Source organism: Nonomuraea thailandensis (genome assembly GCF_024172165.1).
In the GTDB taxonomy this organism is placed as follows: Bacteria; Actinomycetota; Actinomycetes; order Streptosporangiales; family Streptosporangiaceae; genus Nonomuraea; species Nonomuraea thailandensis.
The window spans coordinates 9891991-10335843 of sequence record NZ_JAMZEB010000002.1 but is presented as its reverse complement, the minus strand read 5'-3'; the positions used below and the strand labels follow the sequence as shown (position 1 = coordinate 10335843).

Annotated in this window: 480 protein-coding genes, 8 tRNA genes, 1 other RNA gene, 4 pseudogenes and 1 riboswitch (2 of these 494 cut by a window edge); of the genes and pseudogenes, 222 read left to right on the top strand and 271 right to left on the bottom strand. The window is 70.5% G+C overall.

All coding sequences use genetic code 11. The features are described 5' to 3' along the window. From HD597_RS51980 to HD597_RS51970, 3 genes are all read right to left on the bottom strand, one after another. A protein-coding gene (locus tag HD597_RS51980) for a polysaccharide lyase 8 family protein (protein WP_253755031.1) crosses the window boundary here: on the bottom strand, window positions 1-1096 show its beginning. The gene continues 1127 nt to the left of window position 1, outside the view; 1096 of the gene's 2223 nt are visible here — the first part of the coding sequence; its start codon is at window positions 1094-1096; its stop codon lies off the left edge, out of view. 10 nt (window positions 1097-1106) lie between these two features. Further along, entirely contained in the window at window positions 1107-2333 is a 1227-nt protein-coding gene (locus tag HD597_RS51975) for a hypothetical protein (RefSeq protein ID WP_253755030.1), read from the bottom strand. A 78-nt stretch (window positions 2334-2411) separates the two neighbouring features. Then, on the bottom strand, window positions 2412-3395 hold the full coding sequence (locus tag HD597_RS51970; protein ID WP_253755028.1) for an Lrp/AsnC family transcriptional regulator: 984 nt from the start codon (window positions 3393-3395) through the stop codon (window positions 2412-2414). An 82-nt stretch (window positions 3396-3477) separates the two neighbouring features. On the opposite strand from HD597_RS51970, the gene HD597_RS51965 reads away from it, so the two are divergent. Beyond that, complete coding sequence (locus HD597_RS51965; RefSeq protein WP_253755026.1) at window positions 3478-4836, top strand: MFS transporter; 1359 nt, start codon at window positions 3478-3480, stop codon at window positions 4834-4836. Between the two features lie 6 nt (window positions 4837-4842). Here HD597_RS51965 and HD597_RS51960 read toward each other — a convergent pair whose 3' ends face one another. Together HD597_RS51960 and HD597_RS51955 are read right to left on the bottom strand one after the other, a co-directional pair. Then, window positions 4843-6267, bottom strand: a complete 1425-nt coding sequence (locus HD597_RS51960; RefSeq protein ID WP_253755024.1) for a WGR domain-containing protein — start codon at window positions 6265-6267, stop codon at window positions 4843-4845. 68 nt (window positions 6268-6335) lie between these two features. Next, on the bottom strand, window positions 6336-6803 hold the full coding sequence (locus HD597_RS51955) for an ATP-binding protein (RefSeq protein ID WP_253755022.1): 468 nt from the start codon (window positions 6801-6803) through the stop codon (window positions 6336-6338). Between the two features lie 184 nt (window positions 6804-6987). Here HD597_RS51955 and HD597_RS51950 point away from each other — a divergent pair, with 184 nt between their 5' ends. Beyond that, window positions 6988-7293, top strand: coding sequence for a DUF2795 domain-containing protein (locus HD597_RS51950; protein ID WP_253755020.1), 306 nt, complete (start codon window positions 6988-6990; stop codon window positions 7291-7293). Window positions 7294-7335: 42 nt separating this feature from the next. Here the strand turns inward: HD597_RS51950 and HD597_RS51945 are convergent, their stop codons facing one another. After that, window positions 7336-8040 carry a DUF2267 domain-containing protein gene (locus tag HD597_RS51945; protein WP_253755018.1) on the bottom strand — a complete coding sequence of 235 codons (705 nt, stop codon included), beginning with the start codon at window positions 8038-8040 and terminating at the stop codon, window positions 7336-7338. Window positions 8041-8061: 21 nt separating this feature from the next. Continuing rightward, window positions 8062-10371 (bottom strand): xanthine dehydrogenase family protein molybdopterin-binding subunit, encoded by a 2310-nt coding sequence (locus tag HD597_RS51940; RefSeq protein ID WP_253755016.1) that lies wholly within the window; start codon window positions 10369-10371, stop codon window positions 8062-8064. Window positions 10372-10445: 74 nt separating this feature from the next. Here HD597_RS51940 and HD597_RS51935 point away from each other — a divergent pair, with 74 nt between their 5' ends. Then, window positions 10446-10916: an MSMEG_6728 family protein gene (locus HD597_RS51935; RefSeq protein ID WP_253755014.1), complete on the top strand. Its 471-nt coding sequence runs from the start codon at window positions 10446-10448 to the stop codon at window positions 10914-10916. 42 nt (window positions 10917-10958) lie between these two features. On the opposite strand, the gene HD597_RS51930 is transcribed toward HD597_RS51935, so the two are convergent. Further along, complete coding sequence (locus HD597_RS51930; protein WP_253755012.1) at window positions 10959-12419, bottom strand: multicopper oxidase family protein; 1461 nt, start codon at window positions 12417-12419, stop codon at window positions 10959-10961. Beyond that, window positions 12416-12814, bottom strand: coding sequence for a hypothetical protein (locus HD597_RS51925; protein WP_253755010.1), 399 nt, complete (start codon window positions 12812-12814; stop codon window positions 12416-12418). The genes HD597_RS51930 and HD597_RS51925 overlap by 4 nt, the downstream gene beginning before the upstream one ends. A gap of 195 nt (window positions 12815-13009) precedes the next feature. Here HD597_RS51925 and HD597_RS51920 point away from each other — a divergent pair, with 195 nt between their 5' ends. From HD597_RS51920 to HD597_RS51895, 6 genes are all read left to right on the top strand, one after another. Next, window positions 13010-14164: a sensor histidine kinase gene (locus HD597_RS51920; RefSeq protein ID WP_253755008.1), complete on the top strand. Its 1155-nt coding sequence runs from the start codon at window positions 13010-13012 to the stop codon at window positions 14162-14164. Continuing rightward, complete coding sequence (locus HD597_RS51915; RefSeq protein WP_253755006.1) at window positions 14161-14823, top strand: response regulator; 663 nt, start codon at window positions 14161-14163, stop codon at window positions 14821-14823. The genes HD597_RS51920 and HD597_RS51915 overlap by 4 nt, the downstream gene beginning before the upstream one ends. A gap of 45 nt (window positions 14824-14868) precedes the next feature. After that, window positions 14869-15468 (top strand): sulfite oxidase-like oxidoreductase, encoded by a 600-nt coding sequence (locus HD597_RS51910; RefSeq protein ID WP_253755004.1) that lies wholly within the window; start codon window positions 14869-14871, stop codon window positions 15466-15468. 1 nt (window position 15469) lies between these two features. Next, complete coding sequence (locus HD597_RS51905; RefSeq protein WP_253755002.1) at window positions 15470-16195, top strand: ferredoxin reductase; 726 nt, start codon at window positions 15470-15472, stop codon at window positions 16193-16195. Window position 16196: 1 nt separating this feature from the next. Further along, window positions 16197-16460 (top strand): DUF6510 family protein, encoded by a 264-nt coding sequence (locus HD597_RS51900; protein WP_253755000.1) that lies wholly within the window; start codon window positions 16197-16199, stop codon window positions 16458-16460. A 136-nt stretch (window positions 16461-16596) separates the two neighbouring features. After that, window positions 16597-18003 carry an LCP family protein gene (locus tag HD597_RS51895; protein ID WP_253754998.1) on the top strand — a complete coding sequence of 469 codons (1407 nt, stop codon included), beginning with the start codon at window positions 16597-16599 and terminating at the stop codon, window positions 18001-18003. Window positions 18004-18072: 69 nt separating this feature from the next. Here HD597_RS51895 and HD597_RS51890 read toward each other — a convergent pair whose 3' ends face one another. Both HD597_RS51890 and HD597_RS51885 read right to left on the bottom strand, forming a co-directional pair. Beyond that, a complete protein-coding gene (locus tag HD597_RS51890) occupies window positions 18073-18639 on the bottom strand; it encodes an NADPH-dependent F420 reductase (RefSeq protein ID WP_253754996.1) in 567 nt (188 codons plus the stop codon). 79 nt (window positions 18640-18718) lie between these two features. Further along, entirely contained in the window at window positions 18719-19315 is a 597-nt protein-coding gene (locus tag HD597_RS51885) for a TetR/AcrR family transcriptional regulator (protein WP_253754994.1), read from the bottom strand. Window positions 19316-19380: 65 nt separating this feature from the next. Here HD597_RS51885 and HD597_RS51880 point away from each other — a divergent pair, with 65 nt between their 5' ends. Continuing rightward, entirely contained in the window at window positions 19381-20664 is a 1284-nt protein-coding gene (locus HD597_RS51880; RefSeq protein WP_253754992.1) for a cytochrome P450, read from the top strand. Here HD597_RS51880 and HD597_RS66235 read toward each other — a convergent pair. Continuing rightward, window positions 20627-20797, bottom strand: a complete 171-nt coding sequence (locus tag HD597_RS66235) for a DUF3073 domain-containing protein (protein ID WP_185111444.1) — start codon at window positions 20795-20797, stop codon at window positions 20627-20629. The two genes, HD597_RS51880 and HD597_RS66235, sit on opposite strands and share 38 nt — an antisense overlap. Before the next feature lie 86 nt (window positions 20798-20883). On the opposite strand from HD597_RS66235, the gene HD597_RS51870 reads away from it, so the two are divergent. Beyond that, on the top strand, window positions 20884-21216 hold the full coding sequence (locus tag HD597_RS51870) for an ArsR/SmtB family transcription factor (RefSeq protein WP_043615149.1): 333 nt from the start codon (window positions 20884-20886) through the stop codon (window positions 21214-21216). Between the two features lie 16 nt (window positions 21217-21232). On the opposite strand, the gene HD597_RS51865 is transcribed toward HD597_RS51870, so the two are convergent. Further along, window positions 21233-21448: a hypothetical protein gene (locus HD597_RS51865; RefSeq protein ID WP_253754990.1), complete on the bottom strand. Its 216-nt coding sequence runs from the start codon at window positions 21446-21448 to the stop codon at window positions 21233-21235. Window positions 21449-21587: 139 nt separating this feature from the next. Between HD597_RS51865 and HD597_RS51860 the strand changes: the two genes are divergently transcribed. After that, on the top strand, window positions 21588-22100 hold the full coding sequence (locus tag HD597_RS51860; RefSeq protein ID WP_253754988.1) for a PadR family transcriptional regulator: 513 nt from the start codon (window positions 21588-21590) through the stop codon (window positions 22098-22100). Between the two features lie 9 nt (window positions 22101-22109). Continuing rightward, a complete protein-coding gene (locus HD597_RS51855) occupies window positions 22110-22988 on the top strand; it encodes a 1,4-dihydroxy-2-naphthoyl-CoA synthase (RefSeq protein ID WP_185111441.1) in 879 nt (292 codons plus the stop codon). 4 nt (window positions 22989-22992) lie between these two features. On the opposite strand, the gene HD597_RS51850 is transcribed toward HD597_RS51855, so the two are convergent. Further along, window positions 22993-23838 (bottom strand): hypothetical protein, encoded by an 846-nt coding sequence (locus HD597_RS51850; RefSeq protein WP_253754986.1) that lies wholly within the window; start codon window positions 23836-23838, stop codon window positions 22993-22995. 111 nt (window positions 23839-23949) lie between these two features. Here HD597_RS51850 and HD597_RS51845 point away from each other — a divergent pair, with 111 nt between their 5' ends. Further along, window positions 23950-24864 (top strand): aminoglycoside phosphotransferase family protein, encoded by a 915-nt coding sequence (locus HD597_RS51845; protein ID WP_253754984.1) that lies wholly within the window; start codon window positions 23950-23952, stop codon window positions 24862-24864. Here HD597_RS51845 and HD597_RS51840 read toward each other — a convergent pair. Continuing rightward, window positions 24854-25765: an NADP-dependent oxidoreductase gene (locus tag HD597_RS51840; protein WP_253759833.1), complete on the bottom strand. Its 912-nt coding sequence runs from the start codon at window positions 25763-25765 to the stop codon at window positions 24854-24856. The genes HD597_RS51845 and HD597_RS51840 overlap by 11 nt on opposite strands. 145 nt (window positions 25766-25910) lie before the next feature. On the opposite strand from HD597_RS51840, the gene HD597_RS51835 reads away from it, so the two are divergent. Genes HD597_RS51835 through HD597_RS51825 form a run of 3 tightly spaced genes read left to right on the top strand, consistent with a single transcriptional unit; the run spans window position 25911 to window position 33357 of the window. Next, window positions 25911-26462, top strand: coding sequence for an OB-fold-containig protein (locus HD597_RS51835; RefSeq protein WP_253754982.1), 552 nt, complete (start codon window positions 25911-25913; stop codon window positions 26460-26462). After that, window positions 26462-28555 carry a flotillin family protein gene (locus tag HD597_RS51830; RefSeq protein ID WP_253754980.1) on the top strand — a complete coding sequence of 698 codons (2094 nt, stop codon included), beginning with the start codon at window positions 26462-26464 and terminating at the stop codon, window positions 28553-28555. The genes HD597_RS51835 and HD597_RS51830 overlap by 1 nt, the downstream gene beginning before the upstream one ends. A 2-nt stretch (window positions 28556-28557) precedes the next feature. Continuing rightward, on the top strand, window positions 28558-33357 hold the full coding sequence (locus HD597_RS51825) for a DNA repair ATPase (protein WP_253754978.1): 4800 nt from the start codon (window positions 28558-28560) through the stop codon (window positions 33355-33357). A 61-nt stretch (window positions 33358-33418) separates the two neighbouring features. On the opposite strand, the gene HD597_RS51820 is transcribed toward HD597_RS51825, so the two are convergent. The 3 genes from HD597_RS51820 to HD597_RS51810 all read right to left on the bottom strand — a co-directional run bounded on the left by HD597_RS51820 (window position 33419) and on the right by HD597_RS51810 (window position 36651). Next, a complete protein-coding gene (locus HD597_RS51820; RefSeq protein WP_253754976.1) occupies window positions 33419-35110 on the bottom strand; it encodes a TlrC/CarA/OleB/SrmB family ABC-F type ribosomal protection protein in 1692 nt (563 codons plus the stop codon). 156 nt (window positions 35111-35266) lie between these two features. Next, window positions 35267-35746, bottom strand: coding sequence for a MarR family winged helix-turn-helix transcriptional regulator (locus tag HD597_RS51815; protein ID WP_253754974.1), 480 nt, complete (start codon window positions 35744-35746; stop codon window positions 35267-35269). A 47-nt stretch (window positions 35747-35793) separates the two neighbouring features. Further along, on the bottom strand, window positions 35794-36651 hold the full coding sequence (locus tag HD597_RS51810) for a dihydrodipicolinate synthase family protein (RefSeq protein ID WP_253754972.1): 858 nt from the start codon (window positions 36649-36651) through the stop codon (window positions 35794-35796). Window positions 36652-36722: 71 nt separating this feature from the next. Between HD597_RS51810 and HD597_RS51805 the strand changes: the two genes are divergently transcribed. After that, a complete protein-coding gene (locus HD597_RS51805; protein WP_253754970.1) occupies window positions 36723-37592 on the top strand; it encodes a LysR family transcriptional regulator in 870 nt (289 codons plus the stop codon). A gap of 36 nt (window positions 37593-37628) precedes the next feature. Here the strand turns inward: HD597_RS51805 and HD597_RS51800 are convergent, their stop codons facing one another. After that, window positions 37629-38225, bottom strand: coding sequence for a TetR/AcrR family transcriptional regulator (locus HD597_RS51800; RefSeq protein WP_253754968.1), 597 nt, complete (start codon window positions 38223-38225; stop codon window positions 37629-37631). Between the two features lie 80 nt (window positions 38226-38305). Here HD597_RS51800 and HD597_RS51795 point away from each other — a divergent pair, with 80 nt between their 5' ends. Then, a complete protein-coding gene (locus HD597_RS51795; protein ID WP_253754966.1) occupies window positions 38306-39259 on the top strand; it encodes a quinone oxidoreductase family protein in 954 nt (317 codons plus the stop codon). Here HD597_RS51795 and HD597_RS51790 read toward each other — a convergent pair. Together HD597_RS51790 and HD597_RS51785 are read right to left on the bottom strand one after the other, a co-directional pair. After that, complete coding sequence (locus HD597_RS51790; RefSeq protein WP_253759831.1) at window positions 39249-40181, bottom strand: serine hydrolase domain-containing protein; 933 nt, start codon at window positions 40179-40181, stop codon at window positions 39249-39251. The genes HD597_RS51795 and HD597_RS51790 overlap by 11 nt on opposite strands. 57 nt (window positions 40182-40238) lie before the next feature. After that, on the bottom strand, window positions 40239-40766 hold the full coding sequence (locus tag HD597_RS51785; protein WP_253754965.1) for a flavoprotein: 528 nt from the start codon (window positions 40764-40766) through the stop codon (window positions 40239-40241). A gap of 192 nt (window positions 40767-40958) precedes the next feature. Here HD597_RS51785 and HD597_RS51780 point away from each other — a divergent pair, with 192 nt between their 5' ends. The 5 genes from HD597_RS51780 (at window position 40959) to HD597_RS51760 (ending at window position 44224) form a co-directional block, all read left to right on the top strand. Continuing rightward, window positions 40959-41510 (top strand): RNA polymerase sigma factor, encoded by a 552-nt coding sequence (locus tag HD597_RS51780; protein WP_253754963.1) that lies wholly within the window; start codon window positions 40959-40961, stop codon window positions 41508-41510. Further along, window positions 41503-41766, top strand: coding sequence for a hypothetical protein (locus HD597_RS51775; RefSeq protein ID WP_253754961.1), 264 nt, complete (start codon window positions 41503-41505; stop codon window positions 41764-41766). The genes HD597_RS51780 and HD597_RS51775 overlap by 8 nt, the downstream gene beginning before the upstream one ends. 111 nt (window positions 41767-41877) lie before the next feature. Next, a complete protein-coding gene (locus tag HD597_RS51770; protein ID WP_253754959.1) occupies window positions 41878-42858 on the top strand; it encodes a polyprenyl synthetase family protein in 981 nt (326 codons plus the stop codon). Window positions 42859-42943: 85 nt separating this feature from the next. Continuing rightward, window positions 42944-43615 (top strand): hypothetical protein, encoded by a 672-nt coding sequence (locus HD597_RS51765; RefSeq protein ID WP_253754956.1) that lies wholly within the window; start codon window positions 42944-42946, stop codon window positions 43613-43615. 51 nt (window positions 43616-43666) lie between these two features. Continuing rightward, window positions 43667-44224, top strand: coding sequence for a thymidylate synthase family protein (locus HD597_RS51760; RefSeq protein WP_253754954.1), 558 nt, complete (start codon window positions 43667-43669; stop codon window positions 44222-44224). Here HD597_RS51760 and HD597_RS51755 read toward each other — a convergent pair. Both HD597_RS51755 and HD597_RS51750 read right to left on the bottom strand, forming a co-directional pair. Then, a complete protein-coding gene (locus HD597_RS51755; RefSeq protein WP_253754951.1) occupies window positions 44219-45655 on the bottom strand; it encodes an MFS transporter in 1437 nt (478 codons plus the stop codon). The genes HD597_RS51760 and HD597_RS51755 overlap by 6 nt on opposite strands. A gap of 40 nt (window positions 45656-45695) precedes the next feature. Continuing rightward, window positions 45696-46430, bottom strand: coding sequence for a class I SAM-dependent methyltransferase (locus tag HD597_RS51750; RefSeq protein ID WP_253754949.1), 735 nt, complete (start codon window positions 46428-46430; stop codon window positions 45696-45698). A 127-nt stretch (window positions 46431-46557) separates the two neighbouring features. Here HD597_RS51750 and HD597_RS51745 point away from each other — a divergent pair, with 127 nt between their 5' ends. From HD597_RS51745 to HD597_RS51735, 3 genes are all read left to right on the top strand, one after another. After that, window positions 46558-47934 (top strand): LCP family protein, encoded by a 1377-nt coding sequence (locus tag HD597_RS51745; protein WP_253754947.1) that lies wholly within the window; start codon window positions 46558-46560, stop codon window positions 47932-47934. 189 nt (window positions 47935-48123) lie between these two features. After that, window positions 48124-49053: an ATP-binding protein gene (locus HD597_RS51740; RefSeq protein WP_253754945.1), complete on the top strand. Its 930-nt coding sequence runs from the start codon at window positions 48124-48126 to the stop codon at window positions 49051-49053. A 100-nt stretch (window positions 49054-49153) separates the two neighbouring features. Continuing rightward, the gene (locus tag HD597_RS51735) at window positions 49154-49540 is read left to right on the top strand and encodes an SCO5389 family protein (RefSeq protein ID WP_185111419.1); all 387 of its coding nucleotides are present in this window, start codon (window positions 49154-49156) and stop codon (window positions 49538-49540) included. A gap of 42 nt (window positions 49541-49582) precedes the next feature. Here HD597_RS51735 and HD597_RS51730 read toward each other — a convergent pair whose 3' ends face one another. The 3 genes from HD597_RS51730 to HD597_RS51720 are packed head-to-tail and all read right to left on the bottom strand — an operon-like array spanning window position 49583 to window position 52368. After that, window positions 49583-50554, bottom strand: coding sequence for an LLM class flavin-dependent oxidoreductase (locus HD597_RS51730; RefSeq protein WP_253754942.1), 972 nt, complete (start codon window positions 50552-50554; stop codon window positions 49583-49585). A gap of 60 nt (window positions 50555-50614) precedes the next feature. Further along, complete coding sequence (gene rnhB / locus HD597_RS51725; protein ID WP_253754941.1) at window positions 50615-51286, bottom strand: ribonuclease HII; 672 nt, start codon at window positions 51284-51286, stop codon at window positions 50615-50617. A 59-nt stretch (window positions 51287-51345) separates the two neighbouring features. Then, window positions 51346-52368, bottom strand: a complete 1023-nt coding sequence (locus HD597_RS51720; protein ID WP_253754939.1) for a LysR family transcriptional regulator — start codon at window positions 52366-52368, stop codon at window positions 51346-51348. 79 nt (window positions 52369-52447) lie between these two features. On the opposite strand from HD597_RS51720, the gene HD597_RS51715 reads away from it, so the two are divergent. The 3 genes from HD597_RS51715 (at window position 52448) to HD597_RS51705 (ending at window position 57803) form a co-directional block, all read left to right on the top strand. Next, entirely contained in the window at window positions 52448-53734 is a 1287-nt protein-coding gene (locus tag HD597_RS51715) for a pyridoxal phosphate-dependent aminotransferase (RefSeq protein WP_253754937.1), read from the top strand. Window positions 53735-53887: 153 nt separating this feature from the next. Continuing rightward, window positions 53888-54532, top strand: a complete 645-nt coding sequence (locus HD597_RS51710; RefSeq protein ID WP_253754935.1) for a GNAT family N-acetyltransferase — start codon at window positions 53888-53890, stop codon at window positions 54530-54532. A 259-nt stretch (window positions 54533-54791) separates the two neighbouring features. Further along, window positions 54792-57803 carry an AfsR/SARP family transcriptional regulator gene (locus HD597_RS51705; protein ID WP_253754933.1) on the top strand — a complete coding sequence of 1004 codons (3012 nt, stop codon included), beginning with the start codon at window positions 54792-54794 and terminating at the stop codon, window positions 57801-57803. Between the two features lie 259 nt (window positions 57804-58062). Here HD597_RS51705 and HD597_RS51700 read toward each other — a convergent pair whose 3' ends face one another. Further along, a complete protein-coding gene (locus HD597_RS51700; RefSeq protein ID WP_253754931.1) occupies window positions 58063-59466 on the bottom strand; it encodes a DUF7059 domain-containing protein in 1404 nt (467 codons plus the stop codon). Between the two features lie 152 nt (window positions 59467-59618). Between HD597_RS51700 and HD597_RS51695 the strand changes: the two genes are divergently transcribed. After that, entirely contained in the window at window positions 59619-59921 is a 303-nt protein-coding gene (locus HD597_RS51695) for a hypothetical protein (RefSeq protein WP_253754929.1), read from the top strand. Window positions 59922-59949: 28 nt separating this feature from the next. Here the strand turns inward: HD597_RS51695 and HD597_RS51690 are convergent, their stop codons facing one another. From HD597_RS51690 to HD597_RS51680, 3 genes are read right to left on the bottom strand one after another with little or no spacing between them, the layout of a single operon-like run. Continuing rightward, complete coding sequence (locus HD597_RS51690) at window positions 59950-60918, bottom strand: NAD(P)-dependent oxidoreductase (RefSeq protein WP_253754927.1); 969 nt, start codon at window positions 60916-60918, stop codon at window positions 59950-59952. 54 nt (window positions 60919-60972) lie between these two features. Beyond that, on the bottom strand, window positions 60973-61569 hold the full coding sequence (locus tag HD597_RS51685; protein WP_253754925.1) for a TetR/AcrR family transcriptional regulator: 597 nt from the start codon (window positions 61567-61569) through the stop codon (window positions 60973-60975). Next, on the bottom strand, window positions 61566-62081 hold the full coding sequence (locus tag HD597_RS51680) for a GNAT family N-acetyltransferase (RefSeq protein ID WP_253754923.1): 516 nt from the start codon (window positions 62079-62081) through the stop codon (window positions 61566-61568). Before HD597_RS51680 ends, HD597_RS51685 begins: the two co-directional genes overlap by 4 nt. Before the next feature lie 59 nt (window positions 62082-62140). Here HD597_RS51680 and HD597_RS51675 point away from each other — a divergent pair, with 59 nt between their 5' ends. From HD597_RS51675 to HD597_RS51660, 4 genes are all read left to right on the top strand, one after another. Continuing rightward, window positions 62141-62608, top strand: a complete 468-nt coding sequence (locus HD597_RS51675) for a winged helix-turn-helix transcriptional regulator (protein WP_253754921.1) — start codon at window positions 62141-62143, stop codon at window positions 62606-62608. Window positions 62609-62646: 38 nt separating this feature from the next. After that, window positions 62647-63447: an SURF1 family cytochrome oxidase biogenesis protein gene (locus HD597_RS51670; protein WP_253754919.1), complete on the top strand. Its 801-nt coding sequence runs from the start codon at window positions 62647-62649 to the stop codon at window positions 63445-63447. A gap of 10 nt (window positions 63448-63457) precedes the next feature. Continuing rightward, a complete protein-coding gene (locus HD597_RS51665; protein ID WP_253754917.1) occupies window positions 63458-64201 on the top strand; it encodes a tyrosine-protein phosphatase in 744 nt (247 codons plus the stop codon). 157 nt (window positions 64202-64358) lie between these two features. Next, entirely contained in the window at window positions 64359-65555 is a 1197-nt protein-coding gene (locus tag HD597_RS51660; RefSeq protein WP_253754915.1) for an amidohydrolase family protein, read from the top strand. On the opposite strand, the gene HD597_RS51655 is transcribed toward HD597_RS51660, so the two are convergent. From HD597_RS51655 to HD597_RS66230, 4 genes are all read right to left on the bottom strand, one after another. Beyond that, on the bottom strand, window positions 65552-65899 hold the full coding sequence (locus HD597_RS51655; RefSeq protein WP_253754913.1) for a YkvA family protein: 348 nt from the start codon (window positions 65897-65899) through the stop codon (window positions 65552-65554). The genes HD597_RS51660 and HD597_RS51655 overlap by 4 nt on opposite strands. 64 nt (window positions 65900-65963) lie before the next feature. Continuing rightward, the gene (locus HD597_RS51650; RefSeq protein ID WP_253754911.1) at window positions 65964-67382 is read right to left on the bottom strand and encodes an amidase; all 1419 of its coding nucleotides are present in this window, start codon (window positions 67380-67382) and stop codon (window positions 65964-65966) included. A 5-nt stretch (window positions 67383-67387) separates the two neighbouring features. After that, the gene (locus HD597_RS51645) at window positions 67388-68329 is read right to left on the bottom strand and encodes an LLM class F420-dependent oxidoreductase (protein WP_253754909.1); all 942 of its coding nucleotides are present in this window, start codon (window positions 68327-68329) and stop codon (window positions 67388-67390) included. 119 nt (window positions 68330-68448) lie between these two features. Continuing rightward, window positions 68449-69117, bottom strand: a complete 669-nt coding sequence (locus HD597_RS66230; RefSeq protein ID WP_253754907.1) for a TetR/AcrR family transcriptional regulator — start codon at window positions 69115-69117, stop codon at window positions 68449-68451. Between the two features lie 174 nt (window positions 69118-69291). Between HD597_RS66230 and HD597_RS51635 the strand changes: the two genes are divergently transcribed. After that, window positions 69292-70176 carry a hypothetical protein gene (locus HD597_RS51635; protein WP_253754905.1) on the top strand — a complete coding sequence of 295 codons (885 nt, stop codon included), beginning with the start codon at window positions 69292-69294 and terminating at the stop codon, window positions 70174-70176. Window positions 70177-70268: 92 nt separating this feature from the next. On the opposite strand, the gene HD597_RS51630 is transcribed toward HD597_RS51635, so the two are convergent. The 5 genes from HD597_RS51630 to HD597_RS51610 all read right to left on the bottom strand — a co-directional run bounded on the left by HD597_RS51630 (window position 70269) and on the right by HD597_RS51610 (window position 74161). Further along, entirely contained in the window at window positions 70269-71330 is a 1062-nt protein-coding gene (locus HD597_RS51630; RefSeq protein ID WP_253754903.1) for an aspartate-semialdehyde dehydrogenase, read from the bottom strand. After that, on the bottom strand, window positions 71327-72601 hold the full coding sequence (locus tag HD597_RS51625; protein WP_253754901.1) for an aspartate kinase: 1275 nt from the start codon (window positions 72599-72601) through the stop codon (window positions 71327-71329). The genes HD597_RS51630 and HD597_RS51625 overlap by 4 nt, the downstream gene beginning before the upstream one ends. An 84-nt stretch (window positions 72602-72685) precedes the next feature. Beyond that, window positions 72686-73216, bottom strand: coding sequence for a DUF5063 domain-containing protein (locus HD597_RS51620; protein ID WP_185111399.1), 531 nt, complete (start codon window positions 73214-73216; stop codon window positions 72686-72688). Further along, on the bottom strand, window positions 73209-73808 hold the full coding sequence (gene recR, locus HD597_RS51615) for a recombination mediator RecR (protein WP_253754899.1): 600 nt from the start codon (window positions 73806-73808) through the stop codon (window positions 73209-73211). Before recR ends, HD597_RS51620 begins: the two co-directional genes overlap by 8 nt. A gap of 2 nt (window positions 73809-73810) precedes the next feature. Next, complete coding sequence (locus HD597_RS51610; RefSeq protein ID WP_139629532.1) at window positions 73811-74161, bottom strand: YbaB/EbfC family nucleoid-associated protein; 351 nt, start codon at window positions 74159-74161, stop codon at window positions 73811-73813. A 428-nt stretch (window positions 74162-74589) separates the two neighbouring features. On the opposite strand from HD597_RS51610, the gene HD597_RS51605 reads away from it, so the two are divergent. Beyond that, window positions 74590-76017 (top strand): GAF domain-containing protein, encoded by a 1428-nt coding sequence (locus HD597_RS51605; protein ID WP_308210870.1) that lies wholly within the window; start codon window positions 74590-74592, stop codon window positions 76015-76017. A gap of 303 nt (window positions 76018-76320) precedes the next feature. Here the strand turns inward: HD597_RS51605 and HD597_RS51600 are convergent, their stop codons facing one another. Further along, on the bottom strand, window positions 76321-78873 hold the full coding sequence (locus tag HD597_RS51600) for a DNA polymerase III subunit gamma and tau (RefSeq protein WP_253754895.1): 2553 nt from the start codon (window positions 78871-78873) through the stop codon (window positions 76321-76323). Window positions 78874-78904: 31 nt separating this feature from the next. Further along, window positions 78905-79000: signal recognition particle sRNA small type (gene ffs / locus HD597_RS51595), an RNA gene on the bottom strand. Window positions 79001-79101: 101 nt separating this feature from the next. Here ffs and HD597_RS51590 point away from each other — a divergent pair. Next, window positions 79102-79189, top strand: a tRNA-Ser gene (locus HD597_RS51590). 64 nt (window positions 79190-79253) lie between these two features. Here HD597_RS51590 and HD597_RS51585 read toward each other — a convergent pair. The 10 genes from HD597_RS51585 to HD597_RS51540 all read right to left on the bottom strand — a co-directional run bounded on the left by HD597_RS51585 (window position 79254) and on the right by HD597_RS51540 (window position 87462). Next, a complete protein-coding gene (locus tag HD597_RS51585; protein WP_253754892.1) occupies window positions 79254-80486 on the bottom strand; it encodes a tyrosine-type recombinase/integrase in 1233 nt (410 codons plus the stop codon). Between the two features lies 1 nt (window position 80487). After that, on the bottom strand, window positions 80488-80727 hold the full coding sequence (locus tag HD597_RS51580) for a helix-turn-helix domain-containing protein (RefSeq protein WP_253754890.1): 240 nt from the start codon (window positions 80725-80727) through the stop codon (window positions 80488-80490). Continuing rightward, a complete protein-coding gene (locus HD597_RS51575; protein WP_253754888.1) occupies window positions 80724-81872 on the bottom strand; it encodes an AAA family ATPase in 1149 nt (382 codons plus the stop codon). The genes HD597_RS51580 and HD597_RS51575 overlap by 4 nt, the downstream gene beginning before the upstream one ends. Then, window positions 81869-82759 carry a bifunctional DNA primase/polymerase gene (locus tag HD597_RS51570; protein WP_253754886.1) on the bottom strand — a complete coding sequence of 297 codons (891 nt, stop codon included), beginning with the start codon at window positions 82757-82759 and terminating at the stop codon, window positions 81869-81871. Before HD597_RS51570 ends, HD597_RS51575 begins: the two co-directional genes overlap by 4 nt. Window positions 82760-82782: 23 nt before the next feature. Beyond that, the gene (locus tag HD597_RS51565) at window positions 82783-83034 is read right to left on the bottom strand and encodes a hypothetical protein (protein ID WP_253754884.1); all 252 of its coding nucleotides are present in this window, start codon (window positions 83032-83034) and stop codon (window positions 82783-82785) included. Between the two features lie 142 nt (window positions 83035-83176). Further along, the gene (locus HD597_RS51560; protein WP_253754882.1) at window positions 83177-85417 is read right to left on the bottom strand and encodes a cell division protein FtsK; all 2241 of its coding nucleotides are present in this window, start codon (window positions 85415-85417) and stop codon (window positions 83177-83179) included. After that, a complete protein-coding gene (locus tag HD597_RS51555) occupies window positions 85414-85632 on the bottom strand; it encodes a hypothetical protein (RefSeq protein WP_253754880.1) in 219 nt (72 codons plus the stop codon). Before HD597_RS51555 ends, HD597_RS51560 begins: the two co-directional genes overlap by 4 nt. A 12-nt stretch (window positions 85633-85644) precedes the next feature. Next, the gene (locus tag HD597_RS51550; RefSeq protein ID WP_253754878.1) at window positions 85645-86580 is read right to left on the bottom strand and encodes a hypothetical protein; all 936 of its coding nucleotides are present in this window, start codon (window positions 86578-86580) and stop codon (window positions 85645-85647) included. Further along, window positions 86577-86978 (bottom strand): RRQRL motif-containing zinc-binding protein, encoded by a 402-nt coding sequence (locus HD597_RS51545; protein WP_253754877.1) that lies wholly within the window; start codon window positions 86976-86978, stop codon window positions 86577-86579. The genes HD597_RS51550 and HD597_RS51545 overlap by 4 nt, the downstream gene beginning before the upstream one ends. 175 nt (window positions 86979-87153) lie before the next feature. After that, window positions 87154-87462 (bottom strand): WhiB family transcriptional regulator, encoded by a 309-nt coding sequence (locus HD597_RS51540; protein WP_253754875.1) that lies wholly within the window; start codon window positions 87460-87462, stop codon window positions 87154-87156. Between the two features lie 365 nt (window positions 87463-87827). Here HD597_RS51540 and HD597_RS51535 point away from each other — a divergent pair, with 365 nt between their 5' ends. From HD597_RS51535 to HD597_RS51525, 3 genes are all read left to right on the top strand, one after another. After that, entirely contained in the window at window positions 87828-88667 is an 840-nt protein-coding gene (locus HD597_RS51535; protein WP_253754873.1) for a GntR family transcriptional regulator, read from the top strand. Beyond that, complete coding sequence (locus HD597_RS51530; RefSeq protein ID WP_253754871.1) at window positions 88667-89362, top strand: HAD family hydrolase; 696 nt, start codon at window positions 88667-88669, stop codon at window positions 89360-89362. The genes HD597_RS51535 and HD597_RS51530 overlap by 1 nt, the downstream gene beginning before the upstream one ends. A gap of 89 nt (window positions 89363-89451) precedes the next feature. Next, window positions 89452-89916, top strand: a complete 465-nt coding sequence (locus HD597_RS51525) for a hypothetical protein (RefSeq protein WP_253754869.1) — start codon at window positions 89452-89454, stop codon at window positions 89914-89916. Window positions 89917-89982: 66 nt separating this feature from the next. Here HD597_RS51525 and HD597_RS51520 read toward each other — a convergent pair whose 3' ends face one another. Beyond that, window positions 89983-91218 carry an NsdA family TPR-like regulatory protein gene (locus HD597_RS51520; RefSeq protein WP_253754867.1) on the bottom strand — a complete coding sequence of 412 codons (1236 nt, stop codon included), beginning with the start codon at window positions 91216-91218 and terminating at the stop codon, window positions 89983-89985. Between the two features lie 91 nt (window positions 91219-91309). Between HD597_RS51520 and HD597_RS51515 the strand changes: the two genes are divergently transcribed. From HD597_RS51515 to HD597_RS51500, 4 genes are all read left to right on the top strand, one after another. After that, a complete protein-coding gene (locus tag HD597_RS51515; RefSeq protein WP_253754865.1) occupies window positions 91310-91525 on the top strand; it encodes a hypothetical protein in 216 nt (71 codons plus the stop codon). Between the two features lie 17 nt (window positions 91526-91542). Next, window positions 91543-92178: a hypothetical protein gene (locus HD597_RS51510; RefSeq protein WP_253754863.1), complete on the top strand. Its 636-nt coding sequence runs from the start codon at window positions 91543-91545 to the stop codon at window positions 92176-92178. Continuing rightward, window positions 92175-92501, top strand: coding sequence for a hypothetical protein (locus HD597_RS51505; RefSeq protein WP_185111381.1), 327 nt, complete (start codon window positions 92175-92177; stop codon window positions 92499-92501). The genes HD597_RS51510 and HD597_RS51505 overlap by 4 nt, the downstream gene beginning before the upstream one ends. Window positions 92502-93260: 759 nt before the next feature. Next, entirely contained in the window at window positions 93261-93866 is a 606-nt protein-coding gene (locus HD597_RS51500; protein ID WP_253754861.1) for a DUF6461 domain-containing protein, read from the top strand. 90 nt (window positions 93867-93956) lie between these two features. On the opposite strand, the gene HD597_RS51495 is transcribed toward HD597_RS51500, so the two are convergent. Continuing rightward, window positions 93957-94223 (bottom strand): hypothetical protein, encoded by a 267-nt coding sequence (locus tag HD597_RS51495; protein ID WP_253754859.1) that lies wholly within the window; start codon window positions 94221-94223, stop codon window positions 93957-93959. 117 nt (window positions 94224-94340) lie between these two features. On the opposite strand from HD597_RS51495, the gene HD597_RS51490 reads away from it, so the two are divergent. The 3 genes from HD597_RS51490 (at window position 94341) to HD597_RS51480 (ending at window position 97069) form a co-directional block, all read left to right on the top strand. After that, the gene (locus HD597_RS51490; protein WP_253754857.1) at window positions 94341-94784 is read left to right on the top strand and encodes an HIT family protein; all 444 of its coding nucleotides are present in this window, start codon (window positions 94341-94343) and stop codon (window positions 94782-94784) included. Window positions 94785-95757: 973 nt separating this feature from the next. Then, a complete protein-coding gene (locus tag HD597_RS51485) occupies window positions 95758-96246 on the top strand; it encodes a CAP family protein (RefSeq protein WP_253754855.1) in 489 nt (162 codons plus the stop codon). A 172-nt stretch (window positions 96247-96418) separates the two neighbouring features. Then, on the top strand, window positions 96419-97069 hold the full coding sequence (locus HD597_RS51480) for a hypothetical protein (protein ID WP_253754853.1): 651 nt from the start codon (window positions 96419-96421) through the stop codon (window positions 97067-97069). 17 nt (window positions 97070-97086) lie between these two features. On the opposite strand, the gene HD597_RS51475 is transcribed toward HD597_RS51480, so the two are convergent. After that, on the bottom strand, window positions 97087-97686 hold the full coding sequence (locus tag HD597_RS51475) for a LysE family translocator (protein ID WP_253754851.1): 600 nt from the start codon (window positions 97684-97686) through the stop codon (window positions 97087-97089). A gap of 135 nt (window positions 97687-97821) precedes the next feature. Here HD597_RS51475 and ypfJ (HD597_RS51470) point away from each other — a divergent pair, with 135 nt between their 5' ends. From ypfJ (HD597_RS51470) to HD597_RS51460, 3 genes are all read left to right on the top strand, one after another. Beyond that, a complete protein-coding gene (gene ypfJ, locus HD597_RS51470) occupies window positions 97822-98784 on the top strand; it encodes a KPN_02809 family neutral zinc metallopeptidase (protein WP_253754850.1) in 963 nt (320 codons plus the stop codon). Window positions 98785-98889: 105 nt separating this feature from the next. Continuing rightward, a complete protein-coding gene (gene ypfJ, locus HD597_RS51465) occupies window positions 98890-99735 on the top strand; it encodes a KPN_02809 family neutral zinc metallopeptidase (RefSeq protein WP_253754848.1) in 846 nt (281 codons plus the stop codon). A 48-nt stretch (window positions 99736-99783) separates the two neighbouring features. After that, on the top strand, window positions 99784-100080 hold the full coding sequence (locus tag HD597_RS51460; protein ID WP_043615040.1) for a type II toxin-antitoxin system VapB family antitoxin: 297 nt from the start codon (window positions 99784-99786) through the stop codon (window positions 100078-100080). 192 nt (window positions 100081-100272) lie between these two features. Here HD597_RS51460 and HD597_RS51455 read toward each other — a convergent pair. The 4 genes from HD597_RS51455 to HD597_RS51440 all read right to left on the bottom strand — a co-directional run bounded on the left by HD597_RS51455 (window position 100273) and on the right by HD597_RS51440 (window position 101852). Then, window positions 100273-100362, bottom strand: a tRNA-Ser gene (locus HD597_RS51455). A gap of 10 nt (window positions 100363-100372) precedes the next feature. Then, window positions 100373-100810: a nucleoside deaminase gene (locus HD597_RS51450; protein ID WP_253759829.1), complete on the bottom strand. Its 438-nt coding sequence runs from the start codon at window positions 100808-100810 to the stop codon at window positions 100373-100375. Between the two features lie 31 nt (window positions 100811-100841). Beyond that, entirely contained in the window at window positions 100842-101318 is a 477-nt protein-coding gene (locus HD597_RS51445; RefSeq protein WP_253754846.1) for a tRNA adenosine deaminase-associated protein, read from the bottom strand. Between the two features lie 18 nt (window positions 101319-101336). Further along, complete coding sequence (locus tag HD597_RS51440) at window positions 101337-101852, bottom strand: tRNA adenosine deaminase-associated protein (RefSeq protein WP_372513589.1); 516 nt, start codon at window positions 101850-101852, stop codon at window positions 101337-101339. Between the two features lie 192 nt (window positions 101853-102044). On the opposite strand from HD597_RS51440, the gene upp reads away from it, so the two are divergent. The 5 genes from upp to HD597_RS51415 all read left to right on the top strand — a co-directional run bounded on the left by upp (window position 102045) and on the right by HD597_RS51415 (window position 106028). Continuing rightward, on the top strand, window positions 102045-102683 hold the full coding sequence (gene upp / locus HD597_RS51435; protein WP_253754842.1) for a uracil phosphoribosyltransferase: 639 nt from the start codon (window positions 102045-102047) through the stop codon (window positions 102681-102683). 119 nt (window positions 102684-102802) lie between these two features. Continuing rightward, window positions 102803-103027 carry a hypothetical protein gene (locus tag HD597_RS51430; protein WP_253754840.1) on the top strand — a complete coding sequence of 75 codons (225 nt, stop codon included), beginning with the start codon at window positions 102803-102805 and terminating at the stop codon, window positions 103025-103027. A 252-nt stretch (window positions 103028-103279) separates the two neighbouring features. After that, complete coding sequence (locus HD597_RS51425; protein WP_253754838.1) at window positions 103280-103813, top strand: PH domain-containing protein; 534 nt, start codon at window positions 103280-103282, stop codon at window positions 103811-103813. 96 nt (window positions 103814-103909) lie between these two features. Beyond that, window positions 103910-105253: a helix-turn-helix domain-containing protein gene (locus HD597_RS51420; protein ID WP_253754836.1), complete on the top strand. Its 1344-nt coding sequence runs from the start codon at window positions 103910-103912 to the stop codon at window positions 105251-105253. Window positions 105254-105353: 100 nt separating this feature from the next. After that, window positions 105354-106028, top strand: a complete 675-nt coding sequence (locus HD597_RS51415; protein WP_237102320.1) for a FadR/GntR family transcriptional regulator — start codon at window positions 105354-105356, stop codon at window positions 106026-106028. Here HD597_RS51415 and HD597_RS51410 read toward each other — a convergent pair. Next, window positions 106015-106860: an SDR family oxidoreductase gene (locus HD597_RS51410; RefSeq protein ID WP_253754834.1), complete on the bottom strand. Its 846-nt coding sequence runs from the start codon at window positions 106858-106860 to the stop codon at window positions 106015-106017. The genes HD597_RS51415 and HD597_RS51410 overlap by 14 nt on opposite strands. Continuing rightward, window positions 106857-107144 (bottom strand): antibiotic biosynthesis monooxygenase, encoded by a 288-nt coding sequence (locus HD597_RS51405; RefSeq protein WP_253754832.1) that lies wholly within the window; start codon window positions 107142-107144, stop codon window positions 106857-106859. Before HD597_RS51405 ends, HD597_RS51410 begins: the two co-directional genes overlap by 4 nt. Window positions 107145-107206: 62 nt before the next feature. Between HD597_RS51405 and HD597_RS51400 the strand changes: the two genes are divergently transcribed. Continuing rightward, a complete protein-coding gene (locus HD597_RS51400; RefSeq protein ID WP_253754830.1) occupies window positions 107207-107656 on the top strand; it encodes a MarR family winged helix-turn-helix transcriptional regulator in 450 nt (149 codons plus the stop codon). A 4-nt stretch (window positions 107657-107660) separates the two neighbouring features. On the opposite strand, the gene dnaN (HD597_RS51395) is transcribed toward HD597_RS51400, so the two are convergent. From dnaN (HD597_RS51395) to HD597_RS51385, 3 genes are all read right to left on the bottom strand, one after another. Then, on the bottom strand, window positions 107661-108758 hold the full coding sequence (gene dnaN / locus HD597_RS51395; RefSeq protein WP_253754828.1) for a DNA polymerase III subunit beta: 1098 nt from the start codon (window positions 108756-108758) through the stop codon (window positions 107661-107663). Between the two features lie 82 nt (window positions 108759-108840). Next, window positions 108841-109491 (bottom strand): response regulator transcription factor, encoded by a 651-nt coding sequence (locus HD597_RS51390; protein WP_253754826.1) that lies wholly within the window; start codon window positions 109489-109491, stop codon window positions 108841-108843. Then, window positions 109491-110918: a sensor histidine kinase gene (locus HD597_RS51385; protein ID WP_253754824.1), complete on the bottom strand. Its 1428-nt coding sequence runs from the start codon at window positions 110916-110918 to the stop codon at window positions 109491-109493. Before HD597_RS51385 ends, HD597_RS51390 begins: the two co-directional genes overlap by 1 nt. 110 nt (window positions 110919-111028) lie before the next feature. Between HD597_RS51385 and HD597_RS51380 the strand changes: the two genes are divergently transcribed. Together HD597_RS51380 and HD597_RS51375 are read left to right on the top strand one after the other, a co-directional pair. Further along, window positions 111029-111934, top strand: a complete 906-nt coding sequence (locus tag HD597_RS51380) for an ABC transporter ATP-binding protein (protein WP_253754822.1) — start codon at window positions 111029-111031, stop codon at window positions 111932-111934. Next, window positions 111931-112659 (top strand): ABC transporter permease, encoded by a 729-nt coding sequence (locus HD597_RS51375; protein WP_253754820.1) that lies wholly within the window; start codon window positions 111931-111933, stop codon window positions 112657-112659. The genes HD597_RS51380 and HD597_RS51375 overlap by 4 nt, the downstream gene beginning before the upstream one ends. 32 nt (window positions 112660-112691) lie before the next feature. Here the strand turns inward: HD597_RS51375 and HD597_RS51370 are convergent, their stop codons facing one another. Then, entirely contained in the window at window positions 112692-113606 is a 915-nt protein-coding gene (locus HD597_RS51370; protein WP_253754818.1) for an SMP-30/gluconolactonase/LRE family protein, read from the bottom strand. Between the two features lie 56 nt (window positions 113607-113662). Between HD597_RS51370 and HD597_RS51365 the strand changes: the two genes are divergently transcribed. Both HD597_RS51365 and soxR read left to right on the top strand, forming a co-directional pair. Further along, window positions 113663-114094, top strand: coding sequence for an Lrp/AsnC family transcriptional regulator (locus HD597_RS51365; RefSeq protein WP_253754816.1), 432 nt, complete (start codon window positions 113663-113665; stop codon window positions 114092-114094). A 9-nt stretch (window positions 114095-114103) separates the two neighbouring features. Further along, window positions 114104-114601 carry a redox-sensitive transcriptional activator SoxR gene (gene soxR / locus HD597_RS51360; protein WP_253754814.1) on the top strand — a complete coding sequence of 166 codons (498 nt, stop codon included), beginning with the start codon at window positions 114104-114106 and terminating at the stop codon, window positions 114599-114601. Between the two features lie 50 nt (window positions 114602-114651). Here soxR and HD597_RS51355 read toward each other — a convergent pair whose 3' ends face one another. Then, window positions 114652-115098 carry a universal stress protein gene (locus HD597_RS51355; RefSeq protein WP_253754812.1) on the bottom strand — a complete coding sequence of 149 codons (447 nt, stop codon included), beginning with the start codon at window positions 115096-115098 and terminating at the stop codon, window positions 114652-114654. A gap of 90 nt (window positions 115099-115188) precedes the next feature. Beyond that, a complete protein-coding gene (gene dnaB / locus HD597_RS51350) occupies window positions 115189-116544 on the bottom strand; it encodes a replicative DNA helicase (protein ID WP_253754810.1) in 1356 nt (451 codons plus the stop codon). 294 nt (window positions 116545-116838) lie between these two features. Between dnaB and HD597_RS51345 the strand changes: the two genes are divergently transcribed. Both HD597_RS51345 and HD597_RS51340 read left to right on the top strand, forming a co-directional pair. Beyond that, complete coding sequence (locus HD597_RS51345) at window positions 116839-118140, top strand: MATE family efflux transporter (protein ID WP_253754809.1); 1302 nt, start codon at window positions 116839-116841, stop codon at window positions 118138-118140. A 67-nt stretch (window positions 118141-118207) separates the two neighbouring features. After that, window positions 118208-119683 carry an APC family permease gene (locus HD597_RS51340; RefSeq protein ID WP_253754806.1) on the top strand — a complete coding sequence of 492 codons (1476 nt, stop codon included), beginning with the start codon at window positions 118208-118210 and terminating at the stop codon, window positions 119681-119683. Here the strand turns inward: HD597_RS51340 and HD597_RS51335 are convergent. The 7 genes from HD597_RS51335 to rpsF all read right to left on the bottom strand — a co-directional run bounded on the left by HD597_RS51335 (window position 119680) and on the right by rpsF (window position 124052). Beyond that, window positions 119680-120423, bottom strand: coding sequence for an amino acid ABC transporter ATP-binding protein (locus HD597_RS51335; protein ID WP_253754805.1), 744 nt, complete (start codon window positions 120421-120423; stop codon window positions 119680-119682). The genes HD597_RS51340 and HD597_RS51335 overlap by 4 nt on opposite strands. Then, the gene (locus tag HD597_RS51330) at window positions 120420-121259 is read right to left on the bottom strand and encodes an amino acid ABC transporter permease (RefSeq protein ID WP_253754803.1); all 840 of its coding nucleotides are present in this window, start codon (window positions 121257-121259) and stop codon (window positions 120420-120422) included. Before HD597_RS51330 ends, HD597_RS51335 begins: the two co-directional genes overlap by 4 nt. Continuing rightward, window positions 121256-122110 carry an ABC transporter substrate-binding protein gene (locus tag HD597_RS51325; RefSeq protein ID WP_253754800.1) on the bottom strand — a complete coding sequence of 285 codons (855 nt, stop codon included), beginning with the start codon at window positions 122108-122110 and terminating at the stop codon, window positions 121256-121258. The genes HD597_RS51330 and HD597_RS51325 overlap by 4 nt, the downstream gene beginning before the upstream one ends. A gap of 253 nt (window positions 122111-122363) precedes the next feature. Then, window positions 122364-122810: a 50S ribosomal protein L9 gene (rplI, locus tag HD597_RS51320; protein ID WP_253754798.1), complete on the bottom strand. Its 447-nt coding sequence runs from the start codon at window positions 122808-122810 to the stop codon at window positions 122364-122366. Between the two features lie 14 nt (window positions 122811-122824). Then, complete coding sequence (gene rpsR, locus HD597_RS51315) at window positions 122825-123061, bottom strand: 30S ribosomal protein S18 (protein WP_020543048.1); 237 nt, start codon at window positions 123059-123061, stop codon at window positions 122825-122827. A gap of 64 nt (window positions 123062-123125) precedes the next feature. Then, a complete protein-coding gene (locus tag HD597_RS51310; protein WP_253754797.1) occupies window positions 123126-123683 on the bottom strand; it encodes a single-stranded DNA-binding protein in 558 nt (185 codons plus the stop codon). Between the two features lie 78 nt (window positions 123684-123761). Continuing rightward, a complete protein-coding gene (gene rpsF / locus HD597_RS51305; RefSeq protein ID WP_026214314.1) occupies window positions 123762-124052 on the bottom strand; it encodes a 30S ribosomal protein S6 in 291 nt (96 codons plus the stop codon). 191 nt (window positions 124053-124243) lie between these two features. Here rpsF and HD597_RS51300 point away from each other — a divergent pair, with 191 nt between their 5' ends. After that, window positions 124244-124561 carry a hypothetical protein gene (locus HD597_RS51300; RefSeq protein WP_253754795.1) on the top strand — a complete coding sequence of 106 codons (318 nt, stop codon included), beginning with the start codon at window positions 124244-124246 and terminating at the stop codon, window positions 124559-124561. Between the two features lie 42 nt (window positions 124562-124603). Here the strand turns inward: HD597_RS51300 and HD597_RS51295 are convergent, their stop codons facing one another. Continuing rightward, complete coding sequence (locus HD597_RS51295; RefSeq protein WP_020543052.1) at window positions 124604-124780, bottom strand: hypothetical protein; 177 nt, start codon at window positions 124778-124780, stop codon at window positions 124604-124606. Window positions 124781-124932: 152 nt separating this feature from the next. Between HD597_RS51295 and HD597_RS51290 the strand changes: the two genes are divergently transcribed. Continuing rightward, complete coding sequence (locus tag HD597_RS51290) at window positions 124933-125676, top strand: deoxyribonuclease IV (RefSeq protein ID WP_253754793.1); 744 nt, start codon at window positions 124933-124935, stop codon at window positions 125674-125676. Window positions 125677-125738: 62 nt separating this feature from the next. Here the strand turns inward: HD597_RS51290 and HD597_RS51285 are convergent, their stop codons facing one another. The 4 genes from HD597_RS51285 to HD597_RS51270 form a co-directional block, all read right to left on the bottom strand. After that, window positions 125739-126803 carry a mannosyltransferase family protein gene (locus tag HD597_RS51285; RefSeq protein WP_253754791.1) on the bottom strand — a complete coding sequence of 355 codons (1065 nt, stop codon included), beginning with the start codon at window positions 126801-126803 and terminating at the stop codon, window positions 125739-125741. Then, window positions 126800-128122, bottom strand: a complete 1323-nt coding sequence (locus tag HD597_RS51280; RefSeq protein ID WP_253754789.1) for a glycosyltransferase family 87 protein — start codon at window positions 128120-128122, stop codon at window positions 126800-126802. The genes HD597_RS51285 and HD597_RS51280 overlap by 4 nt, the downstream gene beginning before the upstream one ends. Continuing rightward, window positions 128119-130650 (bottom strand): transglycosylase domain-containing protein, encoded by a 2532-nt coding sequence (locus HD597_RS51275; protein WP_253754787.1) that lies wholly within the window; start codon window positions 130648-130650, stop codon window positions 128119-128121. Before HD597_RS51275 ends, HD597_RS51280 begins: the two co-directional genes overlap by 4 nt. Window positions 130651-130882: 232 nt before the next feature. Further along, window positions 130883-131269 (bottom strand): DUF5318 family protein, encoded by a 387-nt coding sequence (locus HD597_RS51270; protein ID WP_276083241.1) that lies wholly within the window; start codon window positions 131267-131269, stop codon window positions 130883-130885. A 133-nt stretch (window positions 131270-131402) separates the two neighbouring features. Here HD597_RS51270 and HD597_RS51265 point away from each other — a divergent pair, with 133 nt between their 5' ends. Beyond that, entirely contained in the window at window positions 131403-131993 is a 591-nt protein-coding gene (locus HD597_RS51265) for a PadR family transcriptional regulator (RefSeq protein ID WP_185111346.1), read from the top strand. 13 nt (window positions 131994-132006) lie between these two features. Continuing rightward, window positions 132007-133086, top strand: coding sequence for an inositol-3-phosphate synthase (locus tag HD597_RS51260; protein ID WP_253754783.1), 1080 nt, complete (start codon window positions 132007-132009; stop codon window positions 133084-133086). 51 nt (window positions 133087-133137) lie between these two features. Here the strand turns inward: HD597_RS51260 and idi are convergent, their stop codons facing one another. After that, window positions 133138-133722 (bottom strand): isopentenyl-diphosphate Delta-isomerase, encoded by a 585-nt coding sequence (gene idi, locus HD597_RS51255; RefSeq protein WP_253754781.1) that lies wholly within the window; start codon window positions 133720-133722, stop codon window positions 133138-133140. 98 nt (window positions 133723-133820) lie between these two features. On the opposite strand from idi, the gene HD597_RS51250 reads away from it, so the two are divergent. Further along, the gene (locus HD597_RS51250; protein ID WP_253754779.1) at window positions 133821-135107 is read left to right on the top strand and encodes an MFS transporter; all 1287 of its coding nucleotides are present in this window, start codon (window positions 133821-133823) and stop codon (window positions 135105-135107) included. Here HD597_RS51250 and HD597_RS51245 read toward each other — a convergent pair. Continuing rightward, entirely contained in the window at window positions 135087-136487 is a 1401-nt protein-coding gene (locus tag HD597_RS51245; RefSeq protein WP_253754777.1) for a CCA tRNA nucleotidyltransferase, read from the bottom strand. The two genes, HD597_RS51250 and HD597_RS51245, sit on opposite strands and share 21 nt — an antisense overlap. Before the next feature lie 147 nt (window positions 136488-136634). Here HD597_RS51245 and HD597_RS51240 point away from each other — a divergent pair, with 147 nt between their 5' ends. From HD597_RS51240 to trxA, 8 genes are all read left to right on the top strand, one after another. Then, on the top strand, window positions 136635-137159 hold the full coding sequence (locus tag HD597_RS51240; protein ID WP_253754775.1) for an aminoacyl-tRNA deacylase: 525 nt from the start codon (window positions 136635-136637) through the stop codon (window positions 137157-137159). Window positions 137160-137209: 50 nt separating this feature from the next. Then, the gene (locus HD597_RS51235; RefSeq protein ID WP_253754774.1) at window positions 137210-139324 is read left to right on the top strand and encodes a DUF6049 family protein; all 2115 of its coding nucleotides are present in this window, start codon (window positions 137210-137212) and stop codon (window positions 139322-139324) included. After that, window positions 139321-140925 (top strand): murein biosynthesis integral membrane protein MurJ, encoded by a 1605-nt coding sequence (murJ, locus tag HD597_RS51230; RefSeq protein WP_253754772.1) that lies wholly within the window; start codon window positions 139321-139323, stop codon window positions 140923-140925. The genes HD597_RS51235 and murJ overlap by 4 nt, the downstream gene beginning before the upstream one ends. Before the next feature lie 166 nt (window positions 140926-141091). Next, complete coding sequence (locus HD597_RS51225) at window positions 141092-142615, top strand: protein kinase family protein (protein WP_253754771.1); 1524 nt, start codon at window positions 141092-141094, stop codon at window positions 142613-142615. A 15-nt stretch (window positions 142616-142630) separates the two neighbouring features. After that, entirely contained in the window at window positions 142631-143266 is a 636-nt protein-coding gene (gene sigM / locus HD597_RS51220) for an RNA polymerase sigma factor SigM (protein ID WP_127937855.1), read from the top strand. Continuing rightward, window positions 143256-144203, top strand: coding sequence for an anti-sigma factor family protein (locus tag HD597_RS51215; RefSeq protein WP_253754770.1), 948 nt, complete (start codon window positions 143256-143258; stop codon window positions 144201-144203). Before sigM ends, HD597_RS51215 begins: the two co-directional genes overlap by 11 nt. Before the next feature lie 146 nt (window positions 144204-144349). Next, window positions 144350-145282, top strand: coding sequence for a thioredoxin-disulfide reductase (gene trxB / locus HD597_RS51210; protein WP_148440664.1), 933 nt, complete (start codon window positions 144350-144352; stop codon window positions 145280-145282). 10 nt (window positions 145283-145292) lie between these two features. Beyond that, on the top strand, window positions 145293-145607 hold the full coding sequence (trxA, locus tag HD597_RS51205; protein WP_253754768.1) for a thioredoxin: 315 nt from the start codon (window positions 145293-145295) through the stop codon (window positions 145605-145607). A gap of 79 nt (window positions 145608-145686) precedes the next feature. Here trxA and HD597_RS51200 read toward each other — a convergent pair whose 3' ends face one another. Next, window positions 145687-146235 carry a GNAT family N-acetyltransferase gene (locus HD597_RS51200; RefSeq protein ID WP_253754767.1) on the bottom strand — a complete coding sequence of 183 codons (549 nt, stop codon included), beginning with the start codon at window positions 146233-146235 and terminating at the stop codon, window positions 145687-145689. 245 nt (window positions 146236-146480) lie between these two features. On the opposite strand from HD597_RS51200, the gene HD597_RS51195 reads away from it, so the two are divergent. From HD597_RS51195 to HD597_RS51185, 3 genes are all read left to right on the top strand, one after another. Beyond that, the gene (locus HD597_RS51195) at window positions 146481-147806 is read left to right on the top strand and encodes an aminotransferase-like domain-containing protein (RefSeq protein WP_372513588.1); all 1326 of its coding nucleotides are present in this window, start codon (window positions 146481-146483) and stop codon (window positions 147804-147806) included. A gap of 177 nt (window positions 147807-147983) precedes the next feature. After that, the gene (locus HD597_RS51190; protein WP_253754765.1) at window positions 147984-148943 is read left to right on the top strand and encodes a D-alanine--D-alanine ligase family protein; all 960 of its coding nucleotides are present in this window, start codon (window positions 147984-147986) and stop codon (window positions 148941-148943) included. A gap of 731 nt (window positions 148944-149674) precedes the next feature. Next, entirely contained in the window at window positions 149675-150721 is a 1047-nt protein-coding gene (locus HD597_RS51185; protein WP_253754763.1) for a threonine aldolase family protein, read from the top strand. A gap of 568 nt (window positions 150722-151289) precedes the next feature. On the opposite strand, the gene HD597_RS51180 is transcribed toward HD597_RS51185, so the two are convergent. The 8 genes from HD597_RS51180 to rpmH all read right to left on the bottom strand — a co-directional run bounded on the left by HD597_RS51180 (window position 151290) and on the right by rpmH (window position 158331). Beyond that, window positions 151290-152252: a ParB/RepB/Spo0J family partition protein gene (locus HD597_RS51180; RefSeq protein ID WP_253754761.1), complete on the bottom strand. Its 963-nt coding sequence runs from the start codon at window positions 152250-152252 to the stop codon at window positions 151290-151292. Window positions 152253-154000: 1748 nt separating this feature from the next. After that, window positions 154001-154936 carry a ParA family protein gene (locus HD597_RS51175; protein WP_253754759.1) on the bottom strand — a complete coding sequence of 312 codons (936 nt, stop codon included), beginning with the start codon at window positions 154934-154936 and terminating at the stop codon, window positions 154001-154003. Window positions 154937-155073: 137 nt separating this feature from the next. Beyond that, a complete protein-coding gene (gene rsmG / locus HD597_RS51170; protein WP_253754756.1) occupies window positions 155074-155748 on the bottom strand; it encodes a 16S rRNA (guanine(527)-N(7))-methyltransferase RsmG in 675 nt (224 codons plus the stop codon). 281 nt (window positions 155749-156029) lie between these two features. Beyond that, window positions 156030-156518: a Jag family protein gene (locus tag HD597_RS51165; RefSeq protein WP_253754755.1), complete on the bottom strand. Its 489-nt coding sequence runs from the start codon at window positions 156516-156518 to the stop codon at window positions 156030-156032. A gap of 20 nt (window positions 156519-156538) precedes the next feature. Further along, a complete protein-coding gene (gene yidC / locus HD597_RS51160) occupies window positions 156539-157489 on the bottom strand; it encodes a membrane protein insertase YidC (RefSeq protein ID WP_253754753.1) in 951 nt (316 codons plus the stop codon). 4 nt (window positions 157490-157493) lie between these two features. Further along, complete coding sequence (gene yidD / locus HD597_RS51155) at window positions 157494-157775, bottom strand: membrane protein insertion efficiency factor YidD (protein ID WP_253754751.1); 282 nt, start codon at window positions 157773-157775, stop codon at window positions 157494-157496. Further along, complete coding sequence (rnpA, locus tag HD597_RS51150; protein WP_372513587.1) at window positions 157772-158134, bottom strand: ribonuclease P protein component; 363 nt, start codon at window positions 158132-158134, stop codon at window positions 157772-157774. Before rnpA ends, yidD begins: the two co-directional genes overlap by 4 nt. Before the next feature lie 59 nt (window positions 158135-158193). After that, window positions 158194-158331 carry a 50S ribosomal protein L34 gene (gene rpmH / locus HD597_RS51145; protein WP_020547366.1) on the bottom strand — a complete coding sequence of 46 codons (138 nt, stop codon included), beginning with the start codon at window positions 158329-158331 and terminating at the stop codon, window positions 158194-158196. A 444-nt stretch (window positions 158332-158775) separates the two neighbouring features. On the opposite strand from rpmH, the gene dnaA reads away from it, so the two are divergent. The 9 genes from dnaA (at window position 158776) to HD597_RS51100 (ending at window position 171001) form a co-directional block, all read left to right on the top strand. Then, window positions 158776-160359: a chromosomal replication initiator protein DnaA gene (dnaA, locus tag HD597_RS51140; protein ID WP_253754747.1), complete on the top strand. Its 1584-nt coding sequence runs from the start codon at window positions 158776-158778 to the stop codon at window positions 160357-160359. Between the two features lie 543 nt (window positions 160360-160902). Then, on the top strand, window positions 160903-162042 hold the full coding sequence (gene dnaN / locus HD597_RS51135; RefSeq protein WP_253754745.1) for a DNA polymerase III subunit beta: 1140 nt from the start codon (window positions 160903-160905) through the stop codon (window positions 162040-162042). 43 nt (window positions 162043-162085) lie between these two features. Beyond that, window positions 162086-163030: a phosphogluconate dehydrogenase (NAD(+)-dependent, decarboxylating) gene (gnd, locus tag HD597_RS51130; RefSeq protein ID WP_253754743.1), complete on the top strand. Its 945-nt coding sequence runs from the start codon at window positions 162086-162088 to the stop codon at window positions 163028-163030. Window positions 163031-163124: 94 nt separating this feature from the next. Continuing rightward, window positions 163125-164369, top strand: coding sequence for a DNA replication/repair protein RecF (recF, locus tag HD597_RS51125; protein ID WP_253754741.1), 1245 nt, complete (start codon window positions 163125-163127; stop codon window positions 164367-164369). A 418-nt stretch (window positions 164370-164787) separates the two neighbouring features. Continuing rightward, a complete protein-coding gene (locus HD597_RS51120) occupies window positions 164788-165249 on the top strand; it encodes a DciA family protein (protein WP_253754739.1) in 462 nt (153 codons plus the stop codon). A gap of 342 nt (window positions 165250-165591) precedes the next feature. Then, window positions 165592-167535 (top strand): DNA topoisomerase (ATP-hydrolyzing) subunit B, encoded by a 1944-nt coding sequence (gene gyrB / locus HD597_RS51115; protein ID WP_276083239.1) that lies wholly within the window; start codon window positions 165592-165594, stop codon window positions 167533-167535. Between the two features lie 15 nt (window positions 167536-167550). Then, window positions 167551-170049, top strand: a complete 2499-nt coding sequence (gene gyrA / locus HD597_RS51110; RefSeq protein WP_308210866.1) for a DNA gyrase subunit A — start codon at window positions 167551-167553, stop codon at window positions 170047-170049. 3 nt (window positions 170050-170052) lie between these two features. Next, window positions 170053-170799 carry a DUF3566 domain-containing protein gene (locus HD597_RS51105; protein ID WP_253754737.1) on the top strand — a complete coding sequence of 249 codons (747 nt, stop codon included), beginning with the start codon at window positions 170053-170055 and terminating at the stop codon, window positions 170797-170799. A 128-nt stretch (window positions 170800-170927) separates the two neighbouring features. Continuing rightward, window positions 170928-171001 (top strand) — tRNA-Ile (locus HD597_RS51100). Between the two features lie 1087 nt (window positions 171002-172088). On the opposite strand, the gene HD597_RS51095 is transcribed toward HD597_RS51100, so the two are convergent. Then, a complete protein-coding gene (locus tag HD597_RS51095; RefSeq protein ID WP_253754735.1) occupies window positions 172089-173138 on the bottom strand; it encodes an aldo/keto reductase in 1050 nt (349 codons plus the stop codon). Window positions 173139-173194: 56 nt separating this feature from the next. Between HD597_RS51095 and HD597_RS51090 the strand changes: the two genes are divergently transcribed. Together HD597_RS51090 and HD597_RS51085 are read left to right on the top strand one after the other, a co-directional pair. Next, window positions 173195-173587 carry a MerR family transcriptional regulator gene (locus HD597_RS51090; protein ID WP_253759823.1) on the top strand — a complete coding sequence of 131 codons (393 nt, stop codon included), beginning with the start codon at window positions 173195-173197 and terminating at the stop codon, window positions 173585-173587. A 35-nt stretch (window positions 173588-173622) separates the two neighbouring features. Further along, entirely contained in the window at window positions 173623-174381 is a 759-nt protein-coding gene (locus HD597_RS51085) for an alpha/beta fold hydrolase (protein WP_253754733.1), read from the top strand. 13 nt (window positions 174382-174394) lie between these two features. Here HD597_RS51085 and HD597_RS51080 read toward each other — a convergent pair whose 3' ends face one another. Next, window positions 174395-175150, bottom strand: a complete 756-nt coding sequence (locus HD597_RS51080; RefSeq protein ID WP_253754731.1) for an SDR family NAD(P)-dependent oxidoreductase — start codon at window positions 175148-175150, stop codon at window positions 174395-174397. 56 nt (window positions 175151-175206) lie between these two features. Between HD597_RS51080 and HD597_RS51075 the strand changes: the two genes are divergently transcribed. Beyond that, window positions 175207-175560 carry an ArsR/SmtB family transcription factor gene (locus tag HD597_RS51075; protein WP_253754729.1) on the top strand — a complete coding sequence of 118 codons (354 nt, stop codon included), beginning with the start codon at window positions 175207-175209 and terminating at the stop codon, window positions 175558-175560. Here the strand turns inward: HD597_RS51075 and HD597_RS51070 are convergent. From HD597_RS51070 to HD597_RS51055, 4 genes are all read right to left on the bottom strand, one after another. Next, on the bottom strand, window positions 175524-176102 hold the full coding sequence (locus HD597_RS51070) for a carboxymuconolactone decarboxylase family protein (RefSeq protein ID WP_253754727.1): 579 nt from the start codon (window positions 176100-176102) through the stop codon (window positions 175524-175526). The two genes, HD597_RS51075 and HD597_RS51070, sit on opposite strands and share 37 nt — an antisense overlap. After that, window positions 176102-176701, bottom strand: a complete 600-nt coding sequence (locus HD597_RS51065) for a TetR/AcrR family transcriptional regulator (RefSeq protein WP_253754725.1) — start codon at window positions 176699-176701, stop codon at window positions 176102-176104. Before HD597_RS51065 ends, HD597_RS51070 begins: the two co-directional genes overlap by 1 nt. 275 nt (window positions 176702-176976) lie before the next feature. After that, on the bottom strand, window positions 176977-177744 hold the full coding sequence (locus tag HD597_RS51060) for a class I SAM-dependent methyltransferase (RefSeq protein ID WP_253754723.1): 768 nt from the start codon (window positions 177742-177744) through the stop codon (window positions 176977-176979). Between the two features lie 8 nt (window positions 177745-177752). Then, entirely contained in the window at window positions 177753-178373 is a 621-nt protein-coding gene (locus HD597_RS51055; RefSeq protein WP_253754720.1) for a TetR/AcrR family transcriptional regulator, read from the bottom strand. An 82-nt stretch (window positions 178374-178455) separates the two neighbouring features. On the opposite strand from HD597_RS51055, the gene HD597_RS51050 reads away from it, so the two are divergent. After that, window positions 178456-179655: a DUF418 domain-containing protein gene (locus HD597_RS51050; protein WP_253754719.1), complete on the top strand. Its 1200-nt coding sequence runs from the start codon at window positions 178456-178458 to the stop codon at window positions 179653-179655. A gap of 294 nt (window positions 179656-179949) precedes the next feature. Here the strand turns inward: HD597_RS51050 and HD597_RS51045 are convergent, their stop codons facing one another. Together HD597_RS51045 and HD597_RS51040 are read right to left on the bottom strand one after the other, a co-directional pair. Continuing rightward, window positions 179950-180417, bottom strand: coding sequence for a GbsR/MarR family transcriptional regulator (locus HD597_RS51045; protein WP_253754717.1), 468 nt, complete (start codon window positions 180415-180417; stop codon window positions 179950-179952). A 9-nt stretch (window positions 180418-180426) separates the two neighbouring features. Then, window positions 180427-181056 (bottom strand): FMN-binding negative transcriptional regulator, encoded by a 630-nt coding sequence (locus tag HD597_RS51040; RefSeq protein ID WP_253754715.1) that lies wholly within the window; start codon window positions 181054-181056, stop codon window positions 180427-180429. A gap of 35 nt (window positions 181057-181091) precedes the next feature. Between HD597_RS51040 and HD597_RS51035 the strand changes: the two genes are divergently transcribed. Further along, window positions 181092-182420, top strand: a complete 1329-nt coding sequence (locus HD597_RS51035; protein WP_253754713.1) for an aminotransferase class I/II-fold pyridoxal phosphate-dependent enzyme — start codon at window positions 181092-181094, stop codon at window positions 182418-182420. A 74-nt stretch (window positions 182421-182494) separates the two neighbouring features. On the opposite strand, the gene HD597_RS51030 is transcribed toward HD597_RS51035, so the two are convergent. The 4 genes from HD597_RS51030 to HD597_RS51015 all read right to left on the bottom strand — a co-directional run bounded on the left by HD597_RS51030 (window position 182495) and on the right by HD597_RS51015 (window position 186235). Next, window positions 182495-183652, bottom strand: a complete 1158-nt coding sequence (locus tag HD597_RS51030) for a Dyp-type peroxidase (protein WP_253754711.1) — start codon at window positions 183650-183652, stop codon at window positions 182495-182497. Continuing rightward, window positions 183649-184182, bottom strand: coding sequence for a copper chaperone PCu(A)C (locus HD597_RS51025; protein ID WP_253754709.1), 534 nt, complete (start codon window positions 184180-184182; stop codon window positions 183649-183651). The genes HD597_RS51030 and HD597_RS51025 overlap by 4 nt, the downstream gene beginning before the upstream one ends. A gap of 96 nt (window positions 184183-184278) precedes the next feature. Beyond that, the gene (locus tag HD597_RS51020) at window positions 184279-184815 is read right to left on the bottom strand and encodes an MFS transporter (RefSeq protein WP_253754707.1); all 537 of its coding nucleotides are present in this window, start codon (window positions 184813-184815) and stop codon (window positions 184279-184281) included. Window positions 184816-184864: 49 nt separating this feature from the next. Next, window positions 184865-186235: an MFS transporter gene (locus tag HD597_RS51015; RefSeq protein WP_253754706.1), complete on the bottom strand. Its 1371-nt coding sequence runs from the start codon at window positions 186233-186235 to the stop codon at window positions 184865-184867. Between the two features lie 132 nt (window positions 186236-186367). On the opposite strand from HD597_RS51015, the gene HD597_RS51010 reads away from it, so the two are divergent. Beyond that, window positions 186368-187087 (top strand): hypothetical protein, encoded by a 720-nt coding sequence (locus tag HD597_RS51010; RefSeq protein ID WP_253754704.1) that lies wholly within the window; start codon window positions 186368-186370, stop codon window positions 187085-187087. Window positions 187088-187090: 3 nt separating this feature from the next. Here HD597_RS51010 and HD597_RS51005 read toward each other — a convergent pair whose 3' ends face one another. Further along, window positions 187091-187243: a response regulator transcription factor gene (locus HD597_RS51005; RefSeq protein ID WP_345694407.1), complete on the bottom strand. Its 153-nt coding sequence runs from the start codon at window positions 187241-187243 to the stop codon at window positions 187091-187093. A gap of 1234 nt (window positions 187244-188477) precedes the next feature. On the opposite strand from HD597_RS51005, the gene HD597_RS51000 reads away from it, so the two are divergent. Then, a complete protein-coding gene (locus HD597_RS51000; protein ID WP_253754702.1) occupies window positions 188478-188996 on the top strand; it encodes a universal stress protein in 519 nt (172 codons plus the stop codon). A 51-nt stretch (window positions 188997-189047) separates the two neighbouring features. Here HD597_RS51000 and pdxR read toward each other — a convergent pair whose 3' ends face one another. Further along, window positions 189048-190433, bottom strand: coding sequence for a MocR-like pyridoxine biosynthesis transcription factor PdxR (pdxR, locus tag HD597_RS50995; RefSeq protein ID WP_253754700.1), 1386 nt, complete (start codon window positions 190431-190433; stop codon window positions 189048-189050). Between pdxR and HD597_RS50990 the strand changes: the two are divergent. Beyond that, window positions 190420-191520, top strand: a pseudogene (locus tag HD597_RS50990) (MFS transporter); the annotation flags it as partial. The gene pdxR and the pseudogene HD597_RS50990 sit on opposite strands and share 14 nt — an antisense overlap. A gap of 126 nt (window positions 191521-191646) precedes the next feature. Here HD597_RS50990 and HD597_RS50985 read toward each other — a convergent pair. The 3 genes from HD597_RS50985 to HD597_RS50975 are packed head-to-tail and all read right to left on the bottom strand — an operon-like array spanning window position 191647 to window position 195021. Then, window positions 191647-193854, bottom strand: a complete 2208-nt coding sequence (locus tag HD597_RS50985; protein ID WP_253754698.1) for a heavy metal translocating P-type ATPase — start codon at window positions 193852-193854, stop codon at window positions 191647-191649. Between the two features lie 25 nt (window positions 193855-193879). Beyond that, window positions 193880-194812, bottom strand: coding sequence for a DUF8832 domain-containing protein (locus tag HD597_RS50980; protein WP_253754696.1), 933 nt, complete (start codon window positions 194810-194812; stop codon window positions 193880-193882). Then, window positions 194809-195021: a heavy-metal-associated domain-containing protein gene (locus tag HD597_RS50975; RefSeq protein ID WP_253759819.1), complete on the bottom strand. Its 213-nt coding sequence runs from the start codon at window positions 195019-195021 to the stop codon at window positions 194809-194811. Before HD597_RS50975 ends, HD597_RS50980 begins: the two co-directional genes overlap by 4 nt. A 511-nt stretch (window positions 195022-195532) precedes the next feature. On the opposite strand from HD597_RS50975, the gene HD597_RS50970 reads away from it, so the two are divergent. The 8 genes from HD597_RS50970 (at window position 195533) to HD597_RS50935 (ending at window position 206375) form a co-directional block, all read left to right on the top strand. Next, window positions 195533-195652: a DLW-39 family protein gene (locus tag HD597_RS50970; protein WP_020542320.1), complete on the top strand. Its 120-nt coding sequence runs from the start codon at window positions 195533-195535 to the stop codon at window positions 195650-195652. Between the two features lie 15 nt (window positions 195653-195667). Next, window positions 195668-196396, top strand: coding sequence for an HAD-IA family hydrolase (locus HD597_RS50965; RefSeq protein WP_253754694.1), 729 nt, complete (start codon window positions 195668-195670; stop codon window positions 196394-196396). A 15-nt stretch (window positions 196397-196411) separates the two neighbouring features. Continuing rightward, window positions 196412-196487: transfer RNA gene (locus HD597_RS50960), tRNA-Ala, on the top strand. A gap of 703 nt (window positions 196488-197190) precedes the next feature. Continuing rightward, the gene (locus HD597_RS50955) at window positions 197191-197757 is read left to right on the top strand and encodes a hypothetical protein (protein WP_253754692.1); all 567 of its coding nucleotides are present in this window, start codon (window positions 197191-197193) and stop codon (window positions 197755-197757) included. A gap of 306 nt (window positions 197758-198063) precedes the next feature. Continuing rightward, a complete protein-coding gene (locus HD597_RS50950) occupies window positions 198064-199431 on the top strand; it encodes a M20/M25/M40 family metallo-hydrolase (RefSeq protein WP_253754690.1) in 1368 nt (455 codons plus the stop codon). 301 nt (window positions 199432-199732) lie between these two features. After that, on the top strand, window positions 199733-200725 hold the full coding sequence (locus HD597_RS50945) for a helix-turn-helix transcriptional regulator (RefSeq protein WP_253754688.1): 993 nt from the start codon (window positions 199733-199735) through the stop codon (window positions 200723-200725). Between the two features lie 210 nt (window positions 200726-200935). Beyond that, the gene (locus HD597_RS50940) at window positions 200936-204862 is read left to right on the top strand and encodes a S8 family peptidase (RefSeq protein ID WP_253754686.1); all 3927 of its coding nucleotides are present in this window, start codon (window positions 200936-200938) and stop codon (window positions 204860-204862) included. Between the two features lie 106 nt (window positions 204863-204968). Continuing rightward, window positions 204969-206375: a hypothetical protein gene (locus HD597_RS50935; RefSeq protein ID WP_253754685.1), complete on the top strand. Its 1407-nt coding sequence runs from the start codon at window positions 204969-204971 to the stop codon at window positions 206373-206375. 50 nt (window positions 206376-206425) lie between these two features. On the opposite strand, the gene HD597_RS50930 is transcribed toward HD597_RS50935, so the two are convergent. From HD597_RS50930 to HD597_RS50915, 4 genes are all read right to left on the bottom strand, one after another. Continuing rightward, entirely contained in the window at window positions 206426-207217 is a 792-nt protein-coding gene (locus HD597_RS50930) for a MerR family transcriptional regulator (RefSeq protein WP_253754683.1), read from the bottom strand. Continuing rightward, entirely contained in the window at window positions 207217-208032 is an 816-nt protein-coding gene (locus tag HD597_RS50925) for an alpha/beta fold hydrolase (RefSeq protein WP_253754681.1), read from the bottom strand. The genes HD597_RS50930 and HD597_RS50925 overlap by 1 nt, the downstream gene beginning before the upstream one ends. Before the next feature lie 61 nt (window positions 208033-208093). Further along, a complete protein-coding gene (locus HD597_RS50920; RefSeq protein ID WP_253754679.1) occupies window positions 208094-208261 on the bottom strand; it encodes a hypothetical protein in 168 nt (55 codons plus the stop codon). A 570-nt stretch (window positions 208262-208831) separates the two neighbouring features. Beyond that, window positions 208832-209806 (bottom strand): ArsR/SmtB family transcription factor, encoded by a 975-nt coding sequence (locus HD597_RS50915; protein WP_253754677.1) that lies wholly within the window; start codon window positions 209804-209806, stop codon window positions 208832-208834. A 70-nt stretch (window positions 209807-209876) separates the two neighbouring features. Here HD597_RS50915 and HD597_RS50910 point away from each other — a divergent pair, with 70 nt between their 5' ends. Beyond that, entirely contained in the window at window positions 209877-211073 is a 1197-nt protein-coding gene (locus tag HD597_RS50910; protein WP_253754675.1) for an MFS transporter, read from the top strand. Between the two features lie 3 nt (window positions 211074-211076). Here the strand turns inward: HD597_RS50910 and HD597_RS50905 are convergent, their stop codons facing one another. From HD597_RS50905 to HD597_RS50895, 3 genes are all read right to left on the bottom strand, one after another. Then, complete coding sequence (locus HD597_RS50905; RefSeq protein ID WP_253754673.1) at window positions 211077-211604, bottom strand: poly-gamma-glutamate hydrolase family protein; 528 nt, start codon at window positions 211602-211604, stop codon at window positions 211077-211079. 139 nt (window positions 211605-211743) lie between these two features. Continuing rightward, window positions 211744-212139, bottom strand: coding sequence for a hypothetical protein (locus tag HD597_RS50900; protein ID WP_253754672.1), 396 nt, complete (start codon window positions 212137-212139; stop codon window positions 211744-211746). Window positions 212140-212314: 175 nt separating this feature from the next. Further along, window positions 212315-213214, bottom strand: coding sequence for an oxidoreductase (locus HD597_RS50895; RefSeq protein ID WP_253754670.1), 900 nt, complete (start codon window positions 213212-213214; stop codon window positions 212315-212317). 64 nt (window positions 213215-213278) lie between these two features. Here HD597_RS50895 and HD597_RS50890 point away from each other — a divergent pair, with 64 nt between their 5' ends. From HD597_RS50890 to HD597_RS50860, 7 genes are all read left to right on the top strand, one after another. Beyond that, the gene (locus HD597_RS50890; protein WP_372513586.1) at window positions 213279-213863 is read left to right on the top strand and encodes a TetR/AcrR family transcriptional regulator; all 585 of its coding nucleotides are present in this window, start codon (window positions 213279-213281) and stop codon (window positions 213861-213863) included. Window positions 213864-213929: 66 nt separating this feature from the next. Beyond that, a complete protein-coding gene (locus tag HD597_RS50885; RefSeq protein WP_253754666.1) occupies window positions 213930-214550 on the top strand; it encodes a hypothetical protein in 621 nt (206 codons plus the stop codon). Window positions 214551-214584: 34 nt separating this feature from the next. Continuing rightward, complete coding sequence (locus tag HD597_RS50880) at window positions 214585-215055, top strand: hypothetical protein (RefSeq protein ID WP_253754664.1); 471 nt, start codon at window positions 214585-214587, stop codon at window positions 215053-215055. A 61-nt stretch (window positions 215056-215116) separates the two neighbouring features. Continuing rightward, window positions 215117-215818, top strand: coding sequence for a vWA domain-containing protein (locus tag HD597_RS50875; RefSeq protein ID WP_253754662.1), 702 nt, complete (start codon window positions 215117-215119; stop codon window positions 215816-215818). A gap of 83 nt (window positions 215819-215901) precedes the next feature. Beyond that, window positions 215902-216888, top strand: a complete 987-nt coding sequence (locus HD597_RS50870) for a protein phosphatase 2C domain-containing protein (RefSeq protein ID WP_253754660.1) — start codon at window positions 215902-215904, stop codon at window positions 216886-216888. Between the two features lie 21 nt (window positions 216889-216909). Continuing rightward, window positions 216910-217947 (top strand): protein kinase family protein, encoded by a 1038-nt coding sequence (locus HD597_RS50865; protein ID WP_253754658.1) that lies wholly within the window; start codon window positions 216910-216912, stop codon window positions 217945-217947. Further along, window positions 217948-219159 carry an FHA domain-containing serine/threonine-protein kinase gene (locus tag HD597_RS50860; protein WP_253754656.1) on the top strand — a complete coding sequence of 404 codons (1212 nt, stop codon included), beginning with the start codon at window positions 217948-217950 and terminating at the stop codon, window positions 219157-219159. Here the strand turns inward: HD597_RS50860 and HD597_RS50855 are convergent. Further along, complete coding sequence (locus HD597_RS50855) at window positions 219128-220672, bottom strand: type 1 periplasmic-binding domain-containing protein (RefSeq protein ID WP_253754654.1); 1545 nt, start codon at window positions 220670-220672, stop codon at window positions 219128-219130. The two genes, HD597_RS50860 and HD597_RS50855, sit on opposite strands and share 32 nt — an antisense overlap. A 195-nt stretch (window positions 220673-220867) precedes the next feature. On the opposite strand from HD597_RS50855, the gene HD597_RS50850 reads away from it, so the two are divergent. Together HD597_RS50850 and HD597_RS50845 are read left to right on the top strand one after the other, a co-directional pair. After that, complete coding sequence (locus HD597_RS50850; protein WP_253754652.1) at window positions 220868-221527, top strand: hypothetical protein; 660 nt, start codon at window positions 220868-220870, stop codon at window positions 221525-221527. Between the two features lie 114 nt (window positions 221528-221641). After that, window positions 221642-222112 carry a GNAT family N-acetyltransferase gene (locus HD597_RS50845; RefSeq protein ID WP_253754650.1) on the top strand — a complete coding sequence of 157 codons (471 nt, stop codon included), beginning with the start codon at window positions 221642-221644 and terminating at the stop codon, window positions 222110-222112. On the opposite strand, the gene sigJ is transcribed toward HD597_RS50845, so the two are convergent. Continuing rightward, on the bottom strand, window positions 222060-222977 hold the full coding sequence (sigJ, locus tag HD597_RS50840) for an RNA polymerase sigma factor SigJ (protein WP_253754649.1): 918 nt from the start codon (window positions 222975-222977) through the stop codon (window positions 222060-222062). The two genes, HD597_RS50845 and sigJ, sit on opposite strands and share 53 nt — an antisense overlap. A gap of 142 nt (window positions 222978-223119) precedes the next feature. On the opposite strand from sigJ, the gene wrbA reads away from it, so the two are divergent. Together wrbA and HD597_RS50830 are read left to right on the top strand one after the other, a co-directional pair. Then, the gene (gene wrbA, locus HD597_RS50835) at window positions 223120-223728 is read left to right on the top strand and encodes an NAD(P)H:quinone oxidoreductase (protein ID WP_253754647.1); all 609 of its coding nucleotides are present in this window, start codon (window positions 223120-223122) and stop codon (window positions 223726-223728) included. A gap of 39 nt (window positions 223729-223767) precedes the next feature. After that, window positions 223768-224742 carry a TAXI family TRAP transporter solute-binding subunit gene (locus tag HD597_RS50830; protein WP_253754645.1) on the top strand — a complete coding sequence of 325 codons (975 nt, stop codon included), beginning with the start codon at window positions 223768-223770 and terminating at the stop codon, window positions 224740-224742. A 27-nt stretch (window positions 224743-224769) separates the two neighbouring features. Here HD597_RS50830 and HD597_RS50825 read toward each other — a convergent pair whose 3' ends face one another. Then, entirely contained in the window at window positions 224770-226164 is a 1395-nt protein-coding gene (locus HD597_RS50825) for a sensor histidine kinase (protein WP_253754643.1), read from the bottom strand. Window positions 226165-226170: 6 nt separating this feature from the next. After that, entirely contained in the window at window positions 226171-226854 is a 684-nt protein-coding gene (locus HD597_RS50820) for a response regulator transcription factor (protein ID WP_253754641.1), read from the bottom strand. Between the two features lie 176 nt (window positions 226855-227030). On the opposite strand from HD597_RS50820, the gene HD597_RS50815 reads away from it, so the two are divergent. Genes HD597_RS50815 through HD597_RS50805 form a run of 3 tightly spaced genes read left to right on the top strand, consistent with a single transcriptional unit; the run spans window position 227031 to window position 230048 of the window. Beyond that, entirely contained in the window at window positions 227031-228056 is a 1026-nt protein-coding gene (locus tag HD597_RS50815; RefSeq protein WP_253754639.1) for a tripartite tricarboxylate transporter substrate-binding protein, read from the top strand. Between the two features lies 1 nt (window position 228057). Further along, entirely contained in the window at window positions 228058-228519 is a 462-nt protein-coding gene (locus HD597_RS50810) for a tripartite tricarboxylate transporter TctB family protein (RefSeq protein WP_253754637.1), read from the top strand. 23 nt (window positions 228520-228542) lie between these two features. Next, window positions 228543-230048 carry a tripartite tricarboxylate transporter permease gene (locus HD597_RS50805; protein WP_253754635.1) on the top strand — a complete coding sequence of 502 codons (1506 nt, stop codon included), beginning with the start codon at window positions 228543-228545 and terminating at the stop codon, window positions 230046-230048. Between the two features lie 141 nt (window positions 230049-230189). Here HD597_RS50805 and katG read toward each other — a convergent pair whose 3' ends face one another. Together katG and HD597_RS50795 are read right to left on the bottom strand one after the other, a co-directional pair. After that, window positions 230190-232424 (bottom strand): catalase/peroxidase HPI, encoded by a 2235-nt coding sequence (katG, locus tag HD597_RS50800; protein WP_253754633.1) that lies wholly within the window; start codon window positions 232422-232424, stop codon window positions 230190-230192. A gap of 31 nt (window positions 232425-232455) precedes the next feature. Further along, window positions 232456-232893 (bottom strand): Fur family transcriptional regulator, encoded by a 438-nt coding sequence (locus HD597_RS50795; RefSeq protein WP_185111252.1) that lies wholly within the window; start codon window positions 232891-232893, stop codon window positions 232456-232458. A gap of 130 nt (window positions 232894-233023) precedes the next feature. On the opposite strand from HD597_RS50795, the gene HD597_RS50790 reads away from it, so the two are divergent. Beyond that, on the top strand, window positions 233024-234091 hold the full coding sequence (locus HD597_RS50790; RefSeq protein ID WP_253754631.1) for a protein kinase family protein: 1068 nt from the start codon (window positions 233024-233026) through the stop codon (window positions 234089-234091). A 4-nt stretch (window positions 234092-234095) separates the two neighbouring features. Here HD597_RS50790 and HD597_RS50785 read toward each other — a convergent pair whose 3' ends face one another. Beyond that, entirely contained in the window at window positions 234096-234428 is a 333-nt protein-coding gene (locus HD597_RS50785) for a branched-chain amino acid transporter permease (protein ID WP_253754629.1), read from the bottom strand. 7 nt (window positions 234429-234435) lie between these two features. After that, window positions 234436-235260 (bottom strand): AzlC family ABC transporter permease, encoded by an 825-nt coding sequence (locus HD597_RS50780; protein ID WP_253754628.1) that lies wholly within the window; start codon window positions 235258-235260, stop codon window positions 234436-234438. A 63-nt stretch (window positions 235261-235323) separates the two neighbouring features. Between HD597_RS50780 and HD597_RS50775 the strand changes: the two genes are divergently transcribed. The 5 genes from HD597_RS50775 (at window position 235324) to HD597_RS50755 (ending at window position 238539) form a co-directional block, all read left to right on the top strand. Beyond that, window positions 235324-235776 carry an Lrp/AsnC family transcriptional regulator gene (locus tag HD597_RS50775; RefSeq protein WP_276083236.1) on the top strand — a complete coding sequence of 151 codons (453 nt, stop codon included), beginning with the start codon at window positions 235324-235326 and terminating at the stop codon, window positions 235774-235776. Between the two features lie 68 nt (window positions 235777-235844). After that, window positions 235845-236048 (top strand): hypothetical protein, encoded by a 204-nt coding sequence (locus HD597_RS50770; RefSeq protein WP_253754624.1) that lies wholly within the window; start codon window positions 235845-235847, stop codon window positions 236046-236048. Window positions 236049-236051: 3 nt separating this feature from the next. Next, window positions 236052-237290, top strand: a complete 1239-nt coding sequence (locus HD597_RS50765; protein WP_253754622.1) for a cytochrome ubiquinol oxidase subunit I — start codon at window positions 236052-236054, stop codon at window positions 237288-237290. Continuing rightward, a complete protein-coding gene (locus HD597_RS50760; protein ID WP_253754620.1) occupies window positions 237290-238228 on the top strand; it encodes a cytochrome d ubiquinol oxidase subunit II in 939 nt (312 codons plus the stop codon). The genes HD597_RS50765 and HD597_RS50760 overlap by 1 nt, the downstream gene beginning before the upstream one ends. 86 nt (window positions 238229-238314) lie before the next feature. Then, window positions 238315-238539: a DUF5946 family protein gene (locus HD597_RS50755; RefSeq protein ID WP_253754618.1), complete on the top strand. Its 225-nt coding sequence runs from the start codon at window positions 238315-238317 to the stop codon at window positions 238537-238539. On the opposite strand, the gene HD597_RS50750 is transcribed toward HD597_RS50755, so the two are convergent. After that, on the bottom strand, window positions 238499-239104 hold the full coding sequence (locus HD597_RS50750; protein WP_253754616.1) for a TetR family transcriptional regulator: 606 nt from the start codon (window positions 239102-239104) through the stop codon (window positions 238499-238501). The two genes, HD597_RS50755 and HD597_RS50750, sit on opposite strands and share 41 nt — an antisense overlap. Before the next feature lie 86 nt (window positions 239105-239190). Between HD597_RS50750 and HD597_RS50745 the strand changes: the two genes are divergently transcribed. From HD597_RS50745 to HD597_RS50735, 3 genes are all read left to right on the top strand, one after another. Then, entirely contained in the window at window positions 239191-239817 is a 627-nt protein-coding gene (locus tag HD597_RS50745) for an NAD(P)-dependent oxidoreductase (protein WP_253754614.1), read from the top strand. A gap of 2 nt (window positions 239818-239819) precedes the next feature. Then, window positions 239820-240608, top strand: a complete 789-nt coding sequence (locus HD597_RS50740) for an SGNH/GDSL hydrolase family protein (protein WP_253754612.1) — start codon at window positions 239820-239822, stop codon at window positions 240606-240608. 204 nt (window positions 240609-240812) lie between these two features. Continuing rightward, a complete protein-coding gene (locus tag HD597_RS50735) occupies window positions 240813-241259 on the top strand; it encodes a protein-tyrosine phosphatase family protein (RefSeq protein WP_253754610.1) in 447 nt (148 codons plus the stop codon). Window positions 241260-241284: 25 nt separating this feature from the next. Here HD597_RS50735 and HD597_RS50730 read toward each other — a convergent pair whose 3' ends face one another. From HD597_RS50730 to HD597_RS50720, 3 genes are read right to left on the bottom strand one after another with little or no spacing between them, the layout of a single operon-like run. Further along, window positions 241285-241551, bottom strand: coding sequence for a hypothetical protein (locus tag HD597_RS50730; protein WP_185111239.1), 267 nt, complete (start codon window positions 241549-241551; stop codon window positions 241285-241287). Further along, window positions 241551-241883, bottom strand: a complete 333-nt coding sequence (locus HD597_RS50725) for an ArsR/SmtB family transcription factor (RefSeq protein WP_253754607.1) — start codon at window positions 241881-241883, stop codon at window positions 241551-241553. The genes HD597_RS50730 and HD597_RS50725 overlap by 1 nt, the downstream gene beginning before the upstream one ends. 45 nt (window positions 241884-241928) lie before the next feature. Beyond that, entirely contained in the window at window positions 241929-243260 is a 1332-nt protein-coding gene (locus HD597_RS50720) for a hypothetical protein (RefSeq protein WP_253754605.1), read from the bottom strand. Window positions 243261-243445: 185 nt separating this feature from the next. Between HD597_RS50720 and HD597_RS50715 the strand changes: the two genes are divergently transcribed. The 5 genes from HD597_RS50715 to HD597_RS50695 all read left to right on the top strand — a co-directional run bounded on the left by HD597_RS50715 (window position 243446) and on the right by HD597_RS50695 (window position 248123). Continuing rightward, complete coding sequence (locus tag HD597_RS50715) at window positions 243446-245248, top strand: flavin-containing monooxygenase (RefSeq protein WP_253754603.1); 1803 nt, start codon at window positions 243446-243448, stop codon at window positions 245246-245248. 12 nt (window positions 245249-245260) lie between these two features. Next, window positions 245261-245704: a hypothetical protein gene (locus HD597_RS50710; protein WP_253754601.1), complete on the top strand. Its 444-nt coding sequence runs from the start codon at window positions 245261-245263 to the stop codon at window positions 245702-245704. Window positions 245705-245779: 75 nt separating this feature from the next. Next, complete coding sequence (locus tag HD597_RS50705) at window positions 245780-246232, top strand: hypothetical protein (RefSeq protein WP_253754599.1); 453 nt, start codon at window positions 245780-245782, stop codon at window positions 246230-246232. A 63-nt stretch (window positions 246233-246295) separates the two neighbouring features. Continuing rightward, window positions 246296-247459 carry a sensor histidine kinase gene (locus tag HD597_RS50700; RefSeq protein ID WP_253754597.1) on the top strand — a complete coding sequence of 388 codons (1164 nt, stop codon included), beginning with the start codon at window positions 246296-246298 and terminating at the stop codon, window positions 247457-247459. A 22-nt stretch (window positions 247460-247481) separates the two neighbouring features. Continuing rightward, window positions 247482-248123: a response regulator gene (locus tag HD597_RS50695; RefSeq protein ID WP_253754595.1), complete on the top strand. Its 642-nt coding sequence runs from the start codon at window positions 247482-247484 to the stop codon at window positions 248121-248123. Here HD597_RS50695 and HD597_RS50690 read toward each other — a convergent pair whose 3' ends face one another. Then, window positions 248124-248555 (bottom strand): VOC family protein, encoded by a 432-nt coding sequence (locus HD597_RS50690; protein WP_253754593.1) that lies wholly within the window; start codon window positions 248553-248555, stop codon window positions 248124-248126. Window positions 248556-248584: 29 nt separating this feature from the next. Between HD597_RS50690 and HD597_RS50685 the strand changes: the two genes are divergently transcribed. Together HD597_RS50685 and HD597_RS50680 are read left to right on the top strand one after the other, a co-directional pair. Continuing rightward, window positions 248585-249379 carry an MBL fold metallo-hydrolase gene (locus tag HD597_RS50685; protein WP_253754591.1) on the top strand — a complete coding sequence of 265 codons (795 nt, stop codon included), beginning with the start codon at window positions 248585-248587 and terminating at the stop codon, window positions 249377-249379. A gap of 9 nt (window positions 249380-249388) precedes the next feature. Then, window positions 249389-250321 carry a GNAT family N-acetyltransferase gene (locus HD597_RS50680; RefSeq protein WP_253754589.1) on the top strand — a complete coding sequence of 311 codons (933 nt, stop codon included), beginning with the start codon at window positions 249389-249391 and terminating at the stop codon, window positions 250319-250321. On the opposite strand, the gene HD597_RS50675 is transcribed toward HD597_RS50680, so the two are convergent. Together HD597_RS50675 and HD597_RS50670 are read right to left on the bottom strand one after the other, a co-directional pair. Continuing rightward, window positions 250307-251653, bottom strand: a complete 1347-nt coding sequence (locus HD597_RS50675) for a sensor histidine kinase (RefSeq protein WP_253754588.1) — start codon at window positions 251651-251653, stop codon at window positions 250307-250309. The two genes, HD597_RS50680 and HD597_RS50675, sit on opposite strands and share 15 nt — an antisense overlap. Next, window positions 251650-252321, bottom strand: a complete 672-nt coding sequence (locus HD597_RS50670) for a response regulator transcription factor (protein WP_253754586.1) — start codon at window positions 252319-252321, stop codon at window positions 251650-251652. The genes HD597_RS50675 and HD597_RS50670 overlap by 4 nt, the downstream gene beginning before the upstream one ends. Before the next feature lie 123 nt (window positions 252322-252444). Between HD597_RS50670 and HD597_RS50665 the strand changes: the two genes are divergently transcribed. Then, window positions 252445-252993, top strand: a complete 549-nt coding sequence (locus tag HD597_RS50665) for a hypothetical protein (protein WP_253754584.1) — start codon at window positions 252445-252447, stop codon at window positions 252991-252993. Between the two features lie 12 nt (window positions 252994-253005). On the opposite strand, the gene HD597_RS50660 is transcribed toward HD597_RS50665, so the two are convergent. Beyond that, the gene (locus HD597_RS50660; RefSeq protein ID WP_253754582.1) at window positions 253006-254082 is read right to left on the bottom strand and encodes an Rv3169 family protein; all 1077 of its coding nucleotides are present in this window, start codon (window positions 254080-254082) and stop codon (window positions 253006-253008) included. 122 nt (window positions 254083-254204) lie between these two features. Next, on the bottom strand, window positions 254205-254642 hold the full coding sequence (locus HD597_RS50655) for a YtxH domain-containing protein (RefSeq protein WP_253754580.1): 438 nt from the start codon (window positions 254640-254642) through the stop codon (window positions 254205-254207). Between the two features lie 222 nt (window positions 254643-254864). Here HD597_RS50655 and HD597_RS50650 point away from each other — a divergent pair, with 222 nt between their 5' ends. Together HD597_RS50650 and HD597_RS50645 are read left to right on the top strand one after the other, a co-directional pair. Then, entirely contained in the window at window positions 254865-255401 is a 537-nt protein-coding gene (locus HD597_RS50650) for a peptidylprolyl isomerase (protein WP_253754578.1), read from the top strand. Window positions 255402-255502: 101 nt separating this feature from the next. Then, window positions 255503-256369, top strand: a complete 867-nt coding sequence (locus tag HD597_RS50645; protein WP_253754576.1) for a rhomboid family intramembrane serine protease — start codon at window positions 255503-255505, stop codon at window positions 256367-256369. A 35-nt stretch (window positions 256370-256404) separates the two neighbouring features. Here the strand turns inward: HD597_RS50645 and HD597_RS50640 are convergent, their stop codons facing one another. Beyond that, entirely contained in the window at window positions 256405-256650 is a 246-nt protein-coding gene (locus HD597_RS50640; RefSeq protein ID WP_080047363.1) for a cell division protein CrgA, read from the bottom strand. A 145-nt stretch (window positions 256651-256795) separates the two neighbouring features. Between HD597_RS50640 and HD597_RS50635 the strand changes: the two genes are divergently transcribed. Genes HD597_RS50635 through HD597_RS50625 form a run of 3 tightly spaced genes read left to right on the top strand, consistent with a single transcriptional unit; the run spans window position 256796 to window position 258133 of the window. Continuing rightward, a complete protein-coding gene (locus tag HD597_RS50635; protein WP_253754575.1) occupies window positions 256796-257404 on the top strand; it encodes a class E sortase in 609 nt (202 codons plus the stop codon). 1 nt (window position 257405) lies between these two features. Further along, entirely contained in the window at window positions 257406-257564 is a 159-nt protein-coding gene (locus tag HD597_RS50630) for a hypothetical protein (RefSeq protein WP_253754573.1), read from the top strand. Then, window positions 257561-258133 carry an anthranilate synthase component II gene (locus HD597_RS50625; protein WP_253754571.1) on the top strand — a complete coding sequence of 191 codons (573 nt, stop codon included), beginning with the start codon at window positions 257561-257563 and terminating at the stop codon, window positions 258131-258133. The genes HD597_RS50630 and HD597_RS50625 overlap by 4 nt, the downstream gene beginning before the upstream one ends. Before the next feature lie 186 nt (window positions 258134-258319). Here HD597_RS50625 and pknB read toward each other — a convergent pair whose 3' ends face one another. From pknB to HD597_RS50590, 7 genes are all read right to left on the bottom strand, one after another. Further along, window positions 258320-260185, bottom strand: coding sequence for a Stk1 family PASTA domain-containing Ser/Thr kinase (gene pknB / locus HD597_RS50620; RefSeq protein ID WP_253754569.1), 1866 nt, complete (start codon window positions 260183-260185; stop codon window positions 258320-258322). Between the two features lie 83 nt (window positions 260186-260268). After that, a complete protein-coding gene (locus HD597_RS50615; protein WP_253754567.1) occupies window positions 260269-261639 on the bottom strand; it encodes a serine/threonine-protein kinase in 1371 nt (456 codons plus the stop codon). A gap of 21 nt (window positions 261640-261660) precedes the next feature. Continuing rightward, a complete protein-coding gene (locus tag HD597_RS50610; protein ID WP_253754565.1) occupies window positions 261661-263124 on the bottom strand; it encodes a peptidoglycan D,D-transpeptidase FtsI family protein in 1464 nt (487 codons plus the stop codon). Continuing rightward, a complete protein-coding gene (locus HD597_RS50605) occupies window positions 263121-264500 on the bottom strand; it encodes an FtsW/RodA/SpoVE family cell cycle protein (RefSeq protein WP_253754563.1) in 1380 nt (459 codons plus the stop codon). The genes HD597_RS50610 and HD597_RS50605 overlap by 4 nt, the downstream gene beginning before the upstream one ends. Beyond that, window positions 264501-265811: a Stp1/IreP family PP2C-type Ser/Thr phosphatase gene (locus HD597_RS50600; RefSeq protein ID WP_253754561.1), complete on the bottom strand. Its 1311-nt coding sequence runs from the start codon at window positions 265809-265811 to the stop codon at window positions 264501-264503. Next, window positions 265808-266278 carry an FHA domain-containing protein FhaB/FipA gene (locus tag HD597_RS50595; protein WP_080044005.1) on the bottom strand — a complete coding sequence of 157 codons (471 nt, stop codon included), beginning with the start codon at window positions 266276-266278 and terminating at the stop codon, window positions 265808-265810. The genes HD597_RS50600 and HD597_RS50595 overlap by 4 nt, the downstream gene beginning before the upstream one ends. Window positions 266279-266295: 17 nt before the next feature. Next, window positions 266296-267036, bottom strand: a complete 741-nt coding sequence (locus HD597_RS50590) for an FHA domain-containing protein (RefSeq protein WP_185111214.1) — start codon at window positions 267034-267036, stop codon at window positions 266296-266298. 198 nt (window positions 267037-267234) lie between these two features. Between HD597_RS50590 and HD597_RS50585 the strand changes: the two genes are divergently transcribed. Then, window positions 267235-267317, top strand: a tRNA-Leu gene (locus HD597_RS50585). A gap of 253 nt (window positions 267318-267570) precedes the next feature. Here HD597_RS50585 and HD597_RS50580 read toward each other — a convergent pair. Together HD597_RS50580 and HD597_RS50575 are read right to left on the bottom strand one after the other, a co-directional pair. Next, a complete protein-coding gene (locus tag HD597_RS50580; RefSeq protein WP_253754559.1) occupies window positions 267571-268581 on the bottom strand; it encodes a hemolysin family protein in 1011 nt (336 codons plus the stop codon). Further along, complete coding sequence (locus tag HD597_RS50575) at window positions 268578-269927, bottom strand: hemolysin family protein (protein WP_253754557.1); 1350 nt, start codon at window positions 269925-269927, stop codon at window positions 268578-268580. Before HD597_RS50575 ends, HD597_RS50580 begins: the two co-directional genes overlap by 4 nt. A 244-nt stretch (window positions 269928-270171) precedes the next feature. Here HD597_RS50575 and HD597_RS50570 point away from each other — a divergent pair, with 244 nt between their 5' ends. Then, complete coding sequence (locus tag HD597_RS50570; protein WP_253754555.1) at window positions 270172-271464, top strand: LCP family protein; 1293 nt, start codon at window positions 270172-270174, stop codon at window positions 271462-271464. 7 nt (window positions 271465-271471) lie between these two features. Here HD597_RS50570 and HD597_RS50565 read toward each other — a convergent pair whose 3' ends face one another. Further along, a complete protein-coding gene (locus HD597_RS50565; protein WP_253754552.1) occupies window positions 271472-272146 on the bottom strand; it encodes a GOLPH3/VPS74 family protein in 675 nt (224 codons plus the stop codon). A 24-nt stretch (window positions 272147-272170) separates the two neighbouring features. On the opposite strand from HD597_RS50565, the gene HD597_RS50560 reads away from it, so the two are divergent. Together HD597_RS50560 and HD597_RS50555 are read left to right on the top strand one after the other, a co-directional pair. Beyond that, window positions 272171-272776, top strand: coding sequence for a TenA family protein (locus tag HD597_RS50560; RefSeq protein ID WP_253754551.1), 606 nt, complete (start codon window positions 272171-272173; stop codon window positions 272774-272776). 29 nt (window positions 272777-272805) lie between these two features. After that, window positions 272806-273684: an Fpg/Nei family DNA glycosylase gene (locus tag HD597_RS50555; protein WP_253754549.1), complete on the top strand. Its 879-nt coding sequence runs from the start codon at window positions 272806-272808 to the stop codon at window positions 273682-273684. On the opposite strand, the gene HD597_RS50550 is transcribed toward HD597_RS50555, so the two are convergent. After that, window positions 273677-275086, bottom strand: coding sequence for an MFS transporter (locus tag HD597_RS50550; RefSeq protein ID WP_253754547.1), 1410 nt, complete (start codon window positions 275084-275086; stop codon window positions 273677-273679). The genes HD597_RS50555 and HD597_RS50550 overlap by 8 nt on opposite strands. A 122-nt stretch (window positions 275087-275208) precedes the next feature. On the opposite strand from HD597_RS50550, the gene HD597_RS50545 reads away from it, so the two are divergent. From HD597_RS50545 to HD597_RS50535, 3 genes are all read left to right on the top strand, one after another. Further along, window positions 275209-275598, top strand: coding sequence for a winged helix-turn-helix transcriptional regulator (locus tag HD597_RS50545; protein WP_253754545.1), 390 nt, complete (start codon window positions 275209-275211; stop codon window positions 275596-275598). After that, window positions 275595-275918, top strand: coding sequence for a rhodanese-like domain-containing protein (locus HD597_RS50540; protein ID WP_253754543.1), 324 nt, complete (start codon window positions 275595-275597; stop codon window positions 275916-275918). The genes HD597_RS50545 and HD597_RS50540 overlap by 4 nt, the downstream gene beginning before the upstream one ends. 54 nt (window positions 275919-275972) lie before the next feature. Then, window positions 275973-276086: riboswitch (TPP riboswitch) on the top strand. Continuing rightward, complete coding sequence (locus HD597_RS50535) at window positions 276077-277396, top strand: purine-cytosine permease family protein (RefSeq protein WP_253754541.1); 1320 nt, start codon at window positions 276077-276079, stop codon at window positions 277394-277396. (Overlaps the previous riboswitch by 10 nt.) Here HD597_RS50535 and HD597_RS50530 read toward each other — a convergent pair. Further along, window positions 277356-277934 carry a methylated-DNA--[protein]-cysteine S-methyltransferase gene (locus HD597_RS50530; protein ID WP_253754539.1) on the bottom strand — a complete coding sequence of 193 codons (579 nt, stop codon included), beginning with the start codon at window positions 277932-277934 and terminating at the stop codon, window positions 277356-277358. The two genes, HD597_RS50535 and HD597_RS50530, sit on opposite strands and share 41 nt — an antisense overlap. Window positions 277935-278028: 94 nt before the next feature. On the opposite strand from HD597_RS50530, the gene HD597_RS50525 reads away from it, so the two are divergent. Further along, a complete protein-coding gene (locus HD597_RS50525; protein ID WP_253754537.1) occupies window positions 278029-279897 on the top strand; it encodes an ATP-binding protein in 1869 nt (622 codons plus the stop codon). A 142-nt stretch (window positions 279898-280039) separates the two neighbouring features. Continuing rightward, entirely contained in the window at window positions 280040-280471 is a 432-nt protein-coding gene (locus tag HD597_RS50520; protein ID WP_230465692.1) for an ATP-binding protein, read from the top strand. Here HD597_RS50520 and HD597_RS50515 read toward each other — a convergent pair. From HD597_RS50515 to HD597_RS50505, 3 genes are all read right to left on the bottom strand, one after another. After that, window positions 280468-281115: a YidC/Oxa1 family membrane protein insertase gene (locus tag HD597_RS50515; protein ID WP_253754535.1), complete on the bottom strand. Its 648-nt coding sequence runs from the start codon at window positions 281113-281115 to the stop codon at window positions 280468-280470. The genes HD597_RS50520 and HD597_RS50515 overlap by 4 nt on opposite strands. A gap of 90 nt (window positions 281116-281205) precedes the next feature. Beyond that, complete coding sequence (locus HD597_RS50510) at window positions 281206-281403, bottom strand: DUF6412 domain-containing protein (protein ID WP_253754533.1); 198 nt, start codon at window positions 281401-281403, stop codon at window positions 281206-281208. A 6-nt stretch (window positions 281404-281409) separates the two neighbouring features. Next, window positions 281410-281583 (bottom strand): hypothetical protein, encoded by a 174-nt coding sequence (locus HD597_RS50505; RefSeq protein ID WP_187415187.1) that lies wholly within the window; start codon window positions 281581-281583, stop codon window positions 281410-281412. A 94-nt stretch (window positions 281584-281677) separates the two neighbouring features. On the opposite strand from HD597_RS50505, the gene HD597_RS50500 reads away from it, so the two are divergent. Together HD597_RS50500 and HD597_RS50495 are read left to right on the top strand one after the other, a co-directional pair. Beyond that, window positions 281678-282373 (top strand): response regulator transcription factor, encoded by a 696-nt coding sequence (locus HD597_RS50500; protein ID WP_253754531.1) that lies wholly within the window; start codon window positions 281678-281680, stop codon window positions 282371-282373. Beyond that, a complete protein-coding gene (locus HD597_RS50495; protein WP_253754529.1) occupies window positions 282373-283476 on the top strand; it encodes a sensor histidine kinase in 1104 nt (367 codons plus the stop codon). Before HD597_RS50500 ends, HD597_RS50495 begins: the two co-directional genes overlap by 1 nt. Window positions 283477-283493: 17 nt before the next feature. Here HD597_RS50495 and HD597_RS50490 read toward each other — a convergent pair whose 3' ends face one another. Beyond that, window positions 283494-283766: a hypothetical protein gene (locus HD597_RS50490; protein WP_240973466.1), complete on the bottom strand. Its 273-nt coding sequence runs from the start codon at window positions 283764-283766 to the stop codon at window positions 283494-283496. A gap of 310 nt (window positions 283767-284076) precedes the next feature. Here HD597_RS50490 and HD597_RS50485 point away from each other — a divergent pair, with 310 nt between their 5' ends. The 4 genes and pseudogenes from HD597_RS50485 to mptB all read left to right on the top strand — a co-directional run. Beyond that, window positions 284077-284424: an STAS domain-containing protein gene (locus HD597_RS50485; RefSeq protein WP_148443648.1), complete on the top strand. Its 348-nt coding sequence runs from the start codon at window positions 284077-284079 to the stop codon at window positions 284422-284424. 67 nt (window positions 284425-284491) lie between these two features. Next, the gene (locus HD597_RS50480) at window positions 284492-285220 is read left to right on the top strand and encodes a glycosyltransferase family 2 protein (RefSeq protein ID WP_253754527.1); all 729 of its coding nucleotides are present in this window, start codon (window positions 284492-284494) and stop codon (window positions 285218-285220) included. Between the two features lie 24 nt (window positions 285221-285244). Continuing rightward, a complete protein-coding gene (locus HD597_RS50475; protein WP_253754525.1) occupies window positions 285245-285784 on the top strand; it encodes a DinB family protein in 540 nt (179 codons plus the stop codon). A gap of 237 nt (window positions 285785-286021) precedes the next feature. Further along, window positions 286022-287062 (top strand): annotated as a pseudogene (gene mptB, locus HD597_RS50470) (polyprenol phosphomannose-dependent alpha 1,6 mannosyltransferase MptB); the annotation flags it as partial. 268 nt (window positions 287063-287330) lie between these two features. On the opposite strand, the gene HD597_RS50465 reads toward mptB, so the two are convergent. After that, on the bottom strand, window positions 287331-289742 hold the full coding sequence (locus HD597_RS50465) for an alkaline phosphatase family protein (RefSeq protein ID WP_253754523.1): 2412 nt from the start codon (window positions 289740-289742) through the stop codon (window positions 287331-287333). Window positions 289743-289776: 34 nt separating this feature from the next. Here HD597_RS50465 and HD597_RS65310 point away from each other — a divergent pair, with 34 nt between their 5' ends. The 5 genes from HD597_RS65310 (at window position 289777) to serS (ending at window position 294337) form a co-directional block, all read left to right on the top strand. Continuing rightward, on the top strand, window positions 289777-289908 hold the full coding sequence (locus tag HD597_RS65310) for a hypothetical protein (RefSeq protein ID WP_276083235.1): 132 nt from the start codon (window positions 289777-289779) through the stop codon (window positions 289906-289908). Between the two features lie 241 nt (window positions 289909-290149). Further along, complete coding sequence (locus tag HD597_RS50460) at window positions 290150-291358, top strand: glycosyltransferase 87 family protein (protein WP_253754521.1); 1209 nt, start codon at window positions 290150-290152, stop codon at window positions 291356-291358. 22 nt (window positions 291359-291380) lie between these two features. Next, entirely contained in the window at window positions 291381-291800 is a 420-nt protein-coding gene (locus HD597_RS50455; RefSeq protein WP_253754519.1) for a DUF4446 family protein, read from the top strand. 190 nt (window positions 291801-291990) lie between these two features. After that, window positions 291991-292911 carry a prephenate dehydratase gene (gene pheA, locus HD597_RS50450; protein WP_253754517.1) on the top strand — a complete coding sequence of 307 codons (921 nt, stop codon included), beginning with the start codon at window positions 291991-291993 and terminating at the stop codon, window positions 292909-292911. A 157-nt stretch (window positions 292912-293068) separates the two neighbouring features. Then, complete coding sequence (gene serS / locus HD597_RS50445; protein WP_253754516.1) at window positions 293069-294337, top strand: serine--tRNA ligase; 1269 nt, start codon at window positions 293069-293071, stop codon at window positions 294335-294337. 34 nt (window positions 294338-294371) lie between these two features. Here the strand turns inward: serS and HD597_RS50440 are convergent, their stop codons facing one another. Together HD597_RS50440 and HD597_RS50435 are read right to left on the bottom strand one after the other, a co-directional pair. Beyond that, window positions 294372-295703 carry a hypothetical protein gene (locus tag HD597_RS50440; protein ID WP_253754514.1) on the bottom strand — a complete coding sequence of 444 codons (1332 nt, stop codon included), beginning with the start codon at window positions 295701-295703 and terminating at the stop codon, window positions 294372-294374. A 241-nt stretch (window positions 295704-295944) separates the two neighbouring features. Then, window positions 295945-296148 carry a cold-shock protein gene (locus HD597_RS50435; protein ID WP_080043977.1) on the bottom strand — a complete coding sequence of 68 codons (204 nt, stop codon included), beginning with the start codon at window positions 296146-296148 and terminating at the stop codon, window positions 295945-295947. Window positions 296149-296398: 250 nt separating this feature from the next. Here HD597_RS50435 and HD597_RS50430 point away from each other — a divergent pair, with 250 nt between their 5' ends. Continuing rightward, window positions 296399-297169 carry an HAD family hydrolase gene (locus tag HD597_RS50430; RefSeq protein ID WP_308210861.1) on the top strand — a complete coding sequence of 257 codons (771 nt, stop codon included), beginning with the start codon at window positions 296399-296401 and terminating at the stop codon, window positions 297167-297169. Between the two features lie 44 nt (window positions 297170-297213). Here HD597_RS50430 and HD597_RS50425 read toward each other — a convergent pair whose 3' ends face one another. After that, window positions 297214-297735: a bacterial proteasome activator family protein gene (locus tag HD597_RS50425; RefSeq protein ID WP_253754510.1), complete on the bottom strand. Its 522-nt coding sequence runs from the start codon at window positions 297733-297735 to the stop codon at window positions 297214-297216. Window positions 297736-297740: 5 nt separating this feature from the next. After that, a complete protein-coding gene (locus tag HD597_RS50420; RefSeq protein ID WP_253754508.1) occupies window positions 297741-298697 on the bottom strand; it encodes an NAD(P)H-quinone oxidoreductase in 957 nt (318 codons plus the stop codon). 114 nt (window positions 298698-298811) lie between these two features. On the opposite strand from HD597_RS50420, the gene HD597_RS50415 reads away from it, so the two are divergent. Further along, on the top strand, window positions 298812-300902 hold the full coding sequence (locus HD597_RS50415) for a MinD/ParA family ATP-binding protein (protein ID WP_253754506.1): 2091 nt from the start codon (window positions 298812-298814) through the stop codon (window positions 300900-300902). 49 nt (window positions 300903-300951) lie between these two features. Here the strand turns inward: HD597_RS50415 and HD597_RS50410 are convergent. Further along, window positions 300952-301041 (bottom strand) — tRNA-Ser (locus HD597_RS50410). Between the two features lie 51 nt (window positions 301042-301092). Between HD597_RS50410 and HD597_RS50405 the strand changes: the two genes are divergently transcribed. Beyond that, complete coding sequence (locus tag HD597_RS50405) at window positions 301093-301419, top strand: STAS domain-containing protein (protein WP_253754504.1); 327 nt, start codon at window positions 301093-301095, stop codon at window positions 301417-301419. Here HD597_RS50405 and HD597_RS50400 read toward each other — a convergent pair. From HD597_RS50400 to HD597_RS50375, 6 genes are all read right to left on the bottom strand, one after another. Beyond that, the gene (locus tag HD597_RS50400; protein ID WP_253754502.1) at window positions 301416-302261 is read right to left on the bottom strand and encodes an NUDIX domain-containing protein; all 846 of its coding nucleotides are present in this window, start codon (window positions 302259-302261) and stop codon (window positions 301416-301418) included. The genes HD597_RS50405 and HD597_RS50400 overlap by 4 nt on opposite strands. Before the next feature lie 12 nt (window positions 302262-302273). Then, on the bottom strand, window positions 302274-302999 hold the full coding sequence (locus HD597_RS50395) for a M15 family metallopeptidase (RefSeq protein WP_253754500.1): 726 nt from the start codon (window positions 302997-302999) through the stop codon (window positions 302274-302276). A 134-nt stretch (window positions 303000-303133) separates the two neighbouring features. Then, a complete protein-coding gene (locus HD597_RS50390) occupies window positions 303134-303610 on the bottom strand; it encodes a universal stress protein (protein ID WP_253754497.1) in 477 nt (158 codons plus the stop codon). Window positions 303611-303623: 13 nt separating this feature from the next. After that, window positions 303624-303860, bottom strand: coding sequence for a hypothetical protein (locus tag HD597_RS50385; protein WP_253754495.1), 237 nt, complete (start codon window positions 303858-303860; stop codon window positions 303624-303626). Then, window positions 303857-304285 (bottom strand): hypothetical protein, encoded by a 429-nt coding sequence (locus tag HD597_RS50380; RefSeq protein WP_253754493.1) that lies wholly within the window; start codon window positions 304283-304285, stop codon window positions 303857-303859. Before HD597_RS50380 ends, HD597_RS50385 begins: the two co-directional genes overlap by 4 nt. Beyond that, complete coding sequence (locus HD597_RS50375) at window positions 304282-306141, bottom strand: MDR family MFS transporter (RefSeq protein ID WP_276083234.1); 1860 nt, start codon at window positions 306139-306141, stop codon at window positions 304282-304284. Before HD597_RS50375 ends, HD597_RS50380 begins: the two co-directional genes overlap by 4 nt. Before the next feature lie 49 nt (window positions 306142-306190). On the opposite strand from HD597_RS50375, the gene HD597_RS50370 reads away from it, so the two are divergent. The 3 genes from HD597_RS50370 to HD597_RS50360 all read left to right on the top strand — a co-directional run bounded on the left by HD597_RS50370 (window position 306191) and on the right by HD597_RS50360 (window position 309267). Beyond that, the gene (locus tag HD597_RS50370; RefSeq protein WP_253754489.1) at window positions 306191-306751 is read left to right on the top strand and encodes a TetR/AcrR family transcriptional regulator; all 561 of its coding nucleotides are present in this window, start codon (window positions 306191-306193) and stop codon (window positions 306749-306751) included. A gap of 138 nt (window positions 306752-306889) precedes the next feature. Further along, window positions 306890-308212, top strand: coding sequence for a glycoside hydrolase family 6 protein (locus HD597_RS50365; RefSeq protein WP_253754488.1), 1323 nt, complete (start codon window positions 306890-306892; stop codon window positions 308210-308212). A 65-nt stretch (window positions 308213-308277) separates the two neighbouring features. After that, window positions 308278-309267: an LLM class flavin-dependent oxidoreductase gene (locus HD597_RS50360; RefSeq protein ID WP_253754486.1), complete on the top strand. Its 990-nt coding sequence runs from the start codon at window positions 308278-308280 to the stop codon at window positions 309265-309267. 30 nt (window positions 309268-309297) lie between these two features. Here the strand turns inward: HD597_RS50360 and HD597_RS50355 are convergent, their stop codons facing one another. The 4 genes from HD597_RS50355 to HD597_RS50340 all read right to left on the bottom strand — a co-directional run bounded on the left by HD597_RS50355 (window position 309298) and on the right by HD597_RS50340 (window position 312094). Next, window positions 309298-309732 carry a DUF8820 family protein gene (locus HD597_RS50355; protein WP_253754484.1) on the bottom strand — a complete coding sequence of 145 codons (435 nt, stop codon included), beginning with the start codon at window positions 309730-309732 and terminating at the stop codon, window positions 309298-309300. Window positions 309733-309743: 11 nt separating this feature from the next. Beyond that, window positions 309744-310808, bottom strand: a complete 1065-nt coding sequence (locus tag HD597_RS50350; protein WP_253754482.1) for a DUF6745 domain-containing protein — start codon at window positions 310806-310808, stop codon at window positions 309744-309746. Window positions 310809-310902: 94 nt separating this feature from the next. Further along, window positions 310903-311352, bottom strand: coding sequence for a hypothetical protein (locus tag HD597_RS50345; protein ID WP_253754480.1), 450 nt, complete (start codon window positions 311350-311352; stop codon window positions 310903-310905). Continuing rightward, window positions 311342-312094, bottom strand: a complete 753-nt coding sequence (locus HD597_RS50340; RefSeq protein WP_253754478.1) for a PAS domain S-box protein — start codon at window positions 312092-312094, stop codon at window positions 311342-311344. Before HD597_RS50340 ends, HD597_RS50345 begins: the two co-directional genes overlap by 11 nt. Before the next feature lie 188 nt (window positions 312095-312282). Between HD597_RS50340 and HD597_RS50335 the strand changes: the two genes are divergently transcribed. After that, a complete protein-coding gene (locus tag HD597_RS50335) occupies window positions 312283-312501 on the top strand; it encodes a hypothetical protein (RefSeq protein ID WP_253754476.1) in 219 nt (72 codons plus the stop codon). 104 nt (window positions 312502-312605) lie between these two features. On the opposite strand, the gene HD597_RS50330 is transcribed toward HD597_RS50335, so the two are convergent. Together HD597_RS50330 and HD597_RS50325 are read right to left on the bottom strand one after the other, a co-directional pair. Next, window positions 312606-313877 carry a S8 family peptidase gene (locus tag HD597_RS50330; protein ID WP_253754474.1) on the bottom strand — a complete coding sequence of 424 codons (1272 nt, stop codon included), beginning with the start codon at window positions 313875-313877 and terminating at the stop codon, window positions 312606-312608. Next, on the bottom strand, window positions 313874-314701 hold the full coding sequence (locus HD597_RS50325) for a hypothetical protein (RefSeq protein WP_253754472.1): 828 nt from the start codon (window positions 314699-314701) through the stop codon (window positions 313874-313876). The genes HD597_RS50330 and HD597_RS50325 overlap by 4 nt, the downstream gene beginning before the upstream one ends. Window positions 314702-314845: 144 nt before the next feature. On the opposite strand from HD597_RS50325, the gene HD597_RS50320 reads away from it, so the two are divergent. After that, window positions 314846-315850: an ATP-binding cassette domain-containing protein gene (locus tag HD597_RS50320; RefSeq protein WP_253754470.1), complete on the top strand. Its 1005-nt coding sequence runs from the start codon at window positions 314846-314848 to the stop codon at window positions 315848-315850. After that, entirely contained in the window at window positions 315847-316683 is an 837-nt protein-coding gene (locus HD597_RS50315) for an ABC transporter permease (RefSeq protein ID WP_253754469.1), read from the top strand. The genes HD597_RS50320 and HD597_RS50315 overlap by 4 nt, the downstream gene beginning before the upstream one ends. 2049 nt (window positions 316684-318732) lie before the next feature. Here the strand turns inward: HD597_RS50315 and HD597_RS67120 are convergent. After that, a pseudogene (locus HD597_RS67120) lies at window positions 318733-319557 on the bottom strand (BTAD domain-containing putative transcriptional regulator); the annotation flags it as partial. A gap of 331 nt (window positions 319558-319888) precedes the next feature. Here HD597_RS67120 and HD597_RS50305 point away from each other — a divergent pair. Further along, window positions 319889-320566: an SMI1/KNR4 family protein gene (locus HD597_RS50305; protein ID WP_253754467.1), complete on the top strand. Its 678-nt coding sequence runs from the start codon at window positions 319889-319891 to the stop codon at window positions 320564-320566. Window positions 320567-320616: 50 nt separating this feature from the next. Here the strand turns inward: HD597_RS50305 and HD597_RS50300 are convergent, their stop codons facing one another. Next, entirely contained in the window at window positions 320617-321285 is a 669-nt protein-coding gene (locus HD597_RS50300; RefSeq protein WP_253754465.1) for a hypothetical protein, read from the bottom strand. Window positions 321286-321406: 121 nt separating this feature from the next. Continuing rightward, window positions 321407-321479, bottom strand: a tRNA-Arg gene (locus tag HD597_RS50295). A 295-nt stretch (window positions 321480-321774) separates the two neighbouring features. Here HD597_RS50295 and HD597_RS50290 point away from each other — a divergent pair. The 6 genes from HD597_RS50290 to HD597_RS50265 all read left to right on the top strand — a co-directional run bounded on the left by HD597_RS50290 (window position 321775) and on the right by HD597_RS50265 (window position 327335). After that, window positions 321775-322935 (top strand): sensor histidine kinase, encoded by a 1161-nt coding sequence (locus HD597_RS50290; protein WP_253754463.1) that lies wholly within the window; start codon window positions 321775-321777, stop codon window positions 322933-322935. 153 nt (window positions 322936-323088) lie between these two features. Further along, complete coding sequence (locus HD597_RS50285) at window positions 323089-323721, top strand: response regulator (protein WP_253754461.1); 633 nt, start codon at window positions 323089-323091, stop codon at window positions 323719-323721. Between the two features lie 798 nt (window positions 323722-324519). Beyond that, the gene (locus HD597_RS50280; RefSeq protein ID WP_253754459.1) at window positions 324520-324798 is read left to right on the top strand and encodes a hypothetical protein; all 279 of its coding nucleotides are present in this window, start codon (window positions 324520-324522) and stop codon (window positions 324796-324798) included. Between the two features lie 5 nt (window positions 324799-324803). After that, window positions 324804-325541 (top strand): prolipoprotein diacylglyceryl transferase, encoded by a 738-nt coding sequence (locus HD597_RS50275; protein ID WP_253754457.1) that lies wholly within the window; start codon window positions 324804-324806, stop codon window positions 325539-325541. Next, window positions 325538-327055: a radical SAM protein gene (locus tag HD597_RS50270; protein ID WP_253754455.1), complete on the top strand. Its 1518-nt coding sequence runs from the start codon at window positions 325538-325540 to the stop codon at window positions 327053-327055. Before HD597_RS50275 ends, HD597_RS50270 begins: the two co-directional genes overlap by 4 nt. Before the next feature lie 25 nt (window positions 327056-327080). Continuing rightward, window positions 327081-327335 (top strand): hypothetical protein, encoded by a 255-nt coding sequence (locus tag HD597_RS50265; RefSeq protein WP_253754453.1) that lies wholly within the window; start codon window positions 327081-327083, stop codon window positions 327333-327335. Here HD597_RS50265 and HD597_RS50260 read toward each other — a convergent pair. The 4 genes from HD597_RS50260 to HD597_RS50245 are packed head-to-tail and all read right to left on the bottom strand — an operon-like array spanning window position 327325 to window position 330479. Continuing rightward, entirely contained in the window at window positions 327325-328296 is a 972-nt protein-coding gene (locus tag HD597_RS50260; RefSeq protein ID WP_253754451.1) for a SigE family RNA polymerase sigma factor, read from the bottom strand. The two genes, HD597_RS50265 and HD597_RS50260, sit on opposite strands and share 11 nt — an antisense overlap. A 40-nt stretch (window positions 328297-328336) precedes the next feature. Next, a complete protein-coding gene (locus HD597_RS50255; protein ID WP_185111159.1) occupies window positions 328337-328795 on the bottom strand; it encodes a MaoC family dehydratase in 459 nt (152 codons plus the stop codon). Window positions 328796-328806: 11 nt separating this feature from the next. Continuing rightward, window positions 328807-329976 carry a TolB family protein gene (locus tag HD597_RS50250; RefSeq protein ID WP_253754448.1) on the bottom strand — a complete coding sequence of 390 codons (1170 nt, stop codon included), beginning with the start codon at window positions 329974-329976 and terminating at the stop codon, window positions 328807-328809. Next, window positions 329973-330479 carry a SigE family RNA polymerase sigma factor gene (locus HD597_RS50245; RefSeq protein WP_253754446.1) on the bottom strand — a complete coding sequence of 169 codons (507 nt, stop codon included), beginning with the start codon at window positions 330477-330479 and terminating at the stop codon, window positions 329973-329975. The genes HD597_RS50250 and HD597_RS50245 overlap by 4 nt, the downstream gene beginning before the upstream one ends. A gap of 235 nt (window positions 330480-330714) precedes the next feature. Between HD597_RS50245 and HD597_RS50240 the strand changes: the two genes are divergently transcribed. Continuing rightward, window positions 330715-331896: an ATP-binding protein gene (locus tag HD597_RS50240; RefSeq protein ID WP_253754444.1), complete on the top strand. Its 1182-nt coding sequence runs from the start codon at window positions 330715-330717 to the stop codon at window positions 331894-331896. A gap of 103 nt (window positions 331897-331999) precedes the next feature. Here the strand turns inward: HD597_RS50240 and HD597_RS50235 are convergent, their stop codons facing one another. Both HD597_RS50235 and HD597_RS50230 read right to left on the bottom strand, forming a co-directional pair. Then, a complete protein-coding gene (locus HD597_RS50235; protein WP_253754442.1) occupies window positions 332000-332791 on the bottom strand; it encodes a MauE/DoxX family redox-associated membrane protein in 792 nt (263 codons plus the stop codon). 5 nt (window positions 332792-332796) lie between these two features. After that, window positions 332797-333738: a hypothetical protein gene (locus tag HD597_RS50230; protein WP_253754440.1), complete on the bottom strand. Its 942-nt coding sequence runs from the start codon at window positions 333736-333738 to the stop codon at window positions 332797-332799. A 218-nt stretch (window positions 333739-333956) separates the two neighbouring features. Between HD597_RS50230 and HD597_RS50225 the strand changes: the two genes are divergently transcribed. Further along, window positions 333957-334454: a SigE family RNA polymerase sigma factor gene (locus tag HD597_RS50225; protein ID WP_253754438.1), complete on the top strand. Its 498-nt coding sequence runs from the start codon at window positions 333957-333959 to the stop codon at window positions 334452-334454. Here the strand turns inward: HD597_RS50225 and HD597_RS50220 are convergent. Next, window positions 334423-334935 (bottom strand): MarR family winged helix-turn-helix transcriptional regulator, encoded by a 513-nt coding sequence (locus HD597_RS50220; RefSeq protein ID WP_253754436.1) that lies wholly within the window; start codon window positions 334933-334935, stop codon window positions 334423-334425. The genes HD597_RS50225 and HD597_RS50220 overlap by 32 nt on opposite strands. A 96-nt stretch (window positions 334936-335031) precedes the next feature. Here HD597_RS50220 and HD597_RS50215 point away from each other — a divergent pair, with 96 nt between their 5' ends. Both HD597_RS50215 and HD597_RS50210 read left to right on the top strand, forming a co-directional pair. After that, on the top strand, window positions 335032-335595 hold the full coding sequence (locus HD597_RS50215; RefSeq protein ID WP_253754434.1) for a YceI family protein: 564 nt from the start codon (window positions 335032-335034) through the stop codon (window positions 335593-335595). A gap of 173 nt (window positions 335596-335768) precedes the next feature. Continuing rightward, window positions 335769-335858: transfer RNA gene (locus HD597_RS50210), tRNA-Ser, on the top strand. Between the two features lie 595 nt (window positions 335859-336453). Here HD597_RS50210 and HD597_RS50205 read toward each other — a convergent pair. Next, the gene (locus tag HD597_RS50205; protein ID WP_253754432.1) at window positions 336454-336879 is read right to left on the bottom strand and encodes a winged helix-turn-helix domain-containing protein; all 426 of its coding nucleotides are present in this window, start codon (window positions 336877-336879) and stop codon (window positions 336454-336456) included. Between the two features lie 212 nt (window positions 336880-337091). After that, on the bottom strand, window positions 337092-337871 hold the full coding sequence (locus tag HD597_RS50200; protein WP_253754430.1) for a GntR family transcriptional regulator: 780 nt from the start codon (window positions 337869-337871) through the stop codon (window positions 337092-337094). A gap of 164 nt (window positions 337872-338035) precedes the next feature. Here HD597_RS50200 and HD597_RS50195 point away from each other — a divergent pair, with 164 nt between their 5' ends. The 7 genes from HD597_RS50195 (at window position 338036) to HD597_RS50170 (ending at window position 341405) form a co-directional block, all read left to right on the top strand. Then, window positions 338036-338311: an ATP-binding protein gene (locus tag HD597_RS50195; RefSeq protein WP_253754428.1), complete on the top strand. Its 276-nt coding sequence runs from the start codon at window positions 338036-338038 to the stop codon at window positions 338309-338311. A gap of 182 nt (window positions 338312-338493) precedes the next feature. Continuing rightward, window positions 338494-338616, top strand: a complete 123-nt coding sequence (locus HD597_RS65305) for a hypothetical protein (RefSeq protein ID WP_276083232.1) — start codon at window positions 338494-338496, stop codon at window positions 338614-338616. After that, window positions 338607-338804, top strand: coding sequence for a hypothetical protein (locus tag HD597_RS50190; RefSeq protein ID WP_253754427.1), 198 nt, complete (start codon window positions 338607-338609; stop codon window positions 338802-338804). The genes HD597_RS65305 and HD597_RS50190 overlap by 10 nt, the downstream gene beginning before the upstream one ends. A gap of 288 nt (window positions 338805-339092) precedes the next feature. Continuing rightward, the gene (locus tag HD597_RS50185) at window positions 339093-340040 is read left to right on the top strand and encodes a hypothetical protein (RefSeq protein ID WP_253754425.1); all 948 of its coding nucleotides are present in this window, start codon (window positions 339093-339095) and stop codon (window positions 340038-340040) included. Window positions 340041-340120: 80 nt separating this feature from the next. Beyond that, complete coding sequence (locus HD597_RS50180; protein WP_253754422.1) at window positions 340121-340390, top strand: hypothetical protein; 270 nt, start codon at window positions 340121-340123, stop codon at window positions 340388-340390. Then, window positions 340387-340794: a hypothetical protein gene (locus HD597_RS50175; RefSeq protein WP_253754420.1), complete on the top strand. Its 408-nt coding sequence runs from the start codon at window positions 340387-340389 to the stop codon at window positions 340792-340794. The genes HD597_RS50180 and HD597_RS50175 overlap by 4 nt, the downstream gene beginning before the upstream one ends. A 272-nt stretch (window positions 340795-341066) precedes the next feature. After that, on the top strand, window positions 341067-341405 hold the full coding sequence (locus tag HD597_RS50170) for a hypothetical protein (RefSeq protein WP_253754418.1): 339 nt from the start codon (window positions 341067-341069) through the stop codon (window positions 341403-341405). 281 nt (window positions 341406-341686) lie between these two features. On the opposite strand, the gene HD597_RS50165 is transcribed toward HD597_RS50170, so the two are convergent. The 11 genes from HD597_RS50165 to HD597_RS50115 all read right to left on the bottom strand — a co-directional run bounded on the left by HD597_RS50165 (window position 341687) and on the right by HD597_RS50115 (window position 352538). Continuing rightward, window positions 341687-341950 carry a hypothetical protein gene (locus tag HD597_RS50165; protein WP_253754416.1) on the bottom strand — a complete coding sequence of 88 codons (264 nt, stop codon included), beginning with the start codon at window positions 341948-341950 and terminating at the stop codon, window positions 341687-341689. 95 nt (window positions 341951-342045) lie between these two features. Continuing rightward, window positions 342046-342858 carry a peptidoglycan recognition protein family protein gene (locus HD597_RS50160; protein WP_253754415.1) on the bottom strand — a complete coding sequence of 271 codons (813 nt, stop codon included), beginning with the start codon at window positions 342856-342858 and terminating at the stop codon, window positions 342046-342048. Window positions 342859-342887: 29 nt separating this feature from the next. Continuing rightward, window positions 342888-343184, bottom strand: coding sequence for a kinetochore Spc7 family protein (locus HD597_RS50155; protein ID WP_253754413.1), 297 nt, complete (start codon window positions 343182-343184; stop codon window positions 342888-342890). A 23-nt stretch (window positions 343185-343207) separates the two neighbouring features. Continuing rightward, entirely contained in the window at window positions 343208-343627 is a 420-nt protein-coding gene (locus tag HD597_RS50150; RefSeq protein ID WP_253754411.1) for a hypothetical protein, read from the bottom strand. A 75-nt stretch (window positions 343628-343702) separates the two neighbouring features. Beyond that, the gene (locus HD597_RS50145; RefSeq protein ID WP_253754409.1) at window positions 343703-344131 is read right to left on the bottom strand and encodes a hypothetical protein; all 429 of its coding nucleotides are present in this window, start codon (window positions 344129-344131) and stop codon (window positions 343703-343705) included. 2 nt (window positions 344132-344133) lie between these two features. After that, complete coding sequence (locus tag HD597_RS50140; protein WP_253754407.1) at window positions 344134-345957, bottom strand: hypothetical protein; 1824 nt, start codon at window positions 345955-345957, stop codon at window positions 344134-344136. A gap of 45 nt (window positions 345958-346002) precedes the next feature. Continuing rightward, window positions 346003-347856 (bottom strand): phage tail family protein, encoded by a 1854-nt coding sequence (locus tag HD597_RS50135; RefSeq protein ID WP_253754405.1) that lies wholly within the window; start codon window positions 347854-347856, stop codon window positions 346003-346005. A 32-nt stretch (window positions 347857-347888) separates the two neighbouring features. Further along, window positions 347889-348350: a hypothetical protein gene (locus tag HD597_RS50130; RefSeq protein WP_253754403.1), complete on the bottom strand. Its 462-nt coding sequence runs from the start codon at window positions 348348-348350 to the stop codon at window positions 347889-347891. Further along, window positions 348322-348612, bottom strand: a complete 291-nt coding sequence (locus HD597_RS50125; RefSeq protein ID WP_253754401.1) for a hypothetical protein — start codon at window positions 348610-348612, stop codon at window positions 348322-348324. Before HD597_RS50125 ends, HD597_RS50130 begins: the two co-directional genes overlap by 29 nt. Further along, complete coding sequence (locus HD597_RS50120) at window positions 348609-348878, bottom strand: hypothetical protein (RefSeq protein WP_253754399.1); 270 nt, start codon at window positions 348876-348878, stop codon at window positions 348609-348611. The genes HD597_RS50125 and HD597_RS50120 overlap by 4 nt, the downstream gene beginning before the upstream one ends. 63 nt (window positions 348879-348941) lie before the next feature. After that, the gene (locus tag HD597_RS50115; RefSeq protein WP_253754397.1) at window positions 348942-352538 is read right to left on the bottom strand and encodes a hypothetical protein; all 3597 of its coding nucleotides are present in this window, start codon (window positions 352536-352538) and stop codon (window positions 348942-348944) included. Between the two features lie 125 nt (window positions 352539-352663). Between HD597_RS50115 and HD597_RS50110 the strand changes: the two genes are divergently transcribed. Continuing rightward, window positions 352664-353128 carry a hypothetical protein gene (locus HD597_RS50110; RefSeq protein ID WP_253754395.1) on the top strand — a complete coding sequence of 155 codons (465 nt, stop codon included), beginning with the start codon at window positions 352664-352666 and terminating at the stop codon, window positions 353126-353128. Here HD597_RS50110 and HD597_RS50105 read toward each other — a convergent pair. The 16 genes from HD597_RS50105 to HD597_RS50030 all read right to left on the bottom strand — a co-directional run bounded on the left by HD597_RS50105 (window position 353125) and on the right by HD597_RS50030 (window position 363856). Continuing rightward, the gene (locus HD597_RS50105; protein WP_253754393.1) at window positions 353125-353427 is read right to left on the bottom strand and encodes a hypothetical protein; all 303 of its coding nucleotides are present in this window, start codon (window positions 353425-353427) and stop codon (window positions 353125-353127) included. The two genes, HD597_RS50110 and HD597_RS50105, sit on opposite strands and share 4 nt — an antisense overlap. 59 nt (window positions 353428-353486) lie before the next feature. After that, window positions 353487-354041: a hypothetical protein gene (locus HD597_RS50100; protein ID WP_253754391.1), complete on the bottom strand. Its 555-nt coding sequence runs from the start codon at window positions 354039-354041 to the stop codon at window positions 353487-353489. Then, window positions 354038-354526: a phage tail tube protein gene (locus tag HD597_RS50095; RefSeq protein WP_253754389.1), complete on the bottom strand. Its 489-nt coding sequence runs from the start codon at window positions 354524-354526 to the stop codon at window positions 354038-354040. The genes HD597_RS50100 and HD597_RS50095 overlap by 4 nt, the downstream gene beginning before the upstream one ends. Window positions 354527-354531: 5 nt before the next feature. Further along, window positions 354532-354753, bottom strand: a complete 222-nt coding sequence (locus tag HD597_RS50090) for a hypothetical protein (RefSeq protein WP_253754387.1) — start codon at window positions 354751-354753, stop codon at window positions 354532-354534. Continuing rightward, complete coding sequence (locus HD597_RS50085; protein ID WP_253754385.1) at window positions 354753-355082, bottom strand: hypothetical protein; 330 nt, start codon at window positions 355080-355082, stop codon at window positions 354753-354755. Before HD597_RS50085 ends, HD597_RS50090 begins: the two co-directional genes overlap by 1 nt. 64 nt (window positions 355083-355146) lie before the next feature. Further along, window positions 355147-355566, bottom strand: a complete 420-nt coding sequence (locus HD597_RS50080) for a hypothetical protein (protein ID WP_253754383.1) — start codon at window positions 355564-355566, stop codon at window positions 355147-355149. Continuing rightward, the gene (locus tag HD597_RS50075) at window positions 355563-355946 is read right to left on the bottom strand and encodes a hypothetical protein (RefSeq protein WP_253754381.1); all 384 of its coding nucleotides are present in this window, start codon (window positions 355944-355946) and stop codon (window positions 355563-355565) included. The genes HD597_RS50080 and HD597_RS50075 overlap by 4 nt, the downstream gene beginning before the upstream one ends. A 10-nt stretch (window positions 355947-355956) precedes the next feature. After that, window positions 355957-356349, bottom strand: coding sequence for a DUF6093 family protein (locus HD597_RS50070; RefSeq protein ID WP_253754379.1), 393 nt, complete (start codon window positions 356347-356349; stop codon window positions 355957-355959). A gap of 2 nt (window positions 356350-356351) precedes the next feature. After that, window positions 356352-356741: a Gp19/Gp15/Gp42 family protein gene (locus tag HD597_RS50065; RefSeq protein ID WP_253754378.1), complete on the bottom strand. Its 390-nt coding sequence runs from the start codon at window positions 356739-356741 to the stop codon at window positions 356352-356354. Between the two features lie 3 nt (window positions 356742-356744). Next, window positions 356745-357077: a hypothetical protein gene (locus tag HD597_RS50060; RefSeq protein WP_253754376.1), complete on the bottom strand. Its 333-nt coding sequence runs from the start codon at window positions 357075-357077 to the stop codon at window positions 356745-356747. A 13-nt stretch (window positions 357078-357090) separates the two neighbouring features. Next, the gene (locus HD597_RS50055) at window positions 357091-358305 is read right to left on the bottom strand and encodes an SU10 major capsid protein (RefSeq protein WP_253754374.1); all 1215 of its coding nucleotides are present in this window, start codon (window positions 358303-358305) and stop codon (window positions 357091-357093) included. Between the two features lie 24 nt (window positions 358306-358329). Then, window positions 358330-359061 carry a hypothetical protein gene (locus tag HD597_RS50050; protein ID WP_253754372.1) on the bottom strand — a complete coding sequence of 244 codons (732 nt, stop codon included), beginning with the start codon at window positions 359059-359061 and terminating at the stop codon, window positions 358330-358332. An 89-nt stretch (window positions 359062-359150) separates the two neighbouring features. Beyond that, a complete protein-coding gene (locus HD597_RS50045; protein ID WP_253754369.1) occupies window positions 359151-360110 on the bottom strand; it encodes a VG15 protein in 960 nt (319 codons plus the stop codon). Further along, window positions 360088-361563, bottom strand: coding sequence for a phage portal protein (locus HD597_RS50040; RefSeq protein WP_253754366.1), 1476 nt, complete (start codon window positions 361561-361563; stop codon window positions 360088-360090). The genes HD597_RS50045 and HD597_RS50040 overlap by 23 nt, the downstream gene beginning before the upstream one ends. An 81-nt stretch (window positions 361564-361644) precedes the next feature. Beyond that, window positions 361645-363381: a terminase large subunit gene (locus HD597_RS50035; RefSeq protein ID WP_253754364.1), complete on the bottom strand. Its 1737-nt coding sequence runs from the start codon at window positions 363379-363381 to the stop codon at window positions 361645-361647. Next, window positions 363359-363856, bottom strand: a complete 498-nt coding sequence (locus HD597_RS50030) for a phage terminase small subunit P27 family (RefSeq protein WP_253754362.1) — start codon at window positions 363854-363856, stop codon at window positions 363359-363361. Before HD597_RS50030 ends, HD597_RS50035 begins: the two co-directional genes overlap by 23 nt. A gap of 34 nt (window positions 363857-363890) precedes the next feature. Here HD597_RS50030 and HD597_RS50025 point away from each other — a divergent pair, with 34 nt between their 5' ends. After that, complete coding sequence (locus HD597_RS50025) at window positions 363891-364037, top strand: hypothetical protein (protein ID WP_253754360.1); 147 nt, start codon at window positions 363891-363893, stop codon at window positions 364035-364037. Then, the gene (locus HD597_RS67115) at window positions 364025-364351 is read left to right on the top strand and encodes a helix-turn-helix domain-containing protein (RefSeq protein WP_372513584.1); all 327 of its coding nucleotides are present in this window, start codon (window positions 364025-364027) and stop codon (window positions 364349-364351) included. Before HD597_RS50025 ends, HD597_RS67115 begins: the two co-directional genes overlap by 13 nt. Before the next feature lie 214 nt (window positions 364352-364565). On the opposite strand, the gene HD597_RS50015 is transcribed toward HD597_RS67115, so the two are convergent. The 31 genes from HD597_RS50015 to HD597_RS49865 form a co-directional block, all read right to left on the bottom strand. Beyond that, window positions 364566-365165 carry a 3'-5' exoribonuclease domain-containing protein gene (locus tag HD597_RS50015; protein ID WP_253754356.1) on the bottom strand — a complete coding sequence of 200 codons (600 nt, stop codon included), beginning with the start codon at window positions 365163-365165 and terminating at the stop codon, window positions 364566-364568. Then, a complete protein-coding gene (locus tag HD597_RS50010) occupies window positions 365162-365512 on the bottom strand; it encodes a RyR domain-containing protein (RefSeq protein WP_253754354.1) in 351 nt (116 codons plus the stop codon). Before HD597_RS50010 ends, HD597_RS50015 begins: the two co-directional genes overlap by 4 nt. Window positions 365513-365514: 2 nt before the next feature. Continuing rightward, a complete protein-coding gene (locus HD597_RS50005; RefSeq protein ID WP_253754352.1) occupies window positions 365515-365748 on the bottom strand; it encodes an Acb2/Tad1 domain-containing protein in 234 nt (77 codons plus the stop codon). Further along, the gene (locus tag HD597_RS50000) at window positions 365745-366101 is read right to left on the bottom strand and encodes a hypothetical protein (RefSeq protein WP_253754350.1); all 357 of its coding nucleotides are present in this window, start codon (window positions 366099-366101) and stop codon (window positions 365745-365747) included. The genes HD597_RS50005 and HD597_RS50000 overlap by 4 nt, the downstream gene beginning before the upstream one ends. A 215-nt stretch (window positions 366102-366316) precedes the next feature. Beyond that, window positions 366317-366730, bottom strand: coding sequence for a helix-turn-helix transcriptional regulator (locus HD597_RS49995; RefSeq protein ID WP_253754349.1), 414 nt, complete (start codon window positions 366728-366730; stop codon window positions 366317-366319). Window positions 366731-366915: 185 nt separating this feature from the next. Continuing rightward, entirely contained in the window at window positions 366916-367257 is a 342-nt protein-coding gene (locus HD597_RS49990; protein WP_253754347.1) for a hypothetical protein, read from the bottom strand. Between the two features lie 197 nt (window positions 367258-367454). Next, window positions 367455-367718 carry a hypothetical protein gene (locus tag HD597_RS49985; RefSeq protein WP_253754345.1) on the bottom strand — a complete coding sequence of 88 codons (264 nt, stop codon included), beginning with the start codon at window positions 367716-367718 and terminating at the stop codon, window positions 367455-367457. 52 nt (window positions 367719-367770) lie between these two features. Continuing rightward, complete coding sequence (locus HD597_RS49980; protein WP_253754343.1) at window positions 367771-368010, bottom strand: hypothetical protein; 240 nt, start codon at window positions 368008-368010, stop codon at window positions 367771-367773. Continuing rightward, complete coding sequence (locus HD597_RS49975) at window positions 368007-368636, bottom strand: hypothetical protein (protein ID WP_253754341.1); 630 nt, start codon at window positions 368634-368636, stop codon at window positions 368007-368009. The genes HD597_RS49980 and HD597_RS49975 overlap by 4 nt, the downstream gene beginning before the upstream one ends. Further along, entirely contained in the window at window positions 368633-368857 is a 225-nt protein-coding gene (locus tag HD597_RS49970; protein ID WP_253754339.1) for a hypothetical protein, read from the bottom strand. Before HD597_RS49970 ends, HD597_RS49975 begins: the two co-directional genes overlap by 4 nt. Continuing rightward, window positions 368854-369111, bottom strand: a complete 258-nt coding sequence (locus HD597_RS49965; RefSeq protein ID WP_253754337.1) for a hypothetical protein — start codon at window positions 369109-369111, stop codon at window positions 368854-368856. Before HD597_RS49965 ends, HD597_RS49970 begins: the two co-directional genes overlap by 4 nt. Continuing rightward, the gene (locus tag HD597_RS49960) at window positions 369111-369467 is read right to left on the bottom strand and encodes a hypothetical protein (protein WP_253754335.1); all 357 of its coding nucleotides are present in this window, start codon (window positions 369465-369467) and stop codon (window positions 369111-369113) included. The genes HD597_RS49965 and HD597_RS49960 overlap by 1 nt, the downstream gene beginning before the upstream one ends. After that, entirely contained in the window at window positions 369460-369900 is a 441-nt protein-coding gene (locus HD597_RS49955; RefSeq protein WP_253754333.1) for a hypothetical protein, read from the bottom strand. Before HD597_RS49955 ends, HD597_RS49960 begins: the two co-directional genes overlap by 8 nt. Window positions 369901-369908: 8 nt before the next feature. Beyond that, window positions 369909-370148 carry a hypothetical protein gene (locus HD597_RS49950; protein WP_253754331.1) on the bottom strand — a complete coding sequence of 80 codons (240 nt, stop codon included), beginning with the start codon at window positions 370146-370148 and terminating at the stop codon, window positions 369909-369911. After that, window positions 370135-370374, bottom strand: coding sequence for a helix-turn-helix domain-containing protein (locus HD597_RS49945; RefSeq protein WP_253754329.1), 240 nt, complete (start codon window positions 370372-370374; stop codon window positions 370135-370137). Before HD597_RS49945 ends, HD597_RS49950 begins: the two co-directional genes overlap by 14 nt. After that, complete coding sequence (locus HD597_RS49940; protein WP_253754327.1) at window positions 370367-371038, bottom strand: hypothetical protein; 672 nt, start codon at window positions 371036-371038, stop codon at window positions 370367-370369. The genes HD597_RS49945 and HD597_RS49940 overlap by 8 nt, the downstream gene beginning before the upstream one ends. Next, complete coding sequence (locus HD597_RS49935) at window positions 371035-371376, bottom strand: hypothetical protein (RefSeq protein WP_253754325.1); 342 nt, start codon at window positions 371374-371376, stop codon at window positions 371035-371037. The genes HD597_RS49940 and HD597_RS49935 overlap by 4 nt, the downstream gene beginning before the upstream one ends. A gap of 18 nt (window positions 371377-371394) precedes the next feature. Beyond that, window positions 371395-371820 carry a hypothetical protein gene (locus HD597_RS49930; RefSeq protein ID WP_253754323.1) on the bottom strand — a complete coding sequence of 142 codons (426 nt, stop codon included), beginning with the start codon at window positions 371818-371820 and terminating at the stop codon, window positions 371395-371397. Next, window positions 371817-372818, bottom strand: a complete 1002-nt coding sequence (locus HD597_RS49925; protein WP_253754322.1) for a hypothetical protein — start codon at window positions 372816-372818, stop codon at window positions 371817-371819. Before HD597_RS49925 ends, HD597_RS49930 begins: the two co-directional genes overlap by 4 nt. 69 nt (window positions 372819-372887) lie before the next feature. Continuing rightward, window positions 372888-373112 carry a hypothetical protein gene (locus HD597_RS49920; protein WP_253754320.1) on the bottom strand — a complete coding sequence of 75 codons (225 nt, stop codon included), beginning with the start codon at window positions 373110-373112 and terminating at the stop codon, window positions 372888-372890. After that, entirely contained in the window at window positions 373109-373279 is a 171-nt protein-coding gene (locus tag HD597_RS49915) for a hypothetical protein (protein WP_253754318.1), read from the bottom strand. The genes HD597_RS49920 and HD597_RS49915 overlap by 4 nt, the downstream gene beginning before the upstream one ends. Next, window positions 373279-373824 (bottom strand): hypothetical protein, encoded by a 546-nt coding sequence (locus HD597_RS49910; RefSeq protein WP_253754316.1) that lies wholly within the window; start codon window positions 373822-373824, stop codon window positions 373279-373281. Before HD597_RS49910 ends, HD597_RS49915 begins: the two co-directional genes overlap by 1 nt. 175 nt (window positions 373825-373999) lie before the next feature. Next, the gene (locus HD597_RS49905) at window positions 374000-374140 is read right to left on the bottom strand and encodes a hypothetical protein (RefSeq protein WP_253754314.1); all 141 of its coding nucleotides are present in this window, start codon (window positions 374138-374140) and stop codon (window positions 374000-374002) included. Next, window positions 374140-374568 carry a hypothetical protein gene (locus HD597_RS49900; protein WP_253754312.1) on the bottom strand — a complete coding sequence of 143 codons (429 nt, stop codon included), beginning with the start codon at window positions 374566-374568 and terminating at the stop codon, window positions 374140-374142. Before HD597_RS49900 ends, HD597_RS49905 begins: the two co-directional genes overlap by 1 nt. Then, window positions 374555-374923, bottom strand: coding sequence for a hypothetical protein (locus HD597_RS49895; protein WP_253754310.1), 369 nt, complete (start codon window positions 374921-374923; stop codon window positions 374555-374557). The genes HD597_RS49900 and HD597_RS49895 overlap by 14 nt, the downstream gene beginning before the upstream one ends. Further along, entirely contained in the window at window positions 374920-375672 is a 753-nt protein-coding gene (locus HD597_RS49890) for a helix-turn-helix domain-containing protein (RefSeq protein ID WP_253754308.1), read from the bottom strand. The genes HD597_RS49895 and HD597_RS49890 overlap by 4 nt, the downstream gene beginning before the upstream one ends. Then, the gene (locus HD597_RS49885; protein ID WP_253754306.1) at window positions 375669-375959 is read right to left on the bottom strand and encodes a hypothetical protein; all 291 of its coding nucleotides are present in this window, start codon (window positions 375957-375959) and stop codon (window positions 375669-375671) included. Before HD597_RS49885 ends, HD597_RS49890 begins: the two co-directional genes overlap by 4 nt. Before the next feature lie 11 nt (window positions 375960-375970). After that, the gene (locus tag HD597_RS49880) at window positions 375971-376177 is read right to left on the bottom strand and encodes a hypothetical protein (protein ID WP_253754304.1); all 207 of its coding nucleotides are present in this window, start codon (window positions 376175-376177) and stop codon (window positions 375971-375973) included. A gap of 98 nt (window positions 376178-376275) precedes the next feature. Next, window positions 376276-376629, bottom strand: a complete 354-nt coding sequence (locus HD597_RS49875) for a hypothetical protein (RefSeq protein ID WP_253754302.1) — start codon at window positions 376627-376629, stop codon at window positions 376276-376278. Window positions 376630-376646: 17 nt separating this feature from the next. Then, window positions 376647-376859 carry a helix-turn-helix transcriptional regulator gene (locus HD597_RS49870; RefSeq protein ID WP_253754300.1) on the bottom strand — a complete coding sequence of 71 codons (213 nt, stop codon included), beginning with the start codon at window positions 376857-376859 and terminating at the stop codon, window positions 376647-376649. Beyond that, complete coding sequence (locus HD597_RS49865) at window positions 376859-377116, bottom strand: hypothetical protein (RefSeq protein WP_253754298.1); 258 nt, start codon at window positions 377114-377116, stop codon at window positions 376859-376861. Before HD597_RS49865 ends, HD597_RS49870 begins: the two co-directional genes overlap by 1 nt. 195 nt (window positions 377117-377311) lie before the next feature. Here HD597_RS49865 and HD597_RS49860 point away from each other — a divergent pair, with 195 nt between their 5' ends. The 3 genes from HD597_RS49860 to HD597_RS49850 all read left to right on the top strand — a co-directional run bounded on the left by HD597_RS49860 (window position 377312) and on the right by HD597_RS49850 (window position 379673). After that, window positions 377312-377758 carry a helix-turn-helix domain-containing protein gene (locus tag HD597_RS49860; RefSeq protein WP_253754296.1) on the top strand — a complete coding sequence of 149 codons (447 nt, stop codon included), beginning with the start codon at window positions 377312-377314 and terminating at the stop codon, window positions 377756-377758. Between the two features lie 144 nt (window positions 377759-377902). Next, on the top strand, window positions 377903-378127 hold the full coding sequence (locus HD597_RS49855; protein WP_253754295.1) for a hypothetical protein: 225 nt from the start codon (window positions 377903-377905) through the stop codon (window positions 378125-378127). A 109-nt stretch (window positions 378128-378236) separates the two neighbouring features. After that, window positions 378237-379673, top strand: a complete 1437-nt coding sequence (locus tag HD597_RS49850; RefSeq protein WP_253754293.1) for a site-specific integrase — start codon at window positions 378237-378239, stop codon at window positions 379671-379673. Between the two features lie 294 nt (window positions 379674-379967). Here the strand turns inward: HD597_RS49850 and HD597_RS49845 are convergent, their stop codons facing one another. Together HD597_RS49845 and HD597_RS65300 are read right to left on the bottom strand one after the other, a co-directional pair. Beyond that, entirely contained in the window at window positions 379968-380387 is a 420-nt protein-coding gene (locus tag HD597_RS49845) for a tyrosine-type recombinase/integrase (RefSeq protein ID WP_253754291.1), read from the bottom strand. 146 nt (window positions 380388-380533) lie between these two features. Next, window positions 380534-380740 (bottom strand): annotated as a pseudogene (locus HD597_RS65300) (NUDIX hydrolase); the annotation flags it as partial. A 222-nt stretch (window positions 380741-380962) separates the two neighbouring features. Here HD597_RS65300 and HD597_RS67110 point away from each other — a divergent pair. From HD597_RS67110 to HD597_RS67100, 3 genes are read left to right on the top strand one after another with little or no spacing between them, the layout of a single operon-like run. Further along, complete coding sequence (locus tag HD597_RS67110; protein WP_372513582.1) at window positions 380963-381955, top strand: nucleotidyltransferase domain-containing protein; 993 nt, start codon at window positions 380963-380965, stop codon at window positions 381953-381955. 33 nt (window positions 381956-381988) lie between these two features. Then, window positions 381989-382579, top strand: coding sequence for a Cap15 family cyclic dinucleotide receptor domain-containing protein (locus tag HD597_RS67105; RefSeq protein WP_372513581.1), 591 nt, complete (start codon window positions 381989-381991; stop codon window positions 382577-382579). A 60-nt stretch (window positions 382580-382639) separates the two neighbouring features. Beyond that, window positions 382640-384346 (top strand): anti-phage protein, encoded by a 1707-nt coding sequence (locus HD597_RS67100; protein ID WP_345694406.1) that lies wholly within the window; start codon window positions 382640-382642, stop codon window positions 384344-384346. 89 nt (window positions 384347-384435) lie between these two features. Here HD597_RS67100 and HD597_RS49830 read toward each other — a convergent pair whose 3' ends face one another. Both HD597_RS49830 and HD597_RS49825 read right to left on the bottom strand, forming a co-directional pair. Next, on the bottom strand, window positions 384436-385104 hold the full coding sequence (locus tag HD597_RS49830; RefSeq protein WP_253754287.1) for a hypothetical protein: 669 nt from the start codon (window positions 385102-385104) through the stop codon (window positions 384436-384438). Window positions 385105-385208: 104 nt separating this feature from the next. Continuing rightward, a complete protein-coding gene (locus HD597_RS49825) occupies window positions 385209-387062 on the bottom strand; it encodes an IS481 family transposase (protein WP_253759725.1) in 1854 nt (617 codons plus the stop codon). 1169 nt (window positions 387063-388231) lie between these two features. Here HD597_RS49825 and HD597_RS49820 point away from each other — a divergent pair. Further along, window positions 388232-388783 (top strand): DUF6461 domain-containing protein, encoded by a 552-nt coding sequence (locus HD597_RS49820; protein ID WP_253754284.1) that lies wholly within the window; start codon window positions 388232-388234, stop codon window positions 388781-388783. 412 nt (window positions 388784-389195) lie between these two features. Here HD597_RS49820 and HD597_RS49815 read toward each other — a convergent pair whose 3' ends face one another. Beyond that, window positions 389196-389759 (bottom strand): dihydrofolate reductase family protein, encoded by a 564-nt coding sequence (locus tag HD597_RS49815; RefSeq protein ID WP_253754282.1) that lies wholly within the window; start codon window positions 389757-389759, stop codon window positions 389196-389198. Between the two features lie 163 nt (window positions 389760-389922). Further along, the gene (locus tag HD597_RS65295; RefSeq protein WP_276083231.1) at window positions 389923-390057 is read right to left on the bottom strand and encodes a hypothetical protein; all 135 of its coding nucleotides are present in this window, start codon (window positions 390055-390057) and stop codon (window positions 389923-389925) included. 334 nt (window positions 390058-390391) lie between these two features. Here HD597_RS65295 and HD597_RS49810 point away from each other — a divergent pair, with 334 nt between their 5' ends. Continuing rightward, window positions 390392-390700, top strand: coding sequence for a hypothetical protein (locus HD597_RS49810; protein WP_253754280.1), 309 nt, complete (start codon window positions 390392-390394; stop codon window positions 390698-390700). 31 nt (window positions 390701-390731) lie between these two features. On the opposite strand, the gene HD597_RS49805 is transcribed toward HD597_RS49810, so the two are convergent. The 5 genes from HD597_RS49805 to HD597_RS65290 all read right to left on the bottom strand — a co-directional run bounded on the left by HD597_RS49805 (window position 390732) and on the right by HD597_RS65290 (window position 394701). Further along, window positions 390732-391391 carry a YoaK family protein gene (locus tag HD597_RS49805; protein ID WP_253754278.1) on the bottom strand — a complete coding sequence of 220 codons (660 nt, stop codon included), beginning with the start codon at window positions 391389-391391 and terminating at the stop codon, window positions 390732-390734. A 50-nt stretch (window positions 391392-391441) separates the two neighbouring features. Further along, the gene (locus HD597_RS49800) at window positions 391442-392449 is read right to left on the bottom strand and encodes an aldo/keto reductase (RefSeq protein ID WP_253754276.1); all 1008 of its coding nucleotides are present in this window, start codon (window positions 392447-392449) and stop codon (window positions 391442-391444) included. A gap of 183 nt (window positions 392450-392632) precedes the next feature. Further along, a complete protein-coding gene (locus HD597_RS49795) occupies window positions 392633-392998 on the bottom strand; it encodes a VOC family protein (protein ID WP_253754274.1) in 366 nt (121 codons plus the stop codon). Between the two features lie 2 nt (window positions 392999-393000). Next, window positions 393001-393378, bottom strand: coding sequence for a VOC family protein (locus HD597_RS49790; protein ID WP_253754272.1), 378 nt, complete (start codon window positions 393376-393378; stop codon window positions 393001-393003). A 192-nt stretch (window positions 393379-393570) separates the two neighbouring features. Continuing rightward, complete coding sequence (locus tag HD597_RS65290) at window positions 393571-394701, bottom strand: S1 family peptidase (protein WP_276083230.1); 1131 nt, start codon at window positions 394699-394701, stop codon at window positions 393571-393573. A 183-nt stretch (window positions 394702-394884) separates the two neighbouring features. Between HD597_RS65290 and HD597_RS49775 the strand changes: the two genes are divergently transcribed. Continuing rightward, complete coding sequence (locus HD597_RS49775; RefSeq protein WP_253754268.1) at window positions 394885-395343, top strand: hypothetical protein; 459 nt, start codon at window positions 394885-394887, stop codon at window positions 395341-395343. On the opposite strand, the gene HD597_RS49770 is transcribed toward HD597_RS49775, so the two are convergent. From HD597_RS49770 to HD597_RS49760, 3 genes are all read right to left on the bottom strand, one after another. After that, window positions 395337-396473: an MFS transporter gene (locus tag HD597_RS49770; RefSeq protein WP_253754266.1), complete on the bottom strand. Its 1137-nt coding sequence runs from the start codon at window positions 396471-396473 to the stop codon at window positions 395337-395339. The two genes, HD597_RS49775 and HD597_RS49770, sit on opposite strands and share 7 nt — an antisense overlap. Window positions 396474-396589: 116 nt before the next feature. Continuing rightward, window positions 396590-397042, bottom strand: a complete 453-nt coding sequence (locus tag HD597_RS49765) for a MarR family winged helix-turn-helix transcriptional regulator (protein WP_253754264.1) — start codon at window positions 397040-397042, stop codon at window positions 396590-396592. Further along, window positions 397039-397392 (bottom strand): winged helix-turn-helix transcriptional regulator, encoded by a 354-nt coding sequence (locus tag HD597_RS49760; RefSeq protein WP_253754262.1) that lies wholly within the window; start codon window positions 397390-397392, stop codon window positions 397039-397041. The genes HD597_RS49765 and HD597_RS49760 overlap by 4 nt, the downstream gene beginning before the upstream one ends. A 79-nt stretch (window positions 397393-397471) precedes the next feature. Between HD597_RS49760 and HD597_RS49755 the strand changes: the two genes are divergently transcribed. After that, a complete protein-coding gene (locus HD597_RS49755; RefSeq protein ID WP_253754260.1) occupies window positions 397472-398050 on the top strand; it encodes an NADPH-dependent FMN reductase in 579 nt (192 codons plus the stop codon). Window positions 398051-398065: 15 nt separating this feature from the next. Further along, window positions 398066-399349 (top strand): TIGR04013 family B12-binding domain/radical SAM domain-containing protein, encoded by a 1284-nt coding sequence (locus HD597_RS49750; protein WP_253754258.1) that lies wholly within the window; start codon window positions 398066-398068, stop codon window positions 399347-399349. A gap of 68 nt (window positions 399350-399417) precedes the next feature. On the opposite strand, the gene HD597_RS49745 is transcribed toward HD597_RS49750, so the two are convergent. Further along, complete coding sequence (locus HD597_RS49745; protein WP_253754256.1) at window positions 399418-399669, bottom strand: hypothetical protein; 252 nt, start codon at window positions 399667-399669, stop codon at window positions 399418-399420. A gap of 40 nt (window positions 399670-399709) precedes the next feature. Continuing rightward, window positions 399710-400219, bottom strand: a complete 510-nt coding sequence (locus HD597_RS49740) for a VOC family protein (RefSeq protein ID WP_253754254.1) — start codon at window positions 400217-400219, stop codon at window positions 399710-399712. 159 nt (window positions 400220-400378) lie between these two features. On the opposite strand from HD597_RS49740, the gene HD597_RS49735 reads away from it, so the two are divergent. From HD597_RS49735 to HD597_RS49710, 6 genes are all read left to right on the top strand, one after another. Further along, window positions 400379-400570 carry a hypothetical protein gene (locus HD597_RS49735; protein ID WP_253754251.1) on the top strand — a complete coding sequence of 64 codons (192 nt, stop codon included), beginning with the start codon at window positions 400379-400381 and terminating at the stop codon, window positions 400568-400570. 43 nt (window positions 400571-400613) lie between these two features. Further along, the gene (gene xylA / locus HD597_RS49730) at window positions 400614-401759 is read left to right on the top strand and encodes a xylose isomerase (protein ID WP_253754249.1); all 1146 of its coding nucleotides are present in this window, start codon (window positions 400614-400616) and stop codon (window positions 401757-401759) included. Then, window positions 401756-403189: a xylulokinase gene (locus HD597_RS49725; protein ID WP_253754247.1), complete on the top strand. Its 1434-nt coding sequence runs from the start codon at window positions 401756-401758 to the stop codon at window positions 403187-403189. Before xylA ends, HD597_RS49725 begins: the two co-directional genes overlap by 4 nt. Before the next feature lie 195 nt (window positions 403190-403384). Then, entirely contained in the window at window positions 403385-404068 is a 684-nt protein-coding gene (locus HD597_RS49720) for a DUF998 domain-containing protein (RefSeq protein WP_253754245.1), read from the top strand. 56 nt (window positions 404069-404124) lie between these two features. Then, the gene (locus HD597_RS49715; RefSeq protein WP_253754243.1) at window positions 404125-406407 is read left to right on the top strand and encodes a sensor histidine kinase; all 2283 of its coding nucleotides are present in this window, start codon (window positions 404125-404127) and stop codon (window positions 406405-406407) included. Further along, window positions 406404-406778: a DUF742 domain-containing protein gene (locus tag HD597_RS49710; protein ID WP_253754241.1), complete on the top strand. Its 375-nt coding sequence runs from the start codon at window positions 406404-406406 to the stop codon at window positions 406776-406778. The genes HD597_RS49715 and HD597_RS49710 overlap by 4 nt, the downstream gene beginning before the upstream one ends. Before the next feature lie 6 nt (window positions 406779-406784). Here HD597_RS49710 and HD597_RS49705 read toward each other — a convergent pair whose 3' ends face one another. The 6 genes from HD597_RS49705 to HD597_RS49680 form a co-directional block, all read right to left on the bottom strand. Further along, window positions 406785-407357, bottom strand: coding sequence for a GTP-binding protein (locus HD597_RS49705; RefSeq protein WP_185111106.1), 573 nt, complete (start codon window positions 407355-407357; stop codon window positions 406785-406787). Beyond that, window positions 407338-407700: a DUF742 domain-containing protein gene (locus HD597_RS49700; RefSeq protein WP_185111104.1), complete on the bottom strand. Its 363-nt coding sequence runs from the start codon at window positions 407698-407700 to the stop codon at window positions 407338-407340. Before HD597_RS49700 ends, HD597_RS49705 begins: the two co-directional genes overlap by 20 nt. Further along, entirely contained in the window at window positions 407697-408104 is a 408-nt protein-coding gene (locus tag HD597_RS49695; protein ID WP_253754239.1) for a roadblock/LC7 domain-containing protein, read from the bottom strand. The genes HD597_RS49700 and HD597_RS49695 overlap by 4 nt, the downstream gene beginning before the upstream one ends. Continuing rightward, entirely contained in the window at window positions 408101-410227 is a 2127-nt protein-coding gene (locus tag HD597_RS49690; protein WP_253754237.1) for a sensor histidine kinase, read from the bottom strand. The genes HD597_RS49695 and HD597_RS49690 overlap by 4 nt, the downstream gene beginning before the upstream one ends. A gap of 164 nt (window positions 410228-410391) precedes the next feature. Beyond that, window positions 410392-411252 carry a PrsW family intramembrane metalloprotease gene (locus HD597_RS49685; protein ID WP_253754235.1) on the bottom strand — a complete coding sequence of 287 codons (861 nt, stop codon included), beginning with the start codon at window positions 411250-411252 and terminating at the stop codon, window positions 410392-410394. A gap of 37 nt (window positions 411253-411289) precedes the next feature. Next, complete coding sequence (locus tag HD597_RS49680; RefSeq protein WP_253754233.1) at window positions 411290-412867, bottom strand: FAD-dependent oxidoreductase; 1578 nt, start codon at window positions 412865-412867, stop codon at window positions 411290-411292. 249 nt (window positions 412868-413116) lie between these two features. Between HD597_RS49680 and HD597_RS49675 the strand changes: the two genes are divergently transcribed. Continuing rightward, a complete protein-coding gene (locus HD597_RS49675) occupies window positions 413117-413791 on the top strand; it encodes a hypothetical protein (protein ID WP_253754231.1) in 675 nt (224 codons plus the stop codon). A gap of 128 nt (window positions 413792-413919) precedes the next feature. Here HD597_RS49675 and HD597_RS49670 read toward each other — a convergent pair whose 3' ends face one another. Next, window positions 413920-415956: a glycosyltransferase family protein gene (locus HD597_RS49670; protein ID WP_253754229.1), complete on the bottom strand. Its 2037-nt coding sequence runs from the start codon at window positions 415954-415956 to the stop codon at window positions 413920-413922. A gap of 54 nt (window positions 415957-416010) precedes the next feature. Continuing rightward, complete coding sequence (gene wecB, locus HD597_RS49665; protein WP_253754227.1) at window positions 416011-417141, bottom strand: non-hydrolyzing UDP-N-acetylglucosamine 2-epimerase; 1131 nt, start codon at window positions 417139-417141, stop codon at window positions 416011-416013. Between the two features lie 176 nt (window positions 417142-417317). Between wecB and HD597_RS49660 the strand changes: the two genes are divergently transcribed. From HD597_RS49660 to HD597_RS49640, 5 genes are all read left to right on the top strand, one after another. Next, window positions 417318-418868: a glycosyltransferase family 4 protein gene (locus tag HD597_RS49660; RefSeq protein ID WP_253759817.1), complete on the top strand. Its 1551-nt coding sequence runs from the start codon at window positions 417318-417320 to the stop codon at window positions 418866-418868. A 133-nt stretch (window positions 418869-419001) separates the two neighbouring features. After that, a complete protein-coding gene (locus HD597_RS49655; protein ID WP_276083229.1) occupies window positions 419002-420249 on the top strand; it encodes a nucleotide sugar dehydrogenase in 1248 nt (415 codons plus the stop codon). 19 nt (window positions 420250-420268) lie between these two features. Continuing rightward, window positions 420269-421357: a glycosyltransferase gene (locus HD597_RS49650; RefSeq protein WP_253754225.1), complete on the top strand. Its 1089-nt coding sequence runs from the start codon at window positions 420269-420271 to the stop codon at window positions 421355-421357. Between the two features lie 28 nt (window positions 421358-421385). After that, the gene (locus tag HD597_RS49645) at window positions 421386-423197 is read left to right on the top strand and encodes a DUF4434 domain-containing protein (protein WP_253754223.1); all 1812 of its coding nucleotides are present in this window, start codon (window positions 421386-421388) and stop codon (window positions 423195-423197) included. Between the two features lie 69 nt (window positions 423198-423266). Beyond that, a complete protein-coding gene (locus HD597_RS49640; protein ID WP_253754221.1) occupies window positions 423267-423932 on the top strand; it encodes an NUDIX hydrolase in 666 nt (221 codons plus the stop codon). Here the strand turns inward: HD597_RS49640 and HD597_RS49635 are convergent. Further along, a complete protein-coding gene (locus HD597_RS49635; protein WP_253754219.1) occupies window positions 423922-425223 on the bottom strand; it encodes a serine hydrolase domain-containing protein in 1302 nt (433 codons plus the stop codon). The genes HD597_RS49640 and HD597_RS49635 overlap by 11 nt on opposite strands. A gap of 255 nt (window positions 425224-425478) precedes the next feature. Here HD597_RS49635 and HD597_RS49630 point away from each other — a divergent pair, with 255 nt between their 5' ends. The 4 genes from HD597_RS49630 (at window position 425479) to hisC (ending at window position 429692) form a co-directional block, all read left to right on the top strand. Then, complete coding sequence (locus HD597_RS49630; protein WP_253754217.1) at window positions 425479-426474, top strand: DUF418 domain-containing protein; 996 nt, start codon at window positions 425479-425481, stop codon at window positions 426472-426474. 198 nt (window positions 426475-426672) lie between these two features. Then, the gene (locus HD597_RS49625; RefSeq protein ID WP_253754215.1) at window positions 426673-426876 is read left to right on the top strand and encodes a hypothetical protein; all 204 of its coding nucleotides are present in this window, start codon (window positions 426673-426675) and stop codon (window positions 426874-426876) included. A gap of 98 nt (window positions 426877-426974) precedes the next feature. Then, window positions 426975-428612 carry a serine/threonine-protein kinase gene (locus tag HD597_RS49620; protein ID WP_253754213.1) on the top strand — a complete coding sequence of 546 codons (1638 nt, stop codon included), beginning with the start codon at window positions 426975-426977 and terminating at the stop codon, window positions 428610-428612. A 21-nt stretch (window positions 428613-428633) separates the two neighbouring features. Further along, the gene (gene hisC, locus HD597_RS49615) at window positions 428634-429692 is read left to right on the top strand and encodes a histidinol-phosphate transaminase (RefSeq protein ID WP_253754211.1); all 1059 of its coding nucleotides are present in this window, start codon (window positions 428634-428636) and stop codon (window positions 429690-429692) included. 9 nt (window positions 429693-429701) lie between these two features. Here the strand turns inward: hisC and HD597_RS49610 are convergent, their stop codons facing one another. Together HD597_RS49610 and HD597_RS49605 are read right to left on the bottom strand one after the other, a co-directional pair. Continuing rightward, window positions 429702-430487, bottom strand: coding sequence for a lytic polysaccharide monooxygenase auxiliary activity family 9 protein (locus HD597_RS49610; protein ID WP_253754209.1), 786 nt, complete (start codon window positions 430485-430487; stop codon window positions 429702-429704). 71 nt (window positions 430488-430558) lie between these two features. Further along, window positions 430559-431509, bottom strand: coding sequence for an EamA family transporter (locus tag HD597_RS49605; RefSeq protein ID WP_253754207.1), 951 nt, complete (start codon window positions 431507-431509; stop codon window positions 430559-430561). Between the two features lie 132 nt (window positions 431510-431641). Here HD597_RS49605 and HD597_RS49600 point away from each other — a divergent pair, with 132 nt between their 5' ends. Next, a complete protein-coding gene (locus HD597_RS49600; protein ID WP_253754205.1) occupies window positions 431642-432073 on the top strand; it encodes a rhodanese-like domain-containing protein in 432 nt (143 codons plus the stop codon). A 378-nt stretch (window positions 432074-432451) separates the two neighbouring features. Here the strand turns inward: HD597_RS49600 and HD597_RS49595 are convergent, their stop codons facing one another. The 4 genes from HD597_RS49595 to purD form a co-directional block, all read right to left on the bottom strand. Then, window positions 432452-433741: a GTP cyclohydrolase IIa gene (locus HD597_RS49595; protein ID WP_148438240.1), complete on the bottom strand. Its 1290-nt coding sequence runs from the start codon at window positions 433739-433741 to the stop codon at window positions 432452-432454. Window positions 433742-433942: 201 nt separating this feature from the next. Further along, window positions 433943-435208 carry a UDP-N-acetylglucosamine 1-carboxyvinyltransferase gene (gene murA, locus HD597_RS49590; protein ID WP_253754203.1) on the bottom strand — a complete coding sequence of 422 codons (1266 nt, stop codon included), beginning with the start codon at window positions 435206-435208 and terminating at the stop codon, window positions 433943-433945. A 78-nt stretch (window positions 435209-435286) separates the two neighbouring features. Next, the gene (locus tag HD597_RS49585; RefSeq protein WP_253754201.1) at window positions 435287-436123 is read right to left on the bottom strand and encodes a phosphoribosylaminoimidazolesuccinocarboxamide synthase; all 837 of its coding nucleotides are present in this window, start codon (window positions 436121-436123) and stop codon (window positions 435287-435289) included. Beyond that, window positions 436120-437334, bottom strand: coding sequence for a phosphoribosylamine--glycine ligase (gene purD, locus HD597_RS49580; protein WP_253754188.1), 1215 nt, complete (start codon window positions 437332-437334; stop codon window positions 436120-436122). Before purD ends, HD597_RS49585 begins: the two co-directional genes overlap by 4 nt. A 401-nt stretch (window positions 437335-437735) precedes the next feature. On the opposite strand from purD, the gene corA reads away from it, so the two are divergent. Beyond that, a complete protein-coding gene (corA, locus tag HD597_RS49575) occupies window positions 437736-438803 on the top strand; it encodes a magnesium/cobalt transporter CorA (protein WP_253754186.1) in 1068 nt (355 codons plus the stop codon). On the opposite strand, the gene HD597_RS49570 is transcribed toward corA, so the two are convergent. After that, window positions 438800-439711 carry a glycerophosphodiester phosphodiesterase family protein gene (locus HD597_RS49570; RefSeq protein WP_308210856.1) on the bottom strand — a complete coding sequence of 304 codons (912 nt, stop codon included), beginning with the start codon at window positions 439709-439711 and terminating at the stop codon, window positions 438800-438802. The two genes, corA and HD597_RS49570, sit on opposite strands and share 4 nt — an antisense overlap. A gap of 220 nt (window positions 439712-439931) precedes the next feature. Between HD597_RS49570 and HD597_RS49565 the strand changes: the two genes are divergently transcribed. After that, window positions 439932-440480 carry a GNAT family N-acetyltransferase gene (locus HD597_RS49565; RefSeq protein WP_253754182.1) on the top strand — a complete coding sequence of 183 codons (549 nt, stop codon included), beginning with the start codon at window positions 439932-439934 and terminating at the stop codon, window positions 440478-440480. On the opposite strand, the gene HD597_RS49560 is transcribed toward HD597_RS49565, so the two are convergent. From HD597_RS49560 to fbaA, 4 genes are all read right to left on the bottom strand, one after another. Further along, window positions 440461-440775 (bottom strand): hypothetical protein, encoded by a 315-nt coding sequence (locus HD597_RS49560; RefSeq protein ID WP_253754180.1) that lies wholly within the window; start codon window positions 440773-440775, stop codon window positions 440461-440463. The two genes, HD597_RS49565 and HD597_RS49560, sit on opposite strands and share 20 nt — an antisense overlap. A gap of 8 nt (window positions 440776-440783) precedes the next feature. After that, complete coding sequence (locus HD597_RS49555) at window positions 440784-442067, bottom strand: adenylosuccinate synthase (protein ID WP_253754177.1); 1284 nt, start codon at window positions 442065-442067, stop codon at window positions 440784-440786. 98 nt (window positions 442068-442165) lie between these two features. After that, a complete protein-coding gene (locus tag HD597_RS49550; protein WP_253754175.1) occupies window positions 442166-442576 on the bottom strand; it encodes a DUF3151 domain-containing protein in 411 nt (136 codons plus the stop codon). A 34-nt stretch (window positions 442577-442610) separates the two neighbouring features. Beyond that, window positions 442611-443633 (bottom strand): class II fructose-bisphosphate aldolase, encoded by a 1023-nt coding sequence (fbaA, locus tag HD597_RS49545; RefSeq protein WP_253754173.1) that lies wholly within the window; start codon window positions 443631-443633, stop codon window positions 442611-442613. A 126-nt stretch (window positions 443634-443759) separates the two neighbouring features. On the opposite strand from fbaA, the gene HD597_RS49540 reads away from it, so the two are divergent. Then, a protein-coding gene (locus HD597_RS49540; RefSeq protein ID WP_253754172.1) for a DedA family protein crosses the window boundary here: on the top strand, window positions 443760-443853 show its 5' end (the start). The gene runs 620 nt beyond the window's last position; 94 of the gene's 714 nt are visible here — the first part of the coding sequence; its start codon is at window positions 443760-443762; the stop codon falls past the right edge of the window.

Genomic DNA, 443853 nt, shown 5'->3' with positions numbered 1-443853 from the left:
CCGCCAGGCGGGCGTGGAAGGCGGGCTCGGCGGCGTGTTCCAGCATGGGCCGGTGGGTGCCGCGCGCCGCCCATCCCTTCACCATGGCCTGCCAGCGAGCCCGGGTCCCGGCCGGGGCGCTCTCCCCCAGCAGCAGGACCGCGGCGGCGATCTCGCGCCCGCGCTCGTGGTCGCCGAACGGCCGCCGGCCGACGCCCCGACCGCGGACGAGGTCCATGCAGGCCCCGTCGCGCACGAACGGCGCGTACGAACGCTCGACCGTGTCGAAGATCCGCTGGTCGGCGAGCTCCCAGGGCGAGCCGCGCAGCACCGCGTAGAGCGTGGCCAGCCCCGACAGCAGCGTCACCCCGTACGCGCCCTGGTAGGGCACGAACGAGTGCTGGATGAACGACCCGTCCCGGTAGAACCCGTCGCCTTCCCGGACCGTCGCGAACACCGGCGACAGCGCCGAGACGGCCAGCCCCGCCTTGCCGTGGTCGTCGTCGAGCATCGCGCGCAGCAGCGTCACCAGGCACAGGTCCACCCGGTTCGCGGCGGTGCTGTTGCCGGAGTAGCGGTGCAGGCGGCGCTCGGGCACGTAGTGGTCGACGGCCTCGGCCAGCGCCGGGCTCCACGTCCCGGCCAGCACGGACGCGTCCATCAGCGCCTTCGGCACGCCGATCTGCCAGTGCCACCAGTTGCCCGGCGCGTCGCCGCCCGCCGCGTACACGTGCCGCCGGTAGTGCTCCACCCCGATGGCGACGGCCTCGGCCAGGCCCGCGTCGCCGAGACCCAGCGCGTACGCCTGCGCCATCACCCGCAGCCGCCTCGGCGTGGCCATGAACGACGGGAACGCCGCGTCGGGCCAGAGCGAGGCGGGCCCGGGCGCCATCGCGGCGCGGTGACGCGCGGCCGCCCGGCCCAGCGTGGCCAGCCGGGCCCGGTAGCGCTCGGAGTCGTGCCCCGGCCCCGCCGTCACCTCCCGCCAGCGGCGGCGCAGCAGGACGAACGTGTCGTCCGGCGTGTACGCCGCCCGCGCCGGCGCCAGCGCCCCCACCGTCCCGGCCGCGGCCACGCCGCCCAGCCGGAGGAGTAATCGCCTGGTTGGCAGCAGCACGTCACGATTATCACGCGCGGCGCAGGGCGGTGAACCAGTCGAGCACCTCGGGCAGCGACCGGTAGGCCGACGTCATGTGATCGACGTCGCCCACGTCCGTCAGCGACGCCTTGACCCGGGCGGCCCGCAGGTCGCGCAAGCAGTACCGGGAGTTGGCGTACGCCACGTCCTTATCGCCGCGCCCGGAGAACAGCCGCACCGGCACCCCGGGCCGCCAGCCCGCGCAGGTGGTGTCGTTGACCTCCATCGCCCGCAGGAGCGGCCCGGACGGCTTCGCGATGCGCTCCAGGTAGGCGGCGGTGACGAGGTCGCGCGGCGAGCCGGGCAGCCCCGCCGCGATCTGCTCGAAGCTGTGATCCCCGTCGAACAGCTTCTCCACCGCCGGGTCGCTGAACACCTCGGACGGCGAGTCGTAGATGTGGTGCAGCCGGTTCATCGAGACCGTCCAGTACGCCAGGTAGAAGGTGGCGCTGTGCGGATCGAGCCGGTCCTCCAGCAGCGCCGGCAGCTCGGCCTCCCGCACGTGGTACGGCCCGGAGATCGGCGCGACCCCCCGCAGCCGGTACGCGGCGTCCCCGCGCAGCGACTTGCCCAGCGCCATGGCTGCGTGCCCGCCCTGGGAGAACCCGGTGACCAGCACGTCCCCGCTCAGCGACCGCCCCTGCCGCCTGGCCAGCTCCCCCGTGGCCCGCAGCAGGTCGGCGGAGGCGGAGGCCTCGGTCGCCGCGTCCATGTACGGATGGAAGCCGGGCCCCGTCCCCAGCCCCAGGTAGTCGGGCGCCACCCCGGCGAAGCCCGCGGCGGCGAACATCAGCGGCGCCGCCCGCCCGTCGCCGTCGGCGACCGACCCGGCGTAGGCCCTGGTCGCCAGGGTGCCGTGGGCGTAGCTGACCGTCCACAGCGCTTTCCTGGACCTGGCGGGCAGCGCGACGACGCCGCTCGCGGTGGTGGGCGTGCCCGCCGCGCTGATCGTGCGGTAGACGACGGCGTACAGGTCGGCGCCCTGCGGCCGGGCGGGCACGGGGAACTTCGCCCCGGTGAGATGGGCGGCGACCTGCTCGGCCGACATGCGCGCCAGCAGCGTGGCCGAGACGATCGAGCCCCTGTCGTCGATCGTCACGACCCGGCTCACGGGCGCGGGCGCGGTGGCGGCCAGCGCCGCCGGGGCGGTCGCGGTGGCCAGGACGAGCCCGGCGCAGGCCAGGGCGAGCAGCCGGTTCCTCATGGGCGTTCTCATGTCACAGAACGCTACGAACTCGGGCGATTTCCCCCCAGCCTGCGCTCCACCGAACCGGCGGTAGTGCCTGCCCCACCGTCAGAGGGACATCACGGCCCCCGCCCGCTTGATGGTCCTGATGATGGGCGCGGTCTCGATGTGCCTGATCGCGGGCAGCGCGCCCAGGCTGTCGGTCAGGTAGCGGTAGAGGGCCTCGTCGTCGCGGCAGACGATGCTGGCCGTCAGGTTGGTGGGCCCGGTCGTCGCGCCCGCGAACGCCACCTCGTGGTGCCCGGCCAGCGCCCTGCCCGTCGCGTCGAGCTCGGCGGGCGGCACCGACATCCACAGTTGGGCCTCGACCTGGTAGCCCATCAGGGCGGGCAGCACGTCCAGGTCGAAGAAGAGCGCGCCGGCCGAGCAGAGCTGCTCCATCCGCCGCCTCACGGTCGACTCCGACCAGCCGGTCACCGCCGCCAGGTCGGCGTAGCCGGTGCGGCCGTCGCGGGACAGCTCGTCCAGCAGCGCCTGGTCGCCGGGGCCGAGCGTGATCGGCTCGCCCTCGCCCCGCCTGCGGTAGACGCGGCTGTCCGCGAGCCGGGCGACCTGCTCGGGCGAGAGCACGGCCAGGCCCTGCCAGCCGACGCGCCCGCCCACGAACGTGTAGAGGGTCCTGTGCGCGGTCACCGAGAGCACCCGGTTGGTCCTGGCGAGCTTGCCGAGCAGCAGCGACTCGCGCTCGCGCGCCGTGCGCTGCAGCGTGCCGGCGGAGATCTCGGTGCCGCCGGACAGCAGGTGCACCCAGAACGTGTCGGAGCGCCGCCCGAGCGCCTCGGCGATCGACACCGCCGCGTCCGGCGTGCAGCGCAGCCTGATCGCCCACGACTCGTAGCCGAGGCGCCGCCCGTCCACGACGCCGGCCACGCGCAGCATGCCGGTGGAGCGCAGCCGCCGGTAGCGCCGCGCCACCCGCTGGTCCGACACCCCGAGGATCTCACCGACGCGGCTGAACGACACTCTCCCGTCCACCTGCAGCGCGTGCAGCAGCCCGCGGTCCACCTCGTCCAGCTCGATGATTTCCACCATTACAAGCTAGTGCACGCGGAATCCCGCCAGAAGTACGGCTCCGAGTAGCGGATAACCCCGGAACGGCCGCACCGTGGTCGCCATGACGACAACACGTACGAAGGAGACCGTCTCCTGGTCCCCCTTGGTGGCCGCCAGTCTGGGCGCATTCATGCTGCTCGTGGACGTGACCATCGTCATGGTCGCGCTGCCCGGCATCACGGCCGACCTGGGCATGTCCTTCACCGACGCGCAGTGGCTGCTGGACGGCTACGCGCTGGCACTCGCCGCGCTGCTGCTGGCCGCCGGCTCGTACGCCGACCACACGGGGCGGCGCAGGGTCTACCTGGGAGCGCTGGGGGTGTTCGCGCTGGCATCGCTCGCCTGCGGGCTGGCCCCGAGCGCCGGGCTGCTGCTGGGCGCCCGCCTGGTGCAGGGCGCCGCCGCCGCGGCCATGATGGCCACCACCCTCGCCCTCGTCAGCGCCACCTACCACGGCAGGCAGCGGGGCATCGCGTTCGGCGTGTGGGGCGGCGTGAACGGGGCCGCCGCGGCCGTCGCGCCCGTGCTCGGCGGCCTGCTCACCGAGCACCTGCACTGGCGGGCCATCTTCCTGGTGAACCTGCCGATCAGCCTGGTCGCCGCCTGGCTGACCCTGCGGGGCGTCGAGGAGTCGCGCCTGCCCGGCAGGGCCCGGCTCGACCGGGCGGGCATGGTCACGTTCACACTGGCGGCGGGAGCGCTGACGTACGGGCTGATCGAGGCGGGCGAGCACGGCTGGGCGGCGGCACGCACGCTGGCGCCGCTGGTCGTGGCGGCGTCGGCGCTCGCCGCCTTCCTCGCCGTCGAGTCGCGTGGCGCGCATCCCATGCTGGACCTGCGGCTGTTCGCCGGGCGGTCGTTCAACGGGATCATGGCCGGGGCCGGGCTGATCATGCCGGCCGCGTTCGCCTGCCTGGCCTTCACCTCGCTGTGGCTGCAGCAGGACCTGCGGCTCGGGCCGGTGATGGCGGGGCTGGCGCTGTCGCCGATGGCCGCCACGTCGCTGGTGGCCTCCGTGGCGGTCTCGCGGCTGTTCCCCGGGCTGTCGCCGCGCGTCGCGGTGGGCGGCGGGCTGCTGCTGATCGGCGCCGGCGCGCTGCTGCAGGGCACGCTCGGCGAGCATTCGGGCTGGGCCGCCCTGGCACCCGGGCTGGTCCTCACCGGTCTGGGCGTGGGCCTGGCCGTTCCCGCGTTCAGCTCCGCGGCCATGACGTACGCGCCGCCGCAGCGCGCCGGCATGGCCGCGGGCACGGTCAACACGGTCAGGCAACTCGGTTACGCGCTCGGCATCGCCCTGCTCGGCCTGCTCTACCGGGACGGCGGAGGGTACGCGGCGCTCAACGAGGTCTACCTGGCCAGCGCGATCACCGGCGCCGTGGCGGGGCTGCTGGTGCTGGTGACCGTCACAGGGCCGCGCTGAAACCCGTCAGAGGAGGCGGCGGATCTCCCCGTGGGCGCGGTAGAAACCGCCGCGCCCGGCCGAGCGCACGCCGTCCACCAGGTAGCGGGCGCCCGCCTCGCGGATGTCCTTGGGGAACTGCACGTTCCACGTCTCGTAGCCGGGGCTGACCACCCGCACCCGCAGCCGCTCGCCCTCCCGCACGCACTCCACCACCACGCCGTCGCCCGCCTCGCTCGCCGTCTCCAGCACGGTCTCCAGCACGACCGAGGGCTCGACGGCCTCCAGCGACGCCGCCGCCTTGACGTCCACCGGCTGGGGGACGCTGCCGGTGCGGGCCGCGGCGATGGCGGCCTCACTGGCGTCGATGCAGGCCAGGGTGCCGTCCGTGGTGACGATGTAGAGCCGCTCGTCCAGGTACTGCATGGAGAAGGCGGAGCCGCAGCCGGTGGCGAGCTTCCACAGCCGCTCGCCGGAGGCGTCGAAGCAGTAGACGGAGGAGTGGTTGTCACCGGCGAAGACGTGGCGGCCGCCCGGCGAGGTGGCGCAGGAGTAGACGGCGCCGTCGCACTGGTAGACGGCCTCGACCCGGCCGTCGCCCTTGGCCAGGCGGTGCACGGTGCGGCGGCCGGTGCCCGCGTAGACCGAGTGCTCCTCCTGCCAGCCGAACAGCACCTGGTCGGCGACCGTGGTCTCCCAGATCGGGGTGCCGTCGGAGACGTCGTAGCGGGCGACGCCGCGCGAGTGGCCGAAGTAGACGGAGTCGGCGTCGCACCTGACCATCCAGGCCGAGTCGCCGCCGCTGTTGCGCGCCCACTGGAACTCGTCCTCGTAGTCGATCGCGGTGACCCTGCCGGCCCGGTCGGAGACGCCGAGCACGCCGTCGTGGATGTCGAGCCAGTAGATGTCCACGTCGGCCGCGATCTCGTACGCGGACCTCGGGACCTTGCCGCTCAGGTCGTACACGCGGCCGTCGTCGCACCCGGCGTAGATCCAGAAGTCGTCGGCCACGATGCACTTCACGCCGTCGGGCAGCCGGAAGCGGCCGGTCACGATGCCGGAGTGGGCGACGGTGTAGACGTCGCCGCGCTGGTTGCCGACCCAGCAGCGCTCGCCGTCCACGAAGATGCCGAACGCCGACGCCCCGCTGTCGAAGCGCCACAACACCGGCGCCTGCTGGGCGGTCGAGCGGGTGCTCGTGATGGCCCTGCGGGTGACGGCCCGGCGCTGGCGCACGCCGCGCACGGCGGGCGCGTAGCCCTTGCGGCTCTTCTCCGCGACCTTCTTGGCCGCCGCGGCCTGGGCCTTGGCCTCCGTGGGGAAGGAGGTGACCTTGGTCTGTCCCGTCTCGCCGATCCGCCCGTACGTGATGGTGACCTGCGTGCCCGCCACGATCACCTCGTAGAACTTGTGCGATCCGCCGCCGTCCTCAGACAGCTCCAAATAGGTCATGTCCGCGCTTCTCCAGAATTGAGCCCGTGATCAATTGCTGGGGAGCGTAGAGGACAGCGGCGACAAAGTCAGACGCCCGCCCGGATCGGCACCACGTTGCCGGCGGTGCCGGAGCGCGGGATCGCGAACCAGGTGGCCTTGCCGACCAGGCCGGGCTGCGTGAGGTAGCGCTGGGGGTGGCAGCCGTAGAAGCCGTCGGACAGCCGGGCCACGATGCGCAGCCCGCGCCCGTGCTCGGCGGCCAGGTCGTGGGGCGCCGGGGCGGGCAGGACGGGGCTGCCGTCCACGACCACGACCATGATGTCCTTCTCGTCCACGTGGAGAACGAGTTCGTAGGGGCCGTCGCCGTACATGAAGGCATTGGTGATCAATTCGCTCACCATGAGAACGGCGTCGTCAATGAGATCGGAGGAAAGGGAGAGTTGCGACAATTCCGTGCGTACGAGGGCACGAGCCTGACCGACCGTCCGTGCGTCCTCGCGCAGCGGCCACGCGTACTGCTTCCGGCTCCGGCGAGTCGATCGCAGCCTGGTCATGGCGTCTCTTTCCTGTGCCGAGGGGCAGCGAATGCGCCTTTCGCTTAACAAGAGGACCTGCCTATGTGTTGACGTACAACGCTGTCGAAACGTGTACGTACGAGAGCGCTGTTCGGGTCGAATTTTCGGTGAAATATCACGAATTCTTTTAGGGCAGTGTCCGTAACTCGGGTAGTGGGGCAGCATGAAACTGCACGACACGCGCCCGGTGCGCGAAGCCCTCAACTCCCTCGACTTCCCGGCCGACAAGGAGAGCATCGTGGCGCACGCCCACGCGCACGGCGCCGGCGAGGACACCGAGCGCGCCCTGCGGTCGCTGCCGCTCGGCGAGTACGCGAGCATGGCCGAGGTGCTGCGGTCGGTGCCCGTCGATCCCGCGCCCGGCCGCACCGAGCACGAGCGCGTGCAGCAGCACCGCCGGCGGGGCAGGAAGGCGGGGCTGGCCGAGAGCATGCGCCCGTCCAGCCCCAAGCCGATCGACCAGGAGTGACCCCCGCAGGCCGGTCAGGCGCGCGTGATGCCCGCAGGCCGGTCAGGGGCGGCCGATGCCCGCGCCGATCTCCTCGATCAGCTCGTCCACCCGCCTGGCCAGCACCAGGTCCAGCGACGTCACGGCGCCCACCGAGACCGTCCGCACCAGCAGGACGAGCCCGTCGGCGGTGTCGTGGAGCTGCGGCTGACGGCCGAACGTGATCTTGAGCCGGTCGAGCGCCCTGCGCACCGCGTGCAGGTTCTCCCGCGGCAACGAGATCGTGCGGCGCAGCCCCGACCGGTCACCGCTCCACCGCGGCAGCGTGCGCAGCGCCGCGTCGATCTCGGCGTCCGTCAGCGGGGCGCTGTGCCCCTTGGGCCCGGTGATGCCGCCACCGCTGCCCGGCGGCTCGAACAGGCCGCGCACCTGCTCGGGGATGTGCAGCCGAGCCACCAGCGCCGGATCCTGCTCCGCCACCGCCGCCAGCACGGCCTGCGCCCTGATCCTGGCCTGCTCGGGAGGCCGGCGACCGAGCAGGGCCGCCTGACGGACGAAGCCCTCCTCGGTGCCGTCGTTGCCCGGGTGGTCCATCGGGAAGTCGTCGGTCAGCTCGGGCGGCAGCGCGTCGATCAGCTCGCGCCGGTCCGCCTCGTCGAGCGTGCGCGCCAGCGTGGTGAGCGTGGCCTCCGCCGCCGCCCTGGCCGGCCCGGCGCCCAGGCCCGTCATGCGGCCGATGGCGCTGAGCAGCTCCCGGTATTCCACCATGATGTCCCCCGAATCCCCTGTTCAGGCTCCTCGTTCCCCGGCCTGGGAGCTCGACACCTGCAGCAGGGACCACACGGCGGCCGGGGTGAGAGGCACGTCGGTGACCCGGTCGGCGATCTCCGGCAGGGCGGCGGCGACCGCGTTGGCGATCGCCGCGGGCGGGCCGATCGTGCCCGACTCGCCGACGCCCTTCATGCCGCCCGGCGTGACCGGCGAGGGCGTCTCCAGCATCACGACCTCGATGTCCGGCACCTCCCGCGTGGTCGGCGGCAGGTAGTCGGTGATCGGCTGCCCGTCGTCGGTGTAGACGATCTCCTCGGTCAGCGCCTGGCCGATCCCCTGCGCCACGGCTCCCATGATCTGCCCCTCGACCACGGCCGGGTTGACCAGCACGCCGGAGTCGTTGACCACCCAGTAGCCCTCCAGCTCGACCGCCCCGGTCTCCGGGTCCACGGCCACGGCCGCCGCGTGCGCCCCGTACGCGAAGGTGTAGCCGGGCGGGTCGTAGCTGTCGCGCTCCTCCAGGCCGGGGTCGACCCCCTCGGGCAGGTCCCAGCCGCGCCACGCCGACGTGGCCAGCTCGCGCAGCGGCACCGACGCGTGCGGGTCGCCCTTCACCCGCACCGCGCCGTCGGCCAGCTCCAGGTCCTCCGGCGCCGCCTCCAGCCGGTGCGCGGCGATGGCCAGCAGCTTGTCGCGCAGCTTCCCGGCGGCCCGCGTGAGCGCCCCGCCGCCGATCGGCAACGACCGGCTGGCGATCGACCCGATCGACGAGTACGGCGTCATCGCCGTGTCCCCCAGCACCACCCGGACCCGCTCGATCGGCACCCCGATCCGGTCGGCCGCGAGCTGGGCCAGCGCCGTCTCGATGCCCTGCCCGATCGAGACCACCCCCGCCGACACCACCACGGACCCGTCCTGCTCCATCCGCAGCACCACCGTCTCGTAGCCGCCCGACTCCGCGCCCATGGCCTTGAGGTCCATCGACGGGCCCAGCCCGGTGGTCTCGACGTGGCAGGAGTAGCCCACGCCGCGCCTGCGCCCGTCGTCCGCGCGGCCGACGGGCCTGACGAGATCCCGGACCGTGCGCAGGGCACGCGGGTAGTCGCCCGAGTCGTACCTCTGGCCCGCTGCCGTGGTGAACGGCAGCTCCTCCGGCCGCAGCATGTTGCGCAGCCGCAGCTCGATCCGGTCGATGCCGAGCCGGCGCGCCGCCTCGTCGATCAGCCGCTCCCTGGTCAGCGTGGCCTCCGGCTGGCCGAAGCCCCGGTAGGAGCCGAACGGCGTCGTCGTGGTCACCACGCCGCGCACCCGCGCCGCGAACCGGTCGAACCGGTACGGACCCGGCAGCAGCGTGGCCGTGACCGCGAACGTCGAGCCTCCCGTGTTCCCCGGGTGGGCGCCGAGGTCGCCGACGACGTCGACGTACAGGGCCACGAACCGCCCGTCGCCGTCGAGCGCCAGCCGTGCCCGGTGCACCGCCTGCCGCGCCGACAGCGTGGCCGACAGCCGGTCGCCCGGCGCCTCCGTCCAGCTCACCGGGCGGCCCGCGCGCATCGCGGCCAGGCAGACGAGCGTCTCGTCGGGATAGACGTGCTCCTTGGCGCCGAACCCGCCGCCCGTGTCGCGGCTGACCACGCGCACCCGGTCGTGGGACAGCCCGAACGTGTCCGCCAGGTGCTCGCGCACGTGGTGCGGCGCCTGCGAGGAGATGTGCACGGTCAGCTCGTCGTCGGCGTACGAGGCCACCACGCCGCGCGGCTCCAGCGGGTACGGCGAGACCCTGCCCATCCTGAACACCATCTCGACCACGTGCTCGGCCCCCTCGACGGCGGCCAGGCAGTCCTCGTCGCCCATCCCGAAGTCCGTGATCACGTTGGTGCCCAGCTCCGGGTAGAGCGGCCGGGCGTCCATGGCCCGCTCCGCGCCGACCGTGGCGGGCAGCTCGTCGAGGTCCAGGTCGAGGAGGTCGGCGGCGTCCCTGGCGGCCTCCGGCGTGCGGGCGACGATCAGGGCGAGCGGCTGGCCCGCGTACCTGATGGCGTCGTCCAGCACCGGGTAGGAGGTGATGCGCTGGCCCGGCAGCACGTTCACGCAGGGCAGGCGGAGGCCGGCCGCGTCGGCCGGGGTGATGACGTCGACGACTCCCTCGACGGCCCAGACCGCCTTGGCGTCGCAGCCGAGCAGCCTGCCGTGGGCGATGGGGCTGCGTACGACGTGGGCGTGCAGCGTGCCGGGCAGGCGCACGTTCCCCACGTACCTGCTCTTGCCGGTCAGCAGCCTGGCGTCTTCCCTGCGCGGCGTCCGTGCGCCGACATACGGGTCTCCCATGCCCTGATTGTGAGCGTCGGGTGGCGGGCGGTCTATACGATCCGGCGAGAAGGAGCACGTCAGCGGGGGTACAGATGCAAACGTTCCTGCCATATCCCGACTTCGCGGCGACCGCGGCGGTCCTCGACCCGCTGCGGCTGGGCAAACAGCGCGTCGAGACCCTCCAGGTGCTGCGCGCCCTCACCGTCCCCGGGTACGGCTGGCGCCACCACCCCGCGGTCAAGATGTGGGCGGGGTACGAGGAGGCGCTCGTGCGCTACGGGCTGGAGATGTGCCGCCACTGGTGCTCCCTGGGGCGGGCCGACACCTGCGCCGGCACGATGAGCACCGAGCTCGCCCAGCTCCGCGGCACGCCGGACATCCGCGCCCAGCCCGAGCTGGAGGCGGCCGGCGAGCTGCCGCCGTGGCTCGGCGACGAACGCCTCCACCTCAGCCATCGCTCTGCTCTGTTGCGGAAGGATCCGGGCTTCTACCGGCCCATCTTCGGGGACGAACCGGATGACCTCGACTACGTCTGGCCCCGCTCGGACCGCCTGCCCGCCTGAGCACTCATCCCGCCGATCGCTGGGAGTGCGGCGGTGAGGTGGTCAGATGACCTCGAAGGCGGCCATCATGGCCATGTCCTCGTGCTCCAGGTTGTGACAGTGCAGGACGTACCGCCCCCGGTAGTCGGTGAAGCGGGTGACGATCTCGACGGTCTGGGCGTCGCGCAGCTCCACGGTGTCCTTCCACTCCGGCGGCCCCTGCGGGCGTTCCCCGTTGACCGACAGCACCTGGAACTGGTCGAGATGCACGTGCACCGGATGCGCGACATCGCTGGTCAGCCGCCAGACCTCGATGTCGCCCAGCTTGGGCCTCGCCTCCATGCGCCCGGCGTCGAACGGCCGCCCGTTGATCAGCCACCCCGTCCCCCCGTGCATGCTCCCGCTGCTGAAGTCGAAGTCCCGCGTCACCGCGGCCTTGGCGGGATCGAGCGCCTCCACGGTCGACAGCCGGGCCGGCACGGCGGAGTCGTCGCTCTCGTCCCGCTCCACCGCGAAGCGCATCACCCGCGCCTGCGCCCCCTCCCCCGCCAGGTTCCGCAGCTCGACGTGCTGCCCCACCCGGTACGCCGAGAAGTCCACGACCACGTCGGCCCGCTCCCCCGGCGCCAGCCGGATCTGCCTCACCGTCCTGGGCGCCGCCAGCAGCCCCCCGTCGCTCCCGATCTGCACCATCGGCCCCCCGGTGGACAGCTCGTACGCCCGCGCGTTCGAGGCGTTGCACAGCCGCAGCCGGTACCGCGCCCTGGCCACCCGCAGCTCCGGCCACGGCGCCCCGTTCACCAGGATCACGTCCCCGAGCACGCCCCCCATGTACGCCTCCCGCACCCCCGGCTTGCCCTCCAGCGCCGGGTACAGCAGGTGGCCGTCGGCCGCGAACGACCGGTCGCAGATCAGCAGCGGCAGGTCCCGCTCCCCGGACGGCAGCGGCAGCGCCTCCTCCTCCGCGTCCCCGACCAGGAACATGCCCGCGAGCCCCCGCCAGACCTGCGGCCCGGTGTAGTCCATGCGATGGTCGTGGTACCAGAGCGTGGCGGCCCGCTGCTCCAGCGGGAACACGTACTCGCGCGACGCGCCGGGCGCCACCAGGTCCGTCGGGTAGCCGTCGGACTCGGGCGGCGTGTGCCCGCCGTGCAGGTGCAGGACGGTCGGCTCGCCGAGCTGGTTGATCAGTTTGACGACGGTGCGCCGCCCGCTGCGGGCCTTGATCGTGGGGCCGGGGAAGGTGCCGCCGTACCCCCAGATGGGGGTGCGCAGCCCGGGCAGCAGCTCGGCCTCCGCCGCCCGCTCGGTCAGCTCGTAGAAGTCCACCTCGCCGGTGCTGCGGACCGGCCGGGCGACCTCGGGGACCGGCAGCGGCACCGCGTACGGCTCGGGCAGCGGTGCCGTGCCGGCCAGGAGCTGCGGCTGCGGGGTGCCGGCGAGCAGCGAGCACCCCTGGGCCCCGGCGACCGTGACGGCGCCGAGCCCGAGCAGCCGCAGCATCTCGCGACGGGTGGGGTTCATGCCCGTTCCGGCCGCGCCATGACGCGGATGAGCTGGGCCACGCCGCCGCCGAACAGCAACACCCCGAGCGGCAGGTGAACGGTCTTCACGTGCATGATGCCGAGCACCATCGCCACGATCGTGAACACCAGCAGCCCCGCCGCCGGCCCGATGAACCTCGCGGGGCCGCCGCCCGGCCACCGCACCAGGATCGCGGCGACCAGGTGGAGCAGCCCGATGACGGCCAGGGCCATGGCCGAGGCTCCGTGCAGCGCCCGCCCGCCGGGCGAGGACAGCAGCATGCCCGCCGTCACCGCCTGGAACAGCAGCGCGACCACGTGCAGCACGGCCACGGCCTTGAGTGTCTGGATGGTCCAGGTCGCCGGGCGGGCGGCCACGGCGGTGGAAGCGGTCATGATCGGCTCCTCGGACTGGTTCTCTCCATGACCGCCATCGTGGTCTCACGGCCCGCCTCCGGTCGTCGTGCGGCGGGCGAATCCTGCCGCTACGACACGGGATGCAGGAACGGCGGGCGTACTACGCCGGGAGTAGTAGCGGGCTCCGCCCGGGTGCCGACGACGGGCGCCCGGATCGCGCTCTAATCTGCAGCAATGAGCTCTGCGCGCGGATGGCGCTCCTTCGCCCTCGACGGCGCCCTCGCCGCCGTGGTGGCCGCCCTGCTCTCGCTCACCGCCCTCGCGACCCCCGGCGCGGGAGCCCTGGACCTGGCCGCGGTCCTCGTCGCGTCGGCCGCGCTGCTGGCCTGGCGCCGGGCTCCCCTGGTGGCGCTGGCGATCACCACGGTGTGCATGCTGGTGTTCTCCGCGCACGCCCAGCCGGGGCCGCCCGCCGCCTTCCCCGTGCTGATGTCGGTGTACGGCGCGGCCAGGGCGGGGCACCGCCTGTTCCCGGTGCTGGCCGGGGTGGTCTTCCTGGGCTCCAGCCTGGCGGGCGGCCTGGCCGGCGTGAGCGGCGCCGCGCAGGAGCAGCAGATCCTCCAGAACACGACGCTGCTGCTCGGCTGGTTCCTGGCCGCCGGGGTGGGGGGCACGGTGAGCATGCACCGGCAGGCGTACGTGGAGCAGGCCGAGCAGCGTGCCGCCGAGGCCGAGCGCACCCGCGAGGAGGTCGCCCGCCGCCGGGCGGGCGAGGAGCGGCTGCGCATCGCCAGGGAGCTGCACGACTCGCTCACCCACAGCATCTCGGTCATCAAGGTGCAGGCCGGGGTGGCGGTGCACCTGGCGCGCAAGCGCGGCGAGGAGGTGCCGGCGGCGCTGCTCGCCATCCAGGAGGCCGGCGGTGACGCCATGCGGGAGCTGCGCACCACGCTGGAGCTGCTGCGCGACGCGGACGGCGATCCCGGCGAGCAGGACGGTCCGAGCGGCCTGGCCCGGCTCGGCGACCTGGTGGAGCGGGCCCGCTCGACGGGGCTGCCCGCCACGGTGACCGTCACGGGCCAGCGCAGGGAGCTGCCCGCCGAGGTGGACCGGGCCGCGTACCGGATCGTGCAGGAGGCGCTGACCAACGTCTCCAGGCACGCGGGCGCCGCCGCCGCGGCCGTGCGCATCGACTACGCCGGGGCGGAGCTGGTCGTGCAGGTGGACGACGACGGCCGGGCCGGCGTGGACGCGCCGCCCGTGCCCGGCGTGGGCCTGCTCGGCATGCGGGAGCGCGTCACCGCGCTCGGCGGCAGCCTGCTCGCCGGGCCCCGCGCCGAAGGCGGCTTCACCGTACGCGCCGAGCTCCCCCTGCGAGAACCCTCATGATCCGAGTCCTGCTGGTGGACGACCAGGCGCTCATCCGCGGCGGCTTCCGCGCCCTGCTGGAGGCCGAGGACGACATCGAGGTGGTGGCCGAGGCCGCGAACGGCGAGCAGGCCGTCGCGCTCGCCCTCGAACACCTCCCCGACGTGGCCCTCGTCGACGTGCAGATGCCCGTGATGGACGGCATCGAGGCGACCCGCCGCATCGCCGCCGACGAGCGGCTGAGCGGCGTGCACGTGGTGATCCTGACCAACTACGGCCTCGACGAGTACGTCTTCAACGCCCTCAGGGCGGGCGCCGGCGGCTTCCTGGTCAAGGACACCGAGCCCGAGGACCTGCTGCAGGGCGTCAGGGTCGCGGCCAGGGGCGACGCGCTGCTGTCGCCGGCGATCACCCGCCGCCTGATCGGCGAGTACGTGGCCCGCCGCCCCGAGCCCGAGCCCGCGGGGCTGGACGTGCTCACCAACCGGGAGCGCGAGGTGACCGCCCTGGTGGCCCGCGGCCTGTCCAACGACGAGATCGCCGCGCACATGGTGATCAGCCCGATGACCGCGAAGACGCACGTCAGCAGGGCGATGACGAAACTGCGTGCCCGCGACCGCGCCCAGCTCGTGGTCTTCGCCTACGAATCGGGGCTGGTCGTCCCGCGGGCGGGTCGTTGAGCGTGACGAAACGGGCCCGTGGTGAAATGGCCTCAGGAGGGGTCCATGAGCATCATTTCACGCGGCTTCCGAGGAAAACGCAGAGACGACGGCGACCGGGTGCCGCCGGGCCAGTACCTGGTCGACGACTTCCCCGTGCTGTCGGCGGGCCCGACGCCGCGGGTGCCGCTCGACCGGTGGGAGTTCGCCATCGACACCGAGGCGGAGCAGACCTACCGCTGGTCGTGGGAGGAGTTCACGGCACTGCCCAGCGAGACTCCCACGGTCGACATCCACTGTGTCACCAAGTGGTCGAAGCTGAACACCACGTGGGAGGGCGTCTCGCTCGACGTGCTCTTCGAGGACGTCGAGAGCGTCGCCGAGTACGCGCTGGTCTACTCCTACGGCGGCTACACCACGAACCTGCCGCTGGAGGACCTGCTCGACGGCAAGGCGTGGATCGTGCACCGCTTCGACGGCGAGGAGCTGGAGCCGCGCCACGGCGGCCCGGCCCGGCTGATCGTGCCGCACCTGTACTTCTGGAAGTCGGCCAAGTGGGTGCGCGGCATCCGGCTGCTGAACGAGGACTGGCCCGGCTTCTGGGAGACCGCCGGCTACCACAACTACGGCGACCCATGGCGTGAGCAGCGTTACGAGGGCGACTAGGGTGCGCCGCCTGACGTGGCGGCCGGCCGAGCTGGTGGACGGCTCCGCCGAGACCGCGACCGCCCGCACGCTGCGCTTCAGGGTGCCCGGCTGGCCGGGTCACCTGGCGGGGCAGCACGTGGACGTGCGGCTGACGGCCGAGGACGGCTACACGGCGCAGCGCAGCTACTCGATGGCGGCGCCCGCCGACGGCGACCTGGTCGAGCTGACCGTGGAGACGGTGGACGACGGCGAGGTGTCGCCGTACCTGACGGAGGAGCTGCGGGTCGGCGACCGGGTGGAGCTGCGCGGCCCGGTGGGCGGCTGGTTCGTGTGGCGGCCGGAGAGCAAGGCGCCGGTGCTGCTGGTGGGCGGCGGCTCGGGGATCGTGCCGCTGATGGCCATGATCAGGGAGCGCAGGAAGGCGGGCAGCCGCGTGCCGTTCCGCCTGCTGTACTCCCTGCGCGACCCGGAGCGCCGCTACTACGCCGAGGAGCTGCGCCGGCCCGAGCCCGGGCTGGACATCACCTACCTCTACACGAGGTCGGCGCCGGACGGCGTCTCCCGGCCCGCGGGCCGCATCATGCTGGACGACCTGGCCGAGGGCGGCTGGCCGGCCACGTTCGAGCCCGACTGCTACGTGTGCGGGCCGACGGAGTTCGTGGAGGCCGCGGCCGACCTGCTGCTCGCGCTCGGGCACGCGCCCGAGCGCATCAGAACCGAACGTTTCGGTCCCACCGGAGGCTGACATGACCGAGCACCTGGACGGCAACGCCCTGGCGGGCCCGCTGGGCGAGATCTTCGCCGTGGACGTGACCTCCGCGACGGGCCGCTGCGCGAGCTGCGGCCTGACCGGCCCGGTCGCCTCGCTGCGCGTGTACGGCCCCGACCCGGGCCTGGTCGCCCGCTGCCCCGGCTGCGAGGAGGTCGTGCTCCGCCTGGTCCGCGGCCCCGGCACGGCCTGGCTCGACCTGCGCGGCACGGTGTCGCTGCGGGTGGACCTGCCCGACTGACAGGTGAACATGTCCGGCTGAGGGCGCGGCTCCCGGCCTGACTGAGTACACTCAGGCACGTTCAACGGCCGAGATCTGTACGGCGAGGCTCTTGGCCATGGGCGGCTGCCCGCGGCCCCGGTCCTGTGGGAGTCACGTGAGCAGCGGGCTTGTCGACGCGCCGCCCTCCGAGCCGGACGCGTCGCCACCGCGGCGGCGACGCCGCTGGCTGCGCTGGGCGATCGCGGTCGCGGTGACCGTCGTCCTGCTCGTCACCGGCGCGGCCGTCGGCGTGTACGCGCGCCTGACCGGCAACATCGAGCACGAGGACGTCACCGCCGAGGACCTCGGCGCCACCCGCCCGCCCAAGGTGGCCGGCACCGCCATGAACGTCCTGATCGTCGGCTCCGACCAGCGCAACGGCAAGAACGCGAAGTACGGCAGGGTCGCGGGCGAGCGCACCGACACGATCATGCTGGCGCACCTGTCGTCCCAGCGCGACAACGCGATGGTGATCAGCTTCCCGCGCGACTCGGTCGTCCAGCTGCCCGCCTGCCGCGCCACCAAGGGCCTGCCCGGCCAGCAGGCGCACGTCGGCATGATCAACGAGTCGTTCAACTCCGGCGGCATCGCCTGCACCTGGAAGACGATCGAGGCGCTCACCGGCATCCACATCGACCACTTCGTGAAGGTCGACTTCACCGGCTTCAAGGGCATCGTGAACGCCATCGGCGGCGTCGAGGTCTGCCTGCCCGAGGCGATCGACGACAAGAAGGCCCTGCTGCACCTGCCCGCCGGCAAGCAGACGCTCAACGGCGAGCAGGCGCTCGGCTACGTGCGCGCCCGCTACAGCCTCGGTGACGGCTCCGACATCGGGCGCATCCAGCGGCAGCAGATGTTCATCGCCTCGATGGTGAAGAAGGTGATGAGCGGCGAGACGCTCACCGACCCCGCCAAGCTTCTGGGCACCCTCGACGCGGCCACCCAGGCGATCACCACCGACCAGGGCCTGACCACCGGCGTCATGCGGGACCTCGCGGGCAGCCTGCAGGGCCTGGACATGAGCAAGATCCGGTTCATCACCACCCCGTGGCACTACTCCCTCACCCAGCCGGGCCGGGTGGAGTGGGTGCCGGACCAGTCCAAGCGGCTGTTCCAGATCGTGGCCAAGGACCAGAGCGTGGACGGCATCAAGGGCGGCCAGGCCAAGGTGGGCCGCTCGAAGATCCAGATCGAGCTGCGCAACGGCACCTGGCGCGGCGGCCTGGCCACGGAGGTCGCGGCCTTCCTCGAACAGCGCGGCTACCACATCGCCAAGATCGGCGACACGGCCACCAAGCCGCAGGCGAGGACCACGGTCGTCTACGGCCCGAACGGCGAGACCCGGGTGCCCACACTCCGCAACGACCTTCAGGGCTCCGCCACGCGGGCCATGCCGGCCGCCAGGACGAACCGGCTGATCCTGGTGATCGGGAACGACTGGAAGGGCCTCAAGCCGCTGCGTACGGACGACACGGAGGCGATGAAGGGCTTCGACGCCACCCACGACACCTGCGCGACCTGATCCTTCGACACCGGCGACACCCGCGCGACTGATCCGTCGGCGTCGGCCACGACAGCCCTCGCGGCCTGATCACAGCGCTTCGGACAGGCCGCCACCGTCGATGGCGGTGAACCCGGCGTCCTCGATGAGCGGCACCACGGCCTTCTTGGCCTCGTCGTCGTCGCCCCAGTAGGGCATGTCGGCACGCGCCCCGCCGCGCTGGCCCGCGATGCCGAGCTCCAGCAGCTCGTTGGGGTACTTCGTGTTGAACGTGCGCACCAGGCGCACCTGGTCGCCCAGCACGTGCTGCTGGTACTGAGGGCTGGTCAGCCCGTCGGGGACGGCCACCACCACGGCCGCGCCGTCGCGCTCGCCGATCGGGTTGCTCGGATCCACGACGATCTTGCCGGCGAGCATGCCGTCCAGCTCCCCCACCACCGTGGGGAACGCCTCCCACCCGACCGCCATGATCACGACTTCGCCGAACCGCGCCGCCTGGGCGGGCTCCCCGCCCCTTGCCTGGCCGTCGGCGGCCCGGGCGGCGGCAGCCGCGCGGGCGGGGTCGGCGTCGCTGAAGAACACGTCGTGGCCCGCCACCGCGAGCAGTCGGCCGAGTGGCGAGCCCAGCCTTCCGGAACCCACGATTCCTACGCGCATGTCTTGATCTCCTCGTTCCCGGGGGATGTGCCCACAGCCGCGGGCGACATGCCTGCGTTCGCAGACCTTTGCCAGTTGATCAGGCGATGAGGGCGCCCAGGGTGGCGATGGCGTCGACGACCTGGCGGGCGTCGGGCGTGGCCTCGGGGTCGAGCAGCCACTGCAACATCAGCCCGTCGGTGATCGCCACCACGACCGACACCAGCACCTCGGGCTCCATCGGCAGCTCGACCCCCAGCTCGCCGCTCGCCCGCCGCAACATGTCGGCCCCCGCCACCCGGGTCCTGGCGTACGCCTCGGAGAGCCGCTCCCGGAGCACGGGCGCGCGCAGCGCCGCCGGATAGCCCTCGACGCACAGGATGAGCACCGGCCGCAGCTCGTCGAAGACGTCCACCAGCTCGGCCATGGCCCGCTGCAACATCTCCCGCGGGGAGCCCAGCTCGGCGCCGAACAGCGCGTGCTCCACCCGCTCCGTCCACTGGTCGAAGATGGCCGCGATGGCCTCGTTGAGGAGCGCGTCCTTGCCGCCGAAGTGGTAGCCGATGGAGGCGAGGTTGGTGCCCGAGGCCGCGACCAGGTCTCGTGCGGTCGTGTGGGCGTAACCCTTCTCCCGCAGGCAGCTCACCGCTCCTGCCAGCAGTCGTTCACGGTATCCACCGGCGTCTGTTCTTGCCACGGGAATCATGCTACAGATGTATACGAGCGTCTATGACGTACGTACATGTATATGGAGGAATCAGGATGATCCCACCCGGCCCGAGGATGCCCGCGCTGGCGCAGACGGCACGGTTCATGGCCGACGCGCCGCGCGCGTTCGAGAGCTACCACCGCAGGTACGGGCCGATCTTCACGGTCCGCTACGCCGGGTTCCCGCCCGAGGTCTACGTGACCACCGCCGAGCTCGCCGAGCAGGTCTACCGCACCGACCAGAGCGGCGACGGCCGGGCCGGCGAGGCGCGGCGCGACTTCCTGGAGCACATGGTGGGCGCGCACTCGGTGCTCACCCTCGACGGCGAGCCGTGGTGGCGCCACCGCAAGGCGCTCAACCCGCCGCTGCGCGCCAAGCAGGTCGCCGGCTACCAGGACGACATCGCGGCGATCGCGGCCGAGAAGATCGCAACCTGGCCGCTGGGCCGGCCGTTCGGGCTGCGCGAGCGCGTGCAGGACATCACGCTGGAGATCATCATCCGGCTGATCTTCGGCATCACGGACGCCGGGCGTGTCCGGCGGCTGCACGCGCTGCTGCCCGAGCTGATCGAGACCGGCGGCTCCATGCAGGTGGCGATGTTGCCCGAGCGGCTGCGCGAGCTCTCGGCGCGGGCGCCGTTCCTGCCGTACAGCCGGTTCCTGCGGTTGCGGGCCGAGGTGGACGCCATCCTGTTCGAGGAGATCCGCCGGCGCCGCGCCGCTCCGGGCGGGGACGACGTGCTGGGCCGGCTGCTGGAGACGGAGCTGGGCGACCAGGAGCTGCGTGACGAGCTGATCACCATGCTCATCGCCGGCCACGAGACGACCGCGACCGGCCTGGCCTGGGCCTTCGAGCGGCTCCTGCGCATGCCCGAGGTGCTGCGGCGGCTGCCGGACGACGAGCCCTACCTGGACGCGGTGGTCAAGGAGGTGCTGCGGGTGCGGCCCGTCGTCTATGAGGCGCCGAGGCTGCTCGACGCCCCGCTACGGCTGGGCCGGTACGAGATCCCGGCCGGATGGTACGCCGGGCCGTACATCCCGCTCGTGCACCGTGACCCCGCCGCCTTCCCCGCGCCCGGGGAGTTTCGTCCCGAGCGCTTCCTGGAAGGGCACCAGGGCAAGGCCTGGATGCCGTTCGGCGGCGGGCGGCGCTTCTGCGTGGGAGCGCAACTGGCGCTCCTCGAGATGCGCGTCATCATCCGCGAGGTGCTGCACCGCCTGGAGCTCACGGCGCCTGATCAGGCGCCGGAAGCCAGGCGGCTGAAGAACGTGACGCTCGCCCCCGCGAAGCTGACCCGCGTCATCGCCCGCGCTCGGACTCCTGCTCGGATGGCGTAGGCGGGTACATCTCCTCGCGTCGCTCGTCTGCGCCCAGCTCCTCGCGGAGCCGGTCGTAGTCGATGTTGTGGTTGGTGTACTTCAGCTGGCGAGCGACCTTCGTCTGCTTCGCCTTGGCTCTTCCTCGGCCCATGGCAACTCCCTAGTCCCCGCTGTCATGCTATCCGACAACATAGCGACTTGAAGAATTATGCAACTGCACTGGATTACCCTGACAATATGCACGTGGAGGTCTACCAGGCCAAGGCCGACTTCTTCCGAACGCTCGGCCACCCCGCTCGCATCCGAGTGTTGGAGCTACTCCAGGAAGGGCCGCTGCCCGTCAGGGATCTACTGGCCCAGATCGACATCGAGGCCTCGAGCCTCTCCCAGCAGCTCGCCGTCCTGCGCAGGGCGGGGATCGTCAGCGCGATCCGCGAGGGCAGCACCGTGGTCTACACGCTCGCCACGCCCGAGCTCGCCGACCTGCTGGGCGCCGCCCGGCGCATCCTCACCGACATGCTGGCCGATCAGGGGGAGCTGCTCGCCGAGTTGCGGGCCGAGGTGACATAAATCACACGATAAAGATTCAGCTCTCGCGGGTCAGCGCCCGCCACGCCCGCTTCCAGGCGGTGGACCCGGCAGGAAGGGCGGACGAGAGCGCCTTGATGACGATGACCAGCGTGGTCGCATGGGGTGCGGCGGCGAGCACGAGCGCCAGGGAGACCGCCGCGACGGCGAAGGCCGCCACCCAGGCCGTCGCGACGACCGCGTCGACACGGCAGAACCGCGGGGTCTCCCGCACCCGCCCGGCGCCACTCGTCGCCGGCGACCGAACGCGTGCACGATCCAGGACAGAAAGCCGGGCAGAGGCCGCCCTCCCATATTCCTATATCGACATGTCGAAAGTAGAACCTCCTGTAGAGATATGTCAACATAGGAACATGAGCCTTCGACACGCCGTGCTGGGACTGCTCTCCGAGGGGCCCGCGAGCGGATATGACCTGATGAAGACGTTCGACGTCTCGCTCGCCAACGTCTGGCCCGCCACGCAGAGCCAGCTCTACTCCGAGCTCGGCAAGCTGGCCGACGCCGGGCTCGTGGACGTCGTGTCGGAGGGACCGCGGGGCCGCAAGGAGTACGCGATCACCCAGGAGGGCTTGGCGGAGCTGCGGCACTGGGTCACCGAGGTGGAGCCGACCCAGGTGAGACGCAGCGACATGCTGCTGCGGGTCTTCTTCCTCGCCCAGGTCTCGCCCGAGCAGGCCCGCGACTACCTGCGCCGGCAGGCCGACGAGGCGGCCAAGGACCTGGAGCACATGGAGAGCATCCGCGAGTTCGTCGAGAGCGGCGCCGACAACCTCTCCGTGTACGGCCGGCTCGCCCTCGACTACGGCATGCGCCTGGCCAGGGCCCAGAAGGAGTGGGCCGGATGGGCTGAAGGGCGCATCCATTAGGCTCTCGCCATGGTCTCCGAGCTGTTCGATCCCAAGGCGTGGCAGCCGGTCGAGGGATTCGACTTCACCGACATCACCTACCACCGGGCGGTGGACCAGGGCACCGTACGCGTCGCCTTCAACCGCCCCGAGGTCCGCAACGCCTTCCGGCCGCAGACGGTGGACGAGCTCTACCGCGCGCTCGACCACGCCCGGCAGACCACCGACGTCGGCTGCGTGCTGCTGACCGGCAACGGGCCCTCACCCAAGGACGGCGGCTGGGCGTTCTGCTCGGGCGGCGACCAGCGCATCAGGGGCAAGGACGGCTACCAGTACGCCGACGGCACGCCCGCCACCGGCCGGCTGCACATCTTGGAGGTGCAGCGGCTCATCCGGTTCATGCCCAAGGTCGTCATCTGCGTGGTCCCGGGCTGGGCCGCGGGCGGCGGGCACAGCCTGCACGTCGTGGCCGACCTCACGATCGCCAGCGCCGAGCACGCCCGGTTCAAGCAGACCGACGCCGACGTGGCCAGCTTCGACGGCGGTTTCGGGTCGGCGTACCTGGCGCGGCAGGTCGGGCAGAAGTTCGCCCGCGAGATCTTCTTCCTCGGCGACACCTACACGGCCGCGGACGCGCACCGGATGGGCATGGTCAACGCCGTGGTGCCGCACGAGGAGCTGGAGAGCACGGCGCTGGAGTGGGCCCGCAAGGTCAACGGCAAGTCGCCGACGGCGCAGCGCATGCTCAAGTTCGCCTTCAACGCCGTCGACGACGGGCTGGTGGGGCAGCAGGTGTTCGCCGGTGAGGCCACGCGGCTGGCGTACATGACGGAGGAGGCCGCGGAGGGGCGCGACTCGTTCCTGGAGAAGCGCGAGCCCGACTGGTCGCCGTTTCCCTGGCACTACTAGGCCGTCAGGCGCAGGCCTTGCCGATGGGCCCCGCGACCGTGCGGTGGCGCAGGTAGCGGTCGATGGCGTGCGGGGTGTCGCGGTTCTCGACCTCGATCTGGCTCAGCGGCGTCCCCCACGCGCGCTCCAGCGGATGGCCGAGCGCCACGATGTCGTTCACGTCGTACGTGGTCAGCCACCGCACCCCCGGATGCCGGGTCCCCCTGGCCAGCAGGTTGCGCTGGATCGTGGGCAGCCCGAGCGGCGAGCCGGCCGTCACCCAGAGCACGACCCGGCGGCGGACGGCGTCCTCCACGAGCAGGTCCCTGGCCACCACCGTCCCCAGGCTGTGGGAGACGAGCACGATGTCGCCCGAGGGGGGCAGCAGGCGGCGCACCTCGTCCAGCACCGGCTTGCGACCGTGGCTGAGGTAGACGGCGACGTCCTGCAGGAAGGCCTTGATGATCTCCTTGTCCACGCTGGTGTTCCTGGAGACCCAGGTGAGCAGGCGCCTGGCCAGCGTCCAGGACAGCAGGTCGGAGATGCCGAGCATCTCCGTCGGCACGCCGGTGGTCGCGGCGAGGTCGGCGAGCAGCAGCCGCTCCAGCTCCCCGACGTCCTCGGGCAGGAAGGGGTGGAACGGTATCTCCTCGCCGCCGCCGTGGGCGGGCAGGGGCAGGGCGGCGGCCTCCTTGGCCGCCTGGGTGGTGACCCGGTGCAGGATGTTGCCGTAGTAGGGCAGCACGCACTGCGCGGTCAGCCGGGGCACGCCGAGGCCCGCGGCCAGCGCGGCGCACCACTCCTGCTGCAGCGCCTTCGGGTCCTTGCCTTCCTGTCCCCGCCCGTGGATGAACACGATCGTCGCCGCCATGGCCGCCCTCCCTGCATCGGGCCGCCAGCGTAGGCACGGCCTCTTCCGCGGCGCCTCAGGGTTCGCATTAGGGGAAGCCCTAGACCTGCGGCCCTTGGCAGACTGGGGGTCATGAGGATCAAGGTGCCGGACGCGCTGACCGAGTCACACCTGAGGTACGAGCGGGACGCCGGGCGGGCGTGGAACGACGGGCTGCCCGCCCTGGCCGAGCGTTTCCTGGAGGAGTGGGACCTGCGGCTGGACGGCGAGCCGAGCCACGGGATCGTCGCGCTGGTGCTGCCCGTGGTGCGCGCCGACGGCACCCCCGCCGCGCTCAAGCTGCAGCCCGTGACCAGCGAGACCGCGGACGAGGCACCGGCCCTGCGCACCTGGGCGGGCGACGGTGCGGTGCTGCTGCTCGACGCCGACCCGGGCACCGGCACCATGCTGCTCGAACGGCTGGACCCCGACCGGTCCCTGTCCGACGGGCTGGACGTCATGGAGTCGCTGGAGGTGCTGACCGGCCTGCTGCGCCGCCTGTCGTCGCACCCGGCCCCCGCGGGCATGCGCCACCTCGGCGACCTGGCGCAGGGCATGCTGGACCGCGTGGACGACGCCGTCGCCAAGGTGTACGGCGAGCGCGACCGCTACTGGCTGCGCTGGTGCGCGGGAGCGGTCGCCGAGCTCGTCTCCGAGCCCGGCGACCGGCTGCTGCACTGGGACCTGCACTACGACAACGTGCTGGCGGGCGAGCGCGAGCCGTGGCTGGCCATCGACCCCAAGCCGCTGGCGGGCGACCCGGGGTTCGAGCTGCTGCCCGCCCTGTGGAACCGGTGGGACGAGGTCGTCACGAGCGGCGACGTGCCGCGCGCGGTGCTGCGCCGCTTCGACTTCATGGTGGACGCCCTGGGCCTCGACCACCGCCGCGCGGCCGGCTGGACGCTCGGCCGGATCCTGGAGAACTGCCTGTGGGACGTGGCCGACGGCGACCGCGTGCTCGCCGAGATCCTGATCCGGGTCGCGGAGGCCGTACGCGCTAGATGGTGATGACGATCTTGCCCTGGCCGTGGCCGGTCTCGATCTCCCGGTGCGCCTGCGCGGCCTCCTCCAGCCGGTACGTCCTGCGCACCGGAAACGCGAAGGCGCCCTTGGCGTACAGGGCCGCGTAGCGCCCGAGCCGCTCGGCCGAGCGGTCGCCCTGCACCAGCCGGACGCCGAGCTCGGCGGCCCTGCCGTGCTCGACCAGCGTGACGATGCGGGCGCGGTCGCGCACCAGCTCCATCGAGACCTCCAGCGCGTGCCCGCCGGCCCCGTCCAGCGCCGCGTCCACACCGCCCGGCGCGAGCGCGCGCACCCGGTCGGCCAGGCCCTCGCCGTACACGACGGGGACGGCGCCCAACGCGCGCAGGTAGTCATGGTTCGCCTCGCGGGCGGTGCCGATGACGGTGGCCCCGCGCCTCCTGGCGATCTGCACGGCCGCCGTGCCCACCGAGCCGGCCGCGCCGTGCACGAGCAGCGTCTCCCCCTCGGCCAGGCCAACCCCGTCGATGGCCAGCTCGGCCGTCTGCACGCCCGCGGTCAGCCCGCCGGCCACCTCCCACGGCACCTTCGCCGGCTTGGCCGTCACATTGGCGGCGGGCACCACGACGTACTCGGCGTAGCTGGACAACGCCGTGAACCCGAGCACCTCCGCGCCCACGGCCACCCCGGTCACGTCCTCGCCCACCTGGTCCACCACGCCCGCGAACTCGTTGCCCGGGATGCGCGGGTAGCCCATCTCCCCCAGGTACGGCGGCAGCCACCCCGCCCGCACGGCCGCGTCGAACGGCTGCACCCCGGCCGCCCGCACGCGTACCCGCACCTGACCGGGGCCCGCCTGGGGCGCGGGCAGTTCCATCACTTTCAGCACGTCGGGGCCACCGGGTTCGGCGAACGCCGCCGCTCTCATCAGTTCGGTCATGCGGCCAGCCTGCTACCTCAAGCACACTTGAGGTCAAGACACCAACCGTTTCGGGAACTTTCTTCTTTAGCCGTGCTTTATCTGTATATAGTCCGACAGGACATCACAGGGGGACTTGTAGCACCGAGGCGGGATGACCGACTTCTTCAACATCGCACTGAGCTTTCCGACTGTCATTTTCACTTTCCTTCTCGTGGTGGTCGCCGTCTATTGGCTGACCGTCATCACCGGCCTCTTCGAGGCGGATGACGACGCCACGTGGCTGGGTCTCGGGGGAGTCCCAGCGGGGATCACGCTGTCGCTGCTCATCGCGCTGGCCTGGCTGCTCTGCCTGATCGGCAGCGTGCTCGCGCCGGCCGGCGCGCTCATCGCCGTGCCCATCGCCGCGGTGGCCCTGGCCTGGCTGGCCGTGCGCGGCCTGCTGGCGCCGCTACGCAGGCTGTTCCCCGAGGGGGACACGCGCTCGCGCGGCGACTTCGTCGGCCAGATGTGCGTGATACGCACCGGCACGGCCACTCCGGACTTCGGCCAGGCCGAGGTCACCGCCGCCGACGGCTCGTCCGCGGTCGTGCAGGTCCGCACGACCGGCCAGGACCGCCTCGTACGCGGCGACGACGCACTCATCTTCGAATACGACAAAGACGGCGAATTCTTCTGGGTCATGCCGTACGAAAGCGAGCACTGATGGACGTCATCTCCACCGGCTTCGGGATATTCCTGGCCGTCATCCTCGTCATCGTGATCGGTCTTCTGTTCGTCATCGGCCGCCTTTTCCGCAAGGTCGAGCAGGGCAAGGCACTGATCGTGTCGAAGGTCAACAAAGTGGACGTGACGTTCACGGGCGCCGTGGTGCTGCCCGTCGTCCACAAGGCCGAGATCATGGACATCTCGGTCAAGACCATCGAGATCGAGCGGACCGGCCGCGAGGGGCTCATCTGCCGGGACAACATCAGGGCCGACATCAAGATCACGTTCTTCGTCCGCGTGAACAAGACCGCCGAGGACGTCATCAAGGTCGCCCAGGCCATCGGCACCGCCCGCGCCAGCGACGAGACCACGCTGCAGGAGCTGTTCAACGCGAAGTTCTCCGAGGCGCTCAAGACCGCCGGCAAGCACCTCGACTTCGTCGACCTCTACACCAAGCGCGACGAGTTCCGTGACGAGATCGTCCGGCTGATCGGCACCGACCTCAACGGCTACAGCCTCGAGGACGCCGCCATCGACTACCTGGAGCAGACCGCGCTGGCCCAGCTCGACAAGAGCAACATCCTCGACGCCCAGGGCATCCGCAAGATCACCGAGCTGACGGCCATCGAGCACGTGCGCACGAACGAGTACCAGCGCAACGAGGAGAAGGAGATCACCCGCCAGAACGTGGACGCCCGCGAGGCCATCCTGGAGCTGGAGCGCCGCCAGGCCGACGCCGAGCTCAAGCAGCGCCGCGAGATCGAGACCGTCAAGGCGCGCGAGGAGGCCGAGATCGCCCGCGTGCAGGCCGAGGAGCGGCTGCGCGCCCAGGCCGCGCACATGAGGACCGACGAGCAGCTCGGCGTGCAGAACGAGAACCGGGCCCGCGAGATCGCCGTCGCCGAGAAGAACCGCGAGCGCGTGATCGCCATCGAGTCCGAGCGCATCGAGAAGGACCGGCTGCTGGAGGTCATCGCCCGCGAGCGGGAGACCGAGCTGTCGCGCATCGCCAAGGACAAGGAGGTCGAGACCGAGAAGCGCTCGATCGCCGAGGTCATCCGCGAGCGCATCGCGGTCGACAAGACCGTGGCCGAGCAGGAGGAGTCGATCAAGCGGCTGCGCGTGGTCGAGGAGGCCGAGCGCACCCGCCAGCAGGTGATCATCGCCGCCGAGGCCGAGGCGCAGGAGAACCTGGTCAAGGACATCAAGGCCGCCGAGGCCGCGGAGGCCGCCTCGAAGTTCAAGGCCCGCGAGGAGCTCGTGCTCGCCGAGGCGCGCCAGCAGGCCGCCGAGCTGGAGGCCAGGGCCAAGATGCGGCTGGCCGAGGGCGTCCAGGCCGAGTCCGCCGCCTCCGGCCTGGCGCAGGTGCAGGTCAGGGAGCGCGACGCCGAGGCCATCGAGAAGGTGGGCCGCGCCGAGGCGCTGGTGCTGAAGGAGAAGCTGGCCGCCGAGGCCGACGGGGCCCGGGCCATGGCGCTGGTCGAGGGCGACCGGCTCAAGGCGCAGGCCGAGGGCGAGCAGGCGATGGCCCTGGCCGGCGCCGCCGCCGTGGGCGAGAAGCTCAAGGCCGAGGCCGAGGGTCTGACCCAGAAGGCCGCCGCGATGGCCGCGCTGGACGAGGCCAGCCGGGCGCACGAGGAGTACCGCCTGCGCCTGGAGGCCGACAAGGAGATCAGGCTCAAGCACATCGACGTCAGCCGGCAGGTCGCCGAGTCGCAGGCCAGCGTGCTGGCGGCCGGGCTGGCCAAGGCCAACATCGACATCGTCGGCGGCGACACGATGTTCTTCGACAAGGTGGTCGGCTCGATCACCGCGGGCAAGGTGGTGGACGGCTTCGTGGACCACTCGGAGGTCGCCGGGGCGATCGTCTCGCCGTACGTCAACGGCACCGCCAGCCTGGCGGCCGACCTCGCGAGCGTGGTCGGCGGCGTCACCACCGAGGACCTGAAGAACCTGACCGTGTCCGCCCTGCTCATGCGGCTCATCCAGGACGGCGGCCCGCAGACGACCGCGCTCGGCGAGCTGCTGGAGACGGCCCGCAGGCTCGGCGTGGCCGACTCGCCGGTGGCGGCGCTGGCCGGAGCCAAGTGAACATGACGATCACGGAGCTGGAGGCGGGGACGTACGAGGTCCTGCGTAACCGCCTCCAGGCCCAGGCCAAAGCACTGGCTGCGGCGGCCGAGGCGGTCAACCAGGAGCGGCTGCGCGTCTTCGGCGGCGCGGAGCTGCGCCTGCTGGGCACCGAGCGGATCAGGACCGAGAACAACTGCGTCCCCAGGGACATCGTCTCCCTGGGCGACGTGATGCTCTTCGGCTACAACGTCTTCATCGGGCTCAAGCCGGAGACGACGGTGGCGGACGTGTTCGCCGTGCACCGCTTCTCCAGGGACGGCGACGCCTTCCGGTTCGACGCCGACAAGCTGGAGGCGCTGGACGACGCGGCGTTCAGGAAGGACTTCGCCGAGCTCTACCGCTACTACAAGGAGACCAGGCTCCAGCAGTTACGGCGGGTCGAGGGCAAGCTGCTGGCCGTGTTCCAGACCGGGCCGGCGGACACGCGGGTGCTGCGCTGGACGGTCAGCACCGGCGGGGTCCCGAGATACCAGGACAACCGCGGGGAGCGGGACCACACGTTCCCCCCGTCCCACGACTTCGAGTGGACGACCACCACCCGCGACGACCACGTGCTCGGCCGCCACCCGCACATCTCCATCGGCGGCGAGGTGTTCGTCGAGACCGTCGGCGGCGACCTGACCATCAAGGTCGAGGACAACACGGAGAGCGGCGCCGGCATCTACTCCGAGCCGGTCGCCGAGCCGCTGCAGAGCCTGGCGGACGCCGACGTCGAGTACGCCCGCGTGGGGCCGCTGATCCTCATGCGGATCCGGCCGTACAAGGAGAGCGACCGGCGGCACCTGGTCTTCAACATCCGCACCAAGGCGGTCGTGCGGCTCGACGGCATCGGGCAGGCCTGCCAGCGGCTGCCCGAGGACCAGGGGCTGATCTTCCCCGGCGGCTACTACCTGGCCACGGGCGTCAGCAAGACGTTCGACACGGACGTGACGGACCTGGAGTTCGAGCGGGTCGTGCGCTCCCCCAACGGCGAGGACGTCCTGTACGTCTTCCACGCCAGGGGCGACGGGCGGTCGCTGCTGCTGCCGTACAACGTGATCAGGAAGGAGGTGGCCACCCCCATCGTCTGCCACGGGTACTCGCTGTTCGACGACGGCACGATGGTGGTCTTCCGCGCCACCTCCGAGGAGCCGACCCGGGTGCACCCGATGCAGGTGTGGCAGACACCGTACGTGTCGGACACCTACGCCGCCGCCCAGCCCACCGGCACCGGTCCGCTGGAGCGCATCGGCAACGCCGAGCTCGTCCGGGGCATCTCCGACTGCCTGTCCGTGGCGCGCATGGTCGAGGAGATGGCGCCGTCGGCCGGCACGTTCGAGGGCCTGATCGCCGCCTGCACCCGGGCGTTCGACTCCTACCACTGGCTCGGCGAGCACGGCCTGCGCGGGCCGCTCGCCGACGTGCGGGCCACCGCCGAGCAGGTCCTCGACGAGTACGAGAACGTCGAGCAGCTCACCCGACAGGCCGCGCAGTCCCTGGCCACGGCCACGGAGGAGACCACCCAGCTCATCCGCCGGGCCAGGGCCGACGACCCGGCCACCGCCGACGCCTGGGTCACCCTGCTGGCCACGCTGCGCCGCGCCCAGGGACACCTGGTGACGCTGCGCGAGGTCCGCTACATCGACCTCCCCTCCCTGGACTCGCTGTCCGCGTCCGTGCGGGACGAGCTGGAGTCGGCCGGCAAGCGGGCCGTGGCGTTCCTGTCGGGCCAGGACGCGTTCACCGCCTACCACGCGGCCGTCGAGGCGCTGGCCGCCGAGGCCGCCGCGATCGGCACCGTGGCCGAGGCCGAGCCCGTCGCCGACCGGCTGGCCCAGCAGGCCGAGGGGCTGGAGGTGGTCACGGAGGTCGTCGGGTCGCTGGACATCGCCGACGCCACCGTGCGCACCTCGATCCTGGGCCGCATCGCCGAGGTGCTCGGCGGCGTGAACCGGGCCAGGGCCGTGCTCGACGGGCGGCGGCGCGAGTTGCTCGGCGCCGAGGGACGGGCCGCGTTCGCCGCCGAGTTCGCGCTGCTGGGGCAGGCCGTCACGGGCGCGCTGGCCATGGCCGACTCGCCGGAGAAGTGCGACGAGCAGCTCGGGCGGCTGATGCTGCAGGTCGAGAACCTGGAGTCCCGCTTCGGCGAGTTCGACGACTTCGCCGCTCAGCTCGCCGCCAAGCGGGACGACGTCTACGAGGCGTTCTCGGCCCGCAAGCAGACCCAGCTCGACGACCTCGCCCGGCGCGCCGACCGCGTCTTCGCCTCCGCCGAGCGCATCCTCGGCAGCATCACCCGGCGGCTGGGGACGCTGTCGTCGCCGGACGAGGTCAACACCTACTTCGCGACCGACCCGATGGTGGCCAAGGTGCGCTCGGCCGCCGCCGATCTGCGGGGGCTGGGCGACGCCGTACGGGCCGAGGAGCTCGACGGCAGGGTGAAGTCGGCCCAGCAGGAGGCGGGGCGGTCGCTGCGGGACCGTCTCGACCTCTTCTCGGACGGCGGCGAGACCCTACGCCTGGGGCACCACCGCTTCGCCGTCAACACCCAGCCGATCGACCTGACGCTGGTGCCTCATGACGGGGGCATGCAGTTCGCGATCACCGGCACCGACTACCGGGCGCCGGTGCCCGACTCCTTCGACGACACCCGGCCCTTCTGGGACCAGGTGCTGGTCTCCGAGACCGCGGACGTCTACCGGGCCGAGCACCTGGCCGTCTCGCTGCTCGATTCAGTGACGGCGGGGACGCCGCTGGAGGAGCTGGTCCGCAGGGCCGCCGAGGAGCGTTACGACGAGGGCTACGAGCGCGGGGTCCACGACCACGACGCCACGCTCATCCTCGACACGCTGGTGCGGCTGCGGGAGGGCGCCGGGCTGCTGCGCTATCCCGCCGCGACCAGGGCGGCGGCGCAGCTCTTCTGGGCGTTCGGGACGGACGAGGTTTCACGTAAAACATTGGCCGCCCGCGCCGCGTCGCTGGTCCGAGCCCGCACGATCTTCGGTATCACGCCCGCTCTGGGCTCCCTCGCCGACGAGCTGGACCGGTCGATCGCCGCGTTCCTGCCGGGGCTGGGCCTGCCCGCGGTGGACCTCGCCGGCGAATACCTCGTCGAGGAGCTGGGCGGCACGCCCACCGGCTTCGTCACCGCCAAGCCCGCCCTCGACCTCCTCGACGGGTTCCGGCACGCTCTCGGGCCGGCCAAGCTGCGTGAGTTCGAGGAGGACCTCAAGGCGCTGCCCCTCCCCGAGCGGGTCCAGCTCGCCCAAGCCTGGCTCACCGCCTACCACCCGGGCCCGGAGGTGGCGGAGGCCCTGGCCGTACAGCTCTGCGACCACCTGCCCCGCCACGACTCCAGCGCCACCACCGAGGAGACCGTGACCGGCCTCCTCGGCGCCCACCCCAGGATCAAGGAGCGCAGGCTGGAGATCCGCCTCGACGAGCTCCTGCCCCGGACCCGGAACTTCGCCCAGGAGCGGGTCCCGGCCTACCGCGCCTACCAGCGCCGCAGGACCGAGCTGGTCGAGGCCGAGCGCCGCCGCCTGCGCCTGGACGAGTACCGGCCGAAGGTCATGAGCGCCTTCGTGCGCAACCGCCTGCTCGACGAGGTGTACCTGCCGCTGATCGGCGGCAACCTGGCCAAGCAGCTCGGCGCGGCGGGCGCGGGCAAGCGCACCGACCAGATGGGCCTGCTCCTGCTCATCTCGCCGCCCGGCTACGGCAAGACGACGCTGATGGAGTACGTCGCCAGCCGCCTCGGCCTGGTCTTCGTCAAGGTCAACGGCCCCGCGCTGGGCCACGGGGTCACCTCGCTGGACCCGGCCGACGCGCCCGACGCGACGGCCAGGCAGGAGGTGGAGAAGATCTCGTTCGCGCTGGAGACGGGCAACAACACCCTGCTCTACCTGGACGACATCCAGCACACCTCACCGGAGCTGCTGCAGAAGTTCATCTCGCTGTGCGACGCCCAGCGCCGCATCGAGGGCGTGTGGGACGGCCGCACCAGGACGTACGACCTGCGCGGCAAGCGGTTCGCGGTGTGCATGGCCGGCAACCCGTACACGGAGTCGGGGCAGCGCTTCCGCATCCCCGACATGCTCGCCAACCGCGCCGACGTGTGGAATCTGGGCGACGTCCTGTCGGGCAAGGAGGAGCTGTTCGCGCTGAGCTACGTGGACAACGCCCTCACCTCCAACCCGGTCCTCGCGCCGCTGTCCGGCCGGGACCGGGCGGACGTGGAGCTGCTCGTCCGCCTGGCCAAGGGCGACCCGGCCGTCCGACCCGACCAGCTCAAGCACCCCTACACCAAGCCCGAGCTGGAGCAGATGCTCAGCGTCCTGGGCAAGCTGGTGCGGGTGCAGGAGGTGGTGCTGGCCAACAACCAGGCCTACATCGCCTCCGCCGCCCAGTCCGACGCGGCCCGTACGGAGCCCCCGTACCGGCTGCAGGGCTCCTACCGGAACATGAACAAGCTGGCCGAGCGCATCGTGCCCGCCATGAACGACGACGAGCTCGAAGCGATGATCGACGACCACTACCTGGGCGAGGCGCAGACGCTGACCTCCGACGCTGAGGCGAACCTGCTCAAGCTCGCCGAGCTGCGCAGCCGCCTGACCCCCGCCCAGGCGGAGCGCTGGGCGGCGGTCAAGGCGGCCTACCTCAAGGCCAGGGCCCTGGGCGGGGCCGAGGACGACCCCGTGGTGCGGGCGGTGGGCGCGATCGGCCTGCTGGCCGACCGGGTGAGCGAGGTCGGCACGGCCATCAGGGAGTCGGAGCGCTGACCCGTTCGCGGGGCCACAGCAGCGGTCACAGCAGGGGCCACAGCAGCGGTCACGGCAAGGGTCACACGGCTGTGCCCGCGTGCAGCTCCAGGTGGGAGCCGGTGAAGGCGGCGCGCATGCGGCGGTCGTGAGTGACGATCACCAGCGCGCCCTCGTACGAGGTCAGCGCCTCCTCCAGTTCCTCGACGAGCTGCGGCGACAGGTGGTTCGTCGGCTCGTCGAGCAGCAGCAGGTCCACGGGCTCGCTGACCAGGCGGGCCAGCTCGATCCTGCGGCGCTGCCCGTACGACAGCTCGCCCAGGCGCAGCCGCAGGTCCGAGGGCCGGAACAGGCCCAGGGCCAGCAGCGCGTCCGCGTGCTCGTCGAGCGGCCCCGGCCGGCCGGCGGCGTAGGCCCCCAGCACGGTCCGGTCCGGCGGGCCGGCGGGCTCGTCCTGCCTCAGGTGGCCGACGCGGCCCGATCGCCTGACGGTGCCCGTGTCCGGCTGGAGCTCTCCTGCCAGCACGCGCATGAGCGTGGTCTTGCCCGCGCCGTTCGGGCCCGTGACGAGCAGCCGCTCGCCGGAGCGCACGGTGAGGGCGTCCAGCCGTAGCCGCTCCCCCACCCGCACCCCGTCGAGCACGGCCACCTCGCCGTCCACCGCGTTCGTCGCCAGGGCAGGGGTGAAGCGGAGCGGGTCGGGCGGCCGGGACGCCGGGTTGTCCCTGAGCCACCGCATCCGCTGCTGCGACTGCCGGACGCGTCCGGCCGCGCCGTGCGTGCGCGACCGGGCCCGCCAGGCGCCGGTGCCCATGCCCGCCTTGGCCACCTTGCGCGGGATGGCGGCCATGCGGCCGGCGTTCGCGGTGACCAGCCCGGAGTGCCGGGCCAACTCCTGCTTCCACTCCTCGTACGCCCGCAGCCGCGCCGCCCGCTCGGCGGCCTTGGCCACGAGGTAGCCCGGGTAGCCGTCCCCGTAGCGGCGCACCTGCCCCTCGGCGACCTCCAGGATCGTGGCGGTCACCCGCTCCAGGAACACCCGGTCGTGGGTGATCGCCACCACGGTGCCCCTGTGAGCGCGCAGCCGCTGTTCGAGCCAGGCCACGGCCCGGTCGTCCAGGTCGTTGGTCGGCTCGTCGAGCAGCAGCAGCTCGGGATCGGCCGCCAGGGTGGCGGCCAGGGCGAGACGCGAACGCTCTCCGCCGGACAGCGTGCCGACCGGGCGCGCCCGGTCCAGCCCCGGCAGCCCCAGCCCGTGCAGCGCGGCGTCCACCCGCACGTCGGCCTCGTAGCCACCGCGCGCCTCGAACTCCGCCACCAGCCGGGCGTAGGCCTCCGCGGGCCCGGCGTCGGCCCGCCCTTCGCGGCCCGCGCCCGGCTCAGCCCCGGCGTCGGCCCGCCCTTTCCGGCTCGCGCCCGGCTCAGGGGCCGGCTCCGCCAGCGCCTGCTCGGCGGCCCGGATCCGGGCCTCCAGCTCGCGCAGCTCGGCCAGCGCCAGGTCGATGACGTCCGCCACCGTCGCGTGCGGCGGCAGCTCCAGGGACTGCGGCAGGTATCCCACGCCGCCGGGCGCGACGACCGTGACCTCGCCGTTGTCGGCCCGCTCGGTGCCCGCCATGAGCTTGAGCAGCGTGGACTTGCCCGCCCCGTTGTCCCCGATCACCCCGATCCGTTCGCCGGGCCTGACCGTGAAGGACACGCGGTCCAGCACGACACGGGTGTCGTAACGCTTGGTGATCTCGGCGAATGCCAGTTGGGCAGCAGCAGTACGCATAAAGGGCCCACCCCCTCTTCTCGGCTCGGAAAATGACCGGAACGAGGCGGCACAGGCGGAGCAGTCAGCTCAACGCGTGTGCGCCTCTGGCGCGAGAATCACAGGGAACCCATATCGGTCGGAGACGATAGCTCTGATGCGCCTTCGTGTCCACCCTTATTCTCCGGCGAGCGCCCGGACGGCCTCGGCCTGCGCGGCCGTGGACCGGTGGACCCAGTCGAGGATCACCGCCAGCTCGTCGTCGGTGTAGTGCGCGTACACGCGCTCCAGCGCCGCCGCGTACGGCTCGAACAGCTCCGCGAACCCGGCCAGCCGCTCGTGGTTGATCTCGACGATGACCCGCCGCCGGTCCGTCAGGTCACGGACGCGCCGCACCAGCCACTTGCCTTCCAGCCGGTCGATCAGCCCGCTGACCGTGGCCGGAGCCAGCCCCGCGCGCTGCGCGATCTCCCCCGCGGTCAGCGGGCCGGAGCGGCGCAGGAGGTCGAGCGTCTTCTCCTCGGTCGGGCCCAGCCCCAGCCGCGCCCCCATCACGTCGCGGTGCCTCACCGTGAGGTCGCCCTGCTCCCGCGCCGCCGCGCCGAGCGCCTCCAGCAGGCTCTTCCGCCGCTCCTCCGTCGCCACGAACTCCCCCAATGCGCGATATTTCGTTCCACCGAACGAAATATCACGCTGGACGGCGCCTACGCGAGGGCCTGCGAGACCGCCTCCGCGCTCGCGGGCACGAGCGGCAGCCGCACGTCAGGCGTGGGGATCAGGCCGCGGGCATGCAGCACGCCCTTGAGCACCGTCGGGTTGGGCTCGGCGAACAGCGACGCGGACAGCCGGGCCAGCCGGCGCCCGAGCGCCCTCGCGCGTACGACGTCACCCGCGTGCCAGGCCTCGGCCAGCTCCACGAAGCGGGCGGTCTCCACGTGCGCGGAGGCCAGGATGCCGCCCACGGCCCCCATCGCGAGCAACGGCGAGACGAAGACGTCGTCCCCGCACACCACCTCGAAGCCCTCGGGCGGATCGGCGAGCAGCTCCACCGTCTCCTGGGTGATGCCGCCGGCCGCGTACTTCATCCCCGCGATCATCGGGTGCCTGCCGAGCGCGCGCAGCGTGCCGGCGCTGACGGCCTGCCCGGTCCGGTACGGGATGTGGTAGATCACCAGCGGCACCGGCGTCTCCTCGGCCAGCGCCTCGAAGTGCGCGACGACCCCGCGCTCGCCGGGCCGCAGGAAGGACGGGACCGTCACCAGCGCCGCCCCCACCCCCGAAGGCAGCTCCCGCAGCGCCCGTGCCGTGGAGCGGGTGTCGCCGCCCGTCACCCCCACGGTCAGCAGCGCCTGCCGCTCGGCGCAGATCCGCGCGCACACCTCGATCACCCGCGCCCGCTCGCCGGGGTCGAGCGCGGCCACCTCGCCGGTGGTGCCGAGCGCCACCAGGCCGGCGGCGCCCTGGTCCAGCACCTGCCGGCCGAGCTTCTCGATCGCGTCCACGGCCACCTCGCCCGACGCATCGAACGGCGTGACCAGCGGTACGTGGATTCCTCTCAACATGCTTCGAGCCTGGCCGACGCCCACCCGTTAGCACCAGCGCGAGTTCCTACGCTTGAGCTTAAGCTGAGCTTATGCTCGATCCTCGCAAGCTCCACCTCCTGCGCGAGCTCGCCAGGCGCGGCACGATCGCCGCGGTCGCCGAGGCGGTCACGTTCACGCCGTCGGCCGTCTCCCAGCAGCTCAGCGCGCTGGAACGGGAGGCGGGCGTGCCCCTGCTCGAACGCACGGGGCGCACGGTCACGCTGACGCCCGCGGGGCTGCTGCTCGTCGAGCACGCGCAGGCCGTACTGGAGCAGCTCGAACGCGCCTCGGCCGCGCTCGCCGCCGCGCGGGGCGGGCCGTCGGGGGCGCTGCGGATCGGCGCGTTCCCCACGGCGGCCCGCGTGCTGCTGCCGCCCGCCCTCGCCGACCTCACCGGTGCCCACCCGGGACTGGAGCCGATGGTGGCCGAGATCGACCCGGCGCACGTCTCCGCGGCGCTGCGCGCGGGGGAGCTGGACGTGGCGCTCGTGCACGAGTACGACTTCGTCCCGCCGGTCACCGACGCCTCGATCGAGACCGCGCCGCTGTTCAGCGAGCCGATGTACCTCACGGACCGGCCCTCGATCGCCGCCGCCCGCGGTGACGCGTGGATCACCAACAAGCCCGGCACGCTCTGCCACACGATGGCCGTCAGGGCCTGCCAGGCGGCCGGGTTCGAGCCGGTCGTACGGCACCACATCGACGACTTCGACACCGTGCTGGCCTTCGCCGCGGCCGGTCAAGGGGTCGCGCTCGTCCCCCACCTGGCGGCGGCCGGCCCGCCGCGTGGCGTACCGCTCACCCGCCTGCCGCTGAGCCGGCGCACGCTGGCGGCGTACAGGCGGGGCAACGGCGGCCACCCGGCGATCGCCGCGGCCGTGACGGCCTTCCGCGCAGCCGTCACCCGTCTCCCGCTCTGACCAGCACCTTCCACCCGACAAGCATGGCTCCGGCGATCAGCCGCCTCCCGCTCCGAACAGGGCTCTGACCAGCTCGGCGAAGCTCGCCGCCAGCCGTTCGTGCTCCCCCGCCCGCAACTGGCTCGCGATCGGCTCCATGTGCAGGGTGCCGAGCAACATGTGCGCGATCTCCTCGGCATCCACGTCGGGCCGCCCCTGGGCGATCAGCCCGGACACGTGCCGATGCCACGACACGTAGATCGGGTTGCTCTCCCTGCGCTCCTCGGCGGCGCCCTTCCTGGTCACCATGGCGTGCTCGTGCGCCGCCATGAGGTTCCCGTTGCGCGCCCCCAGCTCGGCCACGCGGGCCAGGAACGCGACCAGCCGCTCCACCGGCTCCGCGCCGGGCCCGAGCGGCGGCGGCCCGTCGGCGACGGCCTGCTCCAGCTCGCGGGCCCGCTCGGCCATGAGCTCCCGCATGAGCCCGATCCTGCTGCCGAACCGGTGGAAGACCGTCCCCTTGCCGACGCCGGCGGCCGCCGCGACCCGCTCGACGGAGACCTGCTCGGGCGGGTGACGCCGCAACAGCTCCTCGGCCGCCCGCAGGATGGCCTGCCTGTTACGGGCGGCGTCGGCCCGCTCTCGACGTTCCATCCGGCAATTCTTGCCCATGGACAACTGGACCACTGGTCCATATATTAAGTGGACCTTCGGTCAAGATAACCAGGAGCACCATGCGCGCGATCGTCCTGACAGCCACGGGAGAGCCGGGCAAGCTGCAGCTCAGCGACCTCCCCCGCCCACGCCCCGAAGCCGGGCAGGTCCTGATCCGGGCCCGCGCCATCGGCGTCGGCTACGCCGAGACCCAGATCCGCGCGGGCACGCTCCCGTTCCCGCTGCCCCTGCCCGCCGTGATCGGCGCGGAGGCGGTGGGCGAGGTCGTCGAGGTGGGCGAGGGCGTGGCCGGGAAACTGATCGGCAGCACGCTGGTGGGGGTGACGGGCGGGCTCGGCGCGTACGCCGAGTACGTGCTGCTCCCGGCCGCCACGGCGGTCCCGGTGCCGGACGGCCTGGCCCCCGAGCAGGCCCTGGCGGGAGCCGTCCCCGGCGCGCTGGCCCTCGCCCTGCTGCACAGGGCCGCCCTGACCGGCGGCGAAACGATCCTGGTCGAGGCAGGCACCAGCTCGGTCGGGACGTACCTGGTGAGCCACGCCAAGGAGTTCGGCGCCGGCCACGTGATCGCCACGGCCGGATCACCCGCCAAGCGCGACAGGGCCGCCGAGCTCGGCGCGGACACCGTCCTCGACCACGGCACCCCCGGCTGGCCCGACGGCCTGCCGGACGTGGACGTGGTCTTCGAAGCGATCGGCGGCGCGCCGGCCGGTCAGGTGCTCGGCCACCTCACCCCGGGCACCGGCCGCATGCTCTGCTACGGCCTGCTGAGCGGCGAACCGGCCGCCGTCACCGCCGCCGACCTGATGACCCGCGGCGTGACCGTGACCGGCTGCAGCGGCCCCGCCTGGGCCGCTCAGGTCTTCGGCACGCACTACCCGCAGATGCTGGCCAGGCTGGCCGCGGGCCGGAGCGAGGCCCATCTCGCCCGCACGCTGCCCCTGGAGCGGGCCGCCGACGCCCACCGCCTCCTGGAGAGCCGCGCGGTGACGGGCCGGGTCCTGCTCATCCCCTGAACACGGCGTCCAGCACGGCCTGCGAGCTGCCGATCCCCTTGTCGTACTCGCCAGCGGTCACCGCCACGACCAGCCCTTCGTCGGGCGCCACGACGAGCCGCTGGCCGCCGTTCCCGATCCCCTCGGCCCGTCGCCGCTCGCCGTCACCGAGGTACCACTGGTAGCCGTACCCGCCCCCGCCCTCCATCGTCACCCGGGGCCGCAGCATCTCCTCGATCCACTCGGCGGGCACGATGCCCCGGCCGCCGTCGAGCACGAGCTGCCCGACGGCGGCCAGGTCGACCGGGCGCAGGCGCAGCCCGGACGCCGCTCTCGTGACGCCGTCGTCCCCCCTGGACCACTCGTGGGCCGGGAAGCCCAGCGGCTCGAACAACGTGGCCGCCGCGTACTCGGCCAGCGGCCGCCCGGCCCCCCGGGTGATGATCTCGCCGATCAGCGCCGTGGCGCCGCCGCAGTAGTGCCACCGCTTGCCCGCCTCCTCCACGACGGGCCGCTCCAGCACGTACCGGTGCCGGTCGGGCGCGAGCTCCATCGCGATCTCGCTGTTGGCGGGGTCGGTGTAGGGCAGTTGCTCGTCCCACTCCAGCCCGAGGGTCATGGTCAGGGCGTGCTCGACGGTGAGGTGCTCGCGCCCCGCGATCCCGTACTCGGGGAACTGCCGCACCAGCGAGGCGCCCGGCTCCGGCACCAGCCCCTCGGCCAGCGCGATCCCGTACACGAGCGCCACCACGCTCTTGGACACGGACCTGAGGTCGTGCAGCGTGTCCCGGTCGAACGTCACGTGCCCGAGCGGCACGTTCAGCGCGTGGTCCTCCCCGGCGCCGTACCGCTCCAGCACGACCTCCCCGCCGCGCAGCACCACGACCCCGTGCACATGCGGCGCCTCACCCCCGCGCAGGGCCTCGTCGACCCGCTCCGCCATTCCCACGATGTACCTCCTCCGAAGTCGGCACATCCTGGCATAGGGCCTCACACGGTGTCAGACGCAACTGCCCGGTGGGATCTTCTGGCCGCCTGGACGGCCCAGCTCCGCCAGCGCCCGCCCCCAGGGGTCGTCGCCCGGGTCCAGCACCACCCGCACGCCATCGGCGCGCAGGTCCTCGATGCTGCGGCGATACGGCGTGCGGGAGGCCAGCGCGTCGTTCACGAACGGCAGCACGACCACCGGGATGCCCAGGCCCGGCGCCTCCGCCAGCACCCCCAGGGCGTAGGTGTCGGTGATGCCCTGGGCGAACTTGTTGATCGTGTTGAACGTGGCTGGCGCCACGATCATGGCGTCGGCCCTGGGCGGCTTCGGCTCGTGGGGCTTGCGGTAGCGGGTGCGTACGGGCCGTCCGGTCCGGCGCTCCAGCTCGGCCACGTCGATGAAGTCCAGCGCGGACGGGGTGGCCACGAGCTGCACGATCCACCCCGCGTCCTGGGCCAGGGACACGAGCGTGCCGACCTCGGCCGCCGTCTCCGCGGCGCTGACGACGACGTAGAGGACCTCGCCGGATGATTCGCTCACGCGATGCACTCCTCAGGGCTGGTTCGCTGAAACAAGGATCCCCTGACGCGAATCCTCCGCGACGGTGGGTGTCTCTCATAAGTGCTTGATCGGAAATCAGGGAGGCTGTCGTGTCAGTTACCGTCATCATCGGAATCGTCGTCGCGGCCGTGCTCGTCTGCACGTGCGTCATGGTGCTGCGCAGGAGGAGCCGTGGCTGAGGGCGCCTGGCCGGGCGAGCGGCTGATCGTCGCGGCGCAGCGCGGCGACGTCGAGTCGATCTCCGCGCTGGTGTCCGGCTCGCACCCGCACGTACGGCGATTCGCCCGCACGTTGTGCGCCACGCCCGAGGACGCCGAGGACGCCGCCCAGGAGGCGCTGATCATCCTGTACCGGAAGATCGGCACGTTGCGGGCGACCGGTGCGCTGGCGTCATGGATGTTCCGGATCGTGCGCAACGAGTGCCTGCGCCGGGCCCGCCTGTCGCTGCGGCGGCCCGAGCACGCCGGCGAGACGCCGGCGTTGTCGGCCGAGGACGAGGTCATCCGGCGGCTGGAGGCCGACCGGGTGGCGGCGGCCGTCGCCGCGCTCCCGGCCGACCAGCGGAACGTGCTGATCATGCGGGACATCCAGGGGCTGAGCGGCCGGATGGTGGCCGGGGCGCTGGGCCTCAGCGTTCCGGCGATGAAGTCGCGGCTGCACCGCGCCCGCGCGGCGGTGCACCGCTCGCTGGAGAGCGCGTCCCAAGGAGGCTGTGATGACTGAAAACCGGAGTTTCGCCAGCTCGTCGGTGCCGCGGCACCTGTTGCGCGGGGTGGCCGGGTTCGGCGCGCTGATCGGCTCGGTCGCGCTGATCCCGGTGCTCGGCCTGGTGAGCCTGGCGCTCGCCCCGCTCGGCCTGCTCGCTCTGCGCGGCTGCCCGACGTGCTGGGCGATCGGGCTGGTGCAGACCGTCTCGATGGGCCGGTTGCGACGGCAGTGCACCGACGGCCGCTGCGAGCTCACCCGGGCGCCGCGCTGAGAGGGCCCTCAGCGCGGCCCGAGCTCGCCCGGCAACGCCCGGGCGGCCCGCTGAGAGGGCCCTCAGCGTTTCTCAGGTGCGGCACAGCGGCCGCGACGCAGGCTGGACGACATGGATCAACTACTGCGCAACCCGGCCATCGCCGCCGGGCTGGCCAAGGTGGAGACCAGGATCCGGCGGCTGAGCGGCTCGTCCGCGCTGCCCGCCATCAACAGGGGCGCGGGACGCGTCGTCTCGGCGGGCGGCAAGCGGCTGCGCCCCGCCATGACGCTGGCCACCTCGCTCGCGCTCGGCAAGGCCCCCGACCGCCGCGTGATCACGGCCGCCGCCTGCGTCGAGCTCGTCCACGCGGGCTCGCTGGTGCACGACGACCTCATGGACCGGGCCACCGAACGCCGGGGCGCCAGGACGCTCAACGCCGAGCTGGGCGACGGCAAGGCGCTGGTGATCGGGGACTTCATGCTGGCCAGGGCCGGGCTGGCGGCGATCACCCACGTGTCGAGGCCGGTGGCGGAGGTGCTGGCGGCGGCCGTGGTGGAGCTGGCGGAGGGCCAGTTCCTGGAGACGGCCGACCTGTTCGACGCGGCGCGTACCCGGGAGAGCGCGCTGCGGTCCATCACCGGCAAGACGGCGGCGCTCTTCAGGGCCGGTTGCCTGGTGGCGGCGGTGTGCGCGCACGCGCCGGCCGAGGACAGGGCGGGGATGGCGACGTACGGGGAGAAGTTCGGGCTGATCTTCCAGGTGCTCGACGACCTGCTGGACCTGACCGCCACGAGCGAGCAGCTCGGCAAGCCGGCGGGCAACGACCTGCGGCAGGGCGTCTACAGCCTGCCCCTGCTCATGTCGGGGATCGAGCTGGGCGAGCTGCCGGGCCGGGGCATCTCGGACGAGCAGGTGGCGGAGGTGCTGCGCAGGGTGCGGGCGGGCCGCATGACGGCCGACACGATCGCGTACTGCCGGGGCCTGGCCGCCGACGCGGTGGCCGCCCTGCCGGTGATCCACGACGGGGAGATGGCGGGCCTGCTGCACGGCCTTCCATCGGCGTACATCGATCATGCGGAGCGCCTGACTCACCTGACTTCGGTGAGTTGAGATTTGTTGGAACAAATGGTAGGAATCTCGGCCCATTCTCGAAAAATGCGCTCATACTGGAGCTACAGCAACCAGGAGCGCGCTCATGCGGAAGATCCCCCATCGCATGGCCCAGGAGAACGACCTGGCGCCGAGCCAGTTCCTCCAGCTTGCCGCGGTGGACTTCAACGGTGTCTACGCGGTCCACCTCGCGGCCAAGGAGGAGCGGCTGAAGATGACCAGGCTCTCGCTGAGCCTGCTGTCCGGGCCGTTCTTCGCCGCCATCGCACTGGCCAGCGCCAAGGTGGTCGACCCGCAGAGCCTCACCCGGTGGCAGGCCGTGCCGTGGTACCTGTTCGCCCTGGTCATCGCGTTCGGCGTGCTGAGCGTGCTGCCGTACCTGCGCCTCATCGAGGCGGTCGACGCGCACGCCCGCACGGCCCGCGCGATCAACAACTTCCGGCTGCTGTACTCCACGAAACTCGGGGACGACCTCGACTGGAGCCCCAACCTGCCGGTCGATCCGCGTTTCCCCGAGACCTACGCACCGCTCGCCTGGCCGGGCGTCAACGTCATGGTGCTCGCCACGGTCAACTCGACCTACCTGACCGTCGGCCTCACCGGCCTCAGCGGCCAGGAGCCGAACGCGCTCCTGCTCATGACCGGCATCCTGCTCGTCGCGCTGGTGCACTACGGCGTCTACTACGTCCGCTGCAACGTCAGCAGACGGCGCCGGCTTCCTCGCAACCCGTACCGAATTTCCAATATGGAGGGATAAATGCCCGGCCCAGCAGAATGGGCGTCGTGTGGGGAGGCGTGGATCAGGTTGATGCGCCATGTATGGTCGGCGGGCACGCTCGCCGACGACGATCGGGGTCCGGTCATCGAGGCGCCGTCCGTGCTGTTCGAGATCGCGCGGGTCAGCGGGGACGACCCGATCATCGCGCGGTACGGCGACACGGACCGGCTGGCGCTGTACCGCAGGAAGTTCAGCGAGCAGACGGTGGTGCCGCCGTTCAAGTACAGCTACGGGGCGAGGATCGGCGGCCAGCTCGGCTGGGCGGCCGACCTGCTGCGGGTCAAGCCGTACAGCAAGAGCGCGTGGATCTCGCTGACCACGCCCGGCGAGGGGTACGACTCGGTGCCGTGCCTGATCGGGCTGGCGTTCCGGATCAGGGAGGGCGCGCTGCTGATGACCGCGACCTTCCGCTCCCAGAACGCCTACACCAGCTACCTCAACTACCTGCCGCTCGCCGACGTGCACGCGGCGATGGCCGCGAAGCTGGAGGTGGAACGGGGGCCGATGCGGGTGTTCGTGGACGTGCCGCATCTCTACCTGTCCGACAGCCCGCGGGTGTTCCCGGTGATGTGGCGGCCCCTGTCATGAGCCGCCGCTCGCGGTGGAGAGCGGCGCGGCGATGGCCTCCAGCCCCTTGCGCTCGGCCTTGACCCCGAGGAACAGCTCGACCAGCCCGGCGGCGATCATGATGATCGCGCCGATGGCGAACGCGAGCGCCGTGTCCCCCGGCACCCCGCTCTCCACCAGCGAGGAGAACACCAGCGGCCCCGCGATGCCGCCGGCCGCCGTGCCGATCGCGAAGAAGAACGCGATGGCCATCGCCCTGGTCTCCATCGGGAAGATCTCGCTGACCGTCAGGTAGGCCGAGCTCGCCCCGGCCGAGGCCACGAACAGCACCACCGACCAGCACGCCGTCAGCGTGACCGCGGTGAGCATGCCCTCGTTGAACAGCCACGCCGTGCCCAGCAGGAGCACCCCGGACCCGATGTACGTGGCCGAGATCATGGGGACCCTGCCCACGGTGTCGAAGAGGTGGCCGAGCAGCAGGGGGCCGAGGAAGTTCCCGATCGCGATGACGGCGAAGTAGTAGCCCGTGTGCGTGTCGATCTGGAAGAACGTGGACAGGATCTGCGCGTACCCGAAGGTGATCGCGTTGTAGAGGAACGCCTGCCCGATGAAGAGCGAGAGCCCCAGCACCGTGCGCTTGGGATAGAGGGCCACCATCGTGTGCGCGATCCGGACGAACCCGATCGACTTGCGCTGGTGGATGGTGATCGACTGCTCGGGCTCCGGCAGGTCGTCCTTGCCGATCTGGTCCTCGATGTCGTCCACCAGGCGTTCGGCCTCGCGTTCCCTGCCGTGGATGAACATCCAGCGGGGGCTCTCCGGCACGTTCCGCCGTACGAGGAGGATGGCCAGGCCCAGCACCACGCCCAGCCCGAACGCGACCCGCCAGCCGATGTTGACCGGCAGGTCGTTCAGCAGCGGCACGGTCAGCAGCGCGCCGCCCGCCGCGCCGAGCCAGTAGCTGCCGTTGATGATGATGTCGATGCGCCCCCGGTGCCGGCTCGGGATGAGCTCGTCGATGGCGGAGTTGATGGCCGCGTACTCGCCGCCGATCCCGAACCCCGTCATGAACCTGAACAGGAAGAACCACCACGCGCTGAACGAGAACGCGGTCAGCAGCGTCGCCACCAGGTACACGACCAGCGTGATGATGAACAGCTTCTTCCTGCCGAACCGGTCGGTCAGCCAGCCGAAGAACAGCGCGCCCGTGCAGGCGCCGGCCACGTAGAGAGCGGCGGCCAGGCCCGCGACCTGCGCCTGGGTGATGTCCAGGCCGCTGCCCGGCTTGGCGAGCTGCGCCGACAGGTTCCCGACGATGGTGACCTCGAGCCCGTCGAGGATCCAGACGGTGCCGAGCCCGATGACGATCATCCAGTGCCAGCGTGACCACGGCAGCCGGTCCAGCCGCGCGGGCACCTTGGTGGTGACGGTGCCGGTTTCCACGTCGCTCATGGCACCTCCGGATACCCCACGAGCGGCGGGCAAACGCTTTCTACGCGCTACTGGAGGGTTTCCTGGCCTCCACGACGCAGGTGGCGGACCACGGCCCGCCGTACCAGAACCGCCAGCCCGCGTCCCGTCGCCGCACGTCGACCACGCCGAGCCCGCGCAGCGTCTCCTCGTAGTCGGCGGTGTGCCGGAGGTCGGCGAGCAGCATCAGCCCGCCCGGCCGCAGCACCCGGTACGCCTCCCGCACCGCCTTCTCGCGCCCTTCGCCGCCGTCGAGGTCGTGCAGGGCCTGGCTCGACACCACCACGTCGAACGCCTCGTCGCCGAACGGCAGGTCACGCAGGTCGCCGGTGACCAGCTCCACCCGCTCCGAGACGCCTTCCGCCTCGGCGTTCGCCCTGGTCACCGGCTCGGCATGGCCTGACCGGCCCCTGGCGCGCCACAGGTCGACGCCGGTCGCCCTGCCCTTCTCCAGCCGCTGGGCCGCGAGCAGCAGCACCGCTCCCCTGCCGCAGCCCAGGTCGAGCAGCCGCTCGTCGCCGCTCAGCCGCTGGAGCTCCGCTTCCCAGACCGCGAACCTGCCGCGCCGCGTCGTGTAGAGGTGACTCGCCGCGCTGGCCAGGGTGTAGAGCGCGCCGAACAGGAACGCGAGACCTGCGGCGAGGATGTCGAGGGCGAAGGAGGCCGCCGCCAGGCCCGCCAGCACGGTCGCACCGAGGATGAGACCGGCCGGTGCCCAGGGCGCGTCGAACCCGTAGCTGCCGTGTCGCTTGCTCACATTCACGTCATATCTCAAGGTGGTCTTGACGGGCATTTGACCGAAGCATTCCCTTACGTACCGCCTATCACGCACATCCCCTTACTAAGGTCACTGGGATGGGCACACAATGGGGGTTTGACCAGGGATGATGGGAGAAGATCGACGTTTCGGCCTGGGGGCGAGCATCGCACTCACCCTGGCCTCGGCCCTGTTGTGGGGGGTCGCGCACCTGGCCGCCGAGCGGCGCAGGACCGGTCTGGCGCTCATGGCCGCCTACGTGGTGATGCTGGCCGCCGTGCTGACCGTGTTCACCGCCTTCAGCACCCACCTCCTGTCGCTGGCCGTCCAGCCCAGGTGGCTCATCTGGCTCACGGTCGCGCTGGTGGTGATCGCGCTCCTGTGGACCAGCGTGATCATCTGGTCGTTCCTGCTGGTGCGGCCCGCCCGCTCCGACACCGTCGGCCGGTTCCTGAGCACCACCCTGGCCATCGCGCTGTGCGCGCTGGTCCTGGCGCCCACGGCGTACGCGGCGCGGCTGGCGTACCTGTCGCGTGACGTCGTCAACACCCTGTTCTCGCCCAGCAACACCGCCGCCCCGGTGCTGTCGCAGGACCCGTGGAACGGGGCCGAGCGGGTGAACTTCCTGCTCCTCGGCGGCGACTCCGCGCCCAGCCGGCCGGGCGTGCGCACCGACAGCATGACCGTGGCCAGCGTGGACGTGCAGACGGGCGCCACCGTCCTGTTCGGCCTGCCGCGCAACCTCCAGCAGGTGCAGCTCCCCGAGGGTCCGGCCAGGGAGGCCTTCCCGTTCGGCTTCACCGGCGGCGGCCCCGACACCCCCGGCCTGCTCAACGAGGTCTTCCAGTACGCCGAGGACCACCCGGAGCTGGTGCCCGGCGCGGCGAAGGGCCGGCGCGGCCCCACGCTGCTCAAGCAGACCGTCTCCGACATCCTCGGCATCCCCGTGAGCCACTACGCCATGGTGGACATGAAGGGCTTCGCGGAGCTCGTCGACGCCATGGGCGGCGTGCAGGTCACCATCAGGGAGCCCATCGTGTACGGCCGCCACCGCGAGGGCCTGCTCCCCGCCGGCACCCGCAAGCTGTCCGGCCAGGAAGCCCTCTGGTACGGCCGCTCGCGCACCGACAGCGACGACTACGTGCGCATGGGACGGCAGAAGTGCCTGCTCAACGCCGTGGCCAAGCAGGCCGACCCGATCACCGTGCTCAACAGCTTCGAACGCCTCGCCGCCGCCACCAAGCGCGCCATCTCCACCGACCTCCCCCAGGATCTGCTGCCCGCGGTCGTGGACCTGTCGCAGAAGGTCAAGAACGCCAGGATCCGCAGCCTCAACTTCGTCCCGCCGCTCATCAACACCGCCGACCCGGACTGGTACCTGATGCGCCGCAAGGTCTCCGACGCCCTTGAGGAGCACGCCTCCACCAAGACGGCCCCGACCCGCTCCCCGTCGGCCACCCCGGAGCCCGACTCCCCGCTCAACCTGGACGCCACCTGCGCCTGACGCGCGGCACTCCGCCCCGCACGCACGCACACCCACGACCCGCACGCCTGCCGCCCGCCGCCGCGACTCCGCCACAGTACGAGCGGGCGGGCCGCCCGCGCGCCGAAATCGCCCCGGCCGAACGCGGGCTGTGGCATGATGGTGACCGTCCCGAACGGAAACGATTTTCATCCTCATCTGGAGCAGACAGTGAGAGTGGCGTTCGTCGGAAAGGGCGGCAGCGGCAAGACGACGATGTCGGCCCTGTTCGCCCGGCACGTGGCAGCCCAGGGCGCCCCCGTGGTGGCCATGGACGCCGACATCAACCAGCACCTGGCCCTGGTGCTCGGCCTGGACGGGCAGCCGGAGCCCCTCGGCGCCCACCTCACCGAGATCAAGGACCGCCTGCGCGGCGCCAACCCGCGCATCCCGTCGGCCGAGGTCATGGTCAAGACGACCCCGCCCGGCCGCGGCTCCACGCTCCTGAGCTTCGAGGACCTGGCCACCGACCCGTACGGCCTGACCACCCCCGACGGCCTGCGCCTGCTCGCCACGGGCCCCTTCAGCGAGGACGACCTGGGCGTCGCCTGCTACCACTCGAAGGTCGGCGCGGTGGAGCTGCTGCTCAACCATCTGATCGACGGCCCCGGCGAGTACGTCGTGGTGGACATGACCGCCGGAGCCGACTCCTTCGCCAGCGGCCTGTTCACCCGCTTCGACCTGACGTTCCTGGTGGCCGAGCCCACCCGGCAGGGCATCAGCGTCTACCAGCAGTACCGCGAGTACGCCTCCAGGTACGACGTGGCCCTGGCCGTGGTCGGCAACAAGGTGCACGGCCCGCCCGACGTCGACTTCCTGCGCGAGCACGTGGGCGACGACCTGCTCACCTGGATGGAGCACTCCGCGGCCGTCCGCGCGATGGAGCAGGGCCGCCACTTCACGCTCGACGACCTGGAGCCGGCCAATTCCGACGCCCTGGCGCTGCTCCGCAAGACCCTCGACGAGCAGGAGAAGGACTGGGCCCGCTTCGGCCGCCAGACCGTGGAGTTCCACCTGCGCAACGCCCGCGCCTGGGCCAACGAGCGCACCGGCGCCGACCTCGCCGGCCAGGTGGACCCCGGCTTCGTCTACGGCCCCTGACCGAGCCGTCAAGAGCACACGACTGTCCCCGCAAGGATTCTGGAGCGCTTCCTCGCGGCGACCTAGCGTCAAGGTGAACCCCCCTTCGAGAGGAGACAGCATGTCGCTGACCGTTCCGAACGATCTGCTCGACCAGGCCAGAGCCGGTGAGGTGGACGACGCGGCGTTCCTCGCCTGCGTCCGCGATTCACTGCCCTACGCGTGGTCGCTGATCAGCGAGCTGGTCAAGCAGCGTGAGCACAGCGGGGCCGAGTTCGCCGACAACGAGGTGCCGCCGCCGTCCGAGGAGGCCCGCGGCCAGCTCCTGCGCTGCCTGGCGAGCGACTCCATGCGGGGCGCGCTGGAGCGCCACTACGGCGTGCGCCTGGCCTTCCAGAACTGCCACCGGGTGGCCGTCTTCGACCCGGCGGCGACGAAGGCCCTGGCCGACTTCGTCACCCCGCGCGCTCAGATCCTCAACCAGAAGCCGGAGCTCGTCGACTGCTGAGCACCCGTCAGGTGAGCCGGGCCGCGGGCCCGGCTCACCTGGTCAGCGCAGCATGGGCAGGACCTCTGCGCCGAACCTCCTGATGTTCGCCAGCGTCCGCTGGTGCTCCCCCATCCCCTCCACGAGCAGGACGAAGTGCTCGATGCCGGTGCTCTCCCGGGTGCGCAGCAACGTCTCGGCACAGTGCGCGGCGGACCCCACCGGATGGATCTTCGTCAACAGATCCACATATTCACCGACATCCCGCACCTTGCGCGGCCGATCGTCCACCGGCACGTACCCGGCCAGCCCGGGCCCGAGCCAGGCGGGCATCGCCGCCTTCAGCTCACGCACCGCCTCCTTCGTCGAGTCGGCCACGTACGCCAGCCCCGCCGCCACGTGCCCGGCCCCCGCTCCGCCCCCGTACCGCTTGACCAGGGCGGCCTTGTCCTCGTCGCCGATGTGCATCCCCAGGAGCATGGGCAGCCCGCGCGCGGCGGCCAGCTCGACGGTCCCCTCGGAGGTGCACGCGACCACCGGCCGCATCCGCGCAGGGGGCACCATCGGCACCTCCCTGAACCGGAAGAACTCCCCGTCAGCGGCCACGGACCCGCCCGACAGGGCGTCGAGGAGCAGGTCGAGCGATTCGGCGAAGCCGCGCTCGTACCGCTCGAGCCCGGTCCCGAACACCTCCAGGTCCACCCACGGCCCGCCCCTGCCCACGCCGAGCGTGAACCGCCCGCCGGACAGGTGGTGCAACATGGCGGCCTGCTCGGCCAGCGCGACGGGGTGCTGCGTGGACAGCACGCTCACGGCCGTGCCGAGCCCGATGCGCGTGGTCCTGCCGATCGCGACCGCGGCCAGCGTCGCCGGCGACGGGCACACCCCGTACGGCATGAAGTGGTGCTCGGCGATCCACGCGTCGTCGAACCCGGCCTCCTCGGCCGCCACGATCCACTCGACGGCGTTCGCGAGCACCCGCCCAGGCTCCTGCCCGGGGAACAGCCCGGCGACGACAAAGATCCCGATCCGCATTCCTCGAATGATGGCCGATCACCGCCAGGATCGCCGCAGGCACGCGCGAACCTTGACGGGCTAGGCGAAGAGGCTTTCCTGCCCCTCGCCCGCCAATGGATCACGATGATGCTTGAGATGCCGCCACTGGGGCAGCTCGTCAAGGTATGACCATGAAAGCCGATGATGCGGAGTCGGCCCCAGCCGGGCGAGGGCCTCCTGGTGCACGGGCGACGGGTAACCGGCGTTCTCCGCGAAGCCGTACTCCTTGCAGCCGATCGTCGCCATGTACGCATCGCGCCGCACCTTGGCCAGCACGGAGGCGGCGGCCACCGAGATGCTCGCCGCGTCGCCCCTGACTTCGAGCCGCACCGGCCACGGAGCGCCGATGTAGTCGTGCTTGCCGTCGAGGATCACCGCGTCGGGGCGGGCGGGGAGCGATTCCAGCGCCCTGCGCGCGGCCCTGCGCAGCGCCTCGGTCATGCCGACCCTGTCGATCTCCTCGTGAGTGGCCTCGCCGTAGCCGATGCCGGCCGCCCACGCGGCCAGCTCCAGGGCCAGCGGGCCGCGCTTGGCCTCGGAGACCTGCTTGGAGTCGGTCAGCCCGGCCGGCGGGCCGGTCAGGTCGGTGACGACCGCGCAGACCGTGACGGGCCCGGCCCACGCGCCGCGGCCCACCTCGTCGACACCCGCGACCGTACGGATGCTGGGCTGGGAGAGCAGGAGCTGCTCGATGTCGTACGTCGGCGCCATAGGCGCAGACGTTATCGCGTCCCCGCGGGGTCCACGCCCCGAAGGAGCGGCCGGAGGGTTCACTCCCCGAAGGAGCGGCCCACCACGTCGCTCGCCGAGCGCACCGGCTCGCGCAGCAGCTCCTCGACGGCCGGCCCGCTGTCGCGGGACCGCTCGGCGGGACGCACGGGGTCCAGATCGGCGGCCAGGTAGCGGGCGGCCACGTGGATGGCCCGCAGGGTCACCGACACCGACGGCCGGTGCACGCTGGACCCGCGCGCCACGGCGTGCACGTCCCGCCCGACGGGATTGCCGGGGAACTGCCGTACGGCCAGGCCCCGGACCCCGGCGGCCAGAGCGAGCGCGGGCACGGCGGCGATGCCGATGCCCTTGGCGACCAGCGAGAGGATGGTTCCCAGACCTTCGAACTCCCACGGCGTCGGCCGCGTGCCACCCACGTCCACCAGCAGGCGGTCCACCGCCAGCCGCGAGGGCTCGCCGTCGGGCGTGGCCATCCACGGCTCGTCGCGCAGCTCGCGCAGGTCGAGTGGCACCTCGGGGTCGGCCAGGCGGTGCTTGCGCGGCACCACGAGCACGAGGGGGTCGCGCAGCAGCGGGAAGACCCGCAGGGTCTCGCTGTCGCGCACGCCGCCGTACCAGTCGTCCACGAGCGCGATGTCGACCTCGCCGGACTGCACCTCGCGCATGCCGCGCCCTGACCTGCTCTGGCCCAGCCGGAGCGTCAGCTCGGTGTGGCGGCGCAGCGAGCGGGCCAGCGCCGGCGCGAACGCCACCGCCGCCGTCGGGAAGGCGGTCACCACGACGCGCCCCGCGGGCTTGCCCGCGTGCGCGGACAGGTCGGACTCCGCCTCCTCCACCATCGAAAGGATGCGCTCGGCATGCAGGACCAGCCGCCGGCCCGCGTCGGTCAGCTCGGCGCTGCGCGCCGTCCTGTCGATCAGGGCCGTGCCGGTCTCGCGTTCGAGCGCGGCCAGTTGCTGGGAGACCGCGGACGGGCTGTAACCGAGCGACTCGGCCGTCGCCGCGATGCTGCCCTTCCTCGCGAACTCGCAGATCAGGACCAAACGCCGCAATTCGAGCATCAGACTTCCTTATGCCTACCCACAAAAAGCCTCGCTTGTGCTGATGCCTTCATCCAACCACCCTGGGAACGTGACAAACATGACGGTTACCTTGTCCGCCACTCTGGCGGCGAATGAGGACATCGAACGAAGACGACGCGCCGGGGAGCGCGTGCTGCACCTGGCCTTCGGTGAGGCCGGTCTGCCCGTCCACCCGGCGCTGCGCGACAGGCTGGCCGCCGCCTCCGAATGCAACGGCTACGGGCCGGTCGCGGGGGCGTCCGGGCTCCGGGCCGCGGCGGCGGGCTACTGGACACGACGGGGGCTCGTCACCGACCCCGAGCTGGTCGTCAGCGGACCGGGCAGCAAGTCACTGCTGTACGCCCTGCTCCTGGCGATCGGCGGAGACATCGTCCTGCCCATGCCCAGCTGGGTCAGCTACGCCGCGCAGGCCGATCTCGTCGGCTCCCGCCCTCTCCTGGTGCCCGCACCATCAGGAGAAGGCGGAGTGCCCGACCCGGACCTGGTCACCGAGGAGGTCGTCCGGGCCAGAGCGCAGGGCAGGACCGTCAGCTCGATCCTGGTGACGCTGCCCGACAACCCGACAGGACGGCTCGCGTCGCCCGCCACCGTCGCCCGTCTCGTGCGGGTGGCCAGGGAACTCGACCTGACGATCATCTCCGACGAGATCTACCGCGACCTCGTGCACGACCCGGACCTGCCGTACACCTCGCCTGCCGATCTGGCGCCGGAGCGCACGATCATCACCACCGGGCTGAGCAAGAGCCTGGCGCTGGGCGGCTGGCGGATCGGCGTGGCCAGGCTGCCGGAGAACGGTCACCTGCTGCGTACGCGCCTGCTCGCCGTGGCCAGCGAGATCTGGTCGGCGCCCGCGGCGCCCGTGCAGGAGGCCGCGACCTACGCCTTCGGCGACCCGCCCGAGCTGACCGAGCGCATAGCCCGCAGCCGCCGGCTGCACGGCCTGGTCGCGCGGGCGGTGTACGAGAGGTTCGTCGAGGCCGGGGCCGACGTCCCGGAGCCGCAGGGCGGCTTCTATCTCTATCCCGATCTCGGTCATCTGCGGCTCGGCGGCTCCGCCGAGATCACCAAGCTCCTGCTGGAGGAGCACGGCATCGGCGTCCTGCCGGGGCACGCCTTCGGCGACGACCCCTCGGCCGCCCGGGTGCGCGTCGCGGTGAGCCTGCTCTACGGCGACTCCGCGGACGAGCGCCTGACCGCCCTGAACAGCGCGGATCCGCTCCGGCTGCCGTGGATCGCCGACAATCTCGACTTCCTCTCGACGGGTCTGCGAGAGCTGTCGCAGAGCCGCCACGGCACCGCGCCGAGACCGCGTCGCGCGCTCGTTCCCGCACCCTGTCGCGGCTAGGGTCACGGTTAGGCGAATCTTTCCCCAAGAGCGGGTTTACCATCCCCCAAAAGGGGCCTCTGACCTGCGAAAACTCCACGCGGAGAAAACCCGCGAAAAGTTGGTTCGCACGGCCTGGTTACGTGCACGTCAGGCAACCCCCATCATGTGCTCATGCCCGCTCTTGTCACCCTGTCCGGGCGCCTCGTGCGCCTGGAGCCTCTCAGCCTCGCGGCGGTCGATGACCTGGTCGCCGCGGCGAGTGAAGACCGCTCCACCTACACCTTCACTCGCGTCCCGAACGGCCGGGACGAGGTTGTCTCCTACGTGGAGGCCGCCATGGCTGAGCAGGCGGAGGGCCGCACGATGCCCTTCGCCATCCGGTGGCTGCACACCGACCGCGTGGTCGGTGCCACCCGTCTCATGCACCTGGAGTACTGGCAGGGCCCCATGCCCTGGCCTCCGGGTACACGCGGTGCGGTGGGCGACGTTCCGTCCGTGGCCGACATCGGTTACACCTGGCTGGGCGCCGGCGCCCAGGGCACGGGTGTCAACCGGGAGAGCAAGTTCCTCCTGCTCTCGCACGCCTTCGAGACCTGGAACGTCCACCGCATCACTCTGAAGGCAGACGTACGCAACACCAGATCCCGGGCCGCCATCGAGGCCCTCGGCGCACACTTCGACGGGGTGCGGCGAGCGGATAGCCGAGGCGCCGACAACACGGTCCGAGATACCGCGTTCTACTCGATCCTGAACTCTGAGTGGCCGCTCGTACGCGAGCGGCTGCTCATGAGGCTCGGACTGGTCGAGGCAGCCTGAGAAACCGTTCACCGACGGCCCCGCCCGATATTGAAGGGCGGGGCCGGTATTTTTTCCCGCCCCTGTGGCCTCTACATGACACACGCCCCCGCGATGCGTATCACGTGAAGCTCCGACCACCAGCATCCGAGGACGGGCTCAACACCGGATCAACGGCGGATCAACGCACAGATGAACGATCTACCTGGATCTAGGTGACGAGCAGTGATGGATCTATCATTTGGTAACAAATCGTTCCATTGGCTTGGAGACAGAGGGCATGGCTGGTCAGAGCGTTGAGAGCGGGCTGCGGTTCGCCGTGCTCGGTCCTGTCCGCGCGTGGCGTGATGGCCAGGAGCTCGACCTGGGCACCCCGCTGCAGCGTTCCATCCTCGGCATGCTGCTCCTGCGGGAGGGCCACGCGGTCACCCCCAACGAGATGATCGACGCGGTGTGGGGCGAGGAGGCCCCGCCGCGGGCCCTGGGCGCGCTGCGCACGTACGTCTCCAGGCTGCGCACCGTGCTCGAACCCGACAGGCCCGCCCGCTCCCGCCCCGAGCTGCTCACCTCGATCGGCCGCGGCTACGCGCTGCGCCTGCCGGAGGACTCCCTCGACCTGACCCGCTTCGAGCGCGGCATCCAGCAGGCCGAGTCCGCCCGCAAGGCCGGCAAGCCGGCCGAGTGCGCGCGCGCCCTGCGGGCCGCGCTGGCGCTGTTCGAGGGCGAGCCGCTGGCCGGCACCGTCGGCCCCTACTCCGAGCACCAGCGCGACCGCCTGGTCGAGCGGCGCATCAGCGTCATCGAGACGCTCATGGACGTGGACCTGGAGCTCGGCAACCACGCCAAGGTCGTGTCCGAGCTGATCGCGCTCACCGCCGACCACCCGCTGCGCGAGCGCCTGCGGGCCCAGCTCATGCTGGCCCTGTACCGCTGCGGCCGCCAGGGCGACGCGCTCAACGTCTTCACCGAGACCCGCGAGGCGCTGATCGACGAGCTGGGCATCGAGCCTGGCCCCGAGCTGTCGGCCCTGCACCAGCGCATCCTCGCCGCCGACCCCACCCTCGCCGCCGCCGAGGTGCCCGAGGAGGAGGAGCCTTCGGACGAGGAGGAGCAGCAGCAGCAGCCCGCGCTGGAGCTGCCGCGCCCCGCCCAGCTCCCGGCCGCCGTCAGCGACTTCACCGGCCGCAAGGAGGTCGCGGTACGCCTGCGCACCCTCCTGTCGGCCCAGCCGGTGGCCGAGGGCGTGCCCATCGCGGCCATCTCCGGCATCGGCGGCGTCGGCAAGACCACGCTGGCCGTGCACGTGGCGCACCTGGTGGACGACGTCTTCCCTGACGGCCAGCTCTACGCCGACCTGCGCGGCTACACCGACCAGGCCCTCGCGCCCGAGTCGGCGCTGGGCGGATTCCTGCGCGCGCTCGGCGTGCCGCCGGACGTCATCCCCGACGCCCCGGCGGAGCGCTCGGCGCTCTACCGCTCCATCCTGGCCGAGCGCCGCATCCTGGTGCTGCTGGACAACGCCCGCGACACCGCGCAGGTCAGCCCGCTGCTGCCGGGCACGCCCGGGTGCGCCGCCATCGTCACCAGCCGGGGCAAGCTGGCCGACCTGCCGTCGGCCAAGCTCGTGGACCTCGACGTGATGGAGCCGGACGAGGCGCTGTCGCTGTTCTCCTCGGTCGCCGGGGCCGAGCGGGTCGCGGCCGAGCACGGCGCGGCCATGGACGTGGTGGCCGCCTGCGGGTTCCTGCCGCTGGCGGTGCGGATCGTCGCCTCCCGCCTCGCCGCCCGGCCCTCCTGGACGGTCGCCTCGCTGGTGCCCAGGCTGGCCGACGAGCAGCGCCGCCTCGACGAGCTGCGGGTGGGCAACCTGGCCGTGGAGGCCACGTTCGCCCTCGGGTACGGGCAGCTCACCTCGACCCAGGCCCGCGCCTTCCGCCTGCTGTCGCTGCCCAACGGGCCCGACATCTCCGTCGGGGCCGCCTCCGCCGTGCTGTCGATGAGCATGTTCGAGGCGGAGGAGGTGCTGGAGTCGCTGGTGGACGCCAGCCTGCTGGAGGCGCCCGCGCCCGGCCGCTACCGCTTCCACGACCTGCTCAAGCTGTTCGCCCGCCGGGCACTGGACAGGGGCGAGCGGCCCCAGGCCCGCACGATGGCGCTGCGCCGCCTGCTCGGCTTCTACCTGGCCTCGGCCCAGTCGGCGCACACCCTGGCCTACGAGGGCAGCATGATCCCCGCCAACCTCGTGGTCGTCGGCAGCGGCCTGACCTTCACCAGTGTGGACGAGGCCGTGGCCTGGCTGATCTCCGAGGGCGACTCGCTGTTCGCGGCCATCGACCAGGCCGCCGCGACGGCCCGTACCGCCGAGCAGCTGCTGCCCGCCGCGGACCTGCTGGTGGCGATGGAGCCGCTGCTGGAGGCGGGCACGCACACGCGCGAGTTCGACCACAGCACCAAGGCCGTGCTGGCCACCGCGCAGCGCAACGCCGACCAGGGCAGCGAGCTGCGCGCCCGCTACGTGCTGGGCCGGGTGCTGTTCGCGGACAACCGGCTCAAGGACGCCGAGCAGCACTTCAGGATCGTGCACGAGCTGTCGCGGGCCCGCCAGGAGAAGATCGTCACCGGCGAGGTGCTCAACGCCCTGGCCGTCGTCGTCGGCCGCCAGCGCCGCCACACCGAGGCGCTGTCGCTGTTCGAGGCGGCCATGCGGTGGTACCGCGAGAACGGCGTGCCGGCCGGCGAGGCGCTGGTCCTCAGCTACTCGGCCCGCGACCACCTGGGGCTGGGCCGCGCCGAGGACGCGATCGCGGCGGCGGAGAAGGGCCTGGCCATCTTCACCGAGATCGGCAGCGGCGCCGGCACCGCCCGCGCCCGCTACCACCTCGGCATCGTCCTGAGCAGGGTGGGCCGCCTCACCGAGGCCGTGCACCACCACGCCGAGTGCCTGGCCTTCTTCCGCGCCAGCAAGCAGCGCGTCTGGGAGCAGCGGGTGTGCTCCCGGCTGGCCGAGACGTTCATCGCCGCCGAGCGGTATCCCGACGCCGTCCGCCACGCCGAGCAGGCGCTGGTGGTCGCCCGCGAGATCGGCCACCCGTACGGCGAGGCGCTCTCCCTCACCGTGCTGGGCAAGGCGCTGCGCGGTCTCGGCAGCACGACGAGAAGCCTGGACTGTCTACGGCAGGCCTTCGACATCTTCTCCCGCCTCGGCGCTCCCGAGGCCGGGGATCTCAAGGTCCTGCTCGACAGCCTCTCCACTCCCGAACCCGCCGGCGATGGGCCCGTCGTCGAGTCCTGAGTACAGCTCGTCGTCCAGACGTGTCATCCACACATGGTTGATCAAGGCTGTCCCTAGGAGATCTGGATGTGTTCAGCCCGGCCGGCCATCCTGACCGTCGCGCGTCGCTAGGGGGCCCGGTTATCCGGATGCTCCGCGCAACGGCTAGCCGCCTCACTTGCGGACGGCCGGCCGGACCTGACACGGCCCTCGAACCCCCCAGGTCCGTGTCCTGGCTCACAGCATCCACCGCCGGGGTTGACGTCCGATCAACACCCGATTAAAGGAGGAAGTAACCCTCCGCGATCAAGGGCCTGACCGCGTCGGAGTCGGGGATCTCACCGTCTCCGACCAGCTCGGCGATCACGTTGAGCAGCGGCCCGAGCGCCAGCTCGCCGTCGCACACGCCGGCCAGCGCGGCCTCCACCGTGCCGACCTCCCTGCTGCGCCGCAGCCCCTGCGTCTGGCGCAGGACGATGCGGATCGGGTCCTCGGCTCCCGGCAGGCCGATGCGCTCGTCGAGCAGCCCGTCGGCGGTGCGCAGCAGCGCGGTGTCGAGCCCCTGCGCCCGGTGCGCGGCGGCGATCGCGTCGACCACGGAGTCGACGTAGTCGCCGACCGGCAGCGAGACCTGGTGGGCCAGGTGCTCGACGCGCACGACGGGGTCGAGCGTGCCGGAGTTGCGCATCGTGATCCAGCCGAACCCGATGCCCTCGATCCGCCGCTCGTCGAACCAGCCCAGCCACCGGTCGTAGTGCTCGGTGTAGGCGCTCGTGCCCTGCTCGGCCGCGTCCCTGAGCCACAGCTCGACGTACTCGGCCGGGTCCTGCACGTCGCGCTGCACCACCCAGGCGTCGCAGCCGGTCTCGCCCAGCCAGCCGCCGACCCGGTCGTGCCAGTCCTCGCCCTCGACGTGCAGCCAGTTGGCCAGGAAGTGGGCCTGGCCGCCGGGGTTGAGGTGGTGGGGCGTGCGGCGGACGAGGTCGCGGCAGAAGTCGTCGCCCTCGCGGCCCGACTCGCGGTAGGTCAGCTTGCCCGCGCGGGCCGGCGCGATGACGAACGGCGGGTTGCTCACGACCAGGTCGAACGACTCCGCCTCGACCGGCTCGAACATCGAGCCCGCGCGCGCGTCCACGTCGCCCACCCCGGACAGCTCCCAGCTCAGCCGGGCCAGCTCCAGGGCGCGCGGGTTGAGGTCGGTGGCCACGATCCGCTCGGCCCGCCCCGCCAGGTGCAGCACCTGCACCCCGCACCCGGTGCCCAGGTCCAGCGCGCGCCCCACCGGGCGGCGGGTGACGAGCTGGGCCAGGTTGGCCGAGGCGCCGCCGGCCCCCACCACGTGGTCGGGCCGCAGCCCGGGGTCGCCGGGCCGCACCTTCCTGTCGGAGACGAGGTAGCCCCCGGTCTCCCAGGGCTGGAGGTGCACGGTGGCGGCGACCTGGTCGCCGTCGGTCTCGACCAGCCCCGATTCGAGCACCTCCGGCGCCACGGACTTGGCCGGGACGGGGACGCCGAGCCACCACAGCCTGATCAGCGTGCCCAGGGGATCGCCGTCGGCGGTCGCGCGCAGGGCCGGCACCAGCTCCTCGCGGGCCAGCGCCGAGGCCGCCATGCTGCCCAGGCGTTCGCGTACGCCGTCGATCGTGTATCCGGTTTCCAGGAGGTGATGGCGCAGTCGTTCCACAGGAGCATCCTTTCACCGCCGGCTCACGAGCATGATCTGATACCGACAGTGCTCATACTGTTACTTAAGCACCCAAGCATTCTGCAAGCGGCGGACAAGTGACGCGCGGTATCTCTATGCGTACCGAAACATCGTCCCGAGGAGCGGACCCCATGCTGATCCCTTGCTTGGCCTGCGAGTCCCGCTTCCGGCCGGACGAGTACTTCAGCGCCTGCTCCGACTACAACCGCGGCCTGGACCTGGTCTCGTGGACGTGCCCGCGCTGCGGCAACCGTGACGATCTCCGGGTGCTGCCGGGTGAGCTGGGGTTCGGCTATCCGCATCGGGGCAGGTTCGACGTGCACGACAGGGTGCGGGTGCCGGGGCTGCGCAGGCAGCGGGGTGACCTGCGGCTGGACATCTCTCTTGATCGCGCTAGCTGGCGCGTTCCAACGCGCGTCCGCCAGCTCGCCTGACCCGCCGCCCGCCCTTCCGACAGGATCTTCACGCGGGTGCGTACGCGTGCGTGGGCCGCTCCCCGCGCAGCAGCCGCCCGATGTCCTCCACCAGCGCCTCCGCCAGCTCCTCCCTGCTCTCCCCCGTGGCCTCGCCCAGCCGGGGCGTGAGCACCACGTTCGGCAGCCGGGTCAGGGGATGGGCGCGGTCGAGCCACTCGCCCTCGAAGTGGTCGAGCCCGGCGCCGCCCACCTGGCCCCCGCGCAGCGCGTCGACCAGCGCCCGCAGGTCGTGCAGCGCTCCGCGCGAGGTGTTGAGGTAGATCGACCCCGGCCGCATCGCGCCGAACTCGGGGTAGCCGAAGAAGCCCCGCGTCTCCTCCGTGAGCGGCACGTGCAGGGAGACCACGTCGGCCTCGGCGAGCAGCCCCGCCAGCGAGTGGGTGGCCTCGGCCACGAACGGGTCGCAGACGATCACCTTCATGCCCAGGCCCTCGCACCGCCAGCGCAGCGCCCTGCCGACCCGGCCCAGGCCGACGATGCCGAACGTGCGCCCGGTCAGCCTGCGCCCGCGGTGACGCTGCGCCGGAGGCACCCTGCGCTGGTGGACGGGGGCGTGGTAGACCCGCCCCCTGCGCACCTCGCGGTCGGCGCTGACGATGTTCCTGCTCACCGCGAACAGCAGCGCGAGCGTCAGCTCGGCCACCGCCTCGGAGTCGCGCTCGAGGGCGTGCAGGACGGTCACCCCGCGCTCGGCCGCCAGCGCCAGGTCCACGCTCGCGGGCGGGCCCATGCTGGCCACGACGTCCAGGTGCAGGCCGAGCACCGACGTGCGCACCTGGTCGCCGTCGGTGATGAGCACGGTCGCGCCGGTCTCGATGACCAGGTCGGCCAGTTGCTCGTCGGTGAAGCCGAGGCTCGGTCGTGCGGGAACCTCGGTCAGATCGGCGATCTCGCCCAGGCGGGCGAGCGCGCTCTCCGGCAAGGTGGGCAGCACCAGCGCCCGAGGTCGTCTCACATTTGGACAATAACACCACAGACGGTGCTCAGATCATCGCTCCCCGCGCAGGGTTCATTCCGCCCGCTGGCGCAGGCTCTGCCAGGCTGCCTCGCCCAGCCCCTTGATCTCCTCCTCGGTCGGCGTGTGCGCTCCGGCGAACCACAACCGGCACATCTCCTGCGCCGGCCCCAGCCACAGCACGTAGCACATCGTCGCGTGGACGGGCTGGAGCCCGCCGCTCTTCATGTGCGGCCGCCACCAGTCGGAGACCTGGCGGAAGAACGAGCGCCGCGCCTCCGCGACCTCGGCGCCGCCCGGCTCGTGCTTGCGCGGCGGCCGCTCGCTGATGAGCAGCCTGGCCCGCTCGGGGTGCTCGCCCGCCCACCGCATGTGGAAGGCCACGATGGCCTCGATGCCGGCGCGGGCGTCCTCGTGGCGGACCAGCTCGGCGAGGAAGGCCGCCTGGTAGGCATCGAGGATCTCGCCGTACAGCACGCCGAAGACGTGCTCCTTGCTGGCGAAGTGGTGGTAGAAGCTGCCGACGCTGACGCCGCTTTCCTCACGGAGACTGGCCAGGGTGGTGGCGGAGACGCCGTCCTGGCTGAAACGGCGGAGGGCGCCCTCGATGATGCGTGTGCGGCCGTCGCGTCCGTTCTTGACACTCTTCACACTGTCAATGGTGTGACAACAGAACCTTGTTCCGCAAATAGGCCAGCCTGATCGATCATAGCGGTTACCTCGACCGTCCCGGAAGCCACCTTCATCGTGGCGTCCGGCCACAGCCGCCGGACCAGCCTGAGCACCCGCCGGTTCTCGCCCAGGACGTCCATGCCCACAGTCCTGGCGCCGCGCACGGAGGCCCGCAGCAGCAGGGTGTCCACCAGCCTCGGGCCCAGGCCGCGCCCCTGCCAGTCGTCGGCCACCACCACGGCGATCTCCACGTCGGCGCAGCCGCCCTTGAAGCTCATGGCGTGCCCGACGATCTCACCGCACCCGGTGGTCGCGACGAGCGCGTCGCGGCGTTCGTCCACGGACAGCAGCGCCCGGACGAGGCCGGCGGCGGGCTTGGAGACGCCGGTGAAGAACCGGAGCGTCTGCGTGTGCAGTGACAGGCCGGCCAGGAAGCGTCTGATCCGTTCCTCGTCGTCCGGGCGGGCCGGGCGGATCTGGGTTCCCTGCATAGACCCAGCCTGCCTCTCGACCGCTGAGTCTGTCAACTGAACTCAGGTATAATGCAAAAATGAACGTTCCCTTCCGGGTGAACAACTGCTCGATCGAGCGCACCCTGGACATCGTCGGGGAGAAGTGGACCTTCCTGGTGCTGCGCGAGGCGTTCAGCGGCGTGCGCAGGTTCGCCGACATGCAGGCGATCACCGGTGCCCCCCGCCAGGTGCTCAGCGCGCGTCTGGCCCGGCTGGTCGACGAGGGCCTGCTGCGCAAGGAGCCGTACCGCGAGCCGGGGCAGCGGCAGCGTGACGAGTACCGGCTCACCGAGAAGGGCCGCGACCTCTATCCCCTGCTGGTCGCGCTCATGCACTGGGGCGACAAGCACCTGTCGGGCGACGAGGGCCCGCCGGTGATCCTCACCCACCGCGACTGCGGCGCCCCCATCGAGCTGCGCTTCCGCTGCGCGGACGGCCACGAGGTGGCCGGGCCGCGCGAGGTCACGCCCGTTCCTGGAGAAGGCGCCGACGTCCGGAGCGCCTGAGTGCGGGACCACCGGTGGCGGTGCCTAACCTGGAAGGCGTGTACCGGTTCCTGCTGACGCCCAGATGGCTCGCGCTCCACGTGGTGGTGCTCCTGGTCATCCCCGCCTTCGTGTTCCTCGGGCGCTGGCAGTTCGGGCGCTTCGAGGAGCGGTCGGCCAACAGCGAGCGGGTGACCGCCAACATCGAGGCCGCGCCCATGCCGCTGGAGCGGCTGGCGAGCGCCGGGCAGCAGGTCGGGGAGGACGACCGGTTCCGGCGCGTCACGGTCGCCGGCACGTACGACGCGGCCCACGAGCTCGTCGTGCGCCGCCGCCCCCAGCAGGGCCGCAACGGCTACTACGTGCTGACCCCCCTGGTCACCGGCGGCGGCACGGCGGTGATCGTCAACCGGGGCTGGGTGCCCGCCGGCGCCACCGCCGACGCGGCACCCGAGGTGCCGGCCGCGCCCGCCGGGCAGGTAACTGTAACGGGGCGGCTACGCCCCAGCGAGACCGAGGAGAACAGCGGGATCACCGACCGCCCCGGCCTGCCCGCCGGCCAGGTGCTCCTCATCGACGCCGGCAAGATCGGGCAGGGCCTGCCCTACAGCCTCGTGGGCGGCTACGTCGAGCTGACCGAGCAGCAGCCCACGCCCGCTTCCGCGCCCGCGCCGGTGCCCGAGCCCGACGTCGGCGCGGGGGGCGGGCTCAACCTGGCCTACGGCGTCCAGTGGTGGCTGTTCATCGGCATCGCGGTGGGCGGCTGGGTGCTGCTGATCCGGCGCGAGGTCGCGGAGCGGAAGGCGCAGGAGGCCAAGGGGACCGCTGGGGTCCCGGAGGCGACGACACCCGCCAATTAATGTGGTGAGGGTGATCCGCCACATTGAGTTCACCAACCTCTGTAACTTCCGCGACGTAGGTGGATATGCCGCCAGGGACGGGCGCACCGTCAGGTGGCAGCGGCTCTACCGGGCCGACTCACTGGGCTGGCTGGCCGGAGCAGACCTGACGGCCTTCCGGGCGCTCCACGTGCGCAACGTCATCGACCTGCGCCACCCGTACGAGGTCGAGAAGGCCGGGCGAGTCCCCGAGTCCGAAGGTCAGCACTACCAGAACCTGCCCATCGAGGGGCGCCGCTGGGACACCGCCGCCTACAGCGAGGAACTGGGCGTCGCCCGCTACCTCGCCGACCGCTACCTGGAGGTCACCGAGGACGGCGTCGAGAACCTGCGCACCGCCCTGGAGACCATCGCGCGGGCCGACAACGCGCCCGTGGTCGTGCACTGCGCGGCGGGCAAGGACCGTACGGGGGTGCTCACGGCGCTCGTCCTGTCGCTGGCGGGGGTGAGCGAGAACGACATCGTGGCGGACTACGCGCTCACGGGGCTGGCCACCGAGCGCTTCGTCGCCGACTGGACCAGGCGGCACCCCGACGCGCCCCTGTGGCCGGGGTTCGGGCTCGCGCCCGCCGAGGCCATGCGGCTGTTCATCACCGACCTCAAGGCCCGGCACGGCTCGGTGGAGGCCTACGTCAGGAAGGTGCTCCGGCTCTCGACCGCGGCGATCTCCGAACTCCACGGACATTTGCTGACTGAACCGAGCGGAAAGGGGTAGTGGGCGTGCGGACCCGTCCCTGCGCGAGGCGGGTTCGCCACTCCCGGGATCGCCAGCCATCCCCCTCCCGGCGGTCCCGGGTCAAATACCCCCTCGGATACCCAACGGATACGTCGCAGCTTGTTCGACGTTATCCCGCCGTCGTACGGTTACCTGCGTGACTACGCCGCTGCTCCCCGACCCTGACCCCAGGCGGCGCGACTATGTGATCATCTCAGCCGACGATCACCTGATCGAGCCTCCCGACCTGTTCGAAGGCCGCCTGCCGGAGAAATACGCCGAGGCCGCGCCGAAGGTAGTGGAGACGGAGGCGGGTCACCAGGTCTGGCGCTACAACGGCGCGACGTACCCGTGCGCCGGCATCGACGTGGGCGCGGGGCTGCCTCGTGAGCAGCGCACGCTCGACCCCGTCAGGTTCGAGCACATGCGCCCCGGCTGCCACGACATCGAGGCCCGCGTCCAGGACATGGACGTCGCCGGCATCTGGGCCGCGCTCTGCTTCCCCGGCATGCTCGCCGGGCAGGCCGGCATGCCGTTCGCCAGGACCCGCGACCAGGAGCTCGGCCTGGCCCTGGTCAAGGCGTGGAACGACTGGCACATCGACGTCTGGGCGGGCACCTACCCCGAGCGCATCATCGGCCTGCAGCTCCCGTGGCTGCCCGACCCCGACGTGGCGGCCAAGGAGATCCGCGCCAACGCCGCCAGGGGCTTCAAGGCGGTCGTCTTCCCCGAGTTCCCCACCCGGCTGCGGCTGCCCTCGATCCACACCGGCCACTGGGACCCGTTCTTCGCCGCCTGCGAGGAGACCGGCACCGTGGTCTGCCTGCACACCGGCGACTCCTCCTGGTCGCCCGTGCCGTCGCCCGACACGCCCATCGAGGCCATCACCACGCTGATGCCGACCAGCGCCATGTTCGCCTGCGCCGACTGGCTCTGGTCGGGCGTGCCGCTGCGCTTCCCCTCGCTGCGCCTGCTCATCGTCGAGGGCGGCGTGGGCTGGCTGCCGATGCTGGCCGAGCGCGCCGACTACGCCCTCGACCACCCGGTCGCCGGCGAGGCGTCATGGGAGGGCGGCATCAAGCCGAGCGAGGTGCTGCGCCGCAACTTCTTCTTCGGCACGCTCGACGACCACGCCCTGTCGGGAGTGCGGCTCGCGGTCGGCCTCGACCACGTGCTCCAGGAGAGCGGCTACCCGCACTCCGACTCGACCTGGCCCGACACGCAGAAGTCGGTGGCCCGCAACCTCGGCACGCTGCCCCCGGCCGACATCGCCAGGGTCGCCTACGGCAACGCCGCCCGGCTCTTCGGGCACCCGCTGCCGTCGCGGGCCTGGCTGCGGATGGAGGAGATCTAACCCTCTTCCAGCCTGGCCTGGATCACGTGGCGCTCGTGCTCCACGTACCGGCCGCTCTCGCCGAGCAGCGAGGCCATCAGCCACAGGAACACGCCGAAGTCGTCGGCGACGCCGATCAGCATGAGGAAATCGGGCACGACGTCGAGCGGCGAGATGAGGTAGACCACGCCGAGGCCGAGCATGGCCAGCTTGCCCTTGCCCATGCCCGCGTACTCGCCGCGCATCACCGAGCCGACCATCCTCGGGATCGCCCTGAGCCTGGTCGTCAGTTTGGGCGACCCGGGCTTGGTCACCTCGCGGTAGGTCCGCCATGCCGCCGCTGCCCGTGCTGCCTTCGCCATCATGTCGATCCCCCTACCCCCGGCTTTTCACGACATAACGCGTCGCCGGGGGCAGGAGTTCCCTACGTCACCGCATGGCCAGGTGCTCGAACGGCCTGACCTGCTCGATCTGCGCCGCCACCCGCACCAGGAGATCTTCCCGGCCGGCCGCCGCCACGAGCTGCACGCCCACCGGGAGGCCCGCCGCGTTCCTGTGCAGGGGCAGCGAGACGGCGGGCTGCCCCGTCGCGTTGACCGGCGAGGTGAAGCTCACCGCGTGCGCGGTCCGGCCGAAGGCGAGGCTGAGGTCGTCGGGCGGGATCCAGCCCAGCGGGAACGGCGCCACCCCCAGCGACGGCATCAGCAGCAGGTCGTGGCCCTCCTCCCACCAGGCGGCCATGCGGCGGCGGAAACCGTCCACCCACTGCAGGGACCTGATGTGGTCGGGTGCGCTGCGCCCGCGCGCCGCCCGCACCATGGCGGTGTTGCGCGGCTCCAGCTCCTCCGGCTCCACGGGCTTGCCGCGCAGCTCGCTCAGCGCCGCGACGTGCGCGGCCAGGTTGTCGGCCACGATCGCGCCGAAGTGGAGCGGGAAGTCGGTCTCGGCCAGCGCGCGCGGGCCGCCGGGGGCGACGTCGTGGCCGAGCGACTCCAGCAGCGCGGCGGCCCCGGTGACGGCCTCGGTCAGCTCGGGCGTCTCGGGCACGTCGCCCCGGGGATGCGTGGTCAGGAACCCGATCCGCAGCCTGCCGGGGTCCCGGCCCGCCTCCTCGGCGAGCCTGCCGGGCAGGGGCGGGGCGGCGTACGGGTCGCCGGAGCGCATGCCCTCGACCGCGTCGAGCGCCGCCGCCGTGTCACGCACGCTCCTGGTGACGAACCCCGGGCAGGAGAACCCGCTCCAGCCCTCCCCCAGCGCCGGCCCCAGGCTCACGCGCCCGCGCGTCGGCTTGAGCCCCACCAGCCCGCACATCGACGCGGGGATGCGGATCGACCCGCCTCCGTCGCTCGCGGTGGCCAGCGCGACCATCCCGGCCGCCACCGCCGCCGCCGAGCCGCCGCTGGACCCGCCCGCCGAGTACGCCGGGTCGTACGGGTTGCGCGTCGCCCCGAACGCCGCCGGCTCCGTGCTGATCGTGCTGCCGAACTCGGGCGTGTTCGTCCGCCCGAGCAGCACGAACCCGGCCTCGCGCAGCCGTACGACGCCGTACCCGTCCGCGGCGTCCACCAGCCCGTCGCGGACGGCGGAGCCCGCGCTGTACGGCTCCCCCGCCTCCCGCCAGCCCAGGTCCTTCAGCAGGATCGGCACCCCGCGGAAGGGCGCGTCCGCCGGGATCGCGTCGATCTCGGCCAGCGCGCGCTCGAAGCGGCGGTGGATGACGGCGTTCAACTCCCGGTCGGCGGCCTCGATGCGGGCGATCGCGGCCTCGGCCAGCTCCCTGGCCGACACCTGGCCGTTCCTGACCGCCGCTGCCTGGCCGACCGCGTCCATCATGAGCACGTCGCGCATGGCCGTCACCTCTCCGGAGCGAGCTCGCGTACCGCCTGGTCGATGGGGATGTCCCCGCCCGGGATGGGGGCGAGGACGGGGGTGTCGAGCCCGTTGGCCATGTACTCCTTGATCCGGGCCCGGCAGGTGGCGGCGTCGCCGTGCACGACCAGCGCGTCCACCACCTCGTCGGGGATGGCCTTGAGCGCGGCGCGCCGGTCGCCGGCCGCCCAGGCCTCGTGCATGGGGCGCAGCACCTCGCCGCGGCCCAGCCAGTCGTGGAAGGCCGCGTACACCGGGACGGTCAGGTAGCTGGCCAGCATCCACCTGGCGGTCTCGCGGACGCGCTCGGCGTCGGTGTCCACGCAGACGAACAGGCGGGCGATCAGCTCGGTGTCCGGGCCGATCTCGCCGCGCACCTTGCGCACGTCGTCGGGCGAGAGCCAGTTGGTGATGGCCCCGTCGGCCTCCGCCGCGGCCAGGCGCAACATCCTGGGGCGCAGCGCCGCCAGCACGATCTTCGGCGGCGTCTTCGGCGCCCGCTCCAGCTTGAAGCCCTTGACCTCGAACGTCTCGTACGCGTGCGAGACCTTCTCCCCGGCCAGCGCCTCCTTCAGGAAGCGCAGCGTGTCGCGGGTGCGCGCGTACGGCTTGTCGAACGTGCCGGCGTTCCACCGCTCGACGATCGCCGGCGAGGAGGCCCCGATGCCCAGGACGAACCGCCCCGGCGCCAGGTCGGCCAGCGTGGCCGCCGACATGGCCAGCAGCCCGGGGCCGCGCGTCGAGACGGGCACGATGGCGCTGCCCAGCCTGGCCTGCGGCGCCCACTGCGTGGCCAGGGCCAGCGGCACGAACCCGTCCACCCCGTTCACCTCGGCCGACCACAGGTCGGTGTAGCCGAGCCCGGGCAGCTCCGCGATGAGGTCCTGCGACTTGGCCAGCGAGCGGTCGTAGAAGGGAATGGTCATGCCCCAGTTCATGCACGGCCTCCAGATCGTCGGGTACGCCGACCCCCGGACGCGCTTACACGCTGTCCGCGGTCGTCTCCTGGACGGAGCCCACCGTACCAACCGACCGGTATGTTGCCCTAGGCCCGCAACTCGTGAACCGCGGCGATGAAGTCCTTGGTGATCCCCCGCAACCCCGGCAGATGCGACAGCCCGACGAGCCGATCCACCAGCGGCACCGTCACCTCGATCAGCCGGTACGTACGCGCGCACCCCGGCGAGGTGTCGTGCACCCAGAACAGCACCATGCCCATGGACAGCAACCACAGCAGCTCGGGCAGCTCCTCGCGCAGCTCGGCGTTCATCCGGTCGCGCGACCCCTCCACGACCTCCCGGTAGATGGCGATCGACGCCTCACGGGCCGGCGAGGACTGCTTGCTGAACGGGCTCAGCGGGTTGGTCGGCTCGGCCGCGTGCTTGAAGAACTTCACGGCGAACTCGTGGTACGGCTCGGACACGCGCACCCACTCGCGCAGCACCCCGTCCAGCCGGCCCGCGAACGACGCCTCCGTGGCCAGGAACTCCCGGCAGGCCTCCTCGTGCTCGGCCTGGGCACGGTCGTAGTACGCCTGGATCAGCGCCTCTTTGCTGTCGAAGTAGTAGTAGGCGTTGCCCACCGACACCCCCGCCTCGGCGGCGATGGCCCGCATCGTGGTCGCGTCGAAGCCGCGCTCCCTGAACAGTCGCAAGGCCGTCTCGACGATGGCCTCTCGGGTGCTCTCCGATCCTCGGTTTCGGGCTTCGGACACGTTCGTCACTTTACGTCGTCGAGCGAGGTTAGGTCATGGACCCTCACGGTGATCACCGCCACAAGGCAAAGTCGCCCCCGCGGCACGAGTTATCTCCTGTGAAAGGTGGGATTGTCGTTTCAGGCGGAAGGGCTATTTCCGCGAAAAGGCATCGACATGTGGATACGTGGAACAGTGCGGCTGATCATCGTCGCGCTCCTCGGCATTGAGATCACCATAATCGCGCTGGCCTCGGCCGCCTCCGCCGCCACCCACCCCGAAGGGACACCGGCACAGGGCGGCCTGCACGAAGGCCTGCCCATGTACGGGCCCGGACCGTCCGCGGCCGAGATCCTCTCGGGCGCGCACGACATGGGGCCGCAGCCGTGGGCGTACGAGGAGCTGACGCTCCTGGAGATGCGCGACTGGCCGGAGATGGACTTCCAGTGGCCGCTGGACGCCGTCGAGGAGGCCCGGCCGGGCCGCGAACACCGGGCCGACGCCGCCGCCACCGAGCCCGAGCGGGCCGGGGAGCGGGGCGGGAGGTCCGGGACGCGGGAAGCCGCCACGAAGGCGCTGAAGAGCCCCGTGCGCACCGGGGTGGCCCAGATGCCGCAGGCGCGCCCCCGCGTCGCTCTGAAGCGCGCTCAGGTCGATCTGACGCGGGCCCTGCCGAGGAAGGCCGCCATGCGGATGTCCCACGCCACCGCCAACGGGTGGCTGAAGAGCGCGGGGCTGCGTACGAAGTCCACCGGCAACTGCACGAGCAAGCACATGCACCACTGCACCTCGCTGGACCGGATACGCACCGGAACGATCGCCAAGGCCATCAAGCTGAAACAGAGAAGCGGCTGCCCGATCATGGTGACCGGCGGCACGGAGCGCGGCCACGCGCCCGGCCACTTCAGCCACGGGAACGGCTACAAGCTCGACATCTCCCACAACGCCTGCATCGACCGGCACATCATGAAGAACCACGACAAGGCCGGGGTACGCAGCGACGGGGCCACGATCTACAAATCGAAGGCGGGCACGACGTTCTTCGACGAGAGCGACCACTGGGACATCCTCTTCCGGTGACAGAGCCACGGCGCGCGCCCATGAAAAAGGTGTGACGCCGCGCGGGAAGCACGACGCCACACCCTTCGGACCGAGGATCTTCGGACCGAGGATCAGAACTCGGCAGCCACCAGCTCGGCGATCTCCGCCGCGTTGAGCGCCGCCCCCTTGCGCAGGTTGTCACCGCACACGAACAGGTCGAGAGTGTTCGGGAAGTCGATCGCCTGGCGGACGCGGCCCACGTACGTCGGGTCGTTGCCCACCACGTCGAGAGGCGTCGGCCAGATCCCGTTCTCCGGGTCGTCCATGAGGACCACCGTCGGAGCCGCCTCGAGGATCCTGTGCGCGTCGGCGACCGTGATCTCACGCGCGAAGCGCGCGTGCACGGCCAGCGAGTGCGTCGTGACCACCGGCACGCGGACGCAGGTCGCGGAGACCTTCAGGTCCGGGATACCGAGGATCTTCCGGGACTCGTTGCGGAGCTTCAGCTCCTCCGAGGCCCAGCCGTCGGCCTTCACCGAGCCCGCCCACGGCACCACGTTGAACGCGATGGGCGCCGGGAACGGCGACTCCTCGGGCAGCTTGTTGGCCAGCACCTTGCGCACGTCACCGGCGCTCTGACCGATCGTGCGGTCGCCGGCCAGCGCCTCGATCTCGTCGTACAGCCGCGCGGACCCCGACACCCCGGCGCCGGAGACCGCCTGGTAGGAGGCGACGACCAGCTCGGTGAGCGTGAACTCGGCGTGCAGCGCCCCCATGGCCGCCATCATCGACAGCGTCGTGCAGTTGGGGGTGGAGATGATGTTGCGTGGCCTGTCACGCGCGTCGAGCGGGTTGACCTCGGGCACGACCAGCGGGACGTCCGGCTCCATGCGGAACGTGCCGGACTTGTCGACGACGATCGCGCCGCGCCCGGCCGCGATCGGCACCCACTCGGCCGACACCTCGTCGGGCACGTCGAAGATGGCGATGTCGATGCCGTCGAACACCTCGGGCGTCAGGGCCTGCACCACGACCTCCTCGCCGCGCACCCGCAGCACCTTGCCCGCCGAGCGGGCGGAGGCGACCAGACGGATCTCGCCCCAGATGTCCTCACGCGTCGACACGATGTCGCGCATGACGGTGCCGACGGCGCCGGTCGCGCCGATCAGTGCCAGATTGGGCCTCTTGCTCATCGTCCTGAACCTCCGTACACCACGGCTTCGACCTGGTCGGCGTCGAGATCGAAGGCGCGGTGCGCGGCCGCCACGGCCGCGTCGACGCCGTCCTGCTCGACGATCACTGAGATGCGGATCTCCGAGGTGGAGATCATCTCGATGTTGACCCCCGCGTCGGCGAGGGCCGCGAAGAACGTCGCCGTGACGCCGGGGTGCGAGCGCATGCCCGCGCCGATCAGCGACACCTTCCCGATCTGGTCGTCGAACAGCAGCGACTCGAAACCGATCCGGGGCTGGATCTTCTTCAGCGACGTCAGCGCCGTCTGGCTGTCGGCCGTGGGCAGCGTGAACGAGATGTCCGTGCGACCCGTGGCGGCGGCCGAGACGTTCTGCACGATCATGTCAATGTTGATCTCGGCGTCGGCCAGCGTTTTGAAGATCGTGGCAGCCTCGCCGACCTTGTCGGGCACCCCGACAACAGTGATCTTGGCCTCGCTCCGGTCGTGCGCGACGCCGGAGATGATCGGCTGCTCCATCTCGGTTCCTTCGGTGTAAGGGTCGGAGACGACCCACGTGCCTTCCTTGGTGCTGAACGAGCTGCGTACGTGGATCGGCAGGTCGAACCGTCGAGCGTATTCCACGCAGCGCAGATGCAGGATCTTCGCCCCGCACGCGGCCATCTCCATCATCTCGTCGTAGGAGATCCTGGGGATCTGCTGCGCCGCGGGCACGATGCGCGGGTCGGCGGTGAAGATGCCGTCGACGTCGGTGTAGATCTCGCAGACGTCGGCGTTGAGCGCCGCCGCCAGCGCCACGGCCGTGGTGTCGGAGCCACCCCGGCCGAGCGTGGTGATGTCCTTGGTGTCCTGCGAGACACCCTGGAACCCGGCCACGATCGCGATGTGGCCCTGGTCGATCGCCTCCTGGATGCGGCTGGGCGTCACGTCGATGATGCGCGCCTTGCCGTGCGTGGAGTCGGTGATCACACCTGCCTGCGAGCCGGTGAACGAGCGGGCCTCGTGGCCGAGGTTGGCGATCGCCATCGCCAGCAGGGCCATCGAGATGCGCTCGCCCGACGTCAGCAGCATGTCGAGCTCGCGGCCCGGAGGCAGCGGCGACACCTGCTCGGCCAGGTCGAGCAGCTCGTCGGTCGTGTCGCCCATGGCGGAGACGATCACGACCACGTCGTTGCCGGCTTTTTTCGTCGCGACGATCCGCTGCGCGACCCGCTTGATGCAGGACGCGTCGGCGACGGACGAACCACCGTACTTTTGCACAACGAGCGCCACGAGAGTCTCCCGGTTAGGACTGTGAGCTGCCAGTCTACTGGGGGCTTCTCATGGGCCTGTTGGTTCGTACCACTATGTGGATGATCAGACTGTCGTGGCCTCCTCGGCCACGTCGAGCCTGGAGTGCGCCGCCAGGGCCTGCAGCGCGCGCATCGCGGCGCCCGCGTGGTTGCCCCAGGTGTTGAAGTAGGAGTACTGCCACCACCACAGGGCCTCGTGCGGACGCCCCGCGTGGTAATGGCGCAGCCCGTGGATGAGGTCGGCGGCCACCGCGGTCAGGTCGTCGGACAGCCGGTACGGCGTGACGCTGGTGTCCTTGTACGGGTCGAACACCTCGGCGTAGTCGTCCACCGCCTCCAGCCGCTCCGCCAGAGCCGTGCGGACCCCGTCGATGTCAGGGTCCTCGCTCATCGGCGGCTCGTAGTTGCCGGCGAGGATGACGTCGCGGTTGGCGCCGAGCTTGGCGCCCGCCAGGCTCATCTGGGCGACCTCCACCAGCAGGATCGACCAGATGGCGTCGCCGCCCTCGCCTCCCGCCATCCGGGTCAGGCCGTCCACGTAGTTCTGTGCGTGCCCGGAGATCTCTTCCGCCAGCGCGCTCCACTGGTCAGACATCCAGCAGCCTCCGTCCTTCGAACGCGCGGCCCAAGGTGACCTCATCCGCGTACTCGAGATCACCGCCCACAGGCAGACCGCTGGCCAGTCGTGTCACTTTGATGCCCATCGGCTTGACCAGACGGGCGAGGTAGGTAGCCGTCGCCTCGCCCTCGAGATTGGGGTCGGTGGCGAGGATGAGCTCGGTGACGCGGCCGTCGGCCAGCCTCGTCATGAGCTCGCGGATGCGCAGGTCGTCGGGGCCGATGCCGTCGATCGGGCTGATCGCGCCACCGAGGACGTGATAGGTGCCGCGGAACTCGCGCGTCTTCTCGATCGCCACGACGTCCTTCGACTCCTCGACCACGCAGATGACGTGCGTGTCGCGGCGGGTGTCGCGGCAGATGCGGCACTCCTCCTCGGCGGCCACATTTCCGCAGACCCGGCAGAAGCGGACCTTCTCCTTGACCTCCAGCAGCGCGTGCGCCAGCCGCTTGACATCGGCTGGATCGGCCGCCAGCAGGTGGAACGCGATCCGCTGCGCGCTCTTGGGACCGACGCCGGGCAGCATCCCCAGCTCGTCGATCAGATTCTGGACGACCCCCTCGTACATGCCTAGAACCCTGGCAACTGTCCGAGGCCGCCGCCACCCAGCCCCTGGGCGAGCGGGCCGAGCTTCTCCTGCTGCAGATCGGCGGCAGCGCGCACGGCGTCGCGGACCGCCGCGATCACCAGGTCCGCGATCGTGTCCGCGGTGTCCTGCGCGTCGCCCGCGTCGATCACGCTCGGGTCGATCTTGAGCTCGAGCAGCTCGCCCGACCCGTTGACGACGGCCGTGACCAGGCCGCCGCCCGATGAGCCCTCGATCTGCGCGTCGTTGAGCTCCTGCTGGGCGCTCACAAGCTGCTGCTGCATGAGCTGTGCCTGCTCCAGCAGCTGCTGCAGGTTGACATCCCCTGGGTTCACCGTCGTGCGCTCCTCGTGGCTCCGCGTTCTTGACTGCCACGAGCCTACGGTGTTTGAGCGAAGTCATGTACTGGGGACGTTCCCCCGTTTCGTGCCCGGCCTCCGGACGGGTCACCCGTCCAGCGCCGAATGGGGCGCGTGTGGCGCCCTGATCCCCGTTCGAAACCATCGCCCGACCTGGCCCTCGTTCCCCCGATGTGGCCGACGTCGGCGTGTTCTGGCCGGGTCTCGGCCCCCCTCCAGCGTCCGAGACCCGGCCATCACGCCGGCGGAGCGGCCGCACCACGCCGACGCGTTGGTGAAGGACGTTACGCAGAGGAACGTTGCACACACGTTGCGTTCATTCAATCACCCTCCGCAATCCCCCCGAACGGGTTGCGCTGAGCGGGCGCAGGACGGATGCTCTAATTGACTACTTGGAGTGACCGATGAGTTACGCCCATCTCGACACGTACTCCCGCCTTCTCCGTGGAGCACACGAAGCCGTGGCGACAGGTGGGGCCTGGCCGGAGTCGCCCCGCCATCTGATCAGGGCGTCCTGGCGTCGTTCGCTGGACGCCGGGATCGACCTGGAAGGCAAGAGTGCCCCACTTGTCTACGATCCCGCCTCCATGCGGGACATCCGTAGAACACACCCCCTACAGCCCCTCTTGCCCCTTCTCGCCCAAACCCTGTCTGGATCGGCCGATGAGACCGGCCATATCATGATCGTTACAGACAGTGACGGGCGCGTATTGTGGCGCGAAGGTAACCACTCCATCATGCGCCACGCCGACCGGATCGGCCTGGCCGACGGCCACCAGTGGAGCGAGCACGACGTCGGCACCAACGGCATCGGCACCGCCCTGGCCACCGGCCGGCCCGTGCACGTGTACTCGGAGGAGCACCTGATGCGGGTGCTGCACATCTGGTCGTGCAGCGCCGCCCCGATCACCGACCCCGACTCGGGGCGCGTCATCGGCTGCGTCGACGTCAGCGGCACCGCGCGGAGCCTGCACCCCGCCACCGTCGCCCTGGTGGCCGCCACGGCCAAGCTCGCCGAGACGCAGCTCGCCCTGCGCATGCACGAGCGCGACGAACGGCTGCGCCGCCGGTTCGAGTCCCTGCGCGGCCGGCCCGGCATCCTGCTGTCGTCCACCGGCCGCGTCATCTCCGGCGACCCGGGCGGCGACCTCGGCGAGCGCGTCCCCCTCGGGAAGCAGGCCGGCCACCGCCTCATGCTCAGGGACGGCACCGCCGCCCTCCTGGAGCCCTTCTCCGAAGGCTTCCTCCTGCGCCCGGGCACGGCGTCCGCCCCGCCGGCCCTGACCCTGTCGCTCCTCGGCGAGGGCACGCCCACCGCCTCGTACGGCGACGACGACCGGCCCCTGTCGCTGCGCCACGCCGAGCTCCTCGCCCTCCTGGCCCTGCACCCGCACGGGCTGACGGCCGAGCAGCTCTCGTTCCACCTGTACGGGGACGACGGGAACCCGGTGACCATCAGGGCCGAGATCCACCGGCTGCGCGGGCAGCTCGGGGAGGCCATCGCCGCCAAGCCGTACCGGCTGGTCTGTCCCGTGGAGGCGGACTTCATGAAGGTGCGCCGACTGCTGTCGTCCAGCGACCCCGCGGGGCTGGCGCGCGCCTACCCCGGGCCGTTGCTGCCCCGCTCCGAGTCGCCGGAGATCCGGCGGGAGCGCGACGAGCTGGAGGCCCAGGTCCGGGCCTTCCTGCTGCGGCACGGGGGGCCGGACGAGTTGTGGGCCTACGCGCAGACGTGCAACGGGCGTGACGACTACGAGGTGCTGGAGCGCCTGGCCGCCCTCCCCGCCACCGACCTCCGCTCCGCCGCCGCCCGCTCCCGCCTTCTCTCCTGACCCCGGCCGGAAGGGGAGCGCTCGCGCGGCACGGTCAGCGCCACACGTCGAAGCAGCCACCTGTGGCCGGGCGCGCCTCACAACCCTGCCGAACAGCGGCGCGGGGGCGGGCGCACCTCACAACGCTCCCAAGCAGCGACCCAGCGCACCACATCACGCTGCCGAGCAGGCGCTCTCCCTGCACACGCCGGGCACGCCGCGCTCCACGCAGCCCTCCGCCGGTCAGGTGTGGTCGATGCCCTCCGCCGGTCAGGTGTGGTCGATGCCCTCCGCCGGTCAGGTGTGGTCGATGCCCTCCGCCGGTCAGGTGTGGTCGATCTCGCCGATCACCTTGGCGCCGAGCTCCCGCTCCAGCAGCGCCATCCCCGAGACGGCGTCCACGTCGGCGTCGGCGTCGTTGAGCGGGTCCACCTCATCGGACTCGGGCCCCTTGTCACGACCGGGGATCGCGTCGGGCCAGGCCGCGGCCGCGCCACGGGCCGCAGGAACGCGCGGCCCCGCCTGAGCCGCCGCCTTGGCCGCCGACCGGGCAGCGGCCAGGCCGGCGCCCGTCTGCACAGTGGCCGTCTGCACACTGCCCGCTTGCACAGTGCCCGTCTGTACGCTGCCTGCCTGCACGACGCCCACCGGAGCGCCGGCCGTGTGCTGGGCCGCGCTGACCGTCTGCGTGGGATCGGGGCTGGGCGGGGCGCCCGGGCCGAAGTCGTCGGGAGCGTCGGGCCAGGACTCGTCCGTGGTCTGGCGTCCCGGCGCGCCGGCCGGAGGCTGGTCGGAGTCCTGACCTTCCCGGCCCTCGTGGGAAGCCCCGTGTGAGGCCGTACGTCCCTGGGAGCCGCCCGCGGCCTGACCCCCCTGAGGCGCCGGCACACTCTGGGCCACCATCTGCGGCCCCGACACGCCCTGCGGCCCCGGCGCACCCTGGGCACCGACCGGTCCGGTAGAGCTACCGGCAGCCCCGTGTGACCCCGCACCGCCAGGGGGCGAAGCCGACGGGGCCGACGGGGCGCGGGCCGGGCCGCGAGGTGCCGGGGAGCCGCCGACGACCGCCTCGACGCGCCAGGTGCCGCCGAGCACCTCGCCCAGCACGCCTGCCACCACGGCGTCCTTGCCGCCGCCGGTGAAGTTCTTCATCGCGCCGACCTGGGTGAACCCGAGCGTCACCAGGTTGCCCTCGACGCCCACCACCTGGGCGTTGGTGCTCACGTTCGCCCAGACGACGATGCTGCGCTGCTTGAGCGCGGCCAGCACGGCGGCCCACTGCGACTGGACGGCACCCGCGCCCCCCGCCGCCGGAGCCCCGCCCCCCGCTGGCGCGGCAGCCTGCGGCGCGCCACCGGCAGGAGCAGCCGGGGCCGGAGAAGGCGATGGTGCCGGCGCGGCGCCGGGACGTACGGGCTCGGGCCAGTCGTCCCCACCACCGCTACCGCCGCTCCCATCAGGAGCGGCGTGCGCCGAAGCCGGTGTGGCGGCCGCGGCGGCGTCACCGGCCGCAACCACCTGAGCCGGACCTGCCGCGGGAGCCGGCGCCGCCACGTTGTGGTGCCCACCCGAGGCCATCTGCGCTCCGTGGTGCCCACCCGAGGCGACCTGCGCTCCTACGGCGCTCACCGTCCCGAGCCCCGCGGGCGCACCGGCGGATGGGGCCGCGGGCACACCCACATGCGCACCGGCGGAGGCGCGAGCGGCCATCTGGGCGACGGCGCCGCCCCGTTCGAGACGTTCGAGGCGGGCCAGCAGCGCCGCCTCACCCTGCGCCGCACCGGGCAGCAGGACGCGGGCGCACATCAGCTCCAGCAGCAGGCGCGGCGAGGTGGCGCCGCGCATCTCGGTGAGCCCGGCGTTGAACACCTCGGCGGCTCGGGTCAGCTCGGCGGGGCCCATCGAGGCGGCCTGCTGGACGAGCCGCTCCAGCTCGTCGGCGGGCCGGTCGAGCAGGCCGCTGGAGGCCGCCTCGGGCACGTTCGCCAGGATCACCAGGTCACGGAAGCGTTCGAGCAGGTCGGAGGCGAACCGGCGCGGGTCGTGACCGCCCTCGATCACCCGGTTGACCGCGTGGAAGACCTGGCCGCCGTCCTTGGCCGCGAACGCGTTGACGACCTCGTCGAGCAGGTCGCCGTCGGTGTAGCCGAGCAGCGAGACGGCCTTGGCGTAGGTGATGCCGTCCTCCTCCGCCCCGGCGAGGAGCTGGTCGAGGATCGACAGCGAGTCGCGCGCGGACCCGGCCCCCGCGCGTACGACCAGGGGCAGCGCGGCCGGCTCGAAGGGCACGCTCTCGGAGGTGAGGATCTCCTCCAACAGCGCCCTGAGCGTCGTGGGCGGCATCAGCCGGAACGGGTAGTGGTGCGTACGCGACTTGATGGTGCCGATGACCTTTTCCGGCTCCGTCGTCGCGAAGATGAACTTCAGGTGCGGCGGGGGCTCCTCGACGAGCTTGAGCAGCGCGTTGAAACCCTCGCGGGTCACCATGTGCGCCTCGTCGATGATGTAGATCTTGTAGCGCGCGGAGACGGGGGCGAAGAAGGCCCGCTCGCGCAGGTCGCGCGCGTCGTCCACACCACCGTGGGAGGCGGCGTCGATCTCGATGACGTCGAGGTGCCCGGGGCCGGTCGGGGCCAGCGCGACACACGACTCGCACTCGCCGCACGGGTCGGGCGTGGGGCCCTGCTCGCAGTTGAGAGAGCGCGCCAGGATGCGGGCGCTGGAGGTCTTGCCACATCCGCGGGGGCCGCTGAAGAGGTAGGCGTGGTTGATCCGGCCCGTACGCAGCGCTTGTCTCAGCGGATCGGTGACGTGTTCCTGACCCTTGACCTCGGCGAAGGTCCCGGGTCGGTACTTGCGGTAAAGCGCAAGGCTCATACGACCATCCCGCCTGCGAGGGGGCTCTCAACGAAGAGACCCCCCGCACACCCGCCAGAGCCCGCTTATCCTTGCTGCCTTCCGGCCCTGGGGAGGTTCACAGGATGACGCCGCGCGAGGGGTCCCTGGACAGTCTAGCCGCACCCCGCAGTGCTCGCTCCACCCCGCGAGAACCTCCGCGCGAAAACATGGTCTGCGCACCTCGAGAAGTCCGGTAAGCTCGTCGGCGGAGGATTCGCCTAGTGGCCGAGGGCGCACGCTTGGAAAGCGTGTATAGGGCAACCTATCAGGGGTTCAAATCCCCTATCCTCCGCCAGCTCAGAGGGGTCATGCCGTGATCAGCGGCATGACCCCTCTTGCTCTGGGTCTCAGTTCGGGTCTCAGTTGGCCTCTTCAGGGCTCCTTTCCGCCTCCCAGATGAGACCTCCGACTTGCCTGGCCACGGTCTGCCGGATGCCGTCCGTCACGTGCTGATACCGCGCCGCCATGCCCGAGCCGGACCACCCCATGATGGCCATGACCGTACGTTCGGGCACTCCGAGGATGAGCAACACCGTGGCGGCGGTATGGCGCGCGTCGTGCAGCCGACCGTCACGTAGACCAGCGGCTTTCAGTAGTGCCTTCCACTCGTGATAGTCGCTGTACGGACTCACCGGCTGGCCTGTCGCCGTGGTGAAGACCCAGCCGCCCTCCTGCCAGAGCTGACGAGCCGCCTGGCGGTCCTTGTCCTGCTCCGCCTTGTGTTTCCTGAGCAGGGTCACCAACTCGTCCGGCAGACCGATCACCCGCCGCCCGGCCTTCGACTTGGTGTCCGACGTCGCCTCGTTGACTTGCTTGCGTTGCGGGCAGAAGCCAGGCTTCCTGCCACAGGGACGGTCGGCACACCCGTGGGCGTACTTGGGACGCTGACGACTGCGCCGCACCCGCAGAACACCCTTGTCGAGATCCACGTGCGTCCAACGCAAGCCAAGGGCTTCGCCTTGGCGCAGTCCGAGTGCGAGCGCGATCCCCCACCGCGCGCTGTTCCGTGGCAGTTCGTCAGCAGCCTTGAGCAGGAGGCGGATCTCCTCGATGTCGTAGGGCTCGATCTCGGCGTCCGTGAGCACTGGGGCCTTGGCCAGGGTCACCGGGTTCTTCGTGATGTGGCCGCGCCGTACGGCCTCGTTGAGCGCGGCCCGAACGGTCCGGTGAACGTGGTGAGCCGTTCCAGCGGATCGTCCGGAACGCTGGATCTTGGCGTAGAGCTTTTCCAGGTGCTCAGGCTCCAGCTTGTCGAGGCGGTGAGCACCGATGCCGGGGATCAGGTGGGTCACCACGTCCACCTTGTAGCCGGAGTGCGTGCTCTCCCGGATAGCAGGCGGGACAGCGATGTTCTCGATCCAGTGGGTCAGCCACTTCGCGACCGTCCACCGCTGGCCGGCCTTTCGGACGTGCCCGCCGTCTCGCTGGCGTTCCAGCTCACGAACGGCCTTGATGACCTCGGCTTCTGTCTTGCGCTTCACGTGGCGGCGATCGGGGGTGCCATCATCCTTGACGCCCACGGTCACCCGGCCGTGCCACTTGCCGTCGCCGCCGAAGTAGATGGTCGATGCACCGTTGGGCCTGCGTCCCATGTCAGCGGCTCCCTTCAAGAAGGTTGTTCACGTAGGCGGCCAGGCACTCGATGGGGACGCGGCGGAGTCTGCCAATGCAGACGGACGCCACTTCTCCGGTCTTGACGAGCTGGTACATCTGCGTCCGCCCGATCCTGAGCCGGTGCGCGGCCTCTTCGACGGTGAGCAGCAAGGGCAGGTCCTCCTGGGTAGCGATGTCGATCGTGTCGAGCCGGACGCTGTCCGGAGCCGTGACGGTCATAGGCGCGCGTCCTCCTCGTGCGCAGGGACAGCAGGGACAGCGGGCAGGGACGTCTGTCCCTCATGGCTCGCCGCGTTCATGCTGGTCAGAGCAGGTTCAGGGACAGCAGGGACGGCCGGGACACCTTCGTGGGCCGATGTCCCTGGCACCCGGTAGCGGCTGTTGGCGTCCACGCAGAGCTGTCCGTCGCTGGCCATGCGCGGGCAGGTCTTGCGGACGTTCTCGTAGGACAGGCCAGTGCCGTCGGCGATGGCCTTGGGTGTGCTGTTCGGGTTCGCCCGGACGTAGCGGACGATGGCCGCGCGGGTCTCTCCCAGCGTGTGATCCTCGGGCGGGCCGTCCAGCAGGTGCCACACTCCGGCGGCGGGCTGGAAGGCCATCGCGTATTCGGCCTCTTCGACGTCGCGGCCGGTGACGTGCAGGACGCCATCGGCAGTGCCACGCTGGCGCTTGAGCACCAACGTGGCGTCAGCGGCACCAGCCAGGCCGTTGGTGCCGGAGACCTGCTCCAGGAAGTCGTCAGAGCCCATCTTGCGGACGTGGTGAACCAGGACGACGGCCACGCCGTAGGTGTCGGCCAGGCTCTTGGCCCTGCCCATGGCGGTGTAGTCGGCGTCATAGGCGGACAGGCCGGGAGGCGTAGTGCCCCGGATCTTGGCGAACACGTCGATGACGACCATGCGGGCACCCGGGTTGCGTTCCAGCCACCGGGCTATTGCCTGGTCTCCGCCCCTGGGAAGGGTCTCGCACGCCGTGGAGAGGGTCAGTCCGCGTGGGGCTGACTTGTCTCCCAGGATCTTGGCCATGCGTGATTGGAGACGGCGCGGTGTGTCCTCCAGCGCCAGGTACAGCACCGGGCCGGGCTCTACCTCGATGGCTTCCAGGGCCTTCCCTCCCCCGGCGACAGCGACCGCCGTGGCGAGTGACAGCCAGGACTTGCCAACTTTGGGCGGACCGGCCAGCAGGTTGAGCCCTTCGGCGATCACTCCGGGCACGGCCCACTTGGTCGGCGGGAAGGTCACGGACATCAGCTCGTCAGCGGTCCAGGATGTGCGGAACGGCGTCGGTGCGGGTCCGTGGTCGCCAGGCACGTGGACCGCATCACCCGCGACCAGGCGTAGGTGAGATGGGCGCTCGTTCGTCATGCGGCCACCGTTCGCGGGCGGCGCGCGCCTGCCCGTAGTCCGCTGGCGATGGTGCGTGTGGCCTCGCCGAAGGGCTGGCCTACCTGCTGGGCAGCGTTGATCAGCCAGCTTGTGACGTCGGCTTCGGACAGCTCGCCACCGGCCACCAGTTGCCCGAGGGCGACGGACGCGCGATAGAGCGCGATATTGTGGCCGTGCGGTGGTGAGCTGGTCACTCGTTCCAGCTCGCCTCTGATCGCTGCCCTCAGGTAGGACCCGTGCCGGTCGGCGGCCAGAGCGATGGAGACGGGTGCCTGTGCGGGCAGCGGCTTGGGCCGCAGCAGCTCTGCCAGCCAGGACGGCAGCGGCGCGACGGGCGGAGCGTGCAGCACCTTGTATGAGCCGTCGCCGTCGCTGTCGCTGGCTCGGACGCGGCTGCCGGGGCCGACGACGTAGCCGCCCACGGCGCGTGTGTCGATGAGCCAGCCGAGCGCGCCTTGGGTGTTGGTCAGGGTCATGTCGACAGGAGCGCTGTAGTACAGATGCAGGCCGCCGCGCCGGGTGCGTACCTGGAAGGTCTCCAGGGGCAGTTCCTGGCCGTGGTCGGCGCACAGGGCCGCGAACACGTCGGCACCGTCACGGATTCCGGAACGCTCCAATTCCGGCGGTGGAGTGTGGCCGGGCTTCGGTCGGTCGAGGTCGATGACCACGAGTCCGGACGGGCCGCAGGCCACGCCCACGTTGTACGGCTTGCGCCAAGTGGCGCGAATGATGTCGGGCTGAACGGTGGCGCGCTCCTCCCAGCGGGTGAACCCGCGGGGCGGTTCCTTGCCACCCGGAGCGAGTGGGAAGACGTACCAGCCGCGAGCAGTGGCGGCCAGGGCGTAACGGATCGGGTCAACGGTCATGACGGTCTCCTGGTCGTGGCCGGTCATCGGGTGCCGTCGCTGTGGAGGCGGCGGACGAAGTTGAAGAGGTGGCGTCCCCAGCGGAGCCGCAGGCCGGTGCCCTTACAGCGGCGACACTCATGGGTGCCGCGACCGATGCGGTTGGGCAGGTGGCGCCTGCCCTCGCACTTTCGGCAGGTGCCGAACGGGCGAATCCAGCAGGCGATGCCGTAACGGAAAGCGACGATCAGAGCGATCGTGGTGGTCGTGATAGCGAGCAGGGTGACGGGGTCCAAGACAGCCTCCGAGGCCTGTTTCTGGGTGTCGTCAGCCCAGGGCGCTAGCGTGCTAACGCCCTGGCCAGGCATTGTTTTTGGCTGCTAGCGGGGGTGCTAGCGATAGCAGGGTCAGCCGCTAGCGCTAGCACCCTCCGGACGGTCAGCCAGAGCCGTTTCGGCGGTTACGCTCCGCGATGGCGTCGGCCAGGTCGTCGAAGCGGATGCCACGTCGGGTGACGGGCTTGCCGTCGATGCGGCGGCCGATGCTGACGACCGTCACGCCGTGCGGCTTGAGCGCGGTCGTGAGCTGCTCGGATGCCCATCCGGTGTAGACCTCAGGCCGCAGCTCGCTCAGGTAGCCGCACAGGGTCTCGTTCCAGGCGCCGCTCTCCCCCGCAGGCCAGACCTTCGCCAGGTCGGCCAGCAGGTCGTACGCGGGCGCGTCCTCGCGGGTCTGGGTGCCTTCCTCGGGCAAGGTGCCGGCCATCCCACGGAGCTGCATGGCGCGGGCCACGACCTGCTTGGCCTTGTCGGTGTCCACCTCGAACGAGCGGCGGGCGGCGGGCTTGCCGAGGCCGGACAGGATGCCCCACCCGGCTTCGACGACCGGTTGGAAGATGGTGGCTCGGTAGCCGTTCTTGTACATCGACGTGCCGAGGATCATGTCGTTGGCGACCTGGTCGGCCACCGACATGCAGTAGCGGGTGTTGACGTTGCGGGTGATCCCGGTCGGGAGGCTGTCCTTGTCCGGGATCTGGGTGCCGATCAGCAGGATCACGCCCAGGGCGCGGCCCAGCTTGATGACCTTCTCCAGGATCTCTCCGGCTTCCTTGCCGAACTTGCCGTGCAGGAACAGCTCCTGGATCTCGTCGATGGCGACGATCAGCGGGTGCAGGCCGGAGTCCTTGAGGCTGGCCAGCTCAGGAGTGACCTTGTTCTCCGGGGCCTTGCCGAGCTGGGCGTAGTGCGCGATGCGCTTGGAGCGGCGCTCGCACTCCTTGTAGAGCCAGCGGATCATTCCGGCGCAGCGGGCGATCGTCTCGTCGTCGAAGCCGTTGCCGTACTCGGTGCACAGCGGCTCCAGGACCTTGAAGTCCCCCACGCCCTTCAGCTCGTAGATGCGCAACTCGGCGCGCGGGTCGAGGCAGGCGGCCAGGACCGCCAGGCGCAGGGCGAAGGTCTTGCCGGAGCCCGGCTGGCCACCGACCAGCCAGTTACGGAACATCAGCGATGCGTTGACCGTGTCCATGCGAGGCGTGGTGGCGAACGGGAAGGGCTTGAAGACGTCCACCTTGCCGTCCCTGAGCAGGGGCCAGGCGGGCTGCTTCATCTGGGAGGCGGGTTCGTAACCGACCCACAGAGCCAACCGTCCGGGGTGGCCGTCACCAGGCTCGGGCCAGACCTGATCCAGCGGCAGACGCATGCCGGAGGCCAACCGGCCGCGCCGGGCTACGACGTCGGCGGCCTCCACGCCGAACGGCAGGTCCACGACCGCGAGGTGGCCGGGGCCGTCGCGGTGGATCTCGGTCGGGAAGCTGATGGCGTTCGGGTCCCTGCTCACGGCCTGGTTGATGCCGGAGATGCCGCAGGACAGCAGCGCGCGACGCACGAGCTCGGCGGTGAGCTTGCGGTAGCGCGGACCGGTCGAGACGCGGTCAGTGATCGGCTTGTCCGTGGGCCTGCCCGCGCGGGCCAGCACAGGCACCGCTACGGCCACGGCCAGCAGACGCGCCCACGTCGGAATGTCAGCGAGTAGGAAGACCAGCAGACCGATCAGCACCGTCACGGCGAGAGCGATCAGGATCCACCAGCGCCAGCGGGACTGGCGCTGGCGCTGCTTGTCCAGCTTGAGCCAGGTCTCCGGGTCGTTGCGGTCGGCGGCGTACTGGCGCAGTGCCCAGTTGCCCTCTTCGGCCGTGGCCCAGTGCAGCAGGCGGCCGAGAGTGCCGAACAGGCCGGGCACGGCGTACCAGAGCGCCTTCGCCGCGTACTTCGGTGTGCGAACCGCGTGGTAGCTGATGACGTACCCGGCATCCTTGGCCTGCCAGGCGAGCATCGTGCGGATGCCGCGCCAGGTGCGCAGCGTGGCGGGAATGATGGGTTCCCGGCGTTGGACCGTCCGCGTGGTGTACGGCGCGGCGTCGTCCTCGGGCGGGTCCACGGGGCCGCCCAGGGTCTCTGCCTCGATGGTGACCGTCTCGTGGTCGAAGGACTCGTCTTCCTCGGTGTCCTCGTCCGGCGTGCGGGCTCTGCGGCGGCTGTCCAACGGCACCACCTGACCGCCGGTCTCGGCGGTCTCGACCGTCGCGGTCGGGGACCGGTCGGCGAACTGGAAACCGTTCAGACCGGTCAGAGGTCCGTCGTCGGACCGGTTTTCCGGTTCGTGCGGGTTCTGGGTCATGATGAGACCACCTCGTGTGCGTAGTAGCGGGCGGGGTTGCAGGGCGCGACCGGAGTCTTGGCGGATGAGGTCGCGCCCTGTGTGCTGGTCGGACGGTTCTGGAAGGCCACGTGGATCTCAGCCCGGACGCGCGGGCGGGTCACCACCATGCGGATGAAGATGGCCACCGGGATGGCCGCACAGATGGCCGTGGCGATGACGGCGATGGTCAGCATGGAGGCCTCCTTTCAGGCAGGGTTGCCGCGCAGGGTGTCGCGGACGGCACGGGCGGCGTCCATGCCGCACCCGAGGGCGCGGCGGAACTTGTCCGCTCCGGAGTCGATGGAGAGCTGACCGGTCCCGATCAGGTCGCGGGCGCGAGCGGTGAGTTTGTCGACTGTGGCCGCATTTGCCCTGTACGACGGGGTGGTAGGGGTACCGGTAGGCCCGTGATCGAGGCCAGCGAACGCGGCCAGGACGATCGGCAGTGCGGTGACGATGGCCACCGCCACGATCGGTCCCAGGACGTGCAGAACCAGCCGGGACAGGGAGAAGTCGGCGGCCACGAACGGCAGGTACGGCCAGGCGTTCATGGCGAGTGTGAGGGCCAGGAACAGCCACTCGATCCGTACGAGCTTGGCGTCGTCGAGCGGTTGGCCTCGGGTGCCGAGGTAGGCGCGGGCGCCGACCACGACCAGCAGGGCCAGGGACAGGAACGGTTCGACCAGCCAAGCGAAGACCCAGGCCGGAGACCAGGCAGGTGCGCCGTCGGCGGCGAAGTGCTGCACACCGGCGGTGGACCAGGCCAGCGCCAGGGTGAGCGAGACGAGAGCGGCGGTGACCAGCAGGCGGCGCATCCGTGCGGCCTGCCAGGCTCGCATCTCGGGGTCTTGGGCCAACTTGTGCAGCCGAGCGGCTTCCTGGGCGGCCTTGCGACGCTTGCGCACCTTGGGCGTGTCCAGCAGCAGCGGGGCGTCGTCGTCCTGGAGGTCGGCCAGCAGATGTGCCTCGGCCACCTCAGCACGCAGTTTGCGAACGCGCTTGGTCTCTCCACTCGCCACCGGCCGGGACGGCACGGTGATGGCGGAGTTCTGGTTGGCGAGTTGTTCGAGGTCGGCCAGGGCGCTGGCCATCTCCTCCGGCGTCGGCTCGGAAGGCGGGTCAGGGTTGGCGATGTGGCTCATGCGGCTTCCTCCGTCCGCACGCTGGCGGGCTGGTAGTAGCAGGTGGTGCAGGTGTCGGCGTAGCGAGAGATGACGAACCCGGCGTCGCGGCCGCAGTTCGGGCAGCGACGGCGGGCAGCGTTGGCCTTGGCCAGGGCAGCCCACTTGGCCGGGGTCATGGGGCGCTTGGGCAGCGCGAACCGGATGTCGTAGAGGTAGGCGGCACGCACGCCGCGTGCGCCGTGCCGGCGGGAGCGCCAGAGAATCTGCGCTTGGACTCCCTGACCGCCGGGCCGCAGCCCTTCGGCGGTGAGCTGGCGCAAGGTCAGCAGATGCGGCGGGGCCATCCGCCACGGGTAGGTGGGAAGGCTGTAGCGGCTACCGGTCGGATCCCAGAAGGCCGCGCGGACTCGGGACATCAGCGCTCCTCGCATCGGAAGCGGAAGTTGGCTCGGCAGGCTCGGCATCCCGGGGCGCGGCCCGCGCCGTGGGCGGGGCAGAGCTGGGTGCGGCGGCCGGTGACGGTGCCGCAGCGGCGGCAGCCGATGATGCTGTCGGAGCGCTGGCCGCAGTCGAGGCAGCGGAAGCGAGTCATCACGCCACCGCCGAATCGTCGATGAGGTGCTGGTCGTCCAGGTTGAGGCCCGCCCAGACGCCCTCACCGGGATCGAGCGCCAGCGCGTACATCACGCAGGCCCCGAGAGCCGGGCAGTCACGGCAGATGGCTATGGCTCGCTGTTCACGCTCCTGCCGCCGCTCGGAGGTCTCTCCGTCGGTGCTGGTGAACAGGTGAGCGGTGTCGGGGCCGCAGGCGGGACCGGCGGCCAGGACGGCGTCGAGCAGGGCGGTCAGGGTGGGCGCGTTCGCGCCCGCGTCCCCGGACCACTGCACGTCGTGGAGCATGATGAGAACACCTCTCTTGAGGAGGGCCGGGGCGGCTGGTGTCTTGGCGGATGGGGCCGTCCCGGCGTCGATCGTGATTGGTGGTGACCGCCTTTTCGGTGGGAGGCGATAGCCCGGATTCAGTTCTCGAAGCGGCGAGTGCTCAGCCCGTCGGCGTGCGCTGAAGTTGGCGCCTTCCCAGGTCTTCCGGCTGAGCGGCGGACGATTTGGCCAGCTAGGCCGCCAAGTCATCCGCTGCACTTCCTGCCTGACCAGGTTGGCTAGGCAGGTTGTACAAGCTTCATGTTGAGCGGCCTGGCTAGTCATGTCAAGAGTCTTGGCCAACTTGGCTAGTAATGTTGTTCAGGTAGGGCTACGATCGGGGCATGAGACTCGATCCGGACGACCCTCGTCCGCCCTTTCAGCAGGTCGCCGCGCAGCTCAGAGCGGCCATACTCACCCGGAAGTTCGCGCCTGGGGAGAAGCTCCCCTCGGGGCCGGAACTCGCCAAAACCTTCGGCGTGGCGCGCCAGACCATCCAGCAGGCCATCCGCCTCCTTCGGGACGACGGCCTGATCGTTTCCCGCCAGGGAAGCGGCGTGTTCGTCCGCGAGAAGACCGCCCGCCCTGTCGGCCTGCGTCCTCACATCGAGGAGGCGTTCAAGCGATCAGAGGTCTCGATCGACTTCGCCGGCTTCTCCGGCGAGACACTGCACGGCGCGGTCATGGAAGCGCTCGACAACATCCGGGCGGGTCGCCTGACCCCGGAGCGCATCTCCATCCGGCTCCTGCTGCCGGACACCAACCGACCCTGGTCTCTCCCCTGCCGGGTGGACAACGGGCAGGATGAGCCGCTGTTCAGGCAACGCGCCGAAAAGATCATCTCTCGGCACGCCCAGGCCATCGTGGACTCGGTACACGAGCTGAGGGATCTCGGCCTAGTAGCGCACGCGTCCGCCGAAGTCCGGATCAGCGGCGAGCCGCCACGCTTCAAGATGTATGTGATCAACGGCGAAGAGGCGTTCTTCGGCTACTACGCCGTGGCGGAGCACACCGTGGCGTTGGGCGGCGAGCCCGTCACGATGTTCGACCTGATGGGCAAGGACACCGAGCTGTTCCACTTCGCACTGAGCGATGGTCCCGATTCGACCTCGTGTCAGTACGTACAGCAGTCGTCCGCATGGTTCGACGCGGTGTGGAACTCGGTCGCTCGCGAGGTGTCCTGATGGCACGGTCGGGGACGGAAGCCGTCCGGGCCGTCATGAGCCAGACACGGTGCCTCCTGCTGGACTTCGACGGGCCGATCTGCGACATCTTCGCTGGACTGCCGGCACCAACTGTGGCGGACAGTCTCCGCGCCGTCCTGGAAGAGGCAGGCGCGCAGCTCCCGCCGGAGGCGCACACCACGGACGATCCCCTAGAGCTGTTCCGACTCAGCGCCTCTTTGAGCGGCGATCTGAACCAGCTCGCACTCCGGACGCTCACCGAGTTGGAAGTAAAGGCGGCCGAGACAGCGAGATCTACCACTGGTGCAACTGACCTGCTGGAACGGGCACGCGACAAAGAAGTGCCTGTCGCCATAGTGAGCAACAACTCCGTGGCCGCAGTGTCGGCCTTCCTGGATCGCCAAAGGCTCAGCAGTCTGGTGGAGCACATCTCCGCGCGGGTGGAGGCCAACCCCGCACTCATGAAGCCGAATCCTCACCTGCTCGTTCAGGCGCTTACTCACATCGGTGCGCACCCCTCGTCCGCCCTGTTGGTAGGAGATTCGGTAACCGACGTTGAGGCGTCCAAGCTCGCTGGGGTGCTCGCTGTCGGCTACGCCAACAAGCCAGGAAAAGCCAGGCGGCTTGATGAGACAGGGGCGGATCTCATCGTCACAAGCATGAAAGAACTGGCGGACGCCCTCGCGCATGCCTGACGCCGTGTGCAGACTGAGACGCTCCGGAAACATGCGGAGTCATCTTAAGACGGCACCCGGGACGCGAAGAAGCAGAGAAGGATATTTCCATGGTCAAGCGCCTATTGGCGGCACTGTGCCTGTTAGTCACCGTTTCAGGTTGCAATGCGGCGTGGTGGCCCGAGACCGTGATCAAGGTGGATCCTGGCGCGGTCACGGAAGTGCGAAGCGTCGGCCGCGTCGTCACGCAGACCTTCACTGACCCGATGTACGAGCGGACTGTACAAGTGATTGAGATTCTGGTGGTCGACATGCAGGCCGCCGACTTTCCCGAAGCACTCGACCTCGCGCGCGATCGCCTGGAGCAGCTTGGGTGGAAGGAAGTTGGCTCTACTGATGTGATGGTTCAGATGGAGTCGAGTCGCTGGAAGGGGACGACCACGAGGCTTGGCTCTGTGGAGGATCTGGAATCGCTTGGTGCACAACTGGAGCCAGCGGCAGGAGAAGCACTGCAAGCTGATGCGAAGAAGTGGGCAACCTACATTCTTGTGTCACTCTCCAGCGTGAACGAATAGATGTGTCTGCAACCGATGAAACCACCCTTCAACCAGGCATGAGAACGCTCAGGTAAGCCAGCCTCATCAAGAGTTGATCTGGGGACGCTGCGGTTGCGACGGTGACCCGTACAACTCGCGGTAGACCTCACGAAGCTCCTCGGCTTCCGTCAGACCGCGCTCTTCGACCCCAGCGATGACCTCCTTGGCGCGCCAGTAGTTCGAGGGCACCAAGAGCCCACTCATGAGGGCCTGGCGCGCGACGTATCCGGCTTCTCCTGGCTCGTCGGTGGAGAGCAAAGCCAGCGCTAGATCGAGGCGGGCCGACGCCGCTCGACGCGGGCGTGGTCCCCCGTCTACGGCGGATTCCAGTCGTGCGAGCACCTGACGCGCGTAGTTCACGGCGGCCGGGTCGCCCAGCCACGAAAGCGTGGTCGCGGTGTAGGCGTCGCTCTTGGCCGGGTCGTACCGGAAGTGATGTTCGGGCCGGTCCGGCATGGGCATCGGCGACACCATCCGGTGTATCCGATGCAGCACGGCCCGGGTTTCAGTGCTCTTCCCCATCCGCGCCCAAGCCCGGCCCTCCTGCCCAGTGGCCTGGATGAACGCGGAGCTGGTGCGTGGTGCGACGTCCTGCGCCCCCTGCGCCAGGATCATGGCGTGCTGGAACTCGCCCTCAGTGAGGGCCTGCCACGCCTCGGTTTCCAGGCACCATGCCCTGATCTCGTCGTGCCCGGCGTGGCCGGCCAACTGCCCAGCCGTCCGAAGGCGCGCGGCGGCGGCCGGGTACTGCCGCAGGTCGATGTGGCAGGTCGCCGCAAGCAGCGACAGCCAACCGCCTGCCACGAGGAGACGACGGTGCTCAGCGAGAGTCTTCCTGCCGTCGAAGAGGCGCGTCACGTACTCCAGATGCCGCCGTACGCGGCCAAGGAGCTGCGCCGGTGGTGTGCGAGGGTAATCGGATGCCAGGTCGTCTACGGCAAGCTCAAGCCGTTCCAGCGTCTCTCTACTGACGTCGCTGGCCGCCGCCCGGCGGGCAAGCTCGATCGCGTCGATCTCGTCGCCCAGGTCGGCCGCTCCTTCTTCCTCGTCGAAGAGCGCGGACTCACTCAACCCGTACAGACGGCAGTACAGCTCCGCGTACTCGTCGTCCGGTCGGTGCTTGCCGCATTCGTGATCCCGGATCCGGCGCACGATGCTCTCCGGCTCAGGGAGCTTCCTGTCAGCGACGGCGGACAGTTGCAGGGCGAGGTCACGCTGAGACCAGCCTCGCCTGGACCGCTCGGTGCGTAGTCGCCTGGCCCAGGCGCGAGCATTGCTCATCGGAATGCACCTCCGGGGGTAGGCGGACACGGGCGCGCATCCGGGTGCGCCTCCAGTGTCCTCTCCCGCAGTCGTACCACGCCGGACTGTGATGGAACTCGTGCAGGACAACAACTCCTCCGCCTTGTCGGTCTGGAACGACAAGAACCACATGGACTGGCGCGGCGGTGACGTCTCTTCCCAGACGTCCACCATCGCGTCGTTGCCGCGCTCCGGGACAGCGCGGCTGCGGCGGCACGACCACGACCCTGCCGCAACCTCGGGTCGTGCCGCCGCATTGAACGATCCGAGCGGGGACCTGGTGTGAATCGCACTCGGAACGGATTGCGCATCCCCGACCAGAACCTGTGGACAGGCGAACTGCTCGACTTGCCGCTGTTCTTCGATTGGGACCCGATCGTCGAGGACATCCGCCTGTCCTACTCCGACCCGACAGACGATGACTGGGATCACGGGCTGCTATGGGTGCGGCACGGGTTGAACCGGGCGGGGAAGTTCCGGTGGAAGGCGATCAACACGCCACGCACCCGCGTCATGATGCGGGAGCACCTGTGCATGGTGTGCAGCTGCTCATGCCAGCGCCCTGACGGCCGCTACTGGTGGCTGTTCGTCAACGATCCCGACATCGCACCGGACGGCACCTCCATCACCAACCTGCCACCCACATGCGGAGCCTGCATCCCTGAGTCGCTGGCCACCTGCCCGCGTCTGGCCGAACGCTCCCGCGTCGTAAGCGTGGCAGGAACCAGCCCGTACGCGGCCACCGTGGACCTGTACGAGCCCGGACCCGGTGACTCGCTCCCCGTACCAGCGGTGAAGGTGTGCCACGAGGTCAATGTGCTGCTCGACAAGGGCAGCGAATGGCTTCGGTACGCGCTCGGCAAGCAGCCGTGGCTGATGCTCCATGATCTCCGTGACGAGGCGCTGGTATTGGCCGAACAGCAGGAGGCGCAGCCGTGACAGTAGATGGTCTGGTTGGGTGTGCTGTGGCCTGGTGCCAGTCCACCCACCGCCGGAATGACCAGCCGGGGCACGCAGCCCAACTCGGCATCTGGCATGTCGGCCAGGCCACGATTGAAGTCTTCGCCGGACACATGCCGCCGAACCCTCCGGTGGTGCGCATCGCCCGCTTCGAGGATGGTGTCCGTATCCACGTCCGCGACATTGACCCGGCACTTGCCGCCGAGCTGGCCGCAATCCTCGGTGTATTGCCAGACGACACCCGGCGGGAGTTCGTCAACGCGCTGTGGCGGGCCGCCTCGACACTCGATCCCGCCCCTTGAACGCCCCCGGCCAGGGCCCCACCGCAAGCCCATGCGCCCCCTGGCTGGGGGTCAACAACGTGGACAGAGAAGGTGTCCCTGCTGTCCCCGGCGTCCCTGAGACAGCTCTGACCAGCACAAACGTGAGTGGCCTAGGAGGGACAACCAGAGCCGGAGGTGTCTCTGCTGTCCCTGAAGAGCAAAGATCAAACGGTGCTTCGCACGTCATTCTGAGCGCGTTCCGCGCGACAAACGGCTGTAACACTGAGGAGGCGGCGCCCACCAAGTGTTACAGCCCTTCCGCCTCCAGCGGGTCTCATTTAGGGTCTCAGTTCGCCCGCGTCCGGGGACGTTCACCCACGTCGGTGCGTGAGCATGGGCCCAGCTAGAGACCCTGATGACCGGCCGTGAACGAAGGTCCACAGACTTGGAAAGCGTGTATAGGGCAACCTATCAGGGGTTCAAATCCCCTATCCTCCGCCAGCTCAGAAGGGGTGTGCCGTGATCAAGGCGCACCCCTTCTTGCTTTCCAGTCTCAGTTTCGATGGCCATCACGGTTCGCTCGGGAACTCCCAGGATCAGCAGGACGGTCGCGGCGGTGTGCCGGGCGTCCTGGAGCCGACCGTCCCTCAGCCCGGCCGAACCCAGAGGGTCTTCCAGCGATGAGGGACAGTTCAGAACGTGAGTGTCCCTGCTGTCCCTGGGCAGAGGGCAGGCCTTCCGAAGCCGTTTTGTCGGCGATTGCTGCGATCATGCCGCTCACGCAACCAAGGAGCGACCATGGCAGAGGCCCCCGACGAACTCCTCTGTTTCCCCGGCTACGAGACATTAGGAGAGATCTACTGCGTGTCCTTCGTCCGTGATCTCCCCCCAGAGGAAGTCCTCCGCCGGTTCGGCGTAGACGAGAAGAGCATGGAAGAGGTGGCATTCGACGAGCTGGACCATCGCTCGGTGGAGAGCATGAGGGCCGACGCGGCCGGTTACATCGGAGCCGCCCGAGTCGGCGACTGGACTGTCGTCATCGAACCAGGGGGATGGCAGATCGCCGTCGACGACAACATCTACGCCCCGGTTTCGCGAGGCACCGAGGTCGTGTCGGTCTGCCGCCACGACTATGCCGAGGACACCTTCGCCTATATCGTCGATGGCACGCCGGTCGTCTCGTTCGACCCGATGTACCCAGAAGAGCGATCGGGCAGTGACCCAGATCGCTTCGCAACAAAGATGCACGAGGTCGGGCTGGATCCCGACCACGACATCGATGGACCGACGATCGACCACCCGCTGGAGAGTTCGTTCGCCTTGGCGAGCAGCATCACCGGTCTCTCCTTCTCTACGGACCTGCGGAGACTGCGGTTCCTCGGCGCGGAACCCGTTGGGGGTTGAGCGGCAGCCCGATGCAGAACCGGAACGGCGCTTCGCAAAGTCTTTCCAGCGTGCTGCGCGCAAGGTCTGCTGTAACACTGGAAGGCTTCGTCAAGCTTCTGAGCCAGATTCCCGCTCGAACTCGGCCTTGCGTCGAGTGAGGTAGGCAGACCAGTCGGTGCGCGCAGCGATGACGTCGTCGATGGATAGTTTGATCACTCCGCAGAAGCCGACGGAGCAGGCGCGCGGCATGGAGGCGTCGATCAGGGAAATTCCCTCGATCCGATCACCGTCGTTGAAGGTGCAGAGTACGGGATGGAAAGAGCAGTCCTCGTAGAGGTCGCCGGGGCTGATAAGTCCGGGCCGGTCTCTGGTCACAGAGAAAGTGTGGCGGGTCGTTGCGACACCCCTTGGGCTCCCCACGCGCGACCAGCGCAGCGAGCCTCGCCGGAACTAGACTCCTCGGACGCCGGCCACCAGCCAGGGAGACGCCCCTTGCACACCCACGCGCCCGCCGACTACCACTGCCCGTTCTGCCACCTCACCCCCGACCGGGAACCCGACGTGGTCTACCGCGACGAGCGGGTCTTCGCGATGATCTGCCCTCGCTGGTGGCCGCGGAACGCGGGACACCTGCTGATCATCCCCGTCGCCCATCACGAGAACCTCTACGACCTCCCCGCCGCCGACGGTCACGCGATCTTCGACGCCACCCGGCTGCTCGCCCGCGTCATGCGCAGCGTCTACGACTGCGCGGGGGTCTCCACCCGCCAGCACAACGAGCCCGCCGGCAACCAGGATGTCTGGCACTTCCACCAGCACCTCTTCCCCCGCTACCCCGGGGATGAGCTCTACGGCACGCCCCCGCAGCCCGACTGGCTCCCCGCCGACCGCCGCCGCGCCTACGCGGAGCGGCTGCGCGCCGCGCTCCCCTCCTGACCGGCGGGGCAGCCCGTTCGCGGAGCCGGTCACAGCATGTTCCTGATCGGCTGGGGTGTCTCCGGCACGGGCTGGGCGAGGATGTCGGCCGCCTCCCGCGAGGTGAGCAGGCGGCCGTCGCGCAGGACGGCTTGCCCGGCATCAGGGCGAGCCTGGCCGGCACGCCGATGCGTCGTTGCCCGGCGAGCCGGACCGGCTCGCCGCCGGTCAGGACCTGCCAGGGGCCGAGCGGTTTGATCTCCAGCGCCATACGGAGCGCTGCCTTTCTTGATGGGAAGGATAATGCGTGTTCCGCCGACATCAGAAAGAGTCGTCTTTGTGTGGTCCTCGGCGTCACGGCCTGCCCATGCCTGTATAGATGTGCGGGCTCACAGGCGCCTTGCAAGTGACTCGATCCTCCCAAAAGCAAACCCGTCGCCGGCCTCACACCTGCGGTCACCGGCCCGAGGCAATGCCGCGCGCCGCGGAGGGATCTGGAATACCACCCCTCCGGCGAAATCTCCAACTATGTCCCGTCCTGACTCCACGGTGCCGCCGGTCTTCCGCACATCGCGACACCTATCCCCCGGTCACGTGGCGAGGTAGCCACATCGAGGGGTGCGTACACCCGGAACACATCGGCCACCTGTAAGGTTTCCGGGAATCACCCGAGAAGGAAGTGAAGACATTCAGCTCCAGCGGAATCGACTATTCTCGCTGGAGCCAGGACGACGCATGCGTCAGGCATTCATACCGGGTTCGCATGAAATCATCAATGATTGCCCGGCCGTCTCTAAGAAGTAATCGTAAGCGGCACGACAACTGTTCGCATGCGGGGCTGGGCGGCTTTCCGCCTGCCGTGTCCGCTCCTGGACAGCATGCGGGCCTGGTGAATTCCGCTGGGCGGCAGATGATGAGGGTGAGCGGCGAAGCCGCTCCCCGCCGGAGGTGAACCGTCCGGAGGGCCCCCATCGACGCTGTCAGAGGATCTCTCATGTCAGGAACCCGCCCTGCACTTCCGGACAGCACCACCCCCGAGTTCCAGAGCGAGGCACTCGCCCAGGCCAACGCCTACCGGGCCAAGCACCACGCGCCTGCGCTGGTCATGGACCCGGAGCTCAACGCCTACGCCAAGGAGCGGGCGCTCTCCCGCTCCGAGCAGGAAGGGCTCGCGGCCGGGCACACCGGCCTGCGCGGCCAGACGGGCGAGAACATCTTCTGGGGCGGCGGCTCCGCGGCCCTGCCCGGGTCGGACGCGGTCAACAAGTGGTACGACGAGATCTCGAGCTACGACTTCGACGCCGCCAAGTTCTCCTCCGACGCCGGCCACTTCACCCAGCTCGTCTGGAAGTCCAGCACCAAGGTCGGCATCGCGCGCGCGGCGGGGCAGGGCAGCAAGTACTTCGAGACGTACATCGTCTTCGTCTTCGAGGAGCGCGGCAACATGGAGGGCGCCTTCGCGGAGAACGTCCTGCGCGCCTGACCGGCGGCGCAGCGGTGTTCCGTCGGCGCTCGCCAGACTTGTGACCCGCACAACCGTGGAGCGCGGAGGCAGGTGAGGCCGGGGCCGTCCGGTGTGCACGTGGCGGGGCGGCACCGGGCCGAGCCCGAGACGGCCACGCGGAAGCCGCCGTCTTCCAGGAGCCGCGGGTGGCATGATGCCGATCGTGGCGACTTCGGGGCGGCGGCGAGCCGTCTGGGCGGGTGCGGCGCTGGCGGTCGCGGTCGCGGCCATCGCGCTGCCCGACCGTGGGTCGTTCCGGGCCGGGGTGACGGGCACGGCCGTGGAAGAGGTCCTGCGGGTCGACTCGGCGACGCGGGCGGCGCTCCTGGAGGCCGCCGACCGCCACCTGGAGACGGATCCCGGGCGGGTCGGGCAGTACCTCCTGATCACAGAGAGGCCGGAGCTGCGTCCGCGCGTGTTCTGCCGCGAGGAGTTCGTCGAGGTACGCAGGAAGGACCCGCACCTCCTGCTCGGCGTCGTGGCAGCCTGCCTGGAACTGGCCCGCTCCGGGGCCGGGCTCGTCGGCGGAAGCGGGTTCCACAGCCCGCTGCTCCTCACCGTCGAGCGGGCCGGAGAGCGGGCCGGAGAGCAGGCCGGGGAGCGCTTCGCCGTCCGGGAGGTGGAGGAGCCTCTGGACGGCGACATGAACCTGCCGTCGATCCGCCGGATGTTCTCGCCCGAGGGCGCGCCGCGGGCCGTGGACCTGGAGGCCGGCGGAAGGGAGACGCAACAGGCGCTCGACGACGAGGCCTGCCGGGTCTTCGGCCTGCCCGCCGGCACCGAGGTCACGTACCTCTCGTGACCTTCAGGAGGTCGGGGTCAGGCGCTGACCATGGCCTTGGAGCGGTCGGTCGCCATGCTGACGGCGAAGGCGCCGAGCACCGTGCCGGTGACGTAGCGCTGGACGCGCAGCCAGACGGGGCGGCGGGCCAGGAACGCGGCCAGCGCGCCCGCGGAGATCACGATCAGGCCGTTGACCAGGGTGCCGACGAAGATCTGCACCGAGCCGAGCGCGAGGCTCTGCAGCAGCACGTGCCCCATCGAGGGGTCGACGAACTGCGGGAGCAGCGACAGGTAGAGGATCGCGATCTTGGGGTTGAGCAGGCAGGTCAGCAGGCCCATCGAGAACAGCTTGCCGGGCCGCTCCGCCGGGAGCTCGCGCGGCTGGAAGGCGGACAGGCCGCCCGGCCTGAGCGCGTTCCAGGCGAGCCAGAGCAGGTACGCGGCGCCGGCCAGCTTGAGCGCGGTGTACGCGGCCGGCACGTACGCGAAGACCGCCGTGAGGCCGAGGCACGTGGCCGTCAGGTAGGTGGTGAAGCCGAGGAAGACGCCCGCGAGCGAGATCAGCCCCGAACGGCGCCCCTGCGTGAGCGAGCGGGAGACCAGATAGATCATGTTCGGGCCTGGCGTGAGCACCATACCCAGCGAAATCAGCGCAATACCCAGCAAACCCGCGGTCATAGGAGCCACAGTATCCGGCGTATCCCGAAATATCATGGTGGCTGTGCGTAACCGAACCACTACAGGGGAGAACTGCGTCGGGGGGAGCGCGCGATGCAGTTCGACGATGACAAGCCACTCGACCCGTCTCAGGTCGAGGACGTCCGTGCCTCGGGCCCACGGCCCGGCCGCGGCGGTGGCGGCGGGTTCGGCGGGATGCCGGGCGGGTGCATGCTGCCCATCGGCGGCCGGGGCGGCGGCTGCCTGCTGCTGCTCCTGGCGCTGGGAGCGATGTTCCTGTTCGGGATCGTGCCCTCGCCCTTCACGGGCGACGAGGGCGGCCCTCAGGGCGGCGGGCAGCAGCCCGGCGCGCCTCCGGCGGCCTCCCCCAGCGGCAACCTGGCCGAGCGCTGCAGGACGGGCGCCGACGCCGACCAGTCGGAGGACTGCCGCGTCGTCGGCACGGTGAACAGCATCCAGTCCTACTGGCGCCAGGCGTTCCAGGAGCTCGGGCGCAAGCAGTACACGCCCGCCAAGACCGTGCTGTTCTCGCAGGCGGTGAACACCGACTGCGGCGCGGCCGACTCCGCCGTGGGGCCGTTCTACTGCCCGGCCGATCGCAAGGTCTACCTGGACCTGACGTTCTTCGACACGCTCCAGCGCGACTTCGGGGCCGAGGGCGGGCCTTTCGCGCAGGCGTACGTCATCGCCCACGAGTACGGCCACCACGTCCAGAACCTCCTCGGCACCATGAACAGGGTCGGCCGCGGCAACCGCCCCGGCGCCGACAGCCCCTCCGTGCGCCTGGAGCTCCAGGCCGACTGCTACGCAGGCGTCTGGGCCCAGAACGCCGTCAAGACGGGCTTCTACCAGGAGCCGTTCTCCCAGAGCGACATCGACCAGGCGCTCAACGCGGCGGCGGCGGTCGGCGACGACAGCATCCAGCGGCGCACGCAGGGCCGGGTGACCCCCGACGCGTTCACGCACGGCACCTCGCAGCAGCGGGAGAAGTGGTTCACCACCGGCTACCAGAGCGGTGACCCCGAGCAGTGCGACACCTTCAGCGGAGGCATCTAGCGGCGCCCCCACCGGCGGCTTTCGGCGCCGCCGGCGAGTCCGCCGATAGGCGGGCGTCCCTCTGGGCAGTTGTCCGCCAGGCGCAACGGCGGGAAGGACGTCACCATGGATTTCCGGGACCAGGCCGACCTGGACCCCTCACAGGTGGAGGACCGGGGAGGGAGCGGCGGCGGTGGCGGCTTCTCCGGCTTCCCCGGAGGCATGGTCGTCGGCGGCGGCGGGATCGTCGGTTTGATCGTGCTCGTGCTGGTGTTCGTGCTGAACAACGTCGGCGGAGGCGGCGGCGGTGACGAGCCCGCACCGCAGCGGCCCCCGGCCAACCTGACCGAACAGTGCCAGACGGGCAGGGACGCCGACCAGTCGGAGAAGTGCCAGGTGGTGGGCGTCGTCAACAGCATCCAGAACTACTGGAAGCAGGAGATTTCCGAATATCGCCTGTCCAAGACCGTGCTGTACTCAGGTGGGTTACGTACCGGCTGCGGCTCGGCCAGCTCGACCGCCGGCCCCTTCTACTGCCCGGCCGACCAGCGCGTGTACCTCGACCTGAGCTTCTTCGACCAGCTCCACAGCCAGTTCGGCGCCAAGGGCGGCCCCTTCGCCCAGGCGTACGTGATCGCCCACGAGTACGGCCACCACGTCCAGAACCTCCTCGGCGTCCTCGACACGGGCAGCTCCGTCCCCATCGAGCTCCAGGCCGACTGCTACGCCGGCGTCTGGGCCCGCAACGCCATCGACACCGGCTTCTACGACAAGCCCTTCACCCAGGCGGAGATCTCGGAAGCGCTCGACGCCGCGGCGGCCGTGGGCGACGACAGAATCCAGCAACGCACCACGGGCAGAATCGATCCTGAATCGTTCACCCACGGCAGCTCCGCGCAACGCGTCGAGGCCTTCCAGCGCGGATACGAAAAGGGCTCCCCCGCCGACTGTGATCTCAGCGGGCTCGGCTGACACGGGCAGATAGCGCGAGGAATCGGAATCTCTCCTAAAATCAGGGGGGTGATCTTCAAGCTAGTCGGCGACGGACGCCCTTATCCCGACCACGGTCTGACGAACCGCGAGTGGGCCCAGATCCCTCCCCGGCAGGTCCGGCTCGACTCTCTGATCACCACGAAGGCCATGCTGGACCTGCACTCGCTGCTCGCCGCCGACTCCACGTTCTACGGGGACCTTTTCCCGCACGTGGTGCAGTGGCAGGGCGAGCTCTATCTGGAGGACGGCCTGCACCGCGCGCTGCGCGCGGCGCTGCACCAACGATCGATCCTGCACGCCAGGGTCCTCGAACTGCCCAACTGACAGAAACAAAAGGGAGCCACGATTCGTGGCTCCCTTTTTTCTTGCCCCGAGACCGGGTTCCGGCGGCGGCGGGCCTTTCCAACATCATTTCCGCGGAATGCGAAACGACGACCGTTACCGTTCCCGGCCGGAGGCGTTCGCTCCGTACATGACTGAAGGGGCTCCCGACCTGCTGGTCGGAAGCCCCTCCTGTGGCGGTGGTGGTGGGATTTGAACCCACGGATGAGTTGCCCCATCACACGCTTTCGAGGCGTGCGCCCTCGGCCACTAGGCGACACCACCGCGGATGAGCTTACCGGATTCTGCGAGTGCCGAAGAACCGAGTTAGTACGGCGCCGCACTCCTCGGCCATCACGCCCATGACGACCTCGGGCCGATGGTTGAGCCGGCGGTCGCGTACGACGTCCCAGAGCGACCCCACGGCGCCGCCCTTCTCGTCCGTGGCGCCGTACACGATCCGGTCCACCCTGGACAGCACGGCGGCGCCCGCGCACATCGTGCAGGGCTCCAGCGTCACCACGAGCGTGCAGCCGCCCAGCCGCCACTGCCCGCGCAGCGCGGCGGCGCGGCGCAGGGCGAGAACCTCGGCGTGTGCGGTCGGGTCGGCGGTGGACTCGCGGTCGTTGCCCGCGGCGGACAGCACCTCGCCGAGCGGATCGAGCACGACCGCCCCCACGGGGATCTCCCCCCGGCCGGCGGCAGCGCCGGCCTCCGCCAGGGCCAGGCGCATGGCCTCCTGGTAGGTCACGACGGGCGGCGCGTCACCGCAGCCGGTCGAGCTCGTCGGCGAACGACAGCCGCTCCGCGATCACCGACAGGATGTCGGCGGGCAGCAGGCCCTCCTCCATGCTCAGCTCCAGCAGCTCCTCGGAGCTCACACCCAGATCGCTGAGCAGCTCGAAATCGCCCGCGGGCCGCACGCCGAGCCCGTTGCCCTCCTTGTCGGGCGCCACGCCGGCGAACTCGGCGAACAGCTCGCCCAGGCTGTCGGCCGGGACGGCGTGCACGTCGGAGAGGAACACCCGCGGCTCCTCCTCGCCCCGGTACCGGGCGATGGCGAACCATTCGTCCTCGACCTCGACACAGAGCAGCGCCAGCTCGTCGCCGGCCAGGCCCAGCGCCTCCGTCACGGCGTCACCGAGGTCGTCGACGATCTCGGCGTCCCCGAGATCGACCTCGGCCCCGCTCCAGCCGTCGGAGGTTCTGACAAAGGCCGCAGAAAAGGTGTTGGACGCCATGTCCGCGCTCCAGGGGGGTCAGCCGAAGACCGATTCGATGGCACGCTCGAACGGCTCGGAGAACCCGAGCCGCGCGGCGATGCTGGACAGCACATCTTCGGGCAGCAGATCGATGTCGCCGGAGAGGATGCCCAGCTCCATCTCGTCCAACCCGAGATCGGCGAAGATCGACAGATCCCCGGCGGGGAGCACGGTCTCCTCGTCCTGGAGGATCTCGTCGAGCTCCTCCTCGTCCGGCACGGGGACGTCGAGGTATTCGAGCACCTGGCGCGCCAGCGGGAAGTCCCACGAGGCGGCGATGTCGGACAGGAACACGTCCACGTGATCGCCGAGGACCCGCAGCCCCACGAAGAACTCGTCGCCGACGGCGACCAGGCCGATCGTGCCGCTCTCGCTGGGCTGCTGCTTCAGGGCATGGATCAGCCCCTTCAGATCCGACGTCAACGTGACCGGCAGAAGCTCGGCCTGCCAGCATTCGTCTTCTCGATAGACCACGATGGCGAAGTCAAGAGCGTCCTCGTCTGTCATCGCCATCCCCACCCGACCTCTGACACGACAGATATCACCAGGACCCAATCGTTCCAGACCCGGCCACCACGCGTGTGCCTCTCCGGCCAAATTGTGATCAAAACCAAAGATGTGAGCCGCCGGCGACCGTGTGTAACGTTCCAAGCGCGCAGGTGAGGGGTCCTCAGCACGGCGTGTCAGGAGATAGCGTGGTGACCCATGGAGACCCTCGTCGTCGATCATCCGCTCGTGGCACACAAGCTCACCACGCTGCGCGATGTCCGCACCGACTCGCCGACCTTCCGCAGGCTCGCGGACGAGCTGGTGACGCTGCTCGCGTACGAGGCCACCCGCGACGTGCGGGTCACCGAGGTCACCGTCGAGACGCCGGTCTCGCCCGCCACGGGCGTGCGCCTGGCCAAGCCGTACCCGCTGGTCGTGCCCATCCTGCGCGCGGGGCTCGGCATGCTCGACGGCATGACGAGGCTGCTGCCCACGGCCGAGGTCGGCTTCCTGGGCATGATCCGCAACGAGTCCACGCTCCAGGCGGAGACGTACGCCACGCGGCTGCCCGACGACCTGTCCGGGCGGCAGTGCTACGTGGTCGACCCGATGCTGGCCACCGGCGGCACGCTGGCGGCGGCCGTGCAGTTCCTGTTCGACCGGGGCGCCGTCGACGTCACGGCACTGTGCCTGCTGGCCGCGCCCGAGGGGCTGGCGTACATGGACAAGGTGTTCGCCAACTCCGGCAAGCCGATCCGCGTGGTCACGGCGGCGCTCGACGAGCGGCTCAACGAGCACGGCTACATCGTGCCGGGCCTCGGCGACGCGGGTGACCGCCTCTACGGCGTGGTCTGACCGCCGAACCGTCCCTGAGAAGGCTTTTCCGTCACGTGGGGTCATCACTTCGTTACATACTGTGGTTGAGTGGGTACGAAGAGTCAGGAAGGCAACTTCCGCGCGCGTGGGGGAGCACGATGACCGATCACACCGAGACGGACCCGACTCCGTACGCGGACGTGGAGACGGTGCTGTGCGACGAGTTCGCCGGCATCCACTCCTCGACCACCGTAACGCGCTGCGTGGAGGCGGCGCACTACGGCGCGCTGGAGGTCACCGGCTATGCCCACCCCAGCCTGGTCGAGCGCATCGCGCGCAAGCACCTTCACGTGCTGGCTCTGGTGGCCAGCGAGCGTGGCTAAGCAAGATCCAAACTAACCTGCCAAGTCATCTTTACCCGGGCACTCAGGTGGGTAATGTAGTTGGCGGGTGGAGTGGGTAAGTGGCACGGAGGCGACGGTGCAGGTCAAAAAGGTCCTCACATACGGTGGTATCGCATTTGTTGCGTACTACCTGTTCGCGCGACCAGCTGACGCCGCGGACGCGGTGAGAGGAGCGTTCGACACGGTGTTCAACGCGGCCGACTCGCTGGCTCAATTTGTGAACAGCCTCTCATGAGACTTGTGACCCACGGGGACTCAGCTCCATCGTCGGTCAACCGCTACCTCCTCCCCCACGAACAACAGGTCATCATGGTGCGGCGGCATCCTGCCATCCTGCTGCGCCCGGTCGCCGAGGTGCTCGGCGGCCTCATCATCGCCGCGCTGCTCAGCAGATTCTTCGGCGGCGGCGATGCTGGCGGCACGGCACTCGTCGTCGTGTGGTGGCTGTGGCTCCTGCTGCTGATCCGTTTCGTCTGGAAAGTCGCGGAGTGGTCGGTCGATTACTTTGTGGTGACGTCCAAGCGAATGCTGCTGACCACCGGCCTGATCACGCGCAAGGTCGCGATGATGCCGCTGGGCAAGGTCACCGACATGAGCTTCCAAAGATCTCTGCTTGGGCGCATGCTCGGTTACGGTGAGTTCATCCTCGAGTCGGCCGGCCAGGACCAGGCTCTGTCAACGGTCGAGTACATTCCGTATCCGGAAACACTGTACCTCGAGGTCTGTCAGATGCTTTTTCCCAGCAAGGACGACAGCGACGATTAATCTCGGCGTGGCAAATTCTTCACGCGGGGATACCAGATTCGGCTACTTCATGCAATCATTGCGTGTTGTTGACCCTTCCCCGCCCTGAGAGATGAGATGCCGAGTCAGGGAACCATCGGTGACCGCGTCCGAGGATTGCGGCTGAACAGGCGGATGTCTCAGGCCCAGCTGGCCGGACCCGACCTGTCTGACAGTTATGTCTCGCTCATTGAGTCGGGTAAGCGCACGCCGACTCCTGTGGTGGCCCGGCTCCTCGCCGAGCGCCTGGGGTGCACGACCGAGTTCCTCCTTCACGGGATCGAGCCTCGGCAGCGCATCGACACCGAGCTCGGCCTGCGCCACGCCGAGCTGGAGCTGCAGCACGGAGACCCGTCCATCGCCGCCGACCGCTTCACGGAGATCGTGAAGGCCGCCGACGAGGAGAACGCCATGCTGACCGCGCAGGCGCGGTTCGGCAGGGCGCGTGCGCTGGAGGCCCAGGGCAGGCTGGGTCAGGCGGTGGAGGCGTTCGAGCGCCTCAGGAGGGAGGCGGCGGCTCATCCCGAGCGGCTGGCCGACCTGCCGCTCACGATCGCACTGAGCCGCTGCTACCAGCGGGCGGGCGACCGCCTGCGGGCCCGCGACCTGGCCGCCGCCGCGCTGGCCCAGGCCGAGCGGCTGTCCATCACGCGGGGCGAGCTCGCCACCGACCTGGCCGCCGCCCTGATCGAGGCGCGCAGCGAGAGCGAGAGCGACTCCCCCGAGCTGACCTACGTCAGGCGTGTGCTGGACCTGTCCGGCGTACCTAAAGTTGTGGACCGTTCCGGAGAGATCCAGGCCCTGTGGCACGCCAGTGCCGCCGCGGCGGCGGGCGAGGACTCCGCGCTGGCCGTGCGCCTGGCCGACGACGCGATCGGGGCGGGCCGCCAGTCCCGGCTCGCGCTGCAGCTCGCCAGGACCGCCATGCACTGGTCCAGGATCGCCACGGCGCCGATCGAGGAGGCGGAGCGGTTCGTCGCGAGCGCGGTCAGGGCGTTCGCGGTGTCCCCCGGCACCTCGCGGGAGCACGGTGAGAGCCTCATCGTGCACGCGCGGGTCAAGCTGCGGGCCGGCGACCCGGCCGCGGCGAGCGAGCTGGCCGCCACGGCGCTGGGGCTCTCGCACGACCGCTCGGGCACGACGCCCGCCGAGGCCCACCTCGTGCTGGCGTCCATCGCGCTCGACGCTGACGGCGACGCCTCCGCGCACCTGCGGCACGCGCACGAGCTGCTGGCCACGCTCGACCGTCCGGTGTTCGGCTCCGACCGGCAGGCTGCCCGCTGCTGGCGCGAGCTGGGCGACCTGTACGGCAGGGCGGCGGCCACAGCACAGCAGACCGCGGCATATCGTAAGGCCCTCGAAGCCGCCGGAGTCCGCTCCGCCATGGCAGGGGTGACGGTCGACGCCGCAGTGTCCCGCTGAACCTCCGGGAGCTCCAGATTTGGCGTTTTGAGTCTGGAATAATTAGGGTCTACCAGTCATTGACTCATAGGATGACTGGTTTCCCCGGAGGAGGCGGACTGTGAGTCTGCGTACGGCGCAGCGGGCTTCGCTCGTCGACCAGGTGATCGATCAGCTCAAGGAGCAGATCACATCAGGGTCGTGGCCGATGAACGGCAAGATCCCGACCGAGACCGTGCTCGCCGAGCAGCTCGGAGTGGGTCGCAACACCGTTCGTGAGGCCGTACGCGCGCTCACGCACGCCGGGCTGCTCGAGTGCCGTCAGGGGGACGGCACTTACGTCCGCGCGACCAGCGAGCTGTCCGGCGCCATGCTGCGGCGGCTGCGCCAGGCCGAGCAGCTCGAGATCCTCGAGGTACGCCGCGCGCTGGAGGTCGAGTCGGCCCGCCTGGCCGCCACCAGGCGCACCGACGAGGACATCAGGCGCATCGAGGCCGCGCTGGCCGAGCGCGAGCGGGCCTGGGAGCTGGACGACCCCGACTTCTTCGTGGAGGCCGACCTGGCCTTCCACATGGCCGTCGCGCACGCCACCCACAACCTCGTGCTCATCGACCTGTACGAGGACTTCTCGGCGGCGCTGAGGGCCAGCATCACCGCCGCGGGGACGTCGCTCAACAAGAGCTACATCCCCCACGACGCGATCGCGCGGGCCATCGCCGCCGGCGACGCGGCGGCGGCCGAGCGGGCCGGGCACGCCTGCATGGAGCACATCCTCATCGCGCTCACCGAGTCGTAGGCCGCAGCTCCCGCGCGTGGTCGCGGGCGAAGGTGACGAACGGCGTGGCCGGGCGCCCCATGACGCTCTCGAAGTCAGGGGTCGTGTAGTCGCCCCAGCCCTGCGCGTACGCGGTCAGGTACTCCCCCGTGACCTTGGCGTCCCAGTCGGGCATCCCCGCCTCCAGCATCGAGCGCACGCCCACCTCCACGGGCACCGGCTGGTAGGTGATCGGGGTGCCGTACACCTGCGACAGCTCCTGCGCGATCGTGCCCAGCGAGATGCTGGCCGGGCCCGTGAGAGTGTAGGTGGCGCCCTTGTGCCGCGCGGGCGCGCGCAGGACCTCGGCCGCGAAGTCACCGATGTCGCGCACGTCGACCATGCCGATCCGGCCCTCGCCCAGCGCGCCGTACAGGGTGTCGCCGTTGACCGAGCCGAAAAGGTTCTGCATGAAGAAGGCCGGGCGCACGATGGTCCAGTCGAGGCCGGAGGCCGCGAGCTCCACGTCCGACAGGGCGTGCAGGCGGCCGTTGCGGGTCGGCGCGTCGTGCGCGGCGCCGATGGCCGACATGCGCACCACGTGGCTCGCGCCCGCCTGCCGCGCCGCCCAGACGGCGTTCATGCTGCGGTGCGGCGCGTACGGCCCCATGGCGGTCAGCAGCCACACCGTCTTCACGCCCCGGAACGCCTCGTCGAGCGTGGCGGGCTCGTCCAGGTCGCCGACCGCGACCTCGACCCCCGCGGGCGCCTTGGCCGGGTCGCGGACCAGCACCCGCACGTCCGCGGTGCCTTCGAGGGCGCGCAGCACGGCGCGCGAAACGGTGCCTCCGGCACCGGTGATCAGGATGGTCATGACAGGGTCCCCTCCTCTGTGGAGACAAGCTCGTCGATCAGGTCGAAGAAGGCCCGGATGCCGGGCAGGTTGGCGCCCTTCGCCCGCGATGCGGCGAAGTCGGCGCCCGATCGCCACTCCACGATGTCCAGCCACTCGTCAGGTGACACGCGAACCAGCCTGGCGTCCAGGAATCCGGCCCTGTCCGCCTGGAAATCAGCGATCATCCCCGGTCGTGCCGCGAGCAGGTCGCCGGCACGCTCGGGAGACACCCGGAACCGGGTGAGTTCCACCGTCGTCGTCATGCCTCGACGGTATAGTAATAATTAGTGACGGTCAACATTAGTGACTAATTGAGGAGTGTGTGGTGCGCAGGAGCCAGCGCAAGCAGGAGGAGCCGGATCTCGGCGTGCTGTCCAGCCGGACGCTTTTCAGCCTGCAGCGGGAGCTGTTCACGAAGCTCGGCGAACAGGGGCATGCGCAGGTGCGGCCCCGGCACGGGGCGGTGCTGGCCTACCTGGACGTGGAGGGCAGCAGGGCCACGGACCTGGCCGCGCAGTCGGGCCAGCACAAGCAGGTGATCGGCACGCTGGTGGACGAGCTGGTGGCGCTCGGGTACGTGGAGCGGCAGCCCGATCCGGCGGACCGGCGGGCCAAGCTGATCGTCCCGACCGAGAAGGGGCTCGACCACATGGCCAAGTCGGACGCCGTCCTCGCCGAGATGGAGGCGGAGCATGCCAGGGCGGTCGGCGAGGAGGCGTACGCGGAGTTCAAGCGGGTGTTCAGGCTGGTCGCCGAGCGCCAGACGGGGTCATGAGGGCTCAGGTCTGGCGCAGCGACATGACCAGGTAGCGGAAGGCCGGCGCGGCGTCGCCCGGCACGTCCTGGATGAGGGCGGGCCGGGTGGGCGACTCCATGTTGATGCGGGCCAGCTCGCTCTCGATGCCCGTCAGCCCGTCGAGCAGGAACTGCGACTGGAAGGCGATCTGGATGTCCTCGCCGCGCAGCTCGCACGGGACCACCTCGGCGCCGCGCCCGATGTCGCCCCCGCCCGCCTGGATCAGCACCTGCCCCTGGCTGAACGACAGCCGGATGGCGGTGTTGCGCTCGGCCACCAGGGCCACCCGCTTGATCGCCCCGACGAACGGCGCCACAGCGACGTCGGCCCTGATCGACCAGTCGGAGGTCAGCCGCGCACGGTAGTCGATGAACTGCTCGTCGAGCAACCGCACGGTCGTGCTGCGCCCGACGCTCTCGAACCCGGCCACCCCGTCGCCCATCGCGACCGAGACCTCGCCGCCGCGCAGCGACTTGGCCACCTCGACCAGCACCCGCGCCGGCACCATGGCCGAGACGGCGACGCCGGGGCGCGCGGGACGCCAGTCGAAGTCGCGGGCGGCGATGCGGTAGCGGTCGGTCGCCGCCATCGCCACCGACTCGCCCTCGATGTCGACCCTGATGCCGGTGAGCATCGGCAGCGTGTCGTCGCGGCTCGCGGCCGACGCCACCTGGCCGACGGCGGAGGCGAACACGCCGCCGCCGATGGCGCCGATGCTCTCGGGCATGGCCGGCAGGGTCGGGAAGTCTTCCACCGGCATCGTGATCAGGCCGAACTCGGCGCTCCCGCAGGTCAGCACCGCCTCCGCGCCCTCGGTGACGAGCTCCACGTCGTCGGCGGGCAGGCTGCGGCTGATCTCGGCCAGCAGGCGGCCGGGGATCAGCACCCGCCCCTCCTCGGCCACGTCGGCGTCGATCGCGGCCCGCGCGGAGACGTCGTAGTCGAACGCCGACAGGGTGAGCTCCTCACCCGCCTCCAGCAGCAGCCCGGAAAGGACAGGCACCACGGGACGGCTGGGCAGGATGCGCGCAGCCCATGCCACCGCTTCTGCTAGAACATCGCGGTTAACCCGGATTTTCACCTGAAACCACCTCTTCGTCGCGCCATGCCTCTATGAAAATAGCCGCTGCGACCGACAACTCTGAGCGGTTCCCGGCGGGAGGTCAGCGGCTGTTGAGGTAGGCGAGCACGGCCAGCACGCGCCGGTTGTCGTCGTCGGACGGCGCCAGGCCGAGCTTGGCGAAGATGGAGGCCGTGTGCTTGGCCACGGCGCTCTCGCTGAGATAGAGCCGCTGCGAGATGGCTGCGTTGGAGCGTCCCTCGGCCATGGCCTCGAGCACCTCGCGCTCGCGCGGCGTGAGCGCGGCCAGCGGTTCGTCCCTGGCGTTCCTGGCCAGCAGCTTGGCGATCACCTCAGGGTCCATGGCGGTGCCGCCCGCGGCCACCCTGCGTACGGCGTCCACGAACTGCTCGGCGTTGAAGACCCGGTCCTTGAGCAGGTAACCGATCCCGCCCGAGCCGTCGGCCAGCAGCTCGCGCGCGTAGAGCTGCTCGACGTGCTGGGACAGCACGAGCACGGGCAGCCCGGGGATCTGCGTCCTGGCCGCGAGCGAGGCCTGCAGACCCTCGTCGGTGTGCGTGGGCGGCAGCCGCACGTCCACGATCGAGACGTCGGGGCGCAGCTCCAGCAGGCCCTTCAGCAGCTCCGGGCCGCTCTCCACGGCCGCCACGACCGTGAAGCCGTGGGCCTGGAGCAGGTGGACCAGGCCGTCCCTGAGCAGGTAGAGGTCTTCGGCGATCAGTACGCGGTTCATCAACACCAGGGTTTCGTCGGGGTGGCCTCCGCCATGAACTTCTCGCGGTCGTGCGAGGCGGGGATGCGGATGGCCATGACATGCATGAGGACACCGAGCAGAATCATGCCGATGATCGTCGGCCATTGCCAGGGCTCGGGCAGGTGCAGGGCGAGGAACCAGGTCTTCTCCTCGATGCCGAAGACCTTGAAGACGCCGGCCACGAGGCCCTGCGGGAACGTCGGGCACCAGGCGGTGCACCAGAGGATCGTGATCGTGACGGTCTTCCAGCGCGGCATCTTGGACGACGTGCCCGTCCAGTACGTGGGCAGCACCTTGGGCAGCTCCATGCTGACGGTCGTGGGGCCACCCGGCGGGCTGTGCACGGCGAGCACGCCGTCGAAGGCCGCCAGCCGCCGCTCGATGCCGGCCAGGCCGCTGCCCTTGGCCGGGTCGGCGCCGCCCATGCCGTCGTCGGTCACCGTGATGCGCAGGTCGGCGGCGTTGGTGCTGATGTCCACGAGCACGGTACGGGCGTCGCCGTGCCGCGCGGCGTTCGACAGCAGCTCGCTGACCGCGAAGTACACCGCCGCCTCCACCGGCGCCTCCGGCCGGTGCGGCAGGTTCACCTCCACGCTGACGTCCAGCGCGCTGTCCATGGCCAGCGCGCGTACGGCGTCGGCCAGGCCGCGCTCGGCGAGCACCGGCGGGTGGATGCCCCGGATGACCCTGCGCAGCTCCGTGAGCGTCTCCGAGGAGGCGTCCCTGGCCTTGGCCAGCAGCGCCTTGGCCGCCTTCGGGTCGGTCTCGACGAGCTGCTCCACGGCCCCCAGCGTCATGCCGATCGCCACGAGCCTGGCCTGCGTGCCGTCGTGCAGGTCGCGCTCGATCCTGCGCATCTCGGCCGCCTGCGAGTCCGCTGCCAGGTTGCGGGTGCGCTGGAGGTGGCTCACCTGGCCGGCCAGGCGGCTGGCGGCGGTCGGGTCCAGCAGCTTCTTGCTCCACAGGCCGTAGACGCGCAGGCCGCGTCCGGGGAGCAGGAGGAGCAGCGGCGTCAGCAGCACCTTCACCAGCGGGTCGAGCAGCAGCCAGACCTCGTCGCGCCACGTGGCGGGATCGCTCACCAGCCACTTCCACCGGTCGTTCCAGGCCGGCACCCGGGGGGTCTTGTAGAGCGTTCGCTCCGAGCGGTACATGCCGTCGGCCTGCGGGACGGGGGGCGGGGGCGGCGGCAGGTACGGGGAGTCGATCGTGATGCCCGCCCAGTCGCGTACCAGCTTGCGGTTGAGCTCTGCCAGCTCCCTGACCATCATCGCCTGCGGCGGGAACAGGAAGACCATGCCCAGGGCGAAGGACAGGAGCAGCATGACGCTCGTCAGCCCGGCCATGGCGGCCTGCACGATGACGAGCGCGAGCAGCGCCAGGACACGGCCGTAGCTTCGCAGCATGCCCCCCAGTCTGCGCCAACCTGCCACGTCATGACACTGCACCTAGATACACCCTTGCCGGGCATCCAGCCGGATTACCCGCCCGATGAGGCGCTTCTAGCGTCGTCACCATGAAAATCATCGAGGTCAGGAACCTGCGCAAGCAGTACCCGAATCACCTCGCGGTCGAGGACGTCTCGTTCGAGGTGGCCGAGAGCGAGATCTTCGGCATCCTCGGCCCGAACGGCGCCGGCAAGACCACCACGGTCGAGTGCGTGGCCGGGCTGCGGCAGCGGGACGGCGGACTGGTGCGCGTGGCCGGCCTGGATCCCCGCGACGACCGCGACGAGCTGCGCCGCGTGCTCGGCATGCAGCTCCAGAGCGCCGCCCTGCCGGAGAAGATCAAGGTCTGGGAGGCCATGGACCTGTACGCCTCCTTCTACCCGGACCCCGCCGACTGGGGCGAGCTGCTGGAACGCGTGGGCCTGTCCGCCAAGCGGGACACCATGTTCAAGAACCTGTCCGGCGGGCAGCGGCAGCGGCTGTCCGTGGCGCTGGCCCTGGTGGGCCGGCCGCGCGTGGCGGTGCTCGACGAGCTGACCACCGGCCTCGACCCCCAGGCCCGCAGGGACACGTGGGAGCTGATCGAGCAGGTGCGCGAGACCGGCGTGACGATCGTGCTGGTCACCCACTTCATGGAGGAGGCCGAGCGGCTCTGCGACCGGCTCGCGCTCATCGACGCCGGCAAGGTGGTCGCCACCGACACGCCTGCCGGGTTCATCGCCCAGGCAGGCGGGGAGCAGCGCGTGCGCTTCCGGCCGTCCGCGCGCTTCGACGACGCCGTGCTCCTGGCCCTGCCCGAGGTGCGGGCCGTCACCAGGAACGGCGACTCGGTCGTGGTGACCGGCTCGGGGAACCTGGCCCCCGCCGTCACCCTCGCCCTGGCACACCACCAGGTCGTCCCCGGAGACCTGCGCATCGAGCAGGCCACCCTCGACGACGCGTTCCTCGCGCTGACCGGAAGGAAGCTGTCATGAAGCTGCTCGTCATGGAGGCCAAGCTGCACCTGCGGGACTGGCCGACCCTGCTGTTCACGATCGGGCTGCCTGTCGGGCTGCTGATCGTGCTGGGAGTCAGCATCCCCAGCTTCACCGAGGTGCAGGACGGCGGTCAGCGCATCGTGGACACGCACGCGCCGAGCACCATGGCGCTGCTCTCGTTGCTGACCCTGTCGTGCAGCGTGCTGCCGGCGGTGCTGGCGACGTACCGGCAACAGGGCGTGCTCAGGCGCATGTCCACCACTCCCGTGCATCCCGCGCGGCTGCTGGGTGTGCAACTCCTGATCAACCTGGCGGTCGGGACCGTGTCCACGGTCATCCTGATCCTGGCCGGCTGGCTGGTGTTCGGCTCCGCGCCGCCGAAGGCGTGGGCCTGGTTCATCCTGGTCTTCCTGCTCGGCACGGCCGCCCTGCTGGCGATCGGGCTGGTGATCGCCGCGCTAGCGCCGAGCGCCAAGTCGGCGCCCGGCATCGGGTCGGTGGTGATGTTCCCGCTGATGTTCCTGGGCGGCATGTGGGTGCCTCGCGAGATCATGCCGGCCCCGCTGCTGGCGATCAGCGACTTCTCCGTGGCCGGGCCGTTCACCCAGGCGCTCAAGGACACCTGGGCGGGACAGCCGCCGCAGCTCATGCACCTGGCCGTGGTGGCCGCGGGGCTGGTCGTCTTCGGCGGACTGGCGGTGCGGACGTTCCGTTGGGAGTGAAGCTCCCCGCCGCGGGGGCGCGGAGGGAGGGGTCAGCGCCCGGCCCACACCGGGCGCGCACCCGTCACGTTGGTCATCAGCGAGTACAGCGAGGACGAGGCCGTGATGAACAGGCGGTTGCGCTTGAGCCCGCCGAACACCAGGTTGGCCGTGAACTCGGGCAGCCTGAGCCGGCCGATGAGCGTCCCGTCGGGGTCGTAGCAGAGCACCGCCTTGCCGGCCGCGATCCACACCCGGCCGGTGTCGTCGAGCCGCAGGCCGTCGTAGTTGTCCTGCTCCCCGCCCTCGGCGAAGACCTTGCCGCCGCCGAGCGTGCCGTCGTCGCCCACCTCGAAGACCCGCAACTGCCTGGCCCGCGTGTCGGCGACGTAGAGCCGCCGCTCGTCCAGGGAGAAGGCCAGGCCGTTGGGCCGGACGAAGTCGTCGGCCACGATCCGCACCTCGCCCGTCACCGGGTCGGCGCGGTAGACGTGGCAGCCGTCGATCTCCTGCTCGGCGGCCACGCCCTCGTAGTTGCTGAGGATCCCGTACGGCGGATCGGTGAACCAGACAGAGCCGTCGGAGCGCACGACCACGTCGTTGGGGCTGTTGAGGCGCCTGCCCTGCCACCGGTCGGCGATCACCGTGATCGAGCCGTCGTGCTCGGTGCGCGTCACCCGGCGGTTGCCCTGCTCGCACGAGACGAGCCGGCCCTCGCGGTCGAGGGTGTTGCCGTTGGTGTAGCCCGACGGCTGCCGGAACGGGCCCACCGCGCCGCTCATCTCGTCCCACCGCAACATCCGCTCGTTGGGGATGTCGCTCCAGACCAGGAAGCGGCCGGCCGGGAAGTACACCGGGCCCTCCGCCCATCGGGTGCCGGTGTGCAGGATCTCGACCTTGTCGTCTCCGCCGATCGCGCCGAACCGCTCGTCCAGCACCTCGAACTCCGTGGGGATCGTGTCCGTCATGACGACCACCATACGCGGTTCGGCAATACTCCGGTATGACCAGATAACATTCGGTTGTGGATGACATCGACAGGATGCTGGTCGGGTTGCTCCAGGAGGACGCCACGCGGTCGTACGCGGCTCTCGGCCAGGCCGTGGGGCTGTCCAGCGGGGCGGCTCACGAGCGGGTGCGCAAACTGCGCGAGCGCGGCGTGATCAGGCGGACCACGATCGAGGTGGACCAGGAGGCGCTCGGGCGGGCGGTGACGGCGTACGTGCTGGTGGACGGCGGCTCGTGGATGGGCGACGCCGGCGAGGCGCTGGCCGCGATCCCGGAGGTCGAGGAGGCACACGTCATCGCGGGCCCCGCCTCGGTGCTGCTGAAGGTGCGCACGGCCGGCACCCGCGAGCTCCAGGACGTGCTGCGCCGGGTCTTCCAGGTGGACGGAGTCACCGGGACGCGGACGATCGTCGCGCTGGATACGCTCTTCGAGCGGACCCTCAAGTAATCTCCAGGTATGACGAAGGTCGCCTGGAACACCAAGGAGCTGACCGTCGGCCAGCTCGCCGAGCGCAGCGGCGTCGCGGTCTCCGCCCTGCACTTCTACGAGGCCAAGGGCCTCATCAGCAGCCGGCGCACCGCCGGCAACCAGCGCCGCTACAGCCGCGACAGCCTGCGCAGGGTCGCCTTCATCCGGCTCGCCCAGCGCATCGGCATCCCGCTGAAGGTCATCAAGGACGCGCTGGCCGAGCTGCCCGACGAGCGCACCCCCACGCGCGACGACTGGGCCAAGCTTTCGGCCGCCTGGCGCGGCGAGCTGGACGACCGCATCGAGCAGCTCCAGCGGCTGCGCGACGACCTCACCGACTGCATCGGCTGCGGCTGCCTGTCACTGGACAGGTGCCCGGTCGCCAACCCCTACGACCGGCTGGGCGACGAGGGGCCGGGCGCGCGGCGCATCGACACCCGGCTCTGCCCGCCGCAGCAGCCCTGCTGCGCCCCTACGCCCTGCTAGACGATCAGACCTTTCCAGGCGGGACGATCAGCCCTTCGCGGGCGGGACGATCAGGCCTTGGCGGGCGGGACGATCAAGGTCGGCCGGTGGGCGTGGTGCAGCACGTGGTTGGAGACACTGCCCAGCAGCACCGAACGCACGCCGGCCAGACCGCGCGAGCCCGTGACGATCACCGAGACGTCGAGCTCGTCGGCCACGTCCACGATCGTCCGCCAGATCGACTCGTTGTCGGCCACCGCCCGATAGGTCACATCGCTCAGCCCCGCCGCGACCGCCAGCTCGGCGCCCTCCTTGGCGTGCTGCTCGGCCTGCGCCTTGGCCTCGTCCTCCGTGCCCGGGTCGATCGCGCCCGCCGCCAGCGGGTACTTCTTGAGCTGCACGAGCAGCGGCTCCCACACCGTGACGATCACCGTGGGCTGGGCCGTGAGGTGCTTGGCCGCGAACTCGATCGCGGCGCGCGCGTCAGCCGAGCCGTCGTAGGCGACGAGGATGGTCATGGCGTTCTTCCCTTCGCTTCAGTCACTCGATAGAGCACCGGAGCGATCACCGCCATTCCGCCGGCGACTGTCTGGTCGGTCACACGCGGCTCAGTGCTGGGCCATGTCCACGAACCGGCTGTAGTGCCCCTGGAAGGCCACCGTCACGGTCGCCGTGGGGCCGTTACGATGCTTGGCCACGATCAGGTCGGCCTCGCCCGCTCTGGGGGATTCGGGCTCGTACGCATCCTCTCGATGCAAGAGGATGACCATGTCCGCGTCCTGCTCGATCGACCCGGACTCACGAAGGTCGCTGACCGCGGGACGCTTGTCCGTACGCTGCTCAGGACCACGGTTGAGCTGCGAGATCGCGATGACCGGCACCTCGAGCTCCTTGGCCAGCAGCTTGATGGCACGGGAGATCTCAGAGACCTCGTTCTGGCGGCTCTCGGTCTTCTTCGGCGAGCTCATCAGCTGGAGATAGTCGATGACCACGAACCTCAGGTCGTTGCGCTGTTTGAGCCGCCTGCACTTGGCCCTGATCTCCATCATCGACATGTTCGGCGAGTCGTCGATGAACAGCGGCGCCTCGGCCACCTCGCTCATCCGGCGGGCCAGGCGGGTCCAGTCGTCGTCGCCCATCATGCCGGAGCGCATGTGGTGCAGCGCCACGCGGGCCTCGGCGGACAGCAGCCGCATGGTGATCTCGTTGCGGGACATCTCCAGCGAGAAGATGACCGTGGTCATACCATTCTTGATCGCCGCAGAACGGGCAAAATCCAGCCCCAGCGTTGATTTGCCGATGGCGGGTCGGGCGGCGACGACGATCATCTGGCCGGGGTGCAGGCCGTTGGTGAGCTGGTCGAGGTCGGCGAAGCCGGTCGGGACGCCGACCATCTGGCCGCCGCGGCTGCCGATGGCCTCCAGCTCGTCGAGGGCGCCCGGCATGATGTCGGCCAGCGGGGCGTAGTCCTCCGAGGTGCGGCGCTCCGTGACCTGGTAGATCTCGGCCTGGGCGCGGTCGACGAGCTCGTCGACCTCCTCGTTCTGGCCGCCGTAGCCGAAGGAGACGATGCGGGTGCCGGCCTCGATGAGGCGGCGCAGGATGGCCTGCTCGCGGACGATCTTGGCGTAGTAGCCGGCGTTGGCCGCGGTGGGGACGACGGCCGTCAGCGTGTGGAGGTAGGCCGCGCCGCCCACCCGGGCCATCTCACCGCGCTTCTGCAGCTCGTCGAAGACGGTGACCGCGTCGGCGGGCTCGCCCCGGCCGTAGAGGTCGGTGATGACGTCGTAGACCATCTGGTGGGCCGGGCGGTAGAAGTCGTCGGAGCGCAGGATCTCCACGACGTCGGCGATGGCGTCCTTGGACAGCAGCATGCCGCCGAGGACCGACTGCTCCGCCTCGATGTTGTTGGGAGGTGTGCGTTCGAAACCCGGGCCTGCGCCCACCTCTTCGTCAATGCTCACCGCGCCCCCTCAACAACTTGCAGGCGGTCGCACCACCCCCACTTGTAGTCGACCGGTCTGACAGTTTCCCGGAGTAACGCGCCGTCGGCAACGTGACCTGTGGACAACCCTGTGGCCGACCTGTGGATGACCTGTGGATGAACGCCCTCAGGGTGTGAACGGCCTGTGGACGGAGCCTGGGGATAACTCTTGCGGATATCCACCGAAGCCGTCTCGACCAGGGCGAACAGTGTCCACTGGCTGTGGAGGAAAGAAAGTTGGCCCGACACGCCGCGTAAGGCCCATAATGGACGAATGCCCATTACACCCAGAGACCGGGAGATTCTACGGCTGGCCGTGCCCGCCTTCGGGGCGCTGGTGGCCGAGCCGCTCTTCCTGCTCGCCGACTACGCCATCGTGGGCCACGGCCTCGGCACCACGGCGGTGGGCGCTCTGGGTGTGGCGGGGACGGTCCTGACCACGCTGGTGAACCTGTGCGTCTTCCTCGCCTACGGGACGACGGCGTCCGTGGCGCGCCGGACAGGGGCGGGCGACCACGTGCGGGCCATGCGCAGCGGCGTGGACGGCATCTGGCTGGCGCTGGCCCTCGGGGCCGCCGTGATCGTGGTGTGCTGGCCGCTGGCGCCGATGATCGTGGAGCTGTTCGGCACGGCGGGCTCGCAGGCGGCGCAGGCCGTGACGTACCTGCGGATCAGCCTGCTGGGCGCGCCCGGCATGCTGGTCGTGCTGGCGGGGACGGGCGTGCTGCGCGGGCTGCAGGACACGGTGACGCCGCTGGTGGTGGCCGTGGGCTCGTTCGCGCTGAACGCCGCGCTGAACGCCTGGTTCGTGCTGGGCCTGGGGTGGGGCATCGCCGGGTCGGCGTGGGGGACGGTGCTGGCCCAGACGCTCGGCGCGGCCGTCTACCTCGTGGTGGTGGCACGGGGGGCCGCGCGGCTGGGGACATCGCTGACGCCTTCGGTGGCGGGCGTCAAGGAGGCCGGCACGGTGGGGTTCGCCCTGTTCGTACGTACGCTCTGCCTGCGCATCGTGATCCTGGCCGCCACCGTCATCGCCACCCGGATGGGCGAGGCGGAACTGGCCGCGTACGCGCTGGCCACGCAGGTGTGGACGCTGCTCGCCCTGGCCCTGGACGCGATCGCCATCGCCGGGCAGGCCATCACCGGGCGCTCGCTCGGCGCCGGCGACGTCGGCACCACCCGGGCCGCCACGCGGCGGATGGTGCAGTGGGGCGTCTGGTCGGGGATCGTGCTCGGGTTGCTCGTGCTGGCGGCCAGGCCGCTGCTGCCGGGGCTCTTCGACGCCGACCCGCGGGTCGCCGGGCTGCTGCTCGACCTGCTGTGGCCGGTGGCGCTGCTGCAGCCGCTGTGCGGGGTGGTGTTCGTGCTGGACGGCGTGCTGATCGGGGCGGGCGACCAGCGGTATCTCGCCTGGGCCGGGGTGTGGACGACGCTCGCCTACCTGCCGGCCGCCCTGCTCGCCGCCGGGCTGGGCGTGGTGGCGCTCTGGTGCGCGCTGGGCGTGTGGATGGCGGCCCGCCTCGTCACGCTGGTCCGCCGCGCCAACGGAACCGCCTGGCTGGTGACCGGCACGTGATGGATTCGTGCTTGTTGTTGTCCACGTAGTGAGACATGGTGGGCGAGTTCCCTGAGCGGGGTGTTCCTTGTCCACGATTCTGCGACGACTGCCGCCTTCCGAGGCGACCGGCCTGCGTACCGGCGCCCGGCACAGCCTGGCCGAGGTCTACCGCCCGGCCGACCTGGTCGTGCTCGGGCTCGGCGTGATGATCGGCGCGGGCATCTTCAGCATCGCCGGGGAGCAGGCGGCCACCACGGCCGGTCCCGGAGTGATCCTCTCGTTCATGATCGCGGGTATCGCGTGCCTGCTGGCCTGCCTGTGCTACGCCGAGCTGTCGTCCACGATGCCGACCTCCGGCAGCGCGTACACCTTCACCTACGTCATCTTCGGCGAGGTGTGGGCGTGGATCATCGGCTGGGCGCTGATCCTGGAGCTGCAGTTCGCCGCCGCGGTGGTGGCCAGGGCGTGGGCCGCGATCACGGTGGGGGCGATCTCGCACTTCGGGATCCGCGTGCCGGCCGCGGACCTCGTCCAGGACGGTCTCGTCCTGCTGATCCTGGTGCTGCTCACGGGCATCGTGGCGCTGGGCGCGCGGGTCGGGCTGCGGGCGTTGTGGATCATGGTGTCGGCCAAGCTGCTGGCCATCGGCGCGGTCATCGTCGTGGGCGTCGCGCACGTCGACGTGGCCAACTTCGGCGACTTCTACGTGCCGCCGCAGCCGCTGGACACGGCTCCGGCGACCGTGCTGGGCGTCTTCATCGGGGAGGGCCAGGCGTTCGGCTGGTTCGGGATCTTCGCGGCGGCCTCGGCGATCGCGTTCGCGTACATCGGGTTCGACATCGTGGCCACCTCGGCCGAGGAGACCGTGAACGCGCCCAGGGCCGTGCCGAAGGGCATGATCCGCAGCCTGGTGGTCGCCACCGTCATCTACCTCGCGGTGGCGCTGGTGATGATCGGCATGGCGCCGTACACGGAGATCTCCGAGGAGTCGCCGCTGGCGGGCGCGTTCCGGGCGGTCGTCGTGGACTGGATGGTGCACGTCATCGACGTGGGCGCGGTGCTGGGGCTGACCACGGTGATCCTGGTGCTGATCGTGGGGCAGACACGGGTGCTGTTCTCGATGGCCCGCGACGGGCTCATCCCCCGCGGGCTGGCCACGGTGAGCCGCCGCTACCACACGCCCACGCGGGTGACGCTGGTGATCGGGCTGGTGGCGATCGTGCTGGCCGAGTTCGTGCCGGTGCTGACGATGCAGCAGCTCGTGGTGATCGGGACGCTGTTCGCGTTCGCGTTCGTGGCGGCCGGGGTGATCGTGATGCGGCGGCGCATGCCGGACCTGGAGCGGGGCTTCCGGGTGCCGCTCTCGCCGCTGCTGCCCGCGCTGTCGCTGGTGGCCACGCTCTGGCTGATGGTGAACCTGCGGGTGCTGACCTGGGCCTGGTTCGCCCTGTGGATGGTCTTCGGCCTGCTGGTCTACCTCGTGTACGGCCGCCGCCACAGCCTCCTGGCGCGCCCGAGCACCCCTCCTCCGAGACACCCCCACGGCCGCCACCGCCGCTAGAACCGCCCCGACTCCAGCACGCTGCGCAGGAACTCCTGGGTACGCGGCTGCTCGGGCGAGGTGAAGATCTGCTCCGGCGGCCCCTTCTCCACGAGCACCCCGCCGTCGAGGAAGCACACCAGGTCCGAGATGTCGCGGCAGAAGCCCATCTCGTGGGTCGTCAGGATCATCGTCATGCCCGACTCCTTGAGCTCCCTGATGATCCCCAGCACCTCCAGCACGAGCTCGGGGTCGAGCGCCGAGGTCACCTCGTCGAGCAGCATCAGCCTGGGCTGCGTGGCCAGCGCCCGGATGATCGCCACCCGCTGCTGCTGCCCGCCGGAGAGCTGGTCGGGGTAGGCCTTCGCCTTCTCCGCCAGGCCGAACCTGGCCAGCAGCCCGTGGGCCTGCTCCTCCGCCTGCGCCCGGGCCACCCCGTGCACCTGCCTGGGGGCCAGTGTGATGTTGTCCAGCACGGTCATGTGCGGGAACAGGTTGAACGACTGGAAGACGATGCCGAGCCGCCTGCGCACCTGGTCGATGTTCACCCGCGGGTCGGTGATCTCCTCGCCGTCGAGGTAGATGGCGCCGTCGTCCACCGTCTCCAGCAGGTTGACGCAGCGCAGCAGCGTGGACTTCCCCGAGCCAGAGGCCCCGATCAGGCTCACGACCTCGTGCGACTCGACCTCCAGGTCGATGCCGCGCAGCACGCTGTGGCCGTGGAAGTTCTTCCACACCCCCTCGATGGTCAGGACGCTCATGCTCCGCGCCTCCTGCGCGTACGGGCCGCCAGGTGGTCGGTGAGCCTGGCCATGGGGATGGTGAGCAGGATGAAGATCAGTGCGGCGGCCAGGTAGGGGGTGTAGTCGAAGGTGTTGAAGGTGTGCATCTGCGCCTGCCTGAGCGCCTCCAGCGGCCCGATCGTGGCCACCAGCGCCGTGTCCTTCTGCAACGAGACGAAGTCGTTCAGCAGCGGTGGCACGACCCTGCGCGTGGCCTGCGGCACCACCACGAAGCGCATGGTCTTGAAGTGGCTCAGGCCGAGCGAGCGGGCCGCCGCCACCTGGCTGGGATGCACCGACTCGATGCCCGCGCGGAACACCTCGGCCACGTACGCCCCGTACGAGAGCGTCAGCGCGATGATGCCCAGCGTCGCCTTGTCGGTCGGGATGCCCTGCAACTTCAGCGCCGGCAGCCCGAACCCGATCAGGTAGATCACCAGGATCGTCGGCACGCCGCGGAAGACGTCGGTGTAGAGCGTGGCCAGGGCTCTGACGGGGAAGAACGCCGGCGTCCTGATCCCCCTGGCCAGCGCGACCAGCAGGCCGATGACGAGGATCAGCACCTCTGAGATCAGGAAGATCCTGACGTTGAGCAGGAAGCCTTCCAGCACGTCCGGCAGCGCCGCGACGAACTGCTCACCGTCGAAGAACGTCTCCCGCACCCGCGGCCAGCCCGGCGAGCTGGTGATCCCCCAGACCACCAGCACGATGAAGACGATCGTCGAGGCCGTCGCGATCGAGGCCGAGCGGCGGGCGCGCGATCTGCGGACCCGCTCCCGCTCGACCTGCCGCTCCGACTTGACCCATTCGCTCATCGCAGCTCGGGGGCGCCCGCCGCGGAGCCGAGCCACTGCTGCTCGATCTTGGCCAGCTCACCCTTCGTCTTCAGCGCGTCCACGGCCTTGTCCACGCACGGCTTGAGCGCGCTGCCCTTCTCCATCACCAGCCCGAACTCCTCGGGCGTGCCGCCCGTCGAGCTGAACTGGCCCACGATCTTGGAGTTCTCCACCTGGGCGGCCGTCACATAGAACGCCGTCGGCAGGTCCACGACCACCGCGTCCACCTGGTCGTTCTTCAACGCGGTCACGACGTCGATCTGGTCGTTGAAGACGTCGGGGTCGTCGGCGGGCTTGATGACGTCCCTGACCGCGTTGAACGAGGTCGTGCCGACCTGCACGCCGATCTTGGCGTCCTTCAGCTCCGCCAGGCTCTTGGCCCCGGCGAACTTGCCCTTCTCGGAGACGACGACGGCCTGCTTGACCGTGTAGTAGCCCTTGCTGAAGTCGACCGCCTCCGCCCGCTCGGGCGTGATCGAGACCTGGTTGATGTCGAAGTCGAACTCCTTGTCGCCGGGCGCGAACGCGGCATCGAACTTCACGGTGCTCCACTGCACCTCGCTGCGGTCGAACCCCAGCTCCCCCGCCACGGCGAACGCCACCGCGCTCTCGAACCCCTGCCCGTTGCCCGGGTCGTCGTCCTTGAACCACGGCTCGAAGGCGGGCTTGTCGGTGCCGATGGTCAGCTTGCCCGGGGTGAGCAGCGACAACTGCTCCTTGGTGCAGGCGGTGGACGTCGTGGGGGCGGCCGTGGTGGCCGTTTCGTCCACAGGCGCGCAACCGACGACGGCCACGGCCACGGCAAGCAACAGCAAAGGGCGAACGGCCATGGCCTTGCCTCCAGGGGGAACGCGCTAAAGAACGAAGGGCATTCTACGCCGCCCGTATAGGGAATCCCGTCCCAGGGTGTCCCTCACCATGGCGATCGGCCTGCTTCGGGCTCGCGTGACGGTGATCGGCCGGTGAAGGGTCGGAGGCCGTTTCCTGGAGGGCGTCAGCCGGAGTACGGCGGGTGGGGAGCCGTGGCTCCGCCGTAAAGAAAAAAGGGCCTCTCCCAACGGAGAGACCCTTCGTTCAGCCGGCTCAGCCGGCGACGACCTCGACATCGATGGATGCGGAGACCTCGGGGTGGAGCTTGACGGTGACGCGGTGGGAGCCGACGCTCTTGATCGCGTTGACGATCTCGATGCGGCGGCGGTCGAGCACCGGCCCGCCGGCGGCCTTGACGGCGTCGGCGATGTCGCCCGTGGTGATCGAGCCGAACAGCCGGCCCGACTCGCCCGCGCGGGTGGTCAGCCGGACGCGCAGCGCGCCGAGCTGGCCGGCGACCTCCTTGGCGGTGCCGAGGTCGCGGATCTCGCGGGCGTCGCGAGCCTTGCGGATGGTCTCGATCTGCTTCTCGGCACCCCGAGTCCAGCGCATGGCGTAGCCGCGCGGGATGAGGTAGTTACGGCCGTAGCCGTCCTTGACCTCGACGATGTCGCCAGGGGTGCCGAGGCCGGAGACCTCGTTGGTGAGGATGAGCTTCATATCGACAGGCCTCCTTAGCGCGCGGTGCTCGTGTAAGGCAGCAGAGCCACCTCACGGGCGTTCTTGATCGCGGTCGCCACGTCGCGCTGGTGCTGGGTGCAGTTGCCCGTCACCCGGCGCGCACGGATCTTGCCGCGGTCGGAGATGAACTTCCGCAGCAGGGCCGTGTCCTTGTAGTCGACGTAGGAGATCTTGTCGTGGCAGAACAGGCAAACCTTCTTCTTGGGCTTGCGCAGTGCCGGCTTTGCCATCGTGGTGCTCCTTTCAGAGCCCCGCCTTCAGGGCGGGAATGGACTCGGGCTTTTCGGACTGGGTTTAGAAAGGCGGTTCGTCGCTGAAGTCGCTGCCGCCGCCGCCGAAGCCGCCGCCCTGCTGGCCGCCGCCACCGCCGTAACCGCCGCCGCCACCGCCCTGGAAGCCGCCGCCCTGAGGCGGGGCGGGCGTGGCGGAGGCCCACGGGTCGTCGGACGGGCCGCCGCCGAAGCCGCCACCGCCGCCACCCTGACGGGAGGTGCGGTTGACCTTGGCGGTGGCGTTACGCAGGGACGGGCCGACCTCGTCGACCTCGACCTCGTAGACCGTGCGCTTCTCGCCTTCCTTGGTCTCGTAAGACCGCTGCTTGAGCCGCCCCTGCACGATGACCCGCATGCCGCGCTGGAGGCTCTCGGCGGCGTTCTCCGCCGCCTGCCGCCAGACGTTGCAGGTCAGGAAGAGGCTCTCGCCGTCTTTCCACTCGTTGGTCTGTCGATCCATGAACCGCGGAGTGGACGCGATGCGGAATCGAGCCACCGCTTGCCCCGTCGGGGTGAAGCGCAGCTCCGGGTCGTCGACCAGGTTGCCGACGATGGTGATTACGGTGTCGCCTGCTGCCATGGCTAGCGCTCGCCTTCCTGCACGCCTTCGCTTGGATTACGGCTCAGAGTACGGGGCTCCTCCGACAAAAGCCGGAGGTTAGTGCACGTCCGGACGCAGGACCTTGGTGCGCAGAATGCCCTCGTTGAGGTTCATCTGCCGGTCGAGCTCCTTGACCGTCGCGGGCTCCGCGGACAGGTCGATGACGGCGTAGATGCCTTCGGACTTCTTGTCGATGTCGTAGGCGAGACGGCGACGGCCCCAGACGTCGACCTTCTCCACGGTGCCGCCGTCGTTGCGGACCACGGTGAGGAACTGGTCGAGGGACGGCGCGACGGTGCGCTCATCGAGCGAAGGGTCCAGAATGACCATTACTTCGTAACGACGCATGCGGGACTCCTACCTCCTCTGGACTCTTGCGGTCACGACACTCTGCCGTGACAGGAGGACGCTGACGTCTTGGCCCGGGCGGCCCCATTTCGGCACCCGGGGCGATGGGTCACCCATCACAACGCAGCGTGCCAAGGTTACCAGCCGCCGGTAGGTGGGAAGGCCTGTAGGAAACCAAGGGGGTGGTGGCCGTGCCACATGTGCTTCAGCCCGCCGAAAGCGAGCGGTTCAGGCTCACGCTCAACCCGGACGGACGTCCGCACCCGGTCGAGAACATCCTGGCCGTCGCCACGCTCGTGTGCGGCGTGGTCGCCTTCGTCTCGACGTTCTGGACCTCGGCGCACGCGATCTCGTCCTGGTTCGGCACGCTGGGCTTCGGCATGGGTCTCTACTCGCAGTACGTCTCCGCCACGACGCCGCAACGCTCGCTCAACATCGTCGGACTCGTGGGATCGTTCGTGGGCGCCGCGCTCGGCATCGCCCACGGCGGATTCCTCCCCCACTCATGAGCAACGGCCCCGGTTCCCGCCGGGGCCGTTTGTCTATGTGACTCACCCGATGTGCAGGTCTATGCCGAGCAGGACCAGGAACCAGAGGAAGACCGCGAGCAACGCCTCCGCGAGATCCCGGAGCAGCCCCGGCGTGATGTAGTCGTACACCCAGGCGACGTAGATGCCGATGATGACGTAAACGAGGACGATCAGCGCTCGTAAGCGCCAGCGGCTCATATGTGCACTCCTCAGGGGTAGGGGGTGCCCCGGCGACTGCCCTGAGCTGCTGCTGCCAAACGCGTCTGATGGTCGCACTCGCACGGGGCTCCGCTGGTCACGCGAGCTGCCCTCTCCGCCCCGGGCTCGTCGCTCCGGATATCCTCGGCGACATGGTGCTAATCGGAGCTCATGTCGATCAGGACGACCCCGCCGCCCACGCCGCGGAGGTCGGGGCCGAGGTGGTGCAGTTCTTCCTCGGCGACCCGCAGGGCTACGACAAGCCCGTGCTGCCGGCCAAGCCGGTCGAGGGTGTGGACGTCTACATCCACGCCCCCTATCTGATCAACGTGGCGACGACCAACAACCGCATCAGGATCCCCAGCCGCAAGCTGCTGGAGCAGCACCTGAAGGCGGCCGCGAGCCTCGGCGCCAAGGGCCTGATCGTGCACGGCGGTCACGTCAACAAGAGCGACGACCCGCAGACCGGGTTCGACAACTGGCGCAAGGTGTTCGAGCGCATGGAGTGCCCCATCCCCGTGCTGATCGAGAACACCGCGGGCGGCGGCAACGCGATGGCGCGCAAGCTGGAGCGCATCAGCCGGCTGTGGGAGGCGCTCGACGGGTTCGACGTGGGCTTCTGCCTCGACACCTGCCACGCCCACGCCGGCGGCGAGGAGCTGGTCGACCTGGTCGACCGGGTCAAGGCCATCACCGGCCGCATCGACCTAATCCACTGCAACGACTCGCGCGACGACTTCGACTCCGGCGCCGACCGGCACGCCAACCTGGGCAGGGGCAAGATCGACCCCGAGCTGATCCTGGCGGTCTGCCGGGCGGCCGGCGCGCCGATCGTCGTCGAGACGCCCGGTGAGGGCCAGGCGGAGGACATCGCGTTCCTGAGGAAGAACCTCTAGCGAATACACACAGGCTGTGGATAACTTCCCTGGATTACCGAGACGGGAAAGTGGGTAAGGCGTCAGCCTGCCCAGGCGCCGCTCAGGAACCGGCCCGTGTTGACCAGCATCAACGGCCCTGAGATCAGCCCGTACAGCACCAGCACCCACGCCCTCCTGGTCGCGAGCCGGGCGACCAGCACCCACAGCGGGAACCACAGCAGCAGCGAGCGCGGGATCGACAGGTAGTACGCCGACGTCATCAGCGCCGCCGCCTGCGTGCCCGTGTAGACGGCCTCGCTCCAGCGGCGCAGCACGAGCAGCCACACCAGCCCGGCGACGGCCACCACGACCCCGGCGAGCTCCATCCGGAAGGCCACCGCGAAGTCGCCCGAGCCCATGGCCGAGCGCCAGGTCGTCGCCCACGCCTGCCACGGCCAGGCGAAGTCGCGCCCCCAGCCGGCCTCCTGCGCGTGCTTCCAGGCCAGCCAGTCGCCGGTCCTGCCGTACTGGTAGTACGAGTACGCCACCAGCGGCACCGGCGGCACGGCGAGCCACCAGGCCCGCCGCGGCGACTCCCTGCGCATCACGAACTCCACCACGAGCGCGAGCGCGAGGAACAATCCCGTGATCCGCACGCACGAGGCGCCCGCCGCCAGCAGCGCCGCCGACGGCCAGTTGCCCTGGCGGGCGGCCAGCCACGCCGGGATCGCGAAGGCCAGGAAGAGCGACTCGCTGTAACCCGCGGCCAGGAACACCGCCATCGGGAAGAGCAGCAGCGCCAGCACCGCCATCCACCCGTACGCGCCCTCGACCTCGGCCAGCCTGGCCAGAGCCAGCATCGCGACCGCCCCGGCGACCAGCGAGACCAGCAGCCCGGCCGCCGCCCAGTCGGGCACCACGAGGTGCACCAGCCGCAGCACCGCCGGCAGCCCGGGGAAGAAGGCGGGCAGCCCGTCGTCCGGCGGCCTGCCCGGCTCGCCGTCGTAGCCGTACCGGGCGATCGTGATGAACAGCGTGGCGTCCCACTTGCGCCACCGGTCGAGGTACTCGCCCAGCGTCACGCCGAGCAGCGTCGCCACGAGCAGCCCGGCCCGCGAGCCGAACCACAGCAGCAGCGCGTCCCGGCCGGCCGAGCGAGTGATCATCTGAAGGCGGACTGCAGGGTGAACCGGTCGGGCGCGTCGTCGAACACGCCGCCTGCCTGATCGTCGAGGTCGGCCTGCCGGACCACGTCCTTGTCGGGCCGCAGGACGTCACGCACGACGAACGCCATCATGATGCCGATCGTGATGATCCGGCCCCACACGGCGGTGAAGTAGGTGTCGTCACCGATGCCGAGGTCGTCGCGGCTGAGCGGCGGCTGGGCGAGCAGGTAGAGCCAGATCGCGACGAAGTACCAGACCTCGGCGAGCTGCCACAGCACCAGCGGCTTCCAGTTCGGCCTGGCCAGCACCGCGAACGGCACGAGCCACAACACGAACTGCGGCGACCACACCTTGTTCGTCATCATGAACGCGGCCAGCGCCAGGAAGCAGATCTGCGCCAGCCGGGGCCGGCGCGGCGCGGCCAGCGTCAGCACGGCGATGCCCAGGCACATGGCCGCCAGCGACACCATGCCGAGCGTGCTCACGTCGGCCTCGCCCAGCACGGGCCAGCCCTTGTTCTGGAAGAACAGCCACGGCGAGCCCCAGTCGACCCCGCGCTCCTGGGAGAAGACGTAGAACCTGCGCCACCCCTCCCAGGCGAAGACCATGAACGGCACGTTCACCACGAGCCACGCGCCCGCCGCCGAGCCCACCGTGACCAGGAACGGCCGCCATCGCCCGGTACGCCACGTCAGCAGGAACAGCGCGCCCAGGAACATCAGCGGGTAGAACTTGGTCGCGATCGCCAGCCCCAGCAGCACCCCGGCCGCCACCTGGCGCTGCCGCTTCCAGGCCAGCAGCATGCCCATGGACAGCGCGCCGGCCACCAGGTCCCAGTTGATGTAGGCGGCCAGCACCACGGCCGGCGAGATGGCGTACCAGAGCGGGTCCCAGCGCCGCGTCGGCCCCGCCACCGCCGCCATCAGCAGCACGCCGGCCACGAGGCTGAGGCCGAGCAGGATCACGGTCAGGTCGTAGAAGCGCACCGCCTGCGCGACGGCGTCGGGCTCCAGCGCGCGGGCGATCCAGCTGATCACCTGCATGACCTCGCCCAGCACCACCGGGTACTCGACCTGCTTGTCGAACGGCACCTGGGCGAAGTACGGGTCCTGGGTGGCCAGCGCCCTGTCGAAGTACAGGGGGTAGATGTCGGTGTAGCAGAAGTTCGTGTAGGTGGAGACCTGGTCGTTCCACCCGCCGGTGCGGCATGGCAGCCGCACCACGTACGCGAGGGTCGCCCCCAGGGCCGCGATCAGCCCCAGGGGCAGGTACGGCACGGCACGCGCCACCCAGGGGGCGCGTGCCTCAGTGCTCGTCACTGGTCCTCTGGCCTGGTGGTCTTCGGTTGTGCCCCGCTGGCTCTGGGCTCCGGCGCGGATCCCTGACCCGCCAGGCCCACGTCGTTGGGGTTGGTCTCGGAGAACTCGTCGTCGGTGCCGCCGTCGTCCACGCTCACGTCATCGTCGGGAACGGTGGCGTCGTTGCCGTCGCAGCCGATGATGCAGTCGTCCGAGCCGTCGTCGAAGGGGTTGTCCGGGCCGAACGGGTTCTCGTCCTCCTGCGTGGGCGTCGGCGTGGGCGTCGGGCTCGGCACGATGTTCTCGGGGACGCCGACCTCGGCCCGGTCCGGGAACTGCTCGACCGGCAGGTTCTCGTGAGCCATCTGCATGAACTTCTGCCAGGCGATGGTGGGCGGGCCCGCGCCCTCGAAGCCGAGCGAGACTTCCTTGACCCTGGTGTAGGGATTGTCGTTGTTGTACTTCTTGCTGCCCTTGCGGAAGATCGGGCAGTTGGAGTGCTGCGGCGCGACGACCTTGCCGGTCTTGGTCACGCACTGCTCACGGTAGAACCCGACCGCGGTGGAGATCTGCGGCGTGTACCCGACGAACCAGGCTTCCTTCTCGTCGTTGTTCGTGCCGGTCTTGCCTGCGGCCGGCCTGTTGCCCAGGCCCTTGCCCGCCGCGGTGCCGCCCGGCTGGAGCACCGCCTGCATGGCGATCGTGGCGTCGGCGGCCACACCCGGGTTGATGACCTCCTTGGCGACGGCCTGCTCCGGGTAGGCGACCTTGTTGTTCTGCCTGACCTCCTGGACGACGTGGTACTTGGTGTACTTGCCGCCGTTGGCGAAGATCGAGTAGCCCGCGGCCTGCTCGACCGGGGTCACCAGCGCACTGCCGATCGCGAACTGGAAGTGGTGCTCGTTCACGTCGTCTTCCATGCGCTTCTCGTTGAAGCCGGCCGCCTCGACGAGGTTCTTGACGTCATCGAGCTGGCCCGGCAGCTTGAACGCCATGGACACGTACGCGGTGTTGACCGACGCCGCGGTGGCCTTGACCACGTCGACGGACACGCCGACGTTGTGGCTGTTCCTGATGCCGCCCTCCTGCTGCCCGGGCAGCTCCTTGGGCACCGTCTGGTTGCCCGGCACGTAGCTCTTGAGCGAGTAGCCGGCCTGCAACCAGGCCGCGAGCACGTACGGCTTGAACGCCGACGCGGCCTGCTTGGTGGACTGGAAGGGCTCGTTCCACGGGTCGGTGAGATAGTCGTCGCCGCCGTAGAAGGCGAGCACGCGCCCGTTCTTCGGGTTCACCGCGGCCAGGCCGCCGTGGAACTCCGTGCCCAGGTTGTAGGCCTGCATCGTGCTCTTCACGGCCGTCTGCGCGGCCTTCATGAGCCTTCTGTCGAAGGTCGAGACGATGTGGTAGCCGCCGCTCTTGATCTCTTCCTCGGTCAGGCCGCGGGTCTCCAGCTCGGCCAGCACCTGCTTGACCATGTAGCCGTTGAGCCCGCCCAGGTCGTCGTTGCCGGCGGAGGCGCGCGTCTTGGGGAACTTGGCGGTCTGCGGGAGGTTGCCGTACTTGTCGGGCCACAGCTCGGCCATGTTCTTGATGACTTCCTTGAAGCGCCACTGCAGCGCCGAGGAGTCGTGGTCCCAGTTGGGCTGCTGGATGCGCGCGGCCAGGTAGGCGCCCTGCTCGGGGGTCAGCTTCGCGGCGGTGATGTTCTTGCCGGGGAAGTACGCCTTCGCGGCGGCCTCGACGCCGTACGCGCGGCCGAAGTTGATGGTGTTGAGGTAGGTCTCGAGGATGTCCTCCTTGGACATGCTCTCGTCGAGCTTGACCGCGACGAAGATCTCCTTGACCTTGCGCTGGATCGAGACCTCCTGGCTGAGGCCGTCGTAGTAACCGCGGGCCATCTGCTGGGTGATCGTCGAGGCGCCCTGGAGCTGCTGGCCCGTGACGGTGTTGTAGACCGAGCGGACCATGCCGGAGACGGAGATCCCGGAGTCCTCCCAGAACGTCTTGTTCTCGATCGCGACGGCGGCGTTCCTGACGTCCTCGTCCATCTTGGCGAAGGGGACGATCTCGCGCTTGTAGCCGAGCCTGGCGATCTCGTTCTTGCCGTCGCGGTAGTAGATGGTGCTCTGCTGGGCCGTCGCCTCGCTCTGCGCGGAGGTGGGGACCGGGGTGTTGGCGTACGCGACCATGATCATGCCGAACAGGCCCGCCGCGAGCACCACGGTGCCGGCCACGACGATCTTCCAGCTCGGCACGAACCTGCGCCAGCCGCCCCGGCCGCCGCCGTCCTTCTTCGTCGGCGGCCCCGGGGGCTCGGGCGGCTCGCCCGAGCCGCGCCGGCGCGAACGGCGCGGCGCGTCACTGATGATCGTCTCCTGGTTACCCAGCGTGCGCGTATCCTGGCGGCTGCGGGAGCGCGGCGGCTGCTGCTCGGGGTGGCCTCCATGCTGCGGCGGCTGCTCGGGATGGCTCCCGCGCGGCTGCTCGGCACGCCCCGCACGCGGCTGGGCGCGTCTGGCGGCCGGGTCGTCGTACGGCTGCGCGGCCATCGCGCCCGTCTGCTCGTAGGCCGCTTCAGGACGACGGGGCGGCTGGGCCGCGCCCCACCCCGGCTCGCCGGTTTGGGGAGGAGAACTCTGGGGCACAGAACGGGATGAGCTGGATCGACGGCGCCTCCCCGGGCGGGCCGGCCCCTCATTCATGCTGTTACTCACACGTCCTCACAACGTCGTCGGAAACATAAACGGCGGTCGGGCGTGGGCTCCTCGCCGCCCTCGGTCATCACGCTTGTCCGGCGAGGTCAGGCGGTCCGTTCCCGAGGACGTACGAAACCGTCAGGTGATTCCAGGAACAACCTTGGCAGACCTCGACAACGTACACCCGGAACTCATCGTAATCATGAGCCATGGCGACGAGTTCTGATGTGACCTTTGCCTGACCGGCATGCCTGCCGAGAGATTCCCCGTAGACATAGGTCACGTTGGTGACGTTCTCCTTTTCGCACACCGGGCAGGGGCGTTCGGTCGGCTCGCCGAAGTGGCGCGCCGCGCGAAGGAGGTAGGGCTGTGCGTCACAGACGTCGCGGCGCGAGGCGTACCCCGAGCGCAGGGAGCGGACGACCGCCCGCTTCGCGAGGCCGTAATCCACCACCCTTCTCTGTGACCACATGAGCGCCAGACTACGGCGTTTTACGGGTTCATCCCAACGCCTTGGCAGATTCATAGATTGCGGGCATATAGCGGACCGACGTATCTTGGGGATGTATCGGCTCGATACATCGACGCGAGAGGGGGCGGTTCCAGTGGCCAGCGGACAGGGCAGGGTCTTGGAGCTGGCCGTGCTCGGGTCGCTGCACGAGACGCCGCTACACGGCTACGAGCTGCGCAAACGGCTCAACGCCCTGCTGGGGATGTTCCGTGCGTTCTCCTACGGGTCGCTGTACCCCTGTCTGCGATCACTTCTGGCTCAGGGCCTCATCGCCGAGGAGCAGCCCGCTCCGAACGCGATCGTCGGCGGCAGGTCGAAGATCGTCTACAAGCTGACCGCCGAGGGCAAGGAACGCCTTCAGGACATGCTCACGCAGGCCGGTCCATCCGCATGGGAGGACGAGAGCTTCGGCGTGCACTTCGCCTTCTTCCGCCACACGGAGGCCGAAGTGCGGCTGCGCATTCTCGAAGGCCGCCGTAGCCGGCTCGAGGAGCGCCTCGACGCGGTGCGCACTGCGCTGGCGCGCACCAGGGAGCGCCTCGACAGTTACACGCTCGAGCTGCAACGCCACGGGCTCGAGTCCGTCGAACGCGAGGTGCGCTGGCTGAACGAGCTGATCGCAACGGAGCGTCGGGCCTCGTCAGAGGAGAGGCCCGAGAGAGATACCACGTCAACTGATGAGTAAGGGAGCGAGTGCGATGGGTTCGGTTCGCGTGGCCATTGTCGGTGTCGGCAACTGCGCGTCGTCGCTGGTCCAGGGCGTTCACTACTACAAGGACGCAGACCCGGACACACGGGTCCCTGGCCTGATGCACGTGAAGTTCGGCGACTACCACGTCGGCGACGTCGAGTTCGTCGCCGCGTTCGACGTGGACGCCAAGAAGGTCGGCCGCGACCTGTCCGAGGCGATCGTCGCCAGCGAGAACAACACGATCAAGATCTGCGACGTCCCGCCCACGGGGGTGACGGTCCAGCGCGGCCACACCTTCGACGGCCTTGGCGAGTTCTACAGCGAGATCATCGAGGAGTCCGACGAGGCGCCCGTCGATGTGGTCCAGGTGCTGCGTGACAACCAGGTCGACGTCCTCGTGTCGTACCTGCCGGTGGGCTCGGAGGAGGCCGACCGCTTCTACGCGCAGTGCGCGATCGACGCCAAGGTGGCGTTCGTCAACGCGCTGCCGGTCTTCATCGCCTCCGACCCGGAGTGGGCCGAGAAGTTCACCGAGGCCGGCGTGCCGATCGTCGGCGACGACATCAAGTCGCAGGTCGGCGCCACCATCACGCACCGGGTGATGGCCAAGCTGTTCGAGGACCGCGGGGTGGAGCTGCTGCGCACGTACCAGCTCAACTTCGGCGGCAACATGGACTTCATGAACATGCTGGAGCGCAAGCGGCTCCAGTCGAAGAAGATCTCCAAGACGCAGGCGGTCACCTCGCAGATCCCGCACGAGATGGGCAAGGCCGACGTGCACATCGGGCCGTCGGACCACGTGCCGTGGCTCGACGACCGCAAGTGGGCGTACGTGCGGCTGGAGGGGCGCTCGTTCGGCGACACGCCGCTGAACCTGGAGTACAAGCTCGAGGTGTGGGACTCGCCCAACTCGGCCGGCATCATCATCGACGCCGTACGCGCCGCCAAGATCGCGCTCGACCGGGGCATCGCCGGGCCGATCCTGTCCGCTTCCTCGTACTTCATGAAGTCGCCGCCGAAGCAGTACTCCGACGACGAGGCCCGCGAGTACGTCGAGAAGTTCATCAGGGGCGAGGTCGAGCGCTGACCCGCTGAGCTCATGGCGCCGTGTCCGGGCAGGACACGGCGCCCGCCCATGTCAGGGGCGCGCGGCGGGCGGCAGGTCGCCGGTCGAGGCCGGCTGCCAGGTGAGCGGGTCGGAGCCGAGCTCGGCCAGCAGCGGCACCTGCTCCCGGCACCAGGGCGAGATCGCCAGCAGCCCGTTCTGGGCGCCCTCGGCGAACTCCTTCCACGGCATCCAGCGGGTCTCCGCCACCTCGTCGGGGTTCGGCATGACGGCCGAGTCGACCGTGACCCGGTAGACGGGGCAGAGCTCGTGCTCGACGATGCCGTTGGCCATCTCGGCGCGGTAGGAGAAGGCGGGCAGCATGAGGTCGGCGCGCTCGGCCGCGAGCCCCAGCTCGTAGGAGAGCCGGCGCAGCACCGCGTGGTCCACGGGCTCGCCGGGAAGCGGGTGACCGCAGCAGCTGTTGGTCCAGACGCTCGGCCAGGTGATCTTGTGGTCGGCCCTCTTGGTGAGCAGCACGCGGCCTTCCCGATCGAAGACGTAGCTGGAGAACGCCAGGTGGAGAGGGGTTTCGCGGCCATGAACCGACGTCTTGGGCGCGGTGCCGAGCGCATGGCCGGCCGGGTCTACCAGCACAACGTGTTCCTCAGTGGTCACGCTATGAAGCGTACGAGATCATGCGCACCGCTCGGAACCCCGTTCGCATCAGCTGCACCAGCATCCTAAAACAGGAGGCACAGGGCTAGGCTGGCGGCGTGTCTTTCGTCGCCGATCTCCGCGTGGTCCTGCGGGGCCGGGACTTCAGAAGGCTGTTCGGCACCCGCCTGGTCTCCCAGTTCTCCGATGGGATCTTCCAGTTCGGGGTGACCGGGTTCGCCTTCTTCAGCCCGGAGAACCAGACCACCGCCTTCGAAGTGGCCGCCGGGCTGGCCGTGCTGCTGTTGCCGTACAGCGTGCTCGGGCCCTTCGTCGGCGTCTTCATCGACCGGTGGTCGCGGCGGCAGATCCTCATGGTGGCGCCCTTCATCCGCGGCACGCTGCTGCTGCTCGCCGCCGGGCTGGTCGCCGCCGACGTGCCCGATCCGTGGTTCTACGCGGCGGCGCTGGCCGTGCTGGGGGTCAACCGGTTCTTCCTGGCCGCGCTCGGCGCCTCGCTGCCGCACGTGGTGCCGCCGGAGCGCCTGATCTCGGCCAACGCGGTCGTGCCCACCTCGGGGACGGTGGCCACGTTCGTCGGCGCGGGCCTGGGGTTCCTGCTGCGGGAGATCTTCGGCGGCTCGGACTCCGGCGTGGCGCTGCTGCTGGTCACGTCCGGCGTGGTGTTCACGATGAGCGCGCTGGTCGCGCGGACGATGGACCGGCAGCTGCTCGGCCCGTGGCCCGACCCCAACCGGCCGCAGGCCCGCCAGGCCCTGCGCAACGTCGTCACCGGGCTCACCGACGGAGCCAGGCACCTGGTGGGGCACCGGGTGGCCGCCGCGACGATGGGCGCGATGGCCACGCACCGGTTCCTGTTCGGCATGTGCACCGCGCTCGGCATCATCCTCTACCGCTACTACTTCACCGACGGCGACGCCGACGCGGCGCTGCGCGGCGTCAGCCTGGTGGTGGTGGCCGCCGGCATCGGCACCGCCCTGGCCGTGGTGGTCACCCCGTACGCGACCGAGCGGTTCGGGATCGAGCGCTGGTTGCAGATCGCGCTGGTCGCGGCCGGAGTGCTGACGGCGGCGCTGGTGCTGCCGTTCCAGGAGTGGGGGCTGCCGGTGGCCGGCTTCGTGCTGGGGCTGGCCGGGCAGAGCGTCAAGATCTGCGCCGACACCACCGTCCAGCGCGACGTCGAGGACATCTACCGGGGCCGCGCGTTCTCGATCTACGACATGCTCTTCAACGGCATGTACGTGCTCGCCGCGGCCCTCTCTGCGGCCATCCTGCCGGCGAACGGCAAGTCGTACCTGGCCGTGGTGATCATCTCGCTCGGCTACCCGCTGGCGGCGCTCGCCTACCGGACGATCACCACGCGCTCACGCGCCAAGGTCGTTTGACCTGGCCCACTCCAGCAGCGCCGCGGTGGCGGCCTCCTTGCCGATCACGCCCTTGTCGAGCCTCAGCTCGAGCAGGAACTTGTAGGCCCGCCCCACCACCGGCCCCGGCCCGACCTCCAGCACCTGCTGGATCTCGTTGCCGTCGAGCTCGGGGCGGATCTTGGCCAGCTCCTCCTCCTCGGCGAGCCGGGCGATGCGCTCCTCCAGATGGTCGTAGGTGCGCGACAGGGCCGCCGCCTTGCGCTTGTTGCGGGTGGTGCAGTCGGCCCTGGTCAGCTTGTGCAGCCGGTCCAGCAGGTGACCGCCGTCGCGCACGTAACGGCGCACCGCGCTGTCGGTCCACTCCCCCGTGCCGTAGCCGTGGAAGCGCAGGTGCAGCTCGACCAGCCGGGAGACGTCGGACACCACGTCCTTGGGGAACTTCAGCTCGGTCATGCGCTTCTTGGTCATCTGCGCGCCGACCACCTCGTGGTGGTGGAAGGAGACCCGCCCGCCCGCCTCGTGGCGGCGCGTCTTCGGCTTGCCGATGTCGTGCAGGATCGCCGCCCAGCGCAGGATCCGGTCGGGCTTGCCGTCCTCCTCCTGCGCGATGGCCTGGTCGAGGACGGTGAGCGAGTGCTCGTACACGTCCTTGTGGCGGTGGTGCTCGTCGATCTCCAGGCGCAGCTTGGGCAGCTCGGGCAGCACGTGGGCGGCCAGGCCGGTCTCGACCAGCAGGCGCAGGCCCTCGCGCGGGTTGGCGCCGCAGATCAGCTTGTCGAGCTCGTCGCGGATGCGCTCGGCCGAGACGATCTCGATGCGCTCGGCCATCGCGGTCATCGCCGCCACGGCCTTCGCGTCGACCTCGAACCCGAGCTGCGAGGCGAACCTGGCGGCCCGCAACATGCGCAGCGGGTCGTCGCCGAAGGACTGCTCGGGCGTGCCCGGCGTACGCAGCAGGCGGGCCTTCAGGTCGGCCAGGCCGCCGTACGGGTCCACGAACTCGTGGCCCGGCAGGCGGACCGCCATCGCGTTGACCGCGAAGTCGCGCCGCTCCAGGTCGGCGTCGAGCGTCTCGCCGTACATGACCTCGGGCTTGCGCGACTTGGGGTCGTAGGACTCGCTCCGGTACGTGGTGATCTCGATCAGCCAGCTCCCCTTGCGCAGGCCGACCGTGCCGAAGTCGATGCCGATCGTCCACACGGAGTCGGCCCAGCCCCTGACGATCTCCAATACCCGCTCGGGGCGCGCGTCGGTGGTCAGGTCGAGGTCATTGCCGATGCGGCCGAGCAGGAGGTCGCGCACGGGACCGCCCACGAGGGCCAGCTCATGGCCCTGGTCGGCGAACAGGCGGCCGAGCTCGTCGGCCACCGGTGCGATCTTGCGGAACAGGTCGTTCATGGCCCGCTGCTGGCTTTCGGTCAAGGTTGAGTCGGACAAACTGAGTCGGCCTTCTGCTTCCGGAACATATCCCCCGAGCCACACCAGGTCCGGGTTACCGTCGGTCAAGGGACCGTCGGGGCCATGGGCTGAGGCAAGGAGGACTATATGAAGGACGCCCTCGCGATCCACCGCTGGCTCCTCGCACACCAGGTCCATCATGAGATCGTACGCCTTCCGCGTCCCATGACATGCGCGGAGGAGCTGCCCGAGACGATCTCCGCCGCTCCGGAGCGGTGCCTGATGGTCACGGTGCTCGAAGTCACGACCTGGGTCGGCCGAGAGGTCGTCATCGGGGTCACCTCCCCCGTCTCCTCGCCGCCCGGGCCCGGAGCCGTCGGCGGATTGCTCGGCGCGCGCCAGGTACGCCCCGCGTCCGCGCACGTCGTCAACGCCACCACCGACTACGCCTGCGGGCTGGTGTGCCCGCTGCTGCTGCCGGAGTCGCTGCCGATGTTCATCGACGACCGGCTGCTGGCCGACAACGAGCCGCTCTTCACCGCCACGGGCGAACGTCACACGGCCCTGTCGATGCGCTCGCTCGACCTGCTGGCCGTTCTGCCAGGCAAGATGGTCGACCTGCGCGGCTCACGCCGGCGAGGACCGCGCGCGGCGGTCGCGCGACGGCACTGAGCCCGTACCATTGCGGGCGTGCGTCGTCGTAGTCCAGCTCGGGCATCCGCGTGATCCGTAAGGCCGCGCTGCTCGCCGCGCTGTCCGCCGCGTTGCTCGCCCCCATGGTGGCGGTGACGCCGGGCTCTGCTGCCGCGAAACCCGCGGTCACAGCGCAGCGGCAGGGCTTCGCGGTGTCGATCTCGTCGATCACTCCTGAGGCGCCGCGGAACCTGACCGATGAGATCAAGTTCACCGGCACGGTGCGCAACGACACGGGCTCGCCCCAGTACAACGTCTCCATCCGGCTGCGCTACCGCTCGCAGCCGTTCACCGATCGCGCCGAGCTGAGCGCGTACGAGGCCGACCCAGCGGCAGTGCCTCCCCTCGTCTCCTCGACCTCCTCGATGTACATCCCGACGCTGGCCGCCGGGGCGCAGCAGGAGTTCGAGTTCACCGCGACGCCCGTGCAGCTCGGCTACCGGTCGTTCGGGGTCTACCCGGTCGCCGTAGACGTCGCGCCCAACGGCGTGTCCCAGGCGACGCAGCGCACGTACCTGACGTACGCGCCGGCCACGCCGCAGAAGCTGCCGCGCAACAAGCTCGCCATCGCGCTGCCCGTCATCGACCAGCCGCACCGCTCCACCGACGACGGCGCGTTCGTGGACGACAAGCTGAGCCAGGCGCTGACCGGCCGGGGCCGCCTGGCCGACCTGGCCCGCATCGCCCAGGCCGCGCCGACCACCGTCACCTGGGTGTTCGACCCGGCGCTGCTCGACGACGTCAGCAGGATGGCCAAGGGATACAGCGTCAAGACCAAGGACGGCGAGCAGAAGAAGCCGGCCAGCGCCGAGGCCGACCAGTGGCTGAAGACCATGCGCAGCGCGCTGGCCGCCTCCCCCGTGGTCGCGACCCCGTACGCGGATCCCGACGTGGCGGCGCTGGCGCACCACGGGCTCGACACGCAGACCGAGCGGGCCATCGAGCTGGGCGGCCAGACGGCCAGGTCGCTGCTCAACCAGAACGCGAAGACCAACATCAACTGGCCGGCCAACGGCCTGCTCGACCCCGACGCGCTCGACCTGCTCTCGGTCAGCGAGGTCGACACCGTGCTGCTCAACTCCACCAACCTGCCGCCGCAGCAGCCCGTCACGACCACGCCCGACGCCGCCTCGACGCTCGACTCGGTCAACGGCCCCGTCACCGCGCTGGTCGCCGACGCCGAGCTGAGCCGCCTGTTCGAGCCGGCCACCAGCACGTCCGTGCTGCTCAGCACGCAGCGCTTCATCGCCGAGACCGCGATGATCGCCGCCGAGCAGGCCCAGCCAGGCCAGACCACGCCGAGGTCGCTGGTCGTCGCCCCCTCCCGGCGCTGGAACCCCAACCCGGCGCTCGTCACCGCCCTGATCAAGACCGCGGGCCGGCTGCCGTGGCTGCAGCCCGCCACGCTGGAGTCCATCAAGCCGGGCAGGGCCTCCGTCCCGCGCGCCGGCCTGGCCTACACCGACCAGGACCGCAAGGAGGAGCTGACCCGCAAGTACCTCGACCCGGTCCGCGACACCTGGGCGAAGGCGCAGCTCACCTCGCTGATCACGACGCAGAAGACACAGTCCCGCTTCGACGCGGCGGTGCTGCGGCTGACCTCCTCCGCCTGGCGCAACAGCACGAGGATGGGCCGCTCGGTGACGAACACCGTCGGCAAGGCCGTGGACGACCAGCTCGCCGAGATCAGGATCACCGGGGCCAGCCCCGACTCGCCGCGCACGCTGGCGGGCAGCAGCGGCGTGGTGCCGATCAGCGTGAAGAACGAGCTCACCGTCCCCATCGAGCTCTACATCGAGGTCAAGTCCGACAACCCCGAGCTGCTGACCGTGACCTTCGACCAGCCGGAGCCGCTGCCGATCGGCGGCGGGCAGAGCGGCACGGTGCAGGTCCTGATGAACGCCGCCCCCGACACCAGCGGCGACGCGACGGTGACCGTGCAGCTCAAGACCGCCGACGGGCAGCCGTACGGCAAGCCGCAGCGGCTGACGATCCGCACGACCGGCTACACGGGGATCGCCCTGGTGATCGTGGGGGCGGCGCTGACCGTGATGCTCGCCGCCGTGGTGACGCGGCTGCTGCGCCGCAGGTCCCAGCGCAAGCTCGCGCGTGCCGCCAAGAACCGGGAGAGTGAGACCGTATGAGCCGCATGATGCGGGCCAGCGCCATCATGGCGGCGGGCACCATGGTGTCCAGGGTCACGGGGTTCGTGCGGACGATGGTGCTGGCGTACGCGATCGGCACCGCGGCGCTGGGCGACGCCTACAACGCGGCGTACGCGATCCCGTACAGCATCCTCGACCTGCTGCTCCTGGGCGTGCTGAGCAGCGTCGTGGTGCCGATGATCGTGCGCGCCCAGCAGCACGACGAGGACGGCGGCCGGGCCTACGAGCAGCGGCTGCTGACGATCGCCACGGTGGCGCTGGTCGCGGTCGCGGTGCTCTCCGTGCTGGCGGCGCCGCTGCTGATCGACCTCTACACCGACTGGGACGCGGGCAGCAGGAAGTTCGAGGTCGCGGTCATGCTGGCCCGCTTCATCCTGCCGCAGCTCGCCTTCTTCGGCGTGGGCGCGGTGGCCGGCGCCATCCTCAACACCCGCGACCGCTACGGCGCCCCCATGTGGGCGCCCGTGCTCAACAACGTGGTCGTCATCCTCGTGTTCGTGCTCTACGCCGTGGTCGGCACGGGCCGCGACATCGAGCGCGTCACCACCTTCGACCTGGCGCTGCTCGGTGTGGGCACCACGGCCGGCATCGTCGCCCAGGCGGCGGTGCTGATCGTGGCGCTGCGGCGGGCCGGGTTCGCCTTCGTGCCCCGCTTCGACCTGCGCAACGCGCGGCTGGGCGAGATGGGCAAGGCGGGCGTCTGGACGATCGGCTACGTCGTCGTCACCCAGCTCGGCTTCATGCTGACGGTGAACCTGGCCAGCTCCGCCGGCAACGTGGTGGCCGGGCACGGCATCAGCCCGTACACGCTGGCGTTCCAGCTTTTCCAGCTCCCGTACGGCGTCATCGGCGTCTCCGTGATCACCGCGATGCTGCCGCGCATGAGCCGGGCCGTCTCCGAGGGCCGGTTCGAGGACGTGCGCGCCGAGTTCGGGTCGAGCGTGCGGCTGGTCTGCTCGCTGATGGTGCCGGTGTCACTGCTGCTCATGGTGCTCGGGCCCGCGATCACCGTGCCGATCTACGGTCACGGCGCCAACACCATCCCCGACGCCGTCTACATCGGCAACGTGCTGCAGGTGTACGGGCTCGCGCTGGTGCCGTTCGCGATCTTCCAGCTCCTCCTGCGGGTCTTCTACAGCTTCGGCGACACCCGGACGCCGGTGTACATCGGGGCCGGCACGACGGCGGTCAACGCGGTGTTCATGGTGCTGCTGTACCTGGTGCTGCCGGCCGCGTACGCGGTGATGGGGCTGGCGCTGGCGTACGCGATCGCGTACGGGCTGGGCGCGGTCCTGGCCTGGTGGCTGGCGAGCCGCCGGGTGGGCGGGCTGGGCGGCTGGGCCGTCGGCATGTCGCTCACCAGGATGTACCTCGCGGGCCTGCCCACGGCCGTGCTGGCGCTGGCGGCGGTGTGGGTCGTCACCGGCGTGTTCGGCGGGCTCAATTTTCTCAATTCGGTCATAGTGCTCGCTATCGGCGGCGGACTCGGTATGGTGCTCTATCTCGGCGTGGCCCACAGAATGCGCATCCCGGAGGTCAACTCGATCGTTGGGATGGTCGCGAGACGGGTAGGTCGGTAAAGAACGCGGGCGGAATCTACTCGGCACTACCATGGAGCCCGACACGCGCGAATGGAAGCAGGAGGGGCGTGGGCGGATCCACCCGGCATAGCGGGCCTTCGTGGGTTACGGCCACGCAGGTGAGTCGAACCATGAGCACGCCCGATCGGCCAAGCGGAGTGAGCCAGTGAGCAGCACGTCGGCCGTCGAACCCGGCACCCGTCTCGCCGAGCGTTTCCGGCTGGAGGACCGCGTCAGCGAGTCCGACGGCGCCACGCTGTGGAAGGCGATCGACGAGATCCTCGCCCGCCCCGTGGCGGTGCACACCTTCGCCCCCGACTTCCCCCGGGTCCACGAGGTCGTCACGGCCGCCCGCGCCGCGAGCCGGCTGACGGACCCGCGCCTGACCCAGGTGTTCGACGCGGCCGAGGACGACAAGAGCGCCTACGTCGTCAGCGAGTGGGTCACCGGCGAGACGCTGACCGACCTGCTGGCCAACGGGCCGCTGGAGCCGGAGCGGGCGGCCGGGCTGGTGGCCGAGGCCGCCGAGGCGCTGGCGCACGCCCACGAGGCGCAGCTCTACCACCTGTGCCTGCGGCCCTCCCACCTGATGTGGACGAACGGCAACACGGTCAAGGTGCTCGGCGTGGCCGTCGACGCGGCGATGTGGGGGCTCACCACCGACCAGCCGGCGCTCGACGACGCCGAGGGGCTCGGCCGGCTGCTGTACGCGGGCCTGACCGGTCACTGGCCCGGCGACGAGGAAGAGGGCGGCCTGCCCGCCGCTCCCATGATCGACGGCCACTTCTGCACGCCCCGCCAGGTCACCGCGGGCGTGCCCGGCTACCTCGACACGATCACCGTGCGGGCCTGCCTGCCGGAGTCGCGCAGGGGCCAGGGCGCGCTGGCCAGCCCGTCGGAGGTCGCCGATTCGCTGGCGGACGTGGCCCGGCCGATGCCGATCCCGATCTCCTACCCCTCGACCCCCGCGGTCGCCTCGGCCTCCCACACCGAGGGCCTGGACATCGCCCACCGGCAGAAGACGGCGCCCGCTGCGCCGCTGCCGCCGCCTCCCATGCACCATCGCCCGCCGAACGGCGGGGGCAGCACGCTCAACCGCGTGCTGATGACGCTGGTGGTGCTGCTCGTCATCGCCGCCGTCGGCGTCGGCGCCTGGACGATCGGCCGCAGCCTGGGCAGCCCGACCACTCCCCAGACGGCCAGCGCCGCCCCCACCTCGACCAAGTCGGCCACGGTCGCCGTCGACGCCGTCAAGCCTAAGAACGCCAAGGGCTTCGACCCGCTCGGCGACGGTGACGAGAAGAGCGACATCGCGAAGCTGGCCATCGACGGCAAGCCCGGCACGCTGTGGAAGACCGAGACCTACACCAGCGCCGACCTGGGCCGGCTCAAGGACGGCGTGGGCCTGCTGCTCGACCTCGGCAAGGCCATGCAGATCAGCGACGTGGTGGCCACGCTGTCCGACGCGCCGGGCGCGACCGTCGAGCTCAAGGTGGGCGACTCCCCCGAGCTCGACTCGTTGAAGACCGTGGCGACGGAGAAGAACGCCGCAGGCAAGACCACCCTCGCTCCCGAGGAGCAGACCAGCGGTCAGTACGTTTTGATCTGGTTTACGCGTGTTCCGACGGATGCAGGCACTTTTCATGGCACCATCTATGAGGTAGTGGTGCATTCTCCCGGATCGGCATAATCAGGAATCTCTCTTGTGAACTCCCCACCCGAGACACCCTCAGCAGCGGAGCGGCCGGCGGTCACAGACGCCGAGCTGCTGACCGCGCACATCAACGGGGATCCACACGCCTTCAGTGAAATCGTCAAGAGGCACCGCGATCGCATGTGGGCGGTCGCACTGCGTACGCTCGGTGACCCCGACGAGGCCGCCGACGCCGTGCAGGACGCCTTCGTCTCCGCATATCGCAAGGCCGCCACGTTTCGCGGCGAGGCGGCCGTCACGACCTGGCTGCATCGGATCGTGGTCAACGCCTGCCTCGACCGGATGCGTCGCAAGTCCGTCAGACCGGTCGCCGACGACGAGCTCATCGAGGCAGCGGAGCGCGAGACGCCGCTGCCCGACCAGACCGTCGAGCGCGAGGTCTCGATGGAGGTTTCGGCTGCTCTGAAACTACTGCCCGCCGACCAGCGGGCGGCGCTGGTGCTGGTGGACATGATGGGCTATTCGGTCGAAGACGCAGCTCAGGTGCTTCAGGTGCCCAGCGGCACCGTGAAGAGCCGGTGCGCGCGAGGCCGCGCGAAACTTGCCCCAATTCTTTCGCATCTGCGGAACCGATCGGACCTCAATCGCGTCTCATCCGCGAAGGGAGCAGAACTTCGTGACGGGTGATACGCACTACGATCTGGAAATCCTCGCCGAGTTGGCCGAGGGTCTCCTGGACGTCGGCAAGGCGCGCCAGGTCCGCGAGCATCTCGCGGTCTGCGACCCCTGTGGGGAGCTTCTGGCCGACCTGGCGGCGGTTCGCGAGGTGCTGGCCGCGACCCCCACACCGGCCATGCCGATGGGTGTCGCACTGCGCATCGACAAGGCCCTGGCCGCCGAGGCGGAGTCCCGGCGCGGCGGGGGTGTCGGCCTCGTGGAAACACCGGACTGGGATGAGCTCATGCGGGACGCCCCGTGGGAGCGGCAGGCCGAGGTTCGGGAGCCCGTACGCCTGGGCGCCGTGGCCTCCGCCGGCGACGACATCCCCGAGATCCCCGAGCCGGTACGCCTCGGCGTGGTCTCCGACGACGGCACGATCGTCCCCGCCAGGACCCGCACCACGCGGCGCCGGCGCTGGGCGATGCCCGCGGTCGCGGCCGCGGCGGCTGCCGTCGTGGTCGGCACGGCCGTGGCCTCCACCAGCCTGCTGGCCAGTGGCGGCGACAGCGGCGCCGGCACGGGGCCATCGGTCGCGCTGCCACCGGTGCAGTCGGCCTCGCCGACGCCGAGCAGGACCGCACAGCGGGCCAAGGACGTCTATGTGACCAACAGCGACCACAACTACAGCGATCCAGAGCTGCGGATGTCGCTGGAGAGCTTCATGGCCCCCGCTCCTGCCATCCCCGGTGACTCGGACGTCGCCGACAAGGTGGCCAAGTGCGTCAGCGTGGTGTCCAAGCGCGCCCACCTCAAGGTGTTCGCGGTGGACCAGGGCCAGTACAACGGTCAGGAAGCGCTCATCATGGCCTCCTGGAAGCAGCGGGCCGCCAAGAAGGTCCGCGTCGACGTCGTCGACCCGTTCAACTGCAAGAACCTGCGCAAGCCCGCTCTGGGCCGCTGGTAACGGTCGTACGCAAACAAGCCCACGTGAGAGCCCGCTTCGGCGGGCTCTTTCGTTTCTCCCAGCGTTGCCGGGTAGGGCAGGGAATCAGGTCGGCCTAGGATCTGTTGTCGCCGGTGCACACAGCAGACGAGGAAGGCGTGGGAGCGTTGAGCGACGTCCGTAACGTGATCATCATTGGTTCCGGCCCTGCCGGTTACACGGCGGCCGTCTACTCCGCGCGCGCCGAACTCAAGCCGCTCGTCTTCGAAGGCTCCGTGACCGCGGGCGGCGCGCTCATGAACACCACCGACGTGGAGAACTTCCCCGGGTTCCCCGACGGCATCATGGGCCCCGACCTCATGGACAACCTCCGCAAGCAGGCCGAGCGCTTCGGCGCCGAGCTGGTGGCGGACGACGTCGTCGAGGTCGACCTGAACGCCAACCCCAAGGTCGTCAAGACCCACACCGACACCTACTACGCCAAGTCGGTCATCCTGGCGATGGGCTCCGGCTACCGCGAGCTCGGCCTGGAGAACGAGAAGCGGCTTTCCGGCCACGGCGTGTCCTGGTGCGCGACCTGTGACGGGTTCTTCTTCCGCAACAAGGACATCGTGGTCGTGGGCGGTGGCGACACCGCGATGGAGGAGGCCACGTTCCTGACCCGGTTCGGGCGCATGGTGACGGTGGTGCACCGCCGTGACGAGCTGCGCGCCAGCAAGATCATGCAGGACCGGGCGTTCGCGAACGACAAGATCCGCTTCGTCTGGGACTCCGAGGTCGTCGACGTGCTCGGCGAGACCAAGGTCGACGCGGTCAAGCTGCGTAACGTCAAGACCGGCGAGGAGTGCGAGCTGGCGACCGACGCGCTGTTCCTCGCGATCGGCCACGACCCCCGCACCGAGCTGGTCAAGGGCCAGATCGATCTCGACGAGGACGGCTACATCAAGGTGGCCTCGCCCTCCACGGCGACCAACATCGACGGCGTGTTCGCCGCCGGCGACGTCGTCGACCACACCTACCGCCAGGCCATCACCGCGGCGGGCACCGGCTGTGCGGCCTCGCTCGACTCCGAGCGCTGGCTCGCCAACAACGAGAAGTAAGGAGCGCACCGTGAAGGCTGTCACCGACGCCACTTTCGAGTCCGAGGTCCTCAAGAGCGACAAGCCCGTGCTGGTCGACTTCTGGGCGGAGTGGTGCGGCCCGTGCCGCCAGGTCGCGCCCATTCTCCAGGAGATCGCCAACGAGCACGGCGACAAGCTGGAGATCGTCAAGCTGAACATCGACGAGAACCCTGAAGTGCCGCGCCAGTACGGTGTGCTCCAGATCCCGACGATGAACGTCTTCAAGGGTGGAGAGGTCGTGAAGCAGATCATCGGCGCCAAGCCGAAGGCCATGCTGCTGCGCGAGCTCGAGGGCATCATCTAGGACGCCCATGAGAACGCCCCCGCGGTCCTGGCGACTGCGGGGGCGTTCTCCTGTCCGGGTATAAGGCGCTGAGGTGGCTTCAGACGGGACGTAGTGCCCGTTCCGGGCTCATGGAGCCGAGGAGGCGTTCGAGAGCCACCTCGACGTCCTCACGCCACGAGACGGCGGTCTTCAACTCCAGTCGCAACCGTGGAAATCGCAAATGCGGACGAACGGTCTTAAACCCCACAGAAAGCAAGTATTCCGCTGGAACGACGCAACTAGGCTCTTCCCACTTGAGATCCCCGAAAGCTTCAATGGCTTTCACCCCGCGCCGTGTCAGGTCCTTGGCCACTCCCTGAATCAGCATCCGGCCCAGCCCGCCACCGGAGAACTCCGGAACGATGTGCGCCGTCATCAACAACACCGCGTCGGCGCTCACCGGAGAGGTGGGAAAGGCCACCGAGCGCGGGGTGTAGAGCGGCGGGCTGTAGAGCACGAACCCCGCGGGCACCCCGTCGACATAGGCGATCTTGCCGCAACTCCCCCACTCCAGCAGGGTGCCGGAGATCCAGGCCTCCTTCTCCAGCGCCGGGTCGCCCGAGTCCACCGCCCGTTCCCCGCTCATGGGGTCGAGCTCCCAGAACACGCACCTGCGGCAGCGGCGCGGTAGATCTTCAACATTGTCCAGGGTTATGTTGACCAGCCGGCGCGACAACTACGGCCCCTATCGTTGACCCGGAAAAGCGCGCGAAAACCGCGTCTACAGGTGGCATCGTAGCCCAGTAGAGATGTCGCCACCGGACACCACGACGGTCGAGCCCGGCGACGGGCGACATGTCCGTCTGGCGTAATCTGGTATTTCAGTCCCATATGAGACCTAGGAGGTGGGCCGTGACGGAAGAGCTGGATCACGGTCAGACACCCGCGACCCAAGGGTCGCGCATCGACGCCTACGTCGATCGGTACGCCGCGCGAGCTACCGGGATGGTCGCCTCCGAGATCCGAGCTCTCTTCGCCGTCGCGTCGAGGCCCGAGGTGGTCTCGCTCGCGGGCGGCATGCCGTACGTCACGGCCCTTCCCCTCGACATGGTCGGCGAGCTCGTCTCCGACCTCGTCACGCGGCGCGGCCCCGTCGCGCTGCAGTACGGCTCCGGCCAGGGCGACCCGCATCTGCGTGAGCAGATCTGCGAGGTCATGCGGCTGGAGGGGATTCACGCCGGGGCGAACGACGTGGTCGTCACCGTCGGTTCGCAGCAGGCCCTCGACCTGATCACCCGGATCTTCATCGACCCGGGCGACGTCGTGCTGGCCGAAGGCCCCTCGTACGTGGGGGCGCTGGGAACGTTCGCCGCTTATCAGGCCAAAGTGGTCCATATCGCCATGGACGACCAGGGCATCGTGCCCGAGTCGCTGGCGCAGACCATCTACGCCCTGGAGACGGCGGGCGCGCCCATCAAGTTCCTCTACACGATCCCGACCTTCCACAACCCGGGCGGCGTCACGCTGAACATCGCCCGCCGCCAGCAGGTGCTCGACATCTGCCAGCGGGCCGGGATCCTCATCATCGAGGACAACCCGTACGGGCTGCTCGGCTTCGACGGGGAGCCCATGCGCGCCCTGCGGGCCGACAACCCCGACGGCGTGGTCTACCTGGGGTCGTTCTCCAAGACGCTCGCCCCCGGCTTCCGCGTCGGCTGGGCGCTGGCGCCGCACGCCATCCGCGACAAGCTCGTGCTGGCCATGGAGTCGGCCGTGCTCTCGCACTCGTCCTTCACGCAGCTCGCGGTGGGCCAGTACCTCGCGACGCAGCCGTGGCACGAGCAGATCAAATCCTTCAGGGAGCTCTACCGCGAGCGCCGGGACGCGTTGCTGGACGCGCTCGAATCGCTGATGCCGCCCGAGGTCACGTGGACACGACCTGGTGGCGGCTTCTTCGTCTGGGCCACCCTGCCCGAAGGGCTCGACTCCAAGGCGATCCTGCCGCGGGCCGTGGCCGAGCGGGTCGCGTTCGTGCCGGGCACCGGGTTCTTCTCCGACGGCAGCGGGGCGCGGCACATGCGATTGTCGTACTGCTATCCCGAGCCCGACCGCATCCGCGAGGGGGTGCGCAGGCTCGCCGGAGTCATCGAGCAGGAGATCCAGCTCAGGGACACCTTCGGCACCGCCTCCGCCCGCGACCACCAGGGCGTCGACACACCAGGGCCCGACCTGGCCTGATCCCACCGGCAGGCCGGTGTCGCGCTCGATGCGACGCCGGCCTGTCGCTGTTTACGGAGGAGATGGGAGGGGATCGCCGGAGAAAGCACCTCCCGTACACCATTGGCCCCAGCCGCCGGTACGGTTGGACAGCCTGCCATCAGCGGCGTCAGCCAGCGGCTTCAGCGGAGGGATGAGATGAGCGATCTGGGCCACGTGCTCGTGCTGGCCGGAGGCCTCTCCTACGAGCGGGAGGTTTCTCTGCGCTCGGGTCGCAGAGTCAGCGAGGTGCTGCGCGCGACGGGCATCGACGTGGAGACCCGCGACACCGACGCCTCCCTCGTGCCCTCCGTCCTGGCCGACCCGCCGGACGCGGTCTTCGTGACCCTCCACGGCGGCGCGGGCGAGGACGGCGCCATCCGGTCCGTGCTGGAGCTGCTCAACGTCCCGTACGTCGGCGCCGACCCCGACGCCTGCCGCGTGGCCTTCGACAAGCCCACCGCCAAGGCCGTCGTCCGCTCCGTCGGCCTGCGCACCCCCGCGTCCGTCACGCTGCCCAAGGAGACCTTCCACGACCTCGGCGCCACGGTCGTGCTCGGCCGCATCGTCGAGCGCCTCGGGCTGCCCCTGTTCGTCAAGCCCGCCCGCGGCGGCTCCGCCCTCGGCGCCTCGTTCGTCCCCACCGCCGAGGAGCTGCCCGCCGCGATGGTCGGCTGCTTCGCCTACGGTGACACGGCGCTGATCGAGCGGTACGTGGAGGGCGTCGAGGTGGCGGTCTCCGTCGTCGACCTCGGCTCCGGGCCCGTCGCCCTGCCGGCTGTGGAGATCGTCCCCGACGAAGGCGTGTACGACTACGCGGCCCGCTACACCGCCGGCCACACCGAGTTCTTCGCCCCCGCCCGCCTCTCGGCCGCCGCGGCCGCCGCCTGCGCCGAGACCGCGGTGACCGCCCACACCGCGCTGGGGCTGCGCGACATCTCCCGTACTGATCTGATCGTGGACGCCGACGGGGTGCCGCACTTCCTGGAGGTGAACGTGGCCCCTGGGATGACCGAGACGTCGCTGCTGCCCATGGCGGCGGAGGCTGCTGGGGAGGATCTCGGCGAGCTCTGCCGCACCCTCCTCCAGAACGCCGCATCCCGCTCCGCCACCTCCTGAGCGGCTGTCTTTCCCGAGGCTTGCTGCGCCGGCCATGCGACCTTCTTCCGCACGGCCGGCGGCGGCCCGGTGACGCAAGGCGTCTTGGGTGCTGCCTCCACACGTCCGTACGCGTGGAGGGCAATTCACTGGCCCTTGCACATGCAGCGTTCACACGCGCTACCACCGAACGCCCCCACCTCCCAGCACACGCAGCACCTGACCGCGCCATCCATATGCGACCCGCCAACGGCAGGACCTCTCGCGCGTAGCGCGTCAGGCTCCGGCACTCCTCACCCGTGGCGGTCCCGACTCCGGCACTCTCCCGCCCGCGACGCACCTGACTCCGGCGCCCACTCACCCGCGGCGTATCCGACTGCAGCGCCCTCCACCGTCGCGGCACTTTCCATTCGCAGAGCACCCCGGCGGCCATCGCACTCCACCACCCGCAGCACGTCGCGCGCGGCCCACACCCACTGGACGCGACGCCCCACACACTGCACCACTGACGCGCCGCAGCATCGCAGCACCGACGCGGGCACGATCCCGTACCGCCACCCACCACCACCACCGCCGTCGCCGTCGCCACCGCCATCCCCGCCCACCACCGCCGTCCCCGCCCACCACGCGCACGACCATGCGCACGACCACGACCACAACCACGACCACAACCACGGCCACGACCACGGCCACGGCCACGGCCACGGCCACGACCAGACGAACCGTCTGAGCCGTGTCAGTAGCCTTACGTTGTGCTGATCGATTCGATGTACCCCAAGAGCTTCGCCAGCGACAACCACGCCGGCGTGCACCCAGCCATCCTCCAAGCCATGGCCGCCGCGAACACCGGTGACGCACCCGCGTACGGCGACGACACCTGGACCTCGACATTCGAGGAAAAGATCAAGGAGGTATTCGGCCCAGGCGCCGACGGCTTCGCGATGCTCAACGGAGCAGGCGCCAACATGGTCGGCCTCGCCCTCATGCTGGGCCGCTACAGCGCCATCATCTGTGCCGACAGCGCCCACATCGCCACCCACGAAGCGGGAGCAGCGGAGCGCCTGCTCGGCGTGAAACTCATGACGGTCCCGACCGAGGACGGCAAGCTACGCCCCACCGACATCAAGTCGCGCCTGGGCGGCCTCGGCAACCCCCACGAGTCCCAGCCCTCCGTCGTCTCCATCTCCCAGACCACCGAACTCGGCACCACCTACTCCCCCACCGAGATCGCCGCCCTCGCCGAAGCGGCTCACGAGTCAGGCCTACGCCTTCACGTGGACGGCGCCAGGCTCGCCAACGCCGCCGCCTACCTCGACTGCGACCTGAAGGCCATCACCACGGACGCCGGGGTGGACGTGTTCAGCTTCGGCGGCACGAAGAACGGCGCACTGGCCGCCGAGGCCGTCGTCGTCCTCGACTCATCGCTGGCGCACGCCGTACCGTTCCTCCGACGCCAGTCCCTCCAACTCGCCTCGAAGATGCGCTTCATCTCGTCACAACTAACGGCCCTCCTGACGGACGACCTGTGGCGCCAGAACGCCGGCCACGCCAACGCCATGGCCGCACGCCTGGCCGACGGCCTCGCGGACATCCCAGGCGTCTCTCTAGCGCAACCGGTCCAGTCCAACGCCGTCTTCGCCACCCTCCCGCTCCCGGTCGCGGAATCCCTCCGCCAGCGCTACCTGTTCCACTACTGGGACGAAGCCGCGAGAACCGTCCGCTGGATGACCGCCTTCGACACCACTCCGGAACATGTGGACGACTTCCTCAACGACATCCACAAGGCCGCCGCCATGTAGCGCACGCCCGCCGCACGGCACCCAAGTTTCACGTGAAACACGCACCGGTCGACTCCCGCCGGCTTCACCGCCCCGAGCGAATCGCTTCGCTCGCACCCATCGTCGCGCACCGCCCGACCCAAGCCGCCACGTCCGCTGTTTCACGTGAAACGTCGCCCGCCCATAGGGCAAGCAACGCGCCCAATCGGCCCCTCACACCGGCTCTCCCCAGAAGCCCTGGCCGCCCTAACCGCATCTCCAGCAACCGTCAGGTGACGAGCGCGCGGCCCATGAACCGGCCTTAAGCGCTGAGCGCCCCGCCGACGCGGGCACCGGAAGTGAGAGCCAACCATGAAATCGCTTGCCGGACGTCGCCCGCTCCAGCCATCAACCGCGGAAGGCTCCGTCGTGCGGGACATCCGCTCCGCACGTTTCACGTGAAACAACGCCAGAGATGCGTAGCACCCCTCAGAGACGTGTTTCACGTGAAACCAACCAGCCGACCAACCACCCTCGGGGGACGACCTTCGACCCACAACGCTCGACCGACAACCCCTTGAGCGACGACCACCCTCGGGTGGGTCACTTCCTACTCTTCACCCTCCCGCATCGCACGCACCGCCTCAGGCGCCATGGTGCCGATGATGCGCTCAAGGTCATCGATCGTGGCGAACTCCACCACGATGCGCCCCTTCCTGCGCCCGAGATCCACCTTCACCTTGGTCTCGAAGTGATCGGAAAGACGGTCGGCAAGATGAGTGAGCCCCGGCGCGGTCGGCTTGGCCACCTGGCGCTCCCGCACCGGCTTCTTGGCCGCCTTCGCGCTCCCCATGGCCACGATCTCCTCCACGGCCCGCACCGAGAGGAGCTCCGCCACGATGCGCTTGGCGAGCTTGATCTGCTCTTCAGCGCTCTCAAGCCCAAGAAGGGCTCGGGCGTGACCGGCGGTGATGGATCCAGCCGCCACCTTGAGCTGGACATCAGGAGGGAGGTTCAACAGGCGCAGCGTATTGGTGATGTGGGAGCGAGAGCGACCAACCTTCTTCGCAAGCTGATCATGCGTCGCCTGGAAGTCGTCAAGGAGCTGCTGATACGCCGCCGCCTCTTCCAACGCGTTCAGCTGCTCGCGCTGAAGGTTCTCGATGAGCGCGTCACGCAGCAGGTCGGTGTCCTGCGTGTTGCGGACGATCGCCGGCACCGGGTCCAGGCCCACCTGCTGGCAAGCCCGCCAACGCCGCTCCCCCATGATCAGCTCGTACTTGCCACCACCGACCGACCGGACCACGATCGGCTGTAGCAGCCCGACCTCCCGGACGGACGCCGCCAACTCCTCAAGCCGCTCCTCGTCGAAGACATCACGCGGCTGCCGCGGGTTGGGGACGATCGCGGACAGCGCGACTTCCTTGAAGTACGCCCCGGCGATCGGCTTGGGCCCCGTCTCCCCCGTTGACCCGTTCGACGGGGTCGGCGCCGCCCCCGTACCGTCAACGATGGGACCGGTCGGGATGAGCGCCCCGAGCCCCTTGCCCAATCCCCGCCGCTGCTGACTCACTGCGTCTCCTCATCCACCCGGTCGATTCCGGTCACTCCAGGAGAGGTTACCGTCGCCCGCCCCGCGGGGTGCCCCCTCGCCACACACCACCCCGTTGGATTTACACCGACACGATCACAAACCTGCCCAACTCGTGACTGAGCCCCAAGATGCCCTTCCTTATCCACGCAGACGGAGCGCAGCACGCCACCCACAGCACGGGCACGCGTCGTGCGACACACCACGATGCGGGGAACGCCGCGTCCAGCACTGCACGGCGCGCGAAACACGGATCGGCGTCCGATGCGGCACGCGAATCGCGGCCCACGGCATGGGAGACACGGCACGATCAGCGGACCGGAGTGAAGACCCCGCCCGAGGGAGCAGACGAGGCGAGCAGCGCGCGGCGAGCTGGACGTGAATGGACGCTCAGCATGCGAGCGCTGGGTTCGCTGTGATGAGCGACTGAGGCGAGCGTGGGGTGCAACGAGCAGGCCAACGCGACCGGGCCAACGCGACCGGGGCCGACACGGCGAACAGGCCAACGCGGGACCGGACTGGCACGGCGACCGCAACACGACGGGTAGCAAAGTACGGGAAGCGGCGGTGCGGCGTGCGGCGTGCTTGCCCCGGCGAGGGGCCACAACGTGGCACGAGAGCGAGCCTCCCCGCTGGGAGCCGGCGCAGTGGCGCAACGCGAGTAGCGGGCACGACGGGGGCCGATGCGGTGAACGGGCTCAGTGCGCAGAAGGCAGCGCGGCGCGGAGGGCTGTACATGGCGAACACGGTGTAGAGGGCGGTGTACGACGAGCGCAGTGCGGGGCGGTACATGGCGAGCTCATCGGCGTGGAGGGCGGTGTACGGCGAGTGCGATGCGGGGGCAGCATGATGAGCCGGCGAGGCAAACGGATGCCAGCGCGGCGCGAGGGCCCCCGGCGAGCACCGCACGAGGCGAGACCCCACGGCAAGCACGGCACGAGGCGGTCGGGCACGGCAAGCAAGGCGTGGGATGCCACGAAGAGCGAGCGCAGTACGCAGCGGCGCAACTGCGGGGTCGACGGTCCGAGCCGGGCACTGCACACGACGGTCGAGGCGACCGATGAGCTCGGCACGCCGCACAACTGCGCGGCTACCGCACGGCGGGCAACTGGCGGCCTTGCGCACCGGCCGCCGCGCCCGCAGGTCGTGATACGCGATGGCGATGCGAAGGGCTGCGGGTGCGCGACGTTCGCACCGCACCGCACCGCCCGGCACTGCACGGCCTTGCCCAGCACTGCATGGCCATCGCAGTACACGACGCCCACAGCGCCCGCCGCAACGTAGCGGGATCGCGCGCGGCGTGAGAAGGACATGGTGCTCACCGTGTGAACCGCTGGCGAAGAAGAGGCACGGCGTGAAGGCGAGACGCGGAAGGCGTGGATCACGACATGCTCGACCAGCGTCGCGCGATGCGCCTTCCTCCAGACGCACTGCCCCACGCCGGCGATGCGCCCAACTCGCAGGCACCAAATCCGCCTCCGCGCCCCTCCCCCACCGCACCTCCCCGGCTCCGGGCCTCTACATGGTGCACCCGATGCCCGGTCGGTCGCGTAGGTGCGGAGGTGCGTAGCGCCTCGATCGATGCGGTGCACGACGCACGGCCGTAGGCGATGCGACCGTACGAAAGTGATCAGGACGTACCGAGCGAGCGCGCACGAAACAGGGCCGCAGCCAAGGCGGACATACCCAACACGGACATGCCAGGCGCAGAGCAGGCCCTGTGCGGGGTGTCAGGCGACGGTGGCGCGGTGGGCGATCTCGCGGGCGGCGTCCATGTAGGCCATCGCCCCACTGGACCCCGGATCGTACGTCATCACCGACTGCCCATAACTAGGCGCCTCCGACAACCGCACGCTACGCGGAATCACCGTACTCAACACCGTCTCCCCGAAGTGCGCCCGCACCTCATCCGCCACCTGCGAAGCCAGTCGCGTACGCCCGTCGTACATCGTCAGCACGATCGTCGAGAGCCGCAGCGCCGGGTTCAGATGCGCCTTGATCAGGTCGACGTTCCGAAGGAGCTGGCCGAGCCCTTCCAGCGCGTAGTACTCGCACTGGATCGGGATCATGACCTCCTCCGCGGCCACCAACGCGTTGACGGTCAGGAGCCCGAGCGAAGGCGGGCAGTCGATCACGATGTAGTCGAGGTCCACCGCGTCGTACGCCGCCAGGGCGCGCCGGAGGCGGGCTTCGCGGGCGACGAGGGAGACGAGCTCGATCTCCGCGCCCGCCAGGTCGATGGTGGCCGGAGCGCAGTAGAGGTTCGGCATGTCGGGCACCTGCTTGACGATGTCCGCCATCGGCAGATCGTCCACCAGCACCTGGTACACGTCGGGAACGTCACCACGGTGCTCCGTCGCCAAGGCTGTGGAAGCGTTGCCCTGCGGGTCGAGGTCCACCACGAGGACGCGCTGGCCGTGCATGGACAGGGCGGCGGCGATGTTGACCGAAGTGGTGGTCTTGCCCACGCCGCCCTTCTGGTTCGCAACGGCGATCACTCTGGTCTTGGCCGGGCGTGGCCACGATCCGTTGCCGTCACTTGAGGTCTCGCCTGGCTGAGCGGCCGTCTGGGTTGCAGATGTTTCACGTGAAACCACTGAGCTGAGGGCCTCTCGTACCAGGGGCGAATCACCGGGGTTCAGGGGGGTCTGGGTCACGTTGGCCATCCTTTCAACCAGTGGTGTGCCGGTGCCGGGAGTTTGCTGTCGCGACACGCCCATTTCAGGCCAGCCAACCCCGTTGGGACTCTCGGACCGACGGCTGTCCGGCCAGCCCAGACCGCTTATCGCGACTGGCACAACCGTCACCTCCTCCGTCGCGGCCTTGCTCGCTCCGGCGCGCGACCCGCTACCACCCGAACCAATGTTGCAGGCGGCTCGACCTTACCGTGCCCGACGGTCACAAGCTCGGCCGTTCGGGCCCCGCTGGCCCGCAATTGGGCCTCCGCCTCGGCGAGCTCGTCGGCGGCCCGCTCCCCCTTCATGGCGATCAGCTCGCCGCCCTCGCGAAGCAGCGGCATCGCCCATGTCAGGAGACGGTCGAGCGGCGCCACCGCGCGGGCGCTGGCGACGTCGAACTCGCGCTTGCCGGCCAGCTCCTCCGCCCGGCCGCGCAGCACCTCGACGTTGTCCAGCTTGAGCGCCTCAACGCATTCCTCCAGGAACACGGTACGGCGCAGCAGCGGCTCCAACAGCGTAACCGTGATGTCCTGCCGCACAATGGCCAGGACCAGACCGGGCAGCCCCGCTCCCGAGCCGATGTCCACCAGTCGCACGTCCGGCGGCACCGCCTCGGCCACCACCGCGCAGTTGAGCAGGTGACGATCCCAGATCCGCGGCACCTCCCGCGGGCCCAGCAGCCCACGGACGACACCCGGGCCCGCCAGCAGCCCGGCGAAGGCGTTGGCACGCTCCCAAGCTTCCCCGGTGAAGACGTCCCGCGCTATCTCAGGCGGTTCAGGAAGCTCATCGTGGCTCACTGGTTCGGTGGCCCTTTCTGGGACGTGGCGGCCCTTGCTCGCTGTGGTCGGTATGGGGTTCTGGGTGTGTCGCGCCGGTGCGGGCTTCGGCCGGGTTGCGGCTGGTTCCGGAGCCCGCTCTCCCCCAAGGCTACGGGGTGAGATCACAAAGGCAGACTAGCGGGCCAGGGTCAAGGAGAGCTGTGAGCGCGCCGTTGGCACGCCTTCGCCCGCCTGCGAGCAAAAACGGCCGCCTGCCACGCGCGACAGCGGGCAGACGGCCGTTCGAAGTGGAACGCGCCTCAGGCGGGCAGGACCACCACGTACCGCTGCGGCTCCTCACCCTCGGACTCGCTACGGAGCCCGGCGGCGGCCACCGCGTCATGGACGATCTTGCGCTCGAACGGGGTCATCGGCTCCAGCGCCTTCGACTCACCGCGCTCCCGGACCTGATCGGCGATCTCGGTGCCGAGCTTGGTCAGCTCCGCGCGGCGCCGCTCGCGGTAGCCGGCCACGTCGAGCATCAGCCGCGAGCGCTCCCCCGTCTGCCGGTGCACAGCCAGCCGGGTCAGCTCCTGCAGCGCTTCGAGGACCTCACCCGCCGGCCCCACCAGCTCCGTGCTCTTCAGCCCGACGACGGAGACCATGGCCCGGTCGCCCTCGACGTCCATGTCGATGTCGCCGTCGATGTCGGCGATGTCGAGAAGGCCCTCGACGTAGTCGGCAGCGATCTCGCCTTCCTGCTCCAGCGCGCTGAGATCAGGAGCCTGCTCCTGCTCGGCCTCGGTCATGGCCGGCCTCTCCTTCGTGTTCAAGACTTCTTGCTGCCGGTGCGCTTGCTGCGTGACTGCCTGCTCGGCTGCTGCCTAATGATCTTAGGCTCCGGCGGGGGCGGAGGGGCCTCTTCTTCCGGAGTGGTCTTCCGCAGTTTGGCCATCAGTCCGGGCTTGGGCTTGACCGGGACCACGTTGCCCTTGGCGTCGTACTCCGGCATCGGGTGCCGGCTGTAGAACCAGTGCTGCTGACCGAGGGTCCACACGTTGGTGGTGACCCAGTACATGATCAGACCGAGCGGGAAGTTCAGGCTGAAGAAGGCGAACAGCGGCGAGATGTACATCAGGATCTTCTGCTGCTGCGCCATGGGGTTGTCGGGCATCTGCGCCATGGAGCGGGTGACGCTCTGCCGGACGGTGAGGAACGTGGTCAGCGAGCTGACCGCGACGAAGATGCCCAGGACCACCTTGGTCTGTACGTTGCCCGCGCCGAAGCCGGCGAGGTCCTCGGCCGACATGAAGAAGTTGGCGGGCAGCGGAGCGCCGAAGATGTGCGCCTTCCGCGCGCTGTCGACCAGCTCCTGGGTCATGCCGTACTTCGCGTGCCCGTTCGCCATGTTCTGCAGCACCGTGAACATGGAGATGAAGATGGGGAACTGCGCGAGGACGGGCAGGCAGCCGCCGAGCGGGTTGGCGCCCGCGCCCTGGTAGAGCGCCATGACCTCCTGGTTCATGCGCTGCTTGTCGTTCTTGTAACGCTTGCGCAGCTCTTGAACCTTGGGGGCGAGCTCCTGCATCTTCCGCGACGAGCGCATCTGCTTCAGGAAGAGCGGGAAGATCAGGATCCGCATGAACACGGTCAGCGTGATGATCGTCAACGCCCAGGTCAGCCCGCTGTCCGGGTTGAGGACCGTGCTGTATGCAGAATGGATCCAGATGATGACTTGGGCTACGGCTTGGTACAGCCAGCTCAGCCAGGACAGCTCCACCGAGCTATCTCCCTTGCGTTTCGTGGGACCGGACCGGGCGTGGGGGCACCGGGTCTATACCTCCGGGATGGAATGGGTGGCACCGCCCGATGCGCCGGACAGTCAGCCATACGCCGCGCAATGCCCCGTGCACGGCAATCGCTTCGAGTCCATAGGCACTGCATGACGGGTAGAACCGGCAGCGTGGACCGAGCAGCGGGCTGATGAACGCCCGATAGAACCGAATGGGGATGATGAGCGCGCGGGCTGCGATGCCCGGCACTACCCCTTGCGGTTGCTCCGTCATTTCTGTCCACCCGTCGAGGACTCGCGCCGCCTGAGCAAACGATCCAGCGCGAGATCGAGTTCGGCGGCCAGGTGCTCGAATCGCGCGGACGCGGCCGGTGGGTTGGCGCGTACCACAAGCAGGCTACCTCGCGGCAGCCGATGGAGACGGTCCCGCATCAGGTGTCGGAGCCGTCGTTTGACCTTGTTTCGGGTCACCGCGCCCCCGACGGCCTTGCTCACCACAAATCCCACGAGAGGCGGCTCTTCCCCAGAAAGGGTGAAATGCACCACAAGGGTCGGGCGGCCCGCGCGCTTACCGCGCTTGACCGCCGCCTCGAACTCCTCCCCGCGTCGCATGCGGGATTGACGGGACAGCACCGTATACGTCTAACGCCCGCCGGCGTGATCCGCCGGCGGGCTGTAGTCGCGCGGGACGATCAGGCCGACAGCTTCTCGCGGCCCTTGCGGCGACGAGAGGCGAGGATGGCGCGACCGGCCCGGGTGCGCATCCGCAGCCGGAAGCCGTGGGTCTTCGCGCGGCGACGGTTGTTCGGCTGGAAAGTACGCTTGCTCACGGGTGGGCTCCAGGCTTGGTGGTGCGCCACGAAGGCGCTTAAGACACATGGATGGCCTGCCAGTTTACGAGGGCACGCGAAATAGCCGTCGCGTGACAAGCCGACCGTCGTACGTTACGGGCCAAGCACCGTCCAGGTCAAACCAGACGGGTTGTCCACTAATCCACAGGCCACTTTTCCACCGGGGGCCCCACGTCCACAAGATGTGCACTCTGGTGCCACTAGGCTGTGGACAACGCTTGAACACAGCTGTGCACAAAGATACTGTCGGCCCTTCCAGGCCCGCTCAAGCCCTGTGGACAGCGTGTGGATCACCTGTGGAGGACGAGGGCGGGAAGCCCTGCCCCCACGTGTGGACGAAGGGTCGCCGATCGACATGGGCGACCCGAGCCATGTGGATAACGATCGCGGGGGGCCGCGAGAGGGAGGAGGGGGAGCCGCACCATGAACGGTGTCGACCTCGGCACGGTATGGGCGAGGGCCCTGGGCAACTTCCTCAACGAGAACGTGCCCATCCAGCAGCGCACCTGGCTGTCGATGGTGCGCCCGATCGCCCTGGCCGACGACACGATCGTGCTCGGCGTCCCCAACGACTTCCTCAAGGACCTCATCGAGAGCAACAAGCTGCGCCCGCTGGTGACCCACGCGCTCTCCCAGGAGCTCGGCCGGACCATGCGGGTGGCCGTGATGATCGACACCACGGCCCCCGAGCAGCCTGCCGTCGACACTCATCAACAGCCTGTGACTCAAAGTTATCCCCAGGGTGTGGAGAGTCAGCTGCGTTATGCACAGCCCGTGCAACCGCAGCACAACCAGGCTTCGGAGCCTCCGCAGTTCTATTCTCCACAGCCGGAGCAGCCCCAGATATCCACCGAATATCCACAGCAGGGCTTCTCTTTTGAACAGGCCCAGCCGTACACACCGCCTGTGGAGAAGTCGCCGGAGCCGGCTCCGAACCGGTGGGAGGCGAAGAGCAACAAGCCCAGCGAACCGGCCAGGCTTAATCAGAAGTACACATTCGAGACATTCGTCATCGGCGCCAGCAACCGTTTCGCCCACGCGGCGGCCGTGGCGGTGGCCGAATCCCCCGCGAAGGCGTACAACCCGCTCTTCATCTACGGCGACTCGGGGCTGGGGAAGACACACCTGCTGCACGCGATCGGGCATTACGCCCAGAGCCTGTACGACGGGGCGCGGGTCAGATACGTGAGCTCCGAGGAGTTCACCAACGACTTCATCAACAGCATCCGCGACCACAAGGCCGACGGCTTCCGCGGCCGCTACCGGGCGATCGACATCCTGCTCGTGGACGACATCCAGTTCCTGGAGGGCAAGGAGCAGACGCAGGAGGAGTTCTTCCACACCTTCAACACCCTGCACAACGCCAACAAGCAGATCGTCATCTCCAGCGACCGGGCGCCCAAGCAGCTCATCACGCTGGAGGACCGGCTGCGCAACCGGTTCGAGTGGGGCCTGATCACCGACGTCCAGCCGCCCGAGCTGGAGACCCGGATCGCCATCCTCAGGAAGAAGGCCATCCAGGAGGGCCTGGCCGCGCCGCCCGAGGTGCTCGAGTACATCGCCAGCCGCATCTCCACCAACATCCGGGAGCTGGAGGGCGCGCTGATCAGGGTCACCGCGTTCGCCAGCCTCAACCGGCAGGGTGTGGACCTGCAGCTCGCCGAGGTGGTGCTGAAGGACCTGATCACCTCGGAGTCGGACACCGAGATCACCATCGCGGCCATCATGAGCGAGACCGCACAGTACTTCGGCATCAGCATCGACGACCTGTGCGGCACCTCACGCAGCCGGGCGCTCGTCAACGCCCGGCAGATCGCCATGTACCTGGCGCGCGAGCTGACCGAGCTGTCGCTGCCGAAGATCGGCCAACAGTTCGGCGGCCGCGACCACACCACCGTCATGCACGCCGAGCGGAAGATCCGGTCGCTCATCGCGGAGCGCAGGTCGATGTACAACCAGGTCAACGAGCTGACAATGCGGATCAAGCAGACACAGCGTGGATCTTGAGTTCATACACAGCCTGTGGAAAACACTGTGGACCAGCGGAAACACAGAAATTCACCCGCCGTTCGCCCGACAATGCTGGGAAAAATCCGTCCACATGGGTTGGGGACAAAGGTGGGGACATCCTGTGGGGAACTTGGGGACTACCAGTGGACAACGTGTGGACAGACTGTGAACAACGGATCTGGAGCTCCAAAAGGGCCCCTTCTACCCGGTGGATAACCTGTGGAAACCTCGTGGATAACTGCCGTCTCACCGTGGATGACGGGACCATGATCTGGGGACGGCCTGTGGGCGAAGAATCTCCATCCCCAGGCGCCGAAGTTCTCCCCAGGCGTCACCCACAGCGGCAGTGGATGAAAATACGGGCCCTGAGCAGCCAAGACGCCGGTTGTCCACAGTTTCCACAGCCCCTAGTGTGATGACTTCCTATCTCTCTAACTAAGAAACTCAAAGACCCATAGAGGGGTTCTCCCGGAGCGCAAGTCCGGGAGGGTGGATCCTTGAGATCCTTCAATCAACGACGAACCCAGGAGGCTGATCACCGTGATGTTCCGAATCGAGCGAGACGTCCTCGCTGAGGCGGTGGCATGGACGGCACGCAGCCTCCCGGCGCGCCCGTCGGTGCCCGTTCTCGCCGGCATGCGTCTGGAGGTCACGGAGGCGCAGCAGCTCAAGCTCTCCGGCTTCGACTACGAGGTCTCCGCTGAGGTGACGCTGGAGCTGCACACAGGCGAGCCCGGTGTGGTCCTGGTCTCGGGCAAGCTGCTCGCCGAGATCACGCGCGCGCTTCCCGCACAGCCTGTGGACTTCGTGGTGGACGGCGCCAAGGCCGTCGTCACGTGCGGCAGCGCGCGGTTCACCCTGCTGACCATGCCTGTGGAGGACTACCCGAGCCTGCCCGCCATGCCGCCGGCTGCTGGCCGCGTGGGCAGCGACGTGTTCGCCTCCGCCGTCGGCCAGGTCGCCGTCGCCGCTGGCCGCGACGACACGCTGCCGATGCTGACGGGCGTGCGGATGGAGATCGAGGGCGACACGGTCACCCTGGCCGCGACCGACCGCTACCGGCTGGCCGTTCGCGAGCTGAAGTGGCAGCCGGGCCAGCCCGACTTCGCCGCCATCGCGATGATCCCGGGCAAGACGCTCGCCGACACCGCCAAGGCGCTCGGCGCGACGGGCGCCGAGGTGGAGATCGCGCTCAGCTCCGCCGGCGGCACCGGCGAGGGCATGATCGGCTTCTCCAGCGCGGGACGGCGCACCACGACGCGCCTGCTCGACCCCGAGTTCCCGAAGTACCGCTCGCTGCTGCCCACCGAGTTCTCCGCCCGCGCCGACCTGTCCACAGGCCCGTTCGTCGAGGCCGTCAAGCGCGTGGCCCTGGTCGCCGAGCGCAACACCCCGGTACGGCTGGCGTTCAAGAGCGGCGAGGTCGTGCTGGAGGCCGGCAGTGGCGACGAGGCGCAGGCCGTCGAGGCGCTGCCGGTCGACTACGAGGGCGAGGAGATGAACATCGCCTTCAACCACCAGTTCCTGCTGGAAGGGCTGGGCGCCATCGACTCCGACGTGGCGAGGCTCCAGATGACCACGTCCACGAAGCCCGCTATCCTCACCGGTGGCAAGCCTGTGCAGGACGGTGCCGTAACGGACTACCGCTACCTGATCATGCCCATCCGACTGTCAGGCTGAACCTGTCATCGGAGATGATGGAAGTCTGACAAGGGGGTACATCATGCAGATCGGCATGGTCGGACTGGGCAAGATGGGCGGCAACATGGCCGAACGGCTGCGCCGCGGCGGTCATGAGGTCGTCGGTTACGACCGCGACCCGGCGATCAGCGACGTCGCCAGCCTCAAGGAGCTGGCCGAACGCCTGCAGGCGCCGCGCGCCGTCTGGGTCATGGTCCCCGCCGGCAAACCCACGCAGACCACTGTCGACGACCTGGGCGAGCTGCTCAGCGAGGGCGACATCGTCATCGACGGCGGCAACTCCCACTACGTCGACGACCAGAAGCACGCCGCCGAGCTGGCCGAGAAGGGCATCGGCTTCGTCGACTGCGGCGTCAGCGGCGGCGTGTGGGGCCTGCAGAACGGCTACGCGCTCATGTGCGGCGGCGACAAGGAGCACGTCGACCGGCTCATGCCGATCTTCGAGACGCTCAAGCCCGAGGGCGAGGACGGCTTCGTGCACGCGGGCGACGTCGGCGCCGGGCACTTCGCGAAGATGGTCCACAACGGCATCGAGTACGGCATGATGCAGGCCTTCGCCGAGGGCTGGGAGCTCCTTGAGGCCTCCGACGTCGTCAAGGACGTCAAGGGCTCCTTCAGCAGCTGGCGCACCGGCACCGTGATCCGCTCCTGGCTGCTGGACCTGATGGTGCGGGCGCTCGACGACGACGAGCACCTCGAGCAGCTCCGCGGTTACGCACAGGACTCCGGCGAGGGCCGGTGGACGGTGCAGGCGGCTGTGGACCACGCGGTGCCGCTGCCGGTCATCACCGCCGCGCTGTACGCCAGGTTCGCCTCCCGGCAGGACGACTCCCCCGCGATGAAGGTCGTGGCGGCGCTGCGCAACCAGTTCGGCGGCCACGCGATCACCTCGACGGAGGGCAGCACCGGCAAGGGCGCCGACTCCCCCGGCGCGGACGTGACGCCGCCGCGCGAGGCCGAGCGCTGAGCCTGATCCCTGGAGTTATCCACAACACCAGGGTTTTCCACAAGAACGTATGCCGGTGACCCCGGTGGCCCGTGAGGCGCACTAACCTCGTGGGGTGCATGTCGCCCACCTCTCGCTGACCGACTTCCGGTCCTACGCGTCCGTGGAGCTCGGCCTGGAGCCGGGCGTCACGGCGTTCGTGGGGCCCAACGGCCAGGGCAAGACCAACCTGGTCGAGGCCCTCGGCTACGTCGCGACGCACTCCAGCCACCGGGTGGCCAGCGACGCGCCGCTGGTGCGGCAGGGAGCCGCCCGGGCGATCGTGCGCTGCGCCGTCCACAGGGACGATCGGCGGGCGCTGATCGAGCTGGAGATCAACCCGGGGCGGGCCAACCGCGCCAGGCTCAACCGCTCGCCCGTCTCCAGGGCCCGTGACGCCGTCGGCCTGCTGCGTACGGTGCTGTTCGCCCCGGAGGACCTGGCGCTGTCCAAGGGCGATCCGTCCGAGCGCCGTCGCTTCCTCGACGACCTGCTGGTGGCCAGGGCCCCGAGGTTCGCCGGGGTTCGCGCCGACTACGACCGGGTGCTGAAGCAGCGCGGCGCCCTGCTGCGTACGGCCGCGCAGGCCCGCAGGGGCAGCAGGAGCCCCCGGCGGCAGGAGGGGGACACCGGGTTCGCCGCGGCCGGCGCGGGCGACGTGCTGAGCACGCTGGAGGTGTGGGACGCCCATCTCGCCCGGCACGGCGCGGAGCTGTTGCGGGGGCGGCTGGAGCTCATCGAGGCGCTGCGCCCGCTGGTGGCCGGATCGTACGCCGCGCTCGCCCCGTCGAGCGCTCCGGCGACGCTGGCCTACCGCAGCACGTTGTCCACAGGTGGGGATCCCGGTGAGGGGGGTCCGGAGGGCGAAGTCCCCGGTGAGCGGGGATCTTTCGATACACAGACGTTATCCACAGACTTGGGGAAAACCCTTGAAGAACGTCTGCGGGAGCGGCTAGTGGAGGTCCGCCCGTCGGAGCTCGAACGGGGCGTCACGCTCGTCGGCCCGCACCGCGACGATCTGGTTCTGGGGCTGGGCGAGCTGCCCGCCCGGGGTTACGCCAGCCACGGCGAGTCCTGGTCGTTCGCGCTGGCGCTGCGGTTGGCGGCGTACGACCTGCTGAGGGCCGACGGGGGTGACCCCGTGCTGATCCTCGACGACGTGTTCGCCGAGCTCGACAGCCAGCGCCGGCGGCGGCTCGCGGAGATGGTGGCTCCGGCCGAGCAGGTGCTGATCACGGCCGCCGTTCCGGACGACGTGCCGCAGGAGTTGGCGGGAGGCAGGTTCGACGTCGCCGAGGGGAGTGTGACCCGTGTCCGCTGATGACGCGCGCGGTTTCCCACCGGGGGGCGCCGGTTATCCACAGGGCGCGGCTTCCGCTGGACGGCCGCGGGCCGGATCCACGGGCGGTCGTCCTCGGCCCGGCGCGGCGGCGGACGGTCGTCGTCCACAGGTGGGGACGACCGCGGCACAGGACCAGGCGGCCGGAGCACAGGGCCAGGCGGATGGAGCGCGGGCGCAAGGGGCCGGGGCGCGGGCGCAAGGGGCCGGGCAGGGCGGGCCCGGGGCGTCGGGCGGCGGTCCACAGGGTGTGGGCGGCGGGGCGGCCGGTGGCGGGCCTCAAGCCCATGGCGGGTCCGCCGCCGGTGACGGGTCCGCGGCGGGCCGCGGGCCGGGGGCGCCCGCGAAGGGTCCTTCGGCGGCCGCTGGGGGCGAGAACGCGACGGCCAGGGGTGTGGCCATGGCACGGGAGAAGCTCGCCCAGGCCAAGGCCGACGCCGCCAAGCGCGGCCAGCTCCCCCGGCGCGAGCCCAGGCGGAAGGCGGGAGGGCCACGCAGGGACGGCGGCGATCCCCAGCTTTTCGGTCGCGCGATCGCCGATCTGCTGGCCGATCGCGGCTGGGAGCGCCCGGCGAAGGTGGGCGCGGTGTTCGGCCGCTGGGTCGAGATCGTGGGCCCTGACCTGGCCGCCCACACCAAGCCCGAGTCGTTCGACGACGGCGAGGTGCTGATCGCCGCCGACTCGACGGCGTGGGCGACGCAGGTCCGGCTGCTCGCCCGCACCCTCGTACGCAGGCTCAACGAGGAGCTCGGCGACGGCACCGTGACAAAGGTCAAGGTCAGAGGCCCGCAGAACGCTCCGCGTCCATCAGGGGGATTGCGGGTGACCGGAAGGCGGGGCCCCCGTGACACGTACGGGTAGCGGCCGTCCACAGGGGGCGTCCACAGCGGCGGCGGAAAGGCGCTCGGGGCGATCAGACCGCCGCAGACGCGATAAGCCCCCTTTCCGGAGGGGGGATGCTTGCCTGGGGGCCAAACGAGCTAGAGGGCATCACAGGCGCGTTCATTGCCACCTTGGCCCTCCGGAAGCGGTAGAATGAAAAAGGATTCCGGACACGTCCGCTTGCGTGTCACCCCGGCAGCAAGCCGACTCCCCTGGGTGACCGCGCATCGGGGCACTCACGACGGTGACGGGCACGGCAGGGGCAGCTTCGCTAGTTAGTCGCCTCCCCCGCCGCGTGTCCGCGGCAGGAGGATTTCGCAGTTGTCCTACGACGCTAGCTCAATCACCGTACTCGAAGGGCTTGAGGCGGTTCGCAAGCGCCCGGGTATGTATATCGGCTCCACCGGTGAGCGCGGTCTGCACCACCTCGTGCAAGAGATCGTCGACAACGCGGTGGACGAGGCGCTGGCCGGTTACGCCGACAGCATTCACGTGACCCTGCTCGCCGACAACGGCGTGCGGGTGGTCGACAACGGGCGCGGCATCCCCACCGGCATCCACCCGGTGGAGAAGCGCTCGGCCGTCGAGGTCGTGCTGACCACGCTGCACGCGGGCGGCAAGTTCGACAGCCAGTCCTACGCGGTCTCGGGCGGTCTGCACGGCGTCGGCTCGGCCGTCGTCAACGCGCTGTCCACCGCCATGGAGGTGGAGGTCAAGCAGAACGGCCACTTCTGGCGCCAGCGCTACGAGATGTCCAAGCCCACGGCCCCCCTGGCCAAGGGCGAGGAGACCGACGAGACGGGCACCACGGTCACGTTCTGGGCCGACCCCGACGTCTTCGAGACCACGACGTGGAACTACGAGACGCTCTCGCGGCGCTTTCAGGAGATGGCCTTCCTCAACAAGGGCCTGACGATCACTCTGACCGACGAGCGTCCCGACCACATCAACGGCGAGCCGCACACCGTCACCTACCACTACGAGGGCGGTCTGTCCGACTTCGTGCAGCACCTCAACGCCAAGAAGGAGCCGGCGCACGCGTCGATCATCTCCTTCGAGGAGGAGAGCGACGGGCTCGCCGTCGACATCGCCATGCAGTGGAACAACTCCTACTCGGAGTCCGTCTACAGCTTCGCCAACGTCATCAACACGGCCGAGGGCGGCACTCACGAGGAGGGCTTCCGCGCGGCGCTGACGTCGATCGTCAACCGCTACGCGCGCGAGCAGAAGTTCCTCAAGGAGGGCAAGGACGACAACCTCAGCGGTGAGGACGTCCGCGAGGGGCTGACCGCGATCATCTCGGTCAAGCTGTCCGACCCGCAGTTCGAGGGGCAGACGAAGACCAAGCTCGGCAACACCGAGGCGAAGTCGTTCGTGCAGAAGGCCTGCAACGACCACCTGCGCGACTGGTTCGAGCGCAACCCCGGCGAGGCCAAGGACATCATCAACAAGTCCCTGCAGGCCTCTCGCGCCCGCATCGCCGCGCGCCAGGCGCGCGACCTGACCAGGCGCAAGTCGCTGCTGGAGGCCGGCAGCGGGCTGCCGGGCAAGCTGGCCGACTGCCAGTGGAACGACCCGGAGAAGTGCGAGCTGTTCATCGTCGAGGGCGACTCGGCAGGCGGCTCGGCCAAGGGCGGCCGCGACTCGCGCTTCCAGGCGATCCTGCCCATCCGCGGCAAGATCCTCAACGTCGAGAAGGCGCGGATCGACAAGGTCCTCAAGAACAACGAGGTCCAGGCCCTGATCACGGCGCTCGGCACCGGCGTGCACGACGAGTTCGACATCGCCAAGCTGCGCTACCACAAGGTCATCCTCATGGCCGACGCCGACGTCGACGGCCAGCACATCAACACGCTGCTGCTGACGCTGCTGTTCAGGTTCATGCGGCCGCTGATCGAGGCCGGTCACGTCTACCTGTCGTGCCCGCCGTTGTACAAGATCAAGTGGGACCGCAAGGGCGAGGACGCCTCCTACGCCTACTCCGACAGCGAGCGCGACGCGGTGATCGCCGAGGGCATCTCCAACGGCAAGCCCGACCCGCGGCCGCGCGACAACGTACAACGCTTCAAGGGGCTGGGCGAGATGAACGCCGGCCAGCTCTGGGAGACCACGATGAACCCGGCGACCCGGCTGCTGCGCCTGGTCACGCTCGATGACGCCGCGCAGGCCGACGACCTGTTCAGCGTGCTGATGGGGGAAGACGTGGAGGCGCGGCGCGACTTCATCATCCGTAACGCGCGCGACGTTCGCTTCCTCGACGTTTAAGAAGGACCAACACCTGTGACGGACGTGAACACCACTCCCCCGGCTGACCGCATCGAGCCTGTGGACATCCAGTCCGAGATGCAGCGCAGCTACATGGACTACGCGATGTCGGTCATCGTGTCCAGGGCGCTGCCGGACGTGCGCGACGGCCTCAAGCCGGTGCACCGGCGCGTGCTCTACGCGATGTACGACGGTGGCTACCGTCCCGACCGCGGCTACTTCAAGTGCGCGCGCGTCGTCGGTGACGTGATGGGCAGCTACCACCCGCACGGCGACACCTCCATCTACGACGCGCTGGTACGCCTGGCGCAGCCGTGGTCGCTGCGGTATCCGCTGGTCGACGGGCAGGGCAACTTCGGCTCGCCCGGCAACGACCCGGCGGCGGCGATGCGCTACACCGAGTGCAAGCTCGCGCCCATCGCCATGGAGATGCTGCGGGACATCGACAAGGAGACCGTCGACTTCCGCCCCAACTACGACGGCAAGTCGCAGGAGCCCGACGTCCTGCCGGCGCGCTTCCCGCAGTTGCTGGTCAACGGCTCGGGCGGCATCGCCGTCGGCATGGCCACCAACATCCCGCCGCACAACCTGCGCGAGGTCGCCGCGGCGGTCAAGTGGGCGCTGGAGAATCCGGAGGCCGGCGACGAGGACCTGCTCGAAGCCTCGATCAGGCTGGTCAAGGGCCCCGACTTCCCCACCAAGGCGCTCATCGTGGGCCGCCGGGGCATCGAGGACGCCTACCGCACCGGCCGCGGCTCGATCACCATGCGGGCCGTGGTCGAGGTCGAGGAGGAGAAGGGCCGGCAGGCGCTGGTCGTCACCGAGCTGCCGTACCAGGTCAACCCCGACAACCTGGCGCTGAAGATCGCCGAGCTGGTGCGTGAGGGCAAGCTCACCGGCATCGCCGACGTACGTGACGAGAGCTCCTCGCGGGTGGGGCAGCGCCTGGTCATCGTGCTCAAGCGCGACGCGGTCGCCAAGGTCGTGCTGAACAACCTGTACAAGCACACCCAGCTCCAGGACACCTTCGGCGCCAACATGCTGGCACTGGTGGACGGCGTGCCGCGGACGCTGCGGCTCGACCAGTTCATCCGGCACTACGTGGCCCACCAGATCGAGGTCATCGTCCGCCGGACGCGTTACCTGCTGCGCAAGGCCGAGGAGCGGGCGCACATCCTGCGCGCGCTGCTGAAGGCCCTGGAGCGGCTCGACGACGTCATCGCCCTCATCCGGGCCTCCGAATCCGCCTCCGCCGCCCAGCAGGGCCTCATGGCGCTGCTGGAGATCGACGAGGTGCAGGCGCAGGCCATCCTCGACATGCAGCTGCGCAAGCTGGCCGCCCTGGAGCGGCAGGCCATCCAGGACGAGTACGACTCGCTGATGACGCAGATCGCCGAGTACAACTCGATCCTGGCCAGCGAGAGCCGGCAGCGCGAGATCATCAACGAGGAGCTGGCCGAGATCGTCCACCGCTACGGTGACGGCCGGCAGACCGAGATCATCGCCTACGACGGTGACATGTCGATCGAGGACCTCATCGCCGAGGAGGAGATCGTCGTCACCATCACGCGTGGTGGCTACGCCAAGCGCACCCGTACCGACCTCTACCGGGCGCAGAAGCGCGGCGGCAAGGGCGTGCGCGGTGCTCAGCTCCGCCAGGACGACATCGTCGACCACTTCTTCGTCACCACGACGCACCACTGGCTGCTGTTCTTCACGAACAAGGGCCGGGTGTACCGGGTCAAGGCGTACGAGCTGCCCGACGCGGGTCGCGACGCCCGGGGCATGCATCTCGCGAACCTTCTTGCCATGCAGCCCGACGAAACAGTCATGGAGGTTCTCGACCTACGCGACTACAACGTCGCTCCCTATCTCGTCCTCGCCACGCGCAGCGGCCTGGTCAAGAAGACCCGGCTGTCCGAGTACGACTCCCCCAGGTCCGGCGGTCTGATCGCGATCAACCTGCGGGACGACGACGAAGTCATCGGAGCCCGGTTGGTCTCCGAAGAAGACGACCTGCTGCTCGTCTCGAAGGGCGCGCAGTCGATCCGCTTCACCGCCTCTGACGAGGCGCTACGTCCCATGGGACGGGCGACCAGCGGTGTTATCGGCATGAGGTTCCTCGAAGGTGACGAACTTCTTGCCATGAATCGCATCGCAGACGGTCAAGATGTGCTTATCGCCACGAAGGCTGGGTACGCAAAACGGACGCCAGTGGAGCAGTATCCAGTTCAAGGACGTGGCGGTAGAGGCGTGCTGACTGCGAAGATCGTATCTTCCCGTGGCAAGCTGGTCGGAGCCGTCATGGTCAACCCAGAGGACGAGGTTTTCGCGATCACGTCCGCCGGCGGGGTGATCCGGACGAGTGCCGGAGAGATCAAGCAGTCCGGCCGCCAGACCATGGGAGTGCGATTGATGAATCTCGCTGAAGGCGACAGCGTGGTGGCCCTCGCCCGCAACGCCGAGTCCATGGAGACTTCGGTGGAGAATGAGGAAGACGGGGGAGGAGAGTAGCTCATGAGCGCCCAGGGTGGTCCCGCCAGGACCAAGGCGGCTTCGGGTAACGGACAGCAGCCGAAGAAGCCCGCAGAGACCGAGATGTTCGACGCGGTCGAGGAAGGGCAGGACAACACCTCGCCCGCGCAGGGCAGGCCCATGCCCGCCAAGGAGGACAACAAGCCTTCGCCGCAGCCGGGCCCGCCCGGACCGCCGGGCCCTCACGGCCCGTCCGGGCCCCAGGGCCCACCCGTGCCGCCGCAGGGGGCACAGCCGCAGTCGGAGGGCAACGAGACGGTCCGCCTGCGCCCGTCGCTGGCCACCGAGGCCCCGCCGGCCCTTGAGCTGTCCAACAAGAAGAAGGGGTCCGGCTCGTCCGGGGGCCGGCTGCCTCGCAAGGCCCACCTGGTCCTGCGCCGCGTCGAGCCGTGGTCGGCCATGAAGTTCAGCTTCGTGGTCTCCCTGGTCTGCTTCGTGGTGCTGTTCGTGGCGGTGGCCGTCCTGTACGGCGTGCTGTCGGCCCTGGGCGTCTTCGACTCGATCGTGGAGCTGGTCAACCAGCTCGGCCAGGGCGAGCAGGGGCAGAGCTCGATCCCGATCGACATCGCCTCCTGGTTCGAGCCCGTGCGGATCCTCGGCTACACGGCCCTGATCGGGGCGGTGAACGTCGTACTGATCACGGCTCTTTCCACGTTGGGGGCGGTCATCTACAACATCGCCTCCGACCTGGTGGGCGGCGTCGAGGTGACCTTCAGCGAGGCCGAGTAAGGGCGGAGCTCGCGCCGTACGGGGCATGCGGACGGCGCGAGCAGCCTGCCGGAGGTTGTAAGCTTTTCTCGTCCCGAACAACCGGTTCGCCTCCGTGAGGCGGATGCGATAACGTTCGGGATGCGAGCGGGGCTATAGCTCAGTCGGTTAGAGCGCTTCCCTGATAAGGAAGAGGTCCCAGGTTCAAGTCCTGGTAGCCCCACACAGCATGACCAGCTAAAGTAGCCACTCTTGATGTCCAAGGGTGGCTTTTTGCTTGCGTGACCAGCTCCGACCATCTCACCCTCGCTCGAAGTGTGGATATCCATGGAGCCAGCTGGGCACGGGCCGATGACACCGCTGTCCCGGTGTACTGCTGATGCACCGCTTGCGAGCGGCGCCCGTGTCCTGACGTTCGCGCACCTGCGGCGGTGCGGCGTATGGACGCTCCTTGACGGTCACGGTCGGCCTGTGGACAGGCACACGTTTCCTCCGCGGGACGAAACGCTTGGCCCGGGTGGTCGGTGACGGCTTCGACGTGGCCGGCGGCGCTTTCGCGACCGGGCGTGGAGAGGGCGAGGCCAAGGCCGCGCGCGGGGCCGGCGCGTTCACGACAGGTTGAGCACTGGTGGCCGGGCGATCCGGGCGTACAGCCAGACCGGCGGAGAAGCCAAGGCCCGCACTGCATCCCATGGCGATGATGAAGGTGAGTGCGATGGAGCGCGGCCCGCGGGCTCGTCCGGGGTCGGACGGTGCACTACGGATGAACGCGGACGGTGGAAAGTCACTCATCGTGCCCCCCCGAGATCCTGGCTCCCCTGGCAGGTGATCACAGTGCGCTGTGCTGCGTAGATCTCCGTGGGCCGCCCGATCCAACCGCTGTTCGAGCATGTCCATACGAAGAGTTCACCCGGCCTGCGCGTTTCGTGCGGTGGGTCGGGAGGCCAGGGTGTCGGCAGTTGAAGATCAGGATCGCAGGGGGGTGGGCATGGGAAGCCGGACCTTGCGGGCCAGGGCGGGAGCGTTGGCGCTCGCAACGGGGGCGTCGCTGCTCGTGGGGCCGCCGCATCTGACGGAAGGAAGGGCGGCACAGGCACCCGCCCAGCAGCTCGCCGCAGCCGAGGGGGCCGTGTCGCGGGCGGAGGCACCTGCCCTCGGTACGCCCATCGGCAAGCCCCTGAAGGGTCACACGGGTCGCGTCGAGGCGCTGGCCGTGGGCAAGCGCAGCGACGGAACCCCCGTTGTCATCTCCAGCGGCCTGGACAGGACCATCCGGGTGTGGAGTCTGGGCGCGCGATCCCCCGCTTCCGTCAGCTCGCGGCGCGGTCGCCGAGCGGGCGGCGGCGCAGGGCGGGGTCGGTCAGGGGTGCGGGGCTCCACAGGCCGACGGGGTGGTAGACGTTGGTGCCGGGCGGCACGAGCTCGTCGATCCGGTCCAGCACGGCGTCGTCGAGCACCAGCGAGGAGCCCTTCAGCAGGCCCTCGAGCTGCTCCATCGTGCGCGGGCCGAGGATGACCGAGGTGACCGCCGGGTGCGCGGCGGCGAAGGCGACGGCCAGCGACGGCAGGGTGCAGCCGAGCTCGTCCGCCAGCTTCACCAGCTCCTCGACGACCTCCAGCTTGGCCGCGTTGACCGGGATGGCCGGGTCGAACCGCTCCGGGGCGCGTGCGGCGCGGCCCTGTGAGAGGTCGACCTGCTGCCCCTTGCGGTAGCGGCCGGTCAGGAACCCCCAGCCCAGCGGGCTGTAGGTGAGCACGCCCATGCCGAGCCGCTGCGCGGTGGGCAGGACGTCGCCCTCGATGCCGCGGGCCAGGATGTTGTACGGGGGCTGCTCGGTGCGGAAGCGGTACAGGCCGCGCTGCCGGGCCACGTGGTAGGCCTCGACCGTCTCGTGCGCGGGGAAGGCCGAGCTGCCGAAGGCCCGGATCTTGCCCTGCCGTACCAGGTCGGTCAGGGCGGAGAGGGTCTCCTCGATGTCGGTCCGGTGGTCGGGGCGGTGAATCTGGTAGAGGTCGATCCAGTCGGTACGCAGCCGCTTGAGGCTCGCCTCGACCTCGCGCACGATCCAGCGCCGCGAGTTGCCGCTCCTGTTGGGGCCCTCCCCCATCGGGAAGTGCACCTTGGTCGACAGCACCACCTCGTCCCGCCGGCCCTGCAACGCCTTGCCCACGATCTCCTCGGACTCGCCCGCCGAGTACATGTCGGCGGTGTCGACGAAGTTGATGCCGTGGTCGAGGGCGGCGTGGATGACGCGGATGCTGTCATCGTGGTCGGGGTTGCCGGCCGAGCCGAACATCATGGTGCCGAGGCAGTGGGTGCTGACCTCGATCCCGGTGCCGCCGAGGATGCGATATCTCATGCTCCGGACCCTAGAAGCTAGAGCCGACTCTAAGTCAAACTGGCCACATGTCGGGTATGAGCATCGGCCAGGTCGCCGAACGCACGGGGCTCAGCGTGCACACGCTCCGGTTCTACGAGCGGGAGGGGCTGCTGGCCCAGCCGGTACGGCGGGGAAGCGCAGGGCACCGCGTCTACAGCGAAGGAGACGTCGACTGGCTGGGCGTGTGCATGCGGCTGCGAGCCTCCGGCATGCCCCTGACCGACATCCGGCGCTACACCGAGCTCGTCAGAGCGGGCCAGGGCAACGAGGTGGAACGGCTCAGGGTGCTGCGCGAGCACCGGGAACGGGTGCTCGCCCAGATGCACGAGCTCGACGAGTGCCTCGCGCTGATCACCCACAAGGTGGCCATCTACGAGGGGCGGCTGGGCCTGCGGGACGAGGTCCCGGACTGTGTGCCCAGGGCTTGACCGGTTCTTTCGGCGTACCCAGTAGTGTCTGCCGGATGACAATCTCTCATGACGTCGGCGGCGACGGGCCGGCTGTACTTCTCCTGCACGCCGGGGTGTGCGACAGGCGGATGTGGGACCCCCAGTGGCAGCCCCTGATCGATGCCGGTTTCCGGGTGATCCGCTGTGACCTGCGTGGCTTCGGGCAGAGCCCGCTGCCCGCGGAGCCGTACAGCAACACCGGTGATGTGCTGGCGCTCCTGGACAGCCTGGGCATCGGGCAGGTCTCGCTGGTCGGCTCCTCCTACGGCGGGAAGGTCGCGTTGGAGGTCGCCGCGAGTCATCCTGACCGGGTGGCGGCGCTGGTGCTGCTGTCGGCCGCCCTGCCCGGGCGCGAGCCGAGCGATGAGGTGCGTGCCCTGGGGGCGCGCGAGGACGCGCTGGTCGAGGCGGGCGATCTGGCCGGAGCCGCACAGCTGATGGTCGATCGCTGGCTGGGGCCGGACGCGGGCGAGGACGCCAAGCGGGCGGTGCACGAGATGCAGGTACGCGCCTACGAGCTGCAGCTGGCCGAAGGAGTCGTCGGGCCGGTCAAGCCCGAGGTCGATCTGGCGGCCGTCACGATGCCGTGTCTCGCCGTCTCGGGCGCGCACGACGCGGCCGACTTCCGGGACACCGCCGCCGTCCTGCCCGCCGCCCGTCACGTGGAGCTGCCGTGGGCGAGTCACCTGGCGAGCATGGAACGGCCGGCCGAGGTCACCGGCATGATCGTCGCGTTCCTGCGCGAGCATCAGGGGAGCCGCGGCCCCCTGTAGCGGTGCGGGGCCCTCAGGTGAGTTCCAGGCCGCCGTCGATGGTGAGGACCTGGCCGGTGATCCAGGTCGAGGCGGGGTCGGCGAGGTGGACGATCCAGGCGGCCACCTCCTCGGGGGTGCCGCGACGTCCCATGGGGATGCTGTCGGCCTCGTCCTGCTTGATCTGCTCGACGACGTCGTCGGGCAGGCCGGCGGCTGTCAGTGCCTCGCTCTCGGTGGGGCCGGGGGCCAGCGCGTTGACACGGACGCCGTCGGCGGCCAGCTCCAGGGCCCAGCTGCGGGTCAGCTGTTCGAGGGCGGCCTTGGAGGCGGCGTAGTGGGCGGCGCCGGGGAGCGGGCGGTGGCCGTACGTGCTGGAGACGTTCACGATCGTGCCGCGACCGGCGCGCAGGTGCGGCAGCGCGGCCCTGGCGAGCAGGCTGGGCGCGGTGACGTTGAGGGCCAGCAGGTCGGCGACGCGCCGGCCGTCGGTCTCGGCCAGCGGCATGACGGTGGTGGCGCCGGCGTTGTTGACCAGTACGTCGAGGCGGCCCCAGCGGTCGGTCGCCGCGTCGATCACCGCCTGTGGGGTGCCGTCGCCGGTGATGTCGGCCGGGAGGACGGCGATGCCGGGGTGCCGGGCGGCGGTCTGCCGCAGGGCCTCGGCTCGGCGGCCCACGGCGAGCACGCGGGCTCCGGCGCGGGCGAAGGCGAGCGCGGTGGCGCAGCCGATCCCGGATCCCGCGCCGGTCACGATCGCGACCTGGTCCTGCAGTCGGTTGGCGGTCATGGCGGATCCCTCTTTGTTCGACGTTCGTGAAACATCGAACAAGCTACCATGGGGGGATGAGACAGGCGCATCACCCCGAAGCGGGCGAGTTCACCCTGACCGGGGTGATGGCCGCCCTCAGCGATCCGATCAGGGTCGGAGTGGTGCGGGTGCTGGCCGACGGCCGTGAGCGCGGCTGGGGCGAGCTGAGGGCGCCGGTGGCCAAGTCCACGCTCAGCCATCATCTGCGGGTGCTGCGCGATGCCGGGCTGACCCGTACCCGGCAGGAGGGCACCCGCTGCTTCGTGACCTTACGACGGCAGGAGCTGCGGGTGCGCTTCCCCGGGCTGCTGGAGGCGGTGCTGGCCGCGGCCGAGGACGAGGACGTCGGCCATCAGGTGAGCGTGAAGGACGCCGCGCCGTCGCTCTGAGTCCATTCCTGGCCCTGCCAGGCCGGGTCCAGCGGGGTGTGGGCGAGGTGGTTGGTGTAGTTCGACAGCGTCTTCATGCCGACGCCGAGCACGAGGTCCAGCACGTGGCGGCGCGTGTAGCCCGCGGCGAGGAACGCCTCGACCTCGGCGTCGTCCACCCAGCCGCGCCGGGCGACCATCACCTGCGTGAGCCGCCGGGCGGCCTCCAGCGCGGGGTCGGAGAGCGGCTCGCCCGCCCGCAGGGCGCCGACCACCTCGGCGGGCACGCGGGCGCGCAACGCCAGGGTGGAGTGCGCGGCCACGCAGTACTCGCATGCGTTCTCCACGCTGGCGGTGATCCACACGACGTGCTTGGCCGGCCCCGGCAGCGAGGACCTGCCGAACTGCTCGGCCAGCGCGTTGTAGCCGGCCAGCAGCTCGGGGGATTCGGCCATCACGCCGTTCAGGGTGGTCACGAAGCCCATGCGCCTCTTGGCCGCCTCCAGCATCGGGCGGGCCGCCTCGGGGGCGTCGCTCTCGTCGTACACACGGAAATCGATCATCATCTCTCCTCTGTGCGAGTGAAACCATCCAGTACGGCGCGCACGCCCGCCAGCAGGTCGCCGGCGTCGGCGCCGGCCCGGGAGCGCAGGTTCACCCCGTAGGCCAGCAGCGCCAGCGTCTCGGCGCAGCCCCGCGGCTCCAGCCCCGGCCGCACCTGGCCGCGATCCCGCGCGGCCTCCAGCGCGGCACGCATGGCCGCCCGCAGCTCGGCGTGGTGGGCGTCCAGAACCTGCCGGATCTCGGGGATCGTGCGGGCGGGGCCGGTGTGGGTGTTGGTGACCAGGCAGCCCCAGCGGGCGTGCTCGCCGGTGCAGCGCGCCGCCACCAGCCGCTCGAAGAAGGCGGTGACGGCGGGCAGGCCGCGACCGTCGGCGGCCAGTGCGGCGAACACCGGCCGGGACTGCCGCTCCAGGTAGCGGTGCAGGGCGGCGGCCTGCAGCCGTTCCTTGCCGCCGAAGGTCGCGTACAGGCTGGACCGGCTCAGGCCGGTGGCCTGCACGACGTCGGCGATGCCGGTGACCTCGGCGCCGCGCTCCCAGAACAGGCGTACGACCTGGTCCAGCGCGACGTCGGGATCGAAGTGCTTGATGTCGGGCATCCGGCCTCTCCCTATCTTGGAACGACTGGTCCAAGATAGGGGCAGGCGGCACGATCAGGCAACCGGCGGTCCAGGGCGCCCGCTTCGTGGTTGACGAAGATTCGGCCATCGGAAGGCGAATCTGACGAGTGCCGCGGCCTGGAGTGCCCGGGCGGCTACTTCGGCTGCTTCCACTACGGCCGGGCCGAGGGACCCCGCTGCGGCTGGGCCCACATGCGTGGATGCCGGGGTCGCGGATTGGTCGTCCGAACGCTATTGCGGCGCCATTCTTCCGATCATTGTGCCGTCGTCCCCGGCGCTCGCCGAGCGAGGGTGAGGTCGGTGACGAAGGTCATCTCCACGCCGTCGCCCAGCAGCGCGGCCAGCTCCCGCAGCGCCGGCTCCTGGCGGCCGGGAGGGAGGATCCGATAGGCGGAGATGGTGCGGACCAGGTCGAGGTAGCGGTCCGCGTCATACCACTGCGTCCACGAGTAGAGGCGCTCGTCGAGGTCGGTGAAGCGCGGGTCGCCGGCCAGCAGGTGCTGGGCCTCCTCGTTCCTGATCGGCGTCTCCTGGTGCAGGCTGGAGCTGGACACGCCGTGGCGGTGGTCCACCTCGGCGAGGGCGGCCCGCAGGCCGGGGTCGGTGACCAGGTAGTGGTTCCAGAAGAGCGCGAGCGCACCCGACGGGGCCAGCGCCGCGTGCGCGAGGTCCCAGCGGCGCTCGGGGTCCACCCAGTGCCAGGCCTGGGCCGAGTACAGCAGGGCGAAGGGCCGGTCGGGGACGTAGTCCTCGAAGATCCCGATCTCCACCCGCACGCCGGGGCACTTCGCCGAGAGTGCCGCCGCCATGCGCGCGTCGGGCTCGACGCAGGTCAGGTCCACGCCGTGGGCGGCGAAGGCGGCCGTGGCCTTGCCCGTTCCCGCTCCTGCCTCCAGCGCCGGGCCGGCCGGGGCGTAGCCGAGGACGTCGGTGACGAGCCGGTCGGGGTAGCCGGGCCTGGCCGACTCGTACAGGCCGACCGCCTCGCCGAACACGACACTTCGCTCACGATCCACAGCCATGGCGCGATTCAACCACGCCCGGGATCGTGTCCAGGGGCTGGGCCGAGGCCGAGCGCGGGCAGGATCGCCTGGTCGACGATCGCCGCGAGGTACTCCTCGCTCGGTGGTGTTCCGGCGTCGAGCAGGTGCTTGGTGACCAGGGCCTCGCCGATGTCGGTGACGACCGGGGTGAGCCGGGCGGCGGGGAAGTGGCCGCGGTCGGCGTAGTACTGCAGCACTGTGCGGGTGAACGTGCCGCCGCGGCCGGCGAAGACCCGCTCGAACAGGGCCTCGGACATCAGCGCGACGCTCTTCGGGTCGGTGAGGATGGCCGAGACGGCCCGGCCGGCCGGGCTGAAGGCCCACTCCACCATGAGCCGCAGGGAGCGGAGGAGGTCGCCGCGCAGGTCGGTGGCCCCTGGCGTGGGCTCCTCGACCGGGTGCTGGTGGTAGAGCGCGTCGAGCAGCACCTCGATCGGGTCCGACCAGCGGCGGTACAGGGTGCTGCGGGGGGTGGCCGCGCGCCGGGCGATGCCGTCCATGGTGAGCCGGCCCGCGCCGACCTCCACCACCTCTTCGAGCGCGGCGTCGTGGATGGCCTTGATCAGTTCCTCGCCCCGCCGGCGTGTCCGGGAGTTGTGGTCGTCCATACCCGCCCCTTGTTTAGCTACGCGGGTGTATTTTACCGTGGAGATTAGCTACAGTCGTGTATCTACATTCAAGGGGACAGCCATGTCCATCGCTCCACCGGCTCCCGTGCAGGGGGCCACTCCCATCGCCCGGCGGGCGCTCGCGCCCGATCTCTCGCGCGGGCTGATGCTGCTGCTCATCGCCCTGGCGCACGCGCACATGTACCTGTCGGGTCACGCGGCCGGATTCCGTGGGTACGCCCTCGACGGCGGCGTGCTCGACCGGCTGGTCGCCGGGGTGCAGATCCTGCTGGTGGACGGGCGGGCGCTGCCCATGTTCGCCGCCCTGTTCGGCTACGGCCTGGTGCAGCTCGCCGACCGGCAACTGGCCACGGGCAAGAGCTGGCCGCAGGTGCGCGCGGTGCTGCGGCGGCGGAGCCTGTGGTTGCTCGTGTTCGGGTTCTGCCACGCGCTGCTGCTGTTCTTCGGGGACATCCTCGGGGCCTACGGGCTGATCGGGCTCGTGCTCGTCGGATTCGTCCGGCGTGCCGACCGGGCGGTGCTGCGGGCGGGCGTCGTCGGGGTCGTGCTGCATGTCGTGGTGCTGGCCGGCTTCGGGCTGCTCACGATCTCGGCGCCCAAGGGCGACACGCCCGCGGCGATGGCCGACCCGATCGAGGCGCTGGTGATGCGGCTCATCGGGTGGTCCGGGATGACGCCCACGTACTTCGCGGCCAGCGTGGTGCCCGCGTTCCTGTTCGGCATCTGGGCGGCGCGGCGCCGCCTGCTGGAGGAGCCTGCCGCGCACCGGCCCCTGCTCGTACGCGTCGCCACCCTGGGCACCGTGCCGGCCGTGGTCGGAGGGCTGCCGCTGATGCTGGTGGACACCCGGCTCTGGGAGCCGTCGGACCTGGTCGCGGTGTCGGCGTACGCGCTGCACAGCGTGACGGGCATCGCGGGCGGGCTGGCGTACGCGGCGATCATCGGGCTCCTCGTCGGCCGGACGGTGTCCAGGCACGGCTCCCCCGGGCTCGTCGTGCGGGCACTGACCGCCTGTGGCCAGTGGTCGCTGACCTGCTACCTGCTCCAGTCGGTGATCTTCGTGGCGGTGTTCGCGCCGTACGCGGGAGGGCTCGGCACCCGCGTCGGCGACGCGGCGGCGTCCGGGATCGCCGTCGTGACGTGGCTGGTCACCGTGGCGCTCGCCGCGCTGCTGGCACCGCGCAGAGGGCCCGCGGAGGCCGCCTTGCGCCGCCTCACGTACGGGCGATCCACCGCGACGGGTCGCATGACCAGCGTGTGAGGGGCCGGTTCATCCACAGGCTGTGGGCTTCGGTGCGCGGCCTGTTGACAGGGGCTCCGCCGTTGTGCGACGGGCGCCGCCAAGGGTGTGGTATGAGCCGTTGGCCATGGTCGCCCAGTGATGCTCTGACCAGGTGAAACGCCTGTCGATCGAGTGCTCGGCGAGCGTGCCGGCCGTGGACGCCGCGCGTACCACGGGCGGCGCCTGGGCGGGGGTGGATTGCCGAAGAGTTATCCACAGGATGAGTGAGTTGTCCACAGGTTGTGAACTCGGCTGGGATCGCGGCTTCGGAGGTCAGCCGTGCTGGGCCGTGGCCTGGTCTCCGAGCGCCTCGGTCAGCGCCGCGAGCGAGGACCTGGCCGAGCGGATGCGCTGGGCCTTCGTCTCGTCGGCCCAGCCCAGCTTCAGCCCTTCGGCCACCAGCTCGTCGAACGCGGTGAACGCGGCGAGCTTCTGCCGGATGACCTTCGACCAGGCGTCGTCCTCGATCTGGTAGTAGACGTTGCGCTCCCCCGGCCTGCGGAACCGGCGGACGAGCCTGACGGACGTCAGGAGGTGCATGTTCGTCGTCAGGGACGCGCGGCTCGCGCCGATGGCGCCGGCGATGTCGCCCGCGGTCTGCGCGGGCGGGTCGCAGGCCATGAGCCAGCCCAGGACGCGGCCGGCGATCGGGGCGAGCCCCCACTCCTCGGAGACGAACATCGCCACCCGCTCGACCCACGCGCGCACCTGCTCGCGGTCCGGTCCGTCCTGCGTTGTCACAGAACCACCTTAACCAGGGGCTTCGGCGCTCCGCCTGCGCTGCTGGGCCAGGGCGCCGGCGTCGCCGGGCAGGTCGCGTTCGGCCAGCCCGCGCGCCACGCGCTCGCGCAGCTCCGCCGGGCGGTGCCCGTCGTACTTGAACTTGGCCCGCACCTCCTCCACCCGCAGTCGCAGCCCTCTGATCGCCGACAACATCCTGCGGTACGGCCCCGCGTCGGCGGCCACCTCGCCGTGGTCGCCGGCGGGCTGGTGATGGGCGAGCTGGCGGCGCAGGATGTCGGCCTTGCCCTCCCCGTCGTCCACGATCTCGGCCCGGCACACGAGCTGGACGGCGGCGTAGTAGCTGGTCGGCACGCCGGTTTCGGGGGAGTCCGAACGCCAGGAGGTGGGGATGTAGGCGTAGTCGTCGTGCACGCTCACCACCGCCACCGGGTTGACCTCCAGCGCCTCCCAGATCGGGTTGGGCCTGGCCAGGTGGAGCAGGATCCCGGCGTCCCCGTCGTAGAGGAAGTGGGTGGGCACGACCACAGGTGCCGCGCCGGCCACGCCGTTCACCGCGATCTGGCCGAAGTCGCGGGTACGCAGCCAGCTCCGCCACTCCTCGTCGTCCCTGGCGGCGTCCCACGGATGGATGAGCACACGAACCACCTTTGTACTAGTACATAATGTATTTTGTGCTAGAAAAATACACGATCGCGGGTGGGACGGCCAGCGAGATAGCGGCGGGCGTCGAGGCCGCCGTGTCCGAAGGGCGGCTGCCACCTGGGGCGGCACTGCCGCCGGTACGCGAGGTGGCGGCGGGGGCCGGGGTCAGCCCGGGGACGGCGGCGGCGGCGTACCGGCTGCTGCGCGAGCGCGGCGTCATCGAGACCGCAGGGCGGCGGGGGACCAGGGTCAGGGCGCGGCCGGCCAGCACGTTCCGCGAGGAGATCCGGATCGAGGTGCCGCCGGGCGTGCGCGACCTGGCCAAGGGCAACCCCGACCCCAGGCTGCTGCCGCCGCTGCACGACGCGCTGGCCGCGGCGGCCACGGCGCACGCGCGACGGCCCGCCATGTACGGGACCGGCGACGACGAGGAGCTGCTCGCGCTGGCCGGGCAGCGGCTGCGGGCCGACGGCGTGCCGGCCGCGCCGCTCGCGATCACCTCGGGCACCCTCGACGCGGTCGAGCGTGTGCTCACCGCCCACCTGCGCCCGGGCGACGCGGTCGCCGTCGAGGACCCGGGCTGGACGGCCCTGCTCGACCTGGTCGCCGTCCTGGGGCTGCGGCCGGTGCCGATGCGGCTCGACGACGAGGGGCCGCTGCCGGACGAGCTCGCGCGGGCACTGCGGGCCGGCGCGCGGGCCGTGGTGATCACCGCCCGCGCCCAGAACCCGACCGGCGCCGCCGTCTCCGCAGCCCGGGCCGCCGAGCTGCGCGAGCTGCTGGGGGAGCACCCGGAGGTGCTGCTGGTCGAGGACGACCACGGGTCGGGGTTCGTGGAGCTGCCGCTGCACCCGCTGGCCGGTGTGACGAACCGGTGGATCCTCGTCCGCTCCACGGCCAAGTCGCTCGGGCCCGACCTGCGCCTGGCCCCGGTCACGGGCGATCCGGCCACGCTCGACCGGCTGCGCGGGCGGCAGCGGCTGGCCGCCGGGTGGGTGAGCCACCTGCTGCAACACGCCGTCGCCCATCTCTGGCGGACGAACGCGGTGGATCAGGCGGCGGTCGCGGCGTCGTACGCGCTGCGCAGGGACGGCCTGGTGGCGGCGCTGGCCGTGCGCGGCATTCCCGCGCACGGCCGCAGCGGCCTGAACGTGTGGATCCCGGTCGCCGACGAGTCCACCGCCATCACCCGGCTGCTGTCACGCGGCTGGGCCTGCGCGCCTGGTGCCCGCAACCGGATCGGCTCGCCGCCCGCGCTGCGCCTGACCGTCTCCTCCCTGCACGCGCAGGAGATCGAGCCGCTCGCCGCCGACCTGGCCGCCGCCCTGAGCCCGGCGCCGATCGGCCGCTACGGCTGACCGAGCCGCCGCCCTGCGCCGATCGGCCGCTGCGGCTGACCGGGCCGGGTCGGCTTCTTCCGGTACGCCCGGGGTCAGCCCAGCAGCTCCTCCCCGATCCAGCCGCCGGGCGGGCACCCCGGCGGTACGGCGAAGACGGCCGAGCCGATGGCCGTGATCCACTCGTTGAGCAGGTCGCCCTCGGCCAGCATGCGCTGCACGGGCACGAACTGCTCGGCCACGTCCGCCTGGAAGGAGGCGAACAGCAGCCCCGAGTCCGACTCGCCCTCGGCTGACAGCCCCTCGTCGTAGTTGTACGGCCGCCGCAGCAGCCGCAGCGCCGGATCGGCCACGTGCGCCCGCCGGATGTGGGCGAACTCGGAGATCACCGGGAACCCGAGCCGGTTCTTGCGCGCGTAGTCGGCCGCGTCGGTCTCGGCCGAGCCGGTGAGCGGCGCCCCGTTGCCCAGCCGCCGCCCGATCGTGAACTCCCTGGCCACCCGGTCGGCGGCATCCCACGTCTCCAGGTTCATCCGGATCCTGCGCAGCACCATGGTGGTGCCGCCGCGCAGCGGGCCCGCGCCGATCCACACCGCTCTGCCGAGGTCGGTGGCGTTCACCGTGCCCTCGATCTGGCCCATCAGGTTGCGCCGGTTGGCGCTGCGGAAGCCGCGCTGCGTCCACCGTACGCGGGCGAAGGACCGCGTGTCCTTCACGATCATCCGTACGGCGTGCGCGACCGTCACGGTGTCGTCCGCGCACACCTGGACGAGCAGGTCGCCCCCGCTCCACCGCTTCTCCAGCCGGTCCGTCGGGAACGCCGGCAGCGCCTTCACCGGCGACTCCGTCCCGGCAGCCTCGAACAGCCCCGGCCCGAACCCGAACGTGATCGTGAGCCGGGCCGGGTTCGCGGCGAGCTCGGGCTCGGTGTCGGCGAGCGCGGGCCGGCCCTGGGTGAGCCGGGCCGCGTCGTCGGTGAGGAGCTGGAGCAGGCGGACGATCGCCTCCTTGCGGGTGCCCTTCAGCAGGTCGAAGCCGAGGAACACCGCGTGGGCCTGCGGCGCCGTGGCCACGCCCGCCTGGTGCGCGCCGTGGAACGGCTCGACCGGCGCGAGCGCCCGGCGCTCCGTCTCGCGACGTTCCGTCTCGTTGCGGCCCTTTTCGCGGCGTTCTGCTTCGTGGCGCACGAGGGCGCCGGCCGCCGTGGCGGCCGTGGCGGCGCCCCCGGTGAGCAGCCCTCTGCGGCTGATCACTTGTGCCCCGGCTGGTAGTCCTCCTCGCCGCCGGCGAAGTCCTTGCCGATGGCGGTGAACTCCAGCGGCTCGCCGCCCTGGACCTGGAGCGTGAACGCGATCCTGGCGCCGGGCTTCACCTCTTCGGTGACGCCCATGAGCATGATGTGGTCGCCGCCGGGCTGGAGCTGGTGGGTGCCGCGGGCGGGCACGACGAAGCCGCCCTTCTTGGGTCGCATGACCATCTTGCCGCCGTCCTCGACCACCTCGTGCAACTCGATGGTGGGGGACAGCGGCGAGGTGCCGGACGTGATCGTGACCGCCGCGTCGGTGTTGTTGACCAGCGTGCCGAACGCCGCGGTCATCCCCTCCTCGGTGGTCTTCACCCAGGGATCGGTGATGGTCAAGCCGGTGGCGGGTGCGGTGGCCGACGGGCTGGCGGCGGCCGCGGCGGAGGCGGTGGTGGTGGCCGCGGGCTCGGGGGAGGAGGCGCCGCAGGCGGTCAGTGCCACGACGGCGGACGCGAGCACGAGGGCATGACGAACGTACATGATGGGATCGCCTTTCTCCGCCCGGCATGCCGAAGCGGCCCTTGCCGGGCGGCGGGGGTCGTCTGAACAGGGGAGACGTCTCGCCCGACCCGGAGGTCAGGCGGCGATGGCCCGCGGCGGGCCCCTCCTGCTGACGACGTGCCGCAGCACGGCCGAGCGCAACACGGGCGGCTCGGTCGTGCACAGGGGCGTGGAGAAAGGAGTGGTGAGCAGCGGCAGCCGGATGACCAGCAGCCGTACCGCCAGCCGGCGCAGCAGCCCCCACAGGGCGGCCTCGCCCCGCGCCAGCCACAACGCGGACATGCCGACCGCCCAGCCGTGCGCGACCAGCATGCCCAGGTCCGGCACCAGCCCCGAGTGGAGGTGACCGGCCAGCGCGTGCGGCGAGGCGGCGTGGGACAGCGAGAACAGCAGGTGCAGGATCACCTGTAAGCCGGCGAGCAGCGACAGGATCGCCGCGAACGACCGCTCGCGCCCCGACAGCGGATACGCCGCCGCGAACGCCAGCCCGAGCGCCGCCGCCATGGCCGGCACCGGCACGGACGCGCCGCCGAGCACGTGCGCCGCCACGCCCAGCCCGAGGCACACCACGGCGAACACCGCGGTGCGGGCGAGACGGAACGGCAGCGTCACCCGCCCAGCATTCCACGCCGTCCCGCCGGTCGGCACACCCGATCGTGCTTCACGTGAAACTGCCCCGAGCCTCGCGCCTCGTGCGATCGCCCTCATGCACCGGACGGCGTGTCGCCGCATGGGCGAGCACCCCCAGCGACGCCACGACCAGCACCATCAGCCCGGCCCGCGCCGCCGCGTCCCATCCGCCGTCCAGCGCCGCGAAGAACACCGCCCCGGCGACGGTCCCGCCGAGCACTCCCCCGGCTTCCTGCACGGTGCCGAGCACCCCTGCCGCGGCGGCCGATCGCTCAGGACGTACGGACGCCAGGACCGAGGACAGCAGCGGCGGCATCAGCCACCCCATCCCGGCCCCCGTCACCAGCAGCGCAAGTCCCAGCGCCAACGGCCCCGCACCCATCGCCTGATGCACCAGCACCAGCCCCCCGACCAGCACCGGCGCCCCGAACCGCCCGGGACGGAGCGAGGCCGCGAAGAAGCCGGCGTTCAGCGCCGTGCACACGGCCGCGGCGGCCAGCGGCGTCAGCCCGAGCCCGTCCTGAAGGTAGAGGGCGAGCACGAACGACAACCCCGCCGACGTGCCGAACAGCAGCCCCACCGCCACCAGTCCCCAGGCGAACCCCTTCTCCCTGAACACGCCCAGCTCCAGCAGCGGCACCCGCCCCCGGGCGGCCAGCCGTCGCTGCCGCCACCCGAACGCGCCCAGCAGCAGCGGCGCGGCGCCCAGGCACGCCCACGTCCACCAGGGCCACCCCTGCTCCCGCCCCTCGGCCAGCGGCAGCACCACGGCCACCAGCCCGGCGGTGACCAGCGCCGCCCCGCCGAGGTCGAGATCGCGGGGGAGCGATGGAGGCGTGGCGCGGGGGAGCAGGCGGCCGGTCAGGGCCAGGGCTGCCAGGCAGACCGGGACGTTGACCAGGAAGCAGGCCCGCCAGCCCAGCCCCATCGGGTCGGCGGCCACCACCAGCCCGCCGATCACCTGGCCGCTGAGCCCGGCCAGGCCGACGGCGGTGCCGTACCAGCCGAAGGCCCTGGCGCGCGCGGCCCCCCGGTACAGCAGGCCGAGCAGGGCGAGGACCTGGGGTGCGAGCAGCGCGGCGGCGACGCCCTGCCCGACCCTGGCCGCCACCAGCGTGGTCGTGCCGGTGGCCAGCCCGCACCCGGCCGAGGCCAGCGTGAACAGCGCCAGCCCCGCCGCGAACATCCGCCGGTGCCCGTACAGGTCGCCGAGCCGTCCGGAGACGACGAGCCCGGCCGCGTACGCCAGCCCGTACCCGGCGACGACGAGCTGCACGGCGGCGTCGCCCGCGCCCAGGTCGGCGCGGATGGAGGGCACGGCCAGGTTCGCGACGTAGAAGTCGAGCGTGGTCACGAACACCGCGACCAGCAGCACGGGCAGAGCGGCCCAACGCGTGGACATGTGACTCCAGGCAGAGGAGGGGACGGGGCGGCGAGAAGAACACCGCCGCACGCCGGACGGTTGACCTCACCCTGGAGCCGGGCCGTTACGATTCCCTGCGGATCCGCTATGGACGACCCCATAATCAACGCAATGCCGAAATTTCAGGACCTGTCGGAATTTGCGGCGGCCATCGCCCCGGTCATCGGCGCAGCCCTCGTCAACGTGCACGCCTCGGCCGCCAGAGCCGTCGCCGAGCTCGCCGAGACCTCGGCCGTGACCCCCGGCCTGCTCTCCGACCTGCGCTTCACACTCCCCCTCCGCCCGCTGACCCGCGAGGCCCTGGCCGTCATCGACCGGTACGGCGACGCGGCGGCCCGCGAGCGCGACCTCCAGGAGCACCTGAGCCAGGGGACCCTGGCCGAGGACGGCGACGGCACACTCCGGCTGACGGGCAGGGGCCTGGAGTTCGTGCACCGGCTGTACGACGTGCACGCCGCCACGGCCGGGCGCGTCTGGGCGGCCCACGACGTGCCCGGTCTCGCCGGGTTCACGGCCCGGGTGCTCCGGGCGGCCGAGCGGCTGCCGGGCGGGGCGCTGGAGCTGGTGGCGCCGCCGTACGAGCCGGAGGGGGCGGCACCGGGGCTGCTGCTGTTCAACCGGCTCGCCGTCGTCCGCTACCACCGCGCCGACGCCCACGCCGCGGCCTGGCAGGCGGCGGGCCTGTCCGCGGCCGGGATCGTCGGACTGCCGGACGGCCCGCTGCGCGCCGGCATCGAGGCGGAGACGAACCTGCGGGCGGCCGCGCCGTACCGGGCGCTGACCGCGGGGGAGCGGGAGACCCTGTACGACGGGCTGCTCAAGCTGGTCTGAGACCTACAACGCCTCCAGCAGGCGACCCACCTGGGTACGGTCGTTCACGCCGAGCTTGTCGTAGGCGGCCTGCAGGTGGTTCGCCGCCGTCCGCCTGGACAACGTCAGCCGGTCGGCGATCTCCCTGTTCGTCAGCCCGGTCGCGGCGAGCTGCAGGATCTCCCGCTGCCGCGGCGTCAGCTCGGGCGTGGCCAGCTCGACCAGCGCCGGAGTCGAGACGCCCGGGCAGAGCCTGGCCAGCGCGCCCGCCCGCGCCCGCGCGCTCCTGGCCAGGCGGCCCCGGCCCGCGTCGTGGTGGGCGGCCGCCTCGTGGGCGGTGGCCTCGGCCGCGTACAGCGTCGGCCGTCGCGGTGAGCCGGTGGCCGTCGGGCCCGGCCGGCTCGAGGAACAGGCCCCGGCTCGCCAGCGCGTCCACCGTGTCGGGCGGCGCGCCGAGCGTGGCGGCCAGGCCGGAGGTCAGCACCGGCAGCACGGTGGCGGCACGCAGCAGCTCGCGCATGGCCGGGGGCAGGTCCTTGAACGCCGCCAGCGTGAGGCGCTCGAGCGTGGCCGAGTTGGCCGTCAGACCGGCCACGACGCCGCGCCAGGTGGCCGGGTCCTCGCGGGCCAGCGCGTCGAGCGCCGCCTGCACGGCCGCGGGCCAGCCGCCGCACGTACGGTGCAGCTCGGCGGCGATGTCCGCGCCCGCCTCGCCCAGCAGTGCGCGGGCCCACGCGGCGGTCTCGTCCGGGGTCAGCGAAAGGTCGCCGGCGTCGAGGTCGAGCACGTCGTGGTCCTGGCGCAGCCGGGCGGTGGGGAACGGCAGCGGCGCCCGCGACGCCGTGACGAGATGCAGGTGGCGGGGCGCCGCGCGGACCAGCGTCTCCACGTACCGCACGGGACCGGCCGCGCCCGCGATGGCCTCGATGCCGTCGAACACCAGCACCAGCCCCCGCCGCAGCCGCTGCGCGAGAGCCTCGGCCAGCGCGCCCGCCAGCGCCGCCGCCTTCGACAGCTCGTCGGCGTCGGGCCCGAGCGGAGCCGCGGCGGCCGTCAGCAGGTCGGCGGGCAGGCCGGGCACCTTCGCCGACAGGGCCGCCGCCACCGTGCCCGCCAGCGTGGGCAGGTCGCGGTCGGCGGGCCCGAGCCGGTGCAGCACCGCGCCCACGGCCTGGCCCCAGCCGGTCAGCGCGGTGGACTTGCCGTAGCCCGTGGTCGCCACGAGGCAGGTGAGCCTGTGTGTCAGCGCCCCGTCGAGCCGCCGGTCGAGGGCGGGACGGGGGCGCACCCACCCGCGTTCCACCCCCGCATGCTATGCCCGCATTCGGAAGGGACTCCAGAGTTCGCAAAGTGCCACCTCCCGGTAACCAGCACGGTGGCGCACTATGGTCGTACTTCGACAGGAGGCACCGTGGAACAGGATCTGCCCGGCGGTGCGCGGCTGATCGTGGGGGTCGACGAATCCCCGGCCGCGCGCTGGGCGCTGGCCTGGGCCATCGGCGCGGCCAGGCTGCACCGGATGGCTCTCGTGGCCGTGCATGTCAGTCGCGCACCCGTCCATCCTTTTCCCGAGGCGCTGCCCGTGCAGCACGCGGTCAGGGTGGGCGAGGAGGCGCGCTGCACCGAGGTGATCACGAGCGCGTTCGAGGACGTCGCGGGCGGGGTGCCCGACGACCTGACGACGTTCGCGGTGGGCCGGGTCGGCGACCCCGGCTATCACCTCGTCGACCTGGCGAGGGAGGGCGACCTGCTCGTGCTCGGGCGGGGCCGCCGCGGCCTGCTCAGCCGCATCTTCCTGCCCTCGACCAGCATGTACTGCGCGCGGCACGCCCGCACGACCGTCGTGATCGTGCAGCAGCCGTCGCCCCCCGACGACCCGGAGCTGTCAGGGGAGCGGAGCCGGCGGTTCTGGAGCCGCCGACATCCGTAGGCGCCAGGGGAGCGGGGCCGGCGGTTGTGGAGCCGCTGACATCCGTAGGCGTCAGGGGAGCGGGGCTCGGTCCGGCGCCGCCGAGATCCGTGATCTGAGCAGGCGCAGCCCCTCCGGGAGGGCGTCCCTGCCGATCCCGCCGTAACCCAGCACCAGGCCGCGCTGCGGCGGGCTCTGGCCGCAGTACGCCTCCAGGTGCTCCACCGCGAGGCCGGGCGCGGCACGCACGGACGCGCCCAGCGCGCACAGGTGCAGGCCCGCCGTGGACGGCACCAGCCGCACCCGCTCGTCGGCGGCCAGGGCTTCGGCGATCAGCGCGTGCCTGGCGGCGTACTCGCGGGTGGCCTTCCTGATGTGCCTGGCCAGCAGGCCCTCGTCGATGAAGCGGGCCAGCGCCGCCTGCGTCGGCACCTCGCCGTGCCAGTCGGACAGGTGCCTGGCCGCGGTCAGCGCCGGCGTCAGCGAGGCGGGGGCCACCAGGAAGCCCATCCTCAGCATGGGCAGCAGCGTCTTGGAGAACGAGCCGACGTAGATGACGCGCCCGGCCCTGTCCAGGCTCTGCAGCGGCTCCAGCGGGCGCTCGCCGAAGCGGAACTCGCTGTCGTAGTCGTCCTCGATCACCACCGCCCTGCGGCGCTCGGCCCAGGCCAGCAGGGCGGCGCGGCGGGCCGGCGACATGGGCGTGCCCAGCGGGAACTGGTGCGACGGCGTCACGTACACGATCTTGGCAGTGCCGGGGACGGCCCGGACGTCGATGCCCTCGCCGTCCACCGGAACGCTCGCGATCCGGGCGCCGAGCGAGCGGAACAGCAGGCGGGCCGGGGGATAGCCGGGCTCCTCGACGGCGACGACGGTGCCCGGCTCGATCAGGACCCGGCCGATGAGGTCCAGCGCCTGCTGGGCGCCGTTGGTGATCAGCACGTCGGCCGGGCCCGCGTGGACCGAGCGGCTCAGGCCGATGTGACGGGAGATGGCCGCGCGCAGCGGCTCGTGCCCGGCAGGGTCGCCGTACCCCGCCAGGCTCGTCCGCAACTCGCGGGCCACCAGGCGGCGCCAGGTCTCCATGGGGAACAGGCGGGCGTCGGGGACGCCGACGCGGAAGTCGTACCGGGCGGGGGTCATCCTCGCCGGCGGCTCAAGGTTCTGCCAGACCGGGCGCGGGCGGACGACGCCCTTCGGCGCGGCCCGCCCCCTGACCGGCTCCCCCGACACGAACGTGCCCGCACCGGCCCGCCCCACCAGGAACCCGTCGGCGACCAGGCGGTCGTAGGCGAGGGCGACCGTGTTCCTGGAGATGTCGAGGCGGCGGGCCAGCTCCCTGGTCGGGGGGAGGCGCTCGCCCTCCCTGAGGCGGCCGTCGAGTATCGCGTCGAGGAGCTGACGGTAGACCTGTGCGGCCAGGTCACGGCGGCCGTCGAGGCTGATGTGCAGGTCCATCTTGGCCCAATCAACTTGCCGGAAATTGGAGCTTATCTCGGGACAAGTCCAGGACGAGGATGAGCCTATGAGACATCGGCGGATCCTGGCACACGCGCAGCTGGTCAGCTCCATCGGGGACGGCGTCTACCTCGTCACCTCCGCCTTCTACTTCTCCGACATCGTCGGCCTGTCGGCCGCCCAGATCGGCCTCGGTCTCACGCTGGGCTGGGGTGTCGGATCCGTCGCCGGCGTACCGCTCGGCCACCTCGCGGACCGGCGCGGCCCGCGCGGCGTCGCGGTGCTGCTCGCCGTCACGACCGCCGTGGCGGTCGCCGGCTTCCTGTTCGCGCGCTCGTTCGCCGCGTTCGCCCTGGTGGCCTGCCTGTACGGCACCGCCCAGACCGGCCTGTCGGCCGCCCGCCAGGCCCTGCTCGCCGCCCTGATCCCGCCCGCCGAGCGGACCCGCGTCCGGGCGGTGCTCCAGGCCACGCTGAACGGCGGGCTGGCCACCGGCGCGGCGCTGGGCGGGCTCGCCCTGTCCCTCGGCACGCGGGAGGGATATCTGGCGGTGTTCACCCTCGACGCGCTGACCTTCCTCGGCGCCGCCGCCCTGCTGCTGCGCCTGCCCGCCGTACGGCCCGCGCCCGCGCCGTCCGGACCCCGGCTGGCCGTGCTGCGCGACCGGCCCTACGCGCTCGTCACGCTGATCAACGCGGTGATGTTGTTCTACATGCCGCTGCTGAGCGTGGTCGTGCCGCTGTGGGTGGCCTCACGCACCGACGCGCCCACCTGGGTGGTCTCCGTCCTGCTGCTGATCAACACCGGTGGCGTGGTGCTCTTCCAGGTACGGGTGGCCAGGCGGGTGAAGGGGCTGCGGGACGCCTCGGCGGCGATGCGGCAGGCCGGGCTGCTGATGCTGCTGGCCTGCGGGGTGTTCGCGCTCAGCCCGTACGGGTGGGTGTTCCTGCTGGTGGCGGCGGCCCTGCTGGTGGCGGGGGAGATGTTGCTGGCCTCGGGAGGCTGGGAGATCGGTTTCGCGCTGGCGCCCGACGACCGGCAGGGGCAGTACCAGGCCTTCTTCGGCACCGGGGTGGCGGTGGCCAGGATGCTCGGGCCGGTCGTGCTCACCGCGCTCGTGCTCGGCGGCGGGACGCTGGGCTGGCTGGTGGTGGGCGCCATGTTCGTGACGGCCGGCGCCGTGATGGCGCCGGCCGTCAGGTGGGCCCGTGTTTCACGTGAAGCGGCGCAGGCGCAGGCTGTTGCTGACCACGAAGACGCTGGAGAACGCCATCGCCGCACCCGCGATCATCGGGTTCAGCAGGCCGAGCGCGGCCAGCGGCAGAGCCGCCACGTTGTAGGCGAAGGCCCAGAACAGGTTGCCCTTGATCGTTGACAGCGTGCGCCGCGACAACCGGATCGCATCCGCCGCCACCCGCAGATCACCCCGCACCAAGGTCAGATCACTCGCCTCGATGGCGGCATCGGTGCCGGTGCCCATGGCCAGCCCCAGGTCCGCCTGGGCCAGCGCGGCGGCGTCGTTGACGCCGTCGCCCACCATGGCGACGACCTTGCCCTCGGCCTGCAGCCTCTTGACCACGTCCACCTTGCCGGCGGGCAGCACCCCGGCGATCACCTCATCGATGCCCACCTCGGCCGCGACACTTCTGGCGACCGCCTCGTGATCACCGGTCAGCAGGACCGGCGTCAGCCCCAGCCCCTTGAGCTGGGTGATCGCCTGCCCGCTGGTCGGCTTGACCACGTCGGCCACCACCAGCACCGCACGCGCCCGCCCGTCCCAGCCGACCGCCACCGCCGTGCGACCGGCCGTCTGCTCGGCCTCCAGCGCCCGCTCCAGCTGCTCCGGCAGGTGCTGCGACCACTCCGCCAGCAGCCGCGGGCGGCCGACCAATACCGCGTGTCCGTCCACGATCCCCTGCACGCCCAGCCCTTCGACGTTGGCGAAGTCCTCGACGGTGGCCTCCGAGCGGGCCTCGCGGGCGATGGCCCGGGCGATCGGGTGCTCCGAGGCGTGCTCCAGCGCCCCGGCCAGCCGCAGCACCTGCTCACGGCTCTCCCCCTCGGCCAGATGCACCGCGGTCAGTGTCATCCGGCCCTCGGTGACCGTGCCGGTCTTGTCCAGCACCACCGTGTCGATCCGGCGGGTCGACTCCAGCACCTCCGGCCCCTTGATCAGGATGCCCAGCTGCGCGCCCCGCCCCGTGCCCACCAGCAGCGCCGTCGGCGTGGCCAGCCCCAGCGCGCACGGGCAGGCGATGATCAGCACCGCCACCGCCGCGGTGAACGCCGCCCCCACCCCGTCCCCGGTGCCCAGCCAGAAGCCCAGCGTGCCCAGCGCCAGCGCGATCACGATCGGCACGAAAACACCCGAGATGCGATCGGCCAGCCGCTGCACCTGCGCCTTACCGGTCTGCGCCTGCTCCACCAGCCTGGCCATCTGCGCCAGCTGGGTGTCCGCGCCGACCCGGGTGGCCCGCACGACCAGCCGCCCGCCCGCGTTCACCGTCGCCCCGGCCACCGCATCACCAGGCCGCACCTCCACCGGCACCGACTCACCGGTCAGCATCGAGGCGTCCACCGCCGAGGCGCCCTCCTCGATCACGCCGTCCGTGGCGATCTTCTCACCCGGCCGGACCACGAACCGGTCCCCGGCCTTCAGCCGCTCGACCCCGACACGCCGGCCGTCGGCCAGCTCCACCTCCTTGGCGCCCAGCTCCAGCAACGCCCGCAGCGCCGCCCCGGCCCGCCGCTTGGACCGCGCCTCGAAGTACCGGCCGGCCAGGATGAACGCGGTCACCGCCGCCGCCGTCTCCAGATAGATGTTGCCCGAACCGTCGCTGCGCTCGATCGTGAACGCGAACGGGTGTGTCATCCCCGGCGTGCCCGCCGTGCCGAAGAACAACGCCCACACCGACCAGCCCAGCGCCGCCAGCGTGCCGATCGAGATCAGCGTGTCCATCGTCGCCGCGCCGTGCCGCAGATTCGTCCAGGCCGCCCGGTGAAACGGCCACCCCGCGTACGCCACCGCCGGCGCGGCGAGCGTCAGCGACAACCACTGCCAGTTCGTGAACTGCAACGCCGGGACCATCGCCATCGCCACCACCGGCACCGACAACACCACCGAAGCGACCAGCCGCTGCCGCAACGACCGCAGCTCGTCCACCGGCTCACCCGGCACCGGCGCCACCTCGGGCAACTCGGCCGTGTAACCGGCCTTCTCCACCTCCGCGATCAACTGCCGCGCGTCCACGCCCTCGGGAAAGGTGACCTTCGCCTTCTCCGTCGCGTAGTTGACCGTCGCCGTCACACCGTCCAGCTTGTTCAGCTTGCGCTCGATGCGGTTGGCGCAGGATGCGCAGGTCATGCCGCCGATCGTGAGTTCGACGGCTCTGTCCTCGGTGGCTCCGACCAGAGAAGACATCACCTCTCTCCTTTCTTCCGTGCTCTCAGTGGCTGTGGTCGTGGGTCGCGGAGGGGGCGTGCCCGTCCGACAGGGTGGCCGTGGCGGTGAAGCTCGCCGTACGGACCTTGCCCTCGTGCTTGAAGTCGAGGAACAGCCGGTAGTCGCCGCGGCTGGGCGCCTCCGCGTAGAACGTGATCTCGGGGCCTGCCTGCTTGCTCTCCTCCGGATGTACGTGCAGGTACGCGAGGTCGCCTGCGCGCAGGGCCACCAGGTGACCGTACGCCCCAAGGTAGGGCTCCAGGTCGGTGACCGGCTCTCCGTCCTTGCTGACCGTCAGCGTGAGCTTGCCGGCCCTGCCGGGGACCAGGTCGCCGGCCAGGTTGACCGTGTAGTCGTCGACGGCCGCCGTACGGCTGACGTGGGGCAGTGGCTCGGGCCGGTAGTCGCCCGCGGCCTGGAGGTCCGCGCCGAGCGTGAGCTTCTCGCCGCCCGTGGGGACGAAGTCGGCGAACGCCCGGTACGCGCCCGCCTTCGGCAGCGTGAGCCCGACCGACCAGGTGCCGTCGGGAGCCAGGTCGGGGTGGAGGTGCTGGAAGCTCGTCAGGTCGCGGGAGGCCACGATGAAGTGCAGCTTCTTGTCGTGCTCGACCTGGTAGTCGGTGACGGGCTGGCCGTCGGGGCCGATCACGGTGAACGTGAAGTCGGTCGGAACCCCGGTCGTGAGCGAGGTGATCGGGTTGAGTGTGTAGCCGTCCTGTGACACTTGGAGCCCCCCGGGGGTATTGCTGGTCTGGCTTGCCGCTTGGTGTTGCTGCTCGGGCTGGGTGGCGTGGTCGTCGCCCGCGTGGCCGTCGGTGCCCACGGTGGTCGCTGTGCTCGTCGGGGACGGGCCCACCAGCTTGCCCACGCCCAGGGCGCCGCCGAAGAGGACGGCCAGACCCAGGGCGTACGAGCCGAGCCTGGCGGCCGTGTTCATGATCGATCCGCCAGCTCGTAGCCGGCGTCCTCCACCGCGGCGGCGATCCGCGCGCGCTCGACGGGGCCGTCGCTGTCGACGGTCAGCAGGCCGGAGGCCAGGTCGACCTCGACGTTCGTGACGCCGGCGACCTCGCTGACCTCCTCCTTGACCGAGCTCACGCAGTGGCCGCAGGTCATGCCGTGCACGGTGTAGGTGGCGGTGCTCATCGTCGTCTCCCTGAGCGTCATCGTCTTCTCCAGTCTCTGCTTCGAGTCCAACACCGTACCCCCCTAGGGTATCTGGATCGGGGTTCCAGGAGATTCGGGTCACGTTTCTCTTGTGGATACGGATGACGTACGCCCGGCGGCGCGTCGTCACCCCTGTCCGCTTCTCATACCCCCAGGGGGTACCTTCGAACAATTCGGAAATTAATACACCCCCTGGGGGTATGTCAAGCTGGGTGAAGTGGCCCGGAGCGGAGTCACCGGCAGGCGGAAGTGGTCTCGGGAAGCGCGCCTGCCCCTCCTGCACCGCGGACACGCCTCACACCACCGGGAACCCCCTGCGCATCCGGGCTGGATATTTGGCATGATCGAGCTGTTGTCCCAGATGGGCCACACATTCGGCCCATCTGGTCAGAGCACGACACAGGGACCGCAGCCATACCTTGCTAGGCTGCTTGTCAACCGTTGGGTCTCACCCCGGCAGGTGAGACCGTCGAAGAAGTGGGGTCACACCGTGAAGAAGCTGCTCGTTCTGGCGCTGATCGCCCTCGGGGGGTTGCTGATCTGGCGTAAGGTGCAGGCCGACCGCGCAGAGCTCGATCTCTGGACCGAGGCGACCGGTAGCGAGAACTAACCGACCGGCGAGGCGATGAGTGACGTCGTCCCCATCAAGCTGGCGTGCCTGGACCTGGCAGGCACCACAGTCGGTGACATCGCCATGGTCGAGCGCGCCTTCGCCGAGGCGATCGCGACCCAAGGCATAGTGCCCGGGACCGGAGCGTACGCGCGTGCCATGGTTCACGTGCACCGGTCCCGGGGCTGCCCCAAGATCGATGTCTTCCGTGGGATCTTCCCCGGCAACGAGGCCCAGGCCCAGGCGGCGAACCTGACGTTCGAGCGCTCCTACGAGGGCGCGCTGGAGCGGGCGGGTCTCGTCCCCATGCCCGGCGTCCTGGAGGTGCTCGACAAGCTCCGCGGCACCGGCATCAAGCTGGCCCTGATCACCGGCTTCAGCCGCACCACGCTGAGCCGCGTCCTGAGCGTCCTGGGCTGGCACGACAAGATCGACCTGGCCATCTCCCCCGAAGACGCCGGCGGCCGCGGCCGCCCCTGGCCCGACATGGTCCTCCACGCCGTACTCCGGCTGGGAGTGCCCGACGTACGCCAGGTGGCCGTCATCGGCGACTCGGAGAGCGACATGCTCTGCGGCAAGCGAGCCGGAGCCTCGATCGTGGCGGGGGTCATGACGGGCGTGCACAGCAGGGAGCGCCTCCTGAAGGGCGGCGCCACCCACATCCTCGACTCGATCGCCGACTTCCCGAACTTGATCCTGAGCGACGACCTTGGTACGACGCAGGTAGCTTCCTCCGCCCGGTAAGCTATCTTCGTCGAAGGGGCCTTAGCTCAGTTGGCAGAGCGCCTGCTTTGCAAGCAGGAAGTCAGGAGTTCGAATCTCCTAGGCTCCACCACGGAGGGCGCGGGTAGGTGGGCCGCAGCCCACCCACCCGTTGCCCGTCTGGGTGGTTGCCCGTTGCGACCCGCCCCGATGGTCCTCGCTATCGCTCGGGCGGTCTTTCTGGGGCGCGCCTTCGGCGCGCACAAAGGTCTTCCCCTAGGACGCTTCGCGCAAGAAGAGCTCAGACGCCTTCACCCAGGCGCCTGCGGCGCACCTCAGCGCCTGCGGCGCACCCCCGCGCCTGCGGCGCACCTCAGCGCCTGCGGCGCACCCCCGCGCCTGCGGCGCACCCCCGCGCCTGCGGCGCACCCCCGCGCCTGCGGCGCACCTCAGCGCCTGCGGCGCACCCCCGCGCCTGCGGCGCACCCCCGCGCCTGCGGCGCACCCCCGCGCCTGCGGCGCCATCGGAGCTGACGCGTCGCTTGACCGTCTCACCGGAGCGATGGCGATTCCCTCCGCCGGTGCGGTAACCCGACGATCCGGCTGACCATGGCTTCGGCCCGAGAGGCTTCCTGCGTTGCATCCAGGCCATTCCTGCGAGGATGCCCGCTTGTTGAAGCGCAACATGCTGGGCCGGCCTGCCGAAGCCTGAGCCGGGCGTCCGCGTGACCACATCAGGCACGGTCGGCGTCCGAGCTGGGGGAAAGCTCAGCGAACGACCTTGTCGGCACGATAATCAGCTGAGTGGAGCTTCGGCCGGGGAGTACTGTTCGAGGATGCGGCGGTGCGGGGAATGCGGCCACTGGGAGCCCGCCGGAGCGCCTGACTGTGAGCGATGCGCCGGGATCGTCGACGAGCTCGTCGAATCCGGATGGCGGGAGTTCGTCGCGCGGGAATTCGGCACACTGACCGCCCCGGACGAGCGCGACGTCGCCGAGATGGTGATCGACGAGCCCGACAGGCACCTGTGGCGGGTCGTGGACGCCGCCTACGACCGGCTCACCTGCACCGAGTGCGGCGGCAGGCTGAGCCGGGGTCCGGCCGGCTGCACTGCCTGCGACCTGGCGAACGGCTTCCGGTACGTCGCTGTCGAGATCGACCGGCCCGGCGTCCCGCCAGGCAACGAGCACGCACTACGGGTCAACGTGTCCGTGGTGCGCAGGCCGTTCGGGATCTCGTGGCGTGAGGTACTGGGACGGCGACTCTCGCTGCCCTACCTCCTCGATGGACATCTGCCTACGACGAGGCAGGCCCAGGCGGCCCGGGCTCTCCTCAACAGAGGGGGCACGGCTGAAGACCTGGCCGAGCACTTCAACCTTGCCTGGGGCGACGGCTGCGCCTGACGTGAGCTGACCCCTCGGGTTGCGGGACAAGGGCGTTCCGGGCCGTCCAGTCGTGTCTCGCGCCGGCGGTGACCTGCATGGAACGATCCGGAACGGCCTCGACTCGATCGTTCGATCCGCGGGTTCGGGAGCTGTCGCGACGGCCGGTCCATGGCGTACGGGGCCGACGGCTTCTGGCTGGGTCGTCGCGCTCGCCGTACGGGAGAGGCGCGGCGAGTGCGCCAGTATTACCGCATGGACCATCAAAAACTTCGCGAATCGATCAGTGAGGCCTGGGCGACGGACGTGCTGCCCAGCCTTTCCCGGTTGATCGAGATTCCCGCCGTGTCGTCCGCCTACGACGCCGCCTGGGAGGAACACGGTCATCTGCGGGCCGCCGTCGAGCACGTGCGGGGCTGGGTGGCGGCGCGGGGGCTGCCCGGCGCGCGGTGCGACGTCGTGCAGCTGGACGGCCGCGCCCCGCTCCTGCTCGTGGACGTGCCCGCGACTCCGGGCGCGGCGGCGGGCGGGACCGTCCTGCTGTACGGGCACCTCGACAAGCAGCCGCCGCTCGGTGACTGGTCGGAGGGTCTGGGCCCGTGGCAAGCGGTGATCCGCGACGACCGGCTCTACGGTCGCGGCGCCGCCGACGACGGGTACTCGGGTTACGCCGCCACGACGGCGCTGGAGGCCGTACGCGGGGCAGGCGGCGAACACGCCCGGGCGGTCGTGCTGCTGGAGACCGGCGAGGAGTCCGGCAGCCCGGACCTGCCCGCGTACCTGGAGCATCTCGCCGACCGGCTCGGCGAGGTGTCGCTGGTGGTCTGCCTGGACGGGGGCGGCGGAGACTACGAGCGGCTGTGGCTGACCTCCAGCCTGCGCGGCGCGGTCCAGGCGACCGTCACGGTGCGCGTCCTTGAGACGGGCGTTCACTCGGGGCTCGGAAGCGGCATCGTGCCGAGCTCGTTCCGGATCATGCGCCGGCTGCTCGATCGGGTGGAGGATCCGGAGACCGGCGAGGTCAAGCTGCCCGAGATGGTGGTGCCCATCCCGGAGGAGCGGCGGGCGGAGGCGGCGCAGCTGGTCGCGCTCCATCCGGAGGTCGCCGTACCGCGGTTCCCGCTGCTGCCGGGCATGAGGCGAGCCTCCGGCGACGACGTCGAGCTCGTCCTCAACAACACCTGGCGGCCGACCCTGTCCGTGACGGGCGCCGGTGGGCTCCCGGACCCCGCGGTGGCGGGCGCCGTGCTGCGGGCCTGGACCTCCTTCCGGCTGAGCTTCCGCCTGCCTCCCTCGGCCGACGCCGAGGCGGCGCGGGCCGCGCTGGAGACGATCCTCACGACCGACGTGCCGTACGGGGCGCAGGTCGAGGTCGGCGACTACATGGTCATGAACGGCTGGCACGTGCCGGCGGCGGCCCCCTGGCTGGCCTCGGCGTTGCGGCAGGTCGGTGAGGACGTGTTCGGGAAGCCGTGCCAGAGCTTGGGCATCGGCGGCGGGATCCCGTTCATGGAGATGCTCGGCAGGCGGTACCCGCAGGCGCAGTTCGTCGTCACGGGCGCGCTCGGTGCGGACTCGAACGCGCACGTGCCTGACGAATGGCTGCACATCCCGTTCGCCGTACAGGTGACCGAAGCGGTCGCGCACCTCCTCGACGCGCACGCCCGCGCGGGCGGGCATCCGCCGCAGAACTAGCGCCTTACGATCGCCATGGAGCCGGGCCGGCCGCCGTACGTGCTCGGGGCGATCGCCCAGGGATCCACCAGGGCTCGTCCTCCCACGACGACGACACCGGCGGCACGTTGTCCGCACTCCTGGAGCCATGATGGCCGAGCTGCGCGTCGTCACCTCGCTTTCCCATCCGTGAGCCGACACCGGGTCGTGCCGCCTTGGGCAATTTTGGAAGGAAAGTCTAGAATCCGAAGATCGTCATAGTCCGAGACCTTCTGTAGGGGAAGGCCCGGTACAGGGCGTCGCCTGACGGCGTGGAGGTCGTGTGCTGGATGTGATCGGTCTGGGGGCCGAGGCGCAGCGGATCTATGAGCTGCTGATCGGCCTCGGCTCGACCGGCGCCGACGAACTGGCCGCCGCCAGCGGCCTGTCCGCGCCGAGGGTGCGGGAGATCCTCGGCACGCTGGAAGGCCGCGGACTTGCCCGCTGCCTGCGGCACGATCCCCTCCAGTACGCCGCCGTCGACCCCGGGACCGCCCTGGACGTGCTGCTCCTCCGGCGCGAGGAGGAGATCAAGCACGCCCGCATCCACGCACAGGAGCTGTCGAAGCTCTTCCACGAGGCCGCTGATCGTCAGGCGCCCGCCCAGCTGGTGGAGGTCGTGGCAGGCAGGGAGACGGTCCGCCACCGGGTCGACAGCGCCCGGCGCAGCGCTCGCCAGGAGCTGCGGATCTTCGACAAGCCGCCGTACGCCATCGAGCCCACCCCGGACGTGGCCGAGGCGACGGGCAGCCTGCTGATCGAGCGGGGCGGCAGGGTGCGCACCATCTTCGACCAGGCGGCGCTGGAGTTGCCGGGACGCCTGGCGGGGGACATCGGCAAGGCCACCGCCAAGGGTGTGCGGCACCGTGTCCTGCCCGAGTTGCCGATGAAGCTGGTGCTCGTCGACGACCGTCTCGCCATCGTCCCGCTCCAGGCGACGCCCGCGGTGCTGGACAGCGCTGTCTTCGTCTACAGATCCGGGCTGCTGGAGGCTCTGTCGGCGCTGTTCGAAACCTTGTGGCACATCGCCCTGCCCCTGGATCCGGCCCACCCCGGCGCGGACGAGCCCGAGCAGCCGTCGGAGGACGAACGCCATCTGCTGAAGCTGCTCAGCACGGGAGTCCCCGACGAGGCCATCGCCCGCGCCCTGGGCCTGAGCGAGCGAACCTGCCGCCGCCGCATCCACTACCTGATGGAGCGCCTCAACGCCCGCACCCGCTTCCAGCTCGCCCGCCAGGCGGCCCGCCGCGGGTGGCTCAACGACGCGCCGGACTGAGCACGGCTTTCGCTCCGCAGGACCGCGCTCACGGCTCGAGGCGCGGGCGTGTTGTCGGGTTCCGGATGGGTGGCCGGTCCGGGACAGTGCCGGAAATGGCCATGGTTGGCCGCTTTTCGGCCATGACTGGCCATGTCACGCTTTGTCCGAAAGTCGGGGGTTTCTCGTCCCCGCGGCATCCCTCTCCTTCAGCATGTCCTGGGAGCGTTCATGTCCATCCGCTTACCGGCCAGACGGTCGTGCCTGCTCGCGGGCGCGATCGTCATGGCGTCGATCGTCGCCGTGCCCGTCCCGGCGACTGCGGCTCCTCCCTCCACGACCGCACCCGCGCCCGCCGTTCCGGGTGAGCGTGCCCGGATCACTCTGGTGACCGGCGACGAGGTGACGTACGCGACCACCGGCGGCGTGCCGAGCGTCACGGTCACCCCCGCGACCCGCAGCGACGGCAGCACGAGCACGTTCGTGACGTACGACAAGGACGGCGACACCTACGTGGTGCCGCTGGACGCACGCCCCTACATCACCTCGGGCGCGGTGGACGAAGGCCTGTTCAACGTCACCTACCTGGCCCGCAACGGATACGCCGCCCGCCAGGACGTCCCCGTGATCGCCCAGTACGGCAAGGACGCGCGCGTCGCCCAGGCGAAGGTCCCGGGAGCCGAGACCAAGCGGCGCCTGCCCACGGTGAACGGCGCCGCCTTGAAGGTGGGCAGGGGCACGCAGTTCTGGAAGAGCGTGCAGGACCCGGTGGTCAGGCCCGCCGACGCGCACAAGCATGACAAGCTGCGGCTCTCGGGCGGCATGGACCGGCTGTGGCTGGACCGCGTCAACAAGATCTCGCTGAACGAGAGCGTGCCGCTGGTCGGAGCCCCTCAGGCATGGGCGGCCGGGCACGACGGCGCCGGCGTGAAGGTCGCCGTCCTCGACACCGGCATTGACCGCGCCCACCCCGATCTGGCAGGAAAGGTGGTGGCCGAGGCCGACTTCAGCGGCGAGTCCCAGGACGCCACGGACCGCCACGGCCACGGCACGCACGTCGCCTCCACCATCGCCGGCTCCGGCGCCGCAGCCGGAGGCACGCACAAGGGCGTGGCCCCCGGAGCGTCGCTCCTGGTGGGCAAGGTGTGCGACGACCGCGGCGGCTGCTGGACCTCGTCGGTCATCGCGGGCATGGAATGGGCCGCCGAACAGGGCGCCGACGTGGTCAACCTCAGCCTGGGCGGCGAGGCGCCCATGGACTACCCCGACCCGCAGTCGCAGACCGTGGACGAGCTGACCGAGGAGAGCGGAACCCTCTTCGTGATCGCGGCGGGCAACACCGGCCAGGACGAGTCGATCAACTCGCCGGGCGTGGCGCGCGCCGCGCTGACGGTCGCGGCGACCGACAACGCCGACCGGCTCGCGAGCTTCTCCAGCCGCGGCCCGATCTGGTACGCCGACCGTACGCTCAAGCCTGACATCGCGGCCCCCGGCGTGGACATCACCGCCGCCCGCGCGTCGCAGAGCCCGTGGCTCGGTGACCTCTACACCGACGCGTCCGGCACCTCCATGGCCACCCCGCACGTCGCGGGCGCGGCGGCGATCCTCGCCCAGCAGCACCCCGACTGGAAGCCGGACCGGCTCAAGGCCGCGCTGATGAGCACCTCCAAGGACGTGAAGCTCAAGACGTTCGAGGTCGGCGCGGGGCGGCTGGACGTGGCCAGGGCCGTCTCCCAGCCGGTGCACGCGGTGACCCCCGCCGTCGACCTGGGCATCCTCTCGCGGGACCAGGACAAGCAGAGCCGGACCATCACCTACGCCAACGCCGGCTCCGAGCCGGTCACGCTGACGCCGGCCGTCTCGCTGGTCACCGGCTCCGGGGCCGAGGCACCCGCCGGTGCGGTCACGACCGGCCCGGCGGTCACGATCCCCGCCGGCGGCACCACCACGGCCACGGTCTCGGTCGACGTCGCGGCGCTGGCCAAGGGAACCTACAGCGGCGCCGTGACGGCCACCGATCCGTCCGGCGGGATCGTGGTGCGGGTACCGGTCGCCTTCCAGATCGAGCCGCAGTCCTTCCCGGTGAAGTTCGACATTCTCGGCCATGACGGCAAGCCCTGCGGCAAGACCACTGCCTTCGGCTGCTACGCGATCCCCGCGCTGACGTACGTCAATCACGACAACGGCCGCACCGGCATGCCCGGCTCGCTCACCGAGCGGCTCTCCGCCGGACGTCACTCCTTCCAGGCGGCCGTCGCCTGGCTCGACCCCGCCACCTGGGAGCCCCAGTTCGCGGTGGTCGTCGCCGAGGACATCGAGGTGACCGGCCCCATGACGGTGACGCTCGACGCCTCGAAGGCGCGGAAGATCGTCGTGCGGACCCCCAAGCCGAGCCAGAACCTCGACCAGCAGATCGGCGTCCTGCGCACCAGCGAATCGGGCGCCCGGTCGGGGTTCGGCCTGCTCCACGGTTATGGCTCCTACGGCTACTGGGCGGTGCCCGAGCCCGAGGTCGCGAACGGCTCGCTGCTCTTCCAGCACCAGATCGACGCCATCGCGCCGCTCGTCGAGATGGAGGTCCTCGGCAAGGAGAAGAGGCGGCTGCACCCCCGGCACAGCGAGTACTACGAGCGCGTCCCGAAGTTCTCCGGCTCCCGGTCCCTGGACATGGCCTACCTCGGCGTGCAGCACGCCCTGGCGGACCCGGCCTCCCAGATCCCCGGTGACCTGTCCGGGGTCAAGGGCAAGCTGGCTCTGATCGAGGTCGAGGACGACTGGGACGGGGCAGGCGCCAGGTACAGCTGCTTCGTCTTCCCCGAATACCTGGACGCCCTGGCCGATGCGGGAGCCGCAGGCGTCGTGGCCTTCATGAAGGTCGACGAGACCCCGAACAAGTGCGACACCCGATTCGTCTTCAACCCGGTCCACCGGTCGAGGATTCCGGCGGTCTCCGTCCCGCCCGACGAAGGACGGGCGCTGCGGGACCTGGCGGAGTCGGGCAACCGGCTCACGATCAGGGTGAAAGGCACTCCGACGAGCCCGTACGTCTACCACCTGAAGTTCTACGGCATGGACGAGATCCCGGCTGACCAGACCTACCGGGTGAGCGAGCGGGAGCTCGCGCGCTTCGACTACGACTACCACGCCGAGCGGCCCGTGGACGTCGTCCCGGCCTGGCACCAGTGGATCCCGGGGCGAGAGTCCGGCACCATCGCGGTCAGCACCCGCTTGCGCGGCCCCATCACCTGGCAGGAGTACGTCGGCCCGGCCACGCACCCGGACCAGCTGGTGAAGGCCGAGATCTCGCGCAGCACCACCGACCTCGGGATCATCGAGGACACGCCGGTGCCCTTGATGGTCCGCCCGGTGACCGCGGGCGCCGTCGTGGAAGGCGACTGGTGGGGGAGCCCGGGCGTCCCCGGCGCTCCGGAGTTCGACCTGGCGGCCACGGCGCTGAACACGTGCGGGGCTTGCCGGCAGGGCGACGTGTTCAGCCCCCTGCTCCCGATGGCCGTCACCGATCCGCACGTCGAGTCGTTCTACATGGAGACGGCCCAGTCGGATCGGCTGCGCCTCTACAGAGGCGGCCAGGAGATCGATCCCACCCCTCTCCTCGGGGTGATCACCGCGTACACCCTGCCGCCGGAGCCTGCCCGTTACCGGCTCACCCACGAGATGGACCTGCTCGTCCCGGCCATGAAGGCGGACTTCCACGACAGGCGGGTCAGCAGCGAGTGGGAGTTCACCTCCTCTCGGGTGAACGCGGCCGACAAGGGCAGGCTGAACTGCGCAGGCACCGTATGGGAGGTCTCCGATGAGCCCTGTGCCGTGCAACCGCTGGTCTACCTGCGCTACGACCTGAACCTGGACCTCGGCAACACCACCCGCCGGGGCGTGCACCGGATCGAGCTGCACGCCTACCACGAGGTGGCCGGCACGCCGCGGCCGGCGATCGCCTCGATCGAGGCGTGGGTGAGCTACGACGGCGAGAAGACCTGGCAGAAGGCCCGGACGGGGGCGCTCAAGGACGGCACGGTCACCGCGGCCCTGCCGGCCGCGCCGACGGGTCCGGTGACGGCGAGCCTGAAGGTGAAGGCGTCCGACGCCGCCGGCAACACCCTCACGCAGACCGTGCACGAGGCGTACGGGGTGCGCTGACCACCTGAAGAGAACGGCCGGCCGGCACCCCCGGCCGGCCGTCCGCTCTTCGGTACGCGCATGGTCGCGTACTTGTCCTCGATCGCCGGAGATACCGTCGGTTCCCATGTACGTGATCTATCGCTCCTGGAATCAGGGGACAGCAGGAAAGTCGGTCCGGCATCTGGCCGAGCCGACGGTGCTGGACTGGGTCCGCAGTGTCTGGAGTGAGGCTTCCGCGCAGGACGCGTACGACTGGCTCCTCCAAGAGCTCGGCACGAACGTCTACGGGCTGGATCAGCTCTTCTCGGAGGGCGGCCCCGCCCCGGAGACCATGCAGGACCTGCGCACCCTGGCCAGAACGCGACTCCCCGAGGTCTATCAGTGCAACGTTGACGAGCACAGCGTGCGCGTACTCGCCAACGGTCTCGACCATGACGTGGCCTATTACCTCGTGGACGACGTCGCTGTCGCGGCCCATCCCGAGCGGTGGTCCTTCGCCGTGCACGACGGGCCGCTGCCCGACGATGTCGGCCCTGAGAAGACGACCTTCAAGGCGCCGCTTCAAGTCGTCGAATTGGCTGAGCACCCTCCATCAGGGGAAGGGACCGTGTTCGCGGTCCTGCTCACCTTCAAGGCGCTGCGTGACTGCATCGGCTGGAATCCCACTCATGCGTTACCCGGCGTGCGGCTGCCGCAGTTCGGTGCGGCGCTACGTGATCTTGACGTTCCGACCGAGGAGTGGCCGCTCGAACTGGAGGTCCTGCCCGTGCTGGTCGCACCTGGCGAGGAAGGCGTCAGGCCCGCCTTGGAGCGCTGTAACCGGTGGCCGGACTACTCGTGGAATTCGGGAGAGCAGCCTCACCCGCCTCCCTCCCACGACGCGGCAGTGCGTCTCCTCGAGACAGGCCACCGCGAACGTACCGTCATCCGGGTGGGCGAACATCTGGCCCAGATGTTCATCAACCACGGCCGCGACCTTTTCGACCAGTGGTTCTTCTTCGATGACCGCTGGGCCGGAGCCAATCCTGACCTGGCCGCTTCGCTGATCTGGTTCGCCTATCACTGGGATCCGCTCTGTTCACGGCACCACATGCTGCATACGCCGTGCTCCGACAACCGGGTCCGGTACGTCGCCGTAGTCGGGGACGACGGCGGGACGATACAGGTGCGAGAGGCCCTGCCCCACGATGACCCCCGTATCTGGGATCTGCACCGATGGTCGTACCAGAAGCGGCCGCCGGGCGAAGTGACGGCCGGAGAAGTGCTCGGCTCCGTGGAGATCCAGCTCCGGCAACCGTCACCTGACATGTGCAAATTCACCGAGTTCGAGATAACCCGAACCCGTCACGGTCAAGCCGTCGCCGGCAAGCTCGCCCGCCACATCCGCCAAGACCTCCTGGAGGCCGGCATCAGGTGCGCCACCGGCTGGCTTCCCAAGGAGAACCTGTATCCGCACGGCCGCCGCTTCCTGCGCATGCTCGGCCGGCTCGATGAATCCTTTGACGGGCCGAGCAGCTTGTTTCTCGCCTGAGCCCCATGCTCGCGTGTCTCAGTGAACGCCACCTCCAACCACGACGAGTTTCACGAATCAGCCGCACCCCGTGAGGCCGCCACGCGTTCGAGCTTGCTCCACCCCGTCCATCCACGCTGCCTCAACAGCTCGATCAGCCGGCGCGCCGGTGGCACGGTGTCGAACGCCAGCGTGTCCATCAGCTTGGCGAGCGACGAGTCGAGATCGGTGTCGTCGACATAGTCCTCACCCCGCTCCTCCGCCATCCGCGTGAGGTAGGCGGCCAGCTCGTCGGCCAGCCCGACCAGCCGCGGGTCGTGGTCGGAGCGGTCGAGAGCCTGGCCGAGGGTGCGGTAGAAGTCGACGAGCCGCGGGTCGGCGAGCTGCTCCCGCTTGCGCGCCATCCACTCCGGGACCCGCTCGGGTGAGTGCGCGGCCAGCGGGATCCAGCCGTCGCGTTCGGCCTGGACGATCCGCTCGTCGACGCCGAGCGCCCGCAGCCGGTCCAGGTACTCGACCACCTCAGGGGGCAGCACCAGGCTGTCACCGGAGGCGAGCCGGGCGATGCGTTCGCGGTGCCGCTGCCGCTGCCGGATCTCCGCGCGCAGCCGCCTGTCGATGTCCGCGATCGCCGCGGCGAACTCGTCCTCGCCGGCCTGCAGCAGCTCCCGCACCCGCGCCAGCGGGACCCCGGCCTCGGCCAGCGTCCGGATCCTGATCAGCTCGACCACCGCGCCGCCGTCGTATCTGCGGTAGCCGAAGTGGTCCCGCTCCGGCTCCGGCAGCAGCCCCTTGGCGTGATAGTGCCGCACCGCGCGCACCGTCACTCCGGCGTACGACGCCAGCTCGCCGATGGTCAGCATCAGGCCAGCCTCCCACGGCCGTCGTCCCGGATGATCCGGGCGATCTGCGGGGCGTGCGTGAAGACCAGTTGGTGGTCGGCGTCGAGCCAGGACGTGGCGATGTGCGGCTGCTCGCGGACGAGCCGCTCGACACCCGCCCGCCAGTTGAGGTTGAACCGCTCGCCGCCGTCGCCGGCCATCGAGGTGGACATGATCATGCGGATGGGCCGGTCGATCTTCCTGTACCGGTCGAGGATCTCGGACCGGATCGCGTCGATCTCCAGGTTCAGGTCGAGGATCTGCCGGCCGGTGAGCAGCACCTGACGCGCGGTGCCCCGCCGGCTCTCCTGCCGCGCCGCCAGGTCCTCCCACATGGCGCGGAAGACCGGCAGGACGTCCTCGGTGATGAACGGCTCCGGCACGGGGTTCGCCCCGTCGATGAGAACGAGCTCCGCGACGGTGCCGGGATGCTCGCAGGCGTGGTGCACGGCCAGGTCCGCGCCCAGGGAGTAGCCCACCAGCACGGGCTTCGCGTCCAGCTCGGTCATCACCGCGGTGAGATCGCTGCGGAACGCCTCGAAGGAGTACTGCTCGGCGGCCGAGGCGAGGCCGTGGCCCCGGAGGTCGAAGGTCACCACGTCGTGGTCGCGCCGCAGCAGCGCGGCCAGCTCGCGCAGGTCGGCCTGGGTGGAGTTCAGCCCGGGGCACAGGACCAGCGGCCGGCCCCGGCCGCCTCGGGACACCGGGATCGTGACGCCGTCGTGGTGGATCGTGTGGTGCCGCAGCGTCCTGTCGCCCGTGTCGCTGCGCCGTCCGGCGGCTTCGTTCGTCGTCATACCGCCATGCTGAGGGGTTGCCCCTGCGTCAGGGCCAACCCCTTGCTGCGACGACTCGAGGTCATGGCTTCAACGCGATGGCGTGCACGGCCTCTTCGATCTTCTCCAACCCCCGCCTGAGGACCTGCGCCTGGTGCAGGCTCGCCCATACCTGCGCCGTGGCCACATCGCCCTTCTGCAGCGCCTTGCGAGCTTCGGTCTCGTAGTCGGTGTTCCCGAACGGCTCCATCGGCTCCTCCTCGTGGCTGATCTACGCCCACTGCCCCCGGAAAGCCCGGCCCTCACCAGACCGGCGCGACATATGCTCGGCGGCCGATGGATCGTGAAGAGGAATCGGGGGGTCGCCGAAGTACGGGTGTTCCGACGTAACAGCCTGAAAGGCCGGCATGCATGACCGCTCCCCCTCAGGACTCGGCGCCTCCCAGCGAGGACACCGACGCGCAGGTGATGGAGGCGTCACGGCGCGACCCTGATCGCTTCGGCGCCGTCTTCCACCGCTATTTCGCCTCCATCCACCGTTACGTCCACCTGCGCCAGGGCGAGTCGGCGGCGGACGACCTAGCCGCCGAGACCTTCCTGCGCGCCTTCCCGCTGCCGGGACCGTTTCGACCTCACCAGCGCCAGCGCCCGCCCCTGGCTGTACGGCATCGCCTCCCACCTGGTCGCCGACCATCATCGCGCCGAGGCGCGCAGGTACCGGGCGCCGGCCAGGAGCGCCGATGCCGGGGAGATCGCCAGCCATGACGAGCGGGTGGCGCAGCGGGTCTCGGCGGCGGTCATGCAGCCGCGGCTGAATGGGTCAGCGGCCGGCGCCCGAGGCGTCCACGAGCACGTCCCCGGCCGCCGTCCGCATGTACAGCACCGACCGCCCGGCCCGCCGCCGCTCCACCAGCCCCGCGTCCAGCAGCACCCGCAGATGCCTTCCCACCGACCCGAGCCCATGACCGGTCACGGCGACGAGCTGGGTCGTGCTCATGGGCGTGCTCAGCAACACCAGCACCCCGGCGCGCGCCGTCCCGACGAGCGCCCCGAGCCCGGCCGGGACGGGCCGCCGGTCGTGGTGCTCGGCGAGCACGCCGAGGCACGGGTAGACGATGGCGTACCGCTCCCGCCCCTCCCACGACACCCACCCGGCCTTCGGCGTCACCGGCATGAACAGCAGCTCGGCCCCGGCCGCGATCTCCCTCGGCGGGACAGCGTGCAGGTTGACCTGGAACCGGCTCTCCCCGATCCACCTCGTTCCCGGCCGCAGCGAGTCCAGCACGGCCGCCCAGCCGCCCTGGCTCACCCGCGCGGTCCGCGCGACCATGTCGGCCTCCAGGACGCGCCGCCGGCGCTCCCAGTACGGCCGCACGGTCTCCTCCCAGACGTACGTCTGGAGCGCCCCCGCCCGCTCGGGCAGGTCGTCCCGCTCCAGGGCGGCGGGGAGCGGGCCCCCGAGGGACACGCGGAGGTCGGCGCGCGCCTGTGCCGGCCCGGTCGCCCGCACCCGGGCCACGGTCTGCTCGAAGCTCTCCCCCTCGCACGAGGTGGCGCAGAAGAAGTCGGCGATCCACGACCTGCCGAGCGCCGCCCGTACGAGGAGCGCGGCCACCGGGTCGGCCGCGAGGTAGGCACGGTATCCGGGCAGGTGCGCCCGCAGCCAGGCCTCCTCGCCCGGATGGGCGCCGGCCCCCATGTGCAGCAGCTTCAGGCTCGCGAACGTCTCGGCGAACGGCGAGAGCACGAACCGGCTGCGGGCGAGGGCGTCGGTGTCGATCTGCCACAAGCCCATGCGTGTACGACCTTTCGCGTGTCGGCGAAACAGTAAACACGACCTGCCGGCCACTCGGAGACTGCGACGCATGCGCAGCTACCGAGCTCTCCTCCACACCCCGGAGTTCACCCCGTTCCTGCTCTCCTTCGCCGCCTTCGCCGCGGCCCAGACGATCGGCGCCCTGGCCCTGGGCACGCTGGTCTTCCGGGCCACCGGCTCCCCGCTGCTGTCGGCGTTGAGCATGTTCGGCCCGCAGCTCGCGCAGCTCGTGGGGGCCACGTTCCTGCTGTCGGGCGCCGACCGCCTGCCGCCGCGCGCGATCCTCTCCGGACTCGCCCTCGCCTACGCGGCCTGTACGGCGGTGCTGGCGCTGCCCGGCCTGCCGGTCGCGGCGGTCCTGGGGGTCGTCCTGGCGCAGGGCCTGATCGCGGCTCTGGGCGGGGGAGCGCGCTCAGGGTTGCTGACCGAGATCCTGCCGAAGGACGGCTATGTGCTGGGGCGATCGGTGTTCAACATGGTGTGGGGCCTGACGCAGGTGGCCGGGTTCGCGATGGGCGGCGCGTTGCTGACGCTGCTGACGCCGGGGACGTGCCTGCTGCTGGCGACGGCGTTGTACGTGACGTCGGCCCTGGCCACCCGCCTGGGCCTCACGGCTCGCCCGCCACGCTCCTCCGGGCGCCCGTCCGTGTCGGCGACCTGGCGCACCAACGCACTCCTGTGGTCCTCGCGCTCCCGCCGCCTGACGTACCTGGGCCTGTGGATTCCCAACGGCCTGGTGGTGGGCTGCGAGTCGCTCTACGTCTCCTACGCCCCCGGGGCCGCCGGCACGCTGTTCGCCTGCGCGGCGCTGGGCATGTTCGCGGGGGACGTGGTGGTGGGACGTCTGGTGCCGCCCGTGTCGCGGCCCCGTCTCGCGGTGCCGCTGCGGCTGCTGCTGGCGACGCCGTACCTGTTCTTCGTCCTGCAGCCGGGGGTGGCGCTGTCGGCCGTGGCGGTGACCGTCGCCTCGGTCGGCTTCGGCGCGAGCCTGGTCCTGCAGGAACGTCTGATGTCCCGCACTCCCGACGACCTCGCGGGCCAGGCCCTCGGCCTGCACTTCGTCGGCATGTCCGCGACGCAGGGCGGCTGCGCCGCTCTTGCGGGCGCGGTGGCCCAGCTGACGTACCCGGCGGCGGCGATGACGGTGCTGGCGGCCGGATCGGCTGCTGTGACCCTGGCCCTCGCGGTGCTGGGCAGGCACGAGGAACGGCTGCCGGGGCGTCCGGTCGTCGTGCCGGAGCCCTAGCGCTCAGCCGAGGTTGCGCGGGCTCGTGCCGTTGATCCTGTCGGGGACCGTTTCGGCGACCGCGAACCCGGCCTCCCTCAGAGAGGCGGCCACCTCGGCGGCCAGCTTGGTGTCCCGGCCGCCCACATAGGTGGTCACGGTGCTGCCGGCGGCGGCGTGCCAGGAGACGGTGTAGTCGACCGCGCCGACCAGCTTGAGCGCGCGCGGCTCGTCGAAGTTGGTCGAGGTGATGTGCAGCCGGCTGTTGCCGTCGGGCTTGATGCCGACGAAGGAGTAGAAGGCGTACGTCCTGCCCGCCGCGTGGTCGGCGAGCTGGGTGGTCGGCGGCTCGATCGCGCCGCCGTGGACGGCGATGTGCGCGACGGCGGCGCCCTTCGGCACGCGTTGCAGACGCAGGTAGTCCTGGCCCTCGACCTCCGTCTTGGCGAGGGTCGGGTAGTCGGGGTAGACGTCGGCGACCGTGGCGTGGGCGGGATGCGGGGTGGTCAGGGGGAGCAGGAGGAGAAGTCCTGCGGCGACTGTCTCTCGCATGGCGCCCACGTGTCACGGGAGCTGCCGAGGTCATGTCCGATGCTTCAGCCACCCCGGTGTTCGTCGTCAGAGTGGCATGCCGACCCGTGTCACGGGGGTCCGGGTGGGGCCCCCGTGCTGTGTGGGCCTGGCATGGTGGTCAGGCAGCGTCGAGGGCTTCGGTGATCTTGCGGGCCATTTCGGTGGTGGTGGGGCTGGTCTGGCCCTGCTGGGCGGCTTGGACGGCGGTGAGGACGGTGCGGCGGAAGTTGTCGGCCTCGTCGGGGGCCTGCTGCTTGAGCAGGTCGATGGACTGGGTCAGGGCGGGCAGGACCTGGTCGGCGAGGGAGGCGACGGTCTTGCCGTGCTTGATGCCCTTGGGGGCTTTGGCCAGGACGTGTCCGGTGAGGCCGGTGGCGGAGGTGAGGGCGATGGAGCCGTGGGTGGCGGCCTTGTGGGCGGAGCCGGCGGAGCCGGCGGCGGACATGAGGGAGACGGCGCCCCAGCCGGCGATGCGGAGGGTGAGCTGGTCCTGGACGGTGAGGGTGACGGACATGACGGGGTGCTCCTTGTGAGTGATCCGGTGGAGCGGGCGGGTGCCGCTCCGTTCATGGGTCAACCATCACCGACCGCTCTGATATCGGACCGCCGCTGCGCTGACACGTCCGCTGACATGACCCTGGGACCCCCGCCCGTACGGTCACCTCCGCTCGCGCCGCGTGGAAGGCCCGTCAGCCCTTCGTCGCCATCAGCGGGAATCCGACGCCGGTCAGCATCTCGGAGGCTGTCCACAGGCGGCGGGCGAGCGTGCCGTCCCGGGCGGCCTTCGACCGGCCGACGAGCTTCGGGGCGCCGCGGCCCTCCAGGAAGCCGTCCGGGCCGGCGTAGGAGCCGCCGGGGACGTCCGCCACCGCGGCGTAGAGGGTGGGCAGGGCGCCGTCGTCGTCGCTCTGGGAGAGGAGGCCGGTGAGCGCGGTGCGGAGCCGGCCCAGCGGGGTGGGGTCGCGGTCGAGGTGGCCGAGGAGGTTGGTGGCGGCCATGCCGGGGTGGGCGGCGGTCGCGAGCACCGGGGAGCCGGCCTCGGTGAGGCGGCGCTGGAGCTCCGAGGTGAACAGCAGGTTCGCGAGCTTCGACTGGGCGTAGGCGGCGAAGGCGCGGTAGGGGCGGCGTTCCCAGTTGAGGTCGGCGAGGTCGAGGGTGCCCGTCCGGTGGCCGTTGGAGGAGACGGTGACGACGCGCCGGCGGATGCGGGGCAGCAGCAGGTTCGTCAGTGCGAAGTGGCCCAGGTGGTTGGTGCCGAACTGCAGCTCGAAGCCGTCGGCGGTACGGGCGAGTGGCGGGATCATCACGCCGGCGTTGTTGATCAGTACGTCGATCGGCTCGGTGAGGTCCTCGGCGAACGCGCGGATCGAGGAGAGGTCGGCGAGGTCGAGGCGCTGGACGGCGGTGTCGCCGGTGAGGGTCGCGGCGGCGGTCCGGCCTCTGTCGGGGTCGCGGACGGCGAGGACGACACGGGCGCCCTTGGCGGCGAGCGCGCGGGCGGCGGCGAGGCCGATGCCGCTGTTCGCGCCGGTGATGACGACGGTGCGGCCGTTCATGGCGGGGAGGTGGGCGGCGGTGAATGTTGTCATGGCAAACAATGTAGGCAGTGACAACTATGCTGTCAACGACAACATTCTGGGTAGGATGGGCGCCGTGCCCGCCTACCATCACGGAAACCTGCGTGCGACGCTGCTCGCCGTCGCCGAGCGGAGCCTGCGCGAGCGTGGCGCCGACCAGCTCTCGCTGCGCGAGCTGGCCCGCGAGGCCGGTGTCAGCCACGCCGCGCCCCGCCGGCACTTCGCCGACCGGCAGGCGCTGCTGGACGCGCTCGCCGAGGCCGGGTTCGCCCGGCTGGACGCCGAGCTGCGTGCGGCGCTGGAGGCCGCCGGTGCGGAGTTCGCGCCGCGGCTGCACGCGATGGCGGCGGCCTACCTGCGGTTCGCCACCGAGGACGCGGCGCTGCTCGAGCTGATGTTCACCGGCAAGCACCGCGAGGGCGCCGACCGGCTCGTCGCGGCCGCCGCCGCGCCTTTCGGGCTGATGGACGACCTCATCGCGCAGGGGCGGGCGCAGGGGGTGCTGGAGGCCGGTGACTCGCGGCGCGTGGGGATCGTGCTGTTCGCGACGCTCCACGGCATCGCGACGCTGGTCAACGGCAACCTGGTGGTGCCGGAGCTGCTCGACGGGCTCGTGGAGACGGCGGTGGATCAGTTCGTACGGGGGTCGCGGCGCCGCTAGCCGGATTCTGTCGGTGCCGTGAGGAAGGCTGCCTCAGGACGCCCCCCGCGACGTGAAGGAAACCCCGTGGCCCGACTGCTCCGCCGGCTCGAAGAAGAGCTCTACGTCCAGTACAGCCGGATCTGTGTCTACGGGGCCACCGGGTGCCCGGAGTTCCGCGACGACGAGCCGGAGATGTACCACGCGACCGCCACCGTCCACTCGGAGGCTTGGGATGCCGAGCCGCCGGACCCGGGGCCAGGGTGGAGGCTGATCGAGCGGACGAACCTCACGGCCGAGACCGGCGTGATCAAGCTGGGCGTGCTGGACGGCGGCGGCCGTGACTTCCTGATCGGCCCTCCCCTGTTCGAGTACGGCCTGAGCGTGCACGTCGAGGACGAGGGGTCGCTTCTGCGGTGGTCGTTCCGGTTCTGGCCGATCCGCGATGTCTTCGACCCGCTCGTGCACCTGAGGCCTAAGGAGCCGGCCGGGGCCGCGTCGCCGCTGGAGCCGCGCCGGGTGCCCGTCCCGGTCACGACGGCGGGGCAGTGGGCGGCGATGCGAGGGGAGGAAGGGGTGAGGTGGCCGGCCGTTTCGCCGATGTTGCTCGATCCGGTTGCCCGCATGGTCGACCTGGCGCCTGAAACTCCGGTCTCCCGCGCGTTGGCGGCGCGGGTGCTCTGCTCCGAGGAGACCTGGCCGGGGTAGCACCGCGACGGGCCGGCGCGCGATCATGGCGGGCGTGGCGATGCTCCGGTTGCTGGCGATCAGCCTGCTCTGCGGCGCCGTGGCGGTGCCCTTCCTGGGGGAGCCGCGCGGCGACGGCTTCGAGCACGCGAGGTACGCGGTGCTCGTGGCGCTGGTCATCGGCCAGGTCGTCACGGTGCCCATCGGGTCGGTGGCCGGTCTCGTGCTCGCCGCCACCGGCTCGTGGCCCCGCACACCTGGCTACGTCCTCGGCTCGGTCACGACCGCGTGCGGAGTGGTCGTCGCCGCCCAGGCCCGGGCCGCTTCGAGGTGGATCGACGGAAGTCCTCCCGGCCTCCGCGATCCGGAGGACAGCTCCCTCGCGGTGGCTGCGGCCTTCCTCTCCGGTGCGTTCACGATCTGCCTCGGCATCTCCCTCGTTGTGATGCGATGGTCCGGCTACGATCCGCGAACCGCTCCGGTACGTCGCGGCAGGACCCCCAGACGAAGGCCGCGAACCCCCTGAAGTCCCCCCTTCAATCCGCAACCTTGCCAAGACCCCCGATCCCCATCAGGATGAAAAGCCGATGAGATCGGCGAACGGGCGCCCCCGCGCCTTCCCCTTTTACATCGTCTGCGACGTCTCGCACTCGATGCACACCGCCCGCGAGGACGGCCGGCCCACCCCCTTCGAGGTGCTCTCCAACTGCGTGGGCGAGCTGCTCTTCGAGCTGGAGGCGGGCGATCCCGGCGTCAGCGAGGCCGCGCACGTGGCCGTGGTGTCGTTCTCCGACAAGGTCGAGCTGGTCCTTCCGCTGACCAGGCCGTGCGACGCGATGAGGGTCCCGGCGCTGAGACCGGGCAGGCAGACGGACTATCTGGCGGTCTTCAGCGAGCTGGTGAAAATCATCGACAAGGATCACCGGAAACTCTCACGGCAGTTCGACGTGCGGGCGCCGGTGGTCTTCTTCATCACCGACGGGGAGCCGTACGTCGGCACATCCCATCAGGACGTCGAGGTCTGGGCCCCCGCGCGCGACCGGCTGGCGAGCCTGCAACCGGCCCCGTACATCGTGGCGCTCGGGTTCGGGTCGGTGCGGGAGGAGACGCTGCGGCGCGTGGCCTCCACGCTCAGGGGCGAGGTGCTGGCGTTCGCGGGCGAGGTCGCGACCGGGGCGGCCACGGTGCTGCACGGCATCGCGCAGGCCGTCTCCGACAGCATCAGCGCCTCCGTCAACAGGAACACGGCCGTGCTGCGCGGGCCCGAGGGGATGCGGCAGCTGAGATGATCAGGGCGGCGCTGGCTGGGTTACTGCTGGTCATCGGGATGGGGCCGGTGGGAGTGCGGGCTGGTCCGGCGCCGGAGCCGACCGTGACGGTGACCGTGACGCCAGGCCAGCGGCAGGGCGGCGCGGGGTCGGGCTGGCCGTGGTGGGTGCTGTCCGGCCTCGCGGGCGGCGGCGCCGTACTGCTCGGGCAGATGCTGTTGCGGCGCAGGGCCCGCGCCGCCGCTGACGGCGGGACGCCGCTCGGGCCGCTGCCGCAGCCGCTGCCCGTGCTGCTGGCGGGCGGCGCGGATTCGCGCGCCCCTGGGGTGGCGCTCGACGGCGGCATGCTCGCCCAGACCACGGTCCGCGCCGTGAGCCTGCGCGGCCGGCGCCACCGCTACCGGGGCGAACCCCTTCAGGACGCCTACGCCGTACGGCTGAGCGCGGACGGCCGGTGGGTGATCGCGGCCGTGGCCGACGGGCTCGGCAGCACGTTGCACGCCGAGCACGCGGCCGCGGTGGCCGTGCGCGCCGCCACGAACCTCTCCCTGACTCCCGGCCTGGGCTGGCACGCGGCCTTCGCCGCCATCGCGGGGGAGGTCATGCGCGCCACCGCCAGGCTCGCCGACCGGCGCACCGGCAGGCACGGCGGCGGGGCGTCGGAGCCGCCCGCCACGACGCTGACGATCGGGGTGGTCCCCGCGGACGGCAGGCGCGGGATCGCCGCGTGCGCCGCCATCGGCGACTCGCCGGCGCTGTGGCTCCATGACAGGACGTGGACCGAGATCTTCCCGCCGGAGGGGCAGCGGCCTGGCAACGTCACGTCCGCCCTGCCGGACGACCTCGGCGAGCTGCGGGAACGGCAGATCGATTGGGGGCCGGGCGATGTGCTCGTCCTGTGCAGCGACGGGTTCGGCACGGCCATGGGCGGCGGCGGCAGCGTGCTCGCCCAGCGGCTCGTCACCTCGTGGAGCTCCCCGCCCGCGCTGCGCAGCTTCCTGTGCGACGTGGACTTCCAGCTCTCGACCTACGACGACGACCGGACCGTTCTGGCGTTGTGGGCGGGCCGTCACGACACGGCCGTCCTGTGACAGGAGTGCGGCGGCAGCGGCATGAACCTCCCGGACCTGGTCGATGAGGCGGATCTGACGCCCGCCGCGGACGCGGACGCCTACCACCTGCGCCCGGGCGGTCAGGCGCGCAGCCTGGAGCCGTGCGAAATCGGCGGCGTGCCCGGCCGGTTGCTGTTCAAGCGCTACGACGAGGAGACGCTGGCGGGGCTGGACGCGGACGCCCTGCTCGCCATGGTGCGCTGGCGGCGCGAGCTCCCCCGGCAGGACCGCGTGACCCTGGACCGGCGCTGCGCCTGGCCGATCGCGGCGGTCGGGCGGGGCCGGGTCACCGGCATCCTGATCAGGCCCGCGCCCGAGGAGATGTTCGCCGAGCTGCGCGACCGGCGGGTGCCGCGGCACCTGGACGAGCTCACCCGGTCGCCCGAGCGGGTGAACGCCCTGCGCGAGCACTACGGCACGCGCTACTACGAGCCGCCGTACAAGCTGGCCGTGCTCGGCCGGCTGCTCTCGACCGTGCAGTGGCTGCACGAGCAGGGCTATGTGGTGGGCGACCTGCAACTGCGCAACGCCGTCTTCACCATCGACCCGGCGCCCGCGGTGTACCTGCTGGACTGCGACTCCTGCCTGCCGGTCGGCGGGCGCGGCGCCCTGCCGGAGGCAGATCCCGAGCAGTGGAAGCTCCCCCGTGAAGGGGCGTTCACCCCCGAATCGGACTATTACAAGTTCGCCTGGGCCGTCGTACGGTGCCTCCAGGAGAGCGCCGAGACGTGGTCGCTCGACGAGACCGCGCTCGCCAGGGTCCTGCCGTCGCGGCATCGCCGCCTGATCGGCCAGTGCGTGGACGGCGCCCCCGAGTCGGTGGACGTCGAGCGATGGCGGGCGGCGGGCGAGTCGTGGCGCTGGCTCGTCACTCCCGGGCGTATCTACGTCGAGACCGACTCCAATCTGCGCGAGGCGTGGCGGAGGGGGAGGTCGGCGGTCGGGGACGGCTCGCGCGCCCGGCACGGAGGAGTCGTGGTGCTGATCGTCGTCCTGGCGGCTATCGCCGTCGTCGCCCTGGTCACGTTGGGAGTCTGAATGAACACCGGCCAGCCGCGGCGGATCGGGCCCTACGAGGTGCTCGGCCGCCTGGGTGCCGGCGGCCAGGGTACGGTCTACCTCGCGCAGGGTGAGGCGGGCCGGGTCGCGATCAAGGTGATCCACGCGCAGGGGGCGGCCGATCCGAAGGCGCGCAGGCGGTTCGCGGACGAGGTGGCCATCGCGTCTCGGGTGCCCAGGGCGTACACGGCGATGATCATCGACGCGGCCATCGACCGCGATCAGCCGTACATCGTGAGCGAGTACGTGGAGGGCCCGTCCCTCCAGGAGCTCGTCGAGACGCACGGCCCGCTGTCGGGGTCCGCGCTCGAACGCCTGGCGACCTACACGGCCACCGCGCTGGCGGCGATCCACGGCGCGGGAGTCGTCCACCGGGACCTCAAGCCCGCCAACGTCATCGTCGGCCCGGACGGGCCGCGGGTCGTGGACTTCGGCATCGCCCGCGCCCTGGAGGCGACCGCGGCGATGACCACGCCCGTGGGGACCCCCGCCTATCTCGCGCCGGAGCAGGTCGGAGGGGTCGACGCCGAGGTGGGCCCGCCCGTGGACGTGCACGCCTGGGCGGCGACGGTGTACTTCGCCGCCACCGGCAAGGCGCTGTTCGCGGGGAGCAACGTGGCCTTCATCATCAACCGCGTCCTGAACGAGACCCCCGACCTGAGGGTGATCTCCGAGCCGCTGCGGTCACTGATCGCCGACTGCCTGGCCAAGGACCCGGCGCGGCGGCCGGCCGCCATGGATCTGCTCGGCCGCCTGGTCGGCCACCAGGCGGAGACCACGCAGTCGACGATGCCGCGCACGGTGGTCCTGCCGGTCACCATCGGGACGCTGAAGGAGACCACCACGCTGGGCAGCGGGTCGGCGGCCGACATCGTGATCCACGGGGACGGGATCGCCCTCGCGCACGCCACCGTACGCAGGGTGAGCGCGGGCTACCGGCTGCACGATCACAGCGGCGGGCTGGGGACGTTCATCGACGGCCGGCCCGTCCTCTACGCGACCCTGCGGCCGGGCGACCGGTTCAGGATCGGCGCGGCGGTGCTCCGCCTCACCGAGGCGGGAGAGCTGGAGCGGGTACGGTTCGGCCGGAGCCACCCCGCTCGCTGGTGGCTGGTGCTCCTCCTCGTCACGGCGGTGGCGCTGGCGGTGACCGTCGTGCTCACGGGATGGTCACGGGGGTGGGCGTGGTGACGTTCACGCGTTCGCCGGTCCGGGAGTCGAGGGTGAAGGCGCCGCTGGCGCCGCGGATGACGTTCGTGCCGGTGAACAGGTAGAGCTGCCCGCGCACCGCCACGGCCGAGGGCAGGCTGAGCTGGGAGGGATCCACGCCGATGGCGGCCTTCTGCACCGCGGTCGCCGCGGCCGTCACCGCGTCGTAGGCCAGGATGGCCAGCCCGCTGCCGAGGTGCCCCGCGGGGAACGTCACCCCGTGGTGCGGCGCCACGAACTCGTTGCGGAAGTCCCGGTAGAGCTGGCGGTGCGGGTTGTCCTCGTGGTCGAGCCGGTTGGGGTCGGCCAGCGGCACGAACATCACCTTGATGGGGGCCTCGGGGTCGTGCAGCGACGGGTCGTTCGGGTCCTGGTCCTGGGCGTCGTCGCCGGTGACGACGGTGATGGGCGTGGATCGGCAGGGCCGGCTGCGCAGCAGCTTGAGGAAGGTGGGCATGAACGCCTGGCGGCCGGCGTAGAAGATCATGTCGGTCTTCGTGCCGCAGATCGTGTCGCTGATGGTGCGCAGGAGCGAGGGGCCCCCGCGCGGGTCGAAGGGGAAGCTGAGCCCTGACCTGTCGACGTACGGCTTGAGGCCGAGCTTCGGGTCGAGGAAGGCGTCCTTGAGCGAGCGGGCGTACAGGTCCTTGGTGCCCTGCGGGGTCACGTCGGCCCACATCAGCGCCGCGTTCCCGCCGGTCTTCTTCTTCCTGAACTCCTCGGCGATGGCGGCGAGCTGGGCGGACGTGCTGACCGCCGTGCGGGTGAGGCCGGGGATGGGCCCGGCGGCGTCGATCTCGCCGGTGGTGTTGAACCCGGCCGCGGTGATGAAGTCGGCGACCATCGGGATCCCGGGGTCCTTGGCCAGGGCGCGCGCGGCGTCGATGCTCTCCTGCTGGCTGGGGCCCATCCCGGTGACCGCGACGATCTGCCCGGGGCTGCCGGTCGCGCCCGTCGCGGCGTTCTTCCGCACCGCCTGCACGGTCGTCCGCCACTGCGAGCCGTCGTGCCCCGTGTTGGCCAGCAGCAGCCGGATCTTGGGGAACGTCTCGGACCGGTTGGCCCGGTACTGGCCGATGAACGCCCCTTCGAGCTGGTGCAGGGCGCGCTCGCCGACCAGCCCGCGCGGGCCCGCCCCCATGGGGGCCATCAGCGCGATCGTGCTGTAGTCCTTGCCCTGGGAGACCTGGCGGTTCTCCGCCGCGATGGCCTCCAGGATCTGCTGGTACGGCTTGCCCAGCACCATCGTCCCGTCGGCCGGGTCCAGCAACCCGACGCATTCGCCGTCGACGTCCACGACGTCCGCGCTTCTCGTCTCGCAGCCGCCCCACGGCCACCAGCCCTGGGTGTAGTTCACCAGCACGACCGTGGAGATCAGGACGGCGACCACGACGACGATCACCACCAGGCGGCGCTGGAACAGCGCGCCCACCTGGCGTAACAGGCTCCATGCGCGCGCGGCTGGGGAGGGGGCCGGCGCCGGTTCGTCATACATCTGGACTCCAAGGCCGTCACTGATCCCGTGACCGTGCAGCGCTCGTACGCTTTCCCTCCCTGAAGCGGCGGGCGCCTAAACTCACCGTCATTAAAACGTGATCAATAGCGGCCGGACAACCGCCGGCGAACATCATTCGGATCACCTTTGGGGCGGATGGGGCAGAAGGTGATGCCTTACAGCACAATCGAAGGCATGGGAAACCCTCGGCAGCCCGCCCCGCGGGACTACCCCGGCGTGGTCGCCACCATGGTGGCGATCCTGGCGGTGCTCCTGCCGGGCGGCTTGGCGTTCAGCGTCCACAGGTATCTGAACGGCCCCGCCCCGATCCCGCCGGCCACGGACGCCGCACCCGAGCCCGCCCGGCCGAGCCCCGGCGAGAAGGCGCGGCCGGACGCGCTGATCAGCGACGACGAGTTCGGCGACTGGAACTTCCGCATGGGCGACGTCGCGTTCAAGGCCAAGAGGGCGGGCGGCTGGACGTACGACTCCTGCGCCCCGGTCGACAGGCAGGGCATGCTGGCCGAGAACGGGTGCGAGCGCGCCGTCCAGCTCGCCTACTCCGCCTACAGCGGGCATCTCACCGCTGTCCAGGTCATCATGGTCTTCCCCGGCGAGAAGGCCGCCAAGGCGACGGCCGAGCACCTGGCGAGCTCCTCACGCGGCGTGAAGTGGCGCCGGGACGCGATGCTCGACGAGTACGTCTACGGCAGGATCCGGTCCGGCGCGAACGGCCGGTACGTCGTCTACACCGCCGTCACCGCGGACAAGTCGGCCCAGGCCAGGGCCGCGCGGTTCCACCAGTACCTGCAGGCGGACCACCTGAACTACTTCGTCTTCCGCGACGCGGGCTGAGGACGCCCGGCTCGACATTCCGGGTGAACGCCGGTCCGAGCCCGGCCGGCGAAGCCGTCTCGTCGCGCCCGGGTCGTCGTGGGCGGCTGGGCGTCGACCGCTAACATCGCGATCGTGGCAGATTGGGAGCTTCGTCCGGCTTTGGCGGAGGATGTCGAGACGGTGGCCGAGCTGCGCGCCGTGGTGCTGCGCGCGGACCTCGAACGCCTGGGCCGCTACGACGAGCACCGCGTACGCCAGCGCTTCCGTGACGCGTTCGAGCCGGCCCACGCCTGGATGATCGAGGTGGGCGGGGCCTTCGCCGGCTGCGTCGCGCTGCGGCCGGCGCGGGGCTCGTACTGGCTGGAGCACTTCTTCCTGGACCCCCGGCTGCAGGGCAGGGGCATCGGCACGGCCGTGCTGGGCCGGCTGCTGGAGCGCTGCGACCGCGAGGGCGCCGCCGTCCGGCTGCAGGTGCTGCAGGGCAGCCCGGCCCGCCGGCTGTACGAGCGGCACGGGTTCGCGCCCGAGACGGAGGACGAGGTGGACGTGTTCATGGTGCGGGCGGCCGGCTCCCCGTCCAGGGACGGAGCTTCTCCGGGTTGAGCACCGCCCAGATGTGCTTGATGCGGCCGTCCACGATGTCGAACGCCAGCACCGACACGGTGACGCCGTCGAGCTGAGCCACCAGCCCCGGCTGGCCGTTCACCGTGCGCTCGACGAGCTCCAGGCCGGATCCGGCGTCCATCCGGTCGGCGAAGAAGCGCGCGATCGGCTCCGCGCCCTGGACGGGGTGGAGCGCGGCCGTGACGAGGCCGCCGCCGTCGCCGGTCGCCGTGGCCTCGGGGTCGAGGATGGCGATGAGGGCGCCGATGTCCTTGCCCTCCCAGGCCCGCTTGAAGGCCCTGACGACGCCGGCCTGCTGGGAGGAGGGCGTCGCGGGGGCGCGTGAGTCGCGGATGCGGCGGCGCGCCGAGGTGGCGAGCTGGCGGCAGGCCGCCGGGGTGCGTCCGACGATCTCGGCCACCTCGGCGAACGGGTAGCGGAAGACGTCGTGCAGGATGAACGCCACGCGTTCCGCCGGGGTCATGGATTCGAGCACGACGAGGAAGGCCATGTTGATGGACTCGTCGAGGGTGACGCGGTCGGCGGGGTCACCCGGCTGCGCGTCCGGCCACTCCGTACGCTCGGGCAGCGGCTCGGGGATCCACTCGCCCACGTAGCGCTCGCGCCGGGCCCGGGCCGAGCGGAGCAGGTCGAGGCAGATGCGGCCGGCGACCCGCGTCAGCCAGGCGGCGGGTGAGCCGATGGCCTCCTGCTGCTCCCTGGACATGGCGTACCAGCGGGCGTACGTCTCCTGCACCACGTCCTCGGCGTCGGCCAGCGAGCCGAGCAGCCGGTAGGCGAGGTTGATCAGGTGACGGCGCTCGCTCATGATCGCGGCAAGTCCTGGATCGGGTCGCGTGCCCATCGTGTCGACGGCTCCTTCGGTCGTTCATGTCCTCACAGCTCCGACGAGACACCGGCCCGGACTGTGAGGCCGGCCCGCCGCCTCACATCGCGCGCGGCTGCGTCGTCGTACCGGCGAACCCAACGCCGAGAGAGGAACGATCATGGAACCCGTCAACGTCGCGGTCATCTATTACAGTGCCACGGGCACCGTGCACGCCCTGGCGCAGGCCGCCGCCGAGGGCGCGGAGAAGGCCGGCGCCGAGGTGCGGCTGCGCAAGGTCGCCGAGCCCGCCCCGCAGGAGATGATCGACTCCAGGCCGGAGTGGGCCCAGCACGTCAGGGACACCGCCGGTGTGGCCGTGGCCGCCGCGGACGACCTCGACTGGGCCGACGCGGTGCTGTTCGGCACGCCCACCCGCTTCGGCAACCCGGCCAGCCCGCTCAGGGTGTTCATGGAGAGCGTCGGCAGCCTGTGGTTCCAGGGCAGGCTCGCGGACAAGGTGTACTCGGCCTTCACCGCCTCCAACACCGCCCACGGCGGGCAGGAGTCGACCATCCTGGCGCTGGCGAACACCTTCTACCACTGGGGCGGGATCATCGTGCCGCCCGGCTACACCGACCCGATCCAGTTCCGGACCGGCAACCCGTACGGCACCTCGCACGTGGCCGGCGACGGCCCGCCCGGCGAGGTCCCGCTGCAGGGCGCCCGCCACCAGGCCCGCCGCGTCGTGGACACCGCCGCCGCGTTCAAGGCCGGCCGCGCCGCCTGATCCGAGCCCGCCGGCGGCCGACGTCCGTATCATCTCGGCATGGTGCTGAACCTGGAGCCGCGCCTCAGCCGGCGGGCAATGCTCCTGGCAGCCGGAGGGCTGCTCGCCGGCTGCTCCGCACGCCGGCCCGAGGCGGGACGGGTCCGGTTACGGCTGGCCACCGGCCCGGCGGGGGCGGTGTACCGGCGCATCGGCGGCTCCCTGGCCGAGCACATCTCCGAGCAGGTGCCGGGCGCCACGGTGACGACCGTGCCGAGCGGGGCGTCCACCGACAACATCCGGATGTTGCGGGCCGGCGAGGTGCAGCTCGGGCTGACGAGCCTCGACGCGCTGTTCACGGCCGGCGGCCGCGCGCCCGAAGGGCTCTCGGCGGTCTGCCGGCTCTACGACAGTCACCTGCACCTCGTGGTCATGGCGGACTCGGAGATCGGCGAGTTCGGCGATCTCGACGGCACGCGCGTGTCACTCGGCGCCCGCGACTCGGGCACCGAGTTCACCTCGCTGCGGGTGCTGCGGCTCGGCCGGGTGCGGGCCGACGGGCGTTACCTCAGCCAGGCCGAGTCGGCGGCGGCGCTGCGCGACGGCGAGATCGACGCGATGTTCTCCCTCACCGGCGTCCCGACCCCGGCCATCACGGACCTGGCCCAGCGGCACCCGGTCCGGCTGATCCCGCTGGACGAGCAGGCGGACGCGCTCTTCACGGCGTTCCCCGGCCCCTACGCCCCGGCCAGGATCCCCGCGACCGCCTACGCCGGGGTCCCGGCCACCCGTACGGTCGCCGTGCCGAACGTGCTGCTCGCCCGCAACGACCTGCCCGACGACCTGGTGTACGCCATCACCGACACGATCTTCACCCACACCGGCACGATCACCTCGGGCAGCCGCGACGACACCGCGCCCGTCCCCGACGCCGTCCCCGAGGCGTGGCAGATCAACGTGCGGACCGGGATCGCCACCGCGTCCATCCCGCTGCACCCGGGCGCGGCCGCCTGGTTCCGCGCCCGCAAGCACTGACGCCGCCTGGCCGGGCGTCCGCGGGCGCTAGTCACGCACGATCGGCAGCGCCACTACCGCGGCGAACCCGTGCCCCGACCCGTCCGGGCGCGGCAGCCCCTCCTCCAGCAGCAGCTCACCCCCGGCCGCCCCGACCAGGTCGGCGCAGATCGCCAGCCCCAGCCCGGTGCCGGGCACGTTCTGGTGCCGCGGCGAGCGCCAGAAGCGCCGTAACGCCTGACCCCGTTCGGCGGCGTCGAGCCCCTGCCCGTCGTCACGGACGGCGATCGCCACCACCTCCCCGTCGATCCGCGCGCTCACCTCCACCACCTGCGCCTCCGACAGCCGCAGAGCGTTGCTGACCAGCTCGTCCAGGATGCTGCCGAGCCCGCCCGTGGGCTCCAGCAGCCGCAGCCCGGGCGGCACGTCCACCGCCAGCGTCCGCCCCGACGTCGCCGTCAGCGCCCGCCACCGGTCCACCCGGGTGGCCAGCACCGAGTCCAGCTCGACCGGCGAGGTCGTCCGGATGCTCTCCATCCGCGCGCTGGCCTGCAGCGAGTTCAGCAGCCGCTGCATGGCCTTCACCTCGTCCACGGCCACCTCGTACACCGGCCGGCCGCCCCCGGCCAGGTGCGGCTCCATGCTCTCCACGGCGAGCCGCAGGCTGGTCAGCGGGTTGCGCAACTGGTGCGAGGCGTCCGAGACGAAGGCCCGCTGCCGTTGCACGGCGTTCTCCACGGCGTCCATCATCGTGTTGAACGAGCCGGCGAGCCGCCGCAGCTCGACCGGCCCCGCCTCGGCGTCCGCCCGGATGGTGAGGTCGCCCTGTGAGATCCGCCCGCTGGCGGCGTCCAGCTCGCGCACGGGGCGCAGCACCCACGCCGACACCGGCCAGGCGACGGCGATCAGCGCGATCAGCGGCAGCAGGCCGAGCGCGGCGAGCTGGGCCCACTGCAGCAGGACGCGCGAGCGGGTCTTCGACAGGTCGGAGATGGTCACGACGGCGCCGACGACCTCGCTGTCCCGGCCCACGGGCTCCGCGACGACGAGCGCGGAGCCGTCCCACGGCGCCCACTCTCCGGACGGCTCGGAGCGGGTCCCGGCCAGCGCCGCGGTCACGATCCGGGGCAGCGCGGGCTCGGCGCGCGCCGCCTCCTGGTACGCGCGGGCCGGCCCGAGCAGCACCGCGCCGGAGGTGTCGATCACTGCGGCCGGGATGCCGTACAGCTCGTGGTAGCGCGTCAGCTCCTGCTGGAGCGCCTCGGTCCGGCCGGACGACAGCGCGGTCTCGGCCAGCGACGCGAAGCGGCCGACGTCGCCCAGCCGGTCCACGTACGTCTCCTGCATCTCCCGCTCGGCCAGCGTGACGCTGTGCGGGATCCCGAGCGCGGCGACGAGCAGCACCGCGAGCGGCACCAGGACGACGAGCAGGCGACGGCGCACGGCGCGTCAGCCGATCAGCTCCGGCTGGCCGGCCTGGAGCCGATAGCCGACCCCGTGGACTGTGCGGATGGGCACGGACGGGCCCAGCTTGTTCCGCAGCGCCGCGATGTGGGTGTCGAGGGTGCGGCTGGAGGACTCCCAGGTGGCGCCCCAGATCTGGTCGAGGATGACGTCGCGGCTGACCACGTTCGGAGCGCGGCGGGCCAGCAGCAGGAGCAGCTCGAACTCCTTGCGCGTCAGCGTCAGGGGCGTGTCCCCGACGAAGACCTCGCGGGTGCCGACGCCGATCCGCATCGGGCCGAGCACGAGCGGCTCGTCCGGGTGGGTCAGGGCCCGGGCCACGCGGGTGCGCCGCAGCACCGCGTCGATCCTGGCCAGCAGCTCGGGCACGCCGAACGGCTTGACGATGTAGTCGTCGGCGCCGGCGCGTAGGCCGCGTACCCGCTCGTGCTCCTCCGAGCGCGCGGTCACGGCGATGACGGCGGTCTCCGGCCGGTCGCGCAGCCTGCGGATCACGTCGAGGCCGTCGCCGTCGGGCAGGCCCAGATCGACGAGCACCACATCGGACGGCGCGGCGCGCACGGCCTCCGCGGCGGTGGCGATGCGGTGGACCTCGAAGCCCGCCTGGGCCAGGACGGTCACCAGGCCCCGCGCCACGCGGTCGTCATCCTCGATGATGGTGATCCGCATACCGGCGGATTGTACGGCGCGGATGGACGCTTGTGTTAGCCCTTCACTTCTTGGGATTCTTCTGACATCCAGCGCATTCCTTGGGATTTCTCTGACACCATCCGCGTCCCTGCCACCCGAGACTGAGGCCGCGCACTCACTGACGAACGGGCATGCGCTGACGAGGAGGTCGCCATATGAGAACGACCAGCAGGTACCGGGCCGCCCGGGTCATCACCGCGATCGGCGTCGTTTCGCTCGTCGCCGCCTGTTCCGGCACCGGCGGCAGCACCGCCACGGGAGGCGCGACGGGCGGAGGCTACCCGGACAAGAACATCACGTTCGTCGTGCCGTTCAGCGCGGGCGGCCCGACGGACACCGTCACCCGCATGATCGCCGAGCCGATGGCCGCCAAGCTCGGCGGCAAGATCGTCGTACAGAACGTCGAAGGCGCCGGCGGCACCGTCGGCGCCGGCGAGGTCGCGCGGGCCGAGCCCGACGGCTACACCGTGCTCATGCACCACATCGGCATGTCCACGGCGCCCGCCCTCTACCAGAACCTCGACTACAAGCCGCTCGAGGACTTCCAGATGGTCGGGCTCGTCACCGAGGTGCCGATGACGGTCGTCGCCCGCAAGGACTTCGCGCCCAAGACGCTCCAGGAGCTCGTCGCGCACGTCAAGGCGAACGCGAGCAAGGTCACCCTGGCCAACGCCGGCATCGGCGCCGCCTCCCACCTGTGCGGCCTGCTGTTCCAGACCGCGGCCGGCGTCAAGCTGCAGGAGGTGCCGTACGAGGGCACCGGCCCCGCGCTGACCGACCTCGTCGGCGGCCAGGTCGACTTCATGTGCGACCAGACGACCAACACCAGCGGCCAGATCACCGCGGGCGAGGTCAAGGCGTACGCGGTCACCACGCCCGAGCGGGTCAAGAGCCTGCCCGACGTGCCCACCACGACCGAGGCCGGCCTGCCCCAGCTCCAGGTCAGCGTCTGGCACGGCCTGTACGTCCCGAAGGCCACGCCGCCGGACGTCGTCCAGAAGCTGACCGAGGCGCTGAAGGTGGCGCTGGCCGACCAGAAGGTCATCGACCAGATGGCCAAGCTCGGCACCGCGCCCGTCCCGGCCGAGGACGCGACTCCTGAGGCGCACCGGGCCAAGCTCCAGGAGCAGATCGGCACCTGGGGCAAGGTGATCGCCGACGCCGGGGTCAAGGCCTCCTGAGGTGAAGCACCGCCGATCCTTCCCCGACGTCCTCGCCGGAGGCGTCTTCGTCCTGATCGGTGCCGCGTTCGCGGCGGGGTCGCTCGGCTACGAGCTGGGCACCCCGCTGCGGATGGGCCCCGGAGCCTTCCCGCTGCTGGTCGGCGCGGTCGTGGCCGCCCTGGGGCTGGCGATCGTCGTCAAGGGGCTGGTCGCGGGCGAGGTGGCCGCGTTCGGGCCGGTCCCCTGGCGGGCGGTCGCGGTCATCGTGCTCGCGCTGCTGTTCTTCGGGTTCACCGTACGGGGCCTCGGGTTCGTACCGGCGTCGGCGGTGACCGCCCTGCTCACCACGCTGGCCAGCACGCGTGTCCGCCCGCTCATGGCCCTGGCCGTGGCGGCCGGGCTCGCCGTGGCCGGCACGCTCATCTTCGTCGTCGGACTCCAGTTGCGGATCCCGCTCGTGGGCCCGTGGCTGGGGTTCTGACGCGGCATCCGGATTGAGAGGGCATGGAACTTCTCGACAACCTGGCGCTGGGCTTCTCGACCGCCCTCCTCGTCCAGAACGTCCTGTACTGCTTCGTGGGAGTGCTGCTCGGCACGGCGGTCGGCGTGCTGCCCGGCATCGGGCCGACGGCCACGGTCGCGATGCTGCTGCCGATCACGTTCAGCTTCGAGCCGGTGACGGCGCTGATCATGCTGGCCGGCATCTACTACGGAGCCCAGTACGGCGGCTCGACGACGGCCATCCTGATCAACCTGCCCGGCGAGTCCTCGGCCGCGGTCACCGCGCTCGACGGCCACGAGATGGCCAAGCAGGGCAGGGCCGGCGCTGCGCTGGCCACCGCCGCCGTCGGCTCCTTCGTGGCCGGCACGATCGCCACCGTCGTGCTCGCCGTCGCGGCCCCGCCGCTGGCCAGGGTCGCGCTGCAGTTCGGCGCGGCCGACTACTTCTCGCTGGTGCTGCTCGGCCTGATCGTGTCGATCGCGCTGGCCCGTGGCTCGGCGCTCAAGGCCCTGGCCATGATCGGGCTCGGGGTGCTGCTCGGCACCGTCGGCCAGGACATCTACACCGGCACGCCCAGGTTCGTCTTCGAGCAGCGGGAGCTGTACGGCGGCATCGACTTCGTGTCGGTCGCCGTCGGCATGTTCGGCGTGGCCGAGATCCTGCGCAATCTGGAGAACGAGCGGACCCGCACGATGGTCGTCAGCAGGGTGAAGAACCTCTGGCCGACCCCCGAGGACCGGCGCAGGATCGTCGGCCCCATCCTGCGGGGCACCGGGCTCGGCGCCGCGCTCGGCGTCCTGCCCGGCGGCGGCCACGTGCTGGCCTCGTTCACCTCCTACGCGGTGGAGAAGCGCATCTCCAAGCGGCGCCAGGAGTTCGGGCACGGCGCCGTCGAGGGCGTCGCCGGGCCCGAGTCGGCCAACAACGCCGCCGCCCAGACGTCGTTCATCCCGCTGCTCACCCTGGGCCTGCCCGCTCACCCGGTGATGGCGCTGATGGTCGGCGCGTTCATCGTGCACGGCATCACCCCGGGTCCGAACGTCCTCACCGACGAGCCGGCGCTGTTCTGGGGCCTGATCGCGTCGATGTGGATCGGCAATGTGCTGCTCGTGCTGCTGAACCTGCCGCTGATCGGCATCTGGGTGCGCATGCTGCACATCCCGTACCAGGTGCTGTTCCCGATGATCATCCTGTTCGCGGCGATCGGCACGTACTCGCTGTCGTTCAACGCGTTCGACGTCTACGCGATCGTCTTCTTCGGCCTTCTCGGGTACGTGCTGATCAAGTGCGGCTGCGAGCCCGCGCCCCTGCTGCTCGGCTTCGTCCTCGGGCCCCTGCTGGAGGAGAACCTGCGGCGGGCGCTCATCATCTCCCGCGGCGACGCGACCGTCTTCCTCACCCGCCCCATCTCCGCCGTCCTCCTGCTCCTGACCGTGGCGGCCCTGGTGGTCGCCGTCCTCCCGGCGATCCGCAGGCGCCGCGAGGTCGTCTTCACCGAGGACGAGTAGGCATACGATGGCGTCGCCTGGCCCGGGTGGCATCAGGATCCTCCGGGTCCTGTGCGGGCGGGCGGAAAGGCCGCCCGCCCGCACAGGACCTCGCGCTACGTCACCCGGGTTCCCCGATCGAACCCGCTACGACGAAGAGGATCAGACCAGGTCGAACCGGTCGGAGTCCATGACCTTGGCCCACGCCGCGACGAAGTCCTTCACGAACTTCTCCCTGGCGTCGTCGCTCGCGTACACCTCGGCCAGCGCCCGCAGCTCGGAGTTCGAGCCGAACACCAGGTCCGCCCGGGTGCCGGTCCACTTGAGCTCGCCCGTCTCGGCGTCGCGGCCCTCGAACGTGCTCTGGTCCTCCGACGTCGACTTCCACGTCGTGCCCAGGTCGAGCAGGTTGACGAAGAAGTCGTTGGTCAGGACGCCGGGCGTGGTGGTGAAGACGCCGTGCTGCGTCTGCTGGTGGTTCGCGCCGAGCACACGCAGGCCGCCGACGAGGGCGGTCATCTCGGGCGCGGACAGGTTCAGCAGGTTCGCCTTGTCCAGCAGCAGGAACTCGGCCGGCAGGCGGTTGCCCTTGCCGAGGTAGTTGCGGAAGCCGTCGGCGGTCGGCTCGAGCGCGGCGAACGACTCCACGTCCGTCTGCTCCTGCGTGGCGTCCACGCGGCCCGGCGTGAACGGCACCTCGACGTCGAAGCCGGCGTCCTTGGCCGCCTTCTCCACCGCCACGCCGCCGGCGAGCACGATCAGGTCGGCCAGCGAGACCTGCTTGCCGCCGGTCTGGGCGCCGTTGAAGGCCTTCTGGATGCCCTCAAGGGTGCCGAGCGCCGTGGCGAGGCGGTCGGGGTCGTTGACCTCCCAGCCGATCTGCGGCTGCAGGCGGACCCGCGCGCCGTTGGCGCCGCCGCGCTTGTCGCTGTTGCGGTAGGACGAGGCGGAGGCCCACGCGGTGGACACGAGCTGCGACACCGACAGGCCCGAGGCCAGGATCTGGCTCTTGAGCGTGGCGACGTCGCCGGCGTCGATGACCTCGTACGTGCGAGCGGGCAGCGGGTCCTGCCAGAGCAGCACCTCGGACGGCACCTCCGGGCCGAGGTAACGCACGATCGGGCCCATGTCGCGGTGCGTCAGCTTGTACCAGGCCTTGGCGAACGCGTCCGCGAACTCCTGCGGGTTGTCGCGGAAGCGGCGCGAGATCTGGTCGTAGATCGGGTCGACGCGCAGCGACAGGTCGGTCGTGAGCATCGTCGGCGCGTGGCGCTTGGCCGGGTCGTGGGCGTCGGGGACGGTGCCCTCCCCGGCGCCGTCCTTCGGCCGCCACTGGTTGGCGCCCGCGGGGCTCTGGAACAGCTCCCACTCGTACCCGTACAGGATCTCGAAGAAGCTGTTGTCCCAGGTGATCGGGGTGTTGGTCCAGATGCCCTCGAGGCCGCTGGTGATCGCGTCGCCGCCCTTGCCGGTGCCGTACGTGCTGCTCCAGCCCAGGCCCTGCTCGGCCAGGGTGGCGGCCTCGGGGTCGGCGCCGACGTGGTCGGACGGGCCCGCGCCGTGGGTCTTGCCGAACGTGTGACCGCCCGCGATGAGGGCGACGGTCTCCTCGTCGTTCATCGCCATCCGGCGGAACGTCTCGCGGATGTCCCTGGCCGCGGCGAGCGGGTCGGGGTTGCCGTTCGGGCCCTCCGGGTTGACGTAGATGAGGCCCATCTGGACGGCGCCCAGCGGCCGCTCCAGCTCACGGTCGCCCGTGTAGCGCTCGTCGCCGAGCCACGTGGTCTCCGGGCCCCAGTAGACGTCCTCCTCGGCCTCCCAGACGTCCTCGCGGCCGCCGGCGAAGCCGAACGTCTCGAAGCCCATCGTCTCCAGCGCCACGTTGCCGGCCAGGATCATGAGGTCGGCCCAGGAGAGGTTGCGGCCGTACTTCTTCTTGACCGGCCACAGCAGGCGGCGGGCCTTGTCGAGGTTGGCGTTGTCGGGCCAGCTGTTGAGCGGCGCGAAGCGCTGCTGGCCGGCGCCGGCGCCGCCGCGGCCGTCGCTGATCCGGTACGTGCCGGCGCTGTGCCAGGCCATCCGGACGATGAGCGGGCCGTAGTGCCCGAAGTCGGCCGGCCACCAGTCCTGGGAGGTGGTCAGCACCTCGGCGATGTCACGCTTGACGGCGGGCAGGTCGAGGCCGAGGAACGCCTCGCGGTAGTCGAAGTCGTCGCCGTAGGGGCGGGCCACGGCGGGGTTCTTGGCGAGGATCCTCAGGTTGAGCCGCTCCGGCCACCACTGACGGTTGCCGCCACCCTGGGTCGGGTGGGCAGCGCGCGTGTGCGCGACCGGACAGCCGGCGCCTTCGCCTTCTGTCTTCGGATCGGTGACGATCGCGTCATGGTTCTCGGTCATGGGAATCCTTCCAGGACTTGGGTTCAGCAGCTCACGCAGTGCGGTTGGTGGAGCAGTCGGGGCACCGGCCCCAGTAGATGACCTCGGCCTCGTCGATGGTGAAGCCGTGGTCGTCGGCGGCATGCAGGCACGGGGCATGACCGACCGCACAGTCGACGTCGGCGACCGCGCCGCACGACCGGCACACGATGTGGTGGTGGTTGTCCCCGACGCGCCCTTCGTACCGGGCCGGGCTTCCGGCCGGCTCGATCCGGCGTACGAGCCCCGCCGCGGTGAGCGCGTGGAGGGCTTCGTACACGGCTTGCAGGGAGACGTGACCCACACGGTCGCGCACCCCGGAGGCGATCGCCTCGACATCGAGGTGGTCGCCGTGCCGGACGGTGTCGAGCAACGCGACCCGGGCGGCGGTAACCCGCAGGCCGGCGCCACGCAACTCCTCGGCGGTGGTCGGAGTCCTGGGTGCGGTCATGGCGCCACAACCTACCGCCATAAACACGATTGATACAAGATAACGAACAGTCCCAGTTTTGTGCCCGGTCAGGTTTTTACCGTCCGTACGGCCGGGCGTGAAGAACCGGCTGCTCCGTACGTGTGCGACAGTGAGCACACGCCCCGTCCCCGCCCCCGGGAGCCGACAGCTCATGCCGCCCGCCGACCCGGCTCGCCTGGCCGCCTACGACGCCGTGTCCACCGCCCTCGCCGTGCTGAGCGACCGGCAGGTGGCCGACCTGGTCGCGGGGGCCGAGCCGCGGGGGGAGGGCATCGGCGGGCGGTCCGCTGAGCTGGAGGTGGCCGGCACCCGCGTCTTCGTCAAGCGCGTCCCGCTCACCGACCTGGAGTGCCGCCCGGAGCACGTCCGGTCGACGGCCAACGTCTTCGGCCTGCCGACCTTCTACCAGTACGGGGTCGGCTCGGCCGGGTTCGGCGCCTGGCGGGAGCTGGCGGCCCACGTCATGACCACGAACTGGGTGCTGACCGGCGCCTTCGCCGGCTTCCCCATCCTGTGCCACTGGCGGGTGATCCCCGACAGCCCTCCGGAGGGGTTCTCCGACGAGCCCGGCGGCATCGACGGATACGTGGCGCGCTGGGACGGCTCGGACGCGGTGCGCAGGCGGCTGGAGGCCATCATGACCTCCTCGCGCAGCCTGGTCCTGTTCCTGGAGCACCTGCCGGGAACGCTGGCGTCGTGGCTGTCGGAGCGCGAGGGGAGCGAGCCGTACCCATGGCTCGAACAGGCACTCGTCGGCGGCACCCGGTTCCTGAGCTCGCAGGGGTTCGTGCACTTCGACGCCCATTTCCTGAACCTGCTCACCGACGGCCGCGAGATCTACTTCGCCGATCTGGGGCTGGCCGTGAGCAAGCGGTTCACGCTGTCCGCCGAGGAGTCCCGCTTCCTCGACGATCATCTCTCCTACGACCGGTACTACACCACCAGCCACCTCCTCCGCCACCACCTGCCGGGCGGCACGCGGGAGAGGCGGGAGCACGTCCGGCTCCTGCGCGAGTGGGTGGCGGGCCGGGCCAGGCGCGATCAGGTCTCCGAGGCCGCCGCCGGGCTCCTCGATCGGCACGCCGCGACCGCTCTCGTCTTCGAGGGGTTCGTCGAGCGGCTGGTCGGCGAGAGCAAGCGGACGCCCTTCCCGCACGCGGAGCTCGACCGCGCCTAACGGGTCAGCCGGCGTGCCAGAACGTCGACAGCACCACGTGCACGGCGGTCGCGCCCAGGACGCTGATCACCGCGTTGCGGGTCTTGACGTGCAGCCCGACCGCGGTCGCCAGGGCCAGGACGGCGGGCACCATGGCGGTCCAGGGCGTGGGGCGCAGGTCGCGCAGGGTGTACAGGGCCAGGATCAGCATGATGCCGGTGGGCATCTGCACGGCCAGGAACTGCAGGACGGACGAGCGGCGCAGCGGGCCCAGCACGGCGAAGGGCAGGGCGCGCAGGCCCCACGTGATCGCGGTGCTGACGGCCACGACGGCGGCCAGGTAGAGCGGGGTGGGCACGCGGGTGCTACCTTTCCGGGCCCAGGCCCGAGATCGAAGCCGGCACGGGCGAAGGGGCCGAGGGCGCCGGAGCGGTGGACGCGGACGCGAGTGCGGACGCGGACGCGAGTGCGGACGCGGGTGTGGATGCGGACGCGGAAGCGGGTGCGGACGCGGCCGGGCGCCGGAGGTGGCGCAGGGCGTACCGGATGAGCAGGCCGGCCGTGAACAGGCCCATCGAGACCGGCAGGAGCTGGCCGGGGGTCAGGAGCGCGGCGCCGGCGAAGCTCGCGGCGGCCAGCAGCGGCGTCGGCAGGTCGCGCCGGTCCCGCCAGGCGTCGATGGTCAGCACCACGAACAGGGCGGTCAGCGCGAAGTCCAGCCCGTGCAGGGTGACCGGGACCAGCGCTCCGGCGAGCGCTCCCGCGGTGGCGCCGCCGACCCAGTAACCCTGGCACAGCACCTGCATCCACAGGATGCGCGCGCCGCTCCAGCCGCGGGCGCGCCCGCCCGCGGTCAGCGCGTACGCCTCGTCGGTGAGCGCGAAGGTGGCGTAGACGCGGCCGAGCGGGCGGACCTGGCGCAGCGGGAAGGACAGGGCGTAGAAGACGTGCCGCATGTTCACCAGCAGCGCCGTGACGGCGATCTGCCCCAGCGGCGTCGCGGTGGCGACCAGCCCGAGCAGCAGGAACTCCAGCGACCCCGCGTAGATCACCGCGGTGAACACCGTCGCCCACCACCAGTCGAGCCCGGCGTGCACCACCAGCACGCCGAAGCTGACCCCGAGGGGGAACAGGCTCAGCCCCACCGAGGCGGTGTCGGCCGCAGCCGCCGTGAAATCCCGCGTTCGCATGAAAAGCAATTTTAGTGCGTATCCCGCATAATATGGTTTCACGCGTTAGGAGAAATCGGGCATATGAGCAATTCAATTATCCTGGATCACGTTGATCGCGAAATTTTGTTCCAATTGGCCCAGGACGGCCGGATGTCGAACGTGGAGCTGGCCCGACGGGTGGGGCTGACGCCGCCGCCGTGCCTGCGCCGGGTCAAGCGCCTGGAGGACGCCGGGGTGATCGCCGGCTACCGGGCGCAGATCTCCCCCGAGGCCCTGGGCCGGTCGCTGGAGGTGGTCGTGTCGGTGGAGATCGCGGTCAACGACCTGCAGACCGTGGAGGAGTTCGAGTCGCGGGTGGCGGCGCTGGAGGAGGTGCTGGAGTTCCGGCGGATGTTCGGGCGGCCCGACTACTACATGCGCGTGGCGGTGGCCGACCAGTTCGCCTACGAGAAGTTCCTCAGCCAGCAGATCCTGCCGCTGGCCGCGGTCTCGCGGGTGGACTCCCACCTCACCATGAAGCGCATCAAGGATTAGCGGCCGGGTTCTCCAACATGTAGGCTGCCTACGTGTAGCGTGCCTACATTGGTGAAGGAGACTCCCAGATGGAACAGGTCAGAGGATCCACCGGACGGACGGTGCGGCTCGTCGTCCTCGTCATCGCGGGGATCGTGCTCGGGAACGTGCTGGTCACCCTGCTGATGACCCGGGACACCGGCCTCGGGGTGGACGAGCTGGTCGCCTTCGCCGGAGGCGCCGTCCTCGGGCTCCTGGTCGAGTTCGGGGTCTTCCGGCGGTCCGGGCGCTGAGCCGTGGACGCGCTCGACCTGGCTCGGCTCGAGTTCGGGATCACCACGAGCCTGCACTTCCTCTTCGTCGCCCTGACGCTCGGCCTCGCCCCGCTGATCGCGTTCCTGCAGACGCTCTGGGTCGTGCGGGGCAACCCCCTGCACGAGCGGCTGACGAAGTTCTGGGGACAGATCTACATCGTCAACTACGGCCTCGGCATCATCTCCGGCCTGCTGCTGGAGTTCCAGTTCGGCCTCAACTGGAGCGGGCTGACGCACTTCGCCGGTGAGCTCTTCGGCGCGCCCATGGCGATGGAGACGCTCTACGCCTTCTTCGTCGAGTCGACGTTCCTCGGGCTCTGGATCTTCGGCTGGGGCCGGCTGCCGAAGGTGGTGCACCTGCTGACCTTCTACGTCGTGGCGATCGCGGCGATCGGCTCGGCGTACCTCATCGTGGTCGCGAACGGATTCCTGCAGAACCCGGTCGGCTTCGAGCGGGCCGGTGACGCGCTGCGCGTGGTCGACGTCGGCGCGGTGTTCACCAATCCCGCCGCGCTGCTCGCCGTGGGGCACATCCTGCCCGCCGCGCTCATGGTCGGCGGCTTCTTCATGGCAGGGGTGAGCGCCTGGCACTTCCGCCGGGGCACCGGCGAGGTGCCCTTCTTCCGCCTGTCCCTGCGGCTCGGCCTCACCGTCGGCTACGTCGCCACCTTCTTCACCATCGGCTTCGGGGACGCGTCGGTGCTGTGGGTGGTGCGCAACCAGCCGACCAAGCTCGGGAGCGGCGCGGAGGCCCTGCGCGCCGCCGAGCGCATGGCCGCCGAGCACGGCCCCGGTGACTACCTGGCGCCCGCGTGGGTGCCCATCGCGCTCACCGTCATGCTGTCGGTCGCCTACCTGTACGTGCTCTTCGCGCTCGTCCCCATCGTGCTGATCGGCCGGGGCCGCATCGAGCGGCGGCGGTTCCTGCTCGGGGTCGGGGTCTGGACGATCCCGCTGCCGTTCCTGACCGTGATCCTCGGCTGGACGGTCCGCGAGATCGGGCGGCAACCCTGGGCCGTCTACGACGTCCTGCCCACGAGCGAGGCCGTCTCGGACGTCAGCACCGCGAGCGTCCTGGCCTCGCTGGTGATCTTCACGACCCTGTACGTGACGCTGGTGGTCGTCGGCTACCTCCTGATCGCCAGGATCGCGAAGGCGGGGCCGCGCTCGCTCGTGCTCGGAAGTGTCCTGGGGGACGAGGAACTGGTCAGGGAGCGCTGATGGAGATCGTCTGGCTGATCGTCGTCGGCCTGCTGCTGGCCGGCTGGCACGCGCTCGACGGGTTCGCCCTCGGCGCGGGCATGTTCCTGGCCGTGCTGCGCGGCGACGCCCGGGGCAGGCGCCGGGTGGTCGCCGCCATCGGCCCGTTCTTCCTGGCCGGCGAGGTCTGGCTGATCGCCTTCGCCGGCGTGCTGGCGGTCACGTTCCCCGACGCCGAGGCAGTGCTGTTCACCGCGCTGTACCCGGTGATCGTGGTGATGGTCGCGGCGTGGTTCGTCCGCGACCTCGGGATGTGGTTCCGCGCGCGCAGGCCGGAGGCCGGCTGGCAGCGGCGGTGGGAGACGGCCCAGGCGGTCGCGAGCGCGGTCTTCGCCGCGGCGGCCGGACTCTTCCTCGGCAACGCCGTCCAGGAGCCAGGGGACGGCGTGCTGTGGCTGCTGAACCCGTACGCGCTGCTCGGCGCGCTGGCCACGGTGGCGCTCTTCGGCCTGCACGGCGCGGCGTTCCTGGCGCTGCGCACGACCGGCGAGCTGCGCGAGCGGGCCAGGCGCGCGGGCGAGCGGCTGGCGCCCGTCGTGCTGGTGCTCCTGCCGGCGCTGGTCGTCACGGCCCCGCTCGCCTCCGCGTCCGGGTTCGCGCCCCTCGCCCTCGTCCCCGGTCTCGCCGGCCCGGCCGCCGTCGCCGTGGCCTGGCGGGCCTTCAGGAAGGGCCGCGACGGCGCGGCCTTCGCCGGGACGGCGCTCGCCGCGCTCTGCCTGCCGCTGACCGCCGGAGCGCTGATGGCCGGGCGGTTGCTCGAAGGGGTGGCGGGGGAGAGCACGATCGGCGGGCTCACGATGGTGGCGCTGCCGATCCTGCCGTTCCTGCTGGCCGCCCAGGCGGCGTTGTGGTGGGTGCACCGGCACCGGCTGAGCGATCGCTCGGTGACGTTCTTCTGAAATCCGGCGCGCAGGTCCGTCACAAGGGCCGGCTGATCGCCACGGCCGGCTTCGTCGCCGAGCCGGGCTGCTTCCGCTTCACTCCCGTGGGTTTCACGCCCCCGCGTGTGCTGCGCGACGTACGGTGGCGCTCGCTGGCGGACGCCGCCGCGGGGGCCGCGCACGCGCACGCGAAGCGGACGAACGACGCCACGCCGGCCGAGTACGCCACGACGATCACCGACGTCGCCCTGGACGGCACCTTCCCCGCGAAGGGGCACGAGGACCGCGTCAGGCGGTGGGCGGCGGACACGGTGGCGGCGCGGGGGTGAGAGTGCCGAGCAGCGTGCGGACGAACGCGGCCGCCGCCTCCTCGTCGTCCCTGAACCCCGCCTCCGACATGTGCCCCAGGAACGCGTGCTGGAAGCAGGCCCCGAGCAGCAGCCCCGCCGCCGCCCGCACGTCCGCTTCGGCCCGCACCCGCCCCGCCGCCTGCTCGGCGCGCAGGTAGGCGGCCAGCGCCTCGTTCGGCCTGTGCGGCCCGGCCCCCTCCTGCCGCAGCTCCTCCTTGTGCGCGGTCAGGGTGGCCGGGTCGGCGAACACCGAGGCGAACATGGGGAACCCGGCCCGGTACAGCTCGATGGCCGCTCTGGCCACGGCGGTGAGAGCCGCCACCAGGTCGCCCCCGCCGCGCAGCGCTCCCGCGAGCGGGGAGAAGTCGGGTGAACGCTCCCGCATCACGGCCACCATCAGGTCGGCCTTGCTGGGGAAGTGCTTGTACAGGGCCGCCTCGGTGAACCCGGCGGCCCGTGCGATCTGTCGCGTGGTCACGTTGGCCAGGCCTCGCTCGGCCATGACCTCGGCCGCCGCGTCGAGGATCACGTCTCTGGTGCCCATGGTCGCCCTCTCGCCGTTGACATGGTTAGTAAACACTCACTAGCCTGCGATCGAGGTTAGTGAGTGTTTACCAACCAGGAGTCTAGATGAAGATCACCATCTTTGGAGCGACGGGCGGCACCGGCCGGCACGTCGTGGAGCAGGCACTTGAAGCCGGGCACCACGTCACCGCCGTCGTCCGCGACCCCGCCGGGCTCCCCTCCTCCGGCAGCCTCGAACCGGTGGTCGCCGACGTCATGCGGCCCGAGGCCATCGAGGCGAGCGTGGCGGGCCGGGACGCCGTGATCTCGGCGCTGGGCCCGCGCGGGCGCGGCGCCGGGCAGGTGTGCGCCGAGGGCGCGCATTCGATCGCCGCCGCGATGCGCGCCGCCAGGGCGCGCCGCCTGGTCGTGGTCACCGCCGGCGGTCACGTCGTGGACGCCGGGGACGACCTGCTGAACCGCGTCCTGGTGAAGCCGCTGCTGCGACGCTTCCTGCGCGAGGGCTTCGCCGACTTCGCCCGTACCGAGGAGATCGTCCGCGGCAGCGGGCTGGACTGGACGATCATGAGGCCGCCGCGCCTGACGGACGGCGCCCGCCGCCCGTACCGGAGCGCCGTCGACCGGAACGTGCGCGGCGGCATCACCATCGCCCGAGCCGACCTCGCCCACGCCATCCTCGCCGCACTCGACGACCCGGCCACGGCCGGCCACACCATCTCCGTGGGGTACTGACCGTGAAGAAGCCCATCGTCATCACCATCAGCCTGCTGCTGGCCGCCGCGCTCTGCGCCGCCGGGACCGTCGTCTACCTCACCTTCCTGCGCCCCGCCGACAACCCGCCCGCCGACGCCTGCGCGACGGGGGCGACCCGGCCGCGCGTCGTGGCGGCCGGGGCCAGCATGACGCAGGGCTCGCTCGGCGCCGACTGGGTGGCCTCGCTGCGCGCCGCGTTCCCCGCCTACGAGTTCGTCAACGCGGGCAGCAACGGCAACACCACCGCCGACCTGCTCCAGCGCGTCGACACCGACATCGTGGCCTGCCGCCCGGCCGCGGTGACGCTCCTCATCGGCACCAACGACGTACGCGACGGCGTCCCCCTGGAGGAGTACCGCGCCAACCTGCGCGCCATCGTGGACCGGGTCAGGAGCGGCACCGGCGCCCGCGTCGCCCTCATGTCCCTGCCCCCCCTCGGCGAGGACCTGAACGCCCCGATCAACCGCACCCTCACCCGCTACAACGCCGCGATCAAGGACATCGCCGCCCGGACGGGGGCCGACCACCTCGCCCTGCACGAGCGCATGGCGGGCATCCTCCGGCACGGCGCCCGGACGCCGTACGGCTTCGGCTTCCCGCTCGCCTTCAGCGTCGCCGCCCAGCACTACCTGCTCGGGCGCACCTGGGACGACATCGCCCGCGCGGGAGGCCGCGAGCTGCTCGTGGACCACGTCCACCTGACCGACCGGGGCGGCGCCCTCGTCACCGAGCTGGCCGGCGGCTGGCTGAGCGGCATCACGGAGCCATGACCGAGCAGCCTCTCACCGGCGGGAACCGCGCCGCCCAGGTCGTACGGGTGGGTGACACGGTCCGGCCAGCGTGCCCCGGGGGCGCACGCCCTCGTGCTGCGCCATCGGGAGCGGAAGCCGGCTGGTAGCGCCTCGCGCCGAAGCGGTGTCAGCCGAAAGCGGAAGCCCGCTCCGGGCCGGGCCGTTCTGGCTACGCTCGGCTCCATGACCGAGACCTGGGACCCTTCAGCCGCAGGAGTGCTGCGCCTGCCCTCGGGCCGCCTCGTCCGCGGCAGGGGCCTGCGCCACCCGCTCCCGGCGGGCGCGCGGCCCGCCTTCGCCCTCTACCTGCTCGGCAAGGAGCCACCGGGGGTCGAGTGGGAGCACCGCTGGGTGCGCTGGCCCGACTTCTGGCTTCCAGCCGACCGCGCGGCCGCGGCCGAGGCCCTGCGCGAGGCGTGGAGCCGCGCCGCCACCGAGCGCGTCGAGGTGGCCTGCGGCGGCGGCAAGGGCCGCACCGGCACGGCCCTGGCCTGCCTGGCGATGCTCGACGGCGTCCCCGGCGACCGCGCGGTGGCCTACGTGCGCGAGCACTACGACAGGCACGCGGTCGAGACCCCGTGGCAGCGTCGCTTCGTCACCCGCTTCGACGCCTCCCCCGTCACCCCGTAGGAAGGCGTCACTCCACGGTCCGGTCTCACTCCACGGTCCGTAAGATCCGCTCGATCGACTCCGTGCGGGAGCGCAGCTCCGCCAGCTCGGCGGCCATGCGCTCCTGCGTCTCCACCGTGCTGCGGGCGAGCTCCTCGAACCGCTCCACGAGCCCCCGCAGCTCCTCGGCCGCGTCGGCCTGCCGCCTGGACTTGCGGGACTCGAACATCCCCACGGTGAAGACGCTGATCAGGAACGTGACGAGGATCAGCACCCCGAGAAAGAAGATCACCTCGGGCCAGGTGTACGACATCAGGAGCCCTCCTCGGGGTCCGGCCTCGTGAGAGTCTTGGCCGCCTCGGCCAGCGCCGCGGCGGTCAGGTGCAGGCTGAAGTCCGTGACCTCGTAGTACTTCATGGCCTTGCCGTCGTCCGACAGCTCCAGGCTGCCGGCGATCAGCCCCGCGGCCTCCAGCCGGCGCAGGTGCATGTGCAGCAGCGGGCGGCTGACGCCGATCTCGCGGGCCAGGTGGCTCACGTAGTCGCGCCCGGCCGCGAGCCGGGCGATGATGCGCAGCCGCAGCGGGTTGGCCAGCGCCGCGAGCATCTCGACCAGGTCGTCACCCGTCGGCCCGGCCTCCGTCATAGCTTCCCATCACCTGTGAGCGTCACCTTCGGGGCACCGTAACATTCAGGCCACCTCGACCGCTTCCCGCTCCGCCGCCGGCGCGGCCCGATCCCCCCTGGCGGCCAGGGTCAGCCCCGCCGCCAGGCAGATCAGCGGGATCGCCGGGATCACGTACCGCACGTCGAAGGCCGCCAGGAACGGCGGCGAGGCGACCAGCGCGAGCGCGGCCAGCCCGGGCAGCAGCGCGTCCCAGCGCCGCCGGACCAGCGCCGCCGCCAGCGTCCCGACCAGGGCCAGCATGAGCAGGGGGAACGGCACGTACCCGAAGCGCTGGTAGGCCCGCAGCCACCCGGCGTACGGCTCCACCACCCGCGTCGCCGCCGGGCCCGCCTCGTACGACTCGGCCACCCCGCGCACCGACTCGCTGATCGGCCGCTCGGAGGCGGGCAGCTTGTACGGCGTCTTCTCGTCCACCGCCGTGCGCTCCCAGCGCAGCAACTGCTTGAGGTCGGTCGCCACCGCCCCCAGGTACGCGCCCGGCTGCGCGAGGATGGCCTGCCTGGCGAACTCCCCGGCGAGCTGGTTCCTGTTGGCCGTGCCCGGCACCTTGAGCAGCGGTGAGAAGCTCTCCCACAACCAGTGCGGCGGATATGGCCGCTGCTCGACCGGCATGCCGGGGCAGAGCACGGACAGCCGCTCCGGCGGCTTGATGACCGCGCAGTCGGCGAAGCTCATGGTCCTGGACCACAGGAAGTTCCCGTCGGCCTCGGTGAGGCCGAACTTGCCCTTCTCCACCTTCATCCAGGTCGCGTACGCGCCGAGCGGGATCGTCCCGGCCACCAGCAGCGCCACCAGGGGGCGCCAGCCGTACCGCCTGACCAGCAGGTACGCGGCGGTCAGCAGCAGCAGCGGCAGGCCGACGGTCCTGGTGATCCCGGCCAGGCCCAGCAACATCCCGCCCACGGCGGCCGTGGCCGGGGTGACCCGCCAGACGATCAGGGCGATGGCCGCCGAGACGAGCACGACGAAGACGGCGTCCGCCATGATCATGTGTTCGAGCAGGATGAGGAACTCGTCGTAGAGCAGCGGCGTGACCAGCAGCGCCGCGCCCCAGCCTGGCAGGCCGCGGCGGCGCAGCAGCGCGTACAGGGCCACGGCGAGCGCGAGCATGAGCAGGTGCTGCAGGACCGTCACGAGTGTGAGGCTGTGCGCGGGCCGCAGCAGCGCCAGCAGCAGGGAGTAGCCGGAGGGGCGCGCGGTGCCCGGCGCCAGCTCCTCCTTGAGGAAGGCGAAGGAGTCGCCGTAGAAGAGGATGGCGGGCGGGAAGCCGAGCACCGCGAGCACCCGCAGCCCGATCGCCGGCAACATGGCGATGACCAGTGCGCGATGGGCCAAGACAGATCCGCTTCCTCGTGTGTCCGGGCCCCCACAATAGTGGACATCCCGGTCACCGAGCGGGGATACCGCAGGCAGGCTCCCGTCCGTCCGAAACGCGCGCGTCCCTCTTGTCGGCGCCATTACCGAATGACATTCTGGAATTTGGGTCGCCAATCTGTCGTCGCCTCTCGCGGAGGACATCCATGACCATCGACAAGGAAGCCCTGCGCCGGAAATATCGCGAGGAACGCGACAAGCGGCTGCGTCCCGACGGCAACGACCAGTACCTCCGCCTCACCGGCCGCTTCGCCCACTACCTCGACGACCCCTACACCCCGCGGATCGAGCGCGACCCCAAGACCGACCACGTGACGGTCGCCTTCATCGGCGGCGGCTTCGCCGGGCTCGTCACCGGCGCCCGGCTCAAGGAGGCCGGGGTCGAGGACGTGCGCATCGTGGAGAAGGGCGGCGACTTCGGCGGCACCTGGTACTGGAACCGCTACCCGGGAGCGCAGTGCGACACGGCCTCGTTCGTGTACATGCCGCTGCTCGAGGAGACCGGCCACATGCCGACCGAGAAGTACGCGCACGCGCCCGAGATCCTGGAGCACTGCCGCCGCATCGGCAAGCACTACGGCCTGTACGACCACGCCCTCCTCCACACCGAGGTCACGGACCTGACCTGGGACGAGACCCGCTCCCGCTGGGTGATCAGGACCGACCGCGGCGACGCGTTCACCGCCCAGTTCGTCGCCATGGGCATCGGGCCGCTGCACGTGCCCAAGCTCCCCGGCATCCCGGGCATCGACGACTTCCGCGGCCACGCCTTCCACACCAGCCGCTGGGACTACGCGTACACGGGCGGCGACCCCTCGGGCGCGCCCATGGACCGGCTGGCCGACAAGCGGGTGGCCGTCATCGGCACCGGCGCCACCGCCGTGCAGTGCGTGCCGCACCTGGCCAGAGCCTGCGGCGAGCTGTACGTCTTCCAGCGCACGCCGTCCTCCGTGGACGTGCGCGACAACCGGCCGACCGACCCCGAGTGGTTCGCCACGGTCGCGACGCCCGGCTGGCAGCAGCGCTGGCTGGAGAACTTCACGGCCAACCAGACCGGCGCCCCGGCCGAGGAGGACCTGGTCATGGACGGCTGGACCGACATCTCCCGCCGCTTCCGCGCCAGGATCGAGCACCTGCGCCCCGAGGAGCTCACCCAGGAGAGCATGCTGGCCGCCTTCGAGGACTCCGACTTCGAGAAGATGGAGGAGATCCGCGCCCGCGTGGACGCCGTCGTGGCCGACCCGGCGACGGCGCACGCCCTGAAGGCCTGGTACCGCCAGCTCTGCAAGCGCCCCTGCTTCCACGACGAGTACCTCCAGGCGTTCAACCGGCCGAACACCCACCTCGTCGACACCGGCGGCAAGGGCGTCGAGCGCATCACGGAGCGGGGCGTGGTGGTGGCGGGCCGGGAGTACGAGGTGGACTGCGTCATCTACGCCTCGGGCTTCGAGGTCGGCACCGACTACACCCGCCGCGCCGGCTACGACCTGACCGGGCGCGGCGGCGTCCGGCTGTCGGAGCACTGGGCCGACGGCATGCGCACGCTGCACGGCGTGCACGTGCACGGCTTCCCCAACGCCTTCCTCGTCCAGCCGACGCAGGCCGCCAACCTCATCTCCAACATCCCGCACAACCTGACGGAGGCCGGCAGGACCATCGCCGTCACCGTCAGGCACGCCCTCGACCACGGGTACGCGGAGGTCGAGGCCACGAGGGAGGCGGAGGAGGCCTGGGTGGAGCTCCTCCTGTCGGGCACCGGCCGCCTGCTGGGCTCCCAGGACTGCACGCCCGGCTACTACAACAACGAGGGCCAGGACCCCGGCAGGAAGAGCTGGCTGGGCGTCGGCCACCCGCACGGGGCGATGGCGTACTTCGCCTTCATCGACGGCTGGCGCGAGTCGGGCGCGTTCGAGGGTCTCGACTTCCGCCGCGGGGGTCAAGATCGGTAGCCTTCGTCCACCATGAGCTACGACCTGTACTTCTACCGCCGCGACCCCGGCCAGTCCTGGGACGAGGCGCTGGACGCGGCCCCCGGCGCCCTGCAGCCCGACCTGAGGGCCTGGGGCGACATCGTCGTCGGCACCCGCGCCCTGCTCGGCGAGGTGCGCATCGTCGAGTACCCGCCGAACTGGGAGCTGGACCACGAGGGCACCGGCATCTCCGTCAACCACTGGGAGGGCGGCTGGGAGATGAGCGTGCCCTACTGGACCCACGGCGAGGACGCCAGGCGGGTCGTCGGCCTGCTGTACGAGGTGGCGTCGGTGGTGGAGCGCGAGTCCGGGTTCGAGTGCTTCGACCCGCAGCTCGGGCTGCCGAAGGCGCAGGTCGCGGATCCGGGCGCGGCGGTGCCCGTGTTCGACGCCGTGGCGGACCAGTTCGGCCGGCGGGGAGCCGCGAACGTCTGACCGCGGCGTGCGACAAGCGTGTCCGTAGGGTATGCGTTCGTGGGCTCGCGCATCGGACGGGGTAGACCCAGCCATGTGACTCATGGAAGCCGCGCACCCCTGCGCCAAGGCGACGGCGGCCCTTTTGTACGGTTCCAGGTCCGCTACTACGGACGGCTCGGCGTGCCCGTGGGCATCTTCGCCGCCTGTCACCATCTCCGCAGCGCCGGTCGGCTCACCCCGGCGGACGACGAGCTGTTCACGACGGTGGACGACTGGTTCATCGCGCGGTTGCCGTACCCGCCCTTCTACGCCGACGGCAACACCATCCGCGCCGTCCCCTGGTTCAAGCCCGGCGCGGCCTCCCTCATCGACGCGCTCGCGCCGCTGGAGGATCTGCTGCGCCGGTACGGCGTCGCGTACGACGTCGTGCGCTCGCCCGACCCCGGCACGATCATCTACGAGGACGACTTCCAGATCGGGGTGCTGCCCTACGTCCGGCGCCCCGCGGCGACCAGCACGCCGGCGGCATCGGGGCCGTCCGGGTGACGGGCGCGGAAGCTATCCCTAGCACTACTGCGTGCCCCTGACCTCGGCCGATACGGTCACAAGGTGCTCAACAGGACCGCGCTCGAAGCCCTGACCCGGCATCCGCTGCCGTTCCTGGCCTCCGCCTGGCCCTGGCGCGGCGCGGTGTACCTGGCGGCCAGCGCCGTCCCGGGCGTGGTGGCGGGGCTGATCGTGGCGGCCTCCATCAGCGGCACGCTCGTCGGCGCTCCCCTCGGCGTCGTCACGGGCCTGGCCGCGCTGGCCGTGGGCAGCCTGCTGATCGCTCCCTTCGAACGCCTCCGCCTGCGCCTGGTGGACGTGGTCCCCCTGCCCGAGGCGCCGCACCGGCGCTGGCGCGAGGCCGGGCTGGCGATCATGACTCTGCTCGTGTTGTGGTGGATCGATCTGGTCATGCTGGCGTTCACGATCGGCGGGCCGCTGATCCTGGCGCTGTCCCCGGTGCTGCAGGCCGAGGTGGCGCCGATCGTCGGCGTGCTCGCCTCCATCGCGGGCGTGCTGCTGCTGCCCGTCGCCGCGTACACGATCACCGCCTGGGCGGGCGCGCGCGGCGCGATGGCCCGCGCGATCCTGGCGCCGGCGCAGTCCGAGCTCACCGAGGTGCTGCGGTCGCGGGCGCGGCTGGTGGACGCGTTCGAGATGGAGCGCCGCAGGATCGAGCGGGACCTGCACGACGGCGCCCAGCAGCGGCTGGTCGCGCTGTCCATGTCGCTCGGCATCGCCGGCCTGGACCTGCCCGAGGGGTCGGAGCCGGCCCGCCTGATCCGGCAGGCCCACGACGAGGCCAAGCAGGCGCTGGCCGAGCTGCGCGAGCTGATCAGGGGCGTGCACTCCCCGGTGCTCACCGACCGGGGGCTGGCCGCGGCGGTGCGGGACGTGGCAGGGCGCTCGCCCGTGCCGGTGGACGTGGACGTCGACCTGCCGGCCCGGCTGCCCGCTCCGGTCGAGGTGACGGCGTACTACGTGGTCAGCGAGGCCCTGGCGAACCTCGCCAAGCACAGCGGGGCCACCAGGGGAGCCGTCACCGGCCGGATCGAGCGCGGCACGCTCGTCGTCGAGGTGCGCGACGACGGCGTCGGCGGGGCCGACCCCGCCACCGGGTCGGGGCTGACGGGCCTGGCGGACCGGCTGTCCGTGGTCGAGGGGAGACTGTCCCTGTCGAGCCCGCCCGGCGGCCCGACCCGCCTGCGGGCGGAGATCCCGTGCTGAGCGCGAAGGAAGGGAAGAGACCGTGCGCGTGGTGATCGCCGAGGACGCCGTCCTGCTCAGGGAGGGCCTGGCCGGGCTGCTCGAACGCTTCGGCCACACCGTCGTCGCCTCCGTCGGCGACGCGACCGCCCTGGTCGAGGCCGTGGCCGAGCACCGCCCCAAGGCCGTGGTGACCGACGTGCGCATGCCGCCCGGCTTCGCCGACGAGGGCCTGCGCGCCGCGCTGGAGCTGCGCGCCCGCGACCCGGAGCTGGCGGTGCTGGTGCTCAGCCAGTACGTGGAGCAGACGTACGCCGCCGAGCTGCTGGAGTCCGGCGGCGGCGCGGGCGTCGGCTACCTGCTGAAGGACCGCATCGGCGACGTGCGCGAGTTCGTCGAGGCCCTCGACCGCGTGGCGGGCGGCGGCACGGTCGTGGACCCCGAGGTGGTGCGCCAGCTCCTGAGGCGGCGGCGCGACCCGCTGGCCAGGCTCACCCCGCGCGAGCAGGAGGTGCTCGGCCTGATCGCCGAGGGCCGCACGAACGCGTCGATCGCCAGGGAGCTCTTCGTCACCGAGGCGGCCGTGGCCAAGCACATCGCCAACATCTTCACCAAGCTCGACCTGCCGCCCGCCGCCGACGGGCACCGCAGGGTGCTGGCGGTGCTGGCGTACCTGCGAAGCTGATCAGGACACGCAGAACTCGTTGCCCTCCGGGTCGGCCAGCGTGACCCACCAGTTGGGCCCCTGGCGGCCCCTGTGCAGCTCCTTGGCGCCCCTGGCGGTCAGCCGCGCGACCTCCGCCTCGATGTTGCCGGCCCCGGCCCGGATGTCGAGGTGCGCGCGGTTCTTGACCGACTTGGGCTCGGGCACGAGCTGGAACAGCACGCGCGGAGCACGTTCGAGGCCGTCGGGGTGCCTGATGGCCGCGCCCGCCTTCCACACCAGCGCGCCGTTGTGCGTCGTCGTGTCGTCCTCGGAGGCGTGACCCTTCTCGATCAACTCCCTGATGAACGACTCGTCCTGCGCCTCCACCTGCCAGCCGAGCGCGTCGGCCCACCAGTCGGCCAGGGGGTGCGGGTCGCCCGAGTCGATGACGACCTGGAAGTCATATGCCATACCTAGATCCTAAAAGTAGGGTTCCTGGCATGAACGAGCCATGGCAGGAGGTCGGTGACCGCGTCTACGTCCGGCGTCATGAGTCGTACGACCTCAACACGGGACTGATCGTGGGCGACGGGCACTGTCTGGTGCTCGACACCCGGAGCTCGCACCGGGAGGCGCGCGACCTCGTCGAGGCGGTCCGTACGATCACGGCCAGCCCCTGGACGGTCGTCAACAGCCACTCCCACTTCGACCACTGCTTCGGCAACGCGATCTTCCAGCCCGCCGAGATCTGGGGCCATGCCAGGTGCGTCGAGGAGATCGAGGCGGACGGGGAGCAGCAGCGCGCCGTCCTGATCGAGCGGCGGCCGGAGCTGCGGGAGGAGCTGGAGGAGGTGGCGATCGTGCCGCCCGACCACACGTTCACGGTGGCGGCCGGCCTCGACATCGGCGGGCGCATCGTGAACCTGCGCCACTTCGGGCTCGGGCACAGCAGCAACGACGTGGTGGCGCACGTGCCCGACGCGGGCGTGGTGTTCGCCGGTGACCTGGTGGAGGAGGGGGCGCCGCCGGCGTTCGGCGACTCCTACCCGCTCGACTGGCCGGGCACGCTGGCGGCGATGCTCAACGAGATGCCCGAGCCGGTGATCGTGCCGGGGCACGGCGCGGTGGTGGACCGGTCGTACGTGCTGGCGCAGCACGACGAGCTGGCCCTGGTGGCCGACCTGGCCAAGCGGGCCCACGTGGAGGGGCTGCGCGACATGATCACGTCCTTCCCCTACCCGGAGGACGTCTCCCGCCAGGCGATCGCCCGCGCCTTCATGCAGCTCGACGCCTAGGCCACCCGCATGGAATGGGGGCCGCTGACACAGGAGGACGCCCGCTCGCTGGCCGGCCTGTGGGCCGCGATGGCGGACGCCGACGGCACCGGTGAGCCGTTCAGCGTCGAGGACGTGCGCGAGCAGCTCTTCCACCGCCCGATCGACCTGGCCGGGAGCACGCTCGTGGCCAGGGACGGCGAACGCGTCGCGGCCTTCGGCCACCTGACGGTCAGGCAGTCCGCGGAGGGCGGGCTGCACGTGCTGCGGTTGTGGGGCGGCGTGCACCCGGCCTACCGCAGGCGGGGAATCGGCAGGCGGATCGTCGGCTGGGCCGTCGGCGCGGCGCCGCTGCTCAGCGAGCGGGCCTTCCCCGGCGTCCCCGCGGAGATCCACCTCGCCGCGGACGACCACGACCCGGGGGTCCACGCGCTGGCCAGGGGTGCCGGCTTCGCCGCCGTGCGCAGGTTCGCGCTCATGGAGCGGGGCCTGAAGGACACCCTGCCCGAGCCCAGGGCCCCCGATGGGGTGACGATCGCCACCTGGACCCCCGAGCTGGACGACGGCGCCCGTCACGTGCGCAACGAGTCGTTCAGGGACCATTGGGGCACCGTGCCGCACACCAGGGAGAGCTGGGCCGCCCACATCACCGGCACGCGCAACTTCCGCCCCCTGTCCTCGTTCCTGGCCCTGGCCGGGGGCCAGGTGGTGGGCGCGCTGATCACTCACGCCGCCGGGGAGCAGGCCCACATCATGATCATCGGCACGCTGCGGGAGTGGCGCGGCAGGGGCGTGGCGAGCGCGCTGATCGCTCACGCGCTGGCCGCCTTCGCCCGCCAGGGATATCGCGACGCCGGGCTGAACGTGGACCTCGACAACCCGACGGGCGCCGTCGGCGTGTACGAGCGGGCCGGTTTCATGGTCATCAGGAGCAGCACGAACTACGCGCTACCCGTCAGGTAGCGGGAAACACGCGACGAAGCCCCGGTCGCCGTACACGAGCGACCCCTCGTGCAGGAGGGCGATGTCCCGCGCGATCGGCAGCCCCAGCCCGGCGCCGCCCGCGTCCCTGGCCCGCGCCTCGTCCAGCCGGGTGAACCGGCCGAACACCGCCTCCCGCTGACCGGGCGGGATCCCCGGCCCGTCGTCCGACACCTCCAGCACCGCCTGCCCGCCCTCGGCGGCCACGCGGACCCGTACGGTCGAGGCGGCGTGCCGTACGGCGTTGTCGGCCAGGTTCGTCACCAGGCGGTCGAGGTGCGCGCTCGACCCCTTCAGCACCACGTCGGGCTCGACGTCCAGCTCCACCCGCACCTCGGGGCGGCGCCTGGCCCGCAGCGCCGCCTCGGCGGCCACCTGCCCCAGGTCCAGCTCGGCCACGCGCAGCGGCTCGCCGGCGTCCAGCTTGGCCAGCATGAGCAGGTCGGCCGCCAGCGACTGCAGGCGCTCGACGTCGGCCAGGGCCTCCTCGGTGAGCTCGCTGGGCTCGGCCAGCTCCAGCCGGGCCCGCAGCGTCGCGATGGGGCTGCGCAGCTCGTGCGCGGCGTCGGCGACGAACCTCTTGTGCCGCTCCACGGCCGTCTCCAGCCGGTCGAGCGTGCCGTTCACGGTGGTCGCCAGCGCGGCGATCTCGTCCTTGGAGCGGGGTACGGGCACCCGCTGGTTCAGGTCGCGGGCCGTGATGTCGGCCACCTTGGCCCTGATCGCCGCCACGGGGCCGAGCGCCCGGCCCACCGAGAGCCACGTCATCCCCGCCACCACGGCCAGCAGCGCGGGCACGCCGGGCAGCAGGGCCTGGTACAGCGTCTGGAGGGCCTGCTGCATGTTGTCCAGCGACACCCGGGCCATCACCATGGCGGGCCCGGTCGCGGTGGCCACCTCGATGCCGGCGACCGCGTACTCGCCGGGGTCCGCCCACCCGGCGGCCACGGCGGCCTGCTTCTTGGTCACCAGGAGGTCGGGGTCGGCCATCCGCACCACTTTGCCGTCACTCAGGTACACCTCGCCGCCCTTGCCCTTGACGGGCGGGGCGGTCTCCACCGGCTTGGCGGGCGTCACCGGTCGCATCCCGGGCTCGTCGGCCTGCTTGAGCTCGACCGTCCCCGCGTACGGGGCCGCCGCCATGGCCTTCTTGGCCGCCGCGGCGTCGGCGGTGCTCACCAGGGTGCCACGCAGCGCCAGCACCAGGACGAGCGTCGCCAGGCCCAGGGCCAGCGCCACCACGAGTGTGGCCGCCACGGTGGCCCGCAGGCGGACGGAGGACAGCCCCGCCACCGCCCACTCCCAGCGGCTCACGCGGCCTCCAGCCGGTATCCGGCGCCGCGCACCGTCATCAACGTCGTCCTGCCGAACGGCACGTCGATCTTGCGGCGCAGCGCGCTGATGTAGACCTCGACGATGTTCGGGTCGCCGTCGTAGGAGAAGTCCCACGCCTGGGCCAGCAGCTCGCTCTTGGAGACCACCTCCCCGGCCCGGCGCGCGAGCGCGTGCAGCACCGCGAACTCCTTCGGCGTGAGCTGGATCCCCGCCTCGCCCCTGCGGCAGCGCAGCCCCGCCGGGTCGATCACGAGGTCGCCGACGCTGATCGACACCGGCCGCTCGCGCCCGCCGCGCCGCACCAATGCGCGCAGCCTGGCCAGCAGGACCACGTACGAGAAGGGTTTGGCCAGGTAGTCGTCGGCCCCGTTGTCCAGCGCCTCGGCCTCGTCGTAGATGCCGTCCTTGGCCGTGAGCATCATGATCGGCGTCCAGTCGCCCGCCTCGCGCAGCCTGGAGCAGACCGCGTAGCCGTTCAGCCTGGGCAGCATCACGTCCAGGACGATCACGTCGTAGGTGTTCTCGGTGGCCATCCACAGGCCGTCGCGGCCGTCGTGGGCCACGTCCACCGCGAAACCCTCGCCCGCCAGCCCGCCCTTGACCAGGTCGGCCAGCCGCTCCTCGTCCTCCACCAGTAACACTCGCACGCGTCCAGGGTGCCTCAGGGCACCTAAAGCCAACCTGAAGATCATTTAGGCGCTCTTCAGGGTCACTTCAGGTACGAGCGGCCATCCTCGGGGCGTTCGGTTGTCCCCAGTTGAGGAGAATCCATGTTCAAGCGTCGTCTCGCGGTGCTCGGCACGGTCGCCGTGCTCGCCGTCACCGGCCTGGCGGGCTCCGCCATGGCCGACGAGCCCACCCCGGCTCCGGGCGCGAAGGTGACCTGCACGACGGCCGACGGCAAGGTCGTCGAGCTGGCCCAGGCGCTGCCGGCCAAGAAGGGCTTCGTGGCCGGGCCCGACGGCAAGGTGACGCGCCTCGACGAGAACGGTGCGGTGAAGGTCGAGCGGCTGCCCGACGGGGGCGTGGCGGTCAAGAGGGCCGAGCCGCTCTCGCCCGAGGAGATCGAGAAGCTCTCCAAGGTCAAGGAGCTGCCGCCCGAGGCGGCCGAGAAGCTCGCCAAGCTGAAGGAGCTCTCGCCGGAGGAGGCCGAGAAGCTCTCGTCGGACGACTTCCTGAAGGCGGTGCCCGCCACGCCCGCCCTGCCCGCCGAGGGCGTCGAGGGCGTCGAGGGTGCCGATCGTGCCGAGGGCGTGACCCCGCCCGAGGGCGGCCCGGCCGAGACCGTCAAGATCATCTGTAAGAAGCCCGAGGAGTAGGCGGTCCCGGGCTCAGGCGGGGAACGACGGGTGCGGCCCCAGCGCCCAGTACTCGAAGAGTCCGTGGCCCACGAGCCCGTCGTACTCGAACCGCCCGACGGCGTCCACCAGCCCCCACATCCTGGCGGCGTCGTCGGGCAGCCGGTACGTCACGCCCTGCACGACGGGCCCGGCCCCCTGGTACATCCCGTGCCGCCACTCCTGCTCCAGCCCGTACCCGGTGCCCACCATGAGATGAACGGGCAGCAGCGGCGTGCAGCGCACGTCGAACGGCTTGCCGCCGGGCGGCGCGAACGTGATGGTGGCCTCGACGACGTCGCGCGTGCCGGGGGCGTAGACCGGGCGGTACTCCGGTCTGCCGAGGTACTCCTCCTCGCGGCCGTCGGGCCACACGCGGACGGCCTCCTCCAGCAGCCGGCGGCCGCGCTCGTCCTCCTGGACGATGCAGAGGATGGCGTGGTCGTCGAAGCGCATCGGCGCGTAGAGCCAGTAGAACGTCCCGGAGTTCTTGGTCATGATTCCCGGCGGCTCCGGCTCGCCGACGGGCCTGATCCCCCATGAGCGGTCCCTGGTGCCCATCCAGCGATCGGGTGTGACGAAGATCTCCTCGTCCCCGATCCTGATCTGTCCGGACCAGCGGCCCGTCTGGGCCATCCGTACGGAGTCGAACACCACCCGCTCCTGCCACCGCAGGAAGTGCCGCGGCTCCAGCACGGCCGGGATCGTCCCTTCCCACAGGAGGTCGAAGGACAGGCCGTGCTCGTTCGGCTCCAGGATCACCCTGAGCCGCTTGAGCCCCTCGACGACCTCGACCCGGAACGGCCCGACCCGCGTGTCCATGCGGTCGGCGCCCAGCTCGCGTGAAGCGCGCACGACCCTGTGCAGGTCCGGCGTGCGGACGCAGGCGAAGGCGTCGGTGACGCCCAGGTTGGGGTACTGGCCGAGGCCGACGATCAGCATGAGCTCGTCGGAGGCGGCGTGGCAGTTGAAGTAGTAGCGGTCGTAGAAGTTGCGGTCTCCGGTGGTCACGTGCCGCATGACCTGGGCGGCCTGGTGGACGGGGTAGTCGTCGAGCGGTGACAGCGCCATGCCCGGCTTTCTAACAAGCGCTTGGTCGTACGTCAACGGGTCGCGCCCGACACGCCGCACACAGGAGCGCGCCCCCGTGACGAAGATCGTCACGGGGGCGCGCCACCGGCGTGCAGGGGCGGTCACGACATTCTGCGTGACGCCTCATCCGCCTTGTCAGACACCTTGGCCGCCATGCGGTCCGAGGACTCGGATGCCCTGTCAGCCTTCTCATCAACCCAGCGTGAGGCATCGGAGGCGGAGTCCTTCATGTGCTCGGTCCACTGCTGAGCGTTGCGGCGGTAGAACATGTAACCGATCGTTCCCACCGCAAGGCCGGTCAGCAGAGCGAGCATCGGCCACCGCCGCGACCGCGACGGCTTGGGATCGATTCGCCTGGCCGCATTGGTCAGCATGGAGCTGACCTTGGGTGCGATCTGCTCCTCGAACCCGTGCGCCGCGGACTCCAGCCGTGGCGCCGCCCAGTATCGGGCGTCTTCGATCCGATGGGCGGCGGCCACCTTGGCCTGGTCCGCCATGGGCTGCATCCGGCGGCCGGTTCGTACGGCCTGGTCCTTCATGCGACCCATCCACGTGGCGGGTACTTCGATGACCACGCGGCGTCTCTTCATTCTCAGGGACACGACAACCTCCCCTGTCGTTGGGGCCCCGCAGCCTGACCTGCCCCGGACAAGGCGGCTCAATCATCGCCGTCCATGGGAGGATGGCTCTGGAGGCCGTACGGCCATAATCCTCAAAACACCACAAAACCAACCCTGTGCATAGAGGGGGGCAGCTGTCTCGTGGCTGAGAAGCTGATCGCTAACCTGCAGACCAACCGCGGCAATATCAAGGTAGAACTCTTCCCCACCAAGGCGCCGAAAACGGTGCGCAACTTCGTGGAGCTGGCCGAAGGCTCCCGCGAGTGGACGCATCCCGGCACCGGCGAGAAGAGCACCGGCCGCTACTACGACGGCACGATCTTCCACCGGGTGATCTCCGGCTTCATGATCCAGGGCGGCGACCCGCTCGGTCAGGGCATCGGCGGCCCCGGCTACGAGTTCGACGACGAGATCCACCCGGAGCTCTACTTCAACCGCCCGTACCTGCTCGCCATGGCCAACGCCGGCATCCGGTTCGGCAAGGGCACCAACGGCTCGCAGTTCTTCATCACGGTCGTGCCGACGCCGCACCTCAACGGCAAGCACACGATCTTCGGTGAGGTCGTCGAGGGCCAGGAGATCGTCGACGCCATCGCCAAGACCCGCACCGACCACCGCGACCGCCCTGCGGAGGACGTCGTCCTGGAGTCGGTCACCATCGAGCGCGTCCAGGCCTGACGGCCCCGCCCGTCGCCGGCCCGGCGCCCCCGCTACGCCGAGGGGCCCGGGCCGACGCCCGGCCCCACGCGGCACGGTCGCGCAAGCCATAGGCTTCGGTCATGACCAGCCAGCCGCCGAGCCCGCCCCCGCAGCCCGAGCAGCCCGCTGAGGCGGTGCCCACGTGCTACCGGCACCCCGACAGGGAGACCTGGGTACGCTGCCAGCGTTGCGAGCGTCCCATCTGCCCCGACTGCATGCGTGACGCCGCCGTCGGCTTCCAGTGCCCCGAGTGCGTCGCCGAAGGCAACAAGGGCATCCGCCAGGCCAGATCCACCTTCGGCGGCAACGTCGTCCGCACCCCGATCGTGACGTACGTCCTGCTGATCGCCAACGTGCTGATCTTCGGCGGCCAGTACCTCACCGGAGGCCTGGTCACCGACCTGCTGCAGATGGGGCCGGGCAGAGTCGCCGTCTTCGGCGAGTACTACCGCCTGATCAGCGCAGCCTTCGTGCACGGCTCGATCTTCCACATCCTGTTCAACTGCTGGGCGCTCTACGTGGTCGGTCCCTACCTGGAGCGCGCCTTCGGCCATGTTCGCTTCACGGCCCTCTACCTGATCAGCGCGCTCGGCGGCTCGGTGCTCAGCCTCTGGGTCGATCCGCTCCTCCAGGCCACGGTCGGCGCTTCAGGCGCCATCTTCGGCCTGTTCGGCGCGGTGTTCGTGATCGGCCGCAAGCTCAACATGGACGTGCGCGGCATGGCCGTGCTCATCGCGCTCAACCTGGCGATCACGTTCCTGGTCCCCGGCATCAGCTGGACCGGGCACATCGGCGGCCTGATCACCGGATCGCTGCTGGCGGGGGCGCTGGCCTACGCCCCCAAGAACAACAGGACCCTGTGGCAGGTGCTGGCGATCGTGGCGGTAGTGGTGCTGCTGGCCGTCCTCGTGCTGGCCAGGACGTCAGCCATCCTCACCGCGCCCTGAGCTTCCCCAGGCTGTGGAAAAGGCTGTGGAAAGAACTAACGCCAGCGGGTGGAAAGAACCACACCGAAGATGATGAAAACAAACCCGATCAACAGGTTCCAGTTCTGGAGATCGCTGAAGAACGGCGCCCGTGGTGCGACGTAATAGATCGCGATCCACAGGATGCCGATGATCCACGCGGCGACCATCGTGGGGGCCAGCCAGCGCGGGCTGACCTTGACCTGCTGAGACCTCTGCGGCGGCGTGTAGACCGCCTTCTTGCGAGCCTTGGACTTGGGCACTGGATAACTCCTGCTGAGGGCCTGGGCATCCGGATCGTCCACAGGCTCTTCGATTTAGCGTAGTTGAAGCGTGCCCCAGGATAGTCGCCACGCGCACGACATGGCGATCCCCGGGGCCCGCATCGCTGCCGAATACGCTGAACGCATGCGGGCCACGCTCCGGGCCGTGGGGGAGCTCAGCATCACCGCGGGCCTGATCCTCATGCTGTTCTGCGCGTACCTGCTCTGGGGCACCGGCGCCTACACCCAGAGCCAGCAGTCGCTGCTGCGCCGCGAGCTGGCCGACAAGAAGCCAGGTCAGGTGCGGGTCCGGCCCGGTCAGGCGCTGGCGATGCTGCGCATCCCCAGGCTCGGCCGCGACTACCAGTACGCCGTGGTCGAGGGCGTCGCGGCCGAGCAGCTCAAGAAGGGCCCCGGCCACTACCCCGACAGCGCCATGCCCGGCCAGGTGGGCAACTTCGTGCTCTCCGGGCACCGCACCACGTACGCGGCCCCGTTCAACGAGATCGACGAGCTCGAACGCGACGACGAGATCGTGGTCGAGACCGGCGACGCCCGCCACACCTACCGCGTCACCTCGCAGGACATCGTCAAGCCCGACGAGATCGACGTGCTCGCCCCCGTGCCCGGCAAGCCGGACATCCGCCCCATCCGCGCCTTCATCACGCTGTCCACCTGCCATCCCGAATACTCGGCCGCCGAGCGCCTCATCGTCTACGGCGTGCTGAAGGAGAGCGAACCACGCGAGGAGTGACATGTACGCCTGGCTCTGGCGCAAGCTGCCCGGCCGCCCGGGCACCCGCGTCCTGACGGCCGTCGCGCTGGTCGCCGCCGCGGGGGCCGTACTCTGGTATGCGGTGTTCCCGCTCCTGGAGCCCGTGGTGACGCTGGACGAGGTGACCGTAAGGAAATGACGAGCGTGCTGGTCGTGGACAACCACGACAGCTTCGTCCACACGATCGTGCAGTACCTGCGCGAGCTCGGCGCCGACTGCGACGTGCGGCCGCGCGACGACGTACGCGTGCACGACGCCGACGGCTTCGACGGCGTGCTCATCAGCCCGGGCCCCGGCACCCCCGAGGCGGCCGGCGTGAGCGTCCCCCTGGTGCGCCACGCGGCCGCGAGCAACCGGCCGCTGCTCGGCGTCTGCCTCGGCCACCAGGCCATCGCCGTGGCCTACGGCGCCACCGTGACCCGCGCCCCCGACCTCTTCCACGGCCGGACCAGCGCCGTCACGCACGACGGCAAGGGCGTCTTCGAGACCCTGCCCTCACCCGTGCGGATGACCCGCTACCACTCGCTGGCCGTGCTGCCCGAGACCGTGCCCGACGTGCTCGACGTGACCGCCCGCACGCAGGACGGCGTCATCATGGGCCTGCGGCACCGGGTGGCGCCCATCGAGGGCATCCAGTTCCACCCCGAGTCCGTCTTGTCCGAGCATGGTCATCGGCTGCTCGAAAATTGGCTGCGCGGAATCGTGTAACAAACGTCTCGCGCAGAGCGACGTACAAGTGAGCGTCCCCGCCGTTGCCCCCGAGCGGCGGGGGCGTTCGTTGTTCGCGCGGCACTCGCTGCTCCCGCGGGCTCGCTGCTCCCGCGGTCCGCGCAAGCCCCCGTACATGCGGAAGGGCCGCCCCGGAGGGCGGCCCTTCGCCGTGCGTGCGGGACCTCAGCCGTTGAAGTCGCCGCCGAGGCCGTCGTCACCGATCGGGTTGTCTTCCGTCGGCTCGTCCGACGGGAAGTCGTCGGTGGGCTGGTCCGATGGGAAGTCGTCCGTCGGCTGGTCCGTCGGGAACCCGTCGGTCGGCTGGTCCTCGGGACCGGTCGAGACCACGATCGTGATCGCCGTGTTGGACGCCACCTTGGCGCCCTCACCGGGGTTCTGCTGCACCACGGTGCCCTCGGGGACCTCGTTCGACGCCTGCCGGACGACCCGGGTCTTGAGACCCGCGCCTTCGAGCTGCGCCTTGGCGTCGGCCTCGGTGAGGCCCATCACGCTGGGCACCTCGATGAGCGCCTTCGGGACGAAGAGGGTGACGGAGCCGCCCTCCTCGACCTCCGTGCCGGCCTTGGGGTCGGTGGCGACGACCGTGCCCTGCGGCTTGGCGGAGTTGCGCGTCTTGACGACGCCGGTCAGGCCCGCCTCTTCCAGGGCCTTCACGGCGTCCGCCTGCGGCATGCCGACGAGGTTGTCGGGCACCTTGACCTTCTTGGGGCCGCTGGAGACGACGAGCTTGACCGCCGAGTTCTTCTCGACCTTGGTGCCGGCCTTGGGGTCCGTCCGGATGACGGCGTCCTTCTCGACGTCGGTGCTCGCCTCCTGGACCACCTCGACCTTGAGCTGGAGGTCGGTGAGCTGCCCCTCGGCGTACGACCGCTCCTGCGAGGCCAGATCGGGGATCTGCACTTGGCTGTCGGCCTGCGTGCCCCCGCCGCCGCTGAACACCACGTAGCCGACCGTGATGAACCCGCCGATGATGAGCAGCGGAATGATGATCCACAGCGCCGTCTTGAGCGCGTTGCCGCCGCTGGACGCCCTGCGCCGGCCGCCGCGCCCGCCGCCCTCGTCGTACTCGTACGGTGGGACCGCGGTGGTGCGCTGCGTGGAGGGGCCCTGAGCCGCCTGCGTGGCGGTCATCATGCGCGTGCCCTGGCCGTAGTTGCCCGTCATCGCCATCGTCTGGGCGTCGACCGGCATGCCGGACATCGCGCGCTGGATGTCGGCGCGCATCTCGCCCGCGTTCTGGTAGCGGTGCGCCGGGTCCTTGGCCATCGCCTTGAGCACGATGGCGTCGGCCCACTGCGGGATCTCCGGGTCGATCTGGGACGGCGGGATCGGGTCCTCGCGCACGTGCTGGTAGGCGATCGCGACCGGGGAGTCGCCGGTGAACGGCGGCTGGCCGGTCAGCAGCTCGTACAGCACGCAGCCGGTGGAGTAGATGTCGCTGCGCGCGTCGACCCGCTCGCCGCGCGCCTGCTCCGGCGACAGGTACTGGGCGGTGCCGATCACCTGCGCCGTCTGCGTCATCGTGGCCGCGGAGTCGGCCATCGCGCGCGCGATGCCGAAGTCCATCACCTTGACGTCGCCGGCGCGCGTGATCATCACGTTGGCCGGCTTGATGTCGCGGTGCACGATGCCGCCGCGGTGGCTGTAGTCGAGCGCGCGCAGGATGCCGTCGACCAGCTCCGTCGCCCGCTCGGGCAGCAGCCGCCGGTCCTGGCGCAGCAGGTCGCGCAGCGTCCTGCCGTCGACGTACTCCATCACGATGTACGGCACGGGGGTGCCGTCGGTGACGTCCTCGCCGGTGTCGTAGACGGCGACGACGGCCGGGTGGTTCAGGGAGGCCGCCGACTGCGCCTCACGGCGGAACCGGGCCTGGAAGGTGTGGTCGCGCGCCAGGTCGGAGCGGAGGGTCTTGATCGCGACTATGCGGTCCAGCCGGATGTCTCGGGCGCGATACACCTCGGCCATGCCGCCGCGCCCGACGACACCGTCGAGCTCGTAGCGACCTCCGAGTAGCCGAGGCTGAGTCATTTCCTGCACTGTCCCTTACCGTTCATCTTGGGTACCGGCCTGCTCGGGGGGCCGCCGGTGTCCATCATCGACCCCATGGCGCATCACGTCTCCTCCTTGGGCGGGTTCGTATCACCCGGGTCCGGCGAGGCGGTGGGTGTCGGAGTTGTCGGTGTAGTGGTGGGCGTCGGGGTCGTCGGGGTGGGCGTAGGGGGCCGGGTGGTGGTGGTCCGGGTCGGTTTCGGCGTCGGCTTCTTGGTAGGAGTAGCCGACTTGCTTACGGTAGCCGACGGCGAGGGTATAGGGTTCGTCGACTTCACCGGAACCACCGGGGGCCGCCGCGTCTTCGTCTTCGTCTTCGTCGGCCGCACCCGGGGCTGCGTCGGCGTGGCGGTGGCCGGCGCCTGCGACGGCTCCGCCACCTCGGGCGCCGTGCTCGGCTGCTCGCGGTTGGCGAACGTCACCGCCGTGAGCCCCACCGCCGCCACGCAGCCCGCCGTGGCGACCAGCGCCAGCGTCCTGGCGCCCCTGCGCCCGCCCGACGGCCGCTCCTGCACCGTGGTGGTCGGGGCGAGGTCGTCGGTCTCCCGCTCGTCCTCGGGTGCCGGCTCGCGCACGCGGAAGCCGCCGGGGTCGGTGAGCATGCTGAGCTCGGGCACGTGCTCGACGCCCGCCAGCGACTCGCGCAGCACGTACGCCCGGTCGGCCACCTCCAGCGCCGAGCCGGGGCGCTGCGCCGGCTCCTTGGCCAGCAGCGCCATGACCAGCTCCCGCACCTGCGCGGGCACGTCCACGCCGAGCGGCGGCGGCTGCTCGTTGAGGTGCTGCAGCGCGATCGCCACCTGGCTGTCGCCGCGGAACGGCGTGCGTCCCGTCAGGCACTCGTAGGCCACCACGCCCAGGGAGTACAGGTCCGTCGCGGGCGTGAGCGGGAAGCCCTGCGCCTGCTCGGGGCTGACGTACTGGGCGGTGCCGAGCACGGTGCCGGTCTGCGTCACCGGCGCCGCCTCCAGGGCCCGCGCGATGCCGAAGTCCGTCACCTTGATCGTGCCCTCGGGGGTGACGAGCAGGTTGCCGGGCTTGATGTCGCGGTGGATGATGCCCGCCGAGTGAGCCACGTGCAGCGCCTTGGCCGTCTGGTGCACCACGTCGAGCGCCACTTCGGGGCCGATGGCCCCGTTGCGCGCCAGGATGGCCGACAGCGGCTCGCCGTGCACCAGCTCCATCACGAGGTAGGCGAGGTCGCTCTGCTCGCCGTAGTCGAAGATCTGCGCCACCCCGGGGTCCGCCAGAGCGGCGGTGAGCCGCGCCTCGTTGCGGAACCGCTCGCGGAAGGTGGGATCGGCGTAGATGTGGCTGCGCAGGATCTTCACCGCCACCTCGCGCCCGAGCAACTCGTCACGGGCGCGCCACACTTCTCCCATACCGCCCGTGGCGATGCGGGAGACCAGGAGGTAGCGGTTACGGAGCCGCATGACCCAGCAGGTTACCGTCAATCACTTGTTCAGCACCGCCTCCAGCACGGCCTTTGCGATCGGCGCGGCGGTGTGACCGCCGGTCGCCTCCGCCCCGACGTTGGCTGCGCCGGACTCGACGATGACCGCGAGGGCCACCTTCGGGTCCTCGGCGGGAGCGAAGGAGATGAACCAGGCGTGCGGCGGCGCCCCGTCGGCGGTCTCCGCGGTGCCTGTCTTACCCGCTACTTGGACGCCTGGAACCTGCGCCAGGTTGGCGGTGCCGTTGCTCACGACGCTCACCATCATCTCGCGCAGCTTGCCGGCCGTCTCGGAGCTGACCGCATCCGTCTTCAGCTCGTCGGGCTCGGCCTCTTCGATCGTGTCGTTCTTGGCGTCAGTGATCTTGTTGACCAGGTACGGCTTCATCACCGTGCCGTCGTTGGCGATGCCAGCCGCGATCATGGCCATCTGCAGCGGCGTCATCCGGTTGCTGTTCTGCCCGATCGAGGCCATGGCCAGCGCGGCCTTGTCGTAGTCCTTGCCGAAGTCGCTCTGCGCCGCGGCCATCGGCACCGACACCGGCGTGCCCATGCCGAACTTCTCCGTCTGCTCCTTCATCGCGTCGAAGCCCAGCTCCATGCCCATCGAGGCGAAGGGCGTGTTGCAGGACCTCTCCAGCGCGTACACCAGCGTCACCTGGCCGCTGCCGCAGGCCGCGCCGCCGTAGTTGGGCAGGCTGATGTTGGTCTGGGGCAGCGGCAGCCGCTGCGGCGCCTCCACGGTCGTCTGCGGGCCGCGCGAGGAGTCGGCCTCCAGGTAGGCCGCCATGGTCACGACCTTGAACGTGGAGCCCGGCGGGTACGTCTGCGAGATCGTGCGGTTGAGCAGCGGCTGGCTCTTGTCCGAGTCCAGCTCGTCGTACCGCTTGAAGACCGTGCCCTTGTCGGTGCCCGACAGCTCCGCCGGGTCGAACGTGGGCAGCGAGACCATCGCCAGGATCGCCCCCGTCTTGGGGTCGAGCGCGATCACGGCGCCGCGCTTGCCGCTGTTGCGCAGCGCGTCGTAGGCCGCCTTCTGGGCCTTCGGGTTGATCGTGAGATCGACGCTGGCGCCCCTGGTCGGCTCGCCGGTGAACAGGTCGATGCTGCGCCGCAGCAGCAGGTCCGCGCTGGAGCCGTCGAGCAGGGCGTTCTCGCTGCGCTCGATCGCGCTCTCGCTCTCCGGCGAGAAGTAGCCGGTGACGTGCGCGTACAGCTTGCCGTCGGTGTACTTCCTGACGAACTTGAAGTCGCTGTCCTTGGTCTCGACGGACTGCGCGAGCACCTTGCCGCCGGCCGTGATGCGGCCCCGCTCGATGGCGTAGCGGTCGTAGTAGTTGCGGGTGTTGCGCGCGTCCGTGCGGTACTCCTCGGCCCGTACGGCCTGGAGGAAGTTCACATTGATCATCAGGAGCGCGAACATGGCCAGGCATGCCACGGCCACGCGCTTCAGAGTGCCGTTCATCGCTGGAACACCTGCGTCAGTCCTTCGTTCTGGATCGCTTGAGGCGGGGGGCGTCTGGCGGCATCTGACGTTCGTACCAGCAGCGCGATAAGGATCCAGTTAGCCAGGAGGGCCGAGCCGCCCTGGGACATGAACGGCGTCACCAGGCCGGTCAGCGGAATGAGGTTCGTCACGCCTCCGACGATGATGAAGACCTGCCAGGCCAGGATGAACGACAGGCCGCCCGCCAGAAGCTTGGAGAAGGGGTCGCGGGCCGCCAGGGAGGTGCGCAGGCCGCGCTGGACGATCAGCGCGTAGATCATCAGGATCGCCATCAGCCCGGTCAGGCCGAGCTCCTCGCCGGTGGCGTTGAAGATGAAGTCGGAGAAGGCCAGCGGGATCAGCTCGGGGTGGCCCTGGCCGAGCCCGGTGCCCAGGATGCCGCCGGCGCCCAGGCCGAACAGCCCCTGCATGATCTGGTAGCTGCCGCCGAACTCGCGCTCGTAGTACTCGTCGGAGCCGGGGTTGAGCCAGACGTCGAAGCGGTCGCCCACGTGGGAGAAGAGCTGACCGGCCAGGAACGCGCCGCCGACGAACAGCAGGATGCCGATGAGCACCCACGACGTGCGCTGGGTGGCGATGTAGAGCATCACCACGAAGCCGCCGAACAGCAGCAGCGACGAGCCCAGGTCCTTCTGCAGCACCAGCACGCCGATGGCGACCGCCCAGGTGATCAGCACCGGGCCGAGGTCGCGCGCCCTGGGCAGGTCGATGAAGAGCAGCCGGCGCCCGGCCAGCGCCAGCACGTCGCGCTTGGCGACGAGGTAGCCGGCGAAGAAGACGACCAGTGCGATCTTGGCGAACTCGGCCGGCTGGATGGTCGCCGAGCCGAACCCGATCCAGATCCGCGCGCCGTTGATCTCCTTGCCCAGCCCGGGTACCAGCGGTGAGACGAGCAGGACCACGCCGACCAGCCCGGCGGTGTACGTCATCCGCTGCAACGCCCGGTGGTCACGCAGGACCAGCAGCGTCACGGCGAAGAGCACCACGCCGATCCCGGTCATGATGATCTGGTTGGTCGCGGAGGCGCCCTTCATGGGAGCGCTCTCCAGCCGGTAGATCACTACCAGGCCGATGCCGTTGACCAGCGTCACCAGCGGCAGGATCAGCGGGTCGGCCCAGGGGGCGAACTTGGCCAGCACCAGATAGGCGGCCAGCATCAGGCCGCCCAGGCTCAGGCCGTACGTCAGCATGCCCGCGGGCACCTGGCCGTCGATCGCCAGGCCCACGTTGGCGTAGGCGCCCATGATGATGAGCACCGCGAGCGCGAGCATGATCAGCTGCGCCCCGCGACGCTTGGCCGGCATCGGGACGGGGGAGACGGCGACTTCGCTCATCTACTGCTGTTTCGTCTTGGTGGCGGTGGCGGTGGCGGACGCGGAAGGCGTGGGGGTGGGGCTCGCCTCCGCGGTGGCCTCTTGTTTCGGCTCTGAGTCGGCGAACTTCAAGGCGTTGATCCTCGTTATGCCCTCGGCTTCGGTGGTGACGGGGATGCCGCTCTTGATCAGCGCCTGGTCGGCCTCGGACAGCTTGGAGAGCTGCTTGCCCGTGGGCTTCTTGACGTGGAAGAGCGGAAAAGGCCCCAACTCCCTCTGGATCCCTTGGAACACGACCACCTCGTCGCCCCTCGCTCCGACGAAGAACTGGTCCTGAGTCCACTGATATCCAAAGTAACCGCCGACGCCGACGGTGACGACGCCAATGCCCAACACGGTGACCAGCACGGGCCACACGCGACGACGCCTGCCGGGCCGCCGGGACGCCTGAGGGGCGTCCGGCACCTCGAACTCGTCATCGGTGATCACCGGCTGGGGTGCGGTCACCGCGTTGGCTCGCCCCGGCGAGGTGTCCTGAGGACTACCGTGCAGCCGGGTCATGCCCGCGGCGCCGACGACGGCGGCCTCCGCGGGCACCTGCTGCCCATCGGTGATCTCCAGCACGTCGGCCAGCACGCACGTGATGTTGTCCGGCCCGCCCCCTCTGTTCGCCAGGTCGATGAGCTGGCGGACGACCTCTTCCGGGTCGTCGATGTTGGTGAGCGTGGCGTGCAGCGTCTCGGCGCTCACCACGCCCGACAGGCCGTCGGAGCACAGGAGGTAGCGATCGCCCACCTGCGCCTCGCGGAGCGTGAGGTCGGGATCGACCTCGCCACTGCCGTCGAGCGCGCGCAGCAGGATCGAGCGCTGCGGATGCGTGGCCGCCTCTTCCGGTGTGATGCGCCCGTCGTCGACGAGCTGCTGCACCAGCGTGTGGTCATGCGTGATCTGGTAGAGCTCCCCGCGTCTGAGCAGGTAGGCGCGCGAATCGCCCACGTGCACCAGCGCGACCTGGGTGCCGTTCCAGAGCATGGCCGTCAGAGTCGTGCCCATGCCTTTGAGGCTGGGATCCCGCCCCACCATCTCGTGCAGCTTGCGATTGGCGTCGCGTACCGCTGCCTCGATGGCGTTGAGCAGGTCACCCCCCTGTTGGGCCTCTTCCAGAGAGGCCATGGCGGCGATGGCGACTGAGCTCGCCACCTCGCCGTGTGCGTGCCCGCCCATGCCGTCGGCGACGGCGAGCAGGCGGCCGCTAGCGTACGCCGAGTCCTCGTTCCCTTCGCGGAGGAGGCCGACGTCCGAGCGGGCGGCGTAGCGGAGTGCGATGGTCATTTGCGCAATTCAATGACTGTCTTGCCGACGCGGATCGGAACACCGAGCGGCACCGGGGTCGGGCGGGTGACTTTCGAGCGGTCGAGATACGTGCCGTTGGTGGACCCAAGATCTTCCACGATCCATTGACCGTCCTGAGGAAAGAGCCGGGCGTGCCGGCTGGAAGCGTAGTCGTCGGTGACTACCAGCGTGGCGTCATTGGCCCGGCCAATGGTGATGGGCGTCTCCGTGAGGTCGATGGTGGTGCCTTGGAGGGGGCCACCGGTGACGATGAGCTGGCGTGGCTCGCCCTTCTTGCTCTTGGGCTTTGCCACGGGTTTGGCGGGTTTCGCGGCCTTACGTGCGCCCGCGGGAGCCGTGCGTGAACCGAACAAGTCAGTCCGGATCACGCCGACTGCGGCAATGACGAAGAACCACAGCACCGCCAGGAAAGCGAGCCGGATCAGCAGCAGCGTGAGCTCGGACATGGACCGTCTGTCTACCCCTAATCGCGCCGGAACACCAGAGTCGTACGCCCCAACGTCACTCGCGTGCCGTTCTGGAGCTCGATCCTGCGCACCGGCTGGCCATTGACGAAAGTGCCGTTCGTCGATCCGAGATCCACGAGAACCACTGTCTGGCCCTCGACGCGCAGCTCCGCATGGTGCCGCGACACTCCTGGATCGACGAGACGAAGATCGCAGTCGGTGCCCCTGCCGAGCAAGGTCACCGGAGTGGTGAGCTCGTAGGAGCGGTCGCCCTGCGGATCATCCTGGGTGGAGACGAGCAGCCGCGGCCGCCCGTTGAACGCGCCGGGCCTCGACGGAGGCAGGTCGCTCGCCGGCTGGCGGATCTCGTCCTGCTCGACCGTCGCGCCACGGATGACGCCCGATCTGATGCGGAACAGACCCACAGCCAGGTCGCCGGCGGTCTCGAAGCGGACCCGGACCGGTCCCACAAAGGAGTAGCCCTGTTCCTTGGCGTACTCCCTGGCGAGGTTGGCCAGTTCGTGGCTGATGCTGTCGGCGTAGACCTCAAGCCTCTCGCTGTCGGTCGTGGACAGCTCCACCACGAAGTCGTTGGGCACGAGCGTGCGACCTTGAGCGACGATCGCCGCACGCTCATCCATCTCCCGCTGAACCGCGCTGGCGACCTCGACCGGCTGAAGGTCAGATTTGAACGCCCGCGCAAAGGCTCCCTCCACCAGGCCTTCGAGCCTTCGCTCGAAGCGCTGAAGGACTCCCACCGGGTACCTCCCTTCCTCCGTGCATAAATCGCGGCCCCGAGACGCTATCGGCGCCCGGTCTCCGCTCGTTCCACGTCACGGTCGTCCAGGCGCTCGTCGGCCCTCGCGCCCAGCTCCTCCGCTCCCGTGTCTTATGCGATCGTATCCGGGTTCAGTACCAGTGGCTGTTCCGTGCTAATGTTCTTTCCGCACCCACAAGGGCGGGTGGCGGAACGGCAGACGCGCACGGTTCAGGTCCGTGTGTCCGAAAGGACGTGAGGGTTCAAATCCCTCCTCGCCCACTCGGGTCACCGATGAAATCGGCAGACCCACACTGACGAAACAAGCCCCGGTTCGCAAGAGCCGGGGCTACTTCTTTGTCACGACCTTGTCAGTACGGGCTGTGCTCCGCATGGAGACCCTAGATGCCCTCACTTGCAGATCACTTTCGAATGGCTTGAGTGATTTAGCTCACACCTCGGCGCCGACGTGCAGCCGACGTGCAGCCGAGGTGCGACGGGGGCGCGCATCGTCGAGCGCCCCCGCACACCCGTTCTAGGCCGCTCTGGTGTCCAGCAGCTCGCCCACCAGATCGGTCAGGCTCACCATCCCGATCACGTCGTGCGCCGCGTTCGTCACCAGAGCCAGGTGGGACCTGGCCTCCTGGAGGGCCGTGACGGCCTCGGGCACCTGCGTGGTGCACGGGAGCTTGGGCAGCGGCCTGATGAGGTCCGACGCCTTGCTCTCCGGCTTCAGCAGGGCCTCCCGGACGTGCAGGGCGCCCTCCACGCCGTTCGGGCCCTCCACCAGGAGCCGGAGGTGGGCGCTGCCCGCCGCCGTCGACCTGATCTCGGCGGCCGTGGCCGTCGCCGTGACCTTGACCGCCTGGTCGATGGGCACCATGAGGCGCTCGATGCCCTCGTCGTCCAGGCGCAGGGCCCGGGTCAGCAGGTCGTGCTCCTCCCGGTCCAGCAGGCCCATCCGGCCCGACTCGCCCACCAGCATGGCGAGCTGGCGCGGGGTCCTGGTCGTGGCCAGCTCGTCCCTCGCCTGGACGCCGAAGAGGTGCAGTATCACGTTCGTCAGCCCGTTCAGCGCCGAGAGCAGCGGGCGCATGACCGTGGTGAAGGCCCGGAACGGGAAGGTCAGCAGGAGCGCCGCCCGCTCGGGGTGGGTCAGGGCCCACGACTTGGGGGCCATCTCGCCGATGACCATGTGCAGGAACGTCACCAGGGCCAGGGCGATCACCAGCGCGATCGGCAGCCGCATGGCCTCGGGGACGCCGATCGCGGCGAAGACCGGCTCCAGGTAGTGCTCCAGTGCGGGCTCGGTCACCTGGCCGAGACCCAGGGTGCACAGCGTGATGCCGAGCTGGGCGCCCGCCAGCATCAGGGAGAGCTGGCGGCTGCCGCCCGCGGCCGACCTGGCCGCGATCCTGACGAGCCGGTTGCCGCCCGCCGCCATCTCCTCCAGGCGATGACGCCGCGAGGAGACGAAGGCGAACTCGGCCGCCACGAAGAGCGCGTTGAAGGCCAGCAGCGCGAGGCTTAGAATGATCATGGTCATCGGGACGTCGCCTCCGCGTGCCGCAGCGGCGTCAGGCGGACCCATTCGGGCACCCGCCGGTTGAGCGACATCACCGTCAGCTCCGCCTGGTGCTCCTCCACGTCTTCCGCGAAGGGGTCGTTGTTGGCGTCGATCGGTACGGTCACCGTGTCGCCGGGGTTGGGCATCCTGCCCAGCTTGGCCAGCACCAGGCCGGCGAGGGTGTCGTAATCGTCGCTCTCCGGCAACGCCACCCCTGTCGCCCGCTCGACCTCGTCGAGGCGGAGGCTGCCCGGCACCTCCCAGATGCCGCCCGGGTGCTCGACGGCGCCCACCGGCTCGGGGTCGTTCTCGTCCACCAGCTCACCGACCAGCTCCTCGGCCAGGTCCTCGATGGTGATGACGCCTGCCAGGCCGCCGTACTCGTCGATGACGCAGACGATGTCGTCCTTGGCCGCCCGCATCCTGTCGAGAACGGCAGGAAGCGGGACCGAGTCGGGCACCAGCAGGGCGGGGCGCGTGATCGCGGAGATGCTGCCCTCCTCCAGGCCGGAGGCGAGCAGCTCGCGGACGCCCGTGACGCCCATCACGTCGCCGTCCTCGCCCACCACGGGGTAGCGGGAGTGACCGCACTCGCGCATGACCGCGAGGAGGTCGCTGATCGGCTGCGAGGCGCGCAGGACCACCACCCGGGGGCGGGGGACCATGATCTCCTCCGCCGTGCGGTCGCCGAACTCCAGCGCCCGCTCCAGGAGGTCGGAGAGCCTCGGAGGCAGCTCGCCCGCCTGGGTCGACTCCGCGATGATGCGGGAGAGCTCCTCGGGGGTGGCGCCGTGCTCCACCTCCTCCACGGGCTCGACGCCGACGCGCCTGAGCAGGCCCGTCGCGGCCGAGTCGAACAGCCTGACCACCGGGCCCACGACCGCCAGGTAGATCAGCGTCGAGCGGGCCAGGAACTTGGCCACCTGCTCGGGTCTGGCGATGCCCAGGTTCTTGGGCGCCAGCTCGCCGAACACCATCTGCACGACGGTCGCCACGAAGACGCCGGCCGTCACGGAGATGCCCGTGATCATGCCGTCGGACAGGCCCGTGCCGGCCAGCAACGGCCGGACGATCGTGGCGATCGCGGGCTCGGCCAGGAAGCCGACCAGGAGCGCCGTCACCGTGATGCCCAGCTGGGCGCCGGAGAGCATGAAGGACAGGCGGGAAGTGACTTGGAGTGCCTTCTCGGCGGAGGCGTCGCCGGCGGCGGCCTGCTCGCGCAGCGCCCCCCGGTCGGCGGCGACGAAGGCGAACTCCTGGGCGACGAAGTAGCCGGTCGCCGCGGTGAGAAGCAAGAGGGCCAGCAGCCCGAGATAGGCGCTCACCGCAGTGAGCCCTCAGAGGAACCCGTGCCCGTGCACGGGCGAAGACTCCACGGGTCCGGATCGGACACGATCATCCCTTCGATAGAGGTCGTCCATAACCGTAACGACGCAGGTGGCATCTATGTTTCCGCAGTGACTCTCAGCTAGTTCCGCGTACTTTTCCGTGGAGAAACCTTGGCGGAACGTCTTCACTGCTGGGGGGTTGGACGTAGCGTCTATGACAAAGCGAAGGGAAGAAGGCGAAGTGACCGAGGACGACCGGACCCGGGCCATGCGCTCACCAGGCGACGGCCGCCCGCTCCCGCCACGGCCCAGTGACGGCCTGCGCTCGGGGGGCGCGCCCGCTCACCGGCTCCCCCCGGCAGGGCCGGGAGCGCCGACTCACCAGCTTCCCACCGCCGCCCACGTCCCCGAGTCGCCGCGGGCCGACGAGCCCGTGCGGGGCAGCTCGCGGGTCTACGGACGCGAGCGTTCCGGCAAGAGCCCGGTCAGGCCGTTCAGGTCGCGGGGCGAGGAGCCGCCCAGCGGGCCCGGAGGCCCCGCCGGGCGCCGCGGCGGGCCCAGGGGGCCGCGCAGGAGGATCTCCTGGAAGGCCGTCGTGAGCATCGTCGCCGGGCTCCTGGTGGTGTTGCTGGTGGCGGCCGTCGCGCTGTTCTTCGTGATCGACTCGCGGCTGGCGGGCATCGACGGGGTGCTCGACGACTACGAGGGCCGGCCCGCCGACACCCCGGGCACCAACTGGCTGCTCGTCGGCTCCGACAGCCGCAAGGGCCTGACCGCCGCCCAGCGCAGGAAGCTGGCCACGGGGCAGGCCGCCGGGCAGCGCACGGACTCGATGATGCTGCTGCACATCCCGGAGGGCAGCGACAAGCCGACGCTGGTCAGCCTGCCGCGCGACTCGGCCGTCACCATCCCCGGCAAGGGCCGCGACAAGCTCAACTCCGCGTACGCCATCGGCGGCCCCAAGCTGCTCGTCCGCACCGTGGAGACGGTCACCGGGGTGCACGTCGACCACTACATGGAGATCGGTTTCGCCGGCTTCGTGGACATCGTGGACGCCATCGGCGGGGTCGAGATCAACGTGCGCGCCGCCGTGAACGACCCCAAGGCGGGCCTCAACCTCAAGAAGGGCGTCCAGGAGCTCAGCGGCTCGCAGGCGCTCGGTTACGTGCGCACCCGCAAGGGCGGCGCGCTGCCCGACTTCGAGCGGACCAAGCGGCAGCGGCAGTTCCTCGGCGCGGTGGTGAAGAAGGCCGCCAGCCCGGGGGTGCTGCTCAACCCGTTCACCTCGATCCCGCTGGCGTTCAGCGCCACGGACGCGGTCGAGGTCGACTCGGGCACGGGCGCGTTCAACATGCTCTCGCTGGGCCTGGCCATGGGCGACAGCCCGGTGACCACGGTGGTGCCGTTCGGCGGCAACGAGGTGATTCCGGGCGGCGGCACGGCGGTCAAGTGGGACCGGGCGAAGGCGCTGGCGCTGTTCGACGCGCTGAAGGCCGACCAGCCGGTGCCGAAGGAGATCGTGGACGCGGGCTGAGGCCCGCTCAGCCCCCGCCTCCGCCCCCGCCTCCGCCGTCGCCGCCTCCTCCCCCGGAGGAGGTGACGGCGGCGCCGATGGCGGCGATGACCTGCGCCACCGCCTGGGCCGCCCAGGCGCCCTGGGCGATGTGCTTGACGCGTTTCCTGTCCGCGCCGGGGAAGGCCTTGCGGCTGAGGCCGGCGGCGTGGACGAGCGAGATCAGCGCGGCGGTGCGGTCGTCCGGGTCGGCGCCCGCCAGGACGGCGGACACCCGCTCCCTGACGTCCGCCTCCACGCCGGGGAAGACCTCCGGCCAGCGGGTGACAGGGAACAGGCCCAGCGCCCTGCCGCGCTGCTCCGACAACACGCCCATGCCCGCCAGCCGGGAGAGCAGGCGGTTGCGCAGCTTGTGCGACTGCAGCTTCTGCACCCACCAGGCCGGGCTCCTGTCGCTCTTCCTGCCGGCCATGAGGGCCAGGACGGCGTCGAGCTCGTCGTCGCCGAGCGGCGCCGGGTCCGTGACCGTCAGCTTCCTGCCCGTCAGCTTCCTGCCGGTCAGCTCCACCCGGTCGTGGACGGCCAGCTCGGCCAGGAGCGCGCCGGCGACGGCCGGGTCGAGGTACGCGGTGCTGACGAGTGGCCTGCCCTTGTCGTCGCTGTAGGCGAGCAGGAGGAGCTCCTCGGCGATCGTCACCGTCATGCCTCGAACACTAACCTCCCAGCCATGAGCATTTCGGATGAGTTGCACGCCATCGGCCGGCCGCTGCTCCAGGCGCAGCTCGACCACGCCACGGTGGCCGGGATCGGGCGCGGTGACCTGCCGGAGACGGTGTTCCGGTCGTGGCTGGAGCAGGACTACCTGTTCCTGCTCGACTACGTGCGGGTGTTCGCCCGGCTGGCCTGGCAGGCGCCGGACGCGCACCTGGGTGACCTGGTGGATCTGGCGCACACGACCTTCCACGACGAGCTGAGCCTGCACCGGTCGATGTCGGCGGAGTTCGGGGCCGATCTGGAAGGGGCGGTGAAGGGGCCGGCGTGCGCGGCGTACACGGGGTTCCTGCTGGAGTCGGCGAGCTCGTACGGAGAGGGCCTGGCGGCGCTGTACCCGTGCATGTGGGGATACTCGAACCTCGGGCGGATCCTGGCGGAGAACCCGCCCGAGGAGCCGCGCTACCGGGCCTGGGTGGACACGTACGCGGATCCGGGGTTCGCCGCGCTCACGGTGCGGATCGGGCAGATGATCGACGAGGCCGGGCCGGACCCGGCCCGCGCCGAGGAGCTGTTCACCGAGGGGATGAGGCACGAGCTGGCGTTCTGGGACGTGCCGTAGCCGGCGGGTGCGGCACGTACCCTGGTGGCATGCCCGAACTTCCCGAAGTGGAGTCACTCGCCCACTTCCTGCGCGAGCGGGCGGTGGGCCGCACGATCCTGGGGGTCGACGTGGTCGCCATCCAGGCGCTCAAGACGTTCGATCCGCCGGTCACGGCGCTCGGCGGGCTGACCGTCACGGGCGTGGCCAGGCACGGCAAGTTCCTCGACCTCGACTGCGACGGCCTGCACCTGGTCATCCACCTGGCCCGCGCGGGGTGGCTGCGCTGGCGTGACGACCTGTCCGGCGCCAAGCCGGTGCGGCCGGGCAAGGGGCCGCTGGCGGTCCGGGTCAGGCTGGCGCCCGACGACGAGGGCCTGGCGCCGGGGTTCGAGCTGACGGAGGCGGGGACACAGAAGCGGCTCGCCGTTTATGTCACGAAAAATCCGGACGAGGTGCCCGGTGTCGCCGCGCTCGGCCCCGACCCGCTCGCCGACTCCTTCACCGTCGAAGCGCTCAAGCGCATCGTCGGCGGCAACCGCACCCAGATCAAGGGCCTCCTGCGCGACCAGAAGGTGATCGCGGGCATCGGGAACGCCTACTCCGACGAGGTGCTGCACGCCGCCAGGATGTCCCCGTTCAAGATCGCGGGCACGCTGACCGACGCCCAGATCGCCGACCTGCACGAGGCCATCGTCACCACGCTGCGCGACGCCGTCGAGCGCGCGCACGGCCTGGCGGCCAAGGACCTCAAGGCGGAGAAGAAGTCGGGCCTGCGCGTGCACAACCGGGCGGGGCAGCCCTGCGACGTGTGCGGCGACACGATCAGGGAGGTCTCGTTCGCCGACTCGTCGTTGCAGTACTGCCCCACCTGCCAGACAGGCGGCAAGCCGCTGGCCGACCGCCGCCTGTCCAAGCTGCTCAAGTAGCGCTCAGCACCTGGTCGCCCGCGGGCTTGCGGGCGCGGGCGCGCAGGCCCGCGACGGCGACGACCGTCGCCAGCAGCGTGGCCGTGACGGGCACCACCAGGGCCGTGCGCATCGCCTCCAGCCCGGCCTCGGGGCCGGTCGCCGCGCCCAGGGCCGCCACGTTGACGGCGGTCACCATCGACAGGCCCAGGGCCGCGCCGAACTGGAACGAGGAGTTGATCAGGCCGCCGGCCAGGCCCTGCTCGTGCTCGGCGATGCCGTCCGTGGCCACGATCGTCAGCGGGCCGTAGACGAAGGCGAACATCAGGCCGATCAGCAGCATCGACGGCAGCATGGCCGCGTACGTCCAGTCCAGGCCCACCCCGAGGAACAGTGCGTACGCCAGCAGGCCCGAAACCAGGCCGCCGAGCACCACCTTGGCGTTGCCGAACCGGTTGACCAGCCACGGCGTGAGCGTGGGGGCCAGCACCACGTCGGCGGCGGCCGCCAGCAGGGCCAGCCCCGTCTGGATGGTGGACCAGCCGCGCAGCTCCTGAAGGTAGAGCGTGATGAGGAACTGGAAGCCGAAGAACGAGGCCGTGAGCAGCGCGGCCATCACGTTCGCGCGGACCAGCGGGCCCGAGCGCAGGATCCCCAGACGGACGAGCGGGCTTGTCGAGCGGCGCTCCACGGCGACGAAGAGCGCGAGCAGGGCCAGGCCCGCGGCGAAGACCGCCGCCGTCAGGAGCGGGCCGTCGGAGGGATGCTCCAGGCGGACGACGCCGTAGACGAGCAGGATCATCGCGCCGGTGACGCTGAAGGCGCCCGCCACGTCGAAGCCGCCCGCCGCCGGGCGCTCCCCCTGGTCCTTGATGAGGGGGATGGCGGCGATCAGGATGACCAGCGCCAGCAGGACCGGGGCGAAGAACACCCAGCGCCAGCCGATCGCGGTCAGCAGCCCGCCGATCACCAGCCCGAGCGCGAAGCCGCCCGCGGCCGTGCCCGCGTAGATGAGCAGGGCCCTGTTGCGCTGCGGGCCCTCGGGGAAGTTCGTGGTGATCAGGGACAGGCCGGCGGGCGTCATGAACGCGGCGGCCACCCCGGTGACGAACCTGGCCACCAGCAGCACCCACCCCTCGTCCGCGAAGCCGCCGAGCCCCGAGAACAGCAGGAACACCACCAGCCAGAACAGGAACATCCGCCGCCGCCCCAGCAGGTCGGCCGCCCGGCCGCCGAGCAGCATGAAACCGCCGTAGCCGAGCACGTACGCGCTCACGACCCCGCTCAGCATGCCGGTGGACAACCCGAGATCGGCCCGGATGGACGGGAGGGCGACGTTCAGCATCGCCACGTCGATGCCCTCCAGGAAGATGGCGCCGCAAAGAACGATCAGTACGCCCCAGGAACGGGCAGGGACAGACACAACAAACCCCCGGTTACTTCTAGGAAGGTCGGTTCTCTCTTGTAACCGCCCCAAATCATGCGCCAACATGGTTTGTTGTGGAAGAAGGCACTTCTCGATCACTCGGTTACTGCGAAGGCACCGTGGACGACGACTACGACGCGCGCCAGTGGGACGTGCGGGAGGACTGCGAGGTCCGGCAGATCCTCGACCGCATCGCCGACAAGTGGTCGCTGCTGGTGATCGCGCTGCTCGACTGCCAGAGCCTGCGCTTCACCCAGCTCCGCCGCGAGATCGACGGCATCAGCCAGCGCATGCTCAGCGTCACCCTGCGCCAGCTCGAACGCGACGGCCTCGTCAGCCGGACGGTCCACCCGGTCGTGCCGCCCCGCGTGGACTACGCGCTGACGCCGCTCGGCCGCACGCTGCACCAGACCATCAAGTCCCTGGTGACCTGGACCGAGCAGCACCAGGAGGAGATCATCGCGGCGCGTGCCTCCTACGACGCCAGGCGCGAGATGATGGAGTCATGACCGTTCCTGAGATCGAGGCCACCGCCGTCCCCGCGGACGCTTACCTGCTCGACGTCCGCGAGCAGGACGAATGGCTCGCCGGCCACGCGCCGGAGGCCGTGCACATCCCGATGACCCAGATCCAGGGCCGGGTCGACGAGGTGCCCGCCGACCGCACCGTCTACGTCGTCTGCCGGGTGGGCGGCCGCTCCATGAACGTGACGGCCTGGCTCAACCAGCTCGGGCGCGACGCGGTGAACGTGGGGGGCGGCATGCAGGCGTGGGAGTCCGCGAGCAAGCCGATGGTCAGCGAGACGGGGCAGCAGCCGTACGTCGCCTGAACTCGCCCACTATGGCGGTTTCGCCGCCATTGAGGCATGATGAGGGCGCCAACTACAGATCGTCGCGGGAGCTCGGGGTGCCGGGCTGAGAGGGCAGCTACTGATCCGCTGCCGACCGCCTGAACCTGTCCGGGTAATGCCGGCGTAGGGAGTGTGCGATGACGCATGTCGCCGACGAAGTTCCGCTGACACTCGAGGGCCGGCCGCCGAAGACGCTCGGCGTGCTCGACCAGGGCGCGCTCTGGGCGAACCTCGGCGTCAGCCTCCTCGGCTTCTCCGGGGCGATGTTCCTGGTCAACCCGCTCGGCAACGCCCCGCTCAGCCTCGCCGCGGCGCTCGTGGCGACCGTGGTCGGCAGCCTGATCGGCACGGCCATGGTCGGCCTGTCGGCCATCCCGGGGACACAGACGGGGCAGCCGGCGATGGTGCTGCTGCGGGGGCTGTTCGGGGCGAGGATCTCCTACGTGCCGACGCTGCTGAACATCGTGCAGATGCTCGGCTGGGGCGCGTTCGAGCTGTGGGTGATCGCCACGGGGGCCGGGGCGATCTTCCCGGCGGTGCCGTACGCGGTGTGGGTGATCGTGGCGGGGGTGCTGACCACCGCGCTGACGATCTGGCCGCTCGGGTCGATCCGGGTGCTGCGCCGGTACGTCACCATCGGCGTGATCATCGCGATGGTCTGGTTCACCTGGTTCTTCCTGCGTCAGGCGCCGGCGCAGGTGGGCGGCTCGTGGACCGCCTTCCCCGCCGCGGTCGACTACGTGATCGCACTGTCGGTGTCGTGGGTGCCGATGGCTGCCGACTTCGCCCGGCACTCGCGCTCCACCGGCGCGGCCTTCGCCGGGGTGGTCGGCGGTTACACGCTGGCCCAGGTGGCGTGCCTCGGCTTGGGCGTGTACGCGGTGGCCATCGCGGGCAACGCGGACGCGGTGTTCGGCACGTTCGTGGCCGTGCCGCTGGGCGCGCTGTTCTTCGCCATCCTGGTGCTGCGGGAGACCGACCAGTCCTTCGCCAACGTCTACTCCACCACGGTCTCGCTGCAGAACCTGATGCCGCGGGTGGACCGGCGCGCCTTCTCCGTCGCCATCGGGGTGCTCACCGTCGTGATCGCCCTGCTCGTGGACGTGACGTCGTACGGCGCGTTCCTGACCGTGATCGGGGCGGTGTTCGTGCCGATGTTCGCGGTGCTGGCCGTGGACTACTTCCTGCTGGGCGGCGCCCGCCGCTGGAACACCGAGGAGAACGCGCCCTCGCGCTGGTCCATGCTGGTGCCGTGGGCGCTGGGCTTCGTGGCCTACTGGCTGACGACCTCGACGCCGACCATCGCGGCGTGGGACGGGGTCTGGGCGGGCCTGCGCGAGGCCATCGGCTTGACCCGGCAGGTGTGGATGAACGGCGCGCTGGGCGGCGCCTTGGTGGCCGCCCTGGTCACGCTGCTCATCGGCCTGCTGCTTCGGAATTCCTCCGCTCGACGTTGAGCAGGTGCTGCTTGGCGGCCGGGCCGCCCGCGTAGTCGCCGAGCGCGCCGTCCTCGCGCACCGCCCGGTGGCAGGGCACGATCACGCAGACGGGGTTGGAGGCCAGCGCGTTGCCGATCGCCCGCAGCGCGCGCGGCCGGCCGATGCTCTCGCCGATGCGCTCCAGCGTCGTGGTGGTGCCGTAGGGCACGGCCATGGTCTTCTGCAGCACCGTGCGCGCGAACGGCGTGGCCAGCGCCAGGTCCACCGGCGTGGTGAACGTGCGCAGCCGCCCGGAGAAGTACGCGTCGAGCTCTCTGCGCACCGGGTCGAGCCGCCTGGCGTCGGGGCCGATGAAGCTGCCCACATGCCTGGTGACCAGCTCGAACACGTCGTTCTCCGCCTCGAAGCTGCACGCCGCGATGCCCTTGCCCGTCACGGCCAGCACCAGCCGGCCCACGGCGCCGTCGTAGGTGCCGAAGGCGATGTCGGGCGGGGTCTCGCCCCGATAGGTGCTGGAGGTCACCCGCAACAGGGCATCGAGATCGTTGCTCGACATGCCTCGCACCCTCCCACCGCCGGGAATCACCGTGACCGCAGCGTATCGGACGGATCTCCCGACGCACCCACCGCACCGCGTGCACTATGGAGTAGTGGGGGACGAATGGGCCGGTAGTGACGATGAGATCGCTCGCGCGGCGCTCGCCAGCTCGCCCAACGCCGTCGTGGCGCTCGACCGGGACCAGAGCGTGCTGGTGTGGAACGCCGCGGCGGAACGGGTGTTCGGGTGGAGCGCGGAGGAGGTGATCGGGCGCAGGGCGCCCATCGTGCCGGACGAGCTGACCACCGAGCACACCGCCGCCCTGGAGCGGGTGCGCACCGGCGAGCCGGTGTCGCTGCGCACCAGACGCCTGCACAGCAACGGCACCCTGCTCGACCTGCGGGTGGACATCAGCGCGCTGCGCCTGGGCAGCGCCGTGGGCGGCTACGTGTGCGTCTACCACCCGGCGCTGGCCGACCACGTGGCCAGGGAACGGGTGGCGCGCCGGGCCAGGCTCGTGCGCCGGCTCACCGACGTGGTCGGCGACATCAACTCCGAGCTGGAGCTGTCGGCCGTGCTGGACCGGATCTCGGCCAGCCTCACCGAGCTCACCGGCGCGGACGCGGGCGGGTTCGTGCTGATCGAGGGGGAACGGCTGCGCCTGGTCAGCACGTACCAGTTGCCCGCCTCGATCAGGGGCACCACCACCGAGCTGCGGACGAGCCTGGTGGACAAACTTTTACGAACGGGCAGGACCGTGCTGCTGGAGTCGCACGGGCTGGACGACCTGGTGTGGGCCCGGCTGGGCGGGCTGCACACGATCGCGCTGGGGCTGGCGGCCGTGGGCGGGCGGCCGTACGGCGCGCTCTACGCGCTGTTCGCCAACAGCACGCCCGGGCACGTCGAGCTGGAGCTGCTGGAGCTGCTGGCCGGGCACGCGGGCATCGCGGTCGGCAACGCGGTGGCCTACCAGGAGGCGGTGCGGCAGCGTGCGCACGAGCGGGCGGTGTTCGACGCCAGCGCCGACGGCATCGCCGTGCTCGACCACGCCGGCCGGGTCGTGCGCTGGAACCCGGCCGCGGCCGAGCTGACCGCGCTGCCGGGCGACTGCGTCATCGGCGGGCCGCCGCCGTTCCCGGTGCCGGGGCCGGGCGAGACGGGCACCTTCCAGCTCGACAACGGGCGGTGGCTGGACGTGGTCAGCGCGCAGATCGTGGAGACCGGCGAGGTCGTCGTGGACTTCCGCGACGTGACCGCGGCCAAGGAGCTGGAGGAGGCCAAGGACCTGTTCCTGGCCACGACCAGCCACGAGCTGCGCACGCCGATCACGATCGTGCGGGGGTTCGCCAGCACGCTCGACTCGCGCTGGGACAAGATGAACGATCCCGAGCGCCGCTCCGCGGTGCACACGATCGCCGAGCGGGCCAGGTCGCTGGGCGAGCTGATGGACCACCTGCTGCTGGGGGCCAGGGCGGGGGCCGACGAGCTGAAGGTGCGGATCGAGGAGTTCGACCTGGCCGAGCGGATCGACGGGGCCACTCTGGGGCTGCCCTCGCTGTCGGACAAGCACCGGGTGGAGGTGGACCTTTCAGAAGGGCTGCCGTACGTGCTGGGCGACGCCCTGGCCACCGACATCATCCTCGGCCAGCTCCTGGAGAACGCGTTCAAGTACTCGCCCAGGGGCGGGCTGATCAGTGTCGGGGCCTGGCCCGAGGACGACAACGTGGTCGTGGTGGTCGATGATGAGGGGGTCGGTATCGCCCCGCCTGACCGGGAGCGGATCTTTGAGCGCTTCGTCCAGGTGGACAGCGGCGACCGGAGACGGTTTGGTGGAGTAGGGCTCGGTCTCTACATCGTCCGCAGCCTCGCCAGGGCACAGGGGGGAGATGTGAGCGCGCATCCAAGGCCGGAAGGGGGCACCAGAATGCGACTCGTACTCAGGTGTGCTGCCCCTATCCGATCCGACACACCGATGCGGTAACGAGGTGGTCACGGTTGAGCTGATCTATCGTCCAATGTGTACAAGCTGTGATCGAGATGCGGTTTCTGGGATCGAGTAACGGGGCATTTCGGTCGTACCGGGGAGTGTTCCCGCGGGGGGCACAGGTAACGGGGAGGTGGGTGTGTCAAGCGTGGTGCTGCTGCCGTACGCGCCGTCCAGCGTTGCCGTCGCCCGCCAGCGTCTGAGCACTGACCTGCAGGACAGTGGGGTCTTTGCCGCCGCGATCGACGATGCCGTGCTGGTGGTGAGCGAGTTGCTGAGCAACGCGCTGCGGCACGCGCATCCGCTGCCGTCGGGAATGGTCAGGGTCGCCTGGCTGCGCAGCGACGATCACATCGAAGTGGCGGTGAGCGACGGGGGAGCGGCCACCGAGCCGCGGGCGGGCCGCCCGACCCTGTCCTCGCTCGGGGGCCGGGGGCTGGGCATCGTGGAGTACGTGGCGGAGAGCTGGGGGGTCAGGCACGACGGTGACACGACAACCGTCTGGGCCATCCTGCCCGCTCCGAGCCAGTCGATGAACGGGCAGGTGGCGGCCCTGCGAGAGGTCAGTTAGGCAAGCTGCAGCCGCCTGTTGAGCACTGCTCGCTCGGTGACGGCCCACGCCGACGAGACGAGCAGGTAGAGCCCCGCGGCCAGCGGCAGGAAGAGCGCGGCCAGCACCGAGCCGTACGGCAGCAGCCGCATGATCTTCTTCATCAGCTCCGGCTGCTCCTCGGCGATCCTCATTTGCCTGGCGGACAGCCATGCCACCGCTGCGACCAGCGCGACGACCAATACGAAGACCAAAAATGGCCCGCTGACCAGACCGTAATTAGCGATCACCCCGGCGACCTGCTGACCCAGCGGAGCCCCGAAAAGCTGGTGCCCCACGAGCGCGGTCGGATGCGTGGCGACGCTGTACATCAGCCACATGAACGGCAACTGCGCCAGCATCGGGAGGAACCCGGCGAACGGCGAGGTGCCCTCCTTGGCGTAGAGCGCGCTCAGCTCCCTCGACAGCCGCTCGGGGTTGCGCCCGTGGCGTTTCTGCAGCTCACGCAGCTTGGGCGCGAGCTTCTCGCGGATCTTCACGGTACGGGTCTGGCGGACGTTGAGCGGCAGCAGCAGGAGCCGTACGGCCAGCGTGAACAGCACGATCCCGAGCGCGGCGCTGCCGCCGGACATGCTGATGACGAACGTGACAAGAGAATCGATCATGAGCCCTGTTTCCTCGAAGGGGGATGTCCGGGCTCGCTCGTTGTCGAGAGAGCCCCGCTTGACGTGACGTGACGTGGAAGCGGGGCACGCCTAAGGCGCTCGTGGACGCGACCGGCCGGCCGCGTCGGGATCACGCTGCCGCTGGAAGGCCGTGCGGCGCGCGTAGGACAGCGGGAAGCTCGGCGGCTCCCCGCTGAGGGCGGGCAGCAGCGTGGCCGCCCAGGTGGCCAGCAGCAGGATCGCCACCATGGTGATCCCGACCAGCCACGGGTCGAACAGGAGTTGCATCGAGGGTCAGTGGGACCGCGACGACTTGCCCACCACGGCGACCGCCACGAAGACGAGGACCGCGATGACGCCGACGATCAGAGCGAGCTTGATCAGGCCTGCCAGCATCGGCAGCAGGAAATTGAACAGCACGAAGAGACCCAGCAAGGTCCCTATGACGAGCATCACGACTCTACCCATGGAGCCACCGTACGTCCTCGGGGCATGATCCGCGAGCCTTACGAAGCGATGACGCGTACATCACTTCCCCACGGCCCGGCCGTACCGTGAAGGGGTGAACACGCGCATCCTGGTGGTCGACGACGATCCGACCGTGTCCGAGGTCGTGGCGCGCTATCTGGAGCGTGACGGGCACGAGGTCGAGTGCGTCGGCGACGGGGCCGAGGCGCTGCGCAGGGCGCTGGCCCGGCCGCCCGACCTCATGGTGCTCGACCTGATGCTGCCCAAGCTCGACGGGCTCCAGGTGTGCAGGAAGCTCAGGGAGCGCTGGCCGGTCCCGGTGATCATGCTGACCGCGCTCGGCGAGGAGATCGACCGCGTGGTCGGGCTGGAGACCGGGGCCGACGACTACGTGACCAAGCCGTTCAGCCCGCGCGAGCTGGCGCTGCGCGTGCAGTCGGTGCTGCGGCGGGCGCGCGGGGCCTCGGTCACCGGGGGCACCGGCGTGCTGCGCGACGGGGACCTGGTGGTGGACGTGGGCGCCCACGAGGTGCGGCTGCGCGGCGAGGAGGTGCTGCTGACGGCCCGCGAGTTCGACCTGCTGGCCCACCTCATGCGCAACCCGCGGCAGGCGTTCAGCCGGTCGGCGCTGCTCAACCAGGTGTGGGGGTGGTCGTTCGGCGACTCCTCGACCGTGACCGTGCACGTGCGGCGGCTGCGGGAGAAGATCGAGCCCGATCCGACCGAGCCGCGCAGGATCGTCACGGTGTGGGGGGTCGGCTACCGGTACGAGCCCATGGACGACGCCTGATGCCCCGGCCGGGCGACCTGCCCATGATCGTGGCCGTCACGGCCGGGCTGGGGCTGCTGATCGCGCTGTCCGGCATCTGGCTGATGTGGCGGCTGCGTACCAGGTCGATCGGGGTCATGCTGGCCGTGGTCGTGGTGGTCGCCGTGACGGCCACGCTGGCCGGCGTCGTGGCGATCATCAACAAGATGATCATCGAGGGGGCGACGAAGGACTTCGTGCTGAGCGTGGTGGCCGTCGGCGGGCTGGTGGGGCTGGGCGTGGCGTTCGTGCTGGCCAGGCGGGTGGTCGGGGAGAGCAGGCGGCTGGTGGAGGCCGTGAAGGTCGCGCCGTTCACGGCGCCCCCGGGGCTGCCCGCCGAGCTGCGGACGATCGCGAACACCCTGGAGGAGGCGTACGCGCGGGAGCGGGCCCTGGAGGGCGCCAGGCGCGAGCTCGTCGCCTGGGTGAGCCACGACCTGCGCACGCCGCTGGCCGGGATGCGAGCCATGGCCGAGGCGCTGGAGGACGGCGTGGTGTCCGACCCGGAGACGGTCGCGCGCTACCACGGGCAGATCAAGCTGGAGGTCGAGCGGCTGTCGGCCATGGTGGACGACCTGTTCGAGCTGTCGCGGATCCACGCGGGGGCGCTGCGGCTGTCACGGGCCAGGATCGGGCTCGCGGACCTGGTCGCCGACACGCTCGCCGGCGCGGAGCCGCTGGCCAGGGCCAAGGGCGTGGTGCTCACGGCCGAGGCGTCGGCGGCCGTGCCCGTGGAGGCCGACGCCGGAGCCCTCGGCAGGGCCCTGGGAAACCTGGTGGTCAACGCCATCAGGCACACGCCGTCCGATCAGAGCGTGATCCTGCGGGCCGAGGTCGACTCCGCCGGGATGGCCTGTCTGTCGGTCACGGACTGTTGCGGAGGGATACCCGAGGAGGACCTGCCGCGGGTGTTCGAGGTGGCCTTCCGGGGGGAGGCGGCTCGTACCCCTACCGCTGACGGAGGGGCCGGGCTCGGGCTGGCCATCGCGCAGGGCATCGTCGAGGCGCACGACGGGGTGATCGAGGTGGTCAACGACGGGCCGGGGTGCCGGTTCGAGATCCGGCTGCCCCTGGTCGGCGGCTGACGTCCGCGCACCCCCGCTCAGGCGCTCTCCGGCAGGTCCCGGGGCTCGCCGAACGACTCGGCCATCGCCCGGAACGTCGGGCACGGCCAGCGCCACATGCAGCTCCGGCACCGCAGTATCGGGTGGGCGGTGTCACTCGTGATGCCCCCCGCGTCGCGCGGCTGATGGAGATCGAGCAACCTGAGCCCGAGCTCCGAGAACCTGAGCAGCTCGGTGCGCGCCCCGGCGAGGAACTCCAGGTCCTCGATCGCGAGCCGGGTGCGGATGGGGACGTAGCCTTCGTGGTTCACCAGGCCGCGCAGGCGCCCCGCTTGGTCATGCCATGACGTCGCCTTCTCTGTGCTGATTTGGATGGTCTCCAGGCGTTCTCGGAGGCCCTGGCGCTGAGCGTCTTCGGGTTTTTCGGCGTTCATCGATGCGGGGCCCGTCGGTCGTGCCCCAGCCCCTCCTTCTCCACGAAGCGGTGGCGGTTCCCGTGTCACGCTGTCAAGCTTCGCGTACTCTCCGTTTTCATGGAGCCCAAACGGAGGACAAAAACCTGTGGTTCCCCTATCGGCGTGACAACGTGACCGGAAGCGCTCGCGCCGCTAGCCTGCCCATGTGGAGCTCAAGGTCTCGACTCGATCACATGCCGGGTGCGCACTCGTTGCCATCACCGGAGAAATCGACCTCTATACGGCGCCTCACCTGCAGTCCGAGTTCACTCGGCTGCTGCAGGACGGGCCTAGCCGGGTGGTCATCGACATGTCCGCCGTGGATTTCTGCGACTCCACGGGGATGAACGTGCTGCTCTCGGCGCTCAAGCGGATGAAAGAGCAGGGAGGGGCGCTGGAGGTGGCCGCACCGCGTCCCGCCGTACGCAAGATCCTGCAGGTCACGGGGCTCGACTCGGTGTTCACCGTGCATGACGAGGTGCCGCAGGAGTTCCTCATCGCAGAGGGCTCATGACGGGTTCGTACGTCGCCGCGGAGGCGATGACGGCCGGGCGGGACGACCTGCGCGGAGGGGATGACCGGTGAGCGGCGACACAGCGGTCATCATTCCCGCCGTCAACGAGGCCGATCGCATCACGGCCACCGTCGAGGCCGCCGCCGCCCTGCCCGGCGTCGACCTCGTCGTGGTCGTGGACGACGGCTCGACCGACCAGACCGGCAGGGTGGCCCGCGCGGCCGGAGCCCGGGTGGTGCGTCACAGCCGCAACCGCGGCAAGGCCGCCGCCATGGAGACGGGCGCCGAGGCCGTACGCCTGCTCGACGAGGACGCCGCCCCGCGGCACCTCCTCTTCCTCGACGCCGACCTCGGCGCGACGGCCCGGGCCGCTGCGCCCCTCATCACGCCCGTACGCGAGGGCGAGGCGGACATGACGATCGCCGTGTTCACCACGAGGGTGAAGCTCGGCGGGCACGGGTTAGTCGTACGGCTGTCCAAGGAGGGCATCCGTCGCGCCACCGGCTTCGACCCCGCCCAGCCGCTCAACGGGCAACGTTGCCTCACCCGGGCCGCCTTCGAGGCGGCGCGGCCGCTGGCGCACGGGTTCGGCGTGGAGACGGCGCTGACCATCGACCTGCTGCGCAAGAGGTACCGCGTCGTCGAGGTCGAGGTGGACATGACCCATCGGGCCACGGGGACCGACTGGCGGGCGCAGTTGCACCGGGCCCGCCAGTTGCGGGACGTGGCTCGGGCGCTGGCGGTGCGGGAGCCCGTGGTCGTACAGAACCTCGGCAAGCTCCGGCATCGACGCTGACGCCCTTGCCCCTACAATTCCGGCATGCCCGACATCGACGAGCAGGGTCGTCCTGAGCCTCCCCTCGACGGCAACGAGATCGCCACCCTCGTGGGTTACCTGGAGTTCCACCGCGCCACCCTCGCCTGGAAATGCGACGGGCTGTACGCGGACGGGCTCAAGGCCACCGTGGGGGCGTCGTCGATGACGCTCGGCGGGATGCTCAAGCACCTGGCGTACGTGGAGGACCACTGGTTCTCCCGTCACCTGCACGATCGCGAGGGTCAGTCCCTGTGGACGACGGTCGACTGGAAGAGCGACCCCGACTGGGATTGGCACTCGGCCGTCGAGGACACTCCCGAGGAGCTGCGCGGCCTCTGGCAGGACGCCGTGTCCCGCTCGCGCCTCCTGCTCGACGAGGCGCTGGCGGACGGCGGGCTGGATCGTCTGTCGCGGCGGGCGTGGGCCGATGGGCGGCGGGTCAGTGTGCGGTGGATCGTGGTGCACATGATCGAGGAGTACGCGCGGCACAACGGGCACGCGGATCTCATTCGCGAGGCTGTGGACGGGCTGACCGGCGAGTGACGCGGCCCTTGGAGGCGGCTGTCCACAGGTGACCGTGGTGTGTCGGGTGGCGTCCGGCGGTCGTCCACAGGTGGCCCCGCTTTGTCGGAAGGCGTCTCGGGAGTGTGCTGGAATTTCCCGGTGACTTCGCAGACGCATCGGGGTGAGGCGCGGGGCCGGCCGGCAGGGGCCGCCACGGCGGCGATCTGCGTCTCGATCCTGCTGACGATCACCATCGGCCTCCTCGGGCCGTCGGCGATGGTGCCCTCGCTGGGCGGCCCGGCCTGGCTTCCGCCCTTCTCCCTGGGCGTGGATCCCGAGCCGCACCTGGTGATCGCCCTGGCGGCGGCCGCCATCATCCTCGGCGGCCTCGGCCTGCTGGGCGCCCTGCTCACCCTGCGGCGATCGCCCGGCCCGGGATCGTCCGGCCCGGGATCGTCCGGCCCGGGATTGTCCGGCCCACGATGGCTCGATCCGCGATGGCTCGTCACCGCGGGCTGCCTCGCCGCCGGCATCCTGGCGTTCCTGCCTCCCTCGGGCTCGGGCGACCATCTCAACTACGCCGCATACGGCCGGATGGTGACGCTCGGCCTCAGCCCGTACACCCACGGCGCCGTCGACCTCCCCGGCGACCCGATGGCGGACGCGGTGGAGGAGCCCTGGCGCGAGGAGCCGAGCGTCTACGGCCCGGTGGCCACGGCCGTGCAGGCGCTGGCGAGCTGGATCGCGGGCGACTCGCTCAAGCTGACGATGTTCGTCCTGGCCCTCGTCAACGCCGCCGCGTTCATCGCGACGGCCCTGCTCATCGACCGCTTCACCAGGGGCGACCCCGCCGGACGCCTCCGGGCGGCCCTGCTCTGGACGGCCAATCCCCTCCTGCTCTACCAGCTCGTCGCGGGCATGCACGTCGACACCCTCGCCATCGCCTGCATGGTGGCCGCGCTCCTGGCCAGGAGCCGCCCCGTCGGCGCGGGCGCCCTGCTGGGGCTGGGGGTGGCGGTCAAGGTCAACGCCGGCCTGGTGGCTCTCGGGCCGGCGTGGGAGCTGCGACGACGCCCCGCCCGCCTGGCCCTCATGGCGGGGTGCGCGGTCATGGTGGTGGTCGTCGGGTACGCGATCGTCGGCCCCGAGGCGATCGCGCCGATGACCCGCACGAGCAAGTCGATCTCGCACGCGTCCCCCTGGAAGCTGGTCCAGGGCTGGCTCCAGTCGATCGTGGGCACCGGGAGCGCGTACCGGGGGGAGATCCAGATCGGCTCCCTCCTGCTGCTGGCGCTCATCGCCTGGGCGCTGCTCCGCCTGGCCGCGCGCAGAGGGCTGCTCGGCGGAGGGAGCGGCGGCGGGCTGGAGGCGCCCGTGGTGGCGGCGGGGCTGGTGGTGGCCTATCTGTTCGCCACGCCGTACATCCTGCCCTGGTACGACGGGCTGGCGTTCGCCCTGCTTGCCCTGGTCGCGGTCTCGGCCCTCGACACGTTCGTGGTCGTGCACCTGCTGGTCCTGTCGCTGGCGTACCTGCCTGCCAGGGTGGAGGGGGTGCCGGCCGATCTCGAATGGCTCAGCAAGGTGCTCAGGCCTCAGCTCGCCTGGGTGCTGCTCGCTCTGACCGCTGCGCTGGTGGTGTGGGCGTGGCGAGCTGCAGGGCCCGTACGCAGGCCGCGAGCGTCAGCGGCACGGCCACCGTTAGCGCCATAGCGGGGATGGCGATGCCGGAGTCGTTCATGAGGAAGCCGACGAAGGCGCACGTGAGAGCGCCGAACAGGCCCGCTCTGAACGCCGGGGCCTGCTGGTAGGCCAGGCCCAGCGCGGCGGCGCCCCAGCGCGAGGGGCGGGCCAGCACCAGGAACAGGAAGGCCAGCGCGACGAGAGAGAGGAGGGTCAGCGACCAGTTCCCCACGGTCACACCGATCATGGCGCCGAACTTCCGCGCGATGACGGTCCACGCCTGACCGTCGATGATCTGCTGCACGAAGTTGCCCAGGTGGGTCCGCTGGGTCTCCGGCCGCAACCAGTCGACGACCGACAGCGCGCCCACGATCGCGGCCCCCGCCAGGCCCACCACGACGAGCCTCAGCAACGACACCCGCTTGCCCGACAACAACATCAGGAAGACGGCCAAGCCGACCACGAACGCCGGAACACCCCCGAAGTCCGCTCCCCAAGACGGCCACCCGTCCGCGAAGACCGCGAATCCCCCGTACAACGCGCACAACGTGACGACCACGACCCTGGACACACCCCTGCCGAGCAGCCACTGAGCGATCCCGGCGAGCCCGAGCACCGTGCCCGTCGCGTAGATCGCGAAGGCGATGTTGCTGAAGCCGTAGAAACGCCCTCCGGTCACGGGCTCGTAGCCGGTCACGGCGTTCACCTGGAGCTTCGAGCCGGTCATGACGTCGATGAGGAGGGCGAGCGAGGTGATGGCGGCGACGGTGGTCAGAGGGCCCAGCACATGTGCCCGCCAGGGGCCGGCGAAGGCGACGGCGGTGATGAGACCGGCGATGGCGAGGATCGTCAGGATCACCGAGAGCATCGGCACCGGCAGGGTCCACCAGGGCACGAGCTGGGCCAGGAACGTGGACACGGCGATGGCGCCGCTGATCACCGCGACGACCTGGACGGATCTGAGCAGCTTGGAGGTGCTCGCGTGCTCCTCACCGGCGCCATGCGCGGCGGCGCCCATGTCGTCCTGAGTGCCCTCTGCGCCATGCGCGGCGGCGGCGCCCATGTCCTCCTGCGTGTCCTCTGTGCCATGCGCGGCGGCGGCGCCCAAATCGTCCTGCGCGCCGCCGTTCGCGTTCGCGGGTTGTGCGTCGGTGTCGTGGGCGCCTCCCCCGTTCGCGCCACCACTTTGCAGGACCTCAGGGTGTGCGTGCGCGTGCAGGGCGTCCAGGTGCTTCGCGTTCGCAGGTTGCGCTGTCGTGCCGTTCGCGGGCGGGGGCGAGGGGCGGGGTGTGCGGCGGCGGCGCAGGGCGAGGGCGGCGAAGGCGTAGAAGAGGAGCTGGACCGTGACCAGGACGGCGAAGAACGGGCCGCGTACCTCGCGCAGCACCTGGCTGGCGAGGTCTCCGTCCGCCAGCTCCGTCACCGTCTCGGACGCCGTGGCGGGGGCGGGGCCGCCGGGCTGCCAGGGGCGGCCGACGACCTCGCGGGCGGCGGGGAGGCCCAGGAGCTGGATGGTGGTGGCGGTGAGGTCGGTGATCGCGACCAGGGCGTCCTGGCGGGTGGAGGTCGCGGTGAGGTGGCCGTGGGGGTACGGGCGGCCGTCCGGGGAAGGGCCGGTGGCGATGGCGACGTGGAGGTGGGCGTTCGGGGTCACGTCCGAGATGCCCGCCAGCAGGACGGTGGTGTCGGCGGGGAGGCGGCTGATCAGGGCGCCGATCTGCTGGTCGGCCTGCGTCACCGCAGCCTGGCGGGCGGCTGTGGACAGAGGGGTGGGGACGCCGTACTCGTCGTGGGGCTGCGCGGCCCAGGCGTTCGCGAGGTCGGCGGCGTCCAGGACGATCAGGTTGTAGGGGGTGAGGTCGCCCAGGACGTCGAGGGTGGGGGCGTATCTGGCGATATTTCCGGACTTGTCGGCTGCGGCCAGCGCGGCGCCCGGGCCGATGGCGGCGACCTTGCCGCCGCTGTCCGCGACGAGCTGGCCCAGCGTGCCGAGCTGGGCGGCGTAGCCGGTTTCCGACTGGTGCGCCGACAGGGCCTGCCAGCTCGGGACGGTGGCGCCCTGGCCGGTCTGCTGCGGAGTGGGAGGGGCCGGGCAGCCCTTGCCCTGCGTGCCCGCCCGCTGGCCCGCGGAGACGGTCAGCCAGCCGGCGGTGGGGCAGGTGATGCCGCGGTCCGGAGGCGGGACTGCTCGGGTCGAGAGCGAAGCCGAGGCTCCTTCGGCGGCCAGGCGCCACAGGTTCGGGGTTCTCGTCTCGTCGAGGTCGCTCCACTGCAGGCCGGGAACGCCGATGAGGGCCACGCGCCGCTGGGGGGCCACCGACGCTCGCCCCGCGCGTGGGACGGTCCCGGCCGTGGCGCTGCTTGTCGTCGCGGTGTTGCGCGCCATCGTGCCGCTGCTCGTCGTCACGGCGTTGTCCGCCGTCGTGGTGCTGGGCGTTGCCGTGCTGGTGCTCGTGCCCAGGCGCACGGTTGCAGGTGCTTGAGAGGGGGCGGCGATGCCCGGGCTCGTGCTTGCGGGCGCGGCGGAGGCGGAGGCCGAGGTGGCGGTGAGGGGGGTGAGGGAGAGGGTGAGGAGGGCGATCGCGAGGGGGCGGGTGAGCCGGTGGCCGAGGCGTGGGCGCGCCCCGTACCGGCCCTGAGGTGGGCACGGCGTGGCGTTCGGCATGTACGGACCCCCAGTAGTCTGCCCCTCGATCAACAACAGCCACGGTAACGTGCCACACCGTGACAAGTGGCGAGGTGCGGGTGATCCGGCGGCAGTGGTGGGCGTGGGCGATCGTGGTGCTCGTGGTCGCGGCGGCCGTGGCGCCTCTGGTGCACACGTGGCTGACGAACCCCGACGACCAGCGACTCGTTGACCTGGACGTTTACCGTACCGGCGGGCAGATGCTGCTCGACGGCCGGCCGGTGTACGACTACGTCACGCCCGCGCCGCAGCTGCTGCCGTTCACCTACCCGCCCATCGCCGCGATGCTGGCCGTGCTGCTGGCCGGGATGTCGTGGGAGACGGCGCAGTGGGTGTGGACGGCCGGGATCTTCGTGGCGCTGGCCGTGACGGTGGGGTTCTCCTTCCGTCAGGTCCTGGAGCGCCAGGAGCTGCGGAAGTACGCGCCCTGGTTGTTCGCGCTGCTCATGGTGATGTGCACGTACCTGATGCCGATCCGGGATCAGGTCCGGTTCGGGCAGGTGGACATCCTGCTGGTCGCCCTCTGCCTGGCCGACTGCGTGGCGAGGCGGCCGTGGTGGCCGAGGGGGTTCCTGATCGGGCTGGCCACGGCGGTCAAGCTGACACCCGGTGTCTTCCTGATCTACCTGCTGGTCACCAGGCAGTGGCGGACGTTCTTCATGGCGTCGTTCGCGGCGGCGGTGCTCACGTTGCTGCCGTTCGCGGTGATCCCGCAGGACGCGGTGGACTTCTGGTTCTCGGCGCTGCTCGACCCCGAACGGCTGGGCGCGAACGCGGCCACCACCAACCAGTCGGTCCGGGGCATGCTGATCCGGTTGTACCTGCCGCAGGAGTGGATGACCACGCTGATCTGGCTGGCGATCGTGGCCGTGATCGGCTGGCACGGGTTCAGGGGGGCGCGGGAGGCGTACCGGGTGGGTGATCCGCTCACCGCGGTCGCGCTGGTCGGGCTGATGGCGGTGCTGCTGTCGCCGGTCGCGTGGATCCACCACCTGGCGTGGGTGGTCGTGGTGATCGCGGCCATTGTGGGCGACGGGCGTGACCCGGTCAGGCTGCGGGTGGCGGCGGGGGTGTGGCTGTTCTACGTGGTGCCGGTGCCGTGGTGGGGTGTTTCGCTGATAGCGGCGAAGATTCCCGGGGTCAGCCTGGTGCTCGGGAAGATCGTCCAGAACGGGTTCGGGCTCGGTGCGGTGGCACTGGTGTGGTTGTTGGTGTCCTGGCTGCCGAAACGCCGACAGATCGCTTGACCCAGGCATTACCCTCTGTGCCGTGCTCGTTACCACATGGGTGATCGTGGGTGTCGTCGCCGGAATCAGTGGCGCGATGATCGGCTATCTGGCGCTGCGCCAGGCCAGAGCCACGGTGGAGGACTGCCAGCGCCTGCTCTCCCGGCAGATCAGCGAGGGCCGTGGGGATCTCAAGGCCATCAGGGACGTCGCCGTGTGCCAGTACGACGCGCTGTCGGAGATGACCGGACGCATGTCGTTCTCGGTGGCGATGATCAACGGGCTGGGTGACGGGATCGTGCTGACCTCGATCAACGGGCGCAGCGAGACCCGGACGTACGTGCGGTCCGTGGTGGGCGGGAAGGGCCAGCAACCGCTGTCGCCGGAGGAGGAAGAGGCGGTGCGGGCCGCCAGGCTCGGGCACGGGCCGGTCGTCACCTGCCGGGCCGCCGAGCTCCTGTGACCCGCCGGGCCGAGGGCAAGCCAGGCGGGCCGCGTCCAGGCCGGCGGGGTTGAGAGCGGTCCGAGGGGCGGCCGGCGGGCCACGAGCGGACCGGCAGGCCGAGGGCAGGGCGGCCGAGGGCAGGGCGGCCGAGGGCAGGGCGGCGGGGAAACGGCCGCGGGCGCTGTCCACCTGCGGATAGCCTGTAAGCATGCCCAGACTCGCCTACCTCGGGCCGGAAGGGACCTTCACCGAAGAGGCCCTGCGGCTCCTCGACCCCACCGCCGAGCGGCTGCCCTGCGCGACCGTGAGCGCCGCGCTCAACGCCGCGCGCTCCGGTGACGCCGACGGCGCGGTGGTGCCGCTGGAGAACTCCATCGAGGGCGCGATCACCACGACGCTCGACGAGTTCGCCTGGGGCGAGCCGTTGCTGATCAACGCCGAGCTGCTGCTGCCGGTGCAGTTCTCGCTGCTGGCCAGGCCGGGCACCGAGATCCCGCACATCAAGCGGGTCTACACGCATCCGGCCGCCATCACCCAGTGCCGCGCCTTCATCTCGCGCGAGCTGCCCGACGCCGTCGTGGTGGCCGCCCCTTCGACGGCCGCCGCCGCGCAGGAGGTGTCGCTGCCGGGCTCGCCGTACGACGCCGCGATCGCCGCGCGCATCGCCGGTGAGCACTACGGGCTGGCGGAGCTGGCCGCCGACATCGGTGACAGGTCCGACACCGTGACCAGGTTCGTCAAGGTGAGCCGGCCGGGGCCGCTGCCCGAGGCGACCGGGTCCGACCGCACCACGCTCGTGGTCTTCCTGGCCGACGACCACCCGGGCGCGCTGCTGGAGATGCTGACCGAGTTCTCCGTGCGCGGGGTCAACCTGACGCGCATCGAGTCGCGGCCGACCGGTGACGGGATCGGGCGTTACTTCTTCCACTTCGATTTCGAGGGGCACGTCGCCGACGCCCGGGTGGGCGAGGCCATCGCCGGGCTGCACCGGATCTGCGGCGAGGTGCGCTTCCTGGGGAGCTATCCGCGGGCTGACGGCGTGGCGCCGCAGATCAAGCGCGGCACGTCCGACCCGGAGTTCGCGGAGGCGGGCGACTGGCTGGCGAGGGTCCGGTCGGGGCAGGTCTGAGCACCCCACCGCTGTCCCCGCGGCGAATGGGCCGACGTGCGGGAAGGCGCGGGGCCGGCGCGCGGGAAGGCGCGGGGCCGGCGTGCGGGAGAGCGCGGGGCCGGTGTCCCGGGGAAAGCAGGGGCGGGACGCCTCCTCGCGCCGGTAGCCTTTCCTTGTGATTGACCTGCGTACCCTTCGTGAGGACCCCGACCGGCTACGGGCGTCGCAGCGTGCCCGCGGTGAGGACGACTCGGTCGTCGACACGCTGCTCGACCTCGACGAGCGCCGCCGATCCGCGCTGACCTCGTTCGAGTCCCTGCGCGCTGAGCAGAAGAGCATGGGCAAGTCGGTCTCCAAGGCGCAGGGCGAGGAGAAGGCCGCGCTGCTCCAGCGGGCCAAGGACCTCGCGGGCCAGGTCAAGACCGCCGAGTCCGAGGCCGAGAAGCTGGGCGCCGAGCTGGACGAGCTGCTCCAGACGGTGCCCAACATCGTCGAGCAGGCGGCGCCCCCCGGCGGCGAGGACGACTACGTCGTGCTCGAGACGCACGGTGAGCCCCGTCAGTTCGACTTCGAGCCGAAGGACCACCTGGAGCTGGGCGAGGCGCTCGGCGCCATCGACATGGAGCGGGGCGCCAAGGTCTCGGGCTCGCGCTTCTTCTTCCTCAAGGGCGTCGGCGCGCGGCTGCAGCTCGGTCTGCTCAACATGGCCATGCAGCAGGCGATCGAGGCCGGGTTCACGCCGATGATCACTCCGGTGCTCGTCAAGCCGGAGACCATGCAGGGCACCGGCTTCCACGTGGCCCACGACAAGGAGATCTACCGGCTCCCCGACGACGACCTCTACCTCGTCGGCACCTCCGAGGTGTCGATGGCCGGTTACCACGCCCAGGAGATCCTCAGCGCCGACGAGCTGCCGCTGCGTTACGCGGGCTGGTCGTCGTGCTTCCGCCGCGAGGCGGGCTCGTACGGCAAGGACACCAGGGGCATCATCCGGGTGCACCAGTTCGACAAGGTCGAGATGTTCTCGTACGTACGGCCGGAGGACGCCCAGGAGGAGCACCAGCGGCTGCTGGCGTGGGAGAAGGAGATGCTGGCCAAGATCGAGGTGCCGTACCGGATCATCGACACGGCGGCGGGCGACCTCGGCATGTCGGCGGCCCGCAAGTTCGACTGCGAGGCGTGGATCCCCACCCAGGGCCGTTACCGCGAGCTGACCTCGACGTCCAACTGCACCGAGTTCCAGGCCCGCAGGCTCGCCGTCCGCTACCGCGACAAGGACGGCAAGCCCCAGCACCTGGCCACGCTCAACGGCACGCTCGCCACGACCCGCTGGATCGTGGCGATCCTGGAGAACCACCAGCAGGCCGACGGCTCCGTGGTGGTCCCCCAGGCGTTGCGCCCCTACGTGGGGCTCGACGTGCTGGAGCCGGCCAAGTCCAAGTAGAGCCTCACGGGCCGGCCTAGGGGTAAGCAGAGCCTCACGGGCCGGCGTGGTGGTCCGGATCCGCGCGGCGGGCGTCGTTCCTGATGGCGGCGGCGCTCGCCAGCACGACCAGGCCGGTCAGCAGTACGGCGAACGCGAACGCGACCCCGTACGAGTCCGGGGTGCCCTTCGCCCACCCCGTGAACGGCAGGTGGACGGCCCCGTAGACGAGCGGCGAGGCCAGCACCCCGATGGCGGCGGGCACGGGCCGGGGCCGGCCCGCCCAGCCCAGGACGATGGAGCCCACGACGCCTGCCAGGATCATGAGCAGGCCCAGGGTGGAGAAGGGCATCCCCGGGGCGTAGTACGAGTACGGCAGGGAGTTGTCGTCACTCAGCAGGAGCAGCAGGCCGAGGCAGGCGGTGAGCGCGGAGCCGGTGTAGGCGACGGTGTACTGGCGCAGCCCGGCACCCGCCCCGGCGAACAGCATGCAGGCGGCGAGGAAGATCGCCACGTTACGCTCGGGACCGGTGTCCACCTCGGCCGAGGTGGCGCCGGGCCAGCCCGCGTGCCGCCACGTGCCGGACGCGTCCCGGACGGTGATGCCCGCCATGCCGCTCGCCACGACGACGACGTGCCCGCCCCCCTGCGCCTGAACGGCCAGTGACGTGGCACGCACTCCGGAGGAGTCGTACTGTCTGGTCAGCCGCTTCAGCTCGCCCGCCGAGGGCTCCCACGACGGCCGCCACGTGACGCCGGCGTCGTCCGACTGCTCCACGGCCATCCGGGTCGCGGCCAGCCGGTAGCAGCGGGTGGCCTGCCCCGGGACGCACTGGGCGCTCTGCGCCGGCCGCCGGGTGTCTTCGCCGGTCCTCTCCGTCCAGGTGCGGCCGCCGTCCTGCGACACCCAGTCCATGGACGTGTCCGTGTGGACGGTGACGCGTCCGGCCCCGTCCACCTCCACGGCCTCGGCCGAGGGCGGTGGCATCACGGCGCCGGTGGCGGTGACGGCGATCAGGGCCAGCGGCGTCGTGACGATGATCCGCCAGCGGGCCGAGGCGGGATGGTGGAGGGTGCGCCGGCGTACCCACCACGCCAGGGCGAGGGCGGGCAGCGCGAGCAGGTCCGTAGGATCGGCCAGGACGCGCGACGGGCCCGCGACGAAGGTCCAAGCCTGGGAAGCGAGCTCCGCGCCCGTCTCCGTGGTTTTGACGGCCGTGAAGAGGGCGCCGGTGAGCACCGTGGCCACCAGGTCGGCCCGCCGCCAGAGCAGCAACGCCAGCAGCGCGGGCGCCACGACGAGTCCGGCGACGTCGCTGAGCTTGCCTGTGACGAGGCCGGGATGGGCCTGCTTGAGCAGGTGGTCGTTGACCAAAAGCACGAGCACCCCGGCAACGGTCACGGGGTGACACAACCACGCGTACCTCATACACAGGTCGATGGATCAGCGTGGCCGACGGTTCAAGGGGTGTGTGAGTCGAGTCACAGCCGTGACCGATCCGACACCGGCGTCGTGATCTTTCTCACGTTCGGGTTGTCCGGGACCGCCATTACGGACGGCCCCCGGACAGCAAAAGACCGGAGCCCGCTGGGAGCGAACCCCGGTCTATCTCGCTGCTACAGGTTCGTTAGAGGGCACGGACCTGAGAGGCCTGCGGCCCCTTCTGGCCCTGCGTGATCTCGAACTCGACCCGCTGGCCGTCTTCAAGGCTGCGGTAGCCGTTGCCGACGATCTCGGAGAAGTGAACGAACACGTCCGGCGCACCGCCGTCCGGGGCGATGAAGCCGAAGCCCTTCTCGGCGTTGAACCACTTGACGGTTCCCTGAGCCATAAAAGCTCTCCCTCAGGATGTGAATCTATGGGACCCACACCTCGTGGGTCCCGGTGTGTCGTACAGCAAGCACCCGGGGTGGCTCAGACAAAGTCATGCTGGTTTTCACTACGGGATCAGCTAATACAACGCCATCACATCTAACACCATTCTGGAGCGTTGGTGTTCCCGTCCTCAGGAAGATTTCTGTCAGGCGGCATCACCGGGCAAACTGGAACCTGTTATGCAGAGTCTTCCCGCACCGCGTCTAGTGGCCACCGACCTCGACGGAACCGCGCTGCGTACGGACGGAACCGTGTCTCCCCGCACGGTCGCCGCCTTCGCCAAAGTCGAGGAATCGGGGGCTGTGCTGGCCTTCGTGACAGGGCGTCCGCCCCGGTGGATGGGCGGGGTGGCGGGCGCGGTACGCCACCGTGGCCTGGCCATCTGCGCCAACGGGGCCCTGATCTACGATCTCCATACCGAACGGATAGTGGAATCTCACCTCATCGACGTGGAGGTACTCGAGGAAGTCGTCGCTCAGCTAAGAGCGAACGTGCCCGAACTCGTATTTTCGGTCGAGTATGAAGCCGGTTTTGCGCATGAGTCCGATTTCCGGCCGGGTGGCCTGGACCGCCGCCTGGGGGCGGTCCGGATCGACTCGGTGACCGCGGAGCCGTGCGCCAAGCTGCTGGCCCTGCACCCCGGCATGGGCGCGGACGAGCTGCAGGCCGTCGTGCACGAGCTGGTGGGGCACCTGGTGACGGCGACCCACTCCAGCCGCAGGGGCCTGATCGAGATGAGCGCTCAGGGCGTGACGAAGGCGAGCGCCCTGGCGGCGTTCGCCGCCGAGCACGGGATCAAGGACACGCAGACCGTCGCCTTCGGCGACATGCCGAACGACCTGCCCATGCTGAGCTGGGCAGGTACGTCGTACGCGGTCGCCAACGCGCACCCCGACGTGCTGGCTGCGGTCGATCACGTGACCGCGACCAACGACGACGACGGTGTCGCGCGGGTGATCGAGGAGCTCTACCGGTAGCGGCGCCCGGCGGCGGGCCTCCCCTCAGAGGTGGCGGGCACCCCCTAGAGGTACGGCCCCGAGCCGCCGTGCGGGCGCTGGCCCTCGTCACCGGGCACTCCAGGCACGCCGGGCAGCGCCCTGCGCATCTGCTCGAGCTGGGCCCGAGCAGCCATCTGCTGCGCGAACAGCGTGGTCTGGATGCCGTGGAACAACCCTTCGAGCCAACCCACCAGCTGGGCGTGCGCGATGCGCAGCTCCGCCTCGCTGGGCGGCGTGCCGTTGTCGTCGGTGAACGGGAGCGAGAGCCGCTCCAGCTCGTCGACCAGCTCCGGCGCCAGCCCGTCCTCGAGCTCCTTGATGGAGGACTCGTGGATCTCCTTCAGCCGCTTGCGGCTGGCCTCGTCGAGAGGGGCCGCGCGGACCTCCTCGAGAAGCTGGCGGATCATGCTGCCGATGCGCATCACCTTGGCGGGCTGCTCGACCAGGTTGGTCACCGATCGATCATCTTCGCCGTTATCGCCCTGACCTTGGAAGTCGGGGCCCACCACCACGATGTGGGGGGTGTTGTTGTCCTCAGCATTCATAACACTCACCGTACTAGCAGGATCTTGCCGACGTGCTCCCCCGAATCCAACATTCGGTGAGCTTGGGCGGCCTCGGCCATGGGGACCTCGGCGTACACGACGGGACGCACCGCACCCGCGCTGACCAGCGGCCATACGTTGTCGACGACGCTCCGGACGATGACGCCCTTGTCGTCCACCGGGCGGGCGCGCAGCGTCGTGGCGTGCACCGACAGGCGCTTGGAGAGCATGGCGCCCAGGTCGATCTCGCCCTTGCGCCCGCCCTGCAGCCCGATGATCACCAGCCGCCCGCCGGTGCGCAGCGCCCGGACGTTGCCCGCGAGGTACTTCGCGCCCATGATGTCGAGGATGACGTCGGCGCGCACCTTGTCGGCGAAGTCCTCCTCGCGGTAGTTGATGACCTCGTCCGCGCCGAGCTCCCTGACGCGCTCGCCCTTGGCCGCCGAGCCGACGGTGGTGACGACGTGCGAGCCGAGCGCCTTGGCGAGCTGCACCGCGAACGTGCCGATGCCGCTGGCCCCGCCGTGCACCAGGAGCGTCTCGCCCCTGCGCAGCCGGCCGACCATGAACACGTTGGACCAGACCGTGCACGCCACCTCGGGCAGCCCGGCGGCCTCACGCAGCGACACGTTTTCAGGCACGGGCATGACCTGCTGCCACGGCACGGCTACGCGCTCGGCGTAACCGCCGCCACCGAGCAGGGCGCACACCTCGTCCCCCGCCTTGAAGTGCTCCACGTCCGACCCGACCTCGGCCACCACTCCGGAGACCTCCAGCCCCGGATACGGCGGCGTGCCCTCGGGCGGGTCATAGAATCCTTGCCGTTGCAGGACGTCGGCTCGGTTCACCGCGGAAGCGGTCACGTCGATGAGCACGTCCCCGCGCTCGACGTGCGGCTCCGGCACCTCGCGCCACTCCAGGACCTCTGGTCCGCCCGGCCTGGCGATCTCAATGGCTCGCATGCGAACCACGGTAGCCGGGCAAAGAAGTTGTGGGTTGCAGGGCTGCGCACAAGCCCATGGCGTTAACCTGCAAGGTATTTGCTGCCCCTTTAGACCCACCCGAGGGGGAACACGGTGGCAAGACACGATCGAGAGGAATCTCTCGAGGAACAGCTGGCCTGGCTGGACGCGATCAAGGAGACGGAGGAGGCGCCTGTCCCTGTCAGCGCCTCCGGCGCCCTCGCCGACGAGCCGGTCGCATCGCCGTACCCCAAGGACCCGTGGGCGCTGGTGCCCCAGCACCACGACACCCCGACGCCGCCGCTCTTCCGCGCGGCCGTCGACTCCGTGTACGGCGCCGATGCGGCCGAGGAGGTCCCCGAGCGGGAGAGCGAGGCCGGGGAGTGGCTCGGCGAGGCCACCGTCAAGGTGGAGCCCGCGGCGCCCGCCGACGACCCCTTCCACGCGCCGCTGAAGCCGTTGCCGCGGCCCGACGACACCGATGCCTACCCGTCGCTGTCGTTCACCCCGCCCGATCAGGCCGACTCCCAGCCCGAGCGGGCCGAGGAGACGACGTGGCCGCCTTCGGGGGAGGAGACGGCGTGGGTGACGCCGCCCGACTGGCCGCGCCCGGCCACCGAGGAGGCCGTTCCCGCCGCGGACTCGCCGCATGCCGGGGAGTCGTCGCGTGCCGGGGAGTCGTCGCGTGCCGGGGAGTCGTCGCGTGCCGGGGACGAGCCTGCCCGCGCGGAGGAGGAGCCTCCCGCGGTCGAGGAGAAGGTCGCGTGGGCCGACACCCAGCCGCGTAACGAGCGGCCGGCCTGGGAGGAGCAGGCTGACGAGCCCGCCGGGGCGGAGCCGCCGCGCGCCGATCTCCCGGAGTGGGCCGAGTCGTCGCAGACGCGGCCGCGCGGCGACCTCCCGCAGTGGAACGAGCCCGAGGCCCGCCTCCAGGAGCAGCGCCTCACCTGGTCGGAGCAGCAGCCGGACCGTTCCCACTGGAGCGAGCGGCCGTCGGAACGCTCCGACTGGAGCGAGCGGCCGGCCGATCGCCCCGAGTGGAGTGACGAGCCCGCCGACCGGCCCGCCTGGAGCGACCAGCCGTCCGAGCACCTCCACCAGCCTGAGCCCGCTCACCAGCCGGAGCACGCCCGGCAGCCGGAGCAGCGGCCCCAGTGGACCGAGCAGCACGAGTGGCGTCCCGCCGAGCGCGAGATCCCGCCGCCGCCGCGCCGCCGCCCGGCCCCGACCCCGGTGTTCACCGCCTCGCCCAGGCCGCCGGTCACCGGCCGCCCGACCGCCGAGAGCCTCGACCCGGAGTCCCTGCTTCGCGGACGGCGTAACGCCCCCTCCAAGGGCTGGCGCCGCCTGGTCTACCGGGCGTCCGGAGGCTGGATCAAGCCGGGCGAGTCACCGGAGGTGCGCCGCCGCCGCGAGCTCGTCACGAGGGCCCGCACTCCGGTCACGGCCGGTCACCACCGCGTGGCCGTGCTCAGCCTGAAGGGCGGGGTGGGCAAGACGACGACCACGGTCGGCCTCGGCGCCACCCTGGCGGCGATGCGCGGCGACCGCGTCATCGCCGTGGACGCCAACCCCGACAGGGGAACGCTGTCCGACAAGCTCGTCCTGGAGACCTCGGCCACCGTGCGCGACCTGCTCAACGAGCGTGACCAGGTCAAGCGGTACGTCGACATCAGGGCGTTCACCTCGCAGGCGCCCTCGCGGCTGGAGGTGCTGGCCTCCGACCGCGATCCGTCGGTCTCCGAGGCGTTCAGCGGCGCCGACTACCAGGCCGTCTCCCAGGTGCTGGAGAACTTCTACTCGATCTGCATCACCGACTGCGGCACCGGCCTGCTGCACTCGGCCATGGGCGGCGTGCTCGGCCTGGCCGACCAGATCGTGCTGGTCAGCTCCCCGTCCGTGGACGGCGCCAGGGCGGCCTCCGCGACGCTCGACTGGCTGGAGGCGCACCACTACGCCGACCTGGTCAAGAACGCGACCGTGGTGCTGTGCAGCGTCAGGCCCCGGTCGAAGTCGGCGGTGGACATCAAGAAGCTGGAGGCCCACTTCGCCGCCCGGTGCCGCGCGGTGATCAGGGTGCCGTACGACCCGCATCTGGAGGAGGGTGCGGAGATCGACCTCGACCGGCTCCAGGAGCCGACGAGGGAGGCGTACCTGCAGCTCGCCGCCTGCGTGGGCGACGGCTTCGCGGGCGTCAGGGACTGACCCCCGGGCGCTCCTGCCGGCGGCGCACGTCAGGAGCGTGGGGAACGGCTGGCGGAGGGTGTGGGATTCGAACCCACGAGGCCATCGCTGACCTGGCCGCTTTCAAGGCGGCTGCACTCGTCCACTATGCGAACCCTCCTGTGCGGAAACCACGATAGCGGCTGTGGTGACAGGGGTGTACGTTCAGGAGGTGGCGGATCTCAGCGTCGAGGTGCAGCGTGACGAGCGCGACGCGCTCGTGCGCCTCACCGGCGACCTCGACAAACTGACGGCGCCGCTGCTGAAGGACGCGTTGGTGCAGCTGTTCGCCGAGGGCCGGGTGCAGGTCGTGATCGACGCCGAGCAGCTGGACTTCTGTGACTCAAGCGGCCTGTGGGTGCTGGTGGAGCACCAGCGCAGGGTCTCCGCGCACGCCGGCTCCTTAGGCATCGTGAACGTCCACGGGGTGTTGCAGCGCGTGCTCGACGTGACAGGCCTCAAGGCCGCCTTCGACCGCGTGGTCCCCGTCGAGCTCTAGACGCCGAGCTGCGACAGCAGCCACTTCGGGCCCACGGTCTCGGCACCCAGCAGGCTCACCCGTTCCTTCAGCCCTCGGTCGGCCGTGACGACGAGCACCCGCTCCCACGGCTTGGCCTGGCGCACGATGTCCACGATGGCGTCGTCGCCGCTGCCGGTGGCCGCGACCACCTGGACGCCCTCGACGGCCGGCGCGCTCCTGGCGGCGCCCTCCACGACCGCCACCATCCTCGGGTACCACTGCGCCAGCACGGGATGCGCCAGCCGCAGCACCGAGACCTCGCGCAGCAGCCGGGTCGCCGCCCCCAGCCGGTCGTTCCACCAGCCGCGCTCGGCCCGCGCGCCGACGATGTTGGCCACGTCCAGCACGATCGTCTCCGGCCTGATCGCCTCCTGGATGTCGCTCCACGTCGCGGCGAAGCCGGGATGCAGCCTGCGCGCGGGGATCTCGGGCAACGCCAGCCAGCGCAGCTCGGTGCTCTCGCGGTTGGCCGGCGCCGCGGCCAGCAGCTCGGCCGACTCGGCGATCACCGTCTCGAACGCCCACCCGCCGTGGTCGTCGAGGTAGACGCCCTGCACCCGCAGGCCGTCACCGGCCAGCGCCGCCTCCTCGTGGGCCTCGCGCAGAGCGCTGGCGACCGCGTCCTCGTGGCTGTCGCGGGCTCCGCCGGGCAGCCCCCAGGTGCCGCCGTGGTGGCTCCACCAGGAGCGCTTCTGCATCAGCACGTACGGCACCCCGGCGTCGTCGTGATGGACGACGAGCAGCCCCGAGGCGCCGTGCACCCCCCAGTGCCTGTGGCCCTGGGCGCACTCCGTCCAGCCGTCGCCGTCCCTAGCCGTCATGGGCCAATTCTCTCAGCCTCCGCCCTTGGAGAAATGCTGGTAGTCCTTGGCTCCCGACCAGTACCCGCCCCACTCCCAGCCCACGGCGGCGAAGGCCTTGACGACCTTGTCGCCCGGATTAATCACACCTTTACCCTTAATTGGGCGCTCGGTGAACTTCTTGGCATTCTGGTGTGCTGTGCCGCCGCTCGCGGTGACATATGGGTTCTGCTGGGGATTGATGTCTATTGCTTCCCCGTATGCGTGATTTGACCAGTTGCTCGACCCGGTCGCCCGGCGGCAGTTGAAGGCCGAGGTGTTGTTGGCGTCGATCGAGTCGAAGTCGTCCGCCTCGAACGCGTCCACCAGCTTCATCTGCTCGATCGGCCAGCGCCAGTCGTACAGCTTCTCGAAGACCGTCTCGATGTCGTCGGTGACCGTGTCGCGCACCACCAGCTCGCCGGTGTGCGGCTTGTCGTCGAAGCCCCAGTACGTCAGCGTCACCAGCCGCAGGTCCCTGTAGTGGACGGGGCAGCCGGGGCGCCAGGAGTAGGGAAGCCGGTCGCGGGAGACCCGCGAGACCTTCGAGGTGAACTCGGGAGGCCCCGTGGACGTGGGCGTCGCGGGTGCGGGCGTGGGTGATTGCGGCGCTTCTTGCCCGGGGGCCGAGGTCGCGGGGGCCGGCACCGAGGCCGGCTGTCCCGCGCCGCACGAAACGGTCCCGAGCACCACGAGCGCCAAGGCGGCAGCACGTCTCATCTAGCCACCATATGCGACGTCTGGCCAGGTCAACGGGCTATCGACGCCATGAGTGCGGCCCGCGTGGCGCACGGCGCCGCCGGGACCGTGCGGCGCCGGGGTCAGGGGACGACGAGGACCGTGCGGCGCCGGGGTCAGGGGACGACGAGGACCGTGCGGTGCGCCCGTTTCGCCAGATGGGCCGCCACCGACCCGCGCCAGGGCGATCGGGAGCGGCCCACGACGATGCCGTCGGCCATGTGCGTGCTGGCCAGCGTCTCCAGCGCCCTGGCCGGATCGCCGCGCAGGCTGACGAACCGCCAGCGCACCCCGGCGCCGCGCAGTTCGTCACGCAGCTCCTCGGCCAGGTCCGCCCCCGAGTCGGGGATGATCGGCGACCCGGCGAAGAACCAGAGGGAGGCGGTGTTCAGCGACTCCACGAACGCGATGAGCAGCGCCGCGTCGTCCCGCCGGGCGAGCCCGGCCGCGTACGCCAGCGCGTTGCGGCTCGGGCCCGAGCCGTCGAAGCCCACGACGAGCAGGCCGGCGCCGTCCTTGCCGATCTCGAACCGCCCTGCGGGGAGCCGGCCGGCGACGGGCTCCCACTGCGGGTCGATGCCATTGCCGGACACGGCATGACTCGCGTCAGGAGTCGGCGTGCTTGCCGCGGCGGGCCAGTTCGCGCAGGGCGTCGGCCGCGTAGACCACGAGGGCGGCGAACGAGAGCGCGGCGATCCCGCCGCCGACCCACAGGTCGTTGATCGTCGCCTCCGCGTACTCGGCGCCGCGCGGCTGGTAGCCGACCGCGAACGGGGCCGCGACCAGCCACAGGCCGGCCAGGAACAGCACGACCAGGGCGGCTACGCCCAGCTTGGCCTTCATCGGTTCTCCTCCGCTCCGACCAGGGGAGCCTTGCCGTTCTGGCGGTGCTCGCCCGTGCGGGTGCTGTGGTTCAGGTCCTCGCGCAGCGCCTCGACCAGCGGCGCGAGCAGGGTGGCCAGCTCGGCCGACGAGGCCTGCGGCGCGGCGGCCACCGGCACGGGCTCGGGCTCCGGCTCGGGCCGCCGCGGCTTCGGCACGACCAGGCCGCGTACGACGAGGTCCTCGTAGATGGCCAGCACGAAGGCAATCGCGCCCACGAGGCCCACGACGGCCACCCCGAGGCCGGCGAAGAACTCGGACTGGGTGGCGTTCGTCCAGTCGGCGCCCTCGGGCTGGGTGCCGAGGGCGAAGGGTGCGATCATCAGCCACAGCCCGGCCAGCACGGCCAGGGCTGCCGCGACGGCGCCCACGAACTTGCGAATCATTGCGAGATTCCTCCTGTTACGAGGTCTTTCTGTGGGGGCGTGGCCTGCGCGATCAGAGCGCGCGAGGTGGGCCGCAGCACGTCGTGCACGACCGATCTCGCCCGCTCGCGCTCCGAGCGGTCGTCAGGCGGCGCCATCTTGGCGACGGCGGTGAGCAACGCGGAGCCTTCGCCGTTCGCCCGCTCGATGCGCTGGGCGATGAGCTCCAGCAGCAGCCCGGCCAGGACCAGGTCGTCCTTGTTGAGCGGCTTGGGCTCGGGGGCGGCGGGGGTGCTCGCCCCGCGCAGCGGCAGCTCCTTGAGGAAGAGCGTGGCCAGGAAGCCGAGCAACGCGATGGGCACGCCCACCAGGAACACGGTCTCCAGGCCCCTGGTGAACGCCTCCAGCACGATGTTCTTGATCGGCGTCGGGAGCATCTGGATGGCGCTGGGGCTGCCGAGCTTGACCTCGGAGCCGCCGGGCAGGTTGATGCCCGCCGCCTTGACCATCTCGGCGATCTCGTCCTTGAGCCGGCTCGTCAGGATGGCGCCGAACGCGGCCACGCCCACCGCGCCGCCGAGCGACCTGAAGAACGACACGCCGGACGTGGTCGAGGCCATGTCCCGCAGCTCGGAGCCGTTCTGCGCGGCCAGGATGAGCATCTGCATCGACAGGCCGAGCCCGACGCCCAGCACCGCCACGTCGAAGCCGATCAGCCACTCGCTGGAGTCCACGTGCAGCCGGGACAGCAGGAACAGCCCGATGGCCACGATGAGCAGGCCCGCGACCGGGAAGATCTTCCACTTGCCGGTCTGGGTGACGATCTTGCCGGAGATCACGCCGGCCAGGAACAGGGCGACGACCATGGGCAGCGTCATCAGGCCGGAGTTCGTCGGGCTGAGGCCCTTGACGATCTGCAGGTACTGCGGCAGGTAGATCATCGCGCCGAACATGGCCATGCCGACGAACAGCGAGGCGAGGCTGGTCAGCACGAACGTCGGGTTGCGGAACAGGCGCGGCGGCAGGATCGGGTTGCGCGCGGTCCGCTCCGACAGCACCGCCAGGGCCAGCATGAGCAGGGCGACCGCGCCCAGGAAGTACGTCCAGCCCGAGTTCCACTCGAACTCGTTGCCGCCCAGCGTGAGCAGCAGCATCAGCGCGCTCGCGCTGGCCGTGATCGTCGTGGCGCCCCAGATGTCGATCGAGGTGCTGCGCCTGACCCTCGGCAGCTTCAGCACCTTCTGGATCACGAAGAAGGACACCAGCGCGAACGGCACCACCACGTAGAAGCACCAGCGCCAGCCCAGCCAGTCGGCGTCCACGATGAACCCGCCCAGCAACGGCCCCGCGACCGTGGAGATGCCGAAGACGGCCCCCATGTAGCCGGAGTAGCGGCCACGCTCGCGGGGGGAGACGATGTCCCCGAGGATCACCTGGCTCAGCGCCGACAAGCCACCCACGCCCAGGCCCTGTACGGCACGCGCCGCGATGAGCTGCCCCATGTTCTGCGACAGGCCCGCCACGAGCGACGCCGCGACGAACAACGCCAGAGCGGTCTGGAAGAGCAGCTTGCGCCCGAAGAGGTCGGACAGCTTGCCCCACAGCGGTGTGGAGACCGTCATCGTCAGCATGGTCGCGCTCGCGACCCATGAGTACTGGTCCTGACCGCCTAGCTCCCCCACGATCGTCGGCAGCGCGGTGCCCACCACGGAAGTCGAGATCATCGACGTGAGCATCGCGAGCATGAGCCCGGACATGACCTCGAGGATTTCGCGGTGCGTGTAGGTCCGCTGCTTCGTGGGGGACGCGGCCTGCGCCTGGGCTACCAAGACACAACATCCCCTTCTTACAGTTTTATCCGAGTTGAGTATACGCATGTTTACTAGCCGCGCGGTAAGTGGGGTGTGCGTTCAGTAGAGTGCGGGCATGAACCGGCAGGTGACTGAGGCCAGGCCGCGCGACCGTGAGGCCACCCGGGAGCGCATCCTGCAAGCGGCTCGCACCCTGTTCGGCGAGCAGGGCTACGAGCAGGTGACCGTCCGCATGATCGCGGCGGCGGCCGAGGCCAACATCGCCCTGGTGGGCCGCTACTTCGGGTCGAAGGCCGGCTTGTTCGCCGCCGTCCTGCAGGGCGAGCCGACCTTCGGCGAGCTGTTCACGGGCCGGCCGGAGGAGCTGGCGCGGCGGCTGGCCGAGTACGCGGCCCAGCGCATGCGGCATCCCCCGGAGAGCCCGATCCTGCGCACGCTCGAACGTTCGGCCTACCATCCGGAGGTGCGCACGGCGGCCAGGGAGCGCCTGATCACGGCGGTGCTCAGCCCGCTGGAGGCCACGCTCTCCGGCCCTGACGCGCACGCGCGCGCCCGCATGGCCGTCTCGGTCGTGCTGGGCATCGGGGCGATGCGCCGCCGCGTCGGCCCCGAGGAGCCCACGCCGGCCGACGTCGACCGGCTGACCGCCGTCTTCGAGGCGTGCCTGGCCGGTTGAAAGTTTCACCGCTCATCGCGGCCCTGACCTGCGATGGCGGCTTGGAGATCGATCCGATGTCTTTGTCCGGCCCGGGAGCGCTATCTAGCATCCAGATGCCCGTGGGAGCGCTCCCACCCGACGGACGGAGTTATCTACATGTCTCGCAGAAGGCCCATGTGGGCGGCGCTCGTCACGGCGGCCGCCATGGCCGCGGCGGGAGCGGTGGTCATGGCAACCCCCAGCGCGCAGGCCGCCGACTCCGCTTTCTACGTGGATCCGCAGACCAACGCCGCCAAGTGGGTGGCCGCCAACCCGAACGACAGCCGCACCCCGGTGATCAGGGACCGCGTCGCCGCCGTGCCGCAGGGGCGCTGGTTCGCCACGTACAACCCCTCGACCGTGCGCAGCCAGGTGGACGCGTACGTCGGCGCCGCCGCGGCCGCGGGCAAGATCCCGATCATGGCCGTGTACGCGATGCCGAACCGCGACTGCGGCGGCCCCAGCGCGGGCGGCGCCCCCGACCACACGGCCTACCGCGCCTGGATCGACGAGATCGCGGCCGGCCTGGCGGGCCGCCCCGCCTCCATCGTCCTCGAACCCGACGCCCTGGCCATCATGACCAACTGCATGAACGCCTCGGAGCAGGCCCAGGTGAAGGCGTCCATGGCCTACGCGGGCAAGCGGTTCAAGCAGGCGTCCTCGCAGGCCAAGGTGTACTTCGACATCGGCCACGACGGCTGGCTGTCCGCCTCCGAGGCCGCCTCCAGGCTGGTCGGCGCGGACGTGGCCAACAGCGCCGACGGCCTCGCGGTCAACACCTCGAACTACCGCGCCACACCGGGGCTCGTCTCGTACGCGAAGAACATCATCGCGGCGACCGGCGTGTCCAGGCTGAAGGCGGTCATCGACACCAGCCGCAACGGCAACGGCCCGTCCGGCAGCGAGTGGTGCGACCCGGCGGGCCGCGCCACGGGCATCTGGAGCACCACGGAGACGGGCGACGCGGCCATCGACGCCTACCTGTGGGTCAAGCCTCCGGGCGAGGCGGACGGCTGCATCGCCGGGGCCGGGCAGTTCGTGCCGCAGCGCGCGTACGACCTGGCCGTCGCGGCGGGCGGCACCTCCACGCCCACCGTCACCCCGACCGTCACCCCCACCGTGACGCCCACCACGGGGCCGGGTGGCTGCACCGCCACGTACAAGGTGGCGAGCCAGTGGTCGGGTGGCTTCCAGGGCGAGGTCACCGTGAAGAACACCGGCTCGGCGCAGACGAGCGGCTGGCGGGTCGGCTGGACGCTGCCGAACGGCCAGACGATCTCGCAGCTCTGGAACGGCACCCTGACCGGCACCAGCGGCGCCGTCAGCGTCACGAACCTCAACTGGAACGGCACGCTGGCCGCCGGCGCGAGCACCACGTTCGGCTTCCTCGTCAACGGGCAGGGCGGCACCCCCGCCACGGTGACGTGCACCTCCTCATGAAATAACGCGCCTTTCGCGGCTGTTGTCCACTGCCAGGTCAACCGCTCTGCGAAAGGCGCGTACTCATGGCTCTGCCGCTGTCCATCCTGGATCTGGCGCACATAGGCGAGGGCGAGACCGCGGCGGACAGCTTCGCCGCCAGCGTCGCCCTGGCCCAGCGAGCCGAGGAGCTCGGATACCGGCGCGTCTGGTACGCCGAGCACCACAACATGGACAGCATCGCCTCCTCGGCCACCAGCGTGCTCATCGCCCACGTCGCCGCCCACACCCGGACGATCCGCCTGGGAGCGGGCGGCGTCATGCTGCCGAACCACTCGCCGCTGACCATCGCCGAGCAGTTCGGCACGCTGGAGACGCTGCACCCGGGGCGCATCGACCTCGGGCTCGGCCGCGCGCCCGGCAGCGACCAGCAGACGATGCGGGCGCTGCGCCGCAGCCCCGCCTCCGCCGACTCCTTCCCGCAGGACGTGCTGGAGCTCCAGGGTTACCTGACGGGCGAGACCCGCATCCCGGGCGTGCACGCCACCCCGGGCAAGGGCACGGACGTGCCGCTCTACATCCTCGGCTCCTCGCTGTTCGGCGCCCAGCTCGCCGCCATGCTCGGCCTGCCGTACGCGTTCGCCTCGCACTTCGCGCCCGCCGCGCTGGAGGAGGCCGTCGCCGTCTACCGGCAGGAGTTCAAGCCGTCGGCGCAGCTCGCCGAGCCGTACGTGATCGCCGCCCTGAACGTGATCGCGGCCGAGACCACCGAGGAGGCCGAGGAGCAGTTCCTGGCCTCCAAGCGGCTCAGGGTGAGCAAGTTCCTCGGGCGGGGGCGCACGTTCACGACCGAGGAGGCCGACATGATCCTCGACTCCCCGGCCGGGCAGCAGCTCGTGCAGATGGCCAAGTACTCGGCGGTCGGGAACCCCCCCGAGGTCAAGGCGTACGTGGAGCGGTTCGCCGAGCACGCCCGGGCCGACGAGCTGATCGTGGCGTTCTCGGCGCCCGACAGGAAGGCCTGGATGCGCTCGGCGGAACTGCTCGCCGACGTGTGGATCGGCGACCAGCAGTGAGCGGCGCCCGCTGATCGGCGTGCGCCGTCGCTAGTCCGCCACCAGCCGGGAGCGGGTGCTCGTCTCGTACTCGCGCTGGCGCCGCACCACGTACGTGCCGGGTGCGCATCCCGAGCCCCCGTGTTCGGGATGCAGCAGGTAGACGGGGGCGGTGGCGTCGAACATGCCGATCGCCAGCCCCTGCCCGTCCCGGACGTGCGTGGTCCAGCGGCAGGTGCCCGGCTCGGCGACGAGCGTGTGCGGGTTGCCGCCGGCCGCGCCGCGCAGCAGCTCCACGCCCTCGGCGGGCACGGGCCGCCACCTGGCGTCGCCCCACACGGTGACGTCGGCTTCGGACAGCGGGATGACGATCAGGTCGCCCTGGGCCTGGAGACCGTCGAGCACGGGGATCCGTACGGACTGTTCGAGGTGGTCGAGCACGGTGAGCCCGGTCCGGGAGGTGAGCTCGGCAAGGGTCATGGTCATGGGAATCACCTTCAGGTTCTGCGCAGGAGTCGGGAGTACTGCTCGGCGGACAGCCCGTACGTCCAGCCGGCGGCGGCGAGCGGATCGGTGAAGTGGCCCGGCACGGTCAGGCCGTACCGCCGGCGCCGGCCGTCGCGCTCGACGGAGCCGTTCACCGCGACGAGCACCTTCGTCTCCCGCCGCATGTCGTAGAGCCGCAGCTCGGAGCCCGGGTTGCCGGGGTCGGGCGCCGTGCCGACCAGCCTCAGCCCGGCCTGCTCGACGTATTCGGGCCAGCCGAGGCGCTCGATGGCGCACCGCCTGACCTCGACGTTGGTCTCGGCCGCGATGCGCTCGGCGGTCGGGTCGGTGATCACCCAGGCCGGCACGCGGGTGCCGTGCCAGGAGTGCAGGGACCAGCCGTCGGCGTAGCGCACGGCGGGGCCGTCCGCGTGGTGCAGCCGCACCTGGCCGTCGTCCTTCCACACCTCCGTGTGCAGGGCGACGGGCCGCTCCGACACGACGCACACGTGCTCGGCCGGCCACCACCAGTGACACGAGGAGGCCACCGTCGCCCACAGCCCCCACTGCCGGAGCTGCTCGGCGGTGAACACCACCCCCGCGATCCGGCGCAGCGCGTCGTAGTGGGCGATCCAGGCGACGAGCTGGCTTTCGTGCCAGCGGTTGGTCCAGGCGAACTCCCCGGTGTGGGCGTGTGAGAGCGGCCGGAGCAGGCAGTCCCCGCCGCTGTTGAGCAGCGGAGCCTGCACCGTACGCCTGATGACCTGTTCGAGCGGCTGTTGCAGCCCTCGCACCTTGGCGTCGATGCCGCGGCGCAGCTCGTTCTTGAGCGCGACGAGCCGGGGCGGCAGCGGCCATTCGGCCACCCGTTCCAGGCTCTGCGCAGGGCCCAGCCCCGGTGGCACGGTCGCCAGCGCGATGAGCGGCGAGGCGACCCAGTGGAAGCGGGGCGGCGGCAGCCCGATCAGGTGGTACAGGGCGGAGATTGCGGCCTCTGCGGCCGGACGGTCGGCGGGCAGCGTCGAAAGCGCTTGGCCCAGCCATCGCTCGCGGATCTCGGCAGCTTCCCGCTGCACGTGAGCGCTCACCGATCTAGGGCGGTGGCGCCCTCCCTTCGCATGATCATGCGACCGATGGTGACAGACGGGCAGGGCGGCTGTCCACCCCCGGTCACTCCTGCTGCGGATGCCGGAGCTGGTACGGGCCGGTGGTCTCGGAGGCCGGCGCGGGTGACAGGCCCGCCGTCAGGAGCTGGGTGCGCAGCGTGACCACCGTACGGTCCAGCGCCCTGATCTGCGCCTGCAGGCGGCGGATCTGGTCGCGCATCGCCGTGGAGGCGGTCTGCTCCTCGGCCAGGTCGGTGCTCACCTGAGTGGCCTGGCTCTGCATGCGGGTGAGCTGTTTCTCCAACTGGTCCAGCGCGTCCTCGTAGATCGTCTTGGCCCGCAGGAACGCCTCGGCGTCCACCTTCGAACGCTCCAGCTCCGCCTGCCGTTCGACCTGGAGCAGCGCGGTCTGGTGGGTCTTCCGGTTGGCGTCGGTGGCCGAGCGGAAGGCGAGGTAGGCCACCCCGAGCGGGACCGCGCCGATGGCCACCTGGATGAGGATGTCAGTCAGCATCGCCGCCTCGCATGGGCCTGATCACTCCGGTGTAGGCGATGCCGTCGTCGCCGTGCCAGGCGTTGACGGTCAGCGCGATGGGAAACTCGCTGCCGTCGCGCCGCAGCCCGACCAGCGGGATGATGTGGCCTGCCAGCTCGGACACGCCGGTGACGCGCACCCTGGCCAGGCCCTCGACGTGCTGGTCGCGCAGACGCGGCGGCATGAGGATGGTCAGCGGCCGGCCCACCGCCTCCTCGGTGCTCCACCCGAACAACTTGGCGGCCTGCGGGTTCCACGACTGGATGAGCCCGTCGGCGTCGGCGACGACGACCGCCGCCCCGCCCGTCGCGCGGTCCGCCGTGACGGCCTCGGGCCAGGTCGCGATCAGCGCGATCCAGCCGCCGAACGCCAGCCAGACCGCCGCCCCCACCCAGCCGCGCGGGTTGTCGCCGGTGAAGGTCGAGATCAGGTACACCAGGCCGTACAGCAGGAGCAGCGCCGTGGCGGCGGCGAAGGCGACCCGGTCCGAGCGCAGGAACATCTGCACCAGGCACAACGCGCCCGTGGCGGCCCAGGCCAGGGCCCAGGCGTCGAGCGGGGCGATGGCGGCGAGCACCGCGTAGCTCGGGGTCGCCGCCTGCCCGGCAGGAGGGAACGCCAAGGAGGCGGCGATGGCTAAGCAGAGCAGGCCCACGAAGGCCAGCGAGGCGCCGCGACGGCCGATGCGATGCAGGACCCGCGTGAGGTATCCGTTACTCACGGTCGCTAGATTAATGCATATAGTTAGCTTTGGTAGGTGGTTATACCGACGCGAAAGTTTCCGCCGATGAGCGGCCACTCTTCGTAATCACATGCGGCGTGGCATCGTTCCCAGGTAGTCCTTGAGTGCCCGCTTTCGCACGACAACGGGGGCTGGACCGGCCGCAGGGCGCTCGTTAGAGTGACCGCATGACTACAGTGGGTCACGACGTAGAAGCACTTCGCACCGCGTTCCCCGACTGGTCGTTCTTCTTCAGCGACGAGGGGGTCCTCTACGCGACCAGGCGCGGGGTCCGGCTCGACGACGCAGACATCCTCAAGGGGTTGCATCAGACGGTCAGCGCCAACGACGTGGAGACGGTGATGGACCTCCTGCAGGACCAGGCGCGTGTGGCAGCGATGTCATAGCACCGGAGGGTCGAAGTCGAAGTCGAGGCGCCTGCGCTGCCTCCGCCACGTCGACGTCGGGATGGTTTCCTGTGGTGGGAACGCAACGCGCCCGACGCCTGATGTCAGCGCCCGCCCATCGAAGGCCCGCCCATCGAAGGCCCGCCCATCGGAGGGCCGCTCATGGGAGGTCCAGGCACGCGACGGGCGCGTGGCCTGCGCATGAGCAGCGCCGCGCCCAGCAGGAACAGCAGCCCCACCCCGGCGGCCGCGCCGCCCACGGCGACGTAGGACATGTCGATCGGCGGGTTGGTCGTCGGCGGGGCGACCGGCCCGTCACCGAAGTACTCGTCCCCCTTGTACGGCGCCGCCTCGATCTCGCTCTTCCCGGCGGCCCCCGCGGCCCGCACCGCCGCTGCCGCGTCGATCAGCCCGAAGCCGACGAACACGTTGTAGCCGCCCGCCGGTTTCTGCGCCGTCCGCAGCAGGATGTCGCGCACCTGCCGGGGCGTCAGGCCGGGGTTGCGGGACAACATGAGCGCCACGGTGCCCGCCGCGAGCGCGCAGGCGGGCGAGGTGCCGTTCCCCATCCGGTAGCCGCCGCCGTTGTCGGCGGCGTAGATGTCCACGCCGGGCGCGGCGATCTGGTTGTACGTGTGCACCTGCGAGAACTCGGCGCGCGCACCGCCGGGCCCCATGGCCGCCACCGCGATCACCCCCGGGTACGCGGCCGGGTAGGCGACGGTGTTGTTCGCGTCCACCTCCAGCGGGTCGGTCGATCCGCCGTTGCCGGCGCTGGCCAGCAGGACGACCCCCTTGCCGAGGGCGTAGTCGACGGCCGAGGCGGTGAGCTCGTCGTAGTCGCTGCCGAGGCTCCACTCGTCGCTGCCGAGGGACATGGAGATCACCTGGGCGCCCTTGTCGGCGGCGTACCTGATGCCCTCGGCCAGCGCGCCGGCCGCCTTGACGCTCTGTTCGTCGGCGGGGCCGCCCGACTCGGCGGCCTGCTCGGCACGCTTGCGCGCGGGGTCCTCCTCGTCCCACAACACCCGCACGTCCAGCACCTCGGCCTGCGGTGCGACCCGCAGCACGCTGGAGGCCATGGCGGTGCCGTGCTCGCCCCAGTACGGCCTGCCCGGCTCGGCGCCCCCGCCGATGAAGTCGGGGCCGGCGGTCACCCGCCCGCGCAACTCCGGATGGTCGCGCATGACCCCGGAGTCCAGGACCGCCACTGTGATGCCCTTGCCCTGCCCGAGCCGGTGCGCGGCGGGCACCTTCATGACCTGCTGCTCCCAGCCTCGCGGCGCCTCCGCCGCGGCCGGACCGGCGCCGGCCGGGATCAGCCCGGCGACCAGCACGGTGACCAGCACGGCCGGGCTGACCAGCCTGCGGATCACGGTCCCACCTTCCTGGCCTCGGCCTGCACGCGGGTGGAGATGCTCTGCGCCAGCCCCTGCGCGGTGTGCGCCCACGCCTCGCGGTCCTCCTTCTGGGGATGGGCCCGCTTGCCCCATGGCTGTGGCAGCCTTCCCGCCCTGCGGCCGTCCGCGGGGCCGGCGGTCACCGCCACGTACATGGGCGTGTTCCCGATGCTCCAGCCGCCGTTCCCGGCCCGCGCGGCGTCCTTCCACCGGGTGCCGGGCGCGGCGAGGGCGCGTACCACGTGATCCGGCTTCTCGTCGGCCTCGCTCATGACGTCCTGCAGCTCCTGGCGGGCGTACTCGTTGTCGCGGAAGGCGATCAGGGCCACGGTGGCGGCGGTTCCTCCGGTGTCGTCCAGGTAGGTGGCGCGCAGGGCCGCGACGCAGCCGCCCTTGACGGCGGCCCGCGCCAGCTCGCCGGAGAGCGCCTGCCGGCAGGAGGTGCCGGAGGAGACGGCGGCCCTGGTCCAGCCGCGCTCGTCGTTCGGGTCGCGGTAGGTCTTGTCGGGGTGCTCCCGGCCGAGCCGCGGGGGGAACAGCGTCTCGACGGGCACGTTGCGCCACAGCTGCCTGGCGTACTCGGGGTTGTGGATGGTCTGCCGGCTGTTGGAGTACGCCTTCGCGATGAGCGCGCCGCCGCCCAGCAGGGGCAGCAGGCCGAAGCCCGCGAGGAGCAGCCCCACGGCGATCCGCCACGGTCTGCGGGGCGGGCGGGCCGGCGGCGGCTGCGGCCAGGGCGCGTACGGGGGCGGCTGAGGGGGATGAATCCCCGGCCCGGAGCCGGACGGGGGGTACATCATCGTCTCTCCTGTCGTGCGAACCGGCCTCTCGGGTGGTCTGTTTCGGCCTTTTTGATCAGTTTGAGCGTTCTGACCTTATCGGTCATGAGAGCGGGTGAAACCACGTGAGGGTGCCGTGAAACCGCCGCCGCCGACAGTGGAGCCATGAACATCGCAGAACTCGGACGTGCCGGGGGCGGCGATCTGGCCGTACGTACGGAAGGGCTGGCGAAGTCGTTCGGCGGGCATCGGGCCGTCGACGGGATCGACCTGCGCGTACGCCCCGGTGAGATCTTCGGCGTCCTCGGCCCGAACGGCGCGGGAAAGACCACCACGCTACGGATGCTGGCCACCCTGCTGACGATCGACGCGGGCCGCGCCGAGATCTTCGGCGTGGACGTGGCCGGCAACCCGCACGTGATCCGCCAGCTCGTCGGCGTCACCGGACAGTACGCCTCGGTCGACGAGAACCTGACCGCCCGCGAGAACCTCTGGCTCTTCAGCCGCCTCCAGGGCATCGCCGCGCCGCGCGCCCGGCGCATCGCCATCGACCTGCTGGGCCAGTTCGGCCTGGAGCAGGCCGCCGACAAACCCATCGCGCAGTTCTCCGGCGGCATGCGCCGGCGACTCGACCTGGCGGCCAGCCTGATCAGCAGGCCACCGCTGATCTTCCTGGACGAGCCCACCACCGGGCTCGACCCGCGCACCCGCGGCCAGATGTGGGACACCATCCGCGGCCTGGTCGCCGACGGCTGCACGGTGCTGCTGACCACGCAGTACCTGGACGAGGCCGACCAGCTCGCCGACCGCGTCGCCGTCATCGACCACGGCCGCAAGGTCGCCGAGGGCACCCCCGACGAGCTGAAGAGCGCGGTCGGCGACTCGACCCTCCAACTGCTGCTCGCCGAGCCCGGCGAGGTGCCCGCCGCCGTGGACGTCGTGCGCCGCGTGCTCGGCTCCGAGCCGGTGCTCAGCCCGGAGCAGGGCCGGCTCAACGTCGCGCTCGACCAGGCCGACCTGGCCGCGGACGTGCTGATCGCGCTGCGCACCGCCGGGGTGTCGATCACCTCGGTGAGCGTGGCCAAGCCCAGCCTGGACGAGGTGTTCCTGGCCCTCACCGGTCATGGGACCGGCGGTGACGGCGAAAGCGGTACGGAGGAGAGCCGATGACCACCACGATCGCACCCGCCCGCGAGGCGGTCCAGGCCGCCGACCGCGTGGCCGCCGCCCGGCGCCGCGTCTCCATGGGGGAGACGGTCGGCCAGACGCTGACCATGGCGTGGCGGGCGCTGAAGAAGATGCGCAGGAACCCGGAGCAGTTCTTCGACGTGGCGTTCCAGCCCATCCTGTTTACCGCGATGTTCGCCTTCGTCTTCGGCGGCGCCATCGCGGGCGACGTGCAGAGCTACCTGCCCCTGATGGTCCCCGGCATCCTCGCCCAGACCGTGCTGACGACGTGCATGGCCACGGGCACGCAGCTCCGCGAGGACATGGAGAAGGGGGTCTTCGACCGGTTCAAGTCGCTGCCGATCGCCCGGATCGCGCCGCTCGCCGGCCCGATGGTGGCCGACCTGGTGCGGTACCTGATCGCGGCCACGCTGACCTTCGGCATGGGCCTGGTGATGGGCTACCGCCCGGGCGGCGGGGCCGGCGGCGTGCTCGCCGCGATCCTGCTCGCCATCTTCACCGGGTGGTCGCTGGCGTGGGTCTTCACCTGGGTCGGCACGATCGCCCGCAGCGCCCAGGCCGTCCAGGGCATCTCCATGATGATCCTGTTTCCGCTGACGTTCCTGTCGAACGCGTTCGTGCCCGTCGAGACGCTGCCCGGCTGGCTGGCGGCGTTCGTCCGGATCAACCCCGTCTCACACCTGGTCACGGCCGCCCGCGACCTCGCCAACGGCGCGCTCGTCAGCGGCGCGGTGGCCTGGACGCTGGTGGCGTCCGTGATCGTCGTCGCGATCTTCGCGCCGCTGTCGGTGCGCAGCTACAAGCGGCACATGTGACCCGCCCCCGTGACGCACCTGCTCGACGAGCTCGCGCGCCTCGCCGAGCAGGTCGGAGCCGCGCCGGTCGCCGTACTCGGCCCGCCTGGCGGCGATCATGCCGGGCGCGGCCCGCTCCGCGTACGGCTCGATCCGCTCGAACGACAGGCTCGGCGAGGCGCTGTTGTACGCGAACCGTTCGGCCAGCACCAGCAGCCCGATCGCGTCGCCGGTGGGCATGGCGCCCCGCAGCAGCCCCCAGGCGCCGAGCGCGAAGAGCATCACGCCGCACAGCGGGTAGTCGAGGGCCGGATCGTCCACGGTCAGCACGTCGTAGCCGCAGAGGGTGGAGAACAGCTCCGCGCCGTAGCGGACGTCCTCCGGCGGGGCGTGATAGGCGTACGCCGCCAGGGTGGCCGACTCGGCCACCAGCGTCCACGGCGTGCACTCCGTCATCGGCACCCCGGGCAGGCGCAGGCCGCGCGCCTGCTGGACGGCCGTGCGGTACTCCTCCAGCGCGGTGGCCGTCTCACCGCGGGCGAGCGCGATCTCGGCCGCGCACAGCGAGACCATCGCCACCCCGCCGAGCACGACCTGCCTGTCGTTGATCCGCTCGATCGCGGACAGCTCGGCCTGCGCGGTGCCGAGGTCGTCGTCGGCCAGCGCGGAGGTCAGCAGCAGCGCGCGGAGCTGGGTCTCGTCGTCGGCGGCGCCGAGCCGGCTCAGCACCGGGATGGCGACGCGGGCGTGCTCCACCGCCTGCCGCCGGTCGCCGAGCTGCATGATCAGATGCGCCAGCACAGCGTGCATCATCGCCGGGAACCACGGGCCCTCGTCCTGCGCGGTCAGCGCCAGCGTCCGCTCGGCCGCCTCCATCGCCCCGCGCATGTCGCCCGCGTTCTCCAGGACGTGCACGCTCGCGTGCGTCGCCGCCCGCGCCACGTCGGGATCGGCGTCGCCGCGCAGCTCCGCCAGCCGGCGGTGCATCTCGGCGCCGTCGTTCGTGTGGCAGGCGAGCGCCACCCCGGCCATCGCCGCGATGCGGGCATCCGTCGCCTCACCGGCGGGCAGCCTGCGGAGCAGGTCGCGCAGCGGCTCGTCGCGGACGTCGGCGGCGACGAGCACGTTCATCAGCGTGATCAGCATGGCGGCCCTGGTCACCTCGACCAGGTGCGGCGGCGGCCACCAGCCGCTGATCACCTGGACGATCGCCTCGCGGTGGGCGATGATCCGGAGATGGTCGCCGCGGATCGACCACAACGCGCCGACCCCGGCCAGGAGCTGCACCGTCGTGACCGGATCCGACTCGCCGAGCGCCTGCCGGAGCAGGTCGGCGAGGTTGCCCTCCTCCGCGCGCAACGCGTCGGCCGCCTCGAACTGCGCCGGGCCGAACAGCACGGAGGCGTGCCGCAGCGCGTACTCCGTCGCCCAGGCCCGCTGCGCCTCCCGGGCGGGCCCCTCCTCGCCGGCCTCCTCCAGCCGCATCCGGCCGAACTCCCTGACGGTCTCCAGCATCCGGTAGCGCAGGCCGTACGCCGTCTCGCGGACGCTCAGCATCGACTGCTCGGTCAGCGCGTCCAGGACGTGCAGGGCGTCCGGGCCGAGCACGTGCTCGGCCGCCTCCAGCGTGAAACCATCGCCGAACAGCGACAACCACCGCAACGCCCGCCGCTCGGGCTCGTCCAGCAGGTTCCACGACCAGTCGATGACCGCCTGCAGTGTCCGGTGCCGGTCGGGAGCCGTGCGGTTCCCGCCGCGCAGCAGCGCGAACCGGTCGGCCAGCCGCCGCGCGATCTCCTCCACCGACATCACCCGCACCTTGGCCGCCGCCAGCTCGATCGCGAGCGGCAGCCCGTCGAGGCGGGCGACGACCTCACCGACCACCGCGTCGTCGATCCGCACGCCGGGGCGGGCGGCCGTGGCGCGCTGGCGGAACAGCTCGACGGCGTCACCCGCGGGCAGCTCGCCGAGCAGGTAGACGCGCTCGGCGGGGATCGACAGGGGAGCGCGCGAGGTGGTGAGCACCCGCAGGTCGCGGGTCGTCACGGTGAGGAACCCGACCAGATCGGCCACGGCCTCGATCACGTGCTCGCAGTTGTCCAGGATCAGCAGCGCCGGGGTCTGGTCGAGCCGCTGGGCGATCCGCGCGCGGACGTCGGCCCGCTGCTCGGCGGTCAGCGCGTGACGCCCGCTCACGGAGTCACGTACGCCCAGCGCCGAGCCCACCTCGCCCACCACGCCCTCCGGTGAGGAGACGCCGACCAGCTCGACGAAGTGGGCGACGGGCTGCGCGGCCCTCCTGCCCGCCACGTGCGCCAGCCGCGTCTTGCCCAGCCCGCCGGGGCCGATGACCGAAACCACCCGGTGGGTCTGCAGCAGGGCGTGCACCGACCGGATGTCGTCGTCGCGGCCGAGCAGCGAGGAGCCGTCGAACAGGATGCCCTGGCGCACCGGCCGATCGGCGACGAGCAGTTCGGCGTACACGCGGGCGAGCTCGGGCCCCGGCTCGGCGCCGAGCCGCGCGGCCACCCCCACGCGATAGCGCTCGTAGCGCTCCAGCGCCGCGGCGGCCCCGCGCACGGCGGCCTCGCTGCGCAGCAGGCAGGCGAGCAGCTCCTCGTCGTGCGGCCGCTCGGCGGCGGCCTCCTCCAGCAGCGGCAACGCGCTCTCATGGGCGCCGCTCCGCCCCCGCGCGATCGCGGCCACCCGCCGCGCCTCGGCCACCCACTCGCCCGCGACGTCCCTCAGCTCGGCCAGCGCCCCCGTGGCGCCGTCCGGGCCGCCCGCCGCCAGCCCCATGGCCTCCTCCGCACGGCCCCGCGCCGCCGCCACGTCGTCCGCGCCCAGCGCCGCCCGCGCCTCCTCCACCAGCAGGCCGAGCCGCAACGCGTCCACCTGGCCGGCCGCCAGCCCGAGCCGGTACCCGCGCGGGATCCGCTCCACGACATCGGCGCTGGTCGCCGCCCTGGTCCGCGAGACCACCACCTGCAGCGCCTTCGTCGGGTTGGCCGGCGCCTCCTCGGGCCACAGCTCCTCGACCAGCCGCTCGTCACTCACCCCCGCCCGCCCGTGCAGCGCGAGCACGGCCAGCAAGGTGTGCGCGCGATCGCCGACCACACGCGCACCCTGCCAGCGGACGCCGTCGAGCAGGACCAGTACGGGGGACACACCCTCAGCTTACGGACCAGCGCCTCCAACCCGCGCTGATCTCTGTATCGTGCCGGACGTGACGCGGACCGACTGGTTGGACGTTCGAGAACGGCTCTCACGCCTGAGCGCCCTGGCCGGCGCCCAAGCGGTGTTCGGCTCGGCGGGCCACGGCTGGAAGCTCGACCCGCCCCTGGAGGCGGAGGAGCTGGCCGGCCTGGAAGCGCAGCTCGGGGTGGAGCTGCCCGGCGAGTACCGCTCCTTCCTGCTGCAGGCAGGACGCGGTGGAGCCGGCCCCGCCTACGGGCTCTTCCCCGTTCGCCTCCTGGACGGGCGGTGGCGGTGGGAGGGCGACGGCGCCGACCTCACCGACCTCGACTCGCTGGGCCGGCCGTTTCCTCACGTGGAGGCGTTCGACCCGGCCGAGGGGCTGCCGGAGCCGCCCGACGAGGAGGACTTCGACTCCACCGAGGCCTTCGACGCGGCCGAGGAGGCGTACTGGGAACGGCGCGACGCCGTCGTCTACGACCGCCGCCACCGGGTGGGGCTGCTGTACCTGTGTCACCTGGGGTGCGCGTACCGGGAGGCTCTGGTGATCAGCGGGCCCGCGCGGGGGCAGATGTGGGCCGACGACCTCGCCGGCGACGGTGGGTTCCGGCCGTTGTACGGCGATGACGGGGAGCGGCTCGGGTTCGCCCGCTGGTACCGGCGCTGGCTGGAAGCCGCGCAGGACCAGGCGTCGTCGAAGGACGCGTAACGACCCCGGGCTCCGCGCGGCGCCGCCACGACGGCGCCGCGGCCCGGTTCTCAGCCCGCGACGGACGGATATCCGGCCGCCGTGAGGTCCTCGGCGAGATCCTCCATGGAGAGGTCGGCGTTCAACGCGGTGACCACCGCCTGCGTCAGCGGGCGGAGGGCGTAGACGTGCCGCACCGCTTCGAGGTCGACAGGCACCTCGTAGAAGTCCTCCGCGAACCGCTGGAACGCCTCAGGTGACGGGTCGATCAGCCGCGCGAACAGGTACATCGCACCATCGGGATCGCTCACGCCGTCCGGGTGGTCGATCTCGCCCACCCGCCAGTGCCGATCATCGCTCGCGCGCCACAGGCAGGCCGTCACCACCGGCATGCCGTCCTCGTCGCAGAAGGCGGGCTCCCGCACGCAGTCGCGGAAGATCTCGGGGACGGAGTCGAGCACGCCCGGCCACGGCCCGTCGTTGCCGTACGGGCTCATCGGGGCCTCGTGAGCGAAGCCGCGGACGTACGCGCCGGCGGGAGAGAAGACGATGGAGTACTCGTCTCCCGAACCGTTGCACATCGAGGCCATCTCCTCCCCGGGGCTCCAGCCGGTGGCGAAGGAGTGGTAGCGGCTGGACCAGTCGGGGCTCAGGACGGCCTCCAGCACCGCCATGGACCGGCTGAGATCGCGGAGCCTCGGGATCCCGGGCAGCAGGCGGGCCACGTCGTGAGCGGTCATGAGCGTCTCCGTCCGTCCGGATGTCTCACCGCATGCCTTCGCGCACGGTCTCAGGTGGCGGCGGGAGCCAAAGACAAAGGCCCGCTCCCGGGTCTCCCCGGGAGCGGGCCTTTCTGCTGTGCGCGGCCGAGAGGACTCGAACCCCTAACCTTCTGATCCGTAGTCAGATGCTCTATCCATTGAGCTACGGCCGCTCGCTGCGTAAGCAAGCATAGCGGGTTTCCAGGAGTGCCTCGAACCAGAATCGGCAATCATGGGGCCGCCGGTCCGGGCTCGGGGTGTTCTCCGGGTGGTTGAGGGTGGGCCGGTGTGGCGTTGACCTGGGTTTCGGGCCTCTGAAGGGGGACGGGGGTGTCGTGGCGTCGCGCCGGGGTGGGATCTGTTCTCGGTGCTGTGGACGACTCGCCTCCTGTGGATACATCGAAGGGTGTATCCACAGGAGGACCCTCGTAGGAGGGAGGGGGCCGCGGGAGGTGGTGGGATGAGGGCATGAAGCAGGTGGTGCTGGGGGCGGGGGCCGCCTTCGCGGTGGGGCTGGTGCTGATCGCGGGCGGGTCCCATCTGGAGCGCGGGGTGCCGGCATGGGTGCTGGCCGTGCCCTTGGCGTTCACCTGTGCGGGGGTTCTGGTGCGGCAGCGGGCTCCGCTGGCCTCTTTGGGGCTGGGGGTGGTCGGGATCGTGATCGACGGGTTCGTGGGGCCGTCGCTGGGGACGGTGCTGGTCTTCACCGACAATCTCTACGCCGCCGCGCTGTACGGGCCGGCCCGGCTCGCCAGGGTGCTGCTCGGGGTCACCGGGGTGCTGGCGGTCGTGGCGGGGGCCGTGGCCGGGTTCCTGGCGGAGGACTGGCGGATGCTGGCCGTCATGGGGGTGCAGGCCGGGCTGGTGCTCATCACGCCTGTCACCACCGCTGTGGTGCTGCGGGAGCAGCGTGATCGGGCCGCGGCCGAGCGGGCGCGGGCCGAGCAGGTGGCTCATCTGGCGGAGCTGGATCGGCAGGCGGCCGTGGCCGCCGAGCGTACGCGGATGGCGCGCGAGCTGCACGACATGATCGCCAACCACTTCAGCGCCATCGCCATCCAGTCCACTGCCGCGCTCTCACGCAAGGACCTTGATCGGGAGACCGTGCGGAAGGTCATGGAGTCCGTACGGGAGAACAGCGTCAAGGGGATGGCCGAGATGCGGACCATGATCGGGTTGTTGCGTCAGGACGGCGACGAGGGGGAGGGCGAGGCCACTCGCCCTCGGCTGGCTGACGCGGAGACCCTGGTCGAACGGGTGCGGCGGGCCGGGATGACGGTGGAGATCCGGGTCGAGGGGGAGGCCGGGGAGCTGCCCGCGGCCGTCGATCTGGCGGGGTATCGGATCTTGCAGGAGGCGCTGACCAACGCGCTCAAGCACGGGGGGTCGCCGGTGTCGGTCGGTGTCGTGCACGAGGGCGAGCGGGTCCGCCTGAGCGTCGAGAACGCCCTCGCGGGGCGGGGGCGGCGGGTTGAGCTGCCGGGGGCCGGGGCGGGGCTCATCGGCATGCGGGAGCGGGCCTCGCTCGTCGGCGGGTTCTTCGACGCCGGCGAGGTGTGGGACGGGGAGCGGGCCAGGGGCGGCGAGGGGCGGTGGCGTGTTCAGGCGGTTCTTCCCACGGCGGGGTGAGGTGTCGCGGGCTTGAGGTGCGTGGCGAGGGGCGGGTGTTGTGGGCTTGAGGTTTGTGGCGAAGGGAGGCGTTGCGGGCTTGAGATGTGCGGCGGGTAGGCCCTTCGGGCGATCGGTGGGTGACAGGCGTAGCGGGCTGGATGGAGGTGGCTGGTGACCATCAGGGTGCTGGTGGCCGACGATCATGCGGCGGTCCGTACCGGGATCGTGCTGATCCTGGGCGGGGCGGGTGACATGGAGGTCGTGGGGGAGGCCGGTGATGGCGAGCAGGCCGTGCTCATGGCCCGGGAGTTGCGGCCCGACGTGGTGTTGATGGATGTGCGGATGCCTCGGCTCGACGGGATCTCCGCTACCCGGGAGCTGGCCGGCGTCTGTGATGTGCTGATCCTTACTACGTTCGACGTCGACGAGTACGTGTTCGGGGCGTTGCGGGCCGGGGCGGCCGGGTTCCTGCTGAAGAACACCGACGCCGAGGCCCTGATCGAGGCGGTCCGGGTGGTGGCCAGGGGGGACGGGCTGATTTCGCCGGGGGTCACGCGGAGGCTGATCGCCGCTTTCGCCGAGCAGTTGCCGGTGCGCCGGGCGGTGGGGGAGGAAGCGGCCGGGCTGACGCCTCGGGAGAAGGAGGTGCTGGCCTGTATCGGGCGGGGTTTGTCCAACGCCGAGATCGCCAAGGAGCTGGACATGGCGGAGGCGACGACCAAGACCCATGTCAGCCGGGTGCTGAACAAGCTGGGGCTGAAGAGCCGGGTGCAGGCGGCGATCTATTACTCGGAGGGGGCGTAGGGGCTCGTGCGAGGGGCGGTGGGTGTGGTGGGGTGTTGATCCGATGGCAATCGCGGATGCCTAGTCTGATCATGACTAGAGGGGTAGACCAAGCCAATGAGTACAACGCCACCACCTCCGCCGTCCGAGGAGCCTGACAACGGGTCAGAGGCAGGGGCGGTGCCGGAGGAGGGGCCGCGGACCCCGCCTGCAGGCGGGGAGCCGGTCATCATGCCGCCTCCGGGCGGGGAGCAGGTGCGCATGCCGCCTCCCAGCGGGGAGCCGGTCGACCTGCCGCCTCCGAGTGGGGAGCCGGAGATCATGCCGCCCCCGTCCGGTGCGCCGGGGCCCATGTCGGCGCCGGATCAAGGCGTGGGGGCCGCCTCCGGGGAGCAAGGCCGGGAGCAGGTCGGGCGGCCGTCGTTCCTGCCGCCGGACGGCGGGGCCGGGCAGCCTTCGAGCGCGGAGGCTCCTCGTGGGCACGCCTTCTCATGGGAGCCGCCATCCGGTCAGCCCTCTCAAGGAGAGCCGTCGTCCCAGGGCGGCCGGCCGTCGTTCGGGCCTGCCGCGTCCCAGGGCGGCCAGCCGCCGTACGAGGGTGTCCCGGGTCAGGGCCAGCCGCCGTACGGGGGCGCGCCCCAAGGCCCGCCGCCCCAAGGCCCGCCGCCCCAAAGCCCGCCCTCTCAAGGTCCCCCGCCCCAAGGTCCTCCGTTCCAAGGCCCCCCGCCCCATGGACAGCAGCCGTACGCCCACCCGGGCGGCTACGGCCCTCCGCCACCCCCTCCCCCGGCCTCCGGCTCCACCGGCACCCTCATCGGCATGCTCTTCGCCGGCCTGGCCATCTACAGCGCCCTCAACGCCGTGATCGGCTTCTTCATCTTCTTCGCCGCCATGAGCGCCGGCGACAACTCCAGCCCCTACCTGGCCGCCGGCGCGGTGCTCCTGGCCCTCGTCGGGCTCGGAGCCGGCATCGGCCTGTGCTTCATCCGCAAGTCCTGGAGCAGGGGCCTGGGCCTGGGGCTCATGATCGGCTGGGCGCTGTGGTCGATCCTGTCCGCGGGGATCTGCACCGGCATCAGCCCGAGCCTGTACGCCTGACCGCCATGCCCCTTCACGAGATCTTCGTCGGCCTCGGCGTGGCGGTGGCGGCCGTCGTCTTCGTCCGGGAGGCCCGCAGGCGCGGAGCGCTCAACGAGCAGTCGCTGATGGCCGTCGCCGGCGCGCTGGTCGGCGGCGCGATCGGGATGCGGCTGGCAGGCTGGCTGGAGACGCTGGAGCTGGAGAACCTCTGGCTGTACGGCTCCCGGAGCATCCTGGGCGGCCTGACCGGCGCGTACCTCGGGGTGCTGGTGGCCAAGCGGATCATCGGTTACAGGGAGCGGACCGGTGACCTGTTCGCCCCGGCGGTGGCGCTCGGCATGGCGGTGGGCAGGATCGGCTGCCACCTGACGGAGGCGCCCGGCAGGCCCACCGATCTGCCCTGGGGCGTGCACGCCCCGCCCACGACCCCCGAGTGCCCCGGATGCCTGACCGGCCAGGCGATGCACCCGTCGTTCATCTACGAGATCGTCTTCCAGCTCGCCGCCTTCGCCGCGCTCCTCTGGGCGCGCGAGCGGCTGACCCGGCCGGGCGAGCTGTTCACCCTGTACGTCGCCGCGTACGCCGCCTTCCGTTTCCTCGTCGAGTTCACCAGGGCCAACGAGACGGTCTGGCTGGACCTGACCCGGCCCCAGTGGTTCCTGATCCCGGGCTTGCTGCTGCTCGCCGTCAGGCTCGGGTACGGCTGGCGGCGCGGTTACTACACACCCCTGTTCGAGCGAGAACGAAAGGTCACGACATGAGCGCAGGGATGGGCCTGCGGGGCGACCGCATCCTCAGGTACGTCAACGCGTTCTGCCCGGGCTGCCACGGCCGCGCCCTCGACAGGGTCGAGCGGCTGAGCGGTTATCTGGCGGAGCGCGACGGCCGCGTGTGGCTGGAGCGCGGATGCCGCGAACACGGATTCATCCGTACCCTGTACGACGAGGATCCGGAGATCCTGAGCTATCTGGAGGAGTGGACCGCCCCCACCAAGCAGCACATCCCGGACACCGCCGGAAACTTCGCTCCGATCCCCTCCGCGTACCTCCAGGGCCTGCCCGAGCTCCAGACCCAGCACACCTGCATCCTTCTCGAGGACATCGCCGAGACCTGCAACCTGCGCTGCCCCACCTGCTTCGCCGGCAGTTCGCCCGACCTGACCGGCGTCGTCCCGGTCACCGACGTCCTGGCCAACGTCGACCAGCGTCTGGAGCGGGAGAACGGCAAGCTCGACGTCCTCATGCTGAGCGGCGGCGAGCCCACCCTCCACCCCGAGCTGAAGACCCTCCTCGCCGAGCTGAGCGCCCGCCCGATCACCCGCATCCTGATCAACACCAACGGCGTCCTCATCGCCAAGGACGACTCCCTGCTCGACCTCCTCACCGAGCACAGGGAGCGCGTCGAGGTCTACCTCCAGTACGACGGCACGTCCGCCGAGGCCTCCAGGCACCACCGGGGCGGCGACCTGACCAGGATCAAGGCGGAGGCCGTCAAGCGGCTGTCCGCACGAGAGATCTTCACCACCCTCGTCATGACCGCCGCCCTCGGCGTGAACGATGGTGAGATCGGCGACGTCGTACGCCTCGCGCTCGACACCCCGTACGTCGGCGGCGTCTCCCTGCAACCCCAGTTCGGCTCCGGCAGGTCGGGCGCCATCGACCCGGACGACCGCCTCACCCACACCGGCGTGCTCAAGCGTCTCGGCCCGCAGACCGGCGGCCTGGTGACCTGGCGCGACCTGACCGCCCTGCCCTGCTCCCACCCCCACTGCTGCTCGGTCGGCTACCTCATCCGCGACGACGCCCGCCAGTGGCGCTCGCTCACCGCGCTGATCGGCCACGACCGGCTCAAGGAGAACCTCGGCCTGGTCTCCAACCGGATCGCCGACAGCGAGCTGCCGAAGGAGCTGCGCCTGGCCGTGCAGGAGTCGCTGATGGGGCTGCTCTCCGAGCAGTCGTCGTTGTCGCACCCGCAGGTCGGGGACCTGTGGCGGACCATCTGCGAGAACTGCGACCTCGGCGTCTCCACCCTGCTCGCCCTCGCGTCGTCGGTGCTGCCGGGGCGGCGCAAGAAGCTGCGCAGGATGCTGGGGGAGCGGGTCGTGCGGATCACGGTGAAGCCGTTCATGGACATCTCGACGATGATCGAGGAGCGGCTCACGCAGTGCTGCGTGCACGTGGGCACCCGCGCCGAGCAGGACCAGTGCGCGCCGTTCTGCGCCGTGCAGGCGTGGCCGGAGCTGTCCGCGCAGCGGCTCTCGGCGGTGGCCCGATGACGCCGCGAGCCTCGGCGGTGGCCCGGTGACGGCCGCGTCCCCACAGGGGAAGGAGCCGTACGACCCGCTCCGGTTGTGCGTGTACGCGACCGTCGCGCTGCTGGCGTGGCTGCTCGGGCCGTGGGCGGTGCTGGGGTTCGCGGCGCTCGGGTTCGCGGGGTACTGGAAGGCGCGGCGGGCCGGGCTGTCCCGGAGCAAGTGCTTCCTCCGGGACACCCGGCTCGTGCTGGCCTACCTCGGGCTCATCGGGCTGGTCGCCCTGGCGGCGATCATCCTCTGATCGCCGCCACGTTGAGCACGGTGTACTCCTTGCCGCCGCCCCGCTTCCTGATCTCGCAGGACCGGTCCGCGCAGTGCTGGTAGAACCGGGCGCCGGCGTCCCAGAAGAGCGTGGGGAAGTGCTGGATCCGGCCCAGTTCGCCGCCCTCGACCCCCGGGGTCCGCTCGCCGACCCCGGCCAGCTCCCCGGTGGCGAGGTCGTACACGACCGCGAGCGGCACGCCGGCCTTGGTCACGTCCGGCTCGTGGACGCGGAACAGGGCGCGCCGGCCGTCGAGCAGCCACCGGACGCCGTGACCCATCAGCGTGCCCGGCAGGGTCCGCCGCCCGGATCCGTCCACGCGCTGCACGATCAGGCGATCGTCCAGCAGGCCGGTGCACCACTCGGGGCCGCACTGCCACCGGTCGGCGCCGGGTGGCACCGCCACGCCGGTGGAGCCGCCGGTCTCGAGGTTGACGATCCTGGTCACGTTGCCGGCGGCGTCCCACTCGTGGGCCCACGGCCAGGAGGCGAGGCGCAGGTTCGCGGCGCCGGGCAGCGGCTCCGGCACGCCGCCCGAGAGCGGCAGCCGGTAGACGCCGAGGATGGCGGCGATCTCCTGGTCGGGCAGGTCCTCGTAGTACCGCAGCACGAGCACCGCCCGCTGCTTGCGGGGCAGCTCCTGGAGCTCGGCCCACAGGTCGGCGTCGCCGTAGCGGTCGGGCTCGCCGCGGTCGGGCACGGCGGCCACCAGGTCCTCCCGGTTCCGCCGCCGCCACGACCTGATGTGCAGCCGGACCATGGTCGTACGGACGTACCCCTCGGGGTCGTGCTTCTGGCGCACGCGGGGCCAGGCGTCACCCAGGCGGGCCAGCGCCTCCTGGACGAGATCGGCGGCGTCCTCGGAGTTGCCGGCCAGCACGTAGCCGTACCGGAGAAGCGCATCGCCCCGGGCCCGGACGAACTCGTCGAAATCCTCCACGAACCCAGGGAGCGTCCTACATGGTCATCTGTTGCACGGCCTACTGGGCGCGCACGTACAGGCTGAGGGTCTCGGCGACGCAGGCCGGCCGCTTCTCGCCCTCGATCTCGATCGTCATCTTCAGGCTGGACAGGTGGCCGGCGGGGGAGTTCTTCACGTCGATGAGCTCGCCCACGGCCCTGATCCGCGCGCCGACCGGGACCGGCGTGTGGAAGCGGACCTTGTTGAGGCCGAAGTTGACGCCCATCGCGATGCCCTCCACCTTGATCAGGGAGAACATGAACGACGGCAGCAACGACAACGTCAGGTATCCGTGGGCGATCGTGCCGCCGAACGGCCCCTCCTTGGCCCGCTCCACGTCCACGTGGATCCACTGATGGTCGTCGGTGGCGTCGGCGAAGGTGTTGACCTGCTCCTGAGTGACCGTGCGCCACTCGGTCGGGCCGAACTTCTCGCCGACGGCCGCCTTGAGTTCATCGATGTTCGCGAAGGTCCGCATGGCCCCGAACGCTATTGCGCGGACGGGACGGCTGCCAAGTTCAGCACCTTGTACGAGCTCTGCTCCTTGCGCCAGTAGAGGACCGTGCCGGGCTCGCCCGCCATGCCGAGTGCCAGCGTCCTGGCGTCGATCGTGCCCGTCGAACCGGTCGCGATGTCGTGGACGCCGTTCCTCAGCGGCACGAAGCGGTTGAGCAGCGGCGCCATCGACAGCGGCTTCGGATGGCCGAAGACGCCGTCGAGGTCGCGTAGATCACTTCCGTCGATCCGCTGGAGGAAGCCGCCTCCGGCGTCGCGGCCGAGGCACCAGTGCGGGCCGCAGCGCACCCCCTTCGCGCCCGGCCGGCTGTCGACCTCGTGGGAGGTGATGAGGGTGAGGTCGACCAGCACCGTCTGGTTGCGGTCGCCGAGATCGGGCCCTGCGGGCGCGTCGCTCGCCCACGGCCATCTCAGCAGGTGCAGGCCGTCGGTGGCGGCGATCCGGTCGGGCGTGCCGCCGGCCAGGGGGACGCGCCAGACACCGCCGCTCCTCTCCGACCAGATGACCTGGTCGCCGTTGACCGAGATCGCGTCGAGGTCGGCGCGGTCGCCGGTCAGCTCGGTGACCAGCCTGGCCCTGCCGCCCGCCAGCGGCGCCGTCCAGATCTGCCGGGCGGACTTGCCGGAGGTCGACTGCCAGACCACGTTCCTGCCGTCGGCGGCCAGCGAGTGGATCACGAACGGCCGCGGCCGGGGGAGTGCGGCCACCAGCCGGCTCTTCTTCGTCGTGGAGTCGTACACCTCCAGCCTGCCCCGCGCCTCCTTCCCCGGCGTCCTGGCCAGGACCAGCACCTCCGTCGGGCTGACGCCGATCATCGGGACGCGGTGCGCGCCGTCGGGCCCCTGCACGGGCAGCGTGAGGACGGCGTCCGGCCACAGCTCCTCCACGGGAGCCGACCGGGGAACGGGCGGCTCGGGAGCCGGGGTCGTGGCCATGTCGCCCTCGCCCCCGCCGGACAGGACGGCGCCCCTGATCCCCACGCTCAGCACCACCACGGCAGCCGCCGCGGCCAGCACGCGCACCCTGCGGCGGGTCCTGCGCCGCCTGCGCAGCGCCACGCCCGCCAGCAGGTCCGCCCCGTCGTCGGGAGCGTGCTCGCCCGCCGCGCGCAGCGCGCCGATCAGCTCGTCCTCAGTCCTCATGCCCGCTCCCCCTTCCGAACCGACTCGCGTCCCGACTCGCGAACGGACTCGCGTACCGATGGCTTGACCCGCAGCGCGTTGAGCGCGTGGAACGCCTGGCTGCGCACGGTTCCCCTGGAGATGCCGAGAAGCTCGGCGATCTCCTGGTCGGACAGGTCCTCGTAGTAGCGCAGCACGAGGACGACCCGCTGCCGACGCGGCAGCGAGGCCAGCTCCTTCCACAGCTCGCCGAGCGCGTGCACGTCGGTGTACGAGCCCTCCGGCAGGTCGTTCGTCAGGTGCTCCCTGCGCCGCCTGCGCCACCAGCTGACGTGCTGCCTGGCCATGGTCGTGCGGACGTACGCCTCCGGGTTGTCCTTGTTGCGGACCCGTTTCCAGGAGTCGCTCAGTTTGAGCAGCGCCTCCTGGACCAGGTCGGCCGCGTCGTCGGCGTTGCCGGTGAGCACGTAGCCGTACCGGAGCAGGGCCGGGCCCCGCGCCCGTACGAATTCGTCGAACTCCACATCTCCTGGACGCACCGGGGGCTCCGGCCTGTTGCAAAGATCTTTACTCGAAACCATCGCATGAGTGTTCGAGTCCGCGCTACAGTTCTAGGTACCGCAATCGAACAGAGGTTCGGCCTGGTGAGAGGGGGTGTGTCCGATGACGGTGCTCGCGCCCGCCCCTGCTCGGACACGCCGTAGCACTTTCTTCCCAAATCTAAGACGGCCGCTATATCCGGCAATAAAGTCCGAGAGCGTGGACCCTGTGCGAAACCCCTACGCTCCAGGCGCCGGGCAGCGCCCGCCGGAGCTCGCCGGGCGCGACCGCGAGCTGCAGCAGTTCGAGGTCGTGCTGGAGCGGGTGGCCCGCGGCCGTCCCGAGCGCAGCATGGTCGTGACCGGCCTGCGGGGAGTGGGCAAGACCGTCCTGCTCAACACGTTCAAGTCGATGGCCATGCAGCGGCTGTGGGGCACGGGCAAGATCGAGGCCCGGCCCGACCAGTCGATCAGGCGGCCGGTGGCCGCCGCGCTGCACATGGCCATCCGCGAGCTGGCGCCGCGGCACCGCGCGCCCGAGCGCATCGAGGAGTTCCTCGGCGTGCTCAAGGCGTTCGCGATGCGCGACCCGGCCGCGGCCAAGGGCACCTCCCACTGGTCGCCCGGGATCGAGGTGCCGGCCAGCCGCGGGCGCGCCGACTCGGGCGACCTGGAGATCGACCTCACCGAGCTGTTCGTCGACGCCGCGAGCGTGGCCACCGATCTGGCGGTGGGCATCGCCCTGTTCATCGACGAGATGCAGGACGTGCAGGCCGCCGACGTCTCCGCGCTCTGCGCCGCCTGCCACGAGCTGTCGCAGACGGGCGGGCCGCTGATCGTGGTGGGCGCCGGGCTGCCGCACCTGCCGAGCGTGCTGTCGGCCAGCAAGAGCTATTCCGAGCGGCTCTTCCGCTACGCGCGCATCGACAAGCTCGACCGGGAGGCGGCCGACCTCGCGCTGATCCTGCCCGCGCGCGAGGAGGAGGTGGAGTTCACCCAGGAGGCGCTCGACGCGCTCTACGAGGCGGCCGACGGCTACCCGTACTTCGTGCAGGCCTACGGCAAGGTCGCCTGGGATCTCGCCCCGCGCAGCCCGATCACGCTCGACGACGTCAAGGTCTCCGCGCCGGAGGCCGAGGAGGAGCTGGCCGTCGGGTTCTTCGGCAGCCGCTACGAGCGGGCCACCCCGGCCGAGCGCGACTACATGCACGCCATGGCGCAGATCGGCGACGAGCCGGTGCCGACCTCGGAGGTGGCCGACGCGCTCGGGCGCAAGCCGTCCAGCCTCTCGCCCGCCCGCGACAGCCTGATCAAGAAGGGGCTCATCTACAGCGCCGAGCGTGGCCTGATCGCGTTCACGGTGCCGCACTTCGGGAAGTTCCTGCGCGCTCAGCCCATCTGAGTGGCGCCCCTAGACCTCTATTGGGCTGTCTAGTGGGGAAGCTAGACAGCCCAATAGAGCTATATCGCCACGCCTGTCGAGGGTCGTATACGGCTCTATAGCGTCAGGCCGATACTGTCGTATATTCCGGCAGAGACCCGCTGTCCTCCGCGCTGACCACGGCCATCCGCACGGCCGGGCGCCGTCCGGTCAGGTAGACGGCGAAGACGACGTCGTCGTCGTGGTGGTCACGGAAGGCGAAGAAGCGCCAGCACAGCTCGCGCCAGCTGTCGTACGGCTCGGGCGAGGCCAGCTCGCCCTGGTGCGCCCGCCACGTGCCGCTCGACCTGAGCCGCGACAGGACGACCGACTCGGCGGGGCCACGGCGCTGCTCGCAGGGGGCGCGGTACCGTACGCGGTCGATCAGCTCCTCGATCTCGGGCGACAGCGCCGCGAGCACCGCCACCCCCGCCACGAGCAGCCACGACGGCGCGACCGCCGCCTCCCAGCCCGGCACCGGCGCCCACACCGACGCCGCCGCCATCCCGGTCAGCGCCACCGTCCTGCCGATCGAGCGCAGCCCGACCGGCGCCGAGCTCACCTCGCCGAAGCAGCCGCATCCCGCGTCGGGCCGCCGCCTGCGCAGCTCCAGCAGCACGTACGTGGACAGCGCGAAGAAGGCCACCGTGCCCCACCGGAACAGCGGATGCGTCGTGAGCAGCAGCCCCGCGGCCAGCGTCAGCTCGCCCGCCGCGCACACCAGCAGCGCCGGGGCCTGGACGCGCTCGGGCACCAGCACCGCGGGCCCCAGCCTGGCCAGCGCCCCCGGCTCGCGCCCGGAGCCGACGGTGATCACCTTCGCCACCGTGCCCAGGACGAGCATGGCGATCAGAAGCGGGAGCTGCGATTCGAGCACGAGCCTCACCCCAGTCCGATCTGCGCGTTGAAGCAGCCCTTGATCAGCTCGCCGCCGAGCTCCACGTAGGAGGACGGCGACAACTCGGCGATCCGGCCGCGCGGCGAGGTGTCACACTCCACGCACCGGTCGCAGAACCGCCCGGCCACACACCCGCACGCGACCACGGGCACGTTCGCGGACCGGTTCGAGCACACGTTCCTGACCTGCAGCAACGAGCCCACCGAGAGGTACGGCAGGCCCGCGCACGACACGCCCGCCTGGGCGCAGCCGGTGTCGGCACGTTCCAGCATCGGGTAGGCCGCGCCCCGCTCCTCCTCGTCGAACGTGTCGGACCAGGTGGCCGTGCCGGCGATGCGCGCCTGCTTGTAGACCGGGGACGGGGGCGGCACGGAGCGCGCCGGATACGGCGGCTGCGAGGTCGCGGGCAGCAGGGCCAGGCTCGCCCCGTCGCGCCTGACGCCGATCGCGTCGAAGAGGTAGCCGGGCTCGAACTTGGGATGGCGCACCTGCAGCCGGCCCGACGAGCGGTAGGGGACGACGACCGTACGGTGGCCGCGGTGCGGCCCGCAGTCGAGCTCGACCGTCAGGTCCTTACGACCCTCGATGGACAGGATCGTCCCCGTGATCCGGGTGGTGTCGGCCCAGATCCGCTCGATCACGCGGCCGTCGCGCAGCGCGCGCATCAGCACCATGGCGCCGATGGGCAGGTCGGCGGGGGCGACCTCGGCGCCGTGCCAGGCGGTGGCCCACGGGGCGATCACCAGCCGCTCCTTGGCGCCCGCGGGGGTCTCGATGGTGATCAGATGCGGGCTGACGTCCAGCACCTCGCCGACGACGGCGCGCAGCGGATCGCCGTCGCGCGGATCGGGGCCGGGAACGCCGCTCTCGCGACCGAGCGCGGCCGCGGCGAGCACCCGGCGGCGCTCAACGCTCGGATACCCCATCCGCCCCTCCCTCGCTCGGGTACTAGATTCACATGACTTGGGGGCGGCTCCCACCGTAGTGGCCCAGAACAGAGCAAAATACGCATCCCCGGGGAAGTGCCTTCACCTACGGCGGCGTACAAACCACCACCGACCTTGACGGACCTTTATCCTCGGCGGGCCGAAACCTGAATTGGGGTTCAGGCCTTATAGGGCATCAGGCTGCGATTCTGGCCACGATGCAGACCACCAGCTGGGAAGACGAGTTCCGCGAGTACGTCATGGCCCGCGGTCCCGCGCTGCTGCGCGCGGCCCATCAGCTCACCGGTCATCCGCTGGACGCGGAGGATCTGTTGCAGAGCGCGCTGACCAAGACGTACCAGGCCTGGGAGCGCATCGAGGACCGGGGCGCCCTGGACGGCTACGTGCGGCGGGCCATGGTGAACATCAACATCTCGCAGTGGCGGCGGCGCAAGCTGGAGGAGTACCCGTCGGACGAGCTGCCCGAGCCGGTGACCTTCGAGCAGGGCGGGTCGTCGGAGGTCCACGAGGCGCTCGAACAGGCGCTCCGGGAGTTGCCCGAGCGCATGCGGGCGGCGATCGTGCTGCGCTACTACGAGGACATGACCGAGCCGGAGATCGCCCAGAAGCTCGGGATCAGCGTCGGCACGGTCAAGAGCACGGTGTCGCGCGCGATGGCCAAGCTCAGGGCCGCGCTGGCACTTCCCTCTCAGTAGGGCACGAGCTCTCCGTGGAGCCGGCGGTGGCGCACGGGCGCACGACGTCCCTGATCTTGCGCAGGCTCTTGAGGAACGCCTCCAGCTCGTCGGAGCCGAGCAGCCCGGTGAAGCACTCCTCGATGTCACGCAGGTGGTCGGGCAGCACCGACTCCATCCGCTCCCGCCCGGCGTCGGTGAGGGCGGCGTAGGAGGCCCGCCGGTCGCTGGCGCACGACTCGCGCCTGACCAGCCCCTCGCGTTCGAGCCGGTCGACGACCCGGGTCACGCCGCTGGTGGACAGTTGGGTCTGCGCGGCGAGGTCGCTCATGCGCAGCCGCTGGTGCGGGGAACGTGCCAAACGGATGACGGTCTCGAAGTCGATCTCCGACAACCCCGCGGCGCTCAGCACCGGCTGGAACCGGCTCATCAACCCGGAGTGGACCTCGGTCAGCAGTCCGATCGCCGTCAGCCGGGAGTCGTCGAAGTTCGTCACGCTCATACCTTAGCCGACGTTAGTTGACGAGCGGAATATTCCTCATGTAGAAAGTTGTTGCCGCAGACATCCACGGAACAGCTACCTCTTAGGAGAACCCCGATGAGCACCCGCACCTGGGAGTCCCTGACCATCCCGGCCGCCGGCACCTACAACCTCGACGTGGCCCACACCACCATCGGCTTCGTCGTCAAGCACATGATGGTCAGCAAGGTCCGCGGCCACTTCGGCGCCTTCAGCGGCTCGGTCACGATCGCGGAGAACCCGCTCGAGTCCGGCGCCGAGCTCTCGATCCAGGCCGAGAGCATCTCGACCGGCGTGCCGGACCGTGACGGCCACCTGCGCAGCGACGACTTCCTGTCCGCCGAGAAGTTCCCGCAGATCACCTTCAAGAGCACCCGCGTCGTCGGGCACTCCGGTGACGAGTTCGTCGTCGCCGGCGACCTGACCATCCGCGACGTCACCAAGGAGGTCGAGCTCGCGGTCGAGTACGGCGGCGTGGGCACCAACCCCTGGGGCCAGGAGGTCTGGGGCTTCTCGATCAAGACGGAGATCGACCGCGAGGAGTTCGGCCTGACCTGGAACCAGGCGCTGGAGACCGGTGGCGTGCTCGTGGGCAAGAAGATCAAGATCGAGATCGAGGGCGAGGCCAACCCGGCCGCCTGATGCTCTTCGCGGTACGTTATCCACAGGCCTGAAGCCCGTCCCAGCTCTGGGCGGGCTTCATCCACAGGGAGTTACCCACAGGCTGTTGATAACTCTTGATGAGAAGCGCCGCGGTTATCGCTTTGCCGCCTCGGCAGAAGGCCGGTACGCTGTGCTGAGCCGCGGTGGCTCCAGGAGGATTCGCCTAGTCAGGTCTATGGCGCCGCACTGCTAATGCGGTTTGGGTTTACCGCCCATCCGGGGTTCAAATCCCCGATCCTCCGCAGGTCAGGCCCTTCCCTCGTGAACAGCGAGGGAAGGGCCTTTCGCGGTTCGGACCCCCGTGCGGGCACACTGCGGGCACACTGCTTGATGATCATGGAGCTGGAAGCCCGTCGCTCCCCAGATGCAACCACCCGGCGCGGTCGTGCGTCCTACTGGCGAGCGTCGACCCGTGAGGGGCGTCACGCTTACCGGTGTCTGCGAGGTGCTTCGCGGGCCGCCGGCAGGGGGGCCGTCAGCCCGCTCATGGGGAGCTGGGGACGGCCCCTTCTGTGTTTCTCGCGCCCGATATGCGTGTCGCTCCGTAGGCGCAGACGTACGTTCTGACAATGAATTTTCATCAAACCGTTGCCAGAAGGCGTGAATGTTTCGCATTATCGGATTTCGGCCTGCCACGCCGAACCGAAATCGCCCTGGCGCACACGTCGGCGTGGTCGACGTGGCAGTGCCGTCAGGGCCGGGAGTTAGGCGGTGGGGTCGCCTTGCTCTCGGCCCGCCTCGTCGGGTCAGAGGCTGGATGACCGCCCTGACTCGGTGATCACACTTTAGAACGGGCGAGCAGCCTGTTGGTGGTGAAGTCCAATAAATGTGGATTAATCACGATTTGCGTGCAGGAACCACTCGAATCCTGCTTCCCCCCGGATAAAGCTCGACCTGCCCAGCCATGATCACCACTACGACCGGCCCCGGCTGTTCCATCCCCAGCTCCGCCATCTCGACCGCCGTCGGCATTCGCGCATCGATGAACACCTCGTCCTCGACCGCGATCGTCACATCATCCGTCTCGCCCTCGGGGCGTACGAAGGAACCGCGCATGGGGACGGTGTAGATCAACCGCATCTTGTCGCGCAAGTGGCGGATCGCTCGCCGTGCCGTGTCTCTGGAGACGCCGTAGCCCGACATGATCTGGGACTCGCTCGGGATCGGCCGGCGCGGGCGCAGCTGGCCTGATTGGATCCGGTCCGCGATCTCCCGTGCGATCCCAAGGTAGATCGGCGTGTCCCCATCATGATCAACAACCACGGTCACACGTTAGGGGAGTGTCGTCAGGCCCTGATATTCGCGTACCTCGGCTTCCTACGTACGCACTCGTACGGGCCGTACGTATGGACAAACGATGCGTTTCAGGGTCAGGATGGCCGTTCCGGCGCGGGGGCTCCCCTGCCGTCGGTGAGGGCTTCTCGCTGGAGAGAGCACCCTGTCTGGCGGGAAGCCCTCCAGTGCCGCCTGTCAGATCACAGCTCGGCGCGGCCCATCTTGCCGCTGTACACCAGCTCGTACAGGTCCGCCGGCAGGACGATGTCGGCCGTCTCCACCGGAGTTTCGCCCGCGTAGTACGTCCTCTGGATCGTCATCATGATCGTGCCAGGCGGATGCGAGAGCTCTCGGCACTCGTCCTGCGTCCCGAGCCGGGCGCGTACGTGCTCCACCCAGTCGTCGATCACGACCCCGATGCTCAGCATCCGCTCGGCGACACCGCGGCCGGCCAGGAGGCCGTCCTCTGGTAGGACGATCGGCGTGCCGCGGGTGATTGCCAGAGGCTCATAGGAGGTGGAGAGCATGACAGGGTCCCCGCTCGCCTCGAACACGTAGCGAGTGCGGACGACATCTTCGTCCTGGCCCACCGGCTCGCCCATGCCCAGGCGTTCGCGTATGTCCACCGGCGCCTGCACGGTGCGGGAGGCGTAGGACCACGTGGCTTGCCGACCCTGGCGCTCCATATCCGCACGGAAGGGGCTGCCGAACGGGGATGCCCGGTACCAGGCGCGAAGCAGCCGTGTCACCTCCGGCCGGGTCCTGACATAGGTGCCGCTGCCTGGCTTGGTCACCGCCAGCCCCTCGGCCACCAGGGTGCTGACCACGCGACGGCCGACCCCGTCCGAGACACCGTAGTCCCTGACCATTTCCGGAATGGACGGCAACCGATCGCCGGGCTGGAGCTGGCCGTCACGGATTTTCTGCCGCAATTCGTCAGCGATGCGCTGATACAGATGCCGATCATCGTGCGCGGTCACGGGACTAGGTTGACAGGCTTGGAGCCAAGGTTGCAAGCTAGACACCATGCTACCGACCTTGTAACCAAACTAGGCGGTCCCTCATGTACACAACCTCTCTTCCTCCAACCGACGAAAGCCCCCACGTGGCAGGAGTCTGGGCGCGCGGCATCACACTCGCCGAGATGCCCGACCTTGCCGATGGTGCTGAGCAACTGGCCCGCAACCTGGTCGCCACGGCCGTACGGCGCACACCCCCCGACGGGCGCATCCACATCGAGATCGAGACAACCGCCGAAGGCCTCCGGCTCCTGGTGCGTGATCCCCGAACGCCTGACCCTGTTGGCAGCCGCGAGTGGTCTGAAATCTCCTCGTTCACGCTGTCCTTCGGCACCCAGAGCGGTCCAGAGGGCCATGAAGCATGGGCCCTGCTGCGCTCCCCGGACGCGGTTCCAGCATGAAGCCTAGCCAGCGGCTCGTCCGCGCACTACGCGTCTATGGGCGAGGCCGGCGTGTGCCTCAGCGCCGCGCGCCGGGCACACGGCCTCAACTTGTAGCGGGGTGGTCTGCTCGCGCAGATGAGCTCGCTGACAGGTACCCGGACTGGACGCTGGTCGGCAGCGAGCTGCGCGGACTGTGGGCGATGTCGCGCCTGCTCGATGTGCCCGCCGGGTGTCCCGAGACGCTGTCGGCAGACAGCATCGAGGCGATGGAGCAGCAGCTGGCCGAGGCCACGACGCTCATGCAGAGGCTCCGATGCCACTGATCCCGTTCGAGAGCAGCGTCCTCGGCGCCTGCATCCACTGCCGGCGCCCCCTCGTGCAGCGCGGCAGCTTCCTCGTGACCAAGGAACTGCCGCCGGACGTGCCAGGGCTGATCATGCCGAGCGACTGCGCGGCACGCCCAGAGGGCGAGCGCCGCTGGGGGCCGCACGAACTGCCGCCACCGCGATAGCTCCCGCCCTGCCGCCGGATTGCCGCCATTGCCGACGGCAGGGCGGGCGGGTGGGTGGTCCTGCCCTTGAAGGCGGGGCAGGGCCACCCTTCCACGCCAGGGCGGTGCGGGTGCCCCTCCCCCGCACCGCCCACCGAACCCCTCGGCCGCGCCTCCCACACCAGAGCCGCAGCGGCCGGTAGCGTGCCCGGGCTCTACCCCTTAACGGCACAGGGCTCCCGATTCGTATCGGGAGCCCTGCGGCCGGCCGATCCCCCTTCCCCAGGAGACCGACTCATGGAAAACCCTATGGCAGCTGCCGCCGGAGCGGCGCCACTTCGCCGCGCGCACCGCCCGGACTGGGTCGAGCGTGGCGGCCTGGCCGTCGTGGTCACCGCCGCCGTGGTGCTGTCGTTCAGCGCGCTGCAGGGACTCGGCCAGTTCGCCGGATTCGGTGACTGGACCCTGCCGCTGGTCGACGTCGACTTCCCGCTGGCGCTGCTGCTGCCGCTGTGCATCGACGCCTACGGCGCCGTCGCCGCGCGCATCGCCACGAACCGCGCCTACTCCGAGACGACCCGCAAGCACGCGATGATCCACAGCGGGATCGCCATCGGCGTGGGCGTGCTCGGTAACGCGGCCTACCACTTGATCGAGGCTCACGTGATCGAGCTCGGCGGCGGCGTACTCGTGGCCCTCGTCATCGTCGTCAGCGTCGTCCCGCCGGTCGCGCTCGGCGCTCTGGTGCACCTGATGTCGGAGTGCGGCCGCGACCGCCAGGAGGCCGAGCAGGTGCCCGCGGCGGCCGCCGTACCCGCGCCTGCACCTGCCCAGGTACGTGATGTGCCCGCCGAGGTACGTGAACCTGGTGACGTACCCGCCGGCACCCCGGCGCCGCCCTCGGCGCCGCCGCTGGCGTCCCCGGCAGCGCCCGCCAGCGCCGAGCAGGGCCTGCTCGGCCAGCCCGGCCAGCCCGGTCTGCCTGGCCTGCCCGCCGCCGGGCCTGGCCAGTACGCCCGGCATGCGCACACGCTGCCCGCGGCCGAGGCCGGCCCGGCGCCCGTACCCGCGCAGGTGCACCTGCCGGAGCCGCCTCCCGAGCTGGCCCCGCTGGCACAGCGCGCGATCGAGACGTGGGCCCCCGGCGGGCGTCTGCACAAGCTCCCGCCGCTACGCGAGGTCAAGGGCGTGCTCGGCGTCGGCCAGCCCAAGGCCGAGCGGGTGCGCGCGTACCTGAGCGAGCTCGTCACCACCTGAACTGTGCACCTGGCGTGCACCCGATGAACCCGCCGCCGCGGAGCAGCCGCGGCGGCGTACCCGAAGGAGAGACCGACCACATGCCCATCGACTCGCTGATGATCCATTACCGCCGGGACGGCGTGCTCCGGCACACCGGCCGCATCGCGCGCCCGGCCGACACGCAGACGCTGCTCGAACTGGCCGACGACCTCGCGGCGCGCACCCCCGCCGGGACCGGGCAGCGAGTACGCATCGTCTACGGCGACAACGACGAGCTGCAGGTGCTGCTCAACCGCACAGCCTTGGGCGAGCTGCTACAGGCGGCCGACGAGGCGCACGCACGCGTCATGACGGCGGCGACAGCGTGAACGCTTACAACGGCAGGGAGCCCGGACGGCACGGGCCCGTGCCTCCCCAGTCGGACCCGCACGAGGAGCCGGCGCCCCTCGACGAGATCGAGGCTTCTTTCGATCATGAGCGCGCCCGGATCCGTGAGCTCAGCGGCAACTGCGCCTACATCGCCGACTGGCTGCCGACCGTCTTCGCCGAGCTGCGCCGGCGGCGCGTGTCGGAGGAGCATCTGGCGCGGGTGGACCGGATGGAGTACACGGTGACCGACGGCCCGGGCCAGGCGCCCGGCCCGGATGCCGAGCTGGTCACCGCCGCGCAGGCCGAGGCCGTGATGGCCAACGCGGCCAGCCGCCGGTCGGTGTGGGCCCGCCCGGTGTACACGCCGGGGTGGGTCCGGGTCTCCGGCGAACCGCCGTCCTAGCCCCGGGAACGATGAAACAGCCCCTGACCGATCCCCAGGATCGGTCAGGGGCTGTTTCATACACCCTGGTCACAGCAACAACATTGTTCCGCTGACAGGATGTGCACGCCGTCGTACTGTCCGGGTATGGCCAAGAAGGGTGACGACGACGAACCCCCGCCGATCTGCGGCACATGCCTCGGCGCCGGCGGCGAATGGATCGAGATGAACGGTAAGAAGGGCCAGGAGCGCAAGTGGGTGACGTGCACCTCATGCAACGGGACAGGGCGTAGGTGACCGACCGGATCACCTGCCCCGAGTGCGGCGGCCGGCGCGGGCAGCAGGTCGGCGGCCTGTTCCTGGCCTGCCAATTCTGCGGCGGCCAGGGGACGGTCGGCGGCAACAACGAGCCCGCCGAGCGCGGGTGCGACGATCGGCCGCCGCCCCCGCCGCCGCCGGCGTGGGAGCACAAGGTGTGGTCGGATCCGTGGATCTCCCAGACGATCGGCTGCCGCTATTGCCTCGGTTCCCGCAAGGTATCCCACGTGGACGAGGAGGCGGGCACGCTCGTCACGGTGCCGTGCCGGTGCGCCCATGCCGAGAACGCGAATGAGCCCTCGCCCGATCCGTGAGGACCGGGCGAGGGCTCTTCATATGCCTGGCCAGGCTCTACCGCTCTCGCGGTGATCGAGGGCCCTGGCGCCCAGCCGTGGTACGGCGCCAGGGTATTACCTCGTGGGCGGGGGACAGGGCCCGCTCTTCAGGCTTGCGGGAGCCTGCCAGCACTGCGGCCACGGGCCGGGGCTGATCTACCCATCCCTGAGCGTCCCCCTGTTGTGGGAGTTCTCGAAGCTGCGGCCGATCTTACACAGTGGTCCTCGAGGATGCTGCCGGCGATGACAGAGTGTCGGTTCTATCGCTGTGATATGGGCAGGTCGGGCCGCGGAGTGTGGCGGGCCCGCCAGCCCGACACCGTGGCGATCGCGGTGGGCAGCAGCGGGATGGCGACTGCCTCGGCCCAGTCGGGCCAGAACGCGATCAGGGAGTGGTCGGCGTCGACCGCCTGCAGCACGGCCAGGAGAGCGACCGAGCCGAGGTAGCCGCCGAAGCTGGCCCACTTCACCTTGGCCTCGACCGGCGCCCGGCCATACTCGATCGGCTTGTCGTGGTTGGACATGTGCCCCTCCTTCAGGGACGCGCCCCTCATCTCAGGGCGAAAATCAGGCACCTCGCGGCGTAGGAGGTACAGCCGCACCAGGTCGTCGAGCACGGCTAGCGGATGCGCAGCAGCGCAGACCAGGTGTCGCGGCCGACGACGGCGTCGTCGTCGAGGCCCTCGGCACGCTGGAACTGGCGCACGTCGCTGGCGAGCTGGCTGTCATATTCGGTGCTCTCCAGCCAGGCCTTGAGGCCGAGCTGGCCGCCGTACCGGATCGGGGCGAGGTCGCCGCGGGCGAAGAGGCAGCCGCGCAGGGTCTTGACGTCCCAGCCCTTCACGCCGGGCCGCAGCAGGGGCAGGTCCTTCACGATCTCCTCCGTCCAGCTGGCGCGCGCCGGCGTCTTGCCGGCGAGGAGCGCGGCGACGGCCGCGCGGAAGTCGGTCATGTCGATGCCGGCCGGGTCCGGCTTGGAGGTGTTGACCTCCCGGTGCGCCTTGACCCGGGAGGCCCCCAGTTCGAACTCGCGGCACAGCTCGGCGCACAGCCGCCGATACGCGTCCAGCTGCGCCTCGGGCCACGGCTGGGAACCGCAGTTCTCCGCCTCGATCCCGATGGAGCTGGAGTTGTCGTGCAGCGGCGACGTCGACGGCGCGTTGTGCCAGCACCGCCCGGCCGCAATTACGTAAATGCGGCCGGAGCGGCCGAGGCCGAACTGCGACAGCGGCCCGGCCAACCCGGGCCGGCCGGTCCGCACCACGGACAGCGACGGGTAGTCGCCGCCGGCTCGCGGGCCCGCGGTGTGATGGCAGACGATGCCCTCCACGCTCGGCTGCGGCCCGTGGCCGCGGCTCTTCCACCCGGTCACCTCGGTCACCGGGTGGCCGGTACGGCGGGCGACGTCGGCCAGCTGCGTCAGGTACGGCATGCGTCCTTTCCTCTCTGCGTTCGTCGGGCTCAGCCGTTCTGCAGCCGTGCGATCTCCGCACGCGCGATGGCGAGTTCGGCACGCAGCGCTGACACCTGTTCGGCGAGCGCCTGGATCTGCCGCTGCTGGTCGCTCAGCTCGGCCTTGAGTTCCTTGTTCTCCGCCTTGGTGTCGGTAAGCTCCGTGCGCAGCAGCGCAACCACGTGATCGGCGGTCTCCACCGCCACGCTGTCGGACCCGCGGTCCAGCTGACGGAGCTCGGAGCGCCGCTTGGTCAGCGCGACGATCGCCTGCACGATGGTGCCGCCGGCGGCGACCTGGGCCACGGAGACGAGGACTTCGCCCCACGTCACTCCTCGCGCTCCCGGTCATGCAAGTGGCGCGCCGCGCGGGTGATGAGGCGCACCTTGATCAGGCAGCCGATCGTCAGGGCGGCGGAGATGACCCCGGCGGCCAGTCCGTGCATGCCCAGGCCAGTGACGACCGTGATGGAGTAGAAGGCGTAGCCACCGGTCATCATCCACAAACCGGGGATCTCGATCGTGGTGCGATGCCAGTACAGGCCGTAGATCTTGAGCACGCCACCGGCGGCGAACATGACGCCCCACAAGTGCGCCACCGGACCCGCAGTGGTGTGCAGGCTGAGGGTCATGCCTTGGGAGACGTCGTCGCCGATGGTTGCGCCGAGAGCGCCGAGGACGACGGCCGCTCCCGCGGCGACGGTGCCGAAGGGGTTGAGTCGGAGGCTTTCGCGCCGGCTGTGGGTCATGTGCTCGCCGATCTCGGTAGCTGCGGCGGGATGGGGGCAGTCGCCCGCGACGCACCCCTCTGCGGGCGGTGACGATCAAGGGGAGGGGTCTAGCCAGGCACCGAAGGCGACGCCGCGCAAAATCACGGATCGGAGCGGCCCGTGCAGCTGGTTGACGACGTCGGCGCGCAGCAGGTTGTAGTGCTCGGCGGTCGGGTCCGTGGAGATCGTGGCCGGGCTGGAGAAGGATCCCGGCCAGGTCGGTGCTGATGCCGGCGAAGGCGGCGGAGGTGGCACTAGCGAGTAGGCCGCGCCGCCGGCCTCGGTCCAGATCGGTTCATCGCCGGAGGCGGTGAGCCGGCCGCCGCTGGACGGCGCGGGCGGGAAGGGCTGGTTGGGGATGATCCATCCGGCCGACGCGGTCGTCAGGCCTCCCTGGTTGGTGATCGAGGCCTTGAGGTCGCGCACGATCAGCTCCAGAGTGCGGATGCGGTCGGCGAGGTCCTCCGGCTGCGGGAGCGGCATGGTCAGATCTCCAGTTCTTCCTCGAACACGAGCGCCGCGGTTGGCTGTGAGTCGCGGCTGGTGACGGTCACCTGCGCGCCGATGACGCGCCAGCGGTGATCGAAGGAGGCGGCGCCGTCGATGATCGGCCACCAGTCGTTGACGACGATCACGCGGGCGCGCTCGCCGAGCGCGGCCGGCGTCCAGTTCGTCTCGTCGAGCTTGATCGTGACCTGGTGAACGCGGACGGCGCCCGGGCGTTCAGCCGCCCACTTGGCGGCGTAGGCGTTGAGCGTCGACTGCTCCTTGACGGTGGAATAGTCGATCGTCTTGTCGATCCTGGGCCAGCCCGCCGCCAGGTGCGCGCTGGCGTTCTGCGGGGTGGACATGAGCGGCGTCGAGGAGGTGGAGGCGTCGGTGCTGACCGATTCGCCGCGGGCCCGGTAGCTGGTGGCGCCGCGCAAGGCGTCGATGTTCTGGCTGAGCTTGAGGATGTTGCCGGGCTGGGAGAAGACGTGATCGGTGGTGCCGCCGAGCTTGGGATACCCGAAGCGCACTTCGCGCACCCGCGCTCCGGTGCCGGGATCGGCGGTGTGGATGAGCCATTCGAACCCCTGGTCGGTGTCGGCCAGCTCCCGCAGTCGCTGCCCGAACGTTCCGCCCTCGGACGCCAGATAGGTGCGGTTGCGGTTGACGCCGGAGGAGCCGGGCGGCAGGGTCAGCCCGATGTCCGCGCTGGAGAGCGCCTGCATCTCGGTGATCAGGCCGCGGGCGACCTCCAGCTGATCGATCCCCTCGTAGGTGTAGGTCTGCCGGATCTCGACGGCGTTGAGGTAGGACTCCAGCGTGGCGCCCTGCATGGAGATCGTGACGGCGCCGCGGTCGTCGATATCGACGTCGGCCTGCCAGATGACGGCCGTACACCAGATCACGCCGTTCTGGTAGGCGTGCACGACGACGCGGCCGGGCCCGGTGGACAGGCTGTCCGGCTCGGTGGGGTGCTCGATCCAGCGGGGGACGATCTTGGCGATGTTGTCGGCCAGCTCGCGGTTGACCACGTGTGCGGTCGCCTGGAACGGGCCCGGCTGGCCGATGAAGCGGCTGAACGACACGCCGTCCAGGTCGGCCGTGGCGATGTAGGAGTCGGTCAGCAGGTCGCAGAACACCGCCTTGAAGAGCACGTCGGTGCTCGCCGGGATGGACGGCGGCGGCTCCGGCGGCGGCCCGGACGTGCCGCCCACGTCGACGGTGAAGCCGTGCGAGTACAGCGGGGTGCTGCCGGAGGCCGTGAACGTCGTGGCGCCGGTCGAGCCCGCCTCCGGCCGGGCCCGGGTGGCCAGGGCCGCGGTCGCCTCGCTGATGTTGCGGTCGGCCTGCTCGGTGTGCCCGGACGGCGTGGACCAGCTGGCGCTGGCGGAGATGCCGGCAGTCCAGCGCAACGTCACGCCGGGCTCCGAGGTCGGTGCCAGCGCCGGGCACGTCACCGTGGCGTCGTTGTCGGCGTTCGCGGTGGAGGCGATGAGCGGGGTGGCGCCGTCGGTGTCGGAGATCGCGACGATCACGACGATGCCGCCGGCGCCGACGGTCTGCCGGAAGGTGTAGGACGCGGGCTCGGCTGGGCCGGCCTGCTTCCACCAGACCTTGCTGCCGCCCCACTCGGTGGCGGAGCGCTGGCCGAGCAGCTGCCAGGTGGTGCCGCCGCCGGGCGTGGTCATGTTCGCAGGGCCGAACGCGTCAGTCGTCTGGAACGCCACGATCGTGTCACCCGCGGCCGCGCCGGGCGGCTTGGGAATGGTGAAGGTACCGGCCATGGACTGGCCGGAGGAGACCGAACGGAGGATCGCCACGACTCACCCCCGATCGTGCTGCGGTGCGCGGATGGTGGCCCGGGGCTATTCGTAGGCGTCGCGCCAGAGGACCTCGACGCCGGCGTCTCCACCGGAGGTGGTCTCGTACGACAGGCTGTTGCTGCCGACCTCGGAGTAAAACTCCTTCAACGGGACGCTGATGGTGTCAGCCAGGTTGTTCTCGACGTCCACGCCGGCGATCTCGGCCTTGCCGCGCTGGGTGTCGACGACGAGGATCTCACCGGCGCCCAGCGTGATGTCGAAGGCCATCACCCTGCCCAGAGTCTCGTTGACGATCATCGGGTCGGTGGCCGGGCCGGTGAACCGGTAGATCGGGCTGGTGTAGAGGTCGCCGCCGTTGACGAGCGAGACCGGCGCGGACGCGTTGGCGTCGATCACCATCGACTGCTGCAGGAGCCCGTACCTGCGCGGGTCGGGGCACTCGAACGTCACGACCGGTTCGGGGTGGCCGTCGCGCCAGTCGGCATCCCGGACCCCGGTGCAGTCGATGCACTTGCCGAACGCCATCAGCGTCTCGGTGTAGCCCCGGATGACCAGCGTCCACAACGTGTTGTCGCGCAACGTGCGGGTATCGTGCCGCAGCTGCGCCACCAGGCCGCTGATCTGGGATGGGTCTACGAAGGACTGCAGTTGCAGCTTCACGGTGACGATGCGGCGCTGCAGGTAGCTGCTGCCGGCGAACGCGCCGTGCCGGTTCGGTTCTTCCTGCGTCAGCGAGTCGACCTTGGGCTTTGCGTCCCAGCCGGTGATCTCCCGCAGCGCGAACGCTGTGCCGGCGCCCCACAGCGCGGTGCCGCCCCACTCGACCTGCTGATCGGCGGTGATGAGCGAGCCGGGCAGGATCGGGACGCTCACCCCCGGGGAGGGGACGAGCGCCTCGGCCTCCACCACCGCGGCCGGGATCGTCGCGGCGAACGTGGCCGTGACCGTCGGTGCCGGCACCTCCGCCGCCGCCTCGACCACCGCCGGCGCGGGGGTAGCGTTCTGCACGGCCGTGATCGCCGGTGCCGGCACCTCCGCCTGCGCCGTCACCGGGTCCGGTTCGATCAGTTCCGCGCTGCCCGCCACCACGGTGGGCGCGGGCACCTCGGCCGTCGCCTCGACCACGGCGGGCTTGGCCGTCTGCCCCGTCGAGACCTCCGGTGCGGGCACCTCGGCCGTCGCCTCGACCACGGCGGGCTTGGCCGTCTGCCCCGTCTTGACCTCCGGTGCGGGCACCTCGGCCACCGCCTCCACGGTGGCGGCATCGACGGTTGCGTCGAGCGCGGCGCCGAGGATCTCCAGCGCCACCCAGCCCCAGTCCGCGGCGCCCGTGCCGGTCCCGTCGAGGCTAAACGTGACGTTCGAGCCGCTGGCCGGGGTGTTGGCGGCCTTGGTGATGGCCATGCCGGGCAGGAAGCCGCCGACGTACCAGGCGGATTCGTCATCCGTGGAGGTCGGAGCGGCGGTGCTGTTCCAGTCGATCGCCGCGCAGAAGCCTCTCGAACCGGCCGCCGTGCTGGTGTAGCCGTTGACGTTGAGGGCGTTCACCGCGGACGAACCTGACCCGGCCGCGCCGATCGGGCTGGACGGGTGGGCGCCGGTCAGCACGTAGATCTTCATGCCGCCGGTCGACGACGTCAGCGTGACCGTCGTGCTGGTCAACGCGGTCGGGTTCGGCGCGGTGTAGATGCGGACCCCGGAGTGGCCGGACGGGGCTGTCGTGCGCAGCGTCCACGTCCTGGCCGTGCCGCTGTTGCTGATGGCGGTGCCGCCGCCGGTGCTCGCCGCCACCACCGCCACCAGCAGAGAACCTGCGGGCGGGTTGAACGCGGCGCTGGTGATGGTGCCGGATCCGGTCGCCGCGGCCGGGCTGGACGCGTGGATCTCGATCGGCACACCCGCCCCCTCTCTCGATCACCGGGACCGGGTCAGGCGACGACCTTCGCGCGGCCGATACCGACGCTGGCGAACGCGAGCAGCAGCGTGCCGTCGTTCGTGGTGTACGCCGACAGAAAGTCGATCCCCAGGATTCGCCTTTTCGGCGTCTCGGCATCGGCGTACGCGACCGCGCCCCGCACGCCGGTCAGCGTCGAGCCCGGCCATTGCGCGTCGTTGCCGTCCCACGTGGCGTAGATGCTGCCGACCGTGGTGACCGTGAACGTGGACGAGGCGATCGCCAGCCCGCCGGCGGTGTAGCCGGTGCCGACGATCTCCCCGGTCGTGCTGTAGGACTGGTCGGCCGCCGAGTAGTCGGGCGTGATCGTGTTGTCGTACAACGCGATCTTGTGGGTGTCGTCGTCGAGGTCGAGCGGGAACTGGCTGGCTCCCATCGCATCGACGAGGAGATCGGCATACCAGCCGCTACCGCCCCATGCCATGTCCGACAGCACCTCCGACCCTGATCGTCGCGTCCCGGCCCGGCGTGCCTTCCGCCGGCTGGCCGAGCGTGCGCGCCCACTCCCGGAACGCCCTCATCTCGCCCTTGGCCTTCTTGAGCTCGGCCCGGGCGGCCGCCTCCTGCTCTCCGCCCGTCCCGCGCACCTCGCGGAGCGCCTCCTTGGCCGCGGCCAGGCGCTCCTCCAGCTCCTCGCACGCGCCGAGGAACTCCAGCGTCCGCCGCGCGTGCATCGCGGCCACTCGTGCGCTCGTCACTGGAACCGCTCCCAATCCACCAGGTCCGCCCGGATCTCCCCGACGACGACCGTGGCCGCGTTGAGGATCTTCACGTCCTGGCCGTGCTGCCGCATCCGAACCTTGTTGCCGAGCTCGTCGAGCAGCACCTTGACGCGCTCGCCGGTCTTGGGCCTGCGACCGTCCTTCCACCGGGGCTTGACCCGGTGCGACCACCCCTCAGGGCGGATCCCGACCGACCGCAGCCGGGCCAGGTCAGCCGGTGTATACGGCTGAATCGTGGACATGCGAAACCGCCTCTCATGACGGGAGTGAAGGAGAATGCGTCCGGGGCCCGCGGCCCCGGACGCTTACGGCGGCCCCTTGGACCCGAGCCGCGAGTACAGGTAGGCGGCCGCCAGGTCGGCGTCCGCCTTGCTGTTGACGTTCATGGTTTCCACGGTGATCAGCGACCCGCCGCGGCTGACCGTGGACGTGCCGCCGGCCGCGGCCGCCCCGCCGGCCGCCCCGCCGGCTACCGCGAGCGCCGGCTGAGGCATGGCCCTTTGCGGCGCCGACACCTGGGCGGAGTTGACCGGGAGCCCGTACGAGCTCGCCGTGTACCCGGTGCCGGGAGTCCAATCCGGGGAACCGCTGAGACCGTAGTCGCCAGCGATCATCCCGCCGGGCGGCTTGCGGACCGTGTCCATCCGCTGCAGCGACGCCGACACAGCACCCTTACGCGGGGTATCCATGCGCTTCAAGGAGGCGGAGGCGGCGCCCTTGCCGCGCGGGGTGTCCATCCGTTCTATCGACGCCGACACGGCACCCTTGCCGGCCGCCTTCGACCCGGAGGAGCCACTGCTGGCCTTCCCCGCGGCGATGGCGATGAGCAAGTCCTTGACCGAGGTGTTCAGCACGTCCACGCTGCCGGCGACCAACTCCACGCCGTCGGAGGTGACGGTGGCGACGTTGGAAAGGCTCTCGCCGACCCGGTCGCTCATGCTGGTCACGCTGTCGCCGACCTGCTGCGCCCCGGCCTGCCAGCCCGCGGTCATCGACTCGCCCACGGTGCCGACCTCCGCGATCGCCGCGGTGAGCGTGCCCGTGTCGCCCATCGTTGACGCGAGCGAGGTATCCACCGCGCCGAGGCCGGCCCCGAGCTGGGTGGCCGCGTCGGAGACCGTGACGGCCACCTGCTGCACCTGCTGGTCAGCCTCGCGCCCGTACAGGCCGAACCCGAAGTCCTTGGCCACCCGGGCGAGAATGTCGATCGCCCTCTGCCTGTACGCGGGCTCGTACGGGATGAACGCCTCGGTAGCTCCTCGCCCGGACGATCCCTCACCGAACAGGACCGTAGGCCGGGAGACGATCGTGGGCGGCTGCGGCCGCATCCCGCCTGTCGCGTACCGTTCGATCCCGCCCTCGGCGTAGCGCAGGAGGGCGCCCGCGGCCGCCTTGAGGTTCTCCTGCTTCTGGACGTGCACCTGCCGGACGGTGGTGGTGACCGTCTTGCCGTCGAGCTCGGCCAGCTTGCGCTCGTACTCCTTGATCAGGTCGAGCGCTTCCTTGCCTCCCGGGGTCTTGACGTCGGTCTTGACGTTCCCGGGGATCAGGCCGAGCTTGGTGGCGAGCTCCTCGGCTTGCTTGCGGGAGAACCCCATCGACTCGGCGACCTTCAGGAACGCCGCCCGCTGCCCGCCGAGCTTGGCCTCCACCTCGGCGAGCGGAGTGCCCTGATCGATCAGCGCCTGCCGGTAGTCGTTCGCCGACTTGGCCAGGTCGATCAGCGCGGACCGGTTGTCGCGCCCCTTGACCGTGTTGGTGGAGATCGCCTCACCGTTCGTCTTCGCCGCCGCGGTGGCATCGTCGAGCGCCTGCTTGTAGCCGATTTCGGCCTGCATGGCGCTCGCGGTCAGCCCGGTGAGCTGGCCGAGCGCGCCGCGCAGCGTGTCGACGGATGTCGCGGCGCCGGTGGCGGAGCTGCCGAGGTCCTTCAGGGCGTCGCCGGTCGGCGCGGTGGCCTGCTGGGCCGCGTCCGCCGCGGCGCTGTAGTTGGGAAGCAACGCCCGCAGCTTGTCCACCTGGTCGCCGGACAGCCCCGCACCGCGCGCCAGCTCATCGAACAGGGCGGTGGCCTGCTGGGTGTTGCCGCTCTGGACCATCGCGGTCAGCGTCTGGTCGAAGTTCTCCAGCCGCTGCCGCCCGCTGTCCATCGAGTAGAAACTGTCCGTCAGGCCGGCGATGTCGTTGCCGAACTGGACCAGCCCGTTATCGCTGGTCAGCCTCGACACCGTCTGGTGCAGCTGCTCGAACTGGCCGACGACAGGGGCGAACCACACCGAGCTGCGGGCCATGTCGCCGGCGAAGGTGTCGGCGTTGTGGCCGAACTCGTACAGCATCTCCGCCGCCGGAGTGCCCTTGGCCGTCAGGTCCGACATGCGCTTGGCCAGCTCGTCGATGTCGGGGTTCAGCCCGGCCAGCTCGTCGCCGAGGGCGTCCACCGCCACCGCCGCGCCGGCCACGAGCGCGGCCATGCCGCCCGCCTGCATGACCCGGTTCAGCCCGGTCATCTTGCCCGACGCGCTGTCCGCGGCGCCGGACAGGCCGCCGAGCTTGCCGGTCAGGTCCTGCCAGAACGACGCCACCTGCAGCCCGGCCTGGGCGGTCTTGACGGCCAGGATGGCCAGCGCGATCGCGCGGATGTGCTCGGGGTCCATCCCGGCGACGATCGAGGCCAGCAGGTTCAGCCCGGCCAGGCTGCCGATCCCGAGCGAGGCGACCGCCTCACCCACGTTGAGCCCCGCTGCGGCGAGGTTCTTCAGCAGCGCCCACACCTCGGGGGCGTGCTCTTCGACGTAGCCCATGAACTCCTGGAACTGCGGGTTGGACTCCAGCGTCTGGCCCCAGGTGGCGAACTTGGCGGTGGCGTCCTCCAGCCCGCCGACGACCGTGCCCTGCCAGGGCAGGAAGGCGTTGATGATGCCGGCCACGCCGGTGACCACGTTCAGGGTGCTGTTGCCGAGCCCGGTCATCGCCTGCGGCCCGGCCACGCCCACGTTGTGCAGGAACTTCGTCCAGAACGGGCCGTCCAGCGCCGCCGAGGCGCGCTGCTCCAGGCCCACGAAGCTGTTCGCCGTCCCGGCCACCAGCGGCGAGATCTTCGGGAGGGTCTGCTCCATGAGGCCGAGCCCGCCCGTGATTGCCGGGATTACCGACGGGTTGAGGCTCTGCTGCCACTGCAGGTAGACGTCGGAGAATTCCTGCCAGCGCTGAGCCAGCTGGAACTCCTCCGGCGACAGCTTGCTGTAGTCCTGGCTGTCGACGGCTTGCTGTACCCGCTCGAACGTCGCCGTGGCGACCATGCCGAACGCCTTCGCGCCGGCGCTGGCGGAGAACAGCGCGCCCTGCAGCACGACGGCGCCGGCGGTCACGCTGGCCAGGACGGGCACCGCGACGCCGAGGCCGACCAGCCCGGCCTGCATCTTGGCGATGTCGCCGAGCGCCGTCTTGGTGTCGGCGTCGATCTCGATCCGCACGCTCTTGCCGTCCAGGCGGCGCGCTTCTGCGGCGACCAGCTCCATGTCCGCGATGGCCTGCTGGATGCCGGCGCGCACCTCGAATGAGGCGCCGTCCTCCAGGCCGGCGAGCTCGCGCTTGAGCCGGTCCAGCTCGGCGAGCGCGTCGACGGCGTCGCAGTCGACGCCGATCTGCTGCTGCGACAGCTTCTCCAGCTCGCCGCGCAGCTGGGCGAACTTCGCCTCGGCCGGGCTGCTGTTGGCGTCGATTTCGATCGCCGGCAGCCGCTTGACCGCGTCTTCCAGCTTCTTGCGGAAGCCGGTCGCGAACCCGGCCGTCTGCTGAAAGCTGGTGTTGAGGTCGCGCAGGTCCTTCTTGACGGCGTTCTTCCCGGCCGTCCAGCCGGAGATGCCGAGCTTCAGCCGGGTGGTGACCGTGCGGTCAGCCACGACGCATCACCTCCCCGAGATCCCAGAAGCAGAAGAACGATCAGGACCGGGTGTGTCACCGTGGCAACGCGGCCGCCGTGCGGCGCGTCCTCTCTCGCACACCCCTACATCCCCAGGAGCCCCCCATGTCGCAGCCGTACGGCCCGCAGGGCCAGGAGCCGCCGTTACCGCCCTACGCGGCGTCTCAGCCCGTCCCGGGGCAGCTGTACGCGCCGCAGGGGCACGCCTACTCGCCGCCGGCACCGCCGGCACCGGCCCGGAGCCAGGCGCTGGCGATCATTGCGCTGGTGCTCGGCGTCCTCGCGATCCTCATCGCGCTGACGCCGTTCCGGTTCGCCGCCATGCCGCTTGCCGTGTTCGCCGCGGTGCTCGCGATCGTGGCGCTCGCCGTGAAAAGCCAGGGCGGCACGGCGTACGCAGCCGTGGGGCTCGCCTGCGCAGCCGTCGGCCTGGTCCTGGCGATCCTGCTCGCCATGGCCTCCACCACCCTGGAGCAGAACAACCTGCGCCAGCAGCAACAGATGCAGGACTGTGTGTCCGACCCCGACCGCTCAGCCGAGGAGATGCTGCGCTGCATCAACGGCACCTAGTCCCGCCGGCGCGCGTGGAACACGAGGTCTCGGACCTCTAGCCCGTCCCATTCCTTCTGCCGGGCGATGATCACCTCGCAGGCGTGACAGCGGTACGGCGGTGGTGCCACGAAAGCGCCGTCGTTGGCCTCGCCCACGGTGGTGTCGAGCGGGAGCCCGCACGCGCCCGGGCAGCGGTTGCGCTCCTCTTCGTACGCGGCCTGGGCCGCGTTGAGGTCCTCTTCCAGCCATTCCGGCTCGCGCTCCGTGATGGCCCGCACCAGCCTGCCCGTCTCGTCGTCGTACTCGAAGCGCGTCACGCTGCGCGGGGCGCGGCCGAGGAGACGAGAGCGCGGGATCTGGTAGGCGCGGGCCAGACTCAGCTCCTGCTGGTACGGGACAGAATGTCGGAGGCGAGCGCGGAGAAAGGGACCGGGTTCGAGCTCCCGTGCAGCTCCAGAAGCGTGTTCCACAGGGCGCCCCACTGGCCCGGCGTGATCATGTCGATCAGCCGTCCGGCCTTCTCCTCGCTCAGCTTGGGCTTGAGCGAGCAGGCGGCCAGCACCGCGACCGGGAACGTCTCGGTGTTGTGGTCGGCCGGCGCGTCCTTCGGCCGCGGCGGGTGCGCGGCCAGCAGATCCCGCCACTCACGGCGGTGCAGCGCCTGCAGCACGAACACCCGCACATGGCCGGACATCTCCTGGCGCAGCGCCTCGATCTCCTCGGCCAGGCGGCGAGCGTCGCCCCCGGCCGCCCCGCCGGCGAAACTGTCACCCCCGGCGGGCCCACGGCGGGCCGCCTCCAGCTGCCGGTGAAGCTGCTCGAACCGCAGCTGCAGGTCGCTGCGCATGCAGATCGGCACCTCGTCCTGCGGCAGCCGGTAGCCGTCGAGGAACTCGTCGATGTCCTCGGCGAGGCGGTAGGGCTCGGTCACGCGGCCACCGTCGCTTCCGTGTCGGCGTCGCTGTGGTTGAACATCTGCTGGACGATCTTCTGGACCTCGTCGAGCACGGGCGGCTGACGCTGGTAGATGCCGCACTCTGACGGGTAGATCTCGACCGGGTCGCCCGCGACGTACGGAAGCTCGTGCGCCTTGTTCCGCCGGACCGCCAGCCAGATGTCCAGCTTGGGCGTGAGCGTGTTGTAGGCGATGTCGTCGGCCTCCAACTGCTTGCGCTTGTACGTGAGCGTGATGTTGTAGGTGGAGGTGCCACCGCGGCTGGTGTTGCTACGGCTCCCCAGCGCGCCGTTGTCCACGCTGGCCTGTGACGGCTCGATCCCCAATCCGTCCTTGGTCAGCAGCATCTGCAGGTCGATACCCGCGTTCAGCTCAGCCGCCGGCGGCGCGCTGGTGGACGACAGGGTCAGGACGGCCGTCACCTTGACGTTGCCATCGCCGAGCAGGTCCTCGAACGCCATGTCGGCTACTCCTTGTCCTTCGCGGCCGCCGTGCGGCGCGTGTTCTTTCCGGATGCGGCCGCCTCGGCCGGCGGCTCGGACTGCTCAGCGCCGTCCGGCTCGTCGGCCGTCGGCGCCTGGTCGTCGTCGAGGCGGTCATAGTGGGCGGCGAACGCCCCGAACGCCAGCTCGTTGATCTGGGTCTCCAGACCGGTGAGTTTGCTGCGGACGCGGATCATCTTCGGCATCAGCGCACCGCCGCCCAGGTGAGCGTGCTGCCGGGGGTGACCGACCACTCCAGGGCGATCAGGTAGGAGTCCTCCGGATCACGCATGCCGGGCAGCAGCCGCAGCTCGTAGAAGCCCACGGGGATGCTCCAGGTCTTCTCGGGCAGCGGCACGCCGTAGTCGGTGTTGCCGGCCGGGGTCACGCCGAGCGTGACGGCGCCGGCCGTGGCGTTGTTGACGATCAGGACCGTCTCACTGGTGACGCCGCTGACCTTGTCGTCGGCGGCGGCGTTGGACAGGGTCAGGGCGCCGCCGGCAACGGTGGCGACCTGCGGTGCACGAGTCGGCATGAGCTCCTCCAGGGCATGCCAGCAGGCCCGCACACCGTGCTCGGTGCCGGGCGGGAACAGATGGTCAGGTGGCGCGCGAGCTGCGCACCAGATATTGGGCCGTGCCGAACCACAGCGTCGTCGACTCGTCGTCGCGGCGGACGGGCTGAGAGCCCTCCTGCCGGACCGGCCGCATGTGCCGCCCCGGCACCACCGGCACCGTCGTACGCAGCAGCGTGTCGACCATTCCGGCCAGCAGCAGCGCCTGCTCCGCGGTCGCGCCCACGCTGGTCGCCTGGAGCCGGAGATCGGACGGCACGCTGTCGTCCAGCGACCGATCCACGGGGCTCTCGCTGCCGATGTCGGGGTACAGCGCCACGTACGGCGGCACCGTCCCCGGCTCGACTCCACCGAGGTGCACGGCAGCCGCGGCCGGCAGGCCATTGTCGAGGATCGCCTGGATCGCGGTGATGATCGCGTAGGCGTCGGCCGGGTCGGCGCTCACAGCAGCGTCCGCGCGAAGGCGTCGACGGCCGCGTTGAACTCCGGCTCGGTGGCCACGGCCGCGCGCTGCCCGTCGAGGTGAGGCGGCTGGTAGGGGCCGCCGTATTCGAAGCCCTCGCCCATGGACCCTTGCTTGCGGGCACGGTCGGGACCGATCTCCCAGATGGCCGCGTCCTCGGCATAGATCTGCTCCGACGTGATCGATCGGGGGTAGTGCTTGCCGTGCCGCCCGGCCGTCTTCCGTGCGTTGTCCTGCCACCGCTTCTGCAGCGCCAGGGCGTGCTCCCGGACGAGCGGGTAGGCGCCCTCGGCCGCACGCCGCGCGCCGTCCTCTACGTACTCGGAGATGGCCAGCAGCTCGCTGGCGTCCAGCTCGGCCATGCTCACCTCCCTACGCCCGGTCCTCGACGATCAGCTTCCTGGTGACCGCCGAGCTTTTGTAGTCGACGTCAACCACCTCCATGACCCGGCCGACGGCCCACCCGTCCGGGGACTCGGTGATCGTGGCCCGGTCCTCCGGCAGCACCGGCGTGGCGGCCGCCCACGGCAGTTTGAGCCGGTACCGGTGCAGGACGACCTCGCCTTCGCCGTAGGCGGCGTCGCGGCCGGCGCCGAGCGGCGAGATCTTGCACGGCCCCTCGTACACCGTCGCGTACGTGTCGACGATCTCCAGCGTGTCGGGGTCCGTGGTGGTGCCGGTCTTCCGCTCGATGAGGACCTGGTCCTCGAACACGACCTCGGGGACGAGCTCGCGCGCGCCCGCGAGAGCGTCCTGCAGCGCCACGCCTACACCTCCCCGACGGCCGGGTAGAGCGGCGCGATCGAGAACGATCTCCCGGCGGCCGCCGCGCCGGATACCGCGGCCACCAGGTCGTCATACTCGTTCTCGGTCAGCTCCAGCTCGCCGGAGGCCTGCGACGCGTCGCGCTGAAACTCGTAGTCGCCGCCGTAGTCCTCCCGGAACTTGCCCTCGGGATTCCGTACGACGCGAGCGACCATGGCGCAGCAGACGCTGACCGCGATCTGCGGCACCGGGTCGGCGTCGAGCAGCTGCGGCACGCGGCCGCTCATGATGGCGCTCGCGTCCTCCAGCAGCGCGGTCACCCGCGGCTCTTGCGCCGACGCCAGCGTGCGCTCGAACCGCGTCTGGAACTGCTCGAACGTCGCGAACGCCATCGTCTACTCCTCCTGCAGGGACGCCAGCGTCTCCCGGGCGGCCAGCACACCCTTGCGCTTCTTGCCGGCCTCCTCGGCCGCCAGCACTCGCTCGGCCTCCTCGGCGTCGGCCTTCTCCAGGTAGGCGAGCACCTCGTCTCCGGTGTGCTTGGCCGGGTCGAACGGGGCGGAGGGGTCGGAGACGGGGGGCTCCGACCCCTCCGGGTTCTTGACGCGCTTCCAGCCGTCGATGCCGTCGACGGCCAGGGCGCGCAGCTGCCGGTCCTCGTCGGACCCGTCGATGGTGAACGCGCGGGCGATCTTCTCGCCGCCCACGAACCTCTCGTACAGCGCCATCTCTCTGCCCCTCTCAGACGGCCAGGCCGCGGTAGGCGGCGTGGGCCTTCTCCATGCCGTATTCGAGGCCGATCTCGCCGTACAGCTGGACCTTGTCCGCCGAGCCGGTCTTGGCCAGCGGCTCCTCGAAGAACACGCCCTTGCCCGGGATGCTGAGCAGGACCGGGCGGAGCATGTTGAGGCTGGCCACGATGAGCGCGTCGCGAGGGACGGCCCGGTCCATCATGATGTTGAACCGGCCGAAGTCCGTCACCACGGTGTCCACGGCGACGCCGCCCATGGTGCGGGACGGGTCGATGTAGATGACCTTCGCGCCGGCCTCGGCGTAGGCCTTGGTGACGGCCCGCTTCTGGGTCGAGTTGACGATGATCGTCGCGGTGCGCTGCTCGGACAGGCCGCCGTTGTCCCAGGCCTGCTGGATCAGCTCGTCGATGTGGGTCGTGGTCAGCGTGGTGGTCCACGGCTTGATGTAGTCGATGTTCGACGTCGACGTTCCGAGGGTGATCGGCGCGCCGCCCTGGGTCGAGGCGACCTTGAAGGTGTTCGTGGCCTTCGCCACGACGTAGTAGACGCGGCCGGCGACGATGTTCGTCGCGTCACCCGTCGAGGTGAACACGATCTTGTCGTTGTCGGCCAGAGCCGTCGCGGTCTCGGTGATCGTGTCGGTCGCCGAGCTCAGACCAGTGACCGTGCTGGTGGCCTTGCTGACCTTGTTGGTGGTGATGGCCTCCAGCAGACCCCGCATCTTGCGCGGGCTGGCGTTGCTGGCCGGGTTGGCGTACTTCCCGTTGATCATGGAGAAGTTGACGTCGAGCGCCACCTGCTTGAGCGCCTGCTCGACCTGCCAGTCCAGCTCGTTGGTGACCGGCTGCTCACCGCCGACACCCCGGTACGGCGCAGACTGCGGCGTGGCCACCTGCCCGGTCGCCGCCTGCTTGGTGTAGGAGACGGCCACCTGCTCCTGGTGGATCTCGACCACGTTCCGGACGGCGTCGCGCACCCGCTCCTCAGCGGTCGGCGCGTCCGCACCCTCGGTGCGGGTCCGCTGCGCCGGGTCCCTCAAGTCGTACTGTTCCCACTCGAACTCCACCGCGTCGGTCTGGCCGCCGCCGGTCAGGCCGCCGATGGCGCTGAGCAGCGGGGTCTCCTCGGGCGTCAGCCCCCAGAGCTGGCCGTGGTAGTTGGGCAACCCGAACGTGGTGCCGATGCCGGTGACAGATCCCGCCATGGTCCTCTCCTAGATCATGATCATTTATGTCGTGGTGGTGAGCGCGGCCTGCCGCCGCTTGAGGCGGATGGCCAGGCCGTGATTGCCGGCCTTCTCGGCCTCGGCGATCTGCGCGGCCAGGTCCGGCACCCCGTCGCCCCGCGGGCCCTGCGACGGGTCAGGCTTCGGGCCCTTGCGCCCCGCCTGCTTGCCGAGGTGCGGCTTGCGCTTGAGCAGGTCCGCCAGGTCCGCCTTGATCCGGTCGGTGTCGACCTCGCCGTCGTCGTCGACGTACGAGCCGAGCTCCAGGAACGCCGCGGCGTCGGACGGGTCGGCGAAGTCGGCCGCGGCCGCGCGCACCTCGAGTTGCACGGTGCGGTCGATGAACCGCTGCACACGCTGCTCGGCCTTCTCCGCCCGGCTGGTGACCTTCTCCAGCTCGCTCTTGTCGGCGTTCTCGAACCGCTCGACTTGCTTCTCCAGCTCGCGGACCCGCTTCTGCGCCTCGCGCGCCTTGGCCCGCTCGGACTCCAACGCCTTCTGACCGCCCGTGCCGAGCGGCTTGTCGTCGCCATCGCCATCGCCCTTCGCGGGCTCGGTCTTGGCCGGCTCGGTCTTGGCGGGCTTGTTGTCGTCCTGGCCCTGTCCGGAGTCGCCGCCGTCGCCGACGGGCTGCGGTTCGGGGGCGCCTTCGGATCCGCCGGCCTGCAGCCGGATCGGGCGGCCGTTGCGCCGGTAGCCGATGATGGCGCCGGGCACGGTGATGATGTCAGCCATCGCGGCTGGTCCTTCCTGGTGGAGCCGCCGCGGCGTCGCGCCGCGGTGGTGGTGACCGCGGCGAGCGCCGCGGTGGTCAAGGGGGCCCGTCAGCCCAGCAGGTAGCCGAACTGGCGGAGCAGCCGGATCGCCTCGTCGCGGTCGCCGCCGGCGTCGGCCAGGAGCTGCTCGGGCATTGGCCGCACGGTCTGGGACCGCCGGTAGCGCTCACCGGCCCGGCGCTTGAAGTTGCCGAGCCGCCGGCCGGCGACGCCGCGGACGGTGGTGCCCTCGGTGGTGACGCGGCGGCCGCCGTACGCGGTCGTCATGCCGCGGCGGGCGTTGACGATCTGGCCCGGGTCGGCGCCGAGCCGGATCGCCTCGGCGCCGCCCGCGGTGAACGCGCGGGCCTGCTGGGCCGGGGTCATCTGCTCGAACAGCTGCGCCGGTGTCGGTGGCGGCTCGTCGCCCTCCCTGTGCGGGACCATGGTGCAGTCGCAGCGCGGGTGCCGCTGGAATCCCGTGGACCAGGCGTAGCTTCTGCCGGCGAGGACGATGCAGCGGCCGCATGCCGGCAGGCTCACGTGCCGCACGTACATCACCCACTGCCGCACGCCGGTCATGCCGATCTGGTCGGCCACCCGGGAGGCGTCGGCGATCTGCGTGTCCACGATCCGGGTCAGCGACGCGAGCCCGGCCTGCAGCGCCGTGCCGTCGTCGGCGCCGCGGGCCAGCCACCCGGCGGTCTGCAGCGCCGGTTGCATCAGCAGCCCGGCCAGGGCCCGCCCGTCCGCGGCGATCCCGGCCAGGGCGGCCGCGTTCACCGCCGCGGTGGGCGGCGGCACCTCCTGGGCGGCGGCGAGCTCACGCAGATACGGCATCGCGAGCCGCGCGGCCGCCAGCTGGCCCATGGACAGCAGCTGCACCATCTGCGCCAGTAGCGCCATCCACTGCTCGATCACGCTGCCGGCCTCGACCTCGCTCCACAGTTCCTGCGCGCGGGCGGCGACGTCCGCGGCGAGCTCCTGCTGCGTCTGGTAGTGGTCGTCAACCACCTGCTGCAGCGCCACCGCTCACCCCTGCCGGCCGCCGCGCGGGCGGAGGCGGCGGCACGGCCTGGCCGTCGTCGGCCGGCTCGCCCGGGCCGGGCTTGGGGCCGACACCGGCCGCCAGGTCGCCGGCCATCGCGCGCTCGAGGGCGCGGGCGGCCGCCTGTTCGCGCCGGCGCATGCGGCCTCGCTGCACGGAGGTGTAGCCGAGGTCCTCGCGCGCCTGCTCGTTGTCGATGATCCCCGCGGTCTTCTTCTTGACCGTGGCGTCGGCCTTGGCCGCCTCGGTGGGCGTCGAGGCGTCGCGCCATATCGTCTCCAGCGACCGCGACTTCTCATTCCACTTGCCGTCCATGATCCGCTCGGCCAGCCGCATGACGCGCTCCCAGGAGCCGCCGAACGAGCGCTGCTTGCGCTCGGCGCGCTTGACAAGCCGCGCCTCGCTGGAGCGGATCGCATCCGCCGAGGCCGGGTTCTCCGTGCTGTAACCCAGGTAGTGCGGCGGCAGCCCGGAGATCGACGCCACCAGCCGCGCGAGGGCGTTGATCGTCTCGTGGAAGTTCGCCAGGGACGACTCCGGGAACTGGCCGGCCTCGATCTCCCCGGGCCCCTTCTCGTTCGACCACAGCCGCCCCATCAGCTGCGACCACGCTCCGACGGGCTTGCCGTCGGGGCCGATGAAGTCGTCCTTGTCGACTCCCCACACCCATCTGCGGGGGATGGCGTGGTACTCGGCGCCGACCATCATGTCCGTGGCGATCTTGCAGGCGGCGTCCGACAGCGGGACGACGTCGACCAGCTCGCTCACGCCCAGCGGCCGCAGCGGCCGCGGCCGGTTCACCAGCGGCTCGATCGGCGGCAGGCCCAGGTTGTGCTCGTCGCGGTCGATCTCCGTCCAGCCCTCGTCGAAGTGGTAATGGATCGTGTCGTTCGGCAGGTAGAGGGTGGCGTACTGCTGGCGCACCTGGCCGCCCACCGACAGCTCGTCGTCGTTCCAGCGGCGCAGCGCCGCCCGCACCCGCCGGGTGCGCGGGTCGGTGTCGGCGTACATCTGCAGTGGCGACTCCACCGTGATCAGCGGCGGCTCGTCCTCCTCCGGGTTGGAGCCGACGCACACGAACCCGCGCCGCATCGTGAGCGCGTCGACGTGGCCCATCTGGGACTGCTCGTCGAGGTCGTTGTACTGCCAGATGTCCCACAGCTTCGCATCGGCCTCGGCGTCGGAGCCGCGCCGGAACCCCTCGACGTCCAGGCGCTCCTCGACGGAGTCGACGATCAATCTCGGCCAGTTGATCACGACCTTCTTGATCCGGTCGTCGAGCTCCTTCAGCAGCTCCGGATGCATGTAGGCCAGCGGCTGGCAGCCCTCGTAGTAGTCATCCAGCTGCCGCAGCGGGCCGAGCTCGGCGTCGTGCCGGCGCGCCAGCCGTTCCAGCCACTCCAGCGGTTCGAGCTCCAGCGGTTCGAACGCCACAGCGTCACCCCCTTCACTCGCGTGTGGTTCCAGGCGGCCGGCCGGGGCAGGGCCCGCCGGCCGCCCGGCGTCTGGCGGGCGTCACCCGTGCACGACCATGCGGCCGCTCTTCTTCCGCGGCCGCCGCAGGTAGCCGTCGAGGCCCATCACGGCCGCGGCGATGCCGTCGATGCGGGCCTGCGACTTCAAGCGTTCGGGCTTGATCAGCTTCAGGTTGTCCTGGCCGTCGTCCTTCACCTCGACCACCGAGGCCATCCAGCGGGCGACCGGGTGGCCACCATGCCGGATGCGGCCCGGGCCCACCTGGTCGCCGGACTTGCCGAGCAGCCGCTGCAGCTCCTTGATCGAGGGGCTCTGGCCGACGAACGTCTGCGCGATCGGGACGACGTCGACGCCGCGCAGCGCGGCGTCGAGCTCCTGGACGAGCTGGCCGGCGAACATCCGGTCGTAGCCCACCCGGGCCATGTCGAAGTGCCGGCAGTCCGCGAGCACGTCGGCCTGGACGGCCGCGTAGTCGATCACGTCGCCCTCGGTGGCCTTCACGTACCCCTCGCGGATCCACCGCTTGAGCGGTACCTGCAGCTGCCGCTCCAGGTCCTCGACCCGATCGCCGGGCACCCAGAACCGCCAGAACATCTCCAGCTCGACGCCCGCCTCGGGGGACTCGACACCGATCCACCAGGCGGTGAAATCGGACACGGCCGACAGGTCCAGCCCGCCCCACGCGCGCCGCCCGCGCGCGCTGGCCAGGTCGGTGATACCGGCGGTCGCGTCCCACACCCGCAGGTCGATCAACCTGCTGCGGTCGCGCATCCTGCGGTTCAAGTGCAGGCGGCAGAAGGTGGGGAAGTAGCTCGGCGTGCTCTTGGCCTTCGCGGCCTCCTTGCGCAGGTACCGCAGCGTGGGCGAGATGCCCAGGCCCGGGTTGGCCTTGCGCCAGGTCGACTCGTCGAACGGGTCGTCCGTCTCGCCGGCGGCCCAGATCACGCCGTAGTGCGTCGGATCCTCCACCACACCCGAGCCGCACTTCTCGGTGTAGGAGTGCTTCTCGTCGTAGATGCTGCCTTCGGCGCCCTCGTCAGCCGTCGTGATGAAGATCACCAGCGGCTGATCCCGGGCACCGGTGCCGGTCTCGATCGCGTCGATCAGGTCGCGCCGCTTGTGGACGTGCACCTCGTCGATCACCGCGCCGCTCACGTTGAGGCCGTGCGCGGTCTCGGCCACGCGGGACAGCGCCCGCAGGATCCCGCCGGTGCGCGGCACCCGGATCACCTCGGCGAGCGGCTCGACGCGGGAGCGGGCCGCCTTGCTCGTCATGAGCATGCGCTTGGCGTCCTCGAACACCCGGCCCGCCTGCTCCAGGCTGCCGGCGGCCGCGTACACCTCGGCGCCGGCCTCGCCGTCGGCGAGCAGCAGCACGTTGCTGATCCCCGAGCTGATCGTCGACTTGCCGTTCTTGCGGGCGACCTCGATCCACACCGCGCGGATCACCCGCACGACGCGCTCGATCTCCTCGTCGTAGAACACCCAGCCGAACACGGGCGCCAGCACCCACACGACCTGCCACGGATCCAGGCCCTGGCCGAGCATGAACCGCTGCCCGGCCCACCGGCCCTTCGTGTGCGCGAACGCGCCGAGCGCCTGCAGCTTGCGGCGCGCCACCTCGACGTCGAAGTAGGCGCCCTCCTGCCGGTCGGCCTGGAACGCCACGGTGCGCGGCCGCCGCGCGGCCGCGTCCTCGATCTGCTCCGGAGTCAGGCCGAGCTCGATCAGCGCCTCGTACGGCACCGGCAGATCAGTCGAAGGGGTCGTCGTCATCTCCATCGTCCCCCGGCGGTGTGATCCCCGCCCGGGCCGAGGGACTCAGGCCGAGCTCCCTGATGTAGACCTTCAGCTGCGCCCGATACGCGCTGGCGATGGTCGTCGCGCCGTGCTTCTGCCAGCCGCGCTCGCCCGCCATCAGCATCCCCTCCCGGCTGATCGCGCGCTCGCACTGGTCCAGCCGGGCGACGCACACGCAGTAGTCGCGTACGAGAGCCTCGTCGACGTCGCCGAGGCCGGCCGTCTTCGTGAGCACCGGCACGACCCGCCGCCACTCCCGCCTGGCCACGTTCCGGGCCCGGATGTTCTCCCCGCGGATCGCCCGATTCTTGGAGGCCGGGAACACCTCCCGCCAGTCCGGCTCGGCCAGGTCCCCGGGCGGCACCACGACGCCAGCCTTGACGGGCCGCTTGCCCGGGTTACCCTCCCGGACGACCTGCAGGGCGGGCCGCTTGCGGTGCGGATCAGCCAAGACCCCACCTCCTCGGCTGCGCGATGATGAGCGCATGACGGACGAAGAGGCGCAACTGCTGGCGGACCTCGATCCCTGCCCGCAGGGCTGCGGCCGCACCACCGAGGACCCGTACGGCGGCCCGTGTAATGCCTGCTGGGCAGAGGTGCCCATGCCCGGCTTCGATCAGTGGCTGCCGTGAGCGAATCATCGTTGGCGATCGGCCCTGTTGGTCACAATGTCCTTGAGAACGTCCGCCGCTTGCGGCTCGCCCAAGGACTGAGCGCACAGCAGTTAGCCGACCGAATCGCTGAGCGTGGCGGGAAACTGGACCGGCCAGCGATCTCCAAGATCGAGCTGGCCAAGCGGCGCGTGAACGTGGATGACCTCGCTGAACTCGCTGAAGCCCTTGGCGTCGCACCCGCCGACCTCATAGCCGCCGCGCCTGACTGTCGGCAATGCCATGGGGCTCCACCCGCTGGATTCCAGTGCCGAGTTTGTGGAGCGGCACTGTGATCGCCATCCCGACTAAGCACGAGCAGTAGCGGCCACCGGTGTAGCGAGCGGGGGCTGTTCGCGCTGGCCAGCGCCCTGCCCCGCCCGCGCAAAGTCGTTTAGCTGCGGCGCCAGCCGAAAGCCTCCCCCGCGGTCTCCCGTTTGCCCCTCAGGGGGCCCCTCCCCACCCCTCTGACCTGCGGAAACGCTGGCAGAGCTGTGACCTGGGGAAATGTCACGATGAGTGGTTCTCGGTGCGTACGGTGGGCTTGGCCAACTGGTCCAGATACTCGGCCATGACCTTGTTGTGCCTGGCATCGGCCAGTGCATGGTGTTCGCCCTTGGCCTGCTTGGGCATCTCGGGGTTGCCCAGTCTCATGGCTTCCTGCTTGAGGTCAGCGGTCCACATGGGTACGCCCTTGGGCAGGTCGATCATGCGGCCCCACAGCTGGCACAGCACGACGTGGTCATAGGCCCCGTACCACGCCCACAGCTCAGGGTCGGGTACGCCGAGGATGAACTCGCGTACCTCGTTGGCGATCACCCAGTGCGGCTTGACCCGGATGTCGCGCATGTCGATGACGCCGGGCTCGGTCATCTTGACCTCGTGCCCGCTCGGCCCGGTGCCGGTGTACGTGAGCCCGGTCTTGTGCCCACGCAGGGGCAGGTGCGGCCAGACGTTGTCCATCAGCCAGCGGTGCTCGCGGATCGTGTCCCATGGGGCGTCGCTGTTGACGGCGTAGTACTCGTGGCCGGTCTCGGTGACGATGCCGATCGAGATCAGCTCGATGGTGCGGCCGTTCTCCAGGAACTCGCAGTCGTAGAAGATCTTCACCTGAGCGCTCCGACGATCGCGTGGAAGACGGCGTCCTTGACGCGCTGCTCGACGGGCAGTTGGTCGTACGGTACGAGGCACGGGTGGGTCTTGGCGTCGGGGTCCTTGTCCGGCCCGTACGTCCAGCCCTCGGCCCGCTTGTGTTCGCACCACGCCTCGTGCAGCTGCTCGGGTGTGGCGCCGCGCTGTGCCTCCTCGACCCCGGCGATGGCGGAGACGCGCTGCCAGTGAGGCGCCTCGTCCCAGTGCGGGGAGGGCGAGGGGTCTTCGGTGATGAGCTGGATGGCACGGTTGGCCTCGTGGCAGATGTGGGCGATCCAGTCTGTGGGCATGACGATGCGCTTCACGCCTAGCCCTCCGGCGGAGTGGAGTGGGTGTCGCGTGCGATGGCCGCGTTGGCCCAGAACATGACCTCTTCCAGCTTGGTCATGGCGAGGGACTTCTCGCGGCCGTCGGGCAGGTCGTCGTCGAGGATCTGGGCGAGGTAGCGGCAGCGGGAGCGTACGTGCTCGTGGGCGCGCTGCTTGATCACGGTGTCAGCGGGGTGGAAGCTGAACCGGTTGTCGAGGTCGGCGGGGGTCATCGGGCGTTCCATCCTCCGGGTTGGCGGCGGGCTGTCTCTTGGCCGTGGCAGGTGTCGCACAGGCCGCGGCCGTGCTTGGGGTCGTTGGGGTCGAGGCCTTGCGCTTCGAGCTGGCGGCGGGAGAGCGGGTAGTGGTCAGCGTGCTTGGACCGCCGGGCCCGGCAGAGCACGCAGACCGGGTGCTTGCGCAGGACGCCCGGGCGGAAGCGGTCGCGGTGGCCGGCGCCGTAGCCGCGTTCGGCGGCTGTGCCGCGCTGGGCCTCGGCGTCGGCGCGGCAGTCGTCGCAGCGGCCGCTGGTGGAGAGGTTGGGGCAGCCGGGCGTCGTGCAGGCGGTGCGCTGGCGGTGGGGCATTGCCACCTCCCGGCCCGGGGGTGAGGACGGCGGCAGGCTGCCGCCGACTGCCTGCCGCCGTCCCTGGATCCCCCACACACCCCGTAGTCCCCGGCTCGCTACGGGGGTCCTGACATGCGAAAACCCGGCGCACCGGCCGGGCTTGGGCATGGGTCTGGTACGGCTGATTTAGCCAGAAAAGTCTGCGGGCGTCAAGATCGGCGCGCCCGGGCACCTCAGCCCGCGTCCCCGGGCTGTGCTCGCCGGTGGTAGCCGCGGCGGCCGCGCATCACCTCATCGGCGGTGCTGCGCCGCCACCGCTTGACGCCATGCTCCTCATCGTCGGGGGCCGGCCAGCGGCCGCGTGAGATGTCGGCGTCGAGGGTGCCGCGCTTGAGGCCGGTGGCGTCGACGAGCTGGGCGATGGTGAGCAGCTCGTCAGGATCTGCGGCCGGGGCGGGCTGCTCGCGCAGGAAGTGGGCGCGCACCACGGCGTCGACCTGCTTGGCGTCGTACTCGGCCCAGCGGCCGCGGCGGCCGATGGGCGTCGGCCACGCGGGGTGCTTGCGCCAGGTGCCGGTGACGGTCGTCAGGGCGCGCTCGTAGCGTGCGGCGATCTCGGGAGCGATGATGCCGCGCTGTTCTACCATGGAGACGTCTTCCTTTCGTGGAGGTCAGTCTGCGGGCCTGGCAGGGCTGCCAATCAGGGCTTCGGCCCACCCTGCCAGGCCCTCACGTTTGTGTGGTGGCGGGCCCGCCACCGTGGCAGAGCAGATGATGTTTCCACTGGTGAGGGGCCCGGCCCCGGGCTGGATGCCCGGGGCCGGTCTGCTGACTACTCGATCTGCCCGTTCAGGATCATCTGAGTGAGGGCGAGGTTGGCGGCGGCGGCTGCGCAGTGGAGGTGTACTGCGTCGTACCGCCATTCGATCTCATCGTGGCTGGCCGCGATGTGGATCAGATCCATGCTGGTCTGGATCATGAGTACCGCCTGGTCGAGGTGACCGATCGCGTGGCCGGGGATCGGCTCGTCCTCGATCAGAACCCGCATCCGTCCCAGCGCTTCGAAGAAGTGATCGAAGTCGGTGCTGGTGGGGAGCGGGAGCTTGATCGGGATGGGGAGTCCGATCGCGACCTGCATCAGCAGGTCGAGCGCTCCGGCCACGGCCTGGGTCATGGCCAGGAGTCGCTCGTCTGGTGTGTCAGCCATTGCTGACCCCTCTCTGTGGAGTTATCAATCTGCTGCCGGTCGGGGCTGCCAACCCCTTCCGACACCCCTTAATTTACAGGAATAGCGTAGTGATTTGCAAGAAGATCGGGAAAGAAAAAAGGGGCCCATCCCCCAGGACAGGCCCGTCCATCCTGATCAGCTGATCAGCGGATCAGCTCGGCGTCCCGCACGCTCTCACCGACGATCGCCGCGGTGAAGCGCCGCCCGGGCAGCTCGTCGAGCGGCACGCCCAGCTGCAGCGCCAGCGCGGCCGCGGGCACGCGCAGCGGGTCGTCGCTGGGGTGGTGGGCGGTGACGATCTCGGCCTGCGTGCCGAACAGCAGCTGCACGCGCGCCTCGACGCGGGCCGGTGGCTCGGCGATGGAGCGAGCGGCGTCGGGGCTGCGCTCCCAATCGTCTTCGGTCATGACGGTGATCCTTCGTGTCGTGGGGGTGTGGCCCGGCCGGGTGGCCGGGAGGTCAGCTGGCCGCAGAGCGCGGCACGAGCACGCCGTGGAGGAGACCGCGCCGGTAGGCGATCACCGCGGCGTGCGCGCGCAGCAGCGCGGGCTGGTCGTAGGCGTCGACCGGGCGGCCGCGGCCGCGGCGCTGGCCGAGCACCGGCACCGCGAACAGCAGGACAAGGGCCCGGACCTCGTCCAACGTCATGGCGGGATGCAGCTGCTCCGCCGCTTCCTTGATCGTCCAGCTGGCGCTCATGCCCAGTCCCGCCGGTACGTGATGCGCCCGTCGTCCCACTCGATCATGCCGTCCCCGTTCAGGTCAGAGCGCGTCATGCGCCCATGCGGCCGCTGGCCGCGGCCGTCCTTGCACCCATCATTGATGCACCACAGGCGGCCGTCCCGCAGCACGACACGCAGGCTGAATGTCGTGCAATACGGACATGGCGGCGGCGTCGCGCCTGGCGCGGCCGGCAGCGGCACGGCCCGCTCCTCCTCGCCGATGACCTGGCGTGCGGAGCGGACCCAGCGGCCGATGATGCGGGCCGCACGGCGGGCGTCCTGCTCGGGAACGCCGTAGGCCAGGTTCATGATGGCCTTCAGCGCCGCGACGGTGTTGACGTCGCTGCCGCCGCGGCGGTCGCCGACGTGGCCGGCAACGTCGCGGCGCAGGCTGGCCTCCAGGCGCCGCGCCTCCTCGCTGATCGTGTACAGCAGCAGGGCCGCGTCGGCGTTCCACGGCGCCGGCGACCCGGTGGCCTTGTGGTGCGACATGGTGCCGGTCATCGGAGAGCCGCCGACCTCGGGCACCAGCGCCCACAGCATGCCCAGCAGCGGCACCAGCTCATGCACCAGCACGCCGACCTCGTCGGCCGCCGCGCTCACCACGCGTTCCCGTCGGTGCGGCGCGGATCGGCCAGGCGGGCGCGCTGCCGGGCGATCGTCTGCAGCGCGGTCGAGCAGCGCACGGCCAGGCAGGCGGCGGCCAGGAGCACGAGGCCCAGCCAGCCGTCACCGTAGATCATCTGCCAGAACGCGGGGATGCCGGCGACGATGGCGAGCAGGGCGTAGCCGCAGCCGGCGTGCTGGCGCCGGGGGTTGGTCAAGCAGACTCCCGTTCGATTTCGAGCTGGCCCGGGATGTGGCCCGGGTCGCGGACGACGATGGTCATGGGGATGGTCAGCCGGCGGGCGGCGCGGGCCCGCTTACGGTGGCAGCGGCCGCCGAGCAGCCGGCCGAACCGGCGGCGCAGCGCGGCCTGCGACCAGATGCGGCGGCCGCAGTCCTCGCAGCGCGGCACCCACCGGCGCCGGCGCGGCGGCGCCGGCGGGTCCCACATCGCGAGTTGCAAGCCGTCCATCAGGTGCAACCGTCCAGGGTGACGCCGTACTTGGCGCAGTAGGTCTCCTCCAGCTCGATGGCGGTGCTCACCGACTCGACCGCGTTCGTGGCGCGGATGATCGCTTCCGCCTCCTCGACGCGTCGGCGGAGGTCGTCCACCTGGCGGTCTCGGGCGTTGAGCTGGCGGCGTAGCTCGGTGGCCAGGTCCTCGGCACGCTGCTGCATGCCCCGAGCGCTCTGGACCCTCTCGGCGGCCGCGGCCCCGCCCTCGGCGATGCGCGAGGCAGCGCGCTCGGCGGCGCGCCGCTCGATGTAGTCATCCAGGTTGGCGATCACGTCGCTGAGAGTGCCGAGCAGGGATGGGACGTCAGCCACGCTTACGCCTCCCCTTCTTGCGCTTGGGCTTCCCGGTGGCGCGCGGCGGCTTGGTGCCTTCGCAGCCGCGCGCCCAGCGCGGACCGATGCGGCGCCACCGGCACTGCCCTGCCGCGCGCGCCTGCTCAACGGTCCAGCGAGTGCCGTTGAGCAGGGTGCCGTTGTAGGCGGTGGCGCCGTCGTCGGACAGGGCGACGAGCTTCTTGCAGTGGTTGCACATGGCGCCGGTGAGCAGCTGGCGGGCGAGGGCCTCGGCGGCCTCGACGGGACCGCGGTGGTTCTCCTCGGTGATGCTCGTGCCGCGGTACTGGACGTGGGCGTACCAGGCGGCCTCTTCGACGGGTACGTTGTCGTGCAGGTAGCCGATCTCAATCCCTCTGGCGCCGGTCCGACCGACCAGATCAACGGCTGCGATCAGGGCGTCGTCGTCCATGCTTACGCTCATCGGCGAGTCTCCGTTCTCTGGTCCTGGGCACCGGGGTCTTCCCGATCGACGATCGCCTCGTCGGGCACGTAGTCGCCGCGGCGTACCGCGGTGCCGGCGTGGTTCCTGCAGATGCGCTCCCATTTGCGCAGGCTGGCGTAGTAGCGCCAGCCGTCCGCGTCGTGGGCGCCGTACAGGCAGGGCTGGTCCGGCGCGGGCGGCGGCGGCAGCGGGCGCGGCTGGCTACTCCTGGGCATCGTGGGCCTCTTCCAGGGGGACGAGGGCCCAGCGGCAGCCGAGCTGGAACGCGATCGCGTCGAGGACTCTGGCGTTGCTGGCGCCCCAGCCGCGTTCGAACGTGCCGATGTGGGTGCCGCTGCGTCCGACGAGCCCGCCGAGCTGGGTCTGGGTTAGGCCGCGCGCCTCGCGTGTTTCCCGGACGGTGGATGCGATGCCGGCAGGTGCGGGCAGCCGCTTAGCCACCCTGCACCACCTGGTCCAGCTGGGCGATGACCTGCCTGTAGATGTCGGCGCGGGTGGAGGCGATGCCCGCGCTCTCTCCGTCGGCGGTCTCGCGGGTGTAGATCTCGTCCTGTTGCCGGCGGACAAGGTCCTTGCGGAGCGCCGCCAGGCGCTCGGCAGGCACCCCGTAGCGGGCGTTCTCGTGCGCGGTGGCCAGCTGCAGCAAGGTGCCGAGGTCGACGGGGCCGGAGCCCTGCGGGATCAGGTTGGTCGCGCATTCGCCGTTCTCGGAACCGGGGCAACGTCCTCCCCGGTACGGACAGTTCATGACCAGGAACGGGTGCTCGTCGAGATCGTGGTGCAGCGTGTAGCCGACGAGCTCGCCCAGCTCTCGATGCAGGACGCCCACTCGTGTGGTGCGCTCCAGGCTGGGCTCGGGATCGTCGTGGAACATGGCCACCGTCACCAGCGTGCCGAGCTCTATGGCGCGGGTGCGGGCCTGCTCGGCGAGCAGGTTCGTGACGCAGCGGCGGGGGTCAGTTCGGCGTCGCCCGATCTGCGTGATCGTGTGCGGGCAGCGCAGTTCCAGGAAGGTGCTCTCGTCCGAGAGGCGTAGCCCTGGGGCCAGCCGGTAGGCGGACAGGCTCGCGTTGAGCAGGGGCTGCTCGGTCATCGTGTTGGTCATGGTGCTTTCCAGATGGGGTAGCGCCGGGCGGGTGCCCGGCGGCGGGTACGGGGGCGGCCGGCCGGCAGGCCGGGGATGGCCTGCTGAACAGCGCGGTGGGTGCACGTGGCGATGTGCGGGCGGTAGCGGTGCTCCCACGGGTCTGGCGGCCGCGCGGTGGCGCCGTCGAGGGAGCGTGAGCGCCACGTCCCGGTCCCGGTCTTGTAGACCGCCTGGTTGCCGGTCTCGTCTGGTGTCGGCTCGACGGGCATGCGGCGCCCGTGCTCGGTGATGGTGATGAGCACGAGGGCGTCGCACCCGTGCGGGCACGGCTGCAGGTCGTTGGGGGTCGGGATCATGGCGGCCTCCTGCGTCAGTCAGTCCGGCGCGGGCGGTTTAATCAACGCCGTTGAGTTTCTTCCATGATCGCTCTTCGGCGTGTCCGGTGGCACGGCATTTGTGGTGATCACGTACAGATGTGGCTCCTCGGCCAGGGCCGCGGCCGCCCGCACGACCAGGTCGGCGGACGGCGGCGTCCCGTACGTGGCGGAATGCAGCAGCGCGCGCAGGTCCGCCTGGGGCAGCGCCGCCCAGCCGACCCGGCCGAGGATCCGCCGCATGTCGGCGCGCAGGACCTCGGCGTAGTCCACGTCGCCCTCCTCGGTGAGGGGCACGTGCCGGGGGGTGTCGGCCAGCAGGGCCGTCATGTCGCGCAGGCTCGGCACGGGCCGGCCGGTGAGCCGCTCGCGCCGGCAGTCCGGGCACAGCCGCGGGTCGGCGCAGCGGTGCCGCTCGCCGGTCACGCTCGTGCCCCGCTGCGCATGCGGGCCCTGGCCTCGGCCATGGCGGCCCGGGCCGCGGCGAGCTCGGCCCGCACGCCCGGCGCGTCCGGTTCCGCGGGCTGCGCTGGGGCGGGCACGTACGTGGACGGCGGCCGCCACGCGATGTGCGACGGAGGGTCGGCGAGCAGCATGCGGTCCAGCCGCCACCGTGCGACCGCGGCCGGGCAGTCCGCCTCCTGCACGCCGGCCAGGGTGCGGCCGAGCTGGCCGGTGTCGTACCCGGCGACCAGCAGCGCCACCACGCGCGGGGCGAGGTACCACGGCAGGGCCGCGCGGGCGAGCACGGCCAGCGCGAGGTCCCCGTACCGGGCCGGGTACCGGGCCAGCAGGGACAGCACCTGGCCGGGCGACAGCCACAGCTCGGCGAGCTCGTTCGTCGGTGCCGGCAAGGGCGGCAGCTGGGCCAGGCGGGTCAGGTCGGCCACGGTGGCCACCACCGCGCCCGCCCGGTCGTGCCCGGGGCCGTCGGATGAGAAGGGGTTAACTGGTTTTATGTGCGGATTCTGATCACATGTTGCGGCCTGCGGCTCGCTGGTGTCGTCGCAGGTCGCAACATGTGCGCTGTCAGCGGGAGTGTGGCCGGTCGAGGCCTCGGCCACCGCCTGCTCGGCGGCCAGAGAGGCGTCCAGCAGCAGCCAGGCCTCGCGCGGGCCGGGCAGCTGCCCGGGGGTGTCGACCACGACGATGAGGTGCTGCCACTGCCCGCGGCCGACGCAGCGGCGCAGCTGCAGCAGATGGCCGCGCTCGGCGAGCTCGCGGTGGCCGGCGCGCAGCTCGCCGATGCTCATCCCGTACGCCGCCGCGATCTCGGCGCGGTCGGTGCCGGGCTCGGGCGGCCGGGTCAGGTAGCACACCAGGAGGCCGAGCACGGCCGGGGGCGCGCCCACGGCCGCGCGGATGGCATCCACGAGGTCGCTGGCGTGCGAGTAGGCCAGGACGAAGGTTCCGGTCAGGGTCATGCGCAGCCCCAGGGCATGCGCGGGTAGAGCCCGGTCGGGCTCATGGCCGCCGCCATGTGCGTTCGCCTTTCAGTGGTCAGGGGTGGGGGCGGGTACAGGGGCCGGATGTCGGCGCAGCCACTCCTCGAGGACGCGACGGGTGGTCAGGTTGGCCACGCCGAACGACATGCGGTCCAGGGCCGAGGCGCTGAGGCCGGCCTGGGAAGCGACCTGCCACCACGCCAGGCCGAGCTCGCGGCGACGCTCGTCGACGCGCTCACGCAGTGCGGGAACGGTGCCCGGAGCGGCGCTCATCGGGCCAGTCCCAGCAGCATCGCGGCCAGGGCGATCCACACCAGCGAGAACCCGCAGGCGCCGGCGGTGAGCGCGAGGAGCGGACGGCCGGTCAGCCCGGCGTGCTCGCCGACGGAGAAGATCGCGCCGCCGAGGATCACGAGGAGGAACGGGACGAACGCGGCCATCAGCCGGCCAGCGAGGTGCCCGGCGAGGTGTCCGGCGTGGCCGGGCCGGGCGTGTAGTCGGTCCCGTCCGAAGATGCGGCGGGGGTCTCGGCGGGGCTCTGGTCGGTCAGGGCCTCGTGCCACTTCGCGAGCGCGGTCACGCCGCCGGGCCCGGTGCCGATCTCCCAGGCCACGACGTATGCGCCGTAGATGCGGGCCAGGCGGCTGCGCTCCTGCTCGCTGGCGTCGGCGATGAGCCCGATCAGGTCTACGGTCCAGTTGTCCGGCTCGTCGTCGGGGTTGCGGTAGTCGTCGTCGAGCATGTGGCGGACGTGGCCGGCGACGCTGCGGTCCACCTTGTGGATCGCGACGGGGATGTCCTGCAGGCGGCTGATCAGGTCGTAGGCCTGGTCGTGCGGCAGGAAGATGTAGCCGTGGTCGCCCCCGGCCTGGTCGTAGAACTGGACGGTCTCTCGCGCGCTTGGCGCGAGGGGGAACAGGAGCCTGGCCCGCACCGGGGCGAGCGCGTCCGGCGCGGTGGCCGGGGAGGAATATGTCGTCGTCATGGTCGATCTCGATCTATGAAGCGCGACGGGCCGTGATGGCCGCCGCGATGGTGGGTGGAACTCGAAGGGAAGGGCGCACGCCGTAGGGGCGGGCGCGGCAGGGAAGGCGGCCTGCCGCGGCCGGGCTCGGCCCGCCCGCCGGGGAAGTGGCGGGCGGGGACGGACAACGCGGAGGTCAGGTCCAGGAGGTGATGGACAGCAGGCTGCGGGCCTCTGCCCAGGTGACGCGCCAGCGGTCACGCAGCCAGCGCCCCAGGTACGAGGGCACCTGGCGGCGGCCCGCGCGGGCGGTGCGGGGCCGGCGGCGGACTCTCATCAGGAGGCCGCCGCGGGGGGAGGGTCCGGCACCACCTGGCCCTCCTGCCGCGCCGCCGGCACGGGCCCGGCCGGGGGCGGGGGCGAGGGCGGGGCGGCGTGCCGAGGCACCGGAGTGAGGTGGGATCCGGGCATCGCGAGCGTGGTGGGCATCAGCTCGGCCGGGGTCGGGGGCACCTCGATGAACGGGCGGGCCGGCTGGCCGTGCGCGGGGATGGGCCGCTGCCCCCGGGCGCGCCGGTCGTAGGCCGCGTCGACGCGCTGCAGCACGTCCCGGCCCGCGCTGAGCAGGTCGATCAGCTCCTGCCGGGTCAGCTCCAGCGCGCCGGACCGGAACAGGATCTCGCCCAGGATGTCGCCGCCACGCTCGGACACCCGGCCGGGCCTGCAGTCGAGCAGCGTGGAGAACTTGGGTTCATACAGACGCATGGGTCAGTCCTTCCGCGGGAGGGTCAGGGAGTAGGGCGACGAGCAGGACGCGCACGCCGTCGGGCCGGGTGCGGGCCGCGCGTAGCACGCCGGGCTCGTGGCCGATCACCTGCAGGCCGAGGGCGGCCTGCCATTCGGCGTAGGTGCGTTCGGCCGTGTAGCGGCCCATGGAGGGGGCGTGGCCGTCGATGAGGCCGAGCAGGGTGCAGCCCTGGGCGCCGATCGACCAGGCGATCGGGGCCAGGTCCTCGTGGGTGGCCAGGATGCCGCCGAGCGTCTCGGCCAGGCGGCGCTGCCACTGCGCGCTGGTGGCCGGCCGCGCTGGGGCGCACGACCAGGTGCGCGGCCGCGTCATGGCGCGTCCCCGGCGGGGACGAGCAGCACGATGTGGTCGCCCCGGCAGGGCTCGGCGTAGACCAGGTCGCCGCCGGCGGTGGGGCGGCCCCCGAGACTCCAGCGCACACCGCCCACCAGCTCGACCTCGGTCAGTCGGACGGGGACACCGTCCAGCCAGGTCGCGTGCCGGATGACCATGCCGCCCTTGAGCGCGCGGACGTGGCGCGACTGGCCGGCGAAGTCGGCGACGTCGTCGCGGCTGCACCACCACGGGCCGCCGTCGACGTAGCGGTGGCCGGGCAGCATGCCGAGCTCCGCCCACCGCAGGATGACGCGCTTGTCCAGCCCCCACGCCTGCACCAGCCACCACAGCGGGATCTCCGCCGGCCAGTGCGGCGGCGGCGGCGCCAGCGCGCCCGGGTGTTCGCCGTGCCGGGGCGGCGCCTGGCCGTAGCGCAGCCAGGCGCGCGCCGCAGCGTTGTCGAGCACCGGCCCCTTGGGCGACACCTGGTAGCCGAGGCCGAGCGCGGGGGTGAGCAGGTCTCCCGGGCCGACACCGAACACGTGCGCCAGCGCGACCAGCTCGGCGACGCTGATCAGCCGCTCGCCCGTCTCCACATCCAGGGCGATGCCGCGGGTCCACGGCACGCCCACGGCGGTCATCTCGGCGGCGAGCCGCTCATGCGTCCACTGGCGGCCGTAGCGGCGCTGGCGCAGCTGCACGGCCAGGCTCGCCATCGGGGCCACCGCGATCGGCTGGCCCCTCATCGGCGCAGCCCTCGCGCCCGGGGGGCCGAGCGCGCCCGCTCGGCGCGGCCGCGCGCCTGCGCGACGCGCTCGGCCAGCTGCGCCTCGACCCGCTGGGTCAGGAGCGCGATCGGCTCGTCGGGCTCGATCTGCGGGGCGTAGACCGTCAGTGCCAAGACGATGCGCACCAGCGCCTCGACCTCGGACTCGGCCAGCCACGCCGAGGGCTGACCCGAGGCCGGCCGCTCCCACAGCCGGGACGCCTCGGCGGCCTGCTCGTCACGCAGGGCGCGTGCCCACGCGGTCATCTGCTCCTCGGTCATGTGGTTTTGCCGCCCGCCGATGCCGGAACGATGCTGATGTGTCTCATCGCGTCGTCGCAGATCTCCAGCCAGGTGGTGACCAGACCGCGCATCCGGGGGTTGAGGCGGCGGGTCCAGTTGAAGTCCCCAACAGCGGTCATTAGCGAGCTGCCCTCCTGCTGAGGGGTGGTGTCGCTGACCGGCGGATCAGTAAAGTGGGTCATGAGAGTGTTGTCCGATTCAGTCGCCGTGTCGGAGGTCTCCCGGGCCAGCGCCCGGGGGACCTTTCGGTTTGTCGGGGGTGGCCGATACGGTGATCGGCTCAGAACGGCTCACGCGGAAGCGCCGTCGGCGCGGGCGGCAGCTCGCGGCCGTTAGGCCCGTACGCGGGCAGCGGGCCCGCCGCCCAGTGCGGCGGGTCGCCCATGGCGCCCAGCCCGTCGCCCAGGACCGCCCAGAGCGCCCATGCCTCCTCGGAGCTGAGGTCGAGCACTGGGGCGGTGTTCATGCCGAGCACCATGTCGAGCGGGCGCGACACCTTGATCTGGATCTTGACCGGGTCGCCGGCGCCCCCGAGCTCGGCGCTCACGCTGCTGTGACGTGGGGTTTTGAGCCGGATGGTGCGCGGCCGCTCATCGATGACGCGCGGCAGCGGGGCCTGCTGAGACAGGGGCATAGGGATCTCCATCTCGGCTACTCCTGCGCTTCGATCCAGGCGTAGACGTCCGACTCCCAGGCGCCCAGGCGGCCACCGATCTTGCGGAGCCAAGGGACGCGGCCGAGGTGGCGGTAGTACCGGAGGGTGCCCTGGGGAACCTGGGTGAGCTCCTCGATCTGGGGCATACGCAGAATCCGGTCGTTGCGCCGGTCGGGCATGGTGCCGACGACCGCTGTGCGGCGCGACATCAGTCGGCCCACGGGACGACGACTTCGAACAGGTCCTCGAACGTGGTGCCGGGCAGGCGGAAGAGCGCAGAGGCGATGAACTTGCCGCTCGGCTCGACCTTGTTCTCCTTGATGCGGTGGATCGTGGACACGCTGGTCTGCAGAAGAGCTGCGCACGCCGTGTCCGTCGTGAGGCCGTGCTGCTCGACCTTGCTGTCCCAGACAGCCCGGCGGAGGCGGACGCGGGGGCGAGCTACCTCAAGGGTGCTTCCATCCATGGGTGGAAGATAGCGTCATCCATGCGTGTATGCAATCCATGTATGGAAGAGTCTTGAGCCGCCCTTGCTACGACAAAGGTGTCTCCTAGGGTCGTAGCCCTGCCGGATGTCATGTATGCACGGATGGATGGCGGTAAGGAATCACTGCCGTCACCTGCGGATGTGCGCCGACTAAGGGCGTGCTATTTTCCATCCATGCAAACGCCTACGTGGAACCGCGAGCTCTTCACGCAGACGTTTCAACGGCTGACTGCGGAGACCGATCTGACCTACACCGACCTTGCCAAGCTCGGTGGGACGTCACAAGCCACCATGAGCCGGTGGGCCAACGGCGAAGTGAAGCCGAACCATGATCCCCTACGGCGCTTCGTCGACGCTTTCACCTCCAAGTTCCCCAAGCTCGGCGAGCTCGGCGCCGCGCTACTGGCCGCCGCCGGCTACGGAGAGGGCTATACGCCGCCTGGCCGGCCGGACGACGTCGAGGAAATCCGCCAGGCCGCAGCACGGATCGAAGACCGTACCCGCCGCGCGCGCGTTGAGACGATCATCGATCGAACCCTCGCAGACCTGGAGGAAGACCGAGTGCGCAGGCTGAGAGCCCTCAGGGAGGTGATTGGCTTGGCAGAGGATGACGAACGGTGATTCACGAAGGCATTTTCGTACTTGTGACGAAGCGTCCTGAACTGCACGTAACTCAGCGGTAACGGACGTAAACCGACACACCTCCTGCCTCGTCTTCCCCTTACGGCTAGCACCAGCCGAACGTTCAAGGAAGAACGGAGCAAGATGCCCCTCAAGGAACTGATTCTCATCACGGCAGCCGCAGGAATCGCTCACGCCATCGCCCGCTACAGCTGGCGCAAGGGCGTGGCGCAGGGAGAGGTGAACGCCAAGAAGGACACCCAGCTCGCGCTCCTGCGAGGGATGGCGATCGTGCGCCTCCAGGACGCACGCCATCCCGAAGGGCGCGACATCATCGCTGAGATGAACAACGCCGAACGCCTGTCGTAGCAGGCGCGGGGACCCGGCGCGTGACCCCACCACGCCCGGCCTGGCCCCCTCCCCAGGTCGATCACGGAGCCCCGGCAATTCTCGTCACTCCACCTCACAGGAGTCACTCATGGCCGACGGTTCTATCTTCAAGCGCTGCAGCTGCCGAGACGACACGGGAAAATACCTCGGCGACGGTAAATGCCCGCAACTGCGAATCCCTGTCATCGAGAATGACCAGCCGAAGATAGGTGCCACCGGGGAACCGGAATGGCGCTGGTCGCCCGAACACGGGAAATGGTGGGCGCGATACTCCGCGCCGCCCGTCAATGGCCGGCGACGCCAGCCCCGAATCGGGCCCTTCGACAAGGAGACGCATGCCAAGAAGGCGCTACGCCAGGTGCTCGCCGATCTCGATTCTGGCACGGTGGTTTCCCACGACCCCAACATGACGGTGCGCCAGTACCTGCGCAAGGTGTGGCTTCCCGGAAAAAAGAAGCTCGAAGAGAGCACGCGGGAGTCGTACGAGGAAGCGATCGACCTCTACTTTGACCCGGGCATCGGCCATATCAAGCTGGTCCGCCTGAACGAGGACCATTTGAACAAGCTCTATGAGGCGATCTCGCAGATCAACAATCTGCCGCCAGGCGAACAGCCCAGCGAGTTGCTGCGTCGGCTCCTGGCCGCGCGCGCCCTGGCACCCTGGCGGCACGAGCGGCCCGGCAAATCCCCTGGGCTGAACCGGAAACTGCCGCTGACGCCAGCCCGCATTCGCCGCATCCACGCCGTGATCTCCTCCGCTCTCGGCACCGCCTTCAAGCAGAAGCGGATCGGCCACGACCCGAGCAAGCATGTGGAGCTCCCGGAGGTCAAGCCGACCAAGCCGGTTGTGTGGACGCAGGAGCGGGTCGAGCGCTGGAGGGCCACGGGCAAGATCCCGCACAAGGTGATGGTGTGGACCCCCGAACAGGCTGGCCGGTTCCTCGATGCATGCGAGCGTCACGAGCCGCGGCTGTACCCGATGTATCACCTGGTCGCGACGCGCGGACTGCGCCGCGGCGAGGCGGCCGGCGCGATGCTCGCCGACCTCCAGCTCGGCGCAGGCATCCTCGACCTCATCGAGGGCCTGGAGGACGACGACACCGGCCTGAAGACCGAACGATCCACGCGCACGGTCTCCCTGGGAGACGTCAACAAGGCCCTGCTGAGGAAGTGGGTCGCCCGGCAGAAGGAGGAGCGCCTGGCGGCGGGCGAGCGCTGGCAGGACTCCGGCAGGCTGTTCACCCGGCCGGACGGCAGCGCGTACGGGCGGGAAGAGTACTTCAGCGAGCGGTTCGCCGCGCTGGTCAAGCTCGCAGACCTGCCGCCGATCCGTTTCCACGACCTGCGGCACTGCGCAGCGACGATGATGCTCGCGGCCGGCGTGGACATGAAGTACGTCAGCGCAGAGCTCGGGCACGCGCGGCACTCGTTCACGGCAGATGTCTACGCCTCGGTGCTCCCGGATGTAGCCCAAGCGGCCGCGAACGCGACGGTGTCGATCATCCCGCGCACCACCAACAGATGACCCAGCCAGCGGGCACTTGCGGGCACGCTGCGGGTGCAGCACACCCCGCGAAGTCCAACAGCGCCAACAGAGCCAACCGTCTCCAATGCCGCTGACCAGCGCATCCAACAGGGCCAACAGAGCCAACTACGACCAACGATCATGGACGCTGGACTGCTAATGCGGTTTGGGTTTACCGCCCATCCGGGGTTCAAATCCCCGATCCTCCGCACGTGAGAGGCCCTCTCCCCCAAGTTGGGGAGAGGGCCTTTTTGATCTTCGGGGACGCCATAGTTGCAGTCCTGGTTGCAACCGCTACGAGTTTCCCCAGAGAGCGGACGCGAGCCGTTCTCCCGCATCGCGCATCAGTGGTGTGGATACGTGGGTGTAGCGCTCGGTGGTCGTCACGCGGGTGTGACCGAGAACTTGCTGTACGACTCGGATGTTCACCCCCTGCTCGATGAGTAGGGTCGCGGCGGTGTGCCGGGCGTCGTGTACCCGGACGTCCCGGACGCCGGCCTGCTTGAGGATGGTCTTCCACAGCTTCCAGTCCTCGGTGCGCTCGATGGGAGTGCCGAGCTTTGTCGCGAACACCAGATCATGATCCCGCCATCGATCTCCCACCTTCTCTCGCTCGGCGTCCTGCATCTCGCGGTGTGCCTTGAGCTGGGCGAGGAGCTCGGGCGGGCACTGAAGGGTGAGCTTGCTCTTGCCCTTGCGCTGCCGAAAGACCACGCCGCCGCCGCTTCGCTTGGGGCACTTGTCCGCGTGGCCGGCGCAGTCCTTGAGACAGGGCCGCTTGTAGCAGGCATGGCCGCCCCGCGCCCCACGAACAAGATGTGCTCGGAGTCGACCATCCCCGCCATCGGCTGATACGAGACCAGAGGCTCCAAGCCCTTCGGCCGATACCCGGTCTCCTCCTCCACCTCCCGCAGAGCAGTGGCCATCGGATCCTCGCCGACCTCGATCAACCCACCGGGAAGCTCCCACCCCCACCGATCGAACACGAACCGATGCCGCCACATCAGCAGGACACGATCCTGCTCATCCAGGACGACAGCGATCGCGGCCCGATCCAAGTGGATCACGTGATGCTCGAACCGCTCCCCGCCTGGGATCTCCACATCCGCCAGCCCCAACCGAATCCACCGATTGTCATAGACCAGCCGCTCCCCGTGCACGACCCAGCGCGTCAGCTCAGCGTCATCAGCCACAGTGCGAAACTATCGTCTAGGGGATCCTCAGTACACATGTTCCAGACAGAAACAGCTGCTGGGAGGGCCCTCAGATCCCCGACGTAGCAGTAGGTGATGTATGGGACTCAAGGTTGCCTCAGTAGGGCCTCACCTATGCGAGGCGTCCCTAGCAGAGCGCTCCGGCAGCCGCAGATAGATGACGTCAAGCCCGCTGCGCATCTCGCACGCTGGCCCTATCGTTGGACTGTGGCACTTACCTACAAGATCTCGCAGCCTCTAATAGACAAGTACACAGCTGGCCCATCTGCTCAGCGCACGTCGCAAGTGAAGAGCCTACACGAGAATATTAGGCAAGCGCTAGAGAATTGGGGAGACAAGAAGTTTGACACTTTCCTACAGGGCTCCTATCGCAATGGCACAGCGATTGCAGACATCAATGATGTCGACATCGTTGCCCTTTATGATCCATGGAACAGCCCCGAATCTAGCGCGCGCTGGGAATGGCTCTTCAATCACGTCGCGCACATTCTCCAGCAAACGTCGCTAATGAGCGGGCAAGTAACGATTGGAGATAAGTGCGTAAAACTAGACGGCCAGCTTAAGGCTGACATAGTCCCGGCAATCAGTCGAACAGCTTACAGCTCCGTAGATCCGATCAGGGTATACTCGCGAAGACAACGCTTAGAGCGAGATAATTATCCACGCACCCACTACGATAATGGAGTAAAAAAGCAGACCGCTACCGGGGATGCGTATAAGTCGACCGTCCGCCTATTTAAACGCTGGATACGTCAATACCCGACGCTCACAGCTCCATCCTTCTACATTGAATGTGCGGTACATAGCGTCGAGAATTCTGCCTTCAATACCTATCTACCACTGTCGTTCGCGAGCGTAGGCGTTGAGCTTCTGAAATATAGCGAAACTTCTATAATCAGGTCTGTGGCTGGCGACAAAGACATTCTAGTTCCAGCAGAATGGAAGCCGGCGCATTTTGTATCCTTCCAGCAAGCTCTGAGACGCGACCTGCCTCTTGTTACTGGGGCGCTTGGGGCATCCACCACATATGAAGCAGATAGACTGTGGTGTTCAGCTTTTGGCGATTAAGGGGCAGCAGCGACACAGAACTGGTGGAGATACATGCATCCATACTCTCATGATGCAGACAGGCGGCAGCGATTCATAATTATCATATGTGCAGTATTGGGTGCGCTTATCGCATACGGGCTGGGATGGATTTATAAGTTATCTGGGTTTTCCCCGCCGTGGTGGCTCGACGCTCCAGCGTTCTTCGGTTGTTTTGGTATTGTCTGGAAGGTATATGACAAATGGGGCTGGCGGCAGCAGATCGGCAACCAAACTTTATCCGGCATCATAGATATATCAGGAGAATGGCAAGGTGACATTGCCAGCGATTATAGGTCTGGCGCAACCATTACAAGTCAGATCGTCATTCGACAAACGGCTACACGTATACTCGTTGAGCTTAGAACCGAGACGTCTTCGTCCTATTCGTATATGGCTACCCTTTGCGCGGGAGAAGGGCCTGATCAAGGTCTGAGATATATGTACTCTAACCGCCCTCGGACTCTTACCCCAATCAGCATGACGCCGCACGAAGGTCGTGTCCACATACGCATATCCTCGGACGGCCAAACCTTGGAAGGCGACTATGAGACTGATAGGCATCGCAAAAACACCGGACAGCTAGTTTTTAAGCGACTACCATAGGTAGCTGCTCGTTCACCAGGAGCCTCTTTGAATCAATCACGATACCTTATTGAACAATTCATGTGGCCTTGCCAGCATATATTTCGAATTTCTGTAGAGACCAGCGTAAAGTCGGCACTCGAAGCAGTAGGGTTCATGGGAGAATCTCATGTCCTACTAGTTGGTTTCGAGGCCGAAGGAGATCATCAGTTTCCTATTTGTATAGATCCTGAGGATGGACCCTATACGCCCAGGGAGCTTGCACACGTTGTATCGCAGACAGAGGAGACCTACGAGCAGCACCCCGATCGCGACATGCTATACAGCGATCAACGTAGCCGTCACCTTCATCCGATCCGATTGCGACGCCGTATCCGCAGCTCGATCTTGGAACAATGCCTTTCGGAAACCCCCCAAGGAAGGCAATGGGAGTTCTTCGCCGGCATGCCAGCCAGAGTGGAAGACTACGAGGTTCACGTAGTAATCGGACTAGAAAAATCAGCCCTTACGAAGGTTCCACGTATAAAAACCACTGAGCGCGATCGGATATCTATCCCCCCGTCACTAGTACATGCCCTGATTACAGATATATTAAGCCGTAGTACACGGAGCCTAACGCTGCCTGAGCCAGGTAGCAGCTTGCTTGTGTTGCATGCGAGCACCTCGGAGATATTGCGAAGCGCAACAGACTACTTTCTGCGAAGTCTCGTATATTGTGCTGGAACTATCTTCGGAAACGATCTCGATTTGCTGTTAAATAATATTTCCTCGATGCCGTATGAAGGTAGAAGTGGTCAAGGAAAGATAATTATTGCCGAACGAAGCATGAGGGGCTTGCATATTGTCCTTGAGTTCGAAGTGCCAGTGAAGCTCTCAGATGTGCGAGCAGTACGAAAGATACTTGAAGCTAGTGGTCCATCAGGTTTCTTGTTGGCAGATGACGGTAAGGTCTACGGGCTCGGATCTGTCGGCCTGGAGTACGACGAATCTAGTGAAACAGCTTTCGCTGTAACGATTTCAGATAGAGGGGCCTGGGAGTTGCATCATTCAGCTACAATATTACTGCAAGTGCGCGATGGCGTTCCCAGACTTCCGGCGCCGCCTCTTGATCCGGCTTATCTGGAAGATTTAATTGCTCGCCTACTTCCGGGAGCTAACGTTCCCGTCCTGCTTTCACTCGCGTATGCGGCCCAAGAGAACGAGCATGGGACAATGTTGGTGATTTCAAGCTCTGCGGATATGGAGGCGCACCGCTTATCGCCTCAGGCCTGGGTGGTTAAGCCAAGAGTCATCGAGAGAGACCTGCTGATTCAGTTGACTGCGATGGATGGAGCTACGCTAGTCGATGTGCACGGTCACTGCCATGCCATGGGCGTCATACTTGATGGGCATGCTGCCGGAAAAGGTGATCCATCTAGGGGCAGTCGATACAATAACGCAATAAGGTATTTGGATAGTAATCCTCCTCCGGCGATTGTGATCGTATATAGCTCAGATGGGACAATCGATATTCTGCCACGTCTGGAGCCACGAGTGCGGCGCTGTGATGTCGAGTCGGCTGTAAGGCGCTACTTGGACCTGGCAGCATCTGACAGTATGAATATAAGAGAAATTGTCAAAGCATGGGATCTGGTCAAGTCATTGCGCTTCTACTTGACGGCAGAGCAGTGCGAACACCTGAACGCTGCACGGCAAGGTGTAGAGCATCGGAACCCTAGCCAAATTCGAATCATCGAGCCCATCTTGGCCCCTGATGGGGCAATGAATGATTCGTACTGGCTGGATTAGCTTTTCGTCTAGTGATTCTCGAATCGATCGGAAGAGCATGATTTCTCGGATCCGCGATGCCATGAGCTCATCCTGGTCGACTGTACAGGTTAACTCCGCGATAAGAAGTTCACTAACAAGCCTAATGGGATCGAAATCCCGAGGCCGATGAAGAAGTAAGTCATTTGTTCTCGTTTGCTCCGTCGTGCATATCGTGATTGCACCTGCTCCGTGACGTGTGCGACAAGATCGCGGACCGCTCCCGCCTGCTGCTGATCTAATTCGGCAATCTTTTTAGCTTGATCTGCGTCGGCTTGTATCTTGCGGAGGACATCATCCTGGATAACGAGTTCGTGCCTAAGTTCTTCGATCAAGTTGGCCGAGTCTTCGAGCGCGGATTTTAGTCGTGCTATTCGCGCTTCCATCTGTTTTTGTGGGTCGACTGTAGCTTGCCGTCTCGCCTCCCTGCGGTTCAGGGGCAAGCTTGCGATGATTATAAGGGAATTAATGAGGGCGCCGAAGAGCAGCGCAAGCATTCCCGCAACGCCAACGTATCCGACATATCTTAGATTCTCGGGATAATCAGATAGATTCTCGGGCATGTTTTCGGGGTCCAGGCCAGCTGCATAAATGGCGAGCGTCATCACGATTATACTGCCCACGAGCGCCATAATAGCCAGCGAGAGAAACTTGTTAATGACTCTTACGGCTACTACCAAAATGCGGCTGAGTTTGCTTTGATCATTTTCCGGCCCCGTGGGGGTCTTGTTGTCGTCCATGCAACAACTATGGGCTGTGACCGCGTGACTGTCATGAGTCTTCGACCAGATGTCTGGTCTCACTTGATGCTTGACGCTTTGGCATCGGATGATGCTTGACACTCCTAGCCGATCTTTCGCTTCTTAGTATGCGCTTGGGACTTGATCCGGGTGATCTCCTGGGTGGTGGTTCGGGGCACGACGCGGATGGGTTCGCCGTTGTCGCGCACGGTGATGTGGGTGTCGTCCACGGTCACGTCCAGGATCTTGCGGGCGTGAACCCGGCCGACCTGGACCTTCTGCCCGACCACCTGGAAGTGCCCGCGGCTGCAGACCACCCGCTGGACGGTGACGGGCTCGGTCGGAGCGCCGGGTGGTGGTCCGGCGGGGCGGGCGTTGCGCAGGGTGACACACTCGGCGAGCGGGAGTGGGCAGGGTACGGCGCGCAGCAGCAGGCGTTCCTCGTCCATGACGCGGGCCGTGATGCCGTCCAAGCGCACGATGACGCGGCGGCCGGCCAGGTGGGCGCCGATGCACAGGGCCCGCCCGGCCAGGCTGATGGTGCCGATCGAGCTGACCTGCCGATCCACCTCGACGGCGCTCGCCGCAATCGCGGGCTCGGCGACGGGCTCGTCCGGTGCTGGGCGGGCTTGTCCCGAAGCGAGCAGCGCGGCCAGGTCCTTGACGGTCAGCCGGGAGGCCACGCTCTTGAGCCGGCCACCGCTGCCGGTGAACACGTGCAGCCGCTGAGTGCTGATCCACACGGTGATCGGCATGCCCGCCCGATCGGGGCCGAGCCAGAGCTGCTGGCCACCGATCGACAGGTTGCCTGAGGCAGGAACGACCCGATCGACCTCGATCGCCTGGCGCGATAGCGGATCGACCGTGCTCATCAGGACGGGCTCGGGCCGTTCGGGTTGATCGAAGTGATGGATGGCCGGGGCCGGGAGATCCGGCGGTGCGGTCGCGGGAGGGGCCGCGGGAGCAACGCCGGCAGCGGGGGCGGGCACCGTGGTCAGGCCGGCGGGCAGGTGCAGTGGCAGTTCCCGCTCGGCCCGGCGTTGTCCGTCGCTGCGCTCGATGAAGAACCGGTCGGCGGGGAAGGCCATGTCCAGCGCCTGGTGAGGGCGGGCGGTGTTGTAATGCTCGGCGAAGGCGTCCAGTTCGGCCTGGGCGGTCTCGATCGAGGCGAACGGCAGCGCCTCGGTCAGCAGCTCGCGGCGCACGCTCTGATGGAAGCGCTCGATCTTGCCAGTGGTGGTCGGGGTGCGTGGTGCGGTGTGACGCAGTTTGATGCCGTTCTCCCGGCAGACACGCTCGAACAGCACCTCGCCTGCCTTCGGCCCGCCGAACCGGCCGGTGAACTGCTTGCCGTTGTCGGTCAGCACCTCCAGCGGCACCCCATAGGCGCGCATCGCCGCGGCGAACGCCGCGCACACCAGCCGCCCGGTCGGCCGGGTCACCACCGAGGCGATCACGCAGAACCGGGAATGATCGTCCACGCCAGTGATCAGCTGGGCCTCGCTGCCGTCGGCCAGCAGCAGCCCGCCCATGATGTCCATCTGCCACAACTGCATCGGCCCCGGACGCTCCCAGCGGCGGTAATCCTCGCGCCTGCGCCGGCGGGTGACCGGCTCGACCAGCCCGTTACGCACCAACACCCGGTAGATGCTCGCCCGCGACGGCAACGGCTCCACCCCGCGCCGGCCCAGCTCCCACAACAGGGTACGCGGCCCCCACCGCGGATGGGCCCGCCGCAGCTCACAGATCAGCGCCTCGATCGCAGCCGACGTCTGCATCGGATGCGCCTTCGGTGCATGCGACCGATCGGCCAGCCCCGCCAGGCCACCGTCCTGATACCGCCGCACCCAGGCATGCACCGACTGCCGCGACACCCCATACCGTCCGGCCACATCGGTGACCTTCGCGCCCGACAACACCTCGATCACCGCGTGATAGCGCTGCTCCACGACACTCAACTCCACCAATGCCACCCGAGCCTCCCCCGAAGCGCCGATAACGCCACGAGCAGGCACAGATAACGATCAAGGTGTCAAGCATCAAGCGAGGCCAGAGTGTCAACCATCAAGCGAGACAGGACATGAGTCTTCGACCAGATCATTGCCGAATAGCTCTTATAGGTATCAAGCGGCGGCGCGGCGCGCCGCCGTACCCCCGGCCCTCCGCCCGCCCGCCGTCCGGGCGTGCGGCCTGGAGGCCGGTCCCGGACGGCGGGCGGGACACCGGGCCGTCCACCGCACGCCCGCCGCGCCGTACCGACCGAACGCACCGACCGCCGTTGCCACGCCGCCTGAGCACGCCGGCCGCGCCCCGCCTCTACACGCTCTGATTCTCACGCCAACGACGTCGTTGCCACCACGCCCAATCTGAGTCGGGCGATGTAGGCGGCGTTGGTGAGGTTCGGCGGAGGTAATACAGGTCGATGGGCAGGACCAAGGCATACAGATGTGGCCTGGCCCATGGTGGTAAGCCGATGAGAGCCTGTTGAAGTCGTCGGCGGGGCGCATCACCGGTGCACTCATGGCACTCGCACTTGAAGAAGACGCGGTCAGCGGTCCCCATCAGGGCCGCCTCCTGCCAAGCCACCAGGGCTGCCGCCACCGCGCCCGGCCACATGCGGGTGTGTTCGAGGGTGATCACCGCGGTCATGGGACGACGGCCGAGCCCGGGAACGTGATGGATCACAGCTCTGTGGGTCCCACACACCGATCCCCGTGTACGGACCTCCGAAGGGCGCCTACGCGGCATGGCCCTTTCTGATCAATGACATAACCACGATGATCGCATACGAGGCCGTGTCATCTAAGCTCCCAGCGCCGAGGAAACCCATGCCTCCGGCGGGGGCGCTCCAGCCCCGGGATGATCGCCACGCGTGACACCACGCTCGTAGGTGGTTGAGGTGGAAGCCTGATCAACCCGTCCGCCATCGACCCGGGACAAGCCGAGCAGACCTGGGCCGCGGGGTCAAGGTCGTTCGTCCGGTGGGGCGCTCCACCTTGACCCCGCGGCCCAGGCCCGCTTCCCCTTCGGGCGGGTCGACAGCAGACGGGATGATCAGGCAGGTGGCTTATGCGCGTCGCGAGTGATTGCCTAGGCTTACGGCGATCCGGACGGCATAGGAGTGCGCATGGGTGGGGCGACAGCGGCAGACTACGCCTGGTTGAGCGACCGGTGGACCGATGGTGTCGGTACCACCCAGTTGTGCATCAACTTCGTCCGTGATCTATCCCCCGCGGACGCTCTGCGGCGGATCAAGGTCACCTCGGGCACTCTCGGCAAGTTCAGTGTCGCCGCATACGCCGCTCAGGGCGGAACCGTCCTGGCCGACACCGGATGGGCAACCAAGTACGTCACCAACGTGGCCGAGCCGTTGTCATTGGGTACGGCCGTGGCCACGGTGTTCGCCACTGTCGAGGACTCGGACTTCACCTTCTGGTTGAACGAGCGGCTGATCACTACGTTTGGCTTGTACGGCTACCGCTACCGGGAGGGCGACGATCCCGATCGGCTCCTTGCGGATGTCCGTGAGCTGGGCCTGTACGGCGACGGATACGGCGAGAACCCCATCGCCAGCGCTCTGGCTCTCGCCTCCCGCGCGACCGGCGTACACCTATCTCGCGCCCACTATGCCAGACCAGCTCTAACCGGTTCGACTGATCATCTGCAAGCCACCTGGTGAGTCGGGGGCCCGCGATCCAGCACAGTGCTGGGAGCCATCTTGGGAGCCACCCAAACGGACGATCTTGAACTTCGGCGTACGGGAATGAACGGTGAGGCTGCCGCCGGACCAGGTGGCGGACGCCTGCGAACGCTCATGAAGATCCTTTGGGGACCTTGTAAACAGAAGGCCGAAGGTACCGTCTAGTTGCAGTGCTAGTTGCAATCTGGCGCCGTTCCACGTCGTTCCAGACTGAATGGCCACACTCATTGGTCCAGGTTGAACTGATCGGGACGGCTGAGATCAGAGCTGCTAATGCGGTTTGGGTTTACCGCCCATCCGGGGTTCAAATCCCCGATCCTCCGCGCATGAGAGGCCCTCTCCCGATCTTCGGGAGAGGGTCTTTCTGATCTTCTGGAGGCAGTGCGGGCCGTCAGCGGTGGCGCCCGTACCGCAGGTAGACGATCCCGTTGCCGGAGGCGGTGCTGGAGAGCAGGTCGAGCTGGTATGACGCGGGGACGCCGTCGAACAGCCGGGTGCCCTCGCCCGCCACGTAGGGGAACACGCTCACCCGGAGCTCGTCGATCAGGTCGAGTCGCATGAGCGAGCGCCAGAGGCGGACGCCGCCCCAGACCACGATGTGGCCGTCGCCGCCCAGCCTGAGCTTGTCGACCTCTTCTGTCGTGTCAGCGGAGGCGATGGTGGTGTTGGCCCAGTCGGCCGTCCTCAGGGTCCGGGAGAAGACGACCTTGCGCCCGGTGTTCAGGAGGTCGGCGAACGGGTGGTCGGTGGAGGTGGTCATGGCCCGGGAGATGCTTTCGTAGGCGGTGCGGCCCATGAGGTGCGCGTACGCGCTCCGGAGGAAGTCGAGGTGTGCCGGGTCCGCGGGCTCACGGTTCTCGGGCAGGTCGAAGCAGAACTTCCAGAACTCGGTGTCCTCGTCGGCGAGGAGGCCGTCGAGGGAGTAGTTGAACACTGTCGCTATCAGCTTCCGCATGAACAGAGCTCCGTGGACTCGGGTCGTCTGGGACCGTGCGTGTTCCTGGCCGCGGCGCTCACGTGACGCGGCGTCTGTGGCCTGGCTCTGATGCGTTAGACGACGCTGCCGTCCGGAAGTCATCGGTGCCTGGTCCGCCGGCTGGTCGCGCGGTCGGATGTCGTCACCAGCAGGGTCGTTCCGCGGACAGGTGGCGCCGGACGAAGTGGACGGCTAGGGAGGCCGCGATCCCCGCCACGTACTGGAGCAGGGCGGACGTCCTGAAGGGCGGCGTGGTGAAGTACTGATAGATCTTCACCAGGTCCTCGAAGCCGGGCGTGGTCGGCAGGGCCGCCGGAGGTCATCCGGCCGCCCATGAGCAACAGCAGGATCCGCGAGCTCCACGACCCGCCCTCGTCCCCCAGCGCGATGACGGAGACGTCGCCCTGCGGGTGGCGGTGGGCGATGTCCTGTCGCTCATCCGCCTCGATGAGCCGCTCCAGCAGCTCCTGCGGTGGCTCCGCGGCAGGTTGCATGTTGCCACCCCCGGGTCATCGCGGGCGATCTCCCGCTCCACGCTAACGCGACCCCCGCTCACCTGCCCAGCGCCGCTTCCTCCTCCGTGGCCGCGCCGAGATGCGATCATCACCCTCATGGGTGTCACACGGACTCACCGCTACGGGGCCCTGGGCCTGGCGACGCTGACGCTGATCACCCTTTTCGGGCACGTGTCGCTCGCCTGGGGGCTGCGCGAACTGCTGACTCCCGGACTGATCATCAGGGGCGGCCTGGCGGCCGGCCTGGTCCTCGCCGGCGGGATGGCGTTGGGGCGGGCGATCACGTCGGGACGGCCACAGGGCGAACGCCTCATCGCCGTCGCGGCAGGTGCGGCGATCGGCGGGGTGTGCTCGTTCTTCGGGGCGACCTTCTCCATCTGGAGCTTGATGCTGGACAACCTGTAGCACGCGCCCGCATGGACCGCCGCCCGGGATCTCACCGGCCGCGTCTGGCGGACCAGCCCCACCAGCCCGCTGCCACCGCCACGGCGACCGGGGCGATCAACGGCGCCGCGGGCTCGTACAGGCGCAGGGTCAGGGCCGCGATCACCGCGCCCGTCGCGAGCGCCAGCACCACGCCGAGGGGCCGAGCCACCCCGCCGCCCTTCTCCTGGCCGCTGCCGGGGGTCCACAAGGCGACCACCTGCCCCGCCAGCCCGGTCACCGTGCCCGTCACGTACGTCGTGGACAGCCCGGATCCGCCGGCCCACCGCGTGACCGCGCTCTGCAGCCCCATGGCCACCGCCGACCCCGCCACGAGGGCGGGACGCGGCGCCTGGGCCGCCCACCCCACGGCGATCCCGGCCAGCAGCGCCAGCTCCAGGCCCAGCGCGGCGGCCGGGCCGCGCGCCGCGCCGCCGGCGGTCTTCCGCCCGACCAGGAGGAAGCCCGCCGCCAGCCCGGCGCAGAATCCGGCGAACGCGAGAGCGGAGCCCATGACGTGCGCCGTGCGCCCGTAGCCCAGCGCCAGGCCGAGCAGGACGACGTTGCCCGTCATGTTCGCGGTGAACACCTGGCCGAGCGCCAGAAAGCTCAGCGCATCGACGGCCCCCGCCGCGAGCGCCAGGCCGAGCATCGAGAACCGCGCCATCCGCATGCTCTACGCACTATATCGATCACTCTCCGCGATCGGCCCGTGCCGCCGGGTCAGGCGCCGGCGGTGTCGAGGCGGCTGAGCTGCTCGCCGGTGAGCTTGACGTCCAGCGCCGACAGCGCGGCCTCGTACTGCTGGAGCGTGCGCGGCCCGATCAGCGGCACGATCGCCGGCGAGGCCTGGTGCATCAGCCACGCCAGGACCAGCGCGTTCGGGGCGACGCCGGCCTCGGCGGCCACCTCTGCGAGCGCGGCCAGCCGGGCCTCGGCGTCCGGCCCCTCGTACGCCCCCATCGCCCCGTGCCCCTTGCGCTTGGCCGGGTCGTCGTAGATGCCCTTGAGGATCGGGGAGTACGCGACGAGAGTCAGGTCGTCGTGCGTCTCCAGGTAGTCGAGCTGCTCGTCGTCCACGATGGACACATGCCGCAGGCCGGCGCGGCGCCGCAGGTAGGAGTGCTGCTGCTGGAGCGCGACCGGCGCCGGCCAGCCGTGCTGGGCGCACAACTGCCGGATGCGCTCCAGCCGCCAGGTCCGCACGTTGGACCAGCCGATGTGGCGGGCCTTGCCTGCCTGGACGATGCCGGCCAGGGCCTCCAGCGTCTCCTCCAGCGGCGTGGCCCGGTCGTCGACGTGCACGTAGTACAGGTCGACGTGGTCGGTGCCGAGCCGGCGCAGGCTGCCGTCGATCGCGTCACGCAACGTCTTCGCCCCGGCTCCGACGAAGTTCCGGTACGCGGCGCCCCAGTCGGGGCGGCCGTCGGCCCAGACCGCGTCCAGATCCCGTACGACGGCGCTGCCCTTGGTGGCCAGGAACACCTCCTCGCGCCGGCCGGACCTGGCCAGCCAGCGGCCGATCAGCTCCTCGCTCTCCCCTCCGTGGCTGCCCTGGTTCTCCCACCAGCAGTAGCAGTCGGCGGTGTCCAGGAAGTTGCCGCCGGCCTCCACGTACCGGTCGAGCATCGTGACGGCCTCGTCCTCCGGCGTGACGGTGCCCATGATCATGCAGCCCAGGGCGAGCTGGCTGACCTGCTCGCCGGTACGGCCAAGCTGTACGGTCTTCACGCGACCTTCTCCTGTCGTCGATGGCGTCAGAAGCCGAGTGAGCAGCGGGAGGCGTCGCGGTGCGCCTGCCGGGCCTCGGCCCGCTGCGGAAGCGTGCGGTCGCCCGCCCGGTGACAAGGGCGGCGCTCCATCACGCCATCGACGCTAGAAGCTCGAGTGCACTCCAGGTCAAGGCTCCGGCCCTTACGGCTGCAGCACCGACAGGATGTTCCCCGAGGGGTCGGTGAACCAGGCGATCGGCGGGCCGTCGCCGCGGGCGACCCCGCGCTCGTCCTGCTCGATCCCGTCGTAACGCTCGAACCGCACCCCCCGCGCCGCCAGCTCGTCCACCGCCTGGTCGATGTCCTCGACGGGGAAGTTGAGCACGGTGTAGGTGGCCGGCACGTGAGCGGGCCCCTTCGGGTAGACGAGCACGTCGCTGCCGAGGTGCAGGGTCAGCATCCCGTGCTCCTCCGAGACGCGGACGCCGAGCGTCCGGCCGTAGAACTTCTTGGCGGCCTCGACGTCGTTCACCGAGAATCCGCTGAACGCCTTGGTGGTGTCGAGCATGGTCACATCCCCTGCCGGTGTTCCTCGCTGAGCTGAATGATCTGCACGTAGTTGCCGTCCGGGTCGATGGCGGTGGCGAACAGGCTGCCGTCGCGGTCATCGAGCTCGGACAGCCACTGCGTGCCCGCCCGTTCCATCCGGGCGGCGACGGCGCGGGCGTCCTCGACGTCGAAGTTCATGATGACCCTGCCGGGCTCCGGATTCTTGTCCGACACGTCCGCCCGCGAGTCGATGAACAGGAAGAACTCCCCGAACTTGAGCAGCCGGTACCCGTTGGCGTCGCTCGTCTGGCCGGGGTCGAGGGCGGCGGCGTACCAGGCGCTCAGCCGCTCGGGGTCGGTGCTGGACAGCAGCATGCTGCCGAGTACGGGTCGCTTCATCGCGAGTTCCTTTCTCTTGTCCTCGATGTGCAGACCGGGCGGCCGGCCGGAAGTCATCGGTGCGGGGACAAAGATGCGGAACAGAAGATGCGGAACAGAAGATGCGGAACAGAAGATGCGGAACAGAAGATGCGGGACAGAAGAAAGGAGCGCGGCGCGCCCGGGGAAGGACGCGCCGCGCGGATCAAGGGCTCAGCCGACTCTGAGCGTGAGGCCGTACACGCTCAGTGCCTCGTTGACCGGCTGGTGGTACGTGGTGCCTCCGGTGGTGCAGTTGCCGGAGCCGCCGGAGGTCATGCCCTGGGCCTGGCTGCCCGAGATGAACGAGCCGCCGGAGTCGCCGGGCTGGGCGCACGCGCCGGTGCGGGTCAGGCCGGAGACGGTGCCCTGCGCGTACCTGACGCTGGCGTTGTGCTGCTGGATGGTGCCGCAGCGCCAGCCGGTGGTGGAGCCGGAGCGGCAGATGGACGCGCCGACGGAGGCCTGGGTGGAGCCTCGCACGGTCACGTTCGCGCCGCCGGAGCCGCGCACGTACGGCGTGGCGGTGTTGCCGGGCGCGGCGACCCAGGCGTAGTCGTTGCCCGGGAAGGACGAGCCCTGGAAGGTGCCGGTCGGGTTGGTGGTCCTGGAACCGGCCCGGCCGCAGTGCCCGGCGGTGGTGAAGCCGGGGGTGGTGCCGCGGGTGACGGCGAAGCCGACGCTGCAGCGGCTGGAGCCGATGTAGTACGCGGCTCCACCGATGATGTTGATGAACGTCGTCGGCCGCTCGGCCGTCGCCGACACGGCGACCGCGCTCCGGTCCACGCCCGCCGCCGCGACGAGGGCCTCGGCGGCCTCGACGGTGGGAGCCTGGACGGAGACGGTGTTGGTCTTGACGTCGGCGAACCACAGCGCGGCGCCGGCGGCGGCCCGCCTGGGGGCCCGGTCGAGCTGCTGCACGATGCCGTTGAGCTGGGTCAGCGAACGCTGGACCACGACGGGCTGAGCGCCCTGCGCCTCGATGGTCGGTGCGGCCGCCGGGTCCGTGGTGGCGACCATGAGCTTGGAGGCGTCGTCGTTCAGCCAGGCGCCGCCGAACGTGTCACCCAGTGCGGGGGTGAGGCTCGCCTCGGCGGCGGCGGCGCGCTCCTCGTTGGCCAGACGAGTGATGACCTGCGCCTCGGAGAGGCCCAGATCGCGTTCGAGCGCGTCGATCATGGAGGGGGGTGCGGAGGGGGGAGCGGCTGCTTGTGGCGCCGTGTCGGCTGCTGCCGGGCTGAGCGGGGTGGCCAGGCAGACGGCGAGGATGGCGCCGCCTACCAGCGCACAGCGTTTACTCAACATGTGCACTCCTCGGGTGGGGGTGCTGTCAAGCTAACGGTTGCTTCGGTCCGTGCTTAGATACCAAACGAGCACTATTTCGGTGTTATGGACCCTTTACGGCCCTCGACCTGAATATGAAATTTTCAGCCTTTAAGGCGCAGGTCCTGATGGGTGGGTAAGGTGCCGTGGCTGGAGGTGTTCTCTGTGCGTAATGGTGTTCGTCATCTGCTCGGCGCCGGCGCAGGACTGCTGGCCACACCGCTGATCGCGGCGGGCCTTCTCTACTTCGCCAGTGGCCGGGCCCTGGCCGCCTGGATCGCCGCCGCCGCGCTCGGCGCCACGATGGTCGTGGTCGGCGTCCTGGCCGGCTCGCGGGTCTCGCCGATCGGATCGCTGGTGCCCGGGCTGGCCCTGGCGGTCGTGGCGGGGCTGGCGTACGTGCCGGAGGTGCGGGTGGCGGGCCTGATGCCCGCCGAGTACGCCGAGCCGTACGCGAGGCTGGCCGAGACCTGGGCCCTGCCGCTGGCCTGCGTGCTGCTGGCCGCCTCGGTGTTCCCCGCACGCTGGCGGGGTGCCGTGCGGCCCGAGCCGCCGGCGGAGCCCGAGGAGGAGGTCGTCCCCGAGCCGCCGCCGCTGCCCAAGCGCATCCCCTCGCGCTACTGAGCGATCAGGACCATCAGGGCGATCACCAGGTACGGCAGCGCCAGCACGGCGAACGTCACCCCGTGCGACGCGTGGGACGACGCCGCCCCGTACGCGGTGTAGACCCCGAGCGTCACCACGTTCGTCCCGAGGCCGGCCACCGAGGTCACGGTGGCACGCGCGGGGCCGGTGATGCGCTCCTGCAGCCGCACGTCCGCCAGTACCTGGGCGAGCTGGAACGCCCCGACGGCCGGCGCGATCGCCAAGAACCCGGCGGGATGCCCGCCGAGCGCGCCTGCGGCCATGGCCAGTGCCGCCACCCCGAGCAGCGCGGCGTACCCGCGCGAGCGCAGGCGCTCGGCCGGCCCGGCCAGCAGGCCGCCGGCCGTGGCGCCCACCCAGACCAGGAGGATCAGCAGCGGGATCGTGGCCTTGGCCACGCCCGTCTCCGCCCCCAGGTACGGGATGTACTCCTCCAGCGCGCCCCAGATCGCCGTCACGAACGCGACCAGAATCATCGCGTGCAGCACGCCCCGGTCCGCCCGGGCCAGGCCGATCCCCTCGCGCAGGGTCGTCAGGTAGCCCAGGCCCCCGGCGGCGGCCGGCGCGCGGTGCTCGGGGAGGGTCAGCGCCGTGGCCGCGCACAGGACGCAGGCCAGCACGCTGGCGGCCGCCACGGCGGGATAGCCGCCGGCCGCGAACACGGGCGAGGCCAGGCCGATCGCCGACGCGCTGCCGGCCAGGCCGAGGGCGGTCGCGCGGCCCATGACGGCCGCGTACCTGCCGGATCGGCCGCGCCGGTCCAGCTCCTCGTACGCGAGCGCCTCGTACGCGCCGGAGACCAGCGCCTCCCCGGCCCCCCACAACACGAAGCCGGCCGCGAACACCCAGTAGGAGGGGGACAGCACCCACAGGGCGAAGCCGAGGCCGCTCAGCAGCGGGCCGAGGAACAGCAGCAGCCGCCGCGAGACCGTGTCGGCCCAGGCGCCCGAGGGGATCTCCAGCACCATGCCCGTCACCGACCAGATGACGAACAGGGAGGAGACCTCGGCGACGGAGATCCCGGTGTCGGTGAACAGCAGGGCGTACACCGGGTAGATCAGGATGAATTCGCTGAGGAACGCGTAGACGTACAGCGATACGACAAGCATGAGGCCTTCCAGGGGGACGAGAGGGGACTCCGAGTGCTCGCCGTCAGCTCGGAGGCCCGCGCGCCCCGCGCCGGCCCCTGGTTATGGATCAATGTCGCCAGGTCATGTGAACGAGTCTAGGCGTTGACGTCCCCGATGCGCTCCCGGAAATCGCGGCGCTCCAGCGCCCGGAGCGTGGCCCTCATGAGCTGCTCCAGAGGCACGGGCAGCTCGGCGTCCAGCTCGCGCACGGCCCGCTCCGTGGCCGCCCACTCGGCCTCGATGAGGGGGAGCGCGGCGCGGGCCCGGCCGGTGAGGTGGACGATGCGGTGGCGGGCGTCGGCGCCCTTCTCCAGGGTGACGAAGCCGCTGCGGCGCATCTGGACCACGGTCTGGCTGGCGGCGGAGTGGGTCACGCCGATCGCCCTGGCCAGGTCGCGGATGGCCAGCGGGCCCTGCGCCACCAGCGTGCGCACGACGGGAGAGAAGCGGGGCCGGTAGTCGGGCAGGCCGTGCTCGGCGTAGATGTCGGCGACGGCGCCGTCCATCAGCTCGTGCACGTGCCGCATCAGTGTGCCGAGTGCGATCACGACACCAAAGTAACAGTGCTGTCGGACTCGCCCTCGGGGAGCGGGATCCACTTGTGGGACCACTTCACCAGCTCGTCCAGCACGGGGCGCAGCTCCTGGCCCATCTCGGTCAGGTGGTACTCCACCCGCACCGGCGAGGTGGCCAGCACCCGCCGCTCGACCAGGCCGGCGGACTCCAGCTCACGCAGGCGCCTGGCCAGCATCGTGTCGTTGATGCCGGGGATGGCCGCCTTGACGTCGGCGTAACGGTGGGCGCCCTTGAAGATCATGTGGAGCACGGCTCCGGTCCAGCGGGCACCGATCAGCTCTAAGGCGATGTGGAAGCGGGTGCAGACCTGGTCAAGGCTCATGCCCGCAGTCTAGCGTTTGCTAAGGAATCTGTAGTTACTAAATAATGTTGAGTGAATCTATCGCTAGGAAGGCGGAGTCATGGACAAGCCCGTTCTGCAGGTCATCGTCGCGAGCACCCGACCGGGTCGTGCCGGTCGCGCGGTCGCCGAGTGGGTGCACGGCAAGGCCGTGTCCTCGGGGCTGTTCGAGGTGGAGCTGGTCGACCTGGCGGAGGTGCGGCTGCCGTTCCTGGACGAGCCGCACCACCCCAGGCTGAAGCAGTACGTGAACGCTCACACCAAGGAGTGGAGCGCCACCGTCGACCGGGCCGACGCGTACGTGTTCGTGACGCCCGAGTACAACCACAGCTACCCCGGCGTGCTGAAGAACGCCCTGGACTACCTGCACCACGAGTGGCAGCACAAGCCGGCGGGGTTCGTCAGCTACGGCGGCGTCTCGGGCGGCACCCGGGCCGTGGCCGCCCTGCGTCACGTGGTCAGCACGCTGAAGATGGTCCCGCTGATGGAGGGCGTGATCATTCCGTTCGTGCCGCAGCACCTGGGCGAGGACGGCACACTGCGCCCCAGCGACGTCATGGACGCCAGTGCCGACGCCATGCTCGGCGAGCTGGCCAGGTACAGCGGAGTGCTGGGCGCGATGCGGCAGCCGGTGGCCTGAGCTACGCTGCGGGGCGTGGCGCTGGCAGTGTGTGTGGTGGTCCGATACCGCAAGGCGGTGACCTACGGCGTGCACGCGCTGCTCGCCGCCCTGGAGACCGCGGGGGTCGAGCACGAGCTGCGGCTCGGCACCACCCCCGAGGAGACCGCCGGGCACATCCTGGCCAGCGAGGCCGACCGGGTGCTCGTGCTCTGGTCGTTCTACTCGCCCGACGCCGAGGCCATGGCCACCGAGCTGGCCGAGGTCAGGGCGCGCAGCGGCGAGCGCGGGCTGCACATCGCGGGCGGCGTGCACGCCACCGCCGAGCCGCAGCAGGTCATCGACGCGGGCTGGGACCTGGCGGGCATCGGCGAGGGCGAGTCGACGATCATCTCCCTCGTCCGGGCGCTCCAGGACGACACGCCGCTCACCGCCGTCCCCGGCCTGGCGATCAAGGACTCCGACGGCGTCGCGCTGCGCACCAGGCCCGCGCCGCAGCTCCCGCTCGACGCGTTCCCCTCGTTCGCCGGCAGGAGCGGGCCGATCGAGATCACCCGGGGCTGCCGCTACACGTGCCGCTTCTGCCAGACGCCGTTCATGTTCGGCGGGCAGTTCCGCCACCGGTCGGTGGCCAGCGTGCGCGAGCACGTGCGCGGCATGGTCGAGCGGGGCCTGCGCGACGTGCGGTTCATCACGCCGACCTCGCTGTCGTACGGCTCCCCCGGGCCCGACCCCGACCTCGGGGCGGTGGAGGAGCTGCTGGCCGGGGTGAAGGAGGAGTTGCCGCCGCACGGCCGGGTCTTCTTCGGCAGCTTCCCCTCCGAGGTGCGGCCCGAGCACGTCAGCCCCGAGGCCATGCGGCTGCTCAAACGGTACGTCGCCAACGACAACCTGATCATTGGGGCGCAGTCGGGATCCGACCGGGTTCTGGCCGCCTCGGGGCGCGGGCACGACACCTCGCCCGTACGCGACGCCGTCAGGATCGCCGTCGAGCACGGCTTCCGGCCGAACGTCGACTTCATCTTCGGCATGCCGGGGGAGTCGGAGTCGGACCAGGCGCAGTCGCTGCGGCTCGCGAGCGACCTGGCCGACCTGGGGGCGCGCATCCACACCCACACGTTCATGCCGCTGCCGGGCACGCCGTGGCGCGACGCCGAGCCGGCGTTCATCCCGCTGGCCACGATGAGCGAGCTCGACCGGCTGGCGCAGCGCGGCGACGCCTACGGGCACTGGCGCAGGCAGGCCGAGCACGCCGTACGCCTGGCCGAGACCGCCAAGGCCTACCCGCGCAGGGCCCGCCGCAGGCGCGCCACCGACTGAGCCCGCACGCCGCTGCCGGCTGAGGCCGCGCCTCGCGCCGGCTGAGGCGGCGGGCCCGGGGCGGCGCGTCAGGTCGGTCGGGGCCCGCCGTCGTCCTCGTCGTCCAGCATGCGCAATGCGCGCTCGAAGGCGTCGCCCACCGGCCGCAGCGCCTGCGAGAAGGCGTTGAAGAGCGGGCCGAAGATCTCGCCCACCTCGGTCATGAGGTCGGGGCTCTTGTTCTCGGGAGGCGCCCACCGCATGGCGTCGGCGCTCAGCGTCTCCCACTCGTCGACGACACCGTCGATGGCGTCGAGCACGTGATCAGGATCGCTTGGCATGACCGTTTCTCCGTGAAAGGGCCGTCATCCCCACGGTACGTCAAGCGGGGATGGACACGCCCACTCCGCCCCGGGTCTGCGCGCCGTACCGCTGCTTGTCGGCGTCCAGGTCGAGCGGCCGGATCCCGGCGCGCCCGGCGATGATCTCGTCGGTCAGCAGCGAGGCGGGCACCAGCCACGACACCTCGAACTCCAGCCCGTCGGGGTCCTTGGCGTACAGCGCCTTCGTGGTGCTGTGGTCGGAGGAGCCGACCAGCGCGCCGAGCTCGGCCAGCTTGGCCTGCACGCGCTCCAGCTCCTCCAGGGTGTCGACCTCCCACGCCAGGTGGTAGAGGCCGACGGAGGTGTGCCCGGCGGAGGAGGGGGAGGCCTGCTCGCCGATCTGGAACAGGCCCAGGTCGTGATCGTTGGAGGAGCCGGGGGCCTGGAGGAAGGCGGCCCCTCGCATGCCCATGACGACCTCGAAGCCGAGTGCCTCCCGGTAGAAGGCCACGCTGCGCTCCACGTCACGGACGTAGAGGACCGCGTGGTTGAGCCGCTGTACCGGCATGATGTGCCCCTTTCAACAAAGTCCCCTTCCAAAATAGTTGAACGCGCATATATCTAGCGATGGCCAGATGAGGACGAACCGACACGCGGGCCGGAGTAGCGAGCGAACTGTCGGGGCGAGGCCGTAGCGTTCTCCGGGTACCCGACCGAGGAGAGGCCGATGCACGACACTGACGATGCAACGCTGTTCAGGGTGGTTCACGGGGTCGCGGGGCGGTTCGCCGGTCAGCCCGTCCCCGTGGTGATGGAGGCCTTGATGCGCCACCTGCCCCCGGCTTCGGGCGTCGAGGTGACGGACATCAGGAGGATCGCCGAGGAGATCAGCGTGGGGCGCGATCCGTCGGGCTTGTGAACAACCGCTTGTGAACAACTGATCGCCAGGGGAGCATCGAACCATGTACGAGCCAACCCCTGACGATCGATTCACGTTCGGTCTGTGGACGGTCGGCTGGCAGGCGCGCGATCCGTTCGGGGACGCCGCTCGGGCGCCCCTCGATCCGGTCGAGAGCGTGCACCGGCTTGCCGAGCTGGGGGCCTACGGCGTCACCTTCCACGACGACGACCTGCTCGCCGTCGAACCCGATCGCGAGCGGGCGATCGCGTCCTTCCGGAAAGCGCTTGCCGAAACCGGGCTGAAGGTGCCCATGGCCACCACGAACCTGTTCACCCACCCCGTCTTCCGCGACGGCGCCTTCACCAGCAACGACCGCGACGTGCGCCGCTACGCCCTGCGCAAGGTCATGCGCAACCTCGACCTGGCCGCCTCGCTGGGCGCCTCCACCTACGTGTGCTGGGGCGGCCGCGAGGGGGCCGAGTCCGACGCGGCCAAGGACGTCCGCGCCGCGCTCGGCCGCTACAAGGAGGCCGTCGACCTGCTCTGCGGCTACGTCCGCGAGCGCGGCTACGATCTGCGCTTCGCCATCGAGCCCAAGCCGAACGAGCCCCGCGGCGACATCCTGCTGCCCACGATCGGCCACGCCCTCGCGTTCATCGGCGAGCTCGAACATCCGGAGATGGTCGGCCTCAACCCCGAGGTCGGCCACGAGCAGATGGCCGGGCTCAACTTCGTGCACGGGGTCGCCCAGGCGCTCTGGCACGGCAAGCTCTTCCACATCGACCTCAACGGCCAGCACGGCCCCCGCTTCGACCAGGACCTGATCTTCGGCCACGGTGACGTGATGAGCGCGTTCTTCCTGGTCGACCTGCTGGAGCACGGCGGTTACGACGGGCCGAGGCACTTCGACTACAAGCCTTTGCGTACCGAGGACCCCGGGGACGTGTGGGTTTCGGCCGCCGCCAACATGCGGACGTACCTGATCCTCCGGGACAAGGCCCGAAACTTCCGCGCGGACCCGGAGGTGCGTGAGGCGATGCGGGCCTCCCGCGTCGAGGAGCTCGGCCTGCCCACGCTCAACCGCGGCGAGACGCTGGCCGATCTGGCCGCGGACGACTTCGATCCTGAGGCAGCGGCCCGGCGCGGATACCATTTCTCCCATCTGAACCAGCTTGCGCTGGAGCACTTGTTAGGAGTTCGTGGGTGACGCTGGTCGCTGGGGTCGATTCCTCCACGCAGAGTTGCAAGGTCGTCATTCGAGACGCGGAGACGGGAGAGCTGGTCCGGCAGGGCCGTGCCGCTCACCCGACGGGCACCGAGGTGCACCCCTCCCACTGGTGGGCCGCGTTGTTGCGGGCCATCGAGGAGGCCGGTGGGCTCGACGGTGTGGCCGCCATCAGTGTGGGCGGGCAACAGCACGGCATGGTCTGCCTCGACGAGTCCGGAAATGTCGTGCGCGACGCGTTGCTGTGGAACGACACCCGCTCCGCCCAGGCGGCCCTCGACCTGATCGCCGAGCTGGGCGGGCCACAGGCGTGGGCCGACGGCGTGGGCTCGGTGCCCGTGGCGTCGTTCACGGTGACCAAGCTGCGCTGGCTGGCCGAGCACGAGCCGGACAACGCCCGCCGCACGGCCGCCGTGTGCCTGCCGCACGACTGGCTCACCTGGCGGCTGTCGGGCGCGCTGGCCTCCGGCGTCCCGTTCTCCGCCGCGGCCTGGGCGGACGCGCCGCTGCCTCCGCTGTCGCACCTGGTCACCGACCGGGGTGACGCCTCGGGCACCGGCTACTGGTCGCCCGCGACCGGCGCCTACCGTACGGACCTGCTCAAGGCCGCCTTCGGCGCGGTCCCGCTGCTGCCCAGGGTGCTGGGGCCGGCCGAGGAGGCGGGCGCGGCCGTGGCCGGAGGGCCCGGTCCGATCCTGATAGCCCCCGGCACGGGCGACAACATGGCAGCCGCACTGGGCGTGGGAGCCCGGCCGGGTGACGTCGTGGTGTCGCTGGGGACGTCCGGCACGGTGTTCGCGGTCGCGGAGACGTCCAGCGCCGACCCCACCGGCGCGGTCGCCGGCTTCGCCGACGCCACGGGGCGCTTCCTGCCGCTGGTGTGCACGCTCAACGCCGCCCGCGTCATGGACGCCGCCGCCCGCATCACCGGGGTCTCCCTGGACGAGCTCGGCAGCCTCGCCCTCCAGGCGCCTCCCGGCGCCGGCGGCCTCACGCTGGTCCCGTACCTGGAGGGTGAGCGCACCCCGAACCGGCCCACCGCGACCGGCTCCGTCCACGGCCTCACGCTGGCCACCTCCACCCCCGCCCACCTGGCGCGGGCCGCCATCGAAGGCATGCTCTGCGGCCTGGCCGACGCGCTCGACGCGCTGGCCCTGCGGCCGGAGCGGGTGCTGCTGATCGGCGGCGCGGCCCGATCGGAGGCGGTCCGCCGGATCGCCCCCACGATCTTCGGTGTCCCGATCACGGTGCCGCCGCCCGCCGAGTACGTCGCCGACGGCGCCGCCCACCAGGCCGCCACGCTGGTGACCACCCCTGACTGGCGATCGGGCGACACGGCCGTGTACGAGGGCGAGGCGATCCCCGCGATCCGCGACCGCTACGCCCGCGCCACGGGGCACATCCTCGACTGACGGCGCTCCTGCGCTCCCCCGAGGGCTGCCACCTGCCCTCCGGGGAGCGGGAAGCCCCTCGGGGGAGCGGGAAGCTCTCCGGGGGAGCGGGAAGCCGTCCAGGGGGCCGGCGTGCCCTGACTCAGGGGCGGCTCAGGGTCGGGTCGGGGATGGGACCGGATGCCGGGAACGGGGCGGGCCGGGAGAGTTGGTGGCATGACCGCAGTGAAGAGGCTCTCCCCCTGGATCGCCTGCGCCTCGATCCTGTTCTCGGTGGTCGCCGTGGTGGCGGGCCAGTTCGGCCCCGACCCCTACCTCGACCCCATGAACGTCACCATCAGCGAGTACGCCGTGTCCGACCGCGGGGGCGTCACGGAGGTCGCGATGGCGGTGCTCGGAATCGGGTCCCTGGCACTGCTGGCGGGGCTGCGGTCCGTGGGGGCGCCCGTCAAGGGGGCGCCGCAGTGGTTGCTGACGGTGTGGTCGGGTGCTCTCGTGGTGGCCGCGGTGGTCCCGACCACACCCATCGGCCAGGACCTCGACCTGGCGGCCCAGATCCACCGGTACGTCTCGATCGCGGCGTTCGTGAGCCTGCCCGCCGCCGGCGCGCTGCTGGTGCCCAGGCTGGCCTCAGACGCCTCCTGGAAGCCCGTGGCGCGGGTGGTGGAGTGGGTGGCCCTGGCGGGAGGGTTCGGGCTGCTGGCCATCACGTACGTGGCCATGCCGGGCGAGCGGGTGATGATCGGGCTCGTCGAGCGGTTGCTGCTGGGGGCCGAGGTGGCGTTGCTGGCCGTCCTGGCGGGCTGGCTCGTACGGCTCACGTGGCAGCGGAGCGCCGCACGCGCCGCCATGGCCGCAAATTTCCCGACATATCACAGATTTATCGCTAGTCGATCTTAAAAGCATCTGTTTCGGTGCTATTCTCTCCCGCGATCTTCTATCCGGGAGCAGGTGTCATGGCATCGGGCAGATCCATCAGGTTCAAGATCTCGACGCTGCTCGTCATCCCCTTGATCTCCCTGATCGCGCTCTGGGGCTTCGCCGCGAGCACCACGTCGGGAGAGGCTCTCAACCTGCTCAAGGTCGAGAGCATCTGGACCGATGTCATCAACCACACCGACGGCCTGGTCGGCAACCTCCAGACCGAGCGCCTGGCCTCCGCCGAGCGCCTGGCCGGCACGGGCAGCGACCCGGACGCGCTGGCCAAGGCCCGCGCCAAGGTGGACAACAACAACAAGACGCTGCGCCAGCGGGCGCTCGGCGAGGACGCGCAGTCGGCGCTCACGGACGACATGAAGACCCAGCTCCAGACGGTCTTCGAGACGATCGACCGGCTCCCGGACATCCGGCGCAAGGTGGACGACCGCCGGCTCACCCCGGGCGGCCTCGTCACCGAGTACGCGAAGATCTCCGACGAGGTGCACCTGCTCTACTCCCGGCTGACGATGAGCACGGACCTGGAGCTGGCGCTGCAGGCGCAGGGCCTGATCTCGGCCGACGAGGTGCGCGAGCTGCTGGCCCGCGAGCACGCCCTGATCGTCGCCTCGAACGGGCGGGCGAGCATGCACGACGTGCACCTGCTGGCCGCCATCGACGGCACCCGCAAGCACCTGTTCCCCAAGGCGCTGGCCAACCTCGACACCGAGCTGCGGGCTCCGTTCGAGAAGCTGTACTTCTCGCCCCGCTACGTCACCATGGAGAACCTCCTGGAGGCCTACATCGGCGGCGAGCCGCTGGACCTGGACCTCTGGCGGGGCATCTCGGACCAGGTGCAGAAGGAGTACCGCGAGTCCGTCTGGCGCACCGGTGACAAGCTGCTGGCCAGGATGGAGCCCGCGGGCGTGGCCATCGCGGTGCGGGCCGGGGTCGCCGGCGCGCTCGGCCTGATCGCGGTCATCGTCTCGATCGTCATCTCCATCAGGATCGGCCGCAGGCTCACCCGCGAGCTCGGGACGCTGCGCCGTACCGCGCTGGACCTGGCGGAGATCAGGCTGCCCGACGTGGTGGCCAAGCTGCGCAAGGGCGAGCCCGTGGACATCGCGGCCGAGGCCCCGCCCATCGCGGTGAGCCAGAAGTCGACCAGCGAGGTCCGCGACCTGGCGGCGGCCTTCGACAGCGTGCAGAGCACCGCCGTGGACGCCGCCGTCGAGCAGGCCAAGCTGCGCGAGGGCGTCTCCGAGGCGCTGCGGAACCTGGCCAGGCGCAGCCAGTCGCTGCTGCAGCGCCAGCTCAGGCTGCTGGACGAGATGCAGCGCCAGACCGAGGAGCCCGAGGCGCTGGAGCGCCTGTTCAAGCTCGACCACCTGACCACCCGCATGCGCCGCCACGCGGAGGGCCTGGTGCTGCTCTCCGGCGGCGCCGCGGGCCGCAGGTGGCGCGGCGTCATCCCGATGGAGGACGTGCTCAGCGGCGCCGCCGCCCAGGTCGAGGAGTACACCCGGGTACGCGTCTACCCGATGCCCGAGGCAGGCGTCTCCGGCTCGGCGGTGGCCGACCTCATGCACCTGTTCGCCGAGCTGATCGAGAACGCCACCACCTTCTCCTCGCCCAGCAACGAGGTCTCCGTGCACGGCGAGATGGTCGGCAGGGGCTTCGCGGTCGAGATCGAGGACCGCGGCCTGGGCATGGACGAGGCCACGCGCAGGGCCATCAACGAGCGGCTGGCCAGCCCGCCGGAGTTCGACGCCTCGCAGACCGAGCGGCTGGGGTTCGCGGTGGTCGGCATGCTCGCGGCCAGGCACGGCATCAGGGTCACGCTCAAGCCGTCGCCGTACGGGGGCACCACGGCCATCGTGCTCGTGCCCGGCACGCTGGTGGAGCCGATGGCGATGCCGGTGCAGCCGATGGAGTTCGAGCCGGTGTCGGTGATCCGTTCGGACCTCCAGGAGGCCACCGGGCCGGGCGAGCTGCCGCGGCGCGTCCGGACCAACAGGCGCAACGGCGCCGCGTCCTCCCCGGCGGCCCTGCCGCAGCAGGCCCCGCCGCAGGACGACGCACCACCGCAGCAGATGCCCCGCCGCGAGCGCACGGCGGGACTGCCGCAGCGCCAGCGGTCCGCGGGGCTGCCGCAGCGGGAACGGCAGACGGGGCTGCCGCAGCGGCTCAACCAGGAGCCACCCGCCACGCCACCGATCGAGGAGCGTTCGCCGGAGGAGACCAGGGCACTGCTCTCCTCGCTCCAGTCGGGCTGGCAGCGCGGACGGCAGGAAAGCGACCAGGATGGGGGATCTCAATCGTGAGCCGCGAGCACGAGTGGGTTGACGAGGAGGCCGGGCCGGTCGTGCGGCCCTACGCGGTCGCACGCGGGCGCACGAAGTCCGCCTCCTCCGAGGTCGACCTGCTGGCGACCGTCGTCTCGACGGGGTTGCCCGTCCCGGCCAAGGCCGAGCTGAGCGCCCAGCACCGGCGCCTGCTGTCCTGCGTGTCGGGCAAGAGCAGGCCCGTCGTGGAGGTGGCCTCCGACCTGGGCCTGCCCGTCGGCGTCGTACGGGTGCTGCTGGGGGACCTGCTGGAGCACGGCCTGGTGACGGTGCGCCCGCCCAGGGACAAGGCCGCCACCCCGACGGAGAGCCTGCTCCGCGAGGTGATCAACGGTCTCCGGGCGTTGTGACCACGGTCAGTTGGCCGAGGTGAGCGTCCTCAGGGAGTGCTCGACCAGCGTGATCATGACCTCCTTGGCCGAGGTCCTGCGCCGCACGTCGCAGAGCAGGACCGGGACGTCGTCGTCCAGGTCGAGCGCGATGCGCACGTCGTCCACGCTGTGCCGCTCCGCGCCGTCGAAGCAGTTGACGGCCACCACGAACGGCGTGCCGCGCTGCTCGAAGTAGTCGACGGAGGGGAAGCAGTCGGTCAGCCGCCGGGTGTCGGCGATCACGACCGCGCCCAGCGCGCCGTAGGACAGCTCGTCCCACATGAACCAGAAGCGCTCCTGCCCGGGCGTCCCGAACAGGTAGACGACCAGCCCCTCGCGGATCGTGATGCGGCCGAAGTCCATCGCCACGGTCGTGGTGGTCTTGGCCTCGACCCCGTCGAGGTCGTCGACGCCGATCCCGCGGTCGGAGAGCACCTCCTCCGTGCGCAGTGGCTTGATCTCGCTGATCGACCCGACCAGGGTGGTCTTGCCGACGCCGAACCCCCCCGCGATCAGGATCTTGAGCGCGACGGGGTCCTCAGAGAGCACGGAGTCCATTGATCACTTCCTTGAGAATGCGCTCATTCGACCGCGCTCCTCCGGCTGAGGGCGACGTCACCGAGATGAGGCCGTGGTCACGCATGTCACCGAGCAGGACCCGGATGACGCCGACGGGCAGGTCGAGCTCGACGGCCAGATCGGCCAGCGAGATCGGTTCACGGGCTGCCCGCAGGATGAGTTGCTGTTCGGGCCCGAGATCGCCAGGGGGGTCGCCGATGGCGCGCACGGTGGCCACGAGGTCGAACGCGTCTCCTGATGAGCGTGTGCGACCGCGAATGAGAGCATAAGGCCGGACGACGGGTCCCGCCTCCTCATCGAACCACTGCGGGCTATCGCTCATGACGCTCCAGCGCGCGGGTTGGTGGTGATGTGCTGGCCCACCCGCTTGACCAGCATCGCCATCTCGTAGGCGATCTGGCCGACGTCCACGTTCGCCTCGGCGATCACCGCCAGGCAGGTGCCCTGGCCCGCCGCCGTCACGAACAGGAACGCCGACTCCATCTCCACAATGGTCTGGCGCACGTCGCCGCCGCCGAAATGCCGCCCGGTGCCGCGGGCCAGGCTCTGGAACCCGGCCGCCACGGCCGACAGGTGCTCGGCGTCCTCGCGGGTCAATCCCTTGGAATGGCCCACGGCCAGGCCGTCGGTCGACAAGATGACCGCCTGGCGCACGGCGGCGACCCTCGTGGCGAGGTCGTCCAGCAGCCAGTTCAGCTCACCGGTGTTGGTGGTCGGCGCACTCATGCATCCCCCTTACTCATGGGCCCCTCCTGGGAGGCTTCTTCTCTGGCGCGTTGGGTTCCCCGCTGGAAGGCGGAGAACAGGTCGCGTACCTCGTCGGGAGAGCGTTCGGCCGGCTCGGGCGCCGCCTCCTGCTCGGGCTCCTGCGGGGTCTCCTTGAGCTGCTGCACCAGGTTCGCCTGCCGCACCCGCCTGGGCAGCCCCGCGTGGGTGCCGGAGCTGACGACCGCGAGCGCCTTCTTCCTCGTACGGCTGGGCAGCGCGGCCTTGCCGTCACCGCCGGCCGCCTCCAGCGCGGACTGCTCGGTCACCAGCGAGCGCGGCACCAGCACGATGACCGTGGTGCCGCCGAAGGGCGAGCGGCGCAGCAGCACCCTTATCCCGTGGCGCTGGGCCAGCGTGGCGACCACGAACAGGCCGAGCTGGTCGCTGTCGGCCAGGTCGAACTCGGGGGGCGCGGCGAGCAGCGCGTTGAACCGCGCGTACTCGTCGGCCGACAGCCCGAGCCCCTTGTCCTCCACCTCGACGGCGTAGCCGTTGCTCACCAGGTCGCCGCGCACCTGGACCACGGTGTCGGGCGGCGAGTAGATGGTGGCGTTCTCGACCAGCTCGGACAGCAGGTGGGTGACGTCGGCCGCGGCGGTGCCGTCGATGGCGCCCGCCGGCATCGTCTCCACGGAGACCCTGGTGTAGTCCTCGATCTCGGCGACCGCCGCCCGGACGATGTCGATCACGGGCACCGGCTTGCGCCAGGCCCGTCCCGGAGCGGCGCCGGACAGCACGATCAGGCTCTCCGCGTGCCGCCGCATGCGCGTGGTCAGGTGGTCCAGGCGGAAGAGCTCCTCCAGCCTGTCGGGGTCGTGGGTGCGCCGCTGCATGGCGTCGAGCAGGCCGAGCTGCCGGTGCAGCAGGCCCTGCTTGCGCCGGGCGAGGTTGAGGAAGACCTGGCCGACGCCGCGCCGCAGCGCCGCCTGGCCGACCGCCGCCGTCACGGCGGTGTGCTGCACGTACCCGAAGGCCCTGGCCACGTCGGTGATCTCCGCGGAACCGCTCACCTTGATCGCCTTGGCTTCCTTCCGCACGTCGACGTCCTCACCTCTGCGCAGCCGCGCCACGATGTCGGGCAGCCGCCGGCCCGACAGCTCGACCGCGGCCGCGCGCAGCCCGGCCAGCTCCCCGGCCAGGCGGCGACCGAAGCGTACAGAGATGATGATCGACGCGAGCACGGCGATCAAGCCGACGCCGCCCGCGATGCCGATCTCGACGACGGTGCCGGTGGCGGCCTGCGACGTACGGGCGGCCAGGGCGTCGGAGGAGGTCTTGCCGAGGTCGTCGAGGCGGCCGGTGAGCTTGTCCACGGCCCGGTGCCAGGAGTCGGCGTCGGGGGGAGGCGCGCCGGTCTTGATGACGCGCGACTCCATGGTGGCGAAGGTGAGGAACGGCTCGGTGGCGAAGACCTGCTCGTACGGCCTGCGCAGCGTCACGTCGAGCCCGGCCAGGCCGCGCGAGTGCAGGAACTTCCTGGAGGCCGCGTACTCGGTGAAGGCCGCCGTCTCCTGCGGGGTGAGCCGCGCGTCGGCCAGTGCGCCGATGGCGAGGGCGTGCTCCCTGGCGATGTACTCCCTGGCCATGCCCATGGCCTGCAGCGACGAGGCCTGCTGGAAGATCTCCAGGTCGGAGACCGTGATCAGGTGGTCGTAGAGCCGGAAGAGGGCGTCGAGCACGCGGTTGTACTCGGTCAGGCCGGCCAGGCGGGAGCTGATCCCGTTGTCGATGTCCGACCGGATCAGGGCGAGCCTGTCGAGAGCCATGTTGAGGTTGTCGAGGGGCCGCCGCAGGTCGTCGCCGACCGCGCCGCCGGCGTCGGCTGCCGCCTGCCTGAAGTCGGCGACGGACTTGTCGGTGCGGGCGCGCTGGCCGCCGAGCACCTCGGTGAGCTCACGCGTCGTGAGCGCCTCCGCGGAGCGCACCCGTTCGGCCTGGAGCTGTAATCCCAGGTCGGTGGAGGTGACGCCGATCGTGTCGTAGAGGGTGTTCGCGCGGAGCAGTGACTGGGCGTCGCCCATGGTGAGGTTGAGGACGAAACCCCAGAGCGCGCTCAGAGACAGGAGGGGTAGCAGCAGCAATAAAAAGATCTTGAACCGAATTGACCGGTTTCGCGAGCCCATGTCCCAACCTCGAGTCGGGGGCATTTCCACACCTTGTGTAAATACACCTCCGGAAGATCGCACAGGAGACTAGCACCGATTATGCTTCCGGCGCAGTGGGAGGAAGGCGTTCATTACCGTGATTATTGGGACAAGATCCCCCGATCCCGGCGTGCCGTGGCCACCGTCGTCCACAGCCATCCGAGCGCGACCAGCGAGATCACGATGAGTCCCGCCCAGTTCAGCAGCGTGTACACGTGCACCTGCCACGGCGTCACGTGCGGCACCCGGCCGATGCGCAGCAGCTCGAACTGCCACGGCCGCCCGGTCAGCACCAGCGTGACCGCGATCGCGATGGCGCTCATCGAGTCCCACAGCGCGTGCAGGAGCGAGACTCCCAGATAGGTCAGCACGACCGGCCCGGTCACCCGGCCTCCCGCGCGGAACAGCGCCCCGCCCGCGATCGCGGTCCACAGGCCGTGCCCGACCGGGGTCAGGATGCCGCGCAGCACCTCGGTCTCCACGAGCTGGGTCAGCGACAGGCCGCCCGCGGTGAACAGGGCGTTGAAGGCGTACCCCGAGCTCTCGAAGGCGGCGAAGCCGAAGCCGACGGTGGCTCCCAGCACCACGCCGTCCCTGGTCGCGTGCCTGACCACGTGCCGGGTGACGAAGACCAGGGCCGCCAGCTTGACGCCCTCCTCGATCAGGCCGACGAGCACGTACATGAGCAGCGACGGCCGCAGCAGCCAGCTCTCCAGCAGCGACGCGCCCAGCACCCCCAGCACGCCGCCCACCACGAACGCCACGAACAACCGCTCGACCGTCACCTCGGGGGAGCGTCCCCGCCCGTACGCCCACACCACGAACGTCACCGGCACCAGGAAGCTGCCGAACAGCACCACCGTCGGGACCAGGTTCGAGTTGCCCGTCCAGCCGGTCACGACCACGGTGGCCAGCCAGAGCGCCAGGCCCGTCAGGAAGATCCGCAACCACAGCGCCCTCATCGCGCCCGCTCCGGCGTCAGCGGGTTCCGCGGAGCCTTCATCGGGTCAGCTCCCCCACGGCCCGCAGCGCGGCGGCGACGGCGGCCTCGCCGCGCGCGGCGGGCTCGGCGTCGGAGCCGGCGATCGCGATCCTGCCGAACCGGCCGCGCGCCGCGTCCGCCGGGAACGGCCCGTCAGGGTAGAACGCGTGCCACGGCCGGCAGTACTCGGGCGCCAGCGCGTGACCCCACCGGCGGACCGTGATCTCCGCGATGCCCCCGCCCGGGTCGAAGCCGGCCGGGCCGAGCAGCCGGGCGAGCTGGTCCCTGACGGTGTGCTCCAGCGTGCTGTACGGCGTCCTGATCAGCTCCCGCCTGCCCGCCGCGGACCCCGCGCAGGGGCCCAGCTCCGACCGGCACGGCGTGGCCAGCATCCGCACGGTGTCCGGAGGCGTGAACTCGCTGGCGCACCAGTACGCGCCCGTCCACCGCACCCGCTCCACGCCCAGCCGCCGCCAGGCCACCGGGTCGCGCAGCCGGACGGTCGCCTCCAGCAGCGGCACCCGCGACGCCTGCCGCAGCGCCCCCCGCCGCTCCGGCGGCAGCTCGGGCACGAGGTACGGCACCACGGCGCTCCAGCAGGCCAGGATCACCGCCCCCGCCTCCACGGTGCACACCTGGTGGCCGTCGAAGTACCCCACGGTCGCGGACCTGGCGCCGTCCCGTACGGACACCACCGGGCTGGACGTCCGGACGCGGACCCGCCCGTCCAGCGCGGGCACGGCGGCCGCGGGCGCGGGCCCGTGCCAGTGCCGCCGCACGGTCGGCGAGTTGTACCTGGACGGCTGCTCCCTGCTGAGCCCCAGCCCGGCGAACCCCGGGTACCCGGTGCCCCAGGCGTCGATCGCGCCGAACGCCCGCGTGTCGTACCCCCAGTCGGGGCACGACATGGTCCTGCAGAACCGCTCCGCGTCGGGATGCGCCCCGCACACCTCCCGCAGGAACTCCGCGTACGTCAGCCCCGCCAGCCGCTCCTGCTTGCCCTCGGCCGGCACCCCGGGGAACCAGTCGGGCGGGTCCTCGTGCAGCGCGCGCAGGTCGCGCCGCGCCTGCCAGGCGATCGGCAGCCGGTCGATCCAGCCGGGGGAGTCGGTCGCGACCAGGGTGTCCGCGCCGAACGTCTCCGCGTCGCACATCACCGCGTCGAAGGCGGCCCGCCCGGCGAGGAGCTCCCGGTCGCCGAGCGCTGCGTGGTCATCGGGCGCAGCGTTGTCGCCGAGTGCTGCGTGGTCGCCGAGCGCTTCGTGGGTGTCGAGCACGAGGACGCCCGCCCGCGGGTGGCGGCGCAGCCACTCGGCCGCCGCGCTGCGCCCGCCGCGCCCGCCGCCCACCACGACGAGGTCGTGGTGCTCCCCGGTGGGCACGGGCGGGCCGGCGTGCGCCCAGAAACGGCCGTCCCGCAGCGCGTGCGCGACGCTGAGCGCCTCACTGGTGTCCCCGCTCACCGTGAAGGGGTGCGGAGGGTTCGGGGCCTTGGGGGCCGCGCTACCGGCCACGCAGCTCACGGCGATGCCGTCGAAGAAGTCCCTGCGGGTAATGGGCACGTCCATCCCGAGCGCACGCGGAGAGAAGCTCATGCCGCGATCATCAGCAGCCGGGAGAAAAGCCGCATCAGGACGCGCAGGGCCCGGGAAACATTTTGCCCGCCCTATTACCGCGAGGCCGGTTTGGCGGGTGGTGTCGATCTTGCGCGCATCATCCCAGGTAGCGGCATGGAGGTGAACCCGGAACCCGCTGAATCCCGTGAATACCGACGTTGCTCTCTCTTGCGCTGCTCGCTTCCTCTAGCGTTTTGGCCAATGTCCATGTAGCGAAATGGAGCGGCCATGCATAAAGCAATTCCCGGGATATTCCTGAGCACTCTGGTCATTGCCGGATGCTCCTCGGCGGAGGAGCCCGCGTCGCCCGCCGCCTCGGCACCGCCCGCGCAGTCGTCCGCCGCCAGCGCCAAGCTGCGTGCCGCGCTGCTGCCGGTGCCCAAGGGCATGAGCGTCGCGTACGGGCCCGAGCTGGGCGAGTTCGGCATGCTCAAGTCCACCCAGCAGGGGCTGGAGGCGGTCCGCAAGGCCAGGGCGCAGCACCCCGAGTGCGCCGGGGCCGCCCAGCTCGACGCCGCCAAGCCGGACGTGGCCAAGTCGCCCGCCGCCGTCGTCGCCTTCTCCGCGGCCCGCGGCTCGATCACGCAGGCCGTGGTCTCGCTGCCGAAGGCCACCTTCCCCGAGCCGCTGCCCAAGCAGTGCGCCGACTACACGGCCGACGTCGGGGGCGCGAAGGTCACGTACAGGACCAAGACGCTGGACATGCCCGCCAAGGGCGACCAGTCGCGGGCCTACCTGACGACGGCGGCCGGCGACAAGAACAACGCGCAGATCGGCTCGGTCATGATCAGGCGGGGGACCCTGATCATGAGCATGCTGGTCGTCGGGCAGCGGGTCAAGCCGCAGGGCCTGTACGAGCTGGCGAACCTGGCCGACCAGAGCCTCGCCCGCGTTAAGCCGTAGGCTTCGCGATCTGCGAAAAGTGCCGGAGGCGGCTCCGCGGCCCTTGTTGACGTCCCGAACGTTGATCAGGACCGGCTTCTCAGGGGGATTGCACGATCGTTCGCCGAGCCGCCGCCCCTGGCCGCCCGTCAGATGAGGACGTGCGCGTCCGGGCGGCCGACGAAGGAGAACTGGGCGTTCCTGGTCAGCTTGATGTGGTCGGCCTGCCAGGTGTGCATCGCGGTGTCGGCGCTGCGCCAGTAGACGAAGTTGAACCGGTCCGACGAGTAGATCTTGACCCCGTCCTCCTTCAGCCGCCGCACGAGGTGGGTGTCCTCGCCGCGGGTGATGTCGGCGAACGGGTACGCGCGGAACAGGCCGGCCTTGCCGAGGAACGTGCCGCCCTGCACCAGCCACGAGTACCGGTGCTCCAGCCCGGGCAGCCGGAGCATCGTGGTGTTGCTGCCCTCGAAGTACGCGTAGTGCGCGCCCTTCCCGGTCATCTCCGCGTCCGAGAAGTCGAAGGAGCGCACCAGGTCCGACAGGTAGTGCTCCCCGTACAGGTTGTCGTCGTCCATCTTGGCGATCAGCTCGCCCTCGGCCGCGGCGATGCCCAGGTTCATGCACGCGCCGAGCGAGAGCGAGGCGTCCGCGGGCAGGACGGTGACGTCCGTGATGCCCGCCATGCGGGCCTTGTCCGCCACCACGACGGGGTCGATGTCGAGCCCGTGCAGCACCATGACGAGCTGCAGCGGCCGGTGGAGCTGCTTGGCCACCGAGGAGATCGCGTGCTCGATCTGGGAGGCGCGGTTGGTGGGCAGCACGACGGTGATCGAGCGCGACCGGGGCGTCACGTGGTGCCCGAGGTCCAGCAGGATCTGGTCCACGCGGTGCGAGAACAGGTGCTTGTCGAACACCTCGCGCATCGCCAGGTGCCCCATCCTGGCCCGCAGCTCGGGGCTGTTGATCAGGTGCAGCACCTGGTTGTACGACTCGATCGGCTCGCGCGCGATCGGGATCAGCTCGCCGAACGTCTCCTCGATGGCCCTCGACCACCCCGACACCACGGGGGTCGAGCAGGCGGACAGCTCGAAGACGCGCCGCGCGCACATGGTCGGCGAGTCCAGCACGGAGTTGACGTTGAGGAAGACCTTGTACATCCGGTACGCGGCCAGCATCTGGTCGTAGGGCAGCTCGCCCACGATGTGCGGCCGGTACTTCTCCGGCCAGGCGTACTTCTCGTCCACCTCGCCGTTGCGCGCGAAGATGTGCAGGCCCAGCTCCCTGACCGGGTCGAGCACGACCTCCATCTGCTCGCGGCGCTCGGGGTGCTTGTCGCGGAAGTACATCCCGGCGAAGACGACGTCGTGCAGGCGGCCCTTGTTCTGCTGGATCGGGTTGTGCACGCGGGGCTGGGCGGCGAACTGCAGCACGTCCACCCGGTCGTGTCCCAAAATTTCCCGATATTTCGGCAGCATGTCACCGTCGCAGGTGAACACGTAGTCGAACAGCTTGGCCGTGTCGATGAAGAAGTCGAAGTTCGGCGGGTCCTCCTTGTTCCAGAAGACCGTGGGGATGCCCTCGCTCCTGCACCAGGCCACCAGGTCGCGCAGCGGATCCTTGGGCGCGTTCGTGCCGGTCATCTGGTAGCGCCAGCGGCCCTGGTTGCCGTGCCAGGCCGACTCGCAGAACAGCAGGTCGGGCCGCTTCTCGGCGAAGATCTCCGGCCAGTCCTTGAGCCCGAACTCGATCTGGTCCCACTCGTAGCGGAAGGCCATCCTGGAGAAGTCGTCCAGGATCACCGCGACCTTCAGGTCGGGCCGGTTCACCGGGCCGCTCGGCCACTTCACCGCCGGCACCTCGACCGACGGCGGCCGGTGCTCGGCCGCCGCGGTGGCCAGGCTCACCGGGATGGGCGCCTTGGGCGCCTTCTCCTTCGAGCGCACCGCCTCGACGATCCTGCCCGGGCTCTTCGAGCCGAGGGCCTCGCCCAGCTTGAACGTGCGCTTGGCCTGCGTGGCCTCCAGCTTCCAGTTGGCGTACGCGGCCTTGGCCTCGGCGATCTCCAGCCGCCGGCGCAGCTCCCTGACCTCCGCCTCGTACCGCTCGACGAGCTTGCGCTCCTCGGGCAGCCAGTTGACGGGGCCGAGACGCTGGAAGGTGGGCTGTTCAGGGGTTTCGGCCATGGTGGTACGCCAATCGCTCAGCAGAGGTAAGTCATAGTACGGCGGATATCGCCGTTATTCGGGGCGTTCGCCCTGAGAGGCGGGCGAGAGGTTGTCCCCCTTGAGCCAGGCGGCGATCACCGTGGCGATGCGCGGCCCGGACCTGCCGTCCCACAGCACCGGCAGCTCGCCGGCCGGAGTGGCGGCCCCGTCGGCCAGCGCCTTCTCCGCCGCGGCGGGCAGCAGGGCGGGCGTGACCAGGCGGTTCGTGCCGTGGGTGATCGTGATCGGGCGCTCGGTGTTGGGCCTGACGGTCAGGCAGGGGACGCCCAGCATGGTCGTCTCCTCCTGGACGCCGCCGGAGTCGGTGACGACCAGCGCGGCGCCCCGGACGAGTGAGAGGAAGTCCACATAACCCAGCGGGTCGATCACCCTGACGGACTCGCCGTCCACGAGGCCCGCCTCGGCCAGCCGTACCTTGCCGCGCGGGTGGATCGGCACCACGAGCGGGACCTGCCGCGAGACCTCCAGCACCGCGTCCACCAGCTCCCTGGCGGCCTCGGGGGTGTCCACGTTCGCGGGGCGGTGCAGGGTGGCGACCGCGTAGCGCCCGGGCAGGCCGAGCCGCGCCACCACGGGCGCCGGGTCGAGATCGGGAAGCGCCGAGAACAGGCTGTCGATCATCGGGTTGCCCACCAGGTGCACCTTGGCCGCGGGCACCCCCTCGTTCGCCAGGAACGCCAGCGCCTCCGGAGAGGTGGCGAAGAGCAGGTCGGCCAGCGCGTCGGTGACGACCCGGTTGACCTCCTCCGGCATGCCGCGGTCGAACGAGCGCAGCCCCGCCTCCACGTGCGCCGTCGGCACGCCGAGCTTGGCGCAGACCAGGATCGCGGCCAGCGTGGAGTTGACGTCGCCGTAGACCACGACCAGGTCGGGCTCGTGCTCCTGGACGACCTCCTCCAGGCCCACCAGCAGCGCCGCCGTCTGCTTGGCGTGACTGCCGGAGCCCACCCCCAGGTTCGCCACCGGCTCGGGCAGGCCGAGGTCGGCGAAGAAGACGTCGGACATCAGCGCGTCATAGTGCTGACCAGTGTGGATGATGCCCTGCCGCACGCCGAGCTCGCCGAGTGCCCGCACCACCGGGGCCGCTTTCACGAAATTGGGACGAGCACCCAATACGTGCAGGACCAGGGGGTTCTCCCTCATTGACCTCGCCTTTCATAGCGGAAGGGAAAAAACGCTGCCTATGGTACGGTCCCTGCGTGGCATCCGACGCCAGTCGTCAAGACTCCTCTAAGGTTTCCGCGAAGTCCGCCCGTGCCGGCGTCGGTGGGCTTCTCAAGGGATTCGTCCAGCACCCGATCATCGTCTCCCGCGTGGTGATGACGAAGGTCAAGTCAGACCCCGTGCGGGTGGCCCAGGCCGCCGCCGACACGCTCCCGCCCAAGTTGCGGCCCATCGTCGGCAGCGTCGCCTGGCCGGCGGCCCGCCGGGCCCGGCGCATGGTGCGCAAGTTCGGCATGCGCGTGGTCAAGGGGCCGTGGAACGAGGCCAAGGAACACTGGGACGCCGGCCGGGTCAGCGAGGCCGCCGCCGTGCTGGAGGCCCACACCAAGTACCCGTTCGTCAAGCGCAGGGCCGCCTACTACCGGGGCGAGCTGGCCGCGATCAGCCCCGACCCGATCCCGCCGGGGCCCAAGGTGGCCATCCTGAGCCGGGTCCAGAACCGGGTCCTGCACGTGGTCACCAACGCCCTGCCGTACACGCAGGCCGGCTACACCGTCCGCACCCACCGCATCGTCACCTCGCAGAAGGCCGCGGGGATCGACCCGCACGTGGTCACGAGCTGGGGCTGGCCGATGCTGCAGGGGCACGCGGACGCGGCGCCGTACGAGGAGATCGACGGCATCCCCTACCACCGGCTGCTGCCCGAGCCGCACGGCGACATGCCGTTCGAGACCCAGGGGCGCATCATCAGGGGCGCCGACCGGGTCACCAGGCTCACGGCGGAGCTGCGGCCGCAGGTCCTGCACGCCGCCACCGACCACCGCAACGGCTCGATCGCGCACGCGGTGCGCGACAGGACGGGCACCCCGTTCGTGTACGAGGTCCGCGGCTTCCTGGAGGAGACCTGGGCCTCCCGCGACCCGATCCGGGTCGGCAGCCAGCGGCAGGTGCTCCAGCGCGAGCGTGAGGCGTTCCTCATGCGCGAGGCCGACGCGGTCGTCACGCTGGCCGAGACCATGGCCGCCGAGATCGTCGAGCGCGGCGTGCCCAGGGAGAAGATCCACCTGGCGCCCAACGCCGTGGACGACTCGCTGCTGACGGCCTCCTACGACGGGGCCTCCTTCCGCCGCGAGTACGGCATCGGCGACGACGAGATCGTGGTCGGCTCGGTGTCCAGCATCGTGGCCTACGAGGGCTTCGCCACCCTGCTGCGGGCCGCCGCGCTGCTGCGCGACGAGCGCACGCCCGTGCGCGTGCTCATCGTGGGCGACGGCACCGAGCGTCCGAACCTGCTGGAGCTGGTCGAGGAGCTGGGGCTGAGCACCGCGATCCTGCCGGGACGCGTTGGCCCCGACGAGGCGCTGCAGGCCCAGGACGCCATCGACATCTTCGCCTGCCCGCGTGAGGACCTGCGGGTTTGCCGACTTGTTACGCCATTGAAACCGGTCGAGGCGATGGCGCTCGGCAAGCCGGTCGTGCTCAGCGATCTGCCCGCGCTGTCCGAGCTCGTCGGCTCCGACGGCGCCGGGATGCTCGTGCCCGCGGGTGATCCGGCCGAGCTGGCCAAGGCGATCGCGCGGCTGCGCGAGGACCCTGCCAAGCGCGCCGAGATGGGCGAGGCGGGTCGCGCCGAAGTCGCGGCGAAGCGGACCTGGAGCCGCGTTGCCGAGACTTATCAAGCTCTATACCGGTCCCTTGCCGATTGATGACCATGAATCTTCCTTCCGTTTCGGACGGGTTCGGTCGCATTAGGCGTGAGCTAGGTGGACTTGAGATAACCTTTGCGACCATGAAGTGTTGTTTCCGGCTCCCAAAGGCACAGCTGTGACAGAAATCGACTTGACTGTCATCGGCCTGGGCTACGTCGGCATGCCTCTCGCCAAGGAGGCTGTGGGCGCCGGCCTGCGGGTCGTCGGCCTTGACGTGGACCCTGCGAAGGTCGACGCGCTCAACGCCGGGCAGTCCTACATCGATGACCTGACCGACGCCGACCTCGAGCACATGCTGGCCAACGGGTTCAGCGCCACGCTCGACGAGACCGTGCTGGCCAGGAGCAACACGATCGTCATCTGCGTGCCCACCCCGCTGGACGACGACCACCGCCCTGACCTGTCCGCCGTGGAGGGCGCCACCAAGGCCGTCGCGCGCAACCTGGGCAAGGGCACGCTCGTCGTGCTGGAGTCCACCACGTGGCCCGGCACCACCGACGAGCTGGCCAGGCCCCTGCTGGAGACCTCGGGTCTGAAGGCCGGCGAGGACTTCCACCTGGCCTTCTCGCCCGAGCGCATCGACCCGGGCAACCCCAAGTACGGCCTGCGGAACACGCCCAAGGTCGTCGGCGGCTACACGCCGACCTGCCGCGACCGCGCGACGGCGTTCTACGGGCGGTTCATCGAGCAGGTGGTGCCGGTCAGCGGCACCCGCGAGGCCGAGATGGCCAAGCTGCTGGAGAACACCTACCGCCACGTCAACATCGCCCTCGTCAACGAGATGGCGATCTTCTGCGACGAGCTCGGCATCGACCTGTGGGAGGCCATCGAGGCGGCGGCCACCAAGCCGTTCGGCTTCCACAAGTTCCTGCCCGGGCCAGGCGTCGGCGGGCACTGCATCCCCGTCGACCCGTCGTACCTGTCGTACACGGTGCGCAAGCTCGGTTACCCGTTCCGGTTCGTCGAGCTGGCGCAGGAGATCAACGAGCGGATGCCCTCGTACGTGGTCGCTCGCGTACAGCGCTTGCTCAACAGGCATAAGAAGCCCGTGAACGGCGCCAAAGTCGTTATGCTCGGCGTCACCTACAAACCGGATATCGCCGACGAGCGTGAGACCCCGGCACTCCCCGTGGCGCGTGCGCTGCTGGAGCTGGGCGCGGAGCTCTCGTTCGCGGACCCGTACGTCAAGGAGTGGGCGGTGGACGGCACCCCGGTGCCGCGTGAGGATGATCTCGCCGAGGCCGTGATCAACGCGGACGTGACGCTGCTGCTGCAGCAGCACGCCGCGTTCGACCTCGGCATGGTCGAGGCGAAGGCCAAGCTCGTGCTGGACACCCGCGGCGTGCTCGCCGAGGGTGAACGCGTCGAGCGGCTGTAGCGACGGAGGGCTGCGCGCAGTGCACGTGCTCGTCATGACGGTGGTGCATAACCCCGAGGACGCGAGAATTCTGCATCGGCAGATCCGTGCCCTTGTGGATGCCGGTCATGAGGTCACGTACGCCGCGTCGTTCAGCGCGCACGGCGTCGTCCCCAGACCGTGGGTCAACGGAGTCGATCTGCCCCGGGCCGCCCAGCGTAAACGGATGGCCGCGGTGTGGGCCGCGCGGCGGCTCTTCAAGCGCATGCGGACGAAGGTCGACCTCGTCCTCATCCACGACCCCGAGCTGCTGTTCGCGGTGTGGGGCATCCGCAACAGGCCGCCCGTGGTGTGGGACGTGCACGAGGACACCCCCGCCACGCTCTCGCTCAAGCCGTGGCTGCCGTCGTTGCTGCGGCCGCCGGTGCGGTTCCTGGCGCGCATGCTCGAAGGCACCGCCGAGCGCCACATGCACCTGCTGCTGGCCGAGACGGCGTACGCCGGCCGGTTCAAGCACGCCCACCTGATCGTGCCGAACGAGACCTGGGTGCCCGACTCCGTCACCCCGCCCGGTGACGACCGGATCGTCTACCTCGGGTGGCTGTCCCGGGCGCGCGGGGTGTTCGAGGCGGTCGAGGTGGCCAAGCTGCTGCAGCCGTACCGGGTGGCCGTCGAGCTGATCGGGTACGCCGACCCGCAGAGCCGTCCGATGCTCAACCAGGCCGTCACCGAGGGCCTGCTGGAGTGGCGCGACTTCATGCCCAACGACGAGGCGCTCAAGCGGCTCGACGGGGCTCTGGCGGGCCTGTCGCTGCTGCACGACGAGCCGAACTACCGGCACTCCATGCCGACCAAGATCGTCGAGTACATGGCGCACGGCATCCCCGTCATCACGACCCCGTCGCCGCGCGCGGTCGAGCTCGTGGAGCGCTACGACAGCGGTGTCGTGGTGCCGTGGCAGGACCCGAAGGCGGTCGCGCAGGCCGTGCTGACGCTGCGCGACGACGTGCGCGAGCGGCGGGCGCAGGGCGCGCGCGGCTATGCGGCGGCCCGTGCGAACCACCACTGGCCCAACTCGGCCAAGCGGTTCGTCGCACAGCTGGAGTCCTGGGCCGGGGTCAAGCCGTAACTTCCGAGGGCGGAGTAGGTTCCTGAACGTGCGCTGGCTCTTCGTGGTCGCTGCCGCGGCCGTCCTCGCCGTGGTCGCCGCCGTGATCATCGTCCTGCCGTCCGACGACACGGAACCCGTGGCGACCAAGTCCGCCGCGCCCAAGCCGTCGAGCACCGAGCCGACGCCGAAGGTGAGCGAGTTCACGGACCCCTGTGGAACGTTCGACACCGACAAGAAGGCCCCCTACGCGGTCACCGGCTACTGGATCACCCCCAAGTCCAACCCCTGCACGTGGCGCACGCAGCTCCAGGAGATCCACAGCGTCGGCGGCGACACGATCATCAGGATCGGCTACGGCCTGCAGTTCCGCACGGTGAACGACGCCGGCCAGATCCTGAAGGAGGGCGAGGTCGACTCGCTCTACGAGCCGTGCGAGGAGCGCGGCCTGAGCTGCCACGACGCCGCCCTCCAGGACCTCCAGGAGGCCAACCCGGAGAACCGCATCGGCCGCGTGTACGTCTACCGCACGGACGAGTCGTTCGGGCCGGACCTCTACCGCTGCCCGCAGATGGAGCACTCCGTCGAGGTCGGCAAGCGCGTCTACTACCGGCTCATCACCCAGCCCGACGGCTCCGACGACGCGACGTGCGACTTCAGCGACAAGGCCGGGTCGTACGACCTGATCCTGGTGGCCGGCTCGCCCCAGGACAGCCTGGGCAAGCTGCTCGACCTGGGCGACCAGTTCGGCATGCGGGTCTTCCCCGCGCTGCCGCTCGCCCCGCGCGACTCCAAGGCGAAGATCCGGGCGGAGAAGCGCCACCTCGGCACCCTCACCACGCTCACCCGGCGCATCCTGCAGGACTACGGCGCGCGCTTCGCCGACCGAGACTCGCTCGGCGGGGTGTACCAGCCGTTCGAGGTGCAGATGTCGGCCACGCTGGCCACGAACCCCACGCTGGAGGTGTACGCCGACCAGCACCGGATCGTCGAGCAGGAGCTCGACAAGCCGATCCTCATCAGCCCCTACCTCGACGCCCGCAAGCGGGTCGCCTTCGGGCAGACGCCCAAGCAGGTGGCCGAGGGGTTCAAGGCCCTGGCGAAGACCGGGGTCGGGATCATCGCGCCGCAGGACAGCCGGGGGACGGGCAAGGTCGGGCTGTTCTGGCCGGACGAGCGGGAGAGCGAGGTGGACGAGCGCCTGCGGCCGGTGGTCGGGGAGTCCACGTACGACACCGCGTACCACGGGTCCACGCGCGACTACTACCGCGAGATGGCGGCGGCCCGCGAGGAGATGATCGACCAGGGCTACCACGTGGAGCTCTGGGCGAACGTCGAGGCCTTCGAGCCCTCCGGTGACCAGCCCTGCGCCCCCACGGGCACCCGCGGCAAGACGGACAAGAAGCGCCTGGACCAGGCGGTGACGATGGCCGGGCGTTACGTGCAGAAGATCGTCTCCTACATGTGGAGCGATTTCATGACATGTGGTGATCCGTCGCTCGAAACGGAGATCGCCGGGGATTGGCAGCGGCCGATCGCGGTGGACGCGATCCGGCGGCCGCGCGACATCCAGGACGGGGTCGAGGTGCGCGGCTACAACCTCAAGGACGGCACCGTCACCGTCACCTGGTCCGGCGGCACCAAGGAGATGGTGGTGTCCACCGTCGGGTGGCTGGACGAGGACCCGATCGAGGAGGAGCTGCCGGTGGGGATGGCGACGGCCTGGGTGCCGTTCGACTGGGCCCAGGTGCCGGCGGGCGAGTGGGTGCAGATCGGGGTGAAGCTTCCCTCGGGGCAGGGGACCACGGAGCCGCTGCACGTACGCGTCTCCACGCAGGCGGCCGGGACAGAAGGGGGCTGACGGGGCGTCCTTCCGGGGCGGCCGTCAGCCGGTTCGCTGGCTCGTACTCCTGCGTGTAACGTGCCTGCCATGGTCCCGAGCATCCCGGTCAGTGTCGACCTGGTCGTGCTCACCGTACGCAACCAGGCTTTGTGCGCCCTCGTGTGGCGCCGCGACAACCCGCCGTTCCTGCGGCGCTGGTCGCTCCCCGGCGGCTTCATCCAGCTCGACGAGGACCTCCCGGCCGCCGCCCATCGCCTGCTGTCCGAGCGGGCGGGCCTGCCGGGCGCCCCGGTCCACCTGGAGCAGCTCCAGACGTACGGCTACCCCGACCGCGACCCCCGCCAGCGCGTCCTCAGCGTCGCCTACCTCGGCCTGGCCCCCGACCTTCCGGCCTCCGAGAAGGCCCACATGAGCTGGCAGCCGATCGACTCCCTCGCCGTCATGGCCTTCGACCACCGCCGCATCATGCTCGACGGGATCGAGCGGGCGCGGGCGAAGCTGGAGTACACGTCGCTGGGGGCGGCGTTCTGCCCGCCCCAGTTCACGGTCGCGGACCTGCGCAGGGTGTACGAGATCGTCTGGGGCCGCCAGCTCGACCCCCGCAACTTCCACAGGAAGGTGACCAAGGCGGAGGGCTTCCTGCTGGAGACGGGCGGCACGACCACCCGCGACGGCGGCCGCCCGGCCAAGCTCTACCGCCGCGGCCCCGCCGAGCTCCTCCACCCCCCGATGCTCCGCAGCCTCAAGGAGTAGCAAGGGGGTCGCTTTTCCCGTCGCAGAACACCTCCTTCACAAGCCCGTCCACCAGAGTCTGGAAGTTCGCCGCCGGCCCCCGGGTGGCCGAGTCCACCCAGGTCACCGCGCCGGTCACGGACGTCCTGCCGTCGGGCGAGCTGTACATCAGCGCCCCGTACCCGTGCGGCGGGCTGCCGTTGTGGCGCAGGACGGTGCCGCAGCCCGGCCCCAGGTCCTCCACGAACACCCCGAGGCCGTAGCTCATCTTCGGGTGCGGCGTGCGCATCTCGGCCAGCAGCGTGTCCGGCAGGAGCCTGCCGCCGTTCAGCGCGGTGAAGAACGTCTGCAGGTCCCGGGTGGTCGTGATCAGGTCACCGGCGCCGGCCAGCAGGGAGAGGTTCTGGCGGCTGATGTCGACCACCTTCTCCTGGCCGTCGGCGTCCTCGTACCGGTAGTAGCCGTGGGCGTGCGGGCCGGGGAGCTGCGCGCGGTCGCCCGACAACGAGGTGCCCGTGAGGCCGAGGGGCTTGACGATGCGACGGCGCAGCTCCTCGGTGTAGGAGTGCCCGGTGACCTTCTCGATCAGCAGCAGGGCCACCGTGTAGCTGGTGTTGGTGTAGCTCTGGGTCGTTCCGGGCTCGAAGCGCGCCGGCTTGGACAACGCGAACCGGACCAGCTCCTCCGGCTGGTAGCTGCGGAAGCGGTTGTCCAGCCACTCGTCGCCCGCCGAGGGGATGCCCGGCTCCCAGGACCCGTCGGGGTTGAAGTCGCCGGTGTAGTTGAACAGGCCGCTGGTGTGCTGCAGCAACATCCGCACCGTGATCCGCTCGTCCAGCCCGAGCTCGGGCAGGTGGGCGGCCACCGCGTCGTCCAGGGTGAGCCTGCCCTCGGCCACCAGTTGCAGCACCAGGGTCGCGGTGAAGGTCTTGATGTTGCTGCCCGCATAGAAGCGGCCGTTAGTCGGGGGCGCGGCGCTCTGGCCGAGCCTGCTCGCTCCGGCGCTGCCCGCCCATTCGCCCTGCTCGTCGTGGACGCGCAGTTGCACTCCGAGGAAACCGGCGTCCACGAACGCCTGCATGGCCTGCCGCAGCTCGGGGCGGTCCGCCCTGGCCGCGGCGCTGCCCGGGGTGGGCGACGCGCTGCTGTCCGTGGGAGTGGCCGATGCGGGGGTGGCCGCGCCGGCCAGCAGCGCGGCCGCCAGCGCCGCCACCCCCACCCGGCGGAGAACCCGGGCGCGGCACCCGGTGATCTGGTTGCCGTCGTTACTCGTCTTCCGCGGCCCACCGGCCGTGATCGCTGTACCGTTCATGGCAGGTACGGTCGCGCGCCGCGCTGACACCGGGCCGTCGCCGGCCTGACGCGCTCGCTGACACGGTGACCGGCTGCCCGGTCCCGCGCAGCGCCGCGTCCAGGTCCCAGCGCACCAGCCCCTCGCCGGAGCGCAGCCCCGCGGCACGCTGCCGGGCCGAGACCCGCCAGGCACGGCCGAAAGTACCGCCGCACGCCGCGAGTCCCGTCACGCGGCCGATGCCCGCGCCCGGCCTGATCCCCAGGATGAGGCCCCATGCCGCATGAAATGCACGCCTCCTCCTCCGCCCGGCCGCGGATCGCCGAGCTCGACGTCCTGCGCGGGTTCACGCTGTGCGAGATCCTGCTCGCCAACATCCAGCTGATGGCCGACGGCGGCAGCGCCGTCACGGCTCCGCCCATGGGCGCCTGGGACCCCTGGCTCGGGCTCCCGATCTTCTCCCTGCTGTTCGGCATCGGGTTCTCGCTGCTGCTGGACTCCGCGGCGAGCCGCGTTCCCCGCCCACGGCCGGCGCTGCTGCGCAGGCTGGCGGCGCTGCTCGTGATCGGCCTCGCGCACATGCTGCTGTGGCCGACGGAGATCCTGCACAGCTACGCCGTCGTCGGCCTGCTGGTGCTGCTGCCCTCGACGTGGCTGCCGCGATGGGCCGTGGCGGGCCTGTCCGCCGCGCTGCTGACGGTGGCGATGATCGGCGGGGGCGGGCCCCTGCTGATCGCCGGGCTGTTCCTGCTGGGCTCCGCGCTCGTCAGGTACGGGGTGGTCGGCAGGATCGGCACGTCCACGCGCGGGCCGCTGCTGCTGGGCCTGGCCTTCGCGGCGGGGCTGGCCGCAGCCCTGTGGGCACGGGCCGGAGCGGGCGCGGACCAGCCGGCCTTCATCGCCACCCTGGCCGATCTCCTGCTCGCCGGGGTGTACGTGTGCGCCCTGCTGGTCCTGCTCAGAACGCCGCTGCGGGCGGTGCTGGAGCGCCTCTTCGCGCCGCTCGGACGGATGGCGCTGACCTGCTACCTGACCGCCACCCTCCTCGTCGTGGTGGCCGCTCGGCTCTTCGGCCTGCCGATCGGCCGGGATCTGACGGTGGCGTACGTCGCCGCGGGAGCCGTCCTCGTGGTCCAGTGGCTGTTCTGCACCCTGTGGCTGCGCCGCCACCGTCAGGGCCCGGTCGAGTGGGTCTGGCGCTGGGCCACCTGGGCTCGCCGCCCCGTCCTGCGCGTGACTCCATCACCTGGGACGCCTGCCCGGCGGGGGTGAGGCGGGTGTAGCTGCCCGGCGCCGCTCGCCCTGGTCGTCGACACCTTCGAGGACAAGCTGGAGCTCGTCGCCGCCTTCCTGACGTCCGCGCGGCAATTCCTCGTCCGCCAGTCCTGAAAGCCCCGGCGACGCCCATCCGCGGGGCCGCCCGCGGCGAATCACGGGGAAACGGATCCCGACCACGGAGAGGAGAACGGCATGACTTCCGCCGAGACCGTTCGTGCTCGCCGCCGTCGCGTGCCCGTGCTCCTGCTCGCCGCCGCCGCCGTCGCGGCGCTGGTCGCCGCGGTGACAGGGGCCGGGACGCCGGCCCGGGGCCCAGCCTTCCGGCTGCCCGCCACCAGCGCGGTCCTCACGGTCGACGCCTACGAGGACGTAGGGCCGTCGAGCACGCTCAAGTGACAAAAGGTGATGAACCGGTGACGCCTTCCGGCCGCGCCCTTTAGGATCTACGCGTACCCGGCGACAAGGAGACGACCGTTGATCGCGACGGCGGCGCGGTGACGTTGCTCGCGGGCCGTTACCGGCTGCTGGCGCAGCTCGGGCAGGGCGGCATGGGCACCGTCTGGCGGGCCATGGACGAGCTGCTCCGGCAGGAGGTGGCGATCAAGGAGGTCAGGCTCCCGCCGGACCTCGACGAGGCGGCCAGGGCGGAGCTGACCGAACGCACGCTGCGCGAGGCGCGCGCCGCCGCCGCGCTGCGCGACCACCCGTCCATCGTGACCGTGCACGACGTGGTGCTCGACGACGGGCGGCCCTGGATCGTCATGGAGCTCGTACGCGGCCGCTCCCTCGACCGGGCGGTACGCGACGAGGGGCCGCTACCGCCGGCCCGGGTCGCCGGGATCGGCCTGCGGATGATCGAGGCGCTGTCGGCCGCCCACGCGACGGGCATCCTGCACCGCGACGTGAAACCCGCGAACGTCATGCTCACCGACGACGGGCGGGTGCTGCTGACCGACTTCGGCATCGCCACCATCGCGGGTGACGTCGCGCTCACCCAGACCGGGCTGCTGAGCGGCTCGCCCGGCTACATCGCCCCCGAGCGGCTGCGCGGCGAGACGGACGGGCCGCCCGCCGACCTGTGGTCGCTCGGCGCCACGCTGTTCACGGCGGTCGAGGGCGGCGCGCCGTTCGCCCGCCACAACGAGGCCGCCGTGCTGGCGGCCGTGCTGATGCAGGAGCCCGCGCCCTTCCGGCTGGCCGGGCCGCTCGGGCCGGCGCTGGCCGCGATCCTGGAGAAGGACCCGGCCCGCCGCTGCTCACCGGAGCAGGCGACCGCCTGGCTCGCGGCCATCGCCCAGGGCGATCACCCGACCGGTGGGCACAGCGCCCGGATGGCAGGCGGGCACGGCGGCCGAGGCGCAGGCGGGCACACCGGTCACACGCGCGATCGCGGCAACCGGAGCGCCGGCACGGTGCCCGGGCGGCAGGGCCCGCCGTTCCCCGGACCGGAGCCCGCCACGCAGGCCGGCCGGCCGCGCCGGCGCCGCACCAAGGTCCTCGTGGCCACCGTGCTCGCGCTGGTGCTGACGGTGACCGCAGGCGTCGTGATCGTGCCGCGGCTCTTCCCGAACGCCATTCGCCTCATCGGCTACGCGCTGGCCCCCCGCAGCACCCCCACCCCGTCCCCGAAGCCCAGCGTCACCCGCTCCACCCCCGCCCCCCAGCTCGTCGGCGCGTTCGAGGCCTGCGACCTGCTGACGAACGCGCAGGTCCGCTCGTTGTTCGGCCACACGGTGAAGCGCCACTGGATGGTGGAGTCGGCCTGCTCGTGGCGCGGCGGCGACTTCCAGGTGCTGAGCCTGACGGCGCACCGGGGGCCGAGCGCGTCGATGGCGGCCCTGGTGCACAAGCAGACCGTGAGTTTCATGCAGGACGAGCCGAAGCGCACCCCCGGCACCAAGGTCCGCAAGGGCCCGGCCGTCGGCGACGAGGCCTACAGCCACACGGGGCCCACGGGGCTCGCCTGGGCAGGCACCCCGATCCACTCGACGAAGGTCGCGTTCATGGTGGCGAACGTCTCGGTGACCCTCCAGATCCAGGGCGGGGGCCGCGGCTTCGGCACCGCCGACAAGGCGGCCGAGCTGGTCGAGGCGGCACTGGTCAAGCGCAAGCAGGCCGCCGGCACGGGTTGAGGGCTCATCTAGAGTGATGCCATGCCTCGTTTCCGCCACATCCTGGACACCATGGCCGCCTACAAGCCGGGCAAGGCGGTCGCCGCTCCCGACGGGCGCTCGTACAAGCTGTCCTCCAACGAATCCCCGTACGACCCGCTGCCGTCCGTGGTGGAGGCCATCGCCGAGGGCGCGCGGCAGGTCAACCGCTACCCCGACCCGGGCGCCGTCAAGCTGACCGAGGCCATCGCGGAGCGTTTCGGCGTGCCGGCCGAGCACGTCGCGCTCGGCCCCGGGTCCGTGACGGTGGCGCAGCAGCTCTTCGAGACGGTGGGGGAGCCCGGCGTCGAGGTCGTGTACGCGTGGCGGTCGTTCGAGGCGTACCCGCTGCTCGCGGACCTGGCCGGGGTGAGGTCCGTCATGGTGCCGCTGGCGGGCGAGGACCACGACCTGGACGCCATGGCGGAGGCGATCACCGACCGGACCCGCATGGTGTTCGTGTGCAACCCGAACAACCCGACGAGCACCGCCATCCGCCGGGCCGCGCTGGAGTCGTTCCTCGACCGGGTGCCGGAGGACGTGCTGGTGGTGCTGGACGAGGCCTACCGCGAGTACGTGCGCGACGAGGACGTGCCCGACGGCGTCGAGCTCTACCGCGACCGGCCGAACGTCGCCGTCCTGCGGACCTTCTCCAAGGCGTACGGGCTGGCGGGCCTGCGCGTCGGTTACCTGATCGCGCCGGAGCCGGTGGCGACGGCCGTGCGCAAGACGATCATCCCGTTCGCCGTGAACCATCTCGCCCAGATCGCCGCCATCGCCTCGTTGCAGGCCGAGGACGAGCTGCTGGAGCGGGTGGAGGCGGTGGTCAAGGAGCGCACCCGCGTGCGCGAGGCGCTCATCGCGCAGGGCTGGACGGTGCCGCCCACCGAGGCCAACTTCGTCTGGCTCCGCCTCGGCGAGCGCACCCCCGCCTTCGCCGCGGCCTGCGCCGTGCAGGGCGTGGCGGTGCGGCCGTTCGGCGAGGAGGGCGTACGCGTGTCGATCGGCTCACCCGAGGCCAACGACGCGTTCCTGGCCGCGGCGCAGGAGTTCGGCCGGTAGGGCGCGCGGTCACCCCTGCCAGCGGTGGCGGCGGCGCTTGAGGAGCAGGCCGGTGGCCCCGGCGCAGCCGGCCAGCACGACCGACCCGCCGACCAGCCAGCTCGCGTCCCGGCGCCCGGTGCCGTCCGGCCGGCTCACCGCCACGGGCCTGGCCGCCGGCGCGGCGGCCGCGGCGTTGGGGGAGCGCTGGAAGACCACGTCCGAGCAGGAGTAGTAGGTGTCCGCGGTGTCGGAGTTCTGCCAGATCGTGTAGATGAGGTGGCGGCCGGTCCTGGCGGGCAGCCGGCCGATGATCGTGTACGACCCGTCCTCGAGCCGGGGGTCGGTGGCCGTGAGGAACGGCCTGCGTTCGAGGTCGGACCACTTCAGGGGCTCGCCGGGGTCGTATCCCTTCTTGGTGACGTACATCCGGAAGGCGCCCCGGTGCGGGATGGTGCCGCGGTACTTGAAGGCGAAGCGGGCGCCGGGCCGCAGCGTGGTGGCGGGCCAGTCGGCGCGTGCGAGGTCGAGGCCCTGGAAGGCGGGCAGGCCTCCGCTGCACAGCTTGCCGTCGGGGATCACCTGGCGGTCGCGGCCCGCGACGTTCGCGATCCGGAGCTCGTCCCAGGCGCGGGTCAGCGCGCCGCCGCTCGCCCGCACCGCGGCCCGGCAGGCCGCGGAGCGCGCCGCCTGCCTGGGGCCCTCCGCGCCGCAGGCGGCGGCCCGGCTGAGCGGATCCTCCAGCGCGCCGTGCGCGCCGGCGGGCCCCGCGGACACGAGCGCCCACGGCAGCGACACGACGATCACGAATCCCATCCGGTACGACCACATCCGGCAGCCTCCCGCCCTCGTCCCACGAGGAGGTACGGGCTTCCGGCGGCCCGGGTTCAGTTCGAGGCGGCGACCGTCTCGGGCGCGGGTGCGGATCTGGCCCGCGCGCGCCGCTCGGTGGAGACGACCAGGGCGACCCCGATCAGGATCACCAGGCCGCCGAGCACGATCTGCACGGTCACGTGCTCGTTCACGACCAGCACGCCCAGGATGACGGCGACGATCGGGTTGACGTAGGCGTACGTCGAGACCAGCGAGATCGGCGCGTTGCCGAGCAGCCACGTGTACGCGGTGAACCCGACCAGCGAGCCCACCAGCACCAGATAGACCAGCGCCGCCCACGAGCGCCCCGACACGGCCGACACGTCGAACCGCTCCCCGACGGTGGCGCCGACCAGGGCCAGCCCCACGCCACCGGCCAGCATCTCGACGGCGCTGGCCGTCCACACGTTGGGCGGCATCGGGATGCGCGACGACAGGAACGAGCCGATCGACCACGACACCGATCCGAGCAGGATCACCACGATGCCGGTCGTGCCGGCGCTCTCGCCGCCGCCGCCGTTCAGCGACAGGGCGGCCACGCCGCCGAACCCGACCAGCACCCCGACCAGCGTCAGCATCGCGGGCCGGTCCCTGACGGCGAGCCTCAGCAGCACGAGCCAGAGCGGCACCGACGCCACGAGCAGCGCGGCCAGGCCGCTGGAGATGTGCTGCTCGGCCACGGCCACCATGCCGTTGCCGCCGGTCAGCAGCAGCAGCCCGACGAGCGCGGCGCCGCCGGCCTGCTTCAGCGTCATCCTGAAGGGCGCCAGACCCTTGGTGACCAGCAGGAAGCCGGCGAGCAGCAGGGCGGCGCAGACGAACCGGAGCGAGCCGTGGAACAACGGCGGCATGGTCTCGATGGCGATCCTGATGCCGAGGTAGGTGGAGCCCCACACCACGTAGACGATCCCCAGCGCGCTCCAGACCATGAGCGTCCGGCGGCTGTCAGCAGTGTTTGAACTCATGACTCATGAACCTACAGGGAGATCCCGACAAATTGCCTGCGAGTATCAGACTTCGGACTGTGGCGGGATATTAGCGATAGGCGGCTTTCGTGCCACTGGTGGCGGCACGGGCGCGCCGGGCAGGATCGGGCCATGTCGAACTCCGCCGCCATCGCGCACTTCACCGCCCGCCTGACCTTCGAGACCGACGTCGCCGACGTGGCCGCCGACCTTTCCGCCTCGGCCCCTGGCCTGGTCGTGGTCGACTCGCGCAGCCGGGAGAGCTGGGACCAGGGCCACGTCGAGGGCGCCGTGCACCTGCCGCACCGCGAGATCGCCGCCAGGGCGGAGAAGATGATCCCGAAGGACGCGACGGTCGTCACGTACTGCTGGGGCCCCGGCTGCAACGGCGCCACCCGCGCCGCCCTGGAGTTCGCCAAGCTGGGTTACCGGGTCAAGGAGATGCTCGGCGGCTTCGAGTACTGGGCGCGGGAGGGCCTTCCGGTGGAGACCGCCTCGGGGGTCGCCCGCCGCCCGGTGGACGCGCTGACGGCGCCGATCTCCGGCGCCGCCTGTGCCTGTTGACCGGAGCGTGAACGGCGCTCCAGTGCCGCCACAGCGCCGTACAGCCGTCTTTCCGGCCCCGTTATGCCGCAACTCCGCCCGAAACCCGCCAGATCGGTACCACCGGGCGGGCAGGCTGCTCGAAATCGCCTGTTAGGCAAGGGAATCGTTCATCAAGAACGACGCCTCTCGGCGGAGGCCGGCGGGGGAAGGATTTGGTGCCCCCGTCCGAATCCCGTCGATCGGGGGCGTCCGAGAACATACCCCTATCTACACGGGCCAACCAATGAGTTCACAAGAGTCAAGCCACAAGTTCGCGATGCTGACACCTTCCGTCAATGTACGGGGCATGCGAAGGGGCGGGCCCGCGGAGGGCGGACCCGCTCCATGCCGGTCGGCTCAGCGCGGACCGAGCTTCTCCACGATCAGCCGGTAGAGCTGGCGCGGCCTGCCGGGCTGCGGCGTACGGTTCGGCGGAAGCGGCCACGCGAGTCCCTCGTCAACCAACGTGCGCAGCAATCGCCGGGCCGTGCGAGGCGTGACCCCGAGCATCTTTCCCGCACCTTCGGCATCGACCACGGTGTCGCCGCCTTCGAGCTTGGCCGCCAGCCTGGCCAGCACCTCCACCCCCTTCGGCTTCAGTGCGGTGGCCCCGGTGGGCGGCATCCGCGGGGCCGGGATGAGCGCCCGCCCCTCGCGATCGACCGCGAAGCCCTGTGCCTGCTTGCCCGCCTGCGTGCGGGCCAGCGCGGCCCTGGCGTGCGACTCGGCGTCGTGCGTCGTGCGACCCATGCCCACGCCGACCTCGACCGCCAGCCCCAGCTCGTCCCTGATCCTGGCGGCGAACGGCAACACCCTGAACCCGTCGGTCGCCGCCGCGATCGAGCCCCTGGTGGCGGTCACCAGGTAGCTGTGATCGTCGATCGGCCAGACGGTGGCGTTGATCCGGTTCGCCTCCTGGACCAGGAGCCGGTGCAGCGACAGCCGCAGCTCGTCGCGCCAGTAGCGGGGCGCGGCGCGGCGTACGGGCTCGCGCAGCGTCGGCACCTCCACCAGCACCACGGTGAGCTGCGACTCCTCCAGCCGGTGATGCGCGCCGAGCAGCGCCGCCGTGTGCAGCGCCGTGCGCACCGCCGCCGAGGTCGGCCTGATCCTGATGACCGGCACGCCCGCGGTGTGCAGGCGTTCGGCCACCGCGGGCAGGCACGTCAGAGCTCCCGTGGTGGCGCCCTGCCGGGCCAGGCGTTCGTGGTAGGCCGCGATCGTGCCGGTGGCGCCCGGCTCGTCGCGGCTGTGCACGTCCGCCGCGGGGATGCCGAGGTCGGTGTAGGCCTCCTCGACATCGGCCCTGCTGACCACGTCGATGCTGACCCGTTGCGGGTCCATGCGGGTGTCCAGCGCCGCCTTGGCCAGCGCCGCCACCAGTGCTGCTCCACCGAGTTGCACGTACGTCGCGGGCATCGTCAGCACGCCGGATCGCCTGGCCAGGTCATAGGGGACCGGGCTGGCGAACAGACATGCGTCGACACCGGGACCGAGCCGCGTCACCTTGTCGGGCGCCTCCTGTTCGTCGCGGTACGCGGCCGCGACCAGGCGACACGGCAGAGGTGCCGCGGCGTGACCCATCAGCATGACTCGCTCGACCAGGTCGTGGGGTCCGACCACGCCGATGGTGAGGTCCGGTGTCATAGCGCCCGGGCGTGACACTCGGGGAGTTTCTTCGGCCCTCTCGACCAATGTTCGTCCCATCCTGCCGTCCGTTGCAGTGCTCTCTTTTGGAACGATCGCTCGCGGGGGCCGTAATGTCACGCCCGACTTTTCCGGAAAGCCGTTCTGGTTGACCGCCCGACATGATGTTTTAGCAGCTCAACGAGGTATTTCTTGCGTTTTTTAGCGCTCTGAAATCTCTCGTGTAATGTCCGCCCCGAGAGCGCGCATTCGCGCGGCGAGATGCGCGTGACCGCGGTCGATCAGGTATCCCGAGTCGATCAGGGTCTCGCCTTCGGCCGCCAGACCCGCGAGCACCAGCGCGATCCCGGAGCGCAGATCGTGCGCGGTCACCTCGGCGCCCCTGAGCGGCGTGCGCCCGCGCACGACCGCCCGGCTGCCGTCGACCTCGACGTTGGCGCCCATCTTGTTCAGCTCGCCGGCCAGCGCGAACCGGCCGTCGAAGATGCGCTCGTGGATGTAGCTGGTGCCCTCGGCCAGCGCCGCGACGGTCATCATCGGCGACTGCAGGTCGGTGGCGAAGCCCGGGTAGGTGTCGGTGATGATGTTGATCGGGCGCAGCGGGCCGTCGCAACGGACGTGCAGGACGGCACCCTGGCGGTGGAACTCGACGCCCATCTGCTCCAGCTTGTAGCGGACCACCCCGAGGTCGAGACCGGTGCCCACGAGGCTGACCTCGCCGCCGGTGAGCGCGGCGGCCATCGCGAAGACGCCGGCGTCGAGGCGGTCGGGCATCACGGTGTGCTCGACCGCGTGCAGTTCCTCGACGCCCTCGACCGTGATGAAGCCGGTGCCGCCGCCGCTGATGCGCGCGCCCATCTTGGTGAGCATGTCGATGACGTCGAGCACCTCGGGCTCCAGCGCCGCGTTCTCGATCACGGTGGTGCCCCTGGCCAGGGCGGCGGCCATGATGAGGTTCTCCGTGCCGGTGTGCGAGGGGGTGTCGAGGTAGAGCGTCGCCCCGGTCAGGCCCGACGCCTTGACGTGGATGACGGTCTCGCCCTCGTCCACGATCGCGCCCAGCCGCTTGTAGCCGAGGTAGTGGAAGTCGAGGTTGCGGCTGCCGAGGTTGCAGCCGCCGACCCCCTCGACGACCGCCTCGCCGAGGCGGTGCAGCAGCGCGGGGGTGAACAGCACCGAGCCGCGGAACCGCCTGGCGATCTCGGCGGGCAGGACGGGGCTGTTCACCCGGGAGGCGTCGATGACCAGCGTGCGCTCGGACTCGTGCAGCTCGACGTACGCGCCGATCGCCTCGGCCAGCTCGACCGCGCGACGGACGTCTTCGATGATCGGCACGTTGCGCAGGACGGTGCGGCCTTTCGGGGCGAGCAGGGCCGCACCGATCATGGGAAGCACGGCGTTCTTCGCGCCCTGAATGAACGCGGTTCCACGCAGTGCGTTGCCACCGCGCACGCGGTAACGGACCATTCGTGCGGCTCCTTGAATTCAACGGTGAGGGCTCGATCGGGCCAACAGTAGTCGCTAACACCACATGACCCAGCCGAATCATCCGCTAAAGGAAGACCCCGTGACGCGCTCATACGCTTCTAGGTATCGCTGCCTGGTGCGCTCGACCACGTGGTCGGGGAGCCGAGGTGGTGGGTTTCCTGAGGCTTTGTCCCATCCGGATTCGGGCGATAGTAGCCAATCGCGTACATATTGCTTGTCAAAAGAAGGTTGCGACCTTCCCGGCTGCCATTCGTCGGCCGGCCAGAAGCGCGAGGAGTCGGGGGTCAGCACCTCGTCGCCCAGGGTCAGCACACCGTCGGTGTCCCAGCCCAGCTCGATCTTGGTGTCGGCCAGGATGATGCCCCGCTCGCGGGCGATCTCCGCCCCGCGCGTGTAGACGGCCAGCGTGATCCGCCGCAGCTCCGCCGCCAGCTCGGCGCCGACCTCGGCCTCGACCTGCTCGTAGGAGATCGGTTCGTCGTGCTGCCCCATCGGCGCCTTGGTGGACGGCGTGAAGATCGGCTCGGGCAGCCGCGACCCGTCCTCCAGCCCTTCCGGCAGCCGCACGCCGGACACCGTGCCGTCGGCGCGGTACTCGTTCAGCCCGCCCCCGGCCAGGTAGCCCCTGGCCACGCACTCGACCTGGACCATCTTCAGCGGCCTGCACAACACGCTGCGCGGGTCGTCGCCGGGCGCCACCACGTGGTTGGGCACGACGTCCTTGAGCTGGTCGAACCACCACAGGGACATCTGCGTGAGAATGGCCCCCTTGTCGGGGATCGCGGGCTCCAGGATGTAGTCGAAGGCCGACATGCGGTCGGAGGCGACCATCAGCAGCAGGCCCTCGTCGGTCTCGTAGAGGTCGCGTACCTTGCCGGAGTGCAGGTGCTTCATCGGGCGATGTCCGTCCTGTGGAAGGAGCCGCGCATCGTGACGCGGCCGACGAGGTCGTAGGCCGCCTGGCGCGCGCTCTCCTGGTCGGGGCCGTGGCCGACGACGCTGAGCACCCGCCCGCCGTCGGAGACGACGGCGTCGCCGTCCTGCTTCGTGCCGGCGTGCAGCACGTACGCGTTGTCAGCCGGCTCCAGCCCCGTGATCACGTCGCCCTTGACCGGCGACTCCGGATAGTTCTCCGCCGCGATCACCACGGTCACGGCGCAGCCGTCCTTGAACACCGGGTCGAGCCCCAGCTCGCCGGTCGCGGACACCATCAGCAGCCCGCCCAGCGGCGTCTCCAGCCGGTCGAGGATCACCTGCGTCTCCGGGTCGCCGAACCGCGCGTTGAACTCGACGACCTTCGGCCCCTTGGAGGTCAGCGCCAGCCCGACGTAGAGCACCCCCTGGTACGGCAGCCCGCGCCGCGCCAGCTCGGCGATCGTCGGGTGCACGACCTCCCGCATGACCTGCTCGGTCAGCCCGTCGGGCGCCCACGGCAGCGGCGTGTAGGCGCCCATGCCGCCGGTGTTGGGGCCCTCGTCGCCGTCGTAGGCCCGCTTGAAGTCCTGGGCGAGCTGCAGCGGCACCGCCGTGCTCCCGTCGCACAGCGCGAACAGCGACACCTCGGGCCCGTCGAGGTACTCCTCGATCACCACCCGCTCGCACGCCAGCGCGTGCGCGAGCGCCTTGTCCCGGTCGCCGGTGACGACCACGCCCTTGCCCGCGGCCAGCCCGTCGTCCTTGACCACGTACGGGGCCCCGAACTCGTCGAGCGCCGCCGCGGCCTCCTCCTCGGTGGCACACGTCCTGGACCGCGCGGTGGGCACGTCGGCCGCCTTCATGATCTCCTTGGCGAACGCCTTGGAGCCCTCGATCATGGCTGCATCCTTGGACGGCCCGAAGCAGGCGAAGCCGGCCTCGCGCACCGCGTCGCTCACCCCCGCCACGAGCGGCGCCTCGGGCCCGACCACGACGAGGTCGACCCGCAGCCGCCCGGCGAGCTCGGCCACCTGCCCGGGGTCGAGCGGATCGACGGCGTGTACGGTCGCGACCTGCGCGATGCCAGGGTTGCCTGGCGCACAGTGGAGCTCGCTGACCTGGGGATCGAGGCTGAGTGAACGGCACAGGGCGTGCTCACGCCCTCCGGAACCAATGACTAGAACGCGCACGCGCTCCATTGTCGCAGGCCCGCCGCCTGGCGCACGCTCCGGTCGCCTGCACATCAAATGCCGGAATAGGCGAGCAACTTTGTGGAGTTCTACCTGAGCCGAAGCCCTCCAGCCGAGTATCGTCGGTTTGGTTCACCCGCCTGTGGTAACTTAGGGCGGCTTTATGGCGTCTCGTGTGATTGGAGGTGGTCCGGGATGAATCCTGGTGATCCCAGCAGTACGTGCTCCCACACGTACGGCTCGCGTACCCCCGACCACTCCAATCCGGCAGCCTGATCGTGCCTCCACGCCCTATCCGTGTTGATTGAGGTGACTTCGTCGCGCGTGGAGCGTCCCTGGTCGGGCGGAGAGGGACTGCCATGCGCTCGTCCACCCTTTTCCGTCGCATCAACCGTCACCCTGTGCCGTCGCGCGTCCCGCACGTGCTGCCCAAGCCCGTGCAAGAGGTCTGCGTGCCACCGGTCGACTCGCTAGTCGAGTTCGGCGCCTACATCCAGGGCAAGAAGGTCAAGGCCCCTGGCATCGTCGAGGCGCTCGGCCTCGTACGCGCGCACAACGAGAGCAACGACGGCGCCCGCGCGTTCGTCTGGGTGGGCCTGCACGAGCCGGCCGCGCCCGAGGTGGAGTGGCTGTCCGAGGTCTTCGGCCTGCACCCGCTGGCCGTCGAGGACGCCGTCAAGGCCCACCAGCGTCCCAAGGTCGAGCGGTACGGCGAGTCGCTGTTCATGGTGCTCAAGACCATCGCCTACCTCGACCACGACGAGCTGACCGCCACCAGCGAGATCATCGCCACCGGCGAGATCATGGTGTTCCTCGGCCCTGACTTCGTGGTGACGGTGCGCCACGGCAAGCACTGCTCGCTCGCCGGTGTCCGCGAGCGCCTCGAGGACAAGCCGAAGCTGATGAACCGCGGCCCGGCGGGCGTCCTGCACGCCATCTCCGACCATGTCGTCGACCAGTACCTGCAGGTGGCCGACCTCATGCAGCTGGAGCTGGAAGAGGTGGAGGCGACCGTGTTCGCCGACGTCAGCTCCCGCGACATCAACCGGATCTACCAGCTCAAGCGCGAGATGCTGGAGATGAAGCGGGCCATAACGCCGCTGCAGTCGCCCATGGCCGCGCTGCCGCAGCGCCGCGTCATCCCCTCGGAGATGCGCGACTACTTCCGCGACGTCGGTGACCACCTGTCACGCGTGTGTGAGCAGGTCGAGTCCTCCAACGAGCTGTGCAGCTCGATCCTGCAGGCCGCGCTCGCCCGCTCGAACGCCCTCGCCAACGAGGACATGCGGAAGATCTCGTCCTGGGTGGCCATCCTGGCCGTGCCCACCATGATCGCCGGGATCTACGGGATGAACTTCGACTTCATGCCGGAGACCAAGGCCGTCTGGGGGTATCCGGCGGTGCTGGCCGTGATGGTCACGGTCTGCGTGCTGCTGCACCGCGGCTTCCGCCGCAACGGCTGGCTCTAGACGCCCACGGGCCTGAGCGGGGCGACCGGGTCGGGCAGCGCCAGGCCCCGCTCCCGCCACAGCTCCCGCATCCGGTCGGGGTAGTCGGTGACGATGCCGGCCACCCCGAGGTCCAGCATCCTGGCGCCGAGGGCCTGGTCGTTGACGGTCCAGACGGCCACGTCGAGCCCGGCGGCCGCAGCCTGCGCCATCAGCGCCTCGTCCACCATGACGTGCTCGGGCGAGAGCGTGGTGGCGCCGGCGTCACGCGCGGCGGCCGGCACGTCGCCGCCGTGGACGGTGCCCTCGTTCCAGTGCAGGGTGTCCAGCTCGATCAGCGCGAAGCGCCGCGTGCCAGGGGCGATCTTGGCGGCGTGCGCGATGACGCGCCAGTCGAAGCTGAGGATGGCGCAGTTGCCGAGCCTGCCGTGCCGGTCGAGCTCCTCGATCACCATCTCGGTGAACAGCTCGGGGTCGGCCGTCAGCTCCGGCCGCGTCGGGTCGGACTTGAGCTCGACGTGCATCCGCACGCCCTCGGCGTCGTAGGCGCCCGCCAGGCCGAGCACCGCGCCGAGGGTCGGCATGCGGGTCTCGGGCATGGCGACCTGCGTCAGCGCGAACGGGTCGTCGGGGTGCCGCGGCAGCCGCACGCCCACGTCGAGCGTGCGGAGCTGGGCCAGGGTGAGCGCGTTGATCGGCCTGCCCACGTACGGGTAGAGCGGATCGCCGGCGTGCAGCGGCCGCCGGTCGGCGCTGGTGACCGCGGAGACCGTGAGGTCGTGCGTGAGCACGAGGCGCCGGTCTGCGGTGAGCGCGACGTCGAACTCGAGCGCATGCACGCCCAGCTCCATCGTGCGGCTCATCCCGGGCAGGGTGTTCTCCGGCCAGAGGCCGCGAGCCCCCCGGTGACCATGAATCTCAACGCGCACAACCGGGACCCTACCTGGCACGGGGCATGTCACGGCGGTGCCACGCCGTGTCCTTTTTATCCTGCTACGCCCGGTCGTGGCGTTCCGGCCAGACAATAGGCTGTTCTCTATGACGGAGGTCCTCAAAGGTGCCCATTTCCCGACAGTTCGGGCATGGGTGGAGGGGTGGGTCATCTCCCGCAATGCCCCCAGTCCCGTACGCGAGCCCTGGGGACTGCGCGTGGACGTCGGACTGCCCGGCCACGTGGCCAGGCACATCGTGGCCGCCCCGACCCCCGAGACGCTCCGCCGTCTCACGGCCACGATCTCCGCTCCCGGCACCTGGCTCAAGCTCTGCGCCCCCGCCGAGGCCGTCGCCCCGCTGCTGACCCCGGGCTGGGCCGTCCAGGAGCCGGAGTTCATGATGACGGCCCCGCTGCCGCGCCACCCCGCCCCGCCGGCCCCGGCCGGCTACCACCTGGCCGTCACCACCAGGGCGGGCGTCACGGCGGCCCGCCTGCTGACGGGGGCGGGAGAGGTCGCCGCGCGCGGCCAGTTCGCGGTCGCGGGCACGACCGCCGTCGTGGACCAGGTCGAGACGGCCGAGGGCCACCGACGCCGCGGGCTGGGCTCGGTCGTCATGCGGACGATCGCCGCCACGGCCGCCTCGATGGGCGCCCGCACGGGCGTCCTGGTCGCCACCGCCCAGGGCCAGGCGCTGTACTCGACCCTCGGCTGGACCCTGCACACACCCGTGACGGCGGCCGTCCTCACGGCAGCCGGAAAGTGATCCCGAAGGCGCCCCGGGGGTCGTGGACGGCCTTGAGCGCGGTCAGGCGCTCCAGGTCGGCCGGGTCGTAGGCGCTGCGCACCTGCTCGGGCCCCGCGTCCCGCCCGTGCCCCATGAGGCTGAGCAGGCGGCCCACGCTCCACGGGGCGAGCGCCCCCACCAGCTCCTTCGCCCTGGGCTCCGCGCCCAGGTGCAGCTCGACCAGCAGGTAACGCGCGTCGCGGTGCCCGACGGCGCCGCCCGAGGCCCGCGCGGAGATGGTCAGGGCGGCCGCCGAGATCTCCGCGCGGTACACGTGAGGCGTCAGACCAGCGAGCGCACCACGATCGTCTGGTCGCGGCCGGGGCCCACGCCGATGGCGGAGATCGGCGCGCCGCTCATCTCCTCCAGCGTGCGCACGTACGCCTGCGCGTTCGGCGGCAGGTCCTCGAACGACTTGGCGCTGGAGATGTCCTCCTGCCAGCCGGGGAACTCCTCGTAGATCGGCTTGGCGTGGTGGAAGTCGGTCTGGGTCATGGGGATCTCGTCGTGCCGCACGCCATCCACCTCGTACGCCACGCACACCGGGATCCGCTCCAGGCCCGACAGCACGTCCAGCTTGGTCAGGAAGTAGTCGGTGACGCCGTTGATGCGGGTGGCGTACCGGGCGATCACCGCGTCGAACCAGCCGCAGCGGCGGTTGCGGCCCGTCGTGACGCCGTACTCGCCGCCGGTCGTGCGCAGCCAGTCGCCCATGTCGTCGGTCAGCTCGGTCGGGAACGGACCCGAGCCGACGCGGGTGGTGTACGCCTTCAGAATACCGATGATCTTCGTGAGCCGGTTCGGCGGGATGCCGGCGCCCGCGCACGCGCCGCCCGACGTCGGAGAGGACGACGTGACGAACGGGTACGTGCCGTGGTCGATGTCGAGCAGCGTGCCCTGACCACCCTCCAGCAGCACGAACTTGCCCTCGTCCAGCGCCTTCGACAGCACCAGCGAGGTGTCCGCGATGTGCGGCTTGAGCCGCTCGGCGTAGGCGAGGTACTCCTCCAGCACCTGCGCCGGGTCGATGCCGCGCCGGTTGTAGACCTTGGTCAGCAGCTGGTTCTTCTCGGTCAGCGCGACCTCGATCTTCTTGGCCAGGATCCCCGGATCGAGCAGGTCCTGCACGCGCACGCCCATGCGGTAGATCTTGTCGCCGTACGCCGGCCCGATGCCGCGCCCGGTCGTGCCGATCTTCGCCTTGCCCAGGTAGCGCTCGGTGACCTTGTCGAGCGCCTTGTGGTGCGGCATGATCAGGTGCGCGTTCGCGCTGATCAGCAGCCGCTCGGCGGAGATGCCCCGCTGGGCCAGCCCGTCGATCTCGCTGAGCAGCACGCCGGGGTCGATCACTACGCCGTTGCCGATGACCGGCACCACCTCCGGCGACAGGATCCCCGTGGGGAGCAGGTGCAGTGCGTACTTCTGGTCACCGATGACCACGGTGTGGCCCGCGTTGTTGCCCCCCTGATAGCGGACGACGTAGTCGACGTCGCCACCGAGCAGGTCGGTGGCCTTGCCCTTGCCCTCATCGCCCCACTGGGCACCAACGAGAACGGCAGCCGGCATGGTTCAGTCTCCCGAGCACAAAACGAAACCCCTGGCGCAAGCGCGACAGGGGCTCTTGCGTAGAGAGACTACCCGAACGTGCCTATTCGTCCCAAGGGCTAGCCCTTGGTCAGCGCGTCGTGCCCGCTCTCGGTGCTGTCCTTGAGGAACTGCAGGCACCGCTCCGCCTCGTCCTTCTCGCCGATCGCCTGCGCCGCCCTGGACAGGGCGTACAGGCAGCGCAGGAACCCCCGGTTCGGCTCGTGCTCCCACGGGATGGGGCCGTGCCCCTTCCAGCCGCTGCGGCGGAGCGCGTCGAGCCCGCGGTGATAACCGGTGCGGGCGAAGGCGTAGGAGGTCACGGCGTGCCCCTGGGCGAAGTACTCCTCCGCGAGAGCGGCCCAGGCCCCCGGGTAGGCGGGGAAGCGGGCGGCCACGTCGGAGGCCTTGACGCCCGACTCCAGCGCCTCCCTGGCCTCGGGCAGGTCCGGCAGGTGAGTCGGGGGCGGCCCGGCGAGAAGGTTATCCATAGGACAAGTCATACCCGCCGGGCCGCTGAACTGGCTAGGAGATCTTCGTCCCAGCGCTCTTCAGGCTCTGGCACGCCTCCACCACGCGGGCGGCCATGCCGGCCTCGGCCGCCTTGCCGTACGAGCGGGGGTCGTAGGTCTTCTTGTTGCCGACGTCGCCGTCGACCTTCAGCACGCCGTCGTAGTTCTTGAACATGTGCTCCGCGATCGGGCGGGTGAAGGCGTACTGCGTGTCGGTGTCGACGTTCATCTTGACGACGCCGTACGAGATGGCCTCGTGGATCTCCTCCAGCAACGAGCCGGAGCCGCCGTGGAAGACCAGGTCGAACGGCTTGTCCTTGCCGTACTTGGCGCCCACCGCGTCCTGGATCTCCTTCAGCACGCTCGGCCGCAGCTTGACGTGACCCGGCTTGTAGACGCCGTGCACGTTGCCGAACGTGGCGGCCAGCATGTAGCGGCCCCTGTCGCCGATGCCCACGGCCTCCGCCGTGGCCAGCGCGTCCTCCGCCGTCGTGTAGAGCTTCTCGTTGATCTCGCCGACGACGCCGTCCTCCTCGCCGCCGACGACGCCGATCTCCATCTCCATGATGATCCGCGCCCTGGCGCACTTCTCCAGGAGCTCCTTGGCGATCTCCAGGTTCTCGTCCAGCAGCACGGCGGAGCCGTCCCACATGTGTGACTGGAACAGCGGGTCGAGGCCCCTCGACACCCGCTCCAGGGAGATGTCGATCAACGGCCGCATGAAGCCGTCGAGCTTGTCCTTCGGACAGTGGTCGGTGTGCAGCGCCACCGTGACGGGATACTTGGCCGCCACCACCCTGGCGTACTCCGCCAGCGCCGTCGCGCCCGTGACCATGTCCTTGACCGTCGCTCCTGAGAGGAACTCCGCGCCACCCGTCGAGACCTGCACGATGCCGTCGCTCTCGGCCTCGGCGAAGCCGCGCAGGGCGGCGTTCAGCGTCTGCGAGGACGTCACGTTGATCGCCGGATAGGCGAATCCACCGGCCTTGGCCCGGTCGAGCATCTCAGCGTAGATCTCCGGAGTCGCAATAGGCATGATTCATCTCCCTGAGAAGTTGCGGCTGCGCCAGGGCCAGTATTCCGGCTCCCTACCCGCTGGGGTAGACACAACGCGTCCTTGTTGGTCATGTCCTCCACCCCCGCTACAGGTAGGCTCCTCGTCGTGGACTGGCTTCTGAATCTCCTCGACCCCACCTGGTGGCTGACGATTTTGGGCGCGTTCGCCACCGTCGGCGTTCTCGCGATCATCTTCGCCG

Coding starts and splice junctions, on each gene's coding strand:
- pdxR (WP_253754700.1), bottom strand. CDS start 190,433: ATGGACCTGCACATCAGCCTCGACGGCCGCCGTGACCTGGCCGCACAG.
- HD597_RS51680 (WP_253754923.1), bottom strand. CDS start 62,081: ATGCAGGGAACCCAGATCCGCCCGGCCCGCCCGGACGACGAGGAACGG.
- HD597_RS50345 (WP_253754480.1), bottom strand. CDS start 311,352: ATGCTGACTGACATCCTCATCCAGGTGGCCATCGGCGCGGTCCCGCTC.
- HD597_RS51735 (WP_185111419.1), top strand. CDS start 49,154: ATGTCGCTGACCGTTCCGAACGATCTGCTCGACCAGGCCAGAGCCGGT.
- HD597_RS50865 (WP_253754658.1), top strand. CDS start 216,910: ATGAACCTCCCGGACCTGGTCGATGAGGCGGATCTGACGCCCGCCGCG.
- wrbA (WP_253754647.1), top strand. CDS start 223,120: ATGGAACCCGTCAACGTCGCGGTCATCTATTACAGTGCCACGGGCACC.
- HD597_RS50515 (WP_253754535.1), bottom strand. CDS start 281,115: ATGATCGATTCTCTTGTCACGTTCGTCATCAGCATGTCCGGCGGCAGC.
- HD597_RS50540 (WP_253754543.1), top strand. CDS start 275,595: ATGACCGTTCCTGAGATCGAGGCCACCGCCGTCCCCGCGGACGCTTAC.
- HD597_RS51245 (WP_253754777.1), bottom strand. CDS start 136,487: ATGAACGACCTGTTCCGCAAGATCGCACCGGTGGCCGACGAGCTCGGC.
- HD597_RS49670 (WP_253754229.1), bottom strand. CDS start 415,956: ATGGCCGAAACCCCTGAACAGCCCACCTTCCAGCGTCTCGGCCCCGTC.
- HD597_RS51445 (WP_253754846.1), bottom strand. CDS start 101,318: ATGGCGTCCAACACCTTTTCTGCGGCCTTTGTCAGAACCTCCGACGGC.
- HD597_RS50860 (WP_253754656.1), top strand. CDS start 217,948: ATGAACACCGGCCAGCCGCGGCGGATCGGGCCCTACGAGGTGCTCGGC.
- HD597_RS49635 (WP_253754219.1), bottom strand. CDS start 425,223: ATGAACGGTACAGCGATCACGGCCGGTGGGCCGCGGAAGACGAGTAAC.
- HD597_RS51720 (WP_253754939.1), bottom strand. CDS start 52,368: ATGCTCGAATTGCGGCGTTTGGTCCTGATCTGCGAGTTCGCGAGGAAG.
- HD597_RS51570 (WP_253754886.1), bottom strand. CDS start 82,759: ATGACCGTTGACCCGATCCGTTACGCCCTGGCCGCCACTGCTCGCGGC.
- HD597_RS49880 (WP_253754304.1), bottom strand. CDS start 376,177: ATGACCCACTTTACTGATCCGCCGGTCAGCGACACCACCCCTCAGCAG.
- HD597_RS65305 (WP_276083232.1), top strand. CDS start 338,494: ATGTCGCGCCTGCTCGATGTGCCCGCCGGGTGTCCCGAGACGCTGTCG.
- HD597_RS49605 (WP_253754207.1), bottom strand. CDS start 431,509: ATGAGTTCAAACACTGCTGACAGCCGCCGGACGCTCATGGTCTGGAGC.
- HD597_RS51375 (WP_253754820.1), top strand. CDS start 111,931: ATGAAGCTGCTCGTCATGGAGGCCAAGCTGCACCTGCGGGACTGGCCG.
- HD597_RS50980 (WP_253754696.1), bottom strand. CDS start 194,812: ATGAACACGGCCGCCAGGCTCGGCTCGTACGCCCTGGGTCTGGCCGTC.
- HD597_RS50815 (WP_253754639.1), top strand. CDS start 227,031: ATGAGAACGACCAGCAGGTACCGGGCCGCCCGGGTCATCACCGCGATC.
- HD597_RS50425 (WP_253754510.1), bottom strand. CDS start 297,735: ATGAATGCTGAGGACAACAACACCCCCCACATCGTGGTGGTGGGCCCC.
- HD597_RS50185 (WP_253754425.1), top strand. CDS start 339,093: ATGGCAGCTGCCGCCGGAGCGGCGCCACTTCGCCGCGCGCACCGCCCG.
- HD597_RS51695 (WP_253754929.1), top strand. CDS start 59,619: ATGCTGATCCCTTGCTTGGCCTGCGAGTCCCGCTTCCGGCCGGACGAG.
- HD597_RS51945 (WP_253755018.1), bottom strand. CDS start 8,040: ATGGTGGAATACCGGGAGCTGCTCAGCGCCATCGGCCGCATGACGGGC.
- HD597_RS50660 (WP_253754582.1), bottom strand. CDS start 254,082: ATGGCGCTGTCACCGCTCGACGACTACCCCGTCCACCAGGCCGCCCAG.
- HD597_RS50280 (WP_253754459.1), top strand. CDS start 324,520: ATGCTCTTCGCCGGCCTGGCCATCTACAGCGCCCTCAACGCCGTGATC.
- HD597_RS49715 (WP_253754243.1), top strand. CDS start 404,125: ATGGCATCGGGCAGATCCATCAGGTTCAAGATCTCGACGCTGCTCGTC.
- HD597_RS50850 (WP_253754652.1), top strand. CDS start 220,868: ATGGGAAACCCTCGGCAGCCCGCCCCGCGGGACTACCCCGGCGTGGTC.
- HD597_RS51825 (WP_253754978.1), top strand. CDS start 28,558: ATGACGATCACGGAGCTGGAGGCGGGGACGTACGAGGTCCTGCGTAAC.
- HD597_RS49555 (WP_253754177.1), bottom strand. CDS start 442,067: ATGCCGGCTGCCGTTCTCGTTGGTGCCCAGTGGGGCGATGAGGGCAAG.
- HD597_RS49705 (WP_185111106.1), bottom strand. CDS start 407,357: ATGGACTCCGTGCTCTCTGAGGACCCCGTCGCGCTCAAGATCCTGATC.
- HD597_RS51120 (WP_253754739.1), top strand. CDS start 164,788: ATGGCACGGGAGAAGCTCGCCCAGGCCAAGGCCGACGCCGCCAAGCGC.
- HD597_RS51965 (WP_253755026.1), top strand. CDS start 3,478: ATGACGACAACACGTACGAAGGAGACCGTCTCCTGGTCCCCCTTGGTG.
- HD597_RS50665 (WP_253754584.1), top strand. CDS start 252,445: ATGTTCAAGCGTCGTCTCGCGGTGCTCGGCACGGTCGCCGTGCTCGCC.
- HD597_RS51860 (WP_253754988.1), top strand. CDS start 21,588: ATGAGCCTTCGACACGCCGTGCTGGGACTGCTCTCCGAGGGGCCCGCG.
- HD597_RS51755 (WP_253754951.1), bottom strand. CDS start 45,655: ATGAGCGACGTGGAAACCGGCACCGTCACCACCAAGGTGCCCGCGCGG.
- HD597_RS51775 (WP_253754961.1), top strand. CDS start 41,503: ATGACTGAAAACCGGAGTTTCGCCAGCTCGTCGGTGCCGCGGCACCTG.
- HD597_RS50565 (WP_253754552.1), bottom strand. CDS start 272,146: ATGACGGTGACGATCGCCGAGGAGCTCCTCCTGCTCGCCTACAGCGAC.
- HD597_RS50875 (WP_253754662.1), top strand. CDS start 215,117: ATGAGATCGGCGAACGGGCGCCCCCGCGCCTTCCCCTTTTACATCGTC.
- HD597_RS49720 (WP_253754245.1), top strand. CDS start 403,385: ATGACCGCAGTGAAGAGGCTCTCCCCCTGGATCGCCTGCGCCTCGATC.
- HD597_RS51655 (WP_253754913.1), bottom strand. CDS start 65,899: ATGATGGCGAAGGCAGCACGGGCAGCGGCGGCATGGCGGACCTACCGC.
- soxR (WP_253754814.1), top strand. CDS start 114,104: ATGACGAAGGTCGCCTGGAACACCAAGGAGCTGACCGTCGGCCAGCTC.
- HD597_RS50435 (WP_080043977.1), bottom strand. CDS start 296,148: ATGGCTCAGGGAACCGTCAAGTGGTTCAACGCCGAGAAGGGCTTCGGC.
- HD597_RS49910 (WP_253754316.1), bottom strand. CDS start 373,824: ATGACGACGACATATTCCTCCCCGGCCACCGCGCCGGACGCGCTCGCC.
- HD597_RS49700 (WP_185111104.1), bottom strand. CDS start 407,700: ATGAGCGATAGCCCGCAGTGGTTCGATGAGGAGGCGGGACCCGTCGTC.
- HD597_RS49870 (WP_253754300.1), bottom strand. CDS start 376,859: ATGTCGCGCCGCACAGCGGTCGTCGGCACCATGCCCGACCGGCGCAAC.
- HD597_RS49885 (WP_253754306.1), bottom strand. CDS start 375,959: ATGACCGCGTGGGCACGCGCCCTGCGTGACGAGCAGGCCGCCGAGGCG.
- HD597_RS50050 (WP_253754372.1), bottom strand. CDS start 359,061: ATGGCTGACATCATCACCGTGCCCGGCGCCATCATCGGCTACCGGCGC.
- rplI (WP_253754798.1), bottom strand. CDS start 122,810: ATGAAGCTCATCCTCACCAACGAGGTCTCCGGCCTCGGCACCCCTGGC.
- HD597_RS50975 (WP_253759819.1), bottom strand. CDS start 195,021: ATGAGCACCGCCACCTACACCGTGCACGGCATGACCTGCGGCCACTGC.
- HD597_RS49830 (WP_253754287.1), bottom strand. CDS start 385,104: ATGGACGACAACAAGACCCCCACGGGGCCGGAAAATGATCAAAGCAAA.
- HD597_RS50560 (WP_253754551.1), top strand. CDS start 272,171: ATGAGCATTTCGGATGAGTTGCACGCCATCGGCCGGCCGCTGCTCCAG.
- HD597_RS50220 (WP_253754436.1), bottom strand. CDS start 334,935: ATGAGCGTGACGAACTTCGACGACTCCCGGCTGACGGCGATCGGACTG.
- HD597_RS50725 (WP_253754607.1), bottom strand. CDS start 241,883: ATGACGGAGGCCGGGCCGACGGGTGACGACCTGGTCGAGATGCTCGCG.
- HD597_RS49770 (WP_253754266.1), bottom strand. CDS start 396,473: ATGCTTGTCGTATCGCTGTACGTCTACGCGTTCCTCAGCGAATTCATC.
- HD597_RS51940 (WP_253755016.1), bottom strand. CDS start 10,371: ATGGGAGACCCGTATGTCGGCGCACGGACGCCGCGCAGGGAAGACGCC.
- HD597_RS50745 (WP_253754614.1), top strand. CDS start 239,191: ATGAAGATCACCATCTTTGGAGCGACGGGCGGCACCGGCCGGCACGTC.
- ypfJ (WP_253754848.1), top strand. CDS start 98,890: ATGGATTTCCGGGACCAGGCCGACCTGGACCCCTCACAGGTGGAGGAC.
- HD597_RS50690 (WP_253754593.1), bottom strand. CDS start 248,555: ATGGCATATGACTTCCAGGTCGTCATCGACTCGGGCGACCCGCACCCC.
- HD597_RS50090 (WP_253754387.1), bottom strand. CDS start 354,753: ATGCCGAAGATGATCCGCGTCCGCAGCAAACTCACCGGTCTGGAGACC.
- HD597_RS51390 (WP_253754826.1), bottom strand. CDS start 109,491: ATGAACCGCGTACTGATCGCCGAAGACCTCTACCTGCTCAGGGACGGC.
- HD597_RS49860 (WP_253754296.1), top strand. CDS start 377,312: ATGCAAACGCCTACGTGGAACCGCGAGCTCTTCACGCAGACGTTTCAA.
- HD597_RS51585 (WP_253754892.1), bottom strand. CDS start 80,486: ATGGGACGCAGGCCCAACGGTGCATCGACCATCTACTTCGGCGGCGAC.
- HD597_RS50610 (WP_253754565.1), bottom strand. CDS start 263,124: ATGAACGGCACTCTGAAGCGCGTGGCCGTGGCATGCCTGGCCATGTTC.
- HD597_RS50710 (WP_253754601.1), top strand. CDS start 245,261: ATGAGCTACGACCTGTACTTCTACCGCCGCGACCCCGGCCAGTCCTGG.
- HD597_RS50420 (WP_253754508.1), bottom strand. CDS start 298,697: ATGCGAGCCATTGAGATCGCCAGGCCGGGCGGACCAGAGGTCCTGGAG.
- HD597_RS50655 (WP_253754580.1), bottom strand. CDS start 254,642: ATGAAGGACCAGGCCGTACGAACCGGCCGCCGGATGCAGCCCATGGCG.
- HD597_RS51530 (WP_253754871.1), top strand. CDS start 88,667: ATGGCACGGTCGGGGACGGAAGCCGTCCGGGCCGTCATGAGCCAGACA.
- HD597_RS51050 (WP_253754719.1), top strand. CDS start 178,456: ATGTCCATCGCTCCACCGGCTCCCGTGCAGGGGGCCACTCCCATCGCC.
- HD597_RS50905 (WP_253754673.1), bottom strand. CDS start 211,604: ATGCGAGAGACAGTCGCCGCAGGACTTCTCCTCCTGCTCCCCCTGACC.
- HD597_RS51440 (WP_372513589.1), bottom strand. CDS start 101,852: ATGGCGATGACAGACGAGGACGCTCTTGACTTCGCCATCGTGGTCTAT.
- HD597_RS51345 (WP_253754809.1), top strand. CDS start 116,839: ATGCCCATTACACCCAGAGACCGGGAGATTCTACGGCTGGCCGTGCCC.
- HD597_RS50110 (WP_253754395.1), top strand. CDS start 352,664: ATGTCGCAGCCGTACGGCCCGCAGGGCCAGGAGCCGCCGTTACCGCCC.
- HD597_RS51060 (WP_253754723.1), bottom strand. CDS start 177,744: ATGGCTGTGGATCGTGAGCGAAGTGTCGTGTTCGGCGAGGCGGTCGGC.
- HD597_RS51540 (WP_253754875.1), bottom strand. CDS start 87,462: ATGCTCCACGACGTGCAGTGGTCCGGGGACGCGGGCGCGAACGCGCCC.
- HD597_RS51270 (WP_276083241.1), bottom strand. CDS start 131,269: ATGTGGTCACAGAGAAGGGTGGTGGATTACGGCCTCGCGAAGCGGGCG.
- HD597_RS51010 (WP_253754704.1), top strand. CDS start 186,368: ATGCCGAAATTTCAGGACCTGTCGGAATTTGCGGCGGCCATCGCCCCG.
- HD597_RS50770 (WP_253754624.1), top strand. CDS start 235,845: ATGGAACAGGTCAGAGGATCCACCGGACGGACGGTGCGGCTCGTCGTC.
- HD597_RS51385 (WP_253754824.1), bottom strand. CDS start 110,918: ATGCTGCGAAGCTACGGCCGTGTCCTGGCGCTGCTCGCGCTCGTCATC.
- HD597_RS49660 (WP_253759817.1), top strand. CDS start 417,318: ATGACGAAGGTCAAGTCAGACCCCGTGCGGGTGGCCCAGGCCGCCGCC.
- HD597_RS50955 (WP_253754692.1), top strand. CDS start 197,191: ATGCGGCGGTGCGGGGAATGCGGCCACTGGGAGCCCGCCGGAGCGCCT.
- HD597_RS50510 (WP_253754533.1), bottom strand. CDS start 281,403: ATGCAACTCCTGTTCGACCCGTGGCTGGTCGGGATCACCATGGTGGCG.
- HD597_RS51090 (WP_253759823.1), top strand. CDS start 173,195: ATGAGCATCGGCCAGGTCGCCGAACGCACGGGGCTCAGCGTGCACACG.
- HD597_RS49695 (WP_253754239.1), bottom strand. CDS start 408,104: ATGAGTGCGCCGACCACCAACACCGGTGAGCTGAACTGGCTGCTGGAC.
- HD597_RS50215 (WP_253754434.1), top strand. CDS start 335,032: ATGAGCACCCGCACCTGGGAGTCCCTGACCATCCCGGCCGCCGGCACC.
- HD597_RS49680 (WP_253754233.1), bottom strand. CDS start 412,867: ATGAGCTTCTCTCCGCGTGCGCTCGGGATGGACGTGCCCATTACCCGC.
- HD597_RS51810 (WP_253754972.1), bottom strand. CDS start 36,651: ATGTTGAGAGGAATCCACGTACCGCTGGTCACGCCGTTCGATGCGTCG.
- HD597_RS51760 (WP_253754954.1), top strand. CDS start 43,667: ATGCGCCATGTATGGTCGGCGGGCACGCTCGCCGACGACGATCGGGGT.
- HD597_RS51845 (WP_253754984.1), top strand. CDS start 23,950: ATGAGGATCAAGGTGCCGGACGCGCTGACCGAGTCACACCTGAGGTAC.
- HD597_RS50290 (WP_253754463.1), top strand. CDS start 321,775: ATGAAGCAGGTGGTGCTGGGGGCGGGGGCCGCCTTCGCGGTGGGGCTG.
- HD597_RS51475 (WP_253754851.1), bottom strand. CDS start 97,686: ATGGTGCTCACGCCAGGCCCGAACATGATCTATCTGGTCTCCCGCTCG.
- HD597_RS50795 (WP_185111252.1), bottom strand. CDS start 232,893: ATGACCGCACCCAGGACTCCGACCACCGCCGAGGAGTTGCGTGGCGCC.
- pheA (WP_253754517.1), top strand. CDS start 291,991: ATGCCCAGACTCGCCTACCTCGGGCCGGAAGGGACCTTCACCGAAGAG.
- HD597_RS49600 (WP_253754205.1), top strand. CDS start 431,642: ATGTCGAACTCCGCCGCCATCGCGCACTTCACCGCCCGCCTGACCTTC.
- HD597_RS50595 (WP_080044005.1), bottom strand. CDS start 266,278: ATGTCCGAGCTCACGCTGCTGCTGATCCGGCTCGCTTTCCTGGCGGTG.
- HD597_RS49965 (WP_253754337.1), bottom strand. CDS start 369,111: ATGGACGGCTTGCAACTCGCGATGTGGGACCCGCCGGCGCCGCCGCGC.
- upp (WP_253754842.1), top strand. CDS start 102,045: ATGGAGACCCTCGTCGTCGATCATCCGCTCGTGGCACACAAGCTCACC.
- HD597_RS49790 (WP_253754272.1), bottom strand. CDS start 393,378: ATGAAGCGACCCGTACTCGGCAGCATGCTGCTGTCCAGCACCGACCCC.
- HD597_RS50505 (WP_187415187.1), bottom strand. CDS start 281,583: ATGGGTAGAGTCGTGATGCTCGTCATAGGGACCTTGCTGGGTCTCTTC.
- HD597_RS50060 (WP_253754376.1), bottom strand. CDS start 357,077: ATGGCGCTGTACGAGAGGTTCGTGGGCGGCGAGAAGATCGCCCGCGCG.
- HD597_RS50820 (WP_253754641.1), bottom strand. CDS start 226,854: ATGCGGATCACCATCATCGAGGATGACGACCGCGTGGCGCGGGGCCTG.
- HD597_RS51335 (WP_253754805.1), bottom strand. CDS start 120,423: ATGAGCGTCCTGACCATCGAGGGGGTGTGGAAGAACTTCCACGGCCAC.
- HD597_RS50365 (WP_253754488.1), top strand. CDS start 306,890: ATGTCTCGCAGAAGGCCCATGTGGGCGGCGCTCGTCACGGCGGCCGCC.
- HD597_RS51675 (WP_253754921.1), top strand. CDS start 62,141: ATGAACGTTCCCTTCCGGGTGAACAACTGCTCGATCGAGCGCACCCTG.
- HD597_RS51975 (WP_253755030.1), bottom strand. CDS start 2,333: ATGAGAACGCCCATGAGGAACCGGCTGCTCGCCCTGGCCTGCGCCGGG.
- HD597_RS51485 (WP_253754855.1), top strand. CDS start 95,758: ATGTCAGGAACCCGCCCTGCACTTCCGGACAGCACCACCCCCGAGTTC.
- HD597_RS50275 (WP_253754457.1), top strand. CDS start 324,804: ATGCCCCTTCACGAGATCTTCGTCGGCCTCGGCGTGGCGGTGGCGGCC.
- HD597_RS50005 (WP_253754352.1), bottom strand. CDS start 365,748: ATGACCCCCGCCGACCTCGACAACCGGTTCAGCTTCCACCCCGCTGAC.
- HD597_RS51765 (WP_253754956.1), top strand. CDS start 42,944: ATGCGGAAGATCCCCCATCGCATGGCCCAGGAGAACGACCTGGCGCCG.
- HD597_RS67100 (WP_345694406.1), top strand. CDS start 382,640: ATGTGGCCTTGCCAGCATATATTTCGAATTTCTGTAGAGACCAGCGTA.
- HD597_RS51065 (WP_253754725.1), bottom strand. CDS start 176,701: ATGCCCGACATCAAGCACTTCGATCCCGACGTCGCGCTGGACCAGGTC.
- HD597_RS50160 (WP_253754415.1), bottom strand. CDS start 342,858: ATGCCGTACCTGACGCAGCTGGCCGACGTCGCCCGCCGTACCGGCCAC.
- HD597_RS51630 (WP_253754903.1), bottom strand. CDS start 71,330: ATGAGCAAGAGGCCCAATCTGGCACTGATCGGCGCGACCGGCGCCGTC.
- HD597_RS49990 (WP_253754347.1), bottom strand. CDS start 367,257: ATGACCCAGGCCGTGGCCGGAGCGCTCGACCTGCTGATGCAGGTCGCG.
- fbaA (WP_253754173.1), bottom strand. CDS start 443,633: ATGCCTATTGCGACTCCGGAGATCTACGCTGAGATGCTCGACCGGGCC.
- HD597_RS51290 (WP_253754793.1), top strand. CDS start 124,933: ATGGTGCTAATCGGAGCTCATGTCGATCAGGACGACCCCGCCGCCCAC.
- HD597_RS51915 (WP_253755006.1), top strand. CDS start 14,161: ATGATCCGAGTCCTGCTGGTGGACGACCAGGCGCTCATCCGCGGCGGC.
- HD597_RS50025 (WP_253754360.1), top strand. CDS start 363,891: ATGACGGACGAAGAGGCGCAACTGCTGGCGGACCTCGATCCCTGCCCG.
- HD597_RS50145 (WP_253754409.1), bottom strand. CDS start 344,131: ATGCCGCTCCCGCAGCCGGAGGACCTCGCCGACCGCATCCGCACTCTG.
- HD597_RS51850 (WP_253754986.1), bottom strand. CDS start 23,838: ATGGCGGCGACGATCGTGTTCATCCACGGGCGGGGACAGGAAGGCAAG.
- HD597_RS51165 (WP_253754755.1), bottom strand. CDS start 156,518: ATGACCGAGGCCGAGCAGGAGCAGGCTCCTGATCTCAGCGCGCTGGAG.
- HD597_RS49900 (WP_253754312.1), bottom strand. CDS start 374,568: ATGCGTCTGTATGAACCCAAGTTCTCCACGCTGCTCGACTGCAGGCCC.
- HD597_RS51575 (WP_253754888.1), bottom strand. CDS start 81,872: ATGACGAACGAGCGCCCATCTCACCTACGCCTGGTCGCGGGTGATGCG.
- HD597_RS50250 (WP_253754448.1), bottom strand. CDS start 329,976: ATGAGGACTGAGGACGAGCTGATCGGCGCGCTGCGCGCGGCGGGCGAG.
- HD597_RS51260 (WP_253754783.1), top strand. CDS start 132,007: ATGGGTTCGGTTCGCGTGGCCATTGTCGGTGTCGGCAACTGCGCGTCG.
- HD597_RS50715 (WP_253754603.1), top strand. CDS start 243,446: ATGACCATCGACAAGGAAGCCCTGCGCCGGAAATATCGCGAGGAACGC.
- HD597_RS51450 (WP_253759829.1), bottom strand. CDS start 100,810: ATGCGCCTGGCCCTGGCGGAGGCCGGCGCTGCCGCCGGCCGGGGGGAG.
- HD597_RS50645 (WP_253754576.1), top strand. CDS start 255,503: ATGACCAGCCAGCCGCCGAGCCCGCCCCCGCAGCCCGAGCAGCCCGCT.
- HD597_RS50735 (WP_253754610.1), top strand. CDS start 240,813: ATGACCGAGACCTGGGACCCTTCAGCCGCAGGAGTGCTGCGCCTGCCC.
- HD597_RS51370 (WP_253754818.1), bottom strand. CDS start 113,606: ATGACGGACACGATCCCCACGGAGTTCGAGGTGCTGGACGAGCGGTTC.
- HD597_RS50035 (WP_253754364.1), bottom strand. CDS start 363,381: ATGACGACGACCCCTTCGACTGATCTGCCGGTGCCGTACGAGGCGCTG.
- HD597_RS50685 (WP_253754591.1), top strand. CDS start 248,585: ATGAACGAGCCATGGCAGGAGGTCGGTGACCGCGTCTACGTCCGGCGT.
- HD597_RS51890 (WP_253754996.1), bottom strand. CDS start 18,639: ATGCGCGTAGGAATCGTGGGTTCCGGAAGGCTGGGCTCGCCACTCGGC.
- HD597_RS49550 (WP_253754175.1), bottom strand. CDS start 442,576: ATGGATAACCTTCTCGCCGGGCCGCCCCCGACTCACCTGCCGGACCTG.
- HD597_RS49985 (WP_253754345.1), bottom strand. CDS start 367,718: ATGACCGAAGACGATTGGGAGCGCAGCCCCGACGCCGCTCGCTCCATC.
- HD597_RS50635 (WP_253754575.1), top strand. CDS start 256,796: ATGCGGGCCACGCTCCGGGCCGTGGGGGAGCTCAGCATCACCGCGGGC.
- HD597_RS50750 (WP_253754616.1), bottom strand. CDS start 239,104: ATGGGCACCAGAGACGTGATCCTCGACGCGGCGGCCGAGGTCATGGCC.
- HD597_RS50380 (WP_253754493.1), bottom strand. CDS start 304,285: ATGATTCGCAAGTTCGTGGGCGCCGTCGCGGCAGCCCTGGCCGTGCTG.
- HD597_RS51580 (WP_253754890.1), bottom strand. CDS start 80,727: ATGACCGTCACGGCTCCGGACAGCGTCCGGCTCGACACGATCGACATC.
- HD597_RS51310 (WP_253754797.1), bottom strand. CDS start 123,683: ATGGCAGCAGGCGACACCGTAATCACCATCGTCGGCAACCTGGTCGAC.
- HD597_RS50940 (WP_253754686.1), top strand. CDS start 200,936: ATGTCCATCCGCTTACCGGCCAGACGGTCGTGCCTGCTCGCGGGCGCG.
- HD597_RS50095 (WP_253754389.1), bottom strand. CDS start 354,526: ATGGCGTTCGAGGACCTGCTCGGCGATGGCAACGTCAAGGTGACGGCC.
- HD597_RS51770 (WP_253754959.1), top strand. CDS start 41,878: ATGGATCAACTACTGCGCAACCCGGCCATCGCCGCCGGGCTGGCCAAG.
- HD597_RS51380 (WP_253754822.1), top strand. CDS start 111,029: ATGAAAATCATCGAGGTCAGGAACCTGCGCAAGCAGTACCCGAATCAC.
- HD597_RS51925 (WP_253755010.1), bottom strand. CDS start 12,814: ATGACCGCTTCCACCGCCGTGGCCGCCCGCCCGGCGACCTGGACCATC.
- HD597_RS50075 (WP_253754381.1), bottom strand. CDS start 355,946: ATGGCCGAGCTGGACGCCAGCGAGCTGCTGGCCATCTCCGAGTACGTA.
- HD597_RS51555 (WP_253754880.1), bottom strand. CDS start 85,632: ATGCTGACCATCGCCGTCATCGCCACGGCCATCTGTGCGGCCATCCCG.
- HD597_RS51645 (WP_253754909.1), bottom strand. CDS start 68,329: ATGACCATTCCCTTCTACGACCGCTCGCTGGCCAAGTCGCAGGACCTC.
- HD597_RS49795 (WP_253754274.1), bottom strand. CDS start 392,998: ATGCTCGACACCACCAAGGCGTTCAGCGGATTCTCGGTGAACGACGTC.
- HD597_RS49890 (WP_253754308.1), bottom strand. CDS start 375,672: ATGAGGGGCCAGCCGATCGCGGTGGCCCCGATGGCGAGCCTGGCCGTG.
- HD597_RS51855 (WP_185111441.1), top strand. CDS start 22,110: ATGGTCTCCGAGCTGTTCGATCCCAAGGCGTGGCAGCCGGTCGAGGGA.
- HD597_RS50965 (WP_253754694.1), top strand. CDS start 195,668: ATGAGTGACGTCGTCCCCATCAAGCTGGCGTGCCTGGACCTGGCAGGC.
- HD597_RS50270 (WP_253754455.1), top strand. CDS start 325,538: ATGAGCGCAGGGATGGGCCTGCGGGGCGACCGCATCCTCAGGTACGTC.
- HD597_RS51600 (WP_253754895.1), bottom strand. CDS start 78,873: ATGAGCCTTGCGCTTTACCGCAAGTACCGACCCGGGACCTTCGCCGAG.
- HD597_RS49675 (WP_253754231.1), top strand. CDS start 413,117: ATGCATAAAGCAATTCCCGGGATATTCCTGAGCACTCTGGTCATTGCC.
- HD597_RS51705 (WP_253754933.1), top strand. CDS start 54,792: ATGGCTGGTCAGAGCGTTGAGAGCGGGCTGCGGTTCGCCGTGCTCGGT.
- HD597_RS50605 (WP_253754563.1), bottom strand. CDS start 264,500: ATGAGCGAAGTCGCCGTCTCCCCCGTCCCGATGCCGGCCAAGCGTCGC.
- HD597_RS50335 (WP_253754476.1), top strand. CDS start 312,283: ATGACTACAGTGGGTCACGACGTAGAAGCACTTCGCACCGCGTTCCCC.
- HD597_RS51800 (WP_253754968.1), bottom strand. CDS start 38,225: ATGGAACGTCGAGAGCGGGCCGACGCCGCCCGTAACAGGCAGGCCATC.
- HD597_RS51745 (WP_253754947.1), top strand. CDS start 46,558: ATGATGGGAGAAGATCGACGTTTCGGCCTGGGGGCGAGCATCGCACTC.
- HD597_RS50065 (WP_253754378.1), bottom strand. CDS start 356,741: ATGGCGTTCGCGACGTTCGAGCAGTTCCAGACGCGGTTCGAGCGCACG.
- HD597_RS50360 (WP_253754486.1), top strand. CDS start 308,278: ATGGCTCTGCCGCTGTCCATCCTGGATCTGGCGCACATAGGCGAGGGC.
- HD597_RS49760 (WP_253754262.1), bottom strand. CDS start 397,392: ATGAGCCTTGACCAGGTCTGCACCCGCTTCCACATCGCCTTAGAGCTG.
- HD597_RS50925 (WP_253754681.1), bottom strand. CDS start 208,032: ATGACGACGAACGAAGCCGCCGGACGGCGCAGCGACACGGGCGACAGG.
- HD597_RS49935 (WP_253754325.1), bottom strand. CDS start 371,376: ATGATCCCGACCCCCAACGACCTGCAGCCGTGCCCGCACGGGTGCGAC.
- HD597_RS50230 (WP_253754440.1), bottom strand. CDS start 333,738: ATGGGGTATCCGAGCGTTGAGCGCCGCCGGGTGCTCGCCGCGGCCGCG.
- HD597_RS51830 (WP_253754980.1), top strand. CDS start 26,462: ATGGACGTCATCTCCACCGGCTTCGGGATATTCCTGGCCGTCATCCTC.
- HD597_RS50830 (WP_253754645.1), top strand. CDS start 223,768: ATGGTGCTGAACCTGGAGCCGCGCCTCAGCCGGCGGGCAATGCTCCTG.
- HD597_RS51075 (WP_253754729.1), top strand. CDS start 175,207: ATGAGACAGGCGCATCACCCCGAAGCGGGCGAGTTCACCCTGACCGGG.
- HD597_RS50165 (WP_253754416.1), bottom strand. CDS start 341,950: ATGTCCAACCACGACAAGCCGATCGAGTATGGCCGGGCGCCGGTCGAG.
- HD597_RS49905 (WP_253754314.1), bottom strand. CDS start 374,140: ATGAGAGTCCGCCGCCGGCCCCGCACCGCCCGCGCGGGCCGCCGCCAG.
- HD597_RS50375 (WP_276083234.1), bottom strand. CDS start 306,141: ATGCGTATACTCAACTCGGATAAAACTGTAAGAAGGGGATGTTGTGTC.
- HD597_RS49895 (WP_253754310.1), bottom strand. CDS start 374,923: ATGACGCGGCCGCGCACCTGGTCGTGCGCCCCAGCGCGGCCGGCCACC.
- HD597_RS50385 (WP_253754495.1), bottom strand. CDS start 303,860: ATGAAGGCCAAGCTGGGCGTAGCCGCCCTGGTCGTGCTGTTCCTGGCC.
- HD597_RS49920 (WP_253754320.1), bottom strand. CDS start 373,112: ATGAGCGCCGCTCCGGGCACCGTTCCCGCACTGCGTGAGCGCGTCGAC.
- HD597_RS51920 (WP_253755008.1), top strand. CDS start 13,010: ATGAGCTCTGCGCGCGGATGGCGCTCCTTCGCCCTCGACGGCGCCCTC.
- HD597_RS49950 (WP_253754331.1), bottom strand. CDS start 370,148: ATGCCCAGGAGTAGCCAGCCGCGCCCGCTGCCGCCGCCGCCCGCGCCG.
- HD597_RS50775 (WP_276083236.1), top strand. CDS start 235,324: ATGAGCAATTCAATTATCCTGGATCACGTTGATCGCGAAATTTTGTTC.
- HD597_RS49595 (WP_148438240.1), bottom strand. CDS start 433,741: ATGACACCGGACCTCACCATCGGCGTGGTCGGACCCCACGACCTGGTC.
- HD597_RS49685 (WP_253754235.1), bottom strand. CDS start 411,252: ATGAGGGCGCTGTGGTTGCGGATCTTCCTGACGGGCCTGGCGCTCTGG.
- HD597_RS51900 (WP_253755000.1), top strand. CDS start 16,197: ATGACCGAGCACCTGGACGGCAACGCCCTGGCGGGCCCGCTGGGCGAG.
- HD597_RS50495 (WP_253754529.1), top strand. CDS start 282,373: ATGCCCCGGCCGGGCGACCTGCCCATGATCGTGGCCGTCACGGCCGGG.
- HD597_RS51710 (WP_253754935.1), top strand. CDS start 53,888: ATGCCCGCTCTTGTCACCCTGTCCGGGCGCCTCGTGCGCCTGGAGCCT.
- HD597_RS49625 (WP_253754215.1), top strand. CDS start 426,673: ATGACTTCCGCCGAGACCGTTCGTGCTCGCCGCCGTCGCGTGCCCGTG.
- HD597_RS49735 (WP_253754251.1), top strand. CDS start 400,379: ATGCACGACACTGACGATGCAACGCTGTTCAGGGTGGTTCACGGGGTC.
- HD597_RS51620 (WP_185111399.1), bottom strand. CDS start 73,216: ATGTCTGACCAGTGGAGCGCGCTGGCGGAAGAGATCTCCGGGCACGCA.
- rpsR (WP_020543048.1), bottom strand. CDS start 123,061: ATGGCAAAGCCGGCACTGCGCAAGCCCAAGAAGAAGGTTTGCCTGTTC.
- HD597_RS66235 (WP_185111444.1), bottom strand. CDS start 20,797: ATGGGCCGAGGAAGAGCCAAGGCGAAGCAGACGAAGGTCGCTCGCCAG.
- HD597_RS51805 (WP_253754970.1), top strand. CDS start 36,723: ATGCTCGATCCTCGCAAGCTCCACCTCCTGCGCGAGCTCGCCAGGCGC.
- katG (WP_253754633.1), bottom strand. CDS start 232,424: ATGACCGAGAACCATGACGCGATCGTCACCGATCCGAAGACAGAAGGC.
- HD597_RS50895 (WP_253754670.1), bottom strand. CDS start 213,214: ATGACAACATTCACCGCCGCCCACCTCCCCGCCATGAACGGCCGCACC.
- HD597_RS50085 (WP_253754385.1), bottom strand. CDS start 355,082: ATGCCGACTCGTGCACCGCAGGTCGCCACCGTTGCCGGCGGCGCCCTG.
- HD597_RS50535 (WP_253754541.1), top strand. CDS start 276,077: ATGACGCATGTCGCCGACGAAGTTCCGCTGACACTCGAGGGCCGGCCG.
- HD597_RS50730 (WP_185111239.1), bottom strand. CDS start 241,551: ATGTCGTACACCTGGCCCGAGGTGATCTTCTTTCTCGGGGTGCTGATC.
- HD597_RS51960 (WP_253755024.1), bottom strand. CDS start 6,267: ATGACCTATTTGGAGCTGTCTGAGGACGGCGGCGGATCGCACAAGTTC.
- HD597_RS49755 (WP_253754260.1), top strand. CDS start 397,472: ATGGACAAGCCCGTTCTGCAGGTCATCGTCGCGAGCACCCGACCGGGT.
- HD597_RS51835 (WP_253754982.1), top strand. CDS start 25,911: ATGACCGACTTCTTCAACATCGCACTGAGCTTTCCGACTGTCATTTTC.
- HD597_RS51025 (WP_253754709.1), bottom strand. CDS start 184,182: ATGTACGTTCGTCATGCCCTCGTGCTCGCGTCCGCCGTCGTGGCACTG.
- HD597_RS51105 (WP_253754737.1), top strand. CDS start 170,053: ATGAGCGCCCAGGGTGGTCCCGCCAGGACCAAGGCGGCTTCGGGTAAC.
- HD597_RS49995 (WP_253754349.1), bottom strand. CDS start 366,730: ATGGTAGAACAGCGCGGCATCATCGCTCCCGAGATCGCCGCACGCTAC.
- HD597_RS49855 (WP_253754295.1), top strand. CDS start 377,903: ATGCCCCTCAAGGAACTGATTCTCATCACGGCAGCCGCAGGAATCGCT.
- HD597_RS51790 (WP_253759831.1), bottom strand. CDS start 40,181: ATGGCGGAGCGGGTCGACGAGGCCCTGCGCGGGGGTGAGGCGCCGCAT.
- rnhB (WP_253754941.1), bottom strand. CDS start 51,286: ATGGCGCCGACGTACGACATCGAGCAGCTCCTGCTCTCCCAGCCCAGC.
- HD597_RS49865 (WP_253754298.1), bottom strand. CDS start 377,116: ATGGATGGAAGCACCCTTGAGGTAGCTCGCCCCCGCGTCCGCCTCCGC.
- HD597_RS49940 (WP_253754327.1), bottom strand. CDS start 371,038: ATGACCAACACGATGACCGAGCAGCCCCTGCTCAACGCGAGCCTGTCC.
- HD597_RS49745 (WP_253754256.1), bottom strand. CDS start 399,669: ATGCCAAGCGATCCTGATCACGTGCTCGACGCCATCGACGGTGTCGTC.
- HD597_RS51515 (WP_253754865.1), top strand. CDS start 91,310: ATGGAACTCGTGCAGGACAACAACTCCTCCGCCTTGTCGGTCTGGAAC.
- pknB (WP_253754569.1), bottom strand. CDS start 260,185: ATGACTCAGCCTCGGCTACTCGGAGGTCGCTACGAGCTCGACGGTGTC.
- HD597_RS50910 (WP_253754675.1), top strand. CDS start 209,877: ATGCGCAGCTACCGAGCTCTCCTCCACACCCCGGAGTTCACCCCGTTC.
- HD597_RS51910 (WP_253755004.1), top strand. CDS start 14,869: ATGAGCATCATTTCACGCGGCTTCCGAGGAAAACGCAGAGACGACGGC.
- HD597_RS51240 (WP_253754775.1), top strand. CDS start 136,635: ATGAAGGACGCCCTCGCGATCCACCGCTGGCTCCTCGCACACCAGGTC.
- murJ (WP_253754772.1), top strand. CDS start 139,321: ATGAGCCGCATGATGCGGGCCAGCGCCATCATGGCGGCGGGCACCATG.
- HD597_RS51730 (WP_253754942.1), bottom strand. CDS start 50,554: ATGCGGATCGGGATCTTTGTCGTCGCCGGGCTGTTCCCCGGGCAGGAG.
- HD597_RS51295 (WP_020543052.1), bottom strand. CDS start 124,780: ATGAGCCGCTGGCGCTTACGAGCGCTGATCGTCCTCGTTTACGTCATC.
- HD597_RS49980 (WP_253754343.1), bottom strand. CDS start 368,010: ATGAGCGCCAGCTGGACGATCAAGGAAGCGGCGGAGCAGCTGCATCCC.
- HD597_RS51950 (WP_253755020.1), top strand. CDS start 6,988: ATGAAACTGCACGACACGCGCCCGGTGCGCGAAGCCCTCAACTCCCTC.
- HD597_RS50195 (WP_253754428.1), top strand. CDS start 338,036: ATGCCCGACCTTGCCGATGGTGCTGAGCAACTGGCCCGCAACCTGGTC.
- HD597_RS51715 (WP_253754937.1), top strand. CDS start 52,448: ATGACGGTTACCTTGTCCGCCACTCTGGCGGCGAATGAGGACATCGAA.
- HD597_RS50805 (WP_253754635.1), top strand. CDS start 228,543: ATGGAACTTCTCGACAACCTGGCGCTGGGCTTCTCGACCGCCCTCCTC.
- HD597_RS49805 (WP_253754278.1), bottom strand. CDS start 391,391: ATGCGGATGGCGCGGTTCTCGATGCTCGGCCTGGCGCTCGCGGCGGGG.
- HD597_RS50580 (WP_253754559.1), bottom strand. CDS start 268,581: ATGACCATGATCATTCTAAGCCTCGCGCTGCTGGCCTTCAACGCGCTC.
- HD597_RS51285 (WP_253754791.1), bottom strand. CDS start 126,803: ATGATCACTCGCTCGGCCGGCCGGGACGCGCTGCTGCTGTGGTTCGGC.
- HD597_RS50180 (WP_253754422.1), top strand. CDS start 340,121: ATGCCCATCGACTCGCTGATGATCCATTACCGCCGGGACGGCGTGCTC.
- HD597_RS50600 (WP_253754561.1), bottom strand. CDS start 265,811: ATGACCATCGCACTCCGCTACGCCGCCCGCTCGGACGTCGGCCTCCTC.
- rpsF (WP_026214314.1), bottom strand. CDS start 124,052: ATGCGTCGTTACGAAGTAATGGTCATTCTGGACCCTTCGCTCGATGAG.
- HD597_RS51175 (WP_253754759.1), bottom strand. CDS start 154,936: ATGGCCAACGTGACCCAGACCCCCCTGAACCCCGGTGATTCGCCCCTG.
- HD597_RS51550 (WP_253754878.1), bottom strand. CDS start 86,580: ATGAGCCACATCGCCAACCCTGACCCGCCTTCCGAGCCGACGCCGGAG.
- HD597_RS51545 (WP_253754877.1), bottom strand. CDS start 86,978: ATGTCCCGAGTCCGCGCGGCCTTCTGGGATCCGACCGGTAGCCGCTAC.
- HD597_RS51080 (WP_253754731.1), bottom strand. CDS start 175,150: ATGACCGCCAACCGACTGCAGGACCAGGTCGCGATCGTGACCGGCGCG.
- HD597_RS49810 (WP_253754280.1), top strand. CDS start 390,392: ATGGGTGTCACACGGACTCACCGCTACGGGGCCCTGGGCCTGGCGACG.
- HD597_RS49610 (WP_253754209.1), bottom strand. CDS start 430,487: ATGGGATTCGTGATCGTCGTGTCGCTGCCGTGGGCGCTCGTGTCCGCG.
- HD597_RS50780 (WP_253754628.1), bottom strand. CDS start 235,260: ATGCGAACGCGGGATTTCACGGCGGCTGCGGCCGACACCGCCTCGGTG.
- HD597_RS50930 (WP_253754683.1), bottom strand. CDS start 207,217: ATGCTGACCATCGGCGAGCTGGCGTCGTACGCCGGAGTGACGGTGCGC.
- HD597_RS50000 (WP_253754350.1), bottom strand. CDS start 366,101: ATGCCCCACCGCCAGCGCACCGCCTGCACGACGCCCGGCTGCCCCAAC.
- HD597_RS50120 (WP_253754399.1), bottom strand. CDS start 348,878: ATGTCCACGATTCAGCCGTATACACCGGCTGACCTGGCCCGGCTGCGG.
- HD597_RS51840 (WP_253759833.1), bottom strand. CDS start 25,765: ATGAGAGCGGCGGCGTTCGCCGAACCCGGTGGCCCCGACGTGCTGAAA.
- HD597_RS51870 (WP_043615149.1), top strand. CDS start 20,884: ATGCACGTGGAGGTCTACCAGGCCAAGGCCGACTTCTTCCGAACGCTC.
- HD597_RS51190 (WP_253754765.1), top strand. CDS start 147,984: ATGAGCGATCTGGGCCACGTGCTCGTGCTGGCCGGAGGCCTCTCCTAC.
- HD597_RS51085 (WP_253754733.1), top strand. CDS start 173,623: ATGACAATCTCTCATGACGTCGGCGGCGACGGGCCGGCTGTACTTCTC.
- HD597_RS50985 (WP_253754698.1), bottom strand. CDS start 193,854: ATGTCTTCTCTGGTCGGAGCCACCGAGGACAGAGCCGTCGAACTCACG.
- HD597_RS50935 (WP_253754685.1), top strand. CDS start 204,969: ATGTACGTGATCTATCGCTCCTGGAATCAGGGGACAGCAGGAAAGTCG.
- HD597_RS49640 (WP_253754221.1), top strand. CDS start 423,267: ATGGTCCCGAGCATCCCGGTCAGTGTCGACCTGGTCGTGCTCACCGTA.
- HD597_RS50055 (WP_253754374.1), bottom strand. CDS start 358,305: ATGGCGGGATCTGTCACCGGCATCGGCACCACGTTCGGGTTGCCCAAC.
- HD597_RS51820 (WP_253754976.1), bottom strand. CDS start 35,110: ATGCGTACTGCTGCTGCCCAACTGGCATTCGCCGAGATCACCAAGCGT.
- HD597_RS65290 (WP_276083230.1), bottom strand. CDS start 394,701: ATGTTGAGTAAACGCTGTGCGCTGGTAGGCGGCGCCATCCTCGCCGTC.
- HD597_RS50400 (WP_253754502.1), bottom strand. CDS start 302,261: ATGACGGCTAGGGACGGCGACGGCTGGACGGAGTGCGCCCAGGGCCAC.
- HD597_RS51095 (WP_253754735.1), bottom strand. CDS start 173,138: ATGAGATATCGCATCCTCGGCGGCACCGGGATCGAGGTCAGCACCCAC.
- HD597_RS51430 (WP_253754840.1), top strand. CDS start 102,803: ATGACCGATCACACCGAGACGGACCCGACTCCGTACGCGGACGTGGAG.
- HD597_RS49740 (WP_253754254.1), bottom strand. CDS start 400,219: ATGCCGGTACAGCGGCTCAACCACGCGGTCCTCTACGTCCGTGACGTG.
- HD597_RS49820 (WP_253754284.1), top strand. CDS start 388,232: ATGGGTGGGGCGACAGCGGCAGACTACGCCTGGTTGAGCGACCGGTGG.
- HD597_RS49585 (WP_253754201.1), bottom strand. CDS start 436,123: ATGAAGCACCTGCACTCCGGCAAGGTACGCGACCTCTACGAGACCGAC.
- HD597_RS50475 (WP_253754525.1), top strand. CDS start 285,245: ATGCCCGACATCGACGAGCAGGGTCGTCCTGAGCCTCCCCTCGACGGC.
- HD597_RS51355 (WP_253754812.1), bottom strand. CDS start 115,098: ATGACCATCCTCGTCGCCTACGACGGCTCGGCTGACGCGCGCGCCGCG.
- HD597_RS49815 (WP_253754282.1), bottom strand. CDS start 389,759: ATGCGGAAGCTGATAGCGACAGTGTTCAACTACTCCCTCGACGGCCTC.
- wecB (WP_253754227.1), bottom strand. CDS start 417,141: ATGAGGGAGAACCCCCTGGTCCTGCACGTATTGGGTGCTCGTCCCAAT.
- HD597_RS50555 (WP_253754549.1), top strand. CDS start 272,806: ATGCCCGAACTTCCCGAAGTGGAGTCACTCGCCCACTTCCTGCGCGAG.
- xylA (WP_253754249.1), top strand. CDS start 400,614: ATGTACGAGCCAACCCCTGACGATCGATTCACGTTCGGTCTGTGGACG.
- HD597_RS50255 (WP_185111159.1), bottom strand. CDS start 328,795: ATGCGGACCTTCGCGAACATCGATGAACTCAAGGCGGCCGTCGGCGAG.
- HD597_RS51650 (WP_253754911.1), bottom strand. CDS start 67,382: ATGCGCGACGTGCTCATGATGGACGCGGTCGGCCAGGCAGCGGCGGTC.
- HD597_RS50530 (WP_253754539.1), bottom strand. CDS start 277,934: ATGTCGAGCAACGATCTCGATGCCCTGTTGCGGGTGACCTCCAGCACC.
- HD597_RS49925 (WP_253754322.1), bottom strand. CDS start 372,818: ATGACCCTGACCGGAACCTTCGTCCTGGCCTACTCGCACGCCAGCGAC.
- HD597_RS51500 (WP_253754861.1), top strand. CDS start 93,261: ATGGCAGAGGCCCCCGACGAACTCCTCTGTTTCCCCGGCTACGAGACA.
- HD597_RS51420 (WP_253754836.1), top strand. CDS start 103,910: ATGCCGAGTCAGGGAACCATCGGTGACCGCGTCCGAGGATTGCGGCTG.
- HD597_RS49850 (WP_253754293.1), top strand. CDS start 378,237: ATGGCCGACGGTTCTATCTTCAAGCGCTGCAGCTGCCGAGACGACACG.
- hisC (WP_253754211.1), top strand. CDS start 428,634: ATGCCTCGTTTCCGCCACATCCTGGACACCATGGCCGCCTACAAGCCG.
- HD597_RS49955 (WP_253754333.1), bottom strand. CDS start 369,900: ATGGACGACGACGCCCTGATCGCAGCCGTTGATCTGGTCGGTCGGACC.
- HD597_RS50395 (WP_253754500.1), bottom strand. CDS start 302,999: ATGAGACGTGCTGCCGCCTTGGCGCTCGTGGTGCTCGGGACCGTTTCG.
- HD597_RS51480 (WP_253754853.1), top strand. CDS start 96,419: ATGATGCCGATCGTGGCGACTTCGGGGCGGCGGCGAGCCGTCTGGGCG.
- HD597_RS67105 (WP_372513581.1), top strand. CDS start 381,989: ATGCATCCATACTCTCATGATGCAGACAGGCGGCAGCGATTCATAATT.
- recR (WP_253754899.1), bottom strand. CDS start 73,808: ATGTACGAGGGGGTCGTCCAGAATCTGATCGACGAGCTGGGGATGCTG.
- murA (WP_253754203.1), bottom strand. CDS start 435,208: ATGGTCCGTTACCGCGTGCGCGGTGGCAACGCACTGCGTGGAACCGCG.
- HD597_RS50325 (WP_253754472.1), bottom strand. CDS start 314,701: ATGATGTACCCCCCGTCCGGCTCCGGGCCGGGGATTCATCCCCCTCAG.
- HD597_RS51970 (WP_253755028.1), bottom strand. CDS start 3,395: ATGGTGGAAATCATCGAGCTGGACGAGGTGGACCGCGGGCTGCTGCAC.
- HD597_RS51325 (WP_253754800.1), bottom strand. CDS start 122,110: ATGGCCGTTCGCCCTTTGCTGTTGCTTGCCGTGGCCGTGGCCGTCGTC.
- HD597_RS50150 (WP_253754411.1), bottom strand. CDS start 343,627: ATGACCCACAGCCGGCGCGAAAGCCTCCGACTCAACCCCTTCGGCACC.
- HD597_RS51795 (WP_253754966.1), top strand. CDS start 38,306: ATGCGCGCGATCGTCCTGACAGCCACGGGAGAGCCGGGCAAGCTGCAG.
- HD597_RS50680 (WP_253754589.1), top strand. CDS start 249,389: ATGGAATGGGGGCCGCTGACACAGGAGGACGCCCGCTCGCTGGCCGGC.
- HD597_RS50920 (WP_253754679.1), bottom strand. CDS start 208,261: ATGGAGCCGTTCGGGAACACCGACTACGAGACCGAAGCTCGCAAGGCG.
- HD597_RS50615 (WP_253754567.1), bottom strand. CDS start 261,639: ATGCGGCTCCGTAACCGCTACCTCCTGGTCTCCCGCATCGCCACGGGC.
- HD597_RS51405 (WP_253754832.1), bottom strand. CDS start 107,144: ATGACGACGACGGTGGAACTCACCCGGTTCCGGGTGTCTCCCGAGCGT.
- HD597_RS51955 (WP_253755022.1), bottom strand. CDS start 6,803: ATGACCAGGCTGCGATCGACTCGCCGGAGCCGGAAGCAGTACGCGTGG.
- HD597_RS50630 (WP_253754573.1), top strand. CDS start 257,406: ATGTACGCCTGGCTCTGGCGCAAGCTGCCCGGCCGCCCGGGCACCCGC.
- gnd (WP_253754743.1), top strand. CDS start 162,086: ATGCAGATCGGCATGGTCGGACTGGGCAAGATGGGCGGCAACATGGCC.
- HD597_RS50315 (WP_253754469.1), top strand. CDS start 315,847: ATGACCACCACGATCGCACCCGCCCGCGAGGCGGTCCAGGCCGCCGAC.
- dnaA (WP_253754747.1), top strand. CDS start 158,776: ATGAACGGTGTCGACCTCGGCACGGTATGGGCGAGGGCCCTGGGCAAC.
- HD597_RS51880 (WP_253754992.1), top strand. CDS start 19,381: ATGATCCCACCCGGCCCGAGGATGCCCGCGCTGGCGCAGACGGCACGG.
- HD597_RS50900 (WP_253754672.1), bottom strand. CDS start 212,139: ATGTCCGTCACCCTCACCGTCCAGGACCAGCTCACCCTCCGCATCGCC.
- HD597_RS50370 (WP_253754489.1), top strand. CDS start 306,191: ATGAACCGGCAGGTGACTGAGGCCAGGCCGCGCGACCGTGAGGCCACC.
- HD597_RS50915 (WP_253754677.1), bottom strand. CDS start 209,806: ATGGGCTTGTGGCAGATCGACACCGACGCCCTCGCCCGCAGCCGGTTC.
- HD597_RS51275 (WP_253754787.1), bottom strand. CDS start 130,650: ATGGCCGCGCAGCCGTACGACGACCCGGCCGCCAGACGCGCCCAGCCG.
- HD597_RS49630 (WP_253754217.1), top strand. CDS start 425,479: ATGCCGCATGAAATGCACGCCTCCTCCTCCGCCCGGCCGCGGATCGCC.
- HD597_RS51425 (WP_253754838.1), top strand. CDS start 103,280: ATGAGACTTGTGACCCACGGGGACTCAGCTCCATCGTCGGTCAACCGC.
- HD597_RS49875 (WP_253754302.1), bottom strand. CDS start 376,629: ATGCCCCTGTCTCAGCAGGCCCCGCTGCCGCGCGTCATCGATGAGCGG.
- HD597_RS51070 (WP_253754727.1), bottom strand. CDS start 176,102: ATGATCGATTTCCGTGTGTACGACGAGAGCGACGCCCCCGAGGCGGCC.
- HD597_RS51605 (WP_308210870.1), top strand. CDS start 74,590: ATGAGTTACGCCCATCTCGACACGTACTCCCGCCTTCTCCGTGGAGCA.
- HD597_RS67110 (WP_372513582.1), top strand. CDS start 380,963: ATGTATGGGACTCAAGGTTGCCTCAGTAGGGCCTCACCTATGCGAGGC.
- HD597_RS51410 (WP_253754834.1), bottom strand. CDS start 106,860: ATGACCATCCTGATCACCGGTGCCGGAGGCACCGTTTCGCGCGCCGTG.
- HD597_RS49915 (WP_253754318.1), bottom strand. CDS start 373,279: ATGGCCGCGTTCGTCCCGTTCCTCCTCGTGATCCTCGGCGGCGCGATC.
- HD597_RS51535 (WP_253754873.1), top strand. CDS start 87,828: ATGAGACTCGATCCGGACGACCCTCGTCCGCCCTTTCAGCAGGTCGCC.
- HD597_RS51015 (WP_253754706.1), bottom strand. CDS start 186,235: ATGTCCACGCGTTGGGCCGCTCTGCCCGTGCTGCTGGTCGCGGTGTTC.
- yidD (WP_253754751.1), bottom strand. CDS start 157,775: ATGACGGAGCAACCGCAAGGGGTAGTGCCGGGCATCGCAGCCCGCGCG.
- ypfJ (WP_253754850.1), top strand. CDS start 97,822: ATGCAGTTCGACGATGACAAGCCACTCGACCCGTCTCAGGTCGAGGAC.
- HD597_RS51525 (WP_253754869.1), top strand. CDS start 89,452: ATGGTCAAGCGCCTATTGGCGGCACTGTGCCTGTTAGTCACCGTTTCA.
- HD597_RS50355 (WP_253754484.1), bottom strand. CDS start 309,732: ATGACCATGACCCTTGCCGAGCTCACCTCCCGGACCGGGCTCACCGTG.
- HD597_RS50855 (WP_253754654.1), bottom strand. CDS start 220,672: ATGTATGACGAACCGGCGCCGGCCCCCTCCCCAGCCGCGCGCGCATGG.
- HD597_RS50190 (WP_253754427.1), top strand. CDS start 338,607: ATGCCACTGATCCCGTTCGAGAGCAGCGTCCTCGGCGCCTGCATCCAC.
- HD597_RS51330 (WP_253754803.1), bottom strand. CDS start 121,259: ATGAGCGAATGGGTCAAGTCGGAGCGGCAGGTCGAGCGGGAGCGGGTC.
- HD597_RS51520 (WP_253754867.1), bottom strand. CDS start 91,218: ATGAGCAATGCTCGCGCCTGGGCCAGGCGACTACGCACCGAGCGGTCC.
- HD597_RS50760 (WP_253754620.1), top strand. CDS start 237,290: ATGGAGATCGTCTGGCTGATCGTCGTCGGCCTGCTGCTGGCCGGCTGG.
- HD597_RS50320 (WP_253754470.1), top strand. CDS start 314,846: ATGAACATCGCAGAACTCGGACGTGCCGGGGGCGGCGATCTGGCCGTA.
- HD597_RS50300 (WP_253754465.1), bottom strand. CDS start 321,285: ATGACCGCTCACGACGTGGCCCGCCTGCTGCCCGGGATCCCGAGGCTC.
- HD597_RS51055 (WP_253754720.1), bottom strand. CDS start 178,373: ATGGACGACCACAACTCCCGGACACGCCGGCGGGGCGAGGAACTGATC.
- HD597_RS51930 (WP_253755012.1), bottom strand. CDS start 12,419: ATGAACCCCACCCGTCGCGAGATGCTGCGGCTGCTCGGGCTCGGCGCC.
- HD597_RS51560 (WP_253754882.1), bottom strand. CDS start 85,417: ATGACCCAGAACCCGCACGAACCGGAAAACCGGTCCGACGACGGACCT.
- sigJ (WP_253754649.1), bottom strand. CDS start 222,977: ATGGGCACGCGACCCGATCCAGGACTTGCCGCGATCATGAGCGAGCGC.
- HD597_RS50225 (WP_253754438.1), top strand. CDS start 333,957: ATGCAGACCACCAGCTGGGAAGACGAGTTCCGCGAGTACGTCATGGCC.
- HD597_RS50625 (WP_253754571.1), top strand. CDS start 257,561: ATGACGAGCGTGCTGGTCGTGGACAACCACGACAGCTTCGTCCACACG.
- HD597_RS51935 (WP_253755014.1), top strand. CDS start 10,446: ATGCAAACGTTCCTGCCATATCCCGACTTCGCGGCGACCGCGGCGGTC.